This window comes from Winogradskyella sp. A2 (genome assembly GCF_046762865.1).
Taxonomy (GTDB): domain Bacteria; phylum Bacteroidota; class Bacteroidia; order Flavobacteriales; family Flavobacteriaceae; genus Winogradskyella.
In genome coordinates this window covers 57,672-519,044 of record NZ_JBKQXM010000002.1, presented here as the reverse complement: position 1 = coordinate 519,044, position 461,373 = coordinate 57,672, and the positions used below count along the sequence as shown (strand labels likewise).

At 33.7% G+C, this 461,373-nt stretch carries 405 protein-coding genes, 6 tRNA genes and 1 riboswitch (2 of these 412 running past the window's edge); of the genes, 230 read left to right on the top strand and 181 right to left on the bottom strand.

The features are described 5' to 3' along the window. The 4 genes from ACFWV9_RS05470 to ACFWV9_RS05455 form a co-directional block, all read right to left on the bottom strand. On the bottom strand, positions 1 to 242 hold the beginning of the coding sequence (locus tag ACFWV9_RS05470) for a MotA/TolQ/ExbB proton channel family protein (protein WP_411894226.1). 529 nt of this gene lie to the left of the window's left edge; only the first 242 of its 771 coding nucleotides appear in the window; the start codon lies at positions 240 to 242; its stop codon lies off the left edge, out of view. Positions 243 to 317: 75 nt separating this feature from the next. Continuing rightward, positions 318 to 405, bottom strand: a tRNA-Ser gene (locus ACFWV9_RS05465). 69 nt (positions 406 to 474) lie between these two features. Next, positions 475 to 1,509 carry an asparaginase gene (locus ACFWV9_RS05460; protein WP_411894328.1) on the bottom strand — a complete coding sequence of 345 codons (1,035 nt, stop codon included), beginning with the start codon at positions 1,507 to 1,509 and terminating at the stop codon, positions 475 to 477. Next, positions 1,509 to 2,276 carry a TatD family hydrolase gene (locus ACFWV9_RS05455; RefSeq protein ID WP_411894225.1) on the bottom strand — a complete coding sequence of 256 codons (768 nt, stop codon included), beginning with the start codon at positions 2,274 to 2,276 and terminating at the stop codon, positions 1,509 to 1,511. Before ACFWV9_RS05455 ends, ACFWV9_RS05460 begins: the two co-directional genes overlap by 1 nt. A gap of 48 nt (positions 2,277 to 2,324) precedes the next feature. Here ACFWV9_RS05455 and ACFWV9_RS05450 point away from each other — a divergent pair, with 48 nt between their 5' ends. Together ACFWV9_RS05450 and ACFWV9_RS05445 are read left to right on the top strand one after the other, a co-directional pair. Continuing rightward, positions 2,325 to 2,792, top strand: coding sequence for a retropepsin-like aspartic protease (locus tag ACFWV9_RS05450; RefSeq protein ID WP_411894224.1), 468 nt, complete (start codon positions 2,325 to 2,327; stop codon positions 2,790 to 2,792). Between the two features lie 34 nt (positions 2,793 to 2,826). Beyond that, positions 2,827 to 3,453: a response regulator gene (locus tag ACFWV9_RS05445; protein WP_411894223.1), complete on the top strand. Its 627-nt coding sequence runs from the start codon at positions 2,827 to 2,829 to the stop codon at positions 3,451 to 3,453. A gap of 506 nt (positions 3,454 to 3,959) precedes the next feature. Here ACFWV9_RS05445 and odhB read toward each other — a convergent pair. Next, the gene (odhB, locus tag ACFWV9_RS05440; RefSeq protein WP_411894222.1) at positions 3,960 to 5,171 is read right to left on the bottom strand and encodes a 2-oxoglutarate dehydrogenase complex dihydrolipoyllysine-residue succinyltransferase; all 1,212 of its coding nucleotides are present in this window, start codon (positions 5,169 to 5,171) and stop codon (positions 3,960 to 3,962) included. 35 nt (positions 5,172 to 5,206) lie between these two features. Then, entirely contained in the window at positions 5,207 to 7,966 is a 2,760-nt protein-coding gene (locus tag ACFWV9_RS05435) for a 2-oxoglutarate dehydrogenase E1 component (protein WP_411894221.1), read from the bottom strand. 109 nt (positions 7,967 to 8,075) lie between these two features. On the opposite strand from ACFWV9_RS05435, the gene ACFWV9_RS05430 reads away from it, so the two are divergent. Beyond that, positions 8,076 to 8,627 carry an alpha-ketoglutarate decarboxylase gene (locus ACFWV9_RS05430; protein ID WP_411894220.1) on the top strand — a complete coding sequence of 184 codons (552 nt, stop codon included), beginning with the start codon at positions 8,076 to 8,078 and terminating at the stop codon, positions 8,625 to 8,627. Here ACFWV9_RS05430 and ACFWV9_RS05425 read toward each other — a convergent pair whose 3' ends face one another. Further along, the gene (locus ACFWV9_RS05425) at positions 8,628 to 9,059 is read right to left on the bottom strand and encodes an RrF2 family transcriptional regulator (RefSeq protein ID WP_411894219.1); all 432 of its coding nucleotides are present in this window, start codon (positions 9,057 to 9,059) and stop codon (positions 8,628 to 8,630) included. Between the two features lie 122 nt (positions 9,060 to 9,181). Here ACFWV9_RS05425 and ACFWV9_RS05420 point away from each other — a divergent pair, with 122 nt between their 5' ends. From ACFWV9_RS05420 to ACFWV9_RS05375, 10 genes are all read left to right on the top strand, one after another. Further along, positions 9,182 to 9,661, top strand: a complete 480-nt coding sequence (locus ACFWV9_RS05420; protein WP_411894218.1) for a c-type cytochrome — start codon at positions 9,182 to 9,184, stop codon at positions 9,659 to 9,661. 25 nt (positions 9,662 to 9,686) lie between these two features. Next, positions 9,687 to 10,271 (top strand): fasciclin domain-containing protein, encoded by a 585-nt coding sequence (locus ACFWV9_RS05415; protein WP_411894217.1) that lies wholly within the window; start codon positions 9,687 to 9,689, stop codon positions 10,269 to 10,271. A gap of 29 nt (positions 10,272 to 10,300) precedes the next feature. Next, positions 10,301 to 12,253 carry a Sec-dependent nitrous-oxide reductase gene (gene nosZ / locus ACFWV9_RS05410; protein WP_411894216.1) on the top strand — a complete coding sequence of 651 codons (1,953 nt, stop codon included), beginning with the start codon at positions 10,301 to 10,303 and terminating at the stop codon, positions 12,251 to 12,253. A 91-nt stretch (positions 12,254 to 12,344) separates the two neighbouring features. Next, positions 12,345 to 12,962 (top strand): hypothetical protein, encoded by a 618-nt coding sequence (locus ACFWV9_RS05405; RefSeq protein ID WP_411894215.1) that lies wholly within the window; start codon positions 12,345 to 12,347, stop codon positions 12,960 to 12,962. After that, positions 12,959 to 13,387, top strand: a complete 429-nt coding sequence (locus ACFWV9_RS05400) for a nitrous oxide reductase accessory protein NosL (RefSeq protein WP_411894214.1) — start codon at positions 12,959 to 12,961, stop codon at positions 13,385 to 13,387. Before ACFWV9_RS05405 ends, ACFWV9_RS05400 begins: the two co-directional genes overlap by 4 nt. A gap of 9 nt (positions 13,388 to 13,396) precedes the next feature. Next, on the top strand, positions 13,397 to 14,638 hold the full coding sequence (locus ACFWV9_RS05395) for a nitrous oxide reductase family maturation protein NosD (RefSeq protein WP_411894213.1): 1,242 nt from the start codon (positions 13,397 to 13,399) through the stop codon (positions 14,636 to 14,638). After that, positions 14,632 to 15,339 carry an ABC transporter ATP-binding protein gene (locus tag ACFWV9_RS05390; RefSeq protein WP_411894212.1) on the top strand — a complete coding sequence of 236 codons (708 nt, stop codon included), beginning with the start codon at positions 14,632 to 14,634 and terminating at the stop codon, positions 15,337 to 15,339. The genes ACFWV9_RS05395 and ACFWV9_RS05390 overlap by 7 nt, the downstream gene beginning before the upstream one ends. Then, positions 15,332 to 16,114: an ABC transporter permease gene (locus ACFWV9_RS05385; protein ID WP_411894211.1), complete on the top strand. Its 783-nt coding sequence runs from the start codon at positions 15,332 to 15,334 to the stop codon at positions 16,112 to 16,114. Before ACFWV9_RS05390 ends, ACFWV9_RS05385 begins: the two co-directional genes overlap by 8 nt. A 2-nt stretch (positions 16,115 to 16,116) precedes the next feature. Further along, positions 16,117 to 16,542: a hypothetical protein gene (locus tag ACFWV9_RS05380; protein WP_411894210.1), complete on the top strand. Its 426-nt coding sequence runs from the start codon at positions 16,117 to 16,119 to the stop codon at positions 16,540 to 16,542. A 149-nt stretch (positions 16,543 to 16,691) separates the two neighbouring features. After that, positions 16,692 to 17,159, top strand: coding sequence for a c-type cytochrome (locus ACFWV9_RS05375; RefSeq protein ID WP_411894209.1), 468 nt, complete (start codon positions 16,692 to 16,694; stop codon positions 17,157 to 17,159). Here the strand turns inward: ACFWV9_RS05375 and ACFWV9_RS05370 are convergent. Beyond that, complete coding sequence (locus tag ACFWV9_RS05370; RefSeq protein WP_411894208.1) at positions 17,156 to 17,503, bottom strand: hypothetical protein; 348 nt, start codon at positions 17,501 to 17,503, stop codon at positions 17,156 to 17,158. The genes ACFWV9_RS05375 and ACFWV9_RS05370 overlap by 4 nt on opposite strands. Next, the gene (locus ACFWV9_RS05365) at positions 17,503 to 18,477 is read right to left on the bottom strand and encodes a polyprenyl synthetase family protein (protein WP_411894207.1); all 975 of its coding nucleotides are present in this window, start codon (positions 18,475 to 18,477) and stop codon (positions 17,503 to 17,505) included. Before ACFWV9_RS05365 ends, ACFWV9_RS05370 begins: the two co-directional genes overlap by 1 nt. A 121-nt stretch (positions 18,478 to 18,598) precedes the next feature. Between ACFWV9_RS05365 and ACFWV9_RS05360 the strand changes: the two genes are divergently transcribed. The 8 genes from ACFWV9_RS05360 to ACFWV9_RS05325 all read left to right on the top strand — a co-directional run bounded on the left by ACFWV9_RS05360 (position 18,599) and on the right by ACFWV9_RS05325 (position 29,563). After that, positions 18,599 to 19,207: a TetR/AcrR family transcriptional regulator gene (locus ACFWV9_RS05360; RefSeq protein WP_411894206.1), complete on the top strand. Its 609-nt coding sequence runs from the start codon at positions 18,599 to 18,601 to the stop codon at positions 19,205 to 19,207. A 4-nt stretch (positions 19,208 to 19,211) separates the two neighbouring features. Continuing rightward, positions 19,212 to 20,555 carry a TolC family protein gene (locus tag ACFWV9_RS05355; RefSeq protein WP_411894205.1) on the top strand — a complete coding sequence of 448 codons (1,344 nt, stop codon included), beginning with the start codon at positions 19,212 to 19,214 and terminating at the stop codon, positions 20,553 to 20,555. 9 nt (positions 20,556 to 20,564) lie between these two features. Then, positions 20,565 to 21,734, top strand: coding sequence for an efflux RND transporter periplasmic adaptor subunit (locus tag ACFWV9_RS05350; protein WP_411894204.1), 1,170 nt, complete (start codon positions 20,565 to 20,567; stop codon positions 21,732 to 21,734). A 5-nt stretch (positions 21,735 to 21,739) separates the two neighbouring features. Then, a complete protein-coding gene (locus ACFWV9_RS05345) occupies positions 21,740 to 25,282 on the top strand; it encodes an efflux RND transporter permease subunit (RefSeq protein ID WP_411894203.1) in 3,543 nt (1,180 codons plus the stop codon). A gap of 100 nt (positions 25,283 to 25,382) precedes the next feature. After that, positions 25,383 to 27,137 carry an aspartate--tRNA ligase gene (aspS, locus tag ACFWV9_RS05340; RefSeq protein ID WP_411894202.1) on the top strand — a complete coding sequence of 585 codons (1,755 nt, stop codon included), beginning with the start codon at positions 25,383 to 25,385 and terminating at the stop codon, positions 27,135 to 27,137. Positions 27,138 to 27,182: 45 nt separating this feature from the next. Next, a complete protein-coding gene (locus tag ACFWV9_RS05335) occupies positions 27,183 to 28,964 on the top strand; it encodes a chloride channel protein (RefSeq protein ID WP_411894201.1) in 1,782 nt (593 codons plus the stop codon). After that, complete coding sequence (locus ACFWV9_RS05330; protein ID WP_411894200.1) at positions 28,961 to 29,206, top strand: hypothetical protein; 246 nt, start codon at positions 28,961 to 28,963, stop codon at positions 29,204 to 29,206. The genes ACFWV9_RS05335 and ACFWV9_RS05330 overlap by 4 nt, the downstream gene beginning before the upstream one ends. 165 nt (positions 29,207 to 29,371) lie before the next feature. Beyond that, on the top strand, positions 29,372 to 29,563 hold the full coding sequence (locus tag ACFWV9_RS05325) for a cold-shock protein (RefSeq protein WP_073085124.1): 192 nt from the start codon (positions 29,372 to 29,374) through the stop codon (positions 29,561 to 29,563). 50 nt (positions 29,564 to 29,613) lie between these two features. Here ACFWV9_RS05325 and ACFWV9_RS05320 read toward each other — a convergent pair whose 3' ends face one another. Together ACFWV9_RS05320 and ACFWV9_RS05315 are read right to left on the bottom strand one after the other, a co-directional pair. Then, positions 29,614 to 30,063 (bottom strand): nucleoside deaminase, encoded by a 450-nt coding sequence (locus ACFWV9_RS05320; protein ID WP_411894199.1) that lies wholly within the window; start codon positions 30,061 to 30,063, stop codon positions 29,614 to 29,616. A gap of 13 nt (positions 30,064 to 30,076) precedes the next feature. Then, positions 30,077 to 32,710, bottom strand: coding sequence for a T9SS-dependent M36 family metallopeptidase (locus ACFWV9_RS05315; protein WP_411894198.1), 2,634 nt, complete (start codon positions 32,708 to 32,710; stop codon positions 30,077 to 30,079). A gap of 213 nt (positions 32,711 to 32,923) precedes the next feature. On the opposite strand from ACFWV9_RS05315, the gene ACFWV9_RS05310 reads away from it, so the two are divergent. Further along, positions 32,924 to 34,708 (top strand): 1-deoxy-D-xylulose-5-phosphate synthase, encoded by a 1,785-nt coding sequence (locus tag ACFWV9_RS05310; protein WP_411894197.1) that lies wholly within the window; start codon positions 32,924 to 32,926, stop codon positions 34,706 to 34,708. Here the strand turns inward: ACFWV9_RS05310 and ACFWV9_RS05305 are convergent. Together ACFWV9_RS05305 and ACFWV9_RS05300 are read right to left on the bottom strand one after the other, a co-directional pair. Further along, positions 34,688 to 34,852: a hypothetical protein gene (locus tag ACFWV9_RS05305; RefSeq protein ID WP_411894196.1), complete on the bottom strand. Its 165-nt coding sequence runs from the start codon at positions 34,850 to 34,852 to the stop codon at positions 34,688 to 34,690. The genes ACFWV9_RS05310 and ACFWV9_RS05305 overlap by 21 nt on opposite strands. Before the next feature lie 81 nt (positions 34,853 to 34,933). Continuing rightward, positions 34,934 to 36,274, bottom strand: coding sequence for a deoxyguanosinetriphosphate triphosphohydrolase (locus ACFWV9_RS05300; RefSeq protein WP_411894195.1), 1,341 nt, complete (start codon positions 36,272 to 36,274; stop codon positions 34,934 to 34,936). 238 nt (positions 36,275 to 36,512) lie between these two features. Between ACFWV9_RS05300 and ACFWV9_RS05295 the strand changes: the two genes are divergently transcribed. Together ACFWV9_RS05295 and ACFWV9_RS05290 are read left to right on the top strand one after the other, a co-directional pair. Next, on the top strand, positions 36,513 to 37,784 hold the full coding sequence (locus tag ACFWV9_RS05295; protein ID WP_411894194.1) for a hypothetical protein: 1,272 nt from the start codon (positions 36,513 to 36,515) through the stop codon (positions 37,782 to 37,784). A 69-nt stretch (positions 37,785 to 37,853) separates the two neighbouring features. Then, a complete protein-coding gene (locus ACFWV9_RS05290; RefSeq protein ID WP_411894193.1) occupies positions 37,854 to 40,685 on the top strand; it encodes a TonB-dependent receptor domain-containing protein in 2,832 nt (943 codons plus the stop codon). 69 nt (positions 40,686 to 40,754) lie between these two features. Here the strand turns inward: ACFWV9_RS05290 and ACFWV9_RS05285 are convergent, their stop codons facing one another. After that, positions 40,755 to 41,114 carry a nicotinic acid mononucleotide adenyltransferase gene (locus ACFWV9_RS05285; protein ID WP_411894192.1) on the bottom strand — a complete coding sequence of 120 codons (360 nt, stop codon included), beginning with the start codon at positions 41,112 to 41,114 and terminating at the stop codon, positions 40,755 to 40,757. Between the two features lie 402 nt (positions 41,115 to 41,516). Here ACFWV9_RS05285 and ACFWV9_RS05280 point away from each other — a divergent pair, with 402 nt between their 5' ends. Further along, positions 41,517 to 42,725, top strand: a complete 1,209-nt coding sequence (locus ACFWV9_RS05280) for a porin (protein ID WP_411894191.1) — start codon at positions 41,517 to 41,519, stop codon at positions 42,723 to 42,725. A gap of 79 nt (positions 42,726 to 42,804) precedes the next feature. Next, positions 42,805 to 45,114 (top strand): anion permease, encoded by a 2,310-nt coding sequence (locus tag ACFWV9_RS05275; RefSeq protein ID WP_411894190.1) that lies wholly within the window; start codon positions 42,805 to 42,807, stop codon positions 45,112 to 45,114. Positions 45,115 to 45,166: 52 nt separating this feature from the next. On the opposite strand, the gene chrA is transcribed toward ACFWV9_RS05275, so the two are convergent. Beyond that, on the bottom strand, positions 45,167 to 46,294 hold the full coding sequence (gene chrA, locus ACFWV9_RS05270; protein WP_411894189.1) for a chromate efflux transporter: 1,128 nt from the start codon (positions 46,292 to 46,294) through the stop codon (positions 45,167 to 45,169). Between the two features lie 15 nt (positions 46,295 to 46,309). Continuing rightward, on the bottom strand, positions 46,310 to 48,049 hold the full coding sequence (locus ACFWV9_RS05265; RefSeq protein WP_411894188.1) for a Na/Pi cotransporter family protein: 1,740 nt from the start codon (positions 48,047 to 48,049) through the stop codon (positions 46,310 to 46,312). 135 nt (positions 48,050 to 48,184) lie between these two features. Between ACFWV9_RS05265 and ACFWV9_RS05260 the strand changes: the two genes are divergently transcribed. Together ACFWV9_RS05260 and ACFWV9_RS05255 are read left to right on the top strand one after the other, a co-directional pair. Beyond that, positions 48,185 to 49,036, top strand: a complete 852-nt coding sequence (locus ACFWV9_RS05260) for a flagellar motor protein MotB (RefSeq protein WP_411894187.1) — start codon at positions 48,185 to 48,187, stop codon at positions 49,034 to 49,036. Positions 49,037 to 49,142: 106 nt separating this feature from the next. Then, positions 49,143 to 49,862 carry a DUF6503 family protein gene (locus ACFWV9_RS05255; protein ID WP_411894186.1) on the top strand — a complete coding sequence of 240 codons (720 nt, stop codon included), beginning with the start codon at positions 49,143 to 49,145 and terminating at the stop codon, positions 49,860 to 49,862. A 67-nt stretch (positions 49,863 to 49,929) separates the two neighbouring features. Here ACFWV9_RS05255 and ACFWV9_RS05250 read toward each other — a convergent pair whose 3' ends face one another. From ACFWV9_RS05250 to ACFWV9_RS05240, 3 genes are all read right to left on the bottom strand, one after another. Continuing rightward, positions 49,930 to 51,729 carry a ribonucleoside-diphosphate reductase subunit alpha gene (locus ACFWV9_RS05250; RefSeq protein ID WP_411894185.1) on the bottom strand — a complete coding sequence of 600 codons (1,800 nt, stop codon included), beginning with the start codon at positions 51,727 to 51,729 and terminating at the stop codon, positions 49,930 to 49,932. 3 nt (positions 51,730 to 51,732) lie between these two features. Then, positions 51,733 to 53,022, bottom strand: a complete 1,290-nt coding sequence (locus ACFWV9_RS05245; RefSeq protein WP_411894184.1) for a ribonucleotide-diphosphate reductase subunit beta — start codon at positions 53,020 to 53,022, stop codon at positions 51,733 to 51,735. 479 nt (positions 53,023 to 53,501) lie between these two features. Beyond that, positions 53,502 to 54,074: a DUF3109 family protein gene (locus ACFWV9_RS05240; RefSeq protein WP_411894183.1), complete on the bottom strand. Its 573-nt coding sequence runs from the start codon at positions 54,072 to 54,074 to the stop codon at positions 53,502 to 53,504. An 89-nt stretch (positions 54,075 to 54,163) separates the two neighbouring features. Here ACFWV9_RS05240 and ACFWV9_RS05235 point away from each other — a divergent pair, with 89 nt between their 5' ends. From ACFWV9_RS05235 to ACFWV9_RS05225, 3 genes are read left to right on the top strand one after another with little or no spacing between them, the layout of a single operon-like run. Next, positions 54,164 to 54,745, top strand: coding sequence for a MarC family protein (locus tag ACFWV9_RS05235; RefSeq protein WP_411894182.1), 582 nt, complete (start codon positions 54,164 to 54,166; stop codon positions 54,743 to 54,745). Between the two features lie 16 nt (positions 54,746 to 54,761). Further along, positions 54,762 to 54,965, top strand: a complete 204-nt coding sequence (locus ACFWV9_RS05230) for a hypothetical protein (protein ID WP_411894181.1) — start codon at positions 54,762 to 54,764, stop codon at positions 54,963 to 54,965. After that, a complete protein-coding gene (locus ACFWV9_RS05225) occupies positions 54,962 to 55,573 on the top strand; it encodes an FAD-dependent oxidoreductase (protein WP_411894180.1) in 612 nt (203 codons plus the stop codon). Before ACFWV9_RS05230 ends, ACFWV9_RS05225 begins: the two co-directional genes overlap by 4 nt. On the opposite strand, the gene ACFWV9_RS05220 is transcribed toward ACFWV9_RS05225, so the two are convergent. The 3 genes from ACFWV9_RS05220 to ACFWV9_RS05210 all read right to left on the bottom strand — a co-directional run bounded on the left by ACFWV9_RS05220 (position 55,563) and on the right by ACFWV9_RS05210 (position 58,296). Further along, positions 55,563 to 57,170, bottom strand: a complete 1,608-nt coding sequence (locus ACFWV9_RS05220; protein ID WP_411894179.1) for a S41 family peptidase — start codon at positions 57,168 to 57,170, stop codon at positions 55,563 to 55,565. The two genes, ACFWV9_RS05225 and ACFWV9_RS05220, sit on opposite strands and share 11 nt — an antisense overlap. Continuing rightward, complete coding sequence (locus tag ACFWV9_RS05215; RefSeq protein ID WP_411894178.1) at positions 57,170 to 57,601, bottom strand: deoxycytidylate deaminase; 432 nt, start codon at positions 57,599 to 57,601, stop codon at positions 57,170 to 57,172. The genes ACFWV9_RS05220 and ACFWV9_RS05215 overlap by 1 nt, the downstream gene beginning before the upstream one ends. Positions 57,602 to 57,705: 104 nt before the next feature. Continuing rightward, complete coding sequence (locus tag ACFWV9_RS05210; protein ID WP_411894177.1) at positions 57,706 to 58,296, bottom strand: HupE/UreJ family protein; 591 nt, start codon at positions 58,294 to 58,296, stop codon at positions 57,706 to 57,708. Between the two features lie 134 nt (positions 58,297 to 58,430). Further along, positions 58,431 to 58,553: riboswitch (SAM riboswitch) on the top strand. 108 nt (positions 58,554 to 58,661) lie between these two features. Between ACFWV9_RS05210 and ACFWV9_RS05205 the strand changes: the two genes are divergently transcribed. The 4 genes from ACFWV9_RS05205 to metF are packed head-to-tail and all read left to right on the top strand — an operon-like array spanning position 58,662 to position 64,466. Continuing rightward, positions 58,662 to 59,834, top strand: a complete 1,173-nt coding sequence (locus ACFWV9_RS05205) for a trans-sulfuration enzyme family protein (protein ID WP_411894176.1) — start codon at positions 58,662 to 58,664, stop codon at positions 59,832 to 59,834. Then, on the top strand, positions 59,827 to 60,828 hold the full coding sequence (locus ACFWV9_RS05200) for a homocysteine S-methyltransferase family protein (protein WP_411894175.1): 1,002 nt from the start codon (positions 59,827 to 59,829) through the stop codon (positions 60,826 to 60,828). The genes ACFWV9_RS05205 and ACFWV9_RS05200 overlap by 8 nt, the downstream gene beginning before the upstream one ends. Continuing rightward, positions 60,828 to 63,509, top strand: coding sequence for a methionine synthase (gene metH, locus ACFWV9_RS05195; protein ID WP_411894174.1), 2,682 nt, complete (start codon positions 60,828 to 60,830; stop codon positions 63,507 to 63,509). The genes ACFWV9_RS05200 and metH overlap by 1 nt, the downstream gene beginning before the upstream one ends. Next, on the top strand, positions 63,510 to 64,466 hold the full coding sequence (gene metF / locus ACFWV9_RS05190; RefSeq protein ID WP_411894173.1) for a methylenetetrahydrofolate reductase [NAD(P)H]: 957 nt from the start codon (positions 63,510 to 63,512) through the stop codon (positions 64,464 to 64,466). A 37-nt stretch (positions 64,467 to 64,503) separates the two neighbouring features. Here the strand turns inward: metF and ACFWV9_RS05185 are convergent. Next, a tRNA-Leu gene (locus ACFWV9_RS05185) sits at positions 64,504 to 64,585 on the bottom strand. Positions 64,586 to 64,729: 144 nt separating this feature from the next. Here ACFWV9_RS05185 and ACFWV9_RS05180 point away from each other — a divergent pair. From ACFWV9_RS05180 to pth, 3 genes are all read left to right on the top strand, one after another. Beyond that, a complete protein-coding gene (locus ACFWV9_RS05180) occupies positions 64,730 to 65,668 on the top strand; it encodes a ribose-phosphate pyrophosphokinase (RefSeq protein WP_411894172.1) in 939 nt (312 codons plus the stop codon). A 155-nt stretch (positions 65,669 to 65,823) separates the two neighbouring features. Further along, complete coding sequence (locus ACFWV9_RS05175; RefSeq protein ID WP_411894171.1) at positions 65,824 to 66,486, top strand: 50S ribosomal protein L25/general stress protein Ctc; 663 nt, start codon at positions 65,824 to 65,826, stop codon at positions 66,484 to 66,486. 141 nt (positions 66,487 to 66,627) lie between these two features. Then, positions 66,628 to 67,194, top strand: coding sequence for an aminoacyl-tRNA hydrolase (pth, locus tag ACFWV9_RS05170; RefSeq protein ID WP_411894327.1), 567 nt, complete (start codon positions 66,628 to 66,630; stop codon positions 67,192 to 67,194). Position 67,195: 1 nt separating this feature from the next. Here the strand turns inward: pth and ACFWV9_RS05165 are convergent, their stop codons facing one another. Beyond that, on the bottom strand, positions 67,196 to 68,095 hold the full coding sequence (locus ACFWV9_RS05165) for a type IX secretion system membrane protein PorP/SprF (RefSeq protein WP_411894170.1): 900 nt from the start codon (positions 68,093 to 68,095) through the stop codon (positions 67,196 to 67,198). A 20-nt stretch (positions 68,096 to 68,115) separates the two neighbouring features. Beyond that, on the bottom strand, positions 68,116 to 70,827 hold the full coding sequence (locus tag ACFWV9_RS05160) for a thrombospondin type 3 repeat-containing protein (RefSeq protein WP_411894169.1): 2,712 nt from the start codon (positions 70,825 to 70,827) through the stop codon (positions 68,116 to 68,118). 102 nt (positions 70,828 to 70,929) lie between these two features. Here ACFWV9_RS05160 and ACFWV9_RS05155 point away from each other — a divergent pair, with 102 nt between their 5' ends. From ACFWV9_RS05155 to ACFWV9_RS05100, 12 genes are all read left to right on the top strand, one after another. Beyond that, positions 70,930 to 71,838 (top strand): bifunctional riboflavin kinase/FAD synthetase, encoded by a 909-nt coding sequence (locus ACFWV9_RS05155; protein ID WP_411894168.1) that lies wholly within the window; start codon positions 70,930 to 70,932, stop codon positions 71,836 to 71,838. After that, positions 71,831 to 73,138 carry an HTTM domain-containing protein gene (locus ACFWV9_RS05150; protein WP_411894167.1) on the top strand — a complete coding sequence of 436 codons (1,308 nt, stop codon included), beginning with the start codon at positions 71,831 to 71,833 and terminating at the stop codon, positions 73,136 to 73,138. The genes ACFWV9_RS05155 and ACFWV9_RS05150 overlap by 8 nt, the downstream gene beginning before the upstream one ends. Before the next feature lie 90 nt (positions 73,139 to 73,228). Then, a complete protein-coding gene (serS, locus tag ACFWV9_RS05145; protein WP_411894166.1) occupies positions 73,229 to 74,500 on the top strand; it encodes a serine--tRNA ligase in 1,272 nt (423 codons plus the stop codon). Between the two features lie 391 nt (positions 74,501 to 74,891). Further along, the gene (locus ACFWV9_RS05140; RefSeq protein WP_411894165.1) at positions 74,892 to 76,676 is read left to right on the top strand and encodes a tetratricopeptide repeat protein; all 1,785 of its coding nucleotides are present in this window, start codon (positions 74,892 to 74,894) and stop codon (positions 76,674 to 76,676) included. A 53-nt stretch (positions 76,677 to 76,729) separates the two neighbouring features. Next, entirely contained in the window at positions 76,730 to 77,053 is a 324-nt protein-coding gene (locus ACFWV9_RS05135) for a DUF4286 family protein (protein ID WP_411894164.1), read from the top strand. Between the two features lie 12 nt (positions 77,054 to 77,065). Continuing rightward, positions 77,066 to 77,854 (top strand): 16S rRNA (adenine(1518)-N(6)/adenine(1519)-N(6))-dimethyltransferase RsmA, encoded by a 789-nt coding sequence (rsmA, locus tag ACFWV9_RS05130; protein WP_411894163.1) that lies wholly within the window; start codon positions 77,066 to 77,068, stop codon positions 77,852 to 77,854. A gap of 35 nt (positions 77,855 to 77,889) precedes the next feature. Then, positions 77,890 to 79,260, top strand: a complete 1,371-nt coding sequence (gene mgtE / locus ACFWV9_RS05125) for a magnesium transporter (protein ID WP_411894162.1) — start codon at positions 77,890 to 77,892, stop codon at positions 79,258 to 79,260. A 27-nt stretch (positions 79,261 to 79,287) separates the two neighbouring features. After that, on the top strand, positions 79,288 to 79,653 hold the full coding sequence (locus ACFWV9_RS05120) for a cupin domain-containing protein (protein ID WP_411894161.1): 366 nt from the start codon (positions 79,288 to 79,290) through the stop codon (positions 79,651 to 79,653). After that, the gene (locus ACFWV9_RS05115; RefSeq protein WP_411894160.1) at positions 79,650 to 80,627 is read left to right on the top strand and encodes a 2-hydroxyacid dehydrogenase; all 978 of its coding nucleotides are present in this window, start codon (positions 79,650 to 79,652) and stop codon (positions 80,625 to 80,627) included. Before ACFWV9_RS05120 ends, ACFWV9_RS05115 begins: the two co-directional genes overlap by 4 nt. A 27-nt stretch (positions 80,628 to 80,654) precedes the next feature. Next, complete coding sequence (locus tag ACFWV9_RS05110) at positions 80,655 to 81,110, top strand: DUF1801 domain-containing protein (protein WP_411894159.1); 456 nt, start codon at positions 80,655 to 80,657, stop codon at positions 81,108 to 81,110. Between the two features lie 4 nt (positions 81,111 to 81,114). After that, a complete protein-coding gene (locus ACFWV9_RS05105) occupies positions 81,115 to 81,501 on the top strand; it encodes a VOC family protein (protein ID WP_411894158.1) in 387 nt (128 codons plus the stop codon). A gap of 57 nt (positions 81,502 to 81,558) precedes the next feature. Further along, the gene (locus tag ACFWV9_RS05100; RefSeq protein ID WP_411894157.1) at positions 81,559 to 82,038 is read left to right on the top strand and encodes a YtxH domain-containing protein; all 480 of its coding nucleotides are present in this window, start codon (positions 81,559 to 81,561) and stop codon (positions 82,036 to 82,038) included. A gap of 34 nt (positions 82,039 to 82,072) precedes the next feature. Here ACFWV9_RS05100 and ACFWV9_RS05095 read toward each other — a convergent pair whose 3' ends face one another. The 4 genes from ACFWV9_RS05095 to ACFWV9_RS05080 are packed head-to-tail and all read right to left on the bottom strand — an operon-like array spanning position 82,073 to position 86,649. Then, entirely contained in the window at positions 82,073 to 83,083 is a 1,011-nt protein-coding gene (locus ACFWV9_RS05095) for a carboxypeptidase-like regulatory domain-containing protein (protein ID WP_411894156.1), read from the bottom strand. Beyond that, on the bottom strand, positions 83,073 to 84,884 hold the full coding sequence (locus ACFWV9_RS05090; protein ID WP_411894326.1) for a GNAT family N-acyltransferase: 1,812 nt from the start codon (positions 84,882 to 84,884) through the stop codon (positions 83,073 to 83,075). The genes ACFWV9_RS05095 and ACFWV9_RS05090 overlap by 11 nt, the downstream gene beginning before the upstream one ends. 38 nt (positions 84,885 to 84,922) lie before the next feature. Beyond that, positions 84,923 to 86,173: an aspartate kinase gene (locus tag ACFWV9_RS05085; protein WP_411894155.1), complete on the bottom strand. Its 1,251-nt coding sequence runs from the start codon at positions 86,171 to 86,173 to the stop codon at positions 84,923 to 84,925. Beyond that, entirely contained in the window at positions 86,173 to 86,649 is a 477-nt protein-coding gene (locus ACFWV9_RS05080) for an N-acetyltransferase family protein (protein ID WP_411894154.1), read from the bottom strand. Before ACFWV9_RS05080 ends, ACFWV9_RS05085 begins: the two co-directional genes overlap by 1 nt. 126 nt (positions 86,650 to 86,775) lie before the next feature. On the opposite strand from ACFWV9_RS05080, the gene fbp reads away from it, so the two are divergent. Further along, positions 86,776 to 87,780: a class 1 fructose-bisphosphatase gene (fbp, locus tag ACFWV9_RS05075; protein ID WP_411894153.1), complete on the top strand. Its 1,005-nt coding sequence runs from the start codon at positions 86,776 to 86,778 to the stop codon at positions 87,778 to 87,780. A gap of 43 nt (positions 87,781 to 87,823) precedes the next feature. Here the strand turns inward: fbp and ACFWV9_RS05070 are convergent, their stop codons facing one another. After that, the gene (locus tag ACFWV9_RS05070) at positions 87,824 to 88,255 is read right to left on the bottom strand and encodes a TerB family tellurite resistance protein (RefSeq protein ID WP_411894152.1); all 432 of its coding nucleotides are present in this window, start codon (positions 88,253 to 88,255) and stop codon (positions 87,824 to 87,826) included. A 160-nt stretch (positions 88,256 to 88,415) separates the two neighbouring features. Between ACFWV9_RS05070 and mfd the strand changes: the two genes are divergently transcribed. Genes mfd through ACFWV9_RS05055 form a run of 3 tightly spaced genes read left to right on the top strand, consistent with a single transcriptional unit; the run spans position 88,416 to position 93,923 of the window. Then, the gene (gene mfd, locus ACFWV9_RS05065) at positions 88,416 to 91,706 is read left to right on the top strand and encodes a transcription-repair coupling factor (RefSeq protein WP_411894325.1); all 3,291 of its coding nucleotides are present in this window, start codon (positions 88,416 to 88,418) and stop codon (positions 91,704 to 91,706) included. Next, on the top strand, positions 91,699 to 92,562 hold the full coding sequence (locus ACFWV9_RS05060) for a DMT family transporter (protein ID WP_411894151.1): 864 nt from the start codon (positions 91,699 to 91,701) through the stop codon (positions 92,560 to 92,562). Before mfd ends, ACFWV9_RS05060 begins: the two co-directional genes overlap by 8 nt. A 56-nt stretch (positions 92,563 to 92,618) precedes the next feature. Continuing rightward, positions 92,619 to 93,923 carry a TlpA family protein disulfide reductase gene (locus ACFWV9_RS05055; RefSeq protein WP_411894150.1) on the top strand — a complete coding sequence of 435 codons (1,305 nt, stop codon included), beginning with the start codon at positions 92,619 to 92,621 and terminating at the stop codon, positions 93,921 to 93,923. An 82-nt stretch (positions 93,924 to 94,005) separates the two neighbouring features. Here the strand turns inward: ACFWV9_RS05055 and ACFWV9_RS05050 are convergent, their stop codons facing one another. Next, complete coding sequence (locus tag ACFWV9_RS05050) at positions 94,006 to 94,935, bottom strand: nicotinic acid mononucleotide adenyltransferase (protein WP_411894149.1); 930 nt, start codon at positions 94,933 to 94,935, stop codon at positions 94,006 to 94,008. Positions 94,936 to 95,136: 201 nt separating this feature from the next. Here ACFWV9_RS05050 and ACFWV9_RS05045 point away from each other — a divergent pair, with 201 nt between their 5' ends. Next, the gene (locus ACFWV9_RS05045; RefSeq protein ID WP_411894148.1) at positions 95,137 to 96,138 is read left to right on the top strand and encodes an NAD(P)H-dependent glycerol-3-phosphate dehydrogenase; all 1,002 of its coding nucleotides are present in this window, start codon (positions 95,137 to 95,139) and stop codon (positions 96,136 to 96,138) included. A gap of 10 nt (positions 96,139 to 96,148) precedes the next feature. Here the strand turns inward: ACFWV9_RS05045 and ACFWV9_RS05040 are convergent, their stop codons facing one another. Genes ACFWV9_RS05040 through ACFWV9_RS05030 form a run of 3 tightly spaced genes read right to left on the bottom strand, consistent with a single transcriptional unit; the run spans position 96,149 to position 97,959 of the window. Further along, complete coding sequence (locus ACFWV9_RS05040) at positions 96,149 to 96,544, bottom strand: hypothetical protein (RefSeq protein WP_411894147.1); 396 nt, start codon at positions 96,542 to 96,544, stop codon at positions 96,149 to 96,151. A gap of 3 nt (positions 96,545 to 96,547) precedes the next feature. Then, positions 96,548 to 97,567: a phenylalanine--tRNA ligase subunit alpha gene (pheS, locus tag ACFWV9_RS05035; protein ID WP_411894146.1), complete on the bottom strand. Its 1,020-nt coding sequence runs from the start codon at positions 97,565 to 97,567 to the stop codon at positions 96,548 to 96,550. A gap of 35 nt (positions 97,568 to 97,602) precedes the next feature. Beyond that, positions 97,603 to 97,959 carry a hypothetical protein gene (locus tag ACFWV9_RS05030; RefSeq protein WP_411894145.1) on the bottom strand — a complete coding sequence of 119 codons (357 nt, stop codon included), beginning with the start codon at positions 97,957 to 97,959 and terminating at the stop codon, positions 97,603 to 97,605. Between the two features lie 70 nt (positions 97,960 to 98,029). Between ACFWV9_RS05030 and ACFWV9_RS05025 the strand changes: the two genes are divergently transcribed. Next, entirely contained in the window at positions 98,030 to 98,548 is a 519-nt protein-coding gene (locus ACFWV9_RS05025) for a CvpA family protein (RefSeq protein WP_411894144.1), read from the top strand. On the opposite strand, the gene ACFWV9_RS05020 is transcribed toward ACFWV9_RS05025, so the two are convergent. From ACFWV9_RS05020 to ACFWV9_RS04955, 14 genes are all read right to left on the bottom strand, one after another. Continuing rightward, positions 98,545 to 99,174 (bottom strand): carbonic anhydrase family protein, encoded by a 630-nt coding sequence (locus tag ACFWV9_RS05020; protein ID WP_411894143.1) that lies wholly within the window; start codon positions 99,172 to 99,174, stop codon positions 98,545 to 98,547. The two genes, ACFWV9_RS05025 and ACFWV9_RS05020, sit on opposite strands and share 4 nt — an antisense overlap. A 20-nt stretch (positions 99,175 to 99,194) precedes the next feature. Next, entirely contained in the window at positions 99,195 to 101,057 is a 1,863-nt protein-coding gene (locus tag ACFWV9_RS05015) for a SulP family inorganic anion transporter (RefSeq protein ID WP_411894142.1), read from the bottom strand. A gap of 75 nt (positions 101,058 to 101,132) precedes the next feature. Beyond that, positions 101,133 to 101,915 (bottom strand): universal stress protein, encoded by a 783-nt coding sequence (locus tag ACFWV9_RS05010; protein ID WP_411894141.1) that lies wholly within the window; start codon positions 101,913 to 101,915, stop codon positions 101,133 to 101,135. Between the two features lie 9 nt (positions 101,916 to 101,924). Then, positions 101,925 to 103,505: a SulP family inorganic anion transporter gene (locus ACFWV9_RS05005; protein WP_411894140.1), complete on the bottom strand. Its 1,581-nt coding sequence runs from the start codon at positions 103,503 to 103,505 to the stop codon at positions 101,925 to 101,927. A gap of 80 nt (positions 103,506 to 103,585) precedes the next feature. Further along, positions 103,586 to 103,876, bottom strand: coding sequence for a hypothetical protein (locus ACFWV9_RS05000; protein ID WP_411894139.1), 291 nt, complete (start codon positions 103,874 to 103,876; stop codon positions 103,586 to 103,588). A 54-nt stretch (positions 103,877 to 103,930) separates the two neighbouring features. Next, positions 103,931 to 104,686 (bottom strand): SH3 domain-containing protein, encoded by a 756-nt coding sequence (locus tag ACFWV9_RS04995; RefSeq protein WP_411894138.1) that lies wholly within the window; start codon positions 104,684 to 104,686, stop codon positions 103,931 to 103,933. A gap of 1 nt (position 104,687) precedes the next feature. Continuing rightward, entirely contained in the window at positions 104,688 to 106,460 is a 1,773-nt protein-coding gene (locus tag ACFWV9_RS04990) for a BatD family protein (RefSeq protein WP_411894137.1), read from the bottom strand. A gap of 23 nt (positions 106,461 to 106,483) precedes the next feature. Further along, a complete protein-coding gene (locus tag ACFWV9_RS04985) occupies positions 106,484 to 107,296 on the bottom strand; it encodes an aerotolerance regulator BatC (RefSeq protein ID WP_411894136.1) in 813 nt (270 codons plus the stop codon). A gap of 59 nt (positions 107,297 to 107,355) precedes the next feature. Then, positions 107,356 to 108,393, bottom strand: coding sequence for a vWA domain-containing protein (locus ACFWV9_RS04980; protein WP_411894135.1), 1,038 nt, complete (start codon positions 108,391 to 108,393; stop codon positions 107,356 to 107,358). Then, positions 108,386 to 109,390, bottom strand: coding sequence for a vWA domain-containing protein (locus ACFWV9_RS04975; RefSeq protein ID WP_411894134.1), 1,005 nt, complete (start codon positions 109,388 to 109,390; stop codon positions 108,386 to 108,388). The genes ACFWV9_RS04980 and ACFWV9_RS04975 overlap by 8 nt, the downstream gene beginning before the upstream one ends. After that, on the bottom strand, positions 109,390 to 111,084 hold the full coding sequence (locus tag ACFWV9_RS04970) for a hypothetical protein (protein ID WP_411894133.1): 1,695 nt from the start codon (positions 111,082 to 111,084) through the stop codon (positions 109,390 to 109,392). Before ACFWV9_RS04970 ends, ACFWV9_RS04975 begins: the two co-directional genes overlap by 1 nt. A 6-nt stretch (positions 111,085 to 111,090) precedes the next feature. Continuing rightward, on the bottom strand, positions 111,091 to 111,957 hold the full coding sequence (locus ACFWV9_RS04965; RefSeq protein WP_411894132.1) for a DUF58 domain-containing protein: 867 nt from the start codon (positions 111,955 to 111,957) through the stop codon (positions 111,091 to 111,093). Between the two features lie 94 nt (positions 111,958 to 112,051). Further along, positions 112,052 to 113,053, bottom strand: a complete 1,002-nt coding sequence (locus ACFWV9_RS04960; protein ID WP_411894131.1) for an AAA family ATPase — start codon at positions 113,051 to 113,053, stop codon at positions 112,052 to 112,054. 150 nt (positions 113,054 to 113,203) lie between these two features. Continuing rightward, complete coding sequence (locus ACFWV9_RS04955; protein ID WP_411894130.1) at positions 113,204 to 114,010, bottom strand: DUF4382 domain-containing protein; 807 nt, start codon at positions 114,008 to 114,010, stop codon at positions 113,204 to 113,206. 185 nt (positions 114,011 to 114,195) lie between these two features. On the opposite strand from ACFWV9_RS04955, the gene ACFWV9_RS04950 reads away from it, so the two are divergent. Genes ACFWV9_RS04950 through ACFWV9_RS04940 form a run of 3 tightly spaced genes read left to right on the top strand, consistent with a single transcriptional unit; the run spans position 114,196 to position 116,980 of the window. Then, a complete protein-coding gene (locus tag ACFWV9_RS04950; RefSeq protein ID WP_411894129.1) occupies positions 114,196 to 115,059 on the top strand; it encodes an aldo/keto reductase family oxidoreductase in 864 nt (287 codons plus the stop codon). 10 nt (positions 115,060 to 115,069) lie between these two features. Next, positions 115,070 to 115,819 (top strand): SDR family NAD(P)-dependent oxidoreductase, encoded by a 750-nt coding sequence (locus tag ACFWV9_RS04945; RefSeq protein WP_411894128.1) that lies wholly within the window; start codon positions 115,070 to 115,072, stop codon positions 115,817 to 115,819. Between the two features lie 27 nt (positions 115,820 to 115,846). Beyond that, a complete protein-coding gene (locus ACFWV9_RS04940; protein WP_411894127.1) occupies positions 115,847 to 116,980 on the top strand; it encodes an ATP-binding protein in 1,134 nt (377 codons plus the stop codon). Positions 116,981 to 117,198: 218 nt separating this feature from the next. On the opposite strand, the gene ACFWV9_RS04935 is transcribed toward ACFWV9_RS04940, so the two are convergent. The 3 genes from ACFWV9_RS04935 to ACFWV9_RS04925 form a co-directional block, all read right to left on the bottom strand. Further along, entirely contained in the window at positions 117,199 to 118,392 is a 1,194-nt protein-coding gene (locus ACFWV9_RS04935) for a DUF1501 domain-containing protein (RefSeq protein ID WP_411894126.1), read from the bottom strand. Between the two features lie 17 nt (positions 118,393 to 118,409). Then, positions 118,410 to 119,780, bottom strand: coding sequence for a DUF1800 domain-containing protein (locus ACFWV9_RS04930; protein WP_411894125.1), 1,371 nt, complete (start codon positions 119,778 to 119,780; stop codon positions 118,410 to 118,412). 142 nt (positions 119,781 to 119,922) lie between these two features. Then, positions 119,923 to 121,476 carry an aldehyde dehydrogenase family protein gene (locus tag ACFWV9_RS04925; protein WP_411894124.1) on the bottom strand — a complete coding sequence of 518 codons (1,554 nt, stop codon included), beginning with the start codon at positions 121,474 to 121,476 and terminating at the stop codon, positions 119,923 to 119,925. 121 nt (positions 121,477 to 121,597) lie between these two features. Here ACFWV9_RS04925 and ACFWV9_RS04920 point away from each other — a divergent pair, with 121 nt between their 5' ends. From ACFWV9_RS04920 to ACFWV9_RS04905, 4 genes are all read left to right on the top strand, one after another. Further along, positions 121,598 to 122,680, top strand: a complete 1,083-nt coding sequence (locus tag ACFWV9_RS04920; protein WP_411894123.1) for an isoaspartyl peptidase/L-asparaginase family protein — start codon at positions 121,598 to 121,600, stop codon at positions 122,678 to 122,680. Between the two features lie 180 nt (positions 122,681 to 122,860). Further along, positions 122,861 to 128,431 carry an alpha-2-macroglobulin family protein gene (locus ACFWV9_RS04915; RefSeq protein ID WP_411894122.1) on the top strand — a complete coding sequence of 1,857 codons (5,571 nt, stop codon included), beginning with the start codon at positions 122,861 to 122,863 and terminating at the stop codon, positions 128,429 to 128,431. A gap of 70 nt (positions 128,432 to 128,501) precedes the next feature. Then, positions 128,502 to 129,350: an SH3 domain-containing protein gene (locus ACFWV9_RS04910; RefSeq protein WP_411894121.1), complete on the top strand. Its 849-nt coding sequence runs from the start codon at positions 128,502 to 128,504 to the stop codon at positions 129,348 to 129,350. Between the two features lie 2 nt (positions 129,351 to 129,352). Continuing rightward, positions 129,353 to 129,661, top strand: coding sequence for an antibiotic biosynthesis monooxygenase family protein (locus ACFWV9_RS04905; RefSeq protein WP_411894120.1), 309 nt, complete (start codon positions 129,353 to 129,355; stop codon positions 129,659 to 129,661). Between the two features lie 5 nt (positions 129,662 to 129,666). On the opposite strand, the gene ACFWV9_RS04900 is transcribed toward ACFWV9_RS04905, so the two are convergent. Further along, positions 129,667 to 132,048, bottom strand: a complete 2,382-nt coding sequence (locus tag ACFWV9_RS04900) for a T9SS type B sorting domain-containing protein (protein WP_411894119.1) — start codon at positions 132,046 to 132,048, stop codon at positions 129,667 to 129,669. Between the two features lie 154 nt (positions 132,049 to 132,202). Here ACFWV9_RS04900 and pbpC point away from each other — a divergent pair, with 154 nt between their 5' ends. Both pbpC and ACFWV9_RS04890 read left to right on the top strand, forming a co-directional pair. Beyond that, entirely contained in the window at positions 132,203 to 134,554 is a 2,352-nt protein-coding gene (pbpC, locus tag ACFWV9_RS04895) for a penicillin-binding protein 1C (protein WP_411894118.1), read from the top strand. 53 nt (positions 134,555 to 134,607) lie between these two features. Further along, complete coding sequence (locus tag ACFWV9_RS04890) at positions 134,608 to 135,045, top strand: hypothetical protein (RefSeq protein WP_411894117.1); 438 nt, start codon at positions 134,608 to 134,610, stop codon at positions 135,043 to 135,045. Positions 135,046 to 135,080: 35 nt separating this feature from the next. Here the strand turns inward: ACFWV9_RS04890 and ACFWV9_RS04885 are convergent, their stop codons facing one another. After that, positions 135,081 to 136,139, bottom strand: a complete 1,059-nt coding sequence (locus ACFWV9_RS04885) for an endonuclease/exonuclease/phosphatase family protein (RefSeq protein ID WP_411894116.1) — start codon at positions 136,137 to 136,139, stop codon at positions 135,081 to 135,083. A gap of 135 nt (positions 136,140 to 136,274) precedes the next feature. On the opposite strand from ACFWV9_RS04885, the gene ACFWV9_RS04880 reads away from it, so the two are divergent. Next, positions 136,275 to 139,142, top strand: a complete 2,868-nt coding sequence (locus ACFWV9_RS04880; protein ID WP_411894115.1) for a carboxypeptidase regulatory-like domain-containing protein — start codon at positions 136,275 to 136,277, stop codon at positions 139,140 to 139,142. A 41-nt stretch (positions 139,143 to 139,183) separates the two neighbouring features. Beyond that, positions 139,184 to 140,578 (top strand): DUF5689 domain-containing protein, encoded by a 1,395-nt coding sequence (locus tag ACFWV9_RS04875; RefSeq protein WP_411894114.1) that lies wholly within the window; start codon positions 139,184 to 139,186, stop codon positions 140,576 to 140,578. 487 nt (positions 140,579 to 141,065) lie between these two features. On the opposite strand, the gene ACFWV9_RS04870 is transcribed toward ACFWV9_RS04875, so the two are convergent. Beyond that, on the bottom strand, positions 141,066 to 141,581 hold the full coding sequence (locus ACFWV9_RS04870; RefSeq protein WP_411894113.1) for a cation transporter: 516 nt from the start codon (positions 141,579 to 141,581) through the stop codon (positions 141,066 to 141,068). A 96-nt stretch (positions 141,582 to 141,677) separates the two neighbouring features. On the opposite strand from ACFWV9_RS04870, the gene ACFWV9_RS04865 reads away from it, so the two are divergent. After that, the gene (locus ACFWV9_RS04865) at positions 141,678 to 142,559 is read left to right on the top strand and encodes a DMT family transporter (protein ID WP_411894112.1); all 882 of its coding nucleotides are present in this window, start codon (positions 141,678 to 141,680) and stop codon (positions 142,557 to 142,559) included. A 48-nt stretch (positions 142,560 to 142,607) separates the two neighbouring features. Here ACFWV9_RS04865 and ACFWV9_RS04860 read toward each other — a convergent pair whose 3' ends face one another. Together ACFWV9_RS04860 and ACFWV9_RS04855 are read right to left on the bottom strand one after the other, a co-directional pair. Further along, positions 142,608 to 144,674, bottom strand: coding sequence for a M16 family metallopeptidase (locus ACFWV9_RS04860; protein WP_411894111.1), 2,067 nt, complete (start codon positions 144,672 to 144,674; stop codon positions 142,608 to 142,610). Positions 144,675 to 144,692: 18 nt separating this feature from the next. Beyond that, positions 144,693 to 146,030, bottom strand: coding sequence for a M16 family metallopeptidase (locus tag ACFWV9_RS04855; protein ID WP_411894110.1), 1,338 nt, complete (start codon positions 146,028 to 146,030; stop codon positions 144,693 to 144,695). Between the two features lie 290 nt (positions 146,031 to 146,320). Here ACFWV9_RS04855 and rplU point away from each other — a divergent pair, with 290 nt between their 5' ends. Continuing rightward, positions 146,321 to 146,818: a 50S ribosomal protein L21 gene (rplU, locus tag ACFWV9_RS04850; RefSeq protein ID WP_411894109.1), complete on the top strand. Its 498-nt coding sequence runs from the start codon at positions 146,321 to 146,323 to the stop codon at positions 146,816 to 146,818. A gap of 23 nt (positions 146,819 to 146,841) precedes the next feature. Then, on the top strand, positions 146,842 to 147,102 hold the full coding sequence (gene rpmA, locus ACFWV9_RS04845; protein WP_411894108.1) for a 50S ribosomal protein L27: 261 nt from the start codon (positions 146,842 to 146,844) through the stop codon (positions 147,100 to 147,102). A 55-nt stretch (positions 147,103 to 147,157) separates the two neighbouring features. Here the strand turns inward: rpmA and ACFWV9_RS04840 are convergent, their stop codons facing one another. From ACFWV9_RS04840 to ACFWV9_RS04815, 6 genes are all read right to left on the bottom strand, one after another. Then, complete coding sequence (locus ACFWV9_RS04840; RefSeq protein WP_411894107.1) at positions 147,158 to 148,930, bottom strand: MutS-related protein; 1,773 nt, start codon at positions 148,928 to 148,930, stop codon at positions 147,158 to 147,160. Between the two features lie 86 nt (positions 148,931 to 149,016). After that, positions 149,017 to 149,763 carry a succinate dehydrogenase/fumarate reductase iron-sulfur subunit gene (locus ACFWV9_RS04835; protein ID WP_411894324.1) on the bottom strand — a complete coding sequence of 249 codons (747 nt, stop codon included), beginning with the start codon at positions 149,761 to 149,763 and terminating at the stop codon, positions 149,017 to 149,019. Positions 149,764 to 149,772: 9 nt separating this feature from the next. After that, positions 149,773 to 151,773 (bottom strand): fumarate reductase/succinate dehydrogenase flavoprotein subunit, encoded by a 2,001-nt coding sequence (locus tag ACFWV9_RS04830; protein WP_411894106.1) that lies wholly within the window; start codon positions 151,771 to 151,773, stop codon positions 149,773 to 149,775. A gap of 11 nt (positions 151,774 to 151,784) precedes the next feature. Beyond that, complete coding sequence (locus ACFWV9_RS04825; RefSeq protein ID WP_411894105.1) at positions 151,785 to 152,471, bottom strand: succinate dehydrogenase cytochrome b subunit; 687 nt, start codon at positions 152,469 to 152,471, stop codon at positions 151,785 to 151,787. Between the two features lie 99 nt (positions 152,472 to 152,570). Further along, the gene (locus ACFWV9_RS04820) at positions 152,571 to 153,809 is read right to left on the bottom strand and encodes a hypothetical protein (protein WP_411894104.1); all 1,239 of its coding nucleotides are present in this window, start codon (positions 153,807 to 153,809) and stop codon (positions 152,571 to 152,573) included. Between the two features lie 124 nt (positions 153,810 to 153,933). Beyond that, entirely contained in the window at positions 153,934 to 156,777 is a 2,844-nt protein-coding gene (locus ACFWV9_RS04815; RefSeq protein WP_411894103.1) for a VPS10 domain-containing protein, read from the bottom strand. Positions 156,778 to 156,886: 109 nt separating this feature from the next. On the opposite strand from ACFWV9_RS04815, the gene ACFWV9_RS04810 reads away from it, so the two are divergent. From ACFWV9_RS04810 to dcm, 3 genes are read left to right on the top strand one after another with little or no spacing between them, the layout of a single operon-like run. Beyond that, a complete protein-coding gene (locus ACFWV9_RS04810) occupies positions 156,887 to 158,182 on the top strand; it encodes an aminopeptidase P family protein (protein ID WP_411894102.1) in 1,296 nt (431 codons plus the stop codon). Positions 158,183 to 158,228: 46 nt separating this feature from the next. After that, positions 158,229 to 158,756 (top strand): hypothetical protein, encoded by a 528-nt coding sequence (locus ACFWV9_RS04805; RefSeq protein ID WP_411894101.1) that lies wholly within the window; start codon positions 158,229 to 158,231, stop codon positions 158,754 to 158,756. A 3-nt stretch (positions 158,757 to 158,759) separates the two neighbouring features. Beyond that, positions 158,760 to 159,761 (top strand): DNA (cytosine-5-)-methyltransferase, encoded by a 1,002-nt coding sequence (dcm, locus tag ACFWV9_RS04800; RefSeq protein WP_411894100.1) that lies wholly within the window; start codon positions 158,760 to 158,762, stop codon positions 159,759 to 159,761. Here dcm and ACFWV9_RS04795 read toward each other — a convergent pair. Beyond that, on the bottom strand, positions 159,758 to 160,492 hold the full coding sequence (locus tag ACFWV9_RS04795; protein ID WP_411894099.1) for a hypothetical protein: 735 nt from the start codon (positions 160,490 to 160,492) through the stop codon (positions 159,758 to 159,760). The two genes, dcm and ACFWV9_RS04795, sit on opposite strands and share 4 nt — an antisense overlap. A gap of 132 nt (positions 160,493 to 160,624) precedes the next feature. Here ACFWV9_RS04795 and ACFWV9_RS04790 point away from each other — a divergent pair, with 132 nt between their 5' ends. Beyond that, positions 160,625 to 161,992 carry a hypothetical protein gene (locus ACFWV9_RS04790; RefSeq protein WP_411894098.1) on the top strand — a complete coding sequence of 456 codons (1,368 nt, stop codon included), beginning with the start codon at positions 160,625 to 160,627 and terminating at the stop codon, positions 161,990 to 161,992. Positions 161,993 to 161,995: 3 nt separating this feature from the next. On the opposite strand, the gene ACFWV9_RS04785 is transcribed toward ACFWV9_RS04790, so the two are convergent. Next, complete coding sequence (locus ACFWV9_RS04785) at positions 161,996 to 163,327, bottom strand: aspartate kinase (protein ID WP_411894097.1); 1,332 nt, start codon at positions 163,325 to 163,327, stop codon at positions 161,996 to 161,998. Between the two features lie 102 nt (positions 163,328 to 163,429). Between ACFWV9_RS04785 and ACFWV9_RS04780 the strand changes: the two genes are divergently transcribed. Next, on the top strand, positions 163,430 to 164,083 hold the full coding sequence (locus tag ACFWV9_RS04780; protein WP_411894096.1) for a hypothetical protein: 654 nt from the start codon (positions 163,430 to 163,432) through the stop codon (positions 164,081 to 164,083). Here ACFWV9_RS04780 and brnQ read toward each other — a convergent pair. Then, a complete protein-coding gene (gene brnQ / locus ACFWV9_RS04775; protein WP_411894095.1) occupies positions 164,061 to 165,344 on the bottom strand; it encodes a branched-chain amino acid transport system II carrier protein in 1,284 nt (427 codons plus the stop codon). The genes ACFWV9_RS04780 and brnQ overlap by 23 nt on opposite strands. Continuing rightward, on the bottom strand, positions 165,344 to 166,894 hold the full coding sequence (locus tag ACFWV9_RS04770) for a serine hydrolase (RefSeq protein ID WP_411894094.1): 1,551 nt from the start codon (positions 166,892 to 166,894) through the stop codon (positions 165,344 to 165,346). Before ACFWV9_RS04770 ends, brnQ begins: the two co-directional genes overlap by 1 nt. Positions 166,895 to 166,988: 94 nt before the next feature. Between ACFWV9_RS04770 and ACFWV9_RS04765 the strand changes: the two genes are divergently transcribed. Then, on the top strand, positions 166,989 to 167,765 hold the full coding sequence (locus ACFWV9_RS04765) for an alpha/beta hydrolase (protein ID WP_411894093.1): 777 nt from the start codon (positions 166,989 to 166,991) through the stop codon (positions 167,763 to 167,765). A 405-nt stretch (positions 167,766 to 168,170) separates the two neighbouring features. Beyond that, positions 168,171 to 168,401 (top strand): hypothetical protein, encoded by a 231-nt coding sequence (locus ACFWV9_RS04760; RefSeq protein WP_411894092.1) that lies wholly within the window; start codon positions 168,171 to 168,173, stop codon positions 168,399 to 168,401. Here ACFWV9_RS04760 and thiL read toward each other — a convergent pair. Then, positions 168,391 to 169,437 carry a thiamine-phosphate kinase gene (gene thiL, locus ACFWV9_RS04755; protein WP_411894091.1) on the bottom strand — a complete coding sequence of 349 codons (1,047 nt, stop codon included), beginning with the start codon at positions 169,435 to 169,437 and terminating at the stop codon, positions 168,391 to 168,393. The two genes, ACFWV9_RS04760 and thiL, sit on opposite strands and share 11 nt — an antisense overlap. Positions 169,438 to 169,542: 105 nt before the next feature. On the opposite strand from thiL, the gene ACFWV9_RS04750 reads away from it, so the two are divergent. The 17 genes from ACFWV9_RS04750 to ACFWV9_RS04670 all read left to right on the top strand — a co-directional run bounded on the left by ACFWV9_RS04750 (position 169,543) and on the right by ACFWV9_RS04670 (position 184,414). Then, positions 169,543 to 170,772, top strand: coding sequence for a choice-of-anchor B family protein (locus tag ACFWV9_RS04750; RefSeq protein WP_411894090.1), 1,230 nt, complete (start codon positions 169,543 to 169,545; stop codon positions 170,770 to 170,772). Between the two features lie 4 nt (positions 170,773 to 170,776). Beyond that, entirely contained in the window at positions 170,777 to 172,102 is a 1,326-nt protein-coding gene (locus tag ACFWV9_RS04745) for a hypothetical protein (protein WP_411894089.1), read from the top strand. A gap of 3 nt (positions 172,103 to 172,105) precedes the next feature. Continuing rightward, entirely contained in the window at positions 172,106 to 172,882 is a 777-nt protein-coding gene (locus ACFWV9_RS04740) for an MbnP family protein (protein WP_411894088.1), read from the top strand. 7 nt (positions 172,883 to 172,889) lie between these two features. Then, positions 172,890 to 173,942 (top strand): cytochrome-c peroxidase, encoded by a 1,053-nt coding sequence (locus ACFWV9_RS04735; RefSeq protein ID WP_411894087.1) that lies wholly within the window; start codon positions 172,890 to 172,892, stop codon positions 173,940 to 173,942. A 110-nt stretch (positions 173,943 to 174,052) separates the two neighbouring features. Further along, the gene (locus tag ACFWV9_RS04730; protein WP_411894086.1) at positions 174,053 to 174,292 is read left to right on the top strand and encodes a hypothetical protein; all 240 of its coding nucleotides are present in this window, start codon (positions 174,053 to 174,055) and stop codon (positions 174,290 to 174,292) included. Between the two features lie 112 nt (positions 174,293 to 174,404). Continuing rightward, a complete protein-coding gene (locus ACFWV9_RS04725) occupies positions 174,405 to 174,734 on the top strand; it encodes a HesB/IscA family protein (protein WP_411894085.1) in 330 nt (109 codons plus the stop codon). Positions 174,735 to 174,743: 9 nt separating this feature from the next. Further along, a complete protein-coding gene (gene sufB / locus ACFWV9_RS04720; RefSeq protein WP_411894084.1) occupies positions 174,744 to 176,192 on the top strand; it encodes a Fe-S cluster assembly protein SufB in 1,449 nt (482 codons plus the stop codon). Positions 176,193 to 176,204: 12 nt separating this feature from the next. Continuing rightward, on the top strand, positions 176,205 to 176,618 hold the full coding sequence (locus ACFWV9_RS04715; RefSeq protein WP_411894083.1) for a hypothetical protein: 414 nt from the start codon (positions 176,205 to 176,207) through the stop codon (positions 176,616 to 176,618). Between the two features lie 5 nt (positions 176,619 to 176,623). After that, positions 176,624 to 177,376, top strand: coding sequence for a Fe-S cluster assembly ATPase SufC (gene sufC, locus ACFWV9_RS04710; protein ID WP_411894082.1), 753 nt, complete (start codon positions 176,624 to 176,626; stop codon positions 177,374 to 177,376). Between the two features lie 10 nt (positions 177,377 to 177,386). Further along, positions 177,387 to 178,700: a Fe-S cluster assembly protein SufD gene (sufD, locus tag ACFWV9_RS04705; protein WP_411894081.1), complete on the top strand. Its 1,314-nt coding sequence runs from the start codon at positions 177,387 to 177,389 to the stop codon at positions 178,698 to 178,700. A gap of 21 nt (positions 178,701 to 178,721) precedes the next feature. Continuing rightward, positions 178,722 to 179,939, top strand: a complete 1,218-nt coding sequence (locus ACFWV9_RS04700) for an aminotransferase class V-fold PLP-dependent enzyme (RefSeq protein ID WP_411894323.1) — start codon at positions 178,722 to 178,724, stop codon at positions 179,937 to 179,939. A gap of 158 nt (positions 179,940 to 180,097) precedes the next feature. After that, positions 180,098 to 181,153, top strand: a complete 1,056-nt coding sequence (locus tag ACFWV9_RS04695) for a zinc metalloprotease (RefSeq protein WP_411894080.1) — start codon at positions 180,098 to 180,100, stop codon at positions 181,151 to 181,153. Positions 181,154 to 181,258: 105 nt separating this feature from the next. Further along, positions 181,259 to 182,077, top strand: coding sequence for an META domain-containing protein (locus ACFWV9_RS04690; RefSeq protein WP_411894079.1), 819 nt, complete (start codon positions 181,259 to 181,261; stop codon positions 182,075 to 182,077). A gap of 33 nt (positions 182,078 to 182,110) precedes the next feature. Next, on the top strand, positions 182,111 to 182,533 hold the full coding sequence (locus ACFWV9_RS04685; RefSeq protein WP_411894078.1) for a SufE family protein: 423 nt from the start codon (positions 182,111 to 182,113) through the stop codon (positions 182,531 to 182,533). A 1-nt stretch (position 182,534) separates the two neighbouring features. Next, complete coding sequence (locus ACFWV9_RS04680) at positions 182,535 to 182,861, top strand: DUF59 domain-containing protein (RefSeq protein WP_411894077.1); 327 nt, start codon at positions 182,535 to 182,537, stop codon at positions 182,859 to 182,861. Next, a complete protein-coding gene (locus ACFWV9_RS04675; protein ID WP_411894076.1) occupies positions 182,862 to 183,368 on the top strand; it encodes a DUF2480 family protein in 507 nt (168 codons plus the stop codon). It abuts the gene before it with no gap. Positions 183,369 to 183,505: 137 nt separating this feature from the next. Then, complete coding sequence (locus tag ACFWV9_RS04670) at positions 183,506 to 184,414, top strand: DUF3078 domain-containing protein (protein WP_411894075.1); 909 nt, start codon at positions 183,506 to 183,508, stop codon at positions 184,412 to 184,414. Between the two features lie 51 nt (positions 184,415 to 184,465). Here the strand turns inward: ACFWV9_RS04670 and hflX are convergent, their stop codons facing one another. After that, positions 184,466 to 185,677 carry a GTPase HflX gene (hflX, locus tag ACFWV9_RS04665; RefSeq protein ID WP_411894074.1) on the bottom strand — a complete coding sequence of 404 codons (1,212 nt, stop codon included), beginning with the start codon at positions 185,675 to 185,677 and terminating at the stop codon, positions 184,466 to 184,468. Between the two features lie 72 nt (positions 185,678 to 185,749). Between hflX and ACFWV9_RS04660 the strand changes: the two genes are divergently transcribed. The 4 genes from ACFWV9_RS04660 (at position 185,750) to ACFWV9_RS04645 (ending at position 195,301) form a co-directional block, all read left to right on the top strand. Continuing rightward, on the top strand, positions 185,750 to 186,700 hold the full coding sequence (locus ACFWV9_RS04660) for an endonuclease/exonuclease/phosphatase family protein (RefSeq protein ID WP_411894073.1): 951 nt from the start codon (positions 185,750 to 185,752) through the stop codon (positions 186,698 to 186,700). Between the two features lie 222 nt (positions 186,701 to 186,922). Then, a complete protein-coding gene (locus ACFWV9_RS04655) occupies positions 186,923 to 192,433 on the top strand; it encodes a gliding motility-associated C-terminal domain-containing protein (RefSeq protein ID WP_411894072.1) in 5,511 nt (1,836 codons plus the stop codon). Between the two features lie 26 nt (positions 192,434 to 192,459). Further along, positions 192,460 to 193,371 carry a type IX secretion system membrane protein PorP/SprF gene (locus ACFWV9_RS04650; RefSeq protein WP_411894071.1) on the top strand — a complete coding sequence of 304 codons (912 nt, stop codon included), beginning with the start codon at positions 192,460 to 192,462 and terminating at the stop codon, positions 193,369 to 193,371. Positions 193,372 to 193,390: 19 nt separating this feature from the next. Continuing rightward, positions 193,391 to 195,301 carry an OmpA family protein gene (locus ACFWV9_RS04645; RefSeq protein ID WP_411894070.1) on the top strand — a complete coding sequence of 637 codons (1,911 nt, stop codon included), beginning with the start codon at positions 193,391 to 193,393 and terminating at the stop codon, positions 195,299 to 195,301. A gap of 79 nt (positions 195,302 to 195,380) precedes the next feature. Here ACFWV9_RS04645 and ACFWV9_RS04640 read toward each other — a convergent pair whose 3' ends face one another. Further along, entirely contained in the window at positions 195,381 to 195,854 is a 474-nt protein-coding gene (locus ACFWV9_RS04640; RefSeq protein ID WP_411894069.1) for a CYTH domain-containing protein, read from the bottom strand. A 21-nt stretch (positions 195,855 to 195,875) separates the two neighbouring features. On the opposite strand from ACFWV9_RS04640, the gene dinB reads away from it, so the two are divergent. Further along, positions 195,876 to 196,988, top strand: coding sequence for a DNA polymerase IV (gene dinB, locus ACFWV9_RS04635; protein WP_411894068.1), 1,113 nt, complete (start codon positions 195,876 to 195,878; stop codon positions 196,986 to 196,988). A 1-nt stretch (position 196,989) separates the two neighbouring features. Here dinB and pyk read toward each other — a convergent pair whose 3' ends face one another. From pyk to ACFWV9_RS04610, 5 genes are all read right to left on the bottom strand, one after another. Then, positions 196,990 to 198,429, bottom strand: a complete 1,440-nt coding sequence (pyk, locus tag ACFWV9_RS04630; RefSeq protein WP_411894067.1) for a pyruvate kinase — start codon at positions 198,427 to 198,429, stop codon at positions 196,990 to 196,992. Between the two features lie 4 nt (positions 198,430 to 198,433). After that, positions 198,434 to 198,913: an IPExxxVDY family protein gene (locus ACFWV9_RS04625; RefSeq protein WP_411894066.1), complete on the bottom strand. Its 480-nt coding sequence runs from the start codon at positions 198,911 to 198,913 to the stop codon at positions 198,434 to 198,436. A gap of 132 nt (positions 198,914 to 199,045) precedes the next feature. Continuing rightward, positions 199,046 to 199,786: a ribonuclease III gene (gene rnc, locus ACFWV9_RS04620; RefSeq protein ID WP_411894065.1), complete on the bottom strand. Its 741-nt coding sequence runs from the start codon at positions 199,784 to 199,786 to the stop codon at positions 199,046 to 199,048. Positions 199,787 to 199,793: 7 nt separating this feature from the next. Beyond that, positions 199,794 to 201,044 carry a beta-ketoacyl-ACP synthase II gene (fabF, locus tag ACFWV9_RS04615; RefSeq protein ID WP_411894064.1) on the bottom strand — a complete coding sequence of 417 codons (1,251 nt, stop codon included), beginning with the start codon at positions 201,042 to 201,044 and terminating at the stop codon, positions 199,794 to 199,796. A gap of 10 nt (positions 201,045 to 201,054) precedes the next feature. Continuing rightward, positions 201,055 to 201,288 (bottom strand): acyl carrier protein, encoded by a 234-nt coding sequence (locus ACFWV9_RS04610; RefSeq protein ID WP_008269813.1) that lies wholly within the window; start codon positions 201,286 to 201,288, stop codon positions 201,055 to 201,057. A 184-nt stretch (positions 201,289 to 201,472) separates the two neighbouring features. Between ACFWV9_RS04610 and purN the strand changes: the two genes are divergently transcribed. The 5 genes from purN (at position 201,473) to ACFWV9_RS04585 (ending at position 207,065) form a co-directional block, all read left to right on the top strand. After that, positions 201,473 to 202,039, top strand: a complete 567-nt coding sequence (gene purN / locus ACFWV9_RS04605; RefSeq protein WP_411894063.1) for a phosphoribosylglycinamide formyltransferase — start codon at positions 201,473 to 201,475, stop codon at positions 202,037 to 202,039. Next, positions 202,032 to 202,673, top strand: coding sequence for a viroplasmin family protein (locus ACFWV9_RS04600; RefSeq protein ID WP_411894062.1), 642 nt, complete (start codon positions 202,032 to 202,034; stop codon positions 202,671 to 202,673). Before purN ends, ACFWV9_RS04600 begins: the two co-directional genes overlap by 8 nt. A 7-nt stretch (positions 202,674 to 202,680) precedes the next feature. Beyond that, positions 202,681 to 204,129, top strand: coding sequence for a flavin-containing monooxygenase (locus ACFWV9_RS04595; protein ID WP_411894061.1), 1,449 nt, complete (start codon positions 202,681 to 202,683; stop codon positions 204,127 to 204,129). A 68-nt stretch (positions 204,130 to 204,197) separates the two neighbouring features. Next, positions 204,198 to 205,124, top strand: a complete 927-nt coding sequence (locus ACFWV9_RS04590) for a PfkB family carbohydrate kinase (RefSeq protein ID WP_411894060.1) — start codon at positions 204,198 to 204,200, stop codon at positions 205,122 to 205,124. Between the two features lie 42 nt (positions 205,125 to 205,166). Further along, the gene (locus ACFWV9_RS04585; RefSeq protein ID WP_411894059.1) at positions 205,167 to 207,065 is read left to right on the top strand and encodes an amidophosphoribosyltransferase; all 1,899 of its coding nucleotides are present in this window, start codon (positions 205,167 to 205,169) and stop codon (positions 207,063 to 207,065) included. 518 nt (positions 207,066 to 207,583) lie between these two features. Here the strand turns inward: ACFWV9_RS04585 and ACFWV9_RS04580 are convergent. Further along, positions 207,584 to 208,192 (bottom strand): superoxide dismutase, encoded by a 609-nt coding sequence (locus tag ACFWV9_RS04580; RefSeq protein ID WP_411894058.1) that lies wholly within the window; start codon positions 208,190 to 208,192, stop codon positions 207,584 to 207,586. 110 nt (positions 208,193 to 208,302) lie between these two features. Between ACFWV9_RS04580 and ACFWV9_RS04575 the strand changes: the two genes are divergently transcribed. From ACFWV9_RS04575 to ACFWV9_RS04555, 5 genes are all read left to right on the top strand, one after another. Further along, complete coding sequence (locus tag ACFWV9_RS04575) at positions 208,303 to 211,452, top strand: UvrD-helicase domain-containing protein (protein WP_411894057.1); 3,150 nt, start codon at positions 208,303 to 208,305, stop codon at positions 211,450 to 211,452. Between the two features lie 38 nt (positions 211,453 to 211,490). Further along, entirely contained in the window at positions 211,491 to 212,684 is a 1,194-nt protein-coding gene (kbl, locus tag ACFWV9_RS04570; protein ID WP_411894056.1) for a glycine C-acetyltransferase, read from the top strand. A gap of 123 nt (positions 212,685 to 212,807) precedes the next feature. Next, positions 212,808 to 214,211, top strand: coding sequence for an OmpA family protein (locus ACFWV9_RS04565; protein ID WP_411894055.1), 1,404 nt, complete (start codon positions 212,808 to 212,810; stop codon positions 214,209 to 214,211). Between the two features lie 68 nt (positions 214,212 to 214,279). Further along, positions 214,280 to 217,039 carry a PD-(D/E)XK nuclease family protein gene (locus ACFWV9_RS04560; RefSeq protein WP_411894054.1) on the top strand — a complete coding sequence of 920 codons (2,760 nt, stop codon included), beginning with the start codon at positions 214,280 to 214,282 and terminating at the stop codon, positions 217,037 to 217,039. Continuing rightward, positions 217,039 to 217,890 (top strand): alpha/beta hydrolase family protein, encoded by an 852-nt coding sequence (locus ACFWV9_RS04555; RefSeq protein WP_411894053.1) that lies wholly within the window; start codon positions 217,039 to 217,041, stop codon positions 217,888 to 217,890. The genes ACFWV9_RS04560 and ACFWV9_RS04555 overlap by 1 nt, the downstream gene beginning before the upstream one ends. A gap of 15 nt (positions 217,891 to 217,905) precedes the next feature. Here ACFWV9_RS04555 and ACFWV9_RS04550 read toward each other — a convergent pair. Both ACFWV9_RS04550 and ACFWV9_RS04545 read right to left on the bottom strand, forming a co-directional pair. Continuing rightward, positions 217,906 to 217,979: transfer RNA gene (locus ACFWV9_RS04550), tRNA-Ala, on the bottom strand. Positions 217,980 to 217,984: 5 nt separating this feature from the next. Continuing rightward, positions 217,985 to 218,782, bottom strand: a complete 798-nt coding sequence (locus ACFWV9_RS04545; protein ID WP_411894052.1) for a universal stress protein — start codon at positions 218,780 to 218,782, stop codon at positions 217,985 to 217,987. Between the two features lie 35 nt (positions 218,783 to 218,817). Here ACFWV9_RS04545 and ACFWV9_RS04540 point away from each other — a divergent pair, with 35 nt between their 5' ends. The 5 genes from ACFWV9_RS04540 to ACFWV9_RS04520 all read left to right on the top strand — a co-directional run bounded on the left by ACFWV9_RS04540 (position 218,818) and on the right by ACFWV9_RS04520 (position 222,162). Further along, complete coding sequence (locus tag ACFWV9_RS04540; protein WP_411894051.1) at positions 218,818 to 219,318, top strand: GNAT family N-acetyltransferase; 501 nt, start codon at positions 218,818 to 218,820, stop codon at positions 219,316 to 219,318. Next, a complete protein-coding gene (locus ACFWV9_RS04535; RefSeq protein WP_411894050.1) occupies positions 219,315 to 220,649 on the top strand; it encodes an MATE family efflux transporter in 1,335 nt (444 codons plus the stop codon). Before ACFWV9_RS04540 ends, ACFWV9_RS04535 begins: the two co-directional genes overlap by 4 nt. Before the next feature lie 25 nt (positions 220,650 to 220,674). Then, positions 220,675 to 220,851 (top strand): hypothetical protein, encoded by a 177-nt coding sequence (locus tag ACFWV9_RS04530; protein WP_411894049.1) that lies wholly within the window; start codon positions 220,675 to 220,677, stop codon positions 220,849 to 220,851. Positions 220,852 to 220,928: 77 nt separating this feature from the next. Beyond that, on the top strand, positions 220,929 to 221,381 hold the full coding sequence (locus tag ACFWV9_RS04525; RefSeq protein ID WP_411894048.1) for a 6-pyruvoyl trahydropterin synthase family protein: 453 nt from the start codon (positions 220,929 to 220,931) through the stop codon (positions 221,379 to 221,381). 10 nt (positions 221,382 to 221,391) lie between these two features. After that, complete coding sequence (locus tag ACFWV9_RS04520; protein WP_411894322.1) at positions 221,392 to 222,162, top strand: UDP-2,3-diacylglucosamine diphosphatase; 771 nt, start codon at positions 221,392 to 221,394, stop codon at positions 222,160 to 222,162. Here ACFWV9_RS04520 and ACFWV9_RS04515 read toward each other — a convergent pair. The 3 genes from ACFWV9_RS04515 to ACFWV9_RS04505 are packed head-to-tail and all read right to left on the bottom strand — an operon-like array spanning position 222,138 to position 225,575. Continuing rightward, positions 222,138 to 223,415, bottom strand: coding sequence for an MFS transporter (locus ACFWV9_RS04515; protein ID WP_411894047.1), 1,278 nt, complete (start codon positions 223,413 to 223,415; stop codon positions 222,138 to 222,140). The genes ACFWV9_RS04520 and ACFWV9_RS04515 overlap by 25 nt on opposite strands. Positions 223,416 to 223,418: 3 nt before the next feature. Further along, positions 223,419 to 225,110, bottom strand: a complete 1,692-nt coding sequence (recJ, locus tag ACFWV9_RS04510; RefSeq protein ID WP_411894046.1) for a single-stranded-DNA-specific exonuclease RecJ — start codon at positions 225,108 to 225,110, stop codon at positions 223,419 to 223,421. An 18-nt stretch (positions 225,111 to 225,128) separates the two neighbouring features. After that, a complete protein-coding gene (locus tag ACFWV9_RS04505; protein ID WP_411894045.1) occupies positions 225,129 to 225,575 on the bottom strand; it encodes an OsmC family protein in 447 nt (148 codons plus the stop codon). 142 nt (positions 225,576 to 225,717) lie between these two features. Between ACFWV9_RS04505 and ACFWV9_RS04500 the strand changes: the two genes are divergently transcribed. Next, positions 225,718 to 226,320 (top strand): carboxymuconolactone decarboxylase family protein, encoded by a 603-nt coding sequence (locus ACFWV9_RS04500; RefSeq protein ID WP_411894044.1) that lies wholly within the window; start codon positions 225,718 to 225,720, stop codon positions 226,318 to 226,320. Between the two features lies 1 nt (position 226,321). On the opposite strand, the gene ACFWV9_RS04495 is transcribed toward ACFWV9_RS04500, so the two are convergent. Genes ACFWV9_RS04495 through ACFWV9_RS04480 form a run of 4 tightly spaced genes read right to left on the bottom strand, consistent with a single transcriptional unit; the run spans position 226,322 to position 228,656 of the window. Continuing rightward, the gene (locus tag ACFWV9_RS04495) at positions 226,322 to 226,897 is read right to left on the bottom strand and encodes a uracil-DNA glycosylase family protein (RefSeq protein ID WP_411894043.1); all 576 of its coding nucleotides are present in this window, start codon (positions 226,895 to 226,897) and stop codon (positions 226,322 to 226,324) included. Beyond that, positions 226,897 to 227,568, bottom strand: a complete 672-nt coding sequence (gene rsmI, locus ACFWV9_RS04490; protein ID WP_411894042.1) for a 16S rRNA (cytidine(1402)-2'-O)-methyltransferase — start codon at positions 227,566 to 227,568, stop codon at positions 226,897 to 226,899. The genes ACFWV9_RS04495 and rsmI overlap by 1 nt, the downstream gene beginning before the upstream one ends. Then, positions 227,568 to 227,924: a DoxX family protein gene (locus ACFWV9_RS04485; protein WP_411894041.1), complete on the bottom strand. Its 357-nt coding sequence runs from the start codon at positions 227,922 to 227,924 to the stop codon at positions 227,568 to 227,570. Before ACFWV9_RS04485 ends, rsmI begins: the two co-directional genes overlap by 1 nt. A 3-nt stretch (positions 227,925 to 227,927) precedes the next feature. After that, a complete protein-coding gene (locus tag ACFWV9_RS04480; RefSeq protein ID WP_411894040.1) occupies positions 227,928 to 228,656 on the bottom strand; it encodes a hypothetical protein in 729 nt (242 codons plus the stop codon). Positions 228,657 to 228,824: 168 nt separating this feature from the next. Between ACFWV9_RS04480 and ACFWV9_RS04475 the strand changes: the two genes are divergently transcribed. The 8 genes from ACFWV9_RS04475 to ACFWV9_RS04440 all read left to right on the top strand — a co-directional run bounded on the left by ACFWV9_RS04475 (position 228,825) and on the right by ACFWV9_RS04440 (position 240,203). Next, positions 228,825 to 229,472, top strand: coding sequence for a thymidine kinase (locus ACFWV9_RS04475; RefSeq protein ID WP_411894039.1), 648 nt, complete (start codon positions 228,825 to 228,827; stop codon positions 229,470 to 229,472). Continuing rightward, positions 229,465 to 230,571, top strand: a complete 1,107-nt coding sequence (gene alr / locus ACFWV9_RS04470) for an alanine racemase (protein ID WP_411894321.1) — start codon at positions 229,465 to 229,467, stop codon at positions 230,569 to 230,571. The genes ACFWV9_RS04475 and alr overlap by 8 nt, the downstream gene beginning before the upstream one ends. Before the next feature lie 82 nt (positions 230,572 to 230,653). Further along, entirely contained in the window at positions 230,654 to 231,058 is a 405-nt protein-coding gene (gene mscL, locus ACFWV9_RS04465; protein ID WP_411894038.1) for a large conductance mechanosensitive channel protein MscL, read from the top strand. Positions 231,059 to 231,245: 187 nt separating this feature from the next. After that, positions 231,246 to 232,235, top strand: a complete 990-nt coding sequence (locus ACFWV9_RS04460; RefSeq protein WP_411894037.1) for an aspartate-semialdehyde dehydrogenase — start codon at positions 231,246 to 231,248, stop codon at positions 232,233 to 232,235. A gap of 178 nt (positions 232,236 to 232,413) precedes the next feature. Then, complete coding sequence (locus tag ACFWV9_RS04455) at positions 232,414 to 234,579, top strand: prolyl oligopeptidase family serine peptidase (protein WP_411894036.1); 2,166 nt, start codon at positions 232,414 to 232,416, stop codon at positions 234,577 to 234,579. Between the two features lie 158 nt (positions 234,580 to 234,737). Beyond that, positions 234,738 to 236,093: an Ig-like domain-containing protein gene (locus tag ACFWV9_RS04450; RefSeq protein ID WP_411894035.1), complete on the top strand. Its 1,356-nt coding sequence runs from the start codon at positions 234,738 to 234,740 to the stop codon at positions 236,091 to 236,093. Between the two features lie 10 nt (positions 236,094 to 236,103). Further along, positions 236,104 to 239,229 (top strand): FG-GAP-like repeat-containing protein, encoded by a 3,126-nt coding sequence (locus ACFWV9_RS04445; RefSeq protein ID WP_411894034.1) that lies wholly within the window; start codon positions 236,104 to 236,106, stop codon positions 239,227 to 239,229. Between the two features lie 62 nt (positions 239,230 to 239,291). Then, positions 239,292 to 240,203 (top strand): ABC transporter ATP-binding protein, encoded by a 912-nt coding sequence (locus ACFWV9_RS04440; protein ID WP_411894033.1) that lies wholly within the window; start codon positions 239,292 to 239,294, stop codon positions 240,201 to 240,203. A 1-nt stretch (position 240,204) separates the two neighbouring features. Here the strand turns inward: ACFWV9_RS04440 and ACFWV9_RS04435 are convergent, their stop codons facing one another. From ACFWV9_RS04435 to pdxA, 18 genes are all read right to left on the bottom strand, one after another. Beyond that, positions 240,205 to 242,457, bottom strand: a complete 2,253-nt coding sequence (locus ACFWV9_RS04435; RefSeq protein ID WP_411894032.1) for an efflux RND transporter permease subunit — start codon at positions 242,455 to 242,457, stop codon at positions 240,205 to 240,207. A gap of 2 nt (positions 242,458 to 242,459) precedes the next feature. Then, entirely contained in the window at positions 242,460 to 243,002 is a 543-nt protein-coding gene (locus tag ACFWV9_RS04430; RefSeq protein ID WP_411894031.1) for a 4'-phosphopantetheinyl transferase superfamily protein, read from the bottom strand. Further along, positions 243,002 to 243,253, bottom strand: a complete 252-nt coding sequence (locus ACFWV9_RS04425; protein WP_411894030.1) for an acyl carrier protein — start codon at positions 243,251 to 243,253, stop codon at positions 243,002 to 243,004. Before ACFWV9_RS04425 ends, ACFWV9_RS04430 begins: the two co-directional genes overlap by 1 nt. A 22-nt stretch (positions 243,254 to 243,275) precedes the next feature. After that, complete coding sequence (locus ACFWV9_RS04420; RefSeq protein WP_411894029.1) at positions 243,276 to 244,550, bottom strand: beta-ketoacyl-[acyl-carrier-protein] synthase family protein; 1,275 nt, start codon at positions 244,548 to 244,550, stop codon at positions 243,276 to 243,278. Continuing rightward, a complete protein-coding gene (locus ACFWV9_RS04415) occupies positions 244,547 to 244,984 on the bottom strand; it encodes a 3-hydroxyacyl-ACP dehydratase FabZ family protein (RefSeq protein WP_411894028.1) in 438 nt (145 codons plus the stop codon). Before ACFWV9_RS04415 ends, ACFWV9_RS04420 begins: the two co-directional genes overlap by 4 nt. 2 nt (positions 244,985 to 244,986) lie before the next feature. Then, positions 244,987 to 245,781, bottom strand: coding sequence for an SDR family oxidoreductase (locus tag ACFWV9_RS04410; RefSeq protein ID WP_411894027.1), 795 nt, complete (start codon positions 245,779 to 245,781; stop codon positions 244,987 to 244,989). 1 nt (position 245,782) lies between these two features. Next, on the bottom strand, positions 245,783 to 246,835 hold the full coding sequence (locus tag ACFWV9_RS04405; RefSeq protein ID WP_411894026.1) for a type III polyketide synthase: 1,053 nt from the start codon (positions 246,833 to 246,835) through the stop codon (positions 245,783 to 245,785). Further along, positions 246,836 to 247,546: a methyltransferase domain-containing protein gene (locus ACFWV9_RS04400; protein ID WP_411894025.1), complete on the bottom strand. Its 711-nt coding sequence runs from the start codon at positions 247,544 to 247,546 to the stop codon at positions 246,836 to 246,838. Continuing rightward, on the bottom strand, positions 247,546 to 248,676 hold the full coding sequence (locus ACFWV9_RS04395; protein ID WP_411894024.1) for an NAD(P)/FAD-dependent oxidoreductase: 1,131 nt from the start codon (positions 248,674 to 248,676) through the stop codon (positions 247,546 to 247,548). Before ACFWV9_RS04395 ends, ACFWV9_RS04400 begins: the two co-directional genes overlap by 1 nt. Continuing rightward, positions 248,676 to 249,188, bottom strand: coding sequence for a YceI family protein (locus ACFWV9_RS04390; RefSeq protein ID WP_411894023.1), 513 nt, complete (start codon positions 249,186 to 249,188; stop codon positions 248,676 to 248,678). The genes ACFWV9_RS04395 and ACFWV9_RS04390 overlap by 1 nt, the downstream gene beginning before the upstream one ends. A gap of 66 nt (positions 249,189 to 249,254) precedes the next feature. Beyond that, positions 249,255 to 249,704, bottom strand: a complete 450-nt coding sequence (locus tag ACFWV9_RS04385; protein WP_411894022.1) for a 3-oxoacyl-ACP synthase — start codon at positions 249,702 to 249,704, stop codon at positions 249,255 to 249,257. Then, positions 249,701 to 250,816, bottom strand: coding sequence for an NAD(P)/FAD-dependent oxidoreductase (locus ACFWV9_RS04380; protein WP_411894021.1), 1,116 nt, complete (start codon positions 250,814 to 250,816; stop codon positions 249,701 to 249,703). The genes ACFWV9_RS04385 and ACFWV9_RS04380 overlap by 4 nt, the downstream gene beginning before the upstream one ends. A gap of 37 nt (positions 250,817 to 250,853) precedes the next feature. Then, positions 250,854 to 252,206 carry an acetyl-CoA carboxylase biotin carboxylase subunit gene (gene accC / locus ACFWV9_RS04375; protein ID WP_411894320.1) on the bottom strand — a complete coding sequence of 451 codons (1,353 nt, stop codon included), beginning with the start codon at positions 252,204 to 252,206 and terminating at the stop codon, positions 250,854 to 250,856. Between the two features lie 82 nt (positions 252,207 to 252,288). Continuing rightward, positions 252,289 to 252,774, bottom strand: a complete 486-nt coding sequence (accB, locus tag ACFWV9_RS04370; RefSeq protein WP_411894020.1) for an acetyl-CoA carboxylase biotin carboxyl carrier protein — start codon at positions 252,772 to 252,774, stop codon at positions 252,289 to 252,291. Between the two features lie 34 nt (positions 252,775 to 252,808). Then, positions 252,809 to 253,804, bottom strand: coding sequence for a beta-ketoacyl-ACP synthase III (locus ACFWV9_RS04365; protein WP_411894019.1), 996 nt, complete (start codon positions 253,802 to 253,804; stop codon positions 252,809 to 252,811). A 178-nt stretch (positions 253,805 to 253,982) separates the two neighbouring features. After that, positions 253,983 to 254,186 (bottom strand): 50S ribosomal protein L32, encoded by a 204-nt coding sequence (rpmF, locus tag ACFWV9_RS04360; protein WP_411894018.1) that lies wholly within the window; start codon positions 254,184 to 254,186, stop codon positions 253,983 to 253,985. Between the two features lie 8 nt (positions 254,187 to 254,194). Next, the gene (locus ACFWV9_RS04355) at positions 254,195 to 254,734 is read right to left on the bottom strand and encodes a YceD family protein (protein WP_411894017.1); all 540 of its coding nucleotides are present in this window, start codon (positions 254,732 to 254,734) and stop codon (positions 254,195 to 254,197) included. Between the two features lie 77 nt (positions 254,735 to 254,811). After that, positions 254,812 to 255,852 carry a 4-hydroxythreonine-4-phosphate dehydrogenase PdxA gene (pdxA, locus tag ACFWV9_RS04350; protein ID WP_411894016.1) on the bottom strand — a complete coding sequence of 347 codons (1,041 nt, stop codon included), beginning with the start codon at positions 255,850 to 255,852 and terminating at the stop codon, positions 254,812 to 254,814. Between the two features lie 97 nt (positions 255,853 to 255,949). Between pdxA and ACFWV9_RS04345 the strand changes: the two genes are divergently transcribed. After that, a complete protein-coding gene (locus ACFWV9_RS04345) occupies positions 255,950 to 256,540 on the top strand; it encodes a riboflavin synthase (protein WP_411894015.1) in 591 nt (196 codons plus the stop codon). Here the strand turns inward: ACFWV9_RS04345 and ACFWV9_RS04340 are convergent. The 3 genes from ACFWV9_RS04340 to mce form a co-directional block, all read right to left on the bottom strand. Then, complete coding sequence (locus tag ACFWV9_RS04340) at positions 256,537 to 256,722, bottom strand: PID-CTERM protein-sorting domain-containing protein (RefSeq protein WP_411894014.1); 186 nt, start codon at positions 256,720 to 256,722, stop codon at positions 256,537 to 256,539. The two genes, ACFWV9_RS04345 and ACFWV9_RS04340, sit on opposite strands and share 4 nt — an antisense overlap. A gap of 217 nt (positions 256,723 to 256,939) precedes the next feature. Further along, a tRNA-Ile gene (locus ACFWV9_RS04335) sits at positions 256,940 to 257,013 on the bottom strand. Between the two features lie 84 nt (positions 257,014 to 257,097). Beyond that, the gene (gene mce, locus ACFWV9_RS04330; protein WP_411894013.1) at positions 257,098 to 257,502 is read right to left on the bottom strand and encodes a methylmalonyl-CoA epimerase; all 405 of its coding nucleotides are present in this window, start codon (positions 257,500 to 257,502) and stop codon (positions 257,098 to 257,100) included. A gap of 106 nt (positions 257,503 to 257,608) precedes the next feature. On the opposite strand from mce, the gene rbfA reads away from it, so the two are divergent. Together rbfA and ACFWV9_RS04320 are read left to right on the top strand one after the other, a co-directional pair. Beyond that, positions 257,609 to 258,001, top strand: a complete 393-nt coding sequence (gene rbfA, locus ACFWV9_RS04325; protein WP_411894012.1) for a 30S ribosome-binding factor RbfA — start codon at positions 257,609 to 257,611, stop codon at positions 257,999 to 258,001. Next, a complete protein-coding gene (locus ACFWV9_RS04320) occupies positions 258,002 to 259,204 on the top strand; it encodes an ABC transporter permease (RefSeq protein WP_411894011.1) in 1,203 nt (400 codons plus the stop codon). On the opposite strand, the gene dusB is transcribed toward ACFWV9_RS04320, so the two are convergent. The 3 genes from dusB to ACFWV9_RS04305 all read right to left on the bottom strand — a co-directional run bounded on the left by dusB (position 259,205) and on the right by ACFWV9_RS04305 (position 262,671). Continuing rightward, positions 259,205 to 260,197, bottom strand: coding sequence for a tRNA dihydrouridine synthase DusB (gene dusB, locus ACFWV9_RS04315; RefSeq protein WP_411894010.1), 993 nt, complete (start codon positions 260,195 to 260,197; stop codon positions 259,205 to 259,207). It abuts the gene before it with no gap. 46 nt (positions 260,198 to 260,243) lie between these two features. After that, positions 260,244 to 261,362 (bottom strand): hypothetical protein, encoded by a 1,119-nt coding sequence (locus ACFWV9_RS04310; RefSeq protein WP_411894009.1) that lies wholly within the window; start codon positions 261,360 to 261,362, stop codon positions 260,244 to 260,246. A 64-nt stretch (positions 261,363 to 261,426) separates the two neighbouring features. Then, a complete protein-coding gene (locus ACFWV9_RS04305; protein ID WP_411894008.1) occupies positions 261,427 to 262,671 on the bottom strand; it encodes a M28 family peptidase in 1,245 nt (414 codons plus the stop codon). Between the two features lie 146 nt (positions 262,672 to 262,817). On the opposite strand from ACFWV9_RS04305, the gene ACFWV9_RS04300 reads away from it, so the two are divergent. Next, the gene (locus tag ACFWV9_RS04300; RefSeq protein ID WP_411894007.1) at positions 262,818 to 263,933 is read left to right on the top strand and encodes a TolB family protein; all 1,116 of its coding nucleotides are present in this window, start codon (positions 262,818 to 262,820) and stop codon (positions 263,931 to 263,933) included. A gap of 2 nt (positions 263,934 to 263,935) precedes the next feature. Here the strand turns inward: ACFWV9_RS04300 and ACFWV9_RS04295 are convergent, their stop codons facing one another. Continuing rightward, positions 263,936 to 266,350: a TonB-dependent receptor domain-containing protein gene (locus ACFWV9_RS04295; RefSeq protein ID WP_411894006.1), complete on the bottom strand. Its 2,415-nt coding sequence runs from the start codon at positions 266,348 to 266,350 to the stop codon at positions 263,936 to 263,938. A 152-nt stretch (positions 266,351 to 266,502) separates the two neighbouring features. Here ACFWV9_RS04295 and lepA point away from each other — a divergent pair, with 152 nt between their 5' ends. Then, a complete protein-coding gene (gene lepA / locus ACFWV9_RS04290) occupies positions 266,503 to 268,299 on the top strand; it encodes a translation elongation factor 4 (RefSeq protein WP_411894005.1) in 1,797 nt (598 codons plus the stop codon). Here lepA and ACFWV9_RS04285 read toward each other — a convergent pair. Further along, positions 268,296 to 270,122: a cation:proton antiporter gene (locus tag ACFWV9_RS04285; protein ID WP_411894004.1), complete on the bottom strand. Its 1,827-nt coding sequence runs from the start codon at positions 270,120 to 270,122 to the stop codon at positions 268,296 to 268,298. The genes lepA and ACFWV9_RS04285 overlap by 4 nt on opposite strands. A 113-nt stretch (positions 270,123 to 270,235) precedes the next feature. Between ACFWV9_RS04285 and ACFWV9_RS04280 the strand changes: the two genes are divergently transcribed. The 3 genes from ACFWV9_RS04280 to ACFWV9_RS04270 are packed head-to-tail and all read left to right on the top strand — an operon-like array spanning position 270,236 to position 274,522. Continuing rightward, positions 270,236 to 271,096: an MBL fold metallo-hydrolase gene (locus ACFWV9_RS04280; protein ID WP_411894003.1), complete on the top strand. Its 861-nt coding sequence runs from the start codon at positions 270,236 to 270,238 to the stop codon at positions 271,094 to 271,096. An 11-nt stretch (positions 271,097 to 271,107) separates the two neighbouring features. After that, a complete protein-coding gene (locus tag ACFWV9_RS04275; protein ID WP_411894002.1) occupies positions 271,108 to 272,712 on the top strand; it encodes a S8 family peptidase in 1,605 nt (534 codons plus the stop codon). A gap of 4 nt (positions 272,713 to 272,716) precedes the next feature. After that, positions 272,717 to 274,522 (top strand): M1 family metallopeptidase, encoded by a 1,806-nt coding sequence (locus tag ACFWV9_RS04270; protein ID WP_411894001.1) that lies wholly within the window; start codon positions 272,717 to 272,719, stop codon positions 274,520 to 274,522. 47 nt (positions 274,523 to 274,569) lie between these two features. On the opposite strand, the gene ACFWV9_RS04265 is transcribed toward ACFWV9_RS04270, so the two are convergent. Further along, positions 274,570 to 275,760, bottom strand: coding sequence for a succinylglutamate desuccinylase/aspartoacylase family protein (locus ACFWV9_RS04265; protein WP_411894000.1), 1,191 nt, complete (start codon positions 275,758 to 275,760; stop codon positions 274,570 to 274,572). Between the two features lies 1 nt (position 275,761). Then, positions 275,762 to 277,606 carry a CBS domain-containing protein gene (locus ACFWV9_RS04260; RefSeq protein ID WP_411893999.1) on the bottom strand — a complete coding sequence of 615 codons (1,845 nt, stop codon included), beginning with the start codon at positions 277,604 to 277,606 and terminating at the stop codon, positions 275,762 to 275,764. Between the two features lie 134 nt (positions 277,607 to 277,740). On the opposite strand from ACFWV9_RS04260, the gene rnpA reads away from it, so the two are divergent. From rnpA to ACFWV9_RS04245, 3 genes are all read left to right on the top strand, one after another. Next, positions 277,741 to 278,115: a ribonuclease P protein component gene (rnpA, locus tag ACFWV9_RS04255; RefSeq protein ID WP_411893998.1), complete on the top strand. Its 375-nt coding sequence runs from the start codon at positions 277,741 to 277,743 to the stop codon at positions 278,113 to 278,115. After that, positions 278,115 to 279,749 (top strand): S41 family peptidase, encoded by a 1,635-nt coding sequence (locus ACFWV9_RS04250; protein ID WP_411893997.1) that lies wholly within the window; start codon positions 278,115 to 278,117, stop codon positions 279,747 to 279,749. The genes rnpA and ACFWV9_RS04250 overlap by 1 nt, the downstream gene beginning before the upstream one ends. A 63-nt stretch (positions 279,750 to 279,812) precedes the next feature. Then, a complete protein-coding gene (locus ACFWV9_RS04245; protein WP_411893996.1) occupies positions 279,813 to 280,652 on the top strand; it encodes an OmpA family protein in 840 nt (279 codons plus the stop codon). Here the strand turns inward: ACFWV9_RS04245 and ACFWV9_RS04240 are convergent. The 3 genes from ACFWV9_RS04240 to rpiB are packed head-to-tail and all read right to left on the bottom strand — an operon-like array spanning position 280,649 to position 282,445. After that, positions 280,649 to 281,092, bottom strand: a complete 444-nt coding sequence (locus tag ACFWV9_RS04240) for a GNAT family N-acetyltransferase (RefSeq protein WP_411893995.1) — start codon at positions 281,090 to 281,092, stop codon at positions 280,649 to 280,651. The two genes, ACFWV9_RS04245 and ACFWV9_RS04240, sit on opposite strands and share 4 nt — an antisense overlap. Positions 281,093 to 281,095: 3 nt before the next feature. Beyond that, positions 281,096 to 282,010 (bottom strand): cation diffusion facilitator family transporter, encoded by a 915-nt coding sequence (locus ACFWV9_RS04235; RefSeq protein WP_411893994.1) that lies wholly within the window; start codon positions 282,008 to 282,010, stop codon positions 281,096 to 281,098. Next, positions 282,011 to 282,445 (bottom strand): ribose 5-phosphate isomerase B, encoded by a 435-nt coding sequence (gene rpiB / locus ACFWV9_RS04230; RefSeq protein WP_411893993.1) that lies wholly within the window; start codon positions 282,443 to 282,445, stop codon positions 282,011 to 282,013. It abuts the gene before it with no gap. 623 nt (positions 282,446 to 283,068) lie between these two features. Here rpiB and rnr point away from each other — a divergent pair. The 5 genes from rnr to ACFWV9_RS04205 are packed head-to-tail and all read left to right on the top strand — an operon-like array spanning position 283,069 to position 287,691. Next, positions 283,069 to 285,273, top strand: coding sequence for a ribonuclease R (gene rnr, locus ACFWV9_RS04225; RefSeq protein WP_411893992.1), 2,205 nt, complete (start codon positions 283,069 to 283,071; stop codon positions 285,271 to 285,273). Between the two features lie 22 nt (positions 285,274 to 285,295). Beyond that, positions 285,296 to 285,595, top strand: coding sequence for a YbjQ family protein (locus tag ACFWV9_RS04220; protein ID WP_411893991.1), 300 nt, complete (start codon positions 285,296 to 285,298; stop codon positions 285,593 to 285,595). Positions 285,596 to 285,613: 18 nt separating this feature from the next. Further along, entirely contained in the window at positions 285,614 to 286,285 is a 672-nt protein-coding gene (locus tag ACFWV9_RS04215; RefSeq protein ID WP_411893990.1) for a head GIN domain-containing protein, read from the top strand. A 42-nt stretch (positions 286,286 to 286,327) separates the two neighbouring features. Next, a complete protein-coding gene (locus ACFWV9_RS04210) occupies positions 286,328 to 287,023 on the top strand; it encodes a LysE family translocator (protein ID WP_411893989.1) in 696 nt (231 codons plus the stop codon). A gap of 17 nt (positions 287,024 to 287,040) precedes the next feature. Then, positions 287,041 to 287,691 (top strand): hypothetical protein, encoded by a 651-nt coding sequence (locus tag ACFWV9_RS04205; RefSeq protein ID WP_411893988.1) that lies wholly within the window; start codon positions 287,041 to 287,043, stop codon positions 287,689 to 287,691. A gap of 37 nt (positions 287,692 to 287,728) precedes the next feature. Here the strand turns inward: ACFWV9_RS04205 and ACFWV9_RS04200 are convergent. The 3 genes from ACFWV9_RS04200 to ACFWV9_RS04190 form a co-directional block, all read right to left on the bottom strand. Then, positions 287,729 to 287,799 (bottom strand) — tRNA-Cys (locus tag ACFWV9_RS04200). A gap of 33 nt (positions 287,800 to 287,832) precedes the next feature. Then, positions 287,833 to 288,195: a dihydroneopterin aldolase gene (folB, locus tag ACFWV9_RS04195; RefSeq protein ID WP_411893987.1), complete on the bottom strand. Its 363-nt coding sequence runs from the start codon at positions 288,193 to 288,195 to the stop codon at positions 287,833 to 287,835. 47 nt (positions 288,196 to 288,242) lie between these two features. Continuing rightward, positions 288,243 to 288,443, bottom strand: a complete 201-nt coding sequence (locus ACFWV9_RS04190; RefSeq protein ID WP_411893986.1) for a zinc ribbon domain-containing protein — start codon at positions 288,441 to 288,443, stop codon at positions 288,243 to 288,245. Between the two features lie 90 nt (positions 288,444 to 288,533). On the opposite strand from ACFWV9_RS04190, the gene ACFWV9_RS04185 reads away from it, so the two are divergent. Together ACFWV9_RS04185 and ACFWV9_RS04180 are read left to right on the top strand one after the other, a co-directional pair. Next, positions 288,534 to 290,540: a glutamine--tRNA ligase/YqeY domain fusion protein gene (locus ACFWV9_RS04185; RefSeq protein ID WP_411893985.1), complete on the top strand. Its 2,007-nt coding sequence runs from the start codon at positions 288,534 to 288,536 to the stop codon at positions 290,538 to 290,540. A gap of 88 nt (positions 290,541 to 290,628) precedes the next feature. Further along, positions 290,629 to 291,126 carry a DUF1761 domain-containing protein gene (locus tag ACFWV9_RS04180; protein WP_411893984.1) on the top strand — a complete coding sequence of 166 codons (498 nt, stop codon included), beginning with the start codon at positions 290,629 to 290,631 and terminating at the stop codon, positions 291,124 to 291,126. 39 nt (positions 291,127 to 291,165) lie between these two features. Here ACFWV9_RS04180 and ACFWV9_RS04175 read toward each other — a convergent pair whose 3' ends face one another. Further along, positions 291,166 to 292,092, bottom strand: a complete 927-nt coding sequence (locus ACFWV9_RS04175) for an SPFH domain-containing protein (RefSeq protein ID WP_411893983.1) — start codon at positions 292,090 to 292,092, stop codon at positions 291,166 to 291,168. 93 nt (positions 292,093 to 292,185) lie between these two features. On the opposite strand from ACFWV9_RS04175, the gene ACFWV9_RS04170 reads away from it, so the two are divergent. Then, positions 292,186 to 292,884 (top strand): hypothetical protein, encoded by a 699-nt coding sequence (locus ACFWV9_RS04170; RefSeq protein WP_411893982.1) that lies wholly within the window; start codon positions 292,186 to 292,188, stop codon positions 292,882 to 292,884. Positions 292,885 to 292,889: 5 nt separating this feature from the next. On the opposite strand, the gene gltX is transcribed toward ACFWV9_RS04170, so the two are convergent. Together gltX and ACFWV9_RS04160 are read right to left on the bottom strand one after the other, a co-directional pair. Further along, positions 292,890 to 294,404, bottom strand: a complete 1,515-nt coding sequence (gene gltX / locus ACFWV9_RS04165) for a glutamate--tRNA ligase (RefSeq protein ID WP_411893981.1) — start codon at positions 294,402 to 294,404, stop codon at positions 292,890 to 292,892. A gap of 60 nt (positions 294,405 to 294,464) precedes the next feature. Continuing rightward, positions 294,465 to 295,508, bottom strand: coding sequence for an alkane 1-monooxygenase (locus ACFWV9_RS04160; RefSeq protein ID WP_411893980.1), 1,044 nt, complete (start codon positions 295,506 to 295,508; stop codon positions 294,465 to 294,467). A gap of 100 nt (positions 295,509 to 295,608) precedes the next feature. On the opposite strand from ACFWV9_RS04160, the gene ACFWV9_RS04155 reads away from it, so the two are divergent. The 6 genes from ACFWV9_RS04155 (at position 295,609) to ACFWV9_RS04130 (ending at position 304,437) form a co-directional block, all read left to right on the top strand. After that, complete coding sequence (locus ACFWV9_RS04155; RefSeq protein WP_411893979.1) at positions 295,609 to 299,223, top strand: hypothetical protein; 3,615 nt, start codon at positions 295,609 to 295,611, stop codon at positions 299,221 to 299,223. Further along, positions 299,210 to 299,617 (top strand): rRNA maturation RNase YbeY, encoded by a 408-nt coding sequence (ybeY, locus tag ACFWV9_RS04150; protein ID WP_411893978.1) that lies wholly within the window; start codon positions 299,210 to 299,212, stop codon positions 299,615 to 299,617. Before ACFWV9_RS04155 ends, ybeY begins: the two co-directional genes overlap by 14 nt. An 86-nt stretch (positions 299,618 to 299,703) precedes the next feature. Further along, a complete protein-coding gene (gene mnmG, locus ACFWV9_RS04145) occupies positions 299,704 to 301,575 on the top strand; it encodes a tRNA uridine-5-carboxymethylaminomethyl(34) synthesis enzyme MnmG (RefSeq protein ID WP_411894319.1) in 1,872 nt (623 codons plus the stop codon). Between the two features lie 55 nt (positions 301,576 to 301,630). Beyond that, complete coding sequence (locus ACFWV9_RS04140) at positions 301,631 to 302,482, top strand: class I SAM-dependent methyltransferase (protein WP_411893977.1); 852 nt, start codon at positions 301,631 to 301,633, stop codon at positions 302,480 to 302,482. Between the two features lie 215 nt (positions 302,483 to 302,697). Further along, the gene (locus ACFWV9_RS04135) at positions 302,698 to 303,225 is read left to right on the top strand and encodes an OmpH family outer membrane protein (protein WP_411893976.1); all 528 of its coding nucleotides are present in this window, start codon (positions 302,698 to 302,700) and stop codon (positions 303,223 to 303,225) included. A 243-nt stretch (positions 303,226 to 303,468) separates the two neighbouring features. Continuing rightward, positions 303,469 to 304,437 (top strand): family 16 glycosylhydrolase, encoded by a 969-nt coding sequence (locus ACFWV9_RS04130; RefSeq protein ID WP_411893975.1) that lies wholly within the window; start codon positions 303,469 to 303,471, stop codon positions 304,435 to 304,437. Between the two features lie 59 nt (positions 304,438 to 304,496). Here the strand turns inward: ACFWV9_RS04130 and ACFWV9_RS04125 are convergent, their stop codons facing one another. Continuing rightward, on the bottom strand, positions 304,497 to 305,660 hold the full coding sequence (locus ACFWV9_RS04125) for an ATP-binding protein (RefSeq protein WP_411893974.1): 1,164 nt from the start codon (positions 305,658 to 305,660) through the stop codon (positions 304,497 to 304,499). A gap of 154 nt (positions 305,661 to 305,814) precedes the next feature. Here ACFWV9_RS04125 and ACFWV9_RS04120 point away from each other — a divergent pair, with 154 nt between their 5' ends. The 3 genes from ACFWV9_RS04120 to ACFWV9_RS04110 are packed head-to-tail and all read left to right on the top strand — an operon-like array spanning position 305,815 to position 309,619. After that, positions 305,815 to 307,002 (top strand): phosphoglycerate kinase, encoded by a 1,188-nt coding sequence (locus tag ACFWV9_RS04120; RefSeq protein ID WP_411893973.1) that lies wholly within the window; start codon positions 305,815 to 305,817, stop codon positions 307,000 to 307,002. 60 nt (positions 307,003 to 307,062) lie between these two features. Further along, positions 307,063 to 308,616 (top strand): LysM peptidoglycan-binding domain-containing protein, encoded by a 1,554-nt coding sequence (locus ACFWV9_RS04115; RefSeq protein WP_411893972.1) that lies wholly within the window; start codon positions 307,063 to 307,065, stop codon positions 308,614 to 308,616. A gap of 22 nt (positions 308,617 to 308,638) precedes the next feature. Further along, the gene (locus tag ACFWV9_RS04110; protein WP_411893971.1) at positions 308,639 to 309,619 is read left to right on the top strand and encodes a DUF4837 family protein; all 981 of its coding nucleotides are present in this window, start codon (positions 308,639 to 308,641) and stop codon (positions 309,617 to 309,619) included. A gap of 50 nt (positions 309,620 to 309,669) precedes the next feature. On the opposite strand, the gene ACFWV9_RS04105 is transcribed toward ACFWV9_RS04110, so the two are convergent. Then, a complete protein-coding gene (locus ACFWV9_RS04105) occupies positions 309,670 to 309,849 on the bottom strand; it encodes a twin-arginine translocase TatA/TatE family subunit (protein WP_411893970.1) in 180 nt (59 codons plus the stop codon). 113 nt (positions 309,850 to 309,962) lie between these two features. Between ACFWV9_RS04105 and ACFWV9_RS04100 the strand changes: the two genes are divergently transcribed. The 16 genes from ACFWV9_RS04100 to ACFWV9_RS04025 all read left to right on the top strand — a co-directional run bounded on the left by ACFWV9_RS04100 (position 309,963) and on the right by ACFWV9_RS04025 (position 325,278). Then, complete coding sequence (locus ACFWV9_RS04100; protein WP_411893969.1) at positions 309,963 to 310,832, top strand: M23 family metallopeptidase; 870 nt, start codon at positions 309,963 to 309,965, stop codon at positions 310,830 to 310,832. Then, a complete protein-coding gene (locus ACFWV9_RS04095; protein WP_411893968.1) occupies positions 310,832 to 312,334 on the top strand; it encodes a GH3 auxin-responsive promoter family protein in 1,503 nt (500 codons plus the stop codon). The genes ACFWV9_RS04100 and ACFWV9_RS04095 overlap by 1 nt, the downstream gene beginning before the upstream one ends. A 26-nt stretch (positions 312,335 to 312,360) precedes the next feature. Next, positions 312,361 to 314,049, top strand: coding sequence for a DUF6909 family protein (locus ACFWV9_RS04090; RefSeq protein ID WP_411893967.1), 1,689 nt, complete (start codon positions 312,361 to 312,363; stop codon positions 314,047 to 314,049). Between the two features lie 3 nt (positions 314,050 to 314,052). Further along, on the top strand, positions 314,053 to 315,105 hold the full coding sequence (locus ACFWV9_RS04085) for a hypothetical protein (RefSeq protein ID WP_411893966.1): 1,053 nt from the start codon (positions 314,053 to 314,055) through the stop codon (positions 315,103 to 315,105). Further along, positions 315,098 to 316,156 carry a dTDP-glucose 4,6-dehydratase gene (gene rfbB, locus ACFWV9_RS04080; protein ID WP_411893965.1) on the top strand — a complete coding sequence of 353 codons (1,059 nt, stop codon included), beginning with the start codon at positions 315,098 to 315,100 and terminating at the stop codon, positions 316,154 to 316,156. The genes ACFWV9_RS04085 and rfbB overlap by 8 nt, the downstream gene beginning before the upstream one ends. After that, complete coding sequence (gene rfbA, locus ACFWV9_RS04075; protein ID WP_411893964.1) at positions 316,157 to 317,020, top strand: glucose-1-phosphate thymidylyltransferase RfbA; 864 nt, start codon at positions 316,157 to 316,159, stop codon at positions 317,018 to 317,020. It abuts the gene before it with no gap. Position 317,021: 1 nt separating this feature from the next. Continuing rightward, positions 317,022 to 317,570, top strand: coding sequence for a dTDP-4-dehydrorhamnose 3,5-epimerase (rfbC, locus tag ACFWV9_RS04070; protein WP_411893963.1), 549 nt, complete (start codon positions 317,022 to 317,024; stop codon positions 317,568 to 317,570). Next, the gene (rfbD, locus tag ACFWV9_RS04065; RefSeq protein ID WP_411893962.1) at positions 317,564 to 318,424 is read left to right on the top strand and encodes a dTDP-4-dehydrorhamnose reductase; all 861 of its coding nucleotides are present in this window, start codon (positions 317,564 to 317,566) and stop codon (positions 318,422 to 318,424) included. The genes rfbC and rfbD overlap by 7 nt, the downstream gene beginning before the upstream one ends. Then, positions 318,417 to 319,214 (top strand): 3'(2'),5'-bisphosphate nucleotidase CysQ, encoded by a 798-nt coding sequence (gene cysQ, locus ACFWV9_RS04060; RefSeq protein WP_411893961.1) that lies wholly within the window; start codon positions 318,417 to 318,419, stop codon positions 319,212 to 319,214. The genes rfbD and cysQ overlap by 8 nt, the downstream gene beginning before the upstream one ends. Positions 319,215 to 319,221: 7 nt before the next feature. Then, entirely contained in the window at positions 319,222 to 319,677 is a 456-nt protein-coding gene (locus ACFWV9_RS04055) for a DUF2061 domain-containing protein (protein WP_411893960.1), read from the top strand. Between the two features lies 1 nt (position 319,678). Next, positions 319,679 to 320,281 (top strand): adenylyl-sulfate kinase, encoded by a 603-nt coding sequence (gene cysC, locus ACFWV9_RS04050; protein ID WP_411893959.1) that lies wholly within the window; start codon positions 319,679 to 319,681, stop codon positions 320,279 to 320,281. Next, the gene (gene cysD, locus ACFWV9_RS04045; RefSeq protein WP_411893958.1) at positions 320,274 to 321,179 is read left to right on the top strand and encodes a sulfate adenylyltransferase subunit CysD; all 906 of its coding nucleotides are present in this window, start codon (positions 320,274 to 320,276) and stop codon (positions 321,177 to 321,179) included. Before cysC ends, cysD begins: the two co-directional genes overlap by 8 nt. A gap of 10 nt (positions 321,180 to 321,189) precedes the next feature. Further along, the gene (cysN, locus tag ACFWV9_RS04040) at positions 321,190 to 322,443 is read left to right on the top strand and encodes a sulfate adenylyltransferase subunit CysN (protein WP_411893957.1); all 1,254 of its coding nucleotides are present in this window, start codon (positions 321,190 to 321,192) and stop codon (positions 322,441 to 322,443) included. 77 nt (positions 322,444 to 322,520) lie between these two features. Continuing rightward, positions 322,521 to 322,985, top strand: a complete 465-nt coding sequence (locus tag ACFWV9_RS04035; RefSeq protein ID WP_411893956.1) for a hypothetical protein — start codon at positions 322,521 to 322,523, stop codon at positions 322,983 to 322,985. Between the two features lie 53 nt (positions 322,986 to 323,038). After that, positions 323,039 to 324,352 (top strand): flippase, encoded by a 1,314-nt coding sequence (locus ACFWV9_RS04030; protein WP_411893955.1) that lies wholly within the window; start codon positions 323,039 to 323,041, stop codon positions 324,350 to 324,352. Positions 324,353 to 324,369: 17 nt separating this feature from the next. Then, positions 324,370 to 325,278 (top strand): sulfotransferase domain-containing protein, encoded by a 909-nt coding sequence (locus ACFWV9_RS04025; protein WP_411893954.1) that lies wholly within the window; start codon positions 324,370 to 324,372, stop codon positions 325,276 to 325,278. Positions 325,279 to 325,284: 6 nt separating this feature from the next. Here the strand turns inward: ACFWV9_RS04025 and ACFWV9_RS04020 are convergent, their stop codons facing one another. Further along, positions 325,285 to 325,926: a sulfotransferase family 2 domain-containing protein gene (locus ACFWV9_RS04020; RefSeq protein WP_411893953.1), complete on the bottom strand. Its 642-nt coding sequence runs from the start codon at positions 325,924 to 325,926 to the stop codon at positions 325,285 to 325,287. A gap of 55 nt (positions 325,927 to 325,981) precedes the next feature. Here ACFWV9_RS04020 and ACFWV9_RS04015 point away from each other — a divergent pair, with 55 nt between their 5' ends. The 6 genes from ACFWV9_RS04015 to ACFWV9_RS03990 all read left to right on the top strand — a co-directional run bounded on the left by ACFWV9_RS04015 (position 325,982) and on the right by ACFWV9_RS03990 (position 332,879). Continuing rightward, entirely contained in the window at positions 325,982 to 327,223 is a 1,242-nt protein-coding gene (locus ACFWV9_RS04015) for an O-antigen ligase family protein (RefSeq protein ID WP_411893952.1), read from the top strand. Between the two features lie 11 nt (positions 327,224 to 327,234). Next, complete coding sequence (locus ACFWV9_RS04010; RefSeq protein WP_411893951.1) at positions 327,235 to 328,365, top strand: glycosyltransferase family 4 protein; 1,131 nt, start codon at positions 327,235 to 327,237, stop codon at positions 328,363 to 328,365. Continuing rightward, a complete protein-coding gene (locus ACFWV9_RS04005) occupies positions 328,352 to 329,458 on the top strand; it encodes a DUF1972 domain-containing protein (RefSeq protein ID WP_411893950.1) in 1,107 nt (368 codons plus the stop codon). Before ACFWV9_RS04010 ends, ACFWV9_RS04005 begins: the two co-directional genes overlap by 14 nt. Before the next feature lie 205 nt (positions 329,459 to 329,663). Next, positions 329,664 to 330,707 (top strand): O-antigen ligase family protein, encoded by a 1,044-nt coding sequence (locus ACFWV9_RS04000; RefSeq protein WP_411893949.1) that lies wholly within the window; start codon positions 329,664 to 329,666, stop codon positions 330,705 to 330,707. 32 nt (positions 330,708 to 330,739) lie between these two features. Continuing rightward, positions 330,740 to 332,095: an undecaprenyl-phosphate glucose phosphotransferase gene (locus tag ACFWV9_RS03995; RefSeq protein ID WP_411893948.1), complete on the top strand. Its 1,356-nt coding sequence runs from the start codon at positions 330,740 to 330,742 to the stop codon at positions 332,093 to 332,095. A 10-nt stretch (positions 332,096 to 332,105) separates the two neighbouring features. Further along, positions 332,106 to 332,879, top strand: a complete 774-nt coding sequence (locus tag ACFWV9_RS03990; protein WP_411893947.1) for a glycosyltransferase family 2 protein — start codon at positions 332,106 to 332,108, stop codon at positions 332,877 to 332,879. Here the strand turns inward: ACFWV9_RS03990 and ACFWV9_RS03985 are convergent. Then, positions 332,863 to 334,176, bottom strand: coding sequence for a phenylacetate--CoA ligase family protein (locus ACFWV9_RS03985; RefSeq protein ID WP_411893946.1), 1,314 nt, complete (start codon positions 334,174 to 334,176; stop codon positions 332,863 to 332,865). The genes ACFWV9_RS03990 and ACFWV9_RS03985 overlap by 17 nt on opposite strands. An 85-nt stretch (positions 334,177 to 334,261) precedes the next feature. Here ACFWV9_RS03985 and purD point away from each other — a divergent pair, with 85 nt between their 5' ends. Beyond that, positions 334,262 to 335,533, top strand: coding sequence for a phosphoribosylamine--glycine ligase (purD, locus tag ACFWV9_RS03980; protein ID WP_411893945.1), 1,272 nt, complete (start codon positions 334,262 to 334,264; stop codon positions 335,531 to 335,533). Here the strand turns inward: purD and ACFWV9_RS03975 are convergent. Continuing rightward, complete coding sequence (locus tag ACFWV9_RS03975) at positions 335,528 to 335,755, bottom strand: DUF6341 family protein (RefSeq protein ID WP_411893944.1); 228 nt, start codon at positions 335,753 to 335,755, stop codon at positions 335,528 to 335,530. The two genes, purD and ACFWV9_RS03975, sit on opposite strands and share 6 nt — an antisense overlap. A 40-nt stretch (positions 335,756 to 335,795) precedes the next feature. Between ACFWV9_RS03975 and ACFWV9_RS03970 the strand changes: the two genes are divergently transcribed. After that, on the top strand, positions 335,796 to 336,713 hold the full coding sequence (locus ACFWV9_RS03970) for a DUF6427 family protein (protein WP_411893943.1): 918 nt from the start codon (positions 335,796 to 335,798) through the stop codon (positions 336,711 to 336,713). Here ACFWV9_RS03970 and upp read toward each other — a convergent pair. After that, on the bottom strand, positions 336,702 to 337,361 hold the full coding sequence (upp, locus tag ACFWV9_RS03965; RefSeq protein WP_411893942.1) for a uracil phosphoribosyltransferase: 660 nt from the start codon (positions 337,359 to 337,361) through the stop codon (positions 336,702 to 336,704). The genes ACFWV9_RS03970 and upp overlap by 12 nt on opposite strands. 71 nt (positions 337,362 to 337,432) lie before the next feature. Between upp and ACFWV9_RS03960 the strand changes: the two genes are divergently transcribed. Next, the gene (locus tag ACFWV9_RS03960; RefSeq protein ID WP_411893941.1) at positions 337,433 to 338,041 is read left to right on the top strand and encodes a DUF4254 domain-containing protein; all 609 of its coding nucleotides are present in this window, start codon (positions 337,433 to 337,435) and stop codon (positions 338,039 to 338,041) included. 32 nt (positions 338,042 to 338,073) lie between these two features. Then, positions 338,074 to 339,096 (top strand): glycosyltransferase family 9 protein, encoded by a 1,023-nt coding sequence (locus tag ACFWV9_RS03955; protein ID WP_411893940.1) that lies wholly within the window; start codon positions 338,074 to 338,076, stop codon positions 339,094 to 339,096. On the opposite strand, the gene ACFWV9_RS03950 is transcribed toward ACFWV9_RS03955, so the two are convergent. Beyond that, on the bottom strand, positions 339,097 to 340,155 hold the full coding sequence (locus ACFWV9_RS03950) for a 2Fe-2S iron-sulfur cluster-binding protein (RefSeq protein WP_411893939.1): 1,059 nt from the start codon (positions 340,153 to 340,155) through the stop codon (positions 339,097 to 339,099). Between the two features lie 105 nt (positions 340,156 to 340,260). On the opposite strand from ACFWV9_RS03950, the gene ACFWV9_RS03945 reads away from it, so the two are divergent. The 19 genes from ACFWV9_RS03945 to ACFWV9_RS03855 all read left to right on the top strand — a co-directional run bounded on the left by ACFWV9_RS03945 (position 340,261) and on the right by ACFWV9_RS03855 (position 358,579). Then, on the top strand, positions 340,261 to 341,739 hold the full coding sequence (locus ACFWV9_RS03945) for a DUF5687 family protein (protein ID WP_411893938.1): 1,479 nt from the start codon (positions 340,261 to 340,263) through the stop codon (positions 341,737 to 341,739). A 14-nt stretch (positions 341,740 to 341,753) separates the two neighbouring features. Further along, on the top strand, positions 341,754 to 342,476 hold the full coding sequence (locus ACFWV9_RS03940; protein ID WP_411893937.1) for an ABC transporter ATP-binding protein: 723 nt from the start codon (positions 341,754 to 341,756) through the stop codon (positions 342,474 to 342,476). A gap of 162 nt (positions 342,477 to 342,638) precedes the next feature. Further along, complete coding sequence (locus ACFWV9_RS03935; protein WP_411893936.1) at positions 342,639 to 345,242, top strand: tetratricopeptide repeat protein; 2,604 nt, start codon at positions 342,639 to 342,641, stop codon at positions 345,240 to 345,242. Positions 345,243 to 345,254: 12 nt separating this feature from the next. Beyond that, complete coding sequence (locus tag ACFWV9_RS03930) at positions 345,255 to 345,698, top strand: bactofilin family protein (RefSeq protein WP_411893935.1); 444 nt, start codon at positions 345,255 to 345,257, stop codon at positions 345,696 to 345,698. Beyond that, complete coding sequence (locus ACFWV9_RS03925; protein WP_411893934.1) at positions 345,640 to 345,891, top strand: AtpZ/AtpI family protein; 252 nt, start codon at positions 345,640 to 345,642, stop codon at positions 345,889 to 345,891. Before ACFWV9_RS03930 ends, ACFWV9_RS03925 begins: the two co-directional genes overlap by 59 nt. 13 nt (positions 345,892 to 345,904) lie before the next feature. Then, on the top strand, positions 345,905 to 346,300 hold the full coding sequence (locus ACFWV9_RS03920; protein WP_411893933.1) for a hypothetical protein: 396 nt from the start codon (positions 345,905 to 345,907) through the stop codon (positions 346,298 to 346,300). A 146-nt stretch (positions 346,301 to 346,446) separates the two neighbouring features. Then, the gene (gene atpB / locus ACFWV9_RS03915; RefSeq protein WP_411893932.1) at positions 346,447 to 347,550 is read left to right on the top strand and encodes a F0F1 ATP synthase subunit A; all 1,104 of its coding nucleotides are present in this window, start codon (positions 346,447 to 346,449) and stop codon (positions 347,548 to 347,550) included. A gap of 15 nt (positions 347,551 to 347,565) precedes the next feature. Beyond that, a complete protein-coding gene (atpE, locus tag ACFWV9_RS03910) occupies positions 347,566 to 347,775 on the top strand; it encodes an ATP synthase F0 subunit C (RefSeq protein WP_181855271.1) in 210 nt (69 codons plus the stop codon). 71 nt (positions 347,776 to 347,846) lie between these two features. Then, on the top strand, positions 347,847 to 348,341 hold the full coding sequence (locus ACFWV9_RS03905; RefSeq protein ID WP_411893931.1) for a F0F1 ATP synthase subunit B: 495 nt from the start codon (positions 347,847 to 347,849) through the stop codon (positions 348,339 to 348,341). Positions 348,342 to 348,346: 5 nt separating this feature from the next. Further along, on the top strand, positions 348,347 to 348,883 hold the full coding sequence (gene atpH, locus ACFWV9_RS03900; protein WP_411893930.1) for an ATP synthase F1 subunit delta: 537 nt from the start codon (positions 348,347 to 348,349) through the stop codon (positions 348,881 to 348,883). 27 nt (positions 348,884 to 348,910) lie between these two features. Then, positions 348,911 to 350,491, top strand: coding sequence for a F0F1 ATP synthase subunit alpha (gene atpA, locus ACFWV9_RS03895; RefSeq protein ID WP_411893929.1), 1,581 nt, complete (start codon positions 348,911 to 348,913; stop codon positions 350,489 to 350,491). A 53-nt stretch (positions 350,492 to 350,544) separates the two neighbouring features. Next, positions 350,545 to 351,405 carry an ATP synthase F1 subunit gamma gene (gene atpG / locus ACFWV9_RS03890; RefSeq protein WP_411893928.1) on the top strand — a complete coding sequence of 287 codons (861 nt, stop codon included), beginning with the start codon at positions 350,545 to 350,547 and terminating at the stop codon, positions 351,403 to 351,405. 173 nt (positions 351,406 to 351,578) lie between these two features. Next, positions 351,579 to 352,106, top strand: a complete 528-nt coding sequence (locus tag ACFWV9_RS03885) for a hypothetical protein (RefSeq protein ID WP_411893927.1) — start codon at positions 351,579 to 351,581, stop codon at positions 352,104 to 352,106. 114 nt (positions 352,107 to 352,220) lie between these two features. Further along, positions 352,221 to 353,681: an oligosaccharide flippase family protein gene (locus ACFWV9_RS03880; RefSeq protein ID WP_411893926.1), complete on the top strand. Its 1,461-nt coding sequence runs from the start codon at positions 352,221 to 352,223 to the stop codon at positions 353,679 to 353,681. A 4-nt stretch (positions 353,682 to 353,685) separates the two neighbouring features. Then, the gene (gene dut, locus ACFWV9_RS03875; protein WP_411893925.1) at positions 353,686 to 354,120 is read left to right on the top strand and encodes a dUTP diphosphatase; all 435 of its coding nucleotides are present in this window, start codon (positions 353,686 to 353,688) and stop codon (positions 354,118 to 354,120) included. A gap of 21 nt (positions 354,121 to 354,141) precedes the next feature. Beyond that, positions 354,142 to 355,161 (top strand): sugar phosphate nucleotidyltransferase, encoded by a 1,020-nt coding sequence (locus ACFWV9_RS03870; RefSeq protein WP_411893924.1) that lies wholly within the window; start codon positions 354,142 to 354,144, stop codon positions 355,159 to 355,161. 41 nt (positions 355,162 to 355,202) lie between these two features. Further along, entirely contained in the window at positions 355,203 to 356,564 is a 1,362-nt protein-coding gene (locus tag ACFWV9_RS03865; protein WP_411893923.1) for a tetratricopeptide repeat protein, read from the top strand. Then, positions 356,565 to 357,356, top strand: coding sequence for a DUF4292 domain-containing protein (locus tag ACFWV9_RS03860; protein ID WP_411893922.1), 792 nt, complete (start codon positions 356,565 to 356,567; stop codon positions 357,354 to 357,356). Next, entirely contained in the window at positions 357,356 to 358,579 is a 1,224-nt protein-coding gene (locus tag ACFWV9_RS03855; RefSeq protein WP_411893921.1) for a murein hydrolase activator EnvC family protein, read from the top strand. The genes ACFWV9_RS03860 and ACFWV9_RS03855 overlap by 1 nt, the downstream gene beginning before the upstream one ends. A 58-nt stretch (positions 358,580 to 358,637) precedes the next feature. Here the strand turns inward: ACFWV9_RS03855 and ACFWV9_RS03850 are convergent, their stop codons facing one another. From ACFWV9_RS03850 to ACFWV9_RS03840, 3 genes are read right to left on the bottom strand one after another with little or no spacing between them, the layout of a single operon-like run. Then, entirely contained in the window at positions 358,638 to 358,856 is a 219-nt protein-coding gene (locus tag ACFWV9_RS03850; protein ID WP_411893920.1) for a DUF6515 family protein, read from the bottom strand. Between the two features lie 52 nt (positions 358,857 to 358,908). Continuing rightward, positions 358,909 to 359,418, bottom strand: a complete 510-nt coding sequence (locus ACFWV9_RS03845) for an acyl-CoA thioesterase (RefSeq protein ID WP_411893919.1) — start codon at positions 359,416 to 359,418, stop codon at positions 358,909 to 358,911. A 55-nt stretch (positions 359,419 to 359,473) separates the two neighbouring features. Beyond that, on the bottom strand, positions 359,474 to 360,412 hold the full coding sequence (locus tag ACFWV9_RS03840; protein WP_411893918.1) for an SPOR domain-containing protein: 939 nt from the start codon (positions 360,410 to 360,412) through the stop codon (positions 359,474 to 359,476). A gap of 106 nt (positions 360,413 to 360,518) precedes the next feature. Between ACFWV9_RS03840 and dprA the strand changes: the two genes are divergently transcribed. Further along, positions 360,519 to 361,622, top strand: coding sequence for a DNA-processing protein DprA (gene dprA / locus ACFWV9_RS03835; protein WP_411893917.1), 1,104 nt, complete (start codon positions 360,519 to 360,521; stop codon positions 361,620 to 361,622). On the opposite strand, the gene ACFWV9_RS03830 is transcribed toward dprA, so the two are convergent. Both ACFWV9_RS03830 and trpS read right to left on the bottom strand, forming a co-directional pair. Further along, positions 361,615 to 361,782 (bottom strand): hypothetical protein, encoded by a 168-nt coding sequence (locus tag ACFWV9_RS03830; RefSeq protein ID WP_411893916.1) that lies wholly within the window; start codon positions 361,780 to 361,782, stop codon positions 361,615 to 361,617. The two genes, dprA and ACFWV9_RS03830, sit on opposite strands and share 8 nt — an antisense overlap. 17 nt (positions 361,783 to 361,799) lie before the next feature. Beyond that, positions 361,800 to 362,771: a tryptophan--tRNA ligase gene (gene trpS, locus ACFWV9_RS03825; RefSeq protein ID WP_411893915.1), complete on the bottom strand. Its 972-nt coding sequence runs from the start codon at positions 362,769 to 362,771 to the stop codon at positions 361,800 to 361,802. 93 nt (positions 362,772 to 362,864) lie between these two features. Here trpS and ACFWV9_RS03820 point away from each other — a divergent pair, with 93 nt between their 5' ends. After that, on the top strand, positions 362,865 to 363,605 hold the full coding sequence (locus ACFWV9_RS03820; RefSeq protein WP_411893914.1) for a lysophospholipid acyltransferase family protein: 741 nt from the start codon (positions 362,865 to 362,867) through the stop codon (positions 363,603 to 363,605). A gap of 88 nt (positions 363,606 to 363,693) precedes the next feature. Here ACFWV9_RS03820 and ACFWV9_RS03815 read toward each other — a convergent pair whose 3' ends face one another. The 4 genes from ACFWV9_RS03815 to recA all read right to left on the bottom strand — a co-directional run bounded on the left by ACFWV9_RS03815 (position 363,694) and on the right by recA (position 367,369). Beyond that, positions 363,694 to 365,280, bottom strand: coding sequence for a hypothetical protein (locus tag ACFWV9_RS03815; RefSeq protein WP_411893913.1), 1,587 nt, complete (start codon positions 365,278 to 365,280; stop codon positions 363,694 to 363,696). 1 nt (position 365,281) lies between these two features. After that, entirely contained in the window at positions 365,282 to 365,827 is a 546-nt protein-coding gene (locus tag ACFWV9_RS03810; protein WP_411893912.1) for an RNA polymerase sigma factor, read from the bottom strand. A gap of 24 nt (positions 365,828 to 365,851) precedes the next feature. Further along, positions 365,852 to 366,265 (bottom strand): hypothetical protein, encoded by a 414-nt coding sequence (locus tag ACFWV9_RS03805; protein WP_411893911.1) that lies wholly within the window; start codon positions 366,263 to 366,265, stop codon positions 365,852 to 365,854. A 99-nt stretch (positions 366,266 to 366,364) separates the two neighbouring features. Next, the gene (gene recA / locus ACFWV9_RS03800) at positions 366,365 to 367,369 is read right to left on the bottom strand and encodes a recombinase RecA (RefSeq protein WP_411893910.1); all 1,005 of its coding nucleotides are present in this window, start codon (positions 367,367 to 367,369) and stop codon (positions 366,365 to 366,367) included. Positions 367,370 to 367,756: 387 nt separating this feature from the next. On the opposite strand from recA, the gene ACFWV9_RS03795 reads away from it, so the two are divergent. Further along, positions 367,757 to 368,824, top strand: a complete 1,068-nt coding sequence (locus tag ACFWV9_RS03795) for a rhodanese-related sulfurtransferase (RefSeq protein ID WP_411893909.1) — start codon at positions 367,757 to 367,759, stop codon at positions 368,822 to 368,824. Between the two features lie 31 nt (positions 368,825 to 368,855). On the opposite strand, the gene ACFWV9_RS03790 is transcribed toward ACFWV9_RS03795, so the two are convergent. Further along, positions 368,856 to 370,256, bottom strand: coding sequence for a peptidoglycan DD-metalloendopeptidase family protein (locus tag ACFWV9_RS03790; RefSeq protein WP_411893908.1), 1,401 nt, complete (start codon positions 370,254 to 370,256; stop codon positions 368,856 to 368,858). A gap of 195 nt (positions 370,257 to 370,451) precedes the next feature. Here ACFWV9_RS03790 and ACFWV9_RS03785 point away from each other — a divergent pair, with 195 nt between their 5' ends. The 5 genes from ACFWV9_RS03785 (at position 370,452) to ACFWV9_RS03765 (ending at position 375,929) form a co-directional block, all read left to right on the top strand. After that, complete coding sequence (locus tag ACFWV9_RS03785; protein ID WP_411893907.1) at positions 370,452 to 371,636, top strand: stage 0 sporulation family protein; 1,185 nt, start codon at positions 370,452 to 370,454, stop codon at positions 371,634 to 371,636. After that, a complete protein-coding gene (locus tag ACFWV9_RS03780) occupies positions 371,617 to 372,117 on the top strand; it encodes a gliding motility lipoprotein GldH (protein ID WP_411893906.1) in 501 nt (166 codons plus the stop codon). The genes ACFWV9_RS03785 and ACFWV9_RS03780 overlap by 20 nt, the downstream gene beginning before the upstream one ends. Before the next feature lie 10 nt (positions 372,118 to 372,127). Next, the gene (locus ACFWV9_RS03775) at positions 372,128 to 374,479 is read left to right on the top strand and encodes a penicillin-binding protein 1A (RefSeq protein WP_411893905.1); all 2,352 of its coding nucleotides are present in this window, start codon (positions 372,128 to 372,130) and stop codon (positions 374,477 to 374,479) included. A 93-nt stretch (positions 374,480 to 374,572) separates the two neighbouring features. Beyond that, positions 374,573 to 375,274, top strand: a complete 702-nt coding sequence (locus tag ACFWV9_RS03770; RefSeq protein WP_411893904.1) for a CoA transferase subunit A — start codon at positions 374,573 to 374,575, stop codon at positions 375,272 to 375,274. Between the two features lies 1 nt (position 375,275). Continuing rightward, complete coding sequence (locus ACFWV9_RS03765) at positions 375,276 to 375,929, top strand: 3-oxoacid CoA-transferase subunit B (protein WP_411893903.1); 654 nt, start codon at positions 375,276 to 375,278, stop codon at positions 375,927 to 375,929. Positions 375,930 to 376,325: 396 nt separating this feature from the next. On the opposite strand, the gene ACFWV9_RS03760 is transcribed toward ACFWV9_RS03765, so the two are convergent. Next, complete coding sequence (locus tag ACFWV9_RS03760; protein WP_411893902.1) at positions 376,326 to 378,023, bottom strand: ABC transporter ATP-binding protein; 1,698 nt, start codon at positions 378,021 to 378,023, stop codon at positions 376,326 to 376,328. Positions 378,024 to 378,243: 220 nt separating this feature from the next. Between ACFWV9_RS03760 and ACFWV9_RS03755 the strand changes: the two genes are divergently transcribed. Continuing rightward, positions 378,244 to 382,986, top strand: a complete 4,743-nt coding sequence (locus tag ACFWV9_RS03755; protein WP_411893901.1) for a M14 family zinc carboxypeptidase — start codon at positions 378,244 to 378,246, stop codon at positions 382,984 to 382,986. 205 nt (positions 382,987 to 383,191) lie between these two features. Beyond that, complete coding sequence (locus ACFWV9_RS03750; protein WP_411893900.1) at positions 383,192 to 388,426, top strand: immunoglobulin-like domain-containing protein; 5,235 nt, start codon at positions 383,192 to 383,194, stop codon at positions 388,424 to 388,426. A gap of 51 nt (positions 388,427 to 388,477) precedes the next feature. On the opposite strand, the gene ACFWV9_RS03745 is transcribed toward ACFWV9_RS03750, so the two are convergent. The 12 genes from ACFWV9_RS03745 to hemA all read right to left on the bottom strand — a co-directional run bounded on the left by ACFWV9_RS03745 (position 388,478) and on the right by hemA (position 399,552). Then, positions 388,478 to 389,191 carry a 3'-5' exonuclease gene (locus tag ACFWV9_RS03745; RefSeq protein ID WP_411893899.1) on the bottom strand — a complete coding sequence of 238 codons (714 nt, stop codon included), beginning with the start codon at positions 389,189 to 389,191 and terminating at the stop codon, positions 388,478 to 388,480. Then, the gene (locus ACFWV9_RS03740; RefSeq protein WP_411893898.1) at positions 389,188 to 390,342 is read right to left on the bottom strand and encodes a serine hydrolase domain-containing protein; all 1,155 of its coding nucleotides are present in this window, start codon (positions 390,340 to 390,342) and stop codon (positions 389,188 to 389,190) included. Before ACFWV9_RS03740 ends, ACFWV9_RS03745 begins: the two co-directional genes overlap by 4 nt. 199 nt (positions 390,343 to 390,541) lie before the next feature. Further along, positions 390,542 to 391,012, bottom strand: a complete 471-nt coding sequence (locus ACFWV9_RS03735; protein WP_411893897.1) for a methylated-DNA--[protein]-cysteine S-methyltransferase — start codon at positions 391,010 to 391,012, stop codon at positions 390,542 to 390,544. Continuing rightward, positions 391,012 to 392,130 carry a CNNM domain-containing protein gene (locus ACFWV9_RS03730; RefSeq protein ID WP_411893896.1) on the bottom strand — a complete coding sequence of 373 codons (1,119 nt, stop codon included), beginning with the start codon at positions 392,128 to 392,130 and terminating at the stop codon, positions 391,012 to 391,014. Before ACFWV9_RS03730 ends, ACFWV9_RS03735 begins: the two co-directional genes overlap by 1 nt. A 31-nt stretch (positions 392,131 to 392,161) precedes the next feature. After that, the gene (hemB, locus tag ACFWV9_RS03725) at positions 392,162 to 393,151 is read right to left on the bottom strand and encodes a porphobilinogen synthase (RefSeq protein ID WP_411893895.1); all 990 of its coding nucleotides are present in this window, start codon (positions 393,149 to 393,151) and stop codon (positions 392,162 to 392,164) included. 2 nt (positions 393,152 to 393,153) lie between these two features. Continuing rightward, positions 393,154 to 394,056: an oxygen-dependent coproporphyrinogen oxidase gene (gene hemF, locus ACFWV9_RS03720; RefSeq protein ID WP_411893894.1), complete on the bottom strand. Its 903-nt coding sequence runs from the start codon at positions 394,054 to 394,056 to the stop codon at positions 393,154 to 393,156. Next, a complete protein-coding gene (locus ACFWV9_RS03715; protein WP_411893893.1) occupies positions 394,057 to 394,404 on the bottom strand; it encodes a 5-carboxymethyl-2-hydroxymuconate Delta-isomerase in 348 nt (115 codons plus the stop codon). A 6-nt stretch (positions 394,405 to 394,410) separates the two neighbouring features. Then, the gene (locus tag ACFWV9_RS03710; RefSeq protein WP_411893892.1) at positions 394,411 to 394,944 is read right to left on the bottom strand and encodes a GNAT family N-acetyltransferase; all 534 of its coding nucleotides are present in this window, start codon (positions 394,942 to 394,944) and stop codon (positions 394,411 to 394,413) included. Beyond that, the gene (locus ACFWV9_RS03705; protein WP_411893891.1) at positions 394,941 to 395,711 is read right to left on the bottom strand and encodes an EI24 domain-containing protein; all 771 of its coding nucleotides are present in this window, start codon (positions 395,709 to 395,711) and stop codon (positions 394,941 to 394,943) included. Before ACFWV9_RS03705 ends, ACFWV9_RS03710 begins: the two co-directional genes overlap by 4 nt. Then, positions 395,704 to 396,729, bottom strand: a complete 1,026-nt coding sequence (gene hemE / locus ACFWV9_RS03700; protein WP_411893890.1) for a uroporphyrinogen decarboxylase — start codon at positions 396,727 to 396,729, stop codon at positions 395,704 to 395,706. The genes ACFWV9_RS03705 and hemE overlap by 8 nt, the downstream gene beginning before the upstream one ends. A 5-nt stretch (positions 396,730 to 396,734) precedes the next feature. Continuing rightward, a complete protein-coding gene (hemC, locus tag ACFWV9_RS03695) occupies positions 396,735 to 398,309 on the bottom strand; it encodes a hydroxymethylbilane synthase (RefSeq protein WP_411893889.1) in 1,575 nt (524 codons plus the stop codon). Then, entirely contained in the window at positions 398,302 to 399,552 is a 1,251-nt protein-coding gene (gene hemA, locus ACFWV9_RS03690) for a glutamyl-tRNA reductase (RefSeq protein ID WP_411893888.1), read from the bottom strand. Before hemA ends, hemC begins: the two co-directional genes overlap by 8 nt. A 200-nt stretch (positions 399,553 to 399,752) precedes the next feature. Between hemA and ACFWV9_RS03685 the strand changes: the two genes are divergently transcribed. The 7 genes from ACFWV9_RS03685 (at position 399,753) to ACFWV9_RS03655 (ending at position 409,186) form a co-directional block, all read left to right on the top strand. Beyond that, a complete protein-coding gene (locus ACFWV9_RS03685) occupies positions 399,753 to 400,655 on the top strand; it encodes a helix-turn-helix transcriptional regulator (protein WP_411893887.1) in 903 nt (300 codons plus the stop codon). Positions 400,656 to 400,746: 91 nt separating this feature from the next. Then, on the top strand, positions 400,747 to 401,784 hold the full coding sequence (hemH, locus tag ACFWV9_RS03680; protein ID WP_411893886.1) for a ferrochelatase: 1,038 nt from the start codon (positions 400,747 to 400,749) through the stop codon (positions 401,782 to 401,784). After that, positions 401,784 to 403,145 (top strand): MATE family efflux transporter, encoded by a 1,362-nt coding sequence (locus ACFWV9_RS03675; RefSeq protein ID WP_411893885.1) that lies wholly within the window; start codon positions 401,784 to 401,786, stop codon positions 403,143 to 403,145. The genes hemH and ACFWV9_RS03675 overlap by 1 nt, the downstream gene beginning before the upstream one ends. A gap of 40 nt (positions 403,146 to 403,185) precedes the next feature. Then, positions 403,186 to 406,272 carry a VPS10 domain-containing protein gene (locus ACFWV9_RS03670; protein ID WP_411893884.1) on the top strand — a complete coding sequence of 1,029 codons (3,087 nt, stop codon included), beginning with the start codon at positions 403,186 to 403,188 and terminating at the stop codon, positions 406,270 to 406,272. Next, entirely contained in the window at positions 406,272 to 406,820 is a 549-nt protein-coding gene (locus ACFWV9_RS03665; RefSeq protein ID WP_411893883.1) for a CopD family protein, read from the top strand. The genes ACFWV9_RS03670 and ACFWV9_RS03665 overlap by 1 nt, the downstream gene beginning before the upstream one ends. 41 nt (positions 406,821 to 406,861) lie before the next feature. Then, on the top strand, positions 406,862 to 408,313 hold the full coding sequence (locus tag ACFWV9_RS03660; RefSeq protein WP_411893882.1) for a sensor histidine kinase: 1,452 nt from the start codon (positions 406,862 to 406,864) through the stop codon (positions 408,311 to 408,313). Between the two features lie 90 nt (positions 408,314 to 408,403). Further along, positions 408,404 to 409,186 (top strand): enoyl-CoA hydratase/isomerase family protein, encoded by a 783-nt coding sequence (locus tag ACFWV9_RS03655; protein ID WP_411893881.1) that lies wholly within the window; start codon positions 408,404 to 408,406, stop codon positions 409,184 to 409,186. Here ACFWV9_RS03655 and ACFWV9_RS03650 read toward each other — a convergent pair whose 3' ends face one another. Further along, a complete protein-coding gene (locus ACFWV9_RS03650; protein ID WP_411893880.1) occupies positions 409,187 to 410,611 on the bottom strand; it encodes a Gfo/Idh/MocA family protein in 1,425 nt (474 codons plus the stop codon). It abuts the gene before it with no gap. Positions 410,612 to 410,982: 371 nt separating this feature from the next. On the opposite strand from ACFWV9_RS03650, the gene ACFWV9_RS03645 reads away from it, so the two are divergent. Next, positions 410,983 to 412,056, top strand: coding sequence for a PA0069 family radical SAM protein (locus tag ACFWV9_RS03645; RefSeq protein WP_411893879.1), 1,074 nt, complete (start codon positions 410,983 to 410,985; stop codon positions 412,054 to 412,056). 61 nt (positions 412,057 to 412,117) lie between these two features. On the opposite strand, the gene ACFWV9_RS03640 is transcribed toward ACFWV9_RS03645, so the two are convergent. Continuing rightward, positions 412,118 to 412,675, bottom strand: coding sequence for a hypothetical protein (locus ACFWV9_RS03640; RefSeq protein ID WP_411893878.1), 558 nt, complete (start codon positions 412,673 to 412,675; stop codon positions 412,118 to 412,120). Between the two features lie 280 nt (positions 412,676 to 412,955). On the opposite strand from ACFWV9_RS03640, the gene ACFWV9_RS03635 reads away from it, so the two are divergent. Both ACFWV9_RS03635 and ACFWV9_RS03630 read left to right on the top strand, forming a co-directional pair. Beyond that, positions 412,956 to 413,828 (top strand): AraC family transcriptional regulator, encoded by an 873-nt coding sequence (locus ACFWV9_RS03635; RefSeq protein WP_411893877.1) that lies wholly within the window; start codon positions 412,956 to 412,958, stop codon positions 413,826 to 413,828. 13 nt (positions 413,829 to 413,841) lie between these two features. Then, positions 413,842 to 414,015: a hypothetical protein gene (locus ACFWV9_RS03630; protein ID WP_411893876.1), complete on the top strand. Its 174-nt coding sequence runs from the start codon at positions 413,842 to 413,844 to the stop codon at positions 414,013 to 414,015. Between the two features lies 1 nt (position 414,016). On the opposite strand, the gene ACFWV9_RS03625 is transcribed toward ACFWV9_RS03630, so the two are convergent. From ACFWV9_RS03625 to ACFWV9_RS03610, 4 genes are all read right to left on the bottom strand, one after another. Beyond that, complete coding sequence (locus ACFWV9_RS03625) at positions 414,017 to 414,673, bottom strand: HD domain-containing protein (RefSeq protein ID WP_411893875.1); 657 nt, start codon at positions 414,671 to 414,673, stop codon at positions 414,017 to 414,019. Positions 414,674 to 414,679: 6 nt separating this feature from the next. Then, a complete protein-coding gene (locus ACFWV9_RS03620; protein ID WP_411893874.1) occupies positions 414,680 to 415,660 on the bottom strand; it encodes an acyl-ACP desaturase in 981 nt (326 codons plus the stop codon). Between the two features lie 17 nt (positions 415,661 to 415,677). Then, positions 415,678 to 416,415 (bottom strand): lysophospholipid acyltransferase family protein, encoded by a 738-nt coding sequence (locus ACFWV9_RS03615; RefSeq protein ID WP_411893873.1) that lies wholly within the window; start codon positions 416,413 to 416,415, stop codon positions 415,678 to 415,680. Between the two features lie 65 nt (positions 416,416 to 416,480). Beyond that, a complete protein-coding gene (locus ACFWV9_RS03610; protein ID WP_411893872.1) occupies positions 416,481 to 416,891 on the bottom strand; it encodes a BrxA/BrxB family bacilliredoxin in 411 nt (136 codons plus the stop codon). 118 nt (positions 416,892 to 417,009) lie between these two features. On the opposite strand from ACFWV9_RS03610, the gene ACFWV9_RS03605 reads away from it, so the two are divergent. Both ACFWV9_RS03605 and ACFWV9_RS03600 read left to right on the top strand, forming a co-directional pair. Continuing rightward, entirely contained in the window at positions 417,010 to 417,801 is a 792-nt protein-coding gene (locus tag ACFWV9_RS03605) for a TerB family tellurite resistance protein (RefSeq protein WP_411893871.1), read from the top strand. A gap of 188 nt (positions 417,802 to 417,989) precedes the next feature. Then, positions 417,990 to 418,313: a TraR/DksA family transcriptional regulator gene (locus ACFWV9_RS03600; RefSeq protein WP_411893870.1), complete on the top strand. Its 324-nt coding sequence runs from the start codon at positions 417,990 to 417,992 to the stop codon at positions 418,311 to 418,313. A 7-nt stretch (positions 418,314 to 418,320) separates the two neighbouring features. On the opposite strand, the gene ACFWV9_RS03595 is transcribed toward ACFWV9_RS03600, so the two are convergent. Continuing rightward, the gene (locus ACFWV9_RS03595) at positions 418,321 to 420,615 is read right to left on the bottom strand and encodes a TonB-dependent receptor (protein ID WP_411893869.1); all 2,295 of its coding nucleotides are present in this window, start codon (positions 420,613 to 420,615) and stop codon (positions 418,321 to 418,323) included. A gap of 99 nt (positions 420,616 to 420,714) precedes the next feature. Here ACFWV9_RS03595 and ACFWV9_RS03590 point away from each other — a divergent pair, with 99 nt between their 5' ends. Further along, positions 420,715 to 421,371, top strand: coding sequence for a metal-dependent transcriptional regulator (locus ACFWV9_RS03590; protein WP_411893868.1), 657 nt, complete (start codon positions 420,715 to 420,717; stop codon positions 421,369 to 421,371). A 1-nt stretch (position 421,372) separates the two neighbouring features. Further along, on the top strand, positions 421,373 to 422,197 hold the full coding sequence (locus ACFWV9_RS03585) for a ZIP family metal transporter (RefSeq protein ID WP_411893867.1): 825 nt from the start codon (positions 421,373 to 421,375) through the stop codon (positions 422,195 to 422,197). A 3-nt stretch (positions 422,198 to 422,200) separates the two neighbouring features. On the opposite strand, the gene ACFWV9_RS03580 is transcribed toward ACFWV9_RS03585, so the two are convergent. The 6 genes from ACFWV9_RS03580 to ACFWV9_RS03555 form a co-directional block, all read right to left on the bottom strand. After that, positions 422,201 to 423,328, bottom strand: a complete 1,128-nt coding sequence (locus ACFWV9_RS03580; RefSeq protein WP_411893866.1) for an efflux RND transporter periplasmic adaptor subunit — start codon at positions 423,326 to 423,328, stop codon at positions 422,201 to 422,203. Positions 423,329 to 423,337: 9 nt separating this feature from the next. Then, positions 423,338 to 427,666, bottom strand: coding sequence for a CusA/CzcA family heavy metal efflux RND transporter (locus tag ACFWV9_RS03575; protein WP_411893865.1), 4,329 nt, complete (start codon positions 427,664 to 427,666; stop codon positions 423,338 to 423,340). Between the two features lie 71 nt (positions 427,667 to 427,737). Beyond that, complete coding sequence (locus tag ACFWV9_RS03570; protein ID WP_411893864.1) at positions 427,738 to 428,133, bottom strand: hypothetical protein; 396 nt, start codon at positions 428,131 to 428,133, stop codon at positions 427,738 to 427,740. Between the two features lie 209 nt (positions 428,134 to 428,342). Further along, positions 428,343 to 430,442 (bottom strand): ferrous iron transport protein B, encoded by a 2,100-nt coding sequence (feoB, locus tag ACFWV9_RS03565; RefSeq protein ID WP_411893863.1) that lies wholly within the window; start codon positions 430,440 to 430,442, stop codon positions 428,343 to 428,345. Continuing rightward, a complete protein-coding gene (locus ACFWV9_RS03560; RefSeq protein WP_411893862.1) occupies positions 430,435 to 430,662 on the bottom strand; it encodes a FeoA family protein in 228 nt (75 codons plus the stop codon). The genes feoB and ACFWV9_RS03560 overlap by 8 nt, the downstream gene beginning before the upstream one ends. Before the next feature lie 80 nt (positions 430,663 to 430,742). Further along, positions 430,743 to 431,417, bottom strand: a complete 675-nt coding sequence (locus ACFWV9_RS03555) for an SCO family protein (RefSeq protein WP_411893861.1) — start codon at positions 431,415 to 431,417, stop codon at positions 430,743 to 430,745. Between the two features lie 192 nt (positions 431,418 to 431,609). Here ACFWV9_RS03555 and rseP point away from each other — a divergent pair, with 192 nt between their 5' ends. Then, positions 431,610 to 432,950 carry an RIP metalloprotease RseP gene (rseP, locus tag ACFWV9_RS03550; protein ID WP_411893860.1) on the top strand — a complete coding sequence of 447 codons (1,341 nt, stop codon included), beginning with the start codon at positions 431,610 to 431,612 and terminating at the stop codon, positions 432,948 to 432,950. Positions 432,951 to 433,045: 95 nt separating this feature from the next. Beyond that, positions 433,046 to 433,119, top strand: a tRNA-Asn gene (locus ACFWV9_RS03545). Positions 433,120 to 433,246: 127 nt separating this feature from the next. Here the strand turns inward: ACFWV9_RS03545 and ACFWV9_RS03540 are convergent. From ACFWV9_RS03540 to ACFWV9_RS03530, 3 genes are all read right to left on the bottom strand, one after another. Then, positions 433,247 to 433,669, bottom strand: coding sequence for a doxx family protein (locus ACFWV9_RS03540; RefSeq protein ID WP_411893859.1), 423 nt, complete (start codon positions 433,667 to 433,669; stop codon positions 433,247 to 433,249). Between the two features lie 18 nt (positions 433,670 to 433,687). Next, complete coding sequence (locus tag ACFWV9_RS03535) at positions 433,688 to 433,996, bottom strand: hypothetical protein (protein ID WP_411893858.1); 309 nt, start codon at positions 433,994 to 433,996, stop codon at positions 433,688 to 433,690. A gap of 216 nt (positions 433,997 to 434,212) precedes the next feature. Next, the gene (locus ACFWV9_RS03530; RefSeq protein WP_411893857.1) at positions 434,213 to 435,169 is read right to left on the bottom strand and encodes an NAD-dependent epimerase/dehydratase family protein; all 957 of its coding nucleotides are present in this window, start codon (positions 435,167 to 435,169) and stop codon (positions 434,213 to 434,215) included. 165 nt (positions 435,170 to 435,334) lie between these two features. Between ACFWV9_RS03530 and ACFWV9_RS03525 the strand changes: the two genes are divergently transcribed. Together ACFWV9_RS03525 and ACFWV9_RS03520 are read left to right on the top strand one after the other, a co-directional pair. Continuing rightward, positions 435,335 to 435,874: a hypothetical protein gene (locus tag ACFWV9_RS03525; protein ID WP_411893856.1), complete on the top strand. Its 540-nt coding sequence runs from the start codon at positions 435,335 to 435,337 to the stop codon at positions 435,872 to 435,874. 87 nt (positions 435,875 to 435,961) lie between these two features. Then, the gene (locus ACFWV9_RS03520) at positions 435,962 to 438,025 is read left to right on the top strand and encodes a M13 family metallopeptidase (RefSeq protein ID WP_411893855.1); all 2,064 of its coding nucleotides are present in this window, start codon (positions 435,962 to 435,964) and stop codon (positions 438,023 to 438,025) included. 59 nt (positions 438,026 to 438,084) lie between these two features. Here the strand turns inward: ACFWV9_RS03520 and ACFWV9_RS03515 are convergent, their stop codons facing one another. The 3 genes from ACFWV9_RS03515 to ACFWV9_RS03505 form a co-directional block, all read right to left on the bottom strand. Next, positions 438,085 to 438,792, bottom strand: a complete 708-nt coding sequence (locus tag ACFWV9_RS03515; protein ID WP_411893854.1) for a hypothetical protein — start codon at positions 438,790 to 438,792, stop codon at positions 438,085 to 438,087. A 187-nt stretch (positions 438,793 to 438,979) separates the two neighbouring features. Further along, entirely contained in the window at positions 438,980 to 440,107 is a 1,128-nt protein-coding gene (gene asnA, locus ACFWV9_RS03510) for an aspartate--ammonia ligase (protein WP_411893853.1), read from the bottom strand. 221 nt (positions 440,108 to 440,328) lie between these two features. Further along, a complete protein-coding gene (locus ACFWV9_RS03505; RefSeq protein ID WP_411893852.1) occupies positions 440,329 to 441,135 on the bottom strand; it encodes a hypothetical protein in 807 nt (268 codons plus the stop codon). A 116-nt stretch (positions 441,136 to 441,251) separates the two neighbouring features. On the opposite strand from ACFWV9_RS03505, the gene ACFWV9_RS03500 reads away from it, so the two are divergent. Continuing rightward, positions 441,252 to 441,722 carry a CBS domain-containing protein gene (locus ACFWV9_RS03500; protein WP_411893851.1) on the top strand — a complete coding sequence of 157 codons (471 nt, stop codon included), beginning with the start codon at positions 441,252 to 441,254 and terminating at the stop codon, positions 441,720 to 441,722. A gap of 10 nt (positions 441,723 to 441,732) precedes the next feature. Here ACFWV9_RS03500 and ACFWV9_RS03495 read toward each other — a convergent pair whose 3' ends face one another. Beyond that, positions 441,733 to 442,083, bottom strand: coding sequence for a hypothetical protein (locus tag ACFWV9_RS03495; protein WP_411893850.1), 351 nt, complete (start codon positions 442,081 to 442,083; stop codon positions 441,733 to 441,735). A gap of 178 nt (positions 442,084 to 442,261) precedes the next feature. On the opposite strand from ACFWV9_RS03495, the gene ACFWV9_RS03490 reads away from it, so the two are divergent. Further along, entirely contained in the window at positions 442,262 to 442,597 is a 336-nt protein-coding gene (locus ACFWV9_RS03490; RefSeq protein ID WP_411893849.1) for a single-stranded DNA-binding protein, read from the top strand. Between the two features lie 50 nt (positions 442,598 to 442,647). Here the strand turns inward: ACFWV9_RS03490 and ACFWV9_RS03485 are convergent, their stop codons facing one another. The 3 genes from ACFWV9_RS03485 to ACFWV9_RS03475 are packed head-to-tail and all read right to left on the bottom strand — an operon-like array spanning position 442,648 to position 446,614. Further along, positions 442,648 to 445,152: a TonB-dependent receptor gene (locus tag ACFWV9_RS03485; protein ID WP_411893848.1), complete on the bottom strand. Its 2,505-nt coding sequence runs from the start codon at positions 445,150 to 445,152 to the stop codon at positions 442,648 to 442,650. Continuing rightward, positions 445,139 to 446,041 carry a FecR family protein gene (locus ACFWV9_RS03480; protein WP_411893847.1) on the bottom strand — a complete coding sequence of 301 codons (903 nt, stop codon included), beginning with the start codon at positions 446,039 to 446,041 and terminating at the stop codon, positions 445,139 to 445,141. Before ACFWV9_RS03480 ends, ACFWV9_RS03485 begins: the two co-directional genes overlap by 14 nt. A 48-nt stretch (positions 446,042 to 446,089) precedes the next feature. Next, entirely contained in the window at positions 446,090 to 446,614 is a 525-nt protein-coding gene (locus ACFWV9_RS03475; RefSeq protein ID WP_411893846.1) for an RNA polymerase sigma factor, read from the bottom strand. Between the two features lie 210 nt (positions 446,615 to 446,824). Between ACFWV9_RS03475 and ACFWV9_RS03470 the strand changes: the two genes are divergently transcribed. The 3 genes from ACFWV9_RS03470 (at position 446,825) to ACFWV9_RS03460 (ending at position 449,962) form a co-directional block, all read left to right on the top strand. Beyond that, positions 446,825 to 448,606 carry a hypothetical protein gene (locus tag ACFWV9_RS03470; RefSeq protein WP_411893845.1) on the top strand — a complete coding sequence of 594 codons (1,782 nt, stop codon included), beginning with the start codon at positions 446,825 to 446,827 and terminating at the stop codon, positions 448,604 to 448,606. Between the two features lie 27 nt (positions 448,607 to 448,633). Then, positions 448,634 to 449,119 (top strand): hypothetical protein, encoded by a 486-nt coding sequence (locus ACFWV9_RS03465; RefSeq protein ID WP_411893844.1) that lies wholly within the window; start codon positions 448,634 to 448,636, stop codon positions 449,117 to 449,119. A 129-nt stretch (positions 449,120 to 449,248) separates the two neighbouring features. Beyond that, complete coding sequence (locus tag ACFWV9_RS03460) at positions 449,249 to 449,962, top strand: hypothetical protein (protein WP_411893843.1); 714 nt, start codon at positions 449,249 to 449,251, stop codon at positions 449,960 to 449,962. An 80-nt stretch (positions 449,963 to 450,042) separates the two neighbouring features. Here the strand turns inward: ACFWV9_RS03460 and ACFWV9_RS03455 are convergent, their stop codons facing one another. The 5 genes from ACFWV9_RS03455 to metG form a co-directional block, all read right to left on the bottom strand. Further along, positions 450,043 to 451,353 carry a T9SS type A sorting domain-containing protein gene (locus ACFWV9_RS03455; RefSeq protein ID WP_411893842.1) on the bottom strand — a complete coding sequence of 437 codons (1,311 nt, stop codon included), beginning with the start codon at positions 451,351 to 451,353 and terminating at the stop codon, positions 450,043 to 450,045. 352 nt (positions 451,354 to 451,705) lie between these two features. Beyond that, a complete protein-coding gene (locus ACFWV9_RS03450; RefSeq protein WP_411893841.1) occupies positions 451,706 to 452,230 on the bottom strand; it encodes a ferritin in 525 nt (174 codons plus the stop codon). Positions 452,231 to 452,338: 108 nt separating this feature from the next. Further along, a complete protein-coding gene (locus ACFWV9_RS03445; RefSeq protein WP_411893840.1) occupies positions 452,339 to 453,241 on the bottom strand; it encodes a histone deacetylase in 903 nt (300 codons plus the stop codon). A gap of 23 nt (positions 453,242 to 453,264) precedes the next feature. Next, positions 453,265 to 455,640 (bottom strand): hypothetical protein, encoded by a 2,376-nt coding sequence (locus ACFWV9_RS03440; protein ID WP_411893839.1) that lies wholly within the window; start codon positions 455,638 to 455,640, stop codon positions 453,265 to 453,267. A gap of 107 nt (positions 455,641 to 455,747) precedes the next feature. Then, on the bottom strand, positions 455,748 to 457,814 hold the full coding sequence (gene metG, locus ACFWV9_RS03435; RefSeq protein WP_411893838.1) for a methionine--tRNA ligase: 2,067 nt from the start codon (positions 457,812 to 457,814) through the stop codon (positions 455,748 to 455,750). A gap of 83 nt (positions 457,815 to 457,897) precedes the next feature. Between metG and ACFWV9_RS03430 the strand changes: the two genes are divergently transcribed. After that, positions 457,898 to 458,923 (top strand): S66 peptidase family protein, encoded by a 1,026-nt coding sequence (locus ACFWV9_RS03430; protein ID WP_411893837.1) that lies wholly within the window; start codon positions 457,898 to 457,900, stop codon positions 458,921 to 458,923. On the opposite strand, the gene ACFWV9_RS03425 is transcribed toward ACFWV9_RS03430, so the two are convergent. Continuing rightward, on the bottom strand, positions 458,920 to 461,028 hold the full coding sequence (locus ACFWV9_RS03425; RefSeq protein ID WP_411893836.1) for a serine hydrolase domain-containing protein: 2,109 nt from the start codon (positions 461,026 to 461,028) through the stop codon (positions 458,920 to 458,922). The two genes, ACFWV9_RS03430 and ACFWV9_RS03425, sit on opposite strands and share 4 nt — an antisense overlap. 76 nt (positions 461,029 to 461,104) lie before the next feature. Continuing rightward, positions 461,105 to 461,373, bottom strand: partial view of a helix-turn-helix domain-containing protein gene (locus tag ACFWV9_RS03420; RefSeq protein WP_411893835.1) — the 3' end only. The gene runs 934 nt beyond the window's last position; 269 of the gene's 1,203 nt are visible here — the last part of the coding sequence; the start codon falls outside the window, past its right edge; the stop codon is at positions 461,105 to 461,107.

Sequence of the window (461,373 nt, the reverse complement as noted above, 5' to 3'; positions counted from 1 at the left end):
ATAGCAATTGCTAAACCAAGAATTAAACATAATAGTACAATTCCCATAAACCCAGGACCACCTTCAATAAAACGCTTTTTTAATTCTTGATGGAAACTCAAATCTTCACCGGACGCATCTGCATCATCTTGAGTTATTGTTGTTACAGTTGCTGTTGTTGATGCAAATGTTGTAGCATTTACATTAACAGTTCCGATAGCCATTAAACATGTTATGGCAAGGATAGAAAATAATCTTTTCATTGTTCTTAATCTTAATTTAATTAGTTAAAGTGTTAAAGATAAAAAAAATAATGTAATCAAGGCTTAAAATATAAGCAGAGAGGAAGGGATTCGAACCCTCGATACCCTTTTGAGGTATACACACTTTCCAGGCGTGCGCCTTCGACCACTCGGCCACCTCTCTGTAAATTTATAAGTAAAATTACAGAACGGCAAATAACGAAAAAAACTTTAAACACTAAAATTTGAGGCGTTAATTTTCCTTCAACTCACCTCGAAGTGGTTTTTCAAAATAATATTGAAATTCTTCCGGTTTAATATTATAACCTATAAGATACATTAATTTAGCTACTGCCGCTTCTGTTGTTATGTCTTTACCTGAAATAACACCAATGGCTTTTAGGTGCGCGCTTGATTCGTATTGACCCATGGTAACACTTCCACCTGAACATTGAGTGACATTAATAATGTACAAACCTGCTTCTATTGCCTTTTTAAGTTGACTTATAAACCATTTTTCAGTGGTAGCATTTCCAGATCCATAGGTTTCTATTATTAGTCCTTTTAAGTTCTTAGCATTTAAAACCGATTCAACAAATGGTTCTGAAATACCAGGAAATAATTTTAATACTCCAATATTTGTATCTAACTCGGTTCTAACAATTAAATCATCTTCAAATTTTTCCTTCCGTAAAAACTCATAATTTATCTTTAAATGCACGCCAGACTCAGCCAACGTTGGGTAATTTGGTGAATCAAATGCTTCAAAGTGATCTGCGTTCATTTTAGTAGTTCTATTTCCTCTGTAGAGTTGGTACTCAAAATACAAACAGACCTCCTTAATAATTGGTATACCATTATTATGAAGTGATGCAAGCTGTATCGATGTTATCAAATTTTCCTTAGCATCCGTACGCAAATCTCCAATCGGTAGCTGAGAACCTGTAAAAATTACTGGTTTCTCTAAGTTCTCGAGCATGAAACTTAGAACTGATGCCGAATAACTCATTGTGTCACTTCCGTGTAAAACAACAAACCCATCAACCCTGTTATAATGACTTTCAATAATCCGAGCAATAGCTTCCCAATATGAAGGATTCATGTTAGAGGAATCAATAGGGTTTTCAAAAGAAACTGTCTCTATATTGCAATCTATCAACCTTATTTCTGGTATTTTAACCAGTAGACTGTCGAAGTCAAAAGCTTTTAAGGTTCCGGAATCAGAATCTTTTGCCATGCCTATGGTACCACCAGAATATATTAGAAGTATGTTCTGCTTTTTCATAATTATATACCAAAAACGGTTTTAGAATTCTCTGTTGTTATTGATGCAATTTCTTCTTTACTCATATTATAAAGTTCGGATAATTTTTCTAACACCTTAATTATATAATAACTTTCATTGCGCTTACCTCTATATGGTTTTGGCGCCAAGTAAGGCGAATCAGTTTCTAATACAATATGTTTCAAATCTATCTGATTAATAAACTGATCTATTTTACCATTCTTAAAAGTGACTACTCCTCCAATTCCTAATTTCATATTATAGGATATCGCTTTATGTGCCTGTTCTAAAGTTCCTGTAAAACAATGAAATATACCGTATAAATCATCTGATTTTTCTTCTTCTAAAACTTGAAAAATTTCATCAAAAGATTCCCTACAATGTATTACAATTGGCAATTTATATTGCTTAGCCAGATTAATTTGATATTTAAATGCCTCAATTTGAATATCTAAAGTTGTTTTGTCCCAATATAAATCTATACCTATTTCGCCTACAGCATAAAACTTTCGTTGCGCCAACATCTCCTCAACATGTGATAATTCATCCTTAAAATTTTCCTTTACATGTGTTGGATGCAATCCCATCATCAAAAAGATATTATTGGGAAAATCCATTTCTAATTGTAACATAGAATTGGTGTACGTCGAGTCAATAGCAGGAATGAAAAACCGTTTGATATTTGCATCTATTGCACGTTTAATCATTTCAGATCTGTCATCATCAAAAGCCTCACTATATAAATGTGTATGCGTATCAGTTATTATCATGATGCAAAAGTAATTGTTTAGTATATTATATTTACACAAATTCAAAAAATGGAAACATTACGTGACTTTCTACTAAATAAAGGGTATTCAAAAATTAAATTGAAATTTACCAAGACTAACCATTTTGAAATCAAGGCATCTATTAATGGTATAAAAGGACGTTTTATTTTAGATACAGGAGCTTCTAGTAGTTGTGTTGGTTTTGAGGCAATAGAACGATTTAACTTAAAAGTTATAGATTCAGAAATTAAGGCAGTTGGTGCCGGAGCATCTGATATGTTCACAAAAATTTCTAAATCTAATGATCTTAAGATTGGGACGTGGGAAAAATCTAGAGTCGCTTTAATACTATTTAATTTGTCTCATGTTAATAATGGTCTTATAAATCATAATGCTGAACCTGTTGATGGTATAATTGGAGCTGATATATTAAAAAAAGGTAAAGCAATTATTGATTACGAAAAAAAATATCTGTATTTAAAAATGAAAGAAATTTCGCGAGTGAAAGAATCTTAGTATCTTCACATTTCAGGTATAAATAAATTAAGTAATGCAACCAACCATCATTATTGCTGATGATCATCCTTTGGTACTAAAAGGTCTACAAGATTTTTTAACAGAAAAGAATTACAATCTATTGGCAACTGCTAAAAATGGTAAAATTGCACTGTCGCTAATAAAAGCACATTCTCCAGATATCGCAATTTTAGATATCAAAATGCCATTTCTTACTGGTCTAGAAATTGCACAAAAATGCAAGGAAGCCAATCTTAAAACAAAAATTGTACTCATAACTCTTGAAAAAGAAGAGAGTGTTTATGTTGAAGCAAAAAGATTAGGAGTTTATGGCTATGTATTAAAAGAGTTTGCTTTAGAAGAAATAGAAAATTGCATTTCTTCAGTTATAAAAGGTAAACCTTATTTTAGTCCAGAACTTATATCATATATTCAAATTGACAATACTCAATCCTTATTAAATAACTTGACAAATACTGAGTTAAAAATCTTAAAACTGACCACTAAAAATAAAACTGCTAGAGAGATTGCTGAGGATTTAAATTGCTCACCAAGAACAGTTGAGAAGCATAAGAGTCACATTATCACAAAACTAAATATAGAAAAAGCTCCCAACAGCCTTCTGATTTGGGCAAAAGAAAATCAAAAACATTTATCTTAAATATACGTAAGGTTACGTATAGTATTGTATTATTTTATTTACAATCTTTACAGTGTTATTAATTAAGGGTTAATAACGAGCTATTAATTAGTTCTTAGGGGATTATTTGAGCCTCGGACATTATGTTCGAGGTTCTTTTTTTGCGATTACATTAAAAAATACGTAAGGTTACGTATTGTGTTGCTTTAAAATAATATTCATCTTTACAAAGCTATTAATCGAAAGCCTCAGATTAAATTCTGAAAAGCTCTGGTTTAGTAATATACTAGAGCTTTTTTTAAAACATATTTCATTATGAACACCATTAAAGACAATACTACAAAAAAGGACAAAATCATTATTGCATTATTAATAATTTGTTCAGTATTTGTGGTATCAGCCAATGTGGCAGTTAATTTTTTTAGTTAATTTTAGTTAGTTGTTCTTCTAAGTTAGTAATTATAAGAACAAAAAAAGCGCAACATCTCCAGTTGCGCTTTTTTGATTTTAAATATTTTGAAAATGCTCTACATTTCTAGTGCTTTCTTAGGATTATTATCCATAAGCAATTCAGCAGGGTTTTCCAAGGCTTCCTTTACAGCAACCAAGAAACCAACAGACTCCTTACCATCTATTATTCTATGATCATAAGATAGTGCCACATACATTATTGGTCTTATCTCTACTTTTCCATCTATAGCAACAGGTCGTTCAACAATATTATGCATGCCTAAAATTCCACTCTGTGGAGGATTAATGATTGGTGTAGATAGCATACTACCAAATACACCTCCATTAGATATCGTAAATGTCCCACCTGTCATTTCATCTACCGTAATCTGGCCATCTCTTGCTCTAATTGCCAATCGTTTCACCTCTGATTCTACACCTCTGAAGGTTAAGTTCTCGGCATTTCTAATTACAGGTACCATTAATCCTTTTGGTCCTGATACGGCTATACTAATATCACAAAAATCATAAGTAATCATTTCCTTACCATCTATCATTGAATTTACCGCAGGATACATTTTTAAAGCTCTAACTATTGCTAAAGTGAAGAAACTCATAAAGCCTAAACTAACACCATGCTTAGCTTTAAAATCTTCTTTATATTGCTTTCTAAGTTCAAATATTGGTGACATATCAACCTCATTAAAGGTTGTAAGCATTGCTGTTGTATTCTTAGCTTCAACTAGTCGTTCTGCAACCTTACGCCTCAGCATAGACATTTTACTCCGAGAAGTACTTCTATTGCCACCTGATGGTGTTCCCATAGAAGGAACAGCATTTACTGCATCATCCTTGGTAATCCTTCCATCTTTACCTGTACCTTTAACTTCAGAAGGATTAATGCCTTTTTCATCTAGTATCTTTTTTGCTGCAGGACTAGCAGTACCTGTTGCGTAAGTTTTAGACTCAATAGGCTTCGCCTCTTCTTTCTTTGGTGCAACCTCAACTTTTTTCTCTTCCTTAGCTGTGGCTTCACTTCCTTCAGGTTTTGAGGCACTGGTATCAATTAAACACACTACTTGACCAACTGCTACAGCATCACCTTCCTCAGCTTTTAACGTTATGGTACCACTAGCTTCAGCTGGTAATTCTAATGTAGCTTTATCACTATCTACTTCGGCAATAGCTTGATCTTTTTCTACATAATCGCCATCTTCAACTAACCACTCTGCTATTTCTACCTCAGTTATTGATTCGCCTGGTGAAGGCACTTTCATTTCTAAAATCATGGACTTATTTATTTAAGCTCTAATTTGAGTTGTATTTATTTTCTTTGATTGTTTTTTGATTTATCAAAAACAAAATCTATTACCTCTTGGTGTCTAATTTTTGAACGTACTGAACTACCTGCTGCTGGCGTTCCATAAGGTCTTCTACTAGCTGCTCTAAAACCTTTTGCCTCATCGAAATGCATTAAGATATGTGCATATGCACCCATATTTCTTGGTTCTTCCTGAGCCCAAACAATATCATCTGCATTTTTATATTTCTTCATCATCTTACGCATCGCTTCAATTGGTAGAGGAAATAGTTGTTCTATTCTAACTAATGCAACATCATTCCTTTCTAGCTTTTCTCTTTCCTCTAATAATTCATAATAAAATTTACCAGTAACAAAAACTAGTGTTTTTACATTGTTAGCTTTAACAGTATCATCATCAATTAACATCTGAAAACTACCACTCACAAATTCTTCCACTGCTGATACTGCTTTAGGATGACGCAATAAACTCTTTGGTGTAAAGACAATTAAAGGTTTTCTATAATTGGCCTTCATTTGCCTACGTAATAAATGAAACATATTTGCTGGTGTCGAGCAGTCTGCTACAAACATATTGTCTTTTGCACATAACTGTAAATAACGCTCCATACGACCGGAAGAATGCTCTGCTCCTTGTCCTTCATAACCATGAGGTAATAGCATTACGAGACCATTTTGTGTTTTCCATTTATCTTCACCTGAAGATATATATTGGTCTATCATAATTTGTGCACCATTACTAAAATCTCCAAACTGAGCTTCCCAAATGGTTAAGGTATTTGGACTTGCCATGGCATATCCATAATCAAAACCAACTACACCATATTCTGATAACGATGAATTAAAAATATTAAACTGGCCTTGAATTTCAGAAATGTCCTTTAATAGAATTATTTCTTCTTCACTATCCTCTACTTTTACTACGGCATGTCTATGAGAGAAAGTACCTCGCTCAACATCCTGACCTGAAATCCTTACATTAAATCCTTCATTTAAAAGTGTTCCATATGCTAAATGTTCTGCCATTGACCAGTCTAACCTGTCTTCGTTAAACATGGTTTGGCGAGACTCTATTAGTCTTTGAATTTTACGGATAAACTTTTTATCCGTTGGAAGATTTGATATAACCTTAGTAATTTTCTTTAATACATCCTTAGAAACAGTTGTATCAACCGGTTCCATCATAGCCTTTTCAGTAACTCGAGTCAATCCCTTCCATTCTTCCTGCATAAACGCAGTAATTTCTGTTTTATCTTCCTTACGAGAATCTTCTAATTTTTCTTCTAACTTTTCTTTATACTTAGATTCAATATACTTTACATAACCTTCATCTATAACACCTTCATCCATCAATCGTTGCGCATAAATATCTCTTGGATTTCTGTGCTTTGCAATGGCCTTATATAAGAGTGGTTGCGTAAATTTTGGCTCATCACCTTCATTATGTCCATATTTTCTATAGCCTAATAAATCAATAAACACATCACGCTTAAATCTCATTCTGAAATGAAGTGCAAAAAGTGCGGCATGCACAACAGCCTCAGCATCATCTGCGTTAACATGCATTACAGGTGATAAGGTGACTTTGCCCACGTCCGTGCAATAAGTACTTGATCTCCCATCTAAATAGTTTGTTGTAAATCCTATCTGATTATTTACAACAATGTGAATTGTACCATTGGTTTTATAGCCTTCTAATTTTGCCATTTGAACAACTTCATACACCAAGCCTTGACCCGCTATTGCAGCATCTCCATGAACTACAATTGGAAGTACTTGTGATGCATCTTCAATTTCCTCTTTATCTTGTTTCGCTCTAGCAATCCCTTGTACAACTGCACCTACAGTTTCCAAATGTGAAGGATTAGGTGCAATATTTAAGTTTATCTTTTTGTTATTGTAAGTTTCTCTATTACTTGTCCAACCTAAATGATATTTTACGTCACCGTCAAATATTTCCTCTTCATAATCCTTGCCATCAAATTCACTAAAAATATCCTTTGCTGATTTTCCAAAAATATTTGTAAGCGTACTTAAGCGTCCGCGATGTGCCATACCCATAACAAACTCTTTAACACCTTCGTCAGCTGCTTTTTCAATAATAGCATCTACAGCTGGTATCAAAGATTCGTTCCCCTCTAAAGAAAAGCGCTTCTGACCAACATATTTAGTATGTAAAAAAGATTCAAAGGCAACGGCTTCGTTCAATTTCTTTAGAATATACTTTTTCTCATCAACTGAGAAATTCGCATGATTATCATTGACATTCAACTTATCTTGAATCCACTGAATTTCTTCAGGTTTTCTGATATACATATACTCTACACCGATAGAATCACAATAAATACTTTCGAGATGATCTATGATCACTTGCAATGTGCCTTGGCCAATCCCTATGACTTCGCCAGCAGAAAAAACAGTTTGTAAATCACTTTGGGTTAGCCCAAAATTTTCTATCTCTAAAGTAGGAGCATATTTTCGTCTTGCCCTTACCGGATTAGTTTTAGTAAATAAATGTCCTCTTGTACGGTAACCATCTATTAGTTTTACTACCTGAAATTCTTTTTGTATTTGCTCAGGAATTTGAGTAGAAACACCTTCGATAATTTCACCCTTCATTCCATAACTTTCAGAACCGAAATCGTATCCTTGAAAAAAGGCGCGCCAGCTAGGTTCAACAGAATCAGGATTTTTAAGATATTGGTCGTATAAATCAGCAAAGTATGCCGTATGTGCTGCGTTGAGAAAGGAATATTTATCCATTACTTTTTATCAAACGTTGACGTTTCAACAAAATTTCTTCAAAAATACAACATTTACCAAATATAAATATGGTTTTACTATATTTATAACAAATAGAAAATCCGAAATTATGTACATGATAATTATAAAGGTAAATCGGCTTAAATTTTTATTCTTTTGCCTTCTTTTTACATGCTTTTTTTACACTTCTTCATATGCTCAAAGTACCATAGACAGAAATAATGATTTTTGGGAAAATGTTCAATTTGGTGGCGGTATTGGTATTAATTTTGGTGATGGCTATTTTAGCGGTGCTTTAGCACCTAATGCACTTTATATGTTTAGCCCATATGTCGCAGCAGGTGTGGGTCTTAATTTTCAATATAGTTCACAACGTGATTTGTTCAATTCTACAGTAGTCGGTGGAAGTCTTATTGGCTTATTTACTCCTGCCAGAGGTATACAACTTTCTACAGAGTTCGAACAGTTATATGTAAATAGAGATTTTGACCAAGAATTTGTGGGTAATGCAGATGATAATTACTGGTATCCGGCTCTATTCTTAGGTGTTGGTTATACTAGCGGAAGTGTTACTTTTGGTATTAGATATGATGTGCTTTATGACGACCAAAAGAGTATACAGCCTGAAGCCTGGATGCCTTTTGTTAGATTTTGGTTTTAATTATAACGGCAATACCGATATTCCTTCTTTCAAATCCTTAACGAGAAATTCTAGAGTTGTATCTTTCAGTTTTTGCATTAAAAGTTGCTTTTCATTATAGACTATGTTATGAAGAGAACATGGATTATTTGCATTACACTCGCTAAGACTTAACAAACAAGAATTAATTTTTTCGTCACCATCTACAGCTTCAATTAAATCATAAACATTTCCTTTAAGATTATTGTCACTTAGATAAAAACCCCCATTTGGACCTCTTTTAGAAGACACCAGATTCTTTCTCGATAGTTCTTGTAATATTTTGGCGATATAGGCTTTAGGAACATTGATAGGCATTGCTATATCCTTAATCATTATTTTATTTTTCTCACTTGAGTAAGCAGCCAAATACAAAACTGCTTTAATTGCATACTTCACTGTATTAGAAAACATCTATTCTATCTTAAAATTTGACTTACAAATATAAAAAAGACTTTTTTGTCTTAAATATGATATTTATCATATTATAATCATCTTCTCCAATCTAAATTTGCTTTCTAATAAATCTATTAAAAATGAATACACTAACAAAAATCTTAATCCTTATTTTTTCCTTAACGCTTTTTGGTTGCGGTGGTAATGATAAAAAAGAAGAAGTACCATATGGCAAGAAAGAACCGGTAAAAACAGAAAGTAAAGTTCCTGCATCTGAAAGAGTTGAATTGTCTAATAAAGGCGTAGGATCTATTACTAAAGTAGATTTACCACTTGTTGTTGATAATGAATTAGCGGCTCATGGTAAAGACGTTTATGATAAATTGTGTACTGCCTGTCATAAAGCCGAAAAGAAATTTATTGGTCCTTCTCCGAAAGGAATTTTAAATCGTCGCTCACCTGAATGGGTAATGAATATGATTCTAGATCCAGAAAAAATGGTTAAAGAAGATCAATTAGCAAGAGATTTACTTATGGAATTTAATGGTTCACCGATGGCAAATCAAAATTTAACACAAGAAGAAGCCAGAGCTGTTCTAGAATATTTTAGAACACTTTAAAATACTAACACTAAAAATAAATCCAATGAAAACACTATTCAAATTATTATTCTCTATTGTGCTTTTAGTATGTTTTGTTGCATGTAATAGTAACTCAAAAACATCAGGAAATACAACAAGCGAAAATGCTAATAATGAAAGAGCTAGTCAAAAAGAAGGTCAAGCTTTCATGAAAGATGAAGGTGCTACACCAAATGCCTTGCAATTAGCAATTAGTTCTGAAGACCACACTACTTTAGTTGCGGCAGTACAAGCCGCTGAAGTAGAAAATGCATTAGTAAATGTAGGGCCATTAACAGTGTTTGCACCAAATAATGCTGCATTTGCAAAAATTGATGAAGCAACACTAAATAGTCTTTTGGAGCCAGAAAATAAAAGTAAACTCGCTTTTATATTAACCCATCACGTAGCTCCAGCAAATTACCCAGTAGAAATGCTGAAAAAGAATGCTGAAAAAGAACGTAAACTTTACATGGCTTCGGGCAAATACTTAGACGTAATGGAGAAAGACGGAGATCTTTATGTAGATGGTGTTAAAATACTTGGCACAGTAAACGTAAGTAACGGATGGGTGCATGTTACAGAAAGTGTAATTCTACCTAGAGACTAACTAAAATCAACTAAATAAAACAAAATTATATGAACAAAATAGGTAAATATGTATTGGGTATTGCTGCTCTTATCTTTATGACAAATTGTGGTAATAACAATAGCAATAGTAATTCTGGCGCAATGTCTTCGAGTAAGGCTGAAAAAGTTTATGTTGCACCAGGTGAACATGATGAATACTATGCCTTCTTTTCAGGAGGTTATAGCGGAAATATAACTGTAGCTGGACTCCCAAGCGGTCGAATGCTAAAAGAAATTCCTGTGTTCTCTCAATTCCCTACATCAGGTTATGGGTATTCAGAAGAAACAAAACCGATGCTAAACACCTCTTTTGGGTTTGTACCTTGGGGAGATGCTCACCACCCTGATATTTCTCAAACTAATGGTGAATTAGATGGTAGATGGATTTTTATTAATGAAAACAATACGCCTCGTATTGCTCGTATTAGTTTAGCTACTTTTGAGACAGAAGAGATTATTGAGCTTCCTAATAGTGCTGGAAATCACGCTTCTTCTTTTGTAACAGAAAATACTGAATACATTGTTGCAGGTACTCGTTTCGCAGTTCCTAATCCGCAACGTGATATGCCAATTAATGAGATGAAGGGACAATTTAAAGGACCTCTTTCCTTTGTTAGCATTGCTGATAATGGTAGAATGAATTTAGAGTTTCAATTAAATATGCCTGGTTTCAATTATGATTTAGCACATCCAGGACGTAATAAATCTCATGGTTGGTTCTTCTTTACAAGTTATAATACTGAGGAAGCCAATACCTTAATGGAAGTTAATGCATCGCAAAATGATAAAGATTATATCGCAGCTGTAAACTGGCAAAAAATTGCTGATTACGTTAAAAACGGTGGAGGTGAAAAAGTTGCAGGTACATACGCACATAATGTCTATGACGAAAAAACACATACCGCAACATCTACTATGAAAGAGGGTGTAACTATGGTAGACCCAAGAGAAGTTGCAGGTGCTGTTTTTTATATTCCTATCCCTAAATCTCCTCACGGTTGTGACGTTGATCCATCTGGCGAGTATATTGTTGGTAGTGGTAAATTATCAACTGATTTAAGTGTGTATTCTTTCGAGAAAATACTAACTGCTATAGAGAATGAAGACTTTGTTGATGACTCTTATGGTATCCCAGTATTAAGTTATGAAAATACTATTGCTGGTGTAGTAACTCAACCTGGATTAGGTCCTTTACATACAGAGTTTGATGGACAAGGCAATGCTTATACTACTTTCTTCATCTCTTCAGAGGTTGTAAAATGGAAATTAGGAACATGGGAAGTTTTAGACAGATTACCAACATTCTATTCTGTAGGTCACTTAATGATTCCTGGCGGTAACTCAAGAAAACCATTTGGTAAATACATGGTTGCCATGAATAAAATTACAAAAGACCGTTACTTACCAACAGGTCCTGAGTTAGAACACTCTGCACAATTGTATGACATCTCTGGTGATAAAATGGAATTATTATCTGATTTTCCTACACACGGAGAACCTCACTATGCGGCAGGAATTAGAGCAGATATAATTAAGGATAAAAGTAAAAAATACTATGAATTATCTGAAAATGAACATCCGTATGTTGCCAAGAGCGAAAGTGAAGCTAAAGTTACACGTAATGGTAATGAAGTACATATTAGTATGACAATGATACGCAGTCACTTCTCACCTGACAATATTGAAGGCGTGAAAGTAGGTGATAAAGTTTATCTGCATATGACAAATCTAGAGCAAGATTTTGATGTACCACATGGGTTCTCAATAATTGGTGCAAATACGTCTGAGATATTAGTAATGCCAGGTCAAACTAAAACTATAATATGGGAACCAAAACGAGAAGGTGTGTGGCCATTCTATTGTACAGATTTCTGTTCTGCATTACACCAAGAAATGCAAGGTTACATAAGGGTTTCTGGTAAAAACTCAACTACTCCACTTAAATTTACTTTAGATGAATAAAGGAGTTAAATAGTTTTAGTGTTTAGATGTTATTTAACTCATAAAGGGTGAGTATAATGCTCACCCTTTTTCTCTCTCAAAAATAAAAACTATGAAATCAGCAAGTATCTTAATGATTGTTGGCTCTGCTCTACTATTGGGTCTATTTATATTTCCTCTTTGGAGTATAGAGCTAGAAGCCCCACAATACCCAAGCGGTATTGGAATGAACATTCATCTTGATGGTTTAGAAGGTAAAGAAAAGCACGATCTTCAGAACATTGATGGTCTTAACCACTATATTGGTATGCGCAAACTTCCTAAGCCAGAAGACATGTGGGAATTTAGCACCTTTCCAAAAGTTGTTGGCGGTATGGCTCTCTTAGGAATGATCATTGGTTTAATAGGGGTATTTATAAACATATCCCCAAAATGGTTTTTAGGTTGGTTGATATTAATGTGTATATTAGGAATTTTAGGAATGTATGATTTTAATGCATGGATGATTGATTATGGTACTAATTTAGATCCAAAAGCCATAATGAAGATGACCGATGCTGATGGTAATCCACTAAGTTATAAACCACCTTTATTTGGTACCAAACATATTCTTAACTTCGTAGCACATTCTTATCCAAGTACTGGCGCATATATGATGGCCTTTGGTATGTTCTTAACATTTGTGGCCTATTGGATTGGAATTAAAAAAGTGAAGTCCTTAAAAGCATGAAACGTATTAGCCTTTTAATTGTCCTTTGTATATTGTTGAGTTGCAGTAAAAAACCGCAACCCATAAATTACGGTATCGACATGTGCAATTTCTGTCAAATGACAATTGTTACAAAAACACATGCTGCTCAAATGGTAACAGACAAAGGCAAACAATTCAAGTTTGATGCAATTGAATGCATGATTCGATTTTTAGATGACAAACAAAATCTTATACCTAAAAGTAATCTCCTAATTACTAATTATAGTACTCCTGGTACAATGACCAATGCTATAACAGCCAGCTATGTTATTTGTGAAGAAATTACTAGCCCAATGGGTGCAAACCTTACCGGTTTTGCATCTGAACAAAATGCTAAAGAAATGATTAATAGCCCTTCGGCGAAACTTTATAACTGGAATACTATTTTCAATAAACTCAATTAATTTGATCCCATGAAAATACGTTTTAGTATTGTTTTATTAATATTCACAAGCTACTTAGCAGCTGCAAAAACAAGAACAGTTTGTGCTGTGGGTTGTGATTTTACTTCTATTCAAAAGGCTGTTGACAGCGCCAATAATGGTGATGATATTTTCATTAAAGCAGGCCTCTATAATGAATCTAATATTATTATATATAAAAAATCACTTCACATCGTAGGCGAAGAAGGTACTATAATTGATACACAAAATAATGGTTATGGGTTTTCTGTTGAAGCAACTGATATTACGATTAAAAACTTAGTCATCAAAAATATTGAGGTCAGTTACACTAAAGAATATGCTGCAATTTTGCTTTTTAAATCTTATGACTTTGTTATTGAAAATGTTACTGTAGAAAATGCCTTTTTCGGATTCTTAATTCAAAAATCAAAAGATGGTAAAATTCATAATAATACAATTTCAGGTGAAGGAAAGGCTGAAGCAGATTCAGGAAACGCTATTCATCTTTGGCACTGTGAAAATGTAAAAATCACAAATAATGACGTACGGCGAATGCGCGATGGAATTTATCTAGAATTTGGCAATAGTTCATATATCTCAGACAATTACTCTACTGAAAATATGCGCTATGGATTACATTTTATGTTTTCTAACAATAACACTTATGAAAACAATATTTTTGAAGCAAATGGCGCTGGAGTTGCCGTTATGTTCTCAAAAAAAATAAAAATGTTCAGTAACATATTTAAAAAAAATTGGGGAACTGCCTCTTATGGAATTCTACTTAAAGAAATCAATGATGCAGAACTAAAACACAATATTTTTGAAGATAACACTATAGGAATAAACGCGGATGGTACAAACCGAATAACTTACACCGAGAACACATTTACAAATAACGGTTATGCCATTAAAGTTCATGGTGCCTGCTATGAAAACAATTATACTAGGAACAACTTTCTTTACAATTCTTTCGATTTATCATATTCAGGTAAGCTAAATGACAATAAATTTGAAAATAATTATTGGAGTAATTACACAGGCTATGATCTCAATAAAGATGGTATTGGTGATATACCATATAGACCTGTTAAGCTATTTTCTTATTTAGTAAATAGAACACCCGAAAGTATAGTTTTACTGAGGAGTTTATTTATTGATATCATAGATTTCTCTGAAAAAGTGTCTCCTGTTTTTACTCCAGAAAATCTTATTGACAACAATCCATTAATGGCGCAAGTTTCATGGTAGAAATTACTGAATTATATAAATCTTTTGGCAAGAACAATGTCCTTAATGGGATAAATCTCAAAATTAGTGAGGGTGGCATTTTTGCTGTTCTAGGTCCAAACGGATCAGGAAAAACAACCATTATCAAATCGATTCTAGGTATGGTAATTCCGACGAGCGGAAGCATCAAAGTATTTGATACTGATGTAAATAAAAACTCTGATTATCGCTATAAAATAGATTACTTACCTCAGATTGCTAATTTCCCAAGTAATTTAAAAGTTAGCGAATTAATTAAAATGATTAAAGATTTGAGAGGTGCTACAGTAGAAGATAAAAACTTAATCGAAAAATTTAAATTAGAACCCTTTCTAAACAAAAAACTAGGTACGCTCTCAGGTGGTACTAAACAGAAAGTAAATATTGTTTTAACCTTTATGTTTAACAGTCCTATTATTATTCTTGACGAACCTACCACAGGGTTAGATCCAATTTCATTAATTAGGCTTAAAGAACTTATTGAAATAGAAAAAGCCAGTGGGAAAACCATCTTAATTACATCTCACATTATGAGCTTTGTTGAGGAAGTGGCAGATAAAATTGTATTTATTCTAGAAGGCAAAATATATTTCAAAGGCAGTATTGCAGAATTAAAAACTAAAACAAATCAAAAAGATTTTGAACATGCCATTGCAAACATTTTAACCGAAAACCATGCTTAAAATATTAAAATATAGCTTTTTTGATTTAATGCGTAGCAGTTGGAGTTATGTGTATTTTGCATTCTACCTTCTCTTAGGAATTGTATTGCTTTTTCTAAATAATGATTTATCAAAAGCAGTCATAACCCTGATGAATGTCATCATTGTATTGGTGCCTTTAATAGGAACAATATTTGGTGTGATGTACTATTATAACTCCAAAGAGTTCACAGAACTTTTATTAGCGCAACCACTTAAGCGCTCCTCCATTTTTTTAGGTCAGTATTTGGGTGTTGCTATTTCATTATCCATGAGTTTAATCCTGGGTCTAGGTTTACCTTTTATCGCTTATGGATTATTTAAATCAAATGCTATTTGGGACTTCTCTTTGTTGCTAGTTGTAGGTGTGTTTTTAACTTTCATTTTTAGTGCATTGGCATTTAACATTGCACTATCTAACGAAAACAAAATAAAAGGCTTTGGTTACGCCATACTTATGTGGTTATTCTTAGCCATTATTTATGACGGATTGTTTTTAATGTCACTTATATTATTTGAAGATTACCCTTTAGACAAAGTGTCATTAATAGGCACCATGTTAAACCCTATTGACTTGTCCAGAACACTCATTTTACTTAAACTAGATATCTCTGCTCTGCTTGGTTATACAGGGGCTGTGTTTAAACAATTTTTTGGTACTAGTTTTGGTTTAATTGTTTCATTTTTAGCCTTGACTATTTGGGTAGGCTTACCAGTTGTAAGAATAATATATAAGTCAAAGAAAAAGGATTTTTAATAATGAAAGTAAAAACAATTTATATCGTATTTTTTCTTGTTGCCACTATCGTCTTCGGATGTAAAAATGATAAAAACTCTATAAACAAATCTATCATTGTACCTGAAGGTTTAGTGTTTAATAATGGCGAAAAATGGATTGCCAATACCGAAACGCATATCGGTATGAAACGGATTGATTCTATTCTAAAAAACACTACATATTTAGATGGTAAAGTCTTAGGTGAAGCCCTTTCAAAAGAAACCAGTTACATCATTAAAAACTGTGATATGACAGGCATAGCTCACGATCAGTTACATATAGTATTAGTACCTATTTTAGAAGAAATAACATACATAAAAGATGTAACTGAAACCAATAGGTTAAAAGACAAAGTGACATATATAAAAGGCTTAGTTAGTACTTATTTTCAATACTTTAAAACTTAATTTCAACCGACAACTGTCAACTGATTAAAAACAAAATATCTTAAAATATACATAGCAATATATCTACCCAAGACCCTTAAAAATCGAAATCTGATTTCACAAATAAATATTTAATTTTAACTTGTACACAAATTCAAATTAAATCCTATATGAAATCACTATTAAAACTTTTATGCCTTTCAGTTTTTATTACTCAATTTAGCTGTGGAGATAGCAAGAAAACAGAAGGCGTTAGTTATGGAAAATCAACTGCAGATAATGTGCCTGCATCAGAACGTGTAGATCTGAAAAATAAAGGTGTTGGACCTATAACATCGGTAGATTTGCCATTAGTAGTGGATAATGAATTAGCAAAAACTGGTGAAGAAATATATGGTAAATTATGTATAGCTTGCCATTTGGCTGATGAAAAATTTATAGGCCCACCTCCAAAGGATATTCTTAAACGAAGAACACCAGAATGGGTAATGAATATGATTTTAAACCCTGAGAAAATGGTTAAAGAGGATCCATTGGCAAAAGACCTTCTTAAAGAATACAATGGTTCTCCTATGGTCAGCCAAAATGTGACTAAGGATGAAGCAAGAGCACTTCTAGAATATTTTAGAACGCTTTAACTTTTTGACCTATACCATACTTTCTGCCATTCTCTTTGAAGAATTAAGAAAGTTACATCCTCGGATAATTTTTCGATATCATCACCATCCAATTGTCTTATTTTCAATTCGGATACATCAACTTGATATAGCAAATTTAGGTAATCGGAAAACTTATTTTGAATAAGATGAAAAACTGTTTCTTGTAAAACCAATTTCAAGCTTATAGGTAGGGTTTCTTCATCAAACTCTAAATCGATGTTGGCCAATAGTAAATCCTTGTTGAGCTGTATAATTAATTTTTGATAAAGCTTTAACGAGGTTGCTTCAGTAATTAAATCGTTAAAAGTAGTTGGTAAAGTCATTAGACATGTCTATTCATTAATTGCTCACCAAACAGTCTTAAAACTTGTTTTTTGTCTTCAGAAATATTGATTGTATTAAGTACTTTAAATGCTTTATCAGTAAAATCCTTTACAGCGTTTTGTGTAGCATTAGAAGCACCAGATTCTTTGAACAAATCCTTTACAGTACTTACTTTTTCTTCATCGTTTAAGTCACTATCGTTAATAGTTTTTAATAATAATTCTTGTTGCGACGTTGATCCTAATTCTAAGGTTTTTAGATATAAATACGTTTTTTTGTTCTCAAGAATATCTCCACCAACTTGCTTACCAAATGTTTCAGGATTACCAAAAGCATCGAGATAATCATCCTGTAACTGAAATGCAATACCCAAAAAGCGTCCAAAATCATAAATAGCCTGTTGATCAGATTGCGAAGCTCCTGCAACAATGGCTCCCATTTTCATAGCCGCACCTACCAAAACTGCGGTCTTAAACTCAATCATTTTTAGATACTCAGAGATTGTGACATCATTTCTAGTTTCAAAATCAATATCAAATTGTTGCCCTTCACAAACCTCTAGTGCTGTTTTACTAAAGAGTTTTGCAAGTGACTGAAACTTATCAGATTCGTAATTTTCGAATAATTGATAAGCCAAAATTAACATGGCGTCTCCAGAAAGAATACCAGTATTTAAATCCCATTTTTCATGTACCGTTTGTTTCCCACGTCTTAAAGGAGCGTCATCCATAATATCATCATGTATTAATGAAAAATTATGGAACACCTCAACGGACAAGGCAGCATTTAGTGCCAACTGCGCTTCAGCTCCAAATACTTCGGTGGTCATTAAAGTTAACACTGGTCTTAATCGTTTACCGCCAAGTCTTAAAATGTAATTTACCGGTTCATAAAGATTCATAGGCTCTCTATCCACGGCATATTTCTCTAAATAATCAATGAATATTTTCTGGTAGGTTTCGATTTTTTGCATAGTACAAAAATAAAACTTTCAACATGGTTTAGGCTAATGTTAACGATGTTAAATTATTATTAAAACTTTGGAAACTTTTTTTGTTTTTAAAGTTTCCTGTGTTAAATTTGCCGATTGAGTTATGAGAGAAAAGATAATACATAAGGCTTCGGAGTTATTCCTAACACTTGGATTTAAAAGTGTAACAATGGACGATATAGCTAATGCTATGGGAATATCCAAAAAAACAATTTACGTTCATTTTAATAACAAAACAAAACTAGTAGAGGCAGTTACATTTACATTGTTTGAAAACATTTGTGATGGAATTGACTGTATTTGTTTAGATGCAAATAACCCGATAGAGGAGCTTTACGACATAAAAATGTTTGTTATGCAACATTTAAAAAATGAGCAAGCATCGCCTATTTTTCAATTAAAAAAATATTACCCAAACATACACGATGTATTAAAAACAAAGCAATTTGAAAAGATGCACCAATCCGTTTCAGAAAGTCTTACAAAAGGCATAGAAACAGAATTGTTTAGGTCAAATATAGATGTAGATTTCATCGCAAGGCTTTATTTCAACGGAATGACAGGTATTAAAGATGAAAACATTTTTCCACGTGACAAGTTTACGATGGAATACCTTATAGGGAACTTCTTAGAATACCATCTGAGAGCCATTGTGACCCAAAAGGGATTTACAATTTTAAATAAGTTTATTATCAAAAATCAATCATCATAATAGAATGAAACATTTATCAATACTAATATTTCTAGTATACTTTAGTTTTGGTTATAGCCAAGAGTATCCTGAAAGTCTTAGCCTTCAAGAAGCTATAGATTATGCATTAGAAAACAACAGAACGGCAAAAAATGCTTCTAGAGATATTGAGGTAGCCGAAAAACAAAAATGGGAAACCATAGCAACAGGATTACCTCAACTTGATGCTAGTATAAATTATCAGAACTTTTTGAAACAGCAAGTTTCTGTTATACCTGCAGAATTCTTTGGAGGAAATCCAGGAGAATTTGCAGAAGTGATTTTTGGCACAAAACAAAATGCTACTGCCACTGCGACCTTAAATCAGCTCATCTTCGATGGATCCTACATAGTAGGCCTACAATCTACCAAAGTGTTTTTAGAAATTTCTAAAAATGCTAAAGCTAAAACAGATTTAGAAGTAAGAGAAGCCGTTATAAATGCATATGGCAATGTACTTGTATCAAAAGAGGGTGTAAAAATTATTGAAAAAAATATTGATGTTATTGAAAAGAATTTGGATGAGACCACAAAGATTTACGAAAACGGACTCGAGGAGCTAGAAAGTGTGGAGCAACTTCAGATTACTCTTTCTAATCTACAAAGTGATTATGATAATCTAAAGCGACTAGAAGTAATTGCTTTCCAAATGTTAAATATTACTTTGGGTATTGAGTATAGTGCTCCTTTAATACTTACGGATACATTAGAATCCTTAGCTTTTCAAAATTTAGCAGATGAAACATTAGAATTAGAAAGCGATGTTACATTGACACTAGACTATCAAATCGCTGATAATGACAAAAGATCTAAAGAACTATTAGTAAAGCTAGAACAAAGTAATGCCTTACCTAGATTAAGTGGGTTTATTAATGGTGGTTATAACACCTTTGCTGATGATTTTGTATTTCTAGATAATAATACGCAGTGGTTTGGTTTCTCATTATTAGGATTGAATCTCGATATACCAATTTTTAGTTCTGGTATGCGAGGTGCTGCCACCCAACGTGCTAAAATAAACTTAGAGAAAGCTAAAGATGACCTTACTGAGGTTGAACAACTTCTAAAACTTCAAATAGCTACTGCCAAAAGTAATTATCAGTTTGCTTCAGAAGATTATTCTAATAAAAAAAGAAACTTAGAATTAGCTGAACGAATTGCTATAAAAAACGAAACTAAGTTTTTTGAAGGTATTGGCTCTAGTTTTGAATTAAGACAAGCACAAACGCAACTTTACGATGCACAACAACAAATACTACGAACCATGCTAGATGTAATAAATGCTAAAGCGGAACTTGAAACTATAACAAATACACCAAGCAAATACTAAATATTCATCATGAAAAAAATACTAAGCATAATAATAATAATTAGCTCATTGATTCTGGCTTGTTCTAATGGAGACAAAAAACAGAGTATTGAAGAAATTGTAGCTTCGAAAGATATTAAGACCATCCAAACAAAAAAAGATGAGCTAGTAACTGAACAACAAGTTATTACTCAAAAAATTAAACAATTAGATGAGGAACTCAAGGCACTAAGTCCTGATAGAAATATCCCTCTGATTACTACAATCACAGTTGAAGTCAAAGAATTTAAACACTACTTAGAACTTCAGGGAAGTGTGGAAACAAAGAAAAATGTTGTAATCACTCCCGAAATGCCCGGCATACTAAATAGAGTTTATGTAAAAGAAGGTGATAAGGTAGTAAAGGGTCAACTATTGGCTAAAATTGATGATGGCGGATTAAGCCAACAAATAGCTTCGTTGCAGATACAAGCAGATTTGGCCAAAACTACTTTTGATCGTCAAAGTCGATTATGGGAACAAAAAATTGGAAGTGAAATACAATATCTGCAAGCTAAATCTACTTACGAAAGTGCCGTAGAATCCGTAAATCAGCTTAAACAACAGTTAGCTAAATCTAATGTAAGAGCTCCTTTCTCTGGTGTAGTTGATGATGTAATTACGGAACAAGGCAATGTTGTAGCTGCTGGTCAGACACAATTAATAAGAATTGTCAATTTAGAGGATATGTATATTAAAACTGATATACCTGAAAGTTATATTACAAGCATTGTTGAAGGAAAAGAAGTAGAAGTAGAAATTCCAATCCTAGGAAAATCAATTCAATCGAAAATCAGACAAACAGGAAATTTTATTAACCCGTCCAATAGGACATTTAATGTAGAAATAGCGGTTCCGAATAAGGATAAAACCATTAAACCAAATTTAACAGCAAGGTTAAAAATTAATGATTACACGAATGAAAATGCCATTCTAATTCCGCAGAGTATCATTTCTGAAAATGCCTCTGGCCAGCAGTATGTTTACATTTTAAAAGACCTAGAGGGTGATAAAGCAGTTGCTAATCAAATTATTATAACAACTGGGAAAACACAAGGAGATTTTATTGAAGTATTATCTGGTTTAGAGTCAAATAATCAATTAATTGATGAAGGTGCTAGAAGTGTTAAAAACCAACAAACTGTCAAGATTAAAAACTAACATCAATGACCAACAAAAAGAAAACCAAAAAAGTAATTGATAAAGAGTTTAAGTTATCATCTTGGGCCATAAATAATAAGACCACGATGTATGTGGCTATTATATTAATTCTATTTCTTGGAGCATCAGCATACTTCTCTATGCCTAGGGAAAGTTTCCCTGAGATTAGAGAAACAAAAATCTATATCAGTTCTTTATTTCCAGGCAACACAGCCGAAGATATAGAAAAACTCATCACAGATCCACTAGAAGATAAACTGAAGAACGTGAGTAATGTTGTAGAGATTACCTCTACGTCTCAAGAAGATTATTCAATGGTAGTGGTTGAGTTTGATGAAGATATTTCTGTTGAAGCTGCAAAACAAAAAGTAAAAGATGAAATTGATGGTGAAACTTCTGGTGAGGATTGGCCAACCTTTAATGGTGCCAAAGTAGAACCAAATGTTTTTGAATTGAGCATGTCTGAAGAAATGCCAATACTCAATATTAATATCTCTGGTGACTATCCTGTTAACCGCTTAAAGGAATTTGGGGAATATTTAGAAGATGAAATAGAAGATCTTCCAGAAATTAAACAGGTAGATATTCGTGGTGCTCAAGAAAAAGAAGTTGAAGTTGCAGTAGATGTCTATAAAATGATGGCTTCAAAAGTTAGTTTTAATGATGTCACAGGAGCAATAAGTAATGGTAACATGACAATGTCTGCTGGTAATTTCATTACAAGTGGACAAAGACGAACCATAAGAATTATTGGTGAAATTGAGACTCCTAAAGAATTAGAAAACTTTGTTGTAAAATCAGAAAATAGTAATCCAATATATCTCAAAGATATTGCAACTGTAACCTTTAGACCAAAGGATAAAACAACTTACGCAAGAGAACTCAATCCTGCAACCAACAAAGGAGAAGCTGTAGTTATGTTAGATGTTAAAAAACGATCTGGAAAGAACATGGTTGCAGCTGCAGAAAAAATCGAAGAAATTGTAAAAAAGGCAAAGGCAGATTTTTTTCCACCAGACTTAAGAGTTACAATTACAAACGATCAATCTTCTAAAACGATTGGCCAGGTTGATGATTTGGTTAACAATATCATCTTCGGTATTATTCTGGTTGTTACGGTTCTGATGTTTTTCTTAGGTTTTAAAAATGCTCTTTTTGTTGGATTTGCTATACCTATGTCTATGTTTATGTCGCTAATGATATTAAACCTACTTGGTTATACCATGAATACTATGATACTTTTTGGTCTAATTATGGGACTTGGTATGTTGGTCGATAATGGTATTGTAGTAGTTGAAAATGTATATCGACTAATGGATGAGGAAGGTCTTTCACGAGTTGATGCGGCCAAAAAAGGTATTAGTGAAATTGCATTCCCAATAATTATATCAACGGCTACAACCGTTGCTGCCTTTATTCCTTTAGGATTATGGCCAGGTTTAATGGGGCAGTTTATGAAATATTTTCCAATAACACTTTCAGTCGTACTCGGTTCGTCATTAATCGTTGCCATTTTTTTCAATTCTGTACTGGTATCTCAATTTATGACCACAGAAGATAAAGACATGCCGTTAAAACAAATCCTAAAAATATCAGTCTTCCTCGTTGGCATTGGTGCACTCATAGCCATATTTGGTGGTTCTTATAGAGGTTTGGGTACATTGATGATTATTACTGCAATTTTACTTTGGATATACAGATTAATCTTAAGACGTGCTGCTAACAGATTTCAATCTAATGTACTGACGCGTCTAGAAAACGTTTACGAAAATACTCTAACCGGTTCTCTCAATAGCTGGAAACCTGTTGCCATTGCAATAGGCAGTCTATTGCTATTTTTTATTGCTTTTGGTGGCTTTGGAGCATCTGTAGCAAGTCAACGTACAAAAATTGAGTTTTTCCCAGACAATAAACCAAATCAGATTATTGTCTATATAGAATATCCTGAAGGAACTGATATTGACAAAACCAATAAAATAACGCAAGAAATAGAAGATAAGGTTTACGGCATATTAAATAATCCTGAATACATCGCAGATGGTAGTAACTTTTTAGTAGAAAGTGCTGTATCTCAAGTTGGTGAAGGTGCCGGTAACCCAATGACGGATGGAGGTTCTTCGGCTGAAATGCCACATAAAGGTAAAATTACGGCCTCTATGCGCGAGTACAAATATCGTAAAGGTAAGGACAGTGAAGAATTACGTCAAAAAGTACAGGAGGCACTAGCTGGGATTTATCCTGGTATTTTAATCTCTGTTGAAAAAGATGCTAATGGACCTCCTATCGGACCTCCTATTAATATTGAAATAGAAGGTGATGATTATGATGAGTTAATTGCCATTGCAGAACGTATGCGTGTTTATATTAATTCAAAAAATATTGACGCTATTGATGAGTTAAAAATAGATGTAAACAAGGATAAGCCTGGCATGCAAGTTACGGTAGATCGAGAAAAAGCAGGTGAACTTGGCGTTAGTACTGGGCAAGTTGGTCAACAACTACGTAACTCATTATTTGGCGCCAAAGCTGGTATTTATAAAGAAGATGGTGATGACTATGATATCTATGTCCGTTTTAGTGAGGATCTTAGATACAACAAAAGTGCCCTTTTTAATCAAGAGATTATTTTTAGAACACCTACTGGTAAAATGCGTGAAATACCCGTGTCATCGGTTGCTAAACAAAGTAATAATTCTGGTTTTAGCGCCATAAAACATAGGGACACTAAACGAGTGGTAACCGTTTATTCTTCTCTTGCTCCAGGCTATGTAGATGCTGGTGCAGTAGTGACTAGAATTCAAAATGAAATGAAAAATTTTGAAGAATTACCACCTAATATAAAAATTGATTTTACTGGTCAAATAGAGGAACAGAATAAAGAACAAGCGTTTTTAATGGGTGCTTTCTTTGCTGGGCTCTTCCTTATCTTTTTAATATTAATTTTTCAGTTTAATTCAGTATCAAAACCGGCCATCATAATGATTGCGATATTCTTGAGTCTAATTGGTGTATTTGGAGGTATTGTTATTACAGGCGCATCCTTCGTCATTTTAATGACTATGATGGGTATTATTTCGTTGGCTGGTATTGTGGTGAATAATGGTGTTGTATTATTAGATTATGCCCAATTGCTAATTGACAGAAAGAAAAACGAGTTAGATTTAGATATATCAGAATATCTTCCGAAGGATGAATTACTAAAACAAATCATTACGGCTGGTAAGGCTAGGTTAAGACCTGTATTATTAACAGCCATTACAACCATTTTAGGCTTAATTCCTTTAGCCATTGGTCTTAATATTAATTTTTTCACCCTAATGAGTGATTTAGATGCCAATATTTATTTTGGTGGTGATAACGTGATATTTTGGGGACCATTAGCTTGGACAGTTATTTATGGGTTGTTTATAGCCACATTCTTAACATTAATAGTAGTACCTGTTTTATTTTATTTATCCATAAGTTTTAAAATGTGGTTAAAAAGTAAATTTGGTTCCTCAACGGTAGAATTAGAATCAAACATAGAACAAACTCCCGCACTGGAGTAAATAAGTGCATTGATTAATAGCGAAAAGCCTTAACAATTGTTAAGGCTTTTATTTATTTATCTTGTTAAGTTGATTAAATTTGCAGGATTAAATTTTCATTATGTATAGAACGCATTCATGTGGCGAATTAAGAGCTGCACATAGCAATACAGAAGTTACTCTAGCAGGTTGGGTACAAGGTGTGAGAGATAAGGGGTTTATGATTTATATTGATTTAAGAGATCGATACGGTATTACCCAGCTTTATTTTGATGAAGAACGCACTGCAAAGGAAATAATGAAAATGGCTCAGAAACTGGGTCGTGAATTTGTTATTCAGGTAAAAGGAACTGTTGTAGAACGTGCTTCAAAAAATCCAAATATACCAACAGGTGATATTGAAGTTTTAGTCTCAGAATTAAATATTTTAAATTCATCTTTAGTACCTCCATTTACAATTGAAGATAGTACTGATGGCGGTGATGATTTACGTATGAAATATCGTTATTTAGATATTCGTCGTAATCCTGTTAAGGAGAGTTTAATATTTAGACATAAAGTTGCGCAAGCGGTAAGAAATTATTTGTCGGGCGAAGACTTCATAGAAGTTGAAACACCATACCTCATAAAATCTACACCAGAAGGTGCGAGGGATTTTGTTGTGCCTTCTCGTATGAATGAAGGTCAATTCTATGCTCTACCACAATCACCACAAACGTTTAAACAACTACTTATGGTTGGTGGTATGGATAAGTACTTTCAAATTGTGAAGTGTTTTAGAGATGAAGATTTACGTGCAGATAGACAACCAGAGTTTACACAAATAGACTGTGAGATGGCATTTGTGGAACAAGAGGACATCTTAAATACATTTGAAGGTTTAACACGCCACGTACTTAAGGAAATTAATGGTGTTGAAGTTGAGAAATTCCCAAGAATGCTTTATGATGACGCTATCCGTTTATATGGTAATGACAAGCCGGATATTAGGTTTGGAATGGAGTTTGGTGAGCTTAACGAGGTGTCTCAACACAAAAATTTTAATGTATTTAATTCAGCTGAATTAGTAGTTGGTATTGCGGTACCTGGAGGCAATAGTTATACAAGAAAAGAAATTGACAAACTTATTGATTGGGTTAAGCGACCTCAAATTGGAGCTCTAGGTATGGTTTATTGTCGCTGTAATGAAGATGGTACTTTTAAGTCTTCAGTAGACAAATTCTATGATCAAGATGATTTAGCCAATTGGGCTAAAGCGACTGGTGCTAAAGCTGGTGATTTAATATGTGTACTATCTGGGGAAACCAACAAAGTTAGAGCACAGCTAAGTGCTTTGCGTATGGAATTAGCCGAAAGGTTAGGGCTGCGCAAGTCAGATGAATTTGCTCCACTTTGGGTTATGGATTTCCCACTTTTAGAATGGGACGAAGAGACAGAACGCTACCATGCAATGCATCATCCTTTTACTTCACCTAAACCAGGACAACTTGAATTACTTGATACAAAGCCTGGTGAGGTTAAAGCAAATGCATATGACTTAGTGTTGAATGGAAACGAAATTGGAGGTGGGTCCATTAGAATTCACGATAAGCCAACTCAAGCTATAATGCTTAAGCATCTTGGTTTTTCAGAAGAAGAAACTCGAGCTCAATTTGGTTTCCTTATGGATGCTTTTGAATATGGTGCACCACCACATGGTGGTATTGCATTTGGGCTTGATAGACTTGTTGCAATATTGGGTGGCCAAGAAACCATACGCGATTTTATTGCTTTCCCGAAAAATAATTCAGGAAGAGATGTAATGATTGATGCTCCCGCACCAATTGATGAAGAACAACTAGATGAATTAAATCTAAAACTTAATTTAAAATCGTAACTCATTAATCCTGCTATATGCAGGATTTTTTGATTAGATTGGGATATGCCAGTAAAATCATCCATATTCAAGAGAATACACATTTGGAGATACAAACATATTTCTGAAAAAAACTTCATTTTCTTATTAAGTTTAGTAATTGGTTTACTTGCAGGTATCATTTCTGTTTTTATTAAAAATGTAACCTTTGCAATAGAAGCAATTTTTCAAAAGGGAATCATCCTTTCTGAAAATAGCATCTATTTTATTTTACCGATTATCGGGTTATTGTTGGTATATCTTTTTGTAAAGTATGTTTCAAAAAAACCGAGTGAACATGCTATCCCATCTATATTATTTTCATTGTCTAAACGAGATGGTATTATAAATAAAAGGAACATTTATTTACCCTTAATCACAGCACCTCTAACGGTTGGTTTTGGTGGTTCTGTAGGACTTCTTGGTCCTGCAATTGCTTCAGCATCGGCTTTGAGTTCTAATCTCAGTCGGCTACTACATATTGATAGAAAAACTCGAAGTTTATTAATAGGATGTGCGTCTGCTGGCGCAATAGCTTCCATATTTAAATCACCCATTGCGGCCATTATTTTTGCAATAGAAATATTTAGTTTAGACCTAACATTTGCGTCATTATTACCGCTTTTAATTGCATCTGTTTCGTCAGTTATCACATCTTACTTCTTTCTTGGTGATAGTGTGCTTTTTGACTTTAATGTTACTGAGAAGTTTGTAATAAATGATACGCTATTTTACATTTTATTGGGTATTGGGACTGGTGTTGCGTCCATATACTTTTCCAAAATGTACTTTGGGATAACATCACTTTTTAATAAACTAAAGTCAGCACGCAAAAAACTGATCATTGGTGGTTTGGCTATTGGTGTAATGCTATTTTTCATTCCACCGCTCTATGGTGAAGGCTTTGGTTTTATAAATGATTTATTGCTGGGTAACGATATCAAAGCTTTGGGTAGTAATCCATTTAACGAATACATGGATAACATTTGGATAGTTATTGGATTACTCTTTGGAATTACCATTTTCAAGGCCATTGCTATGACAACAACATTTGCTGCGGGCGGAACCGGTGGTATTATCATCCCTACACTTGTAATGGGAAGTGCACTGGGAAATGTTGTGGCTAAAGTGATAAATAATTGTGGCCTTGGCTTTTCTGTTTCTGAAGCTAATTTTACACTCATTGGTATGGCCGGATTAATTGCTGGTGTTTTGCATGCACCACTAACTGCAATTTTTCTTATTGCTGAAATTACAGGTGGTTATGAGCTGTTCATTCCACTTATGATTACAGCTTCCATGTCCTTTATAATAAACAAGAATGGTCTTGATCATACTATTTATACTAAGGAGCTGCTCGAAAAAGGAGCTCTACTAACACAAGACAAGGATAAAAGTGTCCTCACATTAATGAAGTTAGAATCCGTAATTGAAAAAGATTTTATTCAATTACATCCAGAAATGACTTTAGGTGAAATGTTGAAAAATGGCGTTTCTAAATCTAATAGAAATCTCTTCCCTGTAACAGATGACGAGAATAATTTCATGGGTATAATATTATTAGATAATATAAGAACCGTAATGTTTGATCAATCACTATATAATTCTACTACGGTTGAAACCTATATGCACAAGCCTCCTGAGTTTATACACTTTGAAAATGACTCTATGGAAGTTGTGATGAAAAAGTTTCAAAATTCTGGTGCTTGGAATCTGCCAGTTATTAAAGAAAACAAGTACTATGGTTTTGTCTCAAAATCGAAGCTATTAACAGCTTATCGTCGCGAATTGATTAATTTCACATCATGAAGTTGCTGAAAATTTTTACTTTTTTTACCCTCATTGCATCCTTAGTTAGTATCGTATGTGGTTTCTTACTAGAATTAGAATACTCGCAAAAATTAATTGGCTTCGGTGTTGTAGGTATATTCTTTGTGGTATTTCCGCTTTTCTCTTATTATCGATGGAAAGGGAAAAGCATGAAAGATTATATGCTTACAAAGGAAAATCTGGACAAAATGAGAGAAAATCAAAAAAATAATAAATATTAAAATATTATTTCTTTTGATTTGACTTGTGTTAACAAACTAAATATCATTTAGTTACATATTTTTTTGTTGTCTAATTATATTCAATTAATCAAAATAAAACGTTTTATGTTCAATGGGCATTAGTTTATATATTACCTTTGCGTTTTAATTTTTATTTATTTTATAATGACTGGAACAGTTAAATTTTTCAATGATTCAAAAGGATTTGGATTCATTACAAACGAAGAAACAGGAAAAGACATCTTCGTACACGTATCAAACCTTAATGGTTTAGAACTTCGTGAAGGCGATAATGTAGAGTACACAGAAGAAGAAGGAAGAAAAGGAATGGTTGCTGCAAACGTAAGCATTCTTTAAGATATACTTTATTATGGTTTCAACGCTCAACCTTTGGTTGGGCGTTTTTTTTAGTTCAAATTTCTTTTCTCTATAAAAAACCGCTTCATCAAGTTGGATGCTTCTTCTTCAAGAATACCACCAACCACCTCTGTCTTAGGATGTAGTTTTGTACCTAAAGCTCTAAAGCCTCTTTTTTCATCAGTAGCAGCATAAACAATTTTCGAAAGTTGACTCCAATATAATGCACCAGCACACATCTGGCATGGTTCTAGAGTTACATAAAGTGTACAACCCACAAGATATTTACCGCCTAAAAAATTAGATGCAGAGGTAATAGCCTGCATTTCTGCATGAGCCGTTACATCATTTAACAATTCCGTAAGGTTATGTGATCTTGCGATTATTCGATTTTCAACAACAATAACCGCTCCTACTGGTACTTCACCTTTATCAAAAGCCTCTTCAGCTTCCTGAAGGGCTTTTTTCATAAAGTAAGTATCATCATAAGGATTAATCATATGCTAAAGATAATTAGTTCTTAATTATCTTTTCATTGTAATTAATTGTATCGCCTTTAATATTAAGTATATAGATACCAGTTTTTAGATTAGATGTATCTATAGTAATTGCACTAAAAAGATCTTGCTTTAAATTGAGTACTACCCTACCATTAATATCAATTAAAGTAATAGATACATTACCTAAACCAGTAGTTGTATTTATTGTTAACTCCGTTTGTGTTGGATTAGGATAAACACTAAGTCCGTTGATAGAAAATTCATCAACACTTAATAAGTCAGAACAATTGTCTAAAGAAGGATCATCACTAGGTGGCATGGTAAAATCTTCAACTTGGTCTAGTCTTATATCCGAGTCTCCTTGAGTTGCATTAAACCCTAAACCACGTGCAGAAAATATTTCCCATATCGTACACTGATCTATTCCGCCAGTTAATAATGTATCTGCTGCTAAAAGAGCATCTCTTCCATCAACAAATCCTGGACTACACGGTTGCATTTTTAGCGCTTGGATAACCAAATCCATAACTTTATTGTTGCCACCTTCGCCATTGAATAGGTCTGAGTCAAATCCATATTTATCAATATATGCCCATGTAAGATCCCATAAAACTGTTGCCCAAACAGAACCAATACCATGTGGCTGACTTATACTTGTATTATTTGTTGCAGCGTAAGTGAGTTCATTAATAGTAAAATCTGGACTGTACCGTCTTGGACGTATCCCTGGACCCGTTATTGGCTGACTTGTTGCAAATGTTCCAATACCTCTTGCGTCCGCAGCAGTATCTGTATCATACATTGAAACCATTAGCCCAAACCAATCAGACCAACCTTCACCCATTTGCTCTGCATTAAACAAACAACTTGCAGTTGATGGCCCTCCTGTGGTTCTATTCGAAATACCATGACCATATTCATGTGCTATGATACCATTATCAAAATCACCATCGATTTGAAATGGTCCGTTATTAACTAAAGTAGCATTGATGGTTTGGTTATTATTTTCTAATGAGGATATAATCGCTTCTCCATCTGCTTGTGTAACCATAATAGATGGAATTGTAACAGATGCTCCTTGTGCTCCTGGTCCCATTACAATAGGATCACCAGCTACATTATTTACCATAATAACAGCTACGGCTCCTGCATTTTGAGCTGCTAACACTTTAACACCAAATTCGCATTCTCCTCTTCTGATTACAGCTATTTTTCCATTTAAAAATGATGCATTAGTTATTGCGTTACAAGCATCTAATACGTCAGGTGACAAATCAATTGCTAATGCCAATTGAGTTGTTATGGGAGTAGTTGACAAAGGTCCACCAAAACCAGCTTCAACACCAGAATAGTTCCCCGCTGCTATTCCATTTTGCACTTCAAGTGGATCATCTAAAGGTCCTACAGGTGACCACATAAACATAGTCATGGTAGGATTTTGTCCGTCTGGTGGTGTACCGAATGTTGCATTATTAATACCACTTCCATCTTGCGCATCTGCAACAACCTCATCTCTTTGAAGACCAGGATTGCCATAGTTGTTTGATTGAAAATTCCCAGCACGTTCATCAAAACCGTGGTGATACCATATATCATGCATCATATTGTTTAAATAAAATAAATTTGTAACAGATGCTGCTTCATAACCCTCAGCAGGTTGGTTCATATCCAACGGAAAATCAAACGTTAAACTACTGGTTCCATCTGGCATAAATCCATTTGTAAACACTTGACCGTCTCTATCTTCTTGCGCAAAAACATTATTCCCTCGTGTCGTTGTATGCTCTGCACCAACTAACCCATCTTCATCATGCCAACCAAATGGAGAAGCAACTGGACTAGCAGGATTCACAACTAATTGCCTTGCCCCATGATTTGGACTTTCTGCGGGTAAAGCAAACACATTATAACTTGATCCATCTACCAAAATTGTTGAAGGAGAAATCATTTCATTATAAAAGTTGATTTCTTCACTTGGTGTATTGTGCGCATGTTCTTTTTCAAAAGTACATGTCAAAAGAAAATCATGGACCTCCAAAATCTCGTTGTTTGTGGCATCAATTCTTATACTATACCAATGAGAATTATCATTAGCATAAACCACAATATCCCAAGCCAATTTTAATTCATTTTCTTGCTGAGAATAAACTAGTTCTGCAGTAATATCTCTTTGCGATATACCTGCTTTTGAGAAAATGTATGAATTACCTGTTTTCTCCAATTGTACTAAATCAACCGGATTTGATAATTGAAAATGATTGGCCATTGCATTAATTGCAACTTCAGGAGAAATTGATACTGTCGTTGTATTAACTTTATTTGCCACATCATTAGTAAATCTATTGGCGTAGTAAAACACGTTATTATCTTTAATGACAACTGTTGAAATAGCATTAAAAATATCTATTCCCTGATGGGTTTGATTTAAGTAGGTATAATTTATGCCAGCATCATCTTCATACGAATCTCTTATTACAATATTCTCTAAATCCCCATTTTGAAGATTATATCGCTCTTGATTATCTTTTAAATAATCTAATATTATAGTTCCGAATTGAGATTCCTCTAAAGAATTCTGGGCAGTAGCAAATTGATTTGTAAACAAAAGCGCAACAAGCCATGCAAAAACAATGTAGTTTTTTTTCATCTTAATTAATAATTAGGTTTGATACTGGACTAATTAAAAATTAGTCTCCGCAATTTTTTTTACGAAAATAGGGAATTATTGAGAAATTCTAAAACTAAGTATATCGCTACTTGTAATTATATAAAAAACAATCAGAAATATTAGGTTTCTTTAAGTTTTCTACCTTTTATATCCTCTTTTCCATTGACAAACTATTTCTCGTATTTTTGCTCAATGGCCAATGGACTACTAAATCATATTAATTCTCCTTCAGATTTACGCAATTTGACAATAAATGATTTATCTATCTTAAGTAGAGAATTAAGGCAATTTATTATTGATGTTGTTGCAACTAAAGAAGGCCATTTAGGTGCTAGTTTAGGTGTAATTGAACTCACAATTGCACTTCACTATGTATATAATACTCCTAAGGATTTATTGATTTGGGATGTGGGTCACCAAGCTTATGGTCACAAAATTTTAACTGGCAGAAAAGATGTATTTCATACCAATAGACAATTAGATGGTTTGAGTGGTTTTCCGAATCGACTAGAAAGTGAATTTGACACGTTTGGTGTTGGGCATTCTTCTACATCTATTTCGGCAGCTTTAGGTATGGCAATTGCCTCCAAATTAAAAAATGAAATCAGACACCATATTGCTGTCATTGGTGATGCATCAATTGCAAGTGGTATGGCCTTCGAAGGTTTAAACCATGCTGGCGTTACCAATGCTAATTTACTGGTAATACTAAATGATAATGCCATTGGGATTGATCCTAGTGTAGGAGCTTTAAAACAATATTTAACTAATGTAAAAAAAGGTACGCAAAAGCAAGACAATATATTTGAAGCTTTAAATTTTGACTATTCGGGACCTATTGATGGTCATAATTTACCATTGTTGGTTGCAGAATTAGAGCGACTCAAATCTGTTGATGGGCCTAAATTATTACATGTAATTACTACTAAAGGCAAGGGGTTAAAACAAGCGGAACAAGACCAAGTTAAATATCATGCACCTGGAAAGTTTAATGCCAAAACAGGAGAACTTGTTAAGAATCTTCAGGACAATGAGCCTCCTAAATATCAAGATGTTTTTGGTAAAACAATCCTAGAGCTTGCTTTGGAGAATGAAAAAATAATTGGCATTACGCCTGCTATGCCTACGGGAAGTTCATTGAAATATATGATGGATAAAATACCCGAAAGAGCTTTTGATGTTGGTATAGCAGAACAGCATGCCGTTACATTAGCTGCTGGGATGGCAACTCAGGGATTAATCCCCTTTTGTAATATTTATTCAACATTTTTACAACGAGCGTATGATCAGATAATACATGATGTCGCTATTCAAAACTTACCGGTAATTTTTTGTTTAGACAGGGCTGGTTTAGTAGGGGAAGATGGAGCAACACATCATGGAGTTTTCGATTTAGCTTATCTAAACTGTATCCCGAATTTGGTCATTTTTGCTCCGAAAGATCCAGTTGCCTTACGCAATATTATGTATACAGTACAATTAGGAATCGATTTTCCAATTGCGATTCGTTATCCTAGAGGAAGAGCACATACTGCAGATTGGAAGAAACCATTTGAAGCAATAGAAATAGGCAAAGGAATTTGTATTAAAGAAGGAAAGGCTATAGCTATTCTCTCTATTGGCACTATGGCCAATAATGTAAAAGAAGCTATTACTTTACTTAAAAATCCGGAGGAGTTAGGACATTACGATATGCAATTCGTTAAACCTATTGATGAGGAACTGCTACATAAAATTTTCAAATCATATAAGGCAGTAATAACTATTGAAGATGGCACAGTAGTGGGTGGATTTGGTAGCTCAATATTGAGTTTTGCCAATAAGAATAATTATAAGCAACCTATAAAATTAATGGGTATTGAAGATGAATTTGTTGAGCATGGCAGTATTGCACAATTACAGCAAACACAAAGTATAGATGTGCCTAGTATAAAACAAAGAATTGAAACCTTGCTATTAGTTATCAATAACAGCTAAATTATTTTGCTGTTCAACTTTCTCTATCTCAGTCTTAGTTTGCTTAATTTCTTCTTTCTTCGGTTTTGAGATATCGTCAATCATAATAAGGCATGTCACGACGACCATGAAGATGACGAGGCCACCAAGTATATTATGTCTCATAAGTAGGTTATTTGGAGCTAATAATAGTCTAAAGTAAAACTAATTGGCGATAAAAAACAAATTTAATCGATGAAATACACATTATGAAATATTCCCTTTCAATTTCTTATACAATAGCATGGCATTTGTATCAGATAGTTTTGAAATATAGAGACAGATAGAAATCAAGTTTTCATAAACCGATGTACTATTCAATTTAACAGTCTCTGGCAAGGTGTTTAATAATAATTCATCATAATTAGAAAGCGTATTGTTATAATAATGAAATGACATTTTGCAATAAGCCTTTAACAACTGATTTAAAATTTCATATCCTGCAATCTCTTTGTCTATAACATCCTTTGATTGGTAAACATTCTCAATACTTATAGAAATTATATCCTCTATTTGAGCTTTATACTTGCATACATCTAACAAGGCCGAATCAAAATTTCCTGATAAAATAAGTTCTTCATTCTTCATAAATACAGCCACAGCCTCTTCAATTAAGTTACCAATTGCCAAAGCCCTTAGATAACTTATCCTATCTTCTTTAGTTTTTAGCTGATTATATTTCTTTGTATTAATAGTTTCTCTCACAAGGTTAATAAGATACTCTAAAGCGTACTCTTCCTCAATTAATCCAAGATTAATACCATCTTCAAAATCAATTATTGTATAGCATATGTCGTCAGCTGCCTCAACCAAATAAGCTAATGGGTGTCTATTAAAACTTATATGTTCTTTACTTCTGCTTATAAGACCAAGTTCATTTGCAACATCACTAAACATGTCTTTTTCACTTTGGAAGAATCCATATTTTTTATCGGCTATATGAGCCGTAGGTTTCTTTGGAAGTGACTCTTTGGGATATTTCATAAAAGCGCCTAAAGTGGCATAGCTTAATCTTAAACCTCCTTCTCTTCCTGTGCGACTTTCTGTTAATATTTTAAAGCCATTAGCATTACCTTCAAAATCACATAGATCCTGGTATTCTTTAGCACTTAAATACGACTTAAATTGAACTCCTTCACCTTTTTTAAAATACGCTCCTATAGCTTTTTCACCCGAATGCCCAAATGGTGGGTTACCAATATCGTGTGCTAAAGCCGCTGCAGCAACAATGGCGCCAAAATCGTTCATTTTATAACCATGGATAGTTTCTAAATGCGGATGTTTATTAAGCAATAGTTCACCAACCTTACGACCTAATGATCTACCAACAACACTAACCTCCAGACTATGCGTTAACCTCGTATGTACAAAATCTGTTTTTGACAAGGGTACAACTTGGGTTTTATCCTGTAAGCTCCTAAACTCAGATGAAAAGATTATTCTATCATAATCTACCTCAAACCCTAAACGAGCTTCATTCTGTTCCTTTCTAAGTCTTTTATTGGTATCGCCAAAGCGTTTTAAAGAGAGTAATTGGTCCCAATTCATAGTTACAATTTAGAGTTTGCAAGATAGACAAATTGATTTTTAAATCCGTAATCAATTCACAGACAAGTACAATGTTAAGTCAATGTTTCGTGAATGTGAAATGGCTTAATATTAAGCTAACACTCAACTAACCTTTTGATTACAAACGTTTAATTTTTGATTAACTCTAGACTGTGATTATCAGCGTTTCTTTGCATCATAATTATGAAACAAAAAATGTTATTTAAAAGTTAACTCAATGAAAAAAGTAATTTTAGCCGTATTAGTAGTTTCAACACTTGTTTTTACAGGTTGTTTTAAGGATGATGATACACCAATCATCATTGAAGAAATTACAATAATCAATAATAACAATCCAAATGGTAACGACGATTGCCCAGTTGTTTCTGTAACAGGTTTAATTAGCGCAAGTACAACTTGGACTGCAGACAATATTTACCAACTTAACCAAAAAGTTGTTGTGGCAGATGGTATAACATTAACCATAAATCCTGGAACAATTATTAAAGGGTCTCCAGGTACAGGTTCTCTAGCCTCAGCATTAATTGTAGCAAGAGGAGGAACATTAAATGCTCAAGGAACAGCAGATCAACCAATTATCTTCACCTCAACAAGTGATAACATTACTTGTGGGGAAACTGCCGGTACAAACTTAGATCAAGATGATAGAGGTCTATGGGGAGGATTAATAGTTTTAGGTAGTGCACCATGTTCTTTTTCGGGTGATATAGTAGAAGCACAAATTGAAGGTATTCCTGCTGACGATACGTTTGGTCTTTATGGAGGTACTGATTCTGATGATAGTTCAGGAGCATTAAGCTATATTTCAATACGTCATGGCGGTGCCTTAATTGGTGAAGGAAACGAAATTAACGGATTGACACTTGGTGGTGTAGGTACCGGTACTTTAATTGATAATATTGAGGTCGTTGCAAACGTTGATGATGGTATTGAATTCTTTGGTGGAACTGTTGATGCTTCAAACTTATTAGTATGGGGTCAGGGTGACGATGCCTTAGACATTGATCAAGCTTATTCTGGTACTATTGATAATGCTGTTGTGGTATTAGGTGATATCTCTGACCACGCTTTTGAAATTGATGGCCCAGAAGGTACAGGTACTGGTGCGTTTACCATAAGAAATGCGACAATTATAGGAAATTCAGTTACTGCAAATGGTGAATATGCTGACTTTAGAAGTAATGCTCAAGGAATAACAGAAAATATATTTGCATACGGATTTAAAGACTCATCTGATGTAGAATTAGATAACGATGGTGTTGCTACTAACTATAATAATGGCCTATTAACTTTTGGTACATGGGAAATAGTATTACCTGCAGGTGTTACCGATGTTGCTGAAATTTTTGTGAATAAAGCAGAAAATGTAACTGTAACCGGATTTGGTTCTAATGCAACTGCAGTAACTGCTGGAACAGAAACCGTAGGCGCTACGACTTCTAACTTAAGTTGGACTTACTCAAACGAAGCTGGTGGCTTAGGTTTCTAATTTTTACTATTAAAATACACACAAACCCATCATTTACATTTTAAGTGATGGGTTAGTACCAAAATATATATGAAAAATTTCAAAATTGCCTTAGTTCTGTTTTTTACTTTACTATCCTACTTTGGGTTTGCACAAGGAAAAGTATCTGGGACTGTTATTGATGGTGAATTCAATGAGCCTATGGCTTTCGCCAATATCCTTGTAAAAGGCACTACTACAGGAACAAATTCTGATTTCGATGGTAAATATGAGATTGAACTAGATGAAGGTAGATACACATTAGTCTTTTCATTTGTTGGGTATAACACTCAAGAAATTACTGATGTGGTAATAACTTCAGGGAGCTCGATAATACTTGATGTGGTTTTAGAGACTAATTCACTTGATACTGTTGTTATTACTACATCAACAAAACGCAATACAGAGAATGCCGTATTGAACCTCCAGAAAAAATCCGTGGTGGTACTAGATGGTTTATCAGCTCAAGCCATAAAAAGTACTGGTGCTGGGAATGTTGCAAGTGCTGTTAAGAGTGTACCTGGTGTCTCAATACAAGGCGGTAAATATGTTTATGTACGTGGTTTAGGTGACAGATATACAAAATCCATATTAAACGGTGTTGATATTCCTGGTTTAGATCCAGATAGAAATACCATACAAATGGATTTATTTCCAACCAGTATATTAGATAATGTTATAGTCTTAAAATCTGCTTCGGCAGAATATCCAGCAGATTTTACTGGTGGTATTGTAGATATTGTAACTAAAGATTATCCTTCAAGACCTGAGTATTCTATATCCTTAGGTAGTGGCTACAATCCAGACATGCATTTCAATGACAACTATTTAAGTTCTACTGGAAGTGATACTGATATATTAGGGTATGATGATGGTACTAGAGATCTACCTATTAACCGTTACCAACCTATACCTAGTACTTCTGAAGATAGAATATTACTCACAACCTTAACAGACCGATTTCAAAAAGAACTTCGAGCTAAACAAGAAACCAGTGGTATGAATTTTGACTTTGGTTTCACTCTAGGTAATCAGTACGATGTTGGTGATAACAAACTGGGGTATTTAGCCTCATTTTCATATAAAAACAATACAACGTTTTATGAAAACAGAGTTGATGGTGCATACATTAAAAACCCTCAAGACAGATCTGACACTGAGCTAGTTGGCACCTTGGATTCTAGAGGTTCTGAAGGTATTAACAATATCATTTTAAATGGTATGTTAGGTGTGGCGTATAAAACAGATAAGGCAAAATATAAAGTCAATCTTTTACATATTCAAAATGGTGAATCCACAGCAGGGTTTTTTAACCAAACCATATCACAAGATGGAACAGGTGGTGGTATTGAACCTCTGACCAAAAATTCTATTACATATACGGAACGATCTATTACTAACCTATTATTGAGCGGTAAACATCGTTTAAGCGATGACGAAAACGCATTTAACTTAGAGTGGAAACTATCGCCAACCTTTTCTAAAGTTATGGATAAGGATCATAGAATTACACCATTGCAACAAAGTGATAATGGCGATTCATTTTTATCACCGTCGGCATCAACTTTCCCAATACAGTTATGGCGTAATTTATTGGAAGAGAGTTGGGCTGGTAAAGTAGATATAGATAAAACTATAGAGCTATTTGGTAGTCCTGCAAAAATAAAATTTGGAGGAGCTTATACGTATAAGTTCAGAGACTTTAGTATAGATGATTATACGTTTAATATTCAAGGAGATCAGTCATTTATCGCTAATGGTGACGTTGACAATTTATTAGACTCTGATAACATTTGGAATACAACATCTGATACAGGTACTTACTTAATTTCTATTGACACGTTTAATCCAATTGATGCCTATGAAGGTGAGCAACATATCGGAGCGACATATTTCTCAACAGAGTTTAATGTCAACGAAAATTTAAAAACGGTTTTAGGAGTAAGAACAGAATTTTTTAATTCGTTTTATACTGGTACAAGAGATAACAATACCATCTTCTTTAATAGAGATTTGATATTAGATGAATTTGATTTCTTCCCTTCTGCAAACCTCATTTATGCATTGAATGATAATTCTAATTTAAGAACATCATATTCTCGCACAACGGCAAGACCTTCATTTAAAGAAGCATCGGTATCTCAAATATTTGATCCAATAACAAATCGATTGTTTATTGGTAATATAGATGTTGTACCAACCTATGTTAATAATTTTGATTTAAGATATGAGCACTTTGGAGATAGTGGGCAAATGTTTGCTATTAGTGGTTTTTACAAAGATTTTACAGATCCAATTGAACAAGTATTTTTCCTTAATGCACCGACACAATTAACCGTTGGAAATTTAGGTGATGCCATTGTTTATGGTGCTGAATTTGAAATTAGACAGCGCTTAGGTTTTATTTCTGAAGATTTAGACAAGCTTAAATTTAATGCTAATGTATCTGTAATTAAATCTGAGTTAACTATGTCTGATGATGAGTTTAATGGCAGACAAGCAGGTGCTAGGGATGGTGAGACCATTGAAAGAAAAAGAGATTTGCAAGGGCAAGCACCTTATTTAATTAATGTTGGCCTTAACTACAATGATTCAGAAAAAGGATTTAGAACTGGCTTATTTTACAATTTACAAGGAGAAACACTAGAAGTAGTTGGTATCAGGGAAGTACCAGACGTATACACCAAGCCATTTAATAGCCTTAACTTCACCTTGAATAAAACATTTGGAGAACAAAAAAGATCTTCTATTGATTTAAAGGTTAATAACATATTGAACAGTACAAGGCTCAGTGAATATGTTTCATATAGAGCGCAAGACCAGGTTTTTACACTTAGAGAACCTGGTACTGAAATTTCTTTAGGCTATACTTTTAAATTCTAAGGGAATTACCGTTAGTTTAAATAAAAAATGCTCTCCAATGGAGAGCATTTTTATTAAGATTTGTTACTTTTATTTATTGCTTATTGCAACTTTAGTCTTGTTATTCCATTTATTTACATTGACAATTTTAGAGTCTATATAATCTACTTCTTTTAAAGAATCACCTTCCCAAAAGAACCATTTACCAACCTTTTTCCCAGAATCATAAGTCCCAACTGTTACTTTATTACCTTCTAAATCATAACTAGTCCACTCACCATGTAATTTACCAATTTCATTAAACATTCCTGTTTGCTCAACTGCACCATTATCATGATAATACGTTACTAAAGTTAAGTTGCCTTTCTTTTCTATTTTGGGATTTTTCTCGTTTTGAGCATATGTAAAACCAACACAAAACATTAAGAATACTACCATTATCTTTTTCATATCTATTTGGGATTTAATTCATCTCTATATATATCAAATGTAACTTTTAATTTACATTTAAGCAACATTTTCATAACATTTAGTTAACATTAAAGTTTTATGTATCTGATTATCTGCGTTTTACGCTTATTAATGAAATATCAGTAGGTAATCTTAATAATTAAATAATATTCTGGTTACAATTAAATTAAATTCACTTACCATATTTGCATTGTGTTGAAAAACACGTTTTAGTATTTCATTAATTTGTTAGTTTTTGTCGACTGAATAATTATGAATTCTAATATAGGCTGCCTCAATGGCAGCCTTTTTTTTGAAATGACCTTTTAAAATTAATACTAAGGAAACATTTACTTAACATTTGTTTTGGTTATTTGCACTAGACAAAAACTACAAAATATCATGAAATTAAAAATTAGCTTAATAGCACTATTTGCTATTATCTCACTTCACACTTCCCAGGCACAAGAAATCAGTGATACAAGCTTTGGTAAAGGACTCATAAATTTTACAGCTAAAGACAGTTCTTTCAGTATTAAGTTTGCACCTCGGTTTCAGGTTCGATCTGTTTCGTCATGGGACTATACTGGAGACCAGTTTGGTAGCCCAGAGCACAATTTTATTGTTCGAAGAGCACGCCTTAAGTTTGATGGTTTCGCCTATAGTAAAAAACTTGTATACAAAATAGAGTTAGGTTTATCTAATAGAGATATCTCAGGAGCCAATCAGTTTAACAGGAATACTCCTAGATATATTTTAGATGCTGTCTTAAAATGGAATTTTACTGGCAATTGGGAGCTATGGGCTGGTCAGACAAAATTACCTGGTAATGTAGAGCGTGTTGTATCTTCTGGAAATTTACAGTTAATTGATCGTTCATTACTTAATAGTAGATTTAACATTGACCGTGATTTAGGAATTCAACTTAGACACAAAACTAATTTAGGTGGTGACTTTTTAATGCGTGAAAAGTTTTCCGTATCTCAAGGAGAGGGTCGAAATGTAACTGAAGGTAATGAGGGAGGACTACAATATACCGCTCGTTTAGAATTTTTACCGTTTGGTACTTTTAAATCTAAAGGCGATTATAGTCAATCAGATTTAAAGCGTGAAGAAAAACCAAAGCTAATGGTAGGTGTAACTTACAACTTTAACGAGGACGCTGTAAGAGAAAGAGGTTTTGCTGGTGATTATATGCTAAGAAGTGATGGGTCATTATATGAAACTGATCAAACTACTGTTTTTGCTGATGCTATGTTTAAATACAATGGATTCTCATTTATGGGTGAATATGCCAAGAGAACAGCAGATGATGAAATTGCCACTGACGTTGATGGAATAACACCTACTGGTGACATCGTACTAACAGGTAATGCCCTTAACCTCCAAGCCGGTTATTTGTTCAAAAACAACTATGAAATTGCAGGCCGTTACACAAGTACAGATTATGAATCTGTAACAAATAGAGATCCAGAAAGACAATACACTTTAGGTTTAAATAAATTTATAGTTGGTCACAAATTGAAAATTCAATCTGATCTAAGCTATACTACAGTTGACGGGAATGAAGATAACATAACCTTCAGATTAGGTTTTGACTTCCACTTCTAATCAGTTAAAAATAACAATTAGATAACACTTACGCGAAATAGATTATAGATATTTGCAAACTTATTTTAACTAAAAAATTATGGACAACATTTATTTATACATGTTAATAGCAATTACGGTTTTAGCCGTGGCTGACATCATTGTTGGTGTTAGTAATGATGCTATCAATTTCTTAAATTCTGCAATTGGTTCTAAGGCCATTTCATTACGAACCATAATGATAGTTGCTAGTTTAGGTATTTTTATTGGAGCTGTCTTTTCTAGTGGTATGATGGAGGTAGCACGTAAAGGGATATTCGTGCCAGCAGAGTTTGAATTTAGCGAAATCATGCTCATTTTTATGGCTGTAATGATAACTGATATCCTACTGTTAGATTTTTTTAATACGCTTGGGCTACCAACATCGACAACTGTATCTATAGTTTTTAATTTATTAGGAGCCGCAGTTGTAATGTCTTTGATAAAAATTAGTAATTCTGATTCACAATCATTTTCAGATTTAGCAACTTATATTAATACCGCAAAGGCTATTGAAATTATATCTGGTATTCTATTATCAGTAGTAATAGCGTTCTCAGTTGGTGCAATAGTTCAGTGGGTTTCAAGGCTTATTTTTACTTTTAACTATGAAAATAAAATAAAACATTTCGGGGTTATTTTCGGAGGTGTAGCCTTAACAGCTATTACTTATTTTATCTTTTTAAAAGGCCTAAAAGGAACACCTTATTACAGTGATTTAAAATCAGTTGTAGAAGGTAATGAAATTTACATCATACTAGGAAGTTTTGTGTTCTGGACTCTATTCTCTTTTGTTTTTGAAAAAATTACAAAGAAAACTGTATTACTTGTTGTTATTGCCATTGGCACATTTGGGTTAGCCTTAGCATTCTCAGGAAACGATTTAGTAAACTTTATTGGTGTGCCGATGGCCGCATATCACTCTTATGAAGCTTGGGTAGCTGGAGGTATGGATGTAACAATGTCTATGGCTGTCCTTGATAAAAAAGTTCCTGCTGAACCATTATTACTATTTATTGCAGGTGCTATAATGGTACTAACCTTATGGTTTTCTAAAAAAGCAAAAACAGTTGCTGAGACAGAAATTAGCTTATCACGTCAAGGTGAAACACATGAGAAATTTGAACCTAACAGATTATCTAGATCAATTGTAAAAGGTACTACACAATTATCAAACTACTTTGGTGTTATAGTTCCGTCTTCAATTCAAAATCGTATTGGTAAAAGTTTTGATAAACCTAATTTCACATTAACAAAAGACCAAAGTATAAATGCACCAGCATTTGATATGATTAGAGCATCGGTTAATCTTATGGTAGCTGGTGTGCTAATTGCAATAGCTACTTCAATGAAGTTACCTCTGTCAACAACTTACGTTACTTTTATGGTAGCAATGGGTACATCTCTTGCAGATAGAGCTTGGGGTAGAGAAAGTGCCGTGTATAGAGTTGCTGGAGTATTAAATGTAATTGGCGGATGGTTTGGTACCGCGATAGGTGCATTTGTAGCTGCTGGTACTGTAGTATTTTTAATTAATTGGAATCCTAAGGTTATCATTCCAATATTACTACTACTAACTGTAATTTTATTATACCGAAACTACACGTCTCATAAGAAAAAAACTTCAAAGGTTATTGAAGAAGATAGTTTAAAAAAGGCGGAAAGTAGTTCTGTACAAGGTGTTATCCTTGAAAGCGCAAACAATATGGCCAATGTAGTAAAACGAACAAACAGAATCTACTCTAATGCCATTGTTGGACTTGCAAAACAAGATTTAGACTTGCTTAAAAAGAGTAAAAAACAGGTGGTAAAATTATCTGATGAAGTAGATGATTTACGTGATAATGTGTTTTATTTTATTAAAAATTTAGATGAGTCTAGTGTTGGCGCAAGTGATTTTTATATCAATATTTTAGGCTATCTTCAAGATATGACGCAATCTTTAGAATATATTACTAAAGTAAGTCACAAGCATATTAATAACAATCATAAGAAACTTAAGTTCAGCCAAATTAAAGAGCTAAAGGAAATTGATGATAAACTAGAAGTTTTATTTGAAGATACTCGAGTTGCGTTCAAATCGGAATCTTTTGAACAAATTGGGGCAATTTTAGACGAAAGAACTGAAGTATATAAACTTGTAAAAGATAAAATTAAACAACAGGTTAAACGTACTAGAACAGAAGAATCAAGTCCTAAAAATACAACACTATATTTTAGTGTATTATTAGAGACAAAAGATTTAATTAAATCAACAATGAATTTGTTAGAAGAGTATCATAATTCTTTTGATAGTTCAATTGAGCCTGCTACAATTGATGTTGTAGATGAGATTGATGTAAAATCTGAATCTTCGGAAAAAGAAGAATAAAGACTAAAATTAATTCATAAATTTAAAAGCCATCACTATTGTGATGGCTTTTTTATTTTGTAAATGTTAATAGAAAGAATCCTAATGCCGCACCAATAACAATAGTCCAAATTGTACTAACTTTTGTCTTAAAAGTTAATATTACAGCAATTAGGGCAATTAAAATACTTTGCCATTCCATTAAGGTTTCTAGGCCCATTACAATTAAAACTGCTAGCATCACAGATACTGCAGCGACATTTACTGAATCTAAAAAATATCGTAATATTTTTGAATTACGCATTCTTGGAATAAACGGGTTCAAAATAAGAACAAATAAAAACGACGGTAAAAAAATACCTGCTGTGGCTACTAATGCTCCTGTAAATCCTGAAAGTTGATAACCTATAAATGTAGATGTAGATAGAACAGGTCCTGGAGTAAATTGTCCAATTGCAATAGCATCGATAAGTTCAGCTCTTGTTAAAAGTCCTCTTGTTACTAATTCTGCGTCTAAATATGCGAAAAGCACATACCCACTGCCGTAAAGTATTGCACCTACTTTTAAGAATATTAAAAATAATTTCAACGTTGAAATTTTAGCAACAGCAGTATTAAAACCCAGTAATACCAAAAAGGGGGAAATACTATTAAAAGAAGAAGCTGTTTTAGACTTCAAATAAAAATAAAGCATACCTAATACACCCGCAGATAGAAGTGCCAAAACTTCATTCACTCCTAGTAGACTGACAATTAAAACAATTATTCCAAGAACAATGAGTTCAATGCCTTTTACTGCCTTTTTTCCGAGTTTTAAAATAGCACCAGCAATAATAGCTAATACAGCAGGTTTTATGCCGTATATAAATGGTTCAATTTCTGGCAGCTGACCATACTTTACATACAAATATGCTAATAAGGCCGTAATAATTGTAGCCGGAAAAATAAATGCTATACCAGCGACAAATAAACCTGGTTTACCTGCTCTTTCATAACCACAATGCATGGTCATTTCAGTAGAATTTGGTCCAGGAATTAAATTTGTAGTACCAATGAGATCTAAGAAGTAATCGCGTGTCATCCATTGTCGTTTTTCAATGATCTCATCTTCCATCATGGCAATATGTGCTGCAGGACCGCCAAAAGCAAAGCAACCGAGTTTAAAAAAAACCTTGGCGACTTCGATCAACTTCTCGTTCATATAAAGTCTAATATTTTAATTATTCAAAAGAGAATCTTTTTTACCATAAAGCAAATCGGCAACCTCAATTAGTTTATCAATCATATCATTCACATTGTCTAAATCATTAAATAGAGAAGAGGCCATGTCAACATTTATTAAATCGTTTCTTATTAACTCATCAATTTTAATATTGTTAGAATGAATGTTAGCCTTAGCTTCCTTTCTTAGTTTAACTAATTTTTCATGGTAAATTTCATTTTCTTTTTCTGTTCTAAATAAGTGAATTGTTCGTAATACTCTCACCACCTTATTTCTAATCTTATCGTATTCTTTTTTAATGTACTTATTATCTGAATTTAAATAAAAGTCTACATTTTTGCTTAATTCTCGCACATCTCTGAGAATTTCAACCATTTCTCTGTTGGCAACTTTCAATTCTAACAGCTGTTTATTTTGTAATTCATTTAATTTCAATGTACTCTGTGCCTTAGTGGCATAACTAATGATCTCTCCATAGATTTTCTTAACTTTTGTTGTATAAAGTTCTCTAACATTTGTATCAAAAAGAATATTAGATTTTTTCACAACCTTTTTAACCTTCAAATCTGATTTGATATCTGTTCTATGAATATTTAAGGCATGAGATACTATTTCAAAAATGGCATTTTTATATAAATATTTTGATTCTTTTGCAATTGCCTCAATAGCCGTTTCAGGATATTTTAAAACATCCTTTGATAAAAATTTAGGTTGGTCTATTTCTTTTTCTACCATCTCCTTCTCAGGGACCATTCTTTCAACAAGCCTTGCTATTGGATTAACAAACCAGACCAATAAAAATGTATTTGCAATATTAAAGGTGGTATGAAATAATGATATGGCTACAGGAATTGCCGCTGCGTTAATGTATGGTGATTCTGAGCCCAAGTACATAGCCAACCAACTTACCATTTTTAAAAAGGGATAAAATAATATAAGCATCCATAGCACACCTAACAGATTAAAAATCAAGTGTGCTCTTGCAGTTTGCTTAGCCTTATAATTTCCTATAATTGCAGCTAAATTTGCCGTAATTGTTGTACCTACATTTTCACCTAAAACCATAGCTGCGGCTAATTCAAAAGGTATCCATCCTTGTGCCGTCATTATTAAAGTCAATGCCATTGTTGCACTAGAGGATTGTATTACTACGGTTAGTACAGTTCCGATCAACAAGAACAATAAAATGGATAAATATCCTAAATCTGTATACTGTGAAAGAAATGCTAGTAATTCAGGATTATTCTTAATATCTGGCATGGCTTCCTTTAAAAACTGTAGTCCAATAAAAAGCAAAGCAAAGCCAATAATAAAACTACCGAGGTTTTTAAGTTTTTCTTTTTTGAGAAAGGTAAACCCAAATCCAAATCCAACCAAAGGCAAGGCAATGGCGCTCATACTTACTTTAAATCCTAAAATTGTGATTAACCATGCTGTAATTGTGGTTCCAATATTTGCACCCATTATAACGCCAATGGATTCTACCAAGGTTAAAAGTCCAGCATTTACAAAACTGACGACCATTAAAGTGGTTGCAGAAGAAGATTGTATTACAGAGGTAATTAAAAACCCTGTACCTATACCAAGTACTCTATTTGAGGTCATTCTGGCTAAAATTGAACGCATTTTATTACCTGCTAGCAATAAAAGGGCATCACTCATAACCTTCATTCCAAAAAGAAATACACCCAAGGAACCTAAAAGCTGTAATATATCTGTAAAACCGTATTCCATAGTTTATAATTACAGAGTAAAATAATGTGAAAAAATTATAAAATGAAAAATATGAATTTTATTTTCTTTTCAACGTCTTTTTTTTTGGTTTCGTCGTATATATAATCGAAATTAATTTTAAACTAAAACCAACAAATGAAAAAAATTTCAATCCTATTAGTAACAATGCTTCTTTTAAGTTCTTGTGTTTCTAAAAAGAAGTACTTAGCACTAGAACAAGAAAACGGTGAAATTAAAAGCGAACTCACTAAAACTAAAGTGGCTAAAGAAGACCTAGAAACAAAATTTGCAAAAATCCAAGCTAGAGTTGATGATTATAACACAAAAATTAACTCTTTGAATGAAGATGTTGAAGGTCTTAAAATAGAAAACGACATTAAATTAGATGTAAATGCTGATGGTTCCGTTATTTCTAATGAAAGTAAACGTAAAATGCTTGCTACATTAGAAAATGTAGATGCAGAAAAATTAGCTAACGCTAAAACCTTAAAAGATTCTATGAATTTAGCAATTCAGTATAATCTTGAAAAATCAATGGATACATCAGACCTTAATGAAGATGAAGATATTGCAGTGAATATCAATGAAACTGTAGTAATGATATCTATTTCAGACAAGATGTTATTCAATACTGGTAGCTATAGAATAAGTAATAAATCCAATAACATTTTACAGAAACTTGCTGATGTTATTAACTCAGAAGAAAGTATAGATGTAATGGTTGAAGGCCATACAGATTCTAGAACAATTAATACAGATAAAATTGCCGATAATTGGGATTTAAGTGTATTAAGAGCAACATCTGTGGTAAGAAGATTACAAAACAAATACAATGTAAACCCTGAGCAACTTATAGCATCTGGTCGTAGTAGCTACCAACCATTAGTGGCAAACGACTCTAGAGAAAATCGCTCTAAAAATAGAAGAACACGCATTATATTAATGCCAAATATTGACAAGTTTTTTGCTTTAATGGAAGCAAACTAATCTATTGACCTGAAAAGGCAATTAAACAGAAGCACCCTCCCGTACAGTTCGGCATTGGGTGCTTTTTTTATTTCATATATTGTGGTATGTATTCAAAAAGTCACTTATGAAATATTTAGTAATCATTCTTTTTCATTTCTCAAATACGCTTGTATTAGCTCAAGATATTACCGCTAATCAACTACTAGATAATGCCATTAAATATCATGATCCAAATAATAACTGGAATACTTTTGAAGGGGACTTCACGGTTGTAATGACAACACCAAATAGTTCGGACCGTACAAGTAATATTACAATAAATCTACCCGATGAATATTTCAGTGTAAATGCCAAACGTGATACGGTCACCACATTTTATAGTATTGACAAAGGTGTGTGTAAAATGAAGTATAATGGTAAAGTCTTAGATAGCATACAAGCAAAAGAGAAAAATCTAAGCTGTGAAAGAGCTGAACTTTATAAAAACTATTACACGTATTTATATGGCCTACCAATGAAGTTAAAAGATCCTGGGACCAATCTCAATAATTCTATTGAAAAAAAATCATTCAAGGGTAAAGATTATTTAGTATTAAAAGTTACTTATGATGAAGCTGTAGGTAGTGATGTTTGGTATTTCTATTTTGATCCAAACACCTATGCCATGGAAATATATCAATTCTTTAAAACGGATGAAAATGGTAAAGAGAAACCTGACTCTGGTGAATATATTCTGTTATCTCAGCAAACCAATGTAAACAATATTAAAATGCCAAAAATCAGGGCTTGGTATTATAATAAAGATGATAAGTTTTTAGGTACTGATACTTTGATTAAAAACTAAAAAAGCACCTCTGTTCAGAGGTGCTTCTTAATATTTAAAATGAGATTCCTTTTTTCAAAGGAATTGGTTATCCTTCACAACTTGCACATTCTTTCTTTTGCTTAAACTTCTGTGCAGCATTCATACTGTGCTGGTAGTACAAGGATTTAACACCTAACTGCCAAGCGGTGACATAAATTTTATTGATATCCTTAACTGGCATATCCGGATGCACCATTATGTTTAACGATTGTCCTTGATCAATATGGTTCTGTCTATTTGCCGCCTGATAAATGATAGTCATTTGGTCAATTTCAGAATAGGTTTTAAAGACGTCTTTTTCAAGCTCTGTCAAACCTTCTAAATGCTGCACTGAACCATCATAATCACGTATACTCTTCCAAACCTCAACAGTATCCATTCCTTTTTCTGCTAAAAGTGCTTTTAAGAAAGGATTTTTTATAGTTGTTTTTATTTTCGCAATGTCCTTAACGTAACTGTTAGACCATATTGGTTCAATTCCTTGAGAAACTTGTCCCAAAATAAATGCAGACGATGTTGTTGGTGCTACGGCATTTAATGTCGCATTACGTCTTCCGTACCCTTTTAATACTTCTGGCTCACCAAATAAATTAGCCAACTCTTCTGAGGCCTTAACTGATTTTTCTTTAATTGTTTTAAAGATTTCACTATTAAGGTTAAATGCTTCCTGGCTATCAAACGGTAACATTTTTGATTGTAACAATGAGTGCCAACCTAATGCTCCCATTCCTAAAGCTCTATTTTCTTTAGCGAAGTTATAGGCTTTCTCCATGAACATGAAAGTCTGTTGGTCATCACGATCTGGTGAATCTCTATAAACTTCAAGCTTAGTAACAAATTCTTCTAAAACTGCATCTAAGAAATAGATCATGGTTTCTACAGCATCTGTATTCTTCCACTTATCGTAATGCAACAAATTAATAGAAGATAAAACACATACAAAAGACCATCTATCGTTTGTTGGTAACATTATTTCTGAACACAAGTTACTTGCGTAGATTTCATGTTTGTTTTCTTGATAAACCTCTGGTGCTGTATTGTTTGCATTATCCTTAAAGAAGATATAAGGATATCCTATTTCACCTCTTCGTTGTAATACCTTTGCCCAAATGGCTCTTTTTTCCGAATCTCCATCGATCATTTCTTGCATCCACTCGTTACCAACAGTAACACCATGTGTTAACTCTTGTATTGGGTTACCTTCTGTACCGATTTCTAAAAATTCATTTATATCATTATGTTCAATAGGTAGGTATGGGGAAAAACGACCGCGTCTCACTGAGCCTTGGCTAACAACATCAACCATTTTTTCAAATAGTTGCATAATATGAACTGCACCTGAAGATTCTCCGTTGTTTTTTACTGGTGCACCTCTATGACGGAGTTTACCAAAGTAACCTGAAGTACCGCCACCAAGCTTAGACATCATACCAACTTCTGATTGTGTATAGAGAATATCACCCATATCATCAGAAATATGAGAACCGAAACAACTAATTGGTAAACCGCGTTTTTTACCAAAGTTAGACCATACTGGTGAAGCTAAAGAATAAAACCCTTCCGCCATATAGCCATAAAACTTATCCGAAAAACCATCAATCTTTAAAATTCTTTCTGCATTATCAGCTATTTCTCTAATTCTTGCTTCTGGTGTTGCACCTTCTGTTAAATAACCAGATGATAAAAACTTGCGGCTATGGTCAGTTAACCATTTTATTTCGGGTTCAGATTTAGCCTCTTTAATGGCTTCTTTTCTGGCTTTAATTAATTCATCGTGTGGTGAAGTTATTGTAGATTGAGGGTTTGCTACTTGGTCTTCGAGGTCTAAGTTAGTTTTGTCGTTCATGGTTTAAAATAAGTCGTCACTTGTTATACTTTTAGTTCTTTTGCTATAGTTGATAGAGCGTTTTACAAAGAAATCACCGTGTTTAGTACCAATGATTTCATCATCAAACCATTCGGTCTGTTCTAGTAAGCTCTCATCGATATCAAATACTTTATCAATTCCAATACTTTGGAGGGAATTATTGAATCTGTTCTTTATAAATTCGTTTATAACATTTTTAGGAAGGAAGTCTAATTCACCAGCTTCAAAAATCCAATCGACGATTCTACTTTCAGAATCAAAAGCTTCTTCGCACATTACTTTTACTATGGTATTGTATTCTTCACCAAACCACGTTGGGTTTTCATCCTTAATAATTCTAATAACATCGATACCAAAATCTCCATGGATTTGTTCTTCTTTTGAAGTTGCTTCAACAACATTAGAAATCCCCTTAAGCATATTTTTGTGCTTGTTAAAAGCCATTATGATTAAGAATTGAGAAAACAACGATACATGTTCTATAAAGAGCGAGAATAATAAAATAGATTCTGCATACTCCTTGTTATCTTCACTCTTAGCATTCTTTAATGCCGTTTCTAAATAATGCACACGACGCATTATTACAGGGTTTTTCTTAAGTCTTTTAAACTCATTATTTAAACCAAGAATTTCTAATAAATGTGAATAGGCATCATGATGACGTACTTCACTTTCCGCAAAGGTTGCTCCAACAGATCCAATCTCTGGCTTTGGCATTTTGTGGTATATATCTCCCCAAAATGACTTAACCGCGACTTCAATTTGCGAAATCGCAAGCATGGTGTTTTGAATGGCATTTTGCTCAACAATAGTAAGTCTAGTCTTAAAGTCTTGTATGTCGCTTGTAAAATTAAATTCTGAATGTATCCAATAGGAGTGTCTAATAGCATCTACATAGTCGTTCAAAGCAGGATACTCATAAGGTTTTAAATTAATTCGCTTTTCGAAAATATTTGTCTTTCTACTTCTGGTTTGTTCATCCCTGTAAAGAATATAAGCCTTTGCAACATCCAAAAATTGGCTGTCCATTAATTTAATCTCAACAATATCTTGTACCTCCTCTACTGTTGGGACATATTTATAATCTTTACTCTTTCTAACTAATAATTCCGATAATACATTTTTGGCAATTGCATGTGCATCTTCCTTAGTACCGTTACCAACAGACATCATTGCTTTTTCTACAGCATTGGAAATTTTGTTTAAAACAAATGGACTTGTTTCATAATCTCTTTTAATAATTTCTGTGATTTCAAGTTGTTTGGTTTCCATACTTTATTCTTAATTTTTGAGGCTAAAAGACCCTCGGAATAAATTTGCGCTTATTCCTAATTCAATTAGCAAATGCCGTAAAATGTGTTAAATAATTTCCTATAAGAGGAACAAAATGGGCTCGAAATTTTCAAAAACAGAGATTTTTTGATTTTAGGCTCAAAAATCCGCTATTAAAATCTATTTTTTACTTTGCCCACAACAAAGATTGAGAATTGTCTTTAAAATTAAAAGACAAAATAATAAACGTTGTCAACAAGTTTTTAACAAACTTTAAGAACCCCTATAAACAAAGGAATTTTTCAATTTTAAAGGTATGTATTTGATAATCAATCATTTAACAAATACTTGTTTAATTTATAACTGTAAGTAATATCTTATTAAATACACTGTTAACGTTTGTGTTTAAAGGCACTAATGAATTAATAAATAACAAAAAAAGATTAAACAAGGCTAAGCAAGAAAATACTAAACAAAAATTATTTTTCTGTTTTCTCCGAGGCAATTTTTTCTAATTTGGTATACCAATCCTTTCCGAATTTTCTAATTAATGCCTCCCTAACAAATTTGTAAATCGGAACTTGTAATTCTTTACCTAAAGAACAGGCATCATCGCAAATTTCCCACTTATCATAATTTACTGCGGTGAATTCTGAATATTCTCTTGTTCTAATTGGATAGAGATGACAAGACACTGGTTTTTTCCAATCGATAGCACCTTGATTATAGGCTTCTTCAATACCACATAAGGCAGTCTTGTTATCATCAAAAATAACATAAGCACAATCCGCTCCATCAATAAGAGGTGTTTCGTAATCGCCAAACTCTGTTACTATTGACTGCCCTTGTTTTTCAATGACTTCAATGCCCTCTGTCCTTAAAAAAGGTTTAACTTTTGGGTATATATCTTCAAGGAGTTGTACCTCATCCTTTTCTAATGGTGCACCAGCATCTCCCGCTATACAACAAGCGCCTTTACACGCAGAAAGATTACATAGAAAATCCTTCTCGATTATTTCTTCAGAAACTATAGCTTTACCAAGTTGAAACATGAGGCAAAAATAAATAAACTTTACTGTTATTTAATATTGTTAATCTGTAATTAAATCGCACCTTTGCCGCGAAATTTAAAGACAAAGAAATGCAACTTAATTTTAAAGAAATAATTACCGCATTTATGGTGTTATTTGCTGTAATAGATATTATTGGTAATATCCCTATTATTATAGACTTACGTAAAAAAGTTGGACACATACAAAGTGAAAAAGCTTCATTAATTGCAGGAGTTATAATGATTCTCTTTTTGTTTTTAGGTAAGAGTCTTTTAAGTGTAATTGGTGTAGATGTTAATTCTTTTGCGGTAGCTGGTGCATTCGTTATCTTTTTTATTGCTTTAGAAATGGTTTTAGGTATTACCTTGTACAAAGATGAAGAACACAATGCATTAACTGCCTCTGTTTTTCCATTGGCATTTCCACTAATAGCAGGTCCTGGTAGTTTAACAACATTACTCTCATTGCGTGCTGAATTTGAAATCCAAAATATTATTGTTGCTGTAATTAGTAATGTTATTGTTATCTATATTGTACTAAAAACCTCAGCCAAAATAGAACGTATAATAGGTGCTAATGGAATTAATATTGTGAGAAAAGTTTTTGGTGTAATTTTGCTAGCAATTGCTGTAAAGTTATTTGCAGCAAACATTAAGGTCTTATTTGTTTAATTTAATTGAATAATTTATGAAGGTATTCACCTTAATACTTACAATTATTGCTGTAGCACTAATTATTTTCAATGCGACTCAGATTAATTTAGAGGCACCTTTTGAAGGCGATAGTTATACTGCCATATTAACGATTATTGCAGGATTATGTGCTTTAATTTTGCTTCAAATTCTACGGATTTCAAAAAAAATTGAAGCTCTTCAAAAAAAGCGTAAATGAATTTTGATGTATTGATTGTTGGTGCTGGCGCAGCAGGTATGTCTTGTGCATTAATATTAGGGTCTGCAAAAAACAAACCCTTTGCTGCAGATAAAAAAATCGGAATTATTGCACACCAAAAAACATCTCATTTACAGAATGCATTATTTAATAACGTCCTTGGATTAAAACCAGGTACATTAGGTCGAGATATTTTAGAGCAAGGTAAAGCACAGCTACAATCTATTTACCCTCATGTTGTTCAAATTGAAAAAGAAAAAGTTACTTCAATTGAAGATGCGGAAGAGGGTTTCAAGGTTAAAACAAATAAAAACTTATATAACGCAAAGATTGTAGTAGTTACTGTAGGCTATACAAGTTTAATTACTATAAAAGGTCTTGAAGATTTTATCGAACCACATCCAAGGGCAATTATAGAAAAAGATAGAATTTGGATTAAAAACAAAGACCACCTTGTTAAAGAGAATTTATATGTTGCCGGTACTCTTGCTGGCTGGCGCAGTCAATTTTCTATAGCTAGCGGCAGTGGTGCCCAGGTTGCAACAGATATATTAACATTGTGGAATGGTGGTAAGCACACAAAGGTACATGACAAAGTTACTGTCTAAAGTTTGGATATTCTGTACTTAAAATAATTACCTCCTGTACCATTTTATCATCTCGATTTATTACCTCTTCAAAAGCATTGTCATCAAATAATTGACGCGCAAGAGTTGCTTTAATAAGTCGTTTTATTTCATCTCTGTATGCTACAAAAGTGACATTAGAATCTTCTTTAAAATTCACATAATTCTTAAATCGTAACGCCATTTCGTCGCTAACTTCAAAATTATTGATGAAATCATACTTGGTGATATCCTGATATTTATTGCGATCCATGTCTAATTCTTCAAAAGCAAAGAATCCAAATAATCCTCTACGACGCATGTAATTAATCATTTCATTATCAAATGCAGTATCAACAGGAACAAAAATATCTGGTATTATACCACCTCCACCATAAACTACTTTACCTTTTGGTGTGGTAAATTTTAAAGAGTCATCAACTTTTATATTATCCGAGTCGGCAAGTTCACCCGTACGAAGTCTTTTAAAATAGTCACTGAAATAGGTTCGGTTTTTACCATTTTCATATGGTCGTTGAATTGAACGACCTGTAGGTGTATAATATCTAGAAACTGTTAATCTTACCGCACTACCATCGCCTAAGGCCATTTCGCGCTGTACCAAACCTTTACCATAAGAACGACGACCAACAATTATCCCTTTATCATTATCTTGTAAGGCGCCAGCTATTACCTCACTTGCTGAGGCCGAATTCTCATTAATTAGTATATAGATTTCGTTATTTTCAAAATCACCACGTTTTGTAGCATAGGTTCGCTCTTCTCTGCCTTTTTTATCTCGTGTATAAACTATAAGCTTTTTATTTTCTAAAAACTCATCGGTAATTTGTTCTGCAATACCTAAAAACCCTCCAGGATTATCTCTTAAGTCTAGCACCAGCTTTGTTGCGCCTTGATCCTTAAGTTCATTTAGTCCGGTTTTGAACTCTTTGTACGTGGACTCAGCAAAACGATTAATTTTAATATAACCCAACTCTTCAGTTAACATATAGGAGGCGTCAACACTTTTAATTGGAATGTCCTTTCTTCTAATATCAAATTCTAACAAGTCATCTTCACCTTTTCTATAAACTGTGAGTCTAACATTAGTATCCTTGTCTCCTTTAAGTTTATTAGTTATGATTTCATTGGTTATTGTGCGTCCATAAATTGTATCACCATCAGCCAATAAAATTCTATCTCCACTTAAAATACCTGCTTGTTCACTAGGTCCACCTTCGGTTGGTTTTACCACCGCAATTGTATCTTTATATGCATAGAAATTAATTCCTATCCCAACAAAATCCCCTTTCATATTCTCAGTGATTCGCTGCAAATCTTTTTCTGGTATGTAGGTTGAATGCGGATCTAAATTGTCTAAAATTCCATTAACAGTAACATCAACTATACTATCTGTATTTACATCATCTACATATTCGTAATCAATGTAGTCTATTAGTCGGTTGAGTTTGTCCTTTTTGCTATTTGTAGTGAAAAGCCGATCAGAGGTATCAGTGAAATTTAGTTTTCCACCAATTACTACTCCTGTTGCTATTGCAACACCAATGATTAACGGTATGTATTTATTTTTTGTTGACATTAAGCTTTTAAATCTCCAATATAATCCAATTCAATACCTGCCTTACGCAAAAACTGTAACCCTGAGTCGTCCTTATAGCCTTGATGATAAACCACTCTAACTATACCTGCTTGATGAATTAATTTACTACATTCTTTGCAAGGTGACAAGGTTATATAAAGTGTTGCACCCTTACAAGATTGTGTAGAAGATGCCACTTTTAAAATAGCATTAGCTTCAGCATGAAGCACATACCACTTCGTATATCCTTTGTCATCTTCACAATAATTCTCAAATCCCGTTGGTGTACCATTGTAACCATCAGAAATTATCATTCTATCCTTAACTATCAATGCTCCTACCTGCTTACGCTTACAATGAGATAATTTGCCCCATTCCATAGCTATACGTAAATAAGCTTTGTCGTATCGTTTCTGTTTAGTTTCTGACATGAATGCTTTTTATTGCACAAACGTACAATGTAATTAACGAAGATAAAAGTATACTATTTTATAAACAATGTGCTAGGAGTTAAAGTTTTACCAAACTTTGAAGGCTAGTTTAACAGATCGCTTCCAATTATCATAGGAATTACAAGTCCTACAACAACCGCTGAAAGTACCATAACCCAGTCTCTTCTTGAGAATCTAAATATAGTTTGAAATAAAAATCCTAAGAATAAAACAACAAATACAATAATTACTTGAGCGATTTCTATTCCAAGTGCAAACTCTATTAAAAGTTCTAACTTGTTTTCAGATTGCCCAGCAAACATCTTAAATTCTCTAGCAAACCCAAGACCGTGAATTAGTCCAAAAAACAAAGTAGCGAAGAATAAAACACTCAATTTATTAGCCTTCTCTTTTTTACCAGCAGTAAACACGTTATACAATGCGGCAATTAATATAGTAACAGGTATTAAAAATTCAACCAGTTTACCATTGACAGATACAATACCATAAGCAGCTAAAACCAATGATAAAGTATGTCCTAAGGTGAACATGGAAACAAGGATAAGAACACGTTTCCAGTCTTTAAAAACATACGGCACAGATAATACCATTAAAAAAAGGATATGGTCATAGCCGTTTGGGTCAAGTACGTGATTAATGCCATACTGAACATTAAACCAAAAGTTTTCTAACATAATTAATTCGTTTGGGATAGGCCAAAGTTACAATTTAAATAAAACACTTTATCGATAAAATAAAGTGAATAAAATTTGCTTATTCCTTAATTGTTTTCGAATATTGCTATTCAAAGTTCATACGACTTATTGAAATGTTATCAAGAAAGGTGGAGGGATTAGACCCATAGAAGCCTTAGCAACCCTTAAATATTTTAAGAAGGTGCTAAATTCTACGTATTACCAAATTACAAAATAGGGTAATAGATAGATAACCCACAAACAATTGCTTCACTGCAATACCTTTTCTTATAACATTTTCTTAATAGTCTTCAGGCTGAAAAGCTTGTTCAATGGTTCATTGTAACCACAAAATTATTTAGAAAATGAATTCTAAACATACAGAAACTAAAGCAATTAGAACTCAAATAGAGCGCACTCAGTTCCAAGAGCACTCAAACCCCATTTATCTAACATCAAGTTATATTTTTGAAGATGCTGAAGACATGCAAGCTTCTTTTGCTGACGAAAAAGAAAGAAACATATACAGTAGATATTCCAACCCAAACACTTCAGAATTTATTGAGAAAATATGTGAAATGGAAGGTGCGGAACGAGGTTATGCTTTTGCTTCTGGCATGTCTGCAGTGTTTTCGACCTTTGCTGCATTGTTAAATTCTAACGACCATATTGTTTCTTGTCAAAGTATATTTGGTTCAACACAGTCTTTATTTAATAACATATTACCTAAATGGAATATTTCGACTAGTTATTTTAAAATTGATGAAATAGAAAAAATTGAAAAGCTTATAAAACCAAATACTAAAATAATTTATGCTGAGAGTCCTACAAATCCTGCTGTAGATATTCTAGATTTAAAAATCATTGGAGATATTGCAAAAAAGCACAACATCATTTTTATAGTTGATAATTGCTTTGCTACACCATACTTACAGCAACCCATAAAATTTGGTGCTGATTTGGTAATTCACTCGGCAACTAAACTTATAGACGGTCAAGGACGAGTTTTGGGTGGTGTAACTGTAGGGAAAGAAGAACTGGTTGAAAAAGTTTATTTATTTTCAAGAAATACTGGACCAGCACTTTCACCTTTCAATGCTTGGATATTATCTAAAAGTATAGAAACACTTCCTGTTAGAATAGAAAAACATTGTGATAATGCGCTGAAAATCGCAACATTTTTAGAATCCCATGAAAAGGTTCAATTAGTGAAATACCCATTCTTAAAATCACACCCTCAACATCAATTAGCCAAACAACAAATGAAATTTGGTGGAAATATTGTGGCTTTCGAAGTTAAAGGAGGAATCGATGCTGGTAGAAATTTTATCAATTCAATAAAACTATTATCGCTTTCTGCTAATTTGGGTGATACCAGAAGTATAGTAACTCATCCAGCCTCTACAACACATTCTAAACTTGCAGAAGAAGCACGATTGGAAACTGGTATCACAGCTGGTCTCATACGTATTTCAGTAGGACTAGAACATACTGAAGATATTATTAACGACTTAAATCAAGCCTTAAACAATGCCTAATATTACCAACGAAATACAAAAACGAATATTAGTTCTTGATGGTGCCATGGGAACAATGCTACAACAGTACAATTTTACTGAAGAAGATTTTAGAGGCACTCGGTTTAAAGACTACCCTCAAGATTTAAAGGGAAATAACGACTTACTAACCCTAACACAACCTAAAGCTATAGCCGAAATACATTCTAAATACTTTGAAGCTGGGGCAGATATTGTCGAAACTAATACCTTTTCTGGGACCTCTGTCGCAATGGCAGATTATGGTATGGAAAATCTAGTATATGAACTTAATTATGAATCAGCAAAAATTGCCAAAAAAGTTGCCGAACAATTTACTAGTGAAAATCCTAATAAACCCAGATTTGTTGCAGGAAGTATTGGGCCTACAAATAGAACGGCGAGTTTATCACCTGATGTAAATAGACCAGAATATCGTGCAATCACATTTAACGAATTAAGAGTTGCTTATAGGGAACAGGTAGAAGCTTTGATTGAAGGTGGTGTAGACTTATTATTGGTTGAGACTATTTTTGATACCCTAAATGCTAAAGCTGCCTTATTCGCAATCGAAGAAATTAAAGAAGAACGGCAAATTGATATACCGATAATGGTTTCAGGGACTATTACTGATGCATCTGGAAGAACACTTTCTGGGCAGACAGTTGAAGCATTTTTAACTTCAATTTCCCATATCCCGTTGTTAAGTGTTGGATTTAATTGCGCCTTGGGCGCTGAACAACTAAAACCCTATTTACAAAGATTAGCCAATTCTACAGACTTTTATACTTCTGCTCACCCAAATGCTGGTCTTCCCAATGCTTTTGGAGAATACGATCAATCTCCAAAAGACATGCAAATACTTATTGAAGATTACCTAAAAGATGGTATCATAAATATCATTGGTGGTTGTTGTGGCACAAGTCCAGAGCATATAAAAGCAATTGCGAATGTTGCAATAAATTATCAACCTAGAGTATTAAATCTTACAATGTAATGGCTGGTAAAAACAATCAAAAATATCTGACCTTATCTGGACTAGAACAATTGATAGTTACTCCAGAAAGTAATTTTATAAATGTTGGTGAAAGAACCAATGTTACAGGTTCTCGTAAATTCCTAAAACTAATAAAAGAGGAGAAATATAATGAAGCTCTTGATGTAGCAAGAGATCAAGTTGAAGGTGGAGCGCAGATATTAGATGTAAACATGGACGAAGGTATGCTCGATGGCAAAGAAGCAATGATAACCTTTTTAAATCTTATTGCATCAGAACCAGATATCGCAAAAATTCCCATAATGATAGATAGTTCTAGATGGGAAATTATTGAATCAGGGTTGCAGGTTGTTCAAGGTAAAAGTGTTGTAAACTCAATTAGTTTGAAAGAAGGTGAAACTGAATTTGTTAGACAAGCTAAATTGATTAAAAGATATGGTGCAGCTGTAATTGTTATGGCCTTTGATGAAATTGGCCAAGCTGATAATTACCAAAGACGTATCGATATCTGTAAACGCTCCTACGATATTTTAGTTAATACCGTGAATTTTAAACCACAAGACATCATTTTTGATCCTAATATTTTTCCAGTAGCGACCGGAATGGATGAACATCGCAGAAATGCCTTAGATTTTTTTGAGGCTACTAAATGGATTAGAGATAATTTACCCTATGCAAATGTTTCTGGTGGTGTTAGTAATGTATCTTTCTCTTTTAGAGGAAACAATGTCGTTAGAGAGGCTATGCACTCGGCATTTTTGTTCCATGCCATTAAAAATGGTATGAATCTCGGTATTGTTAACCCAACAATGTTAGAGGTTTATGACGAAATAGATCCAAACCTTTTAGAATGTGTAGAAGATGTTCTATTTAATAGAAGGGACGATGCCACCGAACGATTATTAGATTTTGCAGAAACAGTCAAGGGTCAGAAACGTGAAGTTGATACGGCGGTTCAAGAATGGAGAACCAATGATTTACAAGACAGAATTAATCATGCATTAGTTAAAGGTATTGATGCTTTTATTATTGAAGACATTGAAGAAGCAAGATTATCTTCCAACAAACCTATAAATGTAATTGAAGGGCCCTTAATGATTGGGATGAACGTTGTAGGAGATTTGTTTGGCAGTGGTAAGATGTTTTTACCTCAAGTTGTAAAATCCGCAAGAGTGATGAAAAAGGCAGTTGCATATTTACAGCCTTTTATAGAAGCAGAAAAAGATGGCAAAATTGAAGCTGCTGGTAAAATCCTAATGGCAACAGTAAAAGGTGATGTTCATGATATCGGTAAAAATATTGTGAGTGTTGTTTTAGGTTGCAACAATTATGATATTATAGATTTAGGTGTTATGGTACCACCTGAAAAAATAATAGAAACAGCCAAGAAAGAGAATGTAGATATTATTGGTCTAAGTGGTTTAATAACGCCTTCTTTAGATGAAATGGTTTTTGTGTCTAAGGCCATGGAAAAGGAAAAATTAGACATCCCGCTCATTATAGGTGGAGCAACAACTTCTAGAGCACATTCTGCAGTGAAAATTGCACCTAATTATAATAATACAGTAGTACATATTAATGATGCATCAAGGGCAGTAACTGTTGTTGGTAAGCTACTTCATGACAATAACCAAGTTTATAAAAATCAAATACGTGAAGAATACGAATCCTTTAAAGAACAATTTTTAAAGCGAGGTAAGAAAAAGGAATATTTATCTATTGAAGAGGCAAGAAAAAACAAGTTCAATATTGATTGGGATAATTCAGAAATCACTACACCAAAACAGTTAGGGATAAAGGTAGTTGAAGATTTTAATATAGCACTACTTAAAGACTATATAGACTGGACACCGTTTTTTAGAAGTTGGGATCTACATGGTAAATTTCCTGATATATTAAACGACAAAATTGTTGGTAAGCAAGCAACTGAATTATATGAGGATGCAAAGGCCATGCTCAAACAAATTTTTAATGAAAAACTCCTACTAGCCAAAGCAATTTTTGGTTTATTTAAGGCTAATTCTGTCAATGATGATGACATAGAAGTCCATAATGAAAAAGGTGAAACAATATCAAAATTTTTAACACTTAGACAGCAGTCAACAAAATCAAAAGGGAAACCCAATATTGCGCTAGCTGATTTTATAGCTCCTAAATCATCAAACATACAAGATCATATTGGCTGTTTTTGTGTATCAACTGGTTTTGGGACACAAGAATTAGCAGAAAAATTTGAGGCCGAACATGATGACTATAACTCAATAATGATAAAAGCTCTAGCAGATCGTTTGGCGGAAGCATATGCCGAATTTCTTCATGAACATATCAGGACTAAGGTATGGGCATATTCGGTTAATGAAAACCTCAATAATAAGGAGTTAATTAAAGAAAAATATAAAGGTATAAGGCCAGCACCAGGGTATCCTGCATGTCCAGACCATTTGGAAAAAGAAACCATTTGGCAATTGCTAAAAGTTGAGAAAAAAATTGGCGTAAAGCTAACAGAAAACTTGGCTATGTGGCCCGCTGCAAGTGTAAGTGGTTACTACTTTGCAAATGAGAAAGCAAGATATTTTGGTTTAGGTAAAATAAAAGAAGATCAAATTAAGGATTATAGCCAACGAAGAAACATTTCTATTGAAGCGTCTAGAAAATGGCTTAACCCTAACATAGCAGATTAAATGAAAGTTACAGAACATATAAAAAACGCCAATGGGAATACTCAATTTTCATTTGAGATTCTACCACCACTTAAAGGACAGCACATAGATTCTATTTTTAACAATATAGATCCTTTAATGGAGTTTAAACCACCATTTATTGATGTTACCTATCATAGAGAAGAGTACGTATATAAGGATGCAGGAAATGGTCTACTAAAAAAACAAGTTGTTAAAAAGAGACCAGGTACTGTCGGAATATGCGCAGCTATTCAAAATAAATATGGCGTAGATGCAATTCCGCATATTTTATGTGGTGGTTTCACCAAAGAAGATACCGAAAACTTTCTTGTAGATTTAGATTTCTTAGATATTGATAATGTTATGGCCTTGAGAGGTGATGCTGTTAAAAGCGAAACTTACTTTAGACCAGAAACTGAAGGTCACGCCTTCGCCAGTGAGTTAGTATCCCAAATACAAGATTTAAATGACGGAAAGTACTTGGATGAAGAACTACAAAACACCTCTTGTACCAACTTTTGTATCGGTGTTGCTGCGTATCCTGAAAAGCATATGGAAGCACCAAGTTTAGATAGTGATATTCATTTCTTAAAAAAGAAAATAAAACATGGCGCAACCTATATTGTCACTCAAATGTTTTTTGATAACAAAAAGTATTTTGACTTTGTGGCCAAATGCAGAGCAGAAGGTATAACTGTACCAATAATACCGGGATTAAAACCATTGGCCACGAAAAAACAGTTGAATTCAATACCACATAGATTTCATGTTGATTTACCAGAAGATCTAATTCTAGAAGTTATAAAATGTAAAGACAACAAACAAGTAAGGCAGATCGGTGTTGATTGGTGCATACAACAATCTAAAGAATTACAAAAAGCTAATATACCAGTATTGCACTATTACTCGATGGGTAAGAGTGACAATATTAAAGCTGTGGCTTCAGCACTTTTTTAATAACAAAAGCTTCAAGAAAATCTTGAAGCTTTTGTAGTACTCAAGGTGGGAATCGAACCCACACTCCCGAAGGAACTGGATTTTGAATCCAGCGCGTCTACCAATTCCGCCACTTGAGCAAAAACGGAATGCAAAAATAAAAAATATTTCCTCTGAGTCAATAAAAAAGGCTAGGTATTATACTTCTTCGAGTAAATTATTTTCCTAAATTTGGGCTTTGCTAAATAACCCTTATTAATTAACTCTATTATTTCCAATTTGATATGCCATTCGCAACTGAAGCCAAAATTTTTACATGCTCACAAAGTAGATACCTCGCAGAAGAAATTGCAAAAGCCTATGGTGTAAAATTAGGTAATGTTATTACCTCAACCTACAGTGATGGAGAATTTCAACCTTCTTATGAAGAATCCATAAGAGGAACACGCATTTTTATCATTGGCTCAACACATCCTGGTCCTCAAAACTTAATGGAAATGCTTTTAATGATCGATGCGGCCAAACGTGCATCAGCTAGGCATATTACTGCCGTTATGCCATATTTTGGTTGGGCAAGACAGGATAGAAAAGACAAACCACGAGTGCCAATTGCAGCTAAATTAGTTGCAAAAATGTTGGAAGCTGCAGGAGCTACGCGTATTATAACAATGGATTTGCATGCAGATCAAATTCAAGGGTTTTTTGAAAAACCAGTGGACCACTTATTTGCATCGACCATATTTTTACCTTACCTAAGAAGTTTAAACCTAGATAATCTTACAATTGCTTCACCTGATATGGGAGGTTCTAAACGTGCCTATACTTACTCAAAAGCATTACAAAGTGATGTTGTAATTTGTTATAAACAACGAGCAAAAGCCAATGTTATATCTCACATGGAATTAATTGGTGACGTAACTGGCAAGAATGTTGTTTTAGTTGATGATATGGTTGATACTGCTGGAACCTTAACCAAGGCTGCAGATCTTATGATGGAGAGAGGCGCCTTAAGTGTTAGAGCAATTTGTACACATCCAATTTTATCTGGTGGTGCTTATGAAAAGTTAGAAAATTCTGCATTAGAAGAACTTATTGTAACAGATTCAATTCCGCTTAAAAATAGTAGTAAAAAACTCAAAGTTTTAACGTGCGCTAATCTATTTGCTGAGGTTATGAATAACGTTCATAATAACCAATCCATTAGTAATAAATTTGTTCTTTAAACAGTTTTAGAAAATTTTATAGATAAACCTTGTTTTTGTCTTTAAATATTTCACCCTAAAAAAAGAAGGTAAACTCTAGTATTTCAACAATATATTCTTAAATTTGCACCCCTTTTTAAAGGGAAATAAATATTATTAATAAACAATTTCAAAAAATGAAATCAATTACAATCAATGGATCTCAAAGAGAAAGCGTAGGCAAAAAGTCAACAAAAGCCTTACGTAATGCTGGTCAGGTTCCTTGCGTATTATACGGAGGAGACAAGCCACTACATTTCTCTGCACCAGAATTGGCTTTCTCAAAGTTAGTGTATACTCCAGATGCGCATACTGTTGTGATTGCCCTAGATGGCGGTGAATCGTTTAATGCTGTTATGCAAGACATTCAATTTCACCCGGTTACAGACAGAATTCTACATGTAGACTTCTATCAAATTTTCGATAACAAGGAAATCACTATGGAAATTCCTGTAAAAACAGTAGGAACTTCTTTAGGTGTTTTAAATGGTGGTAACTTAAGAAGACCTTACCGTAAGTTAAGAGTTAAGGCAATTCCATCTAAATTACCAGACTTTATAGAATTAGATATTACACCACTAAAAATTGGAAGTAAATTATATATCCACGAATTAACGAATGACGATTATAAACTATTACACCCAGATAACACAGTTGTTTGTCAGGTGAGACGTAGTAGATTGGCAGTTGTAGATGAAGTGGAAGAAGATGAAGAAGAAGGAACTGCTGAAGAAGGAGCAACTGCTGAAGCTGGTGCTGAAGCAAGTACAGATGCACCTGCAACTGAAGCTCAAGAGTAGTTTTTACTTAACTAGATATTTTAAAAAAGCATTCTTATACAGAATGCTTTTTTATTTTTGCATAAACACGAATAGATGTGGGAGAAAATAAAAAATTGGCTTGGTTTTGATAGTAGTATTGAAAAAGATGAAGAAGTAACAATGAAAAAGTACTTAGTTATTGGTCTAGGTAATATTGGTGATAAATATGCTAATACCAGACACAATATCGGATTTAAAATATTAGACTTTTTAGCTAAAAAAGAAGGATTGTCATTCGAGACTGTTAAGCTTGGTGATATGACAACTTTTAAATTAAAAGGTAGAACTATATTTTTATTTAAACCAAGTACTTATATGAATCTTAGTGGTAAGGCCGTTAAGTATTGGCTCACTAAGGAAAAAATCCCAATGGAAAATCTACTTGTCGTTACTGATGATTTAAATATCCCCTTTGGAACACTTAGATTAAAGACTAAAGGAAGTGATGGTGGCCATAATGGGCTAAAAGATATACAAGACAAACTGCAAACGACAAAGTATAACAGATTCCGATTTGGAATAAGTGATAGTTTTAATAAAGGCAGACAAGTAGACTATGTCTTGGGAGAATGGGATGAGGAAGAAAATTCTAGACTAGATGAACGTCTTAACATCTCAGTAGACTTAATTAAGTCATTTGTTTTGGCAGGTGTTAATAATACCATGAATGAATATAATGGGAAATAAATTAATCTTGTTTCTTAAAATAAAATCTTAGGAATAGCTCATGTGTTCCATTACTGTTATTTGAGATTTCATTTCTTGTTGAACCTTCATAAGCATACCCAACATCTAACCAATCTAAGGCATTTACCATCAATAAACCACCAAATGCCTCGTCAGTACGATAGGCTACTCCTACTTCAAATTTATCATTAAACCTAAAGGCACCTGTTAAGTCAACAGAAATTGGAGAACCACCAACGTATCTTATCATTGTAGATGGCCTAAACTCGGTATTATCACTAATAGTAAAATTGTAACCTCCAGATAAATATATATGTGCTTCTTGTGTGGCTTGTGTTATTCTCCCTTCTGACTCATCTATTCTTTTACTCGATAATATTCGTGGAACAGAAAGTGAAACAAAATATTTATAATGCATTAAATAAGCACCAGCACCAAAGTTTGGTCTAAACCCACTATCAATATTTCCAATAACCGGATCATCTTGCAAACCATAATTATTGAGATCTCCCTTGTCAATATTATAGGTACTTCCACCAGCCTTTAATCCTAAGAACAAATTCGCCTCTCTAGAAATCTGTAATTTATAAGAAAAGTCAATATTAAAGCTTGTTTGGCTTTCAACAAATACTTTATCACTTACTAAAGATAAACCGAGACCTATTTTATCATTCATGGTGCGTGAGTAAAAGAAACTTTGAGTTTCTGGTGAACCTTCAATATTTACCCATTGATTTCTGTAGTTCGTAGTTAAATTATCACTACCATCAGCACCAGCATATGCAGGGTTAAGAACATTCATTGTATATCTATACAACATGTAATTTGGTTCTTGTTGAGCATGTATTGACTCAATTAAAAGAATTGTAATTGTTATTAAAATGATTTTATATAGTCTCATTGTGTTCAATTTAAATACTCTTAAAATGTTAAGTAAATCCACCCTGTTAACATTACAGTCCCATCGCCATTTTGGTCTACCTGATAATAATATGAACCTGTTGGAAGCGTGTTGCCACTGTATGTTCCGTTCCAATCATTATTATATCCTATAGTGCTAAAAACTTCTTTTCCCCATCTATTAAATACTTTGATAATAGCATTAGGATATCTATCAGCATTGAGTATTGTCCAAGTATCATTTATTCCATCACCATTCGGTGTAAGAACATCATAAACTATCATACTATCACAGGCATCACCTATGCCGTTATTATTTACATCTAATTGATCAGGATTAAAATCTAATGGACAATTGTCTTCTGTATCAAATACGGAATCATTATCATCATCGTCATCACAAATGTCACCTATGCCATCCATGTCATTATCTTCTTGATTCACATTTGGTGTAAGTGGGCAATTATCTACATTATTTAATATGCCATCACCATCTGAATCATCATCACACTCATCACCAATTCCATCATTGTCAATATCGGCCTGACTTGTATTTGCAACATCCACACAATTATCTACATCATTTAGTACGCTATCTCCATCGATATCATCATCACATACATCACCTATACCATCGTTATCTAAATCTGCCTGGTCGACATTTGCTATTTCCGGGCAGTTATCTATTGAATTAGGAATTGTATCTCCATCAATATCGTCAAGGATTCTTATCGTAAAATCCGTAGAATTAATAGCATAAAAAATATTGTTACTCGCTTCTACCTTTATTCTTGCATTTGTTACCTCAGCACCCAGACTTGGAACCGTAATAACTTGAGAGCCATCATTAGCTGTGTTTGAAACTAGACTAATTGGATAAGTAAAACCACCGTCTATAGATAGTAAAATATTAACATTAGATGTATTTACAGCACCTGAATCTGTGCCTGCTATGTCCCAAGTTATAGTTTGGTCAGAATCTACGTCCCAAGACTCATTCGTAGTTTGTGATGTTATAGTAAAAGGTCCGGCAGAATTGTCTACTGTAACGGTCATAGTATCAAAATCACTCTGTGGTGTTTGCCCTATTCCGTTTGCTTCACTTCGATCTCTAACAGTAAGTGCAAAATTTAATGTTCTTGAAACGTTTGACACGGTTTCCCATGAGGTATTACCTACCGTTTCAACAGGGAATTGCTCGGTTAATTGACCAGAAATTACGCGCTCAATAATTGGCATAAAACGGTCTGGTGTAATACTTGGTGGCCTTGACCTCCAAACTGCACCAGATAATTTGTTGGGACCAAAATTACCAGAGGTTGTTACACCATTATCTATTTGTTCCCAAGTATAAGTTAGGATATCTCCAACATCCGCATCTGTAGCATCTCCTTTTAAAACAAATGCTGTCCCAATAGGAATTGTAAAATTATTACCTGCGTTAGCCACTGGAGGATTATTGCTTATTGCAGTACCTACCCAACAAGTTCTTGATTGTAAATTCGCTAGAATTTGAAGAATACTGAAGTAATGAAAATACGGATCCGAATGGTCTTGAATATCATTTGGACCAGTGATCCCGGCATAGCCCATAATAGTTGTACCACTTCCTGGTTCTACATTAACACCAGTTCCTTCGCTACTAAATGACCACGTATGGTTTGCTCCCATTTGGTGACCAATTTCATGAGGCACATAATCAATATCAAAGAAATCCGACATATATGGCCCACCATCATTATCTAAAAACGAATGGGATGAAAACCCAGAACCTTTAGCTGCATCTACACAGACACAACCTATACAACCTGCACTTCCATTATTACCGCCAAAATGAAATAAATGGCCTACGTCATAGTTGGCCTCACCAACTATATTGGTTAAGGTGTTTTGCACTTCGCTATTAAAGTTTCCATTATAAGGATCTGTAGCTGTATCGGTAAAAATTACTTCTGTACCAGTTACTAATGTAAACGTTACAGCCATATCTACTTCAAACACTTCGTTAGACCGATTTAATGTTGAAACTACCTGTGCTAAAGCATCTTGAGATGCATCTCCATTACCTGCATTTCCATCATCCCAAAACCCAGTGTATTCCGCAGTGGTAGAAATTGCAATCCTAAATGTTCTAAGGGTCTGATCATTTGCATCTCTATTCGTTAAATTGGAGGTATCGATTGGGAAAAATTCATCTCGCGTAATGCAATCGAAATCTTTTATGTTTTCTTTTCTTACTTCTCTAGTATAATTGATATAATCTGAATTATTTGAGCGAGAATGTGGTACTGTAAAACTATTAGGTACACCTGGGCTAGAAATCATAGTTTGCAAGCCTAGAGGTGTAATACTAAAACGAGCACGAGTACCTGGGTTTTCATTACTAAATCCTAAATAGGTCTTTATTTTAGGATATAATTGATATAATTCCTCTGATAAAACTGGTGCTTCAACAACTCTAAATTGTTCAAGTTTACCATCAGCATTTGGTAAATAAATTGTGGTGGTGGATTGTCTGCTAATTGCACTACGTAATGGTGCGCTTGCTAATTGGTTTTTTAATTCATCAATATTTAATCTAAAGGTTTGATAGAATTTTTGGTTGAGTTGGGGATTGCCATCATTAATCAAATCTGTTCTTTTGGTTTCTTCCCAATAACTTTGTTGAGCAAAAACTGAAAATACACATAAAAACATGGATAATGACAAAACAAAATGTAGCTTTGTTTTCATAAGTGTTTGTGTAGAGAATTAAAATTTCTCGAATTTATTATTTTTTAAACAAACGATTAGTAGAATATCCTAAAAATATCAAAACCTCATAATTCACAGAGATTGACTTCAAAATCAGCAAAAGTAACAACCATTGGCACTTTCGATGGTATTCATATTGGGCATCAGAAGATATTGAAGAAAGTAGTGAAACTTGCTGACAAACAAGGCTACATACCTATTGTTTTAACCTTGTTTCCACATCCTAGAATGGTACTTCAAAAAGATGATACCATTAAATTACTAAACACAATTGATGAGCGCATTGACATTTTAAAATCTTATGGTATTGCAGATGTGGTTGTAAAAGAATTCACTATGGAGTTTGCTAACTTTACTGCCAAAGAATATGTGAAGAGCATCCTAATTGACGAATTAAATACCAAACAAATAGTTGTAGGATATGATCACCATTTTGGTAAAAACAGAAGCGCTAATATTGAAGATTTAAAGGAATTTGCTAAGGCTTATAATTTTAAGATTGAAGAAATTTCAGCACAAGACATTAAGGATGTTACTGTTAGTTCTACTAAAATCAGAAATGCATTAAATGACGGTAATGTTTCCTTATCAAACAGTTATTTAGGTTATAATTATTTCATTACTGGTGAGGTAGTAAAAGGTAGAGGTTTAGGGCGTAAATTAGATTTCCCAACAGCTAATATTTACATAAAAGAATCATACAAACTCATACCAAGGGATGGTGTTTATATTGTAAAATCGCGATACAACAATAACAGTATATTCGGAATGATGAATATTGGTACTAACCCTACTATTAGTGATAAAGGTAGATCCATTGAAGTTCATTTCTTTGACTTTAACCATGACATATACAATCAAAATTTGAAAATTGAATTTATTAAGCGATTACGCAGTGAGCAAAAATTCAAAAATATTGAAGCCCTTAAATCTCAACTTAACGTAGATAAAAAAAATGCCTTAGATTACATTAAAAAGATGAATGAATAAGTTTCTATTCAGGCATATTGATAATTCTGGACTTGTCGTCTTCCGTATTTTCTTTGGGTTATTGTGCTTCTTAGAATCCGTTGGTGCTGTTTTTACAGGATGGGTAAAACGTACGCTCGTTGAACCGGAATTGACGTTTTCATTTATTGGTTTTGAATGGTTACAGCCTCTGCCAGGTAATTGGATGTATGTCTATTACATAGTAATGGGAATTTTTGGACTACTCATTATGGTTGGCTACAAATATAGATTTAGCATGCTCATGTTTGCTGTAATGTGGACATCAACCTATTTGATGCAAAAATCATCTTATAATAATCATTATTACTTGCTGTTTATACTGAGCTTTGTAATGGTATTGATGCCTGCACATCGTTATGCCTCCATAGATGTAAAAATAAAACCATCCTTAAGGCAGATTTCCATGCCTGCTTGGTGTAAATGGATTTTTGTTATTCAACTATTTATACTATACACTTATGCCTCAATTGCAAAATTATACCCGGATTGGTTAGATACTTCTGTTATAGAATTACTCATGAGAGGTAAGGCCAATTATCCAATTATAGGAGAGTTCCTTCAACAGAAACCAATACATTATTTTATTGCATATGGTGGTATTTTGTTTGATGGTCTTATAATTCCATTACTACTATTTAAACCAACACGGCGAATAGCTTTTTTTGCATCCATATTTTTCCATTTGTTCAATTCTATTGTATTTCAAATTGGAATTTTTCCTTATTTATCATTAGCATTTAGTTTGTTCTTTTTTAGTCCAGAAACGATTAAAAATATCTTTTTAAAGAATAAACCGCTTTATAAGGAAGGTAAAGTCCTTATCCCTAAATACGGCAATGTTATAGTTTGTTTATTTATAGTCTATTTTACCATTCACATTGCATTACCTGTAAGACATCATTTTTTTAAAGACGATGTTTTATGGACAGAGGAAGGTCATAGACTCTCATGGCGAATGATGTTAAGAGCAAAGAGTGGAAAAGCCAACTATAAAATTATTGATACAGAGACAAAAGAGATAATACCTGTTAAGTTAGAAGACTATTTATCTAAAAAACAAATAAACAGTGCTAGCACAAAACCAGACGTTATTTGGCAATTTGCACAACACCTAAAAGGAGATTTCGCTAAACAAGGTAAAAGTGTCGAAGTATATGTAAGAACATACATTAGAGTGAATGGTCATCCATCAAAACTACTGATTGACCCAAATGTTGATTTGGCAAATGAGCAATGGCATCCTTTTAAACATCACGATTGGATAATGCCTTCAAATTAGGTTTAGTTTTGTTTTTATCTGGTTAAAATCTTTTTACTTTTGTCTTTCATTTTTTAGTATGCTAAACAGCATAATTTCAAATTTATAGATATGTTACAAGTTGCGTTTATTAGAGCTAATAAAGAAGACATTATAAATCGTTTACAAAAGCGAAATATAGATGCTTCAGAGATGGTAAATAATGCCATATTATTAGATGAAGAGCGAAGAGCATTGCAAACTAAATTAGACAATATTAAGGCAGAGTCTAATACCATATCTAAAGAAATAGGACTTCTATTTAAATCTGGCGAAGCACAAAAAGCAAATGTTTTAAAAGAAAAAACAACGCAACTAAAAGAGGATACAAAAACGCTAGAGCAGGAATTAAATGATAAAATTGAGACACTCAATACCCTATTATATACAATACCAAATGTTCCTAATATCGTTGTCCCATCTGGTAATACAGAGGAGGATAATGAAGAAGTTTATAAAGAAGGTGATGTGCCTAAATTGTTTGATGGTGCATTACCACATTGGGAGCTAGCAAAGAAATATGATATCATAGATTTTGAACTTGGTAATAAAATTACTGGTGCAGGTTTTCCTGTGTATAAAGGTAAAGGAGCAAAATTACAACGTGCACTCATCACTTATTTCTTAGACAAAAATACAGAAGCTGGATATACAGAATACCAAGTACCTCATTTGGTTAATGAAGCTTCAGGATTTGGCACTGGTCAATTACCTGATAAAGAAGGACAAATGTACCATATAACAGCAGATAATCTATATTTAATACCTACGGCTGAAGTTCCAGCAACTAATATTTTTAGAAATACCATTTTATCGGAAAGTGATTTACCTATTTGTGTTACAAGCTATACACCTTGTTTTAGGAGAGAAGCCGGAAGTTATGGTGCACATGTTAGAGGATTAAATAGATTACATCAATTTGATAAAGTAGAAATTCTCAGAGTTGAACACCCTAACAATTCTTATAATGCACTTGATGGCATGGTAGAACATGTAAAAGGAATTTTAAAAGAACTAAAATTACCTTATAGAATATTGCGCCTATGTGGTGGTGATTTAGGATTTACCTCAGCTTTAACTTATGATTTTGAAGTATTTTCTACTGCACAAGATCGTTGGTTAGAAATTTCTTCTGTTTCAAATTTTGAAACTTTCCAGGCAAATCGTTTAAAATTACGATTTAAAAACAATGAAGGTAAAAATGAATTATGCCATACCTTAAATGGAAGTTCACTTGCCTTGCCTAGAGTTTTAGCCGGAATTTTAGAAAATTATCAGACTGAAAATGGCATTAAAATCCCCAAAGTATTGGTACCATATACAGGGTTTGACATCATTTCGTAATGCCTTTTCAACCCTTTAAAAAGCATATTTTGTTAAAAAAACATGTTTTTTATCGATTTATTATGTATTTCTTCGTTTATTTTATTTATTTTCGTCATGTTAGTAATCCAAATCGATAACTGACCTAAAAATGAAAAACATAAAACGACTCGTTTTACTCGCGACTTTAGTTGTTATGGTAAGCAAAGTTTTGTTTTAATACTAAAATTATTATTAAAATAATAGTAAAGAAACCAAGACAAAGTAATTGAATCATATTTATAACGAATAATGATTAATAGCACATTTATTTTGCTGGTCAAAATGCCTAAACGTTAAGTTTAGGCATTTTTTTATAATAACATTTACAATATGTGGAATGCCCATTTGTTATATTTACAAAAAGAATTGTATGCGCAAAATCCTTTTAACAATAGTACTACTTCTCGGACTTCATTTTGGAAATGCCCAAAACAATGAAATTCTAGCAGATAGTTATTATAAAAAAGGAGAGTTTAAAAAAGCGCTAATTATATATCAAAACCTCCTAAAAGAAAAACCATACAGTTATAATTACATCTTCAAAGTAGTTGACACCCATCAGCAACTAGAGCAATTTGATATTGCCCAAGATATACTTGTACAAAGGTTGGCCAAAAGAAGAAATCCTACACTTATTGTAGAGTTAGGTTATAATTATCAACTTAGAGATAGTTTAGACAAGGCAAAGACACTATACGATGAAGCAATAGCATCTATAGACGAAAAACCAAATTACATTTATAGTATTGCTAGAAAATTTGAAGAACATTCACTATTAGATGAAGCTATTGAAATATACCACAAGGCTAAAGAATTAACTCCAGATAAAGATTATAGTATTCAACTTGCCAGAATTTATGGAGATCAAGGTAACGTTGAAAAGATGTTTGAAAATTATATTGAATACATTGACTACAAGCCAAATTATCTTAACAACATAAAACGTGCTGTAAACGATTTTATCTCTGAGAATAAGGACAATGAAAATAATGTTTTTTTAAGACGGCAACTCTTAAAAAAAATACAGCAAAATCCTAGTCCATATTGGTATGAAATGCTCAGTTGGTTATACGTGCAAGAAAAGGCATATGCTAAATCTTTTGTCCAGGAAAAGGCCCTTTATAAACGTAATCCAGAAAGTTTAGATCGCATCGTTGAACTTGCTATTACTGCACTTAACGATAATGATGATGAAACTACAAAGGATATTTTCAATTATATACTCAATACAACTCAAGATGCAAGTACAGCACTCACAGCTCATCAATATATCTTAGAAATTGATTCTAAGAACGCTGATAAAAAATCACTTATCCGAATCGATGAGAAATATAATGAGCTTTTTCAAACTTTTGGGCTTTCAGAGTTAACCTTATCTCTACAATTAGCTTATGGAGAGTTTCTGGCTTTCTATCAAAAAGACACAGATGCTGCCACTAAATTTCTTAGAAAAAGTATGAGATTGAATATAAGTGAGTTTCAAGAAGCCACTGTAAAATTGTTGCTGGCTGATATTTTGGTGCTTCAAGAAAAATTCAATGAAGCGCTCATTTTTTATTCGCAAATTCAAGCTAATTTAAAAAATAGTACAATATCACAAGAGGCTAGATTTAAAGTAGCCAAGACTAGTTATTATAAAGGTGATTTTGATTGGGCAGAATCTCAATTGAAAATTCTAAAATCATCTACTTCTCAATTAATAGCCAATGATGCATTAGATCTTAAGCTTCTAATTTCTGACAATAAATATGAAGACAGTACAAGAACAGCATTAAAATTATATGCTAAGGCAGATCTTTACATATTTCAAAATAAAACTGATAAAGCAATTTCAATCTTAGATAAAATATTAGAAGAACACAAAGGTGAAAGTATAATAGATCAAGCCTTATACCAACAAGCCAAATTATATGAGAAAAAGAAGCTTTACAATAAAGCAGAAACCAATTATCTACTAATAATTAAAGACTATAGGGAAGATATTCTAATGGATGATGCTTTGTACCATTTAGCAGAGCTTTATAATACATATCTTGCCAAACCAGATGATGCAAAAGCCAATTTTGAACGGATAATTTTTGAGCACGAAGACAGTATCTACTTCATTGATGCTAGGAAGAAATTTAGAATGTTAAGAGGTGATCCTATAAATTAGGTGTATATCATTACTTTTACCAAATACTATTCGCGTACTAAAAACTAATTTCAATGATAATATATAATGTCACTGTAAATATTGATGATTCTGTGCATTCAGAATGGCTGGGTTGGATAAAAGAACACATTCCGCAGGTACTGGCAACAGGAAAGTTTACAGAGGCCAAACTTTCCAAGGTTTTGGTTGAAGAGGAAATGGGAGGACAAACTTATTCCATACAATATAAGGCACATAATAGAGAAGCTCTAAATCAATATTATCAGCAAGACGCAGAAAGATTAAGACAAGATGGGCTGAAACGTTTTGCAGATAAAATGTTGGCATTCAGAACAGAGTTAGAAATTATTGACGAGTATTCCGTTAACTTTAAATAAGCACAACATATTTTGGCAAATCAAAATCAAGTTAGGGCAAAAAAACATTTAGGCCAGCATTTTTTAAGGGACGAAAATATTGCTAGAAAAATTGCTGATACACTATCTTTGAATGGTTATCACGATGTTTTAGAGATCGGTCCAGGAATGGGTGTTCTCACAAAATACTTGCTTAAAAAAAACATTACTACACACGTAATAGAAATAGATTCAGAATCTATTGATTATTTAAAAAACCACTTTCTCAATTTAGCGGATAGAATTTATGAAAAGGATTTTTTAAAATATGATTTGAAAGAGATTTTCAAGGATAAGCCATTCGCTATTATTGGTAATTTCCCGTACAACATATCGTCACAAATCGTTTTTAAGACTTTAGAAATGCGCAATCAAATACCTGAATTTTCAGGAATGTTTCAGAAGGAAGTTGCACAACGTATTTGTTCTAAAGAAGGATCAAAAGTATATGGTATACTTTCAGTTTTAACACAAGCATTCTATGATGCAGAATATTTATTTACAGTTTCACCTACGGTATTTAATCCTCCACCAAAAGTAGATTCTGGAGTATTGTTGTTAAAGCGAAAAGAAAACTACCACTTACCATGTGATGAAAAATTATTTTTTCGTGTTGTTAAGACAGGTTTTCAGCAACGAAGAAAAACACTTCGCAATAGCTTAAAAATTTTCAATCTTTCAGATAATTTAAAAGCAAATGCTATCTTTGGGCTGCGGCCAGAACAATTAGGAGTTTCAGATTTTATTAAACTGACGAGCTTAATTGAAAATGACGACAACTAAAACGCAAAGTCTTAGTTTATTTACCTTAAATTCTAGTGGAAGAAATTCAAGATAACATACAATTTCAGCTCACAGATGAGCTTATTGAAAATGTTGAGATCCTTGTTGAAAATCAAAACGACAAGGAACTTGTTAAATTACTCAATGAGTTTCACTATGCTGATATTGCAGAAATTCTAGACGAGTTAAATCTTGATGATTCTGTATACCTCATAAAACTGCTCGACTCGGAGACAACTTCAGATATTCTTACCGAGTTAGATGAAGATACCAGAGAGAAAGTTTTGAAAAATCTATCCGCTAAAGAAATTGCGGAAGAAGTAGAGGAATTAGATACAGATGATGCTGCAGATATCATTGCTGAACTTCCTGAGGATCGTCAAGAAGAGGTTATATCTAAAATTGAAGATGAAGAGCATAGAGAAGAAATTACCGAGTTATTAAAATATGAAGATGATACTGCGGGTAGTTTAATGGCTAAAGAACTAGTAAAAGTATATGAAACGTGGACTGTTGCCGGTTGTCTAAGACGTATTAGGGGGCAGGCGAAAGAAGTTACGCGTGTACATTCCATCTATGTTGTTAATAAGGAAGAAAAACTTATTGGGCGATTATCACTAAAAGATTTAATTGTTGCCAAAAACGATCAGAAAATTGCTGATATAGCGAAGGAAAATGTAGATTCTGTTAATGTAATTGAAGATGTAGAAGATGTCGCCAAGATTATGGCAAAATATGATCTTGAAGCTATTCCTGTTGTTGATGATTCACAAACGCTTTTGGGAAGAATTACAATTGATGATATTGTAGATGTACTTAAAGAGGAAGCAGAAAAAGACTATCAATTGGCAGCTGGTATTACCCAAGATGTAGATTCTGATGACAGTATTTTAGAACTCACAAAAGCACGCTTACCTTGGTTATTTTTAGGCCTCCTAGGAGGTATTGGAGCTTTTGTAATTATGGAGGGTTTTCAAGAAGCATTTAACCAATATGCGGTATTATTTTTCTTTACACCATTAATTGCAGCTATGGCAGGTAACGTTGGTGTGCAATCTAGCGCAATCATTGTACAAGGATTAGCAAATGACGACATTAAAGGGAGTATAAACGGTAGACTTTTAAAAGAGATGTCCTTGGCTACATTAAATGGTGTTATTTTGGCCGTATTCCTATTCTTATTTGTTTGGTTATATATTGGCGAATTAGACAAGGCTATTGCAATTTCTGTTTCTTTAGTTGCAGTTATTATTATAGCTGGTTTAATAGGTACATTTGTTCCCTTATTCTTAAATAAAAGAGGCATAGATCCTGCCATAGCCACTGGTCCATTTATCACTACAAGTAATGATATATTAGGTATACTTTTATATTTCTGGATAGCAAAATTGATTTTGGGTATCTAAACGAATTTGCTTTCGTAACTTTAGAGCATGAAAGCAATAAACATCAAAGAAAAATTTTCGAAATTCAATAAAAACTGGCATCCACATCAAATTGCGGTGGTTGATGATATGCAAGTGATTTTAGCGAAATTAAAAGGTGAATTTGTGTGGCACAGTCACGAACATGAGGACGAACTTTTTCAAGTGATTAAAGGAACATTGCACATGCATTTTCGTAATCGAGTTGAAGTGGTTAAAGAAGGCGAAGTTATTGTCGTGCCAAAAGGTATTGAACACAATCCTAAAACCATAGACAATGAGGAAGTGCATGTATTGCTATTCGAAAAAATTTCAACAGCACATACAGGGAATGTTCAGCATGAAAAAACACAAACGGAATACCCAAAGATTTGAAAATACTTCATATTGATAGCAACCATGAACTCTTAATAAATCAGCTTAACGATTTAGGCTTTACTAATCATGAAGATTATTTATCTACCAAAAAGGAAATAGAATCTAAAATTTCAGATTATGATGGTATAATCATTCGAAGTCGATTTTCTATTGATAAGCAATTTTTAGACAAAGCAACAAAGCTCAAATTTATCGGTCGTGTTGGTGCAGGATTAGAGAATATAGATTGTGACTACGCTGAAGAAAAGAATATTTATCTGGTATCAGCTCCGGAGGGAAACCGAAATGCTGTTGGCGAACATGCTTTAGGTATGCTACTGTCCTTATTTAATAATTTGAATAAGGCAGATGATGAGGTAAGACAAGGGAAATGGCTCAGGGAAAAAAATCGAGGTGTTGAACTAGATGGAAAGACGGTTGGACTAATAGGTTACGGGAATATGGGTAAAGCCTTTGCTAAAAAACTAAAAGGTTTTGATGTTAATGTCTTATGCCATGATATAAAACCAAATGTTGGTGACGAAAACTGTGAGCAAGTTAGCCTAGAACTACTTAAAGAGCAGTCTGATGTTTTAAGTTTACATACACCTCAAACTCCTTTGACAGTCAATATGGTGAATTCTAAATTCATCAATGATTTTAAAAAACCGTTTTGGTTAATAAATACGGCTCGAGGTAAAAGCGTAGTGACTGAAGATTTAGTTGATGCCTTAGAATCGGGTAAAATTTTAGGTGCTGGTTTAGATGTATTAGAATATGAGAAATCTTCATTTGAAAACTTGTTTAAAGTAGACCAGCCAAAATTTAGGTTGATGCGAAAAAATAAAAAAACCAATCTACCTGAAGCCTTTCAGTACCTCATTAATGCGGATAATGTTTTACTAACACCTCACGTTGCTGGTTGGACTATTGAAAGCAATATAAAACTCGCTCAAACTATTGTAGACAAAATCAAAACTAAATTTTGTTAACTTAGATGTTGCTAAATCAATCTCATTATGCAATCTGAAGCAACATCACCCGAAGAATACATTAGCCAGTTACCTGATGAAAGAAAAGAACCCATAACAAAACTGCACAACCTTATAAAGGACAATATGCCTAAAGGTCTAGAATCTGGAATGAGCTATGGAATGTTAGCATACTTTGTGCCTAAATCTATTTATCCAGCAGGATATCATTGCAAACCTTTTCCGCCACTACCATTTCTAAATTTGGCATCGCAAAAAAACTTTATTGCGTTTTACCATATGGGTATGTATGCAAAAAAAGAATTGTACAATTGGTTTGTCACAGAATACCCTAAGCATTGCAAATACAAGTTAGATATGGGTAAAAGTTGTGTGAGATTTAAAAAAATTGAAGACATCCCCTATAAATTAATTGAAGAGTTACTAGGCAAAATGTCTGTTGATGAATGGATAGATATTTATGAAACGTCTATAAAAAAATAATCATATGAAAAAACGAGTTACAGGTATTGGCGGTTTATTTTTTAAAACAAAAGACGCAAAAGCTTCAAAAGATTGGTATCGAAAACACTTAGGATTTAATACTGATGATTATGGTTGCACCTTTTGGTGGAAGGATAAAGAAGGAAACGATTGCTCTACACAATGGAGTCCTTTTAAAGATGATACGGATTACTTTAAACCTTCTGAAAAACCATTTATGTTTAATTACAGAGTTGAAGATCTAGAGGCACTTTTAAAGATTTTAAAAGAAGAAGGTGTAACAATTGTAGGTGATATGCAGACATATGATTATGGGAAGTTTGCCTGGGTTTTAGATAATGAGAACAATAAAATTGAATTGTGGGAGCCAATTGACTCTGCTTTTCAATAAAAAGACTTCTTTTTTTACTAATTTTAATAGAACTATTAATCATTAAAAAAAATAAAAATGTCAGACGATAATAAGGATTTAAAGGACGACCTAGACGATATGATAGGTGACGCCAAAGAAAGTGCCAAAAAAGCTGGAGATAAAATAAGTCAAAAAGCAAGTGAATTGGCTGATGACGCTAAAGAGTTAGCCGGTGATGCAAAAGAAAAAGCGGCTGAGTTTGCTGATGATGCTAAGGAAGTTTTAAGTGACGGAAAGAATATTGCAATTATTGCTCATCTTACGATAATTGGATGGGTTATTGCCTTAGTAATGAACAGCAATAATAAAACTGAAATCGGATCATTCTATATTAGACAAATGCTAGGTTTTTTAATTATTGCATTTGTATCATCATGGGTGCCTATTCTTAATCTAATAGTATTTATAGTTCTTTTTATTGCTTGGTTAATGAGTCTTATAGGAGCATTTGGTGGTGAGAAGAAAACAACATTCCTTCTAGGAAATCAATTTCAAGATTGGTTTAAATCACTATAAATAAATAAAAACCCAGATTTTGAAACTGGGTTTTTTATTTTTCCAATCCAAAATCAGACGGTAAAGTATCACCTAACCGTTGGTCACCTAAATAACCCGTAAAGTAAACTCCGATAATTGGAGCATAGTTACCATAAGCATCTATAAAAACTCGATCTGTCTTAAGCTCCATGGTAGATTGCCTGGTTTTTTTGTAAAGTATAGTTACCTTTGTTTTTAGATGTAATTCTTTAATACCTAGCATGTCGCTATCCAAAATATTAATGAAATCCCACGCCTCAACTTCCTTTCTATCATTGAATATTTGATATCCATTGTTTAATAAGTCTTCTTTATATAAGGCTCTAATAAAATGCTGTACAGAACCTCTATAAACCCTATTTCTGTTTCTGTTAACTCTACCATTTTTTTTATCAGCAAGATCCTTGTAAAAGGATGTCCCAATATATGTTACCGAATTTAAAACAAAGGATTGGTCCTCAAAATCTAAATCTCTATAACTAGCTTCAAAATCAATAATATCAAACTCTATTTGATACTGAAGTGCCTTATTCTTAACTTTTATTGGAACCTCAGAACTTGCATACAATGTTTTATTTTCCCCATCATAATAAAGTATCAAATTTTCCTCATTTAAGATTCTGCAAGAATTTGCAAATCTAGATGTACCAAGAAATTCTTTCCTAAATAGTTTTAGCTTTTGTTGTCTTGTTAATGCATCATCAAAATTTACAAAGACTTCATCAAGGGTATTTGTAGCGGCTTCAAGTTCAATTTTAATATATTCTTTGGTTCTATAATTTGAGATCAATACTTTTTGGTACCCCAAAAAGGAGATTACCAAGTTTGATTGTACCGCATCATTATAGGTTATAGAAAATTCACCATTTTCATCTGTTGTAGTGCCTATTGTAGTATGGTCAAAATAAACAGACGCAGTTTCTAATGGTTCGCGTGTAACTTTGTCAATTACCTTACCGGTAAGTGTTTGAGAAAACACAAAAGTTGGAATTAATAATAAAAATAGCACTAGTCTATTTGTCATGGTTATCCATGAATTTCTGTTCTAACTCAGCTTGAAATTCTTCCATTACAGGTCTTACAGTACTTTCTGGCAGATCTGCAATTTTAATGTACATTAAACCATCTACTGCATTATTAAAAAGCGGATCTACATTGAATGCTACCAATTTTGCGTTCTGTTTTATATACTTCTTTAATAATACAGGAAGTCGCAAAGCACCAGGTTCTACCTCGTCTATTATCTTATCGAACTTATTCAAATCTGCTTCGGTGGCATCAAAAACAAAATCTTTATCGGCATCCTTCAATTTCACTTTAAATTCTTTCTTAGGATGAACATATTGTGCTACATACGGATCATAATAATGAGATTTCATAAACTCAATCATTAAACTTTTAGAAAAGTTTGAAAATTGATTACTGATACTAACACCTCCAATTAAATATTTATGTTCTGGATAACGTAACGTTGTATGCACTATACCTTTCCACAATAGAAATAATGGCATCGGTTTTTGTTGGTATTCCTTTATAATGAAAGCTCTGCCCATTTCAATGGACTGACTCATCATTTTGTATAATTCTGGTTCAAAACGGAATAAATCCTGGAGATAAAAGCCATCGATACCAAAACGTTCAAAAATCTTTGATCCAAGTCCCATTCTGTATGCACCAGCAATAACATTTTTATCGTTATCCCATAAGAACATATGGTGATAATAAGTATCAAAAGTATCCAAGTCTATAGCCTCATTTGTTCCTTCACCAACTTCCCTAAAGGTAATTTCTCTTAACCTACCTATTTCACGAAGTATATTAGGGATATCTCTTGCTGAAGCTAAATAAACTTCATAATTTTTACTTTGTAATAACCTGCAATCGTTCTTCTTTAAGGTGTTTACTTCTTTAATCATTACAGCAGAATCAATTGGAGTAACAATTCGTTTTGGAAGCTTAGGGACTTTAACTGTAGATTTAATATTATCTAAAATCTTTGGTTTGTCTTCAAATGTTTTTGAAAGCATATAAGTTTTACGTCTCATAAACTCTGAAAACTCACTTAAACTTTCGTGCTCTTTCTGGTCTTTTACAGATATAGGTTTACCTACCCTAACCTTGATAACTCGACGTTTTTGAGTCAGTAATTCAGAAGGAAGTTTAGCAGTTCGTAAAGTGTCACTTATTTTAGAAAGCCTGTAAAATAGCCTACTGTTTTTAGCATGAAAATAAATAGGTACTACAGGCACTTCTGCTTTTTGTATTAATTTCATAGCCGCTTCTTCCCATGGTTTGTCAACTACCAACTTCCCATCTCTGTAGGTTGAAACTTCACCTGCCGGAAATACACCAAGTGGACTTCCCTCTCTCAAATGAAGAATGGCATTTTTAAAGCCCGAAACACTACTCTTTGCATCCTTTCTATCTTCAAAAGGATTAACCGGCATTATGTAAGGTTTCAATGGTTCTATTCTATGTAATAGAAAATTCGCGATAATTTTAAAATCATCGCGTTGCTCTAACATTAGCTTTAATAACAAAATACCGTCAATACCTCCTAAAGGGTGATTAGAAATTGTAATAAATGGTCCTTCCTTAGGAAGCCGTTTCATGTCCTCCTCAGGAATTTCAAATTTAATTTGAAACTCATCCAAAATACCGTCTAAAAATTCGAGGTTACTAAGATGTTTATTCCGTTTATATATTCTATTGAGAGTAGATATTTTTAGGACTTTCATTAAAATCCATCCGAAAAAAGTTCCTATAAAACCATATTTATCAGCATTAATCGCTTTGGCTACTTCCTTAGCGGTTACTAATCCCATTTCGGTTGACTTACCCATAAAACAAATGTAATAACTATTTATTTAGTGACAATTTGTACTGTCTGCTGTGTTAATTGTTTCAGTAAAACTGTTTTACCGTTCTCTAATTCCCTTATTGCGTCATTGTTATAATGTCTGATAGTATAAAGACTCACATTATCATAACTCGTTACTTTAAATTTAGCCTTTAAATGTTGTAATAGTTTTTCAAGGTTACCGTATATATTATCTATACATACGGAAAAACTTATAGCTGAATTTTGAATGACATCTACTTTCATTTTATAGAGATGTAACAAATTGAAAATGTCACTGATATTTTCTTCAACTATATAAGAGAAATCTAAAGAAGATAACGAAATTAGTATTTGATTTTTCTTTACAATAAAACAAGGAATGTCAGGATCTAGTGCTTTTCCCTTGCTAACCATAGTTCCATTATTCTTTGGATTTAAAAACGATTTTACATACAAAGGAATTTCTTTTCTCTGTAATGGTTGTAACGTCTTAGGGTGGATAACTGATGCTCCATAAAAAGCAAGTTCAATTGCCTCCCTATAAGAAATTTGATGTAACAATTGAGCATTTTCAAAATATCTAGGATCAGCATTTAAAACACCTGGAACATCTTTCCATATAGTAACGCTAGTTGCATTTAAACAATATGCAAAAATTGCTGCTGTATAGTCGCTACCTTCTCTACCCAGAGTGGTCGTAAAATTATTTGCATCACTACCCAAAAATCCTTGAGTAATATTAAGTTTTGAGATATTGAATTTTGACGAAATATTAGCTTGGGTAGTTTCCCAGTTTACATTTGCCCTTCGGTAATAATTATCTGTTTTTATAAATTCTCTAACATCTATCCATTGGTTTATTAGACCAATTTCATTCAGATAATGACTAATAATTGTTGTAGAGACTAATTCACCAAAACCAATAGTTTGATCGTAAACAAAATTGTAATCTGGTGATTTATTATTCTTAAAAAACAGAGTCAATTCATCAAATAATGATTTTACTACACTAAAAACATTGTGACGATCATTTTCAAATAATTCTAAGAGAATTTCATTGTGAAATTTAATAACATCGTGAATAGCACTTTGCAATTCAGATTTATTTTCAAAATAATTTTTCACAACCAACTCTAATGCATTGGTAGTTTTACCCATGGCAGAAACTACAACAAGCGTATTATCATAACCTATCGTATTTAATACCTTTGCAAGGTTTTTAATTCCTTCTGCATCTTTAACAGAAGCACCGCCAAATTTATAAACTCGCATTATAAATCGTTTAAATAATTATCGATTGCCTCTTTATCTAGTTGAACAACGTCCCAATCACGCATTATTTTTGCGCCTTTGCTTTCGTAAAACTTTATAGCTGGCTCATTCCAATCCAAAACCTCCCAACTCACACGTTTTACCCCAAGACTTTTAGCATATTTTACTACTTCATCCAATAAAACGGTACCAAGACCTAATCCTCTGCAAGCCTCACTTACAATAAGGTCCTCTAAATGTATAACTTCACCTTTCCATGTTGAATACCTTGGATATACAAGGGCAATTCCCTCGACCCTGTTCTCAACTTCAACAACAAAACATGTAAACTTTGGAACTAAACCAAACCCATCATTTTCTAAGTCTTTTATGGAAACCTCAACAGCATTTGGTTCCTTTTCAAATATTGCCAATTCATTGATGAGTTCTAAAACTCTTGGCATATCTTTAATGGTTGCTAATCTTGGTTGGTGCATACAATTATTAAAAGAACTCAAATATAATTCAAAACTAACGTTACTTAACAATTAATTTAATTTACGAAAACGTTTTAGTTTGTAAAATAATACGATATTTGTGTCAATTAATCAATATAAAGCTTCATGTCTCATACCCATCAAACTCTCGGTGAGTTTATTATTGAAAATCAATCATCTTTTAAATACACCTCTGGAGAACTCTCTAGACTAATCAATTCTATAAGATTGGCAGCAAAGGTTGTTAACCATGAGGTAAATAAAGCAGGCCTTGTTGACATTATTGGTGCAGTTGGAGACACCAACATACAAGGTGAGGATCAACAGAAATTAGATGTTTATGCTAACGAGAAGTTTATCCAAACCATGACAAAAAGAAACATTGTCTGTGGTATTGCAAGTGAAGAGGAAGATCATTTTGTAGCAATCAATAGTCAAGATGAAAACCATCAAAACAAGTATATTGTTTTAATTGACCCACTAGACGGTTCATCTAACATTGATGTAAACGTTTCTGTCGGTACAATTTTCTCAGTTTACAGGCGTGTAACACCTGTTGGAACCCCTGTAACTATTGAAGATTTTCTTCAAAAAGGGAGTCAGCAAGTTGCGGCTGGTTACGTTATTTATGGAACATCAACAATGTTAGTATATACCACTGGAGATGGTGTTAATGGGTTTACCTTAAATCCTGCTATAGGTTCATTTTATTTATCTCACCCTAATATGCAATTTCCTGAAGATGGTAAAATTTATTCAGTGAATGAAGGTAATTATATTCACTTCCCTAGGGGAATAAAAGACTACATAAAATACTGTCAGAAAGAAGAAGGAGATAGACCTTATACATCAAGATATATTGGGTCTTTAGTTTCAGATTTTCACCGAAATATGATTAAAGGTGGAATCTACATGTATCCTAAGAGTTCAAAAAACACAAATGGTAAGTTACGTTTGTTGTACGAATGTAACCCAATGGCATTTTTAGCGGAACAAGCTAATGGTAAGGCCAGTGACGGTTTTACAAGGATAATGGATATAGAGCCTACAGAATTACACGAACGGGTGCCTTTTATTTGTGGAAGCAAAAACATGGTGGAAAAGGCCGAAGAATTTATGCGCAACGCATAAAAAAAGCGAGCTAATTGCTCGCTTTTTTATTAAATCGTATTGATTATTGATTCATGTTTTTTATTCCATCAATAAATTCGTCTAAACCATGACCTTGGCTAACTAATTCTAATGCTTTGTCTGTAATGTACTTTACGTTAATTGCATGAAACCCAAGTGCGACACAAAACTTTCTTAGCAATTTTTTTTCTTCTTCATCTTGTATATTATCTACAACCACCATTCTTGCAAGATCATATAATCGCTCTAATCTATGATCATAAGACACAGGCGGATTAATTGGATGAGAAAGGTAATCTTTCAAGATTTTTTTAAAATCTTCATCACTAATATTAAGTTTCTGCGCTAATCGATCTAAAAAGTTTTTTTCTTCATAGGAAATAAAACCATCACTCATGGCCACTCTAACAATTGCTGCGAAATGATCTTTATTTCGCTTTCTAAATTCGTTATCATATAAGTCTGAAATTGACATAGAAATAAGTTTAATAGTCATTAATTAATATGGCTACAAATATAATTCTATTCAGAGGATTTATCGTTATGGAACGGTTCAAATATTTTATATTTGCACCTTCTAATAAAGGAACTTGAGCAAAGCATTAATTTCCAAAACCTATGCAGAGACTTTGCAAATGCAAAATCTCCGAAATGCTATTGCCGAATCTCAAAATAACACCCATCTTAAAGGGCTAGTTGGTTCATCATTTTCCATCGTTTTGTCAGAAGTATTTAAAACGAATGACAAACCTTTTTTGTTGGTGTTTGACGACAAAGAAGAAGCAGCCTATTACCTTAATGATTTAGAACAACTCATAAACGATAAGGATGTTCTGTTTTATCCTGGAAGCTATAGGAGACCATATCAAATTGAAGAAACAAATAACGCCAATGTATTATTACGAGCAGAAGTTTTAAACCGAATTAACTCTAGAAGAAAACCAGCTATAATTGTTACTTACCCTGATGCACTTTTTGAGAAAGTAGTTACTAAAAAAGAATTAGAGAAAAACACACTGAAAATTTCTGTAGGTAATAATCTAAGTATTGATTTTGTTAATGAAGTTCTTTTTGAATACAAGTTTAAACGTGTAGATTTTGTTACAGAGCCTGGGGAGTTTTCGGTTAGAGGTGGAATTGTAGATGTATTTTCGTTTTCTCATGACGAACCCTATAGAATTGAATTTTTTGGAGACGAAGTAGATAGTATTAGAACATTTGATGTAGAAACACAATTATCCACAGAACGGATTAAGAAAGTTAGTATAATACCAAATGTTGCAAACAAATTCATAGAGGAAAAACGCGAAAGTTTTCTTAATTACATTTCCTCTAAAACTGTAGTGTTTTCAAAAAACAGTTCATTAATTTTTTCAAGGATCGATGATTTTTACAAAAAGGCAGAAGAAACCTTTAAGGAATTATCTAGTGAGATAAAGCATGCTTCACCATCAGAATTATTTTGTGATTCCGAGTTACTAAAAAGGCAATTTTTAGATTATAATTTGGTTGAATTTGGTTCATCCGTTTTAATGAATGGTCAACTCATAGAATTTAAAACAAAACCTCAACCTGCGTTTAATAAACACTTTAATCTATTGATTGAAGATTTAAACGAAAACCATTCAAAGGGAATAGCAAATTACATTGCTTGCGTAAGTGAACAACAGGCAAAACGTTTTCACGATATTTTTGATGATGCAGAGGAACAAGTTCATTATAAAACTATAGTTGTTTCATTATACCAAGGATTTATTGATGAGGAGCAAAAAATAGCATTTTATACAGATCATCAAATCTTTGATCGGTACCATAAATTCCATTTGAAAAATGGCTATGCTAAAAAGCAAGCCATTACCTTAAAAGAATTGACCAATCTAGAAATAGGTGATTATGTTACCCACATTGATCATGGTATTGGGAAGTTTGGTGGTTTGCAAAAAATTATGGTTGAGGGTAAAAAGCAAGAGGCCATAAAATTAGTTTATGGTGAGCGTGATATTCTCTATTTGAGTATTCATTCACTACATAAAATAACCAAGTTTAACGGTAAAGATGGCAAACCTCCTAAAATATATAAATTAGGAAGTAAAGCCTGGAAAAACCTAAAGCAAAAGACCAAATCTAGAGTAAAAGAGATAGCCTTTAACCTCATTAAACTTTACGCGAAGCGAAAGCTAAAAAAAGGATTTCAATATGCTACAGACAGTCATATGCAACATGAGCTTGAAGCATCTTTTGTATACGAGGACACACCAGATCAAACCTCCTCTACAGCAGATATAAAAGCCGATATGGAAAGTGAACGGCCAATGGATCGTTTAGTTTGTGGTGATGTTGGTTTTGGTAAAACGGAAGTTGCTATAAGAGCAGCTTTTAAAGCTGTAGACAATGGCAAACAAGTGGCGATTTTGGTACCTACTACTATTTTAGCATATCAACATCATAGGACTTTTACAGAACGATTAAAGGAATTCCCAGTAACCGTAGATTACGTTAACCGTTTTAGAACAGCAAAACAAAAACGAGAAACTTTAGAAGGCCTAGAAAAGGGAAGCATAGATATTATTATTGGCACACACCAATTAGCAAATAAAACAGTAAAATTTAAAGATCTTGGTCTACTCATTGTTGATGAAGAACAAAAGTTTGGAGTTGCAGTAAAAGAAAAACTAAAAACCATTAAGGAAAATGTTGATGTATTAACTTTAACAGCAACACCGATACCACGTACACTTCAGTTTAGTTTAATGGCGGCAAGAGACCTGTCTGTTATTACAACGCCACCTCCAAATCGTTATCCCATAGAAAGTCATGTAATTAGATTTAATGAAGATATAATTCGTGATGCCATTAGTTATGAAATTCAACGTGGTGGACAGATTTTTTTTATTCATAATCGCATTGAAAATATCAAGGAAGTTGCAGGTATGATTCAAAGGTTAGTACCCGATGCAAAAATTGGCATAGGTCATGGTCAACTAGATGGTAAAAAGTTAGAGGGACTAATGCTGGCTTTTATGAATGGTGAATTTGATGTATTAGTAAGTACTACAATTGTAGAAAGCGGACTTGATGTCCCTAATGCCAATACAATATTTATCAATAATGCCAATAATTTTGGTTTGAGTGATCTTCACCAAATGAGAGGACGTGTTGGCCGAAGCAATAAAAAAGCCTTCTGCTATTTTATAACACCAGAGTATACGGCAATGACAACAGATGCGCGCAAACGAATTACCGCATTAGAGCAATTTACGGAATTAGGTAGTGGATTTAATATCGCCATGAAGGATCTTGAAATCAGAGGTGCTGGTGATTTACTTGGTGGTGAACAGAGTGGGTTCATAAATGATATTGGTTTTGATACCTATCAAAAGATTTTAAATGAAGCGATTGAAGAATTAAAAGAATCTGAGTTTGCAGATTTATATAAAGATGATGGTAAGCCTAAACAATATGTAAAGGATATAACTATTGATACAGATTTTGAATTGCTTTTCCCAGATGATTACGTTAACAATATTACGGAACGTCTAAATCTTTATACCAAGTTAAACGAAATTAAAACCGAAGAAGAACTACTAAAGTTTGAATCTGAAATTATAGATCGATTTGGAGAAGTACCAACCCAAGTTTCTGATTTATTAGATAGTGTGCGTTTAAAGTGGATCGCAGTTAATATGGGTATTGAAAAACTCATAATGAAGCAAGGCAGACTCATAGGTTATTTCATACAAGATCAACATAGTAAATTCTATCAGAGTGAAGCTTTTACCAAAGTGTTGCAGTTTGTACAAAAGAATTCTGGCAAATGTAAAATGAAAGAGAAAAAAACTAGAAATGGTCTGCGTTTACTTCTAACTTTTGAAAATGTGAAGTCCATTAAGCAAGCTCTTGAAACGCTATCTAATGTAAATGAGTGATAAAAGCCATATAAATCATTTATTGTGGCTAACGGTAGCGACAATATTTATTAGTACATCTGGTGCGCTAGGAAAATTTATTGACCTACCAACTCCGGTAATTATTTGGTGGCGATCTGCCTTGGCTGGCATTTTTTTATTGCTCTTTTGTCTATTTAAAAAAATTAGTTTAAAAATAAACAGCGGTAGGGATCGCTGGACTTTTTTCTTGGCCTCTGTTTTTATGGGAGCACACTGGATTACATATTTCTATGCATTAAAACTATCTAATGTGGCTATTGGCATGTTATCTCTGTTTACATTTCCAGTAATTATTGCACTTTTAGAACCAATCTTTACTAGAATTAAATTTGACCCTATGCACATAGTATTAGGTATCATTGTTTTGATTGGTATTTATATACTCGCACCAGAATTCGATTTAAAAAGCGGGCAGGTTCAGGGTATTCTTTTAGGACTACTATCTGCAATTTGTTACGCTTTAAGAATTCTGATATTAAAAACACATGCAACAAATTATAATGGCACCATGCTGATGTTCTATCAAGTTGGTATCCTTGCATTTATTTTATTGCCTTGTCTTTATTTCTTTGAGGGATCTAACATTAAAACACAATATCCGTATGTGTTACTGCTTGCATTATTAACAACCGCCATAGGTCATACCCTTTTTATAAATAGTCTTAAGTATTTTAAAGCCAGTACAGCTAGTATAATTGGTAGTGCACAACCAGTATTCGGTATTATTATAGCTTACTTTTTCTTGAATGAAATACCAACATTACATACATTTGTTGGAGGTTCATTAATACTAGCCACAGTTTTTATTGAAAGTGTACGATCCAAAAAGAATTAAAAAATTAGAAATTGGCGTAATTATTGAAGCCTTTTTGCAGATAACAAATCCATAATATGAAAAGATTAATCCTTACTTTTATTGTCTTACCATTTTTAAGTTATTCTCAAAGTGTATCTGGCACCTTTTCGCCATCAGAAGATTTTACCTATGCTTTTTTGTATAAAGCGACACCTGAAGGAGCGGATTACGTAAACAGAGGAAAATTAGATAGTTTAGGTCATTTCGAAATACCACTTAATGAAACCGTAACACCAGGGATTTATAAAATCGTTTACGCTATTCCACCAGAAGAAAACAACTTTGACTTTATCTATGACGGTAAAGAGTCAGTTGATTTTAATTTTAGTTATAAAAATGGTGTAGAATTTAAGTCTTCAGATGAAAACAAACTATGGAATTCGTATCTAAAAAGCATGGATATGGTAAATATTACCATAAGTAATTATTACTCAAAAGACGTAAAGGATGAAGAAGGTTTTCGGGCTATTTTTAAAACCTTGAGTGATACCCAAAAAGGTTATGAAGAGTTGGCTAATGACAAATTAGTATCTGCTTTTATCCTAGCCAATAAGCCATATATACCCTTAGAATATGAGGATATAACCACCTATTCCAATAAATTAAAAAATCATTACCTAAACCAAATAGACTTCAATAACTATCTTCTACAAAGCTCTTCATTCTTGGTAGATAGAATTACAGCTTACGTTTTTAACATGGAACAAAACCCAAGTAATGAAACCTTCAAGACTCATGTGGATGATGTTGCCAGTGCTATTGGAAATGATGCTTCTGAAATAAAGACTACATTACTTGAAGTTTTATGGCAACGATTTGTGAGTCTAGAAAATCATGAGCTCGCAAATTATATTACAGACAACCATTTATTGAAATTGGCAAACGATACTGGAAATAAGGTCCTTGCGGAAACTATTACATCATATAAAAACACTTCAGTTGGAACTAAATCACCAAATTTTGAAATTAGCTCTATTGAAAGCACAACAGATCTTCATAGCCTTGATAGTTCAGAGTATTATTTACTGGTGTTTTGGAGTAGTGGTTGTGGACATTGCCTAAATGAACTACCAAAAGTGAAAGAGTTAGTTGATAATAAAACTAACATTCAGGTTGTTGCTTTTGGTCTTGAAAATGATTCTATTGATTGGACAAAGGAAATCCAAAAATATCCTGATTTTACACACACTATCGGTTTAGGAAAATGGGATAATCCTATTGTTAAAACTTATGGAATTGCGGCAACACCAATGTATTTTCTGCTCAGTAAAGATAAAATCATAATGGCTAAGCCTTATGCATTTGAAGATCTTGAGATACTTTTAAATAACTTGAAATAAAACAGAAAACGCTCAGTAAAACAAAGTGTTTTTTCTGAGCGTTTTGAAACTAAATAACCAACCAAATTTAGCCTCTTGTACTTTACCTAGGGTTATCTACCTTAGTTGTTTTTTGTTTTCTCTTTTTAGGTTTATCAACCTCTTTTGTTATTTTACCCGCTGTATCAGAACTTCTATAATAAGGTATATAACCTACACCTTCAAACTCATAAACAGTACCAGAACCTGCATGCAATAACTCAATGGTTCCATCATTGATAACGCTTAGTTCAAAGAATTCATTGTCAAAGAAATCATAATCTAACGTTAAAGTTTTTAGGTACATGTTTCCAGATACATCTCCTACCCCGTAAACACCTGTATAATCCCAATAAATGTTATTTGGGTCGTAAATATTTACATCCTGAGAACTTCTAAAAGTAGAGTCATTACCACCTGATAAAAACTGAAGATAATTTTCATTATCAAACTCATTTAGAGTTCCAAACTCACTCGTATATACTTTTTCCCAAGCCTCATATTCTTGTAAGAAATAATGTATGTTATCATAGAAAATAAAATCGTAGTCAAAATTATTTCTCTGGTAACCTCTTAAGAAATAAGACGTATCATTAAAAGGGTTATATAACTCAATTGTATTATTGTTTATCTGATAGACATCAAAACTGTCAAAACCATTAATAATATGATCTACATCTAATATCATGTCGTATGCAACATAATCTCCTATTGGTACCCCAAAACCATTACCTTGTACACCAAAATCTACTAGATTATTATTAGCAAAAAGAATTCCGTTTCTAAACGAAAGTGTAAAAGCAATCTGTAAAAATGGGGTTTCACCAAAACCTTGAGTTTCATTAATATCAACATACCACAATTCATAAGAATTCAATAATTGATTTAATGATACTCCTGGATTGTTATCCACTATTACTACCTCGTCTGTATAACAAGAAGTAAATAAAGTTGCACTCAATGCAAAACCTAATAGTAATTTCAATGTCTTCATAATTCAACGGTTTTAAGGTTATTACATAGTTAATTTCAAAACGTGTGCCAAAAACTATAAAGCATCTAAATACGCATAGAAGAATAAGCTTAATAAATCCACTTAATCCTTTATTATCACTGACCTCAACTGACCTGATAATACTTTAGTCTATCCACAAAACTTTCCTTATTTTTGAGAGGTCTAAACGATTGAAATTTTATGAGCGAAACAACTAAATATGCTGTTTTTGGTGCCGGAAGTTGGGCTACTGCAATTGTAAAAATGCTTTGTGAAAATTTAGATGAAGTCGGTTGGTATATGCGTAGTGCTTATACCAAAGAACATATAATGAACGAGCAACACAACCCAAGTTATTTGAGCTCTGTAGAATTTCATCCAGAACAACTCAAATTAAGTAATAACATCAATGAAATTGCCACTTGGGCAGATGTGCTAATTTTTGTTATTCCCTCTGCGTTTATACGCTCTGAATTAGAAAAACTCAATGTAGATATTAGTCAAAAAACCATAGTGTCTGCAGTAAAAGGTATTATACCCGAGTCTGGTCTATTAGTGGGTGAACATTTCCATGACATTTATAACATTCCTATTAAAAACATTGCTGTAATTGCTGGTCCTTGCCACGCTGAGGAAGTAGCTTTAGAACGCTTATCATACCTAACAATCTCTTGTGCAGATGCCGAAAAGGCACAGGCGATTGCAAATAATTTATCGAGTCATTATATAAAAACAAAAATAAGTGATGATATTATAGGTGTAGAGTATGCCGTAATGCTTAAGAATATTTATGCAATTGCAGCTGGGATAGCTCATGGATTGGGCTATGGAGATAACTTTCAAAGTGTGCTAATGAGTAATGCAATACGCGAAATGAAACGTTTTATAAATAAAATGCACAAGATGAAACGTAATATTAATAATTCAGCTTATTTAGGTGATTTATTGGTAACGGGATATTCGGTTTTCTCTAGAAACAGAATGTTTGGAAATATGATTGGGAAAGGGTATACCGTAAAGTCTGCACAAATGGAGATGAATATGATAGCTGAAGGCTATTATGCCACTAAAAGTGCTAAATTATTAAACGATAAAAACACGAAGAAAACTAGGCTACCAATTATCAACGCCGTATATGCTATCCTTTACGAGAATAAAAACCCAAAAAAGGTCTTTAAGCAACTGACTGATGAGTTGGATTAATAAAAAGGACCTATTTTACTAGTACGCCTTTCAGCTTTATTAAAGGTAAAGTTCGTAAAGCTTTATCGTTTATGGTATTCTTCCTGAATAAATAAGATTTATCGAACATCTGATTCCCTTTAAAAAAAGTTACCTTAAACTCGTTGTTCAAGTCTAAAACGGCTTCTTGTAAATATTCGATTTTTGCGTAACTTCTAGCTGGAAGCATCTTTAGGGCATGTCGCATTGGTGGTGTAATCTTTCTATCCGAAAACCCTTTAGAAACAATAAGAACTGTGTCTAAATCATTGACACTATCATTAATGATATAGACATTCCAATCTTTTGTTTTATACTCTAAATGCTCTTCTTGCACCACAGCAATGTATACATCCTTAACCTCAGGAATTTGAATATCTCTTCTCACAAACTATAAAGCCGATTTAAACTGCTCCAAAAAACGCACGTCATTCTCACTTAATAAGCGGATATCGCTAATCTGATGTAGTAATAAAGCAATACGGTCTATACCCATACCAAAGGCAAAACCTGAGTATTCCTTAGAATCTATACCACAATTTTCCAATACATTAGGATCTACCATACCACAGCCCATTATTTCTAACCAGCCTGTACCTTTTGTCATTTTATAATCAGTCTCGGTTTCGAGTCCCCAATATACATCTACCTCAGCGCTTGGTTCTGTAAAAGGGAAGTAAGAAGGTCGCAATCTAATTTTTGATTTACCAAACATTTCTGTTGTGAAGTATTGAAGTGTCTGTTTTAAATCCGCAAAACTTACGTCCTTATCGATATATAATCCTTCTACCTGATGGAAGAAACAATGCGAGCGCGCAGAAATGGCCTCGTTTCTGTAAACTCTCCCAGGAGAAATTGTACGTATTGGTGGTTTGTTATTTTCCATATAACGTACTTGTACGGAACTCGTATGAGTACGCAATAAAATATCAGGATTTGTTTGAATGAAAAATGTATCCTGCATATCTCTTGCCGGATGATACTCTGGTAAATTCAAGGCAGTAAAATTGTGCCAGTCATCTTCAATTTCTGGCCCTTCACTTACATTAAATCCTATACGAGAAAATATATCAATAATCTGATTTTTTACTATTGAAATTGGATGGCGAGCGCCTAAGGCAATAGGCTCACCCGGCCGCGACAAATCACCATAAATCCCTTTATTTTCATCTTGTTGTTCTAAAGACTCTTTAAGCGAATTTACTTTGTCTTCAGCTGTTTTCTTTAACTGATTAATGGTTTGACCAAATTCTTTCTTTTGCTCATTCGCCACATTTTTAAATTCGGCAAAATATTGCTTCAAAAGTCCTTTAGAACCAAGGTATTTGATTCTAAATGCTTCAACTTCTTCTTTAGACTGAGCTGAAAATGCTTCAGCTTCTGCAATGAGTTCTTTTAATTTATCTATCATTCTGTCCCAATTTCAGATCGCAAATTTAAAAAATCTTAATCGATATATTCTGTTTCAACAAAATAGTTCACAATAGCTTCTTTCATAAGCACACTTTGCTCACCTGCTTTAAGGTGAGGCAATTGCTCCTTGACCTTATAGTGTGGCCAACCATCCTCATCAACAAAATCAAACTCATAAAAACCATATGGTGTTAATAGCTTACATATTGCAACGTGCATTAAATCTAACTTATGATCCTTTTTATAATCGCGGTGTATTTGACCAAGTTCCTGAACACCAATTAAATAAATAATAGCATCCAAGTCTAAACTATCACCATCAGCGAATTGTGCAGATAGCTTCTCTACCACTAATGCCCAGCGTTCTTTTAATTGTTCATCTCTTGCCATAATTTATCTACTACAAATCTCGTTATAAGATTAGCAAAGTTAATTTATATTTGCTTAAACCGCTATAATTATGAGTATCATTGACATTGTTTTAGGAGCCCTTTTATTGTTTGGTCTTATTAGAGGCGCTATGAAGGGATTATTTGTAGAAGTAGCCTCATTATTAGCACTTGTATTAGGTATTTATGGGGCAATACATTTTAGCTATTTTGCAACGGGTTTTCTAGAATCTAAAGTAGACTGGAGTGAAAAAACCGTTAATATCGTTGCTTTTGCCATTACTTTTGTAATAATTGTTTTAGCAATTAGTCTTGCTGGTAAAGCACTTACCAAATTAGCAGATTTCGCAGCTTTGGGCATGTTAAATAAATTACTTGGTGGTGTATTTGGAGTGCTAAAAATTGGCCTTATTCTTAGTATACTATTAATTGTGTTTAATAAGCTTAACAAAACACTTCCTTTTTTAGATAAGGAGGATCTAGAAGAAAGTGTACTATACGAACCGGTAAAATCATTAGCCCCAATGATATTTCCTACCCTTATAAAAAGTGAATCAGAACAAGAGGAACCAAGTAAAAATGATGCCTAAAGCATCTCAACTTTACCAGTGTGAAGACTATAAACGCCCCCAACTATAGCTATTTCTCCATTATCTTCCATTTCAGCTAAAATTTGGCTTTTATTTCTTATTCGTTCAATCGTCAACCTAACATTATTTGCTACGGTTTTTGCAACAAATTCCTTGTTTGATGAGTTTGCTTCACCTTCCACTTCATCAGCAGATTTTCTTACTGCAGGCATAATATTTTCTAACATTGCAGTAATATTTCCTAATTCTACTCCATCACATGCTGCTTTTACAGCACCACAACTTTCATGCCCTAAAACTAGAATTAGTTTACTCCCAGCTACGTTACACGAGTATTCCAAACTTCCCAAAATATCTATGTTTTCAAAATTACCTGCTACTCTTGCTACAAAAATATCACCAATAGCCTGATCTAATACCGTTTCAACAGGCACTCTAGAATCAATACAAGATAAAATAACAGCTTTTGGATATTGACCGCTTGTCGTCTGGTTTACTAATGAAGCATTATCTGCACCTTCTGGATTTCCATCTACAAATCTTTTGTTACCATCTAATAAATCTTGTAAAACTGCATTTGGTGTAAATGCACTTTGCACATCTTTTGTTATTGCTTTATTCTTCATTTTATTCTGTTTTTATATTATTAATACTTGTCTTCTATGTTTTTTATAATCCAAATGAGGCAGGAATGAAATTCGTTAAAAATATGCTCTTCCGGAATGAAATCTGGAATAATATCTATTCGTTCCATCATATATCTAGGTTGTTCTAATAGTCCGACGAACAATACTTCTACATTCTTAATCTTTAAATCTTGAATCATATCTTCCATAGCATATAAACCAGACTGATCCATATACTGCATCCTATCTAATCGCATTATTACAATTGAAGCTGTTTCAGGAATTTGCAAAGCGAGTGCTTGAAATTCACTAGTTGAACCAAAAAACAATGGTCCTTTTAAATGCTTAATAAACACCTCTTCCTTAAGCACATTTGGAAAGTTAGCTTCATCTGGCCAACTTTCTTCTCTTAATGATTTTACATCACTTCTTTTTGCTGTTAAATCACCTATTTTCTTCATGAACATAAGAGAGGCTATAATCAAACCAATACCAACTGCATATACTAAATTCCAAAATGTTGAAAGTACTAATACCACTAACATTATAATTACCTCAGAACTTAATTTCAATGGTCCAATTTTGATATCCTTTGGTAAATTAGGTATGGCCCTTAATCCTTTATAGTCCATAACACCTATACCAACCGTTATGAGTATACCAGCCAAAACAGCAGCAGGGATTCTTGATGCTAGTGGTGCCATAGCCAAAAGAATAAAAAACAATAAAACACCTGCAATCATACCAGACAATCTTGTTTTTCCGCCAGCATTGATATTAACAACCGTTCTAATTGTAGCGCCAGCACCTGGAATACCCCCAAAAATAGAAGCTATAGTGTTTCCAATTCCCTGTCCTATTAATTCTTTATCTGGCTTATGCTTTGTTTTTGTCATATTATCTGCCACCACACTCGTAAGTAATGAATCTATAGCACCTAATAGAGATAGTGTCAAGGCTGTAAAAATATATGGTGAGATACTACTAAGACTGAAACTAGTAAAAATCTCAAGTCTTGGTAAAGGTAATTCTTGGGGTATTGTTGGTATAGGTTTATAATCAAAATTGCCTAAAATAGCAATTGTAGACACAAGAATAAGCGCAACCAATGTACTGGGTATTTTTGTGGTTATCCGTTTAAAACCATAAATAACAAAAATAGTTCCTAACGCCAGGATTAGCTCAAGCCAATTTATTTGACTTAGCGCTCTGGGTAAAAGTTTTATAGCACCCATTACACTTTTCGACTCTTTGGTCGCAAGATTTATTGATTCTTTTACAATATCATCCTCTGTGATTTCTTTTGATTTTTCAATAGTTTTATTGAACTCCTCTAGAACCAATATACCATCAACTGCTTCGTCTTTTATTATTTTTTCTAATATTACCTCTTCTGCTTCTGGTCTAAACTTATTGACAAAATCATCATCTGTACTGGCATTATATCCTAATATTGGAAGTAACTGAGTGACCAATATCATAACGCCGATCGCTGTCATAAATCCAGATACAACAGGGTAAGGTATATATCTAATATACTTTCCAACTCCTATAATACCTAATCCTATTTGCATTAATCCGGCTAATAAGAATACAGTCAAAATCGCTGGTAAAGCTCTTTCAACACTACCTCCGTAGGCACCAATTAATCCAGCAATAACTACCATACTTAATGCAGTCATTGGTGCTGTAGGACCAGATATCTGAGTATTAGTGCCACCAAAAAGTGCAGCAAAAAAACTAATGAAAATAGCACCATAAAGCCCAGCACTAGGACCTAAACCAGATTGTACACCAAATGCCAGTGCAAGAGGTAGAGCAACTATCCCAGCTGTAATTCCGCCAAAGGCATCACCTTTAAAATTTGAAAAAAAATTCTTCATATGTGATTCTACAGTCAAAATTAAGTTAGTAAATTTAATTCACTGATTCTAATTTCTAACAATTCTGAAAACTATTTAAGTTACTAGGAGTGAAACATTTACTTTTCTTACTAATTCTTTAATGATTTTGTTTTTGTTGAATTGTTTATTCCTATTTACGCATAACATGTTTACCTTACTTTTTGGAATATAGCCAGAAATAGTTGAGATGACATCAGAAGTTTCCTCAAATACATATTCAATAGTCTTCTTTGACAAGAATTGATCTTTGCTCCCATTGTCACTCGATTTGACGCCGATCTTAAATGATTTAAGAGGTAAGGTTGAGTATTCAACCAAATCTGCAATCAAACTGTCCTTAAGATTTGATTCTTCTTCGTTAAATATCCCTACAGATAAATCTTTCTCTGGCGCTAAACTGCTATTATGAGATGCCAGAAAAATAGCTCCCTTATGATACTTCAACACAAAATCAATAATATTGTCACCAACAAAACTTAATGCGCTTGATTGTCGTTTACCCAATACAATTATATCTGGTTTAGTCTTTTTAATATACTTCTCAATTTCGTTTTTCACGTTACCAAAACTATACTTATAGTTTACCTTAGTCTTGTGCTTTTCAGAAATAGGATCTAAAAGTTCTTTTATTTTCTTCTTTGCAATTTTTGTGTATTCATTAATTTCTCGCACTGCTGATAACTGACTTGCAGTTTTTACTAACTCAGTCGGTTTTTTAACATGTAAAAATTCTAAATCAGCATTTAGCATTTTCGATAAAGCAATTGCATTGTTCAAAACTATAGGCGTTTTAGACTTGAGATCTGAAAGAATCAATATTTTAAGTTTTTTACCCATAATTTATTTTTAAGTTGTTTTTGGTTTTAGTTTAAAAAACTTTACAAAACTCTCAGGGTTTTCTACAATACCTCTATTAGAAACTATTTTTATATCAATATGTCGTTCTTTGGCCTTCACAGCAAAATCATCCAGAATTTCAATAATATCATTATCTAAGTATGTAGTATTCCTAACATCTAACTCTAAATATGTATCTCTTGGAAGACTGTAAAGTTCTTTCAAAATTGCACCCTTATTAAAGAAGGTGACTTCTTCAGCAAAAGTCATTTTGATCTTATGCTTCCCGTTACTTTTATCTTCAATATGTAAGAAGTGAGAATTTTGGTAACTCTTTATTAATATTACTACAATACCAACTGCTAAGCCCATACCTATTCCCTTAAGTAAATCTGTAAATACAATTCCAAGAACCGTTACTGTAAAAGGAATAAACTGTTTCCATCCTAATTCGTACATTTTTATAAATAGTGATGGTTTCGCAAGTTTATACCCAACAATCAGTAATACAGCAGCCAAAACTGACAACGGTATCATATTAAGAAGGGTTGGTATTAGCATAACAGATATTAATAAAAAGAAACCATGTATAATAGCTGACATTTTACTTCTACCACCAGATTGAATGTTAGCCGAACTTCTCACGATTACCTGTGTAATTGGGAGACCACCAATTAATCCAGAAATGATATTACCTGTTCCTTGCGCTAATAATTCACGATTGGTTGGCGTAACATTTTTGTGAGGATCTAATTTATCAGTAGCTTCAACACACAACAGCGTTTCTAAACTTGCAACTAATGCTATCGTGAAGGCTACTATCCATATCTCTGGATTTGTAATTTCCATAAAATTTGGAAAACTAAACTGTCCTAAAAAAGAATCTACACTATCCGGTACAGGAACACTTACTAAATGAGTTGAATCTATACTCAATGTTTCATGAGACTGTGTTAGGACATAAAATATAATTCCAACGACGACTGCAACAAGTGGTCCTTGTACAATTTGAAAGAATTTACCTTTTTTAGAAAGAACATTTCCCCAAAGTATTAATATTCCTAAGGAAACAAGACCTATTAAAGCCGAACCTGGTTTAATATAATTTATAGAATTAATAATTTCAGAAAAAGTATTTTCTCCATCTATTTGAATGAATGCAAAATCACCTTCTGGATCTGCATCATAGCCAAAGAAATGAGGTATCTGTTTTAATATTATTATTATACCAATACCAGTAAGCATACCTTTAATTACAGAAGATGGAAAATAATAACCTATAATACCCGCTCTTAAAAAGCCAAATATTAATTGAATTATCCCACCTAATACTACTGCAAGTAAAAAGTTCTGATAGCTTCCTAGGGTAGCAATAGCAGCTAAAACAATTGCTGCTAAACCTGCAGCTGGTCCACTAACTCCAATTTTAGACCCACTAAGTGATCCTACTACAATACCACCAATTATACCTGCAATTAAACCAGAAAACAATGGCGCGCCACTGGCTAGTGCAATACCTAAGCATAATGGTAAAGCGACGAAGAATACGACAATACTCGCTGGTATGTCATTTTTTAAAGTTTTAAACATATTAAAATGCATTTTACAACCACTATATATTATAAGCAGTTATGAGATTATTTATAAATGAATGTAGTTATGATAAAAAATTAAATAATTACTTCAGGAGGTGGTGAAATAATATTTATAAGGGGTTTACTATATAAACCATGCGTAAAGTCTATCCCATCTTTTTCTAAAAGCGAAAAATCTATTTGTTCCACATCAACCGTCTGGCTTTCAATGAGAATTTTAAAGTTTTCACTTTCTTCTTCCTCACCTAAACTATCGAACATGGAAATATCAATAGAGTTATCTATTGAAGAAATGATGGTTGGTGCACTTATTATCGTAAGAAATAAAACTACAATGAATAGCGCTGTAAGCTTTTTAAAAATCATAGATTGTGAACTAACAAATATAAGATTTCGTCAGTATTGATTTGTTAAATTAAGTTAAAAATCATTTAATAACCTAATATCTTGAGATTGTATCCAACCTATGGAGTTATCTGATAGTTGAATTTTGTTCCAATCCTCATAACTATCCAAAATTTGTACTTTAGTACCTTCGTGTAATCTAAAAACTTCTTCGCTTGTTTTATTAGGGTCTGCTTTTACGCGTGATTCTTGTACAAAAACTATTGCAGGATTATCTCTTTTATCTAATTGTACTCTTTGAAATGCCATGGCGACTGATAGGCATGCCAAAAATAAACTTACAACACTTATAACAAATGCCAATCGTTTTCTTGATGTAGCATGTGCAAAATGATATAACAAAAAAAGTAATACGAACACAAATACACCAACGATGGCTATCGTTGCCCAAGTATCTGCATTTAAGGTATTGACCAAATTCTTTAAAATTTTTGTAAAACCAACATCTGGCACAGTATCAATAGCATCGATCGTCATATTTTTAGCAAATGCTAAATTGTTCTTTATTTCCTCATCGTTTGGATTGAGCAATTTGGCTTTCTCATAATAATAAACACTTGGTGCGATATTGTTGAGTTTATAATTAGCATTGGCAAGATTAAAATATAATTCAGCTGAATGAATATCTGAATCTAATATATTTTCGTATTTATCAATTGCCTCTGCATATTTGCCTTCATTATATAGTGCATTTGCCTCCTCAAAAAGTTGATTGTTCTGAGAATAGCCAAAAAAAGAAAAACAAAATACTATAAGTGTAATTGCTCTCATACTACTTTATCTGTTTATCTATTGTTGAAATTGTTCTAGCAGACCTATCATAATCGCTTTGCATGGTATCTTGAGTAATTGGTGTGTATCGTGCCAATTCACAATTTTCTAATATTGAAATAAATTCTAAAATAGTACTAGAATCGACCATGAGTTGGGACAAAAGAGATTCTATCTTTTCTTTATTAAAGTCACTAGTTTCAATATTTAATTTTGCTTTTAAGTAATTATGAAGTGCTCTCTCTAAGGCTACATAAAAAGCTTCCTTATTTTTAAGTGCTTTTTTTGCTTCGCTTAAGTATTTTTTAGATAGTTTATCTGCTTTTCTTATTCTATTACCTTGAACATCAGCATCACGTTTATCCTTATTTCTCCTAATGAAAATAGCTATTGGAATAGCAAAAAACGGCATTAATAAAAGTGACCAAAACGCGGTAGATTTAAAGAATGGTGTACGCTTCTTACTTTCCCAATTTGGTTTTGTTTTAATAAAAGCAAAGGTGTTTGTATTTGGTCTCACAGGTTGTTTAGCAGTAGTTGACTCGGTATTATCTTTTCCATTAACGATTGCTGTAGGTCCTTCTAGCACATCTACAACCAATTCATCAGATGTTATTCTTCTATAACTTTCAGTTTTTAAATCAAAATATGAAAAGGATATTGTAGGAATAGGATATTTCCCTTTGTACTGCGGCACAATCGTATATGTGTCAGAAATTGTTCCCTGCATTCCATTTAATCTGGTTCTTACATTTTCGTTATGTTCTGGCTCATATACTTCTAACGAACTTGGTACAGATAATTTAGGCAACTCAAATAATTTTAAATTTCCTTTTCCTGAAACTTCAATTTTTGCCTGTAATGATTCAGTTGCGTTGAGCTGACTTTTAGTCGTTGTTACTTTAAAATTAAAATCTCCAACTGCACCCTTAAAATCGGAAGGTTTCTCTTGTTCTGGTAATGGTTTTACATTAACGGTTCTACTACCTGCAGTAACTGTTTTTGGTACTTTAGTCATTATTGGCCTGCCAAAAATATCAGCTCTTCCTGTTGGTACCTCAACAGTTATATCTAAAACAAGTGGTTCTAATTTTAACTTCCCTGTTTTCTGAGGATATAAAACGGTTTTTCTCAATACTACAAATCTATAATCCTCTCCTTTGTACAATCCTTTTTGAATGTTTAAACCTTTTATATCAATATTCTGGCTCCAAAAATCATTATATCTAGGGTTGTCTTTCTCTCTCCAATTACTTACGCCTGTTTCTGGTGAAACATATAATTTATAAACTACAGTGATTGCTTCATTTAAATATGGATTTGTCTTTGAAACTTCAGCTACTAAATGAATATTTTGTGAAGCAATATCTGAAGCATCAGAATTTCCGTTTGGTGAATCTATAGCAGCAGTAACATTAATTGTAATAGGAAAGGTTTTGTAAATTTCGTCTTCTATCTCTATGGTAGCCTGCCTAATAGTGAATTTACCTCTTTTTTTAGGCGCTAAAAAATAGCTATATGTTTTGGTATAAGAACGTTTCCCATTTAACCAAGAGTTGCTTACTGAGGTATTTGGCCCACCAACGACATCAAAATCCTTAAAACTCGGTGGGACAAAATTATCACCGTCTTTATTCATTTCAAAATCAATCCTAAGACGTTCGTTAACACCAAGTTTCTTTTTACTCACCTTGGCTTCAAACTTAACCTGAGCTGAAGCCAAACCAGTAATGAGTAATATAAATAGAACAGATATGTAATGCTTAATGTTCATATGATTAATAAACCTCAGTTCTGTTACCAATCTTTTTCAGTTTTTACTTTCGCCCCTTTTTGCTTTTCGGCATTTATTTTTTCTTGAACTTTTTGTTCTTGATTTTGCATAGCCTCTAAGATATTTTTAATCTGTTGAGGAGACATTTGCCCTGGTTTTGGCTTAGGTTTTTGATTCTTGTCCTTGTTATCTTTTCCTTTACCATCATCTTTTTTATCATCTTTAGGCTTTCCTTTTTCATCTTCTTCTTTATCCCCATCTTTCTTGTCCTTGTCACCTTCGTCCTTATTTTCGTCTTGCTTTTTTTCCTCCTCTTCTTTATCTTTTTCTTGTTCTTTGTCTTTATCCTCTTTATTATCCTCACCACCACCATCTTTTTGTTGTTCTGCGCACTCTTTGGCTAAAGCAAAATTATATCTGGTTTCCTCATCTGCTGAATTGTTGCGCAATGCATTCTTAAATGCTTCAACCGCTTCCTTACACTGTTCATTTTGCATCAATATGTTACCAATATTGTGAAACGCCCTATGCTTCTCATCTTTGGTCTTTGCGTTATTTGCTGCTTCTTGACTTCTAAATAATGCCTCGTCGAAACTTCCTTTCTTATAGTAGGAGTGTGCTAAATTATAGGCACCAACAGCTTTATTTGGTGATTCTGAAATGGCTTTTCTATATTCCATTTCTGCGTCAACAAAATTCTCATCACCTAGGAGTTCGTTTCCTTTATATACTAAATTAGTTGCCTTTTTTTCAGCTTCTATTTGAGCTTTTGATTTTTCTTGCGAAAAGCTCATAATAGTTATTAATGACGCTATAACTAGTAAATTGAATTTCATTTTTACTGTTTCTTATTTAAAATTAGCAAACCCTTTTGTCAGAGTGCGTTAAAGAATAATTAAAAGTTCTCATTAAAAAGGTTTAATTTTTTTAACCATGCGGTTTTTCTTTCCAAAAGGAAAATATCTATAAACAACAAAAAAATACCTAAGCCTAAAAACCATTGAAACTGGTCTTTAAAGTCTGCAATTTGCTTAGATTCGAATTCCTTTTTATCCATTTTATCCAGAAGATCCTTAATGGAATCTACCACCTCTGTTGTATTACTACCATTAATGTAAATGCCATTAGTTTCCTCCGCGATCTCTCTCAAAGTAGTTTCATCTAATCGTGTAATTACTGTTTCTCCGTTTTGATCTTTTTTATAATTTAAGATTATGCCATTTCTTTTAATTGGGATTGGTCCTCCTTTAGCATCACCAACACCAACAGTAAGAATTCTAATCCCTTGATCGCTAGCTTCTTCCGCTATGTCTACTGCCTCTCCTCCATGATCCTCACCATCTGATATAATAATTAATATCCTATTGGTTTGTTCTTCATCATCATAATAAGTTTTTGCCAATTGAATAGCTTCGTGTATTGCTGTTCCCTGTGAAGACAACATATCAGTATTCATGTTTTGTAAAAACATTTTAGCCGAAGCATAATCTGTTGTAATAGGTAACTGTGGAAAAGCTTTACCTGCATAAGCAATTATTCCCACACGATCACTCGCTAAGCTATTAATGATCTGAGTAACCAATTGTTTTGACTTTTCTAATCGGTTTGGTGCAATATCTTCAGCCAACATGCTTTTTGAAACATCTACAGCGAAAACAATATCCACACCCTGACTCCTAACTGTCTCTAGTTTTGTCCCTATTTTTGGATTTACAAGGGCTAATGACAAACATGCAAAGGCACCACATAAGACTAACACCTTTAATATGCTTTTAAATAATGATTGGTTTGGACTTAATCTTTTAAGTAGGTGGCTATCTGCAAATCTTTTCTGTGCGGAACGTCTCCATATTTGCAACAAAGTAAATAACAATATAATTACTGGTATTACCAGCAATGTCCAAAACCATATTTTCTCATCTAGTCTAAACAAAACTTCTAAATATTGTATTTCTAAGAATTAGTTCTAATATCAGTAATAGTCCAGCAAGAAGTACCAGAGGTCTATATTTTTCCTCATAGTTATAATACTTCTTTTCTTCTATTTCAGTTTTTTCAAGCTTATTGATTTCATTGTAAATTTCGGCTAACTTTTTGTTATTTGTTGCCCTAAAGTATTTACCACCTGTAACATCTGCAATTTCCTCTAATAATTCTTCATCAATTTCCACTTGTTGTCTTCCATATCTAAAAGTTCCATTAGGGTTTATTGAAATAGGAGAAAGAGCCATACCATTGGTTCCTAAACCTATGGTGTATACTTTAATACCATATTCAACGGCCAGTTCACTTGCTATTTTAGGGTCGATAAAACCTGAATTGTTTACACCATCAGTAAGAAGAATAATAACTTTACTTTTTGCCCTACTATCCTTAAGTCTATTTACGGAAGTAGCGAGTCCCATTCCTATTGCTGTGCCTCCTTCTATAATGGTATTATACTTTATATCTCTTAAAGATCTTTGAACAATAGACTTATCACTAGTAATTGGTGTTTTTGTATAAGCTTCACCGGCATATTCTACTAATCCTATTCTATCATTTGGCCTACCATCAATAAAATCTGAAGCCACTTGCTTTAATGCTTCTAGTCTATTAGGCCTTAAATCTTTTGCAAGCATACTTGCAGAAACATCTATTGCCATTACAATATCTATACCTCTAGTAGTCTTGGTTCTTGTTGAAACATCTACAGTCCTTGGTCTTGCAATTGCAGTAATTAATAACCCTAATGCTATTAATCGCAATGCAAAAAGTATATGTTTAAACTTAGACCAAAAAGATGACACCAATTTAAACCCTTTAACACTAGACATCTTTAATTCGGCTGTCTGTTTATTATGCTTAAAGACATACCAAACTATTGCTAGTGGGATTAACAATAGCAACCAGAATAGTTCTTTATTTAAAAATTCAATATTCTCAAACATTAGTTGTCCTCTTCTTCGGGTTCATCTGGTTTTAACTCTATCGAATCAATTATACGTTGTACCATTTCATCTGCATATTCATCATTATCTGGCCAAGTAATAATTATTTGTTGTAGTACATTTTCATTTGAAAAACTGAATAGCGCATACTCAGCATTAACAATTTTATTTGTATTTGGAATAACAATATTAAATGTCCCAAAAGTTTTAAGTCCTTCCGCTGCATTTGGTGTTATAAACTGATCTCGTTTCACAAGAATATCTCTTGCCCCTTTAGATTCAAATCCTTTTATACTTTCTTCTGAAACCCTAAATAAATCGAATGTTGGGTTCTCAGTCTCTTTTGTCTGAGGTGTTTGTTTTGGAACATTAAGAGTTGTTGTATTTACTGCTACACTGAATATATCTAGCATTGTACCGTAAACAAAAGTGGTCATACTCATTTGTTCTTTGGCTTCCTCAGGTAAAGGAGAATCAACACGTTTTAGAACTCTCGGAGTTTCAATCCATACAGGAGGAAAGCCGTAGGCGCTTTCAACCCAATTACCCTCTAAAAGTTCTTTACTCTCATGTCCAATAATTGTATCCTTTACAAATCCAAATCCATATTTAATTCCAAATCCTACAAATGTTGCAATAATTAGAAATAATGAAATAGCTACAGTAAGGATTATTTTATTTCGCTTCCTCTTGCGCTCCTGTGCTTCTTTATATTGCCTATCTAAAAGTTTTTCTTCTTCTGATGGTTCTGGCAAACTAGCTTTAACATTATCTATTTCTTTAACAATAATATCTCTATCCATTTCTGCTAAAGCAGTATCTGGCTTAGACTTGGCAAATTTTACCAAATCTGCACGCTTAAGGATAGATTGTAGATTGTTTATAGTATCCTTCTTTAAAGGTACTTGATTACCATCTTTTAAAAGTTGAAGTCTTAAAATGAGTTCATCTGTTGTGCTTTCCATTGCACGATTGTATACCTTTTCATCTAAGTATTTACGAATAATCAGCGTAAGCTCAGAATAATATTTTTTAATTTCAGATTTTATTAAATACTGATTCTCATCTAGTTTCTTAATTGCCATTTTAGCACGGTCATAAGGAGGTAAAAGTGCAATCTCCTCTTCTTCTGTTAAGGGCTTTTTTCGCCAAATAAACCAATACAACAAGAAGGCAATTAGACCAATTGCAAACAATGTTATTAATAAATACTTCCACCAACTTCCTCCTGATTTATCAACTTCAATTATTGGCTTAATATCATACAAACCTTGTTTGGTAGTGTCAACTTCAATAGTATTAACCATTACTTTCAGTGAATCGGTGAAGAATGGTTTGTCGCCTATAATTATTTTTTGACGTGGAATTGTGTAAGCACCAGAATCAAACTGAGTAAGTTTATATATTCGGGATAACAAAAACTTGGCATCGTTTTTTGTTGTATCAATGTCAGATGCTTCAACAGCCTCTAATGGCAAAAATGTTTGCCCCTCTGGAAAAACAACTAATGAAGAGGAATCTGCCTCAACATTTATTTTGTAACTAATTTGTTCGCCAATCCTTATCTGAGTGGTATCAACTTTTGAAGAAACTTGTCCGAAGGAAACCAAAGTATAAAGAGCAAATAACACAAACAAGATCAATTGTTTAGTCCTGTATTTAATCCCATTCATTATGTATTCCTCGTAATTCATCACTTCCTATCCTCTTCTTTTAAAATACCCTAAGAGTTTCTTTACATAACTCTCATCTACTCTACAATCAATTGTACCAGCTCCAGATTTTGTAAAACTATCTTTAAAGTAATTGACTTTTGCTTTATAAAACTTCTCGTAGTTTGTTCTTACATTCTTCGCTGCTGTATTTACCAACAATAATTCTCCAGTTTCCTCATCCTCCATTTGTACCATTCCTATGTTAGGAATTGTTGCTTCATGTTTATCATAAATTCTTATTCCTGTTATGTCATGCTTGCCTGCTGAAATCTTAAGGTTGTGTTTATAATCATCTGCAATAAAATCGGACAAGACAAATACAATGGCCTTCTTTTTCATAACATTTGATAAAAACTTAAAGGCCTGACTTACATTGGTGTTTTTACTTTTAGGCTTAAATTCAATTAGCTCACGAATAATTCTTAACACGTGCGAACGTCCTTTTTTTGGTGGAATGTATAATTCAATCTCATCCGAAAAAAGAATGAGACCAATTTTGTCATTGTTTTGTGTTGCTGAAAATGCAAGAGTGGCGGCAATTTCTGTAACTATCTCATCCTTAAATTGATTTTTAGTCCCAAAAAATTTACTGGCTGAAACATCTGCCATTAGCATCATTGTAAGCTCTCGTTCTTCTTCAAAAACTTTTACGAATGGCTCATTGTACCTGGCTGTGACATTCCAGTCAATATTTCTTACATCATCTCCAAATTGATACTGTCTTACTTCAGAAAAAGTCATACCTCTTCCCTTAAAGGTTGAATGGTATTCTCCTCCAAATATATGATCAGACAACCGACGTGTCTTAATCTCTATTTTTCGTACTTTTTTAAGAAGTTCCTTGGTATCCATTTCTCAGTTTACAGTTGATAGACTCAGTTTTCAGTAAGTTTAATTCAGCATATTTTCGCGCTCGAACGAATTTTACTGAATACTGTGAACTCATTTATGGTACTTCGATTTCGTTTACAATCTTATTAATTATATCTTCTGAAGTAACATTTTCGGCCTCAGCCTCATAAGTGATTCCTATTCTATGACGTAATACATCATGTACCACAGCACGAACGTCTTCTGGAATAACATAACCTCTTCGTTTTATAAAGGCATAACACTTTGCCGCAATTGCCAAATTAATACTTCCACGAGGTGATGCCCCAAAAGAAATTAGAGGTTTTAAATCCGCTAGATTATACTTTTCTGGATAACGTGTGGCAAAAATTATATCGAGAATATATTTCTCAATTTTCTCATCCATATAGACCTCTCTTACTGCTTCTTGTGCACTAAGAATTTGTTTTGATGAAACTACAGGATTCACTTTGTCGTAAGTGCCTTTTAAATTTGCTCTTACTATTAATTGCTCCTCATCCATTTTGGGATAGTCAATAACAGTTTTAAGCATAAAACGATCAACCTGTGCTTCTGGTAAAGGATAGGTTCCTTCTTGCTCAACTGGGTTTTGAGTTGCCATAACTAAAAATGGCTTCTCAAGTATAAAAGTTTCATCACCAATGGTAACCTGTTTTTCTTGCATAGCTTCTAACAATGCAGATTGTACTTTTGCAGGAGCTCTGTTAATCTCATCTGCGAGAATAAAATTCGCAAATATTGGACCTTTCTTTATTGAAAAATCATTTTCCTTAATGTTGTAAATAAGGGTACCTATTACATCTGCTGGCAATAAGTCTGGTGTGAATTGTATTCTGCTAAAACTAGCGTCGATTGCCTTTGATAGAGTGTTAATTGCTAAAGTCTTTGCTAAACCTGGCACACCCTCAAGTAAAATATGACCCTGACCAAGTAGACCAATTAACAAACGTTCTATCATATGCTTTTGACCTACAATTACCTTATTCATTTCAAAGGTTAATAAATCAACAAACGCACTTTCTTTTTCAATCTTCTCGTTAATTGATTTGATATCAATTGTACTCGTTTCTTCCATGTTTTAAGGGTTTAATATCGAAACTACTTAATAATAAAATTTTCGAAGATGCAAAGTGTTAAAATAATTTGTTAGTTGCTGTTAACAATTGGTTAAAAAAAAGCGCGATATTCCAATAATAACGCGCTTTTCAATAAAATTTTGTTAACACTACTGCAAGGTAATACTACCCACGTCGATTACATCGCCAATTGTGACCTCAATATTTTCAATAATTTGAACATTTAACATAGAGTCATTGTCTGGAGTAATCGTTAAAGTATAAATGCCTTCTGACAATCCAGGAATTTCAAAATCACCTTCCGCATCAATAAAAGTTGATGCTGTTTCAGCACCGTTTGACGCCTCAATTTCAATAATAACATTACTAGGTTGAACGTTGCCTATAATTGTCCCAGAATTTATTTCTAAACTTGCTCTTAAAACAGGCTTTAAATTATAATTTCCTGAATTTCCGGCCATAACAATTGATTCATCAACATCAAAATCTAAAACAAAATCATAGTTAAACCCAGCAAGAACTTCCTGATTAACCATCACTTTCAATCCTGATTGTTGAGCACTTGGTGTATTAAGTGGAATTGGTTCAGATTGGCCTTCAATAACCAAAGAATTCTCTTCTCCCAGAATTAATCTAATCTGCTTAATTGTTCCACTTTCTATTTCTTCATTATCTACGAGTTGCAAACTTGTCCCTCCGGTTAATTCTAATAAATCATATATGCCAGGTTCAACTATACCGACAGAATCCCAACCACTTTCATCATCTTGAGAATCAGAACCCTCATACTTAATCATAACGTCTAAGATTTCTACATAGACATTTTCATAATCGCCAGGTTCATCAACTAACCGAATAGATAAAGTCCCCTTCCCATTAATATCATCATTACTAGAATCATCACAGGAAATAAAAATCAGCGTAAATAATATTAAGAAGTATTTCAAAAATTTCATATTGATTAAATTTATAATCTATGTTTAATTACGTTGAATATAACTATTTTGGATTTCAATAATCATAAAATTCTTTTTTTAATTTCAATTAGACTTAATGGCATAATCTTCTTTCCATAATAAGAACAAAATCTATCTATTTTATTTACTTTTAATACCGCTATTAACCTAAAAACCACTTTAACTTGAAATATTCTAAAATTATTGCCGGTACAATGACCTGGGGCAGTTGGGGCAGGAAAATGTCTAAAAAAGAGATGGAATCACTTATGCACCATTGTATTGCTCATGGCATTACCACCTTTGACCATGCAGATATTTACGGTGCATACACTACAGAATCTGATTTCGGAAAAGCATTTGCCAACTCTGGTGTAAAGCGTGAAGATATTCAATTGATTTCTAAATGTGGCATCCAATACGTATGTGAAAATCGCGATAATAAAGTTAAACACTATAACTACAACAAAGACTATATTATTTGGTCTGTTGAAGAATCCTTGAAAAATTTAAATACAGAATATTTAGATTTACTGTTACTCCATAGACCAAGTCCATTAATGGTTGCTGAAGAAATTGCTGATGCTATTACTGTTCTCAAAAAAGATGGTAAAATTAGAGATTTTGGTGTTTCAAATTTTACACCTTCGCAAATGGATATGGTAGGTCTTCGGATGGATATAGATGTTAATCAAATAGAGTTTTCTCTGACTAATCATTCAGCAATGCACAATGGTACATTAGATTATATGTTAACTTGTGGCATAAGGCCTATGGCGTGGTCTCCATTGGGTTCAGTTTTCAGAGAAGATAATGAACACACAAGACGAATTCATAAACAACTCGGAGCACTACTAGATAAATATAAAGCTACTGAAGATCAACTGCTGCTAGCATGGACACTTAAGCATCCATCAGGTATTATACCTGTTGTAGGTACAACCAACAAGGAAAGGTTAAAGCTAGCTATGGAAGCCACAAAGATTAATCTTGAACTAGAAGACTGGTTCTTAATTTTAGTAGCTTGTCAAGGGCATAAAGTACCATAATAAATAAATTATGAAAAAAACAGCATTGATTACAGGCGCAACTAGTGGTATTGGACGTGCTACGGCACATGTTTTTGCAAAACATGGTATTAATTTAATTCTCTGTGGTAGACGCCAAACAAGACTTGATAGCATTGAAAAAGCACTTTCTAGAGAAACGGATGTACATACTTTAAATTTTGATGTGCGCAATAGAGAAAAAACATTAGAAGCAATTTCTTCAATACCTAAAGAATTTAAAACTATCGACATCTTAATAAATAATGCTGGTAATGCTCATGGATTAGACCCTATCCAAGATGGGAGTCTAGACGATTGGGATGCCATGATGGATATAAATGTAAAAGGACTATTATATGTAAGTAAGGCCATAATAACTGGAATGACTGAACGTAATTCTGGTCACATCATAAATATTGGTTCGTCTGCAGGTAAGGAGGTATATCCAAAGGGTAATGTTTATTGTGCCAGTAAACATGCCGTTTTAGCGATTACCGAAGGAATGCGAATTGATCTTAATCCATTTGGCATTAAAGTTAGTGCTATAAATCCAGGTTTGGTTGAAACCGAATTTTCTGAGGTTAGGTTTAAGGGTGGGGCACAAGCAGATAATGTATATAAAGGTTACAAAGCGTTACAAGCCGAGGACATTGCTGAAATAATTCATTTTGCAATTACAAGACCTGCACATGTTAATCTAGCTGATGTTCTTGTTTTCCCAACAGCTCAAGCTAATTCAACAACTTTAAAAAAATCTTGAGCATAACCTGTATTACCTTGTTGTAATATGATTAATAAACGTCTTCTTATAAAAAACTTACTCGCTCATAATGATGAGAATAGTTTCTATGATAAAAAAAGAAAGGTAGATATTAGTTATAAAGAGGGTAAGGCAAAATTTCTAAAACATATCTGTGCGTTATCTAACAGCAATCCAAAAAACAACTCATACATAGTTATAGGAGTACAGGATGAGGACAATAAAATCATCGGAACTGATTTTTTTGATGATAGTAAAATTCAAAATCTAATAAATGCCTACCTAACTAATCCACCAATAGTTCAATACGAAAATATACCTTTTCCACATTTACCTGATGATAAGGTAGTCGGTCTTGTCACGATAAGACCGATCGATAAAATTACATCCCTTAGAAAGAATATCTGGAAATATTATGGTGGTTCTGTTTTTTTTAGAGATGGTAGTATGAGCATGCCTAAAGTCTTTGACATAGAAATCAAAGATGTAAATTCTAAAATTGTTTCAGCAATTGAAAATCACGCTCAAAACAACATAAAATTAACCCTGGATGGTGTTTTTGATTTTCTAAACAAGCGTCAGGACTATAATCCTCAATACAAGGTATTTAAAGAGTATTTTGTGCTGTGTTGGTCAGGTGACGAAAAAAAGGTTAAAGAAGAAGTGTTTTTTTCAAGAGTTGATATTGAGCTAATAAACGAACAGGTTCGGTTATTTTATTCAGCATTAGATGAAGTTTCAATAACTTTTGATGATCACTCATTCACTATTATAGAATATGTAAGACTTGGTCTTCAAAATTCATTTAAATATTATAAACTTGAAGAAACAACTATAAGTTTTGATAATAATGCCAATTATTCTATAGATGCCAATCTTATTTTTGAACCACCACAATTCAATAGAAAGGTTTTACATCATATTTATAATACCAATAATTCAATTTTAGAAAAATTAGAAAAAGGCATAAGTTTAGCTAATCATGAAATAGCTGACCTGGAAAATTTAGCAGCTAGTTATCTCATTTGTTACTTAAATGGTTTTGAAGATGCACTTCCAAAGTTAGATTATGCAAAACCCTATATTAAAAAATATAGTAATACTCTTTATAATTCATATAAGGAGACTATTCGTATTTTAAGAAAAGTAAGGTATAGTTGAGTTTAATCGGTAATTTTAGTTGTTTTAACCGTCTTTCTTGCATGTTATCGATAATTCAAGTTAAAAATTACACGTCATACATTTTTTTTAGCCATTCATCATAATTTTTATCCTGAGATAATTTTTATGTGCATCTTTGATGTGCTATTAATCAATTTATACAAACCTTGCAGCAATAGGATTAAATCCTTTTTGAGGCAAGGTTTTTTATTTGTGCTTTAAATAAAGTTTAATTTACTGAATGATTTATTAAGGATTCTTCTATCATCAACTTCTAACCAATTATTTAAAATTGTGGCGTAAACCTCCCTAAAATCAATTTCATATTTTAAATCACCATTATCATCCAGGTCCTTTAAATTGGCTAATTGATTATAAAACCCTGCTCTTTTTAAATTTTTTCCAATAACAAAAATGTTGTTTGCAGCACCATGATCGGTACCATCACTAAAATTCTGCTCAACACGTCTTCCAAATTCAGAAAAGGTTAGAATCAGTGTGTCCTTAAATGTGTTGTTTTGCTTTAAATCTTTAACAAATGCATCTACTGCTTCTGCATAAACCTTTAGTAAGTTTTCATGCTTATTATTTTGAAACGCATGGGTGTCAAATCCGTTTAGAGTTGTATAGTATACACTCGTATCTATTCCAGAATTAATAAATTGACCTACAACTTTTAATTGAGAAGAAAGACTAGATTTTTTAGGATAGCTCTCAGACAGTTTAGAATCTAATGTTTTTTCATAGAGGTATCTTGCAGATGATTTAGCATCTATCATTGTTTGATATAAATAACCTAAGTTGTGTTCAGTTAAATGACTATTATCGTAATGAGATAAAATAGAATTGAAGTCAGATTCTTGCAATGATCTATAAAGTTGTTTAGCCTGCTTTGTGGCAATACCATTTAATCTTTCCCCTCTTAAAGCTAAAGCTAAATCGTCATCAATTTGAATAGCGTTATATGGCTTTCTTCCATAATTATCTAAATATCTACCTATCCAACCAGACTCCAATATGTTTTCGTGATCACTTGCCGTATGCCAAATATCAGTTGAAGTAAAATGAGAACGGCTAGGATTTGGATAACCAACATTATTTATAATACTTAAATGACCATCATCATAAAGTCTTTTTAAAGGAGCTAAACTCTTATGAAAACCTATTTCATAATTTAATTTAATAGTATCACTTTTTCTAATGGCAATTTTGGGTCTAGCATTGTAGTATATGTCGTTGTTTATAGGTACTATGGTGTTTAGCCCATCATTACCACCCATAAGATGAATGATAACTAAATTTCTATGACCAAATTTATTTGGAAATACACCTTCAAATGCCTTCAAGAAGCTTGGTACAAATGCCATACTAGTAGCGAGTGCACTATTTTTTATAAAATTTCTTCTTTTCATCTATCTCTCATTTATACTTAACACATTTGATATTCTGGCAGGGACATTAATTTTACTAAATTCTTTTTGCTAGGACGTTTACCAAAACCTGAAATATAACGTTTAGTCCCTTGATTAATATCACATAATATTAATGTGTCTTTTAGTGTATTTAGCGATACTTTTTTAACGCTTTTTCTATATTTCTTCCAATCTACATACACAGTTAATTTTTCTTGATATTTATTCTTAACGGACACAATCCGTAAGTTCTTTAGATTACCTCTATATTGGTACGTATAGCTTTCTTTTTCTAAAATCATTGAAGGCAATTTTATACGCAACATCAAACTATTGGTTGTTATCCAATATTTACCTCCTTTCCATCCTGCAACATTTGGTGGAAATAACAGAAACTGATCCAATAAATTCTGCAACCTATATAGTTCGTTGCTCTTAGTAAAATATACCGGAACTAATCTATGAATTCCAATGAGTAAATCAATTGGTGATTTGATTTTTGTGCCAATATTTATATCATCATAAAACCAATCTGATGAAAAAACAAAGCGCATAAGTTTCTCAATATCATAATCGCCATAAAAAACCTCAACCATTCTATTAATGTGGTCTTCCTTAATATCGGAGTTCACAAAATAGGCATAGATTTTTTCGCAAATATGTTTAGCACATTGCTTTTGACTTAATATAATATCTATAATATCATCGCCATCAAATCTTCCTGTCTCACCAAAAAATTTCTTAGACCCATTGTCATGTCTAACCCTAATATATCTGAAGCTTCCATCGAATTTGTAATGATAACCAGTAAAGGCTCTTGAGCATTCTTTAATATCCTGCTCAGTATAATTGCCTTCTCCAAGTGTAAACAACTCTAAAAGTTCTCTAGCAAAATTTTCATTAGGGCTATCTTTTTTATTTTGATTTAAGTTTAAATACTTAATCATTGAGGCTTCTTTAGAAATTGCCTTAACAAAATCACCAAAATTACCTAATGCATGAGTCCTTAAAGTAGTGTTATATTTTAAGATATGATTTGTCGCCAAATCCTTGCATACAAAATGATTGGCCCAAAATAATGTCATACGCTCTCTTAAAACTCTTGGTGTTGTTTCAAGTCTCTTTAACCAAATAGTATTTAAAATTCTTGTTTCTTCTCTATTTCTGCTTAAAAGTTCCATTCGTTTATCCTTGCTGTTCTTCAAGGTACTTTGAGGATAGAATTTCAAATAAGAAAGATCTTTCTCTAATGGTACAATATCACGCGATTCTTGAAACAAATCATTAACTACAGTTTCCTTACTTTGCTCTGAAACCGTAAGTAATTCTTTCGGCTTTAAGCCGAATCCTGCTCTCCAATACAGATGAAGTACGTGTCTTTGTTTCATAGTAATATGACCATTAGATCTATTAATAGTTTAAAATACAAAAATTAACAGAACTCTTTAATTTCTTTATATAAGAGTCATCACTATCAAAAAAGTCACATCCTAGGATGTGACTTTTTAAATAAATTTCTCAGATAAAAAACTATAAATCAAACTTAATACCTTGAGCTAATGGTAAATCTGTAGTATAATTAATAGTATTGGTCTGTCGTCTCATATAAATCTTCCATGCATCAGAACCAGATTCTCTACCACCACCTGTTTCTTTTTCACCACCAAAAGCACCTCCAATTTCAGCACCAGAGGTACCAATATTTACATTAGCAATACCACAATCAGAACCTCTTTGCGATAAGAAACGCTCAGCTTCTCTTAGATTGTTTGTCATTATTGCTGATGATAGTCCTTGAGCAACGCCATTCTGAATGTCTATGGCATTCTCAACATTTCCTGAGTATTTTAATAGGTATAATACTGGTGCAAATGTTTCATGCTGTACAATTTCAAAATGATTTTTAGCCTCGGCAATCGCTGGTTTAACATAACAACCAGATTCATAACCTTCACCTGACAATACACCGCCTTCAACTACTATATTTCCACCTTCTTCAATTACCTTTTCTAAAGCATGCTTGTACATTTCTACTGCATCTGTATCAATTAAAGGTCCAACGTGATTATTCTCATCAAGTGGATTTCCAATTCGTAATTGTTTATAGGCATCTACAACAGCGTTTTTAACTTGGTCGTAAATAGATTCATGAATAATTAAACGTCTTGTACTTGTACAACGTTGACCGCAGGTACCTACTGCACCAAAAACAGCTCCAATTACGGTCATTTTAATATCGGCATCAGGCGTTACAATAATCGCATTATTCCCACCTAATTCTAATAAGGTTTTACCTAATCTACCTGCTACTTCTTTAGCAACAATTTTACCCATTCTTGTAGAACCAGTAGCAGAAACTAAAGGTACTCGGGTATCTTTTGTCATCATTTCACCAACCTTATAATCACCATTGATTAAACAAGAGATGCCTTCTGGTAAGTCATTGTCTTTTAATACTTCTGCAATAATATTTTGACATGCAATACCACAAATTGGAGTTTTCTCACTTGGTTTCCAAATACAAACATCGCCACAAACCCACGCTAAAGCAGTATTCCAAGACCAAACGGCTACAGGAAAATTAAATGCTGAAATTACACCAACAACACCAAGTGGATGATACTGCTCATACATTCTGTGCCCTGGTCTTTCTGAATGCATCGTTAAACCGTGTAATTGTCTAGAAAGCCCAACAGCAAAATCACAGATATCAATCATCTCTTGTACTTCTCCCAATCCTTCTTGGTAAGATTTACCCATTTCATAAGAAACAAGTTTTCCTAAGGCTTCTTTCTTTTCTCTAAGTTTTTCACCGAACTGACGTACTATTTCACCACGTTGTGGTGCAGGCATTAAACGCCAAGCTTTAAAAGCTTCTATTGCTGTGCCCATTGCCTTTTCATAATCCTCCTTTGTTGTTGATTTTACAGAAGCAATTAAAGCTCCATCTACAGGTGAATACGACTCGATAAGTGGTCCGTTTGAGAAATTGTTAGACCCTGTTGAAGTACCTTCATTTATAGCTTTTACACCTAACTGTTGTAAAGCTTCATTTATTCCGAAATTGGTAGCAACTGCTTCCATATTGACTTAGTTTTTGTGAATTATTAAATTTTAATGCGAAGTTACTAATAAATTGTCAGTTTTACTTGAGGCTCTTCACATTAAAATGTAACTTTATTGCACCAAAAAATACTATCTTCATATGAAAAAACATATTATATTTTTACTGGCCTTAGTGGTTTTTTTTAATTGTAAAAATGAGTCAACAAATAATACCGATTTGTCATCAAATAACAAGTCCCAAAAAACGACTGAAAAAGCTGAATTTGCCATTATAATTCATGGTGGTGCTGGTACAATTTTAAAGAAGAATATGACACCAGAACGAGAAGCCTCTTTCAAAGCTAAATTAGAGGAGGCCATCAGAGTTGGACACAATATACTTAAAAATGGAGGCAGTAGTTTAGATGCTGTAGAGAAGACTATTAATGTTATGGAAGATTCTCCTCTTTTTAATGCTGGTAAAGGTGCTGTTTTTACGCACGCCGAAACTAACGAATTAGACGCCTCCATTATGGATGGCAGAACCTTAAATGCTGGTGCATCAGCAGGTACAACAACAGTAAGAAATCCTATTAATTTAGCGAGAGCTATAATGGAAAAATCAAATCACGTTATGCTATCTGGCAAAGGTGCTGAGACCTTTGCTGAAGAGCAAGGCTTAACCTTAGTTGAACCCGATTACTTTTTCACTGAAAGCAGGTTTAATGGTTTAAAAAGAGTTAAAGAAAAGCAAGCCAAGATTGAAAAAAATACTGATACGGAATCAGCGCTTATCAATTTTTATAATGAAGACATTCAGAATTCTAAATTTGGAACTGTTGGCTGTGTAGCGCTTGATAAAAATGGAAATATCGTTGCTGGAACCTCAACAGGTGGTATGACAAATAAGCGTTATGGAAGAATTGGAGATGCACCAATAATTGGATCTGGCACGTATGCCAATAATGCGACTTGTGGTGTTTCAAGTACAGGTTGGGGAGAATATTTTATACGTGCTCAAGTCGCACACGATATCTCAGCATTGATAGAATATAAAGGCCTTTCTCTACAAGAGGCAGCAAAAATTGTACTCGATAAAGTTAAAGCCTTAGGTGGTGATGGTGGAATTGTAGCACTTGATAAAAATGGCAGCATGGTTGCAGAATTTAATACTGCTGGTATGTACCGAGCTCAAATGAATGATAAAGGAGAACTCAATATTGGTATTTACGAGAAAGAATAGTTTTTAAATCTATCATTCTTCAATTGGTATTTCTTTGATTAAGATAAAGGGTTCATTAACTTTAAGAACAATTTAACAACGGCTAAAAATCTAAAAGCTCAAAACTAGGCGTACTTAATTAACAAGAAAGTACCTACCTCTCTTTTTAAGTCGAAGTTTCATTCTAAATCCATCAACCCTATGCAGATCAAAAAGTATCTCGCTTTTGTAGTCATCTTGACTCTAGCAATTTCGTGTAAAAAAAAGCCTGTTGAAACAGATAACATTTTTAAGTTTAGGGATTACATAAGTTATACAACTTCAGGTTTGGTCTCTGTTGTTGAGCCTATCAAAATAAGCCTAACCAATGACGTTGATGGTTGGGAGGCTAATGAAGAATTAGATACAGACTTACTTAAATTTTTGCCTTATGTACAAGGTAAATTACAAGCTTTAAATAACCACACTATAATATTTACGCCAAATGAACCACTAGAACCATCTACCGAATATGCGGTAACAGTAAATCTTAACGATATTTACAAGACTGTCCCACAAGAATTTGAAGACTATACGTTTCAATTTAAAACCATAACACCAAGTTTCAATATTATCACAAACAGTCTCCAATCCTATAGTAAAGAATGGCAATATATTTTAGGCCAATTGAGGTCTGCAGATGTTATTTCATTAGATGATGCAAAAACTTTAATCGAAGTTACACAAGATAAAAAAGATTTAAAGCTCATTTGGAATGAAATAGATGAACAATCAAAATACTTTGAATTCAGAATTGACAGTATTAATCGTCAAATAGAAGACAGCGAGCTTAGTGTCTCATGGAATGGAGATCCTATTAAAGCCGAAAATAAAGGAGCGAATTCTATACTCATACCGGGAATAAACAACTTTGCAGTAGTTGAAACTCAAGTTATTCAAAACCCAGAGCAATATTTATCTATTAACTTCTCAGACCCTTTAAAACGGCAACAAAATTTTTCAGGTTTAGTAAACATTCAAGGTGTTCAAAATCCTAAATACATTGTAAATGGAAACGTTTTAAAAGTTTACCCCAATACCAAATTAGTTGGTGAAATTCAAGTCGATGTATTTACTGGAATTAAGAATACCGATGATTTCAAATTAAAAACACCATTTTCACAACAATTAACTTTTGAAGAATTAAAACCACAAGTTAGGTTAATAAGCAATGGTTCAATATTGCCAAATTCAACAGATTTAAAAATCAATTTCGAAGCGGTTAACCTTAAAAAGGTTGATGTTAGAGTTATTAAGATTTTTGAAGATAATGTATTACAATTTCTTCAAGAAAATAATATGAATAGCAACTACGAAAACTCCATTAAACAAGTTGGTCGTAGAATAGCTAAACAAACAATCACACTAATTCAAGATGAAGCTCAAAATACTGGTAAATGGAAAGCATATAGTATCGATTTAACAAACTATCTGCAAGCAGATCCCGGAGCAATTTATAGAGTAGAACTCAGTTTTAAACGCAGTTATTCATTATACGACTGTACTTCAAATTCTGAAACTACAGATATTGATGAAGATGATTATTATGAAGACTATTATGAAGAAGAAGTCTACGCATCACAAGAATTAACTCCTGAAGAAGAGGATTTGTTAGAAGAACAATATTGGGACAACCTAAATTACAATTACAGAAATTCTAATTATAGATGGAGAGATAGAGAAAATCCTTGCACAGATTCTTACTTTAATTACAGAAATAGGTCAATTGCGCTCAACTTAATTGGTTCTAATATTGGCGTAATAGCAAAGCAAGGAAATGACAATAATTACTTTTTTGCAGTTACTAATATCTTAAATACTAATCCAGTTTCTAATGCCAACATAACGCTTTATAACTATCAACAGCAAAAACTTGCAGAAGGTCAATCTAACAGCGAAGGGATTGCAAAAATGGATGCAAAAAAACGTGCAACATTCGCAATAATAACAAAAGGGAAAAGTAAAAGCTATATCAAACTATTTGATGGTAATTCACTCTCTATCAGTAAGTTTGATGTTTCCGGTAATAGGTTACAGCGTGGCCTAAAGGGTTATATATATGGAGAGCGCGGTGTTTGGAGACCGGGCGATAGTTTATTCCTCACGTTTATTTTAAATGACAAGGCTAGTAAATTACCAAAGAGACATCCTATTAAATTAGAAATCACCGACCCAGTAGGTAAACTGGTTTACAGAAAAATATCACAAGACAATCTTAATAATTTCTATGATTTTAAAGTGCCAACATCAACAGATTATAAAACCGGTAATTACAATGCGAATATCTCAGTTGGTGGTGCTTCTTTTTCAAAAGCATTGAAGATAGAAACAGTTAAGCCCAACCGATTAAAAATAAGGGTTGATTTTAAAGAAGAGGTTTTATCTAAAGAAAATCCATTAAACGGTACGTTGAATGTTGCGTGGTTGCATGGAGCTCCTGCAAAAAATATTAAAGCTGAAATTAAAGGCAAATTTACGAGTACCAATACAGCGTTTAAAGACTATAAGAACTATGTTTTCAATGATCCAACACGAAAATTCAATACCGAAGAGTCTAATATTTTTCAAGGGTATTTAGATGATCGTGGTAATGCCTCTATTGATGCAGAATTAAATGTAGGTAACAATGCTCCAGGTATGTTAAATGCTCAATTTTTAATACGAGCATTCGAAAATGGTGGTGACTTTTCACTAGATGCATTCACAATACCTTATGCACCATATGAATCTTTTGTTGGGTTAAAATCTCCCAAAGGTAATTATTACGGTTCCTATTTCACAGACGAAAATCACACTTTTGATGTCGCAACTGTAAATGCGCAAGGCAAAGCAACATCTAGAACAAACCTAGAGGTACAAGTCTACAAAATTGAATGGCGCTGGTGGTGGAATTCATCTTACGACAATTTATCAAGTTATATTTCAAGTAGTTACCACAGACCTGTTCAAGAATTTAGTATTAATACCGATAGTAATGGAAAAGGAAGTTTTAAACTTAAAATTCCAGAAAATGAAAGAGGAAGGTACCTCATAAGAATATTAGATCCAGAAAGCGGTCATGCAACAGGTAGAACAGCATACTTCTATAAAAATTGGTGGTCTAATGCGCCTTCAACAGATAAAGAAGCAGCAAAAATGCTAGTGTTTTCAACAGACAAAAAGAATTATAATGTAGGTGAAACTGCAAAGCTCACATTTCCATCTGGTTCTGAAGGACGAGCACTTGTTAGTATAGAAAATGGCTCTAAAGTAATTAATCATAAATGGGTAAAAACAAAACCTGGAGAAACAACAATTGATCTACCTGTGACTCCAGACATGGCTCCAAATGTGTTTATAAATATTTCGTTGTTACAACCACATGCCATAACATCTAATGACTTACCCATAAGGTTATATGGTATTATACCAATGATGGTTGAAAACCCCGAGACAAGGTTAGAACCACAAATCAGTATGCCAGATGTCATTAAACCAAAGCAGAATTATGACATAAAAATCTCTGAAAAAAACAATAAGGCGATGACTTATACTATTGCGGTAGTGGAAGAAGGCTTATTAGATTTGACACGGTTTAAAACACCAAATGCTTGGAATAGTTTCTATTCTCGAGAAGCTTTGGGCGTAAAAACTTGGGATGTTTTTGACGATGTAATAGGTGCCTACTCAGGTAGTATAGATCAAGTATTTGCAATTGGTGGTGATGGAAATGCTACCAAAGGAAAAAACAAAAAAGCGAATCGTTTTAAACCAGTAGTTACATATTTAGGTCCGTTTTTACTTGGTGCTGGACAAACCAAAACCCACAACCTTAAAATGCCTAATTATGTGGGCTCAGTACGTGCTATGGTTATTGCTGGTAATAACAATTTTGAAGCATATGGCAGTGTAGAAAAATCTGTATTAGTTAAAAAGCCATTAATGGTTTTGGCGACGCTTCCTCGCAAATTAAGTCCGGGTGAGAAGGTTACATTACCAGTTACAGTTTTCGCGATGGAGAAAAAGGTTGAGACTGTAAATTTAGAACTTAAATTGAGTGATGGAATTACTATAAAACGTAATAAAACCCAAACTCTAAATTTCAGTAAGCCGGATGAACAAATGGCTTATTTTGAATTAGATGTAACCAAGGCCAAAGGCATTAACACTATTGAGGTTATTGCAACAGGTAATGGTGAAAAATCAACTTATAAAGTTGAGATAGATGTGGAAAACCCTAACCCTTACACCTCTCGCTTGGTTGATAAAGAACTATTAGGAAAAAGTACAACAGATATTAAATTTTCCACTTTTGGTGTGTCAGGAACGAATTCTGCTACCATTGAATTTTCAACCTTACCACCAATGGATTTTACAAAACGCCTTGGTTATTTAATAAGATATCCTCATGGCTGTGTAGAACAAACCACATCTAGTGTTTTTCCGCAATTATATCTAGCTGATATTTTTGACTTAACAGATCAAAAGAAAGGACAAATTCAAAGCAATATTGAAAATGGTATAAAACGACTTGGGCAGTTTCAACAGCCAAGTGGTGGGATGAGCTATTGGATAGGCGAAAATTCTGCTAATGATTGGGGCACAAGTTATGCTGGCCATTTTATGATCGAAGCAGAGAAAAAAGGATTTGTTTTACCATTAACATTTAAAAGCAATTGGATTGCCTACCAGAAACAAGCATCAAGAAATTGGAGACCAAGCTACAGTTATCACAATGATTTAGCACAAGCCTATCGACTTTATACCTTGGCATTATCTGGTAGCCCAGATTTGGCATCCATGAACAGATTGAGAGAATTCGAAGAATTATCAAATGATGCTAAATGGCGTCTAGCAGCAGCCTATGCATTGGCAGGTCAGAAAGAAGCTAGTGAACGAATCGCAAATGAGGCCAATATTAACTTTGAAACTGATGAGGACAATTATTATACCTATGGCTCTGTAAACAGAAATAGAGCCATGGCATTAGAGACTATGTTAATTATAGATAATGCCAAAAAACATGATCTGGCAAAACTAATTTCTAAATCACTATCTAGTAAAGATTGGATGAGCACCCAAACCACAGCTTACAGTTTATTAGCAATGGGTAAAATGATAAAACAAAATGGTGGTAAGGCATTTAATCTTACATATTCTATTAATGGTAAAACTGAAACAATAAATGCTAAAAGCGGTATTGCACAGCGCAACATTCAAGTTGTTGAGGGAGTAAACAGTATTTCAATAAACAATACAAAAGACAATGTTATCTATGCTCGTATAATAAATTCAGGTAAATTGAAATTGGGAGAAGAAATTGCTGAAAAACGAGGATTTTCAATTTCAACTGAGTATAAAGACTTAAAAGGAAACAAAATTGACGTTAGAAATCTTCAACAAGGACAAGATTTCGTTGCAACAATAAGTATTACAAATCAAACTAGTAGTAGGGTAAAAGATATTGCATTAACACAGGTTTTCCCTTCTGGTTGGGATATTGTGAATACAAGATTTACGGACTTTGGTGACACAACTGTTAGCCAAGCAAGATATACAGACATAAGAGATGATAGAGTTAACTTTTATTTTGAGATGGACCGCAAAGGTAAATACGGAACAAAGACATTTAGTGTAATGCTTAATGCATCATATCTCGGTAGCTATTATTTACCAGGAACACAAGCTGAGGCCATGTATGACAACAATTATCTTGTTAGAAATATTGGCCAATGGGTTACCATTAACAAATAAACATATTTCATAAACTAAATAAATCCAGAACAAAAACCGCAAATAATGTTCAACACAAAAATTAGAAATTATGAACTTTTTAAAACAAATTTTAGCACTTGCATTAGTTATTAATGCTACACTTTTATGTGCACAAGAACAAGCTTATGTTATCGCGGACAATGGATTATCAATTAGAGAAAAACCTGATGTTAACTCAGAAAAGATAGGACGACTTAAATATGGTGAATCTATTGAAATATCAGAAAATACTGGCGAAAAACTAGTAATTGTAGATAGTGGAAAAACTGTTTCAGGCAATTGGGTAAAAATTAAAACAAGAACTAAATATGGCTATGTGTTTGATGGCTATTTAGCTAAAGAATTAACGAATAGTATTGAAGCTGATTACAAAGGCTTAAATATAAAAATTAAGAATCTCAAAAGTACAGATGAATTTAAAGTAAAGTCATTTTTTGACACAGACACTGTTTATGTTGATGTAGAATTAGGTGATACTCCTGAAGGCAAAACCTTATTACTTAAGAATAAGAATTATAAAAGAGTTAGTATCTTTCAACAATTTGAAAACAGTATTTCAATAACAAATGAGGGACCTCATTGCGATCTAACAGAATGGAAACATTACTATTCTAGATGGGAGCCAATTGAACAGATTAATCGTGGAACGTATAAAACGCTTTCATACAGCGAAGAAGATTGGTCTAAGTTTATTGATGTTTCAATGAACGATTTGAAACAAGAGATATTGGACTATTGTGGATTAGAGTGGGTTAAACATTTAAAAGATGTCAAATCAATTAAAGATTACCCGATTTCGGTTTCAACAAGTAGAATATTCTTGAAAATATTAATTACCGATTCTGATGATAATATCACAGAGAAAATCATTGAATTTAAAATACCCATGGGTTGTTAATTATGAATAATTTAAAACCATATTTTGCTGTAATATTTACTTCAACACGTACAGAGAATACTAACGGCTATGCAGAAATGGCACATAAAATGGAGTCATTGGCTAAGTTACAACAAGGATTTCTTGGCATGGACACAGCCAGAAACGAAGTAGGTATTACAGTAAGCTATTGGGAAAGTTTAGAAGATATTAAAAATTGGAAGCTAAATTCAGAACACCTATTTGCCCAAAAATCAGGTAAAGAGAAATGGTATAATTGGTATAATGTTAGGATTTGTAAAGTTGAAAGAGAATATGATTTTAATAATTAAAGTGCTTACCGCTTCAATGTAAAATGTCCTTTAAATTCTTGGTTATCAATTACTATTCTATACCAATAGTCAGAACTAGGTAGGGGGTTATCAATAAACGTTCCATCCCATCTAACATTATTATTTTTTGCCGAGAAAATTAATTTCCCAAACCTATTGAATATGTAGACTTCTGTAGAATTAAAATATGGTGCTACATTAAAGTTAAAATAGTCATTATTACCATCGCCATTGGGTGTGATAAACTTCTGAATATAAAAATGAATATGGTCTGTGGTAACCACAGTATTACATACATTAGATCTCACAAAAATAGTATATAAACCACTTTCTACGCCACTAAAGATATTGCTAAACTGATAATTAACACCATCAATTGAATATTCGTAGTCACCTTGATTTAGAATATTTATATTTATTGAGCTTCCGTCTGACATAACATTCCCAATTTCCGGTAAATCAATCTCAGTGACATTAAATATTATAATTTCTGTGAAACAGCCATCTGTGACTTCTACTTCATAAGTTCCTTCGTTTTCAATTATAATAGAAAACGTATCCTCTCCACCATCCCATTGATAAGTTGGATTTACAATATCAGATATAGCCTCTAATTCTATAGTTTGGTTCTCACAGATAACTACAAACTCATCTCTAAACTCCAACGGTTGCGTACCTAGAATTTCCCATTCACATAAGTCTTCATTAAAAACAGAACTTTGCCAACACAATAAATCTGAAGGTTCTTGTGGTTCCGTACCAGAAACTTCCCATGAACAGGTAATATCATTAAATGTAGCTATCTCCCAACATTCCAAATTTGTAGGAGCATCAGGTTGTACTCCTGAGACTTCCCAAGTACATGTAACATTATCAAATGTTGCTGTTTCCCAACATTCTAATACCGGTTGAACTGGTTGACTTCCTGTCACTTCCCAATCACAAATTGTAGTATTAAAAGTTGCCGTTTCCCAGCATTCTAAATTAGTCGGTGGAGTTGGTTGCGTTCCTGTCACTTCCCATAAGCAAGTCATATTATTAAAGATTGCTGTCTCCCAGCACTCTATTGTAGGTTGGACGGGTTGTGTACCAGATACATCCCAAACACATGTCGCATTGTTAAAAGTTGCGGTTTCCCAACATTCTAAATTATTAGGTGGTGCTGGTTGTGTGCCAGTTACCTCCCAAGAGCAAGTTGTATTATTAAAAGTTACGGTTTCCCAACACTCTATTGTAGGTTGGACGGGTTGTGTACCTGTCACCTCCCAAGAACAAGTTGTATTGTTAAATGTTGCCATTTCCCAACACTCTATAGCAGGTTGAACTGGTTGTGTACCTGTCACCTCCCAAGAACAAGTTGTATTATTAAAAGTTGCTGTTTCCCAACATTCTATTGCTGGTTGAATTGGTTGTGTACCAGTAATTACCCAATCACAAATAGTGTCGTTAAATGTTGCGGTTTCCCAACACTCTATAGCTGGTTGAGCAGGTGCTTGATTTATATTGACTTCATATACATCCGAAAATGTAATACAATCTGAATTAGTCAGATTAGAAGCAAATTCTGCCACCTTGGCTCTGTAAAATGTTGTTGTGGTTATTCCATTTATATTTAAAACATCTGTTGTTTCTCCTATTAAATCTGTCCAATTAATACCATCTGTACTAGATTGCCATTGATAAAAATGTGAACTAAAAACAACATTATCTGGTATAGCGGTAATTGATTGAGAAAATGGTGTGAGTGAACTGCAAATTGTTGCAGAATTATTTCCTGAAGTGTCTTCTGACGTAATTAAATCACCACAACTTTTAAAGACAATGTCGTCTATGGCTAAATCATTACCACAACCACCAGAACCATTATTTATCATCTTTAAAATAACAGATGTTTGTGCTGGTAGTGTTTGAAACACTAATGCATATTGATTCCAATCAGGTGTTAATGTTCCTCCAATTGCTCCCGTTGCACCAGAAGCCAACAAGTTAGTATCCGTATCATCCCAAATTTCAAATCTAACATTGATTGGAATTAGACTAGATCCGCAAAATCCATTTAGAGGTGATAAATTTAATAACCATGAGGAAAATTCATAAGTTGTATTTTCGCATAAACCAGAAATATCGGTTCTATAAAATTCTCCTGCAGTAAAATCTGAATTAACCACCAACATTCTACCATTAGTGTCATTTGGTGTTACATCCTGTACGTCAAACCAATCGAAATAATCTGTATTACTAGTAACAACATAAAATCCATCATTTGGGTCTGCACCATTTGCATAAGCATAAGTTGTAGTGCCAGGAGGCAACTGAACATCATTTGTACCGGTACCAAAATCCTCATAAAAGATTGGATCACCAGAATTACCTTGGCAAAAACTCAATTGCGCACAAGCTTCTTTTGAAAGAAAAGAAAAACAAAAAATTATAAGTATTTTAAGATCTAGATAAGAGTTTCGCACGTTTAAATATATAGAATTTATCTTTTGAAAGAGACTTTTCGATAAGATGATTATTTATTCTTCTTTTGTATAGTATATGTATAGGTTTTTGAATTATATAAAACAAAATAAAGTAAAATCAATGGCAATTTTACTGCTTTTAATAGCCTATTATTTCTGTTTGCCTAAGCAATTATTTAAAGACCCAACAGCAACTGTTTTAACAAGTAATAATAACGAACTTCTTGGTGCAAGAATTGCAGACGATGGTCAATGGCGATTTCCATCTAATGATAGTATTCCAAAAAAATTTAAAACATGTATTCTGCTTTTTGAAGATGAATACTTTTATAAGCATCCTGGTTTTAATCCTGTTTCAATTTTTAAAGCCTTAAAGCAGAATTTAAATTCAGGTACTGTAAAACGTGGGGGAAGCACCATAACCCAGCAGGTCATTCGCTTATCAAGAAAAGGCCAACCTAGAAGTTATTTTGAGAAATTTAAAGAACTCATTCTAGCAACACGCTTAGAGTTTAGGCAATCTAAAGACGACATTTTAAACCTATATGTTAGCAATGCACCATTCGGTGGTAATGTAGTTGGAATTGAAGCTGCATCATGGCGCTATTTTAATCGAAATGCATCCAATTTATCTTGGGCGGAAAGTGCGACTTTGGCAGTTTTACCTAATGCACCAAGCCTCATATATCCTGGGAAAAATCAAAAACGCTTATTTGAAAAGAGGAATTTACTTTTAAAAAAACTATTCGAATATGGTACGATTGATAAACTTACATACGAGCTTTCCATTGCAGAAGAGCTACCAATAAAGCCTTACACATTACCACAAATAACCCCTCATTTACTTCAGAAAACAGTAAACGAACATAAAGGTAAACGCATTAAAAGCACCATAAACGTGTCCTTTCAAAACCAATCTAACACCATTGTTAAGCAACATTATGATAGATTAAAACAAAACGAAATTTATAATATTTCAGTCTTAATATTAGATGTGAATACTCGAGAGGTTTTGACATATATCGGAAATTCTCCAACCGATAAAACCCACCAAAACTATGTTGACATTGTGAATAAACCTAGAAGTACTGGTAGCATTTTAAAGCCATTTTTATACGCCTCTATGTTAGATGCAGGTGATATATTACCAAATACGTTGGTTGCAGATGTACCAACTCAATTTGGCAGTTATCAACCTGAAAATTTCAATCAGTCTTATGATGGTGCTGTGCCTGCAAATGAGGCTTTATCGAGATCACTTAATGTCCCAGCCGTTAGAATGCTTCAAAATTTTGGTTTAGATAGGTTTTATCACTATCTCAAAAAACTTAACTTAAAAGATATAAAATATAATGCAAACCACTACGGTTTATCATTGATCTTAGGAGGTGCAGAAAGCAACCTTTGGGATTTGTGTAGTAGCTATGCGGCAATGTCTTCCACATTAAATCATTTCAATGATTATTCTAGCCAATATTACACCTATGAATTTTGCAAGCCTATCTATATAAAAAATCAATCACTTGATTTCGGTGAATTGCAAAATGAAAAATCAATTTTTGATGCGGCCTCCATTTACCTTACATATGAGAGCATGAAACAGGTGAATCGCCCTGAGGAAGATGAAAGCTGGGAGTTTTATGATTCATCGCAAGAGATTGCATGGAAAACAGGAACAAGTTTTGGTTTTAGAGACGCATGGGCAATTGGCACTACGAAAAATTATGTCGTAGGTGTTTGGGTTGGTAATGCTGATAGTGAAGGAAGACCAGGACTAGTAGGTGTACAAACAGCAGCTCCAATATTATTTGATGTTTTTGATATTCTACCTAAAAGCGAATGGTTCGCACAACCATTTGATGAAATGATAGAAGTAAATATCTGCAAAAGAAGTGGATATAGAGCCTCAACTATATGCGATGAGACTGAGACAAGACATATTCAAACGAGTGGTATTAAAACAAAACCATGTCCTTTCCATAGATTAGTTCATTTAGATAGCAAAAAACAATTTCAAGTGAACTCATCTTGCGAATCCGTAGCAAATATTGAAAGTCAATCATGGTTTGTATTGCCTCCTTTACAAGCCTATTATTATAAGAGTAAGAATCCATTTTATAAACCACTACCGTCTATTAGAGGAGATTGCTTAAAAGATCGCGATATTTCTATGGAGTTTATTTACCCTAACCAACAATCTACCGTATTCCTCCCAAAAGACTTTGACGGAAAAACCAATGATCTTGTTTTAAAAGTAGCGCATTCAAGACCAGAATTAGAGCTTTATTGGTATGTTGATGATATTTATGTGGGTAGTACTAAAGACATTCACGATATGGCCATTCTACCAATTGCAGGAGATCACACCTTGACTGTTGTGGATGAATTAGGTAACGAGTTGAAGCACAAATTAACAGTTGCGGAATAAACCGTTTAGTCTTCAAATTCTTATTTTTGTACTCTAAAATTAACTAAACACTTATGGAAACCGTTCAATTTATCCACTCCTATTGGGCTTACTTAGTATTGTTTGTGCTTGTTGTCGCAACGTTTAATGCACTAATTAAATTTTTTGGAGATAAAGAATTTGATGCCAAAGACTTTAGGATTTCACTTTTTGCACTAATTACAATGCACATTCAATTATTAATTGGGATTGTTCTATTCTTTTTGAAAGATTACTTTTCCACCATTGAACAAGTTGGAGGAATGGGTGAAGTAATGAAAAATTCTGATTTAAGAAATTTAATTATAGAGCATCCCATAACAATGATCATTGCAGTAGCACTTGTTACGATTGGTTATTCAAAGCACAAAAAGAAATTAGTGTCTAAACCTAAATTTAAAATGCTAGCAATATTCTACAGCTTAGCATTGATTTTAGTTTTAGCAAAAATACCATGGAATCTCTGGTTCTAGTAAATAAAAAAAGCGTCCAAGTTTGGACGCTTTTTTTATTCGCTTGCCTGTTTTATTAGATAAATGTAAACCGGAAAGTGGTCACTAAATCCATCTGTAAAACCACCATCGGCAAAACTTCTAAACGGATAGCCTTCCCAACGTCCTCTTTTGTTAGATAAATAAGCTTTATTGTATATACCTGCTTTCCAAAAACGATACGAAGAATAGTCGCTTTCAATGAGCGGTTTAGTAACCATTATTTGATCAAACAAACTCCAGGCATCTCTATATGCTGTTGTGCCATAACCTTTTTCAGTAAACATTTTCTCAAAAGGATTATAAATACCTTTTAATGGCACTTTCTTCTTGTCTTTCTTAGCTTTTAAAACCTCTTTTACACTATCGTTAGTAGGGTCATCATTTAAATCACCCATGGTTAAAATTTTAGCGTAAGGGTCTATTGACTGTAAGGAATCAATAATTCGTTTGTTCAGTTTCGCAGCTCCAACTCTTTTAGATCTGCTTCTAGCCTCTCCACCACTTCTGGATGGCCAGTGATTAACAATTATATGTATTAAATCCCCATCTAGCTTACCGCTGACCAATAATTGATCTCTAGTAAAAACACGTTTTCTAGTCAAATCATCGTAAATCAATAATTCATGGGAACTAGATTCTACAGGCTGAAACAATTCCTTCTGATACAATAATGCTACATCTATACTTCTTCGATCTGGCCCTTCAAAATGAATTATGCCGTAATCTTTAGAAAGAAGTAAGGGGTCATTAACCAGATCTTCTAGAACTTTTCGATTTTCAATCTCACAAACTCCAATTACAGCTGGTGAATTATTTGCCATATCGTTTCCGATATTGGATATAACCCGTGCCATATTTTTAATTTTCTTTCTATAAATTTCAGAGCGATTCGCCTTAAGTTCCATTATGGGACTTGCTTCATCATACTTTAATGGATCGTTAATCGTATCAAATAGATTTTCTAAATTGTAAAAAGCTACAGTGTGAATTTTAAAACGTTTTTCTTCTTGCGCGTTTACATTAAAAAAGCTTACGAAAACAATTAAAAGTAGAAGCGATTTTAGTAATTTCATAGGGTTGTATTAACTTATTGTTATATCGTATACAAATTGCCTGCCAAAATTATATAATTATTATAAATAATGTACATTTGGACGCCTTAAATAACTATATTTTAATCTAACATAACAATCAATTTAAAATTAGGCATGAAAAAAAGTTTTTTACTATTTCTGTTTGGAATTGCCTTTACCTTTTCGAGTTTTGCACAACAAACTATTGTAAAGGGAAGTGTTCTAGACGGAACTACAGGAGAACCAATTCCTGATGTAACGATTTCTATTGAGGAGACCGGACAAACAACTAAAACAGATGCTAAAGGGGAATTCAGTTTTACTGAAAACGTACCTCTTGGCGAGCAGGTTTTAAAGGTCGAAAGAGTAGGATACGTTACCAAACGTTACCCAATCATCGTGAATGAAGGCCAAACCGTGGATATTAGTGGTATGACTTTAGATTTTGATTCGAGTGACAAAAAAGATCTATTCATTATTTCAATATCGGATGATAATTTAAATAGCGAAGATGATGGATTAACCGACAACATCTCAGGTTTGTTACAAGCCTCTAGGGATGTGTTTCTCAATGCAGCTGCTTTTGATTTCAGTGCAACATTTTTTAGACCACGTGGTTTAGATAATGCCAATGGTAAAGTACTAATCAATGGTGTTGAGATGAACAAGCAGTTTAACGGAAGACCTCAATGGGGAAACTGGGGTGGTTTAAACGATGTACAACGTAACCAAGAATTCTCAATGGGAATTTCTGCAAACGACTATACCTTTGGAGATTTAGCAGGTACAAATAACATTATTATGCGCGCTTCTAAGTACCGAAAAGGTGGCCGTATTTCATATGCTTCGGCAAATAGAAGTTATCAAGGAAGAGTAATGGCAAGTTATAATTCTGGTTTGTTAGAAGGTGGCTGGTCATATTCAGTGCTAGGATCTAGACGCTATGGTGAAAATGGTTATATAGACGGTACATTGTACGATGCAAATTCTTTCTTTGTAGCAGTAGAAAAACAAATTAATGACAAGCATAGCTTAAATTTTACAGGTATTTATGCGAAGAACAGACGTGGGCGATCTACAGCAATAACTGAAGAGGTATATGATTTAAAAGGACGTCAATATAATCCGTTTTGGGGGAATTTAAATGGAGAAGAACGCAACTCGAGAATGCGAGAAATTAACGAGCCAATATTAATGCTTAATCACTTTTGGGATGTTTCATCTACAATTAAATTAAATACAAATGTTGCATACCAATTTGGTCAAATTGGTAATACAAGAATTGATAATGGAGGTACGAGACTAGTACAATTCAATGGAGAAGACACTTATATTGGAGGTGCTAGAAATACAGACCCAACATACTATCAGAGACTACCAAGTTATTTCCTTAACAGAGATGATGCTCCTACGGCTTATGATTATGAACAGGCCTATTTAGCTGAGCAAGAATTTATTAATAATGGTCAGTTTAATTGGTTAGATGTCTATGCTGCAAACGTTAGCTCTACTGCCAACGGGTATAACGCAATTTATGCATTACAAGAGGACAGAATTGATGACCAACAATTAACAGCAAATATATTATTAGATGCTGAATTAGCAGAAAACATAAAACTTAATGGTGCTGTAAATTATAGAACACTAAAAAGTGAAAACTTTGCTTCAATTAAGGACTTGTTTGGTGCGAATGGTTATTTAGATGTTGACTTTTTTGCGGAAGAAACAGATCCAAATCAAAACCTAAGTAATCTTGCACAATCGGATGTTAGAAACCCAAACCGAATTGCGGGAGAAGGTGATAGATATAAATACAATTATGAAATAGATGCTAACGTAATTAGTGCCTTCGCACAAGCTCAATTTAAATACAATAAAATTGACTTTTACGTCGCGGCAAATGTTTCTAATACAGATTATCAAAGAAACGGTTTGTATCAAAACGGATATTTTGCTGACAATTCATTTGGTAAAAGCGATAAAGCAGAATTTTCAAACTTTGGATTAAAAGCTGGTGGTACTTACAAATTAAGCGGTAAACATTTACTTGATTTTAACGCCGCTTATTTAACTAAAGCCCCGTCGATAAGAAACACATTTGAAAATGCAAGACAAAACAATGAGTTAATTAACGAACTAAATAGTGAAGTTATAACTACAGTAGATGCAAGTTATATTTTCAGATCACCAATTATAAAGGCTCGTGTAACTGGTTTTTACTCAACCTTTGAGGACGGTACAGATATAGGATTTTATTTTACAGAAGGGAGTTCAGGAGCATTTGTTCAAGAGGTGTTGACTAACGTAGATCGCAGACATGTAGGTGGTGAGCTAGGTATTGAGGCTCAAGTAACGCCAACCATTAAACTTAAGGGTGCCGCGTCTGTTGGTCAATATGTTTTCACTAATAATCCCAACATGTACTTATCTGGTGATGATTTTGAGAATGACCTAACTTATGGTGATGGTAAGGTAGCTTTAGAGAATTATCATGTTGCCGGAGGGCCAGAACGAGCTTTCCAAATCGGATTTGAATATAGAGACCCGGATTTTTGGAATATTGGTGTAACAGCCAATCATTTTTCGAATGCATATGTAGATGTAAATAATCTTAAAAGATCTGGTCGTTTTAATACTAATTTAGATCTCATTACAGAAGATAGATATAGAGAAGGCGGTAACATCTCGGGCTATGGTTTTAATGACTATGATCCAATCGTTGCTAGAGAATTATTGAAACAAGAGCAATTTGAAGATTATATGCTTGTAAATATTATTGGTGGTAAATCATGGAAAGTAGGAGATTATTTTCTGGGATTCTTTGCTACAATAAACAATGTATTCGATAAAGAATATAGAACTGGTGGTTTTGAACAAGCCAGACGAGTTGATTATAGAAGTCAGATACAAGAACAATCTAATGAAAACGGTCCAGTATTTGGAAATCGCTATTTCTATGGTAACGGAACTACATATTATTTAAACGTATATGTAAGATTCTAAAATATTAAAACACAATCTTTAACTTTACAAAGACAAAAAAAATGAAAACATTCAAATTAAATAAACTAACACTTTTACTAATAGGTTTATTAGTCTTTACAGCCTGTGTAGAAGATGATGAATATGATTTACCTAATTTAACTGTAAATGAGGTAGAGTTTGATACAGACGATCAAATAATTGATATTGATGCTGTATTAGGCTTCTTTAACCAATCTGGTGAAGCTTATACTTTCGAAGATAATCCAGACTTTGATGTTTATACTTCTGGTTATGTTATATCTAGTGATGAAGGTGGAAACTTTTTCGAAGAATTAGTTATACAAGATAAGGCAGAAAACCCAACAGCAGGAGTTGTTGTGCAAATTGATGTAAATCCATTGTTTACGATTTATGAATTCGGCAGAAAAGTATTTATTAAATTAGATGGACTAACAATTGCTGAGGACAATGGTGTTTTACAATTAGGAAGAGCAGCTGGAAACGGCATTGATAAAATTGCTGCCTCTCAAAGAGCAGAGCATATTATTTTAGATCCTGAGGTTGCAACCATTATTCCTTTAGATGTAGAAATAAGTGATTTTTCTAACGACTTAGAAAACCTTTTCATCAGATTAAGCGACATGCAATTTAATCGTAATGATGTTTTAGGAGATAATCCATTAACCTTTGCTGCTGAAGACTCTGATGAATTTGATGGTGAACGTTCTGTGGAAAATTGTGCTAATGGAACTTCTGTTATTATGAGTACAAGTACATTTTCAGATTTCAAAGGCTTAGCATTACCTGCAAACCGTGGTTCTATTTCAGCAGTATTAACTAGAGATTTCTTTGATGATTTCTACACGATTGTTGTTAATTCTCCTGAGGATATTGTTTTTGATAATGAAAACCGATGTGATCCAGATTTCTTAGAATGTACAGGTGCATCTGGAGGTGGTTCAGTTATTTTTGAGGAAGATTTTGAAGGCTTTGGAACTTATGACTCTGAAGGATGGGATAATATAAATATTAATGGTACCAGTACAGACTGGTTTATTAGCAGTTTTAGTGGTAATTTCTACTCACGTATCTCTGCATTTAGCTCTGGTAACTCTGAAGCTAATGTGTGGTTAGTTACTCCTGCAATAGATATGGATTCTACTACAGGTGAAGAAATTTCATTCGATGTTCAGGCAAACTTTGATAATGGTACAAATCTTTCAGTATGGGTTTCTACAGATTATACTGGTGACCCAACAACAGCAACATGGTCTTTATTAGATGCTACAATTCCTGTAGGTCCTTCTAGTACATTTGGTGATTTTGAATCAGTTGGACCTGTAAATATTTCTTGTGTTGATGGTACTGCAGTATTTGGTTTCTTCTATGAAGGTTCAGATCCTAGCGCAACAACAAGATATCATTTAGATAATATAGTTGTTACTGGTAATTAATCTTACCAGAATAAAATTAAAAACCACATCTTTGTAAATTAAGATGTGGTTTTTCTTTTTTTAACAACATATGTTAGATAATTATTATATATCAATCCTAAAATATTACAAAGGTAAATTGGGTAGACGCAGTCTTACCTTGGCCATATTTTATATTAATTTTTTAGAACTATCAATACTGTTATTATTGGGTACATTCTTTATGGCATTTGCTAGGCAAATGAAACTTATAACCATGTCGTCTTATAAATTTTGGACATTGTTCCTCATTGTTGGGGTATTTATAATTTTTAAAAATTGGATGCGTTTTAACGGTAAAAAAAGAAATGTCTTAAATGCTAAGTCCAAATCTAAGCCTATGTCAATTTACTTGATCTGGACATTACCTTTTGCTAGTTTACTTTTAGCATTTGTTCTCTATCAGGTAAAATAAAAATGCCCTCCTAAAAGGAAGGCATTCGTTAATTATATTAATAGACTAGATGTTTTACTTGCCTTGTTTTTCTTTAGCACAACAAGCTTTATCGCAATCTTCTTTACAAGCTTTCTTTTCTGCTTCGGTCTTGTTAGCACAACAAGCTTTGTCACAGTCTGCTTTACAAGCTTTCTTTTCGCCTTCAAAGCCATCAACTTTTTTCATGTCCTTAACCTTGTAAATATCAGCAACACTAGTAACCGTTTCCTCTAACGATTCAGGCGACACCTTTGCTTCATCATACTCTACCATAGCTAATCGTTTGTCAAAATCTACTTTTGCAGATTTAACACCTTCCATTTTAGCCATTTTCTTTTCAATAGTCTTTGCACAACCCATTGCGCAAGTCATACCCTCAATACCAAACTCTACCTTGGCATAAGTAGCATTAGGATCTAATGTCTCAGAAACCTCTTTATTGGTTACTTCAACATCAACAGTTTTAACTTCTGGCTGTGTATCGTTCTTACAAGCTGTAATTAATAAAGCCAGAATTACAACGACAAAAAGATTCTTAAATGTGTTCATAGAATGTAAATCTTAAATTTGCCCTAAATCTAATAAATCTTGCTGTTACTTGATAAATAATTAACGATTTTTGTGATTCAATTACCAAGTTTTTGTATGAAAAACCCTAAAAGTAAGTGGATTTACCTTATCATTCTTTCAATAATTTGGGGTAGCTCTTTTATATTAATAAAAAAAGCGCTGTTAGGTCTAACGGCATATCAGCTTGGAGCCCTAAGAACAATAATAACAGGTGTTATTTTACTCTCTGTTGGATTCTATAAATTAAAAGAAATACCAAAAGATAAATGGAAATGGCTTTTGATTTCTGGTTTACTTGGCTCTTTTATACCTGCATTTTTCTTTGCAATTGCCGAGACCGAAATAGATAGTGCAGTAACATCTATTTTAAATTCACTTGTGCCACTTAATACTATATTATTAGGCTTTGCGGTTTTTAAAATCGCTTCAACTAAAAGACAAATTCTTGGTGTAATAATTGGTTTTATTGGTACGGCTATATTGATCTCTAAAGGATCAGAACTCAACCCAAATCAAAATTACTTATATGCATTTTTTGTGATCGCCTCAACCTTAATGTATGCAGCAAATACCAATATTATTAAACGCTATTTGCAAGATGTAAAACCACTTGCAATTGCTGCTGGAAATTATGTTTTCATAATAGTTCCTGCTTTTGTGGTTTTGCTATTCACAGATTTCTTTGCTGAAAAAACTTTTAACCACCCTGAATTTCTACCGTCCTTAATATATGTAACAATACTTTCTCTTTTTGGTACTGCAATAGCAAAGGTGGTGTACAATAAACTGGTGCAAATATCTACACCTGTTTTTGCATCTTCAGTGACTTATATTATGCCACTTATAGCATTAATTTGGGGCATCTTAGATGGTGAAACCTTTAGCTTTATACAAGCTATGGCTGCAATACTAATATTGGTTGGTGTTTACTTAGCTAATAAACGAAATAAAGCATAAAAAAAGCCGAAGTAAAACTCCGGCTCTTTATTATAATTAATTAAAGGATTAATCAAAATCTTCGTCTGATACACCTTCATTAATTTTAACTTCAATAAGTTTAAATTCTATAACCTGACCCATTTGACTTCCTGCTCTTACATTTGGAAATTTCAATCCTTCGTAAGTCTGGTAGTCCTTCAAGAAGGTTTCTTGACTTTGGGTACGACCTTGCATATTAGTTGTTTGAACTTCCTTCACCTTTAAACCACTTTCAACATCATAATAAAAGGAAAGTGAAATAACGTCTCCAGAAACATCAACTTTATAAGCGTCCTTCCCATCTACGGCTTCAATACCAGCAAGTTTAATTTTGTCTGATGATAACATGTTAAGTTCTGGGAATAGTCCTGCCAAAACACTCATATCAGTCGCCATGTTTTCTGGTAAAGGATTTTTGTTCATTGTTGCCTTATCCTTTGTCATAATAACTGTCATCATAGGGTTTCCTCCCATTGATAAAACTTGAGACGCCTTTCCATCTAATTTCTTTTCCTCACTAACAATAGTGTTACCCATTGCTGATGCCTCATACTTTAGAATTAAAGACGTTGTTTTGTCTATGGCATCTTTTCCTCCAATAGCAGTTAAATAATTATTTAAAACAGTTTCTGCTGTTAACCCTTCAGGTAGAACAACTGTTTCAGGTCTTTCTGTAGGATTTGCTTCCTTGTCAAAATATTTAACTGGAAGTTTTTTTCCATTCCATTCTATCTTCTCAACGTTTTCTAACACATCTGCCGCCTTACCAACAAGAACAATTCTTGCTTTATCATCAGCTAAATACTCATTAGCTACACGTTGTACATCTTCAATTGTAACTTTATCGATATTAGCGATATAGTTTTTATAAAAATCCTCTGGTAATTTATTTGTTTTAATACTCAAAGCACGTCTAGCTGCAACTGCTTTATCCTCTGATTCTAAAATAAAACTTCCTAAAAACTTAGCTTTTGCATTGGCTAATACCTCTGCATCTACTGGCTCAGTTTTAATGCGCTTAATCTCTTTCAAGGTTTCTACAACAGCGCTATCGGTAACTTCGTTTCTTACTTTAGTCGTTGCTCTAAAAGAAGAATTGTAATATCTACCTGTACCTAGTGAAGATCTTGCGCCATATGTATAACCGTTTGCCTCTCTAAGATTCATATTTAAATAAGAACCAAAAGCACCACCTAAAATATAGTTTGTAACTAAAGCTGCATGATAGTCTTCATCAGTCATTTTTAAAGGAGAAACACTCATAACTGCTAATTCTGTTTGTACAGCATTTGGTACATCTACAAAATTAATTTCTGTTGTTGGTACGTCCTCAAATGAAGGGTATTCTGGAGTTTCTACACTTCCTTTATCCCAATCACCAAAATACTTCTTAAGTAATGATTTTGCATCTTTTTCAGTAATATCTCCTGAGAATAAGATATAACCATTTGATGGCTTAAATCTTTCCGTGTAAAAATTATTTACATCTTCTAGTGTTACGTTATTTACAGTTTCTTCTGTAATAATCTCACCAGCTGCATGATTTTTTCCGTAAAATAATGCGCTTCTTACATTACCTGCAATTGCAGCCGCACTATTTTCACCAGATTTAATACCTTCTATTAATTGTTCTTTTTCAAAGTCTAACTCCTTCTGGGTAAATTTTGGTTGTAATGCAGCTTCTGCAAACAAGCTAAATACCTGATCTGTATATTTAGAAAGGCAAAAACCAAATCCACCGTTTGGACTTACATTCATGCTCGCCCCTAAGAAATCTATTTTTTCACTAAAATCATCTTTAGAAGTCATTTGTGTCTCCTTACCCATTAAGGCACTAGTCAATGATTGTACACCAGCTTTCTCACCCTCAAAAACGGGAGGGTTATTTAAATTTAGATTCCAATTTAATGATGGTAATTTTGAGTCTGTAACAACCAAAACAGTTAAACCATTTTTTAGTTTAAACTCTTTAGCCTCACCAAGATTTACTTCTGGTGTTGGCCCAGATTCAGGAATTTTAGTTCTGTCAATTTGAGCAGTAATGGTAGTTCCCATAAAGACTGCTAAAAGTGTGAATATTATATATTTTTTCATGTTTATAAACTTATTATTTTATTTATCGCTTTCTGGTTCTGAACCTGCTAAATATTTTATTTCAACACGTTGGTTAGGATTTAAATACTTGTTTGCAACCGCCATAATATCTTCGCGCGTAATGCTATTATAAATATTTAATTCATTATTAATACGGCTAGCATCTCCTTGTAACATTTGATATGTTGCAAGTGATGAAGCAATACCTTCTATACGAGAATTTGCATTTACAAATCTAGTTTCAAACTGATTTTTCAGTTTTTGATATTCTTTCTCAGAAATAAGTTCGGTTTGTAACTTCTTAATTTCTTCATCCATTGTGGCCTTAAGACTATCCCAATCTGGTTCACCTTTAATTAAAGCTCCCATTGTATAAGTACCGTAATCTTGATTCGCTTGGTTAAATGCTAATACTTGTAAAGCGACCTTATCTTGATCTACCATACGCTTATACATTCTAGAACTATTACCACCTGTTAAAATTGAAGAAATATAATCTAATACATATGCATCCTTATCTACAGATTTAGGCGTGATATATGAGAATATATATGCTGGTATTTGAATATTAGCATCATATTCAGTTGCATATCGTGTCTCGGTGATTGGATCTTCAACTACTGGCTTTCTATTATTTGCCTCTGCTTTATTTTCAATTGACCCAAAATAATCTAAGATCATTTTTTTTGTTTCCTCAACATCAATGTCACCAGCTACAACTAAAGTTGCATTGTTTGGATTATAGTATTGTTCATTAAATGAAATAAACTCATCAAGCTTAGCTGCATTTAAATCATCCATCGAACCGATTACGGATCTTCCATAAGGATGTTTCTTAAATAAATGATTATTAACACCTGTTCTATATATAATCTTACCATAAGGTGCATTATCAATACGCTGTCTTTTCTCCTCCTTAACAACCTCGTTTTGAGTATCAACACCAACCTTTTCAATAATTGGATGAAGCATACGCTCACTTTCCATCCATAGACCGATTTCTAATTTGTTAGATGGAAATGTTTCATAATAATATGTACGATCTTGAGTTGTATTTGCATTATTTCTTCCACCATTTGCAGAAACAATATTAAACCATTCTCCTCTTTCAATATTTTCTGTTCCTTCAAATAAAAGGTGTTCAAAGAAATGGGCAAAACCGGTTCTACCTTCTACCTCGTCTTTTGCGCCAACTTGGTACATTACACCAACTGTTACAATTGGCGCGGCATTTTCTTGATGCAAGATAACATGCAAGCCATTATCTAATTTGTACTCCTCAAATTCTACTTTTTGTGCTGTAGAATAAAATCCTACAAACATAAAAAGCGCCAGAGTAAATAAGCTTTTTTTCATTATTCAATGTTTTAAAAAATTAAATTGTTTTTAGTGTTTGTCTTCGTAAGAATTGCTTTGTTACACAAAGCCCAACAAAAATAAGGAATCATTTGACTGGATTTACTAAATAAAATGTGAAAATTGTGAGATTAATTTGACTTATTTTACGGTAAATAACCACCTTGATTTAAAAACCTCTTGAAATCACCTAAAACGTTTGTAGATTAAGAATTTAGGAGTATATTTGCATCCGCTTTCTGAAAAGAAAGCTATTTGATTTTTAAACAAAATAATAAAAACGTTACGCTATGTACGCAATTGTAGAGATAGCAGGGCATCAATTTAAAGTTGAAAAAGACCAAAAAGTTTTTGTTAATCGTTTATCTACTGAAGAAGGTAAGAAAGTTTCTTTCGATAATGTTCTTTTAATAGGAAACGGTAACGATGTTACTTTAGGCGCCCCAGCTATAGACGGAGCACAAGTAAGTGCAAAAGTCTTAAAACACCTTAAAGGTGATAAGGTAATCGTTTTCAAGAAGAAAAGACGTAAGGGTTACCGAGTTAAAAATGGTCATAGACAATCATTAACAGAAATTGTCATTGAAGGTATTACTGCTTCCGGAGCAAAGAAAGCTGCTCCAAAAAAAGAAACTAAAAAAGTAGAACCTAAAGCTGAGACTAAAGAAGAAGCAACTCAAGATTTAAGTAAAATGACTGTTGCTCAGTTAAAAGAAATGGCCAAAGCTAAAGATATAAAGGGTATTTCTTCAATGAAGAAAGCTGATTTAATTGCAGCCTTAAGTTAATAATAAAATAAAATCGAAATAAAATGGCACATAAAAAAGGAGTCGGAAGTTCGAAAAACGGTAGAGAATCAGAATCGAAACGCTTAGGTGTAAAGATTTTTGGAGGACAAGCTGCTATTGCAGGAAATATTCTCGTAAGACAAAGAGGTAACACACATCATCCAGGTGAGAACGTGTATCAAGGAAAAGACCATACTTTGCACGCTAAAGTTGATGGTATAGTTCAGTTTTCAAAGAAAAAAGACAATAAGTCTTATGTTTCTATAGCTCCATTTGAGGCTTAAGAAACAACAATAAATTATTAAAGACCCTTGCTATTATTTAGTGAGGGTTTTTTATTTATACGATTTCCATTTTTTTAAGTAAGAAACTTGCATTCATATTTTGACAAATGCCTTGTTTTAGTTTATAATCAAAATGGAGTTCGTCATTAATGATTTGGGCATCAAAAAAATAGTTTTTAATAGGCTCAATATCAGCTTCAATTTCCGTAAGACTTAAATCGTGAGTGGCTATAATACCTGTAGCTTTCAGTTTTACTAATCGTTCTACAAATTTCTTTGACCCAATAGCTTTATCAGTACTATTGGTACCCTTTAATATCTCATCTAGGATTACAAAGTAATTGGTATCGTTAGCAATTGTATCTACAATAAATTTTAATCGAGTTAATTCGCTAAAAAAATACGAGCTTTCATCTTTCAATGAATCGGTTGTACGCATGCTAGTTACTAATTTTACAGGATTATAATTAGATTGTTTTACACAAACAGGCAAACCTACATTCGCCATAACAATATGTAATCCTACAGTTCTTAAGAATGTACTTTTTCCAGCCATATTTGCACCTGTAACTATGAAAAACTGTTCCTTATCTAACTCTAAATCACTATCAATTCTTTTGTTAGGATCTAATAGTGGATGACCGAGTGACTTAGCAGAAATAGTAGCAGCCTTATTTGTTATTGATGGGTATGCAAACTGCTGGTGGTTAAAGGCATAAGTACCTAAACTATTATAGGTGTCAAAAAATGTGACAACATCGAACCAATCTTCTACCTTAAGTGCATATTTCTTTATCCATTGCTCAACATGATAACTCTGCATTATATCCCAAAGCAAATAACCATTTCCAAAAATGGCAGAAATGAAATTATTTCTATTGTCTAATGCATCTAAGGCTTTAGTGAACTTTCTAAATATTATAGAAGCTTTTAAGTCTTCGGCTTTAATTTTTTCTTGCTGTGTTTTGAGTAATTCAGAATGAAATTCTTGAGTTTCAATTTGATCTAATAGAAGTGCATACTGCTTAAATGTATTCTTTGTGCGGTCTGTATTCTTGGCGAGATTATTTATATTCTTTAGGTAAACACCGGTTAAACCCAATCCTATTAATAGCCAATAACCTGCATACTTAATTGGTATTAGCTCTAAAATACCAAATGTTAAAATTAAGATAGACAATACACTAAAGGCAATAGGCAACCAATAATGAAACCTGTTTAAAAATGGTTTGTAATCCTTCAACCAATTTATAATATTTACAGCTGAATACTCAACTGAGACACCCTGTGCAATTCCTGTATAATGTTGTCTCCATTCTGGTCTTTTCGCTAATTCTTTAATTGCGTCTTGTCGTAATTCAATGTTGTCAATATTATTGGCCAACAAGTTTTTAACTAGTTTATCTGTTGCCTCTGAAATTGCGGTTCTATTGATGTATTGAAAAAATGAACCATTTCCAAACATATCTATATCTAAACTAAAATAATGTTTAGAATTTTGAAATTCCATGCCGCTTGGTCTATGATAAAAATCTCCTGAAGCAATTTTTAATTCATCCTCATTGATTTTTACAAGGCGATTATACAATGCACGCTTTTGCTTTAAATCTGTATATCTAGATAATAGAATTAAAAATATTCCTGTACCAAATACACCTATACCAAGAGCCCACTGCCAATTATTTCTTAATAAATAAATACCACAAACCGTCAATAAAAAAATAGTCAATCTTAGGGTACTAAATAGGCCTATTTTGTTAAAAAGTTGTTTTGACTGGGCCTTATACTTTTTTATTTGATTCTTGTAAAATTCTAGTGCATTATCCATTTGAAAAATTGATGAAAATAAAAATCCCAAGATAAGATATTACCTTGGGAAAAATATTATAAACTTCCTACTACTGCAGGTTTTTGTTATCCTTTAAAACTCGCGGCTAAATACTCACGGTTCATCCTAGCAATATTTTCTAATGATATTCCTTTAGGACATTCTACCTCACAAGCGCCTGTATTTGTACAGTTTCCAAAGCCTTCTTCATCCATTTGTTTTACCATGTTTAATACACGGTCAGTAGCTTCAACCTGTCCTTGTGGCAATAAGGCAAACTGAGATACTTTGGCTGATACAAATAGCATTGCCGAAGAATTTTTACAACTCGCAACACATGCACCACAACCAATACAAGTGGCAGCATCAAAAGCTTTATCTGCATTTTCCTTTTCTATTGGAATAGCATTAGCATCTTGCGTATTACCCGAAGTATTTACAGAGATAAAACCACCAGCTTGCTGTATACGATCAAAAGACGTACGGTCTACAATTAAATCCTTAATAACAGGGAATGCCTTTGCTCTCCATGGCTCAATATAAATGGTATCTCCATCCTTAAAGCTTCTCATATGAAGCTGACACGCTGTTATCTTTGTCTGTGGCCCATGTGCTCTACCATTAATATACAATGAACATGTACCGCATATTCCTTCTCTACAATCATGATCAAAAGCTACAGGTTGTTCTCCTTTTTCAATTAACTCTTGATTTAATACATCTAACATTTCTAAAAAAGACATGTCAGGAGAAATATTACTTACCGGATAATCAACGATTTTTCCTTTATCATTTGCATCTTTTTGACGCCATATTTTAAGTGTTAAATTCATCATAGCTATTTATTTGTAACTTCTCTCTTTCACTTCTATATTTTGGTATTCTAAAGCTTCTTTATGGTGCACTGCTTCACTTGGTTGACCTTTGTATTCCCATGCAGAAACGTATTGAAATTCTTTACGTCTCATAGCCTCACCACTTTCAGTCTGATATTCATCTCTAAAATGACCACCTGCAGATTCTTCGCGCTCTAAAGCATCTTTAGCAAATAACTCGCCTAATTCAAGAAAATCCGCTACACGACCTGCCTTTGCCAATTCCTCATTGTATTCGTTTTCAGTACCTGGTACAAAAACATCTTTATAGAACTCTTCTCTAAGTTCAGCTATTTCCTTAATAGCCTCCTTCAAGTCTTTTTCGTTTCTTGCCATTCCACATTTATTCCACATTATTTTACCCAGCTTCTTGTGGAAATGGTCAACAGATTTCGTTCCCTTGTTATTAATGAATTTATCTATTTCAGAACGCACCTTTTTTTCTGCGTCATCAAACTCTTTTGATTCTGTAGGTATAGGACCTGTTCTAATGTCATCTGCTAGATAATCTCCAATTGTATATGGCAATACAAAATAACCATCAGCCAATCCTTGCATTAAAGCAGATGCACCGAGTCTATTAGCACCATGGTCAGAGAAATTTGCTTCACCGATAGCATATAATCCAGGTATCGTTGTCATTAAGTTATAATCTACCCATAAGCCACCCATTGTGTAATGTACAGCTGGATATATCATCATAGGTGTTTCGTATGGATTCTGATCTACAATTTTCTCATACATCTGAAACAGATTTCCATATTTATTTTCAACAACCTCTTTTCCAAGTTTAGTAATAACTGTTTTATCTTCTACATTTAATCCTTTTACAAAAGCTTGTTCTTTTCCATAGCGTTCAATTGCCGAAGCAAAATCCAAATAAACAGCTTCACCAGTTTGGTTTACACCATAACCTGCATCGCAACGTTCCTTAGCTGCTCTTGATGCAACATCTCTTGGTACTAAGTTTCCAAAAGCAGGATAACGTCTCTCTAAGTAATAGTCTCTATCTTCTTCTGCTAAATCTGTTGGTTTTAAACTGCCATTTCTAATTGCTTCAACATCTTTTTTATGTTTCGGGACCCAAATACGACCATCGTTCCTTAATGATTCTGACATCAGCGTTAATTTAGACTGATGGTCTCCAGAAACTGGGATACATGTTGGGTGAATCTGTGTGTAACAAGGATTTGAAAAGAAAGCACCACGTTTATGGGCTTTCCATGCAGCGGTAACATTACTACCCATTGCATAGGTTGATAAATAAAAAGCATTCCCATATCCTCCTGTACCAAGTACTACAGCATGTGCACTATGTCTCTCAATTTCTCCTGTAACTAAATTACGTGCAATAATTCCTCTTGCTTTACCATCTACAACAACCACATCAAGCATTTCATGTCGTGTATACATTTTTATCTTACCACGACCTATTTGACGATTCATTGCTGCATAAGCTCCTAAAAGCAGTTGCTGCCCTGTTTGTCCTTTTGCATAAAACGTACGAGAAACTAAAACACCACCGAAAGAACGATTGTCTAATAAGCCACCGTACTCTCTTGCAAATGGTACACCTTGAGCGACACACTGATCAATAATATTAGTGGATACCTCTGCCAATCTATAAACATTAGCTTCACGAGATCTATAATCTCCACCTTTTACAGTGTCGTAAAACAATCTATATGTAGAATCACCATCGCCTTGGTAATTTTTTGCTGCGTTAATACCTCCTTGTGCTGCAATTGAGTGCGCACGTCTTGGAGAATCTTGAAAACAAAATGCCTTAACGTTATAGCCTAATTCTGCAAGTGTAGCCGCTGCGGAACCACCTGCTAAACCAGTACCAACTATTATAACGTCAATTAAACGTTTGTTAGCCGGATTAACGAGGTTAATATCATTTTTATGTTTTGTCCATTTGTCCGCTAATGGGCCTTCTGGAATTTTAGAATCTAATATTGACATAGTGATTTTTTTTAATGCGTAAAGTGATGGTAAACTGCGATGAAAATAAATAGCGCAGGAATACCGATTGAATAAACCTTACTAAAGCCTTTTAAACTCTTAACATATTTGTTATTTGCTCCAATAGATTGAAATGCTGAGTTAAATCCGTGTAACAAGTGTAATGCTAGTAATACAAATGCTACAACATAAATACCTACCCTTACAGGGCTTACAAATTTCTCTCTTAATTCTTCATAGTATCTGAAACCTGATTCTGCATTGTTTGGATCAATCAACCCGCTCATATCACCTTCAACATATTTTACAGTCATTTCATGCACCCAAAAATCATAAAAATGTATTCCTAAAAAGGCTAGGATAACGAGACCACTTAGCAACATATTTCTAGATACCCAACTTGAGTTTCCTGAAGCTTGGTTCTTTGCATAACTCACTTTTCTGGCAGCGCTGTTTTTTGCTTCTAGAATAAAGCCCATTACAAAATGAAAAATTACTCCAATTATTAAAATTGGTTGCATTAACACTTGTACTAATGGATTTGTTCCCATAAAATGGGACATGTCGTTGAATAATTCCGCACTAAAAACTGAGGTGAAGTTTATGGAAACATGCATTACTAGAAAAATCATTAGGAAGAGTGCCGAAAGTGCCATCGCAAACTTTCTTCCAATCGACGAATTTAGAATTCCGCTCATTGTAGATCTAATCTTTTTGTTAGTTGCACAAAAATACAGTAGAATCCACGTATTAGCAACTGACGTATGTGATAATTATTTATTTAGAATGATTATAATCTAAAAATCAAATCTAGGATTTACAATGGTATTGTAGATAGATCCAAAAGCATAACTAAAGCCTACATTTACAAAATAATTATATCCAGATTGTAATTGTTGCTGCTGAAGAAGAAGTTCTTCTAAAGACAGGTCTCCACCTGGTAGATTAATCTGGTTTCTTGTAATTGAATAACTACCGCTCACATTAAAATTGAAACCTTTAAACAATCGAATACGAGTACCCACAAAAAAGTTCAGTGCATATAAACTAGTGTCATTCAAGAATTGATTATATGACACCTCAGCATTAAAATTTCCCCATTCTTGATTTATTCGCCCACCAACTTGAACTCCATGTTCCCAAAGATATTCTTCTGTCTCATTAAAGAGTGTTCGTTCTATATAGTCATTATATCTTATACCGTTTCTGTAAGAAATAGTTAGTTGCTTTTTTGCAGATTCTACATAATTAAAAAAGCTATACTCTAGTGCTGGTCTAAAGGTCCACTGCAGGTCAGTATTATTAAAGGTTGAAGATCCGATAAAACCAAAAAAGCCATAGGACCAATGGTCATTTATACTTAAAATATCACTGACACGAATAGATTTTCTGTCATTGATTCCTATAATCTCATCCCCTTCAAATTCAAAAACATTTCGACTTTCGCTAAAACGTGCTCTAAACGAAAATTTATTCTTTTCGGTCACCCTTCTGGCAGATGCATTAAAGTTTATATCTCTAAATCTACTTTGCTCTTGACCATTAAAAAACCCTCCTGCGCCTAATTGAAACAACCAATAATTCCATGGGTCGTCATCTTCTACTTTTTGTTTTTCGTCTTCTGGTACTGGCACATTTACTATTACATCCTCAGTCGTTCCTTTTGCAATCCAAAAACGTACTAAACCTAATTTTAAATACTTTAAAACTCTCTGTCTTACCTCGTCTCTAGTCATGTTTCTATCGGTAGAAAACATGAGTTTATAATTTATTGTTTCATATTCTTTCTTACCAATAAACTCTACTTCATAACTTCTTCCGCCACTACCGTTTCTTTGAGTCACAAAAAAGACGTGAACATCTCCTAAAAATTGATCTCTTACAAACTGAACATTCCCAAGGTTCTGTCTGAGATATTCGCTATCACAAACACGACAGTCTAGAAAAATACTGAGTTGTTCAGTAATATTCTTTTGAGCATTAATTGTGTGAAAAGAAAAACAGAAGATTATAATAACAAATAAGCTTCGTAGCATGAATGATTGATGAATTGATTAGTGAAGTTTAAATATCACCATAATACAGAAGGTGAGAAAAGTATTAGGGTAACTTTAACACCTTCTATGCAATTCTAATCATTTGATTTAACAAAATAAAAACTTATTTAATTTCTAATTTGGTATTTGCATCACCTATTTTAACTGTATAAATTCCTTTAGGCAAATAGTATTTTCCATTACTCGATTCATTGATATCAATACTCGTATTTTCTTTCATTAAGGCTTTTCTGCCTTTTTCTGTAATTTCTAAATTATAGTCTAAATAATTAAAGCCTTTATCTGCCTCAAATGATATACTATTTAATTCAGATCCCTTTTCAGATAATATCTTTAGTGATTGTTTGGCCGAAGAATTACTAAAAAACTGAATGGTTTTTACTGGCTCAAAAGCATCTAACCATTTACTCCAAGAACTTCCCCAACGATTAGAATGGCGGACTGAACCTAAATCGAAAATTGTAATAGGATTAGACTTAAGGTTTGAATTCATCGTTTGTAGCGGAGCAATATTTGTCTTATAAATACTGCGTCCATGAGTGCCTAATAATAGATCTTTAGCTTCAGGTTGAACCACAATATCATGAAAGGCTACATTTGGTAATCCGTGGGAAAATAATTCCCAAGTATTCCCCATATCAAAAGAAACATAAGCACCATTATCAGTACCAACATAAAGTAGATTTTCATTTTCAGGATCTTCTTTAATCACATTAACAGGAGATGCAGGAATATTTCCGCTTATATCTTTCCAAGTTTGTCCATAATCATTACTCATATATGCATAAACTTTAAAATCATCCCAACGGTAACCATTAAGAGTTACATAAACACGTTCTTTTTTATGCTGAGATGCCACAACACGACTCACCCAAAGATCCTTTGGTAGGTTACCTGCGATATTTGTCCAACTTCCACCTGCATTCGTTGTTATGTTGACTAATCCGTCATCAGAACCAGTATAAATTAACCCAAATTGAAATGGACTCTCACTTATTGAAGTTATTGTACCATAGGCTACATTACCCTTTTTACCACCATTGGTTAAATCATAACTTATCGCTTCCCATTCATTTCCTTGATTCATTGAACGCATTAACTTATTACCACCTAAATACAATATGTCTTGATTATGAGGTGACAACAATATTGGTGTTTGCCAATTGAATCGATAAGGGTTTTCTCCTAAGGTATGCTTTGGTTGTATATATTTTCGGTCTCCTGTTTCTAAATTAAGTCTGAAATAATTTCCAAATTGATATCCTGTATAAACAATATTTGAGTTCCTGTTATCTATTTGTACTTGCATACCATCTCCACCCATAATAGATTTCCAAGGATACTGCCCTTGTTGATGCCAACCTTTATCTTCACGCGCATTATTAGCGCCTTTCCATACACCATTATCCTGTAAGCCACCATAAACATTATATGGCTTTTCATTGTCAACATTTATCGCATAAAATTGCCCAACTGAAGGTGAATTATTCTTTATCCAATTTTCACCATCATCATAAGTAATATTTACACCACCATCATTTCCGTCAATAAGATGGTTTGGGTTTTTAGGATTAATCCACAACGCATGGTGATCTGCATGTACATTTTCTGCACTAATTGATGACCAAGATTTCCCTCCGTCCTTAGATTTTACAATAGGTACTCCGTAGATATAAATGTGGTCTTCATTTGCAGGAGATACATGTATATGACCAAAATAATACCCATAACTAAAGTAAATTCCATCTAAAAAGTCTTCATGGGTTTTCTTCCAAGTTTTTCCACCATCTACACTTTTATAAACTTCAGCTCCGACAACAGGTGTGTCAAATAACATAGAATTAGCATCTTCTAAGTATTTTGCTAAATCAATAGGCTTTACATTACCAGAACGTACCATTTGTTTAACGTTCTCTGCTCTATATTTTTCTTGGAAACCATTAGTCTTTAAAAATACATTCAATTTTTTATCCTCTAGTGCCAAGAAATCTTCATTAGACATGGTCTTGAAATCTTCTTTTGTTAAACCACGCTTATCAGATTTTTTCTCTTCATCTGGTCGTCTAAATTGGCTGTCGTGTACTGCATACACTACATCATCATTAAACACAGCCACACCTATTCTACCTACACCTTCACCTGTTGGAAAACCACTGTTTTCTATTGATACTTTGGTCCAAGTTTCACCAGCATCTGTACTTTTATAAATCCCTGAATTTGTGCCATAACCCGTAAAATTCCATGCCTTTCTGTCTTTTGTCCATGATGTTGCAAACATTACATTATAGTTTTTCGGACTATGCTGTAAATCTATAATTCCACTCATGTCATCAACAAACAATGTTTTCTTCCAAGTTTTACCGCCATCAGTTGTTTTGTAAACACCTCTTTCAGTATTTGGAGAATACAAATGACCTGTAACACCAACCGTAACAACATCAGGATTGTCTGGATGAATAAGAATTGGTGCAAAATGATGCGCATCCATCAATCCTACATTCTCCCATGTCTCACCATTATTAGTTGATTTTAAAAGTCCAATCCCAGCATATGATGAACGCGAAGCATTATTTTCACCTGTACCAACATAAATTGTTCTGGTGGACCAGTGCACTGCAATATCACCTACATTTTGTGTGTCCGAACTATCCAAAATTGGTGTAAATGTTGTCCCATTGTTTGTTGTGTGCCATACGCCACCAGAAGCGTAGCCAACATAAAATTCTGAAGGCATTTTAGGATTAACATCCACATCCACAACACGACCACTCATAATAGTTGGACCTATATTTTTAAATGGAACGTTTTTAACTAATGACGTTTCTGTCATTGCTCTTTTTTGCTCTAAGGCATTTTTTATTGTCTCAGCAGAAGTTGCAGGCTGTTGTGCTGTTAAAAAAAGTGTACAAAATATAAAGGCGAATGAAAGAAATTTTGAATATGACATGATGGTTGGTTTTTAGAGCATGAAAATTAACTAATCTAATATCCTGAACAAAATTTGCTAACAAAGTTTAACAGATTCTTGTACCTTTAGAGTTCTAAATTTTTTGAAAATGAAATACGATTCAATAGATTCTAAACTCTTTGTAAAAAACCGGAAAAACTTTGCTAAATACATGCAACCAAGTAGCCTAGCGGTATTTAATTCTAATGATATTTATCCTGTAAGTGCGGACAGTACTTTACCATTTGCACAACATAGAGATATCTTTTATTTAAGTGGTGTAGACCAAGAAGAAAGCATATTGGTTTTGTTTCCTGATTGCCCTAAAGAAAAGCATCGTGAAATATTATTCTTAAAAGAAACCAATGACCATATTGCAGTTTGGGAAGGTGAAAAATTGACAAAAGCAAAGGCTTTTGAAACTTCCGGCATTAAGACTGTGTATTGGCTTCAAGACCTAGAAAAAATAATGTTCGAATTAATGACCCAATGCGATACAATTTATATTAATACAAATGAACATTACAGAGCCAATGTTGAAACTGAAACCCGTGAAGATCGGTTTACAAATTGGTTAAAAGATAAGTACCCAGCACATTCTGTAGCAAAAAGTAATCCGATTTTACAGCGTCTTCGTTCTGTGAAGGATCAGATTGAGCTAGACCTTATGCAAAAGGCCTGTGACATTACAGAAAAAGGATTTAAAAGAATTTTAGGCTTTGTTAAACCAGGAGTTTGGGAGTATAATATTGAAGCAGAATACATGCACGAGTTTTTAAATAATCGTTCAAAAGGATTTGCTTACACACCAATTATAGCCTCTGGCAACAACGCTAATGTTTTACACTATATAGAGAATAACCAAAAGTGTAAAGCCGGAGATTTGATCTTAATGGATGTAGGGGCTGAGTATGCCAATTATTCAAGCGATATGACAAGGACCGTACCAGTTTCAGGTAAGTTTACTGACCGCCAAAAAGCAGTTTATAATGCAGTAAATCGTGTTAAAAATGATGCTACAAAACTATTAGTTCCAGGTACGTTATGGGAAGAATATCATATTGAAGTTGGTAAATTAATGACCTCTGAACTTTTAGGTTTAAGTCTTATTGACAAGGCAGATGTAAAGAATGAAAATCCAGATTGGCCAGCCTATAAAAAGTATTTTATGCACGGAACATCTCATCATATTGGATTAGACACGCACGATTATGGATTACTACATGAACCAATGCAAGCCAATATGGTATTCACGGTTGAACCTGGAATTTACATACCAGATGAAGGCTTCGGAATACGATTAGAAGATGATGTTGTGATACAAGAATCTGGAGAACCATTTAACTTAATGCACAATATTCCTATTGAAGCAGATGAGATTGAAGACTTAATGAATAGTAAGTAGCAATAACTTCATTATCTTAGCAATCCTCTTAAATAATTAAAAACGGTTGATAACAGAATTTTTAAAACATACTGGTGAATTCTTACGACAATATCCACAGATTAGATTGTCAATGAAAGAAGAGTTTGCGGTACGCGATTCTGTTTTAAATTCACTAGGATTAAAAAATTTAAATCAATTAAGAGATCGCTACGAAGGACAGACATTTCTTGACAAAACCTTGAAAAATTATGGTGGTTTAGTGGCTTGCCAAAAACATCTGAATATTAAAATCACAACAATTGATGAGCTTAACATAAAAGATTTTAAGCCTCAAATTCAAGGCAAAAATGGCATTTACGATATTAAGGTTTTTGATTTTGGTTCCTTACCTGTTTTAGAATTTACTACCATTCGTAATCCCATCATTTTTGTGATTCAGAAAGACAAATCTACTTTTAGTATTTGTGGCTATGGCGACAAAGAAATGATTCTAAATAACCTGGTAGATTCCAGTAACGAAACCGTTAACTCTGTAAACCTTAAGAATTTTATTGGGTTTAGTGATTTAAAACCAATTGAAGAAATTATTTAATTAATGAATACATCTTATACGGTAGGAAGTTTATATGCTGGCGTTGGTGGTATATGTAAGGGTTTTCAAAACAATGGCTTTGAGCTATCTTGGGCCAATGAGTTTGATAAAAATGCCTGTAAAACCTATCGTGAAAATTTTAAACACAACTTAGTGGAAGGTGATGTTATGCAATTAGATATAACATCCTTAGATAAAATTGATGTATTAACTGCTGGTTTTCCCTGCCAACCATTTTCAGTAGCTGGTTATAGACAAGGGTTTGATGATAAACGTGGAAATCATTTCTTTAAAATTTTAGATTTCGTTGATGAAATGCGACCAAAAGTTTTATTTCTAGAAAACGTAAAAAATCTTATTGGCCATGATAAGGGACGCACATTCAATGTCATTAAAGAGCTGATTGAAAAGCGCAATTACAGCTTTGATGCTAAAGTATTAAACACCAAAGATTATGGCAACGTACCTCATAACAGAGAACGTATTTTTATCATTGCATTTGACAAAGAATTAGATACTTCCTTTTTTAAAGATTTTAAATTCAGTTTTCCTGAAAAGGAAGGCCTCTCCCAAACGATTCAAGATATTGTCATAAACGAAAAGGTAGAAGATAAGTACTATTATGGTGAGGATAAGTATATGTATCCAATGCTGAAAGAAACCATGAGACGTGATGATACTATTTATCAATTTAGACGGCAATATGTTAGAGAAAATAAATCTAACGTTTGCCCAACGCTTACAGCAAATATGGGTACAGGAGGACATAATGTTCCGCTGATTAAAACACCATATGGTTTTAGAAAATTAACACCACGTGAGTGCTTTAGATTTCAAGGATTTGATGATAATTATATATTGCCAGAAATAGCCATTTCCCATTTGTATAAACAAGCTGGTAATTCTGTAAGTGTTCCTGTAATTAGTAGATTGGCAGAACATATACTACAAGTTCTTAGTTCTGTTGAAAAGAAAACCTTAGGCAATTTTTTGGAAACAGCTTAAACTGATATTGATTTTAAATTGGCAATTAAAAGATCAATACTTTTTAAACTTCCTGTCTGAATGTAATAATTCTCTGCGTCCATTTTGGTTTTGCCATTCAACATAGAATTTTGTAGTAAAACATAATCATTGGTGATTATATGCTTAAGTGTTTTTAGACTACAACATCCAGGTATATCGTATGCCCAATCTTGCTGATCAATTTCATGCTTTAAAACTTCCTTGTCCACTTTATTATTAAATAATGAAATTGTACTAGGTTTAATTCTAACCAATATGAAATAATTATATAGCGATGTAGCTTCAGAATTATTATTTGGTTTGTATGTTCCATCCATGTCCCAGTCTTCAGTTTCGAGTAAAAGTAAATTTGAAAAGTGAGCAGTAGATTTAATATTAATTTTCGTGCCACAATAGGCTAAATCTGTATCATCCCAAACACCTTTACCATGAATACTATAGTCAATTGGTTCACATAAAATACCTTGTTCAGCTAAAACCTCAAAAGCTAAACCTTCCGCTATTTTTCCTTGAAATGTATTTCTAAAAATGTCTAAGACACTACGTTGTTCTGTCCCACCAGTTCTATGATTTCTATGATGCCCAGAACCAAATGCCATTTGGTAGGCAAATTCAAATGAAGCTTCAATAATTGATGGCTTTACCGGTTTAGGGTTAAATATTACCTTAGAATTAATAAAGTAAATGTTACCGTATTGCGTAAGTTTCATTGCCTAGACTTAAAGCCAAAAGTTAGTAAGGTTTAAAGCTAGTTATATTTTTGAAATATTGATTCTTAATACATTAACAATTGTAACTCAAATTATTTTAAGTAAATTTAGTTTTCATCATAAGACCATTCAATGAATACTCGTTTTCAAATCATTAGTCTAATACTCGTTTTTTGTTTACTTCAATTTTCCTGCGACAAGAATGATGATGGTGATTCTTCATCTAGTTTAGGTAATATTCCCGACCCAGTTTTTGAACAAGCTTTAATTGACTTAGGTTATGATGATATTATAGATGGAAAGATCTTAAAAGCTAATGTTGCTGATGTCTTAGAATTAGAAATCCCTGATTATAATTTTGATGATACAAGTAATGATATTACCAACCTCACCGGAATTGAATATTTTACAGGTTTAGAAATATTAAATTGTAGTGGACAGAGTCTCTCTAACCTAGATTTAAGTAATAATTTAAACTTAAAAGAATTGGACTGTAGCTATAGCAGATTTAACAGTCTTTCAAATTTAAATGTACGTCAAAACACTGCTTTAGAAATATTAAGATGTCATGCTAATAGCCTAACCTCTATTGATGTAAGTAATAATCCTAACCTTATAGAATTATACACTTATGACAATTCGCAACTTACGGGTTTAAATGTAACTAACAACCCATTATTAAAAGTATTATGGTGCTATAATAATGACATCACAAGTATAGATGTTTCAAATAACCCGGAACTTGAAAATCTTGATTGCAGATTTGTTGACTTAAATTCAATTGATGTTTCTAATAACCCTAAGCTTAAAAAATTATTGCTTTGGGATGCTCAGATAGAAAATTTAGATGTGAGCAATAATCCATTACTAGAACATCTATCATGTTTAGGATGTCAATTGAACAGCTTAGACGTAAGTAATAATTTAGCATTAAAAAGCCTTGGATTGGGTGGCAATCAGTTAACGTCTTTAGACGTGAGTAACAATACAGCACTTGAAGGGTTGGCCTTTAATAACAACCAAATTAATACTATTGATGTCAGCAACAATCAGAACTTAATCAACTTATCCGTTGATAATAATCCTTTATCAATTATAGATCTAAGTAATAATACTATGTTGTCTATCTTTCGTTGTGAGAATCTTTCCATTTCAAACTTAGATTTAAGTAATAATGTGAATTTAGAATTATTGTATGGTAATAATAATTCTCAACTATCTGAGCTAGATGTGAGTAATAACAATTCTTTAATTTGGCTAGAATGCAGTAATAACAACATGACCAATCTAGATTTTGGTAGTATCAATTCTCTTATTGTATTAGAAATTGCAAACAACGCAATAACTAATCTAGACATTAGCAATCAGCAAAATTTAAATACCTTAGATTGTACTTCAAACAGCCTCAGTTGTATAAAGGTTAATCAAAATCAACTTAATGATATTCCAATGAATTGGAGCAAGGATGAATCAGCCTTGTATGCACTTGATTGCAACTAAACTTTACAATACTAAATGCTTTTCGTTTTCAAAAATGTAACGTTGCAGTTTTTGTAATGTTTCCATTTTATCATTTGTATTAACCAAAAGAGAAATATTGTTATTGCTTCCTCCATAGGCGATCATACGAACATTAACATCTTGTAAAACTTGGAATAACGTTGGTGTATCCGGATGATAAATAATTTGATTCCCTACCAAGCAAACAATACTCATATAATCATCCACCGCAACAGTTGCAAACTTTCGCAACTCTTCAATTATAAAGTCTAAATGAGTAGTGTCATCAATGGTTAAGGACACTGCTATTTCTGAGGTCGTAACCATATCAATTGCAGTCTCATATTTTTCAAAAACTTCAAAGACTCTCTTTAAAAACCCATGAGCTAATAACATTCTAACAGATTTAATTTTTATTGCTGTTATGTTGTCTTTTGCCGCAATGGCTTTAATACCTTCACCATGTATTTGATTTGTAATTAAAGTCCCGTGCGCATCTGGAGCCATGGTGTTTTTTAATCGTAAAGGAATATCAAGATTTCTTACTGGCAGAACTGTAAGTGGATGCAAAATCTTTGCCCCAAAATAAGCCAATTCAGCTGCTTCATCATATGATAAATTTGATAAGGCGGAAGTTTCATTTACATATCTTGGATCGTTATTATGAAAACCATCAATATCTGTCCATATTTGTACTTCATCCGCTTTAATCGCTGCACCTATTATTGTGGCTGTATAATCACTACCTCCTCGTTGTAAGTTTGTGATTTCGCCATCTGCATCTAAACATATAAATCCTTGTGTAATATAAACCTCAGCTTTTTCAGAAGATTCAATTAATCTATTTAGGTTTTGCTTTATGTAGAACAGATCTGGTTCATTATTTCTCTCTATTCTCATAAATTCCAATGCTGGTAATAATTGCGCATTTATCCCTTCTTGTTGTAAAAATCTACTGAACATATAGGTTGAAAGTAATTCACCATTGGCAACAATGAAATTATGCAATTGTTGATCATAAGGTTGGTTAACAGCATTTCTTAATGAATTAAAAATAGCATTAACATATGTTGCAACCTCCTTTCTAATTTGAGTATTACTCAATAACTTGTAGACCGTGTTATTATACTCTTCTTTCAGTAAATCGATCTTTTCTTTAGCGCTTATTTGTTTCTCATTTTCAATGAGTTCAGAAATTTCAACCAAAGCATTTGTGGTTCCTGACATTGCAGAAAGCACAACGATTTTAGTTCCTTCAGAATCAATAATATCTTTAACATGATTCATGTTGACTATAGATCCTACAGATGTTCCCCCAAACTTATAAACTAACATAATTCGAAATTTTATTCAGCAAAAGTAGAGTGTCATTACAATAGAGTATAAAAAATAAAAGAAATGGTTTACATTTACACAAATTGTTAATTATATCACAAAATGAAAACAATCGCATCTTGCGTAGAAGAGATTTTAATTACTCAGCCATTTTTGGAAGAGGCATTATTCAGAGAAATAATTAATTTTTCAGCACTGTCTGAAGAGCTTCAGGAGCCTATTAGTAAAATGCTAAGAAAACCGGTTAAGACAGGTGCTATAATGATGGCGTTACGTCGTTATAATCCACCAAAGCATTTACGGCAATCGCAACAACTTAAGTTGGTTCTTAAAGAATTAGGAGATATCACTGTAAGGTCTAATTTACTAGATTTTACATTTCAGAATTCTTCTACTTTAATTGAAAGTCATACTACAGTTTTAGCAAATCTGAATCCAAAAGCATTTTATGGTTTTTCTAGGGGAATCTATGAAAGCAATATTGTAGTTTCAGAATCAGAAAAACAAACAGTACGAAACAGTTTTAAGCAAGAGAAAATGATTGGTTCTCAAGACAATCTTTCAGCAATAAGTATAAGGTTACCTGAAAATAATTCAAAAATTTCCGGTTTGTATTATCAGATATTCAAGCGTTTTGCATGGGAAAATATTTCGCTTTATGAGGTAATTTCTACCACTAACGAATTTACTGTTTTAGTAGAAAATCATTTAGTTGACAAGGCCTTTTCCGCAATTAAGAATCTAAGCGTGGTTTAATCTTGGTTATTAAATTGCCAATTATAAATGCTATAATTGCAGGTAACACCCAACCAAGGTTTAAACCTGCTAACGGTAAATTGTCGGTTACCGGCTTTAAGGTATCCTTAGGAAGGAGATATTGAAGAAAATCTGGAATACTAAATATCAATGTAATTATAACTACCAATCTAAAAATGATAGCGCTTGCATATTTATCCGGCAAAATATTAAGTATGATAAGTACGATCGAAATTGGATAAATAAGCATTAATGCAGGTAAGGCAATATCTATTATAAATCCAACTTCATAGCTACCAACAATAATTCCTGTCAGACAACAAATTACCGATGTAATTACATATACTTTATGATTATTGTTAAATAGGGCTTCAAAAAAATCGGCAATAGAAACCGTTATCGCCACCGCAGTTGTAAAACAGGCTAGCCCAACTAATACACTAACAAAAGTAGCGCCAATATTACCTAAGGTTTTTACTGCTAAGCCAAGAAGTAAGTCTGTCCTTGTAATATCACTAGGGAATTCACCATTATAAAATGCACCAATTGAAATAAGGCCAGCATAAATAATGAACAAACCAAACATAGCTATAAAACCAGATTTAGCAATAATTCGTTTCTTTTCTGAATAAGAAAATGAATTGTTTTTGTTCAATGAAATTATGATCACACCTCCCATAACCATACCTGCAAGTGCGTCATAAGTTTGATACCCTTCTAATAAACCATTAACTAATGGAGTCTCAAAAATTGAAGGATTCATCCCAGTAGTAGGTGATACCAAACCTAAAATAATGATGAGCAAAACCATAATTACAATAATAGGTGTAAGGTATTTACCCAATATATTTAAAGCCTTAGAGCGATTAATCACAAACAAAAATACTAGTGAAAAATAGACTAAACTTGTCCAAATGGCTGACGTTCCAAAAATAGGAGCAATGGCCATTTCATGTGTTACGGCAGCTGTTCTTGGTGCTGGCAATGCAACAATAATGAGATACATTACAATACAATAAATCAAACTAAAAAGTGGAGAAACTTTATTTCCAAATTCTAACATCGTGCCTTGCAATTTAGCATGACCAAAAAGTGATAAAAATGGTATTACCGTAGTGGTGATTAAAAATCCAATAGCAACTAACCACCAATCCGGACCTGAATTATATCCTAAAAGTGGTGGTAAAATTAAATTGCCTGCTCCAAAAAATCCTGCAAAAAGTGCAAATCCGAAAAGAAGAATCCGTTTAGTATTGTTCATTAATTAGTCTTTACGAGTTCTAAATCATGAAAATCAAAACTAAAATCTGTTATCGGAGCAATGTATTTCATTGTAGCAGATACTGCATTTCCGTTCTCATCAAAAGTAAATTGAACAAAAACATCAGCATCGTAACTTCTATCATTCCATTTAGCAACAAATGTTGTTGCATTGTACGGCATTAACTCACCAAATAATCGAGACGATCTTATACATTGTATACTGTAAGATTCTCCATCGTGAGAAACAACCACATCACCAAACCAGTCATCTGTATAAGTACCAATAATTTGATCTGGTTCAGGTAGTATAGGGCTGGCTTTAATTTTTTCAACCTCTGTAAAGACCTCAGCTTTAATACTATCATTATACTTTAAGTAATCCGCATTGCGTTCACCATACATTTTCAACCAATCACGGTTCTCATAACCTAAATAGAAGTCTTTGATTGAATTGGTAATGGTATTAAACGCAGAACCATTCATTTGGTTTGTGAGCACAACAATTGCCAAATCTAAATCTGGAATCATAGTAAATTGAGTAACCGTTCCAATAAGTCCACCTGTATGATAAACTTGTTTATGACCTCCTTTAACGTCGGTAACAAACCATCCTAAACCATAACCTTTAAAATTTGAATTATACCAATCTCCTGGTCTCACTTTAAGTGGTGTTTGCAATTGCCATAATTCATGAAATTGCGCTTTACTCAAAAGACGCTCGTTTTCTTCCGTGACAGCATCATTCATTAAGAATTTTGCCCAAGTCAACATATCATTTACATTACTTACAATTCCGCCTGCCGCATTTGCTGTCTCGCTCCAATCGTGCGGAATTTGAATCACCTTGCCATCTGCTCTTGTATGTGCATCAATTATATTAGACTTATCGGTAACCCTATTATATGATGCACTACTATTATTCATACCAAGGGGCTTCATTATCCTTTGTTCAATAAATTCTTCCCAACTCAAACCACTAACACGCTTCAGTACCTCTCCTGCAATAATAAACATGTTATTGTTGTATGTAAACTTGCTTCTAAATGAACTCTCGGGCTCTAAATATCTTACGTTGCTTATAATATCCTGTACAGTAAAATCATTTCCCTCTGGGAAGAACATTAAATCACCAGCACCTAGACCCATGCCACTGCGATGGGTAACCAAATCTCTAACTGTAAAATGTTCTGTTACCCAAGGATCATTCAATTGAAATTCTGGGATATACTTTCTAACCGGATCATCCCAATTGAGTTTGCCTTCATCAATCATCATAGCCAATGCAAAACATGTAAAACCTTTACTGTTCGAAGCCACACCCACTAATGTGTTGTCGTCCATATTTTTTTTATTGGTTAGCGATCTAACACCATGCCCTTTGGCGTAGACAATCTCACCATCTTTTATGATACCTACTGAAATCCCTGGGACTTCAAAAGTGGTTAAGGTCTCACTTATTAATTGATCGAGTTCAGAATTTTTTAATTGAGCATTTAGAGAAAGGTTTATAGTTATAACCAGTAATGCAGAGAGTTTTAATAATTTCATTTATGATTGATTAAGTTTGAAATCTTTCAAATATAACAATTTGTAAGAGGATTTTAGATGGTTTGATAAATTGCAAAAATCTATCTTTGTGGCAATGAAATTAGATTATAAAAACAGCACTGTACATTTTAATGTTGAAGGTGAAGGTGAGCCTTTATTGCTATTACATGGTTTTCTAGAAAATAAAGAAATGTGGGAGGAATTAATTCCACAGTTTTCAAAAAAAAATAAAGTTGTAACAATCGATTTATTGGGCCATGGAAAAACCAGTTCTATAGGTTATATACATTCTATGGAAGATATGGCTGAAGCGGTATATGCTGTTTTAAAACATCTTAAAATTAAAACAGTAAAAACAATTGGTCACTCTATGGGTGGGTATGTAGCCCTCGCTTTGGCTGATCTTTATCCTAAATTGATTTCAGATCTGTGCCTAATGAATTCGACTTTTGAAAGTGACTCCAAGGAACGACAAGATTTAAGGCTCCGTGCAGTTAAAATGGCAAAAACCAGTTATGAACAATTGGTAAGAACATCCATTGCAGGACTTTTCGCACCTGAAAGCAAAGAAAAATTCAAATCAAAATACAATGATGCATTAAAAGTTGCCTTAAAAACAACAGTCCAAGGGTATATTGCCGCTCAAAAAGGTATGGCAATTAGACCAAATAGATTAGATGTTCTAAATTGTATAAATGGTAAAAAGCATATAATTATTGGTAAAAAAGACGCTCTTGTTAATGAAGAAGAGTTATCAAAATCAATAATTAATACTTCGATTGAGTTAATTGAATTATCAGAAGGGCATATGAGTCATATTGAAAATAAATCAGAATTATCTTACTTTTTAAAACACTATATCGAAAAATAATCCTCTTTACCGTTTTTAGTTAGTTTTTTTTCTAAGTTTATACTCCCAAATCAAATAATAAAGTATAAAACAAATCTACCATGACGCCTACCAAACTTTATTGTGACTTTTTTGGTCATAATTATAAATTATCTAAAAAGGTAACAAACCACGTCAAAGAATATACTTGTAAATGTTGCAAAAAGCAATTAACTACTGATAGTAACGGTAAATTAGTCGAGCTTACTCCAAAATACCAAGATATAAATTCTGTTTTGGAACGCATATATTCTAGTAGATCAATGCGTTTAAAGCAAAAATCATTCAGTTCATCGATTTATTGATTGTTAATAACCTGTTAATAACTAGTTTTTTTATCTTAGGACTCCCTATTTATCCTTAATCTTCATAAAGACTACTAGTTGTATGAAAAATGTTTATTGCTCATTATTTGGTCACGATTACGAGGTGTCAAAAAAAGTGACTTACCACGTTAAAGAATATAAGTGTAAGCACTGCAAGTCCGAAATGACTATCGATGGACATGGGAAGTTTATCCCTTTAACTCCAAAATTCAAAGAGATTAATGCTGTTTTAAATCGTATTCACACTAAACGATTAGAGCGAAGCCAAAAAATGTTCTTGGTTAGTTCTTAAGAGCATTCCAACCCTTGGCAATAATTGGAATTTTCTGTTCTGCTCTGGTAACTAAATGCATACCACTTTTTCCATCTGTCATATACCCAATCACCGTTAAATTTGGATTACTTTTAATTTTCGGATAATCCTCTTGGGAAATCGTCATAAGTAATTCATAGTCTTCGCCTCCATTTAAAGCTATAGTTGTACTATCTATGTCAAATTCCTCACATGTTGAAATCACTTGAGGATCTAATGGGATCTTATTCTCATACAAATCAACACCGACTTTACTTTGCTTGCATAAATGAATTATTTCAGACGAAAGTCCATCACTGATATCTATCATACTAGTTGGTTTAACGTCTAATTTAGATAATAACTCAACAATATCTTTTCGAGCTTCAGGCTTTAACTGACGCTCTACAATATAAGTATACATTGAAAGATCTGGTTGGTTATTTGGGTTAACTTTAAAGACCTCTTTCTCTCGTTCTAGCACCTGAAGTCCCATATATGCGCCACCAATGTCGCCTGAGACGACCAACAGATCATTTGGTTTTGCACCAGACCGCAATACTGCATTTCCTTTTTCTACCTCTCCAATTGCTGTCACCGAAATTATTAATCCTGAAGTAGAAGAGGTTGTATCTCCCCCAACAACATCAATATCATAAATCTTCGCGGCAGTTTCAATTCCTGCATATAATTCTTCCAAAGCTTCCACCGGAAATCTATTTGAAACAGCTATAGAAACTGTTATCTGTTTGGCCATTGCATTCATAGCATAAACATCTGAGAGGTTTACCATAACAGCTTTATAACCTAAATGTTTTAGTGGCACATAACTCAAGTCAAAATGAACACCTTCAACCAACAAATCTGTAGTAATAACAATTTGTTTATTGTTATAACTTAATATAGCGGCATCATCTCCAATGCCTTTTACAGTTGATTTTTGAGAAATTTTAAAGTTTTGAGTAAGGTGTTCAATTAATTTGAATTCTCCTAGTTCACTTAATTGAGTGCGTAGTGGGTTCTTATCTTCTAACATATTGCAAAAATATTATGTTTTTTAATACGTTAGGTATTTCTAACAATAATTAAGTTCTATTTGTATACAAATGTAAAATTTACTGTAAATTGCTAAAAAAAGATTATGAAACGCTCCATTAAAATCTTCACGTCAGCACTAGTCATTTTCTCTTTTGTATTCTTTGTCTATAGTTGTTCTGATGATGACACAACCTCCAACAATACTATTGAGTTTACGCCACAATTTCCTTGTGAAAATGGATTTGCAAATGGTCATCCGTGCAATGGTATCGACTTAATGAGTCAAATTTCAAATGAAGAACTCGGTGGTGCAGGTGCAGAAGGAAATGATTCTTGGGGATGGACAGACCCGGAAACCGGTAAAGAATATGCTCTAGTAGGTACAACAACAAGTACAGCATTTGTTGATATTACAGATCCATCTGTACCAATTTTTTTAGGGCGACTTCCAACTGCAACAGTGAATAGCTTGTGGAGAGATGTTAAGACCTTTTCTAATCATGCTTTTATAGTAAGTGAGGCACCTGGTCATGGTATGCAGGTTTTTGATTTAACAAGATTGCGAGATGTTGCGAGCCCTCCAGAAATATTTGATGCAGATGCTGTTTATAATGGATTTGGAAGTGCACATAATATTGTAATTAATGAAGATAGTGGCTTTGCATATGCAGTAGGTTCAGATTCTTTTTCTGGCGGGCCTCATTTTGTAAATATCCAAAACCCTTTAAATCCTGTTGCTGCAGGAGGCTATGCTAATGATGCCTATTCTCACGATGCACAGGTTATTACTTATAACGGACCTGATAATGACTATGCTGGCAGAGAAATACTTATTGGAAGCAATATTAATGAAGTTGTTCTTGTAGATGTTACAGATAAAAATACACCAACTCAGATTTCTACAATAAACTACAGTAATATTGGATATACTCACCAAGGTTGGTTTACAGAGGATATGACCTATTTTTTGCTTGGTGACGAAGTTGATGAAATTAATTTTGGTTTAAATTCTAGAACTATAGTGTTTGACTTCACTGATTTAGATAATCCTCAATTCCATATGGATTATTTTGGACCTACAGAAGCTATAGATCATAATGGTTATGTAGTTGGAAATAGTTTTTATGTTGCGAATTATTCTGCTGGTCTTAGAGTTATAGATATAACTAGTATTGCTTCTGGAGTAATGACAGAATCTGCCTTTTTTGATACATATATACCTCACAATAATACAGCATTCAATGGCGCTTGGAATATCTATCCTTACTTTGAAAGTGGGAATATTATTATTAGTGATATTGAAGGTGGTCTTTTTGTAGTAAAGCCTAATTGACACTATGAAATTTGGTAAGATTACATACTTGCTTGGATTTCTTCTTCTCTTTAATTGTTCTGATGACGATGGAACTTTAATTGCAAATAACGTTGAGGTGGTGGCTGTTGAAACTTTTGGTGGCTCTAATAATGACAGTGGTCAATCCGTAATTAGCACCAATGATGGTGGTTATGCGGTGTTGGGATATACGCAAAGTAATGATGGCGATGTAATTGGCAAATTAGATACTAGTTTTGATTATTGGATTATAAAATACAATTCCCAAAATACTATTGAATGGCAAAAAACCTTTGGAGGTAGCGGCGATGATAGAGGAAGTAGTATTATACAAACTCAAGATGGTGGTTATGCGGTATTAGGTTTTAGTTTTAGTGACGATGGTGATGTTGAAAATAATGCGGGTTTGCAAGATTTTTGGCTATTAAAATTAGGCTCTACTGGCAACTTGGTTTGGCAAAATTCGTTTGGATTTGAAGGCGGAGATTCAGGTATTTCTATTATTGAAACTAATGACTTTGGATTTTTACTTTCAGGTATAATAGACATCTCAGCATCAGGAGGACAGGGTGCAACTAATAGAGTCGATAACAGACATGCAGGTGGAGATTATTGGGTGATTAAAGTAAACCAATTAGGCGAACTAGAATGGAGCAATTATTATGGAGGAAACTTTACCGATACACCATTCGGGATAATACAAAAAGAAAATAATGGATATTTGGTAATTGGTAGCTCTGATAGCAACGATACCGATATTTCAAACAATATTGGTTCTTATGATTATTGGGTATTAGATATTTCGGCAAACGGTACTCTTCTTTCAGAAAAATCGTTAGGAGGCACTCAGATCGATGAGGGTAGAGCGATCGTTGCTTCTGGTGATGGAAATTATTTAATTACTGGTGATACCAGAAGTGATGATATGGACGTTTCAAATAATAAAGGTGGTGCAGATTTATGGCTAGTTAAGATGACACCAGAAGGCAATTTAATCTGGGAAAAATCAATTGGAGGTTCCAATTTTGATGTTGCTAGATCAATTAAATCTTCACAAGATGGAAATTTTTTACTCTCTGGTAGTTCGCGTAGTAATGATTTTGATGTATCAACAAATAAAGGTCAAAATGACGCTTGGATCATAAAGGTTAATGCAAATGGTGAACAGCTTTGGGAAAGAACTATTGGTGGATCAAATATTGATTTTGCCTATGATATTGCAGAATTAAATGATGGCTCAATAATAGCTGTTGGAGATACTGCAAGTAATGATGGCGACATATTAGTAAACAAAGGATTTTCAGATTTATTAATTATAAAAATTCAATAACAAATGCTCAAAAAAATTCTATTACCACTTTGTATAGGCTTTTGCTTTTTTGGGTGTGAAAGTGACGATAGCGGTGACAGCGAATCAACACAAGTATCCCAAACTTTTGTTTTTAATCACAATTGGGATGGAATAGCTGTGACCAATGCTGATTTTAATGTCTTACAATTTACCAATGAAAATGGTGAAACCCTGAGTATAGAGCGGTTGCGATACGTCATTTCTGATATAACCTTTACAACAACTAATAATGAAGTTTTAGCGTTAAATAACTATAACCTAGTGGATGTTACTAATGCCAATGGTTTAAGTTACAGTATAAATTCTCAAATTCCGGTTGGAAATTATGCTAACGTTTCATTTACATTTGGTTTGGATAATGAGGATAATTCCAAGAATTTAATAGACTTAAACTCTGAATCTTTCAATGTGCCAGAAAATTTAGGAGGTGGCTACCATTATATGCAGTTAGATGGCAAGTTCATAAACTCTAATATGGAAGAACAAGGTTACAACTATCATGCAATTAGAGCGGTTGATAATCCAGGACCAAACCCTACATTTCCTCAAGACACATTTATTACAGTAAATCTTGGAGCGGTAACTATTACAAATGATACTGAAATTGAAGTGAAGGCTAATTTAGCAGAGTGGTTTAAGAATCCTAATGTTTGGGACTTAAATGTTTTAAATCAAATGCTTATGCCTAACTCTTCTGCTCAAATTCTGATGTATCAAAATGGTCAAAACGTATTTAGTTTAGGTGATGTCACGCAATAATAGCATTTTGAAAAGTCTTTTCTCATTTGGGCTCTTAGTTTTAACCTATAACTGTTCAAATGATGATAGTGCCTATGCACCAACTACACAACCACTAGATATTCCTGAAATTTTTTCAGAAAACATAATTGATCCAATAATTCCATCAGATAATCCACAAACTGTAGAAGGTATTGCCTTGGGTAAAAAGCTGTTTTTTGATAATATACTCTCAGCTAACGGAACCAAATCTTGTGCATCTTGTCACTCTCCACAAAACGCATTTGCTGATAATTCACCAACAAGTGTGGGTATCGACGGAATTGCCGGAACACGTAATTCTATGCCACTCTTTAATTTGGCCTGGAATTATAACGAACGATTTAACTGGGATGGTAAGGCTTTGAGTTTAGAAACACAGGCTATAGAACCTGTTGAAAACCCAATAGAACTCCATAGCGATTGGGATAACGTTGTAGAAAGATTGCAACTACATCCCGAATATCCAGAATTATTTGATCTCGCTTTTAACACTAATGTGATTACAAAAGAACTAACAACAAAAGCAATAGCTCAATTTGAGAGAACATTGATTTCCGCAAATTCAAAATTTGATGACTATATACAAAATGAAGCTGTTTTAACAAATCAAGAACTTAATGGTTTAGATATTTTTTTACGAGAAGATAAAGGGGACTGCTTTCATTGTCACGGAAATCCTAATAATCCATTATGGACCGATAATGATTTTCACAATAATGGATTGGACAGTCAATTCACAGACTTAGGGCTTGGTCATGTTACAGGAGATCCTTCAGACAATGGTAAATTTAGATCACCTTCTTTACGGAATTTAGTCTATACTGCTCCTTACATGCACGATGGAAGGTTTGCTACTTTAGATGAAGTAATTAATCATTATAGCGAAGGCCTGCAAGATTCACCGACTATTGATCCTTTAATGAAGAAAGTCAATGAAGGTGGTGTGCAATTATCAGATCAGGAAAAAGCAGATTTAAAAGCTTTTTTACTAACATTATCGGATCCCTCATTCATTACCAACCCTGCTTTTCAAAACTAAAATTTTAGTGTATTTCTAAAATTTTAGTGTATTTCATCGAAAAATATTGTATTTCAGCAGATGTGACATGAATTTTTCTTTAAATTGATTTTCCCCAAAGAACCTAACTTATGAAAAGCTACCCTAATACAACATTACCATGCGCCGTATTTGGCCATAATTACATTAAAACAAAAAGTAATAAAGATCATACTTTAGAACTCTCCTGTAATCATTGTGGTATAGTCGTAAATACAGACGCCAAAGGAAATTTCGAAAACATAAGTAGTCCTAAATTGCACATCAAAACTGTTATAAGAGAACTGTACCTCTTAAAATTGCAAACGGTTAAGGCAAAATTATCTTCATAGCTCATAGCTAAATTCTATGAAATCATATGCTAATATAATGTTAGCAAATATGGTTTAAGCCTTGTTATATCGTATATTTGCATTCAATTTAGAACGAATCTAGTTAAACGATATGATTAAAGTTTCTGAACAAGCAAAGAAAAAAGTCATGGAACTAATGACTGACGATGGCTTTAACCCAAGCACTGATTTCGTCAGAGTTGGTGTTAAAAGTGGTGGATGCTCTGGGCTTTCTTATGATCTTAAGTTTGATAACAATCATGCTGAAGATGATAAGGTTTTTGAAGACAACGGCATAAAAATAATAGTTGATAAGAAGAGTTTTCTTTACTTAATAGGGACCACCTTAGAATATTCTGGTGGACTTAACGGAACTGGTTTTGTTTTTAATAATCCAAATGCAAACCGCACCTGTGGTTGTGGAGAATCATTTTCACTTTAAAAAATACTCATGAGTAAATATACTGAGGACGATTTAAGAGAGGAATTAAAAACCAAAGAATATGAATATGGTTTTTATACAGATATTGAATCTGAAACCTTCCCAAATGGCCTAAATGAAGATATTGTTAGAGCAATTTCCAAGAAGAAGGAAGAACCAGAATGGATGACAGAATGGAGGCTTGAAGCCTTCAAATCATGGAAAGAAATGACTGAGCCAGATTGGGCGAATGTTCATTATGAAAAGCCAGATTTCCAGGCTATTTCATACTATTCTGCTCCAAACAGTAAACCTAAGTACGATAGCATAGACGAAGTTGACCCTGAACTTTTAGCCACTTTTGAGAAATTAGGAATTTCTCTTGATGAGCAAAAGAAGTTGGCAGGTGTTGCAATGGATGTTGTTGTAGATTCTGTGTCTGTAGCAACAACATTCAAAAAGACCTTGGCAGAAAAAGGTATAATCTTTATGAGTATTTCAGAAGCCATACAGGAGTACCCAGAATTGGTTAGAAAATATATTGGTACAGTTGTGCCTCAGAAAGATAATTTCTATGCTGCACTTAACAGTGCAGTTTTTAGCGATGGTTCTTTCTGCTATATTCCAAAAGGTGTGAGATGCCCAATGGAATTATCTACTTACTTTAGAATAAACCAAGCTGGTACAGGTCAATTTGAAAGAACTTTAGTAATTGCAGATGAAGGGAGTTATGTGAGTTATTTAGAAGGTTGCACTGCACCGAGTAGAGACGAAAATCAACTCCATGCTGCTGTTGTAGAGTTGATAGCGCTAGATGATGCAGAAATAAAATATTCTACAGTACAAAACTGGTATCCAGGAAATACCGAAGGTAAAGGTGGAGTCTTCAATTTTGTGACTAAGCGTGGCTTGTGCGAGAAAAATGCCAAGATTTCTTGGACCCAAGTTGAAACAGGTAGTGCTGTGACTTGGAAATATCCTTCTTGTATTTTAAAAGGAGACAACTCGGTTGGAGAATTCTATTCAATAGCAGTAACAAATAATTATCAGCAAGCTGATACAGGAACAAAAATGATACATTTAGGAAATAACACTAAATCTACCATTATTTCAAAGGGTATTTCTGCAGGTAAATCTCAGAATTCTTATCGTGGATTGGTTCAAATTAGCCCAAGAGCAAATAATGCCCGTAATTTTTCTCAGTGCGATAGTTTATTAATGGGAAATGAGTGTGGCGCACATACATTTCCTTATATAGAAGCAAAAAATAAATCTGCTCAAATCGAGCATGAAGCAACCACAAGTAAAATTGGTGAAGACCAGATTTTCTATTGTAACCAAAGAGGCATTGAAACAGAGAAAGCAATTGCCCTTATTGTTAATGGTTTCAGCAAGGAAGTACTGAATAAATTACCAATGGAATTTGCTGTTGAGGCTCAAAAATTATTAGAAATTAGTTTAGAAGGATCTGTTGGATAAATAATGATAATTATGAAAAAAATTGTATTCATTCTTATTGCAGTAATCAGTTTTTCAAGTTGTAAAAATGACACCAAGCAAAATGTGAGCTTAGAGGAAAATAGAGCAAAATCTTATGATGCGAATGATGGCTTTATTACTATGAAAGGTGATTTTGTGTATGACGAAAATAAAAATGCAGCGGTGCTCCAAACCGCAAATGACATTTATGGCGTAATCGTAGACGATAATATGAAGTCCTTAAATGAAAAGGTAAAACCTTTTAAAGAGGATCAATATACCTCTGTGCCAGTTACGGTAAGAGTTAAAAGAATTGAGAATTCTAATGAGGCGAGCCTTTGGAAATATAATCTTGAAATAAAAGAAATTTTAATGGTGGAAGCACCAAACCCAAATAAAGACGACGTTATAAAACTAGCAAATTAAAGACAATGTTAAAAATAAAGAATTTACATGCAAGCGTAGAAGATAAAGCAATCCTTAAGGGTATAGATCTTCATGTTAAGCCAGGTGAAGTACATGCAATTATGGGACCAAATGGTTCAGGGAAAAGTACTTTAGCTTCGGTTGTAGCTGGTAAAGAAGAGTATGAAGTTGACGAAGGCGAAATTATTCTTGATGGAGAAAATATTGATGAGCTTGGCCCTGAGGAACGTGCTCATAAAGGAGTCTTTATGTCGTTTCAGTATCCAGTAGAAATCCCTGGAGTAAGTGTTACAAATTTCATTAAAACAGCTATCAATGAGACTCGCAAAGCAAAAGGTTTAGAAGATATGCCAGCAAATGAGATGCTAAAGCTTATCAGAGAAAAATCTGAACTTTTTGAAATTGATCGCAAATTCTTATCTCGATCATTAAATGAAGGGTTTTCTGGCGGTGAGAAAAAACGTAATGAAATCTTTCAGATGGCAATGTTAGAACCAAAATTGGCCATTTTAGATGAAACGGATTCTGGTTTAGACATTGACGCACTTAGAATTGTCGCTAATGGTGTAAACAAACTTAAATCTAAGGATAATGCAGTTATTGTTATCACCCATTATCAAAGATTATTGGATTATATAGTGCCAGATTTTGTCCATGTTTTACACAATGGTAGAATTGTAAAAACCGGTACAAAAGAATTAGCTCACGAATTAGAGGCTAAAGGTTACGACTGGGTAAAAGAAGAAGTAAACGCTTAATATTAAGCTAATGGAATTAAAAGAAAAGTTAGTATCCTCTTTCATGGCATTTGAAAATATGGTAGACATAGATTCTCCTGTCCACGATATTAGAACAGAAGCTATAAAGACTTTCGAAACAGAGGGTTTCCCAAACAAGCGACAAGAAGCTTGGAAATACACCTCTTTAAATTCAGTTTTAAAACACGATTATAGTGTTTTTCCAAAGCACGAAAAAGCACTTGAGTTTAAAGATGTAAAGAAGTATTTTATTCATGAAATTGATTCTTATAAAATCATTTTTATTGATGGTAAGTATTCTTCTCATTTATCAAAGACAACACACGATGGAATAGACGTATGTTTAATGTCTGCGGCTCTTACTAAACCAAAATACCGTTTAGTAATTGAAAATTACTTTAATAAAATTGCTTCTAAAGATGGGCTGTCTTCATTGAATACTGCCTTTTCTGCTGAAGGTGCTTATATTCATATACCAAAGAATAAATTAGTAGAAAAACCAATTCAGATCATACACTTTTCAACAGGTAATGAATCGGCATTAATGCTTCAGCCACGTAATCTAGTTGTAGTAGACGAAAATTCTTATGTTCAAATTGTTGAACGTCATCAAAGTTTAACTGATAATCCCGTTTTAACCAATAGTGTTACAGAGATTTTTACGAATAAACGAGCTATTGTAGATTACTACAAAATTCAAAATGATAGACCTTCTGCATCATTAATAGATAATACGTTTATAAACCAAAAACAAGAGAGTATTGCAAAGGTTCATACCTTTTCATTTGGTGGAAAACTGACACGTAATAATTTAAACTATTATCAAAATGGTGAGCGTATTGATTCTACCATGAAGGGTATAACCATAATTGGAAACAAACAACACGTAGACCATAACACGTTGGTGCATCATATTGAACCAAACTGTGAAAGTCATCAAGACTATAAAGGTATTTTCGATGATAGTTCTACAGGTGTTTTTAATGGAAAAGTTGTTGTTGAAAAGGAAGCTCAAAAAACCAATGCATTTCAAGCGAATAATAATGTTCTCATTAGTGATAAAGCCAGCATTAACACAAAACCTCAGTTAGAGATTTTTGCAGATGATGTAAAATGTTCACATGGTTGTACTATTGGACAATTAGATGATAGCGCAATGTTTTATCTCAGATCTAGAGGAATCCCAGAAAAGGAAGCAAAAGCATTGTTAATGTTTGCCTTTAGTAATAATGTATTAGACTCTGTGAAAATCCCAGAACTTAAAAATCGCATTACAAGAATTATCGCCAATAAATTAGGCGTTAATATTGGGTTTGATCTTTAAATAAGTGTGATAGATAAAGAAATGGTATTTAATGTTGAGCGCATAAGAGAAGATTTTCCAATTCTTAAGAGACAAGTTAACGGTAAGCCACTTGTTTATTTAGATAATGCAGCAACATCACAGACACCTCAGCAAGTTATTGATGTTATTGTAGATTATTACTCTAACTACAATGCAAATATTCACAGAGGAGTTCATAGTTTAAGCCAAGAGGCAACTGATGCATATGAGCAAGCTCGTATAAAAATTCAAAACCATTTTAATGCCCAACATCCTTATGAGATAATCTTTACCTCAGGCACAACTCATGGTATAAATTTAGTCGCTAATGGGTTTGCCTCTCTATTGGTAAAGGGTGATGAAATTATTGTTTCTGCTTTAGAGCATCATAGCAATATCGTCCCTTGGCAAATGCTTTGTGAAAAAACAGGAGCTACACTTAAGGTTATTCCAATGAACTTAGAAGGCGAATTAGTTCTTTCAGAATACGATGCGCTTCTAAATGAAAACACAAAGTTGGTGTTTGTTAATCACATTTCTAATGCTTTGGGCACCATAAACCCAATTGAACAGATAATTAATAAAGCACACTCTGTTGGTGCAGCCGTATTAATAGATGGTGCACAGGCATGTCCGCATTTGAAACCTGATGTTCAGCAACTAGATGTTGATTTCTATGTGTGTTCTGCGCATAAAATTTGTGGTCCTACTGGTATTGGTATGTTGTACGGTAAAGAAGAATGGCTTAAAAAATTACCACCTTATCAAGGTGGTGGAGAAATGATAGCTGAAGTATCTTTTGAAAAAACTACTTATGCAGATTTGCCTCATAAGTTTGAGGCTGGTACACCTAACGTTTGTGGAGGTATTGCATTCGGTGCTGCTGTAGATTATATGAACAAAATTGGCTTTGAAAATATAGCCAAATACGAGAACGGGTTACTAGAATATGCTACAATTGAATTATTGCAAATAGAAGGTTTAAAAATTTATGGTACATCAACAAATAAAACCTCTGTAATTTCATTTAATGTCAATAATATCCATCCTTACGATTTAGGAACACTCCTTGATAAAATGGGAATTGCACTGCGCACGGGTCATCATTGTGCACAGCCCATAATGGATTTCTATAAAATCCCTGGAACAGTCAGAGCATCATTCATGTTCTACAATACAAAAGAAGAGATTGACGTTTTTGTGGCTGCATTAAAAAAGTCAATTATGATGCTTTCATAACCTATTAAAAACTAACAAGTTAACTAAAGCACCACAATTTGTGGTGTTTTTTTAGTTTTACACTTTATCGAGTATTATCAATAAAAGTCTTAATTTTTGTTAAATTAATATTGAATTATCATATATTGGGCGTAATAATTTAAAAAACTCTATTTTTTATGAAAAAATCTCTTTTAGGACTAGCTGTTATTACGGCACTGTTTGTCGGTTGTTCAGATGAACAAAATCAAACACAAGAGCAACAATCAAAAGTTGACATGTCAGACTTTTATTTGTATACCGATGCTTTTGAGGCAGGTACAGCAGAAAAAGTAGCTAATGGTAAAAACTGTACAACAATGGCTGTATTAAACCGACAGTTAAATGAAAACCCAGGTTTGTATCAAGCTATGTACAACATTGAAGAAAGATCAAGAAGATTTGCCAATAATTTAAGACCAGGTAATGGAAACGGAAATGGTGGTGGCAATAATGGTGGTGGAGATGATGGTGGTGGAGACCCACCAGTAGACGATGGTTTAGGATCAATTAATATTCCTGTATATGTTTATGTTGTTTATGCTAATAGCTCTCAAAATATCAGTGATTCTCAGGTGAATTCTCAGATTTCTGTTTTAAATGCAGATTTTAATGACACAAATTTTAATGATGTAAATTCATACCCAGATAGAGGTGCGGATGTTGATATTACATTTACTCTAGCAACAATTGATAGAAGAGCAAATCCTACATCGCAATGGGGAACAAATAATGCTGTTAAATCTGTTTATCCTGCTCAACCTGGGCACTTAACAATTTGGGTCGCTAATATTGGCGGAGGAATATTAGGATATGCACAATTCCCTGGTGGCAGTGCTTCTACTGATGGTGTTGTAGTTTCACCTCAATATTTTGGAACGACAGGAACTGCAACAGCTCCTTTTGATGGTGGAAGAACAACAACCCATGAAGTTGGTCACTGGTTAAATTTAAGACATATTTGGGGTGATGGTAGATGTAACAGAGATGATTTCGTTTCAGATACACCAAAATCAGATCGACCAAATTATGGTTGCCCAGGCACAGTTTCTCACTGCCGTTCTATCGATATGGTAGAGAATTATATGGATTACACAGATGATGATTGTATGGGTTTATTCACTGAAGGTCAAAAAGTAAGGATGCGTTCAGTACTTGCCACTGGTGGACCAAGAGACGAGTTTACTGGTAATTAATATCTTTTAAATAAATTGTTAAAAGGCACCTTTTTCGGGTGCCTTTTTTTTTGGCATAGATTTCGAAGATAAAAAAACAATATCTTTAACTTCAATTCTATAAAAATGAAAATACTACTTTCCATATTTGGTTTTTTGGTCATTACCAATTCGTGCAACTCAAAAAAAAATACAATGGATGCTAAAAGTTTAGATCAAGACTCACTTGCTGGCGGTTATGTAATAAAAGAAATGGGTGATGAAATAATGAAAGATCAAACTTTAAAGATCACTTTTGAAGCTAATTCTAACAAAATTACTGGTTTTGGAGGCTGTAATAGCTTTTTTGGAACCTACACTCTTGAAGACAGTAAAATAAGTTTTAGTGATATCGCATCTTCCAAAATGTTTTGTGGAAAGGACATAGGATTAATGGAACGCAATTTCTTCTCAACAATAAAAAAGTCTAATCGTTTAGAGCTAATAGACAACCAGCTTTTATTTCATGCAGATGACATTGTTGTTATAAAGGCGGAAAAAGTTGTGACAGAAAAAAGTATAAAAAAAGCTATTTCTAACTCTGATTTAGTAATAATCTATAAAGCTTTATCTAGAGGTTCGTTTGATTTTATCAAAATCTCAGATTCAAAAATTAGCCTTTCTTCAGATAGAGAATTAAAAGAATTTAATGATTATAGTTGTTCAAACGAAGATCAAAATCAGCTTGAAGAATTAGTGAATCAATTGAACCTTGAAAATTTAGAAAAATTAGAAGCACCAACAGATAAACGATTGTTTGACGGTGCGCCTATTGCCACCTTAACCATAATTAAAAATGGTATGGAAAAAACAACACAGAGCTTTGATCATGGTCATCCGCCAGAAGAAATTAAAGCATTAGTTAATAAAGTGTTATCAATTAAAGAAATTGTAACTAAACAATAGTGTTTTTGTAATTTTGCCTGAAAGAAATAGACTATGACTATTGAAGACGTACAGAATGATATTATTGATGAATTCTCAATGTTTGAAGATTGGGAAGAACGTTATCAATATATGATAGACTTAGGTAAAACATTGCCTTTAATTGACGAAAAGTATAAAACCGATGATCATATAATTAAAGGTTGTCAAAGTAAGGTTTGGGTACACGCAGATATGAAAGATGATAGGATAAACTTCACAGCAGATAGTGATGCAATTATTACAAAAGGGATAATAGCAATTTTAATTCGTGTATTTTCAGGGCAACACCCAAAAGATATAATTGAAGCCAATACAGATTTTATTGATAAAATTGGACTGAAAGAACATTTATCACCTACTAGAGCAAATGGATTAGTTAGCATGATAAAGCAACTTAAAATGTACGCTATAGCGTACCAAACACAATTAAATTAAAATGAGCGAAACAACTATAGACACCAATGTATTAGGCGATAAAATCGTTAGAGTTTTAAAAACAATTTACGATCCTGAAATTCCTGTTGATATATATGAGCTTGGACTCATTTATGATGTTTTTGTTAATGAGGATTTCGACGTTAAAATACTCATGACACTAACTACACCCAACTGTCCTGTGGCAGAGACACTACCTTTAGAGGTAGAAGAAAAAATTAAGTCTATTAACGAGGTGAAGGATGCTGAAGTTGAAATTACTTTTGACCCACCTTGGTCTCAAGATTTAATGAGTGAAGAAGCCAAACTTGAACTTGGTATGCTTTAAATGGCAGAAGAAATTATAAATAGGGTTGCAAACAGCAAACTTAAGGTTATTGATCTTGAGGATTATTATCCTGAAGGTAAGCGTATCTTATTTGATATAAAAGATTGGTTGCTTGAGGGTTTAGTTTTAAGAGAAAAAGACTTTAGAGATTCTGTTTCTCAACATGATTGGTCTCAATACCAAGATTGTTATATTGCATTGCATTGCTCTACCGATGCCATTGTACCAGATTGGGCATATATGCTTATTACTGTTCAATTAAAAAATCATGCTAAGAAAATTGTCATTGGTACATTAGACAATTTGGAGTCTATTTTATATACTTCAATCATATCAAATCTAGATACTTCAATATATCAAGATATGCCAGTAATTATTAAAGGTTGTTCTCATAAACCGGTTCCTTCAAATGCATTAGTTATGCTTACCGAAAAATTACAACCTGTCGCCAAATCCATTATGTTTGGTGAAGCATGTTCTTCAGTACCTCTTTACAAAAGAAAATAATTCGAAAAAATTGTGACCTTAGGTATTTTTTTAGGTCTAATACACATCATATCAGTTGTTTTTAAAATTTGAAAAAATCAATAAACAATTATATTTGCACAATTAAACATGGATAATTTACTTAACACTTAATAATTATGAACAAAAAATTAATCTTATCGGCCGTAATGATGTTGGCCATTTCTTTTGGTTTTTCACAAACAAAAGAAGAATTACAAGCTCAAAAAGCTGAGAAGCAAGCAGAGGCAGACAAATTCCAAGGAGAAGCAGATGCCCTACAAGCACAAATAGATGCATTGCCAGGATGGCGTGTTGGTGCATTTGGTACAATTGGTGGTAGCCTTTCTGACTTTAACAATTGGTATGCCCAAGGCACTCCTAATAACTCTTCGGGCAACATTGGGTTTACGGTAAATGCTTTCGCCAATAAAATTGAAGACAAGTATTTTTGGAGAAATGCACTTACAACTAACCTTAATTGGGTAAAATTAGATGACAAAGATATTGATACTGATAGTGATGATTTTAATGCTACTACTGATGTATTTAACCTTTCATCTTTATATGGTAGAAAATTAAGTGAAAAATGGGCTGTTTCTGGTTTAATGGAATATAGAACTACATTATTAGACAACTTCAACGATCCTGGTTATTTAGACCTTGGTGTTGGTGCAACATGGACTCCAATTGAGAATATGATTGTAGTAATCCACCCATTAAACTACAATTTTGTATTTGCTGACAATGATAATGTTTTTGAATCTTCTGCAGGTGCTAAAATTGTTGCTGATTACACAAGATCTATTGGTGCTATTAATTTTAAAACTAACTTCTCAACATTCCAAAGCTATAAGTCTAGCGATTTATCAAACTGGACATGGACTAACTCATTTAGCTATACATTATGGAAAATGATTGGTGTTGGTTTTGATTTTGCATTAAGAAGCAATCAGCAAGAAGCTGCTAACTTTCAAGGTGTAGCTTTAGAAGACGCAGATAACGATCTTCAATCGTATTATACAATTGGTTTAAGTTATAACTTCTAATAGAGACTCTAATTTATTTTTAAAAAAAGAGAGCTAAACTAGCTCTCTTTTTTATGCAATATCCTCAACATCGGGATACAAAAAATGATTGTAAGGAAACCTTGTTATATGTATTTCTCTTACTTCCTTATAAACTCTTTTCCTAAACTCATCTAAGTTTTCCTTATTAAGTGCAGAAATAAATAAAGCGTTGTCTCCTAGTTTAGCCATCCATGTATTTTTCCAGTCTTCAATGGTGTAATTTGCTTTTGTCCGCTCTAATTCGTTTTCATCCTCATCAAATGGTTCAGCTTTATAAGCATCAATCTTGTTAAACACCATTATAGTTGGCTTATCCTTACTTTCAATTTCGTCTAATATCTGATTCACTGATTCTATATGCTCCTCAAAATTAGAGTGTGAAATATCAACAACGTGCAATAATAGATCAGCTTCTCTCACTTCATCTAATGTAGATTTAAAAGATTCCACCAATTGTGTAGGTAACTTTCTTATAAAACCTACTGTATCACTAACTAAAAAAGGTAAGTTCCCTATTACTACTTTTCTAACCGTAGTATCTAGAGTGGCAAACAATTTGTTTTCTGCGAATACCTCACTTTTACTAATTACATTCATTAATGTTGATTTTCCAACATTTGTGTAACCCACTAAAGCAACTCTTACCATCTTGCCTCGATTGCCTCGTTGCACTGCCATTTGCTTATCAATGGTCTTAATTTTTGATTTTAAAAGGGCAATCTTATCGCGTACTATTCGTCTATCAGTTTCAATCTCTGTTTCACCTGGACCACGCATACCAATACCACCTTTTTGTCTTTCTAGGTGAGTCCACATTCCTTTTAGTCGTGGAAGCAAATATTCACATTGGGCCAATTCTACCTGTGTTCTTGCGTAGCTAGTTTGTGCACGTTGAGCAAAAATGTCTAGAATAAGGTTTGTTCTATCTAATATTTTACAATTTAAAATCTTGCTAATATTGCGTTCTTGTGCAGGTGATAATTCATCATCAAAAATTACGGTTCCAACCTCATTTTCTTTTACATAGTGCATTACTTCATCCATTTTACCAGAACCAATAAAAGTTTTAGGATTTGGCATATTCATTTTTTGGGTATAACGCTTTACAACGTCTCCACCAGCAGTATAAGTTAAGAATTCAAGTTCATCTAAATACTCTTTAGATATGTCTTGGTCTTGGTCTTGCGTAATTATTCCTACTAAAACAACCTTCTCTAATGCAATATCCTTCTTTTCAATCATAAATAATATAAAGTACAAAGTTAAGCAAATGCAATATCACAAATAATGTTTTAAAGTCATATATTTATTGCCATGACTAATACTCAAAACTCTTATACTGTTGCTTTTTATAATATTGAAAATCTATTTGACACATTAAATGATCCTAATAGTGATGACGATGATTTTTTACCAACCTCTAAAAAGCGATGGACCAAGAAACGCTATTATAACAAACTGAGAAAAATTGGGTCTGTAATTTCAAAAATTGGTAATGACGATTCTCATGAAGCGCCTATTATTGTTGGATTGGCCGAGGTAGAGAATAAACTAGTAATATCAGATTTGATAAATAGCGAAAACTTAAGAGATGAAGGTTATAAATACGTTCATTATAATTCCTCTGACGAACGTGGCATTGATGTTGCACTTTTATATAAAGATAATGTTTTTAAGGTCGAGGACTCAGATACTTTTTCGGTCTACTTAGAAACAGACGAAGGTTTACGGGATTATACTAGAGATATATTATTAGTACAAGGTAAATTAAATGGAGAAAATGTATCAATTATTGTAAATCATTGGTCATCTAGACGAGAAGGGGAAAAGGAAACCGAGCACAAACGAATAGCTGCTGCAGAAAAGGTGAACTCAATCATAAATACCTTGAAAGAAGACAGCCCAAATATGAAGATAATCGTTATGGGCGATTTTAATGACAATCCAGATAATGATAGTATAGAACTTCTTGAAAAGGAAAGTCGTCTTTTCAACCCATTTAAAACCGTATGGTCTAGAGATGTTGGTAGCTTAAATTATAATTTTCAATGGAATCTTTTTGATCAAATTCTATTCTCAATCAATTTTTTTGACAGTGAGAATTCCTCATTGTCATTCGAAGAAGCAGATGTGTTTGACGTAAAGTCTTTAACACAATATCATGGTAAATATCAAGGTCAGCCTTTTAGAACATATGTTGGCAAAAAATACAAAGGTGGTTACAGTGATCACTTTCCAGTTTTTATTACCTTGAAATCATCTTAAAATAACGCACTCCTTTTATCGAATATAAGTGTATTTAATCTATTATAACATTGTTAACATAGTGTTAATAACCAATTTTTATATATTCGGGTGAACATAAAAATTTCGGTTAATCACCGGAATTTTTGTTCCCTACAGCCCCCTTTCATTTTGTAATAAAACAACTCCTTTATAATCAGTTAATTATAAAGGGTTAAATAATTTCTAACAAACCAATTAATAATGAAAAAAAGTACTTTACTACTATTTTCGCTTTTTTTAACGCTATTTCAGATCAACGCCCAGGTGGCAATTGGTTCTGGTAATTTACAAGGTGAAAATGCGCCTTTTGAAGCTTATTATGGATACTCTTATGCACAAACGGTATACTTAGCTTCAGAAATCAATGCTTCTGGAGATATCACAGACGTTCAGTGGTATTACAGTGGCACATCAGACTTAGCAAATAGTCAAGATTTAATCATTTACATGGCAGAATCGACACGTACTGAATTTGCGACTACTGATGACTGGGAGCCATCAACCTCTCTTACTCAAGTTTATGCTGGTGGGATAACTGTCACACCGGGTGTTGAAGGATGGGTAACACTGACCTTAGATACTCCTTTTAGCTATACTGGGACAGATAATTTAATTATTGCTGTTGAGGAAAATAGTGCAGGTTATGATTCCTTTGGAGATGATTTTTATAATTCTCAAGTAAGTACTAATCGAACTATATCTTATTTCAGTGATTTTACAAATCCAGACCCAACTGCTCCACCAACTGCTAGTAACATTGATGATACTATTCCTAATGTTATAATTGGAGGTATTTCTCAAGCTTGTGCTACTCCAAGTGATTTAGCTGCTTCTGGTATTACATCTAGTGAAGCTCAAATTTCCTGGACGGAAAATGGTTCGGCAACCTTATGGAACATAGAAATTGTAATGTCTGGAGATGCTCCAACAGGTACGCCAACAGCAACTGGAGTTTCTAATCCTTATACAGCAATGGGGTTAACTGCTATTACAAGTTATGATGTATATGTTCAAGCAGATTGTGGCACTGAGCTAAGTGCTTTTGCTGGCCCATTAACTTTTGAAACCTTGTGTGATGTTTTTGTACCAGATTATTTAGAGGATTTTACAACAATTATTCCAAATTGTTGGGATGAAGCTAGTAATGGTGACCCAACAACGGGACCAACTGATTTAGGTGATGGTGCTTGGCTTGCTGATGAATTTTTAAATATTGGTACTGCTGATGGAGCATATAAAATAAACCTTTTTTCAACGGGTAAAAGTGATTGGATCATTTCACCACAATTTGATTTAACTGGTGGACCTTTCCAGGTAGAATTTGATTTTGCGATAACAAATTGGAACAGTAGTACTGTTGCAGGAACTTTAGGATCTGATGATTCTGTACAATTTTTAATGACTACAGACAATGGTGCTACATGGACACCTTTAATAACTTATGATAGTACCTCTGTTGTACCTATTCCTGGTATTCACCCAGTAGTGGATTTAACCGCTAATAGTGGTCAAACAGTTCAGTTTGCAATATATGCCTCTGAAGGAACTGTAAATGACCCTGAGGATGTAGATGTTTTTGTAGATAATTTTCAAGTAAGAAATATTCCTTCTTGTCCTGAACCAACTGATTTAACAGTTTCTAATCCTACACCAGATGGTGCAGAAATTGCTTGGACAGAAGCAGGTACTTCTACCATTTGGAATATTGAAATTGTACCTGCTGGAGATGCTCCGACAGGAACTCCAACTGCAACGAACGTTACAAACCCATATTTTGCAACAGGTCTGAACGCTATAACAGCATATGACGTCTATGTTCAGTCGGATTGCGGAGGTGATTTAAGTTCATGGACCGGCCCATCAACGTTTACAACACTGTGTGATATTTTTGTACCTGACTATTTAGAAAACTTTACAACCATAATTCCCGATTGTTGGGATGAAGCTAGTAATGGTGACGCCACAACTGGCCCAACTGATTTAGGAGGAGGCTCTTGGGTTGCAGATGAGTTCTTAAATATTGGAACTGATGATGGTGCTTATAAAATTAATTTATTTGCAGCAGGTAAAAGTGATTGGATTATTTCTCCTCAGTTTGATTTAACAGGTGGACCATTCCAAGTTGAATTTGATTTTGCAATCACAAATTGGAATAGCAGTACAGTTGCCGGAACTCTAGGCTCTGATGATACTGTTCAATTATTGATGACAAACGATGGTGGTGCAACTTGGATAGAATTATTACTATATGACAATTCATCTGTAGTGCCTATTCCAGGTATACATCCAGTAGTTGACTTAACACCATATGCTGGACAAATTGTACAATTTGGTATTCTTGGTTCTGAAGGTACTGTAAATGATCCAGAAGATATTGATGTATTTGTAGATAATTTCCAAGTTAGAAATATTCCAACTTGTCCAGAACCAACTGATTTAACATCTACTAACCTTACATTAACCTCTACTGAAATAGCTTGGACTGAAGCTGGTACCTCAACGGTTTGGAATATTGAATATGGCCCAGCTGGTTTTGCTCAAGGTACAGGTACAGTTGTTACAGGTGTGACAAATCCTTATATAATAACAGGATTACTTTCTGATACATTATATGATTGGTATGTACAGGCAGAATGTGACCCGTCTAATTTAAGTTCTTGGTCTGGACCAAGCCAATTCTATACCGGCTATTGTGAGTCTATTCCAACAAGTAATGATGGTCAAGGGGTTACTAACGTTACTATAGGTATTGTAGACTTCCCTAGTTTAGGTGATGTTACTTATGAAAATCAAACTTCACCTGTTGTAAATGTTTTCCAAGGAATTGATACCACAATTGAGATTACATTTGCCACTGGATTTACATACGACACTAATATTTGGATTGATTTTAATGATGATTTAGTTTTTGATGCTTCAGAATTGGTATTCCAAGGTGAATCAACAAACGCTAATCCAACAACATTAGATGCATCATTTGTAATGCCGGCAACGGCTCCATTAGGACAACATAGAATGCGTATTGGAACAGCAGATGCGGGTCAGGCAACACCTAATCCATGTTATAATGGAAGTTGGGGTGTTACTCTAGATTTTACTGTAAACATATTAGAGCTGACATGTACATTGCCAGAAGCTGATTTTACAACGGTGCCTGATTGTGATAACGATCAATTTTTTATAGATGTCAATGTTACTAGCCTAGGAGATGCAACCTCATTAGAAATCTCGAATAATCTTGATGCAACAACGTCACAAGCAACTGCAATTGGAGTTTATCAAGCAGGTCCGTTCCCGTTTGGTAGTACAGTTAAGGTTTTTGTAATGAATGAGCAAGACAATAACTGTATAATCAGTAGTGACAACTTCACGGTATTGGCATGTCCTCCAGATAATGACGAATGTGATGCTGCAACTGTTGCGGTTGTTAATGATATTGATCTATGTGAGCAAGTAACACCTGGAACAATCCTAGCTGCTACGCCTTCTGGCGTGGATCCTGGAACTTGTACAGGAGATCCTAACGATGATGTTTGGTTTGAGTTTACAGCATTAGATGAAGTAGAATTCATTTCTTTAAACAATATTCAAGGAGGTACAACTAATCTAGATCATGCCGTTTATGAAGGAACGTGCGGTAGTTTAACTGAACTTTATTGTTCAGATCAAACATCCAGTATTACACCATCTTTAGTTGTTGGAAATACATACTATATAAGAGTATTTAGTGCAGGTAGTGTATTAGAGACATCCACATTCGATTTATGTATTAGAGAAGCGCCAACAAATGTGATTTGTGAAAATGCAGAAAACTTCTGTTCTGTAGGTGGTACGTTAGTAGGTTCTAATATTGTAGGACTTCCTGATCCAACCGACGTAGCATGTTTAGGATCTGTACCAAACCCATCATGGAATATTATTCAGATTGGAGAATCTGGATTAATAGAAATCGAAATTGTTCAATGGCAGGATAATAATAACAATGGTATTCAAGATGGTGGTGAACCAGGATTGGATGTTGACTTTGCTATTTGGGGACCATTTAATTCACTTGAAGAAGGGTGCATGGATATAGAACTCGTGGATTGTCCTACTTGCCCATTCTCGAATAACCCAGATACTGGTTTTTATCCTTTCGGTAATATTATTGATTGTAGTTACTCAGCGGCGCCTATAGAAAACTTAACTATTGATAATGCAGTTGAAGGTGAAATATATGTTCTATTAGTGACAAACTTCTCGAATGGGGCTGGAGTAATTTCAATTGAACAAACTAATGTAGGAAATACTGGAGACGGAACAATTGATGCAGAAATATCTGCTGAGATTACAAGTAATGAAGTTGTATTTGTAGATACAGATTCTGATCCAAGTACTCCTGTTGAGGCTTCAGTATGTGGTTTTGATACAGTAACAATTATTGCAGATTCACCATTTGCCGATACCTATGTTTGGTATAAAAATGGTTTCGTAGTACCAGGAGAAACAACAGACACCTTAGTGGTTACTGAAACTGATTTATATCAAGTACAAGCATTTGACGAACAATGTGGCGCTGATGCCTTCTCACAATTTGTTGTAATAAATATGTATAATGATCCTGGTACTTTGGATCCTCAAGTCATAGAGGTTTGTGATGGCCCAGAAAGCGATGGAAGTGAAGCATTCGATCTTGATGCATTAACTACATCTCTAGGCTATGGACCTGATTTCACTGTAACTTATTATACAAATACAGCTGATGCCAACCAGGCAATGAATGCTGTTAACTCTCCTTATACTTCTTCAGGTGAAACACTTGTAATAAGAGTTGAGGATACAGACGCATTTAATAATGGTTTCTTAGGTTGTAGACAACTTTCGGAAGTAGAGTTGGTGGTTCTTGCAATACCAGTAATTAATCAACCTGTTGACTTTGTAGTCTGTGATGATATAGATGGCAATGTTGATGGAATTACAGATTTTGACTTAACATCTATTGATGCTGAAATCTCAACCGATACAGATGTGACAATTACGTATCATACGTCTCAGGCTGAAGCTGATACTGGTACGGCAGCAATTCCTAGTCCATATTCAAGTGGCGATGCTACTGTCTATGTAAGAGCTGAAAATTCTCTAACAGGATGTTTTGTAACTACATCATTCAATTTAGTTGTCAATGTAGTGCCATTAGGCTCTATTGATACAAACCTATTTTATTATGATACAGATACCAATGAGTTTTTATTGTGTCCTGCTGCAGAATCTGGAGTAGTCCTTACAATAATTCCTCAAGGGTTCAGTACTTCAGATGTTACAGTGCAATGGGTATTAGATGGAAATGATGTTTCAGGAGCAAATGGTATTTCTTACGAAGCATTTGAAGGAGGGGATTATTCTGCTAGAATTACTTTTAATGCTACAGGATGTTCTAATACAATTTCAAATATTACTGTTACTGAAATTGAAAATTGTGCTATCCCTCAAGGTATATCTCCTGGAGTATCTGCTGGATTTAATGACAATCTAGATTTGAGATATTTTAATGTTACAAAACTTGAAATATTCAATAGAAATGGAACTTTAGTTTATTCAAAGAATAACTATTCTAATGAATGGGCAGGACAAACTGATGATGGTGAAGAACTTCCTGTAGGAACATATTTCTATACCATGGTATATGAGGGAGGAACAAAGTCTAAATCTGGATGGATTTATATTAATAGATAATCAACTAACTGAATCAACTTATTATAATGAAAAAACTCACTATTATAGCGGTTTTGCTCTTAGCATTACAGTCCTACGGGCAACAAGACCCTCAGTACACTCAGTACATGTATAATATGAATATTATTAATCCGGCTTACGCAGGTTCTAGAGAAAACTTGTCGTTTGGGTTATTATATAGAAATCAATGGACGGCAATAGATGGAGGCCCTGAGACAGGTACTTTCTTTGGCCACTCACCTATTGGAAATAATTTAGGACTTGGTCTATCTGTAATTGCAGATCAAATTGGACCGGTAAAAGAAACTAACACTTATGTAGATGTTTCTTATACACTTAAATTAGGAGGCGCACATAGACTCGCTTTCGGAGTTAAAGCAGGTGCCACGTTCCACGATATTAATTTAACAAGTTCTAACGTCTCGGTAATAGATCAAAATGATCCGTTTTTTGGAATTGGTATAAATGAAACAACACCAAATTTTGGTGCTGGTTTCTTCTATTATACTGATAATTATTATTTGTCATTATCAGTCCCTAATTTCTTGTCATCGGTTCATTTAGATGCTAATGGAAATAAAATTGGGTCAGAAACACAACACTACTTTTTAACTGGTGGGTATGTATTTAATTTATCTCCAAATACGGAGTTAAAACCTTCTTTTATGCTTAAGTCTGCTTTTGATGCGCCAACATCTTTTGATCTAAACTTAAATGCAAGATTCTTTAAGAAGTTCGAAATTGGTGCCTCTTACCGTTTAGACGACTCGTTCTCTGGTTTGGTTAATTTCGCAGTTACACCATCAATTAGATTAGGCTATGCGTATGATGCTATTTCTTCAGAGATAAAGGCTTATGCGCCGGCATCTCATGAGGTAATGCTATTGTTCGATCTTAATTTCCCAAAGAAAGTTTCACGTTCACCAAGATATTTCTAATCAGTTAAGCTAAACAAAAATGAAAAACTTAAAAACACTATTATTTATTACGTTGATGAGTAGCTTATGCTTAACTGCTCAAAACAATGATACAAAGAAAGCGGATAAACAATTTGCTAGATATGAATTTGTAAAAGCTGCCGAAAGCTACAATAAACTTATCGAAAAAGGTAATGGCGATGCTTATGTGTATGGTCAATTGGCAGAATGTTACTATAACGTTTTTAACACAGTAGATGCAGAGAAATGGTATGCTAAAGCTTTGGAGTCTGCTAGTGATCCTGAAATGATTTACAAGTATTCTGAAATGCTAAAAGCTAACGGAAAGTATGACGAGTCTAATACACAAATGGAAAAATTTGCTTCCATGCGTCCTTCTGATGATAGAGCTACTGCATTTAGAAAAAATCCAAACTATTTGCCTAAAATATTAGAACAGGGTAAAAAGTTTAATGTTCAAAATGCAGATTTCAATTCTGAGCAATCAGATTTTGGAGGCACTATGAACAATGGGAAATTGTATATAGCTTCAAGTAGAAATGATAACCGCAAAACTTATGGTTGGAATCAAGAACCATTTCTAGATATCTATTCTTTATCGAAAAATTCAGATGGTTCATACCAAGGGGCGACACTAATGAACGATAAGATTAATACTAGATATCATGAAGGTCTAGTGTCTTTTTCACCAAATGGAGAAACAATATACTTTTCGAGAGAGAGCTATTTTGAAAAAGATTTTGAAAAGGACTCCATTTCAAAAGTGAGATATAGTCAATTATATTTATTTAAAGCAACAAAACTTGGTTCTGATTGGGACATGGTTGAAAGTTTGTCAGTGAATAGCAAAAATTACTCTGTAAAAAACCCATCAGTTAGTTCAGATGGTAAGACTATATATTTTGCATCAAACATGCCAGGTGGTTATGGTAACTTTGATATTTACAAGGCATCTATTAATGATGATGGTTCAATCGGTGAACCTCAAAATCTTGGGCAAAAAGTAAATACGGAAGGCCAAGAAATGTTCCCGTATATAAGTAGCAATGGTACACTTTACTTTTCATCTAATGGTCATTTAGGCCTTGGTGGAATGGATGTTTTCTTTACTAAAGAAATTGACGGTAAAGTAGCACCTATTAGAAATGTTGGTATCCCTATAAATAGTAATGGAGATGATTTTGCATTTACCATTGATGAAGAGGCAGAAGAAGGATTTGTTTCATCTAATAGAGATGGTGGTAAAGGTAGTGATGATGTATACGCCTTTAAGAAATTACAGCCACTTTGTGATGTTCTTGTTATGGCAACTGTTTTAGATGACAAAACACGAGAGCCGATAAACGGTGCATCAGTAACTTTATTAGATTCAGAAGGAAACAAAGTATCAACTAAGTCTACTAATGGAGATGGCCTTGCTGAATTCATAGTAGAATGTGAGCAAAATTTCGAATTGGAAGTTTCAATGGCTGATTACGATAGCAGAAAAGTACCGGTTATTGGTACAAATGAAGAGGAGTTAGAAGTTCGCGTATTCCTTCCGCCAATTGAAAAGTTAATTGTTGAAGATAAAATCGAACTACAACCAATATATTTTGATTTTGACAAGTCTAATATCACTGCACAAGCAGCTTTTGAATTAGATAAACTAGTTCAAATAATGAATAAGTATCCAGAAATAGTAGTTAATGCAACTTCTCATACAGATACTAGAGGCCCAGCTTCTTATAATAACAGATTGTCAGAACGTAGAGCAAAATCTACTGTACAGTATGTTATATCTCAAGGGATTGACGAATCAAGAATTTCTGCTGAAGGTAAAGGTGAATCTGAGCTTAAAGTTGAATGTGGTGGAAGCTGTACAGAAGAGCAACATCAAGAAAATAGAAGATCAGAGTTTATTATTGTTAGTGGAGGTCCACAAGGATAATAAGCAAAAATAAATGTGCTAAAAAAAAGCTCTGAAATAATTTTCAGAGCTTTTTTTATTTGAGCTTAAATTATAGCTCTCATAATTTCCAGTCTTTATAAGGGTTTTTGCTTAGTTGTGAGTTGTAGTATTTAATATCTCCTGTCACTTCTTTTCCTAGCCAAATTGGTTTTTCAAATTTGTCATCAACTGAATTCAATTCAATTTCTGCAATAATTAATCCTTCATTATCACCAAAAAATTGATCTACTTCTATGATATGTTGACTTAACTTAACCTCATATCTAATTTTATCAATAATGCCCACTTCACATAATAGCAAAAGCGATTCTGCTTCTTCTCTTCCTAGTTCCTTTTCCCATTCAAAACGCGTCAATCCGTTATCAGAAGACAATCCTTTTACCGTTAATAACCCTTTCTCATTGATCAATCTAACTCTAACTGTTCTTTCAGGATCTGAGTTTAAAAACCCTTGTTTAATAGTATAGTGGTTAAATGCCTCTTCCTTAAACTTGGAAGAGTTTACTAAGTATTTACGTTCAATTTCTATCATGGTATTGCGTAAATTTACACTATGCATAATGATTTACCAATAAGAAAAATAATTCACGTAGATATGGATGCATTTTATGCGTCTGTTGAACAGATGGATGATCCAAGTCTTAAAGGTAAACCTATCGCTGTTGGAGGTGGCGGTGCAAGAGGAGTGATTAGTGCTGCAAGTTATGAAGCAAGGAAATTTGGAGTAAAAAGTGCTATGTCTGGAAGACTAGCTGAAAAATTGTGCCCTGATTTAGTTTTTGTAAAACATAGATTTGATCGCTATAAAGAAATCTCTAGCCAGATCAGAAAGATATTTCTAGATTATACAGATCTAGTGGAACCATTATCATTAGACGAAGCTTACTTAGATGTAACAGAAAACAAAATTGGGCTCCCGAGTGCTACATTAATTGCGCAGAAGATAAGACAACGTATTTTTAATGAAGTTGGCTTAACAGCCTCAGCAGGTATCTCTATAAACAAGTTTGTAGCTAAGATTGCGAGCGATTATAACAAACCAAATGGTCAAAAAACAGTTAATCCTGAAGACGTATTTCAGTTTTTAGAAGACCTAGATATTAGGAAGTTCTATGGCGTGGGAAAAGTCACAGCAGAAAAAATGTATCAAAAAGGAATCTTTACAGGAAAGGATTTAAAAACAAAGAGCCTTGAATATTTAGAAGAGAACTTCGGGAAATCAGGCAAACAGTATTATTACATTGTGAGAGGCATCCATAACAGTGAGGTGAAACCAAATAGAATAAGAAAATCCTTGGCAGCAGAGCGTACTTTTAGCGAAAATCTATCCTCGGAAATTTTTATGTTAGAAAAGTTAGATCAAATAGCCACTGAAGTTTCAAATCGTTTAGATAAAAGTAAAGTCTCTGGTAAAACAATTACTTTAAAAATAAAATATAGTGACTTTACTCTTCAAACCAGAAGTAAAACCTTGCCGTTTTTTATTAACGACAAAGCCATTATTTTAGAAAATGCTAAGGAGCTTCTATATCAAGATAAATTAAATAACTCAGTCAGATTACTTGGTATTTCACTATCCAATTTAAATACTGAAAATAAGTCAACTTTAAAAAATAAAAGTGACAACAAGCAATCTATTAGCGTACAGTTAAAGTTTGAATTTTAACCTAAAAGCTACAACTCTCTATTTCAGTAACGCGTAATGTGTTTACCATACCCTTATCTTGTATAGGCATTGCAGCTAAACTAATAAGCATATCACCAACCTCTAAATAGCCTTTTTTACAAGCAATTGCATTTACGTCTTCTATGGTTTCATCCGTACTTACAAATCTATCATAGTAGAATGCTTTTACACCCCAAAGCAAATTAAGTTGTGTTAAAATTCGCTTATTTGATGTAAACACTAATATGTGTGCATCAGGTCTCCAAGCAGAAATTTGAAAAGCTGTATAACCACTATTGGTTAAGGTTGAAATTGCTTTGGCGTTGATTTCATTTGCCATATTTGCGGCATGGTAGCATATTGCTTTTGTAATATATCTTTTGGTTCTAATATGCGGTGGAGACTGCGGCACTTCAATTAAATGAGAATCTTCTACACTTCTAATAATATTAGACATTTGACGAATTACTTGCACGGGGTATTGACCTACTGAAGTTTCACCAGATAGCATTACCGCATCAGCACCATCCATAACTGAATTGGCAACATCGTTTACCTCTGCTCTTGTAGGTGTTAAACTAGTAATCATTGTTTCCATCATCTGGGTTGCAATAATTACTGGTACTCTAGCGCGTTTTGCTCGTAACACTAATTTCTTTTGAATTAATGGAACTTCTTCTGCAGGAATTTCAACACCTAAATCGCCACGTGCAACCATTAACCCATCACAATAAGCAACAATCTTATCTATATTTTCAACAGCTTCTGGTTTTTCAATCTTGGCTATAATAGGAATTTTATAATCTCCATGCTCTTTGATTAACTCTTCTAATTGCATTAAATCTTCCGCATGTCTAACAAATGATAGCGCAATCCAATCTACCTTTAATCCAATGGCAAAAATGGCATCCTCAATATCTTTTTCTGTTAAAGCTGGTTGAGAAATGTTTGTGTTTGGTAGATTAACTCCTTTTTTGGATTTCAATGGACCACCTTGTATAACCCTTGCTTTAACTTCACTTTTCTTGTCTGTCGAAACAACTTCGAAGATAAGTTTCCCATCATCGAGCAATATTCTTTCACCAGGTTTAGCGTCTTGTGGAAAGTTATCATAGGTCATGTATACTCTTTCCTTAGTACCTTCAAATCGTTCTCCTGTTGCAAAAATAATTTCATCTCCTTCGTTCACTATAACTTCACCCTTCATTACGCCCACTCGTAATTTTGGCCCTTGTAAGTCTGCTAAAATGGCAGCGTTATAACCAAATTCTTCGTTGAGTTCTCTAATTATCTTTATGCGTTCCTTTACTCCATCGTAATCAGCATGAGAAAAGTTAATTCTAAAAACATTTGCGCCTTCATCGAGCATTTGTTTCAGTACTTGCTTACTGCTTGTTGCTGGTCCTAGTGTGGCTACTATTTTGGTCTTATTGTTTGGCATCAATTTAAAAAATTAAATGGTTTTTTGATCTCAATTTTATTGGATCTACGGTATAACTAGTTATTATCTGAGGCACTCTTTGCAATTTGTTTAAAATTACCTTTTCGTTAATATGCTGCATCTCCTCAGATATCTTTATAAAATAATCTACAGTTTTAAATTCTGTTATTAAGTGAAATGTTTTTAATACTTTACTGCTGTCTTCAAATAACGTACCTGTGCTATATAAACTGGTTTCTTCTTTTTTACAAACATTAGAAATTAAATTCCATGTGACATATTCAGTGTCATTTTTCCACTCAAAAATACTATAAGAAGATTCAAGATATTTTAAATCTACATCTTCTTCCTTTCGCTTTAATTTTAAATCTAAATTTCTGTTGAGTAAATATGCTAGTCGATAATCTTCAATACCACAATGAATTGCAATCAGCTTATAGGTGTCATCATAGAAATCATCTACTAAAAGTTTGTGCAAAGCCATATAATTATAACTTTTAAGTGTAAATATAGAACAATAATAGGTTACATAGATTAACTTTTAATTAATCTTATCCCTTAAAAATTACGAAAACGTTGTAGTGTTGGTTAATAGTGTAAAGTTAAAATTATGAAACTAAATCAACTTTGTCATTTGCTTTTGAAACGCAAAAAACGCACGCTTTGAAGCTTTTTCTTCAGCCTTTTTCTTAGACGTTGCTCGTGCTTTAGAAACTACTTTATTGTTAATACTTAACTTAACAGAAAAGTGTTTTAACTCATCTTTACCAGTATCTTCATAGACCTCATAGTCAAAAGTGTTCTTTTCTTTTTGACACCATTCAATAAGTAAACTTTTATAACTGATTACTTTGCCTTCTAAGGTTTCAATATCAACATATGGATAAATTACCCTTTTGTAAATAAACCTCTCACAGGTCCTATAGCCTTTATCTAGATAAATAGCACCAACTAGTGCTTCAAAAAGATTCCCATGAATATTATTCCCAAAGTTAGATTTTGGTATTCTACTTTGTACTAAATCAATTAAATCTAAATCTTTGCCAAGCTCATTTAAATGTTCTCGACTCACAACCTTTGAACGCATTTTTGTAAGATAACCTTCATCACCATGAGGTACTTGCTCATATAAATAAGCGGCAATTACGGAGCTAAGCATTGCGTCACCTACAAATTCAAGGCGTTCATAATTTATTGCATTACCCTTTTTGTCCTTAATATTCATAGAACGATGGGTAAACGCTTTAATATAAAGTGATTTTGATTTTGGTTTAAATCCTAAGATGTCTTTGAGTTTCAAAAAAAAATTCCCGTCTCCTAGAGAACGGGAATTTAGTATGTTACGAATGAAACCCATTCGGGATTTAATCTAATTTTTTAAATAATACACAAGCGTTGTGTCCACCAAATCCAAATGTATTACTCATTGCGACTTTAATATCTCGTTTCTGAGCTTTGTTGAGTGTTAAATTTAATTCTGGGTCTATATTTTCATCAACAGTATCATGATTTATTGTTGGTGGTATAATACCATGTTCCATAGCCAAAATTGAAGCGATAGCTTCAATAGCTCCTGCAGCACCCAACAAGTGACCTGTCATTGATTTTGTAGAATTAATATTTATATTCTTAGCGTGGTCGCCAAATACTTCTGATATAGCTTTTAGTTCTGCAACATCACCTAATGGAGTTGATGTTCCGTGTGTATTAATATGATCTACATCTTCAGGATTTAATCCGGCGTTCTCTAAACAATTTTTCATTACTGCAACAACTCCTATCCCATCAGGGTGTGGTGCTGTCATATGATAAGCGTCTGAGGATAATCCTCCCCCTACTACCTCAGCGTATATTTTTGCGCCTCTTGCTTTTGCATGCTCGTACTCTTCTAAAATAATTGACCCTGCTCCTTCACCTAACACAAAACCATCACGGTTCGCATCAAATGGTCTTGAAGCTGTTTCTGGACTATCATTTCTTGTACTCATAGCATGCATAGCATTAAAACCACCCATACCTGCGATAGTAACTGCTGCTTCGCTACCTCCTGTAATTACAACATCACAATGTCCTAATCTAATAGTGTTTAGAGCATCAATCATTGAATTTGCGGAAGACGCACATGCAGATACAGTTGTATAGTTTGGACCCATAAACCCATATTTAATAGATATGTTTCCAGGGGCTATATCAGCTATCATTTTTGGAATAAAGAAAGGATTGAAACGTGGACTACCGTCACCTGCAGCGAAATTTAACACCTCGTCTTGAAATGTTTTTAAACCACCTATTCCGGCACCCCAAATTACTCCTACTCTGTATTTGTTTAGAGAATCAAGATCAAGTTTTGAGTCAGCAATTGCTTCATCTGAAGCAACCATTGCATACTGCGAAAACTTATCCATTTTCCTTGCTAACTTTCTATCAATAAAGTCAGTAACTTCAAAGTTTTTTATTTCACAAGCGAACTGAGTTTTAAATTTCTCCGCATCAAAATGCGTTACAGGTGCGGCACCACTTTTACCACTAATTAACGCATTCCAATATTCATCCTTGGTATTGCCAATTGGTGTAAGTGCACCTAAACCAGTAACTACAACTCGCTTTAATTCCATAAAAAAATTATTATTTAGCTTCTTCTATATAAGAAATAGCTTGACCAACTGTTGCAATATTTTCAGCTTGATCATCTGGGATTTGAATATCAAATTCCTTTTCAAATTCCATTATTAATTCAACAGTGTCTAACGAATCAGCTCCTAAATCATTAGTGAAGCTTGCTTCTGTTACAACCTCGTTTTCATCAACACCCAATTTGTCTACGATAATCGCTTTTACTCTTGATGCAATGTCTGACATAATCTTTTAATTTTAAGTTTTAATTAGACCGCAAAAATAAAAAACTTTATTTTTAAAAAACATCTTTACCGATAAAATGTGCCCATAGATGGCAAAATTCGATACATCTGTTACTGAATTGCGTCTAATTGTTAATTATTATTCTTTTTTTTGTTTTGAATAATAGTACATTGATAAGTAGTATATGAAACGTGTAGTAATTTTTGCGTCCGGTAGCGGATCTAATGCTGAAAATTTAATTAAGTTTTTTCACAACATTGATAATGTCGCTGTTATTCAGGTAATGACTAACAATCCTCGTGCCAAAGTATTAGAAAGATGTAAAAGGTTAAATATTAGCGCATTGGCATTCAATAGAGTCGCTTTTTCTAAGTCTGACGATATTCTAAATATCTTAAAACTACAAAACCCAGATCTAATTGTGTTAGCAGGATTTTTGTGGAAATTCCCTAACTTTATTCTTGACCATTTTAACAATAGGGTAATAAATATACACCCAGCACTTCTCCCTAAATACGGTGGTAAAGGAATGTACGGTATGCATGTGCACGAAGCTGTTGTTGCAAATAATGAAAAAGAAACTGGCATCACAATTCATTATGTAAATGAAAATTATGACGAAGGCGCGATAATTTTTCAAGCAAAATGTGATGTTTTACCATCAGATACACCAGAGGATGTAGCCTCTAAAATTCACCTTTTAGAAATGGAGCATTTTCCTATTGTAGTTAATGATTTGCTTAATGAGTAAAAAGAAAAAGAAATACTATACGGTTTGGAAGGGTCATAACGCTGGTGTTTTTGAGACGTGGGACGATTGCAAAGCTCAAATTAAGAATTTTAAAGGGGCACAGTACAAATCCTTCAAAACATTTGATGCCGCTAAAAAGGCATACAGGGAAGGGCCAAAAGAATTCATAGGGAAATCTAAGACTTTTAAAAGTGAACTTTCAGAAGAACAACTAAAAAAAATAGGCGAACCTAATCCAAATTCTATTTGCGTAGATGCTGCAGTAAGCGGTAATCCGGGCAAAATGGAATATCGAGGTGTAGAAACAAAAACAAAAAGACAACTATTCATTCAAGGACCTTTTGAAGAAGGAACTAACAACATTGGAGAGTTTTTAGCAATTGTACATGGGTTAGCTTTTTTAAAACAAAAAAAGAGTAATCGGATTATCTATACTGACTCTAGAACAGCAATGAGCTGGATTAAAAAGAAAAATTGTAATACAAAACTTAAAAAAACCGATAAAAACAAACCGCTTTTTGAATTGGTGGACAGAGCAATAAATTGGTTAAAAGAAAATAAGTTTTCAACTACTATTGTTAAATGGGAAACAAAAGCTTGGGGAGAGATTCCTGCAGATTTCGGCAGGAAATAGAATTAAGATGGATAACGATTTTTATGACATTATAATTATTGGCGCTGGGCTTTCGGGAATTGGAGCAGCATGTCACTTAACTCGCAAAAATCCAGAAAAATCTTATTTAATATTAGAATCTAGAGAATCCCTTGGAGGCACCTGGGATTTGTTCAAATACCCTGGTGTGCGATCTGATTCTGACATGTATACTTTTGGATATTCTTTTAAAACTTGGGATGATGCAAAATCCTTTGCAGATGCACCCTCCATTTTAAAATATCTCAATGAAGCTTCTAGAGAATATAATGTCAATGACAAGATAACTTATAATCAACGCGCTATTTCGTACGACTTTAATTCTAAAAATAACCTATGGTATATAACAACAGTTCATACCAAGTCTAACAATAGAACCACCTATACTTCTAAATTTATTTTTAATTGCAGTGGGTACTATAATTATGATAGAGGATATACACCCAATTATAAAGGATTAGCTGATTACAAAGGAGAATTTGTTCACCCACAAAACTGGCCCAAAAATTTAGAATTAGACCATAGAAAAGTAGTAGTAATAGGCAGTGGCGCAACTGCAGTAACAATAGTCCCAAAAATTGCAGAAACTGTAAGCCATATTACCATGCTCCAAAGGTCACCAACCTATGTGGGAGCACTACCCAATAAAGATGTGGTGGCTAAATTCTTTAAATTCATATTGCCCAAAAAAATGGCACATCAAGCTATTAGAATTAAGAATGTGGTCTTAGATATGGCCTTTTTTAATGCCTGTAGAAAATGGCCGAATACCATGAAAAAGTACATCGTTAAAAAAGCACAGAAGGAACTAGGAGATGTACCTGTTCATCCACATTTTACACCTAATTACAACCCTTGGGAACAACGATTTTGTTTGGCACCAGATGGTGATTTGTTTAAATCTATCAGAGAAGGTAAAGCTTCGGTTGAAACCGATACAATAGACCACTTGAACGAAACTGGTATTGTTTTAGAATCTGGAAAAGAGCTAAAGGCAGATGTCATTGTAAGCGCAACCGGTTTAAGGATATTACCTTTAGGTGGAGTAAGTATTTCTATTGATGGTCAACTTATTGATATTTCAAAACTTTTTGTTTACAAGGGCTGCATGTTAAGTGATATTCCTAATTTATTTCTCTTTGTCGGATATACAAATGCATCTTGGACTTTAAAAAGCGATTTAACCAGTGAATACATTGCACGTGTTCTTAGATATATGGATAAAAACAACTTACAGTTTATTTGCCCAAAAACAAAAGATGCCGAACTTAAACCAACACCATTGTTGAATTTAAATTCAGGTTATATTCATCGAGCAAAAAACATACTTCCAAATCAAGGAGATAAAGCTCCTTGGAGAGTTTACCAAAACTACATTTTAGACTATAAAATGCTAAGAATTGATAAAATAAATGATGCTTTTGCTACATTTAATTAATGAAGCGAGTAATTATTTTCAAAGGAATTTATTTTACTTAAATTTGCACCTTAATCAAACTTACTTTAATGGGTAAATTAGTGATTGTCGGTACAGTAGCATTTGATGCTATTGAAACTCCATTTGGTAAAACCGATAAAATCCTTGGTGGCGCAGGTACGTTTATAGCCCTTGCGGCATCAAAATTCAATATAAATTCTGCTGTCGTATCAGTAGTTGGTGGTGATTTCCCACAGGAATATTTAGACTATATGGCCAACCAAAACATTGATGTTTCTGGAATTGAAATAGTTGAAGAAGGTAAAACCTTTTTCTGGAGCGGAAAATATCATAATGACATGAATTCTAGAGACACTTTAGTTACTGAACTAAATGTACTTACAAATTTTGAACCTAAAGTCCCTGAAGATTATAAGGATGCCGAAGTTGTTATGTTGGGTAATCTTCATCCATTAACTCAAATGAGTGTTTTAAATCAAATGACCAAAAAACCAAAATTAGTGGTACTTGATACTATGAATTTTTGGATGGACTGTGCTTTAGAAGATTTACATAATACCATTAAGCACATAGATGTAATTACTATAAATGATGAAGAAGCGAGACAGCTAACAGGAGAATACTCCTTGGTTGTAGCGGCAAGAAAAATTCATGAAATGGGGCCAAAATTTGTAGTAATTAAGAAAGGAGAGCATGGCGCATTATTGTTTCACAATGACAGTGTTTTTTATGCTCCTGCACTCCCATTAGAAGAAGTGTTTGATCCAACAGGTGCTGGCGACACGTTTGCTGGAGGATTTACAGGATATTTAGCAAAAACAGAAGATTATTCATTTGAAAATATGAAAAACGCTGTAATTTACGGATCTACCTTAGCTTCTTTTTGTGTAGAAAAATTTGGCACTGAACGTATGCAGAATTTAAAAGATAACGAAGTGTATAAACGCTTAGACCAATTTAAAAGTCTAACGCAATTTGATATAGAATTAACGTAACTTGACGCGCTCAGAAATAGAGCGCGTTTTTTATTACATAAAATGAGTGATGCAATAAAACACGAGTGTGGTATAGCACTTATAAGACTTTTAAAACCTTTAGAATACTATAAAGAAAAGTATGGCAGTGCATTTTATGGTGTTAATAAAATGTATTTAATGATGGAGAAACAGCACAACAGAGGTCAAGATGGTGCTGGTTTTGCAAGTATTAAATTAGATACTAATCCCGGTGAGCGCTATATAAGTCGAGTAAGATCTATTGCTCAACAACCAATTCAAGATATTTTCTCTCAAATTAATGATCGCATAAATTCTGATATCGCTAAAAACCCTGAATACCAAAATAACGTTGAACTTCAGAAGAAAAATATACCCTACATAGGAGAACTTCTGCTTGGCCATGTGCGTTATGGAACATTTGGAAAGAATAGTGTTGAAAGTGTGCATCCATTTTTAAGGCAAAATAATTGGATGCATAGAAACCTCATTGTTGCGGGTAATTTTAATATGACCAATGTAACTGAACTTTTTGATAATTTGGTGGAGATTGGGCAACACCCAAAAGAAAAAGCCGACACTATTACTGTTATGGAAAAGATAGGTCACTTTTTGGATGATGCTGTGTCAAAAATCTATAAAGACCTTAAAAAAGAAGGGTATTCAAAAATTGAATGCTCTCCTCTAATTGCTAAGCGTTTAAAGGTTAGTAAAATTTTGAGGCGTGCAGCAAAAAATTGGGATGGTGGTTATGCTATGGCTGGTTTACTTGGCCATGGAGATTCTTTTGTCCTAAGAGATCCTGCTGGTATAAGACCGGCATATTACTACAAAGATGATGAAGTTGTTGTTGTTGCTTCAGAAAGACCTGTTATTCAAACCGTTTTTAATGTTCCTTTTGAAGAAGTCGTAGAATTAGATCCTGGCTATGCTATTATTACTAAAAAATCTGGTCAGACACAGATTAAAAAAATTCTAGAACCGTTAGAACGTAAAGCCTGCTCTTTTGAACGTATCTATTTTTCTAGAGGAAGTGATGCTGAAATTTATCAAGAACGAAAAGAGTTAGGTAGACTTTTAATGCCAAAAGTTCTTGAAGCTATTGACAATGACACAAAGAATACTGTCTTCTCTTATATACCAAATACAGCGGAAACATCTTTCTACGGAATGATTGATACGGTTGAAGAACACCTCAACCATAAAAAAACAGAAGTCATACTTAGTGGCAAAAGAAGTCTTTCTTCAGATAAGGTTGAAGAGATACTTTCTGAAAGACCTCGTATTGAAAAGATTGCAATAAAGGATGTAAAACTTAGAACCTTTATCACTGAAGATAGTAGCAGAGATGATCTTGTAGCTCATGTTTACGATATAACTTATGGAGTTATTAAACCAACTGATAATCTTGTAATCATTGATGATAGTATTGTAAGAGGTACTACGTTAAAAAAGAGTATAATTAAAATGATGGATCGTTTAGGTCCTAAAAAAATAATTGTAGTTTCTTCAGCACCGCAAATTAGATATCCTGATTGTTATGGTATTGACATGGCCAACTTAGAAAGTTTGGTAGCCTTTAGGGCAGCATTAGTGCTTTTGAAAGAAACTAATCAATATGGTATTGTAGAAGAAGTTTATAAAAAATGTCTTACTCAAGTAGGAATTAATGATAAAAATGTAAAAAACTACGTAAAAGAAATTTATAACAATTTCTCAGATGAGCAGATTTCTAATAAAATTTCTGAGCTATTGAGTGATGTTGATGTCAAAGCAGAGGTAAAAATAATATTTCAACCTGTAGAAAATCTTCATAAGGCTTGTCCTAAACATTTAGGAGATTGGTACTTCACAGGTGATTATCCAACACCAGGAGGAAACCGTGTTGTAAACAAAGCCTTTATAAACTTCTATGAAGGCAATAAAGAACGTGCTTATTAAATTTAAATAAATTACCATTTTGTCCGACAAAATAAGTATTTCATCTATGTTTTGTGCATTTTATCCAAAATTTGTTTCGTTTTAACAAATAAAATATACATTGTTCTCACCATAACATAAGTAGGTTAAGTTCATGGTAGATTTGGGGCAAAAAAAGGTGAACAATGTTCACCTTTTTTTATGGGCTTAATTAAAGTTTTACTTTAAGTTATGACTGTAAATAATTTAGATTTGCAATTAACATATGTGAATATTAGTTGCTCTTTCCACTCTTAGACTAATATATAGGTCGTTTATCCAAAAAATTCATTTGTTAAATTATAGTCCGCTTATATTTGATTCACCATAACATAAGTAGGTTAAGTTTATGGTAGATTTGGGGCAAAAAAGGTGAACTCTCTGTTCACCTTTTTTCATTTTATATACATAAGAACTTTTAGTTCATGGACTTCTCTTTTAAAAAACAAAAAACCCAAGCCATAAAGACTTGGGTAATTTAGATAAATATTCTATAAAATTTATTTTGCTTCTGCGTAGCGTCTTTCTATTTCATTCCAGTTAATTACATTAAAAAATGCCGAAATATAATCTGGTCTTCTGTTTTGATAATTTAAATAATAAGCGTGCTCCCAAACATCTAATCCTAATATTGGTGTTCCTCCGCAACTAACTCCTGGCATCAAAGGGTTGTCTTGGTTAGATGTAGAACATACTTCAACTTTTCCTCCTTTATGTACGCATAACCAAGCCCATCCAGAACCAAACTGAGTTGCAGCTGCTTTACTAAAAGACTCAATAAAAGCGTCCTTTGATCCAAACTCTGATTCAATAGCATCTTTTAACTCACCTGATAGATAGCCTCTGTCTTCTGGGTTCATTACGTCCCAGAAAAGACTGTGGTTGTAAAATCCTCCGCCATTATTCCTCACAGCAGAATTAGACATATCTAAGTTTGTTAATATGTCTTCTATGGATTTTCCTTCTAAATCCGTTCCGTCTATTGCAGCATTAAGCTTTGTAGTATATCCATTGTGGTGCTTTGAGTGGTGAATCTCCATTGTGCGCGCATCAATGTGTGGCTCTAAAGCATCATAAGCGTATTTTAATTTTGGTAATTCAAAAGCCATAATTTCTTGGTTTTATATTAATAATTCATTATTGACAAAATTACAACAATGGGAATAAGAAAATCTAAATAAATTATTAAGATTCCCTATTTTGGTATAAAATTAATCATTTGCAAAACTCAGCATATAAAATATACAACGCTTCAGCAGGTAGTGGAAAAACATTCACACTTACCAAATCCTATTTAAAAATTTTAATCGCCTCAGACAATCCTGAGTTTTTCAAACATTTATTAGCAATTACCTTTACGAATAAAGCTGTTACTGAGATGAAAGAGCGCATAATTAATATGCTTAAGCATTTTTCGTCAGAACAAGGTATAAATGAACCTCATGATATGTTTGTTACTATCTGTAATGAATTAAATATATCTCCCAAATCTCTTCACATAAAGGCCAAGCAAATTTTAAAACACATCATTCATAATTATGGTGCTTTTGATATTTCAACAATTGATGGCTTTACACATCGCATTATTAGAACATTTGCACAAGACTTAAAACTTCCTGTTAATTTTGAGGTAGAATTAGATAAGGATAGATTATTGTCTGAAGCTGTTGAAAGTTTAATTAGTAAGGCAGGTACGGACAATGAATTGACCAAAATCTTAGTTGACTTTGCCATAGAAAAAGCAAACGATGATAAAAGTTGGGATGTTAGCTATGACTTTAATAAAATTTCTAAGCTTCTTGTTAATGAAAATGATCTCATTGCATTAAATACATTAGCGAATAAAAGCTTAACCGATTTCCAAAAGTTAAAATCAAAACTGTTTATAAAAATAAAATCTATTGAGACTGAAATAAACGAACTGGCCAAAACAACTCTAACTTTAATTGCTGAAAGTGGTATAGAACACTCTGATTTTACAGGTGGTAAAAGAGCCTACCTTCCAAACTATTTCAAGAAATTATTGCGCTTAGATTTGAGGGTAGATTATTCTGCGACTTGGATTTTAAACTTAGAAGAGAAGCCTCTTTATCCTGTCAGTTCTACCACAAATCATATTAAAGAGGTTTTAGATGCTATTAAGCCTGATATTATTAGCTTTTTCAAAAAATCTAAAGAATTATATTATGAACTAAAACTTCAAAAAGGTCTATATAGAAATCTAACACCTTTGTCTGTTTTAAATGCTATAAAATCTGAATTGAAAACCATCAAGGAGGAACAAAATAAACTACTCATTTCAGAGTTTAATACCCTCATTAGCAATGAAATTAAAGATCAACCAACACCATTTATTTATGAGCGTTTAGGGGAAAAGTATAAGCACTACTTTATTGATGAATTTCAGGATACTTCTGTGATGCAATGGAATAATCTTATTCCATTAATCGACAATGCACTTTCTACTGCCAATGGGTCGTTAATGTTAGTGGGGGATGCAAAACAGGCTATATACAGATGGCGCGGAGGAAAAGTAGAACAGTTTATAGATCTTTATAATAGAAACAATAATCCTTTTCAAACTAAAGTTTCAGTAGAATCCCTAGATACCAACTATAGAAGTAGCAGAGAAATAGTAAATTTCAATAATGAGTTTTTTGATTATTTAAGTCGGAATTTCTTCTCTGATAATAATTATTCTGAACTCTATCAAAATTCAAGACAAAACGTAGCAATAAATAAAACGGGCTATGTAAATCTGAGCTTTATAGATAATCTAGAAGATGATGATGAAGCTTCCGTTCTATATTCGAAGAAAGTGTTAGTAAAGATCCAGCAATGTCTTTTCAATGGATATAAACTTAGTGAAATTTGTGTGCTAGTTAGAAAACACAATGAAGGTGTAATTGTCTCTGATTATTTAAGTGAAAATTCCATTGAAATAACTTCCTCTGAAACCCTGTTAATAAAGAATTCCGAAAAGATTGTTTTTATAAATAACCTCATAAAGCTTCTCGTTCAACCAGATAATTCACCAATAAAAATTGAAGTTTTAACCTTTATCTCTAAACTAAATAATATAAATGACAAGCATTCTTTTTATCTAAAACATAATAGAACAAAACTAAGTGACCTGTTTAATAGTCTAAAATCAATTGGTTATTTTATTGATATTGCTGACTTATTACAGTTGCCGCTTTACGAATTAATAGAGGAAATTATTAGGGTATTTAAACTAAACAATAAACCTGATGCGTTTTTACAATATTACCTCGACTTTGTTTTAGAATTCACCCAGAAACAAAACTCTGATATAGGCCAGTTCATTGAATATTTTGAACAGAAAAAAGAAAAACTTGGTATCTCTTCACCAGACAATTTAAATGCTGTGAACATTATGACTATTCATAAGTCAAAAGGTCTTGAGTTTCCAGTTGTTATTTTCCCATTTGCTGAATTAAATATTTACAAAGAACTAGACCCAAAAGTTTGGTTTTCAGTTGACAGTGATACAAATGAAGGATTTGATACCCTTCTTTTAAATTATAACAAAGACATTGAAAATTTTGGAGTATCAGGTAAATCTATTTTCGACATTCATCAATCTCAATTAGAGTTAGATAATATAAATCTTCTCTATGTAGCTTTAACAAGACCTATTGATCAATTATATATTATTTCAAAAAAAGATTTTAACAAAAAAGGTGAACTCAATACCAAAACATATTCAGGTATGTTAATATCCTATCTTCAGTCTATAGGTCAATGGAGTGAAAACGAGACCGATTTTAACTTTGGATTAAACGAACAAAAAGATATTAAGGCTACAGGAGAGTGCATAGTCAATTCAGTTGCCTTAAAACTTATCTCTTCTAAGAAAGAAGATCACAATCTCCAAATTATTACTAAATCAGGTCTGCTTTGGGACACTAAGCAAGAAAAAGCTATGGAGAAAGGTAATTTAATCCATGAATTACTTTCAAAAATAAAAACAAAAGCAGACGTTTCTTTTGCATTCGAGGAAATGGTTTTATCAGGAGATGTTTCCAAAGAGGTATTAAAGCTACTTCAGATTGTCGTTAATAAGGTAATTAATCATGAAAAATTAAAAGCCTATTTCACAAATGATTACAGAGTCTTCAATGAAAAGGATATTATAACAAAATCAGGGCAACAAGTGAGACCCGATCGTTTAAATTTTAATTCAAAAAATGAAGTTGTAATTATCGATTACAAAACGGGGCAACAAAAATCATCCTATACTAATCAATTACTGGCTTATGAGAATGTTCTAAATGAAATGAATTACAAAGTAATTCATAAATTCATAGTTTACATAAATGAAGATATAGAAGTTATTGAAGTCTAATTGAATGCTCGTATCTTTGCATCATAAATTATAATAATATGTACGGTGCAATAAAAAATGATTTACAAAAAGAGATTGAATCAATCAAGGAGGCTGGTCTTTTTAAAGAAGAAAGAATTATAACCTCTCCTCAAGGTGCGGAAATTACTTTAAACACAGGAGAAACAGTCTTAAATTTTTGTGCAAACAATTACTTAGGTCTATCAGCACATCCAGAGGTAATAAAAGCAGCCAAAGACACATTAGATTCTCATGGTTTTGGTATGTCTTCCGTTAGATTTATTTGTGGTACACAAGATATTCACAAAGAACTTGAGCAAAAAATATCAGATTTTTATGGTACTGAAGACACCATTCTGTACGCTGCAGCTTTTGATGCTAATGGAGGAGTTTTTGAACCTCTATTAGGAAAAGAGGATGCAATAATCTCAGATTCACTTAATCATGCCTCAATAATTGACGGAGTAAGATTATGTAAAGCCGCTAGATATCGTTACCAAAATAACGATATGAAAGATTTAGAAAAACAACTTATCACAGCTAATGAAAATGGTGCAAGACATAAAATAATAGTTACAGACGGTGTGTTTTCAATGGATGGATTGGTTGCGCCATTAGATAAAATTTGCGATTTGGCTGAAAAGTATGATGCAATGGTTATGATTGATGAATGTCATGCGACTGGATTTATTGGTGAAACAGGTATTGGCACCTTAGAAGAAAAAGGTGTACTGGGACGAATTGATATTATCACAGGTACTTTAGGAAAGGCAATGGGTGGAGCGATGGGTGGCTATACGACAGCTAAAAAGGAAATTATTGAAATTTTGAGACAACGTTCAAGACCATATTTATTTTCAAATTCTCTAGCACCTGCTATAGTAGGTGCATCAATAAAGGTTTTTGATATGTTAAAAAACGACACAACCTTAAGAGACAAGCTAGATTGGAATACAAAGTATTTTAAGAAAAACATGAAGGCCGCAGGTTTTGATATTATTGATGGTGACTCAGCAATTGTACCTGTTATGCTATATGATGCCAAACTAGCACAGAAAATGGCAAACATGTTGCTTGAAAAGGATATTTACGTGATTGGGTTTTTCTATCCAGTAGTCCCTAAGGATAAGGCAAGAATAAGAGTGCAATTATCAGCGGCACATGAGCCAAATCAATTAGATAAAGCCATTGCGGCATTTGTTGAGGTTGGAAAAGCTTTAGATATTATTTAAAATGGTTACAAACTCTCTATTTTAGGGCGTTTTTACAATATTTTTATATATTTGTCTTTGTTAATAAAATTTAACAACTTACTTTTGCCAACAATTAACACTTAAAATTAAATTAATTAGAATATGAAAAATCTTAGCAGATTATTATTTGTTTCAGTGCTTTTAGTATGTTTCAGCACATCAAATGCGCAAGATAAAAACAATCCATGGGCAATTAGCTTAGGGACAAATGCAGTTGATGCATATCCAGTAGGTGAGGATTTACCTCAAGGGCCTTATTTCGACGAGTATTTTAATGTTTCAGATCACTGGAATATTTTCCCAACAATTTCTAGAGTTGCAGTGTCTAGATATTTAAGCGATGGTTTTACTTTTACTGCTGGTGGTACTATTAACAGTATTGATAAATTCGGTACAAGGTTAAATTCTAGTACTGGAGAAGAAGAAACTAATCCAGCTAATGATTTATCGTATTACAGTTTAGATGGTACGATATCTTACAGTTTCCAAGATTTAATTAATTCTCAAAAATTTGAGCCTTTCCTTGGTGTAGGTGGTGGTTATACTTGGTTAGACAATGTAGGCGCTGGTACATTAAACGGAAACTTAGGTTTAAGATACTGGTTTAACGAAAAATTAGGTGTAGAGGTACAATCTATGTACAAGCACGCTTTTGAAGATTATTTACCAAAGCATTTCCAACATTCTGCTGGTATTATTTTTAAATTTGGTGGTACAGATACTGATAAAGACGGTATCTACGATCAAGACGATGCGTGTCCAGAAGAAGCTGGTTTAGAAATTTTTAACGGATGTCCTGATTCTGATAATGATGGTATTCAAGATTCTAAAGACGATTGTCCTAACACTGCAGGTTTAGCCGAATTTAATGGTTGTCCTGATAGTGATGGTGACGGTGTTGTTGATAAAGATGATAAATGTCCTACAGTTGCAGGTTTAAAAGCATTAATGGGATGTCCAGATGCTGATGGTGACGGTGTTGCTGATGGTGACGATAACTGTCCTAATGAGTCAGGTCCAGCGGCAAACAACGGGTGTCCTTGGCCAGATACTGATGGTGATGGTGTATTAGATAAAGATGATAAATGTCCGAATGAAGCTGGTGAAGTTGCATTAGACGGTTGTCCAAGACAAGCACCAACTGAAGCGGTAATGAAGACTTTAAATGAGTATGCTAAGACAATCTTATTTGATACTGGTAGAGCATCGATTAAGGATCAATCTAAGGCTGTATTAGATAACATTACAGCTATTTTAAAAGAGTATCCTAATTCTAAGTTCTCTATTGACGGTCATACTGACAGTGTTGGATCTAAATCTTCTAATCAAATATTATCTGAAAGAAGAGCTAACACAGTTAGAGATTATTTAATAGCTAACGGTATTGCTGCTGATAGATTAAATGCAAAAGGATATGGAGAAGCAAACCCAATAGATAATAATAAAACACGTTCTGGTAGAGCAAACAACAGACGTGTAGAAGTTGTTCTTATTAAAGATAACTAAGAGGAAAATACTTTATAAATAAATAAAAAACGCTCCGTAATATACGGAGCGTTTTTTATTTTTATTATATGGTAAGTTTTATAAAGTCTGTACTATTAGATCTGAAGAATAAAAACTTAAATTTTGAAGATCTACAATTTATTCTACCCAGTAAAAGGGCTGGTGTATTTTTAAAACATCAACTTGCAGATTTGATTGATGTGCCAATATTTTCACCAGAAATTAAAAGTATTGAAGAGTTTGTTGAGGAGTTGTCTGGACTAAAGGCGTTATCCAATATTGATTTACTTTTTATTTTTTATGACGCCTACAAATGCCTAACACCCGATGAGGAAGTTGAAGCTTTTGAATCATTCTCGAAATGGGCTCAAACTTTGCTTCAGGACTTTAATGAAATAGACAGGCATCTTGTAGAACAAAACCAAATTTTCGACTACTTAAGTGCAATAATTGAACTTAACCATTGGTCAAAGGCTGAAAACAAAACTGACCTTATTAAGAACCATTTAAAATTTTGGGGAAAGCTTAAAGATTATTATTCAAAATTTACAGAGAATCTTCTGAAAACCAAAAACGGTTATCAAGGATTAATATATAGGGAAGCATGTGATAATCTAGAAATATATATTGAAAATAAACCTTCTAGAACCCATATTTTTCTTGGTTTTAATGCCTTAAATAAGGCGGAATCTATAATTATCCAAGAACTTCTACAAAATGACTTAGCTTATATTTATTGGGACATTGATGAAGCATTCATTCAAGATCCTATTCATGATGCTGGTTTATTTATAAGACATCATAGAAACTCATGGAATTATTTTAAAAAGCAACCATTCAATTGGTTGAGTAAAAATTATCAAGAGAAAAAAGATATTCAAGTTATAGGTATTCCGAAACTTATTGGGCAAGCAAAATATATTGGCCAATTATTGGAAGAATTACATACAAATAATAAAAAATTTGAAGATGTAGCTGTTATTTTAGGTGAAGAAAATCTGTTAATCCCAGTTCTAAATTCCTTACCTCAATCTGTAGAAAAACTAAATGTAACAATGGGTCTAGCATTGAAATATGCTCCATTGGCTTCGGCTTTTGACGCCTTATTTACAATACATAAGAATGATAAAGGATCTTATTATCATAAAGATGTAACACGTATTTTATCACACCCTTCCTTATTTCAATTATTTGAAACTTCGTCAGGTAACTCAGTCAATAATATCCTAAGTCATATACAAGCTTATAACTTAGCTTATATATCCACAACGAAACTCAAAGATATCTCAAAAAGCAATGCAGATTTAATTGGTTTGTTGTTTGATAGTTGGGAGAATAATCCAACTATTGCTTTGAACAAATGCTCTGAGATAGTTTTTAAAATTAAAAAAACCGTTGACTCTAAGAAAAGCAGTAGAAGCATTGAATTGGAGTATTTATATAGATTTAATGCGCTTTTTAACCAAATGAAAACATTAAATGATAACCACAAGTATCTTAACTCTGTTCTAGGGCTTCATACCATTTACAAAGAGCTGTTAAACACGGAAACCTTAGATTTTAGAGGCGAGCCACTCCAAGGGTTGCAAATTATGGGAATGCTAGAATCTAGAGTGTTAGATTTTGAGACTGTTATAATAAGTTCAGTTAATGAAGGGATTTTGCCTTCTGGTAAGAGTAATAATTCATTTATTCCTTTTGATGTTAAAATTGAAAACAACTTACCAACATTTAAGGAAAAAGACGCGGTATACACGTACCATTTTTATCATTTATTACAACGTGCTAAAAATGTTTATATACTTTACAACACGGAAAGCGATGCATTAAATGGTGGTGAGAAAAGTAGATTTATCACTCAATTAGAAATTGAAGGTATTCATAGTGTAAAACATTTAATCGCCTCACCACGAGTGCCTAAACTTGAAAATGAGCTGTTAGAAATCCCAAAAACCGAATTAGTCGTAAAGGAAATTAAAAGTTTTGCTTCAAAAGGTTTTTCTCCATCTTCCTTAAGTAATTATATAAGAAACCCAATAGATTTTTACTATGAAAAAATTCTGAAAATAAAAGAATTTGAAGATGTTGAAGAAAATATAGCCTACAATACTCTAGGTTCAGTAATACACGAAACTCTAAAAGATTTTTATGATCCAATGATTGGACAGTTTTTAACTGTAGAGTATTTAGAATCACTCATGTTGCTAATAGAACCAACGGTTACAAAACATTTTAAGCATTTGTATAAAGAAGGTGATTTTACAAAAGGTAAAAACTTAATTATCTTTAATATAGCTCAACATTACATTAAGGTTTTTGTAAACAGTGAAATAGGAAGTTTGAGAGCAGGAAATGAAATAAAAATTGTAGCCGTTGAAGCAGAAACAAATACAGATATACATATTAATGGTTTTGATTTTCCAATTAAATTAAAGGGTACTGTTGATAGGGTAGACGAATTTAATGGTATGACAAGAATAATTGATTATAAAACCGGCAAGGTAGAACAAGGTAAGGTAGAAATTGTAGAGTGGGCAGACATAACTTCAGATTATGACAAATACAGTAAGTCGTTCCAAATATTGTGTTACGCTTATATGATGCACAAACAATGTTCTCTTCAACTACCAATTGAAGCCGGTATTATTTCTTTTAAAAATCTAAAGAGTGGGTTCTTGAAATTTGGAAAAAAGACATCGCCAAAAACCAGAACAAAGAATCAAGTAATAACTGAAGATACACTGCTCAATTTTGAAGTTGAATTAAAAATATTGATTGCCGAAATTTGTAATCCACAGTTAAATTTTATCGAAAAAGAATTAAATTAATGAACATAAGTAAAAACTTAGTTTTAGAAAGACATGGGAAGAAACCGATTTTAATTGACGTTTTTAAATCAGATATATACGGCAATCAACCAATAATTATATTTTGCCATGGATACAAAGGTTTTAAAGATTGGGGTGCCTGGGATTTAATGGCAAAAAGCTTTGCAAAATCGCGATACTGTTTTATAAAATTTAATTTTTCTCATAATGGAGGTACTATTACAAACCCAATTGATTTTCCAGATTTAGAAGCGTTTGGCAATAATAATTATAGTAAAGAACTAGATGATTTAAATGATGTCATAGATTGGGTTGAAACAAGATTTAAAGACCATCAAAATATTGATATAGATCAAATAATACTAATTGGACATAGCAGAGGTGGTGGTATTTCAATAATTAAAGCCTCTGAAGATTTGAGAATTAAAAAATTAATTACACTGGCTAGTGTATGCGATTTTAGCAAACGCACAGCAACTATAGGAGATTTAGATGAATGGAAAAAAAGTGGTGTGAAATATGTTCTTAATGGAAGAACAAAGCAACAAATGCCACACTATTATCAATTCTACGAGGATTTTAAAGCTAATGAAGAAAGATTAAATATTGAATCTGCCATAAAAAAACTAACCATTCCTCACCTAATAATTCACGGTGATAACGATACATCGGTTAGCATCGAAGAAGGAAGGAATCTGAATAAATGGAATCCTAATTGTAAATTAAAAGTTATTAAGGGTGCTGACCACGTCTTTAATGCAAAACATCCTTGGGAGAAAGATGAACTCTCAGCTGAATTAAGCAGTGCCATTAATTCTATTAAAGAATTCACAAATAAAAAAGCGCAATAAAACTTGCGCTTTTAGTGGAGAAGAGCGGACTCGAACCGCCGACCTCTTGACTGCCAGTCAAGCGCTCTAGCCAGCTGAGCTACATCCCCAAAAATTATTTCATACCACTTAAAACTAGAACAGGAATTTTTGAACTGTGGAAGTCTTTTTTCAAAATTGTATTTTCTTCCCAGAGTTTTGAGAAAAAACCACGTTTACGCCTTACTACACATAATAAATCTGGGCTATGATTCTTATAATGCTCTAAAACTGCTTGAAAAGTCGTTGGGCTTTCAGCATAAGTAATGTTGGTTAACATTTCTTTTAATTCATCATTTAATACAAAGTCCTCTTCTTTATGATAAGGTGTTTTTACCAATAAGGCATTTGCAATTGCCTTAAATTGGCCTTTAATGGATTTTATAGGATTTAAAACACCTTCTTTTTTAATAATTGCAGATTTTAAGGCAATTAATATTTTAACTATAGGCTTATAAACATAATCTTCTGGAACAACTAAAATTGGTATTTGAGTTCGTTTTACAATTCTTCCAGAAGTCTTTCCTAAATACACTTCATCCTTAATGGAATTTGTACGTGGCTCAATAAGCATTAGGTCTACGTCCAAAGCATTACAAACCTTCTCTAAAGTATCAATTAATTTTCCTTTAAATGTTCTTGTACTTATATCTACTCCTTTAGTATCTATTGATGATACAAGCTCATTTAAGAACATCTTAGACTCTCGTTCTAGGATATGATCTATTTTTATCATGGTTCCTGCTTTGGTATAAACATTATATATTTGAACTACATATAATTTAGCACCAAATGCTTTTGCAAAATCTACGGCATATTGCAAATGAGATTTTGCGTTTTTTGAAGACCCTACAGGAACAAGTATCGTTTTCATTGAATAAAGAATTTAGGCAAAAGTACAATTTATAAATGATTCGAAAGGCTACACAAGAAGACATATCATCTATAATGGCAATGACCAAGGCATGTGCTAAAACTATGATAGCAAAGGGTATTTATCAGTGGAACGAACATTACCCAAATAAATCTGCCTTTATTAATGATATTGGGAGAGATGAACTTTTTGTCTTGGAAATTGAAAATAAATTAGCAGGATCTATTGTAATATCTACCCTAATGGATGATGAGTATTTTCCAATAAAGTGGTTAACAAAAAACAGTAATAATATTTATATTCATCGATTGGCAGTACATCCTGACCATCAAGGTAAAGGTTTAGCACAAAATTTGATGGATTTTGCAGAAAACTATGCCATAGAAAATAACTATACTTCTATTAGATTAGATACCTTTTCACAGAACAAGAGAAACCAAAAGTTTTACGAACTTCGTGGCTATAAAAGATTAGGTGATATTTACTTTCCAAAGCAAAGCGTATATCCCTTTCATTGTTACGAATTAGTCCTTTGAGCACTGCAATAACACTTAAACAAATCAACAAATTGGCTATACCAGCATTGATTTCTGGTATTTCAGAGCCGATTTTATCCTTAACGGATGCTGCCGTTATTGGTAACATAGATTTAAATGCGACTGAATCACTGGCTGCTGTCGGTATTGTAACAACGTTTTTATCAATGCTAATTTGGGTTCTGGGCCAGACTCGTAGTGCAATCTCATCAATAGTATCTCAATACTTAGGTGCAAACAAACTCGGTGAAGTAAGAAATTTACCCGCGCAGGCAATATTTTTAATTACCTCCTTAAGCATCTTAATAATTTTGGCCACCTACCCATTTGCTTCTCAAATCTTTAAACTATATAACGCATCAGACCTAATATTAAATTATAGTATAGAATACTACCAGATTAGAGTATTTGGATTCCCTTTTACACTGTTTACAATAGCTGTTTTTGGGACTTTTAGGGGACTTCAAAATACATTTCACCCAATGATAATTGCTATTACTGGTGCGGTAGCGAATATTATTTTAGATATAATTCTAGTTTACGGTATTGAAGGGATAGTTCCTGCAATGCATATTCAAGGAGCTGCATATGCAAGTGTAATTGCTCAGGTTATTATGGCAATGCTCTCTGTGTATTACTTATTGGCTAAAACAGATATTCCATTATTAGTAAAATTTCCTTTTAACCCGGAAATAAAACGTTTTGCTTTGATGATTGTCAATCTTTTTATTAGAACCATTGCATTAAACGTCGCCCTTTACTTTGGGACAAGTTTTGCTACTAAATATGGACCAACATATATTGCTGCTTACACAATAGCAATCAACCTTTGGTTTCTAGGGGCGTTTTTAATTGATGGTTATGCAAGTGCTGGAAATATATTATCCGGCAAGTTGTTTGGAGCAAAACAATATAAAAGCCTAATTGATTTGAGTAATAAACTCATTAAATATGGAATTTCTGTAGGTTTAATAATAGCTATAATTGGAGCTCTTTTATATAACCCAATCGGGAGTATTTTTACGGATGATCAAAAAGTATTAAAGGAATTCTATAATGTGTTCTGGATTGTGCTAGCCATGCAACCACTTTGTGCCTTAGCTTTTATATTCGATGGTGTTTTTAAAGGGTTGGGCAAGATGCAATACTTAAGAAATGTGCTTTTATTTTCAACTCTTTTAGTATTTATCCCAGTTATATTAATAACAGACAATTTAGACTACAAGCTATATGGTATTTTCACAGCTTTTACACTATGGATAATTGCTAGAGGATTACCATTAATTATTAAATTCAGAAAAACATTTAAAACACTAGCTGAAAACGTTTAAATTTGAAACAAATATTTGAAGTTAATTGACTAGACTATTTTTTATACTACAACAGGTTGATATTGAACAAAAAATCAATGATGCTCCAGATGACAATTACAGTATTGGTGTATTCATAGGTAGCATGTTGCCTTTTATAATACTAGTAGTTATAGCATACTTAATCTACAGATTTAACAAAAACAGAATAAAAGAAGAATAGATGGGTAATTATCTTTTTTTAATACTAGCAATTGCATTAATTGTTATATATTTTTTCAATAGAAATAGAAGACGCTAATGACTAACATTCGTATCACAAAACAGTTTTCTTTTGAAACTGGACATGCGCTTTATGGCTATGATGGTAAATGTAAAAATGTGCATGGCCATAGTTATCGTTTAGACGTTACGGTTATTGGGATTCCTATTTCAGATAATACCAATGTAAAATTTGGTATGGTGATAGACTTTGGTGATTTAAAAAAAATTGTAAAAGAAGAAATTGTAAATGTTTTTGACCATGCTACCGTCTTTAACAAAAACACACCTCATGTAGAACTCGCAAAAGAACTTGAAGATAGAGGGCATAATGTTCTGTTGGTAGACTACCAACCTACAAGCGAAATGATGGTTATTGATTTTGCGGTCAAGATTAAAAAACGCCTTCCAGACAACATTAATTTACATTCTTTAAAATTACAGGAAACTGCAACGAGTTTTGCTGAGTGGTTTGCTTCAGACAATGAGTAATCCTATTCACATAGAAATTGCTTCTGGCAAGAAGGTTTATTTTGCTTCAGACAATCATTTGGGCGCTCCAACCAAGGAAGCTTCATTGCCAAGAGAAAAAAAGTTTGTGTCTTGGTTAAATGAAATAAAAAAAGATGCTGCTGCAATTTTTTTAATCGGTGATTTATTTGATTTCTGGTTTGAATATAAAACTGTTGTTCCAAAAGGGTTTACAAGGACCTTTGGTAAATTGGCTGAAATAAGTGATGCTGGTATTCCTATCTATTATTTTGTTGGGAATCATGATTTATGGATGAGTGGCTATTTTGAAGAGGAGCTTGGTATCCCTGTTTTTCACAAACCACATGAATTTCAAATCGGTAATTCTGCATTTTTTATTGGTCATGGTGATGGTCTTGGACCAGGAGACAAAGGCTACAAACGAATGAAAAAAGTGTTTACAAATCCTTTTTTTAAGTGGCTATTTAGATGGTTGCATCCAGATATTGGTGTTAAAATAGCACAATACTTATCGGTAAAGAACAAATTGATATCAGGTGATGATGATGCTAAGTTTTTAGGTGAAGAAAATGAATGGCTTGTAAAATACAGTAAACGAAAACTAGAGGATAAGCATCGCGATTTTTTTGTATTTGGACATAGGCATTTACCGTTAGAAATTGAATTACATGAAAGCTCTAAATATGTCAATCTGGGTGACTGGATACAATACTATACCTACGGCGAATTTGATGGTAAAAACCTGCACCTTAAAACTTATGACGATTTAACATCCTCATAGTGTTCTTCTATATCCTTTTGTAAGTCTAATTCTCGAAGTGGTTTATTTTTAATACCCATTGTTATAACTGTAATTAGGGTCAGCGTACCTCCTAAAACAACAGCCAATGGTGCGCCAAATATTCTAGCTGCTATACCACTCTCCAAAGCACCCAATTCATTAGAAGAACCAACAAACATTGAATTAACAGCACCCACTCTACCACGCATTTCGTCTGGTGTTTTAAGTTGTAAAATGGTCTGTCTTACTACCATTGATATGCCATCAAAAACTCCAGAGAAAAAGAGTGCTAAAACACTTAACCATAAGAACTTTGAAGCACCAAAAATTATCATAAAAACACCAAAACCAAATACTGCAACAAGTAACTTCTTGCCAGTACTTTTAGTAATTGGAATGTAGGTCGTGGCCAACATAGTTATAATACTACCTGAAGATAACGCTGCATTTAATAATCCAAATGCTTTAGGGCCTGCATCTAAAACATCCTTTGCAAATACAGCAAATATAGCAACAGCTCCACCGAATAAAACAGCAATCATATCTAAGGTCAATGCCCCTAAAATAACTTTGTCATTAAAGACAAACTTTAGTCCTGCTTTAAGACTCTCTTTAACAGATTCATTGGTTTTGCTATTTAAAATCGGTTTTCTGTTTATAAAAAAGACCAATAATAGCGCTATTATCACTAATAAAAATATAATGCCAAGTGTATAGTGTACACTAATCCAAGATATTAAAAATCCACCGCATAAAGCACCAAAAACACTTGCGCCTTTCCATGTACTACTGCTCCAAGTTGCCGCATTGGGATACACGTATTTTGGGACGATTAGTGCAATTAACGAGAATATTGTTGGGCCAAAAAAAGCTCTAAGTACACCTCCAAAAAAAATCAATCCATAAATTCCATATAAAATACTACTGGTTTCCCACGAAGATTCAATAGTTTCTGAGGTCAGCCAAAACAATCCAAAGCTTATTAATGAAAAGAGCCCTATACATAGTGCAAATAGATTTCGTTTTTCTTTTTTATCTACAATATGTCCAGCAAAAGGAGCTAGAAAAAAAGCAGGTAAAAATTCACAAAGACCAATAATACCTAAAGATAACGGGTCTTTTGTTAGGGCATAGACTTGCCACTCAATCACCACAAATTGCATAGACCAGCCAAAAACCAATGCAAAACGTAATAATAAAAAAATATTGAATTCTTTATACCGTAAAGCCGCGTAAGGGTCGTTCTTTGCCAAATTTTATTCTTTTATATCTTTTAGTTTCAGTTGTAAACTTGTCGTTCCATTCCAATGGTTTTCATCTATGGTGTAAGCTGCATTGAATATCTTCTTATTCTTAATTATATCTAACTTATTGCCCAGCCCGAAGCCAATACAGACAATGTTTTCAAATCCATTTTGAGTTGCTGTAAATCGCAAATGGCTTTTGTCTTCTCCAACACATTTTCCCCAGCCAGTATCTTTAATGTTCTGAGTCATGAAAACTGGTGTCATATTACCTGGTCCAAACGGAGCAAATTGTTTTAAAATTCGCATTAATCTTTGATCTACCTGATCCAAGTTAATTTCTAAATCAACTTTCAACTCTGGTGTTAATAGTTTTGGATCAATTGTCTCTTTTACGACACTTTCAAATTTTGCTTTGAAGGCGTCATAGTTCTCAGGTAAAAGTGTCAATCCTGCAGCATATTTATGACCACCAAATTGCTCAATATATTCATTACAGGCTTCTAAAGCATTATATACGTCAAAACCTTTCACAGATCTTGCTGATGCTGCAAGTTTGTCACCGCTTTTGGTAAAAACTAAGGTGGGTCTATAAAATGTTTCTGTTAGTCTAGATGCCACTATACCTATAACACCTTTGTGCCAATTCTCATCATAAACTACAGTTGTGAACTTCTCTTCTTTATTATTCTTTTCTATTTGTAACAGTGCTTCTTCAGTAATTCTTTTATCAGCTACTCTTCTGTCAGTATTAAATTGATCTATATCTACTGCATATGCTGCTGCCATATTAAAATCTGTCTCAGTCAGCAATGTTACAGCATGGTTGCCGTGTTTCATTCGTCCTGCCGCATTAATGCGAGGTGCAATAATGAAAACAACATCAATAATGGTTAACTCATCCTTTTTCACTTCAGCTATTATCGCCTTCATACCAGGTCTAGGGTTCGTATTAATTACCTGCAAACCTAAATAAGCCAAAGCCCTATTTTCATCAACAATAGGTACAATATCTGCTCCGATGGCAGTAGCTACCAAATCTAAATATTCAATCAAATCTTCAGGCGTCTGACCTTGATTGGAAGCTAATGCAGAAATCAATTTAAAACCTACACCACAGCCACATAGTTCTTTAAATGGATAATCACAATCATGGCGTTTTGGGTCTAAAACAGCAATTGCGTCGGGTAAAATGTCTCCTGGTCTATGATGATCACAAATAATAAAATCAATGCCCTTTTCTTTGGCATATTGAATTTTTTCAATTGCCTTTATACCGCAATCTAGTACAATAATTAAGCTAAAATCGTTATCATCTGCAAAGTCAATTCCCTTATAAGAAATACCATATCCTTCATCATATCTGTCGGGAATGTATGTTGCAACAGTATCTATTCTTGTTTTTAGATATGAAGACATTAATGCTACTGAAGTTGTGCCGTCTACATCATAATCACCATAAACCAATATGTTTTCACCCTTTGCAATTGCATCTTCTATTCTAGTTACAGCTTTGTCCATATCTTTCATTAAGAACGGATCATGTAAATCATTAAAACTAGGTCTAAAAAACGTTTTTGCATCCTCAAAAGTTTCAATACCACGTTGCAATAATAATTTTGCAACAATATCATCTACATTCAAGGCCTCCTTTAGTAAATCAATCTTGGAAGCTTCTGGTTTTGGTTTTAATGTCCAACGCATAAATTAGAGTAGGTGCTTTTATGGTTTTAAAGTATTTCGTATTGTAGCAATATGATAGACAACCTTGGTTTTTATCTTTGCAAATTGCCTGAACATTTCCATTACACCACAATATTTCTCAACCGATAAATCAACTGCGCGCTGACATTTCTTTTTATTTAAATGAGCACCATAGAAATGATACTCTAACTCAACAGAATGATAATATTTAGGATGCTCATTTGTTAATTCTCCCGAAACTTCAATTTTAAAGTCATCTATTTCTTCGTTCATTTTATTTAGAATAGAAATGACATCTAAAGCAGAGCAACCTGCCAATGAAGATAACATCATTGCTTTAGGTGAGAGGCCAAAGCGTTCTGTTTTACCTTCAATATTAGTATCCATTATCACAGATTTACCACTTGGATTGTCCGATTCAAATGTTAAACCACCTTGCCAATGTGTTGTGATTTTATCAATCATATTTAAAATTTCTAAGTTACAAGTGCTTAAAGTTAATAAGTTCTATTGGTTTAAAAGATTAAAATACGCTAAAGTTAAGTTTGCAACCGAGGTGTACTTTAAGTACATTAGACACCTCAAACTTTAAGTACTTTTAATAACTATGGCACTAGTAACTCCGTTATCTCCAGAACACGATTTAGAAACAAAAAAACTAGCTGAATTCTTTAATGAAACACTCGGTTTTTGTCCTAATTCTGTACTAACCATGCAGCGCAGACCAGCAATTAGTAAAGCTTTTATAAATTTAAATAAAGCGGTTATGGCAAATGATGGTAGGGTAACCTCAGCTCTTAAAAGAATGATTGCTTGGGTGAGCAGTAATTCAACAGGTTGTCGCTATTGCCAGGCACATGCTATTAGGGCTGCAGAACGCTATGGTGCTGAACAGGAACAACTCGACAATATTTGGGAGTATAGAACACATCCTGCATTCTCAGATGCTGAGCGCGCTGCCTTAGACTTTAGCCTAGCTGCTAGTCAAGTACCTAATGCTGTTGATGCAGAAATAAAAGCACGGTTGTATGAGCATTGGGATGAAGGTGAAATTGTAGAAATGCTCGGTGTGATTTCATTGTTTGGTTATCTTAATCGTTGGAACGATTCTATGGGAACTGATATTGAAGAGGGTGCTATTGAAAGTGGTAACCAATATTTGGGGAAACACGGCTTTGAAGTTGGGAAACATGATGGATCTCGTTACTAAGTCAATTATCTAAAATATTGCTTACATTTTTTTGAAGTTCTGGCACCACCAATTCCTCAAACCAGGGATTCTTACTTCTCCAAAATCGGTTAGTTGGTGAAGGATGTGGAATAGGAAAGTATTTTGGATGATAAATTTTATATTCACCAACAGTATCAGTTAACGTTCGTTTCGCTTTTTCTTTTAAATAATACTTTTGTGCGTATGCACCAACTAAAATAATCAACTCCACTTTAGGCATTAAGTCTAATAATTGTTTATGCCACTCTGGAGCACATTCTGGTCGAGGTGGTAAATCACCTGACTTACCTTTACCTGGATAGCAAAATCCCATCGGTATGATTGCAAAGTTTTTGGTGTCGTAAAATTGCTCATCGGTTACATTTAACCATTGTCGTAACTTTTTACCACTTTGATCATCCCAAGGAATACCAGACTCATGAACTTTCGTGCCTGGTGCTTGACCAATAATTACAATTTTAGATTTTGGATGTCCTGTAACTACGGGTCGTGGCCCTAATGGTAGGTGCCGTTTGCAAATTGTGCATTGACTAATGTTATGAAGGAGATCATCCATCACTTCTTCCCTTCTACCACAATGACAATTTCTCCTTTAGGTGGCTTATTGGTGTAGTGCTCAAATACTTCTTTTGCCGTGCCTCTAACTGTTTCTTCATATAGCTTGGTAAGTTCTCGAGAAACTGAAACTAAACGAACCTCTCCAAAGTATTCACAGAAATGACCAAGTGTTTTTACCAATTTATGTGGGCTTTCATAAAAAACCATAGTTCGGGTTTCCTCTGCAAGTACATTAAGTCGTGTTTGACGTCTTTTTTTAACTGGTAAAAACCCTTCAAAGACAAATTTGTCATTGGGTAATCCGCTATTCACCAATGCAGGCACAAATGCTGTGGCTCCTGGTAGGCATTCAACTTCAATATTGTTTTCAACACAAGCTCTGACCAATAGAAACCCTGGATCTGATATAGCAGGTGTGCCAGCATCACTAATTACGGCGATAGACATACCAGATTTTAATTTATCTACTAAACCATTCACTGTTTTATGCTCATTGTGCATATGATGACTCTGCATTGGAGTAGAAATTTCATAATGCTTTAAGAGCTTACCTGATGTCCTTGTGTCTTCAGCTAAAATTAAATCCACTTCCTTTAACACATCAATAGCCCTTAAGGTAATATCCCTTAGATTTCCAATTGGTGTTGGTACCAAATATAATTTACCCATTAATCTCTAATATATTTACCCAAAAAATAAGATGGAAATAATGCTATGAGAGCAAACAATGAAAAACCAATTATGCCATCACCAGCATATTGATGAGCTAAGGTTGCTAAAATCAAATTAAAAAAGAAACCAGCATAAGCCCATTCGGTTAGCCATTTGCTTTGCCTCCACAGAATCATTACAACACCTAATACTTTTACAATAGCAAGTGGAATCACTAGATAGGTTGGGAAATTGAAGTTTTCAAAAAAACCTTTAACCATTTCAGTATTTGTAAAATACATTGATGCGGAATACAACATAATACCACATAGTACGGCAGTTGTGATCCAATACACAATCTGTTTTGTGCGCATAAATTAATTGAATTTACCTTCTACAAGCTCCATAAATCGCCCTTCTATATCATCCTTGCCTTCCCAGTTATTGTAGTCTGGTTTAATAAATTCAACGATTAGTTTCTGAGCTTCATCTAAAGATTTTGTAGTATTTATTTGAGACACTACACGATCGTAATCTTCGCTTTGGCCGTCAAACAAATGCTTTATAAACGCAAGCTTATCATTTAATCCTATTTGAAGATGTTTACCCTTTAATTTATCGTTTAAAGATTTTCGTTTTTGTGCTTCTTCAATAGGCTCAAATTCTGGAATTACCCCAAAATCCGTTGGTATATTTTCAAATTGAATAGTATTTGGAACTTCTTTTGTTTTGGTGTTTCCTAATAACTCATCCGTATCATTGGTTTCTTCTGGCATGTGGGCAACCATGTCTTTAATCTTATTCATAACAGGCTCCATTATACCATCGTCCTCTACCTCATCTAAATTGATATAAACTTTGTTTTCAATCTCTATATTATCACTTACTTTATTATTAAAAGCAGTATCTAACATATCAAAGAATGAAGAATCATTGCCAATGGTTGGCATGTTGTCTTCAAAATTTTCTTGAGCAAACTTAAGCACCGTTAACTTTTCATAAAGTTTTGATACTTCGGCGTGCATTCTATCTACATCTTCTCTTCCTTTAAGCTTCAGAATTCGATGAGCTATGCTTATTAATTCTGATTCTAATTTCTTTTTCATGACTTAATTATTGCGCGTTTTTAAAAGCCGAATGAACCATCTGCTTCTTACTCTTTTAAATTATAAGAATTAAATAGTAGATGTTTCATTTTTGCTTTTGTTTTTTAATATTTTTGATTGACCTTTATACAAACGAATTATTACTGCGTTTAGTGCTAAAATTACGAAATGTTTCTTGAAAAAACGGTAAATCATAAAGAACAATTTGGGTGGATTGAAGTGATTTGTGGGTCGATGTTCTCTGGTAAGACTGAAGAATTAATTCGAAGATTAAAACGCGCCAAATTTGCCCGCCAAAAAGTTGAGATTTTTAAACCTGCTGTGGATGTGCGATATGATGATGACATGGTGGTCTCACACGATTCTAACGAAATTAGATCTACTCCCGTACCAGCAGCCGCTAATATTCCAATATTGGCAGATGGATGTGATGTTGTGGGCATTGATGAAGCTCAATTTTTTGATGATGAAATTGTCCGTGTTTGCAATGATTTAGCAAATAGTGGTATACGAGTTATTGTTGCGGGTTTAGATATGGATTTTAAAGGCAATCCTTTTGGACCAATGCCATATTTAATGGCAACTGCAGAGTATGTAACCAAAGTACATGCCATTTGCACTAAAACTGGTAATTTAGCTCAATACAGTTATAGAAAGGCCAAAAGCGATGACCTGGTATTACTGGGTGAAGTAGATGAATATGAACCTTTGAGTAGAGCGGCATATTACAAAAGTATGTTGAGAGACAAAGTAAGGCAGATGAAAGTTAATGATGCCGAAGAAATTAATTCTAAAGAACAAAAGCCTGATGCCTAAAGCTCAAGAAACTGTTTTAGAAATTAATTTAGGTGCGCTCAGCCATAACTTCTATTATCTTAAATCAAAATTAAATCTAGACACTAAGTTTTTGGCCGTTGTTAAAGCATTTGCTTATGGCAACGATGCAGTTACAACAGCTAAACATTTAGAAGAATTAGGTGTTGATTATTTTGCGGTGGCCTATGTAAAGGAAGGGCTCTTACTAAGAGAAAAAGGTATTAAAACACCTATCTTAGTGTTGCATCCACAACCAGTAAATTTTAAATCTTTAATTGAGCATTGCTTGGAGCCTAGTTTATATAACGCTAAGGTTCTAAATGCCTTTATAAGTGTCGCAGAGAAACAGGCACAAAAAGACTATCCTGTGCACATTAAATTCAACACAGGATTAAACCGATTAGGCTTTTGGGAGAATGATGTAGATTATATAATGTCTAAATTAAATACCACTAAAAGCATCAAAGTAAAGTCTGTTTTTTCTCACTTAGCAGCAAGTGAAGATCTTAACGAAGAATTATTTACAAAAAATCAAATTTCCTCCTTTAAATCAATAGCAGAGAATATTGAAAACAAACTAGGCTACAAACCATGGCTTCACATTTGTAATACATCAGGCTTAATAAACTATCCTGAAGCTCATTTTGATATGGTAAGATGTGGTATAGGGCTTTATGGGTTTGGTAACTCTGCCGAAGAAGACATTAATCTTAGACCTGTTGCCAGCTTAAAATCCATTATCTCACAAATACATAAAATTGAAAAAGACGAAACTGTAGGTTATAACCGCGCATATAAAGCATCAGGTTTTGGAAAAACAGCAACAATCCCAATTGGGCACGCAGATGGGATAGGAAGAATCTATGGTAACGGCAAAGGCTATGTTGTTATAAATAATCAAAAAGCACCTATCATTGGTAATGTGTGTATGGATATGTTAATGGTAGATATTAGCAATATTGAATGTAAGGAAGGTGATGAGGTTATATTCTTTGACTCTAACTACAAGGCATCAGATTTGGCCGAATCTGCTCATACAATTTCGTACGAAATTTTAACGGCCATCTCCAATCGTGTTAAACGACTTTACATAAATTAGTATTTAAATGTTAAAATTAGTGACTTTTTAATTACATTAGTGTCACACTAACATATTAAACTAACTATTAATACACTACATTATGTTAAAAGAATTTAAAGATTTTATTATGACTGGCAACGTGATTGATTTCGCAGTTGCAGTAATCATGGCTGGTGCTTTAGGCGCAGTTATTAACGGGTTTGTTTCAAACATCGCAATGCCATTTATTGGTTATTTTGCTGGAGGAATGAATTTTGAAGACCTTCACTATGCAATGGACGGAAAAGAATATGCGTCTCTTGCGGCTGCTAAAGAAGCGGGTGCTGCAGTAATTGCATATGGTTCATGGATTAACACGATCATCAATTTATTAATTGTTGGATTGGTTATGTTTATGATTGTTAAGGCATACAACAAAACTAAGAAGCCAGCTGAGGCACCAGCTCCAGCAGGACCATCAGAAGTTGATTTATTAACTGAAATTAGAGATGCTTTAAAGAAGTAATTTAAGTTTAGCGACACCGCTACACTACAATTAATAACAAAACCCAGGCTATTAGGCCTGGGTTCTTTTTTACCTGAAATATTAAAATCGCAATTTTACATCCATATTTTTATCACATTTTTATCACTAAAACACCATCTGTTATTAAGGAAATACTATAATTTTGCTGACACTAATATTTTAAAATATGAAAGTAGCTGTTGTCGGTGCAACCGGATTAGTGGGTAATGTAATGCTCAAAGTATTAGAGGAGCGTAATTTCCCTGTTGATGAATTATTGTTGGTAGCCTCAGAACGTTCTGTTGGTAAGAAAATTGACTTTAAAGGAATACCTCATGAGGTCATTAGTATTCCCGCAGCAATTGAAGAAAAACCAGATATCGCTTTATTTTCAGCTGGTGGTGGCACATCATTAGAATGGGCTCCAAAGTTCGCAGAAATTGGCACTACAGTAATTGATAATTCCTCAGCATGGCGAATGGATCGATCTAAAAAATTAATCGTGCCAGAAATTAATGCTAGAGAATTAACAAAGGAAGACAAAATTATAGCCAACCCAAATTGTTCTACAATTCAAATGGTTATGGCATTGGCGCCACTTCACAATAAATACAAAATTAAGCGTGTTGTTGTTTCAACATATCAGTCAGTTTCAGGAACTGGAGTTAAAGCTGTAGAACAGTTAGAAAATGAAATAGTTGGTAAAAAAGGAGATATGGCCTATCATTATCCGATACATAAAAATGCCATTCCTCATTGTGATGTCTTTGAAGAAAATGGCTACACCAAAGAAGAAATGAAGTTGGTTAGGGAAACTCAAAAAATATTAGGTGATAAGACTATTGCAGTTACTGCAACAGCAGTAAGAATTCCAACTGCTGGTGGTCATAGTGAGGCTGTTAATGTTGAGTTTGAAAACGATTTTAATCTTGATGAGGTAAGATCAATATTAAACAATACAGATGGCGTAACTATTCAAGACAATCTTGACGTAAATGTATATCCAATGCCAATGTATGCAAATGGTAAGGATGATGTATTTGTTGGTAGAATAAGGCGTGACACATCACAACCAAACAGTTTAAATCTATGGGTTGTGAGTGATAACTTAAGAAAAGGTGCAGCCACTAATACAGTTCAAATAGCCGAGTACCTGGTAAATAACAATCTTGTATAGCGATCATAATTGCGATAATTTTCTGTGTTTCAATTAATTAATTTGTTAGTTGACACTGTTTTTAAATTGTTCTTCACATTTATTTGATTTTAAAGGAGGCTTTAGCCTTATTGGCTAAAAGTTGAGAATTAGTTATCTTGTGACAATACTTAATTTGTTCTAAATCAAAAACTAAAGAATGAGAAAAATACTTTTATTAATGGTCGCCGTGACTATTTTTGTGTCGTGTAAAAAAGATTCTAAATCATTGAATTCTATCTCAGTAAATTATCCAGAAACTACAAAGGTTGATACGGTAGACTTATACTTTGGAGAACAAGTAGCAGATCCTTATCGCTGGTTAGAAGATGACAGAAGTGAAGAAACTGAAGCCTGGGTTAAAACTCAAAACGAGGCCACATTTGGTTTTTTAGACAACATACCTTATCGAGAGCAATTAAAAGAACGCCTAACAAAATTATGGAACTATGAAAAAATTGGTGCACCATACAATGAAGGTGACTACACGTATTTCTCCAAAAATGATGGTCTTCAAAATCAATCAGTAATTTACAGATATAAAAAAGGCGGTAATCCAGAAACAGCTGAAGTTTTTATTGATCCTAACTTATTTAAAGAAGGCGGTACAATTTCACTTGGTGGTATGAGCTTTTCTAAAAACGGAAAGATCTTGGCTTATGCGATCTCAGAAGGTGGTAGTGACTGGAGAAAGATTCTAGTAATGAATGTGGAATCCAAAGAAATTGTGGAGGACACATTGGTTGATATTAAATTCAGTGGAATGTCTTGGTATAAAAATGAAGGATTTTATTATTCTAGTTATGACAAACCAGTTGGTAGTGAACTTTCTGCCAAAACAGATCAGCATAAAGTATACTATCACAAGCTAGGTACAAAACAGTCTGAAGACCGATTAATCTACGGTGGAACTCCAGAAGAAAAACATCGTTATATCTACGCAGGTGTAACTGAGGATGACAAGTATTTAGTGATAACTCCTAGGGTTTCCACTACTGGAAATAAACTTTATATTAAAGATCTTTCGAAGCCTAATTCTCAATTGATTGAAGTTTTGGGAAACACAGATTCTGACACAAATCTTATAGAAAATGTAGGTTCTAAATTATACCTAATGACAAACCTGAATGCTCCTAACCAAAGGGTTGTTACTGTAGATGCTTCAAATCCTTCACCTGAAAACTGGGTGGATTTTATCCCAGAAACAAAAAACGTATTACGACCTTCTACGGCTGGTGGTTATTTCTTTGCAGTGTACATGATAGATGCGGTCTCAAAGGTCTTTCAGTATAGCTATGATGGAAATCTGGTTAGAGAAGTTATACTACCAGGAGTAGGTTCGGCTGGTGGATTTGGTGCAAAAAGAAAGGAAAAGGAACTGTATTATTCCTTTACAAATTACACCACTCCAGGAAGCATATATAAATACGATATAGAAAATGGTGTTTCTGAATTATTCAGAAAACCAAGTATAGATTTTAATTCTGAAAATTACGAGAGCAAACAAGTCTTCTATACATCAAAAGATGGTACTAAAGTACCAATGATAATTACACATAAAAAAGGCTTAAAACTAAATGGCAAGAACCCAACTATCTTATATGGATATGGTGGTTTTAATATCTCACTTACGCCAAGTTTTAGAATAACAAATGCTGTTTGGATGGAACAAGGCGGTATCTATGCTGTTCCCAATTTGCGCGGTGGTGGTGAGTACGGTAAGGTTTGGCATGATGCAGGCACAAAAATGCAGAAGCAAAATGTGTTTGATGACTTCATTGCTGCTGCGGAATATCTAATTAATAACAAATACACTTCCTCTGAGTATTTAGCAATTAGAGGCGGCTCAAATGGTGGCTTACTCGTTGGCGCTACTATGACACAAAGACCAGATCTGATGTCTGTTGCTTTACCAGCTGTTGGAGTTCTGGATATGCTACGTTATCATACGTTTACTGCTGGTGCTGGCTGGGCATATGATTATGGTACAGCTGAGGAAAGTAAAGAAATGTTTAATTATCTAAAAGGATATTCGCCTGTACATAATGTTAAAGATGGTGTTGAATATCCTGCCACATTGATTACAACCAGTGATCATGACGATAGGGTTGTTCCTGCACATAGTTTTAAATTTGCTGCAGAATTACAAAGCAAGCAGTCAGGTAATGCCCCAACTTTAATCAGAATAGAAACAGATGCTGGCCATGGGGCTGGAACTCCGGTCTCAAAGCAGATTGAACAAGCTGTTGATGTTTTTGGATTTACATTATACAATATGGGTTTTGATGTGTTACCTAGCAAACTGAATGAAAAGATCAAAGGTTAAGTTACCTTTTTACAATAGTCCTTCAGTAGGTGTTTTACTCTACAATAATTCCGAAATCAACGAATTGTCAAAAAAAGACTAGCTTTAGGGACCAAAATTTTGTGTTGAGTACTGAATCCGTAGGTGTTCTTGCTTAATTGCCTCATTAAAATGGTTGGATGAAAAAGAATTTCTTTTATAATTTTTTTATCACGCTTTGTCTGTTGTTGTTTTCATGCGAAACGGATGACAGTGCCGCAATTCTTGAAATTGACACTAATAGCGATTCTGTTGTATTAGCTCAAAATTCACAGATAGAAATATTTATTTTTCAGAATGACCAAAACATACCCAGTTTAGGACAACTTTCATTTTCAAACCCTGAAAAGGGCATAATTATTAGTAATGATAATGGAACTTCAAATGACCCAAGTGATGATAGCTTAATATTTAAAGCCACTCCTAATCTAGTTGGTGAAGATGCTTTTCAGTATACAATCTGTGATAATTCAGAAAATTGTAAGACAGAAAGTGTTTCAATTACAATTACGTCTTCTTCAGTAGTGAATGTGTTTTCCGGCACACCACATCAAACGCTGTCTGCTTATAATTTTTTTGAAAGCGATTTACGAGACTTAAGTCCTTCGTTCGGTGTAATCCCTTATGATTTAATATCACCTCTATTTTCTGATTATGCAAAGAAAAAGCGATTCATTTGGATGCCAAATGGAGTTAAAGCTAATTATGTTGATGATTATTCTCCATTAGATTTTCCAATAGGCACTTTTCTTATAAAAAACTTCTTTTATAATACTATTCAGCCCAACAACACCCAGCGTATTTTAGAAACTAGAATTATGTTTAAAACAGATGAAGGTTGGGATTTTGCTAACTACCTATGGAATGAAGAACAAACCGAGGCATTCTTCAGTAACAATGGAGATCTTGTGGAACTAACTTGGCTTGAGGGCGAGGCTCTTAAATCAACTAATTACAGAATTCCATCAAGAGCAGAGTGTTTTACCTGCCATAATCAATCAGACAGCCCAACACCAATAGGATTAAGACCTCAAAACATAAATAAGAATTACGACTATGATGAAGGAACCGATAATCAATTAAGAAAATTAATTAGTGTTGGTTATTTAGATTCTGATATTCCAGGGAATATTAATACAACGGTTACTTGGGATGATAACTCTAATTCATTAGAAGAAAGAGTACGATCATACTTAGACATTAATTGTGCACATTGCCATTCAGACAATGGCTATTGCAATTATAGACCAATGCGCTTTGCCTATAATTTAACCGATAATCGTGAAAATATTGGAGTTTGTGTAGAACCTGAGACTCAATTCATACCAAATTCAGATATTGTAAAACCTAATGATACCGATCTTTCAATTTTATATTATAGATTAAGCACAACAGATGAATCATTTAGGATGCCATTATTGGGCAGAACAATTAATCATGATGAAGGTGTTGAATTAATTGAAGAATGGATAAACTCACTAACTAATTGCGACTAAGAATATAATTATGAAAAAAATTACATTAATTTTTATTGCTGTATTTATGTTTTGTGCAAGTAATGCACAGGTCTTAAATCAAGCGGCAAGTTGGCCAAATTCCAATTGGTCTATTACTGGAAATTATGATGCAACTTATCTTTATGAAAATCCTACAACAACATCTTCTAATTTCTCCTTTGACGATGACGATGCCACAAGTGGTTCCAACAACGACTTAGCTGCAGAATCACCAGTAATTAATTTAACCAATGCTTTTAATGCTAGTGAAATTTGGATAACCTTAGAAACTGATTATGTTTTCAATGTGTTCCAAACTGAAACATTAACGATACAATATTGGGATGCAGATGCTTCTCAATGGGTTAACTGGGGAGATATATACAGTGTTAGTACTTCTGGTGCTCCAACTTCAAATTATTGCGCCGGAACCTTTACCGGTTTAAATCATCCAATATTAAATATTGCTGCGTTCACAAGTAATCAATTAGCTAACTTTAGATATAGAATTTATTACCAAGACAACACGTCTTGGGGTTATGGTTATTGTTTTACTTCACCAATACTTTATTCTATGGCACCACCAACCTGTCCTGAGCCAATTAATTTAAACGCTATTAATATCACTGAAACTACAGCTGATTTGCAATGGACGGAAAATGGAACGGCTAATTTATGGAATATAGAATGGGGAGCTACTGGTTTTACTTCTGGCACAGGCACAAGTGTTAATGGATTAGCGACAACAAATTATGACTTAACAGGGCTAACGCAAGGTGTGTCATATGACTTTTATGTTCAAGCAGATTGTGGTGGTTCAGATACTTCAAACTTTGTTGGGCCTTATAATTTCATTACTACGGCTCCTGGTGGTTCATGTGTCTCAGCATTAAACCTTCCTGTTGTGACAGATTGTAATGGTGCAACACCAACCACTTTTGATTTTAATGTTGCGGCAGATATTGATGCAAATAATGAAAACCCAACTTGTGACAATGTTGGCAATTTTGGATACTTCATAAATTTTACAGCTCCAACTATAGGGTCGGTTGTTTTTCGTTTTAGTGGTTCTGCTAATAGCATAGGCCTAGAGATTTACGATTCTTGCGGTGGAAATGCGGTTTCAACTTGTACCAATAATAGTTTTGATGCTGGTGACAGTTCAGGTGAAATAACAGGATTAACGCCTGGTAATACATATTATGCAGTTATATGGAGAGATCAGCAAACAGGAGCGGCAGATATCTGTATTGAACAAGGATCTACTTGCCCTTCACCAAGTAACTTAAATGCTTCAAGTGTTACTATTGATTCCGCTACGTTAAATTGGACTGAAAATGGATCTGCATCACTGTGGAACTTAGAATGGGGAACTAACGGGTTTGCATTAGGCTCAGGAAATGCAATTAATGGATTAAATAGTTCTAGTTATAATTTAAATTCTCTAAATCCAGGAACTACTTATGATTTCTATGTAAAGGCAGATTGTGGTAGTGAAACTTCGAATTTTGCCGGTCCTTTTACCTTTACAACACAAGTTCCTTCAAGAATAAATTATAATCCTCAACCAATTACAGTGAGTGGCACCTATGATATGGCAGTAGTAGATATGGACGGTGATTTTTTAGATGATATAGTTACAGTTTCAGCTTCAAATATTAATATCCAGAAACAAAACAGTGATGGTTCATTTACCAATATCAATATTGCTACACCAAACGCGAATTTTTTACCGAGTTGGAGTATTGCCGCGGCAGATTTTGATGCTAATGGTAAAACAGATTTGCTTTATGGTGCTGGGAGTGGTGTTTCGTTTATGCAGGCCAGTAATGATGGTATGAGTTTTACTCAGCAAGCAACAACTCAATATACTTTCTCTCAACGTTCAAATTTCGTAGATATTAATAATGATGGAAATTTAGATGCCTTTGTATGTCATGATGTAGAACCAAACGTTTACTTCATAAATGACGGAACAGGAAACTTGACATTCTATCAGTCAGATGTCACAGTTGGCGCCCCATATTCATTGGGCAATTTTCCTTCTGGAGGTGACTATGGGTCTATTTGGATTGATTACAATAACGACAGAAATATAGATTTGTTTATTGCAAAATGTGGAGGGTCTGAAGAAAGACGTACAAATATGATGTTAACTAACAATGGTAATGATTCATATAGTGAAAATGCGGCCTCAATTGGACTAGCTGACCCAATGCAAACATGGTCATCAGCTTGGGGTGATTTTGATAATGATGGTGATATGGATGTTTTTGTTGGTGCAAGTTCTGGTGATCACAAATTGATGAGGAATAATGGATTTACTGATGACGGCAATCCAAATAATGATTACACATTTACTGATGTAACTATTGGCGCTGGAGTATCAACTGCTCCAACTGGCTGGGAAAGCTCTGCCTTTGATATAGATAATGACGGCTTTTTAGATATAATCGCTAATGGTACGATTTTATATGGAAAAGGTGATTTAACTTTTGAAGATGCAGATCCAAATCAAATTAATTATAAAAATGGTGCCTTTGGCGACTTAAATAATGATGGGTTTATTGATGCATTTTATAACGGAATTAGATACTATAATCAAGGTAATTCTAACAACTGGGTAAAAATTAATACGGTTGGAAACGTAAGTAATATTAATGGTATTGGTGCTCGAGTTGAAATTCATACTCCAAGCGGAGTTCAGATTAGAGATGTGAGAAGTGGTGAAGGTTTTGAATTTATGAGTAGTCTGAACACACATTTTGGATTAGGGTCCCAAACACAGATTGATAATATAATTGTTTATTGGCCTTCTGGTATTATTGATAACATACCAAACCCGACAAGCAATACGACACATAACATTGTTGAAGGGTCTTTTTTAAGTGTTGATGATACAACAATAGACGATTTAGTTATATATCCTAATCCTGTTGATAATGTATTGACAATTGAAACTACAGCTGATCTTACAAATAAACTGGCAACAGTTTTTGATATACATGGTAAAATTGTTTTAAATAAAAGATTAAGTTTAAGTACAATTGATGTTTCTCAGCTAGAAAGTGGCATGTATATTATTAGGCTAGAATCTGATGGAAAAACGTCAAAACACAAGTTTATAAAAAAATAATTGGTACTATTAAAGAAAACCGTTTGAGAAATCAAGCGGTTTTTTTATGGTATTTTTGCAACATGCTTCAAGTAAAAAATGTCTCCTTTGCCTATACCAAAACTAAAGTTTTAGCCAAAATAAGTTTTGATGTTCTAAAAGGTGAAACTCTTGCTGTCATTGGCGAAAGCGGTTCGGGAAAAAGCACCTTGCTAAAGCTTATTTATGGCGAATATGATATAAAGGAAGGTGAGGTTTGGTGGAACAACAAACAAATTCTAGGCCCTGCGTTTAATCTGGTTGTTGGGTATGATTTTATAAAATATGTCACCCAAGAATTTGATCTAATGCCTTACACCACTGTTGAAGAAAATATTGGGAAATACTTATCACGCTTCTATCCTAAACAAAGACAAAAACGCACTGATGAATTACTAAAAGTTGTGGAACTTGATGCTTTTGCAAAAACCAAGGTTAAGAATTTAAGCGGCGGACAAAAGCAACGTGTAGCATTGGCCAGAGCGTTGGCCAAAGAGCCTGAGATTCTATTGTTAGACGAGCCCTTTAGCCATATAGATAACTTCAAAAAACAATCGCTTAGAAGAAGCATATTTAGTTACCTAAGAGAAAAAGGGATTAGTTGCGTTGTTGCTACACACGATAAAAATGATGTTTTAGGTTTTGCACATAAGATGATGGTACTTCATAATAAAGAAATCATTATCAAAGACACACCACAAAAAATTTATAACAACCCAAAATTACCTTTGGTGGCTTCATTCTTCGAAGAATTTTCAGTTGTTGACGATAAAATATATTATGCGCATCAACTTAAGATTGTAGAGCAGTCCAATTTCAAGGCTATTGTAACAACTTCCTATTTCAACGGCAAAGATTGGTTGATTGAAGCCAAGTATAAATCAGAATCAATATTTATAACCCATCTGACTAGTCTTAAAACTGGTGGTACAATTTACTTCGAGATAGACCGATAAATTATCTGTCTAATTTCTTCAATAAAGCTGGTAAATAAAAGATATCAGTAATTAAAGCCATAGACACCGTAACCGCGCAAAGCAGCCCAAAATCTCGTACAGATGGTGTTGCGCTAGACGCAATAATTAGGAAACCCCCAACCAATGCAATAGTTGTAGATATCAATGCACTGCCTGTATAGCGCATCGCATTATCCATGCGTTCTTTTGGCGAGCCTGTAATATACTTACTACGTCTATACTTATGTACTAAATGAATAGTATCATCCATAGCAATACCCAACATTATAGGTGTAATCATGGCTGTTGTAACGTCTAATGGAATATCCAACAAGCTCATAAAAATTGCTAATATTGCCAAAGGTAAAATGTTTGGAATAAGTACTAAAATTGTTGTTTTTAAATTTTTTATAAACACCCAAAGGCAAAGAAATGCCACAAAAAATGCAGCAAAAAAGGATTTAAATTGGGTCTCTAAAATAAAGTTGTTTAACTGTGCAAAGACCACGGCAAAGCCATTAATTTTTAACTCATATTTATCCGTATCGAACGACGATTTAAAGGCTTCCTCAACCTCATCAAGAACTTGTTCTAATTCAGAAGTTCTCATTTCCATTAAGGTAAGCGTAAAACCTGCTGTTGACAGATCTTCAGAAAAGAGTTTAAAGAAGCTATTATCATTAGTGTCAACATCCTTCAATGTGCTCTTAAGTTTTACTTCTGATACATTTGATTGAAACAATACTGGTGTTCTTTGTTCTAAAAACGATTTAATTGTAACTACTGAAACGGGATTGGATATTAGCGGATTTGCCTCGAGTTTATTCTGAAAGATTTCAAGCTTTTCAATAGCTTCTTTACTTAAAATTTCACCACCTTCTTTTGTTGCTATATTGAGTTGTAATCTATTACTTCCTCCAAGCTCTACTTCTACTGCTCTTAAATCTTGTTTTGCTTTTCCTTCGGCTAATAAATCACGAGAATTTGTGTCAATTTTCACTTGAAATATAGAATAGATTCCAAATAACAGCACTGCTGTAAACGACACGATTAAAGTATTTTTATACTGACTTGTAAATCCGTTTAGCCATTCAATAAAACCAGATTGAGAATAGCTTTTAAAGCTTAGAATTGGTTTTGCTTTTTCAAAATTTAAATTCATAAAACTAAAACCAATAATCGTAATAATATAAACTAATAAAAAGCTTAGCACCAAACCGATACAGGTAAATACACCCATATTTTTAAACGCCGGCAATGGTGATAAATAGAGCGCAAAATAACCAACAAGTGTAGTCAATGTTGTATAAAAACAAGGTGTTAAACTCTTTCGTATTGAAATAGCCAACAAATCGACTTTTGAAAACGATGTGTTTGCGAGTCCTTCTTTATGATAAATATTTATAATATGAACCGCATCACTAACACTGTAGACCATCAGAATAGTGGGTATGAGCATAGATATCATGTTCAATGCAAATCCTAATGATGTTATTAAACCAAATAATAAACTAACAGGAACTGCAACCGAAAGAAGCGCTATAAGCAGATACCGTTTGCTTGGTAATAAGAACAAAAGCAGAACCGTAATTACCAGAATCGTAAGAATCCCGAAGATTAAACTTTCCTTGTAAATCCCTTTACTGTAGGCCTCATTTAATACTGGAGGACCTGTAAGATAATAGTCCGAATAGGTTTGGTCAATAACACTTTTAATCTCTACGGCGATTTCTTGTCGGTCTTCCTCAATGGTAGGCGTAGGCTTCATTTGGATATAAAACAATTGATTTTTAAAATCCTTAGTCACCAATTGCGAGGTGATGTTTGAAAGCTTTGAAAACAGACTTTTTAAGCCTTTTTCACTACGTTTCGGATTGTATAAATCATCAAATCTTATATTGTCATTGACGTAAATAGGATATTTTGCCTTGGCGATGCTAAACGTTGTTTTTACATAAGGTAAAGCCTCAACGGACTGGTGCAATTCATTTAACTTGTTTACTTCTGCTTCACCAATAGCATTTTCAACAGGAAGCATAACAATAAAAATTTCATCTGAACCAAAGTTTTCCTGAAAATCAATGTAAGCCTTATAACTTGGATCGTCCTCTAAAAACCATATGGAAAGCGAATTGTCTACACTTAGTTTATTAAGTGTCTGGTAAGCAGAAACCGCCATTAATACTGCCAAAACTACAATGATTGGATTTCTAAACTTTATGATAACAGGAATAATGCGTTTCAGTCGTTTCATAATTATCCTATGGCATATGCACCATAATTGCCGTGATGGGTTAAGCTTAAATTAATTTGTTCTTTTCCGCAAACTAATGTAGGTATATTGAATTCGTTCTTTTTTAAATAGTAGGCTCTACCAACAGTACCTAATAATTTCGATTTTAATTCCTCTCTTTGGTTATTATAATCAGTGGTGATAAATTTTATAATTTCAGAATTCAGTTTCTGTCTTTCTAATCTAGCTTCTGAAATAATATAGTTGGAAGTTATTTTTGTTTCAACATAATATTGGAAATCTTTGAATTTTACAAACCCGGAATTGTTAACTACAGTACATTCGAAACTCTTAGGATTAAAAAAACGGCTCGGATGTATTTGGGTATATAATTTATACGACGCTTCTTTCATGCTCCATAATCGCCAAACCATTAAAAATGGGTTTTTAGCACCCTTGATAAATGCTTGTTCTAATTCCGTGAATAGTTTGTCTAAGAATCGTGGACGCTGCCAATTTGAAGCATTCTGTGCTTCTTTAAGATCAACAATATCATTGCCAACCATTAGCTGTTTAATTTTGAAGTTACAATGCCCATGGCAGACTTTACGTCTAGCATTTTCTCCATATCCTCATTTTCTAGGCGTATATCAAATTCGTCTTCGATATCTAAAATGATATCGACAAGATTAGCCGAGTTTATCTTAAGGTCCTTTACAAAATCTGTGTCTTCAGATAAGTTTTTGAAAGCCTCCTCATTTTGAACATAAGGTGCAACTATAGTCTTTAATTTGGCAATTAATTCTTCGTTTTTCATAGCGGAATTTTGAAATGTAAAGTTACGCTATAAATCGCTTAAATAAAACACAAGCATTAACATCGCCAAAACCAAAACTGGCCTTTGCAATTACTTCAAAATTACAATTTATAGATTGTTTTGGAATACACGAAACATCTATTAATGTTTTAATACCGTCGTTTATATCCTCACAATTGATATTTGGAGCGACAAATTGTTCTTTAAGCTGAATGATACTGGCAACACATTCTATTGATCCTGCTGAAGCCAGACAATGTCCCACCAAAGATTTTGTGGAATTTATAAAAGGAAAATCCTTGTGTTTTCTTCCTAAAGCTTTTGTCCAATTCTCAATTTCTAGAGCATCTTTAGACGTAGCGGTAAGATGACCATTAATAACACCTATTTCTTCAGGGCCTATTTCTAAATTCTTTAAAGCTTTTTTAATACAACGTTGTACTGCTTCAGGGTTTGGTGCCGTTAATGTTCCGCCTTGGCGTTGCCCTCCAGAATTAACTTCTCCTCCTAAAACCTCAGCATAAATAGTTGCACCACGTTCTAGTGCACTTTCTAAAGATTCTAAAACCAACGCCCCTGCACCACTTCCAGGAACAAAACCTGAAGCTGAAGCACTCATGGGTCGAGAACCGTTTTCTGGGTTATCATTGTGCTTGTAAGTCATCACACGCATGGCATCAAATCCTCCCCAAACATATGGTCCGTGATCACTACAACTACCTACCAACATACGTTTGGCTTTTCCGCTTTTAATACGATCATAACCCATTAAAACTGCTTCAGTCCCTGTTGTACATGCTGAAGAATTTGTGGTCACCTGATTACCCAATCCAAGCATGCCGCTTAAATACGCACTTACACCACTTGCCATAGTTTGTAGTACAACAGTACTGCCTAAGCGCCTAACATCACCATCATCAAGCTTATAAATCGCTTCCCTGAACTTTTCCACACCTGATGTTCCTGTACCAAAAATGAGCCCAGTATCATAATCAAGCTCACTATTTGAATCCATGTCAAATCCTGCATCTTTCCAGGCATCAATGCCAGCAATACAACCGTATAATATTCCAGAGCTATTAAAACCGCGTAGTTGTAAATCTGTGAAATATTTTGATTTTAATTCGTCGGTAATAATTGGAACACCACCTATTTGGCAAGAAAAATTAAGATCTTTTAGTTCTTGATGAAATGTGATTCCTGATCTTCCATTTTTTAGGGCCTCAGTGAATTCAGAAACACCAACACCGTTTGGTGCAACTACTCCCATACCTGTTATGACAACGCGTTGATTCATACTTTCAACATTCCCGAAATTATACCTCTTGCTACTAATTCTCCTTCTTCATTGAGCATCTTCACCTTACATTTTAATTTATTGAATCGAAATACTACCTTTTCTGAATGTACATAGACTTTTTGGCTTGGTAAAACTGGTAAATAAAAATCCATTTGATGAGCTGTTAAAGCAATTTGAGGCTTCTTGGTATTTTCTACTTCATCTTTCAACAGGTAAATCCCTAAACATACCAAGCCAATTTGTGCCATACACTCTGTAAGGATAACACCTGGTGTAATTGGGTTGTCCTTAAAATGTCCTTCATAGAATGTTTCGTCTTCTTTAAAGGTATAATACCCTATTATTCCAGTTTTAGATAAATCATTTATACCATCAACAAACAAAAAAGGTTTTTGATAAGGTAAAAGTGATATGATTTCTGATGCTTTCATTTTTAACTCAAATGCTCTCCTCCATCAACTGGAATTATTGTTCCAGTTATCCAAGACGCTTCATCCTTAGTTAATAAATAAACAGCGTTTGCCACATCCTCTGGTGTGGTTAGGCGCTTATAGGGATTTCGTTTTAAGGTATATTTAATAATCTTTTCACTCCCTGGAATCATTCTCAGTGAAGCCGTGTCTGTCACACCCGCCTGAATACAATTAGCTTTAATTCCATACTTCGCAAATTCTAGTGCTATGTTTCTAGTAATCGCTTCTAGGGTTACTTTCGCTGCTGAAACGGCTGCGTAATTCTGCCAGGCTTTTGAATTTCCTTCACTAGTAAAACTTAGAATTCTCGCATCTTCGGAAAATAATTTAGCTTCAAAAATAGCTTTGGTCCAATCATACAAACTAATTCCCATAGCTTGTATAGTTAATGCAAAATCATCCTGGTTTAGTTCGGCACTTCCCTCCGAAACCATAGGTTTTAGATTGCCCCTAGCAACACTATGAACCATCGCTTTTATTTTTTGGCTATCACCTAAAAGAGAATGTAATTCTTGAATAATTTCTCTTCTTTTCTCTAATTTAAATGCATCACTATTGAACGCCTTGAATTTTATATCTTCTTGATTAATGCTTTTAAATTCCTTTAAAATAGCATCTTCTTGTATCCTAGAATTTCGGTGTACAATACAAATATTCATACCGTGCTTGGCCAGCTTTTTAGCTGTTGCCAACCCTAAGCCACTACTCCCTCCAAGAATCAAAGCCCAATAATTTTTATCTTTAAATTCATTCATATCACCACTCTAATAATATTCTCTGAGCTGAAAAACCAGGCCCAAAACTTAGCATTATCCCTTTATCGCCTTTAGGTAAATTTCTCTCCATAAAACGTTCTAAAACATAAAGTACAGTAGCACTACTCATATTGCCGTACAATCTTAAAACTTCTTTTGTGTCGTTTATATTCTTTCCTAAATCGCCAAATAAATCTTCAACTGTTTGGACAATTTTTTTACCTCCAGGATGAAACACTAAATGATCAATGTCTTTAATTGTTAAACCATTCTTTTCTAAAAAAGGATGAATAATGTTGGGGAAATGATCTGCTATAGTCTGAGGTACTGATTGATCTAAAACCATCTGCAATCCTGTATTCCTAAGTTTAAATCCCATCATATGCTCAGCATCAAAGAAATGATACATGGCTTCGTCCATAATTTCTGGACCATCCTCATCTTCGTATGACGATAAAATGACACTAGCACAACCATCTCCAAAAATAGCAGCACTCACAATATTTACCATGGAATAATCATTGAGTTGAAATGTTGCTGTTGGCGATTCTACCGCAATAACAACAGCGCGTTTGTTGGGGTTTGCCTTTAAGAAATTCTTTGCATATAAAATTCCTGAAACTCCGGCTGCACATCCCATTTCTGTTACTGGTAAACGAACGATATCCTGTTTCAACTTTAGCCGATTGATTAGATATGCGTCTAAAGAAGGAATCATTATGCCTGTGCAACTTACTGTAATAATATAGTCTATATCTGTTGGCTCTAAATTGGCTTTGTCTAAAGCTTTAAGCAAACTTTTTTCTGCCAACTTTATAGATTCTCTAGTATAAATATCATTCTTTTCTTCAAAAGAGGTATTTAAAAACACTTCTTCTGCATCCATTATAGAATACCGCTTATCTACAGCTGCGTTTTCAAAAATCTTAAGGACTTTTCGCTTAAAACGCTCCTCTTGTCCTTCTAACCAAAGTTCTACAAAAGGTAAAATATCTTTGGTTTCTCTCGTATATTTTGGAAGTTGTTTTGCAACCGATGTTATTCTTACTGCCATTTAGGTTTTAATTAGCCATTGGTAACGGAATGCCCATTTCCAACGAATTTGCGATTTAAGATTTAACTGCTTCGAGATACTCTCCAATTCTTTACGTTTAAATGCTCTTAAAATTGAAATTAATCCATCTTGTACTATCATGTGGTTTGAAATCACCAAGCCTAATAATTTAAATAAACCATAGGCTATTTTGCTACGATGTAAATCATTTACAACAATACCGTGTTTTGCTTTTGACATTGTCGTATTTAAAAGTTTATGAATTTCATCTTGATTAAAATGATGCAAGAACAGAGTAGACAACACAATATCATAGTCTAATCTTTGAAATTCTTCAGAGAAAATATCTAAGTTTTTAAACGACAGCTCATCATAATCTTCAGATAACTCAACCGCATAATCAATAGCATCCTGGTTAGCATCTACACCAATTAAGTTAAACGAATAATCCTGTTTTCTACCGTATTCCGCAACCAATCTCAATATATCACCATGACCGCAACCTAAATCAATAATAGTGTAGATTTTTTCCTTGGGTTGATTTTTTAGTAATTGCTTTAGACCATCTAAAGTCACATGGTTTCCACCAAGCCATTTATTGATCTTACCCAACTTATCGAGTGTGTCGCGAAGTAATTCGCCTTTCATGGAAAAGTCATCCATGAGTTCTATTGCGGTACTTCTGTATGTTGTGTCAACAAATAAGCTCATTAAACTTTCATCGGGTTTCCGTGTGTCATTTTTATAATTAATGGTACCAAAAATGGTAATCGTCTTAAAACTACAAGTAATTTTGGTGCTAACCAATCTTGCCTAAACAAATAGGCAATGCTATGGCCTGCTTTTAATCTAAGACTAAAGGTTTTTTTCCAGTTCTTAGAATACTTTCGCTCTAATTCTGTTCGAGCTGTTATTTTATTTTGAAGATAGTCAATTATAAGGTCAGATGCTAATTGTGCGCTTCTTATAGCCATGCCCATTCCGTTTCCACAAAGCGGATGAATCATTCCTGCAGAATCACCACACATTATCATATGGTTCTCAATAGGGCTTTTAGTTTCAAAAGAAATCTGACTAATTGTTAAGGGTTTTTCAAATTGAGCTTTTGACCCATCAAATACGTTCTTTAAAGCCTTATTTTTATATACCACATTTTCTTGAAATGTTTCTATATCCTTATATGTTTTAAATGCTTCGTAGTTAGCAATATAACATAAATTGATGTGGCCATTTTCAACTTTAGACACGCCACAGTAACCACCTTTAAAATTGTGAAGTGCTACTTTGTCTTCTGGAAAATTTCCAGATACGTGAATTTTTACACCTAGATATGGTGATTTCTTTTTAATAAATGAGCGCTGAAACTTAACATCTAAATTAGATCGTTTTCCAAAGGCGCCAATGGTGATTTTTGAAGTGAAAATTTGATTTAATTTCGTTTTAACTTGAAATTCATCACCTTCAAAAGAAACGTCAATAGCAACATCCTCCAATACTGAAACGCCTTGCTCTAGTACTAGTTGATAGAGCTGAAAATCCATTTCGTATCTGCTCATCCCGAATCCTCCTAGTGGTAATTCTGCTTCAATCTTCTTATTGTTATGTGTTGTTAATTCGAATTTTGAAATGGGTTTTGCACCAAAATCAAAGGGGGAAAACCCTAAATACTTTAAATATGGCAGTACTTCATTAGATATATATTCACCACAAACTTTGTGCTTTGGATAACTGTTCTTTTCAATAAGTAGAACATCAATGTTGTTTTTAGACAAGTGTATTGCGCTTGTTAATCCGGCTAAACCACCACCAATAATTATAACATCGAAGCTTTGTTTTTGCATTAGATATGTTGATAATGCGTCACATTAATCTTAACTATTTTGCCCATGACAAAACCGCCTCCACCAACATCAAAATCGCGTCGATTGATTTCAAAATATGACGTAATTTTATAATTACCATCCATCTTTTGAACAGTAACCGGAATTGTTACTTTCTTTGTTTTCCCCTTAATCGTTAAACTGGCTTCTATATCGTAATGGTTAGGTTTTACCACTTTTATTTCAATACTTTTTAAGGTAATTGTTAAGTACTGTTTCACATCAAAATAATCTTCCTCTAAAATATGTTCATCCCTACTCTCAATACCTGTTTCTATTGAAGATACTTCTATTGTGCTTGCAATAGTATTCAGCTCACCTTCCGAATTAAAATCAGTTGAAATCGTAAATTCATTAAAGTGTCCATCTACATTAACGCCAAGGTTTTTAATAATAAAATTTACACTCGAATCTTGAGCGTTTACAGTTCCAAAACTAAACAGACAAATGAAGACAATTAAAAGGCGTTGCATAGAAACTATTTTTTCTTTGTTAAGTTACTGCACAACCAAAACACTTTAAAATGATTTAACGTTTTTCTATAATACATTTAGAATTTTAATCTCTTGATCCCTGAATTGGATAGCCTCACCTTTACTTTTAGATAGTAATAATTGACCGATTGGTGTTGCAGGCGAAATAGCAAAAAACTGTTGCCCATCAATCTTAATTTCCCCTACGCTTAAGGCTAAGAAATATTGAGATTGAGAGGTATAAACCACAGCGCCTAAAGCGATGGTGGTTTGATTAGTTTCTGGGTTTATTTTATGAAGTAATTCAAATTGCTTTTGAATGTCTGCAAGTTGTTGACCTGCTTTTTCTCTTTCTAGTTGAAGCATAGCTCTTCCTGTTTCGTGCTTATCACCTACAGAGCTTTTTGTTTCTGATTGAAGATTATTCTGAATATCTGAAATAGCTTGCTGTAAAACTTCCAAACGACGGTTTAAAGCATCTTCACATTTACTATACAGTTTTTGCTTAATACTCATTCTATAAGGTTTGCCAAGTCCTTACCTACCAAACTCCCAATTGCAACTCCCATACCTCCTAGCCTTACACCACAATAAACATTACCACTCAATTGTTTTACAATTGATTTTTTCTGTTTACCCACTCCCATAATTCCCGCCCAACGATGATCTATTTCGAAATCGACGCCAGGAATAATTGTAGACCCTAAGAGTTCTTCTAATTTATTTTGAACTTGATCTGTTTGGCCAAAATCCATTGTTTCCTCGCCTTTAAAATCCATATTTCTGCCTCCTCCAAATAGAATTCTATTGTCGATATTCCTGAAATAATAATAGCCTTTATCTAAATGAAATGTTCCTTGTATTTGAAGGTTTTTAATAGGTTTTGTTATTAAAACTTGTGCTCTCGCTGGTTTTACTTTTTCGGTTATTAGCTTTGATGCAAAACCATTAGTTGCAATTAGAGCTTTATTGGATTTAAACTCAAAAATGTCTGTTTGAATACGAGCTTTTCCATTGTCATCACTGACATTTTTAACATGGCAATTATTCAAAATTTTGATACTAGATTTGTAGGCTTTTTTGATAAGCGTATCCATCATTTTTCCTGTATCTATTTGACCTTCAAACTTGTTGAAACTTAATTGATCTGCAATATGGTTAAACCCAAATTTGTTAGGTTTAATTGAAAACACATCGGTATTAAAAATCGGTTTTAATAAGGCATTGATATCATCTTGCCTATCTAAACATGTTTCATAGAGCTCGAGATCTTTTTTTATAAACAGCTCATAGCCACCAAACGGTTTATAGTCTATTTTTTTATCACCTAAGGTTTCTCGAAGTAGTTTTAGGCCTTTGATTCGTTTGGAAACTAGGTCTAAAACCTCCTCTTCTGAATGATATTGTAAGTCGTCAATGATTTCACTAAGACTTCCAAAACAAGCAAATCCTGCATTTTTGGTACTTGCTCCTTGCGGTAACATTCCTTTTTCCAGAACTATGATTTTGGCCTTTGGATGCTTTCGTCGCAATTCTAAAGCACAGCTTAAACCAACTATACCACTGCCGATGACAGTAAAGTCTACATTAGATAACCAAGTTTTTATTTCCCAGTATGATAAATTCATTGCATAAAAAAAGCTCCTAAATTTAGGAGCTTTTTATTTAATCTTCAATTTCTTCTTTCATTTCAAAATCTTCCATAAACTTAGTAGTATAATTTCCTGCTAAGTAATCAGGATGTTCCATCAATTGTCTATGGAATGGAATCGTTGTTTTTATTCCTTCAATTACAAATTCATCTAAAGCGCGTTTCATTTTGTTGATGGCTTCTTCTCTTGTCTGGGCAGTTGTAATCAACTTTGCAATCATTGAATCGTAGTTAGGCGGAATACTATAACCAGCATAAACATGCGTATCTAATCTTACACCATGACCTCCTGGGGCATGCAATGTTGTGATTTTGCCGGGTGATGGTCTAAAGTCATTATAAGGATCTTCAGCATTTATCCTACATTCAATTGAATGTAGGTTTGGTGTATAGTTTTTGCCAGAAATTGGCACACCTGCAGCAACTAAAATTTGCTCCCTGATTAAATCAAAATCAATGACCTGTTCTGTAATTGGGTGTTCTACCTGAATACGTGTATTCATTTCCATAAAGTAGAAATTTCTGTGTTTATCCACCAAAAACTCTACAGTTCCCGCGCCCTCGTATTTAATATACTCAGCAGCCTTAACTGCTGCTTTACCCATTTTATCCCTTAATTTATCGGTCATAAATGGAGAGGGAACTTCTTCCGTTAATTTTTGATGACGTCTTTGTATAGAACAATCTCTTTCTGATAAATGACATGCTTTTCCTCTCGAATCACCTACAATTTGTATCTCTATATGTCGTGGCTCTTCAATAAGCTTTTCCATATACATATCGTCATTTCCAAAAGCTGCTTTCGATTCATTCCGAGCAGATTCCCAAGCACCTTCAAGATCTTCTGGCTTCCAAACAGCACGCATTCCTTTTCCGCCGCCACCAGCAGAAGCCTTCAACATTACCGGGTAACCTGTTTCTATTGCTAATTTTTTACATTGTTCAAATGACTCTATAACACCATCACTACCTGGTACGCAAGGAACTCCTGCTGCCTTCATAGTTGCTTTGGCGTTTGCCTTATCGCCCATTCTAGATATCATCTCTTCTGATGCACCGATAAACTTTATACCGTGTTCTTCACAGATTTTAGAAAATTTTGCGTTTTCAGACAAAAATCCATAACCAGGATGGATTGCATCAGCATTTGTTATCTCCGCTGCAGCAATTACATTTGACATTTTAAGATAAGACTCACTGCTTGGAGCTGGACCTATACAAACTGCTTCGTCTGCAAACTTAACATGTAAGCTTTCTGCATCTGCGGTTGAGTAAACCGCTACAGTTTTAACACCCATTTCTTTGCAAGTTCTAATAACGCGTAACGCTATTTCTCCCCTATTGGCAATTAATATTTTTTTAAACATCATATTTGATTTAAAAATTCTATTTCCAAACACCAAATTCCAATAAACTGGTCTTGGATTTGTGGATTGGAATTTTCAATTGTTATGAAGGGTCAACCAAAAAGAGTGGTTGATCAAACTCAACAGGAGACGAATCATCTACAAGAACTTTAACGATCTTACCTGTAACCTCAGATTCAATTTCGTTAAATAATTTCATAGCCTCAATAACACATAGAACATCTCCCTCTTTTATATCTGTACCAACCTCAACAAATACTGGCTTGTCAGGTGAAGGTTTCCTGTAAAATGTACCAATAATTGGAGATTTAATTGTAATGTATTTTGAATCATCAGTAGTTGCTGCGGGTGCGACAGGAGTTTCAGTTGCCGCAACAGGTACTGGAGGTGGCGCTTGTTGTTGAATTACAGGTGCGGTTGCTTGAACCGGAACTTGCTGTACAATTGTAGTATCGCTATCGGAGCCCGTTCTAATAGTAATTTTAACGTCATCCATTTCTAGCTTAACTTCACTCGCCCCAGATTTGGCAACAAATTTAATTAAGTTTTGAATTTCTTTTAAATCCATAGTATTTAGACTTTTTTGTTAGTTAGTTGATTTGTTAGGAATTATAGGCCCATTTAAAATAAATTGAGCCCCAAGTAAAACCTCCGCCAAAAGCAGCAAAAATTATATTATCTCCTTTTTTAAGCTGAGTTTCATAATCATATAATAGAAGTGGTAAGGTAGCTGATGTTGTATTGCCATACTTTTGAATATTCATCATAACCTTGTCATCTTCAAGATTAATTCTATTAGCAGTAGCATCAATAATTCTTTTGTTCGCCTGATGCGCTACTAACCAGGCAATATCGTCGTTTGTAAGGTTATTTCTTTTGAGAATTTTCTCAGCAACATCTGCCATGTTAAAAACAGCATTTTTAAAAACTGTTTTTCCGTCTTGAAAAACATAGTGCTTACCATCTTTGTATGTATTCTCATCTATTGGGTAAGATGAACCTCCGTAGGTTGCTTGTAAGAACTCTCGGCCTTCGCCATTACTTCTCAACAACTCATCTTGAAGTCCCAAACCCTCTTCATTTGGCTCAAACAAAACTGCTCCAGCACCATCACCAAAAATAATACAGGTGGCTCTATCTTTATAGTTGATGAAAGATGAATTTTTATCCGCACCTATTAAAAGAATCTTTTTATAACGACCGGATTCTATGTAAGCTGCTGCTGTTGACATACCGAATAGGAAACTTGAACAGGCCGCCTCCAAATCATATGAGAAAGCATTTACCGCTCCTATTTGAGTTGCTGTATATGCTGCTGTTGACGCTGCTTTCATGTCTGGAGTAGCTGTACTAACTATAACCAGATCTATCTCTTTAGGGTCTAAATTTCTCTTTTTTAATAAATCTTCAGCTGCCTTTATTGCTAAAAATGAGGTTCCCTTGCCCTCTTCTTTAAGGATTCTACGCTCTTTTATTCCCGTTCTTGTAGTAATCCATTCGTCATTGGTGTCCACCATAGTCTCGAGAACTTTATTAGACAATACAAAGTCTGGAACATAGCCTCCTACAGCTGTAATTGCCGCCGTGATTTTACTCATTATTAGCTTTTAGATTAATTAAAAGTATTGAAAAAAGGCAAAAATCAATCAATTTTGACCGTTTTTCGGCATTTTTTGGCAAATAATTATGCAAATTAAGTGGTTTTTGACCTATTCAAAAAATTTATATAAAAAAAACGCTCACAAGTGAGCGTTTTATTATATGCGCGCATAATAGTTATGCTAAATTTTCGTCTCCAGCAGAATTATCGATTAATACTTGGCCTCGGTAATAAAGCTTTCCTTCATGCCAATGTGCTCTATGATATAAGTGTGGCTCACCAGTTGTTGGGCAAGTTGCTATTTGAGGTACAGAAGCTTTATAATGTGTTCTTCTTTTATCTCTTCTTGTTCTAGATATTTTACGTTTTGGATGTGCCATTTTAAATGTTATTTATCCGTTAATAGTTTTTTTAAATTATTCCAACGAGGATCAATATCCTCTGATGATTTTGTTTTATTTCCCTTTTCCGGGCTTAATTCTTCTAATTTTGAAAGTATTTCAGACTTTAATGTGCCGTCTTCAATGCCTGGATGTACTCGTTTTACCGGCACAGCCAAGATGATAAGTTCATAAATATATTGAGATACATTAATCTCATATTCACCATGAGGTACAATTAGTATATCTTCGTTTTCATCGTTGTAAGAATCTCCGAATTTAACTACCAGCTTATATTCATCTGAAATTGGTTGGTTGTACGGTTCGTTTGTAAGATCGCAATTAACATTCACTTCCCCTGAAGCTGTGAAATACAACTCTAGAAGTGTTGTTTTTTTGAGAAACTTTAAATCAATGTTAACATTGACTTCATTAAACTCAATATATTCAAAATTATTAAAGAACGTATTATCAATTTGATAATCAAAATGGTGCTCTCCTATTTTTAGACCTGTAAAAGGAATAATATAATCTTTCATTGCCTTCATTACCCACTCATTTTGAGCCTGCAAATATATAAATTTTACTTTATTTACTCGTAGATATTAACAAAAAATGTTTATATCTATTTTGAAGCCTTTTCTAAAGGGTTTTTACTATAGTGCCTATGCTCCTTTCTGTTTCTAAAAATATGTATTGCTGTATGTATAGCGTGTTTAAATGAGCTTTCATCTGCTGTGCCTTTACCAGCAATTTCATAGGCCGTGCCATGATCTGGTGACGTCCTTACTTTATTTAATCCGGCGGTATAATTAACACCTTCTCCAAAAGTAATGGTTTTAAAAGGTATTAAGCCCTGATCGTGATATGATGCTATGACCGCGTCAAACGACTTATAACTATTTGATCCGAAAAAACTATCTGCAGAATATGGACCATAAACCAAAGCGCCTTCATCTCTTATTTTCTCGATGGTAGGTCGTAATACTTGATCATCCTCTTTACCAATAACCCCGTTATCGCCAGCATGTGGATTTATGGCCAATAATGCTATTTTTGGCTTTCTTATCCCAAAGTCTTGCTTTAAAGAAAGTATTACCGTATTTAATTTTTCTCTTATTAACTCATCAGTTATGTGTTCTGTGGCGTCTTTTAACGGAACATGGTCCGTTAATAAACCAACTCTAAGATCATTTGAAACCATAAACATCAGGCTCTTTCCTTCTAAGGATTGGGCTAGGTAATCTGTATGGCCAGGAAAATTAAATGTGTCTGACTGTATATTATATTTGTTTATTGGTGCCGTAACCAATACATCTATTTGGTTGTTTTTGAGAGCGTTTGTTGCCGCTTGCAATGATTTAATTGCATATTCTCCGATTTTTTTATCTGCTTTACCAAATTCAATTTTCACAGGTTCCTTCCAAACATTAACAACATTGACCTTACCATGAACTATTTGGTCTGGAGAATCTATATTAAAAAAGTTTATTTTGCTTTTAAAATGATTTTTAAAAAATTGCATGGTCTTCCCAGAGGCAAAAACAACTGGAGTATTTAAATCAAGAGACCTTGAGTCTTCATAGGTCTTAATTATTATTTCTGGTCCTATGCCGTTTAAATCTCCTACTGATATTCCTACTATAATCTTTTCCTCCCTTTTCATTACAATTGATTACCCTATATTTTTAATAAAATTAATAGCGGATTTAAGCTATGTGCTTAACTTTGCAAATACAAATTTAACTAAATAAAGCACAACGATGTTTACAGGTATAATTGAAGAATTAGGAACAATTGAAAAACTAAAGAAAGAAGGTGGTAATCTTCACCTCACAATTAGCTCGACAATAGCTTCAGAATTAAAAGTTGATCAAAGTTTAGCTCACAATGGTGTTTGTTTAACCGTTGTAAACATAGACGACAATAAATATACGGTTACAGCTATTCAAGAAACTTTAGACAAATCGAATTTAGGCATGCTTAATAAAGGAGGGAAGGTAAATCTTGAACGAGCAATGAAACTGAGTGATAGATTAGATGGTCATATTGTTCAGGGCCATGTAGATCAAACCGGAACATGCACTTTTGTTAGTGAAGAAAACGGAAGCTGGCTATTTACCTTTGAATATGGAACTAACGCGGATAATATTACTATAGAAAAGGGATCTATTACAATCAATGGCGTGAGTTTAACTGTCGTTAACTCAAAACCAAATCAATTTTCTGTAGCAATTATACCCTATACCTATGAGCATACAACATTTGGAACTCTTAAAGTGGGAGATACTGTAAATCTTGAGTTTGATGTAATTGGTAAATACGTAAAACGTCTTAATGAACTGCGCAATTAAGCTTTTTGCTTATTTATTTGTAATATTTTATAGGCTCCAAAAAAAATAGCAACAAGAAATAACATAACCACACCACTGTCAATAGGAAGGCCGGGAGGTGGCGGTGGCATTGGCGGTGGAGGCGTAGCTCCCTGTGCCATAGACATAAAGCCTATGAGAGAAAATAAGATTGAGGCTAACATATTTTTATTCTCCATATTGCTAATAACGCTGTAAAAGTAACAAAAAAACTGAGCTATCAAAACAATTTATATTAAAAAAACGTCTTTAAACGGCAAATATTATCGATGAAGTGCTAAAAAATAGGGTTTTTTACTTAATAAACACTTGGTTTAAAACGTCATATTAAACCCAATATTATTGTAGTAACAAAAAACCCTTCGGATGAAGGGTTTTTTGTGGTCCCACCTGGGCTCGAACCAGGGACTTTCTGATTATGAGTCAGATACTCTAACCAACTGAGTTATAGGACCTATTGACTATCGTCAATTTCTTTATTTCTAAAGAGTGTGCAATATTACTATATATTTTAAAACCCTACAAGAAAAAAAAATCAATTAATCCTCTATGTCCTGGCATAATTCAATCAACACACCATTGGTTGATTTAGGGTGCAAGAAGGCAATAATCTTTCCGTCAGCTCCCTTTTTAGGCGCTTCATTAATCATTCGAAATCCACTAGATTTTAATCGTTCTATTTCTTTATATATGTCCTTAACGGCAAAGGCTATATGGTGAATCCCCTCGCCTTTCTTTTCAATAAATTTTGCAATTGGGCCGTTATCGTTGGTTGCTTGCAACAACTCTATTTTATTTGGGCCACACTTAAAGAAGGAGGTTTTAACACCCTCACTTTCCACATCTTCAATTTTATAATGTGGTTTGTCAAATAGAAGTGCAAAAAGATTATTTGATGCTTCTATATCCTTAACGGCAATTCCTATATGTTCAATTTTTTTCATTAATGTTTAATTTGGTTTCCGAAATAACGGAATTTTAAAGGTTAAAAAACATGATTTTTGTTATATAAAAATACTATTATCTTTAAATATCATCTACTTTTGCATCATGGAAAGTAATAGGCAGAAAAAAATAGCTACAGTTCTACAGCAAGACTTGGTAGATGTTTTACAAAGAGCAGCATCAGATGGTGGGTTAAGAGGTATTATTATTTCAGTAAGTAAAGTTAACGTTACTGTAGATTTGTCTGTAGCCAAAGTATACTTAAGTATATTCCCAAATAAAGAGGCGAAATCTTTGCTTGAAGGTATAAGATCAAATACCCCCTTGATTAAGCACGAGCTTTCACAGCGCACAAGACATCAATTAAGACGTATGCCACAACTAGAGTTTTTTATTGATGATTCTTTAGAATATATTGATGGTATAGAGCGTTCTCTTAAAGGTGATGAAGACCCTATTAACAATCCAGATCTGTTAGGAAAGCGCAAAAAATCTTAGGTGAATTTTCCATTATATATAGCAAAACGATACCTTTTCTCAAAAAGTAGCAATAACGCTATAAACATTATGACATTGATAGCTTCGGGAGGTGTAATTATTGCTTCTGCGGCCTTATTCATAGTCCTTTCTGTTTTTACTGGTTTAAAAGATTTCAGCCTTCAATTTTCTTCTTTCGTTGATCCTGATATAAAACTAATGGCAAACAAAGGGAAATCGTTTGTTTTTACAGAAAAAGACAAATCAGAACTCTTAAAAATCGAAGGTGTAAACGACTATTCAATGATTATTGAGGAACGTGTTATTATTAAATCAGAAAATAAAAATCTATTGGCAACGCTTAAAGGTGTGGATGAAAGCTATCTAAATGTTACAAGTGTAGATTCAATGATGTCTCGTGGAAATTGGATTGCTTATGGAAATAATGAAGTGGTTTCTGGATGGGGAATTTCCAACAATCTGTCTTTTGGTGTTTTTGATTTTCTAAAGCCTCTATCGCTCTATGTGCCTAAACCAGGCAGGGGTCAATTTAACTCATTAAAAGGTGCCTACAACTCTGTTTATGTTAACAATGTTGGTCTCTTTGATATCAACGAAGAATTAAATAATGAATTCATATACTCCGACATTGCTTTAGCAAGAACCTTGTTAAATTATAACGACAATCAATATTCGTCTATAGAATTAAAACTCATCGAAGGCGCAAACGAAAGTGTGATTAGGGAGCGAATTGAGTATCTGTTTTCAAACACCTTTATAATTAAAAATAGAGAACAACTCAATGATGCGCTCTATAAAATGTTGAATACAGAAAACTTAGCAATCTATCTAATTTTCACACTTGTAATTATCATTGCTCTATTCAATGTTATCGGTGCAATAATTATGATGATTCTAGATAAAAAACGTTCGTTAAATACCCTTTTCAATTTGGGCGCAGAAACCAAATCCATTAAATCAATCTTCTTTTTGCAGGGTAGCTTAATGACGGTTATTAGCGGTGTTATAGGAGTAGTTATCGGAGTTGCCGTGGTGTTTCTTCAGAAAAAATTAGAATTGGTAATGTTAACACCTGATTTACCTTACCCTGTCGTATTTAAATTAACAAATGTTTTTATTGTAATTGCAACAATATTTATTTTAGGAATTGTTGCCTCGAGGATTGCGTCACAGCGAATTACTAAGCAATTAATAAAGGCTTAACTAGACAAATTGATAATCTGAAAATTTTTCCAAAACCTCATCAAAGGTCGCGAACACATCTTCAGAATGGTCGCTAGTAACCATTTTCATTCTGTATTCTTTAAAATTAGGTATGCCCTTAAAATAATTTGTGTAATGCCTTCTTGTCTCAAAAACACCAAGTTTTTCACCCTTCCAGTCTATAGACATTTGAAGATGACGACAAGCCGCTTGGACACGCTCTTGTAAAGTGATTGGTGCTAATTGCTCACCTGTCTTAAAATAGTGCTTTACTTGTTTAAAAAACCACGGGTTGCCAATTGAGGCTCTGCCAATCATGGCGCCATCTAAGCCATAGTCGTCACGCATTTCAACAGCTTTTTCAGGAGAATTTACATCACCATTACCAAAAACAGGAATATGCATTCTTGGATTATTCTTCACTTCGGCTATAGGTTTCCAATCCGCATTACCTTTATACATTTGAGCTCTTGTTCGGCCATGAATAGCTATAGCCTTTATACCCACATCTTGCAAACGCTCTGCTACCTCAACAATTTTTATAGAGTCGTGATCCCAACCTAAACGTGTTTTTACAGTAACTGGAAGATTGGTGCGCTTCACCATTTCTGCCGTCAGCTTTTCCATTAAGCATACATCTTTCAAGATACCAGCTCCAGCCCCTTTAGAAACAACTTTTTTCACAGGACAACCAAAATTGATATCAATTATATCTGGGTTTGATTTCTCAACAATATCAATTGTCTGGAGCATGCTTTCCAAATTAGCGCCAAAAATTTGGATACCAACAGGGCGCTCTTTTTCATAAATATCTAACTTCATCACGCTTTTTGCCGCATTCCGAATTAGGCCTTCACTAGATACAAATTCAGTATACACAACATCAGCACCTTGCTCTTTACACAAAGCGCGAAAAGGAGGGTCGCTTACATCTTCCATGGGCGCTAAGAGCAATGGAAACTCTCCTAATTCTATGTCAGCAATTTTTACCAAGGTCTAATTTTTTTTGATGCAAAACTAAGGCTTTTTAAAGAACTGACTAGTAGTTAACATCTATTATACCCACTGACAGGGTGAGTTCTTCGCCTAGGGCATTGATAACAGTTCCTTCAAAAACAGCATTTAAAGAAAAGTTGCTACTAATTAGTGTATTAAATCTGAAATTGTTTACTCCGGGATAATAGGGGAAATAGTCGACACCATCAACCTTTATTACAAAATTCAAAAAGGTATCTATTCCTGTTACGTGCTCTGGCAATTCAAATGAGAGGCTGTGGTTGCCAAACAGGGCAGATCCATAAACCGATATTACTTCATTTGAATAAGATATTGTTTTGTTTGCAAAATCAATGTTCTGCAAACCCGCCGTAACTCTCAATACGTCTGCTGACAATAACCCACAATTGCCCAATTGGTCAATAATATTAACCAAACCACCGTCTGGATCTCCGCATTCAATAATCTGGTCTTCTAATGCTCGCCTATAATTGAGACACAATTGAATATCTTCATTGCTTTGGCTGTAAGCTATTTGAGCTCCTCGAGTTGCATCTCTAAGTGGACAGCTAAAAACAGTGAAATCCTTAGTCCAGATCGATGATGTCCTTTTGGTTACTGTTACTCCATCTGGTATCGATCCGTTTGTGTTATTCAAAGTTACGTCTTGAAAAAGTATTAGGGTCTCTCCGTTTTCTGAAATCATAAACCTTTTGACCTGTTCACCTTGTAAATAAATCGTATTTTCTTCTTGAGTGGTAATATCAAAAGGGGATTCTTCAAAAAATATATCATCGTTGTTTAGCGAATATCCATGAGTGGAGTCAATACCTGTATTGGTATAAAAATTACTAGTTTCCTCAATACCGTTAACTTTTACTCTAGAATTATAAGTGTAATCACCACTAACCCTAAAGTTATTATCGTCAAAAGTTATCGTATAATCAGAAGAAGTACTAAAAACTTTTGTTTCCGTATTTGAAGATTGATCTTCTGGATTCGGAGAATAAGACACCTCGGTATTAAATTCTACGAGATACCATTCTCCAAGAATTTTTGGATTAGCATTTAAGGTGCTGATATCAAAGTCTACAGGTTCGTTGTCGCAATTAAGCGAGGACAACAATACAAATAGACAGCAAAACGCGGCTATCTTTTTCATTTGAAGAAAGGCAATCTTTTTCTTCAAATTTAAATAAAAATCAGTTATGCTTATGAGATGTTGCTTAGAACTTAACCTTAGTCTCTATCTTTTGCGCTCCACGCATTAACGTGATATCTGCCTCATCTCCCTTATCAAACACTGATAATGCTCTCATATAGCTCATCATGTCAGTAACCGTACTGTCACCAAGTTTTATTACCACATCTCCCTTTTTTATACCCGCATTGTAAGCTGGGGTATCTTCTCTTGTACCGTCTATACGCATTCCCTTTCCGTCATATAAATAATCAGGGACCACACCCAAACCAACCTTGAATCTAGGGGTTTCCTCGCTTTCGTTTTTGGTTTTTCTAAATGCCAACTCTCCGTTGTCATCTAAATCATTGATTATATCAAAAATATAATCTGAAATAAGATTCATGCCCTCATAATTCAATTTATCATAATCATCGCTAGGCTTGTGATAATCTTCGTGCTGACCTGTAAAAAAATGTAATACAGGTACATCTATCAAATAAAAGGAAGTATGATCGCTTGGGCCAACACCACTTTCGTTTTCAATAAGTTTAAATTTCTCATTGTTAGCCTTTAAAGTTTGCTTAAATATTGGCGAAGTGCCCACGCCATATACTGCTAGTGTGCTATCGGCTTTCATACGACCCACCATATCCATATTAATCATATAATTAATAGACTCTGCGCTTATTGTTGGGTTCTTTGAAAAATAATTTGAGCCCAACAACCCCATTTCTTCTCCAGAAAAGGCCATGAATAAATAATTGTTATTGTCTTTTATTTCTGATTGATCATTCTTAATTTTCAATCTATCAGCCAAGTTTAGGAGTATTGCCACACCACTAGCGTTATCGTCAGCGCCATTATGAATAGCTTTATCTTTTTCTCTGTACAACGATCCTTCGCCACCATAACCTAAATGATCGTAATGCGCACCAACAACAATTGTTGTCTCTGCATTGTTATCAATAAAACCTATTACATTATTACCCGTAATGGTACTGTCTGCATTAGTGGTAAATTCTACCTCTTTATGCGGGTCTGTTTTTGGCTTAAATGAAAAAGGTTGTAAATATTCTTCCGTTCCCTTTGGCTCGAGCCCCAATTCCTTAAATCTCGTTACTAAATATGCTGATGCTTTAGCCTCTCCTTCAGTACCTGTCTGCCGACCTTCAAACTTGTCATCAGCTAAAAAGGTTACATCATTCTCTATATTGTTCGTTGCAATTTTTGGTTCATTTTTACATGAGATCAAACTAACTAAAACCAATAATAAAATCAGATTTTTCATTGTAATATGTCTTTAAAATTAATGTTTGACGAAGATTAAAATTTAAAATTTTTCTTAAACAAATTTCCTTTGATACTTCAATTAATCTGTAAGTCTTATTTTTGCACAAAATTAGGTATTAAAAGCCATTTATTATATAAAATAACATGAAGAAAATTACTGTACTTCTTATACTTTTCATTTCTTTTTCATCTTGCAAAAATGACACCTCTTATCAGGACCAAACAACTCCATCGGAATCAACAGATGTGAAAGTAAATGACAACCCTCTAATATATCCAGAAGAGAAACATTTTAAATCTGTTAGACAGGTGACTTTTGGTGGTGATAATGCAGAAGCTTATTGGAGTTTTGACGACAAGAAATTGGTGTTTCAATCAAATAATACTAAATGGGGTGTTGGTTGTGATCAGATGTTTTTAATGGATGCTAATGAAACTTTTTCTGACAGCATTGCTCCTCCAATGATAAGTACTGGAAAAGGGCGTACGACATGTGCCTATTTCTTACCAGATAATAAGCACATAATATACGCATCCACACACCTTAAACAAGATGAATGCCCTGAGACACCTTTACGTAAAAATGGTAAATACATATGGCCTATCTATGATAGTTACGACATTTTTGTCGCAGATTTAGAGGGTACTATTGTAAAGCAACTGACAAAAGAAATTGGTTATGATGCAGAGCCAACCGTGTCACCTAAAGGTGATAAAATCGTTTTTACCTCAACCAGAAGTGGCGATTTGGAACTCTATACAATGAATATAGACGGTACGGAAGTAAAACAAATTACAAATGAGCTTGGCTATGATGGCGGTGCATTCTTTTCTCCAGATGGTACTAAATTGATCTTCCGCTCTTCTCGTCCGAAGACCGAACAAGAAATAAAAGAATATAAAGAATTACTTGCTGAAGGCTTGGTAGAGCCAACAGAGATGGAGCTTTATATTTGTAATGCCGATGGTACCGATTTGCGCCAACTCACCGACTTAGGCAACGCTAACTGGAGTCCGTTTTTTCACCCTTCAGGAGAGAAAATACTTTTCTCATCTAATTTTGAAGCAGAGCGCGGTTTTCCTTTTAATTTATATTTAATCGATATCGACGGAAAAAATTTAACTCGTGTAACTCATGGAGAAACATTTGATGCGTTTCCTGTGTTTTCCAATGATGGCAAATATTTGGCTTTCTCTTCAAATAGAAATAATGGTGGTGGTAGAGACACCAATCTTTTTATAGCTGAATGGCAAGATTAGGATTAATTTAAATCTTTGAGTCTTTCGCGTTCTTCAGCATCGGTGGTGCGCTCATTTGTCGATAATTTTGTGTTTCCAAATTTATAGCGGAACCCAAGGCGCACAAAACGGTTGTCCAAATTTTGAAATCTTGAACTAGATTGATTTAAATAGGCTATCGAGGTTTCAAAATCTTGATAATTGAAAATATCCTCAACACCCAAAGAAATTACACCCCTTTTATTGAATATAGCTTTTGAGATGTTGATAGATGAAATAAGCCTATTCTCTACCGTTTGAAAATTCAATAGATTTTTATTTGACCATTCAAGATTTACATCAATATTTAAACTGTTATCCTCTAAAAGTGTCAAATTGTTTTGTAAGATGCTATAGTTAGACCATTGTTCTTGCTTTACAAACCCTTCTCCAAAATCAGATTCCTCTGTCATTTTATAAAAAGAAGTGAGGGCATAAAGGCTCCATCTGTTTGAGATACTATAATCAAATACCAAGTCTAAGCCGTAGTCTACTTTTTTCTCTAGATTGGTTGGTGTATAGGCAACAATATTTGTTGTGTTGTTTTGTCTTGGAAGCTCAATGATATCACCGTCATAATTTGTATAATAGGCTTCTATTGTAAAGTGGTCTAAGAAATTTATTCCTAGTTTAAAACTATCAAAATAAGCCGGCGACAAGTCTGGGTTTCCTACAACAACAGTGTTTTCATTTATAAAAAAGGTAAAGGGATTTAAGCTTCTAAAATCCGGCCGGCCGATACTTCGCTTATAGTTGCTGTATATTGAAAAATTATCAGAAACACTATGAGATATGCTTACATTAGGAAACCAATTAATATAGTTCTGGGTATTCTTTTGAGCCAGAGTTCGTGACTCACCATCAATATTTGATTGTTCTACCCTTAAACCCAAATTTATCTCCCATGCATTCCAAGACTTACTATAATTAGCATATCCAGCAATAACTTTTTCATCGTATGTAAAAGCATCAGAGTTGTCAGAATTAATAACCTCTTGGTTGTTAATTATATCAACCCTCGTAATATCACTATCGGTTTTTACATTTGAGTATTTTAACCCGAGGTCTAGGCTTGAGCTTTCGTCAGTTGCCAAATTAAAATCTATGCTTCCTGTAAGAATGTTTGTGTCTTGGTTGGCCAGCGTATTAAATTCCGAATCATTAATAAACGTGTTGTTGGCATCAAAAAAATTGCTTAATACATTTTGATCTCTTTGATAGCTGTATGTTGTATAGTGACCGTTTAGCACTATGCCCGCTTTGTCACTAAACTGGTGGCTAAATATTAAATCTGTACCTATATTAAATTTGTCGTCTCTAGAGAGATTGTCGGCCGTAAAGCGAGATAGAAAATTTTCTCCACTATCAAAAATGTTAGTATTATTTGCAATTTTATATTTAAAATATGGCGTATAAAGTGCAGTGCTTGTGAGACTAATTGTGCTGTTTTCGTCTATAAAAAAATCAAAGTTTAAATTGAGGTTGTGGTTTTGAGACCAGGTATTTCGATTAATCTTAGACCTCCAAATCTCATCTATTTCATTATTAGCGTCAAGGAAATTCACTTTATCATCTTGGTCTCTGTTAATCTTGTTCTGCGAATAACTATAATTAAGATTGAGGTTAATCTTATTATTCTTAAAATAATGGCTGGTTCCTGCATTATATCTTGGAAAAACCCCTTGGGTGTAATTTGTAAAAATTGATCCTCTATATCCAGTAACCAAATTCCTACTCATTACAATATTTACAACTGACCCGCTATCTGCTTCATAACTGGCAGGAGGATTGGTTATAACCTCAACAGATTTAATACTGTTTGCTGGTGAGCTTTCTAATAGTTGAATTAACTCATTAGGTGTTAATTGTACTCTACGGTTGTTTATATATACAGTTGCGGGTGCATTTTTAATATTAATACCACCATCTGAAACAATTACTCCAGGCGTGCTTTTTAAAACACCTAAGGTTGATCCTTCTATTAGCGCAGTGTTTTCAATATTAAAAATTAGTCGATCTGGTTTTCGTACAACTGTTGGTTTTTTTGCAATAATATCAACTTGTTGAAGTGTCTCTGCAGATTCAATTAGCTCAATGTTTCTTAGGTCTAAGTTACCCGTTAAAACAATTTTCTGCTTAAACTTATCAAAGCCAATAAAACTAATAATGAGGTCATATGTATTAGAGGGAAGATTTCTTATCTGAAAATAACCCTTGTCGTCTGTTGAGGTTCCTTTAACAAATTCGCCATTATCATTATTTATAATAACGTTAGCAAATTCAATTGGGTTCTTTTGAGTATCAACAACAGTACCAGAAACAGAAAACTCTTGAGCTATTGCATTGGAAAAACACAACAAAAAGATCACTATAAAAAGAATTCTCTGGAGGGCTATCATTAGTTAGGTTTGTAGCGCAAGATATAAATTGTTTTTAACTTTATCTTGTGGTTTTCCCACAAGAACCAGCTTTTTTATTGTTGTTATTGATGCTCTAAAGCACAAGAATTCAATTATATTTGCATTCCTCTAATTTGCTACAGAAAAGATAGATGAAGAACATTCGCAACTTTTGCATTATTGCACATATAGACCACGGAAAAAGCACCCTGGCTGACCGTTTACTAGATTATACAGGTTCTGTTACAGCTCGTGAAAAACAAGATCAATTGCTAGATAGTATGGACTTGGAGCGCGAGCGTGGTATTACTATTAAGTCTCACGCTATACAAATGGATTATGAATTAGAAGGTGAGAAATATGTGCTAAATCTTATAGACACTCCTGGTCATGTTGATTTTTCGTATGAAGTATCGCGCTCTATTGCTGCATGCGAAGGCGCATTACTTATTGTGGATGCGGCACAAAGTATACAAGCACAAACCATTTCTAATCTATATCTTGCATTAGAGAACGATTTAGAAATTATTCCGGTATTAAATAAAGTGGATTTACCAAGTGCTAATCCAGAAGAGGTAACAGATGATATTGTTGATCTATTAGGTTGTAATCCTGAGGAAGTGATTCACGCCAGTGGAAAAACAGGTTTTGGTGTTGATAATATATTAAAGGCTATTATTGAGAGAATTCCTGCTCCAAAAGGAAATGTTGACGAACCATTACAAGCCTTAATTTTTGATTCTGTTTATAATACATTTAGAGGTGTTGAAACTTATTTTAGGGTATTTAATGGTGAAATAAAAAAAGGTCAGAAAATCAAATTTGTTGCTACAGGTAAGGAGTATTTTGCAGATGAAGTTGGTACTTTAAAATTAAATCAAGTGCCAAAACAAAGTGTAAAAGCTGGTGATGTAGGTTATCTAATTACAGGAATTAAAACGGCAAAAGAAGTTAAGGTTGGTGACACCATTACGGACTTTGCAAATCCAACAACTAATATTGTAGAGGGGTTTGAGGATGTAAAACCAATGGTCTTTGCTGGTATTTATCCGGTAGATACTGAAGATTATGAAGAACTTCGTAATTCAATGGAGAAGTTGCAACTCAATGATGCCTCATTGGTGTTTCAGCCCGAAAGTTCTGCTGCATTAGGTTTTGGTTTTCGTTGTGGCTTCTTAGGAATGTTGCATATGGAAATTATTCAAGAGCGTTTGGAGCGTGAGTTTGACATGACAGTAATTACAACTGTACCCAATGTATCTTATTACGCTTACACCAATAAAGAACCAGATGCGGCCTTTATCGTTAATAACCCAAGTGATTTACCGGACCCATCCACTATTAATCGCGTTGAAGAGCCCTTTATTAAAGCAACTATCATTACCAAGTCAGATTTTGTGGGTAATGTCATGAGCCTATGTATTGAAAAGCGCGGTATGATTATTAATCAAACGTATTTAACCACAGAACGTGTTGAATTAATTTTTGAAATGCCTTTGGCCGAAATTGTTTTCGATTTCTATGACCGCTTAAAAACGGTTTCTAAAGGTTATGCATCGTTTGATTATCACCCTATAGGAATGAAAGTTTCTAAATTAGTACGCCTAGATGTCTTATTAAATGCGCAACCGGTAGATGCACTTTCGGCTTTAATTCATGCAGATAATGCACATACCATTGGTAAAAAGATGTGCGAAAAATTGAAAGAGCTCATTCCGCGTCAACAATTCGATATTCCTATACAAGCTGCTATTGGTGCAAAAATCATTGCTCGTGAAACAGTTAAAGCACTTCGTAAGGATGTTACCGCGAAATGTTATGGTGGTGATATTTCTCGTAAGCGAAAACTACTCGAGAAACAGAAAAAAGGTAAAAAGCGTATGCGCCAGGTAGGTAATGTAGAAATCCCTCAACAAGCATTCATGGCTGTTTTAAAGTTGAATGATTAAGCCATTGATTTACCTAAATAAACCAAGCTGCTTTTAGAATCTATTTCTTTTTCAATTTCATCATCAATAGACGGAATGATATGTATTATTCCTTTGCTTGTTTTGACAAACAATGGTATTTGAGAATTATTAGCCTTGATTTTCTCAAGAAGCCTGTTGTAGTCTTCAATGTCCTTAATGCTTGCTTCGCGTATTTCTGGATATGCCTCGCAAACTTCCATCAAATTGTTAAAATCATCTGATAATGTAAACAACCCGTTTTCTGTTGAAATTTCTCCAGCTTCTAATTCAGTTTTTGAAGCAAGTCTGAACGAGCCGTTTTCACCAAATTGATTGCCAAATTTTTCTACAGCATATCTGTTAATATCAGCATTGCCTGTGAGCGCCAATAAAAAGCCAATGTCATTAAGCTCAACGTTATCTGTGAGGTTGTCAGAATATATGTTTTCTGTATAAGCTTCAATTCCCATGGCTTCCGCTTCGCTAACGTTTTTTTGATTACTGTCTACAAGTACAACATGTCTGTCGTTTTCAACCAAATACTGGGCGATGAGACGGGATACCTTAGATGCTCCAACAATCAAAATTCCTTCTGATTTAGTTAAAAACACACCCGATATTCTGGCAAATAATCTTGCTGTTGTGGCATTTAACAACACTGTTCCCAGCACAATCATAAACACTAAAGGTGTAATGTATTCTGCACCAACAACATCTTCAGCGCTAAGTTTACTGCCAAATAACGATGCGATACCTGCCGCAACAATACCTCTTGGGCCAACCCAGCTTATAAATAGCTTTTCGTTTGCTTTTAACTTAGAGCCCGAAGAACTTAAGAACACAGCTAAAGGGCGAACCAAGAAAACCACGGCAAGAAATAGAGCGGCCGTTTCCCAGCGATAAAGCAATAACATATCTTCATAGTTTATGTTAGCTGCTAAAAGAATAAAGAGAATTGAAATAAGCAATACGCTTAAGGACTCTTTAAAATAAAGTAGTTCTTTAATGTTGTCTAGTTTGCTGTTGCCAACGACCATTCCCATAACAACGACGGCCAATAAACCAGACTCGTGTGCAAAAATTTCTGACTCAACAAATACCAATAAAACAACTGAAAGGGACACGACATTTAACAAATAGTGCGGAATAAATTTTTTGTTGATAGCAAAAACCAGGGCGTGGGCAAAGGTAAAGCCGAATGTAGTTCCAAATAGTACAATTTTACCAAATTCTATAAGTGCAGTTTTGGTAAAGCCAACTTCGCCCCCAACAAAAATAAACTCAAAGACCAATACGGCTACCAAGGCACCAATAGGGTCAATAAGAATGCCCTCCCATTTCAATACTGCTGAAACATCTCTTTTTAAAGGAATGTTTCTTAAAATTGGGGTTATTACAGTTGGTCCGGTAACAATTATCAGACCTGAAAATAGAAAACACAAATCCCAAGTAAGGTTAAATAAATAGTGTGCCAATACTGCCGCACCGAAAAAAGTCACTCCTGCTCCCAGCGTAATCAACTTGGTGATTACAGGTCCTACGTTTCGTATCTCGCTTCGTTTTAACGTAAGGCCTCCTTCAAAAAGAATAATACTAATAGCTAAAGAGACAAAATAATATAACGACTCACCAGGAAAAAGACCTTTCTTACCATTCCAAATGGGTTCAATCCATTTGGCCCCATCCTCACTTAAAAATTCTGCGGCTAAAGGCCCAACCAATAAGCCTATTAAAATTAAGGGTAAAATAGCGGGAATTTTAAATTTCCAAGCCACCCATTGCGCCAATATCCCAAGTATAATGATGCCCGCTAATTCTATCATTCTTAATTATTTTTGATGTCCTCGAAAATAGGTTTTTTTTTACAACTCAAAAAATCTTAATAAATCCTAAAGAACAAATGCAATTAAATACTAATTTGGTAAATTGCGCAATTATGAATTTATACCCCATAAATGCTGGTAACTTTAAACTAGATGGTGGTGCTATGTTTGGCGTTGTTCCAAAGTCTTTATGGCAACGCACAAATCCTGCTGATAGTAACAACATGATTGATATTGCGGCACGCTGTTTGTTAATTGAAGATGGAAATCGATTAATATTAATTGATACAGGTATGGGTGATAAGCAAAGCGATAAATTTTATGGATACTACTTTCTGTGGGGAGATGACAATCTAGATAAATCCTTAGCTCAATATGGATTTAGTAGAGAAGATGTCACTGATGTGTTTATGACACATCTTCATTTTGATCATTGTGGTGGCAGTATTCAATGGAATAAAGACAAAACCTTATTAGAGCCTGCCTTTAAAAATGCTCATTTTTGGAGCAATGCAGATCACTGGAAATGGGCAACCCAGCCCAACAGGCGAGAAAAAGCTTCGTTTTTAAAAGAAAATATTCTTCCAATGGAAGAGTGTGGGCAACTTAAATTTGTTGACTTGCCAAAAAAAGATTTGTTGAGAGATTCTACACTTGGTTTTGATATTTTCTATGCCAATGGCCATACGGACAAACAAATGATTCCTATGATAAAATATAAAGGCAAAACCATTTGTTTCATGGCAGATTTATTGCCAACAGCTGGTCATTTGCCAATTCCTTTTGTAATGGGATATGACACCCGTCCGTTGCTAACACTAGACGAAAAAGAAAAATTTCTCAATTTAGCGGCAAATCATAATTTTTATCTTTTTTTAGAACATGATGCACACAACGAAATAATAACCGTACAACATACCGAGAAAGGTGTTCGCTTAAAAGAAACCTTCACTTGTAATGATATATTTAATTAAAAACAATGTTTATGAATTTAAGTAAGAGACTTATTGGATCCTTAATGTTAATGTTAGCTGTTTTGTTTGGTTGCGGCAGTACTGCAGATATTCTGTCTACACCAATTGAGAATATTGACACATCACCGTTAAAGGTTGCTGATTTAACTGACTCGGAGAAAAAAAATTGGGGCCATTTAGACCTAGAAAGAGATACTATTCCCGGAATGGCCGTTGACAGGGCGTATGCCGAGATTATTAAAAACAAAAAGGGTAATAAAGTTGTTGTTGCCGTAATAGATTCTGGTATTGATATTGACCATGAAGATTTAGATGATGTTTTATGGACCAATAAGGATGAGGTTCCAAATAATGGAAAGGACGACGATAAAAATGGATATATTGATGATATTCATGGTTGGAATTTCCTTGGCGATACTTACAACGAGCAATTAGAGTTTGTGCGTTTAATCGTTTCTGGAAATACATCTGATCCTAGATTTGAAGAAGCCAAAAAACAATATGAAGAAGACTACCAATTGTGGACTAATCGAAAAACGCAATACGATCAGATTGCACAAGCTGTTAAAAATGCAAATGAAACCCTAACCAAGGTTCTTGGTAAAGACGACTATACCATAGCAGAGGTCAACGAAATTAAATCTGAAGACCAAAATGTTATGCAAGCGGTGCAGATAGCAAATAATATCAATGCAAACGGGTTAACAATGCAGGATGCAAAAACAGAAATTGATGGCGCCCTTGTCAGTATTAATGAACGTCTTAACTATAACCTGAATAAAGACTTTAAGGGGAGAAAATTAAATGATAACATAAATGATTTGTCTGATACCGGTTATGGCAATGGTAACGTAAAGCCAATGGTCAAAAACGAGTCACACGGTACACATGTTGCTGGAATAATTGCTGCCGAAAGAAATAATGGTAAGGGAGCTAATGGCGTGGCTAATAATGTTGAAATAATGTCTTTGAGGGTCGTTCCTAACGGTGATGAATACGACAAAGATGTTGCATTAGCAATTCGTTATGCGGTAGATAATGGTGCAAAAGTTATTAATGGAAGTTTTGGTAAATCATTTTCACCTCATAGCGGATGGGTAAGAGACGCTATTAAATATGCGGGTGACAATGATGTTGTTTTTGTACATGCTGCCGGAAATGACAGCAATAACGTGGATGTAGAACCAAATTTCCCAGATGATAATGTAAATTTTGTTGAAGTATCAGACAACTATATCAGAGTTGGTTCTTTGACAGAGAAATATGGATCAAAAATGGTGTCTGGTTTTTCAAACTATGGGAAGAAAAACGTGGATGTTTTTGCACCAGGATCATCTGTTTACTCAACAACACCAGAAAATGAATATGACTTTAAAGGCGGCACCTCTATGGCCGCTCCAGGTGTTGCTGGAATAGCCGCTCTAATTAGGTCCCAATACCCTAATTTATCAGCTTCACAAGTTAAACAAGTAATACTAGATTCTGGTTTGCCCTTAACCACCAAAGTAGTGGTGGGCGGTGACGCATCTAACGTAAAAGCTTTTTCAGAATTATCAAAATCTGGTAAAATTGTCAATGCATACAACGCATTAATTATGGCCTCAAAACTAAAATAAGACTATGAAGGGATTTTTAATGAATCTTGTTTGTATCACAATCGTATTTGTTTGTGGTGCAAATGAGAATACCACGATCAGCAATATTATAAAACCTAATACTAATCCTGAATATTGGCAACAGCACGTTGACTATTCTATGGAAATAGATATGGATGTTGATTCGTATCAATATACGGGAAAGCAAACTTTAGTTTATACTAACAATTCGCCAGACGTTTTGAATAGGGTGTATTATCACTTATATTTTAATGCATTTCAGCCTGGAAGCGAAATGGATGTGCGGTCTAGAACTATTGCTGACCCAAGTACTAAAATTGGTGATAGAATTAGTAAACTTAAGCCTGATGAAATAGGTTATATTAAGGTTAACTCATTAGAGCAAAACGGAACACCCATTCAACACGAAACTGTTGGGACTGTGCTAGAGGTTGTTTTGAACAAGCCCATTCAACCAGGTGAAAAAGTAACTTTTAATATGGCTTTTGAAGCACAGGTCCCTATTCAAATTCGCCGTTCTGGAAGAAACAACAAAGAAGGTGTGGCGCTTTCAATGGCGCAATGGTATCCAAAATTAGCAGAATACGATGATGAGGGTTGGCACGCAGACCCTTATATCGCAAGAGAATTTCATGGTGTTTGGGGTGACTTTGATGTAAAACTTTTAATTGATGCCGATTATGTTGTAGGTGGCACAGGTTATTTACAGGGCGCGCCTAAAACCAAGGGGAGCAAGAAAGAATATCATTTTAAGGCGCCAAAAGTTCATGACTTTACTTGGGCTGCAGATCCAGATTTTATTCACGACACCTTTAAGGTGCCAAATGGTCCAATGCTTCATTTTTACTATAAAAGAACAATGGATCGAAAGTATTTGGAAAGCTGGAAAAAACTACAGCCTGACACAGCAAAATTAATGGCGTTTTTTAGTGAAAATATTGGACAATATCCATACGATCAGTATTCAGTTATACAAGGGGGTGATGGTGGCATGGAGTATGCAATGTGTACTTTCATAACGGGAGAGCGTAATTATGGAAGTTTAAGGAGTGTTACATCACATGAAATGGCCCATACCTGGTTTCAATTTTTATTGGCAAGTAACGAAGCAAAGCATGAGTGGATGGATGAGGGGTTTACCAGTTATATTTCAACCTTAGCTACTAATGCGTTAAAAAAGAACACAAACAAAAATCCATTTAAGAGCGCCTATAGACGTTATATTTCTTTAGCGAACTCAGGACATGAGCAACCACTAACAACACATGCTGATAGATACGCTTATAATCAGGTTTACGGAACCGCGGCATATAGTAAGGGCTCCGTGTTTTTGTCTCAACTTGGATATGTGATTGGAGAAGAAAATCTTAAAAAAACGATTAAAAAGTATTTTGACGATTTTTCATTTAAACACCCTAAACCCATGGATATTGTGCGCACCGCTGAGCGTATTACAGACTTAGAACTAGATTGGTATTTAATTGATTTTGGTCAAACCACAAATACTATTGATTATGGTGTAAAATCGGTTGACGGCAACAAAATTGTTTTAGAGCGTATTGGTCTAATGCCAATGCCTATCGATTTAACCGTAACCTATGATGATGGGTCAACGGAAGAGTTTTATATCCCGCTTCAAATGATGCGTGGTGAAAAACCGACAGATGCAACGATTGTTTCAGATTGGGCCTGGGCCATGCCCACTTATGCGCTAAGCACAAGAAAAAACGTTAAGACTGTTGAAATTGATAGTTCAAAATTAATGGCAGACGTTAAGAGAGAAAACAACATTTACAGTTTGGCAAATTAACAATACAAAAATGATAAATCCGCACCTATAACAGTTTGCGGATTTTTTTAATACCATTTTTCTTTTCTATACATCTCCTTTTTAGAAACACGCTCTCTATTGTATAACAATAAATGTGTTTCGTCAATTTGTTTGTTTCTGTAGCCAAACAAATGAAAGGTTGATTTAGCCATAAATCTTGTTACCCTTAGGTTGGCTTTTAAAACACCTTGTCTTTTATTATACCACGTAATACCTGGCAAGACTGTTAATAAACTATCGGCTTTTATGTGTCTTAAAAAAGCGGATAGTTTTAGGAATATATTAGGGATTTGTCTAATTATAAAAAAGCCGTCATTACCAGAGTTTTGATATAATGGCATGAATAGTTCTGCATTATACTCAGAATAAATTCTCTCGCCATTAGAAGTGGCTAAAAAAGTACCCTTCTTTATGTTCTGGAAGCTCTCAAAACCCTTCTCCATTACGAACCGCTCCTTGGGCTGTATGTGGTGTTTGTATATTACCTCATAAATTGATGAAACATTCTTTGAGGCATCTATTAAAATTTTCTCAAACTCATCTATGGAGCCTAATTCATCATTTTTAATCAGGCCTGTGTGTCTAAGTGTTAAATGTATAAATGCTTCACAGCTTTTGATTGCCTGAGGATCAACATGCTGTCCGCCCTCAAAACCTAGTGACACGTAGCCTAATTTGTTCAAATAACTTAAAAGTGGGCCCTCTAGATATTCTTCGATACCAAGAACAATAGGAACAGGAAAGCATTGAGAAAATTTCCTATTTATCATAGCGTCGTTAATAGTAATAAACGGAAGGCTTTTACTTGAGGTCGTGTGAAGGTCTATAAAGTACTTTGGGGATGATGAGGTTGCAAAAATCATTTTGATGATTTCAAAAAGCTCTATCTGCTCTTTCTCTTCTTCTTCGTACTCGGTTTTCAACTCAAGGTTCCTTAATTTGTCAATAGTCCAAATTCGGTTTAAATCTAATTTTAAGAAACGTTTGTTCTCTTTGAGTGCTTTTATATTACCATATACAGCAAAAATTTCTCCGTGTAGCTCCTTTGTATCAATTCGGTTAAGTACCCTGTTGAGCGCATCTACACCTGCGTATTCATTACCATGGATGCCTCCGAAAAAGATTGTAGTTGCCCCTGGATGTTTTCCTTTTAAATGATGAAAAATCCTGTTTGGCGAGCTCTTTGTTTCTTTATGGGACTTAATCGTTGTTTGCATTTTAAAAATCACTAGAAGTAAGAATTCCCAGAAGTTCTTTGTTTCTAACTACTGGTAAGCAATTAATATCATGCTTTTTCATAAGTGCCTTGGCGTCTTCCAAGGGCGCCTCTTGTGATATGGTTATTAGGTTTTTAGTCATTACATCTTTAACCCTTAAAAGTAAGTCTTTATTTCCTAATTTTATTAAGTCTGTCCACGTTAATAAACCCGCCAATTCTTTCTTTTTATTAATTACTGGTAGGTGGTGTATTTTCTTCCAGCGCATAATATTACTAACCAATTCTAAACTATCGTTTTGATCTACGAGAATTATTTGTGTATTCATGTTGTGCTTTACAATTCTGCTCAAGTCAATTTTTAAATTGTCATCCGGGTTAAATATGCCCCAACCATCAACGGTGCTACCGTCTAGTTGATGCTTGAACATATAGGCTGAAATATTCTGTAAGGCTTCAAAATTGTTTTTTGTTTTTTGTAATTGCCTATAATTATTTACCATCCACTGAGAGCCATTTATCGATTTTACACGTCTCTCAATTATAGAAAGGTACTTATCAATATCCGTCTCATTAACATTCATTTTCTCTAATCCTACCCTTGAAATTGGTAAAAGCTCATTTAGTATGAGGTCTTTTGGCGCGATCCAATCGTTGTTCCATTTAAATTGGGTTTCCATACCGTTTCTTGCCGCTTTAAAGAAATTATTTTTTATATCCTTAAAATCCATTTTGTTGTGTATCTCCTTGTAGTGTTCGGGCTGACCCATCATTAATCCAACCCAGAACACCATATTAGCAACCTCATCGGTTAATGTTGGTCCTGATGGTATATACCTACACTCTATTCTTAAGTGTGGTTTGCCACCACCAACACCGTAACAAACACGATTCCATTTGTAAACAGTGCCATTGTGCAATTGTAAGGCTCTCAATTTAGGGATTACACCCTTTTTATATAAAGCCATACTATCATCGTGTTCGTTTGAGGTAAGCAAACTTCTAAATCGCGATATGTGATCTCTAAAAATATCCGTAACAGTGCCGCGCTCCCAATCAGCCCCAAAACTAACTCTAGATTGTTTTTCGTTATGTATAAACGAATTTGCCCTGGTATCTATACTTTGTGTAAAAAGCGCAATTCTTGTTTCTGCCCATAGCTCTCTGCCAAATAAAATTGGAGAATTAACACTGCAACTCAATACTGGCGCCGCTATCGCTTGTGCCCAATTATATTTATCTACAAATTCATCTGGATCTATTTGTAAATGCGTTTGGAAACTTGTGTTACAGGCTTCTAACATAACACAGTCATGGATAAGATTTAACTCATCAACACCTTTTATATGAATATTAAAATGTTCTCTTCTTGAATCTTTAAGCGCATTATTTAATACATTATATCTTGGTCTGTCCGTCATATAATCTTCAGAAATGTGTTTTAATCTTAAGGTCGGCAAAATACCTGTTAATACTATTTTGGAGTCTTTTTTTTTAGCTGCTTTCTGAGCTTTTTCTAGAAGAGTTTCTATTTGGTTTTGTAGTTGACTGAAACAGTCTTCTTGCAGAAGCAATGGATCTGAGTTGATTTCTAAATTATACTTTCCTATCTCAGTTGTAAAGTGATCATCATTTATTTCTCTGAGTAAATCAATACTGTTGTCGTTGGGAAAATAGTCTTTGGTAACAACACAAAACTCTTGTTCGGCACCAATTCTTATGGGTTCTTTTTCTATAATTCCTTCTTTCAGCATTATATCTAAAACTTCCAAATCTTTTACTAAATGGTGTATATATAATGCTTTATCTTTGGGGCTTTTAAGTTGTTTTACGTCCAAATGTCCCATATTTAAAGCCTAGTATTGATTAATCTATGTAAGTTACTCTAATAAAAAGGCTAAAAATATGATTTTTATCATAGCCTCATAAGGATAGTCTTCTTTGGGTTGGGCGAATTGGCAGATAATAAATTTATGACCTAATGTCTTTTAAGTACGGTAATAAAGATAAATTAAAAAGCAAAAAACTCATTGAGAAGTTGTTCAACGAGGGGCAGGCTGTTACTGTTTACCCCTTGAGATTAATCTATCTTAAAACGGAATTTTTAGACAATAGCACTCTTAAGACCGGTGTGTCAGTCAGTAAAAAACAACATAAAGCAGCGGTTTCTAGAAATAGAATTAAAAGACTATTGAGAGAGGCTTATCGGCTCAATAAGCCAAATTTCTTTAACAATAGTTCAACATCTTATGCGTTTATGATTTTGTACCTTAGTAAGGATGGAACAACTTTTGCAAGTATAAATGAAACCGTAAAGTTGTTATTTCAAAAATTTCTTGATAAAACCTCAAACTAATGAAAAGAATACTACATAAAAGATTAATTATTCCTGTTTTAGCGCTCTTAGTGTTTTTTAGTACTACGGCATTTAAAAATGACTTTTTTGAAATAGCTAAGCAAATAGAAATATTCACAACGCTTTTTAAGGAGCTCAACATGAACTATGTAGATGACACCAATCCTGGTGATCTCATGGATACCGCAATAAAGAGTATGTTAGATGATTTAGATCCTTATACTCAATTCTATAACGAACAAGATGTTGAGGCTTCTAGGATTAATAATGCTGGAGACTATACTGGTATAGGCGCAAAAGTTTTAACGCTTAAGGATAAGCTAATAATTGTAGAGCCATATAAAGATTATGCCGCTGATAAATCGGGTCTTAAGGCTGGTGATGAGATTATAAAAGTTGATAATGTTGTTGTGGCAGATTTTAAAGATGATGCTGCTAATCTATTGCAAGGCGCAGCGGGTACAGAGGTAATAATAACCTACAGGCGTCAAGGGAAAACAAATACAGCTAAGATCATACGTGAATCTCTCGAAATTAAAGCAGTACCTCATTACTCTATGGTAGACGAAAAAACCGGTTACATAGTGTTGCGTAAATTTAATAATAAGGCATCTTCGGAAACCATAAGTGCGCTTAGGGCATTAAAGAATCAAGGTGCGTCTCAATTAATTTTAGATTTAAGAGGTAATCCCGGAGGATTATTAAATGAAGCTGTTAATGTTACAAATATTTTTATACCTAAAAATCAATTGGTAGTAACAACAAAGTCTAAGGTAAAAAAATATAACAAAACTTATTATACAAGAAGAGATGCTGTCGATACAGAAATCCCTCTGGTTGTATTAATAGACGGTAGAAGCGCTTCGGCCAGTGAAATTGTTTCTGGTGCTTTACAAGATGTTGATAGGGCTGTTGTTGTGGGCACAAGAAGCTTTGGTAAGGGTCTAGTACAGCGTCCCAAGGCACTAACCTATGGGACACAAATGAAGATTACCATTTCTAGATATTATACGCCTTCGGGACGATGTATACAAGCACTAGATTATTGGAACAGGGATGAAAACGGTAAAGCTACAAGGGTAAAGAAAGAAAACTACAATACCTTTAAAACACGTAACGGTAGAGAAGTATTTGATGGTGGCGGAGTTGAGCCAGATATTGAAGTAGAATTTGCCAAACAAACACCAATTACAAAAGCAATATTAAGTGAAAACCTGGTTTTTAATTTCGCAACTGATTATTACTATGATAATACTCTTAATGATCTCAATAGCTTTCAACTTCCAGATTCAGAATTTAGAGAATTCAAAAACTACTTAAAAAGTTCGGGGTTTAATTTTGAAACCGAAACCGAAAAAGCATTTAATGAAGCAATGGCAGTTGCTGACCAAGAAGAACTAGAGGGTGTTATAGACTCGGAATTTCATAATTTATCTGTAGCTATACAGTCGTATAAATCTAACGCAATTGATGCAAATAAAACACAATTAAAGTCACTTTTGACCGACGAGATTATTAAACGTTATTTCTACAGTGAAGGATTATATACGTACTACACAGCCAACAATTCTGAGATAAAAAAAGCATTAAGTATTCTCAATAACCCTAAGCAATATGCTAGTATTTTGAGATAAAAATTAAAATTATTTATATTTAGCATTATAGAATTTTTAAATATTTAAGAAAATTCAAACAAAATGAAACCTATACTCATTTTATTATGCCTTTGTTTCCAGCTCTCTTTTTCACAAAAAGAGCTAAAGCACCAGGTATACTTTGAAACAGATAAATATGAAATTCCGGAGACGGAACACAGTAGGCTATTACTGTTCTTATCTGATATTGAGAATCTAGATATCGAGAAGGTTTCTATATATGGGTTTTGTGATGATAGGGGTAGTGATTCTTACAACCTTGTTCTTTCTCAACAACGCGCAGACGCTATTAAAGAAGTGTTCTCAAACAATGAATTCGATGAGTCTAAAATCACAAATGTTGATGGTAAGGGCGAAATATTAATAAATATTGTGTTTGAAGAGAATCTTAGTAAAATTCGAGGTTTAAATCGTAAAGTAGAAATTATTGCCCAACCTTATGATCCTCCGAGAAAAATTGTTAAAAAACCGGTTAAAAAAACAACAGAAGAAAAGCTTAAGGGTGATTTAAAAGAAGGAGATAAAATTCTTCTTGAAAACATATTGTTTAGAACAGGTTATAGTTATCTCACTAAAGAATCTAAGAATCGCCTTGATAAAATCGCAGAGGTATTGGTAGAACGTAAAGATATTTATTTCACAGTAGAAGGCCATGTGTGTTGTACTTATGGTGCTCGTGATGCTATTGATAGGAAAACAAAAAAACGTAACTTATCGGTAGCAAGAGCAAAAACTGTTTACGATTTTCTTGCTAGAAAAGGCGTAAGCCGATCAAGAATGAGATATGTTGGTCTGAAACGAAAATTTCCGCTTGGAGGTGAACCAGCATACGACAGACGTGTAGAAATACAGGTAACTCAAATTGACAAATCAGCTAATTAAATTTTTAGCATATTGATATGTGGTATACCGTCTTCAAGGTACTCCTCTCCTACTTCATTAAAACCTAAATTATTATAAAAACTTTTTAAATAGGTTTGTGCCGAAATTCTAATTTTTGAAATCTTATATTTCTGTTTAATCGCTTCTATGGAAGCATTCATGATGTCATAACCAAACTTATGCTGGCGTTGAGACTCTTTAACTACTACCCTTCCAATACTCGCCTCTTCAAAATAATCTCCTGGTTGAAAAACTCTTGTATATGCCACTAAGACATCATCTTTATAACCTAAAATATGAAGTGCCTTGTGATCTTTACCATCAACATCCTGATATACACAATCTTGCTCAACAACAAATACCTCACTTCGTAATTGCAACAAATCGTAGAGTTCTTGTGTTGATAATTCCTGAAATGTTTTAACCTTCGTTTTAAGCATAATTTAATCTTGAACTATCACGTCTTTAGCATCACATTTACCATATTCTGGTTGTATATTAATGTGGTTAATATCATACTTATGGTAAACTAATTCCTCAATTTTATTTAAAATAATATCAAATTCTGATAATGTAATATCCTTATTAAAATCAATATGTGCCTCAAGGTGGATTTCCTCTTCATTCAATTGCCAAATATGAACATGATGTACATTTTTAATAGCATCAATCGTTTGTATATCTTCAACTATAGACTTTACAGAAGTAGAATCTGGTGTAAATAACATTAATACCTTAAATGAGTTTTTTAATAAATCCCATCCCATTACTACAAGATAAATTGCAATAGCTAAGGTTAATACACTGTCAATCCACCAAATTTCATAATATTTCATTAAAAGACCACCTATTAAAACCGCAACACTTGCCAACATATCAGTTAACAAATGAAGATAAGCACTCTTAAGATTCATATTATCATCAGAATTCTTTTTAAGTAATAACACGCTAAACCCATTTCCTAAAATTGCTATAATAGATAACCAAATAACAAGATTAGATTCAATCTCTTGAGGATTTTTGAAGCGTTCAATAGCTTCAATTATTAATAAAATTGCAACAACTATTAATGTAGAGGCATTAATAAAAGCGGCTAATATTTCAGCACGTTTATATCCAAATGTACGTTTTAAAGAGGCTTTTTTCTTAACTAATTTATTAGCAATCCAACTAATGATCAGAGATATAACATCACTGAAATTATGTAATGCATCACTTAACAATGCTAAACTACCAGAAACTAATCCACCAATAACTTGAGCAATCGTGATGGCTATATTTAAGAATATAGTAATTAATAAATTTCGACTGTTTATATCGTGATGGTGAGAATGATTATGAGAGTGAGAATGACCCATCTAACATGATAATGGAATTTTATCTATACGTCTTTTATGACGGCCTCCTTCAAATTCTGTTTCTAAAAATACATCTACCATTTTAATAGCTTGTGGTATAGAAGTAAATCTTGCTGGTATGCAAATTATATTAGCATTGTTATGTTGTCTAGCTAATTCAGTAATTTCACTATTCCAACAAACACCAGCTCTTACATTTTGATATTTATTGGCTGTCATACCAACACCATTAGCGGTACCACAAATCAATATCCCTAGATCCACTTTACCGTCATTCACATCACTTGCAACAGGATGAACAAAATCTGGGTAATCTGCACTATCGGTTGTATCTGTACCGTAATTGTTGATAGTATAACCCTTACCTTTAAGGTGTTCTATAATTGCAGATTTATACTCAGGTCCTGCGTGGTCGTTTCCAATTGAAATGGTCATTATTTTAGCTATTAATTATAAAGTGCAAAGTTACAATTTTTTAAATCTGGTTAATAGAATATGTGATTACATGTTAATAACTGTTTACAACTTATAAAAAGAAAAATTAGGATTATCTCTTTATTTTTTCAAACCAAAATAGAATATTATAAACCAAATTAGTTAGCTAATATTTAAAAGGAAGTTATCATTATCACCTCAAGAGGAAATGAACAAAAAATATTATATAAAATATCAATAAAAACTATTAACATCTATTATTAACAGTTGTTTATAATAAATCAAAATCTCCTATTTATCAATCAATTACAAATAATAGTAATGTTAATTATGTTCTAATAGAATGTAAACTATATTATATCAAAACAAAACTATAAAAAGTTATCGTAACTATAAACAGACTATAATAACCATCATTTTATTTTTTAAAATTTAAAAGAAAAATGATAATATCTATATAAGTGTTAATAAGTGTATTTTTTATTAATTTAACCTTTACTAAACACTATTAAATTTTATTAGTGTAGCTTTGCATCAAACTTAATATCTTCACTTCCACCTATATTAAGTTAAAAATGAAGAATTCCTAACACTTTTAGGAAAAGAATATGATTACAAATTAAATGACAAGAAAGAAAAAACGGAGATCTAGAAACAATAAGATTTCCAACCTTACAAATACAATTCTAAGTATTTTAAAAAAAGAACGAAACAAAACTTTTAATTATAAACAAATTGCAGCTAAGCTGGGTGTTAATGACGCTAGTAGTCGCAACCAAATCATTAAAAAACTAGCGCAGCTCAAAGTAAAAGGAGAAATAGAAGAAGTAGAACGCGGTAAATTTAAAGCTGTAGTTAGTACAGAATATTTTACAGGTATTTTAGATTTATCTGCCAAAGGAAATGGTTATGTTATTAGTGATGATTTTGAGCATGATGTTTTTATTGCTTCAAATAATATAAATAAAGCCTTAAATGGTGATGAAGTTGAGTTTTATGCCTATAAAAGAAAACATCGCGGTAAGCATGAAGGCGAGATAACTAATATAATTAAGCGAGCTAAGTCAGATTATGTTGGTACAATCCAAATTCAGGACAATAAAAAGTTTGCTTTTGTTGTGGCTGATAGCCAAAAAATGTATACAGATATTTTTGTACCAATTAATAAAACAAAAAAAGCTGAAGATGGAGATAAAGTCTTGGTTACGCTTACCGATTGGCCAGAGAAAGCAAGCTCACCTTATGGTAAAGTAGTAGAAGTATTAGGTAAACCAGGAGAGCACAGTACAGAAATTCATTCAATTTTAGCTGAGTATGGTTTACCTCATGAGTTTCCTCACGAAGTTGAAGCATATGTCAATAAATTAGATACTTCAATTACTGAAGACGAAATTGCAAAACGAAGAGATATGCGTAAAGATTTAACTTTTACCATAGATCCAAAAGATGCAAAAGATTTTGATGATGCACTTTCTTTTAAAGTTTTAGAGAATGGGCTGTACGAAATTGGAATTCATATCGCAGATGTGTCGCATTATGTTAAACCAGATACGGTTTTAGACGATGAAGCTTATGAAAGAGCAACATCTATTTATCTTGTAGATAGAGTAGTACCAATGTTACCTGAGATTTTATCTAATGGTGCCTGTTCTTTACGCCCTCATGAAGAAAAATACACGTTTTCTGCTGTTTTTAAAATGAACGATAATTGTGAAATTAAAGATCAGTGGTTCGGTAGAACTGTGACATATTCAGACGCAAGATTTGCTTATGAAGAAGCGCAATCAATTATTGAAACTAAAACTAATTCCATTCCAAAAGAAGTCGCTTTAACAGGTGAGGCTTACAACACAGATCAATCTATTGCAGATGCTGTTTTAAAGCTTGATGAATTGGCAAAAAAAATGCGTACTAAACGAATGAGCACAGGTGCAATATCTTTTGATAAGGTTGAGGTAAAATTTAATCTAGATAAAGAGGCTAATCCTGTTGGTGTATTCTTTAAAACAAGTAAAGATGCTAATAAACTTATAGAAGAGTTTATGTTATTAGCAAATAAAAAAGTGTCTGAATTTATTGGAAAGCAGAATCCTAAGAAAACATTCGTGTATCGTGTACACGATGAACCAGATGATTCTAAACTAGCGCAACTACAGACAGTGGTTGGCCGTTTTGGTCATAAATTAAATTTCAAGGACAGAAAAAGTGTAGCTTCATCATTAAATAAATTACTAACTGATGTAGTAGGTAAAAAGGAACAAAACCTTGTAGACACCTTAGCTATTAGAACCATGTCTAAAGCAGAATACACAACACAGAATATAGGTCATTACGGATTAGCATTTCAATATTATAGTCATTTTACCTCACCAATACGTCGTTATCCCGATGTAATGGCGCACCGCTTGTTACAACACTATTTAGATGGTGGTAAATCTGCGAATGAAGACATCTACGAAGAAAAATGTAAGCATAGTAGTAATATGGAATATTTAGCCACCAAGGCAGAAAGAGATTCTATTAAATACATGCAAATACGCTTTATGCAAGACCACCAAGACGAAGAGTTTAAAGGTGTAATTTCAGGTGTTACGGATTGGGGAATATATGTTGAGATTATATCTAACAAATGTGAAGGTATGGTAAGCGTTAGAGATATGAAGGATGATACATATGACTTTGATCAAGATTATTATGCAATGGTTGGTCGTCACAATCATAAAATGTATCAACTTGGAGAAGAAGTTATTGTAAAGGTTAAAAATACAGATTTAGTAAAAAAACATTTAGACTTCTACTTAATTGGAAAAGCGGTTGATGAAGATTAATTTTGTGTAATAAACAATAATTATGATTTTAACCACAACCAACTCTATTGAAGGCTATAAAATAGTTGACTATTTAGGTATTGTTACTGGAGTGTCTATTAACGAGAAAAAACTTGCCATGGGCTTTAGCATCTCTAAATACTATAAAGCAATACAGTCTAGTATTGATGAGGTCAAAGAAAATGCCTTTAAAACACTAACAGAAAATGCTAGAAAATTAAAAGCAAATGCTGTTGTTGGCATAAAAGTTGAAATAGAATTAACAACAAGTAATTATGCAATGGTATCAGTAACCGGTACTGCAGTAAAAGTCACAGAATAAAATATAAATTTAGCTATTATGAAAAAACTCACATTAATCTTATCCTTTATTTTCGGTATTACCTTAACTGCTCAAGAGACCGTAGAAAAAACAATTGGAGAGTTTACAACCGTTAAGGTTTATGATTTAATAAACTTAAACATGATTCAATCAAAAGAGAATAAGGTTGTGATTTCTGGAAAGAACAGAAAAGATGTAGAAGTAGTAAATAAAAACGGTAAATTAAAAATTCGAATGAATATAGAGGAAATATACGATGGTAATGACACTGTTGTAAATCTATATTTTACTAATGTAGATGAGATTGATGCAAATGAAGGAGCAAAGGTGATGGTTAAAGAAACCATTGAACAATTTGAGGTTGAGTTAAGAACACAAGAAGGTGCAGAAATTACAGTGGATTTAAAGACTTCATATACGACCGTTAGGGCTGTAACAGGAGGCATTATTAATGTTACTGGTCAATCTAAAAACCAAGATGTATCTATATATACAGGAGGTACTGTAAATGGTGAAGCGCTTATAACCGAAAAGACAGATGTTAGTATAAACGCTGCTGGAGAAGCATATGTTAATGCAACAGAATTTGTTGATGTTAGGATAAGAGCTGGTGGTGATGTTTTTATTTATGGAGATCCTAAAAAAGTGGATGAAAGCCGTGTATTTGGTGGTCGTATTAAGCGCATGTAATCATATAAGATTTATTACATTTGTTTAAACGGCAATTATTATATGTTCGATGATATATTAACAGCAATTCCTTTTGGTATTATCCTGGCCTTTACAATTGGTCCGGTTTTCTTTGTCTTGCTCGAAACAGGAGCAACCAAAGGATTTAAAAGCGCTGTTATTTTTGATCTGGGCGTTATTTTTGCAGATGTCGTTTTTATTGCGTTGGCTTTTTTCAGCACTAACAAGTTGGTTGATAAAATTAAAGACGATCCAAACTTTCTTATTTTTGGAGGCGTGCTTCTGGTTGTATATGGTGTTATTTCTTTCATTAAAACATCGAGATCATTTCGTTCAATAGTTAAAGAATATAGCAGAATAGAATTGCCAAAAAAGGACTATGGTAGACTTTTTGTAAAAGGCTTTTTATTAAACTTTATTAATATAGGAGTTTTATTGGGTTGGCTTGGGTTTATAGTTGTAGGCACGTCTTTAACCAGCTCAGAAAACGGCGTTATTATTTTTATATCAACGATGTTGATTACATATTTCCTAACGGACCTAATTAAGATAGCGCTGGCTAAAAGACTTAAGAATAAACTAACTCCTAGGCGCGTTTTTAAAACCAAAAAGATAGTAGCGTTAGTTATTTTGGGGTTTGGAGTATTATTGTTAAGCCAAGGACTATTTCCAGAACTTTATGAAAAGAGCAAAGAGCAAATCGAAAAGGTTAAACCTAAAGAATTAAACATCAATTAAAAGTTGAAAACTATAATATGAAAAAGCGCGTTTTACTTACCCTAATTACCCTCTCCGTTTATTCTGGTTTCGCTCAAAGCAGAACAGAACACTATGTATTTCCAGAATTTACCGAAGGTATTATTCTATTAAAAAATGGCGAAAGAAGTAAAGGTGTTTTAAACTATAATGCCCTAACAGAAAGCATAATATTACAGAAAGACGGCAGGCTAATGCCATTAAAGAATGACTTGAGCAGAAATGCAGATACGCTTTATGTTAAGAATCGCAAATTTGTAAACAGATACGGAAAGTTTATGGAATTACTCGTAAATTCTAACGCTGTTCTTTTTGTACAGTACTATTGTGTGTTAAAGTCGAACACGGAAAACAGAAACGCATATGGTAGCTCCAGTCAAACCAGCACAACTGTCGTTGCCGCCCAAGTTAGAAACCAAGGTATATTTTATAATTTAGAATTACCGGAGCTTTATGTGGCAGAATTGAAATTGAGATATCACTTTACCAAGGATGATAAAGAAATAACATTTGAAACGCTTAGAGACATTAAAAAACTATATGCTAATCTTAAAAAAGAATATAATTCTTATAAGAAATCAAATAAAGTAGACTATAAGGAGCCAAGAAGTGTGGCCAATCTAATTTCTTATATGGAATCTCTAAATTAATTAAAACAGAAAACCCCTTGTAAAAAGGGGTTTTTTGAGGCGTCTAGCGGACTCGAACCGCTGTACAAGGTTTTGCAGACCTTTGCCTAGCCACTCGGCCAAGACGCCCTTTATAAGGTGAGCAAATATAAAAATTATAAGTTATTTTTTGCGCTTCTGCGACATTTTTATGGTAACCATCTCAACATCACCGCCAATTGGAGGATTTATTTTACTTACCGATACCGTAGCCTTTTTTACAAGATTTTCCTCTTCAAATATTCTATCTAGAATTCGTTTTGCGACCGTTTCTAATAATTTTGACGGAATAGACATTTCGTCTCTAACCACTTTGTTTAAAAAAACATAGTCAACAGTGTCTTTCAGGCTATCTGATTCTGCTGAATTAGAAAGATTCGCCTTTATTTCTAGGTCTACCCTGTAGTCACTTCCTATCTGGGTTTCTTCTTTTAAGCACCCATGATTAGTAAAAACCCTAATATTTTTCACCCTAATAGTTCCCATGTTGCAAAAATACTATGATAAGAGCAAAAAACCTTTATGATAAATAATTAGTTTGTAAAGAAATCAAAGACGTTGCTAATGGCGCTTGTTTTTGTTTTGAAAAACTCAGTATATGTACATTTCTTGCATGTAACAGATGTGAATTTTTGGTTTTGGATATCAAAGATTTTTGATAATGTTCCACCGGTTGCTCTCATTTCCCCAACATCATAGGTTGTGTTGTCGCACTTTGGACATGTGTAATTCATAATTTTTAGTTTTGGTTGTTTCTATTCTATAGGTAGCGAATAGTATTTTAATGTTACAATTTGTTTAATTTTACGCTTTAAAATTTTGCAATGTCAGAAGATTCAAAACCACTCAATTTTATTGAGCATATCATAGAGGAAGACTTAGCTAATGGTTTACCAAAAAACAAGTTGCGTTTTCGTTTCCCTCCTGAGCCCAATGGATATTTGCACATTGGCCACACAAAAGCTATTAGCATTAGTTTTGGGCTGGGAGAGAGGTATAATGCGCCTGTAAACCTAAGGTTTGACGACACCAACCCAATAAAAGAAGAACAGGAGTATGTTGATGCAATTAAAAGAGATATAGCTTGGTTGGGCTACAAATGGGAGAATGAGCTATATTCATCAGATTATTTTGACAAGCTTTATGATTGGGCTATTCAATTAATAAAAGACGGGAAGGCCTATGTAGACAGTCAGTCTTCTGAAGTAATGGCACAGCAAAAAGGGACACCGACACAGCCTGGTACAAATAGTCCTTTTCGTGACCGCACTGTTGAGGAAAATCTAGATCTATTTTCCAGAATGAAGGCCGGCGAATACTCGGAAGGCACACATGTTTTACGTGCCAAAATAGACATGGAAGATCCTAATATGCTAATGCGAGACCCAATTATGTACCGCATTTTATATGCTCACCACCATAGAACAGGAGACGATTGGTGTATTTATCCTATGTATGATTGGACCCATGGTGAAAGTGACTACATAGAGCAAATTTCACACTCCTTATGTTCATTAGAATTTAAACCACACAGGAAGCTCTATAATTGGTTTAGAGACAATGTTTATGAATATTCTAACACCAAGCTACCGCTTCCTCCAAAACAACGTGAATTTGCTCGTTTAAATCTTAGTTACACTATAATGAGTAAGCGTAAACTGTTGCGTTTAGTAAATGAAGGAATAGTTTCGGGCTGGGACGACCCTCGTATGCCAACAATATCTGGCTTAAGACGCCGTGGCTATACACCAAACTCAATTAAAAATTTTATTGAGAAAGTTGGTGTGGCAAAACGAGAAAATATCATTGACGTATCCTTGTTAGAATTCTGTATTCGTGAAGATTTAAATAAAACAGCAAACAGAGTAATGGCGGTTTTAAACCCCTTAAAAGTTGTTATTACTAATTATCCAGAAAACGAAGAGGAGTGGTTAGATGCTGAAAACAATCAAGAAGAAGAATCCGCAGGCTATAGAAAAGTACCTTTTTCTAAAGAAATTTATATTGAAAAAGAGGATTTTAAAGAAGAAGCTGGCAATAAGTTTTTTAGATTAAAATTAGGTGGAGAAGTCAGGCTCAAGAATGCATATATAATTAAAGCCAATAGTGTTATTAAAGATCATGGGGGAGAAATAATAGAAGTGCATTGTACCTTTGATGCTGACACCTCAAAAAAAGTAAAAGGCACACTCCACTGGGTTTCTATCAAGCATGCCATTACTGCAGAAATACGAGAATACGATCGTTTATTTATGCACGAATCTCCTGATGGTGATAAAGAGAAGGACTTCATGTCGTTTTTAAACCCCAATTCACTAAAGGTAAAAACAGGATATTTAGAGCCAAGCCTTTCCAAAACCAAAGCAGGAGAGAGGTTTCAATTTCAAAGGATTGGATATTTTGTAGTTGATCAAGACTCAAAAGAGGGAGCCTTAGTTTTTAATAAAACGGTTGGATTGAGGGATAGTTGGGCGAAACAAAAACCAAAACCACAAAAAAACAACCACAATAAACCAAAACAAACACAGCAGAAACGCTCAGCACTAAGTGTTATTCAACAATTGGGTAAGAAATACACCAATCTTCCAGAGGAAAAACAACTGAAGGCAAAAGCTCAAATTCTCGAATTAGCAAAAGAAGTTTCATATGATGAACTTGAACCCCTGTTTGGTACTGTAGTAAAAAAGGCAGGGACTCGTATAGCAACAATGATTGTTTTAAAAGAAATGCTAAAAAATGGCTTAAATAGAAATGCAAAAATTGAGGAATTTATAACCAAGGCGTTGGAGGATAAAAACCAATTGCTGGTTTCAGAAGCCAGTGATATTTAATCTTCAAAATATGACACCAAGTCTCTAAAAGTACTAATTAGAGGCTTTTTTGTACCTTTCTGTCACTAACTATAAATCAATTTAAATTATGGAATTACCAATTAACCCAGTAGCAATTCCCATTGCAGCTGTTGCCGCATTAGTAATTGGAGCAGTGTGGTACAATCCTAAATTCGGCTTCGGAAATGTTTGGATGAGAGAGTCCGGTATGACTGAAGAGAAAATGAAAACCGGTAAAATGGGTGTAATCTTTGGATTGGCATTAGTCTTTGCCGCAATCTTAAGCGTTTTGTTAATGCAGTTTACCAATCATCAATGGGGCGCATTTGGAATGATAGGTGGTGACCCTGCCGCGGAGGGTGTTTTACCCTCATTTCAAGCTTTTATGGACGATTACGGCAATGCTTTTAGAACCTTTAAACACGGTGCTTTGCACGGTGGAATTTTTGGAGTGTTTGGAGCGCTACCAATTATTGGCACAATAGCGCTTTTTGAGCGCAAAAGCGCTAAATATATTTTTGTTAATTCTGGTTATTGGATAGTAACCTTAATAATAATGGGTGGCATACTCTGTGCTTGGCATTAAAATAAAAAACCTCGAAGCAAAGGCTTCGAGGTTTAAAAACTATTCGCCCTTATTCTGTTGAGCATTTTTCATAGCTTCACCAATCTGATTACTTGCTGTGAAACTTGCCACCATATCGTTAAGCATATTACTACCCGCTTGAGGTGAGTTTGGTAACAATATAAGATTACTATTAGTTTCTCCGCCAATGGCCTGTAGCGTGTCGTAATGCTGGGTAACGACTATTAAGGCAGAAGCTTCTTGAGAGTTAATGCCAACTTTATTTAAAACCTCTACAGACTCTTCAAGTCCACGCGCAATTTCACGCCTTTGGTCTGCAATACCCTGGCCTTGTAAACGCTTGCTTTCTGCTTCCGCTTTAGCTTTTTCAACTATAAGTATTCGCGCCGCATCACCTTCAAATTGTGCGGCGATTTTCTCTCTCTCTGACGCATTAATACGGTTCATGGCTTCTTTTACTTGCGCATCAGGATCTATATCTGTAACTAAGGTTTTAATAATATCGTAACCATAATCCATCATCGCGTCATTTAATTCAGCTTTAACTGCGATAGCAATATCATCTTTACGAACAAAGACATCGTCGAGCTTCATTTTTGGTACTTCGGCACGCACCACATCAAATACATAAGAGGTAATTTGATCATGCGGATAATCGAGCTTATAAAAAGCATCATAAACTTTATTACGAATAACTTTATACTGTACAGAGACTTTTAATCGCACAAACACATCATCAAGCGTTTTCGTTTCAATAATAACATCCAGTTGTTGAATCTTTAAACTTAGTTTACCGGCGATTCTATCAACTAATGGTATTTTAAGCTGTAATCCCGAATGGCGTATACTTTGAAACTTACCAAAACGTTCTATTATGGCGGCGGTTTGTTGCTTTACTATAAAAAATGAAGAAATTAAGATAACAAGCCCGATAAAAATAATCGGAACTAAAATAAATTGATCCATAACTGTGATATTTTAGGTTAGTGAATATGAATTATTAAAAGTAAGTAATATTAAACTATTTTAGTTAGGTTTGTTTAATTAGCTAAAAACTCAATGAACAAAACCCAATACACATTATTAGTACTCTTTAGCCTACTATTTGTTACACTTCTTAACGCACAACATAGGAGCTATATCATTAAAAACGGTATTGCGATAGGTGGCGGGTTAACCCAATTTGATATCTCCACAGATAATTTTAAAACAAATGCGGGAAAAGGTTGGATTATAAGCACCTCGGCAACAGGTGACCTTCCTAACAAATGGTATAATGTGAGCTATGGGTTGCAGATTTCTGAAAACAATATCGAAATATCTGGCTATGAATCTGAAACAGACCTGGTTGTGGATAAGCAGGTTGAATACAATCTGTTTGCCGTTCAATTGGCCTTTTTGTTTCATGCCAAGGTTGTCCCCAACCTACTTACTATTGATGCCGGACCCATGCTACAATATAATGGAGAGCTTGATATGCAATCAAACAATGAAGAAAATCTATTTATCTATTTAAACAACGGCAACAGCTTAATTGCAAATGAACTAGAAGAGGTGTCACAAATCAACGCCAACGGTGCTATAGGAGCCACTCTTGGGCTTGGAGCTTTTAAATTTAGAGCGCAATATATCTATGGTTTTACCAACATCTTAAATAAACTAAACGGTAACGATTCTGAATTTGGGCCAAATTCTGAAAACACAGATTTCAAGGGAAATCAAAGTATGATTAATTTTATAGTCCTTATTACGTTTTAAAAGAGTTAAAAAGATTCAATAGCAATCTCTATTCTTTTAATAGATTCGTCCCTGCCTATTAAAAACATAATATCAAATACGTCAGGACCTTTTAAAGCGCCAACCAAAGCTAAGCGCAGTGGCATCATTACTTTGCCAAAACCAATTTCTTTAAAAGTAATCCAATCTTTTATGGCGATCCTAAGTGCTTCAGCAGAATTGGCTTCTGTTTGTTCAATTACAGCTACCAGTTCTTGCATTATTGTATCGGTATCTTCTTTCCACGCTTTTCTTGCGGCTTTTTCATCGTAACCATTTGGAGCTTCAAAAAAGAAATGACTTAAGCCCCAAAAATCATTAACAAAAGTGGCACGCTCTTTAATTAAACCAACAACCAAAGCAATGTAATTAATATCAATAGGCTCTAACTCGGGCTGTGAAGATTTAAATTGTTCGGCCAAGTCTAAATCTAATTGTTCTTGCATGTATTGGTGGTTAAACCATTTGATCTTGTCAGGGTCAAAGCGAGCACCAGCTTTATGAACCCTTGTAAGGTCAAACACTTTTACCAATTCATCCAGACTAAATAATTCTTGCTCTGTACCTGGGTTCCAGCCTAGAAATGCTAAAAAGTTCACCATGGCCTCAGGGAAATACCCCTCTTCTTTATACCCTCGAGATACTGTTCCGTCAGGCACACTATATTCTAATGGAAATACAGGAAACCCCATTTTGTCGCCATCACGTTTGCTAAGCTTACCTTTTCCAGTTGGTTTAAGAATTAACGGTAAATGAGCAAACTTTGGTGCTTTCCAACCAAAAGCATCATACAACAATTGGTGCAATGCTAATGAAGGCAACCACTCTTCCCCTCTAATAACATGGGAAATTTTCATTAAATGATCGTCTACGATATTTGCTAAATGATACGTTGGCATACCATCGCTTTTAAAAAGGATTTTATCGTCCAATACATTGGTGTCAATAGTAATATCACCACGAATAATGTCTTTTAAATTCAGGGTTTTGTCTTGTGGTGATTTAAAACGCACAACATAATGTTCTCCAGCCTCTAGTTTTTCGGCTGTTTCTTCTTCAGAAAGTATTAAAGAGTTCACCAAACGCCCTTTTTCTCTGTTGTGCCAATTATAAATAAAGGTTTTACCCTTTGCCTCATGGTCTTTTCTATGCGCATCTAATTGTTCAGAAGTATCAAAGGCATAATACGCTTTCCCTTGGGCAATCAATTGGTCTGTATATTGCTCATAAAGATGTTCACGTTCGCTTTGTCTGTATGGCCCAAATTTTTCATTTTTCCCGGGCCCTTCATCAAAAGGAATGCCACACCAATTTAGGGCATCAACAATATATTCTTCAGCACCTTCGACATACCTGTTTTGATCCGTATCTTCGATACGAAGTACAAATTCTCCGCCATGCTTTTTAGCAAATAAATAGTTAAATAGAGCGGTTCTCACACCACCAATATGTAATGGGCCGGTTGGGCTAGGCGCAAAGCGCACGCGGACATTTTTGGACATAACATTAAATTATTGCACAAAGATAGCTTGATAAGATTTTACAACAAAGCAATTACAAGTCTAAGAAACAATCATTTCTTTTGGAACGCGCTTATTCATTATCCTAAACCAAAGGGGCGGCAACATTGATAACACCATAGATGTTGGATAGCCAAAAGGCATCTGCGGGCTTTCATCATGACAATCTAATATTTGATACTTTTTTGTGGATTTATAATGATGGTCACTATGTCTAGTCAATTCGTAAAGCACAATGCGCCCTATGACATGATTCGAATTCCAAGAATGTACCTCTTTTACGCGTTCATATCGACCGGATTTAGTCCGTAACCGCAACAGCCCGTAGTGTTCAATATAGTTAACAGTTTCAAGTAGAATAAAACCAACAACACCTGCCAAAAGCGCAAACAACAGTGCTTTTTGGCCGAATACCGCCAACACCAATAAAACATAGCAGATTTCTAAAACAGTAAACCACAACATATCATTTTTGAAGGATAAAAACGAGCGATTATTATTTTTGAGAAGTTTGTTCTGAATCTTCCAAGCATTAATATACTGCCTTATTGTTGAGGTGAACCAAAATGAATATACCGATTGATTATATCTGGCCGTGGCAGGATCCTCAATGGTTGCGGCATGCAGATGGTGACCGTGATTGTGTTCTATATAAAAATGCATGTAATATGAGGGTAGAAGCAATGCCTTGCCGATAAAACGCTCATTTGTGCCCTGCCTATGCCCCAATTCATGCCCAACATTAATACCGTTCACACCTAAAACAATACCGGTTGAGAATATTAGACCTATAAATTCATTGGCTGAAAGAGTTTCGTTTGAAGTTAACCATAAACTATATATTAAAACACCATAAACCACTGGAAGATTCAAGTACAACAACCAGTCAAAGAATGTTTTTTTTAGTTTTGATTCAACTTCTACAGGCCCCATGTTTTTGTTATCTACAGGAAAAATAAGCTCTAAAATTGGGATACAAACGAAAGCAAAAACAGGCGTCGCCCAGACCCATCCGCCTCTAAGAATTAGTCCGATAATGGCAACTGTAGGTATGGAAAACGCCGCTAAATACTTAAGGTCTTTCATCTATTTTAACAATAGGGTTTCCTAAATTAACACAATCTTACCAAATTTAGGCAAAACACAATTAAAATAAAATTGTAGATTAGTAAGTTAGTATTACGGTATGAGTAATTTTGAAACCATAAAAAGTAAACTCGAAGGCTTTATTAAGAAGTTCTATACAAATGAACTTCTGAAAGGCGCCATACTCTTTTTTGCCACAGGCTTGCTTTATTTTATTGTGGTGCTTTTTGTTGAATATATGTTATGGCTTCGCCCATTAGGAAGAACATTTTTGTTTTGGGCATTTATTACTGTAGAGCTGGTTCTATTTGTTAAGTTTATAGCAATTCCGTTAGCCCACTTGTTTAAGCTAAGAAAAGGCATAAATTATGAAATGGCATCGAGACTTATTGGCAGTCACTTTCCTGAAGTAAATGATAAATTACTGAATGTGCTTCAGCTTAATGAAAGCGCTAAACAATCTGATTTATTGGTCGCAAGCATCGAACAAAAGGCGCTAGAACTTAAACCGGTTCCTTTTCAAACGGCAATTAATTTTAAGTCAAATATTAAGTATTTAAAATATGCGGCAATTCCTATTGCAATTATAGCCGTATCACTTTTATCGGGCAAAATAAATTGGTTTAGCGATAGTTACGATCGTGTAGTGAACTATAAGACAGCATATGAACCGCCAGCTCCGTTTCAGTTTTTTGTTCTTAATGAGTCGTTAAAAGCAATAGAAAGCAAGGATTTTAAATTAAAAATAAAGACCGCCGGGACTGTTATTCCAGAGAATGCACAAATTATGTTTAGTGGTCAGTCGTATTTTTTACAGCCAATAGCGCCAGGCGAGTTTCAATTTGTTTTTAGTCTTTTAAACCAAAACATAGAGTTTATTTTAGTCGCAAACGGCGTTACTTCAAAATCGTATTTTCTTGAGGTTATTAACACTCCGAATCTGGTTAATTTTGAGATGGAATTGGATTATCCTGCCCACACTAAAAAACAAGATGAAATATTAAAAAGTACTGGGTCGGCGGTGATACCTGAAGGAACAAAGGTTACTTGGAAAGCACAAACTAAATCCACAAATACGGTTAATATATACGCTGAGGACACATTAAGGTTCACGGCAAGAAATAACGATAATTTTACGGCTTCAAAACGCTTATTTAGAAATTATAATTATAGGGTTTCAACCAGTAACAAGGACCTTAAAGATTATGAAAATTTAGCTTACAACATTAGTGTTATAAGGGACGCTTATCCAGAGCTCAAGGTACAGGCACAAAAAGACACGCTAGACCAGAATAGTTTATATTTTTACGGACAAGCTAGTGATGACCACGGATTAACAAAACTTCATTTGGTTTATTATCCGACAAATGATGAATCGAAAAAAGAATTATTTCCCATAACAATTTCAAGTTCAAATTTCAGTGAGTTTGTGAGTGCATTCCCCAGTCAATTAAATTTAGAAGAAGGGGTTAGCTACCAACTATATTTTGAGGTTTTTGACAACGATGCCATCAATAAATTTAAGCGCACTAAAAGTAGTGTGTTTAACTACAGAAAGTTAACTAAAGAAGAGGAAGAACAAAAACAATTACAAGAACAGAACAAGACAATTAATGATATAAGTAAAACTTTTGAAAAGCTTCAAGAACAAGACAAGAAGCTTGAAGAGTTTTCAAAAACTCAAAAGGAAAAAGAACAACTTAATTTTAATGACAAAAAGAAGTTCGAAGAGTTTTTAAAGCGTCAAAAACAACAGGAGCAGTTGATGAAAAACTTCAACAAAAAACTACAAGACAATTTTGAGGAATTTCAAAAGGAAAAGAAGGAAGAAGACCAATTTAAGAAGGATTTAAAGGAACGCCTAAAAGAAAATGAGGTAAAACTTAAGCAAGATGAAGAATTGCTTAAAGAACTTGAAGAGTTGAAAGACAAAATAAACAAGGAAGAGTTTACTCAAAAACTCGAGGAATTAGCAAAACAGAACAAAAACAAAAAGCGTAGCATGAAACAGCTATTGGAACTTACAAAACGCTTTTATGTTATGAAAAAAACGGAAAAAATTGCAAGTGAACTTGAAGAATTGTCTGAAAAGCAGGAAAAACAAGCTAAAAATAACAATGAAAACACCAAGGAAAACCAAGAGAAGTTGAATGATGAATTCAATAAGCTTCAAAAGGATATTGAAGAGTTAAAACGTGATGATCGAAGGCTTCAAAAACCGATGAATGTACCAAGAGATGAGTTTATTGAAAGTGAAATTAATTATGATCAAAAAGAAGCTAAGGAGTCTTTAGAGAAAAAGGAAGAAGCTGAAAAGATGGAAGGTGAACAAACGCCAGAGTCAGAACAGCAACTAAAGAATGCAAATGAACGCCAAAAGAAGGCGGCCAAGAAAATGAAGCAACTAAGTGAGATGATGAAGAAATCTCTTTCAGGAGGTGGCGGTGGCGGTGAACAAGCCTCTGAAGATATTGATATGCTTAGACAAATATTAGAGAACCTATTGTTGTATTCCTTTGACCAGGAATCGTTAATGAACACATTTGAAGAAATAAATATTGATAACAATAAATACGGTAAGTACATAATTGAGCAAAGTAATTTAAGAGAACACTTTGAACATGTTGACGATAGTTTGTTTGCTCTATCACTGAGGCAACCAAAGATTTCCGAGCAGGTAAATTCTCAAATTACTGAAGTGTATTTTAATATTGATAAATCTTTAGGTCAACTAACAGAAAATAGACTTTATCAAGGAATTGCATCTCAACAATATGCAATTACTGCTAGTAATGAACTAGCGAGTTTTTTAAGCGATGTGCTGGACAACATGGAAATGTCGATGAATCCTTCTCCTGGTCCGGGCGGAGGAAAGGGTCAGCAGCTACAGGATATTATAATGTCTCAAGAAGAGTTAAACAAACAGATGGAAGAGGGCGTTAAGAAAAATGAACAAGGGAAGAAAGGTGATGAAGGTAAAGGCGAGAAGGATGGTGAAGGTGAGAAGGAAGGTGAAAAAGGTAATAAAGGCGAAATGGGTGAGGGCGAAAAAGAAGGCAATCAGGGCGAAAAGGGCGAACAGGGTCAAAGCGGTAATTCAGGCGAGAATGGCCAAGAAGGCGGAGAAGAGGGCAAGGGCGGAGAGAATAGTAAAAATGGCCAACAAAATGGAGAAGGAGATTCCAATAGCGGTCTTGAAGGCGAAGGCGACAAGAACGGAAAAAGCGGTAAATCCGGAAAGAACGGAAACGGTGAAGATGGAAATAATGATGGTTATGGAGAAGGTGGAAATGAAGAGCAGAATGAAGAACTGTATAAGATATACCAGCAACAGCAAATGTTAAGACAAGCACTAGAGGATAAAATCAATCAGGGAGGGGAAATAAAATCTGCGGGTGAATTAATTAAGCAAATGGAGGAAGTGGAACTAGACCTGTTGAATTATGGATTTACAAATCAGACATTACAGAAAATGATGGATTTACAACATCAGTTATTAAAGCTTGAAAATGCTACATTTATGCAAGGCCAAGACACAAAGAGAGAATCCGAAGCAAATAAAGAAGAATATAATAACAACAGTTTAAACCAAATACCTGCGGCTAAGCGGTATTTTAACACTACTGAAATACTTAATCGTCAACCACTACCCCTGCGTAATCATTTAAAGAAAAAAATTCAGGATTATTTCAATAGCACAGATGGTAAATTTTAATTTCGAAACAACCTTTAAGCTTGATAATGAGGAAAGCCTTAGAAATTGGATTTTAAACGTAATAATAGAGGAACAGTATAGCGCAGGAGATATAAATTATATTTTTTGTTCTGACCAGTACCTGCTAGACATTAACATTGAATTTTTAAATCACGATACTTATACGGATATAATTAGCTTCGATTATCGGGTAGGAAATAAGCTACATGGAGATATATTTATTTCTATTGACAGGGTGAGTGAAAACGCACAGAAATTTAATGTTGATTTTGACACAGAACTGTTAAGGGTTATTATACACGGCATCCTTCATTTTTGTGGTTACAAGGACAAATCAAAATCAGACGAGAAGATTATGCGGTCTAAGGAAGATTACTATATAAAGCAGTATTAGTGTTTATTGGCATTTCGATGTATATTTGCAAAATTTTTGTTTAGAAATTCAATATGTTCCACGTGGAACGACCAAATAGTAAAACAATGTTTAATGATGTTTATGATGTTATAGTTGTTGGAGCTGGGCACGCTGGTAGTGAGGCCGCGGCCGCGGCTGCAAATATGGGCAGTAAAACATTGTTGATTACAATGAATCTTCAAAACATTGCCCAAATGTCATGTAATCCGGCAATGGGAGGAATAGCAAAAGGGCAAATCGTTAGAGAAATTGATGCGTTGGGTGGCTATAGCGGCATTGTGTCAGACACCTCTGCAATTCAGTTTAAAATGCTTAATAAGTCTAAAGGGCCGGCAATGTGGAGTCCTAGGGTTCAAAGTGACAGAATGCGTTTTGCTGAAGATTGGAGATTGCTTTTGGAGAAAACACCGAATCTTGATTTTTATCAGGAAATGGTCTCTGGCTTATTAATAGAAGGGGACAAAATAGTTGGCGTAAAGACATCTCTAGGAATTAAGGTAAGATCAAAAACAGTTGTACTTACAAATGGTACTTTTTTAAATGGCTTAATTCATATTGGTGATAAGAATTTTGGCGGAGGACGTGCTGGGGAACGCGCAGCGACTGGAATAACCGAAGAACTTATTGACATAGGTTTTGATTCTGGAAGAATGAAAACCGGAACGCCACCAAGGGTTGACGGAAGATCTCTTGATTACTCTAAAATGATAGAGCAACCTGGTGACCCAAACCCTGAAAAATTTTCATATTTAGACATAACAAAACCTTTAGAAGAACAAAGGTCATGTCACATGACCTACACAAGTCCTGCGGTTCATGATTTATTAAAGGAAGGATTTGATCGTTCACCAATGTTTAACGGAAGAATTAAAAGTGTTGGTCCAAGATATTGTCCATCAATTGAGGATAAAATTAACAGGTTTGCAGATAAAGATAGGCACCAGTTGTTTGTTGAACCAGAAGGCTGGAAAACTGTTGAGGTTTATGTAAATGGGTTTTCAACCTCTCTTCCAGAGGACGTGCAATTTAAAGCCTTAAAGTCAGTTTCTGGTTTTGAAGACGTAAAATTTTTTAGACCAGGTTATGCTATTGAGTATGATTATTTTCCACCGACTCAATTAAAACATTCACTTGAAACAAAACTAATTGATGGACTATTTTTCGCTGGTCAAATTAATGGAACCACGGGCTACGAAGAAGCGGCATCACAAGGATTAATGGCTGGCATAAACGCTAGTTTGAAAGTGAAAGAAAAGGACGCTTTTACCTTAAAAAGAGATGAAGCTTATATTGGGGTTTTGATAGACGACTTAATAACAAAAGGGACAGAGGAACCTTATAGAATGTTTACGTCGAGAGCAGAATATAGAACATTGCTTAGGCAAGACAATGCTGATTTTAGACTTACGCCAAAGGGTCATAAACTTGGTTTGGCTTCGGAAAATAGACTAAGGAGAATGGAAGAGAAGCAAAGTAAATCTGATGCTTTTGTTCAATTTTTTAAGGACACGAGTGTTAAGCCAGACGAAGCAAACCCTGTTTTACAGTCTAAAAATTCTGCGCCTGTAAAGCAGCAAGATAAAATGTTTAGACTTTTTGCAAGACCCAATATAACAATTGATGATGTTAGAAAATTTAAAGCAGTAGATGCTTATATAAAAGAAAACAGGCTAGATCCTGAAGTTATTGAGCAAACAGAAATACAGGTCAAATACGCGGGCTACATTGAAAAAGAGAAAAACAATGCGGATAAACTCAATAGACTTGAAAATCTTAAAATCCCAAATGGATTTGATTATACCAGATTAAAATCTATGAGTATGGAAGCACGCCAAAAGCTTGAGAAAATACAACCAGTTACCATTTCTCAGGCCTCGAGGATAAGCGGTGTTTCGCCAAATGATATTTCGGTATTACTGGTATATTTAGGAAGATAAATTGTGTTCCACGTGAAACATTTTCCATATTTATTTAATAGAATTTTCCTTAAGAATGGATAAGTCTGTATATCTAAAAGTCAAAGATTTCTCGGTTTCAGGAGAAGAGTTTGAGCTATTATTAAATGAAGACTTAGATATGCTAGAAACATATCCAGCGCCAAAAGAAGAGCAACTCTCCAAGTACTATAAAAGCGAAGATTATATATCCCACACGGATTCTAAACGGAATTTATTTGAGCGAGTTTATCATCTTATAAGATCTAGGGCCTTAAAAAAGAAATTACGAATTATCAATTCATTTGGAACAGAACCAAAACATCTTTTAGATGTTGGTTGCGGAACAGGTGATTTTTTAAAAACGGCCTTAACCGATGGCTGGATAGTTACTGGGATTGAACCTAATGAGCAAGCAAGAAAAATTGCAAATAGCAAAACTAACCAAAACGTTTTTGATATAAATCATCTAACCAGCCTGAATGAACACTCTTTTGATGCTATTACACTTTGGCACGTTCTAGAGCATTTGCCAAGTTTAGAAATGCATATTCAACTTTTTAGGAAGCTTTTAAAGCCAAATGGGATGTTAATTATTGCGGTTCCTAATTATAAAAGTTATGATGCAGCTCACTATAAAGAGTTTTGGGCGGCGTATGACGTTCCAAGGCACCTTTGGCATTTTTCAAGAAAATCAATTAACAAACTATTTCATAAGGAGAACTTTGAACTTACTAAAACTGTACCATTAATTTTTGATGCCTATTATGTTAGTTTGCTTTCTGAAAAATACAAGACTGGATTTATGAATCCTATTAGGGCTTTTTTGATTGGTCTTAAGTCGAACTATAAGGCAAAACGAAATAATGACTACTCTTCTTTAATATACGTCTTAAAACAGAACAACTAGCCCTTGAGAGTGATTTTAAAGACGTTTTGGCCGAGCCAACAATAAGTTGTCGCTTAATTCAGAAAAGGGCGTTAAACAGCTTTATTTGGCTTTGATTTTTATTGAAAATATTAATAGGGCGCTAAAACTTTATTGATTTTATATATAGTTATAAAAAAGTCCGTTTCACACCTTAACTTTTTTACATTTGCAAAGATTTATTCGAAAATGAAATTATGAAAAAAGTAACCCTAGTATTGTTTTTTATTTTGGCAATAACATCTTGTCAGGAAGAACAAAAAATAGCATTTGTAGATAATACCAAAGTTGTTAATGAGTATCAAAAGAAAAAAGATTTTGAAGAAAAGTTTAAGGCTAAAATAGAAACCTTCAATAAAAAAGCTGATAGCTTACAACAAGCAATTCAAGTTGAGGCACAATTGTTTCAATCGAGAGCGGCTAAAATGGGACAAAGTAAAGCCGAAGAAGAATATCAGGCATTGTTGCAAAAAAAGCAAATGCAAGATTACCAATTAAATAATGAAGAGAAACAACTTCAAGCTGAAGGGCAAAAAGAAATTGACACCCTTGTTAAACAAGTTAAGACTTTTATAAAGGACTACGGGAAGTCCAAAGGATTTACATTTATTTTAGGTGCAAATGAAGCAGGAAGTGTTCTTTATGGTTCGGAAAATAAAGATATTACCGAGGAGGTTATTAAGGCCTTAAACCAAGAAACAGAATCTGAGCCTGTTGAAAAATAAAATTGATGTTTTTTAGAATTTATAAGTCCTCTTTGGATAAACTTATGAAGTTCAACTTCCTTGCAAAAACCAGCTATAATTAAAGTCAAGAAGCTAATTGATTTGTAAAGAGAATGTAGTTTTAGGTGGCTTTCATAAAAGATAACATTGGATCTAGAAATTGGATACGAGTCAAGAAAAAACGTATTTTAGTCATAAAATACGTAGTCATTGCCTGTTATTAGACAAAAAAGAGATGTTTGTATGAGCCTTGTAAAAAGAGTTTTGTTCAGTACATTCTTGCTTTTAGCGTTAATTACACTGAGTAGTTGTAACTCAACCTCTACCTCGTTATCTAGAGCTGAAGATGCAAAACATTCAGAAACCACTGAATCAGTAAAAACGGACTCTTCAGATTTAATTGCCTACAAGGGATATATCGGTGTCTATCCTCAATTTAGATTAAAAATCGACGATCGCTTTGATTCTTTTAATACAGTGATTTGGCAAAAAGGAGACTGTGGCTTTATGGAACCCGCGAGTCGTTTTGTACCTGATAATGTCCAGGTTCAAGGCGGTATTATGAAACTGATTATCGACAAGGAAGAGTTGCCTGGAGGCGTATGTAGCGAAGGACGAGAGATTGGCCCCAAACAATATAGTGCAGCAGAAGTCCGTTCAAAGGAGCGTTTTTTATTTGGACGCTTTGAAGCAAGAATTAAAACGCCACATACTAATGTCGCTTCAGGTTATATCGCATCTTTATTTACTTATGTAAATGATGTACCTGACCCTTATAGTTGGCGTGAAATCGACATTGAAATGGAAGGTGTTCGTCCGAATAAATTTCAGTCTAACCTTATATTTGGTGAAGATACTTGGGAGTGGTGGCGGACAAGAGATTGGGGAGCGTACGAAGAAAAGCATGTTATTGGCCCAACTTCCGACTGGAAGGTTTATGCTATTGAATGGGTGCCAGACGCTATTCGATGGTACGTAGATGGAGCGCTGGTTCGTGAGTTGACACAGCAGAGACTTGAAAACAAATCAACTTGGACTGATAGACAAAAGCATGTAGCAAAAATACCTGAATTGGCACAACAGATAATGATGAATTTCTGGATACCCAATGAAGATGTAGCAGATACTTTTGGAGGTTCATGGGAGCGTAATGTATACCCAATGATCACTCAGTATGATTGGTTCCGCTATTACGAATACATTGGCAACTAAAGCATCTGCTAACCCTATGAATTAAAGAATGGTAATTTCAAAAAAAGACATTTAAGCCATCAAGGTTGTACTTGACTTTTTTTATGGAGCAAGCGTGTTAATTTAATAGATAAATCTGTAAGAATTATCTTAGAATTGCCATTTCGTTCAATATGGTATATAGCATCTTGAATTTCATTTGAAATCTCTAAAATATTATTGTCGTGAACAAAAGGCGCAAATTTTTCTAGTTTGAAATTTTCAGATTTGGGCTCCAGGTAAACCAGTTCGTTTGCCTTGTAGTTGAGCAACAATGCTTGTCTAAAATAGTTTAAGCAAAATTTTAAAAACTTTTTTTGTGTTTCCCTTCCGGTTTTAGCAATTTCTTCAGACCATGAAATAAGATCATGGATGGCGCTTTTATTTCCCCTAGCCTTAAAAGCAGATCGAATCCAGATCACAAACCATTTTTCAAACTGAATATCCTCACTATCTTGATATATCAAATCGCAAGCTTTATTATAATTACCGTTAGATTGATGTGCTATTTTTGAGGCTACAGCTTTTTCGATATGATAATTTTTTACTAATCCTTCTGCAATTGTTTCTTCTGACAATAAAGGAAAATGGAGTACTTGACAACGCGATTTAATAGTATTAATGATTTGCTCTTCATCTTCAGCAATTAATATAAACACAGTTTTTTCAGGGGGTTCTTCAATCAGTTTCAACAACTTATTAGCACATGGCGTATTCATTTTTTCTGCCATCCAAATAATCATCACCTTAAAACCGCCTTCATAGGACTTCAGGGCGAGTGATTTGACAATTTCATGTGCTTCGTCAACACCTATTTGCCCCTGTTTATTATCCACGCCCAGAAGGCTATACCAATCAAAGAGGTTTCCATAGGGCTGTTGCTCTAATAATTGCCTCCACTCTTCTAAATAAAAATTAGACACAGGCTTACTTTTTACTTTATGGCTTGTTGTTACCGGAAAGGCAAAATGTAGATCGGGATGGGAATATTTTTTAAATTTAAGATTACACGACTCATTACCACCAGTGTTTTCACTATCTGAGTTTCCACAAAGTAAATATTGAGCATAGGCTAAAGCCATCGGCAAGGCGCCAGAACCCTCTGGTCCCACAAACAATTGCGCATGTGCTATTCTACCCTTATCAACGCTTGTGGTTAGGTGGTTCTTAATATGTTCTTGCCCTAAAATTTCAGAAAAAAGCATAAAACAAAACTATGCATTTTTTCTACCATCTAAAATTTTAAAAGCAATGATATAGGGATAAAAAATATTTTTATCATTACCCATTAAATGCTTCATCTTTATTATAGGTTTTTATGCGTTCTAATCTTTATATTTGTCACTTAAATATTATAAAATGAAGACATTAAACGATTTTAATTTTCAAGATAAAAAAGCACTTATAAGGGTAGATTTTAATGTACCATTAAATGGAGATTTTGAGGTTACAGATGCAACTAGAATAGTTTCTGCAAAACCAACAATAATTAAAATATTAGAGGACGGAGGAAGCTGCGTGTTAATGTCTCACCTTGGTAGACCAGCGGGCGTTCAGGATGAGTTTTCATTAAAACATATAATTACAAAAATAGAAGATGTATTAGGTGTCGAAGTTAAGTTTGCAAGTAATTGTGTTGGTGAAGAGGCAGAACAGAAAGCAAATGCCCTACAGCCGGGCGAAATATTATTATTAGAAAACCTGCGTTTTCATGACGAGGAAAAAAAGGGAGATCTAGCATTCGCAGAAAAACTATCTAAATTAGGCGATATTTATGTAAATGATGCATTCGGTACTGCGCACAGAGCTCATGCATCAACAACAATTGTGGCTCAATTTTTTCCTAAAGCAAAGTGCTTTGGACACCTTTTAGCAAAGGAAATAGAAAGCATTAAAAAAGTGTTAAACGATGGTGAAAAACCCGTACTTGCAGTGTTGGGTGGCGCTAAAGTATCATCAAAAATCACTGTTATTGAAAATATCTTAGACAAGGTAGATCATCTTATTATAGGTGGCGGAATGACCTTTACATTTGTAAAAGCTCAAGGCGGTAATATAGGCGATTCGATATGTGAAGATGACAAAATGGAGCTTGCATTAGATATTTTAAAACAAGCTGAAGCAAAAGGGGTAAAAATTCACTTGCCGGTAGATGTTATTGCCGCAAATGATTTTAGTAACGATGCAAATACTCAAGTAGTTGATGTTAAATATATTCCTGATGGTTGGCAAGGCTTGGATGCCGGACCAAAATCGTTAGACAATTTTGATAAAGTTGTTAATGAGAGCAAAACAATACTTTGGAATGGACCACTTGGTGTTTTTGAAATGGAAACCTTTTCCAAAGGGACAATTGCTTTGGGAGACTCAATTGCAAATTCTACCAAAAACGGAGCGTTCTCGTTAGTTGGAGGTGGTGACTCTGTTGCGGCGGTAAAGCAATTTGGTTTTGAAAACAAGGTAAGCTATGTTAGTACTGGTGGTGGAGCAATGTTAGAAAGCCTTGAGGGAAAGACACTGCCGGGAATAGCTGCTATTTTAGATTAAAATTATTATACTATTTATAATCTGATACGCGTTACTATTGACGCATCCTAATATTTGACCATGAACTTAAAGGGTAACTTATCTTTTATCTTATACTTTTTTGTGTATTTGTGTTTTTCTCAAGTAGACAGTACATCAGTTAATAAGTATGAGCCTTTAAAAGTTGGAGACTCAATTATTGACGGAAAAACAATAAACCCTTTAAACAAAATACCAGTTGAAGTAGATTCTCTTGGAATAAAAAATCTACAAGATCTTGCCGAAGCAAAGGAATTAGACAGAAAATGGCTAGAGGAATTATACAGTAACTCTCTTTATGATACTATTTATAAATCTGTAACGGAGTTGACATATGAACCTGTTGACTATCCTGAATTGACTACAGATACTTTAAAAGCAAGACTTGAACGCCTCAATGCCAGGACTCCCTTTAATGTAGAATACAATCCATCTTTAGAAAATGTCATTAAACGGTTTCTAAAACAAAGAAGGCCCTCTTTAGAGCGACTAATGGGGCTTAGTCATTTTTACTTCCCAATGTTTGAACAGGAGTTTGACAATTACAATATTCCATTAGAAATGAAGTATTTGGCAATTGTGGAATCTGCTTTAAAACCCAAGGCACGCTCTAGAGTTGGAGCAACAGGGCTTTGGCAATTTATGTTTGCGACCGGAAAAGAATACAAATTGGATGTTAGCAGTTATGTAGATGAGCGTAGCGATCCAATTAGGTCTACAACAGCTGCCGCACAATACCTGTCAAGATTATATAGAATTTTTGGCGACTGGGATTTAGCATTGGCGGCTTATAACTCCGGACCAGGAAACGTTAACAAGGCAATAAGACGTTCGGGCGGTTACAAGAATTATTGGAACATAAGATCCAATTTACCACGGGAAACGGCTGGGTATGTTCCGTCATTTTTAGCGACTATGTATATTTTTGAATATGCAGAAGAGCATGGCTTCAAACCAGAAAGACCAACTTTTCAGCATATTGAAACAGATACGGTTCACGTAAAGCAAATGATAAGTTTAGATCAAGTTTCTGAGGTGACTGGAGTAAATATTGAAGAACTACAGTTTTTAAATCCATCTTATAAACTGGATATCATTCCAAAGGTAGAAGGAAAAACATATGCCTTGAGATTACCACGTGAAGCGATTGGCATCTTTACTTCTAATGAAGATAAAATATATGCTTTTGCAAAAGTAGAATTTGATAAACGAGAAAAACCTTTACCACAAATATTTAATCAAGACACTAAAATTAGATACCGTGTAAAAAGCGGAGATTATTTAGGTAAAATAGCAAGGCGTTATGGCGTTAGAGTAAGCCAGATAAAACGATGGAACGGTTTGCGAAGTAACAACCTAAAAATTGGTCAGAGGTTAACTATTTTTCCAAGAAACCCTGTCAGCTCACCTCCGGCAAAGAGCAACAAAAAGCCCCTTGACCCTAAAGGCAAAAAGACATATAAAGTTAAAGAAGGAGATTCACTTTGGACCATTGCGCAAAAATTTTCTGGAGTTTCTGTTCAAAATCTTAAAGATTGGAACGATATTAGTGGTAGTAAACTAAAAATAGGAATGACGCTAATTGTGTCTAAATAAGTACCAACAAAATTCAAAATTTATGAGAGTATTATATACAGTTCTAATTTGTTTGCTTTTTTTATCGTGTGGCGAAAGCAACGACGGTGAAAAAAAGATTTATCTACCCGCATCAAATGGAAATTTAAACACTATTTCGGTTGTGGTTGATAATTTACTTTGGGAAAAGAAGGTTGGTGAAAGCATAAGAAACATATTTGCCGCACCATTAAATGGGTTGCCTATTGACGAACCACTATTTAAAATCCGTCAAATTCCACCACAGGTGTTTGATGGTTTTGCGACCCGAAGCAGAATAGTACTTAAAATAGAAAAAGGCAATTTAGACCCAACCACTGAGATTGTAAATGAAGCTTTTGCAAAACCCCAAACGGTTGCTGTTATTGGAGGCAAGACAGACGCAGAAATAATTAATCAGCTAAAAGAAAATAAAGATAAAATCATTGATGCTTTTAACAAAGAGGAAGTAAAGGAAAAGCAAAGACGCATAAAGCTTTCGTTGTTAGCTGATGAGAAAATGGAGGAAAGTTTGGGCTTTACAATAAATATACCTTCCGCTTATAGAATTAGTAGAGCTAAGGATGATTTTTTCTGGGTTAGAAAAAATATAAGTAACTCAAAAACAATGGAGTTTATGTTTTATGAAGTGCCAATTGAATCAATTTCAAAAGGGGATAGCACTATTATCGATATTGTTAAAATGAGGGACCAAGTGACAAAAACTAAAATTCCTGGTGAAGACGATATATACATGATGGTAGAGGAGGCCTATGCGCCCTCTTTGTTTAACACGATAATAGACAATAAACCCACCTATGAAGTTAGAAGCGTTTGGACAATGAACGAATATCCAATGGCCGGTCCGTTTATTACCTATCTAATTGAAGATAAAATTAACAATCGATATTTAGTTGCAGATGGTTACGTGTATGCTCCATCACTGAATAAACGCGATTTAGTATTTGAGTTGGAGTCAATAATCAAATCAATAAAAATCAAATAAAATAAAAAAGGCCAGCTATTTAAGCTGGCCTTTTTTATAGGGTTTATTATTTACTCTTTATCCTCGTTTGCAGATTCATCTTTGCTGGCATCCTTAAACTCTTTCAGTCCACTACCAAGCCCTCTCATTAATTCAGGAATTTTCCTCCCACCAAATAGGATTAAAATTACTACTGCTATTAATACCACTTGTGGCCACCCAATAGCTAAAGGTATTGTAACAAAACTCATAATTCTTAATTTAGGCTACAAAGTTAATAATTAAACTTAAATAACTACGTTGTTTGGCTAACTTTAGCACATAATAACAATGAGATTTCAGTATTTTAACTAATTTTGTTTTGATGGCAAAAAAGAAAAAAAAAGAAAAGAAAATAGCCAAAAAATTACTTCATCAGTACCGTTTGGTGGTTTTAAATGAAGATACTTTTGAAGAACGCTTTGCCATTAAACTTACAAGGCTAAATGTGTTTGTTTTAACTTCTATTTCAGCCATTTTATTGGTGTTCTTCACTACCTTGCTTATTGCTTTTACACCTCTAAGAGAATATATTCCCGGTTATTCTTCGGCTAGATTAAAGAAAGAAGCGTCACTATTAAATTATAAAACAGATTCACTTGTAAGAGAGCTTGAGCTAAACAAACAATATTACTCCTCCATTAGAAAAGTATTAACTGGCGATATTGCATCAGTCAATTTTAATAGAGACTCTATAATGGAGCTTGCTAAGAACGACTTGGATTATTTAGAAGTAGCAAAGAACAAAGAAGATTCAATATTAAGGGCAAAAGTAGAAAAGGAAGATAAATATAATTTATTCGAAACTTCCATTGACCCTTCTAATTTTGTACTATTTCCACCAGTAAATGGCACCATTTCAGAGAGCTATAATATTAAGGAAAAACATTATGCTGTAGATGTTGTGGTTGCAATGAACACACCTGTTAAAGCGGTTGCAGATGGTACTGTGATATTTGCAGAATGGACAGTAGAAACGGGTTATGTTGTTATTATGGAGCACAATCAAGAGTTAATTTCAGTATATAAGCACAATTCTGCGATTACCAAATCTCAAGGTGATTTAATTAAGGCTGGTGAAGTAATTGCCATGTCTGGTAACACAGGAGAATTAAGTACAGGGCCACACTTACATTTTGAATTGTGGAGTAAGGGCTATCCGGTTAATCCTACTAATTTTATTGATTTTCAGTAATGTTTTCTATAAAAGAAAAACTATCCAAACCATTTGCCAGTCTTGTTGCAAAGCGCATTGAAAAATGGGCGAGTAACCCCGAAAAGACACAAAATAAAGTTTTACGAAACCTCATTAAAATAGGTAAAAGCACAGCTTTTGGAAAGGATCACAACTTTGACAAAATAAATACATATAAGGAGTTTCAATCAAACGTTCCAATAAGAGAATATGAAGATATAAGACCATATGTAGATAGGGTTGTGGATGGAGAAGAAAATGTTCTTTGGAAGGGAAAACCCTTGTATTTTGCAAAAACATCTGGCACCACTTCGGGTGCTAAATATATCCCTATTACTAAGGAAAGCATGCCAACTCATGTTAATGCGGCAAGGAATGCCATTTTAATGTATATCCACGAAACAGGTAATACCAAGTTTGTTGATGGTAAAATGATATTCTTGCAAGGAAGTCCAATACTGCAAGAAAAGAACGGAATTAAATTAGGGAGGCTTTCAGGAATTGTAGCCCATTATGTCCCGAAATATTTACAGAAAAACAGAATGCCTTCATTAAAAACCAATTGCATCGAGGACTGGGAAACAAAGGTTGAAGCTATTGTTGATGAAACTATAAATGAAGACATGACGATTATTTCGGGTATTCCTTCCTGGGTACAGATGTATTTTGAAAGACTTATCGATAAAACGGATATGAAAGTTGGAGAGATATTCAAAAATTTTAATCTTTTTATTTTTGGAGGTGTCAATTATGAGCCCTATAGAGCTAAGTTTGAAAATTTAATAGGGCGAAAAGTTGATAGTATAGAATTGTATCCAGCCAGTGAAGGTTTTTTTGCGTTTCAAGACAAACAGTCTGAAAAAGGAATGCTATTGCAATTAGATTCGGGCATTTTTTATGAATTTGTTGAAGCCGACAAGTTTTTTCATGAAAACCCTGAAAGAATTACGATTAAAGATGTAAAACTTGGAGTTAATTATGTCATGATTATTTCTACCACGGCCGGATTATGGGCTTATAATATCGGAGACACAGTTCAGTTTACAACATTAAAACCATATCGCGTTATAGTTAGCGGTAGAATTAAACACTTTATATCGGCATTTGGTGAACATGTCATTGGTAAAGAAGTTGAACAGGCACTTAAAGAAGCAACAGAAAACACCAATATTTCAGTTAATGAGTTTACTGTGGCACCACAAATAAACCCAGATAAGGGGCTGCCTTATCATGAGTGGTTTATAGAATTTGAGAATCCACCTGAAGACGAGTTAAAATTTATTGAAGCTTTAGACAATTCATTACAACAACAAAACAGCTATTATTACGATTTAATTGTGGGTAAAGTATTGAAACCATTAAGGGTAACTAAGTTAAAAAAAGATGGTTTTCAATCCTACATGAAGTCTATCGGTAAGCTTGGAGGACAAAATAAAATCCCTAGACTTTCTAATGATCGTAAAATAGCAAACAAACTATATGAGCTTCAATTGACTAAATAAGCTATATTTGCAGGTTAAATTAAGTAATGAGTAATAACAAAAACCATAAAAGAACGAGAGCTCAAGAAAGTTCTAATGCGATTGAGCGCATGTACATTACTATGCGCCATTTATTCAATAGAGGATTTTACAAGCCAATGGGCGTTTCTGGTGAGACGCTAAGAGAGGCCTTGCTACTGTTAAGACCTGAAATTTATGGGTCAATAGCTGACGAAAAGGCTGAACTTGAAGGTCTTTTGTATGTTATAGACCGATTACCTCAAGGAATTGAAGAATGCTCGTTTATCAACTTAACAAGTGACGAAGGCTATGCTAATTCACATTTTAAACCAATAATCCCTGAAAAGAGAAGAAGAAATTGTTATCGTATTGATAATGAACAAATGAATATTGAGATTACCAGAGGACGATCTGAAATATATGATATACTTACACACTTAACTTTTTTATTTGTAGAATCACATAAAATAAGTAAGCGAGTGATGATAAATGAAAGGGGTGATACGGTTAGAGATTGGGACAAGTTAGAAAAAGCAGTTAAATCCAATAAGAAGCTTTCTCAAAAGGAGCGAGAAATTGCCATTACTCATACAGCCAATATCTTGGGCAGAACTTTTAACGAATTAACAGTGGCTTATCCTAAATTTGCAATAGATGGTCAACCCGAAAGGTTTTTACACATTATTTATTGGCTGGGTAAACTAGCAATTGAAGAAAAAATTAATAATAATAAAAGAACGATAACGTTTAGCCCAGTATTAAGAGAGCGACTGGGGCATCATATACATGGTGAAATTTGGGCAGATGAGATAAAAAGGACGTTAAGTCAAAACAACTTGTTAGAAAGGCCAATTCATATCATTAGTGCCAATATGCACAGTGTAATGAATTCATTATTTACTTCAGCAACACTTAAGGGCGCAGAAAGCAAAAAAGATATTTATGATGTCTATAAATCATTGAGTGACGTCAAAAATCAAAAAGTGCGTGATAAAGTCGAAAAAATGGCCATAGATAATGGTATGATTTATATCAAGGATTCATCCGGAACAAATATCGATGTACAAATTTTTGACACAGATAAAATAGATTTTTCAAAAATAAATTTTAGTTATCTTGAAAAAGAAAAACAAAATAAAGCTGTTATTTTTGTGATGGATTACGCATTTGGAGAACAAGCATATGAAACTCTGGATGAATTACTGAAACCAATAAAAGTAAATGGAAAGAATGTACATTTAAATGTGCAATCTATTTCAATCATGGGTAAAGCAGGAATTTTAGATGGCGGCAAAGGCGATGTTATGATTCCTTCAGCACATATTTTTGAAGGGACAGCAGATAATTATCCGTTTAAAAATGAACTAACTAAAAACGATTTAGTAGATTGCGGCGTTGATGTGTATGAGGGGACAATGATTACGGTTTTAGGTACGTCATTACAAAACAAAGAGATATTGAAATTTTTCAAAAACTCTACATGGAATGTGATTGGCTTGGAAATGGAGGGCGCGCACTACCAGAAAGCTGTTCAGGCAGCATCTAAAGTAAGGGGCAACATAAATGAGGGTGTTAAAGTGAGATATGCTTATTATGCGAGTGATAACCCTTTAGAAACAGGAAGTACTTTAGCTTCTGGCGGTTTAGGAGCATCAGGTGTAAAGCCAACATATGTAATTACAAATAAAATTTTAGAACAAATATTTAATTCATAGAATATGAGTGAGAATTTACCACAGAATTCACAAAACGAAGAAGTGGACTTAGGCCAGCTTTTTAATGCAATAGGCAGGCTTTTTGAAAAGCTATTTTCTTTCATTGGAAAAACCTTAAAAGGAATATTTAAGGCTTTAATCTACACGTTAAAACCTATCGTAAATAACTTTAAAATTATCACCATAATTTTATTTACCGCTGCTATATTGGGTTTTATAACAGAAAAATTCTCCGACCCTACATATGTTTCAGATATGCTGGTTAGGCCATATTTTGACTCAAAATATCAATTGGCAAATAATGTGGATTATTTTAACGCATTAATTGATGCAGAGAATTTCCAAGAATTATCACAGATATTTGAAATTGATACAATTAACGCCAGTCATCTTCAGGGTTTTGAAATGGAAATCGGACCGGAAACAGAAAATGATTTATTGCAACAATATGATAATTATATAAAAACAATTGATAGTACACTAGCTTCAGATGTGACCTATGAGGAATTCATTGATAACAGAGATATTTTAGCTGCTTCTATTTTTTCAATAAAGGCAACGTCAAGCACTCATGATATATTTCCAAGTCTTGAACAGGGTTTTGTAAAAACTTTTGAAAACGATTATTCAAAAAAGTTAAAGAGAATTAGAGATTCGACAGTTTTAATTAGAAAATCCTATCACCAAATAGAACTTAGACGTGTAGACAGCCTGCAAAAGGTTTACTTAAATATTTTAGAAAAGGAATCGGACAAAGACCAGCTGTCTTTGAGTGAAGGTGGATTATTTCCAATTACTCAAGAAAGATCAATAACTAGAGAATATGAACTTTTTCAAGAAGAATTAAAGGTAAGAAGCGCAATAAGAAGCTTGGATGAAAGACTAATCGAGGAGAGTGATTTTTACGACATACTTTCAGGATTTGAAGAAGTTGGAACAGAAGATACCGATATTTATAAAAAATACTCTATTATATTTCCTCTTACAGTATTTGCCCTCATGATTATTACCTTTTTATTGTTTAGAACTTTTCACTTCATCAAAAAGTATGAATAATTACAGAAAGAAAATATTAATTACTGGAGGTGCTGGTTTTATTGGGTCACATGTAGTAAGATTATTTGTAGAAAAATACCCAAAATATCAAATTTATAACCTTGATGCTTTAACGTACGCTGGAAATTTGGAAAACCTCAAAGATTTAGAAGAACGGCCAAATTATAACTTTATTAAAGGAGATATTAACGATGAAAAATTTATTATTAATATTTTTAGTAGGCATGAATTTGATGGCGTCATTCATTTAGCAGCAGAATCGCATGTAGATAGATCTATTACAGATCCATTGGCATTTGTACGAACTAACGTTTTGGGAACCATGAATCTTTTAAATGCATTTAAAAACACATGGGACAACGATTATGAAGATAAATTATTTTACCATATAAGTACAGATGAAGTTTATGGTTCTTTGGGAGAGTCGGGTTTGTTTACAGAAACCACATCTTACGATCCAAACTCACCTTATTCGGCGTCTAAAGCAAGCTCAGATCATTTTGTAAGAGCATATGGAGAAACCTATGGATTACCCTATGTTATTTCAAACTGCTCAAATAATTATGGGCCTAATCAATTTCCAGAGAAACTGATTCCGTTGTTTATTAATAATATATTAAATAACAAACCATTACCGGTTTATGGAGATGGCAATTATACTCGAGACTGGTTATATGTTTTAGATCACGCGAGAGCAATAGACCTGATTTACCATAAAGGAAAAAACAAGGAAACCTACAATATTGGAGGATTCAATGAATGGAAAAATATCGATTTGGTAAAATTACTTTGTGAACAAATGGATGAAAAAATTAATAGAGAAAAAGAGTCTTCCGAAAAGCTAATTACATATGTTAAGGATCGTCCTGGGCATGATTTAAGATATGCAATAGATGCTTCTAAAATAAAAATTGAATTAGGATGGGAACCATCGGTTACTTTTGAAGAAGGCCTATCCAAAACAATAGATTGGTATTTATCCAATGAAGACTGGCTAATGAATGTAACTTCTGGAGATTACCAAAAATATTATCTAAAGCAGTATAGTTAAATGAAGGGAATTATACTTGCAGGTGGATCAGGAACCAGATTACACCCCTTGACACTGGCTGTAAGTAAGCAATTAATGCCTATTTACGATAAACCAATGATTTATTATCCACTATCTACTTTAATGTGGTCTGGAATAAAAGATATTTTAATTATTTCAACGCCTCATGATTTACCCCTGTTTGAACATCTTTTAGGAGATGGTAAAAAGTTTGGGTGCAATTTTGAATATGCCGTTCAAGAGGCACCAAATGGATTGGCCGAAGCTTTTATTATTGGAGAAAAATTTATAGGAAATGATAAAGTCGCATTAATATTGGGGGATAATATTTTTTATGGAACGGGATTAGCAAAATTATTAGAAGATAACAACAATCCGGACGGAGGTGTTATATACGCCTATCATGTGCATGATCCAGAACGTTATGGAGTTGTTGAATTTGATAGTTTGGGAAAAGTTATTTCATTGGAAGAAAAACCTAGCTTACCAAAATCAAATTTCGCAGTTCCAGGGATATATTTTTACGATAATTCTGTTGTGGAAATTGCAAAAAACATTGAGCCAAGCCCTAGAGGAGAATTAGAAATTACAGATGTAAATAAAGAATATCTCAAACAGGGCAAATTAAAAGTAAGTGTATTGGATAAAGGTACCGCTTGGCTGGATACAGGTACTTTCAATTCGCTCATGCAAGCCTCGCAGTTTGTTCAAGTAATAGAAGAAAGACAAGGTCTAAAAATTGGAGCCATTGAAGAGGTTGCATACAAGATGGGCTATATCAATAAAGAACAACTGAACAAATTGATACAGCCTCTTATTAAAAGTGGATATGGGAAACATTTATTAAGCATTTTAGAACATTAAAATGATCATAACAGAAACAAAACTTAAAGGCTGCTTTATAATACAACCAAAAGTTTTTCAAGATAAAAGAGGGTATTTTTTCGAAAGTTTCAACCAACAACAGTTCAATAGATTTACAAATACGAGTACCAACTTTGTACAGGACAACGAATCGTTTTCGTCTAAAGGTGTGCTTAGGGGTCTTCATTTTCAATTAGGAGAATATGCTCAAGCTAAATTGGTGAGAGTAGTGAAGGGAAAAGTGCTTGACGTAGCAGTTGATATTCGAGAAAATTCCAATACATTAGGAAAATATGTGGCTGTTGAACTATCCGATGAAAACAGAAAACAGTTATTTGTTCCAAGAGGATTTGCACATGGTTTTATTGTATTAAGTGAGACGGCTATATTTTCCTATAAATGCGACAATTATTATAACAAGGGGTCTGAAGGAGGTATTATCTATAATGATCCAGTATTGAATATAGATTGGCAATTATCCTCAAATGATTTTTCATTATCTGAAAAAGACCTACTTTTGCCAAAATTTGACAACGCAAGACTATGGTAAATGTATTGGTAACTGGTGCCAATGGTCAATTGGCTAGCAGTATTAAAGATCTTGAAAGTCAATATGACAATCTGAATTTCATATATACGGATTATTTGGAGCTAGACATTACAGATAAAAAAGCTATACAGGTTTTTTTCAATAGTTTTCCCAATATAAATTATTGTATTAATTGTGCTGCTTACACCGCCGTAGATAAGGCAGAAGAAGAAAGAGAACGAGCAGAAAAAATAAATGCTATTGGGGCTAAAAATTTAGCAGAGATCTGTAAAAATGAAAATACAACGATAATTCATATTTCTACGGATTTTGTTTTCGAAGGAACAAACGCTAAAGCTTACAAAGAGACTGATTTGGCAAAACCAATTAGCGTGTATGGTTCCACAAAGCTGGAAGGAGAACTTCATATTGCAAGAATTAGCCCTAAGTACTTTATTTTAAGAACATCGTGGCTTTATTCAGAATACGGTAAAAACTTCATGAAAACTATGTTAAGTTTGGCTAATTACAAGGAAGAACTAGACATTGTTACCGACCAAATTGGAACACCTACATATGCAACAGATTTAGCTTCTGTAATATTTAAAATAGTAACTACAAATAATACAGATTATGGCATTTATCATTATAGTAATGAAGGAGTGGCAAGCTGGTATGATTTCGCAAAGGCAATTTTTGAAATAAGTAATACAAAGATTAAAGTTTATGCCATCACCACTGAGGCCTACCCAACACCTGCAAAACGTCCACATTTTAGCATTTTAGATAAAACCAAAATCAAAAATATATTAAAAATAGATGTCCCTTACTGGAGGGATAGCCTTAAAATCGCAATATCAAAATATAATGAATAAAAATAATCTTCACATAGCCATAGAGGCCTCATTGAATGCTGGAAAAGCTATAATGGATGTTTATGACTCAATAATTGAAGTGGAATATAAAGATGACAAATCGCCTTTAACGGAAGCGGACAAAAGGGCTAACGACATTATAATTTCATTTCTGAAACCAACAGAGATTCCAATAATAAGCGAGGAAAACAAACAAATAGAATACGCTGAAAGAAAAAATTGGGACAAATGCTGGATTGTAGATCCCGTTGATGGCACCAAAGAATTTATTAAAAGAAATGGGGAGTTTACAGTGAATATAGCTTTAGTCAAAGACGGCGTTCCGGAACTTGGGGTAATATACGTACCTGCATTAAGGACAATATATTTTGCCGACGTAAAAGAAAAATCTGCATTTAAATCGTCAATTAGTACTCATGATACTTCAATAAAAGAGGTTTTGAAAATATCAAAACCAATAAAACCAAAAAAACAATCATCATCGGTAGAAGTTGTCGGAAGTAGATCTCACATGAGTCAAGAAACTCTTGATTTTGTCGAAAAAATTAAATCCACAGGCAAAGAGGTAGAAATTGTTTCAAAAGGGAGCTCATTAAAGTTTTGTATTGTAGCTGAGGGCAAAGCGGATATTTATCCTAGATTTGCACCTACGATGGAATGGGATACTGCAGCAGGCCAAGCAATTTGTAACGCTGTTGGCCTAGATGTAATTTCGAAGAAAACAGATAAGCCCTTAATGTATAATAAAGAAAATTTATTAAATCCCTGGTTCATAGTTTCCAAGGAATAAAACTAGAATGTCAACCTACAAAAAAGAGTCACATATTAGAAGCCTTCTAAAAGGTATTTCTTGGAGAATAATTGCTACGGCAGACACTATTTTCATTGTGCTTCTCATTACTTGCCTCAAAGGCCAGTGTAGCATAGATCACGCAATAAAAATAGGCTTAATTGAATTTGCATTAAAGCTCTTAGTTTATTATGTACACGAACGTATTTGGCAAAGAGCGTTGAGTGATGGTGTTGTAACCAAAAGAGAAACTCTTTTTAAAACAATTTCGTGGCGTGTTATTGCAACAACGATGACATTTTTGATATCTGGAGCAGTCTTAAATGCTTATGATGAAATTGCACTATATATTGCCCTTACGGAATTATTCACGAAATTTGTGCTTTACTATTTACACGAAAGGCTTTGGCTTAAAATACCTTTGGGTAAAATAAGAAATTACCTTCTTGGAAAAAAGAAATGATATGTCAGATAACATTGTTGAACATAATTACAATATATCACGTGAAGATAGAATCAAAAACAACAATCATAAGTCGCTTTTGCTTTGGTTTACGGGTCTATCGGGTTCAGGTAAATCTACCATAGCAAATTTGGTTGAACATGCATTGTTTAATAAGGGGGTTAAAACCTACTCTTTAGACGGAGACAATATTAGAAAAGGAATCAACAATGATCTTACCTTTTCAGCTGAAGATAGGACAGAGAATATAAGGCGTATCGCAGAAGTTGCAAACCTAATGTTAGACGCGGGATTGGTAGTATTGGCAGCATTTGTTTCCCCGTATAAAAAAGATAGAGAGAACATTAGAACTATCGTTAAAGATGTTAACTTTGTCGAAATTTATATCAATACCAGTCTTGAAGAGTGTGAGCGTAGAGATGTTAAAGGACTTTACAAGAAGGCGAGGCGAGGCGAGATAAAGAATATGACTGGAATTTCAGCGCCATATGAGGCGCCTGAAAATCCTGAATTAGAAATAAATACTGAAAAAGAAAATATTGAAGATTCTGTAAAAAGAATTGTTGATTTTATAAAACCTAAACTAAATCTCAAAAATGAGTAAGTATTATTTAAATTATTTGGATGAATTAGAAAGCGAAGCGATTTTTGTCCTTAGAGAGGTATGGGCTCAATTTGACAATCCTGTAATTTTGTTTTCAGGAGGTAAGGATTCAATAGTAGTTGCACATTTGGCAAAAAAAGCATTTCATCCTTCAAAGATTCCGTTCCCACTTATGCATGTTGATACAGGGCATAATTTTCCCGAAACAATAAAGTTTAGAGATGATACTATTAAAGAGCTAGGGGTTCAGCTTATCGTAGGATTAGTGCAAGAATCAATTGATCAAGGAAGGGTTGCTGAAGAAAAAGGAAAAAATGCAACTAGAAATGCATTGCAGATTACAACACTTTTAGATGCTATAGAATATAACAAAATTGATTGTGCAATAGGCGGAGGGAGAAGAGATGAAGAAAAGGCTCGCGCAAAAGAACGATTTTTTTCACACAGAGATGATTTTGGACAATGGGATCCTAAAAATCAACGTCCAGAGCTTTGGAATATATTTAATGGAAAACATTTTGAGGGTGAACATTTTAGGGCATTTCCAATTAGTAATTGGACTGAAATGGATGTTTGGAATTATATAAAAAGAGAGAGCATCGCTATTCCATCGCTTTATTTTGCTCATGAAAGAGAAGTGGTGTGGCGTCAAGATAGTTGGATTCCAAATTCTGAATATTTAGTTTTAGAAGACCACGAAGAAATTGTAACAAAAAAAATACGATTTAGAACCCTTGGTGATATTACAATTACAGGAGGTATTGAATCTGATGCAGACACTTTAGAAAAAATTGCCGATGAAGTTTCGGGAATGAGAAAGACTGAACGCGGAAATCGTAGTGATGATAAACGTTCGGAATCAGCAATGGAAGATAGAAAACGCCAAGGATATTTTTAAATAAAACTACATGTTAGATAACAATCAATTATTAAGATTTACTACTGCGGGTAGTGTAGACGATGGAAAAAGCACTTTAATAGGGCGTTTATTATACGATTCAAAATCTATTTTTGAAGACCAATTACAAGCCATAGAAAACACTAGTAAAAGAAAGGGACATGACGGTGTGGACCTTGCTCTTTTCACCGATGGTTTAAGAGACGAAAGAGAACAAGGAATTACTATTGATGTAGCATACAGGTATTTTACTACACCAAAACGAAAGTTTATTATTGCTGATACTCCAGGTCATATCCAGTACACTAGAAATATGGTTACCGGTGCTTCTACAGCAAATGCGGCAATAATATTGGTAGATGCTAGGCACGGAGTAATTGAACAAACCAAAAGACATTCGTTCATTGCGTCTTTATTGCAGATTCCACACGTTATTGTATGTATCAATAAAATGGACCTAGTGGATTATGCAGAGGAAGCTTACAATAAGGTAATAGATCAGTTTGAAGAGTTTTCTTCTAAAATGCTCGTAAAAGATGTTAGATTTATACCTATTAGTGCATTGAATGGGGATAATGTTGTAAACCGTTCTGAAAATATGGAATGGTATCAAGGGGCTCCGTTACTACACACCTTAGAAACAATGCATATTAGTAGTGATATTAATAAAGTAGATACAAGGTTTCCTGTACAAACGGTGCTAAGGCCACAGAGTGATGAGTATAGAGACTATAGAGGGTATGCAGGAAGAGTGGCTAGTGGGATTGTGCGCGTAGGTGATGAAGTAACCGCCTTACCTTCAGGTTTTACATCTAAAATTAAAACAATAGACACCTTTGATAATTCTTTAGAGGAAGCATATGCTCCTATGTCCGTTTCTATAACACTTGAAGATGACATTGATATTGGAAGAGGAGATATGATTGTAAGAACAAAAAACCAACCGGAAACATCGCAGGATATTGAAGTAATGTTATGCTGGTTACACAACAATCCTGCTAAACCTAGAGCAAAGTATACTATTAAGCATACTTCAAATGATCAAAAAGCCATGATTAAGGAAGTAATTTACAAGTACGATATCAATACTTTAGATAGGAATAGGGAAGATAAGGAATTGAAAATGAACGATATATCCAAGGTAAAGATTAGAACGACAAAACCAGTCATGGTTGATCCTTATAGAGAGAATAGAACCACCGGAAGTATTATTTTAATAGATGATACTACAAACGAAACTGTAGCCGCAGGAATGATAGTATAATTAAAAATTTCAACATTAGAGAATTGAGAATTAAGTATGCAATTTTAATAATATGGGTATTGACAACTATTAGTTGTGTGGGAAATAATCAACAAACAAATTCCGAACAAAAGAAATCTAAAAGTCTCAAAATACATTTTATTTTTAGAACAAATAAGGCTGATGAATTTAAGATAATGATGAATAACATAGAGGTTGATGAATTGCAAAAAAAACAGATTCATATATCTGAAAATGTTGAACCATCCAGTAACGATGATTATATCGTTGCTAATTTTGACCCTGACAATATATCCAAGCAAATCGTTATTCAATTAGGTAGTAAAATTGAAAAAGAAGTTATAATTAACGGTATTTTAATTTCTTTTGGAGATAAAACAGTTAATTTAAATAGTCCAGAAGATTTTAACAAACACTTAGTGTTTAATAAATTTATTGAAAGAGACTCTACTAGTAACAAACTTATTACCAAGCGAATTGAAGGAAAACTCAACCCTACTATTAGATTAAAAAATAGTCTTATAAATCAATTGCAGAGATAGTGATATAGTTTTTAATTTTTCTTACATTAGAAACTAATTATATCCCAAAAAAAATGACCTTCAAAACGTCTCGATTTAAACATATTCTTGGTGATTCTGATTTTAAGGAAATATTAAGCAAAGGTCTTTCTTATATATTAATTAGAGGTTTTGGAATTGTAATAAGTTATGCTTTTACAGCCTATATCACGAAAAATTTTGGGGCTTCTATTTTCGGTTTGTTTTCAATTGCAATTTCAATTTTTATGATTGCAAGCGTTGTAGGTCGCCTAGGAGTCGATATCCATCTAGTTAAGTTTTTTTCAGTTAAGGATAATTTAAATGACACAGGCCTTTTCTATAAGACATTACTTAAATCTTTTTTTATTTCTGGGCTAATCAGCATAGTAATTTACCTTCTTAGGTTTCAAATTGCTAACGAATTGTTTAAAGTTCCCAAACCAGAGGTTATCCCTTATTTGAATTGGATTTTGTTAAGCATTCCTTTTTGGTCGATCACCTTGATTAGTTCTAGTGTTTCAAGAGCTCAAAAGAACATCAAGTGGTTTTCGTTTATAAGTCTGGTGAGCCGATTCTTATTTAGCTTTATTGTGTTGTTAGTTTTAGTAAGCTTTACATCAGATCCTATTATTGTAGCTAAAGCTCATTTTTGTGGCATAGCAATTACGTCTGTGCTTTCGATTATCCATACCGCAAATGGCCTTAAGACAATTTCAATTAAATCCAAAACGAACTCTTGGACTTTTTTAAAAGATTCACTGCCAATGATGCTTTCGTCTTCAATATTAATTTTTTTAGGATGGATGGATACATTTGTAATGGGTGTTTTTGAATCGGAGAGCAATGTTGGAATTTATAATGTATGCATAAAAGTAGCCACAATCACAAGTTTTACTTTGCTTGCTATTAATTCAATTCTGGCTCCAAAAATCGCTAAAAGTTATGCCGAAAAAGACGAAGACAATTATAAAAAACTTATTCGTTTTTCAACCAAATTAAATTTTTTGGTTAGCTCATTTGTTCTCTTGGGAATTTTAGTTTTTAACAAGTTTTTATTGTCTATTTTTGGGGAGGAATTTATAGCTGGTCAAATCATATTATTCATCTTATGTGCGGGTCAAATTGTTAATTCTTTTGCAGGTTCCGTTGGAATTATTTTACAAATGATAGGTAAACAAAGGGTGTATCAAAACTTTGTAATTACTGCACTAATAATTAATCTAATATTGACGATTATTTTAACACCCATTTATGGAGGGATAGGAGCCGCGATAGCAACCGTTGTAAGTATGGCCTTTTGGAATTTGGGATGTGTGATATATCTTAAAACCAAATTGCAAATTATTTCATATTATAATCCGTTTTAGCTCGTATTTGAATGAAAATGAAAAACAACATCATAGATTTTTTTTTAGTTGGGGCGGCCAGATGTGGTACAACTTCCCTATATAATCTTCTAAAAAATTGTGAAGGTATATTTCTACCTAGTGTAAAAGAGCCTAACTTTTTTTCAGATGTACATTCTCCAAAAGCAGAAGATTATAAAACACCAGTTAAAGGTGAAAAACACCACGCAAAAATTATTAATGATATTGATGTGTATAATGATTTATACATTGATGCTTCAGAAAACCAATTAAAAGGAGATACTTCTCCTTCATACATTTGGGACACAAATGTTGCTCAAAAGTTATTCTTACATAATCCGAAAGCAAAAATAATTATTAGCTTAAGGCATCCAGTAGATAGAGCTTATAGTCATTATATTATGAACTATTATACTGGTGTTGATAATAAAAAATCATTCGAATTGGCATTAGAAGCTCCTAAAAATCCTGTTTGGGGCAGTTGTAATGAATATCTAAAAATGGGGTTGTATTATAATCAAGTTAAAGCCTATTATGATGTTTTTCCTGAAGATCAAATCAAAGTTCTAATTTATGAAGATTGGACAAATAATTTAGAATCAGAAATAATGAGTTTGATTAATTTTTTAGGCACAGAAGTTTCAGATTCCGTTTTTAATGACACTGTTGAGAGTAATAAAATAAAACCTGTCAAGAAAAAGGCTATTCTGAATTTTCTCAGGCAAAACAAAATAAAAGGTGTTATAAAGAATGTAGTGAGTCAAGAACGAATAGATACTTTAAAAGCGTATTTTTTTAACGATAATTCTAAAGAAATAGAAAAGCTTAATCCAGTGCTAAAACAACGTTTGAATTTGAAATTTGAAGATGACATACAAAAATTAAGTAAACTAACTGGGATTAATTTTAAAGAAAAATGGATTTGATAGTTGCTACTCAGGAAACTTATAATTAAACTTTTCAATTTCCCATTTATAGCGTTTAAAAACGAGTTCTTTTGATTTTTCAGAATAATAATCTGGAACATTTTTTTTCCTCTTCCTAATGTTTTTTTTGATTACTTTAAATTCGGGCGGTAAGTCAATATCTAGTGTTTTAAACAGTTTAGGTATTTCTTCGTTAAAATGTTCTAGACATATAATTTTATCTACAAGAATATTACCCTGTGCATCACTTATGTAATTTTTAAGAGAATAAGTACCATACATTCTCCATCGATCATAGTTTTTACCTCCACCGCCTTTTCCCATAGTTTTCGTAGATTTAAGCCATAAACCAAAAGGTGGTTTAATTGGCCACTTTCTAAAAATCATTTCATATAATGACACTAATCTATTAAAAGGGTTTCTTACACATACAATTTTGAAATAAGCATCAAAATTATAACCCATTTCACCAAATTTCTCTTTAACCTCTAAAGGACTGATATGTGAATAAAAAGGAGTTTGCTCGGTAACTTCTCTAAATGGAACATCTAAAACATCTGAGTAAGGCGTTAACATTTCCCTTAAACTTTCAGAACCAGTTTTGGGGTTGCTAAAAAATATAAACTTATTTTTGTGAGAAATTCTCATGGATTCAAAAAAATTAACTTAAGGGTCTCAAAGATATTAATAAAAAAAATAGAAAATGCCTCAGTTAATTCTTAAAGCAGGATTATTACTTTTATTATTCGTTTTGTCTTTTTACTCAATTGAATTATCATTTGTGGTCTCGGTTTTGGTATTATTAATATCTATCACAAAATCCATTTCTTTTAACATACTTATATCGTCCCTGTTGCTTTTATGTATTGTTTTTATAGGAATAGTCTCGAGCTACGAATTAAAACACCCATTTTATGAATTTCTTAAGGACAATATTTACTTTTTTAGACCAGTAACTGTATTAACAGCAACTTATTTTTCTGTTAAAAGAATAAAGTCCCAAAATTTTGTTTTCAATGCTCTCGTTTTTGTAGCATTATTATTTGCTGTTAATCATTTATATAAAATAATAATTAATATTAATAATATAGACTCTTATATTTATTTAAGAAACTTAGGAGGCAAACAAAATCACATAGAGGCAATAGCCCTCGTATTTCTTTTTTTCACCCCATACGTCACTTTATTTAGTAGGTATAGAAAGCTAATCATTTTTGTCTTATTAGCTTCCTTTGTACTTTATTTATCAAGGACTATGTTTATAATTTTATTTATATACTTTTTGGGGTACAAAGGATATTTATTTTTGAATAAGCGATTCGTTAAAGCCATTTTTATTTTTGCTTTTGTCGGGGCGATGTTTGGATTTATAGTTACAAATATTGAAACCAACAGAGATTCAAAAGGGCTAAAAGCATTTATATATAAAACCCAGAATAGTCTTACAGAGTTATTTGAACCAATTGATGCCGAAAATATTTTAAAAGACAGAAGGGCGCTATGGGAGCACTGGAGAGCTTATGAAGCAGTCAAAGCAATTGATCAAGTTAATAGCAATGGATTCAAAGCCTGGGTTATCGGTATGGGATTTGGCTCTCAGATTGAGTTAGATACTTATGTAAATTTAGATGGTAAAAAGTTTACCAAGGTACCTTCAATTCACAATGGATTTATTAATATTTTATTTAAAACAGGAGTTTTGGGCTTGGTGTGCTATGTTTTTTTTATTTTTCACATATTTGCTATCCATCAAAAGATTTTAAATGAAGATAAGAACATTTCCCTTATGCATAAACTCATCATTGCGTCAAGTTTATATATACTCGTCAACAGTTTTGTTATTAATGGTATTTTTAGACCTGGAGAATTTTCTATTTTTTTGTACGGTGCTTTAGTTGCTTCAAAATATAAATTTAAAAATAATATAATACCATTCAGTTATTAAAAAATAAATTGATGCCTGTAAGATTACTAGTAGACGCACATACATTTGACGAAAATCATCAAGGAATAAGAACTTTTTTAAAGGGGATTTATAGCACTGTCACAATTAATAATTCAAATAATTTAGAGATTTACCTTGCTGCAAATAATATCGATAATTTAAAAAAAGAATTTAAAGACCAGTCAAATTTTAAGTTTATTAAATTAAAATATAGAAATAAATATATCAGGTTGCTCTATGAACTTCCTAAAATCATAACCATGTATAGGTTTGACTATATACATTTTAATTATTATTTACCTTTTTTTTTGAATAAAAAATGTAAATATATAGTTACAATTCACGATGTACTCTTTATTGACTTTCCAAGATATTTTCCAATTAAGTATAGAATAATAAATAGTTTTTTATTTAAAAGATCGGCTCAAAAAGCCGATATTTTAACTACCGTGTCAAAGTATTCTGCAGACAGAATTAAGAAAAATTTTAATTTGGGAAATAAAAAAATAACTGTTTTACCGAATGCAATAGGTGACAATTTTAAAGCTTTACGTAATAAAAGTGATGATAAGGATTATATTAAGGAGAAATATGGTATTGATGAATTCATTATTTACGTGAGTAGAATTGAACCAAGAAAAAATCATTTTAGACTGATTAAGGCTTATCAAAAACTAAAACTTTGGCAAAATAATATTTGTTTGGTTTTAATTGGCAAAAAAAGTTTTAAGGATGACAGATTGGATCATTTAATTGAGAAGGTTAATTTTGAATCGAAAGGAAGTGTTCTTGAGTTCAATAACGTTTCTAACGAAGATTTAGTTGTTTTTTATAATGCAGCAAAACTTGCCGTTTTCCCTTCTCTTTGTGAAGGGTTTGGTATTCCACCAATAGAGAGTGGAGCTTTACAAACCCCAACAATTTGTTCTAATTCTTCTGCAATGAAAGATTTTAGTTTTTTTGAGGATAACTTGTTCGACGCAAGAAATGAGGAAACAATAAAAACAAAGATTAAAGAATCAATTAATAAAGAACACGCCCCCGTTTTTTTAAAAAAAATCTCAGATGAAATCAGAAAGAAATACAACTGGGAAAATACAGCAAACGGTTTGATAAATTTAGTTTTGAATGACAAGGGATAAATTGAAAATAGCAATTCTTGGAACTAGAGGTATTCCCAATTATCATGGAGGATTTGAACAATTTGTTGAGTTCTTTTCTGTTTTTCTTGTTCAAAATAAGCACGAGGTTTTTGTTTATAACTCCAGTAATCATCCCTACCAAAAAAAGCAGTTTAATGGGGTTAATATTGTTCATTGTTTTGACCCTGAAGATAAAATAGGTACAGCCGGACAGTTTATATACGACTTTAATTGTATCCTAGACTCTAGAAAAAGAGATTTTGATATCATACTTCAGTTAGGTTATACTAGTAGCACAATTTGGCACAGGATATTACCTAAAAAGCCAATTATTATAACCAATATGGATGGCTTGGAGTGGAAACGATCCAAGTATTCAAAAAAAGTTCAAAGATTTCTTAAATATGCTGAGCGTCTTGGTGTAAAATATAGTGATTTTCTTATTTCAGACTCTATTGGAATACAGAGCTATTTAAAAAACAGTTATAAAATAGAGTCTAAATACATTGCTTATGGGGCAGAACAATTTAATACACCAAATTCTAATTGCTTGAGTTCATTTGATTTAAAGCCATTTTCGTATAATATGTTAATAGCTAGATTAGAACCCGAGAATAATATTGAGTTTATATTGGATGGGGTGAAACTTGCCAATGACGATGTTCCGTTTGTGGTTGTTGGTAAATATGACGTGAATAAATTTGGGAAATATTTAAAGGAAAAATTTAAGGACCAGAAGAATATAAATTTCGTAGGGGGAATTTATGATTTAAATATTTTAAATAATTTGAGGTATTACTCTAATCTTTATTTTCATGGTCACTCAGTTGGAGGAACTAACCCTTCTCTACTTGAGGCAATGGCGTCAAAGACATTAATAATTGCCAATGAGAACGAGTTTAATAAATCTATTTTAAAGGATAATGCTTATTATTTTTCTTCAGCATTGGACGTTAAAAAACACCTCCTAACCCTATCTAAAAAGGATGAATATGATAAGGTAGATAATTGCTATAAAGAAATTGAACTGAAATATAACTGGGAAATAATCAATAAAAAGTACTTAGACTATTTTTATGAATGTACTAAGTAAAATAGTTAATATCATTAATCACAACGACTTTTTAACTTATCTTTTAGCGATAACAGTTTCCACAATCCTTGTTGGGTATGCAACAAGTAGTATATTCTTGGCTATTTTCTTTTTTTTTGTGTTAAGATATAATATACACAAGCCAACAAAAGTAATTTTAAATCCAACATTAATTTTAAATGTAAGTTTTTATTGTTTTTGCGCAATGACTTATTTTTGGTCTGTTGATAAAGGTTATACTATCAAGGGTTTAGGAAGGCTTTCTGTCTTTTTGGTAGTTCCAATTGCTATGAGTATTTTACCAAATATGACCCAGCGTTCATTTAAAATAATATTAAATTGTTTTACTATATCAAATTTAATATTGGGTCTGTTCTTCTTGGCTACAGCAAGTCATAATTATATAAACATAAAATCCTTATCAGTCTTCACCTACCATGACCTAGTACAGACTCTTGATTTAAATGCAATTTATGTTTCTGTATTTTACTTTATAAGTTATTTCTTTCTTTTAACTAAAATCAAAAAAACCAAATTCGATTTTCTTGGGCTATTGTTTTTGGCAATTCTGATTATGTTGCTTTCATCTAAAACAGTTATAGCTACATTCATAGTTTGCAACCTTTTATATTTTTTATTATTTATTGGATTTGGCAAATTAAAATCAATCAAAGGCATCAGTTTGCTTTTAATACTTCTAATGATGTTTTTTTTTACTTCTAAGAAAATTTTAGAGCGTATTGTTGTTGAGAAAACATCTAATGTTGAGGAGGTTTGGAAAAGGGAAAAGTTTAATAGAATTTATCCATGGACCGGAACATCAATTAGGATACTTCAATTAAGAAATTTAAGAGATCAAATAAAAGAAGATAATATTTTTTGGAAAGGTTTTGGCCTATTCAGTTCTAGAGAAAATTTAAAACAAAGACATTTAACATTTAACACATATTATGGATACCATAGTTATAATTATCATAATATGTACGCTCAGGCCTTGTCTGAACTGGGAATAATTGGCTTATTAATTCTTTTGGGCATTCTATTTTTTGGTTTTAAAAAAGCAATGAGCGTAAGTTCCTTTTTTATGTTTACTTTTTATTTTATTATGTTTACGGTTTTTATAACAGAATCATTTTTATGGGTTCATAGGGGAGTTTTTTTGTTTGTAATATTTAATACGTTATTTTTCAAAGTGAAGTTTCAAAAATCGAATCAAGGAGAAAATAAAAATTTGCATAAAACACTCTAACAAAACAAGAATTATAAAAACAAGGCCACAATTTGAGTCTATTTAATCACGGAAGATATTCAGGGTTTTTAAGACCTATTTCATACCTATTAGATTTAATTATAATTAATCTAGTTGGGTTGTTTTATTTACATATAGAAAGAGATCCTTTTATATTTATTGCTTTTGTGTCTATCGGGTGGATAATTCTATCAATTTATTCAAAGTTTTATGAAGTATATCGATATACAAGACCTATAAACATTTTGGCTTTAATCGTAAAACAATTAATATTATACCTACTATTTGTTTTTGCATTTTCTGGACTTTATCATGAATTTAAAATTTATCCCAGGCCAATTGTTAAGTATACTCTTTTGTGCTTTGCACTAATAACAATTGTAAAGCTCACTATTTATTATTTATTGCAGCGCTATCGAATCTCTTTTGGAGGAAACTATAGAAAAACGGTAATAATTGGATTTAATAAAAAAACTCTTGCCCTAGAGAATTTTTTCAATAAGAAACAAGAATATGGTTATTCTCACCAAAAAACCTTTGATTTTAAAAGAAACCAAAATTTAATAAACGAGTGTTTTCAATATATCTTAGATCAAGGAATTGATGAGATTTATTGCTCCATTTCGGAATTGACAAATGACCAAATTGCGGACATAGTGGATTTCGCCGATAATAATTTAAAAATATTAAAATTTATTCCAGACAGTAAAGAAATTTATTCTAAAAGGCTGAAGTATGAATATTATGACTATATACCAATACTAACCCTTAGAACAATTCCTTTAGAGGATCATTTTAATATGATTATAAAACGTGGTTTTGATATAATATTTTCCAGTATAGTTGTAGTTTTTATTTTATCATGGCTAACTCCGCTAATTGCTATTTTAATAAAGTTAGAATCAAAAGGCCCTGTTTTTTTTAAACAATCTCGAAATGGATTTAATTATAAAGAATTTGATTGTTATAAGTTTCGCTCTATGACTCCGAACAAGGTTGCTAATTTACATCAAGCCACAAGAGGGGACCAGCGTGTAACCAAGGTTGGAAAATTTATTAGAAAAACCAGTATTGATGAGTTGCCTCAGTTTTTCAATGTATTATTTGGGGATATGTCAGTAGTTGGCCCAAGACCACATATGGTGAGCCACACAAACATGTATGCCAAAAAAATAGATAAATTTATGGTGAGACATTTTGTAAAACCGGGAATTACGGGTCTAGCACAAACCAGTGGGTTTAGAGGTGAAGTAGAAACGGACAAAGATATCATTGGGCGCGTTCGATATGATATTTTTTACATAGAAAACTGGTCTCTGTTATTAGATATTAAAATCATATTTCAAACTTTTATTAATGCGGTAAAAGGTGATGATAAAGCATATTAATACAATTATTATGCAACCATTAGTGTCTATAGTAACCCCAATATTTAATAGCGAAAAGGTAATTGGGGAAACAATTCAAAGTGTATTGAACCAATCTTATACCAACTGGGAATTACTCCTTGTTAATGATGCATCAATTGACAAATCAGGCATAGTAGCTAATGAGTTCCTAGCCCAAGACACTAGAATTAAATTATTCGAATTTTCAGAAAATAAAGGTGCCTCAGAAGCTAGAAACTATGGATCTAAAATGGCAAAAGGTGATTATATAGCTTTTTTAGATGCAGATGATCTTTGGCACATGACCAAACTAGAAGTTCAAATAAAAATGTTAATTGATAAAGACATAGATGTCTGTTTTGGAAGTTATGAAATGATCAATTCTGAAAGTAAATCTCTTAACATAAAAGTGACCGCATTATCTATTTTAACTCACAGAAAGTTACTTCGAGCAAATTACATCGGTAATTTAACAGGTATATATAATTGTAAAAGACTTGGAAAAATATTTACTAAAGATTTAAAAAAAAGGCAAGATTGGTTGTTGTGGATTGAGGCCCTAAGAAGAAGCGAGAGACCTGCCGTTGGTATTTCGGATACTATTGCATATTACCGTAAATCTGAAAATTCACTTTCTTCTAATAAAATGGAACTAATAAAACACAATTTCAATGTTTACAGAAAAGGATTGGAATTCAATTTCGTCAAGTCCTGTTTTTATTTGATGCTATTTTTCTACGAACACTTCTTAGTAAAAAGTAAGCTTATTAAAAAGTTAACCTAGATATAAATTGTTTTAGTTTACCAGACTTTGGGCGTTTTAGTTTGTCTTTTTTTTCAAAAGCAATGTGGAGATTTGGCTCGAGATAGCGCTCTATTTCTGTTGATATTAATTTTTCCTTTTCATTTGAGAGCTTGGACTTACTAACATATTTTATTTTAAAATGATCTAATGCTAATTGTTCAATAATGAATTCCGAAACATTTCCGTCATTCTCAATAACACTTTTTGTGATATAGTAAAAGGTCAAACCCGCTGCTTTTTTGCCACTTGGTAACAAAATTATATCATTTGTTCTTCCCGTAAGTTTTTCTAAATAGGGATGTCTTTTACAGCTTTCAGCAGATAAACACCCTACATCACCTATATCATATCTTATAAAAGGATGTGCTTTGTTATATAACGATGTAATTACTATACGGCCTTCAGTACCCTTTGGAACAATCTTACCATTGAGGTCAACAATTTCAATAAAAAGAGTATCAGAATTAATAATCCATTTGCCATCTGGATTTTCAAAAGCAATCAAATCCAATTCAGAAGCTCCATACTCGTTGACAACAGGTACGCCAAATTGCGTCTCCATCAGTGTCTTATCTTGATCAAAAAGCATTTCAGATGTAACTATACAAACACTTAAACTTGGACAATAATCCTTCAGTACAACATCTTTTCTTTTTAAAAATTTTGCAAATTGAACAATTGGGCTGGTATACCCATTGATAAAGTCAAAAGAAGTTGTTTTAAACTTGTTTAGTGTTTTCTCAAACGAACTGTCACTTAAATCAAAAACTGAGAATCGATATCTATTACTAAAGAAATCTTTGATACGCTCCTTTAAGTAGCCTTTTTTATCTAAAGGAATACCGTAGAATCTTGCTTGTTTTGAGGTATTAAAATCTATATTATACCAAGAAAACCTATCCATAATTTGCGACCAAGTCATGGCATGGCACCACTTATCTTTAGCAAATATGAAAGGGTCTCCAGAACTTCCAGATGTTTTGTTTAAATAAATATTTTTAGGCGTAAATCCTTTTGAAAGTCGCCTCTCAATAGGTTGTTGTAAATGACGTTTGGTCATAATAGGAACAGTCTCCCAATCTTCAATATTTACATCCTTTGCAAATGATTTGTAAAATGCATTATTTTCTAAATGATATGAAAGTATTTCACGTTTTTGACTTTCTATATAATTAAGATAATCTTTGTCGGATTTGTTTTGAATTTTTGCTAAGACTTTCCTGGCCTTGTCAATTTCAAAACCATTCAATTTAAGCGAAATGTCAAATAATCTCAAACGATTAATAGGTATTTAAGGTTTATGTAAATTAATTGTTTTTTAATCTTAAAACCAATTATTTTTGCCCAAACAAAAATTCAGTATGAATATTTTAGTACTTGGTTCAGGCGGAAGAGAGCACACATTTGCATGGAAAATAGCTCAGAGTGATCATTGCAATAAATTATTTGTGGCACCAGGAAATTCTGGGACATCAGCAATAGCTACAAATTTAAATGTTGGGGTGACAGATTTCGAAGCCATAAAGATGGCTGTATTAGACCATAATATTAATTTGATGGTGGTTGGGCCAGAAGATCCATTAGTGCAAGGTATTCACGATTTCTTTTTAAATGATGTCGAGTTAAAACATGTCAGTGTGATTGGACCTCAAAAAGATGCAGCAGAATTGGAGGGCAGTAAAGAATTTGCCAAAGAATTTATGATGAGACATAATATACCCACCGCTGCATACCAAAGTTTTACAAAGGATAATGTAGTAGAAGGTTATAAATTCTTAGAGACTTTGAATCCTCCTTATGTTTTAAAAGCTGACGGTTTAGCTGCAGGCAAAGGTGTTTTAATTCTAAAAGATTTAGATGAGGCAAAATTAGAACTAAAGAAAATGCTTGTTGATGCTAAATTTGGTACAGCAAGCGCTAAAGTGGTAATTGAAGAATTTCTAGATGGGATAGAATTGAGTTGTTTTGTACTTACTGATGGGAAAAACTATAAAATACTTCCAACGGCAAAGGATTATAAGCGCATAGGTGAAGGAGATACCGGTTTAAACACCGGCGGAATGGGAGCCGTTTCACCTGTACCATTTGCAACAAAAGACTTTCTGGGTAAAATAGAAGATAGAATTGTAAAACCTACTGTTGAAGGATTGGCTAAAGACAACCTCCCTTACAAAGGATTTATTTTCATTGGCTTAATAAAAGTAGGAGATGAACCAAAAGTTATTGAGTATAATGTGAGAATGGGTGATCCGGAGACAGAAGTTGTGTTGCCAAGGTTAAAGACAGATTTGGTTAAGATATTCGACGCGATTTCAAAGCAGACCCTTTCAGATATTGAATTAGAAATTGACGAAAGAGCGGCAACAACCGTAATGTTAGTATCTGGTGGATATCCTGAAGCCTACGAAAAAGGTAAAGAAATTTTTGGTCTAGAAAATGTAAAAGACTCAATAGTCTTTCATGCAGGAGCAAAAGAACAAGAAGGAAAGATTGTAACTTCTGGAGGTAGAGTTATGGCAGTAACATCATATGGAAACACTTATCAAGAAGCAATAAAAAAATCTTACCAAAGCATAAACCATTTATGTTTTGATAAGATGAATTATCGTAAGGATATTGGATTTGACTTATAGATAAGAGTGTGCAGTAACACTTTTATCTTCCTCATTGTTTCCATTATATTTTGCTAATTGCATCATCCAATAAACAAATGCAACCAATCCAATTAGTGTAAATATCCAAGATACTATGTTTGCAGAAAACCAGCTTTCTAGCTCTAAGGCTCTAAGAGCATCAAATGGAGCAAATAGTACATTGACAAATAAATCTTCTATTCCGTAAAAGAAATCCTTCATAACTTTTTAAATTTACCAAGCAAAAATACAAAAAGAGTTAATGATTACAAGAGTTTTTAATAAATCTAAGCCTATAAATTTTATTATAGTGCTGGCATTTGTACTAACCGTTTTTGTAATAACAAATTTTAATACAATATTTATTGATATAGAAGGTGTCTTGTTTACACTCTCTAAGCTAATACTCATAGTGTTTCTTGTTTTTTTGGTAGATTTCATTGTTTCAAAAAACAATCTTACTCAAGGCAATAGTTATGCAATAATGACATTTGGAATTTTACTAGCCATATTCCCTCAGGTTTGGAATAATATTGATGTTTTACTCTCCAATCTTTTCATTGTTTTTGCATTGAGAAGAATAATTAGCTTAAGCTCTATGAAAAACATTAAGAAGAAGTTGTATGATGCTTCGTTCTGGATAGCGCTTGCAACACTCTTTTATTTTTGGTCAATTCTTTTTTTTGCAATAGTAATCGTGGCACTTATTTATTATTCTCAAAACGACATAAAGAATATAATCATACCTATTGTGGGCATAGCTACTGTGGCGGTATTTTTATTGGTTTATAATATTTTGTCCTACGATGTTTATATCAGGCCTTCAAATTTTGAAAGATATGCGAGTTTAGATTATACGGCCTATAATAGTATTGAATTTATCACAAAGCTAACTGTACTATTTTCTTCCTTTGTTTGGACTCTCGTTTTCTTTTTTAGATCCTTACCTGAAAAAAACAAAAAAATGAGACCATCCTTTTTTATTGTTGCTTGGGCTTCTATAATAGCAATTTTAATAGCAATTATCTCACCCTTAAAAAACGGTAGTGAGTTTATATTCTTTCTATCACCATTTTCAATTATTTTGGGTAATTATATTGAGGCCATTTCAGAACACTGGTTTAAAGAGATATTTGTAGGTATTTTAATTATTACAGCTTTAATTGGGCTATTTCTGTAGTTTACTACCAAAGGCTAAATCTCCCGCATCACCTAAACCAGGTATGATATACCCTTGATTATTTAGCTCATCATCTATGTTGGCAATCCATAGATGAATATTATCACCTACCTTTTCATTAATATAGTCTACTCCTTGTTGAGCACCAATTACACTTATTAAATGAATTTCCTTAGGTGTTCCGAATGGTTTAAGGGCTTCTAAAGTTGCATAAATTGATTGGCCTGAAGCGATCATGGGATCTGCTAATAAAAGTGTTTTTCCTTCTAAATCTGGACACGTCAGATATTCAATTATAATGTCAAATTCATTGGTATTGTCAATATGCTTTCTGTAAGCAGAAATAAACGCATTTTCGGCATTATCAAAATAGTTCAATAAACCATTATGCAATGGTAATCCAGCTCTTAAAATTGAGCAAAGCACTATATCATTTGTATACTGCTTTGTGTTTGATGTGCCCAAAGGAGTTTCTGTGTTTTTTTCTGAGAATGACAAGAATTTACTCAATTCGTACCCTAAAATTTCTCCGATACGCTCAATATTCCTCCTAAAACGCATGCTGTCTTTTTGGATGTTTTTATCTCTTATTTCAGACATGAAAGTATCTAACAAGGAAGGCGTTTTAGAGAGGTTATGTATTTGCATTTTATGACTGTTTCGGTAATGGCTAAGTTAATAATTCAAACTATATTTGCATATTCAATATTTATACAGATATGTTTTCAGATAAAGCTAATGCTATTTTTCAAGATGTAATTAAAACTTATAAAGTTTTAAACACTGTAGATCAGCCATTTATTAACAAGTATAATAAAAATGAAGATGTCATTTCACATTTATTATACAGAAAATGTTGGATTGATACCGTACAATGGGCATATGAGGATATAATTAGAGACCCAAATATCGATCCGGTTTCAGCTTTAAAATTAAAACGGAAAATAGATGCTTCTAACCAAGATAGAACTGACACTGTTGAGTACATTGACAGTTACTTCTTGGATAAGTTCAATGATGTTGAGGTTAAGCCCTATGCTAGAATAAATTCTGAGAGCCCGGCTTGGGCAATTGATAGATTGTCAATTTTAGCTTTGAAAATTTATCACATGCATTTAGAGACCATAAGAGAAGATGCTAGTGACGCACATAAAGAAGCTTGTGAAAAGAAATTAAACGTATTGTTAGAACAACGTGTTGATTTGAGTAAAGCTATTAACGACTTGCTTGCAGATATTGCTAATGGAGATAAGTACATGAAAGTTTATAAACAAATGAAAATGTACAATGATGACGAGCTTAACCCTGTGTTAAGAGGGCAGAAATAATATAGCGACAAGTAATCGCATTAAAAGCATATATGCCAGAACCAAAACACATACTCGTCATAAGGTTTTCGGCTATGGGAGATGTGGCAATGACGGTTCCGGTTCTACGAGCACTCTCTGAGCAACACCCACAACTAAAAATCACAGTTTTAACTAGGGCTTTCTTTAAACCGTTGTTTGAAGGTTTAAATAATGTTGAAGTTTATTCTACAGACTTAAAAGGAAATCATAAAGGTTTATTAGGATTATATAAACTAGCTAAAGAATTAAAACACCTAAAAGTTGAAGCTGTTGCAGATTTACACAATGTATTGCGTAGTAAGATTCTTAAATTCTTTTTCATAGGTACGAAAGTTGTTCAAGTAGATAAGGGTAGAGCAGAAAAAAAAGCTTTAGTCACAGGTAAAGAATTTAAGCAACTTAAAAAGACTCATCAACGCTATGCTGATGTTTTTGAAAAATTAGGCTACACAATAGATTTATCTCAGCCAAAGTTTCCTTTTAAACCGCAATTTTCAAAAGAAATTACCAAACTAATTAAGAAAGATTACCCTTTAATTGGTATAGCACCATTTGCTGCTCATAAGGGAAAGATGTATCCTTTAGATAAGATGGAAAAAGTCATTCAGCATTTATCTAAGGACAATCAAGTTTTTCTTTTCGGTGGGGGAGAAAATGAAATAATAATATTAGAGGACTTATCTAAAAAATACGAAAATGTTATTTCTATTGCAGGAAAATTATCACTTGAAGAGGAATTAAATCTCATTTCAAATTTGGATACAATGCTCTCAATGGATTCAGGTAATGGGCATTTGGCCGCAATGTTTGGAATTAAGGTTTTAACGATTTGGGGAGTTACACACCCCTTTGCAGGTTTTACACCTTTTAATCAGCCAGACTCGAATATGTTATTGGCCGATAGAGAAAAGTATCCCTTGATACCAACTTCGGTTTATGGTAATACATATCCTGAGAATTATGAGGATTGTGCCGGCAGTATAACAGTTGAAAAAATTCTTGAAAAAGTAGAATCTACTATTTTCAAAAGTTAATTAAACATCGTCATAATCAACAATGACGGAATCAGAAGTTGGATGCGCCTGACACGTTAAGACTAATCCCTCTGCAACCTCACTATCAGTTAAAATATTGTTCTGCCTCATTTCTGTTTGGCCCTCTGTAATTCTCGCAATACAACTACTGCAAATACCACCTTGGCACGAGTATGGTGCATCAATATCCTTTTTTAATGTAGCTTCAAGAATTGTTTGTTTTTTGGACATTTCAAACTCAAACTCTTCTTCATCAACAATAACCTTTATCATAGAACTAACGCCTGAAATAGAAATATCTGACTTACTATTTGACTCTATTGGTGCAGTAAATAATTCAAATAATATGTTTTTTTCTTTAATGCTATTTTCAAGTAATACATCTTTAACAGTATGAATCATCTGTTCAGGACCACATAAATAGAACTTCTCAACAGTTACGTCTTTGTACTTGTTTTTTACGATAAGGTTAACCGTACTTTTTTCAATACGACCAAAAAGCGCATCTTCTTCTTGTGACTGACTGTAAATAAAATGAATATGAAAGCGATTACCATATCTCTCTTTAAGTTGAAGCAAGTCTTGGGTAAACATGGCATCATTTAAAGACTTGTTGCCATAAACTAAAATAAAATTACTGAAAGGCTCATCTTCCAAAAGCGTTTTTGCAATACTCAAAATAGGCGTAATTCCACTTCCAGCGGCAAAAGCTGCAATTGTTCTAGTCTTAGCTTCATTGGCCTCGAATACAAAACGACCATTTGGTGTGGCCACGTCAATTACATCTCCTACTTTTAAGCTATTATTGGCGTAAATAGAAAACGTACCATCCTCAACGGCCTTTACTGCAACAGTGAGATCTCCACTTCCTTTAGAAGAACATATTGAATAATCTCTTCTAATTTCTTCACCGTTAATCTTAGTACGAAGTGTAATATATTGACCAGCCTCAAAAATAAAGATGTCTTTTAAGTCTTCAGGTACTTTGAACGAAATAGCCACGGACTTATCTGTAACTTTATTTACTGATTTTATTTCTAAGGAATGGAATTGTGACATTGCAATAATTTTTTGCAAAAATAATGAAGCCCAACATTAAAGTTATCTTTGTTTGTAACAAATTAACAATTAAGTTTACTAATAGAAAAAACTAACCAAACAGCTATGATTAAGCATTTTATTAATTTAGAGTGGAAACAATATTTTCGCTCATCTTATTGGCAAAAAAACATAGCACTTAACATCTTAATGGTGTTTTTTGCTCTATACTTTATAGCTGTCTTTTTAATTTTAGGATTTGGGCTTCTACCAATCCTTAAGAAAGTTTTTCCAGATCAAGATCCATTTGTTGTTGCCAATGGATTTATTTTTTTCTGGATTATGGCAGACTTACTAATGCGCTTCTTTTTGCAGAAGCTACCTGTCATGAGTGTAAAACCTTTATTAACGCTACCTATCAAAAGATCAACGGTGGTTCATTATGTTTTAGGGAAGTCTGCTTTATCGTTTTTTAACTTCTTGCCATTATTCGCCATAATACCATTTAGTATTATGCTAATTGTTAATGACTACTCTACATCAACAGCTTTAGCATGGATGTTTACAATGATAATTGTAGTGTTAATTGGCAATTTTTTAAACTTTATTATTGAAGCTTTTTCTGCTGATTTAGAATTTTCATTTCTACCATTAATATTTTTTGTTAGCACATTATATGGATTAGATGCTTTTGGAATTGTTTCTATGACATCCCTGTTAGGAGATTCATTTTTGGGCATAGCTAATAACCCTGTTTTAATCTTAGTTCCAATAGCAATCTTAGCCCTTTGTTATGCCTTCAATTTTAAATTATTAAGAGACAAATTATTTTTAGACAGCTCTCTAAAATCCAAAGTTACAGAAGTAAAAGTAGCTGATTTATCGTGGACAAAACGCTTTGGTGATATAGCTCCATTCATGCAATTAGATTTAAAACTTATTTGGAGAAACAAAAGAACAAAATCATCGGTTTGGTTAATGGTTATTGGCTTACTTTATGGATTGTTTTTTTACCCACAGCCCATGTATAAAGAAATGGTTTGGCTTTATCCATTTATTGGCATATTTGTTACAGGCATTTTTCTTATCAACTTTGGTCAATTTATACCGGCTTGGGATAGTGGTTACTATAAGATGCTAATGAGTCAAAACATTAAATATGAACAATATTTAAGATCAAAATTTATACTTATGGTTTTAAGTGTTGGGATAATGTTTGTATTGAGCATACCCTACGTATACTTTGGTTGGAAAATTCTTGTCGCCCATTTTGCAGCAGCCATATATAATATAGGCGTGAACTCCCATATAATGCTTTATGGCGGGTCTTTTAACAGAAAAAAAATAGACCTTAATCAAAGAGCTGCATTTAACTATCAAGGGACTGGTGCAGTACAGTGGATTATTGGTTTACCATTAATGTTACTACCCATGATTATTTTCGCCATACTAAATTGGCTAGTTGGTTTTGAAACAGGTATTGCTGTATTAATTTTACTGGGTATAGCAGGTATTGTTTTCCATAAAAAGTTAATGAGGATGATTACACAACGCTACTTAGATTCTAAATATAAAATGATTGACGCTTTCAGTCAAGATAACTAATACACAGATTAACCATGATATATACAAAAGACATTTCAAAAGCATATGACGGCACCACAGTTCTTAAAATTGACGAACTTACGATACCTAAGGGCCAAAGTTTTGGTCTTGTTGGTAATAACGGCGCGGGTAAAACAACCTATTTCAGTTTGTTGCTAGATCTAATTAAACCTACTACTGGCAATATTTCTAATGGAGAGATTATTGTTGATCAGAGTGAAGATTGGAAACCATATACCTCATCTTTTATTGATGAAAGTTTTTTAATAGGCTATTTAACCCCAGAAGAGTACTTCTATTTTATTGGTGACCTAAGAGGTCAGAATAAGGCAGATATTGATACTTTAACATCAAAATTTGAAGATTTCTTTAATGGAGAAATAATAGGAAAGAAGAAGTACCTAAGAGATTTAAGTAAGGGTAATCAAAAAAAGGCAGGTATAGTTGCCGCTTTAATAGGAAATCCTGAAGTTATAATATTAGACGAACCATTTGCCAATTTAGATCCTACAACACAAATACGGTTAAAGCAAATTCTTAAGGATTTAGCTGAAAAGCAGGGTGTAACTGTTTTAATATCTAGTCATGACCTTATGCACGTTACAGATGTGTGTGAACGTATTGTTGTGTTAGAGAAAGGAGAAGTTATAAAAGACTTGGAAACTAATCCAGAGACATTAAAAGAACTTGAAGTACACTTTGCCGGAAACCTAGAGATGTCTCAAGAAGAGGAATAAAATTCGCTTAATATTATTTTGGTGAGTTTTATATCTCCTTCTGTTATGCATGCTCGAAAAACCTTCAAATAGGACCATTAATTCAAAAAGATGTTTATTTTTACCACATAGCACACTAAACACCCAAGATTTTAGTTATCTATTAATCAAATAGAATAAACGTTGAAGACCTATTTAAAAATCTTTTTCTCTCTCATTTGTATTGCGATAATTACACAGAGTTGTTCTCGTAAAAAGGATACGTTTATTAACAGAAATTTCCATGCCTTAGGTACAAAATACAATGTATTATATAATGGCAACTTGGCTTTAGATCGAGGTGTTGAGACTGTAAATTATGCCTATTCAGAAAATTTCTGGGAGCTTCTTCCAGTAGAAAGGATGAAGATTGAAGATGACATTTTCCTTCCGGGCCAGACAAAAAATGCAGATTTCGAAAGAGCAGAAGAGAAAGCGATTAAAGCAGTTCAGGTTCATGGCATGAACATAGACGGTAAGGAAAAAAATTATCAAATTGACGAAGCGTACCTTTTGCTCGGAAAAGCTCGATATTACGATCAGCGCTTTGTTCCAGCCCTAGCAGCGTTTAACAATATTCTTAATAAATATCCAACAAGCGATAAGATAAATCAAGTAAAGATTTGGAGAGAAAAGGCAGATATGCGATTGGATAACAACGAAATTGCAATTAAAAAATTGAAACGCTTATTAAGAGAGGAGCAACTTGAGGATCAAGATTTGGCAGATGCTACAGCAACACTTGCACAGGCGTATATTAACACAAAATCTAAAGATAGCGCAATGATTCAGCTCGCTATTGCAGCTGAAAACACCAAGATAAAAAGAGAAAGGGCGCGATTCTTATTCATTAGAGGACAGCTTTATAATGAATTTGGTATAAAGGACAGTGCCAATATGGAGTTCGATAAAATTATTGAAATGCATCGCCAAGTTCCAAGGGCCTTCTATATAAATGCGCATTTAGAGAAATCCAAAAACTTTGACGAACTCAATGGTGATGTAATAGCTTTCCAAGAATATTTGACTGAGTTGGAGGAAAACCGAGAAAATCGTCCTTTTTTAGATAAAATTTACCATAGAATAGCTGAATTTCACCGCAAGAGTATGTCAGATAGTTTAGCAGAGGCGTATTATAATAAGTCGCTCACAAAAACTACGTCAGACCAATACTTAAAGGCATTGAATTATGAAACTCTAGGCAACATGTATTTTGATCGTAATAGCTATAAAACAGCTGGCGCATATTACGATAGTACATTGACGGCAATGGAGCCAAAGACTAAAGAATATAGAATCTTAAAGCGCAAAAGGGAAAATTTGGATGATGTTATTTATTACGAAGGTATTTCGGAAGCCAATGATAGTATTTTAAACATTATAAGTTTGTCAAAGGAAGACCAAATTGCCTTTTATGCAGAATATATAGAAATACTAAAGGCTAAAGCTGAGGAGGAAGAGAAATTACAAAAAGAGCAATCACAAAGGCAATCTAATGTTAGTAACAACACTCAAGTTGCTAATAACAACCCAAACAAGAGACCTGGTTCAAATATGAATCCAGGTGCCTTACCAGGAAATTTCGGAAATAATGCGAGTAGTTTTTATTTCTATAATCCAACAACGGTTGCCTATGGAAAAAATGAATTTTTAAACCTATGGGGAGATAGACAATTACAAGATAATTGGAGATTATCAGACCAGCGTAGAAAAATTGAAAACACTGAAAAAGATGAAGTTGTTGCATCTGAAGGTACCGAAGAGGAGTTATCTCCAGATTTTTATATTGCTCAATTACCTACGCAACAAATAGAAATAGATAGTATAGCGAAAGAAAGAAATTACGCGTATTATCAATTGGGTGTTATTTACAAAGAAAAATTTAAAGAACTTGGCTTGGCAAAGTCTCGGTATGAGACCTTATTGAAGAACAATCCTGAAGAACGCTTAATATTACCTTCAAAATACAATCTGTTTCGCATCTATGAAGAACTTGGATTAAATCGCAAGGCTGAAACTATGAAGGCAGATATTGTAGAAAACTATCCAGACTCAAGATATACGGAAATTATATTGAATCCCCAGTCTCAATTAGCAAAAGACGAAAACAGTCCTGAAGCAATTTATACGAATTTGTATAAAAGATTCAATGAGCAAAGTTACGCCGAGGTAATTACCGCTGCAGATGAAAATATAAAAAAGTTTGAAGGTGATAACATTGTTCCAAAATTTGAAATACTTAAGGCGTCGGCTACAGGAAGGCTTAATGGTTTTGAAGCATATAAAGAAGCAATCAACTTTATAGCTTTGACTTATGCTAATACTGAAGAAGGTAAAAAGGCTCAAGAAATTATGGATAATGCCATACCTGTTTTAGCAAAAAAAGAATTTGTTGCAGATGATGTTGCTAAAAACTTTAATGTCATTTATCAATTTAATATAGATTCTGGTGAAGATGTAGATGCTTTTATAAAGTTATTGAACGAGGAAGTTGCCAAGGTGAAATACTTTGATTTAACAACCTCTAGGGATGTATACGATGAAAACACTACATTTGTAGTAGTGCATGGCTTAAAAAGTATTTCTGGCGCACGAGGCTTTGCCGAATTACTTAAGACAGAAGAAAAGGATAAAAGAGGCAGACCTATCCCTCCAAAAATTACCAGACCGTTCTTTTCTATTTCTTCTCCAAACTATGCTATTGTTCAACGACACAAAAATTTAAACACTTATTTAGAACAACAATAAACACAGACAATTATGTTTTCTCCAGAAACTAAGAAATCTAAAAAGCATATACCTATGGAAACAAATACACAACAAAATATTATAGCACATGGGACCAAAATTGTAGGAGATATTACAAGTCAGGGTCCTTTTAGAATTGATGGTACAGTAGATGGCAACGTGAAAACTTCCGGAAAAGTTGTTGTTGGAAAGTCAGGATATGTAAAAGGTACATTGCAAGGCGAAAATGCTGATTTCGAAGGCAAATTTTCTGGCAAACTTATATTATCAGGTACCTTATCATTAAAATCTACAGCTCATATTGAAGGAGAAGTGCATACAGGTAAGCTTGCTGTAGAACCAGGAGCAACATTTAATGCAACATGTAGCATGAAAGGCACAGTTAAAGCGTTATCAAATGAGCCAATCAAACCAAAACAAACACAAACAACCCAAAGACCAGAAAGACAAGCTTAATACTTACGCTCGATTATCTGGCTTAGTCATACAAATGATGGCAATAATTGGCGTCGGAACTTTTGCAGGTATTAAGCTAGATGAAGCTTATCCCAATGAAAAAGACCTTTATACTTTAGGTCTAACTTTAGCAGGAGTTATTTTGTCTATTGTTTATGTAATAAGGCGTATTATTGCATCCTCAAACAAATAACCATTAAATTATTATGGGACAATTTAAAAAAAGGCAGATAGTGTTTTTGCTTCAATTAATTGGTGTAACTGCGGTTCTGTTTGCAATGCATAGTTATTTAGTTTACCATTTCGCAAAGGATATCACCTTCTTTTTCCCGGTTTGGCAGATCTATGCATTCCATGTGTTTATTACACTCATACTATATTCTGTAATTAATTATAGATTTTCAACTGGTAAAAAGGATGTTTTTAATTTGTTTATGGTTATGACTTTTCTAAAAATGTTCTTGGCAATCCTATTTTTGCTGCCGTTATTACTTTCAGAATTTGAAAACAAACAACCTGATGTTTTCAACTTTTTTATACCATACTTTTTATATCTGTTCTTTGAAGTTTTCGCTTTGACGAGATTCTTGCAAAAGTCTTAATTTTTCTTTTTTCAGACTTAAGACAAACCCTTAGGTTTTATTGATAAAAAACTTTAGAAATTAAGGCTAAAATAATGTTTGTCAATTCATATAATGTGTGTACATTTGCAGCGAATTTAAAACAAGGTATTTTAAAGCCGTAGAGAATGACATTAAGCACCTTTAAACGTTTAGCACTAACCATCCTATTTTTATCAGTGAGTTTAGTTGGTTTTGCTAACGACTCTAAAGAAGGAGGAGACGACGAAAAATTCGACCCAAAAGAAATGATTTTGCATCACGTAAAGGATGCATACGGAATGCACATAGCAACCCTTAATCAGGGCGAAGAGAACGAATCCCACATTACAATCCCACTTCCTGTTATAGTATACACAGACAAAGGTTTAACAACATTTTCATCATCTGCGTTTCACCATGATTATCATGGTCACGAGATTGTAGAAAGAAATGGACAGCGTTTCGCAAATGTTCATGAGAAGGTTTATGTATTGGATGAAGGCGCTTCAGAAGTTTCTTTTGATGCAGAGGGTCACCCAACGAATGCTCATAGACCAAAATTTGATTTATCAATTACCAGAAACGTGTTTATGATGTGGGTGTCAATTGCAGTTTTATTATTGATTTTCCTTTCAGCAGCTCGCAGATATAAAAAATCTGTTGATTATGTGCCATCTGGTATTGCAAGTTTTGTTGAACCGTTAATAGTTTTTGTTAGAGACGAAATAGCAAAACCTATGATTGGTGAACATAAGTACAAAAAATACATGCCATATTTATTAACCATATTTTTCTTTATATGGATCAATAATATTTTTGGGTTGATTCCGATTCTAAACGGTGCTAATGTAAGTGGTAACATTGCCTTTACATTTACTTTGGCAGCTATCACTTTTATAATTACAACATTTAGTGGTAATAAGCATTATTGGCAACACATTTTCTGGATGCCAGGCGTGCCTGTACCAATGAAAATATTTTTAATGCCTATAGAGATTATTGGAATGTTTGTTAAACCAATATCTCTTATGATTCGTTTATTTGCAAACATTACTGCAGGTCACGTTATTATTTTGGCATTAATGTCTTTAATCTTTGTGTTTAAGACTGAAGCTATGGCACCTGTGTCTGTGGTTTTCTCATTATTTATAACGGTTATTGAAATTGTTGTTACAGCAATACAAGCATATATATTTACAATTTTGTCAGCCTTATATTTTGGTATGGCAACTGAAGAAGCACATCATTAATTTAAATTTTATATTATGACTATTACAGGAATTGCAGCTATTGGAGCTGGATTAGCAGCTATTGGAGCTGGTATGGGTATCGGAAGAATTGGTGGGTCAGCTATGGAAGCTATGGCACGTCAACCTGAGATGCACGGAAAGATTCAAACATCTGCATTAATTTTAGCAGCCTTCGTGGAAGCGGTAGCACTATTTGGTGTTGTTGTTGCTTTCTTACAAGGGTAAAAAGTAAAATACAGAAGTAACGGTTGGTTGCTTCTGTATTTTTAAAATTTAAGTTATTTAAATAGAATACAATGGATTTAATTACACCAGAATTTGGACTTGTTTTTTGGACTTTAATAACATTTTTAGTCCTACTATTTATATTAAGAAAGTTTGCTTGGAATCCAATTTTAGGCGCAGTAAGTGAAAGAGAAGAAGGCATTAAAGATGCTTTAGCTTCTGCTGAAAAAGCGCGTCAAGAAATGGAAAATCTTCAAGCAGATAATGAACGTATTTTACAAGAAGCACGTGCTGAACGTGAAGCTATGCTTAAAGATGCACGTGAGATGAAAGCAAAATTGATTGCTGATGCTAAGGATGAGGCTCAATCACAAGCAAGTAAAATGATAGAGCAAGCACAAGTTGCAATTGAAAGTGAAAAGAAAGCAGCTATGGCAGAATTAAAAAACCATGTTGCAGGTTTATCTATTGAAATTGCAGAAAAAGTAGTACGTGAAGAATTATCTAACAAAGACAAGCAGTTAAAATTGGTTGAGGGAATGTTAGGTGAAGCAACTTTAAATTAAGATAAATGGCAGGATCAAGAGCAGCAATTAGATACGCAAAAGCAGTATTAAGCTTAGCAAAAGATCAAAAATCTACTGAAGTAGTTAATAGTGATATGAAATTAATCACAAATACACTTGCTCAGAGTGAAGATTTAAGTCAAATGCTTCAAAGTCCTATTGTAAGATCTTCAGATAAAAAAGCGGTATTAACATCAGTATTTAAAAATACTAATGTTGCGACAACTAATCTAATAGATACTTTAATCTCTAATAAACGACTGGCGCTTTTAAATGATGTAGCGGTTAGTTATACTGAGTTATATGACCATTTAAGAGGAACGCAAGTAGCAACGGTTACTACAGCAGTACCTTTAACAGATGATTTAAAAACTAAGGTGTTAGTTAAAGTCAAAGAACTTACAGGTAAAGAAGCTGAAGTAGAAAATATTATAGATGAAAGCATTTTAGGTGGTTTCATCTTAAGAGTGGGTGATATACAGTATAATGCTAGTATTTCAAACAAACTCGATAAATTAAAAAGAGAATTTACATTAAATTAAGATAATATCTATCTAATATAAATAAAGATGGCAGAAGTAAAACCAGCTGAAATATCAGCAATCTTAAAACAACAACTTTCAGGTTTTGAAGCAGGTGCTTCATTGGATGAAGTAGGAACAGTATTAACTGTAGGTGATGGTATCGTTCGCGCTTACGGATTAGCTAATGCGCAATATGGTGAATTAGTAGAATTCGAAGGTGGTTTAGAAGGAATTGTACTTAACCTTGAGGAAGATAACGTAGGTATTGTACTATTAGGTGCTTCAGTAGGAGTAAAAGAAGGATCCATAGTAAAACGTACTGAGCGTATCGCATCTGTAAAAGTAGGTGAAGGTATCGTTGGGCGTGTTGTTGATACTTTAGGGAACCCAATTGATGGTAAAGGACCAATTACAGGAGAAACTTATGAGATGCCTGTAGAGCGTAAAGCACCAGGTGTTATTTATAGAGAGCCTGTAACAGAACCATTACAAACTGGTATTAAAGCGATTGACGCAATGATTCCTATAGGTAGAGGTCAGCGCGAGTTGGTAATTGGTGACCGTCAAACAGGTAAAACAACAGTTTGTATTGATACAATATTGAATCAAAAAGAATTTTACGATGCAGGTGAGCCTGTATATTGTATATATGTTGCTATTGGACAAAAGGCTTCAACAGTTGCAAATATTGCAAAAACTTTAGAAGAAAGAGGGGCTTTAGCTTATACCACAATAGTGGCGGCTAACGCATCAGATCCTGCTGCGATGCAAGTATACGCACCAATGACAGGAGCTTCTATCGGAGAATACTTTAGAGATTCTGGTCGTCCAGCATTAATCATCTATGATGATTTATCTAAGCAAGCCGTTGCATACCGTGAGGTATCTTTATTATTACGCCGTCCTCCAGGACGTGAAGCGTATCCTGGTGATGTATTCTATTTACATTCGCGTTTATTAGAGCGTTCTGCAAAAATTATCAATGATGATTCTATCGCTAAAGAAATGAATGATTTACCTGAGCCCCTTAGACCAATGGTTAAAGGTGGAGGGTCATTAACAGCTTTACCAATTATTGAAACCCAAGCAGGTGACGTTTCTGCTTATATCCCAACTAACGTAATTTCTATTACAGATGGGCAGATATTCTTAGACGGTGATTTATTTAATTCTGGTGTTCGTCCCGCGATTAACGTAGGTATTTCTGTATCTCGTGTTGGTGGTAATGCACAGATTAAATCAATGAAAAAAGTAGCAGGTACACTTAAATTAGACCAAGCTCAATATCGTGAACTAGAGGCATTTGCTAAGTTCGGATCTGATTTAGATGCATCTACCTTAAATGTAATTGAGAAAGGTAAACGTAACGTTGAAATATTAAAACAAGCACAAAATGATCCTTTTACTGTTGAAGATCAAATTGCTATAATTTATGCAGGTTCAAAAAACTTATTGAGAAATGTACCTGTAGAAAAAGTAAAAGAGTTTCAACGTGATTATATTGAGTTTTTAAATGCTAAGCATAGAGGGGTTTTAGATACACTTAAAGCTGGTAAATTAACCGAAGAGGTTATTGATACATTAACTAGTGTAGCAAAAGACCTTACTGGAAAATACAAAGCTTAAAAATTAAACTAATGTCACTCTCAGAGTAATCTAGAGTCTTTATACATTAAAGAATGGCAAACTTAAAAGAAATACGTAACAGAATATCATCGGTGTCTTCAACTATGCAGATTACCAGTGCTATGAAAATGGTATCTGCTGCTAAGTTAAAGAAGGCACAAGATGCCATTACTGCAATGCGTCCTTACTCTAATAAGTTAACTGAGTTATTACAAAGCTTAAGCGCAACTTTAGATGCAGATTCAGGTAGTAAATACGCTACTCAGAGGGAAGTAAAAAATGTTTTAATTGTTGCGATTACTTCTAATAGAGGATTATGTGGTGCATTTAATTCTAACATCATTAAGCAAACTAACACATTAATTAATGATGTTTACGGTGATAAGAATGTATCAGTTTTAGCTATAGGCAAAAAATCTAATGATGCTTTTACTAAGCAAAATAGAGTGATTGATAATAAAAGTGAAGTTTTTGACGACTTAACTTTTGACAATGTTGCTGAAATTGCTGACATGATAATGGATAAGTTTGTTCAAGCTGAATTCGATAAAGTAGAATTGGTTTATAACAGATTTAAAAACGCAGCAACTCAAATCATTATGACAGAACAATTTTTACCAATTGTACCTGTGGAAAATGAAGCGAATAATAATTTAGATTACATTTTTGAACCTTCTAAACTAGAAATTGTTGAGACCTTAATCCCTAAGTCTTTAAAGACTCAATTGTTTAAAAGTATTAGAGATTCATTTGCTTCAGAACATGGTGCTCGTATGACGGCTATGCATAAAGCAACAGATAACGCTACAGAGTTAAGAGATCAGCTTAAGTTAACTTATAACAAGGCTCGTCAAGCAGCAATTACTAATGAAATTTTAGAAATTGTTGGAGGCGCTGAGGCATTGAACAATTAATATTGTACTGAAGGAATTCAGTAAATAAAATATATAAAACCCAACTAAAAAGTTGGGTTTTTTTAGTGAAAAAAGTTGAAATATAAAGCCGTTTCATCGATTAAACGCATTAAAAAACGATTAAAAACATATTTTTACATATATTGCTCCTCCAAATCTTATCCTATTATGTAATGAAAAAGCTTATTAAAACAACATTTGCTTTAGGCTTTGTGTTGATGTTTTTACTTTCTTACCAGTGCGCAAGTCCTAAAAAAGCTATAGTTTTTCAAGAGAATACAGAGTTTAAAGTGAATAAGGCATACTTTCAAGAATGGTATGCTGGTATTGATGTAGGCGGTACAGGTGTAAATATTTTTGTTCCCGTTTTAAATAAACCCAAACATATAATTATTGATAGTGTCTTTTTTAGAAATTTAAAAGGAAAATTGACAGAAAGAGGTGGGCGCTACTCTGCTTTGCTTAAAAATAAATCTAAAGCTTATAACTTCAATCCTGGGAACAATCCTTCTCAATATCCATTTACTATAAAAGAGGATGAATGTGTTATTAGTTATATTGAAAATGGAGAAACCAAATACTATAAAGTAAAGCAGCCAAAAGAATTTGCAGGTGCATATTATGAAAATGGCGCGCCGTCAATCTATGTGAGAGAGCGTTCTGCCGGATTGGCTACTTTAGATAATGAAAATGATAATTAACCCAATCAATAACAATGTTAAGAAGCCTTACTAGATTAAGTAAGGCTTTTTTATTTTCGATCACTACAGACCAATTTATATTTAATATTTTTGGGCAACATTATAATAAATTAATTGAGCGCATTCAAATCACTTTTTAAGCAAACATTTATTTATGGTTTGGCAACGGTCTTACCAAGAATGTTGAGCTTTCTTTTGGTGCCGTTATATACAAGTGAGGCTGTATTGTCGAGCCCAGCGGAATATGGAAAGGTTTCGGTTATCTTTTCTTACTTCGTATTATTCAATGTTATTTTAGCTTATGGTATGGAAACTGCTTTTTTTAGATTCTTCAATAAAGAAGATGATAAAGAAAAAGTTATAGGCACATCTACTATTTCTTTAGTTGTATCATCTCTGGCATTCTTCGTTATTGCGTTAATATTTCAGAATCAAATTTCCAGTTACATTGATATTGATGTTAAATATATCAACTTGGTGATTTGGATATTGCTTTTAGATGCTTTGGTAATAATTCCATTTGCGTGGCTAAGAGCAAATGAAAAACCCATGCGATATGCCACTATCAAAATTTTTAATGTTTGTGTAAACATTGGATTAAATTTATTCTTCTTATTAGTACTAAAGAATCTTGCAGAAACAGGAAACTTATTTGAAACGATATATAGGCCTAATTTTGAAATAAGCTACATCTTTATTGCCAACCTTGTTGCAAGTGCATTTACACTGCTATTAATGGCTTCATTTTATTTCAAGTTGAAATATAAATTTGATTCAAGACTTTGGAAACAAATGATGCACTATGCTATTCCAGTTTTAGTTGCAGGAATTGCCTTCTCAATCAATGAAACCTTTGATAGAATCTTGCTCAAAGAACTATTACCAGTAGATGTTGCAGAAAACGATATTGGCATGTACTCAGCCTGCTACAAGTTGGCTTTGTTTATGACACTTTTCGCAACAGCTTACAGGTTAGGAATAGAACCTTATTTTTTTAGTCATGCAAAGACTAAAAACCCACAAAAAAATTATGCAAATATCCTAGAGTTCTTTGTAGCGTTTGGGTCAATTATTTTACTCTCGGTAGTTGTATTTGCGGATATATTAAAACCCTTTATTATTAGGAGTGAAGCTTATTGGGAAGCGATGTGGATCGTTCCAATCATCTTGCTAGCTAATTTCTGTCTAGGTATATATCATAATCTTTCAGTTTGGTACAAGATTACAGATCGTACTAAGTTTGGAGCCTACATCTCTGTAATTGGAGCTGTAATAACTCTTGTTATAAATTTCATGTTTATTGAGACATACAGTTATAAAGCTTCTGCAGTTGCAACACTGATAGCTTACGCAACTATGATGCTATTATCCTATTACTTCGGCAGAAAGTACTACCCAATACCTTACAACCTAAAGAAGATAGGACTATATCTTGTAGTTTCCATCGGGTTGTCAGCATTGTCATTCTATCAATATCGAGGAGAATATCTTATAGGAATTACATTGTTAGTTGTATTTTTGGGACTAGTTATTATGTTGGAAAAGAACCAACTAAAACAAATCTTAAAAAGATAGAATCATGAAAATTAAAATTATAAATAAATCTAGGCACGCTTTACCACATTACGAAACTATTGCTTCAGCAGGTATGGACTTACGTGCCAGTTTAACAGAAGCCAGAACACTTAAACCTTTACAACGCACAATTGTTGGTACAGGCTTGTTTATAGAGCTTCCTATTGGTTTTGAAGCACAAGTAAGACCACGTAGTGGATTAGCTGCCAAAAAAGGTATTACTGTTTTAAACGCTCCTGGCACTATTGATGCTGATTACAGAGGTGAAATAGGTGTTATTTTAGTAAATCTGTCTAACGAGGAATTCATTGTACAAAACGGAGAACGAATAGCTCAATTAGTTATCGGAAAGCATGAACGCATAGAATGGGAACAGGTAGAAATATTAACTGACACTGAAAGAGGTGAAGGTGGTTTTGGAAGTACAGGAACCAAATAAATCAACGAATAAACTTATAAAATGAAAATAATTGTACCAATGGCAGGTCGAGGCTCTCGCCTTAGACCACATAGTTTAACTGTGCCTAAGCCATTAATTCCGGTTGCGGGTCAACCTATAGTGCATCGTTTAGTAAAGGATATTGTTAAGGTCTTAAACCAACCAATCGAAGAAATTGCATTTGTATTAGGCGACCCAGCTTTTTTTGGTGATGATGTAGTAAAAAGCTTAACAGAGTTAGCTGAAGATTTAGGGGCAAAAGCTTCGATTTACAGACAAGATCAGCCTTTGGGTACTGGCCATGCTATTATGAGCGCAAAACCATCATTGTCTGGTCCTGCTGTAATTGCATATGCAGACACCTTGATTAGAGCAGATTTTGAATTAGACCCTTCTGCGGATAGTGTTATATGGACTAAACGTGTTGGTAATCCGGAAGCCTATGGTGTTGTAAAATTGGATAACAATCAAAATATTGTAGAGCTTGTAGAAAAACCAGAATCTTTTGTAAGCGATCAAGCCGTTATTGGGATATATTATTTTAAAGATGTTGCTGTTTTAAAGGAGAAACTTCAAGAAGTATTAGATCAAAATGTGATGAATGGTGGCGAATACCAAATTAATGATGGTATTAAGAGAATGATGGCAGATGGCAGGGTTTTTAAAACAGGCACAGTAGACGAGTGGATGGATTGTGGTAATAAGAATGTAACCTTAGAGACTAACGCAAGAATGTTAGGCTTTCTTAAAGCTGATAACGAAGAGCAATTGGTACACGATTCTGTGGTTCTAGATAATTCTTCAATTAAAGAGCCCTGTTTTATAGGTAAAGGAACCGTTTTACGCAATACAACTGTTGGGCCTAACGTTTCTATTGGGAATAATTGCGTTATTGAAAACAGTAGCGTTAAAAATAGCTTAATTCAAAACCAGACAACTATTATAAACGCTAATTTAGACGAAGCTATGATTGGTAATCACGTAAAGTATAATGGAGACTTTACTAAAATTAGTATTGGTGATTATACTACTATGGAATAAATTTTGAAGTCTATAAATTGAAATTATAGACAAAATGAAAGGTGAAATCTACTAAATACATATTTATATTTCTTGTTGGTGTTTTTTTAACACCACAATTTACTTTGGCTCAAGTTGACTTTAATAAAAGACCTGATGATGATTTAGGTAATGTTGAAGATGAATTCCAAGAGCACTTTTTTGAAGCTTTAAAACAAAAGGGTATTGAAAATTATGATCGTGCTGTAGATGCGCTTCAAAAGTGCCTAAACCTAGACAGTAAGCAACCCGTAATTTATTTTGAATTAGGTAAAAATTACAATAAGCTAAAAAACTATGGAGCTGCAGAAGACGCATTGAAAAAGGCAGTAAGCATGCAACCCGATAACGAATGGTTTTTGGATGAGCTATACGATGTTTATTTTCAACAAGACGATATAAATAATGCTATTAGAACTATTAAACAGCTAGTTAAGTACCATCCTGATTATAAAGAGGATTTAGCCTCGTTGTATGTGCGAGAGAAAAGATATAAGCAAGCATTAGATATATTAGACGAACTAGATGAGCAGTATGGATTAAGTGAAGCGAGGGATGCTATGCGAAATGATATTTATAGTATCACTGGGAACGCAGATGATCGTATTGAAAATCTAGAACAACGTATTGCTAAAAACCCTAATAATGAAGAGAACCATTTAAAATTAATATATAGATATAGCCAAACTGGTGATAAAAAGAAGGCCTTCAAAGCAGCTAAAAATCTATTGAAGATTAAGCCAGATTCTAAGTTTGTACACTTAGCGTTATATAAGTTTTATTTACAAGAAGGAGAAGTAGACAAAGCTATTAATTCCGTTAAGATTGCTTTAGCTAGTCCAGAAATAAACACAGATGCAAAAGCAAAGGTGCTTAAGGATTTTGTGAGTTTTGTATCAAAAAACCCAGAATATGAATCTGACCTTGTAGAGATAACCTCACAAGTAGATGATAATAAAGATGCTGAAACACATAGCGATTTGGGTCAATACTATCTCAAAGCAGGAGACAAGGTAAAAGCATTGGCAAACTTTAAAGAGGCCCTAAAACAAGACCCTAACGATTTTAAGTTAATTAAAGACATATTGCTTTTACAATTAGACATGAAAGATTTTGAATCTGTTGTGACAGAAAGTAATGAGGCTTTAGAATTGTATCCTGCACAACCTATTCTATATTTAGTAAATGGAGTTGCTAAAAATCAATTAGGTCAGTACGAAGAAGCAATAGAAAGTCTTGACACTGGCGTTGATTTTCTAATTGATAATCCTAACATGGAAGCCGATTTTTATTCAGAATTGAGTATTGCCTATAAAGCTTTGAATAATATAACTAAATCCGAAACGTTTGCTAAAAAGGCACAGGCTATTAAAGCACAACAATAAATGAATTTAACACAAACATATCGATTTTTCACTTCAATCCTTGTAGTTGTAGGATTTGTTTTAACCGTAGGTTGTAAATCTGCTAAGAGTGTTATGGCTTCGGGAGAAGCAAGTGATCAACTTTCTGCTAAGCAGGTCATCAAACAACATCAAAAAACAGATGCTGACTTTAAAACTATGCAGGCCAAAGTAAGAATAGATTTAAGGCAAGGTCAAAAAGAACAAGGCTTAACTTTTAACTATAGAATGGAGAAAGACAAAGCTATTTGGTTAAGTGCACCTTTGGGACTTGCTAGGATGATGATTACTCCAGATAAGGTAAGATTTTATAACAAACAAGACAACGAATATTTTGACGGTGATTATGCCTTACTGAGTGATTTTGTTGGCGTGGATTTAGATTTTAATAAAGTTCAGAATATTCTATTGGGCCAAGCCATTTATAACCTAAAAGAGGAGCCTCATAAAGTTTCGGTTTCTGAAAACTCTTACGCATTACAACCAAAAGACCAAAACGCATTGTTGGAGTTATTTTACTTAATTAACCCATCACATTTTAAGATGGATAGCTTACAGTTATATCAACAATTAAAGAAGCGTTTTTTACAAGTAGATTATGCCTCTTACCAAGAAGTAAAATCTCAAATACTTCCAAAGGATATAAAAATAATAGCAGTAGAAGATTCAGATGAAGTAGGTGTTTCTTTAGAATTTAAGTCTGTGTCTATTAACGAAGCAGTTAGATTTCCATTTAAAATTCCCGCTGGTTACAAAGAAATAGTGATTAAATAATGACTATCACCCGCACATATTTTTTTATCCTATTTAGCATATTTCTTTCACTAAATTTTGTAGGTGCTCAAAGCACAAAACAAAAATCATTAGAGGCAGAAAGGCAACAGAAACTTAAGGAAATAAAGCAAATCAATGCCTTATTGTTTTCAAACAAAAAAGAACAAAAATCTGTAATTACACTTATTGAGGATATAAATTATAAAATTAGTGTTAGAAAAAACCTCATTAGAATCACTAATGAGCAAGCCAATTTACTGACTCGTGAAATAAATGCCAATCAAAAGGAAATAACAAGTCTAAGAATACAATTACAAGAGCTAAAAGACGATTATGCGGCTATGATTGTGAAGTCATATAAAAGTAAATCTGAGCAAAGTAGAATAATGTTTTTACTCTCCTCCGATAACTTTAAACAGGCTTATAAAAGACTACAGTACTTAAAACAATATACAGATTACCAAAAGGAACAAGGTGAAGCTATAAAAACTAAAACGGCAGAGCTTCAAGAATTAAATATTAAACTAACGCAACAAAAGAAAGACAAGCAAAAATTAGTTGAGGAAAATAGGAATGCCAAGCGAAAGCTAGAAGACGAATTAAAAAACCGAGAGGTTTTAATGGCATCTATAAAGGCTGATATGAGCAAGTTTAATGCACAAATTAAGAAGAAAAGACAGGAAGTTAGAGCGCTAGATAAAGAAATAGACCGTCTTATAAGGGAGGCCATTGCAGCGTCTAATAAAAAAGCAGGTAAAAAAACATCTACAGGAAAATTTGTGTTAACACCAGAAGCTAAAAGGTTGGCTTCAAATTTTGAATCAAATAAAGGCAAATTGGGTTGGCCAGTCTCTCGAGGTGTAATAAAAGGAAAATTCGGAAGGCAAAGGTCATTAACGGATAATACAGTCACACAAAATTACAAAAGTATTTATATAGCTACAGAGCAAAATGCTGAGGTTAAATCTGTGTTCAATGGTGAGGTTTCAGGAATTCTTGTTGTTAAAAATGGTAATCCAGCCGTAATGATAAGACATGGTAATTATTTATCGGTTTACTTTAATATGGCCAAGATATATGTAAAGAAAGGAGATAAGGTTTCAACAGGAGAAACTATTGGCCAAGTATTTACGAACAGAATAAAAGGAGAGACCTTACTTGGATTTAGAATTTATAAAAACGATCAGGTTATTAATCCAGAACCTTGGTTGTCTAAATACTAAAAAAATTCCCCAACAAGATGTTGAGGAATTTTTCAATCAAACTAACTCAAACTAAAATTTAAACACGTACTACCACAAAGCCACCTCTGGTTTTTCTATGGTGCCTACCATTAAAAAAGTAGTAGCGTTTTCCGTTAACAAGAACAATTTTATATTGTCTTGGTAATTTCTTTACTACGGTTACGGTCGCTGGTTGTTTTACAACCACTTGTCTTGCACAGGAGGTTGTGCTTAATGCGAAAACAAAAACTAAGGTATAAACTAGGTATCTCATCATTAATAAATTTGATTTAATGATAAGACTGAGAATTAATAAAAAGGTTTAATAGCTACTCAAAAATGGCTTTTAATTCTGTAGCATCTTGTGGCTTCATCTTACCGGCAAGTACAAGGCTTAACTGCTTTCGTCGCAATGCACCATCAAAGCGTTCTTTTTCGAGATCTGTTTCTGGTATTAGCTCCGGGACTTTTATTGGTCTTCCAGTTTCGTCTACTGCAACAAAGGTATAAATGGCCTCATTGGCTTTAATACATTCGCCAGATTCTCTGTCTTCAATCCAAACGTCCAGGTAAACTTCCATAGAAGATGAGAAAGCACGAGACACTTTAGCCTCAACGGTAACAACACTTCCTAATGGAATAGCTCTATTAAATGCCACATGATTTACGGAAGCAGTAACTACAATACGTCTAGAATGGCGTCTTGCCGCAATACTAGCGGCTCTATCCATACGTGCTAATAACTCACCACCAAATAAATTATTGATAGGATTTGTTTCACTTGGTAAAACTAGGTCTGTAACAACTGTTTTAGAATGAAATGCTGTTTTAGGTTGCATAAAGTTTCAAAATTTGTGCAAAGATAAGGTCCTTTATCTAAATAAGAGGTAAAGGTTAATCTAATTTCTTTATCAATAACCAAGCATCACGATTATGCTCACGACGAATTTTGTAGAGTGCACGTTGTGCTTCCGTCCTTGTTTCAAAACTAGCGTAAACCACTTCATGTAATCCGTAACGGTTAGCACCAATTTTTCTTGCTTTATAGCCTCTAGCTTTTAGTTGCTTAACCTTTTTGTCAGAATTTGACTCTATTCTAAAAGCACCAGCAACAATATGGTAATTACCACTTTGCTTTTCTAATGATAGTGTAGCCGCTGGTAATGGATTGCTAATGACAAAAGTCGCCTCCTGTACTTTAGCATCTAATTGTGCATTAGCTTCTTGTTGGGCAAGCTGGTTATGGTTTTCTATACTATTATTATAATAGTTGTAACCAAAATAACCGCCTAATCCTAAAACTAAGACTGCAACTGCAGCATATTTTAACCAATTGGAATTGGAACGCTTTTCTGGAGTGATTGCAATAGGTGTTGTTGCCTCCAATTCTTTAACCTTCTCTTTGTGTACTTCACGTACTACAGAATCAGTTGTAAAATGAGATAAGCCGAATGCATCGGTTAAGTAGTTGATATGGCTAGAAGGGTCAAATACAATCTTACCCTCACTATTTAGTATAAGTTCACCAATGTTATCAAACTGAATCGTTTCACCCTCTATTAAATAAGATTTAATAGAACGCACTTGCTTTGATACACGTTCTAAGGCATTGTTATAAGGTATCTTTTCTACCTCAGCAATATAGTTGGCCAATAAGCCATCGTTATTTTGTAATTGTTCGTTAAAGGACAATACTTTTTTAGGCGGATAAAATGTATGTGTAGATTCATGCACTTTCGCAGAAACCCGATTGGTTAAAAAAGCACCAAAGCCAGGTACTGTAACACAATCGTATCGGTATAATAGATCACTTATGTATGTCTCTATCTGCATAGAAACAAAGTTAAAAATTTTTAAATGGGATTAAAATATGAAGCTATTTAGTTATTAACATCAGAAAAATTTAGTTTATTGCATTCTACTATTCAGCAAACTACCAATGACCGAACAACAATTAATTTATGCTTTAGCGCTTCAACATGTGCCCAAAATTGGTGCAACTACAGCCAAGAAGCTAATTAATCACTGTGGTACTCCTGAAGCTGTTTTGAAAGAGAAGAAATCTGATCTTTTAAAAATAGATGGTATTGGTACTGTAACAATCGAAGGTCTTTTCGATTCCATACATAGAGAAGAGGCTGAGCAAGAACTAAGGTTTATTAAGGACAATAATATCAATGTTCACTATTTTACAAGTGATTCCTATCCTGAGCGACTAAAGCATTGTATTGATGGACCAATAGTGTTATTTCAATCTGGTAATATTAACCTTAAGGAACAGCGCATAATTAGTATTGTTGGCGCGCGTAAAATTACCATCAACGGAATAGCATTTTGTGAAAAGTTGGTAGAAACGCTTTCACCCTACAATCCCGTTATAGTTTCTGGCTTTGCATATGGTACAGATATTACAGCTCAAAAAGCAGCGGTAAAAAACAATTTGCAAACCATTGGATGTTTAGCGCATGGCTTAAATCAGATTTACCCCAAAGTTCACAAAAAGTATGTTGCAGATATTGAAAGACATGGCGGATTTTACACCGATTTTTGGAGTACCGATAATTTTGATAGAAACAATTTTTTAAAACGCAATAGAATTATTGCAGGCCTTTCTGAAGCTACTATTGTTATTGAATCAGCAGAAAAAGGAGGAAGCTTGGTCACAGCAGACATAGCAAACTCATACAATAGAGATGTATTTGCTGTTCCCGGAAGAACTACGGACAGTCAAAGTGTGGGGTGCAATAACCTAATTAAACAGCAAAAAGCTCATTTGTTATCTACTCCTTTGGATGTACCTTACTTATTAAATTGGCAACTTGAAACAAAGGAGAAACCAACCGTACAAAAACAACTTTTTGTAGAATTAGATGATAATGAGAAAATCATCTATAATTATTTAAAAAATAAAGACAAGGAGCTTTTAGATGTAATTGCCTTAGATTGTGAAATTCCTAGCTATAAAATCGCAGGTCTACTTCTCAATATGGAATTAAAAGGTGTTGTTAGGCCCTTACCTGGTAAGTTGTTTGAACTTATTTAGTTCTATTTATTGAATTAAAAATCACAATTATACAGGCAATAATAATTGCAATGGCAGCGTACGCTATCCAGTCTACCTTTTTGGCATCTATTACTCTTGAAATGATTAACAAAATCATTGCAAGAATAGTTAATAGTGGACTTATCAATTCCTTTTTCATTGTATAACAACTATAATCTAATACCCAACCTTTGCCCTAACACGTTTCAGTACACCATCAGCCACAACTTTAGCTTTGACGGCACCTTTAGCTAAAGCAGCATCTATTTCGTTGAGATTGTCCATATAATAGTTGTAGCGTTCTCTTGGTTCTGCAAATCGCTCTAACATAAGTTCGAAAAGAGCCTGTTTGGTGTGTCCATAACCATAATTACCACCTTCGTAATTTGCTTTCATAGCTTCAACCTCAGTTTCACTAGCCATTATATTATATAACGCAAAACAGTTGCACGTTTTCCAATCCTTAGGATCTTCAAGAGGTGTACTATCTGTTTTAATGGACATAATTTGCTTGCGCAACTTCTTTTCAGGTAAAAATATATTTATAGTATTGTTTTTACTCTTACTCATTTTGGCACCATCAGTACCTGGAATTAACATAGTGTCTTTCTGAATGTCTGCTTCAGGTAATACAAAAGTTTCTCCACCCATTTTTGCATGAAAACGAGACGCAACATCACGCGTCATTTCAATATGTTGCTCTTGGTCCTTACCAACAGGGATTATATCAGAGTCATATAATAAAATATCAGCTGCCATTAACATTGGGTAGGTAAACAAACCACCATTAACATCATCTAAACGATCCGATTTGTCCTTAAAACTATGTGCTAGTTCTAAGCGTTTGAATGGGAAGAAACAGTTTAAATACCAAGCCAGCTCAGTAACTTGTGGTACGTCACTCTGTCTGTAAAACACTGTTTTATCTATATCTAACCCAAAGGCAAGCCATGTTGCTGCGGTAGAATAGGTATTGTTACGCAACACTTCGGCCTCCTTTATCTGTGTTAGTGAATGTAGGTCTGCAATAAATAAAAAGGAGTCATTTGCATCATCCTTAGCTTTTTCAATAGCTGGGATGATGGCACCTAATATATTACCCAAATGCGGTGTTCCTGTACTTTGAATTCCTGTTAGTATTCTTGCCATGTCAACATCCTGTTATCTCAGGATTTCTTTTTATTGTTAAACGAAGAGCAAAGATAATTTTTTTAAAGGAACTATTTAATTAGTTTTGAAGCTATGGCAATAATAAAATATCCATTTTGGATTTTATACAGAGTGTGGTTTTATGTGCTTGTAGCCTTGCCTATAATCCTATTATTCCCATTACTTCTTATTTCTATCTCTAGAGAGCAGTGGTATCCATTTTTCTTTAAACTTGCTCGCTTTTGGGCGAAGTTTATTCTAATAGGTATGGGTTTTAACTATAGGATTACTAGAAATCAAAAACCAGACCTTAAAAAGAGTTATATGTTTGTTGCCAATCACACGTCAATGGTAGACATAATGCTAATGTTGGTTTCAGTTAAGAACCCTTTTGTTTTTGTTGGCAAAAAGGAATTGGCAAAAATTCCGCTTTTCGGATTCTTTTATAAACGAACATGTATATTAGTAGATAGGAGTAGTCCTAAAAGTAGACAGGCCGTATTTTTAAGAGCGCAAAGACGATTAAAGCAAGGGTTAAGTATTTGTATTTTTCCAGAAGGAGGTGTGCCTGAAGAACATGTAGTATTAGACAGTTTTAAGGATGGAGCATTTAGATTAGCAATTAATCACCAAATCCCAATTGTGCCAATGACATTTTATGATAATAAAAAACGATTTTCATATACCTTTTTTAGTGGTGGACCAGGTAGAATGCGCGCAAGGATTCACAAATTTTTATCCACGGAGGGATTAACTATTGAAGACACAAAGACATTAAATAAAGAAGCTAGAAGTATAATTTGGGATGAATTACACAAACCATTAAAAACATAAAAGCTACCCTAACCACGAGTAGCTTTTGTCATCATTGCATTCATCATTGCTTTCTGTATTGCAATAACCTAACCTAACTTAAATTTACCTAAAACTTAAAACTTAATCCTGTATACACTCCAACAAAGAATGGTCTAAAATTACCAGATGTATTATTGAATGTATTCAGTTGATACTTGAACGTTGGTTCAAGATTAAAATTCCATTTTTTAGACAGGCTGTAATCTAAACCTAGTCCAAAATTCGCACTGAAACTAGTGCTATTTATATTGTTTGCTTCACCTATAAGAGTAGAGCTTCCATTTATGTCTGCATAAATTTCATTTTCACTTAAGAAAAACGTACTAAATCCACCGATGAAGTTAATTCCAAATCGTTTGTCTATTAATCTATACTCTAATTCTAATGGCACTTCTACAAAACCAAATCTTTGATCTAAATCTCCAACAAATTGTGTATTAAATGCCTCTGGCATTGTTGCCCTATTAATCATAGAAGTACTAACTAATGAAACCGATTGTACACCATTACTTAAATCTAAATTGCTCATTTGAGCATTTACCCCTCTTGAGACAGCATCTGCACCAACGAAACCAATTACATCTGACGTAGTATAATTAAGATTTACTCTATTAACGCCAGCTCTTACTTTCAGTTTGTTAGAAATAGCATATGAACCTGCAATACCATAGCTCATATTTATATCGCTACTCTTAGAGTTTTGATTAAATTGGCTATGAACAGGAGAGCCTTGACCTAAAGAACTAAAATAAACAGGTGCAACATTAGGTGCTATGCTCCACCTGTTCTGCTTATCCTTTTCTTTTTCATTATTGACTTTATCGTTTTCTGCTATAGCATCTTCTACAGACTGTTTATTTAATTCTTCAAATATTGAAATCGCATCTTCATTTTTCTCATTTGAAGTTGTATTATCTTTCAATTTATTGCCGGTTTCATTGGTATTATTTTCAACAACGGCATTATTAGATTTCTCTAACTCATTTTTAATAACATCTTTCATTTCAGTATTTGAAATGGTACTTGAGTTGTCGATCTGCTCTTTATTTTTATTATCATTAGTATTTGAAGCAACTTTTGTTGTCGATTTGTTATCAACGCTATCTAAAAGCTCATTACCAGTTTTAGATGTTTTTGGTTGTTGAGTATTATTAGAGTTATCAGCAACCTTAGTGTTTTGCGATTTACTTGATGTAATATTATTGATTAAGCCCTTATCGTTTTCAATTTTAGTATTGGCCTCTTTCTCTGATGCACTATTAGATTTTTCAGTATCTACATTTGCAACTTTTGAAGAGCTTTCATCTATAGAATTAAGTTCTTGTTGCTTGGTATTAACTTCGTTTGTATCCTTATTTGTTGTGTCCTCAGATTGTTGAGAGTTGTTTTCATCTCCAATATCCTCAACATCTACAATAGGTGTGTTTTGATTGTCATTACTATTATTGTCAAACACAGATACTCCAACCGTTAATAATAAAGCAATAACAGCAGCTACACCACCAATTTGCCACCATAACGCGATTACTCTGCGCTTTTTCTTTTTATTTGGCAAACTCTCACTGATACGGCCCCAAACCGCATCATTTGGCGTAACTTCAAAATCCTTAAACTTTTCTTGAAAAAGCCTATCTATGTTTTTCTTATTACTCATTTTATATTGATCGCGAATTTAAATTCGCTTTATAATCTTCTATTTTTTCTTTTAAAATCATTCTGGCTCTTGCCAGGTTAGATTTTGAGGTTCCTGTTGAAATATTTATCAATTCACTAATCTCGATATGAGAGTAGCCATCTAATACATACAAATTAAAAACCAATCTATAGCGATCCGGTAATTCTTGTATAATCTTTAATAAAAAATCTATACCTACATCACCATCATTAATCTCTACACTTACATCTTCTATTCGTTCTTCATTAACTATATCAAATACTCCGGCACTATCTCTATAGCGTTGCAATGATGTATTAATCGCAATTCGTTTTAACCAACCTTCAAAAGAACCTTTATTATTGTACTGATTTATTTTACTAAATACAGTTATAAATGCGTCATGCAGATTATCCTCTGCCTCGGCATAGTTTTTAGAATACTTAAGACAAAGCGAAAATAATTTACTTGCAAACTGCTTGTATAATTGGCTTTGTGCTTTAGCATCTTGTTTTATACAATTATTTATGAGTTGCTCTAAACTCACATTTTTCCGGTAATTAATTAATAATTATTGTACTACTGGTACTTCTACCAAATAGTACAGGTCTTGTCCGTTACTATCTTTGCCCTGATAAAACTTAAAAATGTAGGTTTCGGTTCCTGTTACAGAGAATTCAAAACTTACAGTTACTTCTCCAGATTGTTGTGCACAATCAAGATTAGTATATACAGAGTTAACAACTGCTATGGTTCGTTCGTGCCCATCTATATCGTAGGCAAAATTATTAAACGCATAACAAAATGTAGGGCGCGTATAGGTTAATAGAATGTCATAGGTCTCACCATATACAAATTCCTCTGGCATTTCTACAGAATCAATTGGCATTACTTCAAGGTAATAAGACGCTTCATCATCATCTTCAAGACTGCATGAGTATAAAAATGAAAACAGAATTACAGCTATTAAACCAAACCTTTTCATAAATAATTTTAATCAATTACATACTGTAGATGTAGAAAACCCCAAAGGGTTGCGTCTTAAAACAAAAAAATCCTGAATTTTTTCAGGATTTATATTTACTTAATTAGAATCATTAATGAGTGCCCTCACTTTTTCTTCTAATTCATCCATTAAATCCGGATTATCTTTTATTAGAGATTTTACAGCATCTCGTCCTTGGCCGAGTTTAGTGTCTTCGTAACTAAACCAAGAGCCACTTTTCTTCACAATGTCGTGTTCTACGGCCAAATCAAGTATCTCACCAACTTTAGAAATACCTTTACCATACATAATATCAAATTCTGCAAGTCTAAATGGAGGAGCAACTTTATTTTTAACAACTTTAACTCTGGTTTTATTTCCCATTACATTACTGTTGCTGTCTTTTATCTGAGTTGAACGTCTAATATCCAAACGTACAGAAGCATAAAATTTAAGTGCGTTACCACCTGTTGTTGTCTCAGGATTTCCAAACATCACACCAATTTTTTCACGTAATTGATTAATAAAAATAACCGTACAATTTGTTTTACTTATAGATGCCGTTAATTTTCTCAAGGCTTGCGACATTAAACGCGCATGAAGTCCCATTTTAGAATCACCCATTTCACCTTCAATTTCACTTTTTGGCGTCAGTGCTGCGACAGAGTCAATAACAACAATATCAATAGCACCAGATCTAATTAAATTATCAGCAATTTCTAAAGCTTGTTCTCCATTATCAGGCTGAGAAATAATTAAATTATCAATATCTACATCTAAATTCTCTGCATAGAATCTATCAAACGCATGTTCTGCATCAATAAAAGCGGCAATACCACCAGCTTTTTGAGCTTCTGCTATGGCATGTAATGTCAAAGTAGTTTTACCAGACGATTCAGGGCCATAAATTTCAATTACCCTACCTCTTGGATAACCACCAACACCCAATGCAATATCTAATCCTAATGAACCAGAAGAAATGGCATCTACATCTTCGATCGCCTGATCGCTCATTTTCATTACAGTTCCCTTCCCATAAGCCTTATCTAACTTGTCCAGAGTTAATTTTAAAGCTTTTAATTTTGCGTCTTTTTCACTACTCATTTATTCTAATTTCTTAATTAATTGAACATCAAAAATACCACTTATTTTAATTATTTCAATTTTATGACGCAACCATTTTACACTTTTTACATCTACTAAATGAAAAAGGAAATAATTGCTATGAAAACCTTTTAAAAAGTTGGGATAAGTCTTTTAAAAATTTTCTACTTTTTAAACAAACCAAGTTAGCAAAGCATTAGGTGTTTCAGCTACTGTATTGAGACGGTAGCTGATAGCCGATGTAGATTAACCTTTTTAATTAGTTTTAGTTATAGTTAGTTAATCTAAGGAAAGCACTTTGATACTTTAAGGTGCTTTTTTTAATGCCGTTAAACCAAAATACATACCTTTGCATTTTATTCTTTAACCTTAAAACATTAGTATAGCATGCAACTGTACAATAACTTAAGTGCTAAGGAAAGAGCGGAGTTAATTGAAAAAGCCGGAAAAGAACGCTTAACAATCTCTTTCTACAAGTACGCCAAAATTGGCAATCCAGAAATTTTTAGAAATCACATGTTCTTGGCTTGGGATCCATTAGATGTCCTGGGCAGAATTTATGTGGCTAATGAAGGTATTAATGCACAGCTTTCTGTACCAGCAGATAATTTTGAGGCATTTAAAAACCACCTTGACACAATTTCCTTTTTAGAAAATGTAAGATTAAATATAGCGATTGAGCATGATAATTTTGCTTTCTTAAAATTGAAAGTAAAAGTCCGTCATAAAATTGTTGCTGACGGCTTAAATGATGATTCATTTGATGTTACCAACAAAGGCATTCACGTTGATGCAGAACAATTTAATGAACTCATTGAAGATCCTGCTACTGTACTGGTTGATATGAGAAATCACTACGAAAGTGAAATAGGACATTTTAAAAACGCTATAACACCAGATGTAGATACTTTTAGAGAATCTTTAGATTTAATTGAGGAAGATTTAAAAGAACATAAAGAAGATAAAAAACTTGTTATGTATTGTACGGGTGGTATTAGGTGTGAAAAAGCCAGTGCCTACTACAAGCATAAAGGGTTTAAAAATGTATATCAGTTAGAAGGTGGTATTATTCACTATGCAAGGCAAGTTGAATCAAAGGGCTTAAATAATAAGTTCATTGGTAAAAACTTTGTATTTGATCAACGTCGTTCAGAACGCATTAGTGAAGATGTTATTGCGAATTGCCATCAATGTGGCAAGCCAGCAGATTTACATACTAACTGTGCTAATGAAGCTTGTCACCTATTATTTATTCAATGTGATGAATGTAAAACTAAAATGGACAACTGCTGTTCTACAAATTGCCAAGACATTATAAAATTACCTTATGAGGAGCAAAAGGCATTACGAAAAGGGCAAGGCAATAGTAATGATATCTTTAAAAAGGGTAGAGCAGATCATTTACCATTTAAAAAGGATTTGAGAAACATTTTCGAAACATTAAAACCACAATAAAAAAAGGCTCTTGAAAAAGAGCCTTTTTCTGTTAGTTTTTAATAAATCTATGGACTTCGGATTCTCCAGATTCACCATTTAATGACAGAAAATATAGTCCCTTGGAAATATTAGTTAGGTCAATACTTTCAATTCCAGATGAATTTTGATTACTAATTTCTAAAATAGACTTACCTGTAACATCTATAATAGTTGCACTTGTAATTTTTATCGTAGTATCAATGTTTAACACGTCTTTAGTTGGGTTTGGATATACTGATGTTGTTTCTAGGGTTTCATCTTCAATACTTAAAGCACCAACATTATAACTGTGAGTTACAGTTTCTCCATTATAAGTAGCTTCCCATTTCCATTCACCTGCAATATTTGCAATGGATGTCCATCCTCCCCAATATGAGGAATAATAATTATTAGTAAGATTAAAATCCCAATTATATAAATCAGTATTGTCTGGTCTTATAACCCTTAGATTAACTATAGTACCAGCGACTTGATCTCTTAAATAAATGAAATGAGTAACGGTTTCATTAAGATCAAATTGATTCTTTATGTTGGTGGTTTCAGAAGTTGGGCAATTTGGAAAAACTGGACTTGCCGAATGGGTCAATACAGCGTTAATTCCCGGACTATTGTAGGGTCTTTGTGATTGCCACCAAGTTTCGGTATTCATGGAATTGCATGTTCCGCTATAAGGATCAACCAGTTGGGTATAGGTTGCATCAGTCCACACCTCAAAATGTAAGTGAGGGCCTGTTGAAACTCCAGAGCTTCCCATTATACCCAAAAATTCACCTTCACTAACCATGTCACCAATATTTTTGGTGGTTAAAGATCCATTTTTTAGATGTCCATACCATGCAATACTACCGTCGCTATGTTGAATATACACCGCATTCCATGGCGTTGTTGTATTAAAATCACAACTACGATCAAAGTTTCCATCACTTTTAGCAATTATTTGCCCTGGAGCACCAGCAATAATCTCAACTTGATCATTGTCCATAGCATACCATGAAAACGGCCAAATATAAACATCTAAGCCTCTATGATTATATCCGCTTGTTGTATCGTATGTTCTTGTACCACAATTATAATCCAATAACGAATTTGGTGCTGTTGCATCATGATCTACATAATTAGAGATTCCCCAAATTTCATTATAATCGACATGAGATGCCTTTTGTACTGGCCATATAAATAAAGGGTGTGTACCTCGATTTGTATTGTTGTATGCCAATCTATTTTGAGATCTTAAAAGTTCAATACCATTAGACGTTTCATCTTCTATAAAAGTGCGTTGTTGGTCAGTAACACAGGGTTCTTGAGATGGATTAAAAGTGTATTCTCCACCATTTGGTTCTTGTAATGGGTTCTGGGAAAAACAAAATGTTAGTCCTATTACCAAGCTTAAAAAAGTAATTATTGTTTTCATATCTATAATGGTTGATTTTTATTACATCGTAAGGGCAAAAAAATGTGAGCATTTAATAAAAATGCTTCTACTAAATAAATAGTAAAGAAGGGGAAAATCACTTCTAATTTACTAAATAAATAATACTATCTTTACTTTTTAATTATGAATCCTTCATCTAGATTAAAAATCTAGACTTAAGATATATTATTTTTTATGGCTTGTAACAGTTGCTCAACTGGTAAAGACGGTCAACCAAAAGGATGCAGAAACAACGGAACTTGCGGTACAGATAGCTGTAATAAACTCACTGTTTTTGATTGGTTGTCTAATATGTCATTGCCTAACGGACAAGAACCTTTTAAAGGTGTAGAAGTACGTTTTAAAAATGGCAGAAAGCAATATTTTAAAAACACTGAAAATCTTACATTAAGCATTGGTGATATTGTCGCCACTCAGGCTAAATCAGGTCACGATGTAGGTATGGTAACTCTAACAGGTGAATTAGTTAGAGTGCAATTGAAGCGTAAAAAAGTAGATATTGATGATGAAGAAAATGTTCTAAAGATTTACCGTAAGGCTACTCAAAAGGACATAGATGTATGGTCAGCTTCGAGGGACAAGGAAGAGCCAATGAAAGTAAAGGCTCGTCAATTTGCCATTGACCTTAATCTTAAAATGAAAATTTCTGATATTGAGTATCAAGGTGACGGAAGTAAAGCCACATTTTTTTACACTGCAGAGGAACGGGTAGATTTTAGAGAATTGATAAAAGTCTTTGCACGTGAGTTTAGAACGCGTATAGAAATGCGCCAAGTTGGTTTTAGGCAAGAGGCTGCAAGGCTCGGTGGTATTGGCTCTTGTGGGCGAGAATTGTGCTGCTCGACATGGTTAACGGATTTTAGATCCGTGAGCACATCAGCCGCTAGATACCAGCAATTGTCTTTGAACCCATTAAAGTTAGCAGGTCAATGTGGTAAGCTAAAATGCTGTCTTAACTATGAATTAGATGCTTATTTAGATGCGCTTAAAGCATTTCCTAAAAATGATACAAAACTATACACAGAAAAAGGTACTGCAGTTTGCCAAAAGACAGATATTTTCAAAGGGTTAATGTGGTATGCTTATGAGGGAGAATGGATGAATTGGCACGTAATTACTACAGATCAAGCCAATGAAATAATAGAGAAAAATAAGAAAAGAGAGAAAGTTGCAAGTCTGGAAGAATACGCTGCAGACCATATCCAGGATACTAAAAACGAGTTTGAAAACGTTGTTGGTCAAGACAGTTTAACACGTTTCGATAGTCCAAAATCCAATAGAAAACGTAAAAACAATAGGAAGAAAAGAAATCGAAACCGAAATAGAAATCAAAAAACAAATGCAAAAAAGAACTCTTAGCGCTTTATTAGTTATAGTTTGTTTTTTATTTGTAGGATGCGATTCTAATGCAGTTTATGATGTTTATAAATCATTGCCAAATCAATGGCACAAAGATTCCCTAGCAAGTTTTAAGATACAAGCGCCAGATACAACTAACACATACAATTTATATGTTAATGTTAGAAACACAAATGATTATAAATACAGTAATTTGTTCTTAATAGTTGAATTAAATTACCCTAACGGTAGAACTATAAAAGACACGTTAGAATATAAAATGGCAAAACCAAATGGAGAATTGTTAGGTACAGGTTTCACTGATATTAAAGAGAATAAACTTTGGTACAAAGGTTACGATTCATCATTTAAATTCACTGAAGAGGGAGATTATCAAGTAAATATACAGCATGCCATGAGGCAAAGCGGAAATGTCAATGGTATAGTTAATTTAGAAGGTATAACAGATATTGGTTTTCGTATAGAATCTGCTTTAAATTAAGTTTACAATTATGGCAAAAAAGAAAACAACACAAAAAGATAAAGGTGTATTAGATTATTCAAAATATACACGCTGGTTTTGGATTTTGTTTACAGGAGGAATTTTAGCATTTATTCTTTTATTTCTATTTGCTTCTTGGGGATTATTGGGTGAAATGCCAGACCATACGAGACTAGAAAACCCTGAAACCAATTTAGCCACTGAAATTATTTCTTCTGATGTTAAAACTTTAGGGAAATTTTATTTCAATGACAATAGAACACCAGTAGGGTATGAAAATTTACCTAAGCATCTAGTAGATGCATTGATTGCTACAGAAGATGTTAGATTTTATGACCATTCAGGCATTGATGGTAGAGGTACATTGAGAGCGGTTTTTAAAGCTGGTACAGGTGGAGGCGCAAGTACAATATCACAGCAATTAGCAAAGCAATTATTTACGGATCAAGTTTCAAAAAATAGATTGGAACGTGCACTGCAAAAGGTAAGGGAATGGATAATTGCAATTAGATTAGAGCGACAATACACTAAAGAAGAAATTATAGCCCAGTATTTTAATATATATGACTTTGGGAATAATGGTGATGGGATACGATCAGCTTCGAGAATTTATTTTGGCAAAGAACCACAAGATCTTGATTTGAAAGAGTCGGCAATGTTAGTGGGTATGTTTAAAAACTCTTCATTGTATAACCCAAGGAGAAATCCAGTAGGAGTTAAAAACAGAAGAAATGTTGTGTTGGCTCAACTTTATAAGTACGAGTTCATTACTGAAGAGGTGAAGGATTCGCTTCAGGCTACAGATCTTGATTTAAATTACTCTCCAGAATCACATAGGGAAGGTATTGCTACGTATTTTAGGGAATATCTTAGAGCATTCATGAAAGATTGGGCAAATGATAAAAAGAATAGAAAACCAGACGGTAGTAAATACGATTTATATAGTGATGGTCTTAAGGTATTTACCACAATAGACTCACGAATGCAAGCTTATGCAGAAAAGGCAGTTGAATTGCATATGCCAAGACTTCAAGCAGAATTTGATCATCAAAATTCACCAAAAAGAAATCCAACAGCACCATTTTTAGATTTGGAAAAATCAGAAATTGACAAGCTGCTGAGAGATGGAATGCGTCGTGGGGAACGATGGAGAATATTAAAGGCTCAAGGTAAATCCGACAAAGAAATCGAGGCTTCTTTTTACGAACCACTAGAAATGACAGTTTTTAAATGGATTGACGGAAAGGCAGGTGAGGTAGACACGGTTATGAAGCCTATCGACTCAATGCGTTACTATAAGTCATTTTTAAGACCAGGTATGATGTCAATGGATCCAGAAACTGGCCATGTTAAAGCATGGGTAGGAGGTATGGATTATAGACATTTTAAATACGATATGGTTAAGCAAGGAAAGCGACAAGTTGGTTCTACATTTAAACCATTTGTATATGCTACAGCTATAGACCAATTACAGATTTCCCCTTGCGATTCTTTTCCTAGATCACCAATTACTATCGAAGCAGAGAAGTATGGAAACCCAGAACCATGGACGGTTGAAAATGACAACGCAAATTATTCAGGTGTTCAAACATTAAAAGATGCTCTCGCTACTTCTACAAATACAGTTACAGCCAGACTAATGAATGAAATCGGACCTCAACCTGTTGTTGAGATGGCTAAGAAACTTGGTATAGAACAAGACATATTACCAGTACCCGCAATAGCATTAGGAACACCAGATATAAGTGTTTATGAAATGGTAGCAGCCTATTCTACATTTGCTAACAAAGGGGTTTATAATAAACCAGTAATGGTGACAAGGATTGAAGATAAAAATGGTACAGTACTTTATCAATTTACACCGGAGAGTAAGGATGTTTTAAGTGAAGAAGTAGCATATGTTACCGTAAATTTAATGGAAGGTGTAACCCAAGGAGGTTCTGGTACAAGATTAAGACATAATTGGGCCGTTAATCAACCAGAGTACAAGGAAATTATTACGGGATACCCATATGAATTCGATAACCCAATTGCGGGTAAAACAGGTACGACACAAAACCACAGTGATGGGTGGTTTATGGGTATGGTGCCTAATTTGGTGACTGGAGTATGGGTAGGTGCAGAGGATAGAGCTGCACATTTTGAAACAATTACTTACGGTCAAGGAGCGTCTATGGCCCTACCAATTTGGGGTTTGTATATGAAAGCTTGTTATGAAGATGAAACTTTAAACGTCTCGAAAGATGAATTTGAAGAACCTTCAGACTTATCAATCAATATAGATTGTTCTGTGGTGTCCAAAGATGAGGAGCCAGATGAAACTGATAATATGGATGACATTGAAGACTTCTCAGATTTTTAAAAATTCAGATTCTCTTTTCAATATTTTTTAGCATAGTTTTTCTGTGAAAATAGACCATAGTTTTGTAATTTTCATGTAACTAAATAGTGTTTCATGATTAACAAAAAAGTAGTTGATATTACTGTAGCTTTAAAAGGAGTTTCTGACAATATGACCTTTATGTTTGGAGGATTTGGACTTTCTGGAATACCAGAAAATTCAATAGCTGAATTGGTTAAACTCAATGTAAAAGGTTTAACATGTGTTTCTAACAATGCTGGGGTTGATGATTTTGGCTTAGGACTACTTCTTCAACAAAAGCAGATTAAAAAAATGATATCCTCTTATGTAGGTGAAAATGACGAGTTTGAACGTCAAATGCTTTCTGGTGAATTGGAGGTTGAGTTAATTCCCCAAGGCACATTAGCAGAAAGATGCAGAGCTGCCCAAGCCGGATTTCCTGCATTTTATACACCAGCAGGATATGGTACTGAGGTTGCTGAAGGTAAAGAAGTACGAGAGTTTGATGGAAAAATGCATGTTTTAGAATATGCCTTTAAAGCAGACTATGGCTTTGTTAAAGCATGGAAGGGTGATACAGCAGGAAACTTAATATTTAAAGGTACAGCGAGAAATTTTAATCCCAATATATGTGGTGCCGCAAATATTACTGTAGCTGAGGTTGAAGAATTAGTGCCAGCAGGTGAACTAGACCCAAACCAAATACATATTCCTGGAATTTTTATTCAAAGAATATTTCAAGGAGCACATTATGAGAAACGCATAGAACAACGAACAGTAAGACAACGTCATTAATATGTTAGATAAAAACGGTATAGCTAAGCGTATTGCTAAGGAGGTTAAAAACGGCTACTATGTTAATTTAGGCATTGGTATACCAACATTAGTTGCCAATTTTGTTAGAGATGATATTGAGGTTGAGTTTCAAAGTGAAAATGGGGTATTAGGTATGGGTCCATTTCCTTTTGAAGGAGAAGAAGATCCAGATGTTATAAATGCTGGTAAACAAACCATTACGACGCTGCCTGGCGCAAGTTTCTTTGATTCTGCCATGAGCTTTTCCATGATAAGAGGTAAACATGTTGATCTAACTATATTGGGAGCAATGGAAGTTGCCGAAAATGGAGATATAGCCAATTGGAAAATACCTGGTAAAATGGTTAAAGGCATGGGTGGAGCAATGGATCTTGTTGCAAGTGCCGAAAATATTATTGTTGCTATGATGCACACCAATAGAGCAGGTGCATCAAAACTTTTAAAACGATGTTCCTTACCATTAACAGGAGTTGGTTGCGTAAAAAAAATCGTGACAAATTTGGCTGTTATTGAGGTATCACCTGTTGGATTTAAACTATTAGAACGTGCGCCAGGTGTTACTGTAGACGAGATAAAAAATGCTACTGAAGGCAAATTAATTGTGGACGGTGAAATACCTGAAATGGAATTATAGGAACTACAAGAATCCAATTAGCAATATTGAATACAGTAATGTATAAAATGTAAGATAAATCTTCATCTCCATTGTCAAAAGTTAAAATATTGTGTATTTTATCGATTAATAATGTTTTTAAACTGATTTATTAAAATTAAGTTTCATATTAGCAATCCCAAATAATAATAACCAAGTTTACCATAAACTTAATTTATGATTTGCCCCAAATCTATCATGAATTTGACTTATGAAAGAAGAAAATAATCTACCAGAACCTACTTTAATTGAAAACACTATGTTTTCGAATTTTAAAAGCACTATGAGGTTAGTCTCAAATGTTTTAAAATTAACTAAGAAAATTTTCATGCTATAACCGAAAGGAAGTAGCATGAAATTTTTTATTCTACGAAGTAATTATTTGACAATCCCTTTAGGAATTGATTCTATTAAATTTTTAGTGTAATCTTTTTGTGGTGTTTTAAAAATTACATCTGCATCACCTATTTCTTCAATTTCTCCAGCATTCATTACTAATAGTTGATCTGCCATATATTTTACAACAGCTAAGTCGTGTGAAATGAATATATAGGTAAATTTAAATTGTTCCTTTAAGTTATTCAGTAGATTTAATACCTGTGCTTGCACAGAAATATCCAATGCGGATACGGATTCATCACAAACAATTAATTTGGGTTCTAATGCGATTGTTCTTGCAATTCCTATTCGTTGACGTTGGCCTCCAGAAAATTCATGTGGGTATTTGTAATAATCTGATTCTTCAAGTCCAACTTTATATAAAATATCTAACACTTTCTTTTTTCTATCTGTGTTATTTTTACCAATATTGTGAACTTGCATAGGCTCTTTTATAGCATCACCTACCATCATTCTTGGGTTAAGAGAAGCAAAAGGATCTTGGAATATGATTTGAATTTCCTTACGAAGTTCTCTTAATTCATTTCTATTCAAATTTGTTATATCATTTCCATTATACTTTATAGTCCCAGATGTTGCTTTGTCCAATTGGAGTATTGCATTTCCCAATGTAGATTTGCCACAACCAGATTCGCCCACCAGTCCCAATGTTTCACCAGGATAAACTTTAAAACTGACATTGTTAACAGCCTTAAATGTGTTTTGCTTAGTAAGCCAGCCAGATTTTGAATAGAATTCTTTTTCCAGATTAATAATCTCTAATAGTGGTGCTTGTTTATATAATTGTAGATGTTGTTTTTTGCGTTGATTATCAGTAATTGTTTCATCATTTATGCTATTATTCATAAAGTCTGAAATAGTAGGGAGTTGCTTAAACCTTAGCTCAGTAGACGGTCTAGCGCCAATTAGTGCTTTTGTGTAGTTGTGTTTAGGCGAAATAAAGATTGATCCAGTGTTTCCTTTTTCGACTATTTCACCATTATACATAACTATGACATCGTCAGCAAACTCGGATACTAGAGAAAGATCATGAGAAATGAATAAAATGCTCATTTCAGTTTCTTTCTGAATAGTTTTTAGAAGCTCTAAAATATCTTTCTGAACAGTGACATCTAATGCAGTTGTAGGTTCATCTGCTATTAAGAGTTTTGGCTTACACGCAATAGCCATGGCAATCATAACACGTTGCTTTTGCCCACCTGAAATTTGGTGTGGATATGAATTGTAGATTCTAAATGGCTCTGGAAGTTTAACTTTATCAAACAGTGCAATGACCTCTTCCTTAATACTTACAGAACTTAAGTCTGTGTGACGTTTTAAAATTTCTTCAACCTGTTTACCACATCGCATTGAAGGATTTAGGGAACTCATTGGCTCCTGAAAAATCATGGCAATCTTATTTCCCCTAAAAGATTGAAAGTCTTTTTCATTTAAATCCGTTAGTTCGGTTCCATTAAATTTTATTGAACCAGAAGTAATTTTTGAAATCCCTTTAGGCAATAAACCCATTATTGAAAGAGAAGTAATTGACTTCCCAGATCCAGATTCACCAACAACTGCTACAATAGAATTTGCTTTTATTTCAAAACTTAAATTATTGAGAATTTTTACTTCCTTTTTCTTATTAAAAAAAGAAATAGATAGATCAGAAACTTCTATTAAAGGTGAATTTGGCATAACTTAAAGTAAATATAGTGAAGTGAATTGTTGATTTTACAATGAATTAAGCCTAAAAATCAAATTTTTTAATTTTTGGTAAAATGTTAAATAACAGGATATTATACATATAAATAAATTCTTACATTGCATTTCGTCGAATAAATATGCATTTTATGGATAAAAATTCAAATAATATTATATATTAGCCACCAAATAATTTCATTATTACCCCAAACTGATGAGAAAAACTACCTACTTACTGTTGGTGCTATTATTAGCGCTTCAGAATTCGTATTCACAAGAAAAGTATTCTAGAATAAAAATTTCTAATCCTAGCCAGCAATTGATTAATTCAATTGGAGCTCAAGGAATTGATTTGAGTTGTGGTGTTAAACATGATGGCGCTTCCTTAATATTAGAGGTTTCAGAGACTGAATTGAATAAATTAGGGACTATAAATGTACCCTATGAATTGCAAATTGATGACATTTCAGAGTTTTATGTCGAAAGGGCAGAACAGGATATGATCTCAGGTAAATCTAGTTTCAAGCCAAAAACAAAATCTCGGACTTCTATTTCAAAATCTTCAGTTTCAAGTATTATCAAGAATAATATAATACAATATACAGGTGAAGATGAAATTGACTTTGTAGAACCTCAAAACTTCCCTGATGTCAATACACTTACCATGGGAGGATGTTTAACAATTAGTCAAGTTGAGTCTCAATTAGATGCTATGCGTAGTTATTCTCAGACCAATGGTTTAGATATAGTTTCTGTAAAATCAGACGCCTCTTCTTCAGGTCAGAAAACATGGGGAAATCCTACAAACAATTTTGTAAACCAGCATACTAACGGACCTTCAACATATTCTGGAACCGGATCAACAAGATGGAATCCTCAAACCATATACTATGTCCGTATAACTGGAAACGAAAGTACAACAACAGAAGGGACAAAACCACAAATACTATATACATCAATGATTCACTCGAGAGAATTGAGTGCTTTGATGAATAACATCTATTTTATGTGGTATATCATAGAGAACTACAACACTGATCCAGGAATTAAAGAGCTGGTGGATAATAATGAACTTTATTTTGTGCCTGTTGTAAACCCAGATGGATTGAGATATAATCAAGTCACAAACCCGAATGGTGGAGGAATGCAACGTAAAAATTTAAGACCGTTATCTAGTGGTTCAATAGATCCAAATAGAGGTGTCGATTTAAATAGAAACTTTGACTATTATTTTGGTCTTAATAATGTTGGTTCTAGTGGTACCACTACTAGTGGAACTTATCGAGGACCTTCTGCAGAATCTGAGCCTGAAACTCAAATAATGGTGGATTTCATAGAAAGTAGAAATTTCAAATCAGCTGTTTGGAACCACTCTTATGCAAATTCGGTACCTCATCCTTATGGTGGAGATCCAAATGCTAACACCGATAGAGAAGATGAATATTACAGATGGCACGAAGAAATGACCAGATACAACAGATATCTTTATGGAGCTACCATATTTTATGAATCTAATGGATTGCCAGACGATTGGATGATGGGTGGTGCACCAGATAATAATGGTTCAACTGGTTTAAATCAAGCAATTATTGCAACTACACCAGAGCATGGTGGCGAAGGGTTTTGGCCTGCTAGATCTTCAATAGTACCAATTGCAAAAAGATCTATGCGTATTTCTTTGGCAACAGCTTACTATGGTGGTAAATACGCAAAACTTCATGATTTAACACAAAGTGATATTACTACAACATCAAATGTTGATTTAGATTTTGGTATTGAGCGCATTGGGCAAACACAAAGTGGTTTTAATGTGACCGTAACACCAATATCGTCTAACATATTAAATATCACTTCTCCAGGTACAGTTACAGGAATAGATATAAACACCACACCAACAGCGAATACATTCAGAAATCAAACTGAAGTTACTGCTTTAATGGATCTAGACCCAGCGATTCAACCAAATGACAAGATTGAATACAATGTAAAGTTTTCTAATGACGATGGAATTATTTACGAGGCAAACTATGAAAAGTATTACCAACCTTCAGTTCTATTAAGTCATGATTCGGATACTGAAACGTTAGCTGACGAGTGGGATCAAACAAATGGGTGGTCAGAGACAACAACAGATGCATATTCTGCAACTACAGCAATATATACAGGCACTTATTCTAATAGTGTTACAAAACGATTAACCACCAAGAACAGTTATGATTTTTCAAATTCCTCTGAAGTTGTGATTCAATTTTACACTAAGTGGGATATTGAGCGTAATTATGATTTTGTTGAGGTTCTGGGATCACCAGATGGTGGTACTAACTGGGTTTCCTTAAAGGGGAATTACACAAAACCAAACGCAACAAGCGCTACAACTAGCCATGACAATAAAAGTTCTTCTTATGCAAATTTCCAGGCGAACAGTTCCGGAGAAGTTTATGATGGGGACCGCATGGATAATTGGGTAATGGAGGAAATTACAATAGACGGTAATTACGCATCTTTACTTAGTTCTAATAATGTGAAGATTAGATTTAATTTTAGAACCGATGCCCTCAATGTTAATGAGAGTTACACTACCACAAATGATGGATTTTATATTGATGATTTTAAAATAATTAGTATTCAGATTCCATGTGTTACAACAATACCAACAAGCATAGCAGTTAGCGGTATTACAGATTCAAGCGCTAACGTATCTTGGGATAATATACCTTCAGCAACGTATGACATTAGATATAAAGAAACCCTATCTTCTACATGGACAGAAGTTACAGATTTGGCATCTCCAAGCTACGCAATTAATGGTTTAACACCTACTACGGACTATGAAGTACAAGTGAGAACGAGATGTACTACAGCAACTTCTGCATATAGTGCATCTGTAAACTTTACAACAACAGATTTAATTTATTGTACAGCTATTGGAGGCAGTATTGCTGATGAATACATTGGTGGAGTTACTGTTAATTCGATTATAAATGATACCTCTCCTTCGGGCAACGGAACTTCATCTGGATATTCTGATTTTACAGGGTCAAATATTTTTGATCCAATTCAAGTTGGAAGTACTGGTAATAGTATTTCAGTATCAAAATACTGGAACAACGTTTATAATGAAGCTGTTTCAGTATGGATTGATTTTAATAAAAATGGAGCTTTTGAAGCCTCTGAAAAGATATTAGAGGATGGAGCAAATCAAAACACTCCAATTTCAGATACATTCACAGTTCCTTCAGGAGCAATTACAGGAAATACGACTATGCGCGTCATAATGAAGTATATTAATGGGGCAGGTACTTTACAAACTGATCCATGTGAAGACTTTAATTATGGAGAAGTAGAAGATTATAGTATTTATCTTTATGATGGTATGTTATTTACAAACAGCACATGGTATCCAAGTGCTCCAGATGGTACAACAGGATCTGTTAATGCGCTTATATTGGATGGTACGTTTAATGCCAATTCTAACTTTGAAGTAAATGATTTAACTGTAAATAATGGCGCAACCTTAAACTTAAATAAAGCCAATGCTATAACTGTAAATGGTGATGTTTCAACTAGTGGAGATTTGGTTTTAAATTCTGATTCAAATGAGTTTTCAAGTTTATTAGTTACAGGGAATGTAAGTGGAGATGTAAAATATCACCGCCATGTTAATTCTAATGCAGGTGACAACGATTTAATCGCACCACCCGTAAGCGGTGAATCTTTTGTAGATTTCTTATCAAATAATAGTAATGTGTTCGCAAATGGCACACAGACATTATTCTTGTTTGGTGATTTTGAAAAACCTTCAAATCAGTATCAACTTTTTTCCAATACTGAAACAGCAAGTTTAGATGCAGGTAAAGGTTATAGAGCAGCATCTACTGATGATAGTACATTTGAGTTTACTGGTTCTGTTACAACAAGCAATCTTGTTGTACCTATTGAAAGAACAGGAGCAACATATACACAATGGAATTTAATAGGAAACCCTTATACTTCATATATTAGATTATCAGATTTTTTAACAGCAAACATAACAGAGTTAGACCCTCTAAGTGCAGCTGTATATGGTTATGATGCAGATGATTCTAACGGAAGCAATTGGGCAATTTGGAATTTAGCATATTCAGATGCTAATCCAGGTACGTTGATAGCACCAGGTCAAGGATTCTTTGTATCTGCTAGAACAGGATCTAATGTTAACATAACATTTGAATCTACAATGAGAACTGCAGGAAATTCAGATGATTTTATTGCTGGTCGAAATAGTACACCAAATATTGCACATTCAATTATTGAGATTGATAAGAGCAACGAAACATTTGAAACAGAATTGTACTTTACGGATAATGCAACTACAGGTCTTGATATAGGATACGATGCAGAGCATTTTGGTGGAGCACCTGCGAACTTCTCAATTTATACGGAGTTAGTGGATAATAACCAAGGTACTGATATGTCTGTACAGTCAATTGCATTTAATGATGTAAACAACAACGCAATAATTCCTGTAGGATTAAATCTTGGTCAAGGAGAACAAGCTACAATTAGAATGACATCATCTAATGCATCCTTTGATATATTTTTAGAGGATACACAAGAAAATACATTTACCTTATTAAATAATACCGAATATACATTTACGGCAGACTCTAATTTATCTGATATTGGTAGATTCTATTTAAGATTTAATTCCAATGTATTATCTACAAATGAGGCTTCATTGGATCATATTTCAATATATAATGATAATAATCTTGAAGAAATCGTAGTTAAAGGTCAATTAGAACAAGAGGCTTCACTTACTTTGTATGATACACAAGGGCGCGAAATACTTAACAAAACCTTAGAAACCAACAACTCGATTAATAGAGTTAAAACTACTGGATTTATGAGTGGTGTATATTTAGTAAAACTTCAAAATAACGTAACAACTATAACTAAAAAATTGATTATCAAATAGTTGTTCAAAATCAATAATTAGAGAAGGTCCAAATTAATTTTTGGACCTTTTTTTAACTAAAGAAAGGAAAAACTGACAAACCGTTACGGTTTTTCCGTAATTCTAATATAATGGTTATAAAAAAAAATTGATTATGTCGAGCGATTGAAAAAAATCCCTAATTTCAGTCAAAATGCTATTAATAAATTTATAAACCCTAACCATTATGAAAGTAAAATTACTTTTACTCATTTTTGCGATGAGTACTTCTCTCGTTTGGGCTCAGTCAAATAAGTTTTGGCAAGAACAAAATATTAGCTCGAGCACCATTACAAAATCAAGTCATCAATCTTTAAAAGCCTATCAAACATTTAGTCTAAATACGCAAGCCCTAAAGCAAGTATTAGCGAATGCGCCACAAAGGGATTTTTCGCGAAATGGATCTAACCTTGTCTTGTCTTTTCCTAATTCTGAAGGTAAATTAGAACGCTTTGCTATTATGGAAGCTTCTGTTATGCATCCAGATTTACAAGCAAGATACCCTAATATAAGATCTTATGTAGGTCAAGGCATTGATGATGCATCATCAAGAATAAGATTTAGTCTTACTCCTGAAGGATTTAACGGAATGATTTTATCAGGTAATGGACCAAGCACATTTATTGAGCCTGTAAGTAGAAATTCAAGTAATTATATTGTCTTTAACAGACGAAATAGAACTGATTTTAACAATGATTTCGAATGCCAAGTTACGGAGCGTTTAAATACTACTATGAGTTCTGGGGCAATTATGAAAAATGCAGACGACTCTATATTAAGAACCTATAGATTAGTCGTATCTGCCACAGGAGAATATACGCAATATCATGGCGGAACAAAGGCACAAGCACTTGCGGCTATTAACACCACTATGACACGTGTTAACGGTATATATGAAACAGACTTTAATGTTACCATGGTATTAATTGCTAATACCGATGATGTTATTTATACGAGTACCACAAGTGATCCTTATGGAAATACAACAAGTGGATATAATACACAATTGCAGAATACTTTAACGAGTGTTATAGGAGAAGCCAACTACGACATTGGTCACTTATTTGCAAATCTTCAAAATAATGGTAATGCTGGTTGTATAGGCTGTGTTTGTGTGAATGGACAAAAAGGAAGTGGATGGACTTCATTGACCACTCCGGAGGGTGACCCATTCGATGTTGATTATGTAGCACATGAGATGGGACATCAATTTGGTGGGAATCACACATTTACTTTTAGTAACGAAGGCACAGGTGCTCAAATGGAACCAGGCAGTGGATCAACTATAATGGGTTATGCTGGAATTACGGGCGCTACTGATGTACAATCAAATAGCGATCCTTATTTCCATGCGGCTTCGGTACAACAAATAACAGATTATATTAAAACTACCTCTTGTCAAACAAATACAAATACAGGGAATGCTGTTCCAGTTGTAAACGCTGGTTCTAACCATACTATCCCTAGAGGAACACCCTTTGTTTTAGATGGAACGGCTACAGATGCAGATACAGGTGATGTATTAACTTACTGTTGGGAACAGTTTGATGTTGGCTCACCAGCAACTACAAATCCTAGTGTGAATAATACATCAGGAACGGCTTTTAGATCTTTTACTCCAACTACGGATACAAAAAGATATTTCCCGAGATTATCGACTGTAAAAACAGGTGCAACATCTTGGCAATGGGAAGCCGTACCTAATGTATCAAGAAATCTTACTTTCAGGCTTACGGTTAGAGATAATCAAGCAGGAGGAGGAACAAATAATAGCGACGATATGGTGGTTTCAGTAACTGCCAATGCTGGTCCTTTTGTACTTAACTCACCTAATACCAATGTAACTTGGGATGCAGGCACGACAAGAACTGTTACTTGGAATGTTGCAGGTACAACAGGGAATGGAGTAAATGCGGCAAATGTTGATATATTTTTATCAACTGATGGTGGAGACACCTACCCAATAGCTTTGGCGACGGGAGTTGCAAATGATGGATCACATGACATCGTTGTTCCCAATAATCAAGGGAATCAAAATAGAGTCATGGTTAAAGGTGCTAATAACATCTTTTTTGATATTTCTAATACAAATTTCACAATTGGTGCACCAGTTGTATGTAATGCAACGGTTCCTACAGGTTTGGCAGCCTCTAATGTAGCAACAACTACCGCTACTTTAAGCTGGGATGCAGTGCCTGGTGCAAGTTATGACCTACGATATAGAGAAGTAGGGACATCAACTTGGACTACTGAATCAGTTACAGGAATCTCTTCTTCCTTATCAGGTCTGACTGCATTGACACAATATGAAGCACAAGTACGAAGCACATGTACTGGTGGAGCAACTTCAGCCTATAGTGGTTTAGTTAATTTTACTACTACAGATGTTCAATTGAATTATTGTAATTCCGCAAGTACAAATGTTAACGACGAGTATATTAGTAGAGTTCAATTAAATACAATTGATAATTCATCAGGAGGACAGTTCTATTCTGATTTTACTAGTGTTTCAACAACACTTACAAAAGGAGCTCAATATACAGTTTCTATAACACCAACTTGGACTGGTACTACTTATAATGAAGGTTATTCGGTTTGGATCGATTATAACCGAGATGGTGATTTTATTGATGCTGGCGAACAAGTTTTCACCCAAGCACCAACACAGGCTACTCCTGTAAGTGGTAACTTTACTGTACCCGCTAGTGCTGTAGAGAATTCTACAAGAATGCGAGTGACACTAAGTTATAACGCCAATGTTGGACCTTGTGATTCATTCACTTATGGTGAAGTTGAAGACTATACCATCATAATAGAAGGAAGTGGACCAGATACTACACCTCCTGTAATTACTTTAAACGGAGCCTCTCCAGTAGACCTCACGCTTGGTGGTACTTATACAGAATTAGGAGCATCTGCAACAGACAACGTTGATGGTGATATTTCTGCGAATGTAGTTGTTGGAGGTGATGCGGTAGACACAAATACACTTGGGACATATGTAGTTACCTATAATGTTAGTGATGCTGCAGGTAATGCGGCTACTGAGGTTACAAGAACAGTCAATGTCAATGAGCCATCAAATGGATGTTCAGGAGGGATATCAACATATCCTTATAACGAAGGATTTGAAGGAAGTATAGGCTTATGGTCACAAGATTCAGGAGACGACTTAGATTGGACCGTTTTTTCAGGTTCTACACCTTCAAGTAATACTGGTCCATCAAGTGCAATTCAAGGCTCAGATTATATTTACGTTGAGGCTTCAGGAAACGGAACAGGCTACCCAAATAAAAGAGCGATTATTACTTCACCGTGTATTGATCTTAACGGAGTAGCATCTGCCTCTTTTGATTTTCAATATCATATGTTTGGTGCCGCAGATATGGGAACTATTGATTTAGAGATTAGTGATGATGAAGGCGCATCATGGACCAGTATTTGGAGCCAATCAGGTAATCAAGGGAACCAGTGGAATAGTCAAAGTGTAAGCCTAGATGCCTATGTAGGTGGTGGCGTGCAATTGCGTTTTAATAGATTTGTAGGTAGTACTTGGCAAGCTGATATAGCTATTGACGATGTTGCAATAACAACTTCAGGTCCTGATGTTACACCACCTGTGATCACACTTAACGGTCCGTCTACTTTGGATCTGAATGTTGGTGATACTTATACAGAACAAGGTGCCACAGCAACAGATAATGTCGATGGTAATCTTACGAGTTCCATAGTTATTGGTGGCGATGTGGTTAATACATCTGTTGCAGGCACTTATTTAGTCACTTATAATGTCAGTGATGCTGCTGGGAATGTAGCTATAGAGGTGGTAAGAACTGTAAATGTACTTCCAGATACCACAGCTCCAGTAATTACCTTAAACGGATCTGCAACAATTAACTTAAATCTAGGAGATACATATACCGAATTAGGGGCTACAGCAACAGATAATGTTGATGGAGACATTACAACTAATATTGTTATTGGTGGTGACATTGTTGATGGAAATACAGCTGGGACATATTTAGTGACCTATAATGTCAGTGATGCTGCTGGAAATGCTGCAACTGAGGTAGTAAGAACAGTCAATGTAATTCAGGACACTACTGCTCCTGTAATTACCTTAATTGGTTCCGCAAACATAAGCTTAGAGTTGGGTGATTCATTCTCTGATCCAGGTGCAACAGCAACAGATAATGTTGATGGTGATATTACCGCAAATATAGTTGTTGGTGGTGATACTGTTGATACAAATACAGCAGGAACTTATATCATAACCTATAATGTTAGTGATGCTGCAGGCAATGCTGCAACTCAAGTAACTAGAACAGTAACTGTAAATCCAGATGCAACACCACCAGTAATAACCTTAAATGGAGCGTCTGTTATTGAATTGATAGAAGGAGATACTTATACCGAGTTAGGCGCTACAGCTACTGATAATATTGATGGAGATATCACAGCTAACATTGTTATTGGTGGTGACGTTGTAGATACTAACACCGTTGGCACATATCTTGTTACCTATAATGTTAGTGATGCCTCTGGTAATGCTGCAAACGAAGTGACTCGTACAGTAAATGTATCGGCTGCTCCAACATGTAGTGATGGAATTCAAAACGGTGATGAAACTGGTGTTGATTGTGGAGGTTCTTGTGCACCATGCACTCCTACAGATGTTATCCTAAATGAAGGGTATTTTGAAACTGGCTGGGATAGCTGGATTGACGGAGGTTCAGATTGTGCAAGACGAAGTGATGCTGCTAGGTCTTATGAAGGGCAATATTCTATTAGAATTAGAGATAATTCTGGAGTAGCTTCATCAATGACTTTGAATAATATTGATGTAACTTCCTTTAATTCTGTTGAAGTTGATTTTTATTTCTATGTACTTAGTATGGAAAATGGAGAGGATTTCTGGTTACGCTTCTTTGATGGTTCTTCTTGGAGTACTGTTCAAACATGGACTAGAGGTGTAGATATTAATAACAATACGTTCTACAATGCCACAGTCACTATTACACCAGCTCAATATAACTTTGCCGTGAATTCCGGATTTAGATTCCAAAATGATGCCTCAGGTAATAATGATCAAATATTTATAGATCAGGTTACGATTACTGGTATTTCTAGTGGTTCTAGAGGAAGCAAGGATAAACTAGAAATTGTTGGATATGGAGAACCAGAAGAATTATCTGAGTTTGAAATCTCAATTTACCCTAACCCAGTTAAAGGAAACATAATGAATGTTGAAGTTTCTGGAGTTGAGACCTTTGGTTATTCTATTATCGACATAGTTGGTAAGACGGTTCTTAAAGGTAAATCTGATGGCTCAATAAATGTATCTAAATTAGATGGAGGTGTATATTTCATTAAAGTCAATGACGGTGATGAAATAATAACAAAGAAGTTTATTAAGAACTGATAAGTAAATAGCTTTTAAATTAAAACCCAGAAGAATTACTTCTGGGTTTTTTTATATATGCTTTATTTCATTTTTATGAAGTAATTCATCACCTTTAAGTCGCAAAAGAATTTGTGCAACTGCAATTGTATCTTTCTCACAATATTCAACAATTCGATCAATGTCCTTGTCTTCATAATAGACACGATAGACTTCACTACCATCGATATCGTCTTTAGGTGAAGGAATGCCTAAAACATTAGTTAAAAGTTTAAGAGATGTATATGTCTTATAATCTCCAAATTTCCATAACTCTAATGTATCTAAATGAGGTACTTCCCAAGGTTTTTTGCCAAATAGGTTGAGTTTATATGGTAACTCTATATTATGAATGATCATACGACGAGCTATATAGGGAAAATCGAATTCTTTGCCATTATGAGCGCATAATAAATGTTTGTTTTGACTAAAGTGTGAAATAACAAGATTTTTAAAATCCTTTAAAATCTTTATTTCATCACCAAAAAAAGAAGTCACCCTAAAGGTTCTTATATCACCGTCAAGCTTAAAATATCCTACAGAAATACAGATTATTTTACCAAATTCCGCCCAAATCCCAGCTCTATCATAAAATTCCTCAGCAGTAAATTCTTCTTTACGTTGATAGCGTGATTTTGCTTCCCAAAGATCTTGTTTAGTAGAATCTAATTCAGAGAATTTTTGAGTCTCTGGGACAGTTTCAATATCTAGAAATAATATATTTTCGAGATTAAGTTTACTTATCATTTTCCAAGCATTTTATAAGCTTCTTCTATATATAAGGTAATATCTTTTGTAAACTGACCAATGCCATTATCTGGTGACTTCTGATGTCCTAATCTTACAATTATAATATTGTCTTCTGGTTGAATAATTACATATTGACCTAAATGCCCTCGCATCATCTTAAAGTTTTTCCCACCTACATCTTTGAGCCACCAGCCGTAACCATATTCCGGACTTTCAGGAAATCTTGGTGTAATGGATTTAACAACGAAACTTGAATCTAAAATTTGCTCGCCATTCCACTTGCCGTAGTCTTTATAAAGTTTACCAAAACGTGCAAAATCTTTAGCGTTACCAGCAATACAACAATAAGCTTTTACCAAATCATGGTCATCACTATCTACTTGCCAAAGCACATCATTTTCACTTCCCAGTGGTTTCCAGAAACTTTCTTCTAAATAATGATAAAGTTTTTTGCCTGTTGCTTTTTCTATAACCATAGCGAGCATTTGAGTATCGCCACTGGCATATTTAAATGCTTTTCCTGGTTCTGTTTTCATTTTTAAGCCATTCATTACTTTAGCTAAATCATCGTCAAAATAAGCACGTGTAGTTATAGATAAAGGTGAGTAATAAGCTTCGTCCCAATTAGTACCAGACGCCATACTAGATAAATCACCAACAGTCATTTTTACCGTATTACCTTGACAAAAAGCAGGCAAAAAATCACAAACCGGTTGATCTAAACTTTTTATGTAACCATCTTGAATGGCCTTACCCATTAAACCAGACACATAGCTTTTGGCCATGGAAAAAGAGTTGGATTTAGAATTTTCGTCGAAACCATCATAATATTCTTCGAACCAGATGCTGTCATTTTTAATTATTACATATGCAATTGTACCCCAATCACTATTGGCCTTTTTTAACCGTTCCGTAGTTTCAACACCATTATAGGCTTTGTGGATAGGCCAGGCAATAGGATTATCACTTGCTTGGATTTTTTGATTATCAAAATGCTTGTAATCTTCTAAATAAGCCGTGGTATGCCCTCTCATATAAATGGTTCTAACCGCCTTTAATAAATAGTCGGTGTCTGTGATATAAAGCAATCCTATCACAACTACTAAAAGTATGATGAGGTATTTAAGAGTCTTTTTTAGAAATTTCATAGTTCAAAAAACTTAGTGTTTTTGTTTACGTTTTTTTAATTTTTCTCTTGTAGAATTCTTTATCTGCAATGTATAGGGTTTTATTGAATGTTGCAATAATATTGTTTTTACCAACTACTAAACTCATGGTTTTAGTACTATTTAATTGATTATTTACTCTAACAGTATTTTTTTAATAGTTCCATACCAGACATATACATTAAAATAAACTTTGTTGTTTGTTTATGCTTTCATGATTTAACAGCCATTGTTTTCTGGACAATCCACCAGCATAACCGGTTAAACTTCCATCAGACCCAATTACTCTATGGCAAGGTATAATAATCCAAAGAGGGTTTTTACCGTTTGCATTTGCAACTGCTCTTATGGCTTTTACATCTCCCAAATGCTTAGATAATTCTAGGTAGGAAATTGTTTTACCATATGGAATGGTTTGTAATTGTTTCCAAACCGATTTTTGAAATGCTGTTCCTTCTGGATTAAGGGTTAGATCAAAAGTTTGAAGCTCTTCTTTAAAGTAAGCTTTGAGTTGCGTAACACAATCAAGAAGTTCTTCTGGGATGATATTTGATTTTCCGTTTTCTGAAGCTATTGATACTGAAGAAATGCCGTTTTTATCGCCAGTGATTTTGGCAAAACCAATAGGTATATCAATAACACAGCTAGGCATTAATTTTCAGTATTATCGGTTTCAATAAGTCCTAACCGTTTGGCTCTGGTTTCCCAACTTTTTCTTGCCAACAGTTGAAGGTCAGACACATTATCACTCTCATCCATAATCTCTAGACCAAGTAAGGTTTCAATTACATCTTCCATTGTCACTAGTCCACTCACAGAGCCATACTCATCTACCACAAGAGCCATATGGTTTCTACTTTCAACCAATTGCTCAAACAATTTAGGTATTGGCATGCTTCGGTTAACAATGATGATATTTCTTTTTATTTCTGAAAGCGATTTAGTACCATTACCTAAGGCCATTTCTTTAAAAACTTCATCTTTTAAAACCAGGCCAGTAATATTATCTGCTTCTTCAGTATAAACTGGTATACGAGAAAACCTGATATTTTGATTAACTTCAAAAAACGCTTCAATGGTTGTGCTCTCATCCTCAGTTTTCATAACTGTTCGAGGCGTCATTACATCTTTTGCACGCACTTCCTTAAACGTCAGTAAATTTTTAATGACTTTACTTTCGCTTTCTTCGAAAACGCCTTCTTCTTGTGCAATATCTGCCATAGCAACAAATCCTTCTCTGCTTAACACACTGCCATGGCCTTTACCGCCTATTAATTTTGTGGTTAATTGCAGTAGCCATAAAATTCCTGTCCATTTAAGTGGAAAAATTAAAATATTTAAAGCTTTAGACGTAAAGTTGGCAAGTTGTTTCCAATAGGTTGCACCTATGGTTTTAGGTATGATTTCTGAAGCAACAAGAATTAATATGGTCATTACTGTCGAAACAACACCTACCATAACATCCTCTGTAAATTTTATACCTAGAATGCTTCTTGTTGCTGTACCATATAATTCTGCATAGGCAACTTTTGCTTGCACACCTACTAATATCGCTCCAACGGTATGAGCTATGGTATTAAGTGTGAGAATAGCAATTAAAGGACGATCCACATCTCGCTTCAGGTCTTCTAAATTATCGGCATAGGCTTTACCTTCCTTTTTTTTTAGGTTTATAAAAGTAGGTGTAATGCTCAATAGTACAGCTTCCAAAATAGAACACAGAAAAGAAAAGAAAATGGAAATTATGGCGTAAAATATAAGTAAGCCCATTTATAGCTATTGTAGTTTAGTTATTGCGAAGTTACGAAATCAAATTTACTACATCCTTAGCAAAGTAACTTGCGATAATATCGGCTCCCGCACGTTTAATTGAAGTGACTTGCTCTATCATAACACTATCGTGATCTAACCAGCCTTTTTCTGAAGCAGCTTTTAGCATTGCATATTCGCCCGAAACCTGATACACTGCAATTGGAATTTCAAATGTGTTTCTTAGATCTCTCACTATATCTAAATAGCAGAGGCCAGGTTTAACCATCACGATATCTGCACCTTCGTTAATATCCATCTCAGTTTCTCTAATGGCTTCATCTCTATTAGCAAAATCCATTTGATAGGTTTTCTTGTCTTTAGGGATATTTTGAATATTAACAGGAGCTGAATCTAAAGCATCTCTAAAAGGGCCATAAAATGCTGATGCATATTTAGCCGAATAACTCATAATACCAACATCTAAAAAGTTTGATTGGTCTAAGCCTTCTCTTATACCAATAATTCTACCATCCATCATATCACTCGGTGCCACAAAATCGGCACCTGCATCAGCATGAGAAATACTCATCTCTGCTAATATTTCTACAGTACGATCATTTACTATTTTACCGTTTTCAATAACGCCGTCATGGCCATAAGAAGAATATGGATCAAGCGCCACATCTGTCATTACTAAAATATCAGGACAAACATCCTTAATGGTTTTAATGGCACGTTGCATTAAGCCATTTGGGTTTAAGGCTTCAGTACCTTTATTGTCTTTTAAGCTATCATCAACTTTTATAAATAACAAAACGGATTTTAAACCAAGACTCCAAAGTAGCCTCACCTCTTCTTTTAGTAAATCTAAACTATAACGGAAATAATTTGGCATTGATGCAATTTCTTCCTTTATACCTTTACCTTCTACAACAAAAAGTGGTACTAAAAAGTCGTTTGGAGAGATTATAGTTTCTCTGACTAAACTTCTAATGACCTCATTTGATCTTAACCTTCTATTTCTTCTAATTGGAAACATAATTATATCCAGCTTTTAGGTTTTTGTAATACCTCAATTAATTTTTCTTCTTTGCTACCTTTCTTAGGTTGATAATCATAAACCCATTGAACATGAGGTGGCAAACTCATCAATATACTTTCTATACGTCCATTGGTTTTAAGTCCAAATAGAGTTCCTTTGTCATGCACTAGATTAAATTCCACGTAACGACCACGACGAATTTCTTGCCAATCGCGTTGATCTTTGGTGTATTCTATATCTTTTCTTTTTTCAACAATGGGAATATAAGCTTCTAAGAAACTATCACCAACTTCAGTAACAAAATTATACCAATTTTGCATACTCATGTCTTCAGTTTTCTTACAGTAATCAAAGAATAAACCACCTAATCCACGCGCTTCGTTTCGGTGCGAATTATAAAAGTACTCGTCACATCTAGCTTTGTATTTTGGGTAGAATTCGGGATTATGTTTATCACATGCTGTTTTACACACTTGATGAAAATGTTTAGCATCGTCATCAAAAAGGTAATAAGGTGTTAAATCTTGTCCACCACCAAACCATTGGTCAACTATGTTTCCTGTTTGATCGTACATTTCAAAATAGCGCCAATTTGCGTGTACAGTTGGCACCATTGGACTTTTTGGATGCAACACTAAACTTAATCCACAGGCAAAAAAATCAGCATCTTCAACACCAAAGTATTTTTGCATACTATCAGGCAATTTTCCATGCACACCAGAGATATTAACACCACCTTTTTCAAAGATGTTACCATTTTCTATGACACGTGTTCTTCCACCACCACCCTCAGGTCTTTTCCAGACATCTTCTTGAAAAGTTGCTTTTCCATCTATTGCTTCTAGTTTTGAAGTAATTGCATCCTGAAGCTCGTGTATGTATTTGAAAAATTTCTCTTTCATCTATACCATTGATTTATTACAATAAGTGGATTTTTCAAAATCTCTAATATTTATGGCTATGAATTCTATTGAAGGGAATATAGCTTTGAGTTTACTTATAATTTCGTTTGAAAGATTGGCTTTTTGCTCAGTAGTTCTTCCTTCCATGATATTAGCAAAAACATGAATAAAATCTTTCTTATTCCCACCAACTAAGTAATTATCTTTAAAAGTATTAAACCTAACTTTGATATCGTCTTCATCAAATAACCCAGAATCAGCTGCAGCCTTATGAACTTTTAAAAGCGTATCATCTACGGCATTTAAGTCTAATATGTTTTCTGAACAATCAATTACAAAATGTGGCATATATAATTATTTATATAGTTCATATAACTCCATATCTAGAGGTTGTTCACCTGGAGGAGTAAATCCTTTTAAAAGTGTTTTTTGCCACTCAAAATTATTCTTTGTGGCGACGTATACACTTCCTAAATTGTTTTTATGAGCAATAATTTGAAGTGTTTGTAAACCTAAATCATTAAATGCGTATTTAGAAAGTGCTTCAATGGATTTAGACATTAAACCTAGACCTTCAAAAGTATAACCTATACAATAGGCAAACTCGCCTTGTTTAGTCTCCCAATTAAGTTCTTTAATATAGATTAGGCCTGCAAGTTCTCTAGCTTCAGAATGCTTTAAAGTGAACAAAAACTCTTCCTTATTTTGAAACTGTTTTACTTTTTTATCTACAAATAATTGCGACAAGGTAGGATTTAAATTTTGTTCTAGGGTCTTCGGGAAATAGCGCTTAAATCGGTCTGCATTTCCAACCATTAGATCACAAATTTTCCATGCGTCACCTCCATGTACTGCACTAATTTCAAATCCATCAAACGCAGCTATCATAATACTTGGACTTCTGAATTATTTAACCTTCCTTCTTCCTTAAGTAGAGTAACAGTTTTAAGCGAGGCTGCTGTAACACTTAAAGGTAAAACAAGAATAATTCCAAGAACCGGAATTAATAACAATAGGATAAAAACAATGCCATTTCCTATCGCAATGCCTCTATATTTCCTGACAAACTGAACACTTTCACGGTATTTAAAATGGCGCTCTAAGGTATAGTCCATATTACCAAAGCCTGCATAGTATGCTTGTATTAGGAACAAAAGAACAGTTGAAAATATATTTATTATAGGAATGAACTTTAATATTAAAATAGGAATTGTAATTAATAGCTCTTTACCTAAATTTCGCATATTTATTCTAATTCCTCGCCATAACTGTTGTTGGAATGATGTTTTGCGATGCTGATGGCTTTCTACTCCAGTTAAATGTACTTCTATTTTTTCTGATACGGGACTCATAAATGGAGCGGAGAGCGCCATTATTATATGCTTATACAGTATCAAACCAATCGCAATTATTACTATAGCTCCAATAAATGTTGAAACAGTAGTGAAGGTTTCTTTACCAAAGTCCCATGGCCAAATACTTGAAATGAACCGTCCTATATTATCGGATAAACCATAAGCTGTAAGTCCAATGGTTAATGCTGTTATGACACTAATAGCAATAGGAACAGCAAAATATTTCCATAATTTCAATTTAGAAATTAATGCATATGAGCCTGAGTAAGCTTCTAATCCTTTTAAAATGTTTTTAAACATGATATTCTTTCACTGCGTCAATAAATGCTTTGGCATTATCTAATGGGATATTAGGTAAAATACCATGACCTAAATTTACAATGTATTTATCTTTACCAAAATCATCAATCATCTGATGAACCATTTTCTTTATTTCTGAAGGTGGAGAAAATAATCTTGTTGGATCAAAATTTCCTTGAAGCGTTATGTTCCCTCCTGTCAAATACCGAGCATTTCGAGCTGAACATGTCCAATCTATACCTAAGGCCGAAGCATTTGATTTTGCCATTTCACCTAGGGCAAACCAACATCCTTTACCAAAAGCAATGACGGGAGCATCATCTTTTAGCGCTTCGATAATTTGGTTTATGTATTGCCAAGAAAATTCTTGATAATCTACAGGAGATAACATGCCTCCCCAAGAATCAAAAATTTGTACTGCGTCACATCCTGCCTTTACTTTTGCTTTTAAGTAAGTAATGGTCGTGTCGGTAATTTTTTGTAATAATTGATGTGCAGCAATCGGATTTGTAAAACAAAACTCTTTGGCTTTATCAAAGTTTTTACTTCCTTGCCCTTGTACACAATAGCACAATATAGTCCAAGGCGATCCAGCAAAACCAATTAATGGAATCTCATTATTTAATAATTCCTTGGTCGCTTTTATGGCTTGCATTACGTAATCTAATTCCACATTGACATCTGGAATTATAACATTGTCTACATCTTTTTGGTTACGAACAGGATTTGGTAAATATGGACCAAAATTGGGTTTCATCTCCACCTCTATATTCATAGCTTGAGGAATAACTAAAATATCACTGAATAAAATAGCAGCATCCATACCATATCGTCTTATAGGCTGTACTGTTATTTCGCTGGCAAGTTCTGGTGTTCTGCATCTAGTAAAGAAATCATATTTTGCCTTCATCTCCATGAATTCTGGCAAATAGCGACCAGCTTGACGCATCATCCAAACAGGAGGACGCTCAACAGTTTCACCCTTTAATGCTCTTAGATATAAATCGTTCTTAATCATAGTCTTTAAACATAATTTTCATTCACCAACTCAATTACACTTTCAACGGTTGGTACCTTGGCAACTCTGACATCTTCAAAAAATTGACATGCTACTTTAGCGGTGGTTTCTCCAATACAAAATGCAACACCTACTGCTTTGTTTTGCTTTAAATAGCTTTCAACAGTAGATGGGCTATAAAACATTACACCATCTATGCTACTTTCAATCTTGTCAGCATCAAATTTTGTTTGGTACGCTTCAACTTCATTAACCGTAATATTATTTTCAGACAATATATTTGGTAAATCATCTAACCGTAAGTCACTACAGAAGTATGTTACTTCAGCCCCTTCTATATATTCTACAAGATATTCTGCCAATTTTTTAGCATTGGCTTCCGAATGTTTTACTTTACCTATGCGTTTTTCAATCATTCTTTTGGTGCGCCTGCCAACACAATAGATATTTTTGAATTGTAATTCGGAAGGTGAGAAATTATGCAGAAGTGCTTCCACACCATTTTTGCTAGTAATAATTACATTTTCAATTTCGTTCCTAACAATACTTTTTGGTATACGATTTAAGCTGATTTTTATGGCATCGTTACTGTCTGCAATAACATCGTTGTAAAATAATTGCAACTGACTGTCAGTTAATTTTTTAGTTGAGTAAATATTAGTATTTTTTTCACTGCGCTGTATTTGATCCATTAGTGTTTTACCACCTTTACTAATAATATAGTCAGCGCAAAATTCACCTACATCATCGTGTTGACCAAGCGGTACTACTTTTGAAACTTCTATCTTTTTAGTACCATCCTTACTTAACAAGATGCCTTTAAAGTTTACTTCTTCATTCTTTATATATGCTAAAGCACCAATAGGTGCCGTACAACCACCTTCTAATTGTCTCAAGAATTTACGTTCTATCGTGGTGCAAATTTCGGTGTCTTCATGATTAATTTCAGCACAGATAGTTCTGATTTCTTCATCACTTTCTAAAGCTGCAATCATTATAGCACCTTGTGCCGGTGCAGGGATCATCCAATGTAAATTAATAGCATTCTCAGGTCTTATATTTAACCTACCAATACCAGCAGCAGCAAAAATAGCTGCGTTCCAATCATTGTTTTCCAGTTTTTCTAGTCGTGAGTTTACGTTACCACGAAGCCCGACCACTGTGTGTGTTGGATACATATTAAGCCATTGTGCACGTCGTCTTAAACTTCCAGTTGCGATAATGGCATCTTTCGTAGATAAAAATTCTTCGTTGTTTTTATAAACGAGTGTGTCGTTTACATTACCACGTTTTATTACTGCGGCCTGTACAATTCCTTTTGGCAATTGCGTGGGCACATCTTTTAATGAGTGTACTGCGATGTCAATATCTTCATTGAGCATTGCAATATCTAAGGTTTTAGTGAAAATACCAGTAATACCAAGTTCGTAAAGTGGTTTGTCTAAAACAATATCTCCAGTTGATTTAATAGGAACTAATACGGTTTTATGACCTAGGTTTTCTAGTAGCGTTTGAACAGTTTTAGCCTGCCACATTGCGAGTTCGCTATCTCGTGTGCCAATGCGAATAATTTTAGACATTATCGGTAGTTTCTAACTGAAATATTTTTTTGATTAGTTCCAAGCTTTCATCTGACGAATTATTGTCATCTCTGAGGTGATGAGCAAACTGATTTGTGATTTTTTGTATGATATTATTTGATATCAATTCCGCCTGGTCTTCATTAAAATCAGTAATTTTTTTGCGTTGATTACTAAGTTCTGAATTTTTTAAACTTGTTAACTTATGTTTTATAGCCTGTATCGTCGGAACGAATTTTAAGGTATCTAACCAAGCATTAAATTCACCCATTACGTCAGATATGATAGTTTCTGCTTGTGGAATATAGGCTTTACGCTTTTCTAAGGTATCATCGGTAATTTTGGCAAGGTCATCCATATGCAGTAATGAGACATTAGGTAATGCCAAAACATCTTCATTAACATTTTTAGGAATAGATAGGTCTATAATCAACAACGGTCTATTTATGGAGATCTGAGATTTTGTCACAGTTGGGTTTTGTGCACCTGTAGCAACAATTACAATATCCGAGTTATTTATTTCTGATTCTAATTCCGTGAAGTCTTTTACAATGAGGTTGAATTTCCCAGCAACTTCTTCAGCCTTAGTTTTAGTTCTGTTGATTAAAGTAATATGTGAGTTTTTGGTATGTTTAACCAAATTTTCGCAAGTATTTCTTCCAATTTTTCCGGTACCAAACAAGAGAATGTTTTTATCAGAAATGTTCTGTATAGTATTCATTATATACTGAACTGATGCAAACGAAACTGATGTGGCACCCGAAGATAATTCTGTCTCGTTTTTAATTTTTTTACTTGCCTGAATCACCGAATTTATAAGACGCTCAGTAAATGAATTAAGCAACCCTTGTTTTTTAGATAGTCTAGCGCTAAACTTAATCTGACTGATAATTTCAAAATCACCTAGGATTTGACTATCTAGACCAGAGCCAACTCTAAAAATGTGGTTGATAGCCTCCTTGTTCTTGTAAACATAAGCAACCTCTTGAAATTCTTCCACAGTTCCTTTAGTGTTTTCGCATAACAAGTGAATAAGTTGGTATGGGTGCACCGCAAAACCATAAAGTTCTGTGCGGTTGCAAGTAGAAATCACCACCAAACTCTCAATGCCATTTTCTTTAGCTTGTTCAAGCAAATAATTTCTTGCTTGGTCGCTAAGACTAAAATGACCACGAACCTCTGCATCAGCTTTTTGATAGCTGAGGCCAATCGCGTAAAAATGTGTGCTTTTTTGATGTTGCATTCGCTCGTTTACCTGACTTGGAAATTAACAAGGCAAATGTAAAATTGTAAAGAACAAAAAAATAACGCTAGAGGAACTTTAAATGTCGTTTGTGGGTTTTTGCATTTCTTTTTGAAATAAACATGATAAAAATCATATTTTTGCTTGGTAATAAGGGGATTTTTTGCCTTTTGTTTAGAATGAATCTAAATAAATACAAAATGAATTCAAATATTTTAAATTCAAAAAGTGTCGCTAGAGGAACTTTTGAGGAAACTTATTTAGAAGATGGCTTTTTTGTGCTGATGCATAAAAATGAAAATAATGATATAGAAATTCTTGAACGTGAGATTGATAGCAGTTATATTCAATTTCATTTTTGTACTAAAGGTCTTTCTGTTTTCGTTTTTAATCAAGGCAATTATAAATTAAATATTAACGAAGAGACCTCTTTATTGCTTTACAATCCGCAACGTAATTTGCCAATCCACGTCGAACTTCAACCACATTCTTGGATAGTTTCAGCTGTAATTTCTATTGAAAAGTTTCATAATTTGTTTTCAAGGGACGCCAATTATGTCACTTTCTTAACAGACGATAATAAGGATAAGAAATATTATAAGGATGGTATAATAAATCCATCCATGGCAGTGGTTTTAAATCAAATGATCAGTTATAATCTTAACTCATCTGTAAAGCCATTGTATTTTAAAGGGAAGGTATACGAATTATTGAGTTTGTATTTTAATAGAAGCGAAGGCGCTGATGTAGAACAATGTCCGTTTTTAGTAGATGAGGTCAACGTAGCCAAACTTAAAAGAGCAAAGGATATTGTAGTTGCCAGAATGGCTGAACCTCCTACTTTAAAAAACTTAGCCTCAGAAGTTGATTTAAGTCTTAAAAAACTGAAAGAAGGATTTAAGCAGATTTATGGCGATACTGTTTATGGATTTCTATTTGACTATAAAATGGAAGTTGCGAGAAAATTGCTTGAATCTGGCGAACACAATGTTAACGAAGTTGGGCTAAAAGTGGGTTATAGTACTGCTAGTCACTTCATTGCTGCATTTAAAAAGAAATTTGGTACTACACCTAAACGCTATGTCAGTAGCACAAATGCCTAACAGAATTAAACTATAGAACAATATTAAAATACAATTGAACTTATCCAGTCTTGGGTAATTGCGTTGTATTTTTGCATTGCAAAGAAAAGATATGAAAAAAGGAATTTTATTAGTTAATCTAGGTTCTCCAGACAGTCCAAATCCAAAGGACGTGAAAACATATTTAGGTGAATTTTTAATGGACGAGCGTGTAATTGATGTACCACTTTGGGCTAGAAATTTACTCGTAAAAGGCATAATTTTAAATACAAGACCAAAGGCATCAGCAAAAGCCTACAAAAAAATTTGGTGGGAAGAAGGATCGCCTTTGATTGTGCTTTCAGAGCGTTTAAAAGAAAAGGTTCAAGAATATGTTGATTTCCCTGTTGCCTTGGCAATGCGATATGGTAGTATGACTATAAAGAAAGGTCTCCAAGAATTAGTAGATAAAGGATGTACAGAAATTAAAACCATTCCACTATATCCTCAGTTCGCTATGGCTACTACTGAAACAATCGATGTAAAAGTAGATGAACTAGTTTCAAAATATTTTCCACAAGTAAAAATTACACGTACACCTGCATTTTATAACAGACAAGATTATATTGATGTGCTTTCTAATAGTATAGCCGAAAAGCTTGAGGGATTAGATTATGAACATATTCTCTTTAGTTATCATGGTGTGCCAGAAAGACATATTAGAAAGAGTGATATTTCTAATGGCAATTGTAAAATGGATGGTAAGTGTTGTTTTAAGAAGGGTAGTCCACAGCATGAGTTTTGTTACCGTCATCAATGCGAAATTACTACGATAAATGTTGCTAAAAAACTAGGTTTAAAGAACGGAGCTTATTCTACCACTTTTCAATCTAGATTAGGATTTGATCCATGGCTAAAGCCTTACACCGACCGCACGATTGAGCGCATGGGTAAAGACGGTATTAAGAAAATGGCTATTGTAACACCAGCTTTTGTTAGTGATTGCTTAGAAACACTTGAAGAAATTGCCATGGAAGGTGAAGAAATATTTCACGAAGTTGGCGGTGAGGAATTTACTGTTATTCCTTGCCTAAACGACCGAGATGATTTTGCTCAAGTACTTTCAAATATTACAAAGGAGTGGATTGCTACTGAAACTGTTGCTGTTTAATGGCCAAAGTATCTTCTCAAGATTTAGGAAATCAACCCATTGGTAAATTATTGATTAAACAGGCAGTACCTGCATCAATAGGTATATTGGTGATGTCTCTAAATATATTAGTTGATACAATTTTTGTTGGTAATTGGATTGGTTCTGTAGCAATAGCGGCCATAAATGTAGTATTACCGGTATCGTTTTTTATTGCGGCACTAGGAATGGCAATCGGTATTGGAGGCTCGTCCATTATCTCAAGAGCACTTGGATCTAATAATCGCGAAAAAGCCCTTACAACTTTTGGTAATCAAATTACCTTAACCTTATTATTAACCGTCACTTTAGTAATTCCAGGACTTTATTTTGTAAATAGCATTATTCCTGCTTTTGGCGGTAAAGGAGCCATTTTTGAGCCTGCTAAAATTTACTATGTCATTGTACTTTACGGAATTCCTTTTCTAGCACTTTGCATGATGGGCAATACGGTTATTAGAGCAGAAGGTAAACCAAAATTTGCTATGTACGCAATGATGATTCCTTCAATAGGAAATTTGGTTCTAGATTATGTATTAATTCGAATATTCGATTTCGGAATGTACGGTGCAGCATGGGCTACCACAGGATCTTATTTACTTTGTTTACTATTTATTCTTTGGTTTTTTCTATCTAAGAATTCAGAATTAAAAATCACAGACTGTTTTTATAAGTTAAATCTTCCAATTATTAAAGAAATTGGTAGTTTGGGATTTGTGACATTATCAAGGCAAGCAGTTGTTAGTGTTACTTATTTATTGATGAATAACATTTTATTTGATTTTGGCGGAGAAACATCTGTGACAGCATATGCCATTGTTGGGAGAATGTTGATGTTTGCCTTATTTCCAGTTTATGGTATTACCCAAGGATTCCTCCCGATAGCTGGTTACAATTACGGTGCAGAAAACTATAAACGTGTTAGAGACACTATACTAACCGCTATTAAATATGCGGCCTTATTGGCAGGCGTTGTTTTTATATTTCTTATGATCTTTCCAGAGGCCATTACGAGTTTGTTTACACAAGATAAAGCTGTACTTAGAGAAACACCGCCTGCAATGAGATGGGTTTTTGCTGCAACACCAATAATTGCGGTTCAACTTATCGGTGCGGCTTATTTTCAAGCTATAGGTAAGGCAACACCAGCATTAATTCTAACATTATTGAGGCAAGGGATATTCTTTATTCCATTAATTTTTATTTTACCTCAATTTTATGGTGAATTAGGTGTTTGGATTGCCTTTCCTATATCAGATATTTTGGCTACGATAGTCACTGCTTATTTTTTACATAGAGAGGTGACGTTAAATTTGTTGCCAAAGGAATCAGAATCATATTAAATTCTTAATTTTAGGATTCTATAACTAACCTTTTTTTACAATGAGATTTTCTTCCTTATTTACAGTTTTGCTGTTATCCTTTTTTAGTTTAAACATTCAATCGCAAGACATTAATGAATCTGACTATGCGGCCTTAGAGTATAGGCTATTAGGACCTTTTAGAGGTGGTCGAAGCGCGGCTGTTACAGGTGTTCCTCATAAACCGAACCTATATTATTTTGGTGCAACAGGTGGAGGAATCTGGAAGACAACTAATGGTGGTCGCCAATGGGAAAATATTTCTGATGGTTATTTTGGAGGTAGTATAGGTTCTATTTCTGTAGCTAAAAGCGACCCGAATGTAATCTATGTTGGTGGTGGTGAGAAAACAGTTAGAGGAAATGTATCTTCAGGATACGGTGTTTGGAAAAGTGTTGATGCTGGGAAAACTTGGGCAAAATCGGGATTAGAAAAAACTAGACATATACCTCGCATAGCTGTGCACCCTGTGAATCACAACATTGTTTATGCAGGTGTTTTAGGTAATATCTATAAACCAACGTCAGAACGTGGTGTTTATAAAAGTACTGACGGTGGTAAAACATGGCGTAAAACATTATTTTCTAATGAACATGCAGGTGTTGTAGATTTAATAATGGATCCTACAAATCCGAGAATATTATATGCCTCGACATGGCGTGTGCAACGCACACCTTATAGTTTAAGTTCTGGTGGAGATGGTTCTGCGCTTTGGAAAAGTACAGATAGTGGTGAAACTTGGACCGAAATTTCAAAATTAAAAGGATTTCCTGAAGGTATATTAGGTATAATTGGTGTCACAGTTTCTCCATTAAATAACCAACGTGTCTGGGCAATGGTAGAAAATAAAGACAAAGGTGGTCTTTATCGTAGTGATGATGGTGGTGAAACATGGAATCAAGTAAATAGTGAACGAAAACTTCGTCAACGTGCTTGGTATTATACACGTGTTTATGCAGATACCGAAGATGTTAATACGGTTTATGTTTTAAATGTTCGATATCATAAAAGTACAGATGGTGGTAGAACATTCAGTACTTATAATGCACCTCATGGCGATCATCATGATCTTTGGATTGCACCTGAGAATCCTAAACGTATGATTATTGGAGATGATGGTGGTGCGCAAGTAACTTACGATGGCGGAGATACGTGGAGCACTTACTATAATCAACCTACGTCACAATTTTACCGTGTTACCACAGATAATGCATTTCCGTATAGAATTTATGTAGCACAACAAGATAATTCAACCATAAGAATTCCACACCGTACAGATGGCCGCGCAATTACAGAAGATGATTGGGAAAGTACGGCTGGTGGTGAATCTGCTCATATAGCAGTAGATCCAGAAGATAATGATATCATTTATGGTGGTAGTTATGGAGGCTATCTCACACGTGTTAATCATAAAAGAGGGACCACTAGAGCTATTAATGTTTGGCCAGACAATCCAATGGGATCTGGAGCTGAGGGTATGAAGTATCGTTTTCAATGGAACTTCCCAATAATTTTTTCCAAGCATAACCCAAATCGCTTATATACTTTTTCACAACATGTGCACGTTACTGAAAATGAAGGGCAATCATGGGAAATTATTAGTCCAGATTTAACGCGAAATGATCCTGAAAAATTGAAGTCTTCAGGTGGTCCAATTACTCAAGATAATACTGCTGTGGAGTATTATTGTACCATTTTCGTGGCACAAGAGTCACCGCTTAAGGAAGGGTTACTGTGGGTAGGAAGTGACGATGGTCTAATTCATGTTACTCAAGATGGCGGAAAAAATTGGAATAATGTTACACCAAAGGGCATGCCTGAATGGATGATGATTAATAGTATCGAACCTAGCGTATTTGACGAAGGCACATGTTATGTCGCTGGAACCAAATATAAAACAGGTGATTTTGCACCATACTTATATAAAACTACAGACTATGGTAAAACTTGGAAAAAAATTACCAATGGTATAAATGAAGAACATTTTACAAGAGTGCTTAGAGAAGACCCAAAACAGAAAGGATTGTTATATGCTGGTACTGAAACAGGCATGTATATTTCATTCAATGATGGTAAGGATTGGAAACCATTTCAACTAAACCTTCCGATTGTACCAATTACTGATTTAACGATTAAAGACAATAATTTAATTGTTGCTACCCAAGGTCGAAGCCTTTGGGTAATTGATGATTTAACCGTAATACACCAATTGTATAATGCTGATACGAATAAGAATTTATTGTTCAAACCAAAAGATACTTATAGAATGAGTGGTGGTAGTAGAAAAGGAAGTAAAACAACTGGTACTAACCACCCAAACGGTGTGATGACATACTTTAATCTAAAAGATTTGAAAAAGGATGATAAAGTATCTTTAACTTATTTTGATAAGAAAGGCGATACTATTAAAACCTATTCAAATACCGACAAAAAGAATAAGTTAGATGTAAAAAAAGGAACAAATCAGTTTGTTTGGAATATGACTTACGATGGAGCAGAGCGTTTGCCTGGAATGATTTTGTGGGCTGCTAGTTTACAAGGTCCAAGAGCAGTTCCTGGTACTTATAAGGTGGCACTAAACGTAAATGGAGAAATTCAAAACCAACCTTTTAATATCGTTGCAGATCCTAGGGCAGAAAGTACAATAGCAGAGATGCAAAAACAATTTGATTTTATTCAAGATGTTAACGGAACAGTTGACAAAGCACACAAATCTATTAAGAAAATAAGATCTATTAATAAACAATTAGGAGCGTTTCAAAAGCAGTATAAAGGAGATGATAATGTAAAGGACCTTCTTGATAAAGCAAAGACTTTAGAAGAGCAATTATCAGATATTGAAAAAGCACTTTATCAAACAAAAAATAGAAGTGGACAAGACCCTTTAAATTTTCCAATTAAACTTACAGATAAATTGGGCGGTCTAAATTCACTTACAAGACGTGGTGATTTTCCACCGACAGACCAGGCGATTGCTGTTAAAAACGAGCTGACTGGGAAAATAAATAAAGAGCTCACCGTTTTTAACAAATTGCTAAGTGACGAAATAAAAGCGTTTAATGTCGCTTTTAATTCTAAAGGGTTAAACTACTTGTTTGTTGAAGATTAATGGAGTATTACAACTATATAAAATCCTTACACCTCATTTTTGTTATAACCTGGTTTGCTGGTTTGTTTTACATACCACGATTATTTGTATATCAAATAGAAGCATTCCATAAATCATCTCCTGAAAAAGAAATATTAGGAAAGCAATTAAAGCTCATGGCAAAACGATTGTGGTTTATCATTACTTGGCCTTCTGCAATTCTTGCAACACTATTTGCGGTTTGGCTAATGGTATTAATGCCAAGTTGGTTTCAATTTGGTTGGATGCATGTTAAACTGGCCTTTGTGGTCTTACTTTATATATATCACTACAAGACACATATTTATTATAAGCAACTTCAAAAAGATGAGGTTAAAGTAAGCTCTAGTTTTATGCGTATTTGGAATGAAGGTGCGACATTTATTCTATTTGCGGTAGTATTTCTGGTAATTTTAAAAAGTACAATAAACTGGATTTTCGGAATTATAGGCTTAATCGTTTTAGGAATTCTAATAATGCTAGGATTTAGAATTTATAAAAACATACGTGCAAAAAACCCAGACGCGTAATTGGCTTGATTATTGCTATATTTAGTGCATTATAATCACTAATGAAGATTAAGAAACTCTCTTTAAGATCTAGAATATTTATTGCCATGATACTTTTAGTATTGCTGGCATCCATTCTTATCGCTGCAGTTACCATTTATCAGTACAATGAAGAAGCGAGAGACTACCATAAAGAACGTTTAGAACGTAAGGAAAAAGCTATTAGACAAAGTATAAACTTTGCAATAAAAGAGACAACATATCCTGTTACCACAGAAAATATTCCGCTCATTTTTAAAGATGAAATATTTGATATTGATGCAATTCACAACCTTCAAATAAATCTTTATGATCTAGAAGGTCAGTTGCTGAAAAGTTCAAAACGTACAATACAAAGAGACACTACTGAGATTTGTATTGATGCAGAAATTCTAAACGCTTTAGCTAATACAGTGGAACATCGCCATGTAATTAAAATTCAAGAGAATGGTCAGACGTTTCAATCTTCATACTCTTATATTACGGATTTGAAGTTTAAAAATTTAGCGATTCTAAATTTACCTTATTTGGAAAATGATGATTTTCTAAATAGAGAATTAAATGAGTTTTTACTTCGCCTCAGTTACGCGTATTTGGCAATGATATTGGCAGCAATTGTATTTGCATATTTTATCTCAAAATATATTACCAAATCACTAAAGACAATTAGTGATAAAATGAATGAATTCCGTTTAGAGAAACGAAATAAAAAGATTGAAATTGAAAGTTCTAGCGAAGAAATAGAAACCCTTGTAAACTCATACAATGGTATGATAGATGAGTTAGAAGCAAGTGCTGTTAAATTAGCAACTAGTGAACGTGAACAGGCATGGAGAGAAATGGCAAAGCAAGTTGCTCATGAGATTAAAAATCCATTAACACCGATGCGCTTAAGCGTTCAAAGTTTTCAACGGAAATTTGATCCAAATGATGAGGATATCAATCAAAAAGTTGATGAATATAGTAAGACCTTGATTCAGCAGATTGACACAATGAGTTCAATTGCCTCTGCATTTTCAAATTTTGCGAAGATGCCTGCACAAAAAAGTGAAGAACTTAATGTTGTGAGTATTGTAAAATTGGCACTAGATATTTTTAATGAAGACTATATAGATTTTGAAGCAGAATCAGAGGAGATCATTGCCAAATTCGATAGAAACCAATTAATTAGAGTAGTTACTAATTTGGTTAAAAACAGTATTCAAGCAATACCGAGTGATATTGAAAACCCAAGAATAAAAGTTAAGGTGTTTTCTGAAGACAATGAGGTAAAAATCACTGTTGAGGACAATGGCAGTGGTATAACCGAGGAGACAAAATCTAAAATCTTTGAGCCAAAATTCACTACTAAAACTAGTGGTATGGGACTTGGATTGGCAATGGTAAAAAATATTGTGGAAACCTTTAACGGAAGTATTAACTTTACATCACAATTTGGAAAAGGAACCACATTTTCAGTTTCATTCCCAAAATAAAAACTTATAATCCTGAAGGGATTTCAGGATATTATAAACCAAACAACAAATATCATGTTTCCCTTTTTCAAGGGAATAAAACTACGTTTTATGAACTACGAAAACATACTATCACATTATCAAAACGGAATTACCACGATTACAATAAACCGACCGAGTAAACTTAATGCTTTAAATAAGTCAACGATTCAGGAGTTACATGATGCTTTAGATGAAGCAAATAATGATTCAGAAACAAAAGTTATTATTATTACTGGTAGTGGAGAAAAGGCTTTTGTAGCCGGAGCTGATATAAGTGAATTTGCAGATTTTAATGTAGAGGACGGTGGTAAATTAGCAGCTCAAGGTCAAGCACTTCTATTTGACTTTATTGAGCACTTAAGCACACCGGTGATTGCTGCGGTGAATGGTTTTGCTCTTGGTGGTGGTTTAGAATTGGCCATGGCTTGTCATTTTAGGGTGGCAAGTGATAATGCTAAAATGGGCTTACCAGAAGTGTCATTAGGTGTTATTCCTGGTTATGGTGGCACACAGCGATTACCACAATTAGTTGGTAAAGGAAGAGCTATGGAAATGGTTATGACTGCAGGTATGATAGATTCTACTCAAGCTTTAAATTATGGGCTCGTAAATCATGTTGTAACGCAAGAAGAGCTATTACCGCTTTGTGAAAAAATAGCAGGTAAAATTATGCTTAACTCATCAGTTGCAATTGCTGAGGCTATCAGAGCCATAAATGCCAATTACGAAGATGGTGTTAATGGATTTGATGTAGAAATAGAATCGTTTGGAAATTGCTTTGGTACCGAAGATTTCACCGAAGGAACAACAGCATTTTTAGAAAAACGCAAAGCAAATTTTCCAGGAGCTTAGTTATTTAACCTCCCAGCCTTTTCTATAATCTCTAGTTACCCATTCATTGGCCTTTTCATAATTAGTAACCTTCATGGCATCGCCATCCCAAAGTAGTTTTCTTCTCCCTGGGTAATCAAAAGGTGCCCAATCGGTTGGTTTTTTACCATCTTTCAAAACTTTATATTGAAATGCTTTTATAGCCAAATTACCCATAAGTACCGCTTCTGTTAGTGGTCCAGCATAGTCAAATGGTGATGAGGTCTTTATTCCTGTTAAACAAGCTTCAATCCAATTATCAATATGTCCATTAGAACCGTTTTTAATTCTAGGCAAAGTTGGTTCTGGTTTTTTAAAATAATTCATAGTACTACTTGGCAATAATCTAGGATTACTCGAGTAACAATCTGTTACTAACATTCCTTTAGTACCGTAAAAAACGGTTCCGCCACTCCAATCACCAATAAACTCACCATCTTTTAACTCGTCTGGTAAGTCTGGCATAATACCACCATCATACCAGTTTAGATCTACCTTTCCATGTTTCACAGTATCAAATTTTAGACGAACTATGGATGATGGAGGACAAGCCTTATTATAATTAGCCTCAACAAAGTCACCAGCCCAAACTGTTGTACAGCTCGCTTCTGCTTCATATGGATGCCCAAGCCCAAGTGCTCTAAATGGAGTTTCCATGATATGACAACCCATATCACCCAAACCACCAGTACCAAAATCCCACCAACCGCGCCATTTGAATGGTAGATATGCAGAATGGTAAGGACGATCTTTTGCAGGGCCTAACCATAAATCCCAATCTAAATGCGAAGGCACTGTCTCACCTTCATTAATATTCCTTAATCCTTGTGGCCAAACGGGTCTATTAGTCCAACAATCAACTTTTTCAATTTTGCCTATTATTCCAGAATCTATCCATTCTTGTGCTTCCCTAATACCATCGCTAGAACTGCCTTGATTGCCCATTTGAGTAACAATGCCTGTTTCCTTTGCCACATTTGCCATCATTCTAGCTTCATAAATATTATGTGTCAAAGGCTTTTCAACATAAGCATGCTTTTTCGCTCTCATAAAAGGTAAGGCAATCACAGCGTGCGTATGATCCGGTGTTCCTACAGTAAAAGCATCGATTTCATCTATATGATTGTCATAGAGTTTTCTAAAATCTTTATAGCGTTTTGCCTTTGGATGTATTTGATAACTTACTTCTGCCATTTTATCATCAACATCACACATTGCTACAAACTTCACTTGCTTAGAATTTGTAAGTCCTCTTACAATACCAGCACCGCGTCCTCCAACACCAATTGAAGCGACGTAAAGTGTGTCACTTGGTGGAATATGTGATTTACCTAAAACAAAGCTAGGTACTATTGAAAATGCAACTGTCGCTCCTGCAGTTTTCTTAATGAATTTTCTGCGCTTCATAAAAACTAAATTTGTTGGTTAGTACATTATGAAGGTACAATAAAATGTGATTTATTTTATCATTTGAAAATCCGATAAAAAAAATGTTGTGTTGATTTAGTTGGCACTTACAGCTTTGTGCATTACATAAAAGGGACTAACTAATAATAGTACAATTAATAATAAGGGGCTTAAAATTGCCAATAATACATATAACTTTTTCATAAGTATTGCAGTTTAAACAAAGTTCAGTCATTTATAACTCACTAAAAACAAGCATATTAACATATGTATGTGTTAAATTAACCGTAATGGGATGTTTTTTAGACTTACAATTTTTAAAACTACATACTGTAGCAATCACCAATATAGTATCGGTTTAATTTTATAGTATGAAATCCAGATCTACAATTAAAGGCCGTGGCGCGCAGAAAGTTATTCAAAACCGGTTTTTTGAATTGTCACATGAAATGAGAGATGATTTTCTTGAATACTGTGCTAAGGAAGGAGATTTAAGTGACAATGATAAAACTAAATATCTAAATGTTTTTCCTAAAACTATAGTAAATAAAGTTACAAGCCCTGATGTAGGTATGGCCTATTCTATGAATCCTTATCAAGGATGTGAACATGGTTGTATTTATTGCTATGCAAGAAACAGTCATGAGTTTTGGGGCTTTGGACCAGGTTTGGATTTTGAACGTAATATTCTAGTCAAAAAAGATGCTCCTAAATTACTAGAGACTTTATTAAAAAAGAAAAGTTGGGAAGCAAAAACTATTGTAATGTCTGGCAATACTGATTGTTATCAACCAGCTGAAAAGGAGTTTGAAATAACTAGAAAGTGTTTAGAATTATTTATAAGATACAGACATCCTGTTGGGATTATAACTAAGAATGCTTTAATATTAAGAGATTTAGATCTGTTGAAAGAATTAGTATTTTACAATTTAATTAGTGTTAATATATCTATTACTACTTTATCTGAAAGTACAAGGCGAATTTTAGAACCAAGGACTGCAACGACCAAAAGAAGGTTTAATGTAGTGAAAGAGTTGAGCGATAATGGTGTACCTGTTAATGTTATGCTGGCACCAATTATCCCATCTATTAATAGCCATGAAATTTTACCTATAGCAAAATTGGTTTCTGAGGCTGGTGCTTTAAATATGGTGCATACCATTGTTAGATTAAACGGCTCAATTGGTGAAATATTTAAAGATTGGATCCGTAGAACTTTACCCGATAAGGCAGAAAAAGTATTAAATCAAATTGAAGATTGTCATGGAGGGAAATTAAATGAAAGTCGCTTTGGTGTTAGAATGAGAGGCGAAGGTCATATTGCCAAACAGATAAATGACACCATTCGATTGGCTAAATCAAAATATTTTAAAGGTAGATCTATGCCAAAGCTTAATTACACTTTGCACGAACAATATAAGGATGGCCAACTAAAGTTGTTCTAAATAGAAGAAGTGGACCTAAGCCCACTTCTAACTAAATAAAAACTAATATATAAACAACAATCTATATTCTAAAATTCTCAGTGAATACTCTATTATTTGCCTTTACGACGGCAGTATATTCACCTGGTAGAGTTTCGTCTAATTTGTAAACTCTGTTTAATACTTGGTCACCCTTAACTGTATCTGAGTAGATCAAGTTATCTTCGAAATAAAGATTCACCCTCATTTCATTTGTATCAATACCAAGTTTAGATATTATAATTCTTGAGTCTTCATTTCTAAACACAGGTTTGAAGATCTTTTCTTTAGAATTTGCAACAAATGTTACCGCTCTATTATTTACTAAAATTGAATTAATCTCAATCTCAAAAGCCTTATTAATTTCTACGGTGTAATTACCATTATCAAGTTGTGTAAAATCGTACAGTCTAGTTAAATTACCATTGTACTTAACCAAACCTGAATAAATTAGATTACCTGATTCATTATAAACAGATATTTTGCTACCTTCATTTACATAATGATATGTTGGCGAATTGTCTGCTTTTTCACTTGCGTAGATTGTGCCTGTTCCAAACATCACCGCTACTACTAAAATTCCCTTTACTAAGTTTTTCATTTGTTTCATCTTTTTTGGGGTTAAACTGAATAATTAAATTTTCTTTTATCGTTTTTAAGTTGTTGTTGAAAATTGTTTATAAATCAGTTCTTATGATTCAACGATACAAAGATATTTTAGATGTTTAGTGTAGAAAACAAGAATATTGGCATATTTATGTTCAATATTAACCGTATTATTGCCTTTAGGAGTAAAATAGGTTAAAATAGAACACATTATTGATAATTGTGTATACATTTTGTTTTTCAGTTACTCCTAACTTTGTCTTAATCAAAAAGTTGTGAATACAAGAAAACCTACATTAGAGAAGATAAGCCCAGAGTTTGGTAGCTCCATGCGTGTTATAAAGCACGAGACTTATATAGGAGAGAAGAAACCCTTTTGGCATTTTCATCCAGAAATAGAGTTGGTATATGTAAATAAAGGGAAAGGGAAACGCCATATTGGTAATCACTTATCTTACTTTAACAATAGCCAATTGCTATTAATTGGATCTAACTTGCCACATAATGGATTTACGGATAGACTCACTGTAAATGGTACAGAAACTATAGTACAGTTTAGAGAAGAATTTCTAGGACAGTATTTTTTTAATGTACCTGAAATGGAGAGCATTAGTAATTTGTTTGATCGTGCTAAGAGTGGCATTTTGTTTGGAGTAAAAACAAAACAGAAAATCGGTAAAAAAATTGAGAAACTTTCTGAGAAGGAAGGATTTAAAAAGATATTAGTTTTACTAGAAATTCTACATGGCTTGGCCAAGTCGGAGGATTATGTAATTCTGAATGCTGATGGTTACGCATTTGAAACAGAACCTCAAGACAGTGCTAAAATAGATATCATTTTTAATCATATAAACGACAATTTTAAAGAACATATTAGTTTGGATGAAATTGCAGATAGGGTTAGTATGACAGTACCTGCATTTTGTCGTTATTTTAAAAAAGTAACAGGTAAAACCTTTACCAAATTAGTAAATGAGTATCGTGTCGTACATGCAACAAAACTGTTATCTGAAAGTCAAATGAGTATTACAGATATTAGTTATGAATGTGGATTCAATAATTTTTCGCATTTCAACAAATTGTTTAAAGAATTTACAGGCAAGAGTGCCTCTAAGTATAGAGGTGAGTTGAAGTTAATGGTACAATAATAAATAGACTATTATGGATAAAAAAATAGATATAGCGATTGAATATTACACAACCAAAGGGCAGGAAATATTAGATAAGGTTAATAAAAGAGACAACGTAAGTGCTGATGAGTTAATTCAATTAGGTGAAGAAATGGCTATTATTGAATATAAACTGACTGCACTAGAGATAGCAAAAACCAATTAGTTTAAAGTTCTCCATTCCACTCGTTATAAAACTGAGTGAGGTAGTCTTCCATAAATTCATGCCGTTTTTGAGCTATGCGCTTACCTGTTTTAGTATTCATTTGGTCTTTTAATAGTAAAAGCTTTTCATAAAAATGATTTATGGTTGGCGCTGTTGATTTTTTGTATTCAGCCTTACTCATATTAAGATTTGGACTAATTTCAGGATTATATAAAGGTCTATTTTTAAATCCTCCATAATTAAAACATCTTGCTATTCCAATGGCACCAATAGCATCTAATCTATCTGCGTCTTGCACTACCTCTAATTCCTTTGAATTAAAATCTCGGTTTTTATCAAAAGTGTTTTTAAAGGACATATTTTCAATAATTTGAATAACATGTTCAATAATCACACTGTCTACATTATTTTTAATTAAAAAGGCACTGGCTTTTCTTGGACCAATAGTTTCGTCACCATCATGAAACTTAGAATCCGCAATATCATGTAATAAGGCTGCTAATGCCACAACATTAATATTGACATTTTCATGTTTTGCGATATGGAGTGCGTTATTAAAAACACGTTCTGTATGAAACCAATCGTGTCCTCCTTCTGCATTACTTAGCTCGGATTTCACAAAAACTATAGTTTCTTCAAAAAGAGCGGCAGTATCCATAATACACTATGCAGGTTCTACCCATTTAAATTGAAAAGAATTTTCAGGAATTACCAAACGGTCTGCAAGACGTAACATACGTGAAGGTAGTTTCATAAGATAATCTCTGGCCTTTTCCGCCTCATCAGTAAGGTCTTTGATATTTCCTATATCCCAACGGTCAATTAATTTTTGAAGAATATCTACATAGTCTGCAGAGGTATAGACACCAATCCGTTGAGCGGTATTAGAAAACTCCTCAAATGCTGTACTAATACTGTTACCAGATTCTCTAAGAAAATGAGCTGGCATAGCTATTTTTTGTTTCATCATGTAATGAAATGCCATCATCATTTGGCTTGGGTCAACAGCAAAAATACGCTCAACAAACTCAGCATAAGCATGATGATGCCTCATCTCATCTCCAGAAATAATTTTACACATTTTTGCGAGTTGCTTATTTCCTTTAGCCTTAGCTAATTTTGCCACACGGTTATGAGACACAAATGTAGCAAGCTCTTGAAAACTGGTATAAACAAAATTCTTATACGGGTCTCTATCGGTTCCTATATCAAAACCGTCAGCAATAAGATATTGTGTGGTTTTTTCAATTTCTCGCATATTTACGCGACCAGAGAGGTATAAGTACTTGTTTAACACATCACCATGGCGATTTTCCTCTGCAGTCCAATGTCTTACCCATTTAGACCAACCATTGCGTTCTACTTGCCCAACACCTTCAACATCCATTAACCAAGATTCATAGGTAGGTAATGCTTCTTCAGTAATCATATCACCTACTAATACCACCCAAAAATCATAAGGTAATTCTTTAGATAATGCTCTTATTTCTTTTACTTCTTCATAAAAATTTTCACTTTCAGAATCTGGCAGAAAATCTGTTGGTTGCCATATTTTTTCTATAGGAATTAAGTACTTTTCAATAAGTGTTTCCGCATCTTTTTCGAGATGTTGCATAACTTCTAATCTTATGTTTTTTAAAGACATCTTGATGATTTTGATGGTTATAATTCAATGGATTCTATTATTATCCTTTCGACCTGCTCAATTAATTCAGTCTTATTCGTAAAGTTAGCCAATTCTAGAGGTCTATGCACTGTAAATTTAACATGATTTCCTATTCCCATGGGGAAATTACCATACCTTAACATCTTCCAAGAATTATTTACTGTAATAGGTACAATTAATGCAGACGGAGCTTTTTTCATTAAAATTTCGATGCCTTTAGTTTTAAAAGTTTTAGGTGTGCCGTCTTTGCTTCTGGTGCCTTCGGGAAAAATTACTGCCGCACGGTTATGTTCTTCTATATACTCTCCAAGTTTCATAATCGCTGGTAAAGCTTGGCGTGGATTTCTTCTATCAATTAAAATTGAGCCACCATGTCTTAGATTGTAGGAAACACTAGGAATTCCTTTTCCTAATTCTTTCTTAGCCACAAACTTAACATGGTGCTTACGCATATACCACATAATTGGTGAGATGTCGTACATACTTTGATGGTTAGAAATGATTATTAAGGGTCGATCGGTGGTAATGTTATTGGGATTATTAAATGTAAAACGAGTCCCCAATATATTTAGACATCGCAATAGGAAAAACTGAAGGCAATCAACACTTATTTTATGTGCTTTATAACCAAATACATTATTACAAAACCACTGTATGGGATGAAAAACAACTAAGGTTAACCCAAAGCATATGAAATATAAAACTGTAATTGGATAGGCAATTATCTTTTGCATGGTATAAAATTAAAAAACCACGATAAATATCGTGGCTTTTTTTATGCTTCATTGTAATAATTCATCTAACAATGCTCATTGTAAGCATCCATAAGGTTTTCAGCAATTAGCTCTGCTGGTCTACCTTCAATATGGTGACGTTCTAACATATGAACCAACTCTCCATTTTTAAATATCGCCATACTTGGTGAACTTGGAGGGAATGGAATCATAAATTCTCTTGCTTTATCTGTAGCTTCTTTATCTACACCTGCAAATACAGTTACTAAATTGTTAGGGCGTTTTGTATTTTGTAAACTCATGCGAGCACCTGGTCTTGCATTTGCCGCGGCGCATCCACAAACAGAGTTTACAACAACGAGTGTTGTTCCTTCTTTAGCCAATGCCTTTTCTACAGCTTCCGTTGTATGCAATTCTTCAAAACCTACGTTAGTTAAATCTTCACGCATTGGTTTTACTAATTCTGCTGGATACATATCTAATTTTTTTAATTAACACTTTTTAGTGTTGCAAAGATACCAAATGTGTAACAAATAGTTAATCCTATACACTAACAAATAGTATATTTATGCATTCATAAAATCTATAGTTAAAATGAGTTTCGCAAAATGGATAGGAGGAGCAATTGGATGGTCATTTGGTGGCCCAATAGGCGCTATAATAGGTTTAGCAATTGGTAGTTTTGTAGATAACATTGCAGATGCTGGCAGTCCTCTTATTGGAGAAAGACAAACAGGAAGGAAAAGGCGTGACCCATACAGAAGGGTGCCAAACTATGAAGAACAACGAAGACGTCCTAAAACCCAATCTGGCGATTTTGAAGTGAGCTTGCTTATTTTAGCCTCGATTGTCATTAAAGCAGATGGAAAACAAGACCAACGTGAATTGGATTTTGTACGACAGCAGTTTAGTAATATGTATGGTAAAGAACGAGCTAATCATGCTTTTGAATTATTTAAGCGTGTTACTAAACAGAATATTTCAACGCGTCAGGTCTGTTTACAGATTAAGCAAATGATGGATCATCCATCACGTTTGCAATTAATGCACTTTTTGTTTGGTATAGCCAAGGCCGATGGGCACGTAACTGAAGCAGAAATTAAACAGATTTATACGATTTCTGGTTATTTAGGAATAAGCAATAAAGATTACGAAAGCATTAAAGCAATGTTTTATAACAGCACTGATAATGCGTATAAAATCCTTGAAATAGATAAGTCAGTATCTGATGATGAGGTTAAAAAAGCCTATAGACGAATGGCTAAAAAGTATCATCCTGATCGTGTTGGTCACCTAGGTAAAGAACACCAAGAAGGTGCAGAAGAAAAATTTAGGCAAGTCCAAGAGGCCTATGAACATATTCAGAAAGAACGAGGGTTTAAATAGATCAGTAGAATGTATTAGGTAATAGGAACCATATTCATTTTTGTTTTAGCCTTTGTAATTATAAAACTTGTTGTAAATACTGAAGAAAATCCAGATTCTAACCTGGGAATTTTAGACCATCCGAGTACGTTTAAAAAGCAAAATATTGAAATGGTTGATGATAGCTTGGAAGATTAAAACTAGATATTATGAATCAAGATGAATTGGTATCAAAAGTACAGGAAGAGATTCTTGCCACAGAGAAAAAGATTTTAAACTTACAGAATCTTACAAAGCCTATTTCACCAAGTGATGCTATTGGTAGAGTTAGCAGGATGGATGCTATTAATAATAAAAGTGTTAACGAAAACTCTTTACGTCAGGCAAAGGTTAAGCTTAGTAATTTAAAACGTGTATTGGAAAATGTAGGAACTCCAGATTTTGGTGTTTGTATTAAATGTAAAAATGAAATCCCATTGGGTCGTATCTTAATACGTCCTCAAAGTTTATTATGTGTTAATTGCGCTAGATAATTAAATCTTAAAGGGACAAAATTCTTAAACCAACAAAAAATGTTCTTGGTATTCCTGGTCCGTAGACATAGTTACTATCTCTATTTTTGCCAGTATCAAAATCGTCTTGATAGGCATTGAAAATATTTTTAATACCTCCAAATACCTCAAGACCAGTTCCTAAATTATCGATATCAAAACGGTAACTAGTACTCCAGCTAAACTCATGAAAAGCTGGTGTTGTTTTATATTCATTTATTGATTGTTCTGGTGCACCAGCAAAATGTGCTATAAGCATATCGCTTGTATAGACATAGTTGAAATTAGTATTGAATCTGTCATTTGGTATAAAGCTCAAAGTCGCAAACCCATATTCATTAGGTGTTCTTAAAAACTCACGTCTTGGTGTTAATCCTTCAATGGTCTCAACAGCTGTATCAAACTCACTAGTTTGCAGTGTAAAACCAGCTTCTAATTGTATTTTCCTTTTGTAGTTAGCACGTGTTTCTAAGGTGATTCCTTGTACTACTGCGGCATCACCATTTTGTTTTTCAAAGCGCTGACCAAATTCATCCTCGCCAATAGGATTAAGATAAAAAGCATCTCTAAGTTTTGTATAGAAACCTTCTAGTGTAAAACCGGCAATAAAATTCTCAGTGGATTTATCATAATTAATAGACGCACTAAAACTATTTGACCGTTCTTCAACTAAATCTTCATCTAAACTAATTCTTGATACACCACCACCAGCAAATGCAATATGTAAATCTGTATCAAAAGCTTGTGGCGCTCTAAAACCAGTACTCCATGTGGCACGCAACTGAACGTTAGAATCTGATTTGTATAATAAAGAAAAACGTGGGCTAACAACTAAGTCATCAACTAGGTTATTACTATCTACCCTGAAGCCAGAGAGCAGATTAAGTTTTTGTGTAATTTCCCAATCACTTTGAAAGAAAGTACCTAAGTTTTTTGTGGTTTGATCAATTTTGTATTTATAAGAATTAATGACATCTAACACATCATCAACCAAATATTCTGAGCCAAAAGTTAAAACATTGGTCCCTTTTAGAAAATCATTCAAGCGATGATTAAATTGAATACCTCCTTGCAATGTAGTTGTCTTTGAAATTCCGTATGGAGGATTTGCTATATGGTTTTGAATCTTGTCTGCATCATCAGGAAAAATACCTGTATAATGATCTCGGTCTGTTTGCTGGCCAGCAAAATAGGTTATTAATGAGCTATTATCGTTGTTGAAGTTTATTTGATAATCTAAACTACCCATCACTACATCATGTGTTCTCTCCTCAGCTTGTTGAGTTAAATAAGCTGGTCCATCGACCATTTCGCCACCATAGCGGTATTCATTTAATTTGCTGAAACTGGCTTCTAATTTTTGATTTTTGGAAGGTAAAAAGAAGAAATTTGCACCAAATGAGTTATTTTTCAAAGAGGTTAATTCTGAAAAATTATCGCCATTATGGTCATATAAATCACGATTTCTATTATTAATAAAAAGTGAGATACCTGCTTTTTCAGATTCCGAAACCACAGTTGCATTTCCTGAAACCATGTGATCATCTGCACCACCATTGATATTTTGATACGTGTAATTCACCTCAAAATTATCAGTTTTAGGAATTTTAGTGATTACGTTAACAACGCCACCAATAGCGCTAGAGCCATACAAAGACGAACCTCCACCACGAATCGTCTCAATGCGTTCTATCATATTTACAGGTATTTGTTCTAAACCATATAATCCTGTAAGTGGACTAAATATTGGACGACCATTTATTAAAATTTGAGAGTAACCACCACCAAGACCATTAATTCGTAATTGTGTGTAGTTGCAAGTTTGGCAATCTGTTTCAACCCTCAATCCTGGTTGAAATTTTAAACCATCCGAAAGATTACAAGCTTGCAAAGCATTAAGACTTTCGCTGTTTAAAATATTAACGATTACTGCTGAATTGTTTTGTCTTTTAAAAGTACGTGTTCCAGTTATTACAATTTCATCTAATAATTCTGTTTCTAAATCAAAGTTTAGAGTTATATCACGTTCTACCTTTATCTTTTCCCTAATGGTTTTGAAGCCAGTCATTGAAACAACTATAGTGTAAGTATTTGCTGGGACATCTTTTATTTTGTAATAACCCTCAGCATTACTTACAGAACCGTAAGCAGTAGTTTCTAAATATATATTAGTGTAAGGCAGAGTGTTACCATCTGAAGTGATTTCACCTGAAATTGTAAAGCCCTTTTGCGCATAAGTGAACTGACCCATAATTAAAATGAAAAATAATATCCTGTTAATCATTCTCAATTTTTGAAGCAAAGGTAAAATAAAATTTAGACATGTCTAAAAATATATTTGGATTAGTAAAATAAACCTATATTTGTAGAAATATTTTAAGCAATGATTACCTTATCAGAGGAGAATTATTTGAAAGCTATATATCACCTAGAGCGCCAAGAACGTGGTGCTGTAAGTACTAATGCTATTGCAGATAAAATGGAGACGAAAGCCTCTTCTGTCACTGACATGCTTAAGAAATTAGCAGATAAAGATTATGTAATCTATAAGAAGTATCAAGGTGTAAGTTTAACTAATAAAGGTTTAGCGACAGCGGCTAACGTTGTCCGTAAACATCGATTATGGGAAGTGTTTTTAGTTGAGAAGCTTAATTTTTCGTGGGACGAAGTCCATGACGTAGCCGAACAACTGGAACACATTAAATCTCCAAAGTTGATTGATGAACTAGATGCGTTTTTAGAGTTCCCAACGCACGATCCTCATGGTGATCCTATACCAGATAAGGATGGTAATATTTCTAAGCTAGATAAAATTAACCTTTCAAAAGTTGAATTAAATGAACTATGTACTTGTGTTGGTGTAATAGATTCTTCAGCAAAATTTTTAAAATATCTTGATAAGCATAAAATTGCATTGGGAACTCAGATTAAGGTTATTGAAAAGGAATCTTTTGATGAGTCAATGACGATTCTAATTCATGGTTTAGAACTAAATATTTCAAAAACAGTTGCTAACAATATATATGTAAAAACTAGTTGATATGATAGATAATGTAATCCAATATTTTGAAACTATTGATCCTGTTTTGGGAGCCCTTTACGCTTCCCTTTTCACATGGATAGTAACTGCTGCTGGTGCAGCATTAGTGTTTTTTGTGAAAGGAATGAATAGAGCACTTTTAGACGGTATGTTAGGATTTACAGGTGGTGTTATGGTTGCCGCGAGTTTTTGGAGCCTTTTGGCACCAGGTATTGAAATGAGTGACGGAGAAGGCTTTGTAAAAGTAATTCCTGCAGTTGTAGGTTTTGCATTAGGTGCCTTATTCATATTTGGATTGGATAAAGTATTACCACACTTGCATATTAATTTTAAAGAAAGTGAAAAAGAAGGTGTAAAAACACCTTGGCACAGAACCACTTTGCTTGTCTTGGCTATTGCCTTACATAATATTCCTGAAGGTTTAGCTGTAGGTGTATTATTTGGTGGTGTTGCAGCAGGAATACCTGAAGCAACAATAGGTGGTGCTGTGGCCCTAGCCTTAGGTATTGGGATACAAAATTTCCCTGAAGGACTTGCAGTTTCTATGCCTTTAAGACGACATGGTGTAAGTAAATTTAAGAGTTTTTGGTATGGACAAATGTCAGCAATTGTTGAGCCAATAGCAGCTGTAGTTGGTGCAGTAGCGGTAACCTTTTTTCAACCTATACTGCCTTATGCCTTGGCCTTTGCTGCTGGAGCCATGATTTTCGTAGTTGTAGAAGAGGTAATACCAGAAACACAACGAGACAAATACACGGACATTGCCACTCTTGGATTTATAGGTGGATTCATAATTATGATGACCTTAGATGTTGGGTTAGGGTAGATCTTAAATTCCAATTAAACCAAATGCGCCATTATTAAGAATTTTGTCCTTTTGTTTCAATTTAGAATTTTCTTTGATTGAGGCGTAGCCATCACTATTGTTGCTTGTTTCTACTTTGGTTTTTACAAAGTAATAATCTGTTTGGGTCTCTTCATCTAAAACTAAAACAAAATGCTCGCCGTCTTCTTCTACAATGGCATCACCTATAAGAGCATTAGATGATTGCGAATCTGTCATTATTTCTGCATTAACAAACATACCTGTTAAAAATCTGACCGATTCATCAATAGGATGACCATGCACTTTAATGGTTCTATTTTCTTCGATAGTAGAACCTACTAAATAAACCTCGGCCTCATAGGATTGTTCTGAAGCTTCAGGAATAGTAAAGCTTATGTTTTGTCCTTTTTTTATATTCAAAATATCTTTTTCAAAAACTGACAACTCAAGATGAATATGCTCGTTATCTACAATTTCTATAATGGATGTCGCAGGTGAAACATAACTTCCTTTATTCACATTAACTTTTGTAATGCTGCCACTAATTGGAGCATACAAATTTACTATTGAGGTTATTTCACCACTTTCTACGGCGTTAATAGAAATATTAAGCATTTGTAATTGTTTTCTAAGCCCATTATATTTTGCCTTAATAGAATTATAATCACTTTCAGCTTTGATATAACTTTTAGCGGAAATAATATTTTCATCTCGCATAGTGACGTGTCTATCATATTCTGCTTTTAGGTAATTAAGTCGTGCTTTGGCCTCCATATATTCTTGTTGTAAAGTCACAAATTCTGGATTTTCAAGCGCAACGATAAACGCTCCTTTTTTAACGACATTACCTTCTAGAAATGGTGTTTTTGTTATGTAACCACCCATAGGAGAATTTACTATGGCTTTGTTTTCTGGTGGTACATCTATCATACCATTTACTTTAATTTTTACAGGGAAATTCTTCATTTCCATTTGCGTAAAAGTCATGTTATTTTCTTCAAATTGATCCTTTGAAATCTTTATGCGGTTATCTGTATTGGTATTTACAGAAGGCTCATTTTCCTTATTGCCACAACTAGTAGCTAAAAGAAAAACAAGACCTATTATTATTTTATTTTGAATACGTTTCATAATTCTAATTTATAAGGTTAAATAGTTAATATTTATTACGGTTTGATTGTATGTATTGAGATGTTCCAGATGACTTAGTTGAATGTCATAAGCATTTTCTACACTTATGATGTATTGATAAAAGTCGATTTCACCATTTTTAAAACTGACCTTTGCAGTTTTTAAAATTTCATCCGCAAGTCTTGCACCTTCTTCTTCAAAATATTCCAAAGCTTTTTGATTCTGGATTAACTGAGAATTTAAGGTTTTAAATTTGTTGTTTAGTTGAATTTTGTACTCTCGAGATTCTTCATTAGAGATGTCCATTGCAATCTTAGCCGCTTTGATTTTAGAATTTTGAGCACCAAATAACAATGGTATTTTTAGTCCAAATTGGTAACCATAAAGGTTTTTATTTAACGATGCGTTTGATCCTTGAAAATAATTTAGACTTAGGTCTGGTAATAATTGCTGTTTTTCTAGTCTACGTTGCGCTTCGAGAAAGCTTTGTTTCTTATCATAGTAAAGTACTTCTGGACTAGTATTTAGCTCAAGTATACTGAGTGATACCTTGTTTAATTTAGTATCATGAACATCTAGGCTGTCATTGTACTGAACATCCTTGCTTAAATTCTCAAATGCTATCTTTAGCTCTTGTTGCGCTTGTTCTAAATTAATTTTTACTTGCTTTTGTTTAGAGACTGCAGTAATTTTTTCTAAATAATTTGTTTCCCCAAGCTCAAAGCGCCTTATAGCAATTCTTGCAAAATCAGAATATAAACTATCTATTTGGCTATATACATCTACTTTTTCCTTTGCGTATAAATAGTTATAATAGCCTGAAACGACCTTTTGTCTAATGGACTTTTCTTTAATAGATAAACTTGTAGATTCTAGGTTTACAAGTGTTTTGTTTACATTTTTTTTAGCAAAGTAAATAGTCGGAAATTCAAATTCTTGTTGTACTCCAAAAACACCAATAGGACGATTATTAACCGCAAGGTTATTTTCATCATATTGATAATAGATCTCAGTTTTGTCAAAATTAAACGCACTATTAATTAGTATGTCCGATTGGTCAACTTTTAGTCGACTGGCCTTAAGACCTGCATTATTTTCAAGAGCTATTGTTACTAATTCATCAAGTGTTTTTGTGCTGTTTTGCCCATATGAATTAAAGGACAAGAAACTAAGTAACAAAATCAAAGACGTTAATTTGGAGTTTTTAGATAGCTTAGCCATTTGTGGTTTATTGAAAAAAGCATAGAGTACTGGAAGTACAACCAAGGTTAATAGTGTAGCTGTAATTAATCCTCCAATGACAACCGTTGCCAAAGGTCTTTGAACTTCGGCACCAGCACTTGTTGAAATAGCCATAGGCAGAAAACCTAGCGCTGCAGCTGTAGCTGTTAATAATACGGCACGAAGACGATCTTTTGTACCTTGTTTTATAAGCGTTTCCATATCATTATATCCTTGTTTTTTTAATTCTTTAAAATGTTCTATAAGTACAATTCCGTTGAGAACGGCAATACCGAAAAGTGCAATAAATCCAACACCTGCTGAAATACTAAAAGGCATATCCCTTAGCCAAAGCAATAAGACACCACCTACTGCAGCTAATGGTATGGCAGAGTAAATCAGAAGCGCATCCTTAATGGATTTAAAAGCAAAGTAAAGCAGAATGAAAATTAGTACTAGTGCTATGGGTACAGCAACCATGAGTCTGGATTTCGCACTTTGCAAATTTTCAAATTGACCACCATATGAAATGTTATATCCAACTGGTAAGTTGAGATTTTTATCAATGAGTTCTTTAACATCATCTACAACAGATTGTAAATCTCTATTTCGAACATTAATACCTACAACAATGCGTCTTCTAGTATCATCTCTAGATATTTTTGCAGCACCTTTTTGATATGAAATGTCTGCTAATTCACTCAATGGAACTTTTCCACCATTTGGTAGATCTATATATAGATTCTTTATGTTATCAATATCTTTTCTATTGGCTTTTTCTAATCTAACTACCAAATCAAATCGTTTTTCGCCTTCAAAAACACTCCCTACAGATTTACCGGCAAAACCCATTGACAACATGTTGTTTAAATCCGCAATATTAAGTCCGTATCTGGCTATTTTTTTTCTATCATAGTTTACACTCATTTGTGGTAGACCATCAATTTTTTCGACTGTAATATCGGCTGCGCCATCTACGTTTTCTATAAGGTTTTTAATTTCAGTTCCTTTTTTAGAAAGAATTTCTAGGTCCTCACCAAATATTTTAATGGCAATGTCTGCTCTTACACCTGTTATAAGTTCATTAAATCGCATTTCAATGGGTTGTGTAAATTCTACTTCCATTCCCGGAATTATGGCAAGTGCTTCTTTAAACTTATCGGCCAATTCGTCTTTAGATTTTGCCGAAGTCCACTCGTTCTTTGGATTTAGAATTATAATAACATCACTTTCTTCCATAGACATTGGGTCTGTAGGGACTTCTGCGGCACCAATACGTGTTACAACCTGTTTAACCTCTGGGAAATTATCTAGTAAAATGTTTTCGATTTGAGTTGTAATTTCAACAGTTCTACCCAATGATGTACCTGTTTTTAACACAGGTTGTATTACAAAATCACCTTCATCCAAGGTTGGGACAAATTCTCCACCCATGGTTGAAAATAGATATGAGGTAGCAATCAATAGAATTAACGCAACACCTAAGACAAACTTTTTAGTCTTTAAAGCCCAACTAATTGTAGGTTCATATAATGAATTAAGCCATCGCATTAATCTAAATGAAATGTTTCTGTTAGTCTGTTTTGAGGGCTTTAAGAACATAGAAGCTATAACAGGTACATAGGTGAAACAAAAAAGCATTGCTCCAATTAAGGCAAAACTAAACGTTAGAGCCATGGGTCTAAACATTTTGCCTTCAACACCACTAAGTGATAATATTGGAATAAATACAATAAGAATTATTAACTGGCCAAATATGGCCGAATTCATCATTTTTGAAGTGCTATTAAATGTAATTTGATCTTTAAATTCTTGAGCTTTTTGCTTATCTAGTTTAGCAAATTGAAGATGTCCTTGGGTAATTTTAAATGCAATAAATTCTACAATTATCACTGCGCCATCTATGATAATTCCGAAATCAATAGCGCCAAGACTCATCAAATTAGCATCAACACCAAAAATATACATGAGCGATAAAGCAAACAATAAACAAAGGGGTATAATAGATGCTACCACCAATCCAGATCTCAAATTCCCAAGTAATAACACAACTATAAATACAACGATAAGACAGCCCAAAACAAGATTTTCGGTTACGGTAAAGCTTGTTTTACCTATCAATTCGCTACGATCTAAAAATGCATTTATGTAGACACCATCTGGTAGTGATTTTGAAATAGAAGCTACACGCTCTTTTACAGCATCAATCACTTCTTTAGAATTTGCACCTTTGAGCATCATAACTTGCCCTAATACTTTTTCACCCTCACCATTACCTGTTATAGCTCCAAAACGATTAGCATTTCCAAAACCAATTTCTGCAACATCTTTAATGTAAATTGGTAAACCATTATTATTTTTAATTACGATATTCCCAATATCTTCTAATGAAGACACAAGCCCTTCACCACGAATAAAATAGGCCTGGTTTACTTTTTCAATGTAACCGCCACCAGCCACACTGTTATTTTTTTCTAAGGCAATGAACACTTCTTGAGCAGTAATTTTCATTGCGTTTAGTTTATTGGTGTTAAGCGCAACTTCGTATTGTTTTAAAAATCCACCCCACGTATTTACCTCAACAACACCTGGTATGCCAGATAGTTGACGCTTTACAATCCAATCTTGAATAGTACGAAGATCTTGAGCTGTATATTCATCTTTATATGCTACTTCAACATCGAGAATGTATTGATAAATTTCACCTAGTCCTGTAGTAATGGGTCCCATTTCAGGTGTGCCAAATCCTTCAGGAATTTTTTCAGAAGCCGATTTAATTTTTTCGGCTATGAGTTGTCTTGGCAAGTAGGTTCCTATGTCATCATCAAACACAATGGTTACAACGGAGAGTCCAAATTTTGAAACCGATCGTATTTCTTGTACACCAGGAAGATTTGCCATTTCTAGCTCAACAGGATAGGTAATAAACTGTTCCATGTCTTGAGTAGAAAGGTTACGAGAAGTGGTTATGACTTGTACTTGATTATTGGTAACATCTGGCACTGCACCAATTGAAATTTGGCTCAAGGAGTATAGCCCAAATCCTATAATGAAAGTGGTGAGTAATAGAATAATAAATTTATTCTTTAAACTAAAATTGATAATATGTGATAACATAATTCATTGGTTAAATGGATATGCAACTTGTCACTAAATACAAGTTGAAAACAAAAAATTAACGAAGTGAATTATGCTGATTTTGGAGGTTGTAAAAGGCCTTTTTTATGCAGTGTTGAAATAGAACTTACATAACGGAAATTGGATTCGGAAGAATCTACTATTTCAATGGTATTTATAAAACTTATATCAAAATCAAGACAGGCAACAATACTTAATACATGGCCTTGACACTGAAAAGGAAGTTGTTCATGGTCATTTTGCTCTTCTTGATGATTTTGGCTGTGTTCGGCTTTTAATTCGCCGTAATGTTTTGATAAGAAGACAAAGAAGCTATCACCATGTTCTTGCTTGTGAAATTGAGCATGTTCAATAAGCTCATCTAATTGCAATAAATCTTCAGCACCAATTCTAGCACTTTGCACCAGTATTATAAATGACAGCGATATAGCAAATAACTTACTCATTATAACAAAGTTAGTAATTTCTTTTAGAAGGAAGTTGATAAATATCAGTGTTTAAAACACACAATAAAGGTCTAATGACAACCGCAACCGTCAGTGTCACAAGTTTTGCTTAACTTCTTTTTTGGCCACCAAATAAATGTTTTAAACAAATACACCAATGCAATTGTTAGCACAGAAAAAGCAAGTATATATTGAATTAAAGCATTCATTTATTTTAATATTTGATAGGCTATTAATGCTACAAGATACGCAAAACCACTCATAATTACCAGTTGATACATAGGCCATTTCCAAGAATTGGTTTCCTTTTTAACTATAGCAAGGGTACTCATACATTGCATTGCGAAAGCATAAAACAACAACAATGAAATGCCAGAAGCAAAATTAAACAATGGCCCACCAAGTATTGGATTAACTTCACCTGCCATTCTGTTTTTAATGGTTTCTTCTTCATCACTGCCTACACTATAAATAGTAGCAAGCGTACCAACAAATACCTCTCTTGCTGCAAAAGAACTTACTATGGCAATTCCAATTTTCCAATCGTATCCTAATGGGCGTATTGCAGGTTCAATAGCTCTTCCTGTAACACCAATAAAGGAATGCTCAAGCTTATGTGAAGCGATTTTTTGATTAAGTTCTTCGTCACTCAAATTAGAGGTGGCATATTGTTCTGTTACAATACTTTCCGCATTATTAAATTGCTCACCTGGCCCATAAGATGCTAAAAACCATAAAACTATAGAAATAGCTAAAATGATTTTACCAGCACCATAAACAAAGGCTTTTGTTTTCTCGATAACCGTTAATGCAACGTTTTTAAGCAAGGGCATTTTATAATTTGGCATTTCTACAACAAAGAAAGATTTGCTTTTTATTTTAAGGACTTTATTAAGTATATAAGCAGAACCTACGGCGGCACCAAAACCAATTATATAGAGAAGCATTAGGGTTAGAGCTTGATAACTTAATCCAAGAAACCTTCCTTCAGGAATTACCAATGAAATGATTATCAAATACACTGGTAATCTCGCAGAACAAGTTGTAAACGGTGTTACTAAAATTGTAATTAAACGTTCTTTCCAACTCTCAATATTACGGGTTGCCATAATTGCTGGTATGGCACATGCCGTACCTGAAATCAATGGCACTACACTTTTCCCGCTTAGGCCAAATCGTCGCATAATTCTATCCATTAAGAATACCACGCGACTCATATAACCACTCTCTTCTAAAATTGAAATAAATAAGAACAAAAATGCTATCTGTGGTATAAAAATTACGATTCCTCCTAAACCAGCTATGATGCCTTCTGCTAATAGATTTGTAAATGCGCCTTCTGGCAAGGTGCTTTTTACCCATTCGCTCAAGGATGCAAAGGTACTATCTATAAAGTCCATTGGTACGCTAGACCAATCGTAGATGGCTTGAAAAATGGTTAAAAGAATTATGCCAAAAATTAAATAACCCCAAACCTTATGTGTTAGAATTCTATCGAGTTTTATTCTAAGATCCTTTGCAGAGGCCAAGTCGATAGTTTGCCCTTTTTTAAGCGTATCGTTTATAAATTGATAGCGTTTAATAGTCTCTTTTTGCTGCAATTTCTTAAGATCTCCTTTGGTTTTAGTTTTAAAATTTGAAACGGCATCAATGGTTTTTCTATTGGTTTTACCAAAATTTACATCTTGAGTAATTACTAACCAAAGTTTATATAGCAATTGATTGGGGAATGCTTTTCTTAAATTATCGAAATAATCCTTGTCAATGGAAGACGCATTCATACAAGGTTTAACAGACAATTCTTTAAAATTGGTAATTAATTCCTTTAAATTATCTATGCCTTTATTTTTTCTGGTACTTATTAATGCAATTTTAGTTTTCAGTTGTTTCTCTAAATAGTCTATATCTAATGAAATCCCTTTATATGCCATCCTATCAGACATATTTATTACCAAAATCGTTGGGATTTCTAAATCTTTAATTTGCGTAAATAGTAATAGATTTCTTTTTAAGTTTTCTACATCACTAACAACTACAGCAACATCCGGAAAATCTTTATCGTTTTTATTAAGCAAAAGTTCAATAACGACATTTTCATCTAATGACGAGGCATTTAAACTATATGTTCCTGGTAAATCTATAATATGGGCTTTAACACCTCTAGGGAGTTTACAGATTCCCTCTTTTTTTTCTACCGTAATACCAGGATAGTTACCTACTTTTTGATTTAAACCAGTAAGTGAATTAAACACTGAAGTTTTACCTGTGTTTGGATTTCCAATTAATGCAACATTGATCTGCTTACTCATTAACTGTTTCTATTAAAATATGAATTGCAGTTTCCTTCCTGATTGCTAAATGCGAGCCATTAATATTGAGATACATTGGGTCAGCAAATGGAGCAACCTGCACTAGCTCTACAGAATTACCTGGTAAACAGCCCATTTCTAGTAGTTTTAGTGGGACGTGAATAGATGAAACATCTTTAATAATGCCTTGTTGTCCGCGTTTTAAATCAGCTAAAGTCACCCAATTCCTTATTTAGAATAATTTTAAAGAAGCAAAAATAAGCTAAAAATTTATGTGAGTTAATAGGATTTCGGAAGAATTTATGATTCATCTTTTAAAGTCTTAATATCTTCTAAAAGTTTATTGATATCTTCTGGGTTAGTACCATCGTAGAAGCCTCTTATTTGGCGCTTTTTATCAATTAGCATGAAATTTTCTGTATGAATCATATCGTATTCATCTCCATTACCATCTGTTTTTACGGCTAGGTAACTTTTTCTAGCAAGATCATAGATTTGCTTTTTATCACCAGTAACCAAGTTCCACTTTCGGTCTATAACACCTTTTTTCTTTGCGTATTTTTTGAGTTGCTCAACCGTGTCGATTTGTGGTGTTACCGAATGGGATAACAACATAATGTCATCATCATTTATAATTTCTCTTTGGATCTGATACATATGATCTGTCATTATGGGACATATTGTTTGGCAGGTCGTAAAAAAGAAATCTGCTACATATATCTTGTCTTTGTATGTGTCTTGAGTAACTATTTCCCCATTTTGATTGATTAGGCTAAAATCTGCGATTTTATGATATTTTGACTTGTGTTGTAGTGTGCTATCTACTAATTCTTCACTAACCATCGCGGGTTGATAGATTGGTAATGGCTTTTTTACATTAAGAATGTTATAGATTATCAAAACAATTATAACACATAAAACCGAGAAGAAAATACCGAACTTTTTATAGTCCTTGAAAAACGAAAGAAATGACATGTAGTGCCTTTATTTATTGATTTTGCAAAGGTACAACTCGTAGTTGTTTTGGCGACTATTTTTAACAGAATTGTAGTACTTAATCTAACAGAAATCTAAATCCTTGTTAAAAATGAAATGATTGAATTTATAATAGTTTTCTAAATGCCTTGAAAAGATTACTTTTGTCAATCGAAATTTGAAAATGACTACATGGAATTTGTAATTAAAATATCTCAATTTTTACTCAGCTTATCCTTGCTTATTGTTCTACATGAGCTAGGGCATTTTATACCAGCGAAGCTGTTTAAAACTAAAGTAGAGAAGTTCTATTTGTTTTTTGATGTTAAATTTTCATTGTTTAAAAAGAAAATAGGTGAGACCGTTTATGGTATAGGGTGGTTGCCATTAGGTGGTTATGTAAAAATTGCTGGAATGATTGACGAAAGCATGGACAAAGAACAAATGGCCCAACCACCACAACCATGGGAATTTCGATCTAAACCAGCTTGGCAAAGACTTATAATAATGCTGGGTGGTGTTACAGTAAATTTCATTTTGGCTTATGTAATTTATGTTGCTGTATCCCTTGCATACGGTGATTCTGTAGTTAAGGTAGATAGTCTTAAAGATGGCTACTGGATTGCGAATCCAACTTTAGAAGAAGCAGGTTTTAGAACTGGAGATAAGATTATTGCTATTAACGAAACACCTATTATTAATGACTCTGATATTGGGCTTAATATTATTAAAGCTGAACAGATTACAATTAAAAGAGGAGAGGAGACTAACAAGATTGATTTGCCAGAAGACTTTTTAGGACAGTTGTCTTCTTCAGGTAACAGAGATTTGTTTGAGTATAGAGTGCCTTTTATGGTGGCCCAAATAGCTGATAGCTCAGCAAATGCAAATAAAGACATAAAAGAAGAAGATATTATTGCTTCAATCAATGGAAAGGAATTAAAGTATTTTGACCAGTTAGATGATGTTGTAGGTGATTTAAAAAATACCACGGTAACCGCTGAAGTATTAAGAGATGATAAGAGGATTACTACAGAATTAGCGTTGGATAGTGAAGGAAATTTTGGTTTAAGACCCTATAGAATACATCCAAAATTTGAAGATCTTGGGTATTATGAAGTTACAAGAAAGTCGTACACTTTTGGTGAAAGTTTTGGTGCTGGGTGGAATAAATTCACAAAGACTATTAGCAATTATGGTGATCAATTAGCAGCAATTTTTAACCCTAAAACAGGCGCATACAAAGGTCTAGGAGGTTTTAAAGCAATATATGATCAATTCTCAAGTGTTTGGAGCTGGCCTTATTTTTGGGGCTTAACAGCTTTTTTATCTATAATGTTAGCAATATTAAACCTATTGCCAATTCCTGCATTAGATGGTGGGCATGTAATGTTCTTATTATACGAAATGGTATCTGGTCGTAAGCCAAGTGAAAAATTCTTAGAACGTGCACAAATAGTAGGATTCTTTATTTTAATTGCGCTTGTATTATTTGCTAATGGCAATGATGTTTTTAAAGCTTTAACCAACTAATAAATTTAGTTAATAAAGCTCAAAAAATTAAAATTTCATATTGTAGAGATTAAAAAATAATTTATATTTGCGCTCGCTAATGTAAAAGATAACCTTCCTCTTTAGCTCAGTTGGTTAGAGCATCTGACTGTTAATCAGAGGGTCCTTGGTTCGAGTCCAAGAAGAGGAGCAAATAAAACCACTCAATTCGAGTGGTTTTTTTGTTAAGTTATTGTTGTATTTTTTAAACTACACTTTTTAAAATAGGATTAATAGTTCTTGATGAAATTGGAAGATTCTAAATTCTAAAATTTTGATTATTGAAGTTTAAATTTATTTGCAGGTGCTCTGTATAATAAGAAAAGACAAACAATAATAATTAAGTTTTTTATAATGTATTGTCCAACTAAGCTTAGTTGAAAAGGTGTATCACTAAAAACTTGTTCTGTTAGTAAAAATATAGGAGAAAAGGTAAAAATTATATGAATGATCGCTATTACAACCGTTGTTCGCCTCCAAATATTCAATATCAAAAACAAACCTACTAGTGATTCCCATGTTGCAAGAAGGATTATAGAAATATTTGAAGGTATTAAATGAAAAGTTAATAGATCAATTGTATTCTTGGCCAACTCTTCTGCAGGGCTTACATTTGGAAAGAATTTTAACATTCCAAACCAAAGATAGATTATCCCAATACTTATTGCTAAAATATAAACTAGTGAGATTTGTCTTTTCAAATGTGTTTAGTTTTTAATTTAAAATTTTAATTCTAAAGTATCTTGAAGTTCATAAGATTCTTTCATCTCTTGGGTAACCAAAAACTCTTTGCATTTCGTCAACGCTCCAATTTTAACTTTGTTAATGCTACAAAAAGACACATGACTTTCACAAAGTCGTTCAAACTGATAAGCTTTTTTGAATGCATAATCAATTTTATAACCAACTGACATACATACTTTTTGCAGGCCTCCTTGAGATGTAAGACCCATACCCATATAGATATACTCGCCCAATTTAAATTCAGATGAATTTATGTAGTCTAATTCTTCCTTAAAATAATTCATTTTAATCTATTACTAATGTGAACCCTAGTTTTTATCGATTGGTAAATTTAGACTTGTAGAAATGAGAAGGGTATGACATTTATCATGTCATTTTATTAAATAATGACATGCGTACTAAAAATAAAGAATTAAATAAGTTCATAACAAATTGATCTTAGATGGTTCGAGCCCAACCTGAGGAGCGCAAAAACCACTCAATTTGATTGGTTTTGTTGTTTAGATGTTTTTGTATTTGTTATGAAGCTCTTTTAGCATTACTTCGGTCATAGCATCCAAATCATAGTGGTGATTCCAGTTCCAATCATCTCTAGCTTTACTATCATCAATTGAAGAAGGCCAACTATCTGCAATGGCTTGTCTAAAGTCTGGCTTATAATTGATCTTAAAACTTGGCATATGTACTTTAATACTTTCAAAAACATCCTTTGGCGTAAAGGATAGCGCCGATAAATTATAAGAGGATCTTATGGATAGATTTTCAGAAGGTGCTTCCATCAAATCAATTGTTGCCTTAATAGCATCATCCATAAACATCATGGGTAAACTTGTATTTTCAGATAGGAAACAATCATATTTTCCTTTTATAATTGCTTCATGATAAATTTCAACGGCATAATCTGTGGTACCACCACCTGGCATTGCTTTATAGCTAATTATACCAGGATAACGTAAACTACGCACATCGATGCCATATTTATTATGATAGTATTCGCACCAACGTTCACCAACTTGTTTCGTAATTCCATAAACTGTTGTTGGTTCGCAAATGGTGTGTTGTGGTGTATTTTTCTTTGGTGTAGTAGGCCCAAAAACGGCAATACTGCTAGGCCAATAAACTCTCTTTATGGTTCCGCCTTTTGCTAGGTTGAGAACATGAAAAAGAGAATTCATATTTAAGTCCCAAGCTTCCATTGGGTATTTTTCTCCAGTAGCACTTAAAAGTGCAGCCATTAAATAGATGGTGTCGATATTATAATTTTTGCAGCAATCTTTTATAGCGTTAAAGTTTTTTGCATCAATAATTTCGAATGGACCAGAGTTTACTAAATCTAAATTTCTGGTATTTATATCACTAGCAACAACATTTTCAGTACCGTGAATTTCTCTGAGTTTTGTGGTCAATTCCGTACCAATTTGTCCACAAGCACCAATAATTAAAATTTTGGAAGCCATTATTTATATTTAGGTATTGTCAAAAATAATAAGAAATAAATCAATAAAACTTAAATAATACTCAAAAAACAGCCAATAATTGTGAATTTGATAATAGTTAATTTATGTAAATACTATGAAGAGCAAATTATAGTTTATTTATATTTACAATCATTTTATTTCTTTATGAAAACTGGTGTCTTTTATTTAAATATTTTCTTGCTATTGTTTCTTACTTGTGGTGATTCAAGTGATGGCGTTACTGGTTCAGAGACTACGGAAGTACAACAAAAGGAAATAAAAATTACTCAAAAGACAATTGATGACTTTGATTATACGGATTACGTATTGAGTACGGAAGGCGAAAAGGCAGTTGCAAACTGGGAGAAATATCAGGAGTTGGCTATTCAAGTGAGTTATTTAAAAAAGGCAGATTTATCCTTTTTTAAAAGTGAAGTAGAGTTGTTGCAAGAGTTTGTTGAGGAATTTAAATCAACAGTCCCAGAAGATCTACAAACAAATCCCATAGTTTCACGTATAGTTATAGTAGAAACAGCCTTATTTAGGCTCAATGCAAATTTAACTTTAGACAATATCGATTCTGAAGAAAAAGCACAAAGTTTAAAGGCGGTTTTTGTGGCATTATCTAATTTAAACTTTCAGATTAACAAAAAATTAGAGCGAGATCTATATGATAAAATCTCGTCAGAGAATTTTCAGAATTAGTTAAAGTAAAGGTAAATTGTAACATTTACGGACAAAAGAAGTCTTATAAATAATTATAGTTAATTCGAATTAATTAAAATCATATTTATGAATACCAATCTAAGTCGTGTACTAGCGATATCAGTATTGGCTTTCTTTACCATTTTAGCTTGTAAAGAAGAAGCCAGCAAAGACACTGCCATGGCAGAAAAAATCCCAGGAATTGTATTAGAAAACATGGACACATCAGTAAGTCCTAAGGAAGATTTTTACAATTACGTTAACGGAACCTGGATGAAAACTAACACAATCCCAGATGACGAATCTCGTTGGGGCGGATTTGGTGTATTGCGTAAATCTACAAGAGCAGATGTGCTTGAAATCATTAACACATCAAAGGAGTTAGGAACTTATAAAGAAGGTTCCGATCAGAAAAAGGCTCTTTTAATTTTTGAAACAGAATTAGACACGGTTGCTAGAGCAGAGGCAGGTGTAACGCCTTTGAAACCTTATTTAGAAGCAATAGATGGGATAAATACTGTTGAAGACGTACAAGTGCTTGCTGCAACTAACCTAGGTGTTTCAGTACCTTTTGCGGGTTTAGGTGCAGGTCCTGATTTAAACAACAGTACAATGAATACGTGTTGGGTAGCACCTGGAGGTCTTGGTTTACAACGTGATTATTATCTTGAGCAAGACGACAAGAATAAAGAAATAAGAGAGCAATATAAAGCGCATATTACAAAAATGTTGCAGTATATTGATTACTCAGAAGAAGATGCAAAAGCAGCATCAGAACTTGTGCTAAAATTGGAGACGCAATTGGCGGAACCAAGATTAGACAAGGTGGCCAGAAGAGATGTTAGAAATATGAATAACCCTCGAACTGTAGCAGAACTTCAAGCAATGGCACCAAGCATCGATTGGACTAAGATGATTGATGACATGGGAATTGAAAAGCAAATTGACACTGTAATGGTAATGCAACCTAAGTATATGGTTGCTATGAATGATTTCTTAAAAAATACATCAATTGAGGATATCAAAACCTTATTGACTTGGAGAACTCTCGATGACGCTGCACGATACTTAAGTCCAGAAATTGAGAAAACTAATTGGGAATTCTATGGTAAAACATTAAATGGATCTAAAGCAATGAGACCAGCAGATGAACGTGCGCTTGGCACGATAGATGGTACTGTTGGAGAAGCTGTTGGGCAATTGTATGTTCAGGCAAAATTCCCACCAGAAGCAAAAGAAAAGGCCGAAAAAATGATTGCTAATGTCATTACAGCTTTTCAAAATAGAATTGAGAAGTTAGACTGGATGACACCTGAAACTAAAAAGAAAGCCATAGAGAAACTTGACAAGTTTACCGTAAAAATTGCTTACCCAGACGAATGGAGAGATTATTCTGAAATGCAGATTAAAGAAGGCAATTCTTATACTGAAAATATGTTGGCGGTAATGGATTGGCAACAAAAAGATAATCTTAGTGAAATCAATGAGCCAATTGATAAAAAACGATGGGGAATGCCACCACAAATGGTGAACGCTTATTTTAATCCTATAAACAATGAAATAGTTTTTCCAGCGGCCATATTACAGCCACCGTTTTATAACTACACAGCAGATGAGGCTGTAAATTATGGTGGAATTGGTGCAGTAATAGGTCATGAAATTTCACATGCTTTCGATGATTCTGGGGCACGTTTTGATGCAGATGGAAATGTGAATAACTGGTGGACACCAGAAGATTTGGCAGAGTTTGAAAAACGAGGCAAGGCTTTGGCTGATCAATATTCAGCAATTGAGGTACTAGATAGTGTTTACATTAATGGTCCTTTTACATTAGGTGAAAATATAGGTGACCTAGGAGGTGTTCTGGGAGCTTATGATGGTTTGCAGTTGTACTTCGAGGAAAACGGTAGACCGGACGATATTGATGGTTTTACTGCGGAGCAAAGATTCTTTATGTCTTGGGCAACTGTATGGAGAACACTTTCTCGTGATGACGCATTAAGAAACCAGATAATGACAGATCCTCATTCACCTGGACAAGTGAGAGCAATACAGCCACTTAAAAATATTGATGCCTTTTATAAAGCATTTGATATTAAAGAAGGAGATAAGATGTATCTCCCACCTGAAGAGCGTGTTAGAATTTGGTAACACATAAATAAAAAATGCGACCAACCGGTCGCATTTTTTATTTTATTAACACAAAGTGATTAGTTCTTATTAGCCTCAGCCGCGAGTTGTGCTTTCTGAGTTTCTAAAGCTTGTCTACTTACTTTTGCAAGGTTAAAATTAGGATCAATAGCCAATGCATCATTCATTAATTTTAATGCCGTATCAATATTTGCTTTTTTATCCTCTGTAAAAGATAAAAGCCCTTTAAGGCACAAAAAGGCAGCCTTTAATGATGTCTCATAAGGCTGTTGTGTTTCATAAAATGCTCTTTTCTGATCTTCTTTAGCATTAGCTAATCCATATTCAATATTTGTTCTAGCACCAGCTAAATCAGTTATCTGAATCTTCATATCAGCCATATCATATGCCAAATAAGGATTTGGGTCTCTTTTATAAAGCTCCTCATAATGCTCTAAGGCCATTTTAGGCTGATTAAGATTTTTTAATGCAAGCGCTTTTACTTCAACATTCATGTCTGAGTCAGTTGCATTTTTTTCAACACCTATAGTGTTTAAGGCTTGGACATATTTACCTTCAGAAAGATAAAGATAAGCCAGGGTATCTTGCCTAGCAACATTAGGCTCTAATACATTTAAGTGTGTTAAGGCACTAATTATACCCTGTACATCACCTTGCTTTTTCATTTGTGAGTAATAAGACTCATAGTGAGCTTTTAATCCGTCATTACCTTGTGCAAAAATGCTAACTGAAAATAATAACATCAATGCAATTGTAGTCTGTTTCATTATTAATTAATTTTAGGCGCTAAAACTATAAAAATTAATGGTAATTGACCTTAAAATTCTATTAATTTCTAAATAGCGTGTTCAAACTAGTTGTTCAAAAGCTATACCAGTTTTGTGTTACCTATAATTATTTCATTGTTAAAGTCTGTTTTTTTTGAATATTGGTTTATAAATTAAGATTACTTCATTATTCCAAGACATGGATATTCTTCTCTTTACAAATCTCTTTGAGTTCATCTGGCCAAACTGAAACAGTTACTTCGCCTAAATGGGCTGTTCTTAATAAATACATATATGTTCTGGCCTGACCTATACCACCACCAATACTAAGAGGGATTTCATCATTTAAAATAGCCTGGTGATAAGGTAGTTCAAGAAAATCTAATTGATCTGTTAATTCAAGCTGGGCTTTGAGTGATTCTTTAGTAACACGTATTCCCATTGATGTTAATTCATGTCTTCGTTTTGTCACTGGGTTCCAAACTAGAATATCACCATTCAATCCATACATTTGTTCGCCATCTTTTACGATTGTTGGTGTTATCCAATCATCATAATCGGCCGCACGCATCTCATGAGGATATCCATCTTTGAGAACAGCGCCTATTCCTACAATAAATACTGCTGGATAATCCTGCAAAATTCTAGTTTCACGTTCTTTTCGAGGTAAATCAGGATACATGTTTAGAATTTCTTCTGCATGCAAGAACTTTAATTCTTCAGGGAAATCAGGATATTTAGGGTCATTAAGTTCTGGGAACTCCTTTTTTACCATCAAACCTGCTCCACGAATCACTTTCCAAATCTTTTGAACGGTTTCCTTTAAATAATCTAAATTTCTATCTTCTTCATTAATTCTCTTTTCCCAATCCCATTGATCAACATATGCAGAATGATCGTGATCAAGAAAATAGTCCTTTCTTACTGCTTTCATGTCTGTATTGATACCTTGCCCCACGTTACAATCAAATTGTGCGAGAGCCATTCGTTTCCATTTAGTAGCGGCCTGCACAACCTGGGCTTCAATACGTTTTTTTAAACCTAATCCTGCGGGAAAATCGATAGGAGTTCTTGATCCATCGCGATCTAGATAATCATTTACACCACTATCCTTACTAACTATTAATGGTACTTGAACCATTTGAATGTTTAAGGCATCTGCTAAGCCTTTTTCAATATAATCTTTAATCATGTAGAGTGCTTTCATTCTCCTCAATGGAGATTGTAAAGCAGAATAGTTGTCTGGAAGTATGTCTTTTACTTTTTCGTAAGTGCTGATTCCAGGTCCTGCTAAATCTGATTTTTTATCGTACATATTTTAAAATTTAAGAATATTAGAGACTAGATTGTCTACAATTGTTTGATTCTAAATATGAAGATTTTAACGCAGATAATCTATGATAAAAGTCAGTCTATAAGAGTGTTATTACTTTTGAGGAGTTTTAAAAAATCTGAATATAAATAAGGTGGGTTTCTTATTTTTTAAATGATAGAAGACGAATCAAATGAAATAGTAACCAAAAAGTCTATTTATTTCTATATAGCGTGTTTAAACTTATAGTTCAAAAGCTGTATCAGTTTTACGCTATCTATAATTTTTCCTTTGTTAAGGCCTGTTGTTTCAAATATAGGTAAGGGTAAAACCTTGTTCTTACAATAATTAGTATAGTAGTTTTTTCTTGTAGGATGTGAAGGATATACGGCATTGAGCGTTATATCAAACAACTCTTTTTTAATTATCTGTGTTATTATTCCGATACAGTCTGCTTTATGAATTAGGTTAATAGGTGCGTCAGGATTTTTAATAGTTGTTCTACCAGATAAGTAATTACCGGGATGACGTTGTTCATCAATTAATCCACCAAAACGAATAATAGTAGTTTTAAAAGCATAATTCTCCGTTAGTATCTTTTCAATTTCAATAAGTTGTTTGCCAGTATCAAAATTATTTGGTTGGGTTTCGGAGGTTATAACCGGAATATTACTTTCATTTTTAAAAACGGAAGTAGAGCTAATATAAATTACAGTCTTATTTTGATTTTGATTAATAGATTCAGCTAAATGAGCAATCTCAGTAACGTGGTTTTTATCTGGATTTTTTCTAAGTCCTGGTGGTATGTTTATTATTACAACATCACTTTTTTCAAGAAAACCATCAATGTCACCTTTAATTCCATCTTCAGTTAATCTAATAAGAAATGGATTGATGTTGTAAGACTTTAGTTGGTTAAAGTTCTCTTTAGATGTTGTAGATCCATTTACCATAATTCCATTCTGAGTTAAGGCAATTCCAAGAGGAAAGCCCAACCATCCACAACCAATAATACTTACTTGTTTAATCAACACTAAAGATTAGAATAATTGTGCAAAAATAGGGTTTAAAACGTTGCTCGTCTGAGCAATTTTGCTAAATGATTAATTTTCAGTAACTTTAAAAGTAACACTAAATTTTATAGGTTATGGGCATAAAGAGTTTTCAGGGGTCGCGCAAGCAACAAAATGTTGCAGCACCAGTAGCATTAAAAGTAAGAGATTACATGACGACAAGTTTAATAACCTTTAGTCCTGATCAATCTATTCAACAGGTCGTTGAGTCGTTAATTAAATATAAAATTTCCGGTGGCCCTGTTGTTAATAGTAGGCATGAATTAGTAGGCGTTATTTCAGAAGGTGATTGTTTAAAACAACTCAGTGAAAGCCGTTATTATAACATGCCCTTAGAGCATGATAATGTTGAAAAACGAATGGCTAGAAATGTTGAAACCATTGACGGTAATATGGATGTATTTGATGCGGCCAATAAATTCTTAAATTCAAAAAGAAGACGATTCCCAATTGTAGAGAATGGGAAATTAGTAGGCCAAATTAGTCAAAAGGATATTTTAAAAGCAGCACTTCAACTTAAAGGCCAAAACTGGAATAGGCAGTAAAAATTCATTCTTAATCATTACGCTTCACAAGAGCATAGTAATCATTTTCTAAAGGTAAATAACCTTGGTCGTATACAAAATAATAAATGGTCCCAGCTTTTGTTTTGTATATGCTCGTTATGTAATTAAAGTCAAATCCTTTTTCTATGAGCTTAGCTCTAGAGGTCTTGGTTTTTTTATCAGGATTGAGTTGCTCCAAGACCCTATAGTTTTTTCTAAGTCTATTATTTGTGTTCCTAATTAGGTTTTTGGAATCCTTATTTATTCTATTATTGTATGCATTACGACAGGCATCACTACAGAATTTTTTATCAATTCTACCAATTATTTTATCGCCACATTCAGGACATTGTTTTTGCATAACATCTTTATTTACGGTAAATATAGCGAATAATTATTCGTTTACAAATGACTACAAACATTTACAAACGATTTTAAATACGTAAATACCGAATAATATTTGGTAGCTGTCACATCTTTGCAATGTCGAAACATAAGAACTCGATAGTATTAACTGTTTAACATTAAAAATTAGAATTATGAACACATTAAGAAACAAAGTACAGTTGATTGGTAATTTAGGAAACGATCCAGAAATCATCAATTTAGAGTCAGGTAAGATCTTGGCAAAATTTGCAATCGCTACTAACGAAAGTTATAAGAATGCTCAAGGAGAAAAAGTAACTGACACGCAATGGCACAATATTGTTGCTTGGGGTAAAACAGCACAAATTGTAGAGAAATATGTTGGTAAAGGAAAAGAGGTAGCCATTGAGGGTAAACTTACCACACGTTCTTGGGAAGATAAAGACGGTATGAAACGTTATATTACGGAAGTAGTATGCAGTGAACTTCTAATGTTGGGAAAACAGTAAAACTCACTTCAAATGAAAAGAGCAACCTCAACGGCTGCTCTTTTTAATTATTAAAAATATAATCTAATTACAGCATTTGTTGTAAGTCCTAAAGAGAATCTTGAAAACCTATTTACTGTTTGGTTTGGATTAACTCTATAATAATCATTAATTGCATTTTCCCTATTTGAAATATTCCAAACAGAAGCACCAATTTCAGACCTAAAGGTGTTATTAATTTTGAACTTATATATTGCAGAGGCATCAATTCTAAAGTAATCTATTAAACGTTCATTATTTCCTTTATCGAAGTTAACATTGTCATCTATTACTTCATTACCTGATAGAGGTATAGTTGTTGGATTTCCAGTTCTGTAATTTAATCCCGCAGAAATATTCCAAGTCTTATTACTAAAAGTAGTTCCTAATGCAACTGAATGTGAAATATCAAAATTACTTGGTAGCTCAACATCTTCAAGATCTTCAAATGTGTATGTATTATCTAAGTAAGAATAACTCAACCAACTATTGAATTTTCCGTAATTTTTTCGACAGAGGAACTCAAATCCATAAGCTTCATAACTTCCTTTTTCTTTTGTAAATTCGTATTTAGTAGTAAAGCTTTGACTTTGAGTGGTAATTCCTTCGACTGTTTTATAATAGCCTTTAACATCTAAAAGCCAACCACTATTTTTATATAATATTCCAACTGAAGCTTGTTTACTCTTTAAAACAGGAATACTGTCATTGTCAGTTAGTTGCCAACGTCTTTTCTCAACACCTAAAAAATCATTCTGGAAATTAACTATTTGCGAGGTACTTTGATGTTTAAATTCACCCTGAGCCTCAATTTCGATATGCTCTCCTATGACTTGTCTTACACTCAATCTTGGTTCTATGATTAATTTTTCAAACCGAGTTAAGTAATTCGCTCTGACTCCACCTCGAATAGAAAAATTATTATTCGGACTTTTGTACCAAGCTTGACCAAAAGCTCCATGCTCTCTTAATACTTCTTCATCACGTCTTACAAAACGTGGTAAGTCAATATCATTTAAGTTAATAACTTCAGTTTCTGTAAATTCATAACCAAGATTAAAACGCCATAGATATTCTTCATATAAGTTATTCAATTGAATACTTGTTTCAGAGACTATATTTTCTTGTAGCTGAAGCTGATTACTCAGTACGTCTGCATTAAGAGCTTCAAGTTTATACTCATTATCATAAATGTTAATTGTTGAGGACATTTTTTGATTCCATCGTCTTTTATAGTTTACTCCTATTGCCAATGTATTTTGCGAGATATTACTGCGTCTCGTTCTCGAATTACCATTAACATCAGCAGTTTCATTAAAGCCTAGGTCATTATTAATTAAAATAAAGTTTAGCCTAATAAAGTCTTTGTCAGATGGTTGATATAACCAACGCAGTGAAGTATCATAAAAATCAAAATCTTGATTAGAGTTGGTTACACTTGCCACATTGTTGTCTGCTTCTGTTTCTTGGGTTACTCTATCGAAATAGACATCATAAGTTGGTGTTCTAATCAAATCATCTAGTGATTTTCTGGAAGCAATTTGAAGTGATGACTTATTGCCAATAGGTATGTTTGAAAACAATTCTGCATTCAGAAAATTAAGACCAACAACACCATTGAATTTAGAATCTATTTGTTTATCCGTTTTCAAATGAATTGTACCAGAAACTCCGTCGGTCAATGCGACATCCGAACCATTATTAACAACACTTGCTTTTTGAGTCATCAAAGGATTAAAACTTGATATTAGACCAAAGAAATGTCCTGTTTGGTACATTTTTATATCGTCCCAAAGCATTAAATTCTGATCATTAGATCCTCCTCTAATATTGATATTTGAAACTGTTTCGTCAACGCTTAATATACTCGGTAAGGCTTGAACAGTTTGTAAGACATCAGACTCAATCAAACCTGGTAAAAGACTAAATCGGTTATAATCAATAGAGGTTGACCAATCCTCTCGTTTATCAATTCCTCTAACAAGGTAAGTTTCAATAATTACTGGCGCTATGGCCTCATTCTGAACTAACATAGCTATGGTTCCACAATTCTCTAAGCTAAAATATTTTACTTGACGTTCAATAGTTCTAAATCCAATATGCCTAATAGTTACTAGTTGGTTTCTAGTTCTCAACTCAATTTCAAAATACCCATTCTCATCGGTTATTGCATAGGCAAATCCGCTTGTTACGGTAGCACCTGTAAGAGCATTTTGGGATACCGAATCTTTAATATAACCGCATAGTTCAATGACCTTTGAGATTGTATAAACTGAATCACTAATCTTTTCAAAGACCAGATTAGTTTGATTTTCAAGATTTTTGATTTTGGCATTGAGGCTTAAATCTTTTGGAACAGGTACTACAGAAAAATCATTTAAAAGGTTACTCTCATAGTTAAAAGTAACTGAGTGCGATTTTGTGATTTCTTCAATCACTTCTATAATGGGAACTTTCTGTTCTGAATTTTGCCCATGTGAATTTCTGCTTACGAAGAAGCACAAGGATAGAATTATGTAAAATCTAGTTCTTCCCATTCTTTATAATGACCTCGTTGTTATTCTTAATTGTATAGGTCAAATTAAGGGGTATTGAAATAGATTTTAGGGCATTCTCAAGATTGTCATGTTCAATGGCACCTGTGAATTGCATAATTAAATCAGATGGATACTGTACTTTAATGTTGTATTGTTTTTCAAGTTCTTTAGCCACTTCTTTAAAAGTTGCATTTTCAAATACACTCATATTTTTGAGCCAATAAGGTTCTGCTATAGCAATATTAGATTTTAAACCTATGTTGGATGAAAGAACAAACTCCGTTCCTGCTGGTAACATTACCTTATCAGTACTGTATATTACTTCTACTAATCCCTCATAACAAGATACTTTGAAAATACTGTCTCTGGAAAGGATATTAAATTCCGTACCTAGAACAGTAACTTTTCCATATTCGGTGTTTACTTCAAATCTATTTCCTTTTTCAACATCAAAAAAGGCTTCACCTTTCAGGTCTAAAGATCTATTCTCAGTCCAATTCTTACTGTTGTATTCTAATTCTGATAATTCATTAAGATTTACAACTGAGTTATCAGGCAAAGTAATAGTCTCATTTTGTGCATAATCTGTACTAAAAGAGCTTGTATTCTTATCAATTAATAAAGTAAATAGTGCAAAACCGACTACAAGAATAGCTGCTAAACCAGATATAATTCTTGTCCAATTTATTGAAGAATTATTATCGGAAATTAAATTCTTTTCAAATTTATCAAAGGATTCAACCTTAGCATTTATAGTACCATTGAACCGTTGAGCTTCTTCAATAATTTCTTTATACAGATCTGCATCTTCCAACGAATTGAAAGCCTGAGACTCTGTTTCAGTCAGGTCATAATTTAACCATTTTTTTATTAATTGCTCTTTGTCCATAAACGTTGCTATATAATTAAAACAACTTAAATTGCATTTGTCCCAAGATTATTTTCGATTTAATTCTTCAAGTTCGTTTTTAAGTTTATTTAAAGCTGCATAAATTCTATGTTCAGCTACTTTTTTGGTTATTCCTAAAAATTCTGCAACTTCCTTATGAGTTTTACCATCAACCTTATTTAAAAGGAACGCAACCCTCTCTTCTTCCTTTAATTTTCCAAGAACATGCTCAAATCGCTTTAAAAATTCTTTTTTTCGTAAGATAAATTCTGGAGATTCATTAGTATAATCCTTTGGCTTTACCTGTTTGTATTTTAGCACTACCTTTTGATGTTTAACTTCATTAAGCATCATATTATTTGCTGTGGTATACAAGTAAGTCTTTGCTGCTTCAGGTTTTATTTTAGCGCAGTTTTCCCAGAGTTTAATAAATGCCTCTTGCACTTTGTCTGAAGGATTTAAAAGCTCTCCATATTTATAGAATAACAAATTGCTTAACGACTGGGCATATTTCTCATAGAGACTTGAGAATATTATTTTATCGCATATGTCTTTATGTAATGATTTTGGCAATGGGTTTTGACTGTTTAGTAATTAAAATTAATTCAAAATAGTAGAAATAAACCTGTATTTAACCAACAAATGTCATGTTTCATGGAAATTACTTTAAATAGATTGGAATAATTTTTTTGGGATAATTTATCAGTGAGTTGTTTTAAGAATAAAGAGGCTAGATTTAAAAGGCCAATCAAAAAACGAATATTAATAATAAAAACTTTGATTATGAAAACCCTGAAACCAATCTTATTAATTGTTCTTTCGGTTTTACTAACAACTACTTCCTGTAGAACAGAAGATGATTTAAGTATTGACCCTCCTGTTGAGGAAGCTATAGTAGCCAATTCAACAGTTGCCAATCTTATGAGTAATGTTGCAATTAATGACGGCTCCAATGATAATATCATTGATAGTGCAAATTGTTTAAGTATACAATTACCAGTAACAGTTATTGTAAACAATATTGAAATAACCATTAATGACGATGATGGCTATGAAGATATAGAAGACATTATTGACTTATTTGATGATGATATTGATTCAATTGAAATTGTATATCCAGTGACGGTCATTCTCACAGACTATACAGCGGTTGTAGTAAATTCTGATTCAGAATTAATGACATTAGCTTCAAATTGTCCTGGTGAAAATGAAGATGACGACGACATTGAATGTATTGATTTTCAATATCCTATAAATGCATCTATCTTTAATGAAAATAACGATATTATTGATACCGTCACTATAAGTAACGACAATGATATGTATGAATTTATTGATGACTTAGACGAGTATGCTGCCGTGACAATTAGTTTCCCAATTACAGTAATTTTTTCAGATGGAAGTACACTGACCATAAATTCTATTCAAGAACTTGAAAATGCCATTGAAATTGCAGATGACAGTTGTGATGAAGATGATGATTATGATTATGATGACGATGATTGTAATAACTGTACAACTAACGATCTTGATTCCATTTTTGCACAATGTTCTGAGTGGACTGTAGATAAATTAGAGCGCAATGATAACGACCTAGAAGACAATTATGTGGGATATGTGTTTGAGTTTAACAGTGATGGATCAATTTTAGTTACACAAAACACAAATACCTTCAATGGTACATGGAGTGCTTCAGGCAATGGCAATAATATTTCAGTAACTATTGATATTTCTGGATTAAACGATTTCAATGATACGTGGATATTACATGAAATAGAACAGGATGATGAGGTAGATGTTGATCTAAGATTAGGAGATGATAGATTACGATTTGAGAGCGATTGTCAATCTAATGGTAACGTTGACGATTCCTCATTAGTGAATGCCTTGACTAATGGTGATTGGTATATAACTTACTTTTTTGACGATACCGATGAGACATCAGATTTTCAAGATTATGTATTCAATTTTGCATCAAATAATACGGCAACGGCAACTGACATGAGTGGTACAACAAATGGTTCATGGTCTACAACTTCAGGCGATGACACCGAACTTGGACTAAATTTGAATTTTGGTACTAGCATGCCTTTAGACGAATTAGCTGACGATTGGGATGTACTAGAAGTAACCAATGACATTATTAGATTAAAAGATATAAGTGGCGGAGACGGGTCTGAAGACTTCATAACCTTTGAAAGAACACCATTTGATGGTGGTAGTGGAAATGACGATTTAGAAGACATATTAATTGATGGTTTATGGATAGTAGCTTCTTACACTGAAGATTCAGAGGATCAAACGTCAGATTACAGTGGTTTTGAAATAGAATTCAATGTCAATGGTACTGTTACTGCTACAAATGGATCTAACACAAACAATGGAACATGGTCTGTATTTAGTTCTGGTAACCAAATGGCTTTAGATTTTGGGACTGATATTCCATTTGAGGAATTCAATGATGATGATTGGGATGTAATTTCTGTTTCTAATACCGAAGTAGTCATTCAAGATGTAAGTGGAGGTGGAGGTGGAACCGATGTCTTAACACTTCAAAAACTGTAATTAACAAACGATTTAAAATTTATAATTATGAAAAAAGTATTCAATCTTGGGTTTATATTAATGTTGAGTTTTACATTAATGTCATCAATGTGTTCTAGTGATGATGACGACAACCCAAATAACAATAGTCAGCAAATAGCACAAATTGAAGATAATGTACAAACGGGTACATGGCGAGTTTCAAACTTCATTGATTCTGGAGAAAACGAAACTTCTGACTTTAGTGGTTATGATTTCACCTTCAACATGGATGGTTCGCTTGTTGCTTCAAACGGTACAAATACATTTACTGGTACTTGGTCTATATCTGATGACAGTAATAGTAATGATGATAGTAATAGTAATGATTATGATATTCACTTTAATATTTTCTTTCCAGTTCCAGATAGTAACGATTTTGAAGATTTAAATGACGATTGGGATATCGTAAGTGCAACTTCAACAAGAATTGAACTCATTGATATTAGTGGCGGAAATGGAGGTACGGATATGTTAACTTTTGAGAGAAATTAGCTAGGGAAATATTATTTATAACATGAAGGCTAAGAGCACCATTAGGTTTGTTCTGAGGTGTTCTTAGTACGTCATATTCAAGTTTCAAATCTACACATAACACATTATAAAAAGACAAAATTTAGTATTATGAAAAGAGCAATTTTATTAATTTTTATACTTTCACTTTTTTCACTTAGTTGTTCTAAAGAAGAAAGTGACCAAAGCAGAATTAAACTCAAAGTGAGTGCTGTAAATGACGAAGGTTTAAGCTCAAGGTCTATAATGGTCAAAAGCGGAAATAATGAAAATGTAGTATTAACTGATTTTCGAATTTCAATTCGAGATGTGGTTTTTAAGAATGACGACGATTCTAGTAGCAATCTTGATACGGATGAAATAAGATTCAGAGGACCCTATCAGATCGATCTCCTTGACGATGCAAGTGCTTTATCGCAGACAATAGGAAATGTTGTAGTTCCCGATGGTCTTTATAAAGAGCTTAGGTTTAAATTCCACAAGGATGAAGATTTACCTATTACGAATGAGTTATATGATAAATCAATATACATTGAAGGAACCATTAATGATCAACCCTTTATTTTTTGGCATGATACCAGTGAAAATTTAGATATTGGAAGAAGTACAGGAGTAAGAGTTAATGGTGGAATGGTTGACTTAACAGTTCAATTTGATATTTCACAATTTTTGAGCTCTTTAAAACAAATTGATCTAACGGAAGCTACAGACGATAATAACAATGGAATTATTGAGATATATCCAAATGATCAAGATGGTAACCAGGATATGGCCAAAGACTTAAAGGATAATATTAAAGAAACAGCAGATTTAATAAATTACTAGGCTAAAACTATAAGTTAAATTTTAATAAAAAAGAGCAACCCATGGGTTGCTCTTTTTATTTTATATAAAGTATATATAACTTAGTTTTTAATTACTTTCTTAGTAACACTATTACCTGTTGTTGAATTAGTGATTTTTACAAAATAAAGCGCATCATCTAAATCGCTTAAGTTTGAAAGTGTAATTCTACCATTTGAGGCATCACTTTTCTGAGACATAATTAATCTACCGTTAATGTCTATAAGATTTAATTCAAAGGAATCACTATAGACCTTATTTAAAGTCACAGTGATTTCATTTACAAACGGATTTGGACTAACTGCAACGTTAGAAACTGTAAAGTCATCTACAGACAATGATCCTGGGCAAATTCCCCAACCCATATCTTGGAAGAATCCTAATGTAATAAAACCTGGATTATGATTTGCTACACCAGCGCTAACGGAAGATCTCATTAATGAGTTAACATCGCCAATTGGAAAAGTGGCATTATCCCAATGACTGATGCTTGAGCCTCCACTCCATGCGGTAGGAGCATATAATTTAGGTAATGTACCGCCTTGATTTAATTGTTGAATCGCCGTAGGGGCATTACAAAACAAATTATTACCCGTTAGTTCTATACCCAAAGCGGCAGATGGATCAGCAAAACTTAATATATCTGTGCCAGAACCATTTTCCATAAAATGGGGAAATATCGCTGGGATATTATTATTTGGTTCTCGTATGGAACCTATATCATCTGGGAAACTAGGTGTTATATTTGCCCATCCGTCAGTAAAACCTAGACCGTGACCAAGTTCGTGTAAAACTACAGTAACAAAATCTACTTGTCCTGCTGGAGGATTCGCATCGGTTCCATAGTACCAGTTGAAATCACTACTAAAGTTTGCATTTATGTCATTTGAGCCACCAAATATACTTCTGTCTGCACCTTCTAGTTTTTCCCATAATGCAGCAGGATAAAACGTATTAGGGATTGTACCAGGAGCAGTTGAGGTTAAAAAAGTTGCCGGTCCAGCACTTCCAAGAACACCGGGTCCAAGTGAAGTGAACTCTGCACTCACATTGATTGGAACAGTAGATTCTATAGAATTGGCCCAAATATCTACAGCATATTGAAATGCCGCTTGAGCTTCAGGCGTAAACCCAGTATAATTAACAATGAAGGTTGAACAAGGAGTTCCGCTTGAGGCCATTCTAGCAATAGTTTCTGGTGCTCTTGGTATAGAAATTTGGCCTACATATGCACCTAGTGGGAGCTCACAAGCTGGCCTTGTTGGTATCATTTCACGTAATTCAGTGGTATCATCTTGTGCCCCTAATAGAAGAGTAGAAGCCATCAGAATACATGCACATAAATTTTTAAAATTGAAGGTAATTTTTGTCATAGTTCAATATTTTTTGGTCATTAAAAATAATGCAAAATTCCATAATTGATAGAATTCTTTCAAAATAATTAACAGCGACAATCCTTAAGTGCTTGTTTTATGCGATATGTGGAAGACTATGCTACCTTTTTAAGCAAATCAAAACATGGACATTTTTTACACCTTTTGTGCTCTGCTTTTTTATATTTTTTGCAACATTTAGATTTTACGTTGCCTAAGACATCAAAGCCTGAAGTTTCAAGAACTTTAATGCGTTCCTTTTTTAGCTTTTTGTTTTTCTTGCCCATTGAATTTTAGAAAATCAACGTGGAAAAATAATTATTTTTATTTATTCTAAATAAAATTTAACAAATTAAACTCCACCACTTAAATCTTGGGCGGCAGAATTAACCGTAAGTTGTTGTATGTCTCTATCAAACAGATATAAACCACCTTTATCGTCACCAATCATGTTTACTTTATCTAGAATGGTTCTCGCAACAGCTTCTTCTTCAATCTGTTCAGCAACGTACCATTGTAAGAAATTATGCGTGGCATAGTCTCTTTCTTGCAATGAAATATGAACTAATTCATTGATACTTTCTGATACGAAGATTTCATGCTTCAGAAGTATTTCAAACATTTCCTGAAAACTGTTGTAAGTAACATCTGGTGCGTTAAGTTCTGAAATGTGTGCATGACCACCTCTTTCGTTGACAAATTTTACCAACTTTAGCATATGCTCTCTCTCTTCATCAGACTGATCGTACATAAAATTAGAAATACCTTCTAACCCTTTCACTTCAGCCCAAACAGCCATTGCTAAATATACTTGAGAAGATTCGGCTTCAATTCTTATTTGCTTGTTTAATGCAGCTTCTATTGATTTTGATAACATGATATATACTTTTTTGTAAAGATACTCACTTAATCGCTGAATTTAAAGTAGAATAGCACTTCTGAAATGAAAAATTACAATTAAGATTTAATCTAATTTATGAGACTGTTAAAAAAAGATTTCTTGAGCCAATCTAAACGTATTGGCATGTGCATCTACTATGGTTTTAATATCTGGCGAATATCCACCTCCCATGCTACACATTATTGGAATGTTATTTGCCTTACAAATCTCTAGAACAAATCGATCCCTTTCCTTACAACCTCCCACAGTTAGTCCTAATTTGCCTAATTTGTCTGTAGCGATAATATCAACTCCAGATAAATAGTAGATAAAATCTGGTTTTACTTGGTCGATTAATCTGGGTAATGTAGACTTAAGGATCTGTAAATAGGTAATATCATTAGTGTCATTTTCTAATGCAATGTCAAGGTCACTCGTTTCCTTTTTAAAAGGGTAATTGCTTTTACCATGCATCGAAAAGGTAAATACGGATGCATCGTTTTGAAATATTTGTGCAGTACCATTACCTTGATGCACATCTAAATCTACAATAAGAACTTTCTTTACCAAATCTTTAGTTTGCAAATACCTTGCGCCAATAGCCTGATCATTTAGCAAACAAAAAGCTTCACCTCTGTTGGTATAGGCATGATGCGTACCACCTGCAATATTCATCGCAATTCCATTTTCTAGTGCATGTAGACTTGCTTCAATGGTACCCTTAGCGATTATAACTTCACGCTCTACAAGAACTTCACTCAAAGGGAAACCAATTTTTCTTGCTGCGCGCTGATCTAAAGTGATATTAACCAAATCATAGTAATATTCTGGTTCATGCACTGCTAGAATATACTTGTCATTGGGTATTGAAGGTTCAAAAAAATTATCCTTTATACACGTACCTTCATGCAATAATTGCTGAGGTAACAAATCGTATTTTTCCATAGGGAAACGATGTCCCTCTGGCAATGGATGTTTATATATTGGGTGATATGCTATTTTAAGCATTGTCTATAATATAGTCTGCTTATCTAATTAATTGATACTGACTTTTTCTCTACTACAAACATACCATCATTTGCTATACCTTCAATATGAAGTTTAATAGGTGTGGTAGGGCGTTTTATTTTGAAAGTTAAATTTCCTTGTTCGTCTACTTTTAGTTCAGGTTTCCAATCTATAGTGCCATAGCCTTTATAAAAAGCGTCATAGTAAGAGCTATATTTTGGCACATAGTATTTTTTCTTAGCACTAAATGTTAATGGAAGTAAATAGTTTTCAGCAGTTTTTCTATTACTATTATCAAAGAAACTTTTTTGAGAAGAATAAATTCTTACTGCACCATTTAGTCCTCTAAAACCTTCTCCCAGCCCTCCTAAATTTATGTCTACACGATCAACATCTGCTAATGTATAAGTGGACAATATATCTAAATTTAGTAATGGGATTCCGTCTAAAAATACAGCTACTGGTCCTCTATTACCCCTCGAACTAAAGTATGCTGCCTCGTTAGTTAACGGATTTAGTCCTAAAGTAATTCTATTAAATGCTAAATACTGCTCTAAAGTGTTATATGTAAAACGATCCATTTGGGTAATAACTTTTGTTCTACCATAACTATGTTCATTTAGTTTACGTGTTTTGACGCGTTGCTTTTCTAATTTGGACGTAACCACAACCTCTTCAAGCTCTTGAATTTTATCAAAATTTTCTGCCATAGGCGCTGCCACTTTCAACTTATCACTAATGTTGTAACCAAATTTTGGTTGTATGGGTTTAGTAAATTGGTTTAATCGCGGAATAACATTAGGTACTGGTTGTAAATATAATTGTGCAGGCACCATATTGTTATCCTCTTTTAATCTTGAAATAAGAATTCTATTTGTTTCATCAGGAAAGAGATTTTCAAAAATAAAACTATTATCACCTTCTGTAGGTTTTTTATATCGCGGTTCGCTGTCATCAAAATGATGAAGTACAAATACATCCTTTTTATGATCTGGATTATTAACATTGGCCTTAACGGAGATACCTTGCTCAAAAGGGAATGGTAAGATTTCAGGGAGAAATAAATTATTCCAGTCATAACTGCTCCAGCCTTGAGTTAAGAGAAGATTATCTAAATCGTAGCGTTTCTTATCGTCAATATTCTCAAAGTAATACTTGCCATTTTCAACCGATCCTTTAATGTAGGGTTGAAGAAAGGTCTGCGATAAAATATTATTATGTCTATTATATGCTTTTGATTCAGTGGGTAGTATAGATACACTTAAATTATTAAATTGATTGGGATCAATATTCCTATAATTAAGTTTTACTGAAACAGAATCTCCTTTTCTATTTGCAGTTATTGTATTAGATGAAAGGGGATTTACAGTGTTGTAATTAAAAAACAACCTTTCAGCAACGGGTTTTTCATCTTCATTAAATAATGTGAGTATATTGGTTCCTACAGGAATATTTTCATATTCAATTGCTTTGGTGACTGTAGTGTTATCAGTAAAATATATGTCCATTATTTCGTAACCATCGCCATTATGTAACATTAATGTATAACGATTATTTCTGATAAGATCTAGTGTTTGGTTATTCGTTATAACTGAGGCAAATAATTTTGTTTTAAGACGTTTTATGGATAGTACAATTCCGGTTTTTTCTACCACATGACCTAGAGGAAAACTAAAATCTTCATTGGCATATTTTATCTTCACAGTATAGGTGTTTTCAATATTTGCCATTAACGGAAATTTACCCAACCCAAGTTTATTGGTTTTAAATGTAGAAACAATCTCATTATTATTGTCCATGACTTCTCCCGCAATATTAGGAAGTCCAAAACCTTGACTGTCCTTTATAACCACACCAACATTATTTATTATACCATGTAATAGATGACCGCTTTCAGGCAAGAACTGTGCGTCTATATCATTTTCTACTAACGAACTTTCAATATAAGTTTCTACTTCTGGGTCAATGATTTTAATTGCTTCGGAATAGTAGTTAGGCTCATTGAAATTACGCATGTAATTGGTATAAGCTTTTACATTGTAAATTCCTGAAGTAAAGAGAGAGTCAACTTTAACTACATTTGATGCTACGCCATTTGTAACTTTAACCAATTGTTGCTTAACCTCATTGTTATTTTTATCTGATATACTTACATAGAGATTTGTTGTTATTAAAGAAGGTGTTTTTTCTTTCTTGTCTAGAACATAGGCTGTAAAACCAATGTTCTCTCCCTTGATGTAGGTTGATTTGTTTAAATGAAGATATACGACTTCTCGTGGTGCATCTACATAATTTTCATAGGATTCAAAAATATCCGAACCATTTTGAGAATTGCCACAAAGAGTGATCAGAAATATAAATATGAAGGATGAAAATGAGGTGAAAGTAGTTTTAATCATAGCTAATGAATTTTCATATAAAGATATCAAAAATTATGCCAGTAAATACTTACTTTAACGCCGTTTTAAGTAAAACACAAGTTGTTAACTCTTTAACAGTAAAACTATTAACTAATCTTTAGACCATTCGAAACATCGCTAAAATCTGGGTTTACAAAAACTAAATTGCCAGATTCATCTTCAGTCATTAATATCATTCCCTGACTTTCTACACCTCTTAATTTTCTAGGCGCTAAATTCACTAAAACGGTTACGCGTTTACCAATTACTTCTTCTGGCTTAAAACTTTCAGCAATGCCAGAAACTATAGTTCGGGTATCAATTCCTGTATCTACCTTAAGCACTAGCAGCTTTTTGGTTTTTGGCATTTTTTCTGCTTCTAAAATAGTACCTACTCTAAGATCTAATTTTGTGAAATCATCAAAAGAGATTTCATCCTTTTGAGGTTCAACAGCTTTGTTAGCATTTTCATTTGCTTTTTTATTGGCCTCTAGTTTGTCCAATTGATTTTGAATTTCAGAATCTTCAATTTTAGAAAATAACAATTCTGGTTTACCCTTAATGATACTATGACTTGCTGGTATAAGTGTTTCTAGATTAGACACATTTTCCCAGCTGAGATTTTTCTCTAATTCCGAAAAGTTTAAAATTGATTTTAATTTATTTGATGTAAATGGTAAAAATGGTTCGGATAAGACCGCAAGTGCAGATGCAATTTGCAATGCGACATACATTACTGTTTTGGTTCTTGCTTCGTCTGTTTTAATCGTTTTCCAAGGTTCTTCATCAGCCAAATATTTATTGCCTAATCGAGCGAGATTCATTAATTCTTGACTTCCTTCTCTAAACCTAAAGCGTTCAATAGAACTTGATATAACTGAAGGATATGCTTTTAAGGTCGTTAAAGTCTCTTTGTCAATATCCTTAAACTCTGAGGGCTGCGGTACAATACCGTCATAATACTTATTGGTTAATACAACAACTCGGTTTATAAAATTGCCAAAGATGGCAACAAGTTCGTTATTGTTTCTTGCCTGAAAATCTTTCCAAGTAAAGTCGTTATCCTTTGTCTCTGGTGCATTAGCTGTTAATGCATATCGTAAAACGTCCTGTTGATTAGGAAATTCCTTTAAATAATCTGGTAACCACACGGCCCAGTTTTTTGATGTAGAAAGCTTGTTGCCTTCTAAATTTAAAAACTCATTGGCAGGTACATTTTTTGGAAGTATGTAAGAGCCTTCTGCTTTTAACATTGATGGAAAAATAATACAGTGAAAAACAATATTGTCTTTTCCTATAAAATGAATTAATTCTGTGTCCTTGTTTTTCCAGTAATCTTCCCAGTTTTTTCCAACACGTTCAGCCCATTCTTTCGTTGATGAGATATAACCAATTGGTGCATCAAACCATACATAGAGTACTTTACCCTCACCACCTTCAACAGGTACCGGAATTCCCCAATCTAAATCTCGTGTTACAGCTCTTGGGCGTAACCCATCATCTACCCATGATTTTACCTGACCATAAACATTTGGTTTCCAATCTTTTTTATGGCCTTTTAAAATCCAATCTCTTAAAAAATCTTCGTGTTTATTTAATGGTAAAAACCAATGCTTTGTTTCTTTTAGAGTAGGCACGTTACCAGTTATGGCTGATTTTGGATTTATTAAGTCTGTAGCATTAAGACTCGATCCGCAATTTTCACATTGATCGCCATAAGCTTCTTCATTGCCACACTTTGGGCAGGTACCTGTTACAAATCTGTCGGCCAAAAATTGATTTGCCTCTGCGTCGTATAACTGCTCTGAAACCTCTTCGACAAACTCATTCTTATTATATAAGGTTTTAAAGAATTCTGATGCAGTATCGTGATGAATTTTCGCTGATGTACGCGAATAGTTGTCAAATGAAATACCAAAATCTTCAAAAGACCTCTTAATTATTGCATGATATTTATCTACAATGTCTTGTGGTGAAACTCCTTCTTTCTTTGCTTTGATCGTAATAGGAACACCATGTTCGTCACTACCACAAATGAAGGCTACATCATTACCAGTTAATCTTAAGTATCTTGAATATATATCAGCTGGTACGTAAACACCTGCTAAATGACCAATATGAATAGGGCCATTTGTATATGGTAAGGCAGCTGTTACGGTATATCTTTTAGGCATTATTTTAGCTTTAGCAAGGCACAAAAGTACGTAATATATAAGGGATTTAGAAAAAAAATGTACATTTACAAAAAGCCAGTTTTATGAGTTTGAGACACCTTTTTGTTTACTTAATAATTGGTATAATTATTTTTTATTCGGATAGCGTATATGCACAAGATGATACTGAAATTTTTACTACAATGGCATCACAATTAATACGACCTCCATATCTTAAAGTGGGTGATACAGTTGCAATTGTTGCACCATCAGGAATTTTAAAAAGTCGTGAAGGTGAAATACAGCAGGCTATAACATTACTTAATAGTTGGGGTCTAAACGCTAAATTAGGTGCAAATGTATTTAATAAGGCAGATCATTTTGCTGGATCTGATGAAGAGCGTTGTGAGGATTTTCAAAATGCCTTAGATGATGCCAGTATAAGTGCTATATGGTGCGCTCGCGGAGGTTATGGTACTGTTAGAATTTTAGATAAGTTAGATTATACAAAGTTTAAAGCTCACCCAAAATGGTTAATTGGTTATAGTGATATTACAGCTTTGCATAATCAATTGCATAATGAAGGAATTGAATCTTTACATGCTTTGATGTGTGTAAGTTTAACAAAAGACTTAAGTGAAATACAAGAAACGGTAACCACATTTAAATCTGCCTTATTTGGAAATCCAACTAATTACACTCTCGAGGGATCAGAGTATAATAGAGAAGGTGAGGCTAATGGACAGTTGATTGGCGGCAATCTTACAATGTTGCACACTATGTTGGGTTCAGATACAAGTATAGATACCACCGGTAAAATTTTGTTTATAGAGGAAATTGGTGAGTACAAGTACCATATTGACAGGATGTTACAAAGCCTTAAAAGAGCTGGTTATTTTGATAATTGCAAAGGTGTAATTGTTGGTGACATGTCTAAGCTTAGAAAAAACACCACACTTTGGGGAACTTCGATAGAGGAATTAATTGTTGATGCTTTGTCTGAATATAATTTCCCAATCGCATTCAATATGCCTGCAGGCCACGAAAAAGATAACAGAGCCTTGATATTAGGTAGAACAATTACTTTAAGTTCTAAAAAAGATAAGTCATCAATTACTTTTAAGAATTAATCTATTTCTTCAAGTAGTTGATTTGATAATTCCATACCATTTTCATCCACAGAAACAAACCAAACGTTAGTTGTACAGGTTCTATTAAATACATCGGAGTTTGAAGAGCATTTTTGAATTGTTCCTTTTATCAAATACCCAGTATCAGTTTTTTCTCCTGAATACCCATATTCGTTGTAGAAATTGCCATATGTATTTTGCCAGATCTTATTCCCTTTTTTATCAGTTTTAATAACAAACATATCATAGTTACCTTTTCCATAAGAGCTTGTAGATCCTATGATTAGATATCCATCCTTTGTCGCCAAAATAGAACTAGCCTTATCATAACTATTTCCGCCAAACCGCTGTGACCAAATTTCATTGCCGTTTGGGTAGTTTTTGGTTAACAGAATGTCTAAAGTTTCACCATCTTTGGACCCTATGGTAGTGACATTTATTGAACCATTTTTAGTTTCGATTTTTGGCTGAAATTTTAAGTTCGTTTTTTTGATGAATTTATTATTTAGCACACGATTTGTAGTTAAAAGAATGTCTGTTACTCTATTAAATTGGTCGCGTTCTATTTTTAAGATATAATCAAAAACTAAAAGTTCATTTCTGTTTAAGACTTCTAAATCTTGTACCTCATCCCACCCATGTAGTGAAATAGTTAACTTGTTTTTTACATTATTTATAGAAAATTCAACATCTAATTCCTCACTGTAATATTGGCCAACATAACTTTCTAAATCGGCGAGTGTTACTTCCTGTTTAGGTATTTTACTATAAACAGATGTTTTGCCAGAGGGATAGAATAGGATTAATTCGTTGTTGTAAAATCCTATTTTAGTCATGGAGTTATATGAGATACTATATAGATTTTGCGCTTCCTTTTTAAGTTCTATGGGATTATTATTGCCATTTCTCCAGGTTATTTTATTGTCTTTTTCTTCAATTCGAATTAAGTAGTTGCCCGGAGAAAGGTATTGACCTAAAATTTCAGATGTCGCAATGTCATTAGAAACTTCTTTCATACTTTTATCGTAAGCGATAACCATATCTTTTTTCGGAAGAAACAGTTTTGCAATTTCATCAGCAATAGCACCACTCCAAAGTCTACTATTATTGCTCATTACAAAAATGGTTAATTTTTCTTCTGGGAAGCGAATAGTTTGTGAATGGTAAGAGCCCGTGCCACCAGAATGATGTATAGATTTATAGTTGAGTCTATCATCTAACTCTAACCCAAAACCATAGGTTGTAATTTCGCTATTTGGAATTGGTTTTTGACTTTCAATAAGAAGTCTATTATTATTAAACCGTGCATTTTGTATTGCTTGCTCAAAGATTAATTGATCTTTAAGTGAAGTAAATAAAAATCCATCACCATAAAGATTGGTTATCATAGGATACTGTTGCCAAACACCATCGCCCCAATCAGAATATGGTAAGGCTTGATTAGGAATTACGTGCATATAATTTTTTAAAAAAGAAGTATTGTTCATTCCTAAATTTTTAAAGAAATTTCCTGAATAGTCATGAAACTTTTCGCCTGAAACCACCTCAATTATTTTAGTTAGCAATGTATAGCCAGAATTACTGTACATGTATCTTGAACCAGGTTTAAAAGCTAAATCTTGTTGGTTTTTAAGCAATTCTATGGCATCGTCATTATCTAAACCCTCTCGTCTCCACCATGGCTCTTGTTGTATACTCATTAAATCGTAAAAATCTCTCACACCACTCGTATGGTTAATGAGATGCCTAATTTTAATTTCGTCTTTCACTTCTGGATATAGACTAGGGAGATATTTTCTAATATCATCCTCTAAACTTAACTTTTGGTTTAGCGCTAAATTCAATATCATTAAGGCTGTAAATTGCTTTGCTGTTGATGCAATATTAGAACGTGAGTTTTCATCAACTTTAACACCATGCTGAAGACTTGCTAAACCTCTGTAACCTTCATAAATAATTTTTCCATCTTTAACTACGCCAACAAATAGTCCAGGGTCATTGTCTGAAAGTTTTGAATTGACAATAGAATCAACGACTTTTAGTTGCTTTTGAGCAAAAAGTGAAATTGAAATTAACAAAACAATAAGTGTAAATGATTTTCTCATGACGATATTTTAATTTGAGATAAATGTCACAATATCCATGACACTAGGCGCTTCAAATCTTGATTTGAGACGTATTTTAAGATAATTTTTCGATAAAATCTTTTGGGGAAAGAGAGGTGCTTTTTTTGAATGCCCTGTTAAATGTTGCTTTGCTATTAAAACCTGAATCTAAAGCAATTCCCAAAAGAGTAGTACGATTGTGTTCTCCTTTATTCAACTTTTCTTTAACGGCTTCAATTCTGTAATGATTGATAAAGTCATTAAAGTTCATATTAAAACCAGAGTTTACAGCTGACGAAACAATTTTTGTTGTAATATTTAATTCTTTTGCCACATCAGACAAGG

Bases quoted from the DNA above. Each gene is read 5' to 3' on its own strand.
- ACFWV9_RS04870 (WP_411894113.1), bottom strand. From the start codon at position 141,581: ATGAACACATTTAAGAATCTTTTTGTCGTTGTAATTCTGGCTTTATTA.
- ACFWV9_RS04485 (WP_411894041.1), bottom strand. From the start codon at position 227,924: ATGCGCACAAAACAGATTGTGTATTGGATCACAACTGCCGTACTATGT.
- ACFWV9_RS04890 (WP_411894117.1), top strand. From the start codon at position 134,608: ATGGAAACCGTTCAATTTATCCACTCCTATTGGGCTTACTTAGTATTG.
- ACFWV9_RS04170 (WP_411893982.1), top strand. From the start codon at position 292,186: ATGAACAAAACCCAATACACATTATTAGTACTCTTTAGCCTACTATTT.
- dut (WP_411893925.1), top strand. From the start codon at position 353,686: ATGAAAATTAAAATTATAAATAAATCTAGGCACGCTTTACCACATTAC.
- ACFWV9_RS05295 (WP_411894194.1), top strand. From the start codon at position 36,513: ATGAAAAAAGTAATTTTAGCCGTATTAGTAGTTTCAACACTTGTTTTT.
- ACFWV9_RS05310 (WP_411894197.1), top strand. From the start codon at position 32,924: ATGGCCAATGGACTACTAAATCATATTAATTCTCCTTCAGATTTACGC.
- ACFWV9_RS04540 (WP_411894051.1), top strand. From the start codon at position 218,818: ATGATTCGAAAGGCTACACAAGAAGACATATCATCTATAATGGCAATG.
- ACFWV9_RS04880 (WP_411894115.1), top strand. From the start codon at position 136,275: ATGAAAAAAAGTTTTTTACTATTTCTGTTTGGAATTGCCTTTACCTTT.
- ACFWV9_RS03495 (WP_411893850.1), bottom strand. From the start codon at position 442,083: ATGCAAAAACAATGTCCTGAATGTGGCGATAAAATAATTGGTAGAATT.
- atpE (WP_181855271.1), top strand. From the start codon at position 347,566: ATGACTATTACAGGAATTGCAGCTATTGGAGCTGGATTAGCAGCTATT.
- purD (WP_411893945.1), top strand. From the start codon at position 334,262: ATGAATATTTTAGTACTTGGTTCAGGCGGAAGAGAGCACACATTTGCA.
- ACFWV9_RS03665 (WP_411893883.1), top strand. From the start codon at position 406,272: ATGGAGTATTACAACTATATAAAATCCTTACACCTCATTTTTGTTATA.
- ACFWV9_RS03660 (WP_411893882.1), top strand. From the start codon at position 406,862: ATGAAGATTAAGAAACTCTCTTTAAGATCTAGAATATTTATTGCCATG.
- ACFWV9_RS04960 (WP_411894131.1), bottom strand. From the start codon at position 113,053: ATGGAAGAAACGAGTACAATTGATATCAAATCAATTAACGAGAAGATT.
- ACFWV9_RS05255 (WP_411894186.1), top strand. From the start codon at position 49,143: ATGAAATATTTAGTAATCATTCTTTTTCATTTCTCAAATACGCTTGTA.
- ACFWV9_RS04085 (WP_411893966.1), top strand. From the start codon at position 314,053: ATGAGTGAGAATTTACCACAGAATTCACAAAACGAAGAAGTGGACTTA.
- ACFWV9_RS04560 (WP_411894054.1), top strand. From the start codon at position 214,280: ATGGTAAGTTTTATAAAGTCTGTACTATTAGATCTGAAGAATAAAAAC.
- rseP (WP_411893860.1), top strand. From the start codon at position 431,610: ATGGAATTTGTAATTAAAATATCTCAATTTTTACTCAGCTTATCCTTG.
- cysC (WP_411893959.1), top strand. From the start codon at position 319,679: ATGTCAGATAACATTGTTGAACATAATTACAATATATCACGTGAAGAT.
- mfd (WP_411894325.1), top strand. From the start codon at position 88,416: ATGCAAAATCTCCGAAATGCTATTGCCGAATCTCAAAATAACACCCAT.
- ACFWV9_RS03530 (WP_411893857.1), bottom strand. From the start codon at position 435,169: ATGGCTTCCAAAATTTTAATTATTGGTGCTTGTGGACAAATTGGTACG.
- ACFWV9_RS04000 (WP_411893949.1), top strand. From the start codon at position 329,664: ATGACTTATTTTTGGTCTGTTGATAAAGGTTATACTATCAAGGGTTTA.
- pheS (WP_411894146.1), bottom strand. From the start codon at position 97,567: ATGATAGATAAATTAAAAGAACTCATTGCAGAAGCTGAAGCATTTTCA.
- ACFWV9_RS04685 (WP_411894078.1), top strand. From the start codon at position 182,111: ATGACTATTGAAGACGTACAGAATGATATTATTGATGAATTCTCAATG.
- ACFWV9_RS04910 (WP_411894121.1), top strand. From the start codon at position 128,502: ATGAACTTTTTAAAACAAATTTTAGCACTTGCATTAGTTATTAATGCT.
- thiL (WP_411894091.1), bottom strand. From the start codon at position 169,437: ATGTTAGAAGATAAGAACCCACTACGCACTCAATTAAGTGAACTAGGA.
- ACFWV9_RS05025 (WP_411894144.1), top strand. From the start codon at position 98,030: ATGAGTATCATTGACATTGTTTTAGGAGCCCTTTTATTGTTTGGTCTT.
- ACFWV9_RS03945 (WP_411893938.1), top strand. From the start codon at position 340,261: ATGATTAAGCATTTTATTAATTTAGAGTGGAAACAATATTTTCGCTCA.
- ACFWV9_RS04445 (WP_411894034.1), top strand. From the start codon at position 236,104: ATGAAAAAAATTACATTAATTTTTATTGCTGTATTTATGTTTTGTGCA.
- ACFWV9_RS04355 (WP_411894017.1), bottom strand. From the start codon at position 254,734: ATGAAGGCAATGAAAGATTATATTATTCCTTTTACAGGTCTAAAAATA.
- ACFWV9_RS04115 (WP_411893972.1), top strand. From the start codon at position 307,063: ATGAACTTAAAGGGTAACTTATCTTTTATCTTATACTTTTTTGTGTAT.
- ACFWV9_RS05390 (WP_411894212.1), top strand. From the start codon at position 14,632: ATGGTAGAAATTACTGAATTATATAAATCTTTTGGCAAGAACAATGTC.
- ACFWV9_RS03670 (WP_411893884.1), top strand. From the start codon at position 403,186: ATGAGATTTTCTTCCTTATTTACAGTTTTGCTGTTATCCTTTTTTAGT.
- ACFWV9_RS05010 (WP_411894141.1), bottom strand. From the start codon at position 101,915: ATGGGTAAAAAACTTAAAATATTGATTCTTTCAGATCTCAAGTCTAAA.
- ACFWV9_RS04840 (WP_411894107.1), bottom strand. From the start codon at position 148,930: ATGGATAATGCACTAGAATTTTACAAGAATCAAATAAAAAAGTATAAG.
- ACFWV9_RS05420 (WP_411894218.1), top strand. From the start codon at position 9,182: ATGAATACACTAACAAAAATCTTAATCCTTATTTTTTCCTTAACGCTT.
- ACFWV9_RS04825 (WP_411894105.1), bottom strand. From the start codon at position 152,471: ATGAGCGGAATTCTAAATTCGTCGATTGGAAGAAAGTTTGCGATGGCA.
- ACFWV9_RS03760 (WP_411893902.1), bottom strand. From the start codon at position 378,023: ATGCCAAATTCACCTTTAATAGAAGTTTCTGATCTATCTATTTCTTTT.
- mscL (WP_411894038.1), top strand. From the start codon at position 230,654: ATGTTAAAAGAATTTAAAGATTTTATTATGACTGGCAACGTGATTGAT.
- metH (WP_411894174.1), top strand. From the start codon at position 60,828: ATGGCTGGTAAAAACAATCAAAAATATCTGACCTTATCTGGACTAGAA.
- ACFWV9_RS04005 (WP_411893950.1), top strand. From the start codon at position 328,352: ATGACAAGGGATAAATTGAAAATAGCAATTCTTGGAACTAGAGGTATT.
- ACFWV9_RS03430 (WP_411893837.1), top strand. From the start codon at position 457,898: ATGAGTTTGAGACACCTTTTTGTTTACTTAATAATTGGTATAATTATT.
- ACFWV9_RS05260 (WP_411894187.1), top strand. From the start codon at position 48,185: ATGAAAAAAATTTCAATCCTATTAGTAACAATGCTTCTTTTAAGTTCT.
- ACFWV9_RS03750 (WP_411893900.1), top strand. From the start codon at position 383,192: ATGAAAGTAAAATTACTTTTACTCATTTTTGCGATGAGTACTTCTCTC.
- ACFWV9_RS04625 (WP_411894066.1), bottom strand. From the start codon at position 198,913: ATGGCTTTGCACAAACTTTTAGTAGATGATTTCTATGATGACACCTAT.
- cysN (WP_411893957.1), top strand. From the start codon at position 321,190: ATGTTAGATAACAATCAATTATTAAGATTTACTACTGCGGGTAGTGTA.
- ACFWV9_RS05430 (WP_411894220.1), top strand. From the start codon at position 8,076: ATGTACATGATAATTATAAAGGTAAATCGGCTTAAATTTTTATTCTTT.
- ACFWV9_RS05355 (WP_411894205.1), top strand. From the start codon at position 19,212: ATGAAACATTTATCAATACTAATATTTCTAGTATACTTTAGTTTTGGT.
- ACFWV9_RS04245 (WP_411893996.1), top strand. From the start codon at position 279,813: ATGAAACCTATACTCATTTTATTATGCCTTTGTTTCCAGCTCTCTTTT.
- upp (WP_411893942.1), bottom strand. From the start codon at position 337,361: ATGCAAATACATAACCTCTCTAAAACGCCTTCCTTGTTAGATACTTTC.
- ACFWV9_RS03735 (WP_411893897.1), bottom strand. From the start codon at position 391,012: ATGCCTAGCTGTGTTATTGATATACCTATTGGTTTTGCCAAAATCACT.
- kbl (WP_411894056.1), top strand. From the start codon at position 211,491: ATGTACGGTGCAATAAAAAATGATTTACAAAAAGAGATTGAATCAATC.
- ACFWV9_RS05275 (WP_411894190.1), top strand. From the start codon at position 42,805: ATGGACAACATTTATTTATACATGTTAATAGCAATTACGGTTTTAGCC.
- hemA (WP_411893888.1), bottom strand. From the start codon at position 399,552: ATGCAACATCAAAAAAGCACACATTTTTACGCGATTGGCCTCAGCTAT.
- rplU (WP_411894109.1), top strand. From the start codon at position 146,321: ATGTACGCAATTGTAGAGATAGCAGGGCATCAATTTAAAGTTGAAAAA.
- ACFWV9_RS04155 (WP_411893979.1), top strand. From the start codon at position 295,609: ATGAGTAATTTTGAAACCATAAAAAGTAAACTCGAAGGCTTTATTAAG.
- ACFWV9_RS04505 (WP_411894045.1), bottom strand. From the start codon at position 225,575: ATGATTGATAAAATCACAACACATTGGCAAGGTGGTTTAACATTTGAA.
- ACFWV9_RS05285 (WP_411894192.1), bottom strand. From the start codon at position 41,114: ATGAAAAAGATAATGGTAGTATTCTTAATGTTTTGTGTTGGTTTTACA.
- ACFWV9_RS03785 (WP_411893907.1), top strand. From the start codon at position 370,452: ATGGCTTGTAACAGTTGCTCAACTGGTAAAGACGGTCAACCAAAAGGA.
- ACFWV9_RS04975 (WP_411894134.1), bottom strand. From the start codon at position 109,390: ATGTTTGAGAATATTGAATTTTTAAATAAAGAACTATTCTGGTTGCTA.
- ACFWV9_RS04965 (WP_411894132.1), bottom strand. From the start codon at position 111,957: ATGGATACCAAGGAACTTCTTAAAAAAGTACGAAAAATAGAGATTAAG.
- hemH (WP_411893886.1), top strand. From the start codon at position 400,747: ATGAAAAAAGGAATTTTATTAGTTAATCTAGGTTCTCCAGACAGTCCA.
- purN (WP_411894063.1), top strand. From the start codon at position 201,473: ATGAAACGTGTAGTAATTTTTGCGTCCGGTAGCGGATCTAATGCTGAA.
- ACFWV9_RS05290 (WP_411894193.1), top strand. From the start codon at position 37,854: ATGAAAAATTTCAAAATTGCCTTAGTTCTGTTTTTTACTTTACTATCC.
- ACFWV9_RS03820 (WP_411893914.1), top strand. From the start codon at position 362,865: ATGGCAATAATAAAATATCCATTTTGGATTTTATACAGAGTGTGGTTT.
- ACFWV9_RS05070 (WP_411894152.1), bottom strand. From the start codon at position 88,255: ATGTCAATTTCAGACTTATATGATAACGAATTTAGAAAGCGAAATAAA.
- cysQ (WP_411893961.1), top strand. From the start codon at position 318,417: ATGAATAAAAATAATCTTCACATAGCCATAGAGGCCTCATTGAATGCT.
- ACFWV9_RS03930 (WP_411893935.1), top strand. From the start codon at position 345,255: ATGTTTTCTCCAGAAACTAAGAAATCTAAAAAGCATATACCTATGGAA.
- ACFWV9_RS05055 (WP_411894150.1), top strand. From the start codon at position 92,619: ATGAAAAGATTAATCCTTACTTTTATTGTCTTACCATTTTTAAGTTAT.
- rpmF (WP_411894018.1), bottom strand. From the start codon at position 254,186: ATGGCACATCCAAAACGTAAAATATCTAGAACAAGAAGAGATAAAAGA.
- ACFWV9_RS05020 (WP_411894143.1), bottom strand. From the start codon at position 99,174: ATGAAGAATAAAGCAATAACAAAAGATGTGCAAAGTGCATTTACACCA.
- ACFWV9_RS05395 (WP_411894213.1), top strand. From the start codon at position 13,397: ATGAAAATACGTTTTAGTATTGTTTTATTAATATTCACAAGCTACTTA.
- ACFWV9_RS05360 (WP_411894206.1), top strand. From the start codon at position 18,599: ATGAGAGAAAAGATAATACATAAGGCTTCGGAGTTATTCCTAACACTT.
- rbfA (WP_411894012.1), top strand. From the start codon at position 257,609: ATGGAAAGTAATAGGCAGAAAAAAATAGCTACAGTTCTACAGCAAGAC.
- ACFWV9_RS04305 (WP_411894008.1), bottom strand. From the start codon at position 262,671: ATGAAAAATCTGATTTTATTATTGGTTTTAGTTAGTTTGATCTCATGT.
- ACFWV9_RS05425 (WP_411894219.1), bottom strand. From the start codon at position 9,059: ATGTTTTCTAATACAGTGAAGTATGCAATTAAAGCAGTTTTGTATTTG.
- rpiB (WP_411893993.1), bottom strand. From the start codon at position 282,445: ATGACCATTTCAATTGGAAACGACCACGCAGGACCTGAGTATAAATCT.
- ACFWV9_RS04985 (WP_411894136.1), bottom strand. From the start codon at position 107,296: ATGAAATTCAATTTACTAGTTATAGCGTCATTAATAACTATTATGAGC.
- alr (WP_411894321.1), top strand. From the start codon at position 229,465: ATGCCTAAAGCTCAAGAAACTGTTTTAGAAATTAATTTAGGTGCGCTC.
- ACFWV9_RS04055 (WP_411893960.1), top strand. From the start codon at position 319,222: ATGTCAACCTACAAAAAAGAGTCACATATTAGAAGCCTTCTAAAAGGT.
- lepA (WP_411894005.1), top strand. From the start codon at position 266,503: ATGAAGAACATTCGCAACTTTTGCATTATTGCACATATAGACCACGGA.
- hemE (WP_411893890.1), bottom strand. From the start codon at position 396,729: ATGATTAAGAACGATTTATATCTAAGAGCATTAAAGGGTGAAACTGTT.
- ACFWV9_RS04865 (WP_411894112.1), top strand. From the start codon at position 141,678: ATGAAAAACCCTAAAAGTAAGTGGATTTACCTTATCATTCTTTCAATA.
- aspS (WP_411894202.1), top strand. From the start codon at position 25,383: ATGTATAGAACGCATTCATGTGGCGAATTAAGAGCTGCACATAGCAAT.
- ACFWV9_RS03705 (WP_411893891.1), bottom strand. From the start codon at position 395,711: ATGTTTAAAAACATTTTAAAAGGATTAGAAGCTTACTCAGGCTCATAT.
- ACFWV9_RS04930 (WP_411894125.1), bottom strand. From the start codon at position 119,780: ATGAAACAAAGACACGTACTTCATCTGTATTGGAGAGCAGGATTCGGC.
- accB (WP_411894020.1), bottom strand. From the start codon at position 252,774: ATGGATTTAAAAGAAATTCAAAACTTAATTAAATTTGTTGCCAAATCT.
- ACFWV9_RS03885 (WP_411893927.1), top strand. From the start codon at position 351,579: ATGAAAAAGCTTATTAAAACAACATTTGCTTTAGGCTTTGTGTTGATG.
- ACFWV9_RS03470 (WP_411893845.1), top strand. From the start codon at position 446,825: ATGAAAACCCTGAAACCAATCTTATTAATTGTTCTTTCGGTTTTACTA.
- atpH (WP_411893930.1), top strand. From the start codon at position 348,347: ATGGCAGGATCAAGAGCAGCAATTAGATACGCAAAAGCAGTATTAAGC.
- ACFWV9_RS03960 (WP_411893941.1), top strand. From the start codon at position 337,433: ATGTTTTCAGATAAAGCTAATGCTATTTTTCAAGATGTAATTAAAACT.
- ACFWV9_RS05085 (WP_411894155.1), bottom strand. From the start codon at position 86,173: ATGCGAGTTTATAAATTTGGCGGTGCTTCTGTTAAAGATGCAGAAGGA.
- ACFWV9_RS05330 (WP_411894200.1), top strand. From the start codon at position 28,961: ATGAAGTTGCTGAAAATTTTTACTTTTTTTACCCTCATTGCATCCTTA.
- ACFWV9_RS05280 (WP_411894191.1), top strand. From the start codon at position 41,517: ATGAAATTAAAAATTAGCTTAATAGCACTATTTGCTATTATCTCACTT.
- ACFWV9_RS04025 (WP_411893954.1), top strand. From the start codon at position 324,370: ATGAAAAACAACATCATAGATTTTTTTTTAGTTGGGGCGGCCAGATGT.
- ACFWV9_RS03605 (WP_411893871.1), top strand. From the start codon at position 417,010: ATGAGTTTCGCAAAATGGATAGGAGGAGCAATTGGATGGTCATTTGGT.
- ACFWV9_RS05235 (WP_411894182.1), top strand. From the start codon at position 54,164: ATGCAACTTAATTTTAAAGAAATAATTACCGCATTTATGGTGTTATTT.
- atpG (WP_411893928.1), top strand. From the start codon at position 350,545: ATGGCAAACTTAAAAGAAATACGTAACAGAATATCATCGGTGTCTTCA.
- pth (WP_411894327.1), top strand. From the start codon at position 66,628: ATGAAAAAGTACTTAGTTATTGGTCTAGGTAATATTGGTGATAAATAT.
- ACFWV9_RS04905 (WP_411894120.1), top strand. From the start codon at position 129,353: ATGAATAATTTAAAACCATATTTTGCTGTAATATTTACTTCAACACGT.
- ACFWV9_RS03870 (WP_411893924.1), top strand. From the start codon at position 354,142: ATGAAAATAATTGTACCAATGGCAGGTCGAGGCTCTCGCCTTAGACCA.
- ACFWV9_RS04995 (WP_411894138.1), bottom strand. From the start codon at position 104,686: ATGAGAGCAATTACACTTATAGTATTTTGTTTTTCTTTTTTTGGCTAT.
- ACFWV9_RS04820 (WP_411894104.1), bottom strand. From the start codon at position 153,809: ATGCTACGAAGCTTATTTGTTATTATAATCTTCTGTTTTTCTTTTCAC.
- ACFWV9_RS04095 (WP_411893968.1), top strand. From the start codon at position 310,832: ATGTTTTCTATAAAAGAAAAACTATCCAAACCATTTGCCAGTCTTGTT.
- ACFWV9_RS04220 (WP_411893991.1), top strand. From the start codon at position 285,296: ATGATTTTAACCACAACCAACTCTATTGAAGGCTATAAAATAGTTGAC.
- ACFWV9_RS03675 (WP_411893885.1), top strand. From the start codon at position 401,784: ATGGCCAAAGTATCTTCTCAAGATTTAGGAAATCAACCCATTGGTAAA.
- ACFWV9_RS04695 (WP_411894080.1), top strand. From the start codon at position 180,098: ATGAAAAAATCTCTTTTAGGACTAGCTGTTATTACGGCACTGTTTGTC.
- asnA (WP_411893853.1), bottom strand. From the start codon at position 440,107: ATGTACGATAAAAAATCAGATTTAGCAGGACCTGGAATCAGCACTTAC.
- ACFWV9_RS03620 (WP_411893874.1), bottom strand. From the start codon at position 415,660: ATGTCTTTAAAAAACATAAGATTAGAAGTTATGCAACATCTCGAAAAA.
- ACFWV9_RS05045 (WP_411894148.1), top strand. From the start codon at position 95,137: ATGAGCGAAACAACTAAATATGCTGTTTTTGGTGCCGGAAGTTGGGCT.
- ACFWV9_RS03640 (WP_411893878.1), bottom strand. From the start codon at position 412,675: ATGAAAAACTTAGTAAAGGGAATTTTAGTAGTAGCGGTGATGTTTGGA.
- ACFWV9_RS04400 (WP_411894025.1), bottom strand. From the start codon at position 247,546: ATGAGCTTATTTGTTGACACAACATACAGAAGTACCGCAATAGAACTC.
- ACFWV9_RS04500 (WP_411894044.1), top strand. From the start codon at position 225,718: ATGGCACTAGTAACTCCGTTATCTCCAGAACACGATTTAGAAACAAAA.
- pdxA (WP_411894016.1), bottom strand. From the start codon at position 255,852: ATGAAAAGGGAGGAAAAGATTATAGTAGGAATATCAGTAGGAGATTTA.
- ACFWV9_RS03925 (WP_411893934.1), top strand. From the start codon at position 345,640: ATGAGCCAATCAAACCAAAACAAACACAAACAACCCAAAGACCAGAAA.
- ACFWV9_RS04410 (WP_411894027.1), bottom strand. From the start codon at position 245,781: ATGAATGAATTTAAAGATAAAAATTATTGGGCTTTGATTCTTGGAGGG.
- ACFWV9_RS05325 (WP_073085124.1), top strand. From the start codon at position 29,372: ATGACTGGAACAGTTAAATTTTTCAATGATTCAAAAGGATTTGGATTC.
- ACFWV9_RS04240 (WP_411893995.1), bottom strand. From the start codon at position 281,092: ATGCTTAAAACGAAGGTTAAAACATTTCAGGAATTATCAACACAAGAA.
- ACFWV9_RS04690 (WP_411894079.1), top strand. From the start codon at position 181,259: ATGAAAATACTACTTTCCATATTTGGTTTTTTGGTCATTACCAATTCG.
- dprA (WP_411893917.1), top strand. From the start codon at position 360,519: ATGACCGAACAACAATTAATTTATGCTTTAGCGCTTCAACATGTGCCC.
- ACFWV9_RS05345 (WP_411894203.1), top strand. From the start codon at position 21,740: ATGACCAACAAAAAGAAAACCAAAAAAGTAATTGATAAAGAGTTTAAG.
- nosZ (WP_411894216.1), top strand. From the start codon at position 10,301: ATGAACAAAATAGGTAAATATGTATTGGGTATTGCTGCTCTTATCTTT.
- ACFWV9_RS05350 (WP_411894204.1), top strand. From the start codon at position 20,565: ATGAAAAAAATACTAAGCATAATAATAATAATTAGCTCATTGATTCTG.
- ACFWV9_RS04190 (WP_411893986.1), bottom strand. From the start codon at position 288,443: ATGAATTACACATGTCCAAAGTGCGACAACACAACCTATGATGTTGGG.
- accC (WP_411894320.1), bottom strand. From the start codon at position 252,206: ATGTTTAAAAAAATATTAATTGCCAATAGGGGAGAAATAGCGTTACGC.
- ACFWV9_RS05300 (WP_411894195.1), bottom strand. From the start codon at position 36,274: ATGAATTGGGACCAATTACTCTCTTTAAAACGCTTTGGCGATACCAAT.
- ACFWV9_RS05160 (WP_411894169.1), bottom strand. From the start codon at position 70,827: ATGAAAACAAAGCTACATTTTGTTTTGTCATTATCCATGTTTTTATGT.
- ACFWV9_RS04835 (WP_411894324.1), bottom strand. From the start codon at position 149,763: ATGAATTTAACACTTAAAATATGGCGTCAAAAAGATGCAAATGATAAA.
- ACFWV9_RS05060 (WP_411894151.1), top strand. From the start codon at position 91,699: ATGAGTGATAAAAGCCATATAAATCATTTATTGTGGCTAACGGTAGCG.
- ACFWV9_RS04130 (WP_411893975.1), top strand. From the start codon at position 303,469: ATGAGCCTTGTAAAAAGAGTTTTGTTCAGTACATTCTTGCTTTTAGCG.
- metG (WP_411893838.1), bottom strand. From the start codon at position 457,814: ATGCCTAAAAGATATACCGTAACAGCTGCCTTACCATATACAAATGGC.
- metF (WP_411894173.1), top strand. From the start codon at position 63,510: ATGAAAGTTACAGAACATATAAAAAACGCCAATGGGAATACTCAATTT.
- ACFWV9_RS05205 (WP_411894176.1), top strand. From the start codon at position 58,662: ATGAATTCTAAACATACAGAAACTAAAGCAATTAGAACTCAAATAGAG.
- ACFWV9_RS05250 (WP_411894185.1), bottom strand. From the start codon at position 51,729: ATGAACGACAAAACTAACTTAGACCTCGAAGACCAAGTAGCAAACCCT.
- ACFWV9_RS04815 (WP_411894103.1), bottom strand. From the start codon at position 156,777: ATGTCATATTCAAAATTTCTTTCATTCGCCTTTATATTTTGTACACTT.
- ACFWV9_RS03450 (WP_411893841.1), bottom strand. From the start codon at position 452,230: ATGTTATCAAAATCAATAGAAGCTGCATTAAACAAGCAAATAAGAATT.
- ACFWV9_RS04435 (WP_411894032.1), bottom strand. From the start codon at position 242,457: ATGAAACGACTGAAACGCATTATTCCTGTTATCATAAAGTTTAGAAAT.
- ACFWV9_RS05100 (WP_411894157.1), top strand. From the start codon at position 81,559: ATGTCAGACGATAATAAGGATTTAAAGGACGACCTAGACGATATGATA.
- ACFWV9_RS04970 (WP_411894133.1), bottom strand. From the start codon at position 111,084: ATGAATTACGAGGAATACATAATGAATGGGATTAAATACAGGACTAAA.
- ACFWV9_RS03585 (WP_411893867.1), top strand. From the start codon at position 421,373: ATGATAGATAATGTAATCCAATATTTTGAAACTATTGATCCTGTTTTG.
- ACFWV9_RS05090 (WP_411894326.1), bottom strand. From the start codon at position 84,884: ATGGGATTAGTAACCGCTAAGGAAGTAGCCAAAGCGATTAATGCTGAT.
- ACFWV9_RS04405 (WP_411894026.1), bottom strand. From the start codon at position 246,835: ATGGCAGTAAGAATAACATCGGTTGCAAAACAACTTCCAAAATATACG.
- ACFWV9_RS05245 (WP_411894184.1), bottom strand. From the start codon at position 53,022: ATGGAAACCAAACAACTTGAAATCACAGAAATTATTAAAAGAGATTAT.
- ACFWV9_RS04385 (WP_411894022.1), bottom strand. From the start codon at position 249,704: ATGAGTATTAAGCAAAAACTGTATAGTAAATGTGAAGATGCTTTAAAC.
- ACFWV9_RS04105 (WP_411893970.1), bottom strand. From the start codon at position 309,849: ATGAGTTTTGTTACAATACCTTTAGCTATTGGGTGGCCACAAGTGGTA.
- ACFWV9_RS03730 (WP_411893896.1), bottom strand. From the start codon at position 392,130: ATGGGCTTACTTATATTTTACGCCATAATTTCCATTTTCTTTTCTTTT.
- ACFWV9_RS04285 (WP_411894004.1), bottom strand. From the start codon at position 270,122: ATGATAGAATTAGCGGGCATCATTATACTTGGGATATTGGCGCAATGG.
- ACFWV9_RS04185 (WP_411893985.1), top strand. From the start codon at position 288,534: ATGTCAGAAGATTCAAAACCACTCAATTTTATTGAGCATATCATAGAG.
- ACFWV9_RS03715 (WP_411893893.1), bottom strand. From the start codon at position 394,404: ATGCCACATTTTGTAATTGATTGTTCAGAAAACATATTAGACTTAAAT.
- ACFWV9_RS04395 (WP_411894024.1), bottom strand. From the start codon at position 248,676: ATGCAAAAACAAAGCTTCGATGTTATAATTATTGGTGGTGGTTTAGCC.
- ACFWV9_RS03770 (WP_411893904.1), top strand. From the start codon at position 374,573: ATGATTAACAAAAAAGTAGTTGATATTACTGTAGCTTTAAAAGGAGTT.
- ACFWV9_RS03745 (WP_411893899.1), bottom strand. From the start codon at position 389,191: ATGATAAGTAAACTTAATCTCGAAAATATATTATTTCTAGATATTGAA.
- ACFWV9_RS03575 (WP_411893865.1), bottom strand. From the start codon at position 427,666: ATGTTATCACATATTATCAATTTTAGTTTAAAGAATAAATTTATTATT.
- ACFWV9_RS05380 (WP_411894210.1), top strand. From the start codon at position 16,117: ATGAAAGTAAAAACAATTTATATCGTATTTTTTCTTGTTGCCACTATC.
- ACFWV9_RS04915 (WP_411894122.1), top strand. From the start codon at position 122,861: ATGCAGATCAAAAAGTATCTCGCTTTTGTAGTCATCTTGACTCTAGCA.
- ACFWV9_RS04585 (WP_411894059.1), top strand. From the start codon at position 205,167: ATGAGTGATGCAATAAAACACGAGTGTGGTATAGCACTTATAAGACTT.
- ACFWV9_RS05365 (WP_411894207.1), bottom strand. From the start codon at position 18,477: ATGCAAAAAATCGAAACCTACCAGAAAATATTCATTGATTATTTAGAG.
- ACFWV9_RS05015 (WP_411894142.1), bottom strand. From the start codon at position 101,057: ATGAAGAATTTTTTTTCAAATTTTAAAGGTGATGCCTTTGGCGGAATT.
- ACFWV9_RS05320 (WP_411894199.1), bottom strand. From the start codon at position 30,063: ATGATTAATCCTTATGATGATACTTACTTTATGAAAAAAGCCCTTCAG.
- ACFWV9_RS05230 (WP_411894181.1), top strand. From the start codon at position 54,762: ATGAAGGTATTCACCTTAATACTTACAATTATTGCTGTAGCACTAATT.
- ACFWV9_RS03855 (WP_411893921.1), top strand. From the start codon at position 357,356: ATGACTATCACCCGCACATATTTTTTTATCCTATTTAGCATATTTCTT.
- ACFWV9_RS04015 (WP_411893952.1), top strand. From the start codon at position 325,982: ATGCCTCAGTTAATTCTTAAAGCAGGATTATTACTTTTATTATTCGTT.
- ACFWV9_RS04345 (WP_411894015.1), top strand. From the start codon at position 255,950: ATGTTTACAGGTATAATTGAAGAATTAGGAACAATTGAAAAACTAAAG.
- ACFWV9_RS04680 (WP_411894077.1), top strand. From the start codon at position 182,535: ATGAGCGAAACAACTATAGACACCAATGTATTAGGCGATAAAATCGTT.
- ACFWV9_RS05400 (WP_411894214.1), top strand. From the start codon at position 12,959: ATGAAACGTATTAGCCTTTTAATTGTCCTTTGTATATTGTTGAGTTGC.
- sufD (WP_411894081.1), top strand. From the start codon at position 177,387: ATGGAATTAAAAGAAAAGTTAGTATCCTCTTTCATGGCATTTGAAAAT.
- ACFWV9_RS03440 (WP_411893839.1), bottom strand. From the start codon at position 455,640: ATGATTAAAACTACTTTCACCTCATTTTCATCCTTCATATTTATATTT.
- ACFWV9_RS04270 (WP_411894001.1), top strand. From the start codon at position 272,717: ATGAAGGGATTTTTAATGAATCTTGTTTGTATCACAATCGTATTTGTT.
- ACFWV9_RS05455 (WP_411894225.1), bottom strand. From the start codon at position 2,276: ATGATAATAACTGATACGCATACACATTTATATAGTGAGGCTTTTGAT.
- rnpA (WP_411893998.1), top strand. From the start codon at position 277,741: ATGTCTTTTAAGTACGGTAATAAAGATAAATTAAAAAGCAAAAAACTC.
- pbpC (WP_411894118.1), top strand. From the start codon at position 132,203: ATGTATAGGTTTTTGAATTATATAAAACAAAATAAAGTAAAATCAATG.
- ACFWV9_RS05450 (WP_411894224.1), top strand. From the start codon at position 2,325: ATGGAAACATTACGTGACTTTCTACTAAATAAAGGGTATTCAAAAATT.
- rnr (WP_411893992.1), top strand. From the start codon at position 283,069: ATGACAAGAAAGAAAAAACGGAGATCTAGAAACAATAAGATTTCCAAC.
- rpmA (WP_411894108.1), top strand. From the start codon at position 146,842: ATGGCACATAAAAAAGGAGTCGGAAGTTCGAAAAACGGTAGAGAATCA.
- ACFWV9_RS05030 (WP_411894145.1), bottom strand. From the start codon at position 97,959: ATGGCAAGAGATGAACAATTAAAAGAACGCTGGGCATTAGTGGTAGAG.
- ACFWV9_RS03425 (WP_411893836.1), bottom strand. From the start codon at position 461,028: ATGAGAAAATCATTTACACTTATTGTTTTGTTAATTTCAATTTCACTT.
- ACFWV9_RS04990 (WP_411894137.1), bottom strand. From the start codon at position 106,460: ATGAACATTAAGCATTACATATCTGTTCTATTTATATTACTCATTACT.
- ACFWV9_RS03975 (WP_411893944.1), bottom strand. From the start codon at position 335,755: ATGAAGGATTTCTTTTACGGAATAGAAGATTTATTTGTCAATGTACTA.
- ACFWV9_RS04935 (WP_411894126.1), bottom strand. From the start codon at position 118,392: ATGAAAAGAAGAAATTTTATAAAAAATAGTGCACTCGCTACTAGTATG.
- ACFWV9_RS04740 (WP_411894088.1), top strand. From the start codon at position 172,106: ATGCTCAAAAAAATTCTATTACCACTTTGTATAGGCTTTTGCTTTTTT.
- ACFWV9_RS05265 (WP_411894188.1), bottom strand. From the start codon at position 48,049: ATGGAATACGGTTTTACAGATATATTACAGCTTTTAGGTTCCTTGGGT.
- ACFWV9_RS03780 (WP_411893906.1), top strand. From the start codon at position 371,617: ATGCAAAAAAGAACTCTTAGCGCTTTATTAGTTATAGTTTGTTTTTTA.
- ACFWV9_RS04660 (WP_411894073.1), top strand. From the start codon at position 185,750: ATGACTAATACTCAAAACTCTTATACTGTTGCTTTTTATAATATTGAA.
- ACFWV9_RS04415 (WP_411894028.1), bottom strand. From the start codon at position 244,984: ATGAAAGCATCAGAAATCATATCACTTTTACCTTATCAAAAACCTTTT.
- rfbC (WP_411893963.1), top strand. From the start codon at position 317,022: ATGATCATAACAGAAACAAAACTTAAAGGCTGCTTTATAATACAACCA.
- ACFWV9_RS04525 (WP_411894048.1), top strand. From the start codon at position 220,929: ATGACTAACATTCGTATCACAAAACAGTTTTCTTTTGAAACTGGACAT.
- sufB (WP_411894084.1), top strand. From the start codon at position 174,744: ATGAGTAAATATACTGAGGACGATTTAAGAGAGGAATTAAAAACCAAA.
- ACFWV9_RS04495 (WP_411894043.1), bottom strand. From the start codon at position 226,897: ATGGATGATCTCCTTCATAACATTAGTCAATGCACAATTTGCAAACGG.
- ACFWV9_RS05220 (WP_411894179.1), bottom strand. From the start codon at position 57,170: ATGTCAACAAAAAATAAATACATACCGTTAATCATTGGTGTTGCAATA.
- ACFWV9_RS04955 (WP_411894130.1), bottom strand. From the start codon at position 114,010: ATGAAATTTTTGAAATACTTCTTAATATTATTTACGCTGATTTTTATT.
- trpS (WP_411893915.1), bottom strand. From the start codon at position 362,771: ATGGCAAGAATACTAACAGGAATTCAAAGTACAGGAACACCGCATTTG.
- ACFWV9_RS05120 (WP_411894161.1), top strand. From the start codon at position 79,288: ATGAAAGCAATAAACATCAAAGAAAAATTTTCGAAATTCAATAAAAAC.
- ACFWV9_RS04645 (WP_411894070.1), top strand. From the start codon at position 193,391: ATGAAAAACTTAAAAACACTATTATTTATTACGTTGATGAGTAGCTTA.
- rfbD (WP_411893962.1), top strand. From the start codon at position 317,564: ATGGTAAATGTATTGGTAACTGGTGCCAATGGTCAATTGGCTAGCAGT.
- ACFWV9_RS04295 (WP_411894006.1), bottom strand. From the start codon at position 266,350: ATGATAGCCCTCCAGAGAATTCTTTTTATAGTGATCTTTTTGTTGTGT.
- ACFWV9_RS04125 (WP_411893974.1), bottom strand. From the start codon at position 305,660: ATGCTTTTTTCTGAAATTTTAGGGCAAGAACATATTAAGAACCACCTA.
- gltX (WP_411893981.1), bottom strand. From the start codon at position 294,404: ATGTCCAAAAATGTCCGCGTGCGCTTTGCGCCTAGCCCAACCGGCCCA.
- ACFWV9_RS04135 (WP_411893976.1), top strand. From the start codon at position 302,698: ATGAAAAAAGTAACCCTAGTATTGTTTTTTATTTTGGCAATAACATCT.
- ybeY (WP_411893978.1), top strand. From the start codon at position 299,210: ATGGTAAATTTTAATTTCGAAACAACCTTTAAGCTTGATAATGAGGAA.
- ACFWV9_RS03520 (WP_411893855.1), top strand. From the start codon at position 435,962: ATGAATACCAATCTAAGTCGTGTACTAGCGATATCAGTATTGGCTTTC.
- ACFWV9_RS03625 (WP_411893875.1), bottom strand. From the start codon at position 414,673: ATGGATACTGCCGCTCTTTTTGAAGAAACTATAGTTTTTGTGAAATCC.
- ACFWV9_RS03500 (WP_411893851.1), top strand. From the start codon at position 441,252: ATGGGCATAAAGAGTTTTCAGGGGTCGCGCAAGCAACAAAATGTTGCA.
- ACFWV9_RS04545 (WP_411894052.1), bottom strand. From the start codon at position 218,782: ATGAAAACGATACTTGTTCCTGTAGGGTCTTCAAAAAACGCAAAATCT.
- odhB (WP_411894222.1), bottom strand. From the start codon at position 5,171: ATGATTTTAGAAATGAAAGTGCCTTCACCAGGCGAATCAATAACTGAG.
- ACFWV9_RS04215 (WP_411893990.1), top strand. From the start codon at position 285,614: ATGAAAAAACTCACATTAATCTTATCCTTTATTTTCGGTATTACCTTA.
- brnQ (WP_411894095.1), bottom strand. From the start codon at position 165,344: ATGAACAATACTAAACGGATTCTTCTTTTCGGATTTGCACTTTTTGCA.
- ACFWV9_RS03845 (WP_411893919.1), bottom strand. From the start codon at position 359,418: ATGCAACCTAAAACAGCATTTCATTCTAAAACAGTTGTTACAGACCTA.
- ACFWV9_RS03685 (WP_411893887.1), top strand. From the start codon at position 399,753: ATGAATTCAAATATTTTAAATTCAAAAAGTGTCGCTAGAGGAACTTTT.
- ACFWV9_RS05315 (WP_411894198.1), bottom strand. From the start codon at position 32,710: ATGAAAAAAAACTACATTGTTTTTGCATGGCTTGTTGCGCTTTTGTTT.
- ACFWV9_RS04160 (WP_411893980.1), bottom strand. From the start codon at position 295,508: ATGAAAGACCTTAAGTATTTAGCGGCGTTTTCCATACCTACAGTTGCC.
- ACFWV9_RS04300 (WP_411894007.1), top strand. From the start codon at position 262,818: ATGAAGAAAATTACTGTACTTCTTATACTTTTCATTTCTTTTTCATCT.
- pyk (WP_411894067.1), bottom strand. From the start codon at position 198,429: ATGCCAAACAATAAGACCAAAATAGTAGCCACACTAGGACCAGCAACA.
- dcm (WP_411894100.1), top strand. From the start codon at position 158,760: ATGAATACATCTTATACGGTAGGAAGTTTATATGCTGGCGTTGGTGGT.
- ACFWV9_RS05375 (WP_411894209.1), top strand. From the start codon at position 16,692: ATGAAATCACTATTAAAACTTTTATGCCTTTCAGTTTTTATTACTCAA.
- ACFWV9_RS04175 (WP_411893983.1), bottom strand. From the start codon at position 292,092: ATGGATCAATTTATTTTAGTTCCGATTATTTTTATCGGGCTTGTTATC.
- ACFWV9_RS03775 (WP_411893905.1), top strand. From the start codon at position 372,128: ATGGCAAAAAAGAAAACAACACAAAAAGATAAAGGTGTATTAGATTAT.
- ACFWV9_RS03755 (WP_411893901.1), top strand. From the start codon at position 378,244: ATGAGAAAAACTACCTACTTACTGTTGGTGCTATTATTAGCGCTTCAG.
- ACFWV9_RS05200 (WP_411894175.1), top strand. From the start codon at position 59,827: ATGCCTAATATTACCAACGAAATACAAAAACGAATATTAGTTCTTGAT.
- ACFWV9_RS04600 (WP_411894062.1), top strand. From the start codon at position 202,032: ATGAGTAAAAAGAAAAAGAAATACTATACGGTTTGGAAGGGTCATAAC.
- cysD (WP_411893958.1), top strand. From the start codon at position 320,274: ATGAGTAAGTATTATTTAAATTATTTGGATGAATTAGAAAGCGAAGCG.
- dinB (WP_411894068.1), top strand. From the start codon at position 195,876: ATGCATAATGATTTACCAATAAGAAAAATAATTCACGTAGATATGGAT.
- atpA (WP_411893929.1), top strand. From the start codon at position 348,911: ATGGCAGAAGTAAAACCAGCTGAAATATCAGCAATCTTAAAACAACAA.
- ACFWV9_RS04650 (WP_411894071.1), top strand. From the start codon at position 192,460: ATGAAAAAACTCACTATTATAGCGGTTTTGCTCTTAGCATTACAGTCC.
- ACFWV9_RS03555 (WP_411893861.1), bottom strand. From the start codon at position 431,417: ATGTCATTTCTTTCGTTTTTCAAGGACTATAAAAAGTTCGGTATTTTC.
- ACFWV9_RS04795 (WP_411894099.1), bottom strand. From the start codon at position 160,492: ATGAAACTTACGCAATACGGTAACATTTACTTTATTAATTCTAAGGTA.
- feoB (WP_411893863.1), bottom strand. From the start codon at position 430,442: ATGAGTAAGCAGATCAATGTTGCATTAATTGGAAATCCAAACACAGGT.
- ACFWV9_RS05305 (WP_411894196.1), bottom strand. From the start codon at position 34,852: ATGAGACATAATATACTTGGTGGCCTCGTCATCTTCATGGTCGTCGTG.
- ACFWV9_RS04750 (WP_411894090.1), top strand. From the start codon at position 169,543: ATGAAACGCTCCATTAAAATCTTCACGTCAGCACTAGTCATTTTCTCT.
- ACFWV9_RS04455 (WP_411894036.1), top strand. From the start codon at position 232,414: ATGAGAAAAATACTTTTATTAATGGTCGCCGTGACTATTTTTGTGTCG.
- ACFWV9_RS03765 (WP_411893903.1), top strand. From the start codon at position 375,276: ATGTTAGATAAAAACGGTATAGCTAAGCGTATTGCTAAGGAGGTTAAA.
- ACFWV9_RS04140 (WP_411893977.1), top strand. From the start codon at position 301,631: ATGGATAAGTCTGTATATCTAAAAGTCAAAGATTTCTCGGTTTCAGGA.
- rsmI (WP_411894042.1), bottom strand. From the start codon at position 227,568: ATGGGTAAATTATATTTGGTACCAACACCAATTGGAAATCTAAGGGAT.
- ACFWV9_RS04715 (WP_411894083.1), top strand. From the start codon at position 176,205: ATGAAAAAAATTGTATTCATTCTTATTGCAGTAATCAGTTTTTCAAGT.
- ACFWV9_RS04100 (WP_411893969.1), top strand. From the start codon at position 309,963: ATGGCAAAAAAGAAAAAAAAAGAAAAGAAAATAGCCAAAAAATTACTT.
- rfbB (WP_411893965.1), top strand. From the start codon at position 315,098: ATGAATAATTACAGAAAGAAAATATTAATTACTGGAGGTGCTGGTTTT.
- ACFWV9_RS03630 (WP_411893876.1), top strand. From the start codon at position 413,842: ATGGATAAAAAAATAGATATAGCGATTGAATATTACACAACCAAAGGG.
- ACFWV9_RS04590 (WP_411894060.1), top strand. From the start codon at position 204,198: ATGGGTAAATTAGTGATTGTCGGTACAGTAGCATTTGATGCTATTGAA.
- ACFWV9_RS04420 (WP_411894029.1), bottom strand. From the start codon at position 244,550: ATGAATCAACGCGTTGTCATAACAGGTATGGGAGTAGTTGCACCAAAC.
- hflX (WP_411894074.1), bottom strand. From the start codon at position 185,677: ATGATTGAAAAGAAGGATATTGCATTAGAGAAGGTTGTTTTAGTAGGA.
- hemB (WP_411893895.1), bottom strand. From the start codon at position 393,151: ATGTTTCCAATTAGAAGAAATAGAAGGTTAAGATCAAATGAGGTCATT.
- ACFWV9_RS04010 (WP_411893951.1), top strand. From the start codon at position 327,235: ATGCCTGTAAGATTACTAGTAGACGCACATACATTTGACGAAAATCAT.
- ACFWV9_RS04945 (WP_411894128.1), top strand. From the start codon at position 115,070: ATGAAAAAAACAGCATTGATTACAGGCGCAACTAGTGGTATTGGACGT.
- ACFWV9_RS05415 (WP_411894217.1), top strand. From the start codon at position 9,687: ATGAAAACACTATTCAAATTATTATTCTCTATTGTGCTTTTAGTATGT.
- ACFWV9_RS04730 (WP_411894086.1), top strand. From the start codon at position 174,053: ATGAAAAGCTACCCTAATACAACATTACCATGCGCCGTATTTGGCCAT.
- ACFWV9_RS04110 (WP_411893971.1), top strand. From the start codon at position 308,639: ATGAGAGTATTATATACAGTTCTAATTTGTTTGCTTTTTTTATCGTGT.
- ACFWV9_RS05105 (WP_411894158.1), top strand. From the start codon at position 81,115: ATGAAAAAACGAGTTACAGGTATTGGCGGTTTATTTTTTAAAACAAAA.
- ACFWV9_RS04565 (WP_411894055.1), top strand. From the start codon at position 212,808: ATGAAAAATCTTAGCAGATTATTATTTGTTTCAGTGCTTTTAGTATGT.
- ACFWV9_RS03600 (WP_411893870.1), top strand. From the start codon at position 417,990: ATGAATCAAGATGAATTGGTATCAAAAGTACAGGAAGAGATTCTTGCC.
- mce (WP_411894013.1), bottom strand. From the start codon at position 257,502: ATGAAAAAAATTGAACATATAGGAATTGCCGTTAAGGATATAGAAGCA.
- ACFWV9_RS04830 (WP_411894106.1), bottom strand. From the start codon at position 151,773: ATGTCAATATTAGATTCTAAAATTCCAGAAGGCCCATTAGCGGACAAA.
- ACFWV9_RS03460 (WP_411893843.1), top strand. From the start codon at position 449,249: ATGAAAAGAGCAATTTTATTAATTTTTATACTTTCACTTTTTTCACTT.
- ACFWV9_RS03860 (WP_411893922.1), top strand. From the start codon at position 356,565: ATGAATTTAACACAAACATATCGATTTTTCACTTCAATCCTTGTAGTT.
- hemF (WP_411893894.1), bottom strand. From the start codon at position 394,056: ATGAAAGAGAAATTTTTCAAATACATACACGAGCTTCAGGATGCAATT.
- ACFWV9_RS04745 (WP_411894089.1), top strand. From the start codon at position 170,777: ATGAAATTTGGTAAGATTACATACTTGCTTGGATTTCTTCTTCTCTTT.
- ACFWV9_RS03535 (WP_411893858.1), bottom strand. From the start codon at position 433,996: ATGAATTATTTTAAGGAAGAATTAGACTACATAAATTCATCTGAATTT.
- ACFWV9_RS03990 (WP_411893947.1), top strand. From the start codon at position 332,106: ATGCAACCATTAGTGTCTATAGTAACCCCAATATTTAATAGCGAAAAG.
- ACFWV9_RS03485 (WP_411893848.1), bottom strand. From the start codon at position 445,152: ATGGGAAGAACTAGATTTTACATAATTCTATCCTTGTGCTTCTTCGTA.
- ACFWV9_RS04860 (WP_411894111.1), bottom strand. From the start codon at position 144,674: ATGAAAAAATATATAATATTCACACTTTTAGCAGTCTTTATGGGAACT.
- ACFWV9_RS04440 (WP_411894033.1), top strand. From the start codon at position 239,292: ATGCTTCAAGTAAAAAATGTCTCCTTTGCCTATACCAAAACTAAAGTT.
- ACFWV9_RS03830 (WP_411893916.1), bottom strand. From the start codon at position 361,782: ATGAAAAAGGAATTGATAAGTCCACTATTAACTATTCTTGCAATGATT.
- ACFWV9_RS05180 (WP_411894172.1), top strand. From the start codon at position 64,730: ATGCCATTCGCAACTGAAGCCAAAATTTTTACATGCTCACAAAGTAGA.
- ACFWV9_RS05135 (WP_411894164.1), top strand. From the start codon at position 76,730: ATGATAATATATAATGTCACTGTAAATATTGATGATTCTGTGCATTCA.
- ACFWV9_RS03795 (WP_411893909.1), top strand. From the start codon at position 367,757: ATGCAACTGTACAATAACTTAAGTGCTAAGGAAAGAGCGGAGTTAATT.
- ACFWV9_RS03940 (WP_411893937.1), top strand. From the start codon at position 341,754: ATGATATATACAAAAGACATTTCAAAAGCATATGACGGCACCACAGTT.
- hemC (WP_411893889.1), bottom strand. From the start codon at position 398,309: ATGTCTAAAATTATTCGCATTGGCACACGAGATAGCGAACTCGCAATG.
- ACFWV9_RS03480 (WP_411893847.1), bottom strand. From the start codon at position 446,041: ATGGACAAAGAGCAATTAATAAAAAAATGGTTAAATTATGACCTGACT.
- ACFWV9_RS04365 (WP_411894019.1), bottom strand. From the start codon at position 253,804: ATGAGTAAAATCACGGCGGCAATTACAGCTGTAGGAGGCTATGTTCCA.
- ACFWV9_RS04670 (WP_411894075.1), top strand. From the start codon at position 183,506: ATGAACAAAAAATTAATCTTATCGGCCGTAATGATGTTGGCCATTTCT.
- ACFWV9_RS05370 (WP_411894208.1), bottom strand. From the start codon at position 17,503: ATGACTTTACCAACTACTTTTAACGATTTAATTACTGAAGCAACCTCG.
- ACFWV9_RS04700 (WP_411894323.1), top strand. From the start codon at position 178,722: ATGGTATTTAATGTTGAGCGCATAAGAGAAGATTTTCCAATTCTTAAG.
- ACFWV9_RS04790 (WP_411894098.1), top strand. From the start codon at position 160,625: ATGAATACTCGTTTTCAAATCATTAGTCTAATACTCGTTTTTTGTTTA.
- ACFWV9_RS03645 (WP_411893879.1), top strand. From the start codon at position 410,983: ATGAAATCCAGATCTACAATTAAAGGCCGTGGCGCGCAGAAAGTTATT.
- ACFWV9_RS03740 (WP_411893898.1), bottom strand. From the start codon at position 390,342: ATGAAATTTCTAAAAAAGACTCTTAAATACCTCATCATACTTTTAGTA.
- atpB (WP_411893932.1), top strand. From the start codon at position 346,447: ATGACATTAAGCACCTTTAAACGTTTAGCACTAACCATCCTATTTTTA.
- ACFWV9_RS05210 (WP_411894177.1), bottom strand. From the start codon at position 58,296: ATGTTAGAAAACTTTTGGTTTAATGTTCAGTATGGCATTAATCACGTA.
- ACFWV9_RS04090 (WP_411893967.1), top strand. From the start codon at position 312,361: ATGAGTAATAACAAAAACCATAAAAGAACGAGAGCTCAAGAAAGTTCT.
- ACFWV9_RS05445 (WP_411894223.1), top strand. From the start codon at position 2,827: ATGCAACCAACCATCATTATTGCTGATGATCATCCTTTGGTACTAAAA.
- ACFWV9_RS04450 (WP_411894035.1), top strand. From the start codon at position 234,738: ATGAAAAAGAATTTCTTTTATAATTTTTTTATCACGCTTTGTCTGTTG.
- ACFWV9_RS04940 (WP_411894127.1), top strand. From the start codon at position 115,847: ATGATTAATAAACGTCTTCTTATAAAAAACTTACTCGCTCATAATGAT.
- ACFWV9_RS03790 (WP_411893908.1), bottom strand. From the start codon at position 370,256: ATGAAAACAATAATTACTTTTTTAAGCTTGGTAATAGGACTAACATTT.
- recA (WP_411893910.1), bottom strand. From the start codon at position 367,369: ATGAGTAGTGAAAAAGACGCAAAATTAAAAGCTTTAAAATTAACTCTG.
- ACFWV9_RS03525 (WP_411893856.1), top strand. From the start codon at position 435,335: ATGAAAACTGGTGTCTTTTATTTAAATATTTTCTTGCTATTGTTTCTT.
- ACFWV9_RS05405 (WP_411894215.1), top strand. From the start codon at position 12,345: ATGAAATCAGCAAGTATCTTAATGATTGTTGGCTCTGCTCTACTATTG.
- serS (WP_411894166.1), top strand. From the start codon at position 73,229: ATGTTACAAGTTGCGTTTATTAGAGCTAATAAAGAAGACATTATAAAT.
- ACFWV9_RS04460 (WP_411894037.1), top strand. From the start codon at position 231,246: ATGAAAGTAGCTGTTGTCGGTGCAACCGGATTAGTGGGTAATGTAATG.
- ACFWV9_RS03840 (WP_411893918.1), bottom strand. From the start codon at position 360,412: ATGCAGATAGAGACATACATAAGTGATCTATTATACCGATACGATTGT.
- ACFWV9_RS04390 (WP_411894023.1), bottom strand. From the start codon at position 249,188: ATGCAACGCCTTTTAATTGTCTTCATTTGTCTGTTTAGTTTTGGAACT.
- ACFWV9_RS03515 (WP_411893854.1), bottom strand. From the start codon at position 438,792: ATGAAACAGACTACAATTGCATTGATGTTATTATTTTCAGTTAGCATT.
- ACFWV9_RS04475 (WP_411894039.1), top strand. From the start codon at position 228,825: ATGTTTCTTGAAAAAACGGTAAATCATAAAGAACAATTTGGGTGGATT.
- ACFWV9_RS04180 (WP_411893984.1), top strand. From the start codon at position 290,629: ATGGAATTACCAATTAACCCAGTAGCAATTCCCATTGCAGCTGTTGCC.
- recJ (WP_411894046.1), bottom strand. From the start codon at position 225,110: ATGCGTTGGACATTAAAACCAAAACCAGAAGCTTCCAAGATTGATTTA.
- ACFWV9_RS04020 (WP_411893953.1), bottom strand. From the start codon at position 325,926: ATGAGAATTTCTCACAAAAATAAGTTTATATTTTTTAGCAACCCCAAA.
- fbp (WP_411894153.1), top strand. From the start codon at position 86,776: ATGTCTCATACCCATCAAACTCTCGGTGAGTTTATTATTGAAAATCAA.
- ACFWV9_RS03815 (WP_411893913.1), bottom strand. From the start codon at position 365,280: ATGAGTAATAAGAAAAACATAGATAGGCTTTTTCAAGAAAAGTTTAAG.
- ACFWV9_RS03655 (WP_411893881.1), top strand. From the start codon at position 408,404: ATGAACTACGAAAACATACTATCACATTATCAAAACGGAATTACCACG.
- ACFWV9_RS04275 (WP_411894002.1), top strand. From the start codon at position 271,108: ATGAATTTAAGTAAGAGACTTATTGGATCCTTAATGTTAATGTTAGCT.
- rnc (WP_411894065.1), bottom strand. From the start codon at position 199,786: ATGGGTTTCATTCGTAACATACTAAATTCCCGTTCTCTAGGAGACGGG.
- ACFWV9_RS05080 (WP_411894154.1), bottom strand. From the start codon at position 86,649: ATGCACCAACCAAGATTAGCAACCATTAAAGATATGCCAAGAGTTTTA.
- ACFWV9_RS04640 (WP_411894069.1), bottom strand. From the start codon at position 195,854: ATGATAGAAATTGAACGTAAATACTTAGTAAACTCTTCCAAGTTTAAG.
- ACFWV9_RS04030 (WP_411893955.1), top strand. From the start codon at position 323,039: ATGACCTTCAAAACGTCTCGATTTAAACATATTCTTGGTGATTCTGAT.
- mnmG (WP_411894319.1), top strand. From the start codon at position 299,704: ATGTTTAATGATGTTTATGATGTTATAGTTGTTGGAGCTGGGCACGCT.
- ACFWV9_RS04875 (WP_411894114.1), top strand. From the start codon at position 139,184: ATGAAAACATTCAAATTAAATAAACTAACACTTTTACTAATAGGTTTA.
- ACFWV9_RS04580 (WP_411894058.1), bottom strand. From the start codon at position 208,192: ATGGCTTTTGAATTACCAAAATTAAAATACGCTTATGATGCTTTAGAG.
- ACFWV9_RS03445 (WP_411893840.1), bottom strand. From the start codon at position 453,241: ATGCTTAAAATAGCATATCACCCAATATATAAACATCCATTGCCAGAG.
- chrA (WP_411894189.1), bottom strand. From the start codon at position 46,294: ATGAACGAGAAGTTGATCGAAGTCGCCAAGGTTTTTTTTAAACTCGGT.
- ACFWV9_RS04725 (WP_411894085.1), top strand. From the start codon at position 174,405: ATGATTAAAGTTTCTGAACAAGCAAAGAAAAAAGTCATGGAACTAATG.
- ACFWV9_RS04310 (WP_411894009.1), bottom strand. From the start codon at position 261,362: ATGAAAAAGATAGCCGCGTTTTGCTGTCTATTTGTATTGTTGTCCTCG.
- ACFWV9_RS04760 (WP_411894092.1), top strand. From the start codon at position 168,171: ATGAAAAATGTTTATTGCTCATTATTTGGTCACGATTACGAGGTGTCA.
- ACFWV9_RS04765 (WP_411894093.1), top strand. From the start codon at position 166,989: ATGAAATTAGATTATAAAAACAGCACTGTACATTTTAATGTTGAAGGT.
- ACFWV9_RS04340 (WP_411894014.1), bottom strand. From the start codon at position 256,722: ATGTTAGCCTCAATCTTATTTTCTCTCATAGGCTTTATGTCTATGGCA.
- ACFWV9_RS03615 (WP_411893873.1), bottom strand. From the start codon at position 416,415: ATGCAAAAGATAATTGCCTATCCAATTACAGTTTTATATTTCATATGC.
- ACFWV9_RS03905 (WP_411893931.1), top strand. From the start codon at position 347,847: ATGGATTTAATTACACCAGAATTTGGACTTGTTTTTTGGACTTTAATA.
- ACFWV9_RS04920 (WP_411894123.1), top strand. From the start codon at position 121,598: ATGAAAAAACATATTATATTTTTACTGGCCTTAGTGGTTTTTTTTAAT.
- ACFWV9_RS03650 (WP_411893880.1), bottom strand. From the start codon at position 410,611: ATGAAGCGCAGAAAATTCATTAAGAAAACTGCAGGAGCGACAGTTGCA.
- ACFWV9_RS04265 (WP_411894000.1), bottom strand. From the start codon at position 275,760: ATGCAAACAACGATTAAGTCCCATAAAGAAACAAAGAGCTCGCCAAAC.
- ACFWV9_RS05240 (WP_411894183.1), bottom strand. From the start codon at position 54,074: ATGTTTCAACTTGGTAAAGCTATAGTTTCTGAAGAAATAATCGAGAAG.
- ACFWV9_RS04260 (WP_411893999.1), bottom strand. From the start codon at position 277,606: ATGGGACATTTGGACGTAAAACAACTTAAAAGCCCCAAAGATAAAGCA.
- ACFWV9_RS04480 (WP_411894040.1), bottom strand. From the start codon at position 228,656: ATGAAAAAGAAATTAGAATCAGAATTAATAAGCATAGCTCATCGAATT.
- ACFWV9_RS03955 (WP_411893940.1), top strand. From the start codon at position 338,074: ATGCCAGAACCAAAACACATACTCGTCATAAGGTTTTCGGCTATGGGA.
- fabF (WP_411894064.1), bottom strand. From the start codon at position 201,044: ATGGAATTAAAGCGAGTTGTAGTTACTGGTTTAGGTGCACTTACACCA.
- folB (WP_411893987.1), bottom strand. From the start codon at position 288,195: ATGGGAACTATTAGGGTGAAAAATATTAGGGTTTTTACTAATCATGGG.
- ACFWV9_RS03805 (WP_411893911.1), bottom strand. From the start codon at position 366,265: ATGAAAAGGTTTGGTTTAATAGCTGTAATTCTGTTTTCATTTTTATAC.
- ACFWV9_RS04210 (WP_411893989.1), top strand. From the start codon at position 286,328: ATGTTCGATGATATATTAACAGCAATTCCTTTTGGTATTATCCTGGCC.
- ACFWV9_RS03595 (WP_411893869.1), bottom strand. From the start codon at position 420,615: ATGATTAACAGGATATTATTTTTCATTTTAATTATGGGTCAGTTCACT.
- ACFWV9_RS03590 (WP_411893868.1), top strand. From the start codon at position 420,715: ATGATTACCTTATCAGAGGAGAATTATTTGAAAGCTATATATCACCTA.
- ACFWV9_RS03465 (WP_411893844.1), top strand. From the start codon at position 448,634: ATGAAAAAAGTATTCAATCTTGGGTTTATATTAATGTTGAGTTTTACA.
- ACFWV9_RS03920 (WP_411893933.1), top strand. From the start codon at position 345,905: ATGGGACAATTTAAAAAAAGGCAGATAGTGTTTTTGCTTCAATTAATT.
- ACFWV9_RS04855 (WP_411894110.1), bottom strand. From the start codon at position 146,030: ATGAAAAAAAGCTTATTTACTCTGGCGCTTTTTATGTTTGTAGGATTT.
- ACFWV9_RS04280 (WP_411894003.1), top strand. From the start codon at position 270,236: ATGAATTTATACCCCATAAATGCTGGTAACTTTAAACTAGATGGTGGT.
- ACFWV9_RS05175 (WP_411894171.1), top strand. From the start codon at position 65,824: ATGAAATCAATTACAATCAATGGATCTCAAAGAGAAAGCGTAGGCAAA.
- ACFWV9_RS05150 (WP_411894167.1), top strand. From the start codon at position 71,831: ATGAATAAGTTTCTATTCAGGCATATTGATAATTCTGGACTTGTCGTC.
- ACFWV9_RS05005 (WP_411894140.1), bottom strand. From the start codon at position 103,505: ATGTTTAAAACTTTAAAAAATGACATACCAGCGAGTATTGTCGTATTC.
- ACFWV9_RS04555 (WP_411894053.1), top strand. From the start codon at position 217,039: ATGAACATAAGTAAAAACTTAGTTTTAGAAAGACATGGGAAGAAACCG.
- ACFWV9_RS05095 (WP_411894156.1), bottom strand. From the start codon at position 83,083: ATGACAAATAGACTAGTGCTATTTTTATTATTAATTCCAACTTTTGTG.
- ACFWV9_RS04120 (WP_411893973.1), top strand. From the start codon at position 305,815: ATGAAGACATTAAACGATTTTAATTTTCAAGATAAAAAAGCACTTATA.
- ACFWV9_RS03490 (WP_411893849.1), top strand. From the start codon at position 442,262: ATGAACACATTAAGAAACAAAGTACAGTTGATTGGTAATTTAGGAAAC.
- ACFWV9_RS05165 (WP_411894170.1), bottom strand. From the start codon at position 68,095: ATGAGACTATATAAAATCATTTTAATAACAATTACAATTCTTTTAATT.
- ACFWV9_RS03970 (WP_411893943.1), top strand. From the start codon at position 335,796: ATGATTACAAGAGTTTTTAATAAATCTAAGCCTATAAATTTTATTATA.
- ACFWV9_RS04425 (WP_411894030.1), bottom strand. From the start codon at position 243,253: ATGAAAAACGAAGAATTAATTGCCAAATTAAAGACTATAGTTGCACCT.
- ACFWV9_RS05000 (WP_411894139.1), bottom strand. From the start codon at position 103,876: ATGATTTTTAAAAAGCTTACAGCGCTATTCATTGTAGTTTTATTTCTT.
- ACFWV9_RS03580 (WP_411893866.1), bottom strand. From the start codon at position 423,328: ATGAAACGTATTCAAAATAAAATAATAATAGGTCTTGTTTTTCTTTTA.
- ACFWV9_RS05385 (WP_411894211.1), top strand. From the start codon at position 15,332: ATGCTTAAAATATTAAAATATAGCTTTTTTGATTTAATGCGTAGCAGT.
- ACFWV9_RS05140 (WP_411894165.1), top strand. From the start codon at position 74,892: ATGCGCAAAATCCTTTTAACAATAGTACTACTTCTCGGACTTCATTTT.
- ACFWV9_RS04885 (WP_411894116.1), bottom strand. From the start codon at position 136,139: ATGAAATTACTAAAATCGCTTCTACTTTTAATTGTTTTCGTAAGCTTT.
- ACFWV9_RS04430 (WP_411894031.1), bottom strand. From the start codon at position 243,002: ATGGTTGGCAATGATATTGTTGATCTTAAAGAAGCACAGAATGCTTCA.
- ACFWV9_RS04250 (WP_411893997.1), top strand. From the start codon at position 278,115: ATGAAAAGAATACTACATAAAAGATTAATTATTCCTGTTTTAGCGCTC.
- ACFWV9_RS04595 (WP_411894061.1), top strand. From the start codon at position 202,681: ATGGATAACGATTTTTATGACATTATAATTATTGGCGCTGGGCTTTCG.
- sufC (WP_411894082.1), top strand. From the start codon at position 176,624: ATGTTAAAAATAAAGAATTTACATGCAAGCGTAGAAGATAAAGCAATC.
- ACFWV9_RS04675 (WP_411894076.1), top strand. From the start codon at position 182,862: ATGGCAGAAGAAATTATAAATAGGGTTGCAAACAGCAAACTTAAGGTT.
- ACFWV9_RS04780 (WP_411894096.1), top strand. From the start codon at position 163,430: ATGAAAACAATCGCATCTTGCGTAGAAGAGATTTTAATTACTCAGCCA.
- ACFWV9_RS03950 (WP_411893939.1), bottom strand. From the start codon at position 340,155: ATGTCACAATTCCATTCCTTAGAAATAAAATCAGTAAATAAAGTTACA.
- ACFWV9_RS04235 (WP_411893994.1), bottom strand. From the start codon at position 282,010: ATGGGTCATTCTCACTCTCATAATCATTCTCACCATCACGATATAAAC.
- ACFWV9_RS04380 (WP_411894021.1), bottom strand. From the start codon at position 250,816: ATGAATTTATCATACTGGGAAATAAAAACTTGGTTATCTAATGTAGAC.
- ACFWV9_RS04925 (WP_411894124.1), bottom strand. From the start codon at position 121,476: ATGGAAGCAGTTGCTACCAATTTCGGAATAAATGAAGCTTTACAACAG.
- ACFWV9_RS04655 (WP_411894072.1), top strand. From the start codon at position 186,923: ATGAAAAAAAGTACTTTACTACTATTTTCGCTTTTTTTAACGCTATTT.
- ACFWV9_RS03710 (WP_411893892.1), bottom strand. From the start codon at position 394,944: ATGATAGCTGCGTTTGATGGATTTGAAATTAGTGCAGTACATGGAGGT.
- ACFWV9_RS04770 (WP_411894094.1), bottom strand. From the start codon at position 166,894: ATGAAATTATTAAAACTCTCTGCATTACTGGTTATAACTATAAACCTT.
- ACFWV9_RS05215 (WP_411894178.1), bottom strand. From the start codon at position 57,601: ATGTCAGAAACTAAACAGAAACGATACGACAAAGCTTATTTACGTATA.
- ACFWV9_RS05050 (WP_411894149.1), bottom strand. From the start codon at position 94,935: ATGAAGACATTGAAATTACTATTAGGTTTTGCATTGAGTGCAACTTTA.
- rfbA (WP_411893964.1), top strand. From the start codon at position 316,157: ATGAAGGGAATTATACTTGCAGGTGGATCAGGAACCAGATTACACCCC.
- ACFWV9_RS05435 (WP_411894221.1), bottom strand. From the start codon at position 7,966: ATGGATAAATATTCCTTTCTCAACGCAGCACATACGGCATACTTTGCT.
- ACFWV9_RS03455 (WP_411893842.1), bottom strand. From the start codon at position 451,353: ATGACAAAAATTACCTTCAATTTTAAAAATTTATGTGCATGTATTCTG.
- ACFWV9_RS04205 (WP_411893988.1), top strand. From the start codon at position 287,041: ATGAAAAAGCGCGTTTTACTTACCCTAATTACCCTCTCCGTTTATTCT.
- ACFWV9_RS05225 (WP_411894180.1), top strand. From the start codon at position 54,962: ATGAATTTTGATGTATTGATTGTTGGTGCTGGCGCAGCAGGTATGTCT.
- ACFWV9_RS05110 (WP_411894159.1), top strand. From the start codon at position 80,655: ATGCAATCTGAAGCAACATCACCCGAAGAATACATTAGCCAGTTACCT.
- ACFWV9_RS03610 (WP_411893872.1), bottom strand. From the start codon at position 416,891: ATGTATCCAGCAGAATTAGTAAAACCAATGCGTGAAGATTTAACTAAC.
- ACFWV9_RS03570 (WP_411893864.1), bottom strand. From the start codon at position 428,133: ATGAGTAAGTTATTTGCTATATCGCTGTCATTTATAATACTGGTGCAA.
- ACFWV9_RS04610 (WP_008269813.1), bottom strand. From the start codon at position 201,288: ATGTCAGACATTGCATCAAGAGTAAAAGCGATTATCGTAGACAAATTG.
- ACFWV9_RS03850 (WP_411893920.1), bottom strand. From the start codon at position 358,856: ATGATGAGATACCTAGTTTATACCTTAGTTTTTGTTTTCGCATTAAGC.
- ACFWV9_RS04810 (WP_411894102.1), top strand. From the start codon at position 156,887: ATGAAATACGATTCAATAGATTCTAAACTCTTTGTAAAAAACCGGAAA.
- ACFWV9_RS05335 (WP_411894201.1), top strand. From the start codon at position 27,183: ATGCCAGTAAAATCATCCATATTCAAGAGAATACACATTTGGAGATAC.
- ACFWV9_RS04785 (WP_411894097.1), bottom strand. From the start codon at position 163,327: ATGTTAGTTTATAAGTTTGGGGGAACATCTGTAGGATCTATAGTCAAC.